We start from the raw sequence: 461373 nt of genomic DNA, 5'->3' as shown, positions 1-461373 counted from the left end.
AGGCTCCTCATGACTGCCACACTCACCTACCGGGACAAGATCGCCGTTCTCGATCTCGGCGATGACGAGAACCGCTTCTCTCCCGAGTGGCTCGACACGGTAAACGGACTCCTCGACGACGTGCAGGAGCAAGGCTCGCAGGCCCTCGTCACCACGTCGACCGGGAAGTTCTACTCCAACGGCCTCGATCTCGAGTGGCTGATGGCCAACGGCGAGCGCACGGATTGGTATGTCGGGAGAGTACATGCGCTCTTCAGCCGAATTCTGACGTTTCCGTTGCCCACGGTGGCTGCCATAGGCGGGCATGCGTTCGGTGCCGGCGCCATGTTCGGAATTGCCCACGACTACCGCGTGATGCGATCCGACCGTGGTTTCTACTGCTTCCCCGAGGTCGACATCCACATTCCGTTCACGCCGGGGATGGCTGCACTGATCCAGTCGAAGCTGAACCCGCAGACCGCGGTCAAGGCCATGACTACGGGTCATCGTTTCGGCGGAACCGAAGCGCACACCGGCGGACTGGTGGATGCGACCGCCCCGGAAGGCGCGGTCCTCGACAGCGCAATCGACCTCGTCGCCCCGATCGGTCAAAAGGACCCCGGCACTTTGGGCGCGATCAAGTCCACCATGTACGCGTCGGCCGTTGCCGCGCTTGCCTGAAGACCAAGCGTGACTCGTTGACGTCTCGGCGTGGGTAGTCCCCACGCCGAGACGTCGATACCAGCGGGCAAACCGTCTGAACCTTCGGGCCGAGGGCTCGAAGTTACGATCAGAGCGTGAACGTTCAGCCGGTGCCTCCCGCGCGGCGCGAACCGCATCCACCAGACTTCACCTTGTCCTCGGATGAGCTGAGGGCGGTGACGTCCTTCGCCGTCGCCTCGGCTGTGCAGGTGCTCCCCCTGTTCGAAGCGCACCGTCTCCACGACAGCAGGCCGCGTAGGGCGCTCGAGGCCGCTGCGGCTTTCGTCAACGGAGACCGCCGATCCCGTGCTCAGCGAGTGACGGCATCGGCTGCCCACCGTGCCGCAAAAGAATCCGCATCGCCCGTACCGTTCCACGCCGCGATGGCCGCAGGTGATGCCGCCGCCTCGGCGTACCTGCATCCGCTGGCGGACGCGGCCCAGGTCAACCACATCCTGAGGGCATCTGCACATACCGTCCGTGTCTTCGAGATATGCCCCAGCGAGGACGAGCCCGGGGCCAAATTGGTCGAGCGCATTGTCAACCTCGCGTCCCCGCTGCTCATCGACATTCTCCACCGTTACCCGCGGATTGGTGGTGGCAAGAATAGGGTCAGCCAGCTCGTGCACGAACTCGACGGGCGTCTACGAGACCAGTCACCACCCCGCCCACGCCGGGCAATCGAGTGACTGAGAAGCGATGATCCTGCCCAAGATCCGAGACTCCCGCATGATGACCATTCGTCGGGGTGGCTCGTTGACCGATGCCGATCATCGATTGCTCGCGTTGTGGGCGGCAGAGTGCGCGGATCATGTTCTGGGCCACTTCGAGTGCGAGCAACCTGATGATCTACGTCCTCGAGATGCAGTCGCGGCTGCCCGAGCATGGGCCCGCGGTCAAATGTCGATGATGCAGGCACGCTCAGCAGGAGGACATGCGATGGGTGCCGCCAGGCCCCTCATCGGCCCGGCTCGGTTCGCTGCCTACGCAGCCGGGCAGGCCGCATGCGTTGGGCACGTCGCTGAACACGACCTCGGCGCCGCGGCGTACGCGATCAAGGCAGTTCGAAGCGCGCAACCCGACAATTCCCGGGCAGGCCGGATCGAGCGTGACTGGCAGCGAAGCAAACTCCCCGAACCGATCCGTGGGCTTGTGCTCGAAGACCAGCTCCGGCGCAACAGCATCTGCTGGTCAGCTTTCTCTGACTGAGTTGAGACCCGGACCTCTAACACCTGCTCCGTGGCAGTGACCAGGCCAGCAGCCTTCCTCGCCCGTTGAATCAGGTGGATCAGACCACACGATCGAGGAGATGGTCGATCAACTCGACGCCTGCTTGATCGGTGTAGTGGCCCTGCACCATTCCCTGGGCAATGCCACCGGCTGCCGCGAGAATCAGTTCGGCGTCGAGGTGCGGTGTTGTCGCGCCGGCACGCGTCAGTTGAGATTCGACAATCGACACGAGTGCCCTAGGCGCAGCCAGGGTTTCCTCCGCGCTGATGCCCTGGCCGGTGATCGCTGCAGCGGCGAATGCCCCGAGAACGACGGCCTCTTCCCGGCGGACTGCGTCGAGTGGAAGTAGCTGCATCAGGATCGCGCATACTGCTGAGCGTGGCGAAACGTCGTCACCCAGTGTCGACAACTGCTTCGTGAATCTGTTTCCGGCATCTTCCATCACCGAGCGGTGGGTGGCGAGGAGGAATTCTCGTTTCGTCCCGAAGTAGTACTGCACGAGCCTGACAGAGATGCCCGCTTCAGCCGCAACTGATTGAAACGTCACAGCCTCCAGGCCACGGCGTATGACGACTCGTTTGACGGCACTGGTGATTTCACGACGACGTACTTCATGGTCGACCAATCGAGGCACTACTTGCCTCCTTCTCCCTGAGGAACGTGCACACAAATTTAGATGATACGCACATACCATTTATGTTATATGCTCGTACCATCAAAACCTGATGAAGGGATGCGCATGGCCAAGATTGGACAGTTCAAGAATGACCGCGCTCGGGAGCGGTATCTGCGTGCATACGACGAACTCGAGAAATTGTGGCCAGCCGCACTGCCAGTCACGGAGCTCGACGTCGAGACCTCGTTCGGGACGACTCATGTGCGCAAGTGCGGAGGCGGGCAGGGTATCCCTTTGGTGCTGATCCATCCCATCTCCGGAAACAGCCTCGGCTGGCATCGGTTCATCGAGGAGTTTGCCGGCGACCGAGTCGTCTACGCGCTCGACACCATCGGAACGGCGGGCAAGAGCGTCCAGACTGCGCCGATGACGACCGGTGCCGACTACGCAGCATGGGTCGACGATGTCCTTACCGGCCTCGGCCTCGAGCGGGTTCACCTGCTTGGATACTCGGAGGGGGCATGGCACGGGGCACTTGTCGGGGCAGGCATCTCTCACCGCCTCGCAAGCTTGACTCTAGGCGAGCCCGGCGCAGCAGTTTCCAAGGTTCGAAAGAGCATCTTGTTCAAGATACTCTGGCTTGCAATCCGGCCGACAGACAAGAACTTTGCGAAGTTCAATGCATGGATGTCGCCCGGCCTGGTCCTGACAGACTCGGAGACGACATGTTCGAAAGCCTCGCTGGGCTATCTTCGTCGAACGCCCTGGCAGTCGCCACTGACCGACGCCGAGTTGCAGTCCATCAAGGCTCCGACCTACGCGTTCTTCGGGTCCGAGACAGTGCTGGCAGATCCGGAAGCGGGGGCAAAGCGGATATCGGACAACGTTCCCCACGCCGAAACCGAGATATTCCCACGAGGCGGGCACAGTCTGCTTTGGCAAATGCCGGAGACCGTGGTGCCCAGGATCATGCGGTTCATCCGGTCTCACGACGAGCCGGTTGCGGCCCGAAGCAGGGGCGCTGAAGGCCAATCCGATTGAAATAGCACGACTCGACGGCTCACCTGCGGCCGGTTCCGACCACTGGCGGGCCCGAAGACCGCCGGGGAATGAGGGTGGGCATGGCTCGTCGGATCGGGTCGTTGATCGGAGTCGGCGAGAGCATCAGATCCACAGCGGTGGCTGCGATCTGATCGAATGGCGTGCGCACCGATGTCAAGGGGACCGGGAGCAGATGCGCCAAAGGGACGTCGTTGTATCCGACCAGCGCGACGTCGCCACCGACGGATAGGGATCGTTGGTGCGCCGCCGTGATGATGCCGAGGGCGAGGTTGTCGTTGGCAGTGAAGACGGCGGTGGGGCGGTGGGCCGAACCGAACAGTCGGCGGCCCGCTTCCTCGCCGGCTTTGTCCCAGCTCCCATCACCGTTCAGGGAATATGGAAATCTGTTCCCTGAGCCGGAACCTCACGGCCCCGGCCTTGACTCACACGAGGGGTGAGTCTTCCCGTGGCGATCCCCGCCGCCCGCACGGTGCGGGCCTTCCGTGGGGTTCCATCGGGCTCGTTTACCGTCGCCCCGCAACTCGGGGAGGACGCCTGAACCAGGGCCGCGAGGTTGCGGGCGGCGTTCAGGTCGCGGTCCATACGCAGACCGCAGTCACACTTGAATACTCGTTTCTTCAGGGACAGCTTGGCTTTCACTTCCCCGCAAGCAGAACACGTCTTCGAGCTCGGATACCACCGGTCCGCGATATGCACGGTCGTACCTTGCCAGCCGGCCTTGTACACGCTCTGGCGGCGCACCTCACCCATCCCGACCCCGGCGATATGGCGGGCCAGTGACCGGGTTCGCAGCATCCCGGCCACATTCAAATCCTCGAGCACGACCACATCGTGGGTGCGGACCAGGCGGGTGGAGAGTTTGTGCAACCCGTCCCGGCGGGCATCGGCCACATAGGCGAGCAGCTTGGCGACACGATCCTGGGTGTGAAGCCACCGGCTCGACGGTTGTTGGCCGGTGCGCTTGTCCCACCCGACCCGACGTGCGGCCTGCCGGTTGAGGCGGCGCAACTTCTTTTGGGCGTGCTCGAGATGCTTCGGGTTCTCGATCATTTCTCCGGTCGAGAGCACCGCCAACGTCTTCACCCCGAGATCGACCCCCACCACCGAGGGGGCGGCGGTGGCGCGTGGCACGGGTGCCGGTGAGGTGCGCTGCACCTGAACGGAGAACGAGACGAACCACCGGCCCCGGCGGAATGACACGGTCGCCGACCGGATTCGGGCCGTGCCGGCGTCGACACGACGGGCCAGTTTCCGTGTGGACTCGTGCGTCCGGACGATCCCGATCCGCGGCAGCCTCACATGCCGACGGTCGGAGTCGGCCAGCCCGAACGCCCCGGTGCTGAACCGGCACGACAGCGCCGACCTCTTGCCCTTGAACCGGGGGAAGCCGACTCGGCGGCCCTTCCGTGTTCTGGACCGGGACGTCGACCAGTTCGACAACGCCGCCGCCAGATTCGCCATACCGGACGAATAGGCTTCTTTCGAGTTCTCCGCCCACCACGGGGCCGTCTCGTTCTTGATCTGGTTCCAGTGCTTGCGGAGGGAGTACGCGGACCAGTCCACGGCCGCAGTCAGATCGGCGTCGGCGATCCCATAGGAGCGTTCGGCGGCCCGCTGATCCAGGTTGGCTTTCACGACGGCCAACCCCCAGTTGTAGGTGAACCGCTGCGCCCCGCAATGCGACCGCAACGCCTCCTCCTGGGTCGGGGTGGGATCGAGGGCGAACCGGTACGCTTGCAGCACCGTGTTCACCAGGCAACCACCACGGCCCGCCACCGCCGAATCTTGGCCCCACCCCACACACTTGATTCGAACATATTTTCGACTATAGGGCAGTATCCGAAAACCCGCGGGCGGAACGAGCCAACCAACAAGCACCTCGCCGGGCCTGTTGGATCGACGATCTTCGCCATCGGCCTGTCCGGTGCGGCCTTCTCGTCGATGGTCGCCAACGCGACCGGTGGTGGCATCATGCTCTCCGACGCGCTCGGGAAGGGCCCGACATCGAGCAGCACCGTCGCCAAGAGGACCAGTGCGGTGATCCTTGCCGTGGGCTTGTCTGTCACCCTCATCGTGCAGTCGAACCCGATCCAGCTCATCATCGGCGCTCAGGCGCTGACCGTGCTGGTCGCCCCGTTCCTTGGGATCCTGTTGCTCACGATGAGCAACCGACCGACGCTGATGGGAACCCTCCGCAACAAATGGTGGCAGAACATTCTGGGGGTACTCGGTTTCTGCTCGATCCTTTCCGTGTCGGGTTTGTTCGTCTACCAGCTGTTCTTCTGAGCTCGTCGTGCGAGCACTTTCGAGCGCAGCGGTCGAAGTGAACGGCGCTCGGGCGAGCGCAGATTCGCGGGATGTCTGCTATTGCGCACACTGGTAGCGTCGGTTCGGGTGATTGGGCACGCTGGGCGCGTCCGTAGTGGTCATTCCATTGTGCGGACGGCAGGGAGAAGGTGTGGGCGTGGTTCAGCAGGCACGTGCTGCCGCCACCAAGCGGCAAATTGTCCGTGGAGCAGCAACGATGTTCGAGAAGTCGGGTTTCGAAGGAGCCAGGCTCGGCAATATCGTCGAGGTCGCGGGAATTACGAAGGGGGCACTGTACTTCCACTTCCGCTCGAAAGAGGACTTGGCGCGTTTCATCATTGGTGAACAGCACAGCATCTCCATTGCCGCTGTGGAGGCGATCGGCAGGGAACGCGCGCCGGCGATCGAGCAGATCGTGATGCTCTGTCATGAGATGGTTCGGCAGATTGTTCATGATCCCGTTGTGCGTGCCGGCATTCGGATAACCCTCGAGCTCAGCGCCGGGGACGAGGGGCCCGCCGATCCGTATCTCGAATGGATCGATGCCTGCGAGTTGCTCGCTCGCAGGGCCATCGAGGAAGATGACCTCCGCCGCGACATCGACCCGGCGAGGTTGGCCCGCTTCGTCATCGGCGCCTTCACCGGTCTCAACACCGTCTCGCAGGTATTGACGAAACACACTGACCTTGCGGAACGGGTCGACGACATGTGGGAGTTCGTGCTCCCGGGAATTATGCCCACGGGCAGGCACCACAAGATCGCGAGTATCCGGCGAGCGCGATGGACTCCTGTGGAAGGCAACCGCGCAGACGCGTAGAAGGTGCCTATCCTGGTCGCGACAAGTCAGGCCAGGGCGGTCGGCGGAGAACTGTAAGAGTGGCGATCACAACCGCCGCCAATCCGATGAACTCGCCGAAGAGCGCCACTCGGTTGGCGTCGAAAGCGGGTTCCCATCTGGCTGCTCCGTCGTGAACGACGAATATCCCCAGTGGTGTGGCGGTGATGCCGAGGATGCCGCGAATCCTGGTGACGGTGATGATCGTGGCACCGTTGACGGTCTCGTAAGGGTTGCCGTAAATAAGGGTGTCAGCGCCGTCGGCCCGCAGTTGGTGCGCGACTTCCCGAATTCTCATGACGACCTTTCGCTGGGTGTTCGCGTCTCTTCGGTAGATGCCGACTCGAGGATTCAGTCGGCGAGCTCCTTGTGCGCGATCACTTTCTCGATCTGTAGACGCACGAGAAACTCGCCGGCTACCCCGTTGCGTCGACCGAACTCCTCCGCACGCTCTTCACCCATATATCTGCCTCCGATACGGGTGGCCCACTCCAACAGCTCGGCCGGGTCCTCCGAGAGCTGGACGCGGCCCTGGAGAATTGCATACGCGAACGGTGGTTGCTCGTCGTCGACACACAGGACTGCCCGAGCGTCACGGGTCAGGTTGCGGCCCTTCACCGACGTTTTGCCGGTAGTGAAGAAGAGATTGTCGCCGTCCAGAACGAACCAGACCGGTGCCACGTGCGGGCTGCCATCGGCGTTCACGGTCGACAACTTCCCCGTCCGAGTGCCATGGGAAGCGAACGCCCGCCACTCCTCGTCGCGCATGCTCTTCGCCATAGGAACATCATCACACGCTCTGTTGTTTGTGCCTTGGCGAAAGCGCAGCGGGTGCCACGCTTCCGCTGCCGGATCCAACCCTGGTGACTTGGTGCACCGAACGGGTAGATTGCGTGTAACCGAAGAAAATACTAACTAGTAGGGGTACAAAATGCCTGCTCCGACAGCCGCGACGTTCGCGCGGCTCGCCGATCTCATTGCCATCCCAGATGCGGCCGATCGCCAGACGCGCTCCGTCGTCGAAGCGTTCACCGGTAAGGAGCTGGCCACGGTCCCGATCGGCACCGCTCAGGATGCCAAGGACGCGATCGCACGCGCGCGGGTGGCACAGAAGGAATGGGCCAAGCGGCCGGCCTCCGAACGCGCCGCCATCTTCCATCGCTACCGCGACCTGATGTTGGAGAACCGGGAAGCGCTGATGGACATGGCGCAGGCCGAGACCGGCAAGTCTCGGGCCGCGGCGCTTGAAGAGGTCCTCGACATCTCGCTGACCGCCCGCCACTATGCGCGCATCGCAGCCAAGCTGCTGCGTCCGCGGCGCGCTTCGGGCATGCTCCCGGGCCTCACCAAGACTGTGGTGAGGCACCACCCGAAGGGCGTCGTGGGTGTCATCTCTCCGTGGAACTACCCGATGAACCTTGCAGTGTCAGATGCCATTGCTGCCTTGCTCGCGGGCAACGCCGTGGTTCTCAAGCCGGACAGCCAAACCCCGTATTGCGCTTTGGCCTGCGTCGACTTGCTGTACCGGGCCGGACTGCCCCGCGACCTGTTCGCTGTGGTCCCCGGTCAAGGCACCGTGGTTGGCACTGCTCTCGTCGAGAACACCGACTACCTGATGTTCACCGGGTCGTCGGCGACGGGCCAGCTCCTCGCCGAGCAGTGCGGGCGGCGCCTGATCGGCTTCTCGGCGGAACTCGGCGGCAAGAACCCGATGATCGTCACCGCGGGGGCGAACCTGCGGGAGGTCACCGACGCCGCTGTTCGCGCTTGCTACGCGAACTCGGGGCAGCTTTGTATCTCGATCGAGCGGATCTACGTCGAGGAGTCTATCGCCGCCGAGTTCACTCGGATGTTCGGCGAACGCGTCCGCAACATGAAGCTGGGTCCGGGCTACGACTTCGGGATCGAAATGGGGAGCTTGATTTCGGAGGCGCAGGTCAAGGTAGTGTCCGGCCACGTCGACGACGCCGTCGTGAAGGGCGCCACCGTGGTCGCCGGCGGCAAGGCTCGGCCCGACCTCGGTCCGCTGTTCTACGAGCCGACCGTGTTGACCGATGTTCCGGAGAGCGCCGAGTGCTATACGGACGAGACGTTCGGACCGCTGGTGTCGATCTACCCGGTAGCGACCGTGGACGAGGCAATCGAGCGGGCGAACGACACCGAGTACGGCCTCAATGCAAGCGTGTGGGCGGGAACCAAGGCTGAGGGCGAAGCCATCGCCGCGCGAATCCACGCCGGAACCGTGAATGTCGACGAGGGATACGGCCCGGCCTGGGGCAGCACCGATGCTCCGATGGGCGGTATGGGAGTGTCCGGAGTCGGGCGTCGGCACGGGGACGATGGCCTCCTCAAGTACACCGAACCGCAAACCATCGCGACCACCCGCATCGTCAACCTCGGTGGGCCCCGTGGGCTCCCGGCGAAGGTGTGGGCGAAGATGCTGCCGATGGCAGTGAAGGCGCTGCAATGGATTCCCGGGCGTTGAGCCAACGATCCTGATCCGCACCCCATCCGTATGCGTCGCACCCTGCACGAGGGGTGCGACGCATACGGAAGGGTCGCGGATCGCAAGGTCACATCGAGCCGGAGGTTGTCACGATGCCAGAGCAGAACGAGACCACTGAGCCGGCCGCGCTGTGGGAGCGGCGTGGGGGAGTCGGCATCATCACCCTAAACCGCCCCACCGCGATGAATGCGGTGAACGCTGCATTGTCGACGGCCGTCGGCACCCTTCTCGAGAAGGCCGACTCCGATCCCGACGTGCGAGTTGTGGTGATCACCGGTTCGGGCCGCGCGTTCTGCGCGGGAGCGGATTTGAAGGCACTGGCGGCGGGTGAGAACACGGCGGCGGACGGGCACCCCGAGTGGGGCTTTGCGGGGTACGCGCAGCACTGGATCAGCAAGCCGACGATCGCTGCGGTCAACGGCTTCGCGCTCGGCGGCGGCACCGAACTCGTCCTTGCCAGCGACCTTGCCGTGGTCGACGAGGAAGCGAAGCTCGGGCTTCCCGAGGTCAAGCGCGGACTGTTCGCCGCAGCCGGTGGCGTCATCCGCCTGCAGCAGCAGATTCCGAAGAAGATCGCGTTGGAGATTGCGCTGACCGGTGAACCGATTACGGCGGCGCAGGCTCGAGAATGGGGCCTGGTCAACCGTGTGGCCCCGGCTGGTACCTCTTTCGAGGCGGCACTCGATCTCGCGGAGCAGATCGCGGGCAATGCGCCGCTGTCGGTGCGCGAATCGAAGGCGATGATTCATCGCACCGCGAGCAAGTCCGACTGGGGCGCCGAAGTCTGGGAGGCGAATACCGCCGCCATCGCGACTGTCTTCGCCAGCGCGGACGCCATCGAGGGACCAACGGCGTTCGCAGAGAAACGGCCGCCGATCTGGCAAGGCCGCTGAACTCCGTATCTCTGGAGCGGAGGTCAATCCAGAAGCGAACTGCCATTCGCGGTTGACACTGATGAAATGCGGACCGAAAATGTGTGATGGCCGACACGTCGGGCGTTGGCTGGCCTCGAGGAGGCATGTGCGGTGCATGAATTCGGAAACGACGCAGATCGGTGCGCGTTGCTGGACGCTGCGGGTCGGTGTTTTGCCAAACTTGGGTACGAACGCACCACCATGGCGGTTATTGCAAGCAGTGTCGGCATCTCTGTAAGTGAGCTCTCCACCTACTTTCCCTCGAGGGAAGAGGTCTTCCATGCTGTCTCAGCCAGCGTGTTCGACATGTTCTTGGAGGCGCAGCGCATCCCCGTCCAGCCCGGCACGGATCCTCGCGTCGTTTTGGGCGCTGCGACTGCCGCATTCATCGAGTCGGTCTTCCGCTTCGGGCGGTTGTTCACGCTGATCGAGGACCGCGCGGCCGTCGACCCGGTGGTCAAAGAGCAGTTGGAGACCGCGCACGGCCGGGTTCTTCGCCGGTACATCCGCTTCATCGAGGGTCTCGGCCAGACCGGTGCGGCGACTCCGTGCGCCGAGCCGGCGCAACTGGCCAGAAAACTGTCCGACGCCCAGTGGTCGGGTGCGGAGCGCCTGATAGATGCGCCGAAAGACGAGCAGCAACGATTCATCGCAGACATCACTGCCGCATCCGAGCGCTTCATCGGGATCGGTGGCGTCACCGAACTGACATCCCGCACGGCCAGCTGAACCGGCGGATCCGAGGCGATTGTCTTTCCAATCAAGCTGCGGAGTAACTCTGTTAGGTGTAGCGTGCTTGGTGACAGGCGTCACACATCTACGCACCCTAGAGCCGGGAGAGCTCAATGCCGCAGAACATGATCCACGTCCTCGGTGGCTATCAATCCGACTTCGCCGTCAACTGGCACCGCGCGGAACTGGGCTTCGACGCCCTGTTCTCCGAGGCCATCGACGGAGTCCTCGGATCCTCGGGTCTCGGCCTCGGTGACATCGAGGTGATTCACGTGGGCAATGCCTTCGGCGAACTGTTCACCGGTCAAAGTCAGCTCGGCGCGATGCCCGCAACCGTGGCGCCGACACTGGTGGGGGTCCCGTCTTCCCGGCACGAAGCCGCGTGCGCGTCCGGCAGTATGGCCGTGCTGGGAGCGATGACGGATCTCGAGTCGGGCCGCTACGATTGCGCCCTGGTCATCGGCGCCGAACTGGAGAAGACGGTCTCCGGCGACATCGGCGCCCGGACGCTCGGAGCGGCGGCTTGGGTGGGCCACGAGGCGGGTGACGTCGACTATGTGTGGCCGCACATGTTCGCCTCGTTGGCAGACGAATACGACCGTCGGTACGGTCTCGACGACACTTACCTCCGAGCGATCGGCGAACTCAACTTCGGCAATGCCCGCACCAATCCACTGGCGCAAACACGCGGATGGTCGCTGACCCCAGAGAGCTTCGCTGACGACGACCAGCACAATCCGCCGGTGTCCGGGCGCCTGCGACGTCAGGACTGCAGCCAGATGACCGACGGGGCGAGCGCGGTGGTGCTGGTCTCCGAGCGATTACTCGAGCGCCGACCAGACCTGCGCGCACGACCAATGGCCACGATCACCGGGTGGGGGCACCGCACCGCGGGCCTGCCGCTCGCACAGAAGCTGCGGGCGTCCGCCGACGACGTGTACGTGTTGCCGCACGTCCGCCAGACTGTCGCCGACGCTCTGGGTCGTGCGGGGCTGGCCGGGATCGAACAGATCGACGGGGCCGAGGTGCACGATTGCTTCTCGATGACCGAGTACATGATCATCGACCATCTCGGGATCACCCCGCCCGGCGAGAGTTGGAAGGCAATCGAGGGCGGCGACATCGAGCGCGGTCGGCGTATCCCGGTCAATCCGAGCGGTGGGCTGATGGGCGTCGGGCATCCTGTCGGGGCGAGCGGGGTCCGCATGTTGTTCGACGGCTACAAGCAGGTCACCGAACAAGCCGACGGCTACCAGGTCCCTGGCGCACGCCGCTTCATCACCCTCAACATCGGCGGCAGTGCCACGACGGTGGCCAGTTTCGTCGTCGAATCAAGCCCAGCCACAAACTGATTGGAATCTGCGATGGACATGGACGTAGTTGGCCGCGTCATCAGCACCCTGCCGGCAGATGATGACCACCCGTACCGCACCGGCGCATGGCGTCCGCAGACTACGGAGTGGGACGCACCCGAACTCGAGTTGGTCGCCGGGGAGATCCCCGCGGACCTCGATGGGGTGTATCTGCGCAATACCGAGAACCCGGTTCGACCCTCGATCGGCCGGTATCACCCCTTCGACGGCGACGGCATGGTCCATCTGGTCGGCTTCCGCGACGGCAAAGCCTTCTACCGCAACCGCTTCGTGCGTACCGACGGTTTGCGCGCCGAGGAGGAGGCCGGGCATGCGCTGTGGGCAGGGATTTCCGAGCGCCCGTCGAAGTCGTTGCGGGAGGACGGCTGGGGTGCCAGGGGGCGGATGAAGGACGCCTCGAGCACCGATGTGGTGGTACATGCCGGTGCCGCGATCACCAGTTTCTACCAGTGCGGTGAGTTGTACCGGATGGACCCGCTCACACTCGAGGATCAGGGAAAGACCACATGGAACGGGAAGTTCCCGAGCGAGGGGGTATCCGCGCATCCGAAGGTCGACGAGAACACCGGCGAGATGCTGTTCTTCAACTACGGCACCGACGCGCCATTCATGCACTACGGGGTGGTCGACCCCGATAACCGGTTGGTGCACTACGTCGACATCGAACTGCCCGGGCCGAGGTTGCCGCACGACATGTCGTTCACCGAGAACTACGCGATCCTCAACGATTTCCCGCTGTTCTGGGACGAGGACATTCTCCGCAAGGGTGGGTATGCCGCTAGATTCCACCAGGAGCTACCCACCAGGATCGGTGTGATACCTCGGCGGGGAGGGTCCCACGAGATCCGCTGGTTCGAGGCCGCCCCTACCTACGTGTTGCACTGGGCGAACGCCTACGAAGACGGTGACGAGATAGTCCTCGACGGGTACTTCCAGGACAATCCGGAACCGCAGGTCCCGGCTGATGCCAGCTACTACGAAAGGCTCTCGCGCTTCCTGTCCCTCGACAACATGCAGACGTATCTGCATCGGTGGCGCCTGAACATGCGCACCGGGCAGGTGACCGAGCAACGCCTCAGCGACCGGATCAGCGAGTTCCCGATGATCAACGGCACGCTCTCGGGCCGTCGACACCGCTACACCTATGCGGCCACCGGGACGCCCGGGTTCTTCCTGTTCGACGGGTTGATCAAGCACGACACCGAGACCGGAAAAGAGGAGCACTACCGATTCGACGACGGAGTGTTCGGCAGCGAAACCGCGATGGCGCCTCGTGTGGGCTCCACAGCGGAGGACGACGGGTACCTCATCACGTTGACCACCGATGTCGCCAATGACCGGTCCGAATGCCTGATCTTCGACGCCGCGAACGTCACCGTCGGCCCGATCGCACGACTACGGCTTCCGGAACGCATCGCCAGCGGAACCCACAGCACGTGGGCCGCGGGCGCGAACATCCCGAACTGGCGAACGGCCGACACCATGACCGCGGCGCTGGGATTGTGAGCGACTGGCCGACGGTGGAAGACGCCGACCTGCCAACGGAATTGACGGTTGGAGGCCCGAACGCCATTGCCATCACTCAGGGCCTCACGGGGGACGAGTGGAACCTTCGGATCGTGCGCTGTGCGATTGCGGGGGCCACCCGTTTTCAAGACTGGCTCGAGCGGTTGCCCATCTCCAACGCCGTGCTCACCAGCCGCCTCGGGATGCTCGTCGATCTCGGCGTGCTTCGCAGATCGGAGTACCAGCAGCGGCCGGTGCGCTACGAATACCTCCTCACCCGGCGGGGCAGGGATCTGTGGCCGTCGCTGGTCGCAATCTGGGGGTGGGAACTGGCGTGGGTTCCCGAACACACGCCGCCCATCCCGCCCCTGCACCATCTGAGCTGCGATCACGACTTCCTCCCCGAACTGACCTGCGCCTTCTGCTCCGAGTCTGTCCAACCTCGGGATGTGGCCGGTACGTTCGGGCCCGCGGGCGGCTGGGATCGCAGCGTCCCGAGTGCCTCGACCCGGCGGCGGTCCCGCGGCGGCACGGTGGGTGAGGACCTGGCGTTCCCGCAGACCTACGCGCTGCTCGGAAACCGTTGGTCTGCGGCGATGGTCGGCGCAGCGTTCGCGGGTGCCCACCTATTCAAGGACTTCGAGCGAATCCTCTCCGCGCCACCGACCGTCCTGTCGGATCGGCTCAGACGCTTTTGCGAACTCGACATCTTCGAGGTCGTATCGGCGGGCGGGCGGAGGGACCGCCCCGTGTACCACCTCACCGACAAGGGCCGCGCGTTCTTTCCGGTGATCATGCTGATCGTCGCCTGGGGGCAGCGGTGGTTCCACTCGCCCGAGGGCCAGGCGATGACGTTCCGGCATCAACTACCCGACTCTGAAGCCGACCATCCCTTCGACCCTCGTCTCGCCTGTGGGCATTGCAGGCGTGAACTCCGCGGCACCGACATCACCAACAGTGACATCGCCAACAGTGACATCGCAAACAGTGACATCACTGATAGCAAGACCTCCGAACAGACTCCGGCATCTTCCCACTCGACCCAGTGAAAGTTGGTGGTATTGAATGACTCCTCGCCCCTGTCATACGGCAGAGACCATCGATCGTTACCGTGCTGACGGATGGTGGACGGACGACACGGTCGACGATCTATTCCGTGGAACCGTCGATCGGCATCCTGATCGGATCGCGGTGATCGATCCGCCGAACAAGCCAGACCTCACCGGTATCGAGTCGCGCGAACTGACCTGGGCCGAACTCGACACCGAGGTATGGCGTTTCGCCGCGGTTCTGCTGCGCCAGGGACTGCGTCAGGGTGATGTGGTGATGGTCCAGATGCCCAACACAGTCGAATACGTGACCGCCTATCTCGCGGCCTGGCGCCTCGGTCTGATCGTCTCACCCGTTCCTGTGCAGTATCGCGAACACGAATTCGCCGCAATGGCCACCGCTGCCCGGGCTCGTGCGATCATCACCATTTGCCGCGCAGGTGATCGAAGGCTGGCGGACGACCTCGTCGCCCTGAGGGGTGCGCTGGCAGACGTGCACACCGTTCTTGCTTTCGGCAGTGAGATTCCGGCCGGGGCGGTCGACGCGATAGGTGCGGTGCGCGAAGTAGCTTCGCTCGACGAGGTCCGCGATTACGTTGCGACGCACCCGGCCGATCCCAATGACTGTCTCACTATCTGCTGGACATCCGGCACCACGAGCACACCCAAGGGCGTGCCGCGATGCCACTACGACTGGCTGGCCGTCTCCCGAGCCACCACCGAGGCCGCGACGGTCAGCGGGGCCGATGTGATGCTCAATCCGTTCCCCATGGTCAACATGGCCAGCATCAGCGGCATGCTGTTGCCCTGGCTGCTCACCGGTTGCGTACTGGTCCAGCATCATCCATTCGATCTGCCTACCTTCCTCACCCAGATCGCCCGGCACGGTGTCACCTACACCGTCGCCCCACCGGCCCTTCTGGCAATGCTGCTACAGAACGAGGCACTGATCTCGCAAGCCGATCTGTCGTCGCTGCGCCTCATCGGATCGGGCTCGGCGCCGCTGCAACCCTGGATGGTGCGCGGCTGGCAGGACACCTATGGCATCGGGATCATCAACTTCTTCGGATCCAACGAGGGGTTGGGCCTCAATTCCACTCCCGGCCAGATCCCGGACCCCACCGAACGGGCCTGCTTCTTCCCTCGCTACGGATCCGAGCGCTACCGGGATTGCATGGTTGGTCGCTGGACGGACATGAAGTTGGTCGATCCGGTCAGCGGGGAGGAGATCACGCAGCCGGGCGTCGTCGGTGAGCTGAGGTTCAAGAGTCCGACCGTCTTCGGTGGCTACCTAGATGCCGAGTCGGTCGACAGTCCGTTCGACGAGGATGGGTACCTGCGCAGTGGGGACCTGTTCTCCATAGCGGGCGAGAACGATGAGTTCCTCCTCTATGCGGACAGATCGAAGGACCTCATCATTCGCGGTGGCATGAATATCGCCCCGGCCGAACTCGAGGGCCTGATCGCCGAACACCCATCGGTCCGCGAGACGTCCGTTGTCGGATATCCCGACGACGTGCTCGGTGAACGTGTGCGTGCTGTTGTGGTCCTCGAGGACGGAGCATCACTGTCGATAGAGGATTTGACGGAGTTTCTGCGCGAACGCAAGATCGCCTCATACAAGCTGCCCGAAAGGCTCGACGTCCGAGACGAACTCCCGCGAAACGCGCTCGGAAAGATCCTCAAGCGCGATCTTCGGACAGACGCGGCAGGAGTTGCCGGCTGACTGGCGTGTCTGCGGTGTCTGCTGACCGCGCTTTAGCAACTCGAGGTGATGGTGCATCTTGGGCAGCGACTTTTCGTTTCACGACGAGCGCCCTGGATCAGGAACGCGGCGCGGCAATCATGGACCTGATCCTGGACGTCGTTCGCGAGCACGATGTCGCGACCTTGCTGGTGACTCATGTTCCAGGCCACCTCCATCGGATGGATTCGGTCTACAACGTCGTCGACGGTTCCCTGACTCGCGAGCATGTGCCCACCGCTTGACGGTGACAAAATGCTCGGAAGGGACGAGGGTTGTTGTTATGGCGACTTCGACCGCGAACCGAACAATGAAGGCAATTTCGTACTCGAGATACGGCGGCCCGGAGGTCCTCGAGACCGTCGATGCTCCGATACCCGAGCCGACGGGCAACCAGGTGCGCCTCGCCATCCGTGCCGCTGGGGTGAATCCGTTCGACTGGAAGGTGCGGTCGGGGTCGATGGCAGAAGTGATGGAGGTGAAGTTCCCGAAGATCCCCGGCAGCGAGGTGGCCGGTGTGGTCGATGCGGTCGGATCGGGCGTGGCGGGGGCGACGGTCGGGACCGAGATGTTCGGCTGGTCCGACACCGGCGGGTACGCGGAATATGCGCTCGCCACCGTCGTGGCGCCGAAGCCGACCGAATTGAGTTGGACGGAGGCTGTGACGATTCCCGTCGCCGGTGAGGCAGCCGAGCGGGCTTTGCGACTGCTGAAACTTGAACCCGGCGAAACCGTGCTGGTGAACGGTGCGTCGGGTGCGGTGGGGACCATGGCTGCGCAGTTGGCGCGGGAACGCGGGGCCACTGTGATCGGTACTGCGAGCGTCAGGCACCACGACGCCCTTCGAGAACTGGGCGTGACGCCCACGACCTACGGTGAGGGCATGGCTGATCGGGTGCGCGCACTCGCGCCGGGCGGAGTCGACGCCGTGCTCGATGCCGGCCGCGGTGGGCTGGGGGCGGCAATGGATCTGCGTGGGGGTGTCGAGCGAATCGTCACACTGTCGGACGCTGCGGCGTTCGACTTGGGAATCACCTTCTCGTCAGGCACTTCCGACGATCGGAGCACGGAGACGCTGCGCAGGTTGGGGGATCTGGCCGCGGCCGGAGAGCTTTCTCTACCGCCGGTCCACACGTTCGCGCTGACCGATGCGGCAGGGGCGCAGCGCACCGGCGAGGAGGGCGGAAGTCGCGGAAAGATTGTTCTTCGCTGACCCGCCGGGACCTAGTCAGGCGGTGGTGGCCAGGACGGCGGCGAGCCCGAATACGACAGCCATCGCAACCACTTCGAAGGTGGCTCGGCGCAGCGACGCTTCCGCACTGATCCGGTGAGCGGCTGCCTGGCCGACCCAGGTTCGCCTCCACCACCAGCCGAGCCCGAGGAGCGCCGCGAGCAACAGCGATTTGGCGAGCATTATCTGGCCGTACCCGGTGTTGAACAGGGGAGATACCCCGCCCAGCTTGACAGCGGCGTTGATGACGCCCGCCACGGCTAATAGCGACACGCACCAGACGGCGAGGTTCGAGAATCGCGGCAGCCACCTAGCCCAGTCCCCGCGCGAGCGGAGCATCAGCCCGAGTGCGGCGAGCACCCCGAGCCATAGAGCGGCGGCAAGCACGTGAACGACGTTGAGTAGCGAGCCGAGCATCTGTTGAGACATGTGCCCGGTGATCGGCCGGGCCACCAGGGCGAGCGCTGCGAGCACCAACACCGGCATCGGTGACCGGGCATCTTTGTAACTGAACGCAACCGCCGACCACACGGTGGCGGCCAGCGTGCATGCGAAAACTGCAAGGCCGACACGTCCGGCGCTGATCTCGGTCACGTATTGCCCGAACCGCCCGACCGACAGCTCGAGCAGAGATTCGGCATCAGTTTCGGACGCAGTCATAGTGAGCAGGAGTCCCTCGGAGAGCATCCAGGCCGCGGCGATTGCAGTCGACAGCTGCCACAGCCGTGCATCCTGTGCGAATGGGCGAGTTTCCGTGCGGCTCCACCAGCCGAGTACCGCGAGCCCGAGGACGACCGAACCCAGTACCAGAGATATGGCCCGGACGGCGCTGGCAGGGTCGTGGCCTTCCGGCCAAGCCAGCGCCCAACCGAACGCGACCCCGACGAGGGCGGTGGGTACGGCCAGCAGCAACCACTGCCGGGCCGTACCCGCCCGTCTCAGCTCTCGGCGCGAGGCTTGCGAAGTGCGAGCCATAGTCCACCTGCAAACACGATCACACCCGCAACGATGAACGGCCACAATGGAACTCCACCGTTCCCGGATTCAACCGGACTGCTGGCCGAGGTGCTCGTATCGCTGGCCAGGTTGGCCGGGGCTCCCGGCGCGCCCGACTCCGCTTGGGTGAGCGTAAACGTGCTTGTGCCGCTCACGGGATGTCCGTCGGCGGAGACGACGCGGTACGCGATGGTGTACTCGCCGGCCGGTCCCAGCTGACCGAGTTCGGCGCTGACCGTGTCCCCTGCGACCGACGGGTCACTCTTGGTCCACAGGTTGCCGTCCGGCCCTACGACGGTCAGTGATGCGAACGACTCCTGCATCGGTTCGTTGAACGTGACGCTCACGTGATCCGGGGCGGTCGCGATCTGAGCACCGTTTTCCGGGTTGGAGCCCATGGCGGCGGCGTGCGCGGATGCGGTGGCGACACCGAGCATGCTCGAGGCCATCACCAGCAGTCCGACGATGAGGACTCGCACCGAAGTGATTGAGGTACGTGTGTTCATGAGCGACAGCTCCGGGCCATCGTGCTGAGGCCGCCCGCGCCGAAGCTGTGGGCCTGCGTGGCAGGGAACAACACTTCGTCCTCCTCGGGTAGTGGTTCCCCCCGACAATTCGAACTGCTGGAACTGGCCGGGTCCGACCCCGACACCGGGGTCCGACGTACACGTTACGGAACCAGAACGCTGAGTCGTTGGATCTTGCTCGCGCGAATTTTGGGCACGGCGAAATAGAGGTGTCATCGATAGGTCCTTACTGGTTTGAGCTTTGAAGTGAAAAAGGTCAGACTCGGACCGGTGGACCACGGCGGGAAATGCTTGCCCGCAGCAGGGCGTCGACGGGGTTCGCGTGGTGCGAAGAGACGTGCGAGTGCGTGGGCGTCGAGATCGATTGTGGTTCGCCGCGCACCACCAAGTGCCACACGTGGACGAGTGACTCGAAAATCCGTTCGGCGCTGGCGATCAGCAGCGCGCATATCGCTGTGGCTAGAGCGTGTGCGGCGAACATCGGCAGGGCTGGACCCGCCGAATGAGGATGGTCGGTGAGTGTGAGCGCATAGTGCGCGGCCAACTGCCCGAGGCCGAGCGAGGCGACAAGGCCGAGGCGGCCGTGGAAGCGGGTGGGCAGGTATGTCGTCATCGCGCCGACACCGCCGCAGGTGACGAGCAGCAGGGTCAGAGTGGCGGAATCGGGGACCTCACCCCCGCCGACACCGTGCGCCGCGATCGCCAGAGCACCCACCAGGGCCCCGACCGCCGAACCCCGAAGAGGGGCGGTCGAGGCACGGCGGGCGGGGTACACAGCGGTCGTTCTTCAGCGCACGCCGAGTCGGGCAAGTAGATCGGCTTCGACGCCGTCGAGTTCGGACGCGATCGCTTGGTGGGCGGCCTTGCGCCGGGCGTGGGGCATCTGCTCTGCCGCGCGGACGGCGGTGCTCAGGTCTGTGAGGCGGTCACGGATGGCGGCGGAGAACTTCTGCGTTTCCGCGTCGTCCGGCTTCTGCCCGAGAATCTTGGTGGTGGAGCTCTCCGCACCGGCGATGCGGGCGCTGAGCTTGGCCCCGTGGCCGGTGAATTCGGCCAGCTGGTCGACAGAGACCCCCATGCGTTCGGCACGCTGGGCATCGATCTGAGCGCGGACGATGGTGGCAGCGCGGTAGGCGAGCGGAAGCAGCACCGGAGTCAATACACGAGCGATACCGAGGTACTTGCGCACGTTGGCGACTGTGAAACCTTTCCGGGCGGCGGCCTTCTCCTGCGCCTTCAGAGTTGCGATCTGAGCCTTGTCCACCTTCTTCTGCGACTTCAATTCGGCGGCCTCGAGCTTGCGGCTGGCCCTGGCGGCTGCCTTGTCGCGCTTGCGCTCGTTTCGTGCGCTCAGCTTCGCTTCCACTCCAGCCTTGTGCTTGAGTGCCCTGGCTTCCGCTTTGCGGGTGGCTCTGGACTTACGTTTCTTGAACAACCCCATCGAAAGACCCCTTTTCCAGGTGTTTCAGCGCAGCCCACGCTTCTAATTGCATCCGGTGTGTCCAGGCAATCCTAGGGGAGCACATAATCTTGGTCATTGTGCCTTCCCGAATCGGTCAGCAGTCCGAACCCCGCACCGCTCCTGCACAGGTGCCGGGGGCGGTGATCGATCCCGCTGCACTGACGCGGTGTCGTCATCGGGTCCACCTCGACGCAGCGTTCCCCGAACGACTTGCGACCGCGCCCGAAGATGCTGGGGTTCGCCAGCGTCAGGATGCGGCGGCCGCCAAGCGCGAGGAGATCCGCCGGATTCTCACAGAGCATGCCCCCGATCGCTGGGTGCAGATCGATCCCGAGCAGAGCGCGCGTAGGCGCGCCGAGGACACCATGGCCGCGTGCGCCGCTGGTGCGGACCGCATCTGGGGTGCGGTGCTACCGCTCGATCGGGAGGTGGGCAGGAAGGCGCACTGCGAGATCCTCATGCGCGACGCCGATCTCGGCGGGTACATCCCGGTGATCGTCGTCAACCACAAGGTCACCGATCCTGGTCGCGGCGCGATCACGTCGGGAATGTTCGAGTGGGAACCGCGGGAAGATCTGACCAGAAAGCCCCGCGGCCAGACTCGCGACCAGATGCGCGTCGCGCAGGTGTACCGGATGCTCGAGAGTCACGGGCTCGCGAGTCCGGCGCTCGTGGCAGGTGCGATCGGATTCGGCTCCGACGTGATTTTCGTGCACGATCTCACGACCATCCTCGAAGACTACGACGAGCGGTTTGCCGATCGTCTCGCCATCGCGCGCGGAGAATCGGCGACCGTGCCGTCGAAGATCGGCGAATGCCGTTCGTGCCCGTGGTGGCCCGGTTGCGAGGAACAGTTGACGCAGACGCACGATGTGAGCCTGGTGGCCTCGGGGCCGCGCGCCGATCTGTTGCGTGAAGCGGGGTGCCACACCATCGACGACCTCGCGGCATGGGACCGGGAACCGCTCGAGGACTGGCAGCACGGCGCGTTCGAGGACGCAGTCGTCACGGCCAAGGCCTGGCTGACCGGAGCGCCGTTGGTGCGAAGATTTCCGGAGGTCCGAGTCACACGCGCCGACGTCGAGGTGGACGTCGATATGGAGAGCTACCAGGAGCGTGGCGCGTACCTGTGGGGAACGCTGCTCAACGCGGACGGAATTTCGGCGTACCGTCCGTTCGTCACGTGGGATCCGTTGCCGACGCAGGACGAGGCGCGCTCGTTCGCCGAGTTCTGGACGTGGCTGATGGCCGAACGAGAAGCGGCGGCACTGGGCGGCAAGACCTTCGCTGCATACTGCTATTCCCGTACAGCCGAGGACAAGTGGTTGCTGGACTCGGCCCGTCGGTTCGCCGGGATGCCCGGGGTCCCCACCGAGGCCGAGGTCCGCGAATTCATCGACAGCGAGCAGTGGGTCGACATCTATCAGGCCGTCAGCGACCAGTTCATCTGCCCCGCCGGCAAGGGACTCAAGAAGATTGCTCCCGTGGCGGGGTTCCGGTGGCGTGATGCGGACGCGAGCGGCGAGGCGTCGATGAGTTGGTACCGCGAGGCCGTCGGCTATGACGGCGAACCAGATCTCACCCAGCGCGAGCGTCTGCTGCAGTACAACGAAGACGATGTGATCGCCACGAAGGTTCTGCGGGAGTGGATGTCGGACCGGGCGGTGTCGGAAATCCCCCTGTCGTCGGATCTGTAGAGGAGCTTGCGGTGGCGACGGAAACCTCCACCTCATTGCGGTTTGCCGTGCTGCTCACCGTCACCAGCGGATTCCTCGACGCGTATACGTTCATCAGCCGAGGTGGTGTCTTCGCCAACTCCCAGACCGGAAACGTCATCCTCATGGGGATCGATTTTTCTGCGGGGAACGTCGGCGCGGCGCTCGCACATGTGTGGCCGATATCAGCGTTTGTCGTTGGTGTCGCGATCGCGAATTCGTTGAAGAGTCCCCGCGTGAAGCGTGTGGTGGAGCATCCGATCCGGGCCGCCATGGTTGCGCAGGTCATCGTCCTCGTCGCAGTCGGGTTCGTGCCGACGACCGTCCCCGACCCAGTGGTGACGATTCCGATCGCATTCGTCGCCGCCCTCCAGATCGGGCTCTTTCGGTCGGTGCGTTCGCTGTCATACATTGCGATCGCCACCACCGGAAACCTCATGCGCTTGACCGAAGCTGCCTACGCGGGCTTCCTCAGGAAAGACCTCGAGGCACGCAAGAACACCGGTGTGTACGGCGCGGTTGTGGGTGGCTTCGCTGCCGGTGCCGTAATCGGCGCGGTGTGCACGAGAATTCTTGGACACGAGGCAGCGTGGCTTGCGGCGTCGCTCCTCTTCTGCACTCTCGTGCTGTTCTACGTTGATGAGCAGGAAGCCGGTCGAAGCCCTGCGCGTCACCGACGAGCCGCGTGATGGCTCAACCGTTCGCAGGCGGTGAGGCCGCGTATCCGAGCGAGAGGGCGCCTATGAACTTGGGCGTCGAATGCTCGTAGAAGCGATCGAGTTCGCGGATTTCGAAACCTGCTTGTGTCAATAGTTCGGGGATTCGCCGCGTGAGGTGGCAGCCACCTGCGACGGTCTTCTGAATCGGCTCGAGCCGGTGCTGCCAGCGCTGGACCTTTGTATCTGGAGCCAGGCCGTGCTCGACGAAGTGTAGTGTGCCGCCGGGTTTCAGGACTCGTCGGACCTCGTGAAGAGCCGCATCGACATCCGGGATGGTGCACATCGTCCAGGTGGACAGCGCGGTGTCGAAGCTGTTGTCGGGGAAGGGAAGTGACTCACCGTCGAGTCCGGACCGTTCGACGGGGACCGCCGATTCCGCCAGCCGCTTGCCGGCCAGTTTCCAGCCGAGGTCGGCCGGTTCGACGGCGCTGACGGACTCCACGGCTGACGGGTAGTACGGAACGTTGAGCCCGGAACCGAATCCGATCTCGACGACGCGTCCGTGCAGTCCAGTGCAGGCCCGCTGGCGTTCGGGCACCGTCACCTGCAGTCCGCACGCCTTGTCGATCAACCGCGGAAGAACCCGATCTGCATAGAACCCCATGTAAAACCTCCCCTTGGTGGGCGCCGCGCGCCCGATGCGTGGTCGACGGGGCCTGCGCACCGATCACCACGCACCGGAGGCCTGGCGGCCTACCGTGGGGCCATGCGCAGAGCACCGTCCATACGAATCGTCTCACCGTTGAGGTAATCGTGCTCGACGATCATCTGAGTGAGTTGTGCGTATTCGGTCGGCTGGCCGAGGCGTGACGGGAACGGGACGCCGGCCTCGAGGCCCTTGCGGTACTCGTCGGTGACGCCGGCGAGCATCGGCGTGTCGATGATGCCGGGCGCGATGGTGTTGACTCGGATGCCGAACTGCGCCAGGTCGCGGGCCGCGGGGACGGTCATGCCCTGCACGCCGCCCTTGGAAGCGGAGTATGCGATCTGTCCGATCTGGCCCTCGAACGCGGCAACGGATGCGGTGTTGATGATGACGCCCCGCTGCCCGGATTCGTCGACGGTATCCGTCTTGGCGATCGCATCGGCGGCCAGGCGCATGACGTTGAACGTGCCCAGCAAGTTGACTGTGATGACGGTGCGGAACAACTCGAGGTCGTGCGGACCCTTCTTCGACAGGATGCGGCCGGCCCAGCCGACTCCGGCGCAATTCACGACGATGCGCAGCGGGACACCTGACCCGACGATCTGCTCGACGGCTGCCTGCACTTCTTGATCGCTGGTGACGTCGGTAGCGATGAGGGTGACGCCACCCGGGACGTTGTCGCCGGCCCGCTCGATCGATTGCTGCAGGTCGAGTCCGAACACGGTGGCACCGGCGTCGGCGAGACGCTTGGCGGTGGCGGCTCCGAGGCCTGAGGCTGCCCCGGTGACCAGTGCGGCGGTTCCCTGAATTTCCACGGCTGTAATCCCTACCCTTCCGTCGACCACCATTGGCCGACCCTGGTGACCTGCACCATAACGCGAACGAATCGTGGGCTGTCATCCGGTTACGGGCAGGGGAGCGGACCCCGGCGGCGGCATTGATCGGCGTCGGCGAACGGCGTCCCCGGACGGCTTTGTGGGCCGCCGTCTTTGCAGACGCTGGAACTCTGCGGCCTTCTGCCGCGCCTTTTGCACGGAAATCGGCCAAGGTCGATCAATTTTGCGTCCTGCTCGCAGTCTGTCGATCAGTGGCGGTGGCGTCAGCAGCTTGGGAGCGTCTTGCTTGGCGAGGAGATCGCGGGCTTCCGGATTTGTCCTCATGTACTCCAACAGTGAACGCAATGCGTTTGGCTCAGCTACCAATCTGTGCGCATGGATCGTGGTTTCTTTGGGATCAGAATTGGTGGAGGCGTCGGCACCACTCGTGGTGGTGATCTTCAGAAGCGGGTTGAAAAATTCCACCGAGCCGTGGGTGTACATCCACGTATCAGGCGTGATACAGGCGATGTCATCCCATTCGAAGAATCTGTCATCGGTCGTGGCTCGAAAGAATTGGTGTCCACGAATGATGTATTGAATCCCCGAGGGATAGATGAGGAGGGTGGATGCGGCCCTGAACGCAAGGATGGCGAGAATGCACAAGAGTGCCCCCGCACCGTAGGCGCCCATGAAGTAGGCGCCTTCGCGGGTCTCCAGCCCATTCGGTAGTAGCGTTTCACCAATCCCGGTGAACGCCATGGCGGCAGCGATCGACGCGGAAATCCCGATGAGCCCAAGCAGGAAGACAATCGTATGGACCGAACGCGAGTCGGGGATTGATACTGCAGTGCCGTGTTCAGTCGTCCGGGAGCCAACCCGGCGCGACACACCGATCCACGATATTCCCGCGGTGCTGGGCACCATCACCGTCATGCAGATGAACAGGGTGAGGAATACCGTGAAAATACCGACTTCGCCTGATGCACCCTCGCGAACGGCCTCCGAAAGGGCGAAACCACAAAGAATGCTCATGGCGAGCGTGAGTGCCGAGAAGAGCAACCACCAGTAGCTCAATTTTTGCGGCCAATACAGAATCTGTGGAATCGGATTGATGGGCGGAGAAGCGAACCTGAGTTCTGATTGCATCATTCAACCCATCGCGATGTTGAGCGCAGAATTGAAGACCACCACGTCAACATCCAATTCCTCCGCCTGACTCTGGAATATCGTGACGGTGAGCTGGGTCAGGAACTGCGAAGATCCGACCGAACTGACGACGTATCGGTTGGTCGCGGCGAACGTGCGGTCATTCACCGTGTAGCTGCCCTGTATGAAGGCCGAAGGGTGGCCCTGATGTGGGGCCCTCGACACCACATGCTCGTGCCATTCGGGCAAGGCACGGGAGTCGGCTCCGCCACAAGCCAACAAGGCTTCGGCATCGACAGGAGCAGTAAGCCTTCCATGGAGCAGGACCACGTTTGGCGCCCACTCCTGCTCTCTGTGAGATGGATTCACCAGTACGTGGTAGGCGTTGGGGAACAGGTCGGCGGGAACTGGTTCCCAACCCGGGAGCTGAGGCACAGATACTCGCGGATGGTCCGCGACCTCGGGGTTGCACGGTTCGCAGGAGGCGCCGACCGTCTGGAGGTGCCCCGCTAGCGTCCCATCGAGAGGTTCGTCCGTAGTGCTGGTGCTAGGCATTCGGGGGTGCCCCTGCCCCAGAACCGGGGGCGTTCTTCGATTCTCGCGCAGACCGGAACCGCTCGCGCAGGGGCGGTGGAGTCAGCAGCTTCCGCGCTTCCGGCTCTGCGAGTAGTTCACGGCCCTCAGGATGGTCCTTCATGTAATCCATCAGAGAATAAAGTGTATTCGGCTCGGAAATCAATCGGTGAACGAGGATGACGGTTTCATTGTTGGAGTCTGTGTCCGAATCCGTCGATGGGGAAGCATAAACTCTTATCAGCGGATTAAGAATTTGAGTGGTGCCGGTTGTGACGATCTGTGTGTCTGGGGTGATCCTCTTGATGCGATCCCATTCGATGAAGGTCTCGATATTCTTCGTTCGAAAGAAGCGGCGACGTCGGACAAGATATCGGATTCCGGAAGGTGTGAGACTCAGTACCGCATTTTCCTGGATAGCCAGGGATAGTAGCACCAGAAATAGAGATGAAAAGCCAGCCATCGCCATATAGGTTGCACCGCCGCTAGCGTCACGACTCGTCGGGAGTAGGGTCTCTCCTAGCCTGAAATACCAAGTAGATGCTGTAGTCAATCCGACAATTGCGCCGCATGCAAAAAGTATGGCCAGGAAAGCATCATCACATCGAGTGGGTATTCGAATTCCGACTCGGTGATCCGCGTCGAGTGATGAAACGCGCCGTGGGAGGTAAATCGAACGGAATCCTGCGGACCTTGCTGCGAAAACCGATGCGACGGTTACCAACATAAGGAATGCCGTGAAGCCGATCACCATTCCTGCCTCGCCTTGTCGAATACCTTTGGCGATGCTGATGACCCCTGCCCAGGCCACGAATATTGGCAGCGCCAATGATGCAAGCCAGGTGTACTTGAGCTTTTGCGGCCACACTTCGAGTTCTGGTATTCTCCTGCCATTCAAGATGGATATATTCTCTGCTCGAGATTGCATGATCTGATCTTCCTCGGTCCAGTTCAATAGCTTGATATCTACGCTGTGCGGACTCGCGCATTCACCGGTCGGGATGCAAGCCGCCCCTAGTCCCATGCCGCCTGAACGAGCTTTGCGCTGGTATAGGCTGTAACCCCACCGGCGAACGCCCCTACGACGAGACCGACTATCGTCCCACCCCCAGGTACGACCGAACCCGCTGCCGCGCCGATCGCGGAGTTCGTGGCTGCGCCCCCGGCAATTGTGCCGATCCAGAATCCGAGCCCCGCTCCAGCACCCTCGGAAACGACAGCCTTGGTCGGGTCCATCCCGTTGTCGATGTCGGTGATGATCGCGGGTACGGCGCCGAGGGCAGCCCCGAAGGGGCCGAATCCCCGCCCAATCAGTTTTCCGACGTCGTCACTGGCTGCGGCTGCCGCGTTCTTCAGGCCGGTGCCAGCGGCGTCGGTCATGATTCCGATGGTCGAGGCTGCGGCGGTTGCCTTGGTCGCAGCACTGTCCGGTTTCCAGCTGGACCCGCCTTCGACTGTCATGACGTCGGTGGGGACGGCGGCTGCTCCTGCATCTGTAAGTTGTTCGATGGCGCGCCGTATGAGTCCATTCGCCTCCGTCGCTGCCTGGTTCGCTTGCCGCAGCGCATCGACGACGCTGATCGTGAGTTGGGCGGCTTCCTGCTCGATCCGGATCCGTGCGAGGTCACGAGCGGATTCGGGAGCGAGGGCGAGCCAACCGATCAGCCCCGCGGCATCCACCACTCCGTCGTCGTGAACGTGGAAGCCCTGACCTAGGGTATTGCTGACCAAAGACACCAAGTGTTGCCTTGCGCTGTCGAGGATTCCCGACGCTGCACGAAACTGAACGCCCATTTCGGTGAAGGCATCGCCGACCGACCGACCAAGTGAGCGCTCCCGAACGACACGGGCGGCAGCCGCGCTAGCCGCGCCGCCGTGCCACGTTTCGGCGAGCACATCCTGCGCAGCCACGACTCCGTGGTACTGCTCGTTGAGCGTGTCGGCGAGGGCATCGAGTCCGTCTGCCGTGGCGATCAGTGAGGCTGGGTTCCAGGACGTAACTTGGGGGATCGTTGCGGTCACTGGGGAACGTCCAACTCATTCAGCATCTCGACAAAGTCGGTTTCGGTGACGTCGTAGTTGCCCGCGGTCCCGTGCGCGATCTCAGCCACTTCACTCAGGCGCAGACAGAGGTTCTGCAGTGCAGTGATGCCGGCGTCGCACGCTGCGACGCAGATGTCCGAAAGTTCGGTGCCGGATGCTGCTGTCTGCGATTCGGCGAATGGCGTGGAGAGATCAACCTCGGTGATTTCCCTCGCGGCACCCGCTACCGCCCTCGCGAATTGCTCGAGCATTCCCGGATCGACCTTCAACGCCACAGTCGCCACCCCCGAAACCTGTTTGAACAAGACGTGAAGGTATCAGGAGAACGACTCCGACCGTGTCGGGTGATCGAAGAACTCGTCGCAATTGCCCGATCGGGTCTTGCCGAGGTGACTTGACGCGCGGACAGTTGGATTGTCGTCGTTGCCGACGCTCTGGTAGTGCGAGTCCGACTCGTCCGACGCATCGGCTGAGGGCCAGGTCGGGAGCCGGACGACGCAGGATTACGGCTTTCGTCGTCAGGAGCTAGCAACGAAATGATGTCCTCGATAGGTCGGGCCGGCAATGAGACGTTTCCCGGTAGCGGTGACGACTCCGGTACCGGCCGCACCCGACGAGAACATCCCAGTAAGCCGACGGCACTGCAGAGGCGGGTGCTCGTCGGTGGCAGTGTCGGGCACTTCGTTGATTTCTACGATTTCACGCTGTACGGCCTGACAGCGGTCATCATCTCCCAGAGATTCTTCCCCAGCGAGAGCGCCGCGCTTTCGCTGCTTTCGACATTCGCGGCCTTTGGCGTTGCATTCGTGATCAGACCGCTCGGTGGCCTGTACTTCGGCGCGTTGGGCGACAGAGTCGGGCGGCGTCGAGTCCTGTTCATCACGTTGACCGCGATGGGCGGTGCGACAGCCGTCATGGGACTACTTCCCGGGTACGAGGAGATCGGGCCTCTTGCGCCGGTTTTGCTGATCCTTTGCCGGCTTGTGCAAGGTTTTTCCACCGGAGGCGAATCCGTCGGTGCCCCGTCCTTCGTCTTCGAGCATGCACCGATCGACAAGCGCGGGTATTGGATCAACGTCACTATCGCGGCGACCGCCCTGCCTTCTGTGGCTGCCGGCACGTTGATTCTGCTTCTCAGTCGATCGATGTCCGATCAGAGTTTCACATCGTGGGGTTGGCGAATCCCGTTCCTCTTGGCACTTCCGCTGGCACTAGTTGGTTTGTTCATCCGAAGCAAGACCGAGGAGAGTGATGTCTTCCGGGTGGCCGAGGCCGAGCGGCCCAAGGAGTTCCACCCGATTCGGGAAGCCTTCTACGAGAACAAGCTTCGCATGGTTCAGGTCGTATTTGTCGTCGGCCTTTCGGCAATGGGTTTCTCCTTCCTGGCGGGGTACTTCGTGTCATACCTTCAGACTTCCGGGAATCTGAGTCGCGAGATGTCTCTCGAAGTCAGCATCGGTGCACTCGCGCTGTATGCCGTGTTGATACCGCTATCGGGCCGAGTAGCTGATCGCCTCGGGCGTAAACCAATGCTCATTGCAGGGTCGGCGATGCTCGCGGCCATCTCGATCCCGGCGTTCGTACTGGTCACGAGCGGTAACGTTCTACTCGCGTTGTCGGGGCAGTTCCTCTTCGTGGTGGCACTCTGCGTCTATGGTGGTGGGTGCTACACCTTCTTCGTCGAAATCTTTGCCACAAGAACACGTTTCACCAGTGCGGCCATCGGCTACAACGTCGCCTACGCCGTTTTCGCTGGTACTGCGCCCTTCATCGCGACAGCCCTGATCGGTATCACAAATGTACCGGCGGCGCCGGGCTTCTACATGGCGGCAGCAGCCGCGATCGTCCTGTTGCTCGTCATCTCGACGAATATCCCGGAAACCCGGGGACGCGTGGGCTGACGGTGCCGGCGCGACCGACTGGCCACGTTGGTGACCCTGCTTGTAGCAGTTTCGGTCAGTTTCTTGTGGTTCGGCAGAAACTCGTGATCGCCACGCCGTCGTCGAGTGAGGTGCAGTCGGATGGTGTGAAAGCGGTTGGCTGGAAGGCGCCGCTGAACACGGGTCGTCCAGAACCGGCGATCACCGGGTAGCTCTTGATGATCAACTCGTCGATTTCTGGGAGGAGCGAGGCCGCAAGTTTCCCACCACCGGCAAGCCAGATGTCTAGGCCCTCTGTGGACTTGAGCTTGCGGACAGCGGTGAGGGGATCGTCCACGATCGACTCGATCGCCGGGTCCGGGCTGGCTTCCAGTGTCGTCGACACCACGAGTTGGCGAAGGTGGGCGTACGGGCTCGTGATACCGGCCGTGAGGGCCGGTTCGTAAGTCCCGCGGCCCATCACGACCGTGTCGAACGATCGGTTGGGGGTCTCGCCCAGTCCAAGGGCCGGTCGCATGTGCGTCGGGATGGTCTCGGGGTAGTGGTCAGCGATCCAGGCCGCCATCGTGTCGGAGAGTGAGAAGAAGTCGATCTCATCGTCGGGCCCGGCGATGTAGCCGTCCAGGGTGACACCGACGTAGTACACGAGCTTTCGCATATGACCACTCCGTCTGTAGTACTATGGATGAAGTGGTTTGAAACTAGTGTTGCGGATGGAGTGGTGTCAAGGTGCGACGGAATGCCGAGCGGCGTGCGGCGCTCGTCGACGGCGCAATCGAGGTGCTCGCCCATGAGGGGGCGCGGGGCCTGACCTTCCGGGCTGTCGATGCCGAGGCGGGGGTACCTGCCGGAACCGCGTCGAACTACTTCGCGAATCGCGACGATCTGTTGACCCAGGCCGGAATGCGGGTCTATGAGCGGCTGCGGCCGGACGATGCAAGCTTGGACCTCAGCCTGACCGGGGCGCATGACCGCGAGCATCTCACCGCGCTCATGCGCGAGGTCGTTGGCCGGGTCGCCGCGTTCCGCACGGGATTCCTCGCACTGCTCGAACTCCGACTCGAAGCGACCAGGCGACCTGAACTGCGTACCGTCCTCACAGAACGAGTGCGGCAAGACCTGGATTTCAACATCTCAGTCCATGCCGGGGCACAGATGCCAGGAGACTCGACGGCTGTGACCCTGCTCTACATGACGCTGAATTGGCTGATCGTCGATCGTCTCACGCTGCCGGAATTGTTCTCGGACGAAGAGATCGACGAACTCGTCGCGGTGGCGGTCGATCGGGTCTTGCCGAGGTGACGCGAGGCGCGGACAGTTGGGTTTCCGCCGCACGTTTGCTCGGATCGGTCTTACGTGTTGGCGTGATGGTCTGCGATGTCGAGTGCCGCGTCGAGGATTTCGAGTCCCTGGCGGGCTTCGGCATCGGTAATGGTGCACGGCGGCACTGCGTGGATGCGGTTGAAGTTCGCGAACGGTAGCAGACCACCTGCCTTGCACGCGGCGATGACCTCGTTCATTGCCGGACTCGACGACCCGTAGGGGGCGAGGGGTTCCTTCGTGGCCCGGTCGGCGACGAGTTCGATCGCCCAGAACACGCCTAGGCCGCGGACCTCACCGATGGACGGGTGTCGCTCGGCGAGTGCGCGGAGTCCGGGACCGAGGATCTCGGTTCCGATCCTGGCGGCGTTCTCCACAATTCCTTCCTCTTCCATCGCGGTGATCGTTGCGACTGCGGCTGCCGTGGCGAGGGGGTGACCCGAGTAGGTCAGCCCACCGGGGTAGGGGGAGTCGGCGAATGTTGCGGCAATCTTGCCGCTGATCGCGACGCCGCCGAGTGGGACGTACCCGGAGTTGACGCCCTTGGCGAAGGTGATCAGGTCGGGGACGACGTCGAAGTGGTCGATGGCGAACCACTTGCCGGTCCGCCCAAATCCGGCCATCACCTCGTCGGCGATGAACACGATGCCGTAGCGGTCGCACAGTTCCCGGACACCGGCCATGTATCCGGGCGGAGGGACCATGATTCCCGCCGTGCCGGGAACCGACTCGAGCACGATCGCCGCGATCGTATTCGGCCCCTCCATAGCGATCACCTGGTCCAGATGCGCCAGTGCGCGCTCGGTTTCCTGCTGCTCGTCGGCCGAATGGAACTGCGAGCGGTAGAGGAACGGGCCGCCAAAGTGCACGACGCCGCTGTTGCCGTAGTCGTTGGGCCAGCGGCGGGGATCTCCGGTGAGGTTGACCGCGGTGTCGGTGCCGCCGTGGTACGACCGGTACCGGGAGAGCACCTTGTACCGGCCGGTGTGCAGTCGCGCCATCCGAACCGCGTGCTCGTTGGCGTCGGCACCACCGTTGGTGAAGAACACCTTGTTCAAATCGCCGGGGGTGCGTTCGGCGATCAACCGCGCGGCCTCGGAACGGGCGTCGTTGACGAATTGCGGTGCAACGGTGCACAGCTTCGCAGCCTGCTTCGTGATGGCGGCAACCACTTTCGGATGCTGATGCCCGATATTGGTGTAGACGAGTTGGGAGGAGAAGTCCAGCAGCCGGGTGCCTTCGCCGTCCCACACATACGAGCCCTCAGAGGCGAGGATCGTCATCGGGGTGATCTGCTCCTGTGCCGACCACGAGTGGAACACGTGCGCACGGTCGAGTTCGTAGGCACGTTCGCCTTCGGCGCGGGCCTCGCCCAGATGCTGTCCTGTAGGCAGGGTGACGTGCTCGGGAACTGTGGTCGTCATTGTCAGGTGTCCTTCCCGATCAGTTGTTCTGGGGAAATCCGAGATTGATGCCGCCGTGGCTGGGGTCGAGCCACCGACTCGTGACGACCTTGCCGCGGGTGAAGAAGTGCACACCCTCGGTCCCGTGGGCGTGGGTGTCGCCGAACAGTGAGCTCTTCCATCCACCGAACGAGTAGTACGCGGTAGGAACCGGAATCGGGACGTTGATGCCGACCATCCCGACCTCGACCTCGTTTTGGAACCGCCGCGCCGCGCCGCCGTCGTTGGTGAAGATGGCAGTGCCATTGCCGAACGGGCCGGAGTTGATGAGATCCAGTGCCTCCTCGTACGAGTCGACGCGTACAACGGAGAGGACCGGCCCGAAGATCTCGTCCGTGTACACGGACATATCGGTGCTGACGTTGTCGATCAGCGTCGGGCCGAGCCAGAACCCGTTCGCCTCGCCATCCGCATCGACGTCGCGGCCGTCGACGACGATCGTCGCGCCCGCGGCCTCACCGGCGTCGACGTAGGAGGCAACTTTGTCGCGGTGCACCTTTGTCACCAGCGGCCCCATGTCCGAGTCGCGGGTGCCGTCTCCGATCTTCAATGTATTGGTGCGGTCGGCGATCTTCGACACCAATTCGTCGGCGATGTCCCCGACCGCGACGAGGGCGCTGATAGCCATGCACCGCTCACCGGCAGATCCGAAACCGGCGTTGACCATAGCGTCCGCTGCGAGGTCGAGGTCGGCGTCGGGCAGGACGACGGCGTGGTTCTTCGCGCCGCCGAGCGCCTGGACGCGCTTGCCGTGAGCAGTGCCTGTCGCGTACACATACTCGGCGATTGGGGTCGATCCGACGAAAGAGATCGCCTTGACCGCTCGGTGCGTCAGTAGTTCGTCGACGGCGGTCTTGTCGCCCTGCAGGACGTTGAAGACACCGGCGGGCAGGCCCGCCTCGGCCCAGAGCTCAGCTATCCAGATCGCGGCGCTGGGGTCCTTCTCGGACGGTTTGAGGACCACCGTGTTGCCGGTCGCGATGGCGATGGGGAAGAACCACATCGGGACCATGGCGGGGAAGTTGAACGGAGAGATGATGCCGACCACGCCGACGGGTTGGCGGATCGAATGCACGTCAACGCTGGTGGAGGCGTTCTCGGTCATGCCGCCCTTGAGAAGATGCGCTATACCGCAGGCAAATTCGACGACTTCCTGGCCACGGGATACCTCGCCGAGGGCATCGGAGACGACCTTGCCGTGCTCGGAGGTGATGATCTCGGCGAGTTCGCTCTTGCGCTCGTTGAGCAGCTCGCGGAACTTGAAGATGATCGCAGTCCGCTGGGCGAGGGAGGTGTCGCGCCAAGCCGGGAAAGCGGCTACGGCGGCGTCGATGACGGTGTGGGCGTCCTCGACGCTCGCCAACGAGACCTGACCGGTGACCGTGCCGGTTGCCGGGTTCGTCACCGGCACGGTGTTCGCGCCGGTGCCGGTGAAGGTCTTGTTGTCAGACCAGTGCGCGATCTTCCGGACCTGGCCTGTGCCGTTCCTACGTGTCATGAAGTTGGCGTCCTTGCCTTGGAGCCTGCGGGGTTGCTGCCTATAGCCTCACCCGGAGCAACGTCCACGGGCGGCTACGTACTGTAAGCATCTCCAGGTCTCTATTTACACTGTGTAAATGCAGCCGACCATTGCGCAGATTCTCACCCTGCCCGTTCTGCGGGCAGGCCTGCCGGAAGTGCTGGGCGGGGGGAATCTCGAGCGTCCGGTGCGGTGGGTGCACATCTCCGATGTCGCCGACCTCACCGACCTCCTCCAAGGCGGGGAACTCGTGCTCACCACAGGTCAGCCGCTCGCAGACGAGGACACAAGGGCGCGGTATCTCGTTGGGTTGGCCAAGGCAGGGGCTGCGGGTCTGGTCGTCGAGTTGGGTACCCATCTCGTTTCCGCACCGCCCGATCTGGCGGCCAAGGCCGACGAACTCGAACTCCCGGTTGTCGCATTGCACCGTCAGATCAGGTTCGTCGAGGTAACGGAGGAAGTGCACCGCTCGATCGTCGCCGAGCAGTACGAGGAGGTTGCGTTCGCGCGACACGTGCACGAGGTCTTCACCGACCTGAGTATGAAGCGGGCCGCGCTGAGCGAAATCGTCGATTCTGTCGCGGAGATCGTCGGCGCGCCGATCGTGCTCGAGGATCTCAACCATCAGGTCCTGGCGTTCGCGGCGCACGGACATCCGACGTCGGAACTCTTGGCCACCTGGGAACGCCGCTCTCGCCTGACGCCCGTTTCCTCCTACACCGACATCGTGGGCCCCGAATCATGGTTGACCACTCCGGTCGGTCCCCACCGGCAGGAGTGGGGACGCCTCGTCGTCCCATATCCGCCGGAGTCTGCCATTCGTGCCGGTACGGCCCTCGAGCGCGCCGCTCAGGCCCTCGCCCTGCACCGGATGGTCGAGCAGGATCGGACGGCGCTGGAACAGCGAGCCCAAAGCGGTCTGGTCGACGAACTTCGCCGTGGTCGCATCCCGGATGAAGCCGAGGCCACCGCACGGGCCCACGCGCTCGGCCTTCGGCCAGCCCTCAAGTATGTGCCGATGACGGTTCGGGTCAGTGAAACCATCAGCGCCGACCAGGTTTTGGCTCAGCGACACCAGGTCGGCATGCTCGATGCGGTGCGGCATGCGGTGCGCTCGACGCTACACACCGCTCTGACCGCCAACAGTCGACCCGGCCAGATCGACCTCCTACTGTCCGGGCCGCACATCGGTTCCCTGGAGGATTCGGTCACCGAAGTGTGCCTCGGGCTCCGGGCCGCATTGATGCGACTCGACGGTGTCTCGCACTGCGCGATCGGAGTAGGGCCGGAGTCGACCCGGTTGCTCGACGCCGCGAGTGGGCTGGATGACTCCGAACACATCGCCGAGGTCGCCCTGTCGCTCCCTCAGGGAGACAAACCCTTTCACCGCGCAACCGACATCCGACTGCGTGGCCTGATAGCCCTGATTCGAGACGATCCGCGGGTTCAGGCGTTTGCCGAAACCGAGCTACGCGGATTGCTGGAACACCGCACCCGCTACGGTGACGACGCCTTCGACCTCGTGCGCACCTTCCTCGAAGTGGGCGGGAACAAGACCGAACTGGCCAAACGGCTCCACCTGTCCCGGCCCACGCTGTACGCGAAATTGGCAGCGATCGAGCGCATCCTCGGCGTCGATCTCGACGACGCCGAGTCCCGCACCTCACTGCATGCGGCCATGCTGATTCTGGACGCGACCAAACGTCGTGCTTGAACCGATGCTCGCGTGAGAAGCGCTCGAGCCGTTCTTGGTAGGTTGTCTGCCCACACGCAACAGGGCCACGGGGACGGATGGGGACCGATGACCGAGGATCGGCTGGAAGTAGACCGGGAGACGTTGGTGCGCTGCATCGCCGCCTGCGACAGGTTGGCCGCCGAGATGCGGGATCTTGGACAGCGGGCGCGGCAGGAACTCGCGCCCGACACCTTCGGGCTCGGCGAATCTCGCCTGGGTTCAGCCGCGGAATTGGCCGCGAGGTTCCGTGCGACGGCGATCGGTGGTCCGGGGGTTGCGGACGAGAACACCGCGGTGGGAATCTTCGCCGCACACGAGCGTTACGCCCTGGATCAGCGGGCGGCGTTCGAGGCCGTCCTAGCCCGCTACGACGAGCAGGACGCGGCGACCGCGGGTCGCCTCGACGGCACCGGCGCGGATTTGTAGTCCGCCGCCCAGTGCGCAGTTCTGCAGGAGAATGCCGAGTGCCTTGCTGCAGATCTGCGCACTCACGCGCGAAGCATCTGTTCGTCGTTCGTCGGAACTTCGCGGTGGCGGCGCGACCGTACGGCGCGCACCGTCAGGGCGCTGAGTGCGAGCACGACGAAGGCGCCGGTGCCAATCGGACCCGCTGCGTTGTCAGGGAACAGGCCTTCGAGTAGCAACCAGATACCGAAGGAGAAGAACAGGATCGCCGCACCGATACGGATGACGCCCTCCGGGAGGTGCTTGCCCAGTAGGGCGCCGAGGACGATGGCGAGTCCATCGGCCGCCACCATGCCTACGGTCGACCCGATCCACACGCCGACGGTGTCGTGATCGGTGGCGAGCGTGACGGTGGCGAGCATGGTCTTGTCGCCCAGTTCGGCGAGCAGAAAGGCGGAGGTGACCGCCAGGAAGGCCGATCGTGCGGTTCGTCCAGCCTTTCCCTGCTCGCCTTCGCTCAGGCTGTCGCCGCGCAGTGTCCACGCGCCGAAGATCAGGTAGGCCACGCCACCGACGATGCTGATCAGGGCTGTCGGGATGGCCACGCCGAGGTAGTGCCCGATGGCGACGGAGACCAGGTGGACCAGGGCGGTTGCGAAAGTGATGGCCGAGATTACGACCCACCAGCGGTAGCGCAGGGCGAATGTCATCGCCATGAGCTGAGACTTGTCGCCCAGTTCGGCGACGAAAATTACGACGCAACTCAGCAGAACGGCAGCTAGCACACGCATCCTCCTCCGGTGGTCGGTCGGAGGATGCCAGGTAGATTCCTCCGGCCTGGCAGACGCGGGCGCGCCTGCTCGGCCGAAGGTCTCGCCCACCGGCGCCGACTGATGCGGCATCGGTTCGCCAGGCCGGGCCCAGTGCTGCATGGCACCGAGCCAGTGTGTCGACACAGGCGATTGGGGGCTACTCCCCTTCGATGCCGGCAACGTTAGTCCGGATTTAATGAAATCGCAAAGGCAACAACAAGTTTGGGAAGCCGGGTGGCGAAATTTCGGTTAACCTTACGAGGCCAGCAGCATGGCCAAAACAGCGGTGTCCGGGTCGCTGATCGGGTCTATGCCGACCCTACTGACCATGGAAGTGACGGTTCCGTCCGCTTCCGCTTCGACCCAGGCGGCTCGGTGTTCGAGCCCAAGATGCGGGAGACCGGGCAGCAGGATGCAGCCAGAGGCCGCGCCTGTGCATTCCGGCAACGACGGCGTCGTCTCCGACGGTGGGTGCAGCATTATCAGTGCCGGCGGTTGGTGTTCGGCGAACCGGCCCGGTTCCAAGGCACTCTCTCCCAGAACAGGCCCCTCCGCGACCACGAGACCGACCGTCTCGGGCGCGGGTTCCTCGGGCAGATCCTCGTGCGCCCCGAAGACCGTTGTGGTGTGGAGTAGTCCCGGAACCGAGGCCACTCGAACAGCGAGAGCGAGAAGCTGCGCCCATTCCTTGGTGGTGTCGGGCCAACGCCCGGAAATGACGAATCCCCGCAGAGTACCTTCGGCCTGGAAGGGCGAGATGCCGATATAGCCGTCCCTGTTCATCTCTACCTCCTCGGTGCGATGAAGCGCTCCTAGGCATGCCTCACTGCGCACCCGGTCGGGTACTTGAAGAATGCACCCGATGAGGCCTGGCACACAAGAGGATGCGAGTGCCAACCGCCGTTAACGAAGAGGGCGACGGGCTCCTCAGAGAAACCACAGAGTTGCCACAAGATCCGGTCATCCGATCCTCATATAGTCGCCGCAATGACCTCTGAGCATGTACGCAACACCGAGAATCGCGCCCGAACCGGGTCTATACGAAAGGCCTTTGCATCACCGCGCGTCTCCGCGGTGACGCTGTCCGGTCTGGTCGTGGCATCTGTGGCAGGTCTCGGGTACGTGTTCTTGGGAGGAGACAAGCTGGGCGAAGGGAAGGACCACAGCCGGACCGTAGCGATCGTGAATGCCGACGTGGGTGCGACGGTGGACGGACAATCGGTGCGAGCGAGTGACAAGCTGATCGAGCAGCTCGAAGCCGAGGATTCCTTCGACTGGACGGTAGTCGACACGGGCGCAGCCTCGAGCGACAAGTATTTCGCCACCGTGACTGTGCCGGAGGACTTCAGCGAGGCAGTGTCCTCCGTCTGGGGTACGAATCCGCGCCAGGCCACCCTCGCCGTTGACATCGAGGGCTCCGATCCCGCTGCATCCGAAGAACTCTCGGGACTCGTGTCATCCCGGATCAGTGCCGACGGAATCACCGCCCTACTGGCAGACATGTCCTCGTCTCGGGCGACATTCCAGCAAGCGGGCTTCGCCGCCGGGTTCCTCGCCGCCGGAACTTCCGCGGCCGACTCTGCGGTGCAGCAACTCATGGAGGGCGCCGACACTCTGCTGCCGTACCTCGATTCGGCACGCTCGGGCGCAGTGGAACTGCAGCAGGTCGCCGATCAGATCGAGGGGGTGGTCGGTGAGACCTCGGGGAACGTGGACGATCTGGCAGGCAGACTGACCGGGCTGGGACTCACGCTGGGGCAGGCGAACGCCAGCGCCACCGCGATGCAGGCGAGTGTCGACGACGCTATTCACCTGCTGAACGCGACTCCTCTTGCGCCGACGGTCGTCCCGTCCCTACAGCAGGTCAGCGACGACCTCGGACTGCTCTCGTCGCAGTTGGGTTCGGTGCCCGGACTGCTGGGTGGACAGGTCGGTCCGGAAACGGACCTCGGCGAACTGGTGCGTGTCGCAATGGCTGAGCTGGCCGATGTCAGCGGCCAGCTCAGCAGCGCGGCACAGCAATTGAATGACGGCATCGTTCCGATCGCAGATGAGGCGCCGGAACTGCTGGACGGCGCCACCGCACAGATCGTGGACGGCTTCGAGTCTCTCAAAACACTGTCAGGGCAGGTCTCCACCGACCTGAACGATGGTGTTGCCGCGATACCGGCCCGCTCGTCTGCTCAGCAGGCCCAGTTGGCGACGGTGTTGGCCGAACCGGTCGCGGTGACGCGCACATACTCCGCGCCCACCTCGATCCTCACGGCCGAACACCTCGCCATCGGATTCGGGATCACGACGATCCTGCTGGCGGGGGCTGTGGCCTGGATGAGCAGGCGCACCCCCGATCGTCAGCGAGCGTCCTGAATCCGCTTCCACGGCGTCGCCTGCTCGAGTTCGAATGCCAACTCGAGCAGGGTCCGCTCGTCCCCGTGATCCGCGGAGAAGTGAGATGCCAGCGGAAGCCCCTGGGACGTCTCGTGCATCGGCAGGGAGATGGCCGGCCCGCCCGCTGCGTTGTTCAGCGGGGTGAAACCCGTGAACGCGATGATCTTCTCGAACAGCTCCTCGAAACTCTGGTTCGGCGAAAGATATCCGAGCTTCGGCAATGTCTGGGCGAGGGTCGGCGACAGGACAACGTCGTACTTCTGGAAGATCTTCGCGTACTCGCGGTACGTGCGGTGCAGGCGGTAGAGCATCCGGGGAGTCTTCGCGATGTTCTTGCGGTACAGCGCGGCCAGCCCGCGTGTCAGATTGTCGGTTGCCTCGCGGTCGAAGTCCGGTCCGAGCGTCCGTTTTCCACCGTTGGAGAGTGCGAACGACAGGAAGCCCCAGTAGATGGCGAAGTCTTCCTCGAACGAAGGACGAATCGGCATCGGGCACTCCTCGACGTGGTGCCCGAGCTGAGCCAGCAGATCGGCGGTGGCGTGCACCGATTTCCGGGTCTCGTCGTCGGTTGGGGTGGCCGTCACCGAATCGACGACCACTCCGATCTTCAGTCGGGTGCTGCTGGGCCCCTCGACCAAGCGGGTCGGCGGCAGAGCAGGGTTGCGGTAGTAGCGTTCGGCAGCGGCCATCCATCGGGCGGTGTCGCGCACCGATCGGGTGACCGCACCCTGCCCCACGAGTCGGATCGGCATCGATGTGTCGATGGCTTCGGAGACTGTTCGGCCGCGGGTCGGTTTCAGGCCGACGAGCCCGCACGCCGCGGCGGGAATGCGGATTGATCCGCCGCCGTCGTTGGCATGAGCGATCGGCACCACACCTGCTGCGACGAGCGCGGCCGAGCCGCCCGAAGACGCTCCGGGCGAGTACGCGAGATTCCACGGATTGTGAACGGGTTCGGCATCCATGAATTCGGTGGACGGGCTGAACCCGAACTCCGGCAGGCGGCTCTTGCCGAGTGGGATCACGCCGGTGGATAGGTATTGCTTGACGAAGTCTCCGTCTGCTCTAGCGGGCTTCGCCGTGAAGGCAACGCTCCCGTGCTGGGTGGGCATCCCGGCAACGTCGACGTTGTCTTTGACGACGGTCGGCACACCGGCGAAGATGCCCTGGTGCGGCCGGTCGGCCTTGGTCAGCGCGCGATCGAAGTCAGCGCAGGCCAGCCCGTTCAGAGCGGATTCGACGGATTCGGCACGAGCGATCGCGGCCTCGGTCACTTCGCGGATCGACACGTCGCCGTCGGCAATCCGCTGCGCAACACCGGTGGCATCGAGGTCTCCGAGAGCGTCGTCTCGGAAGGCGTGGACGAGCGTCTCGTCCCGGGAATCTATGGAGTCGGTCACGTCCAAAGCTTATTGGACGCTCGGTCAAATCGAAACAGCATGGATCGCCAAAACAAGCACGAGCGCACGAAAAACCGAATCCGGCGTTCTCGTGCGCTCGTGCAGAAAGAAGCGATGCTTACCCGAGGAGGCCGGCCCCCTGGGTACGCGCACGCTCGAAGCGCTCCGCTGCGTCCGCCCAGTTCACGACGTTCCACCAAGCCTTGACGTAGTCCGGCTTCACGTTCTGGTAGTCGAGGTAGAAGGCGTGCTCCCACATATCGAGCATGACGACGGGGATGATCGCGGCGGTGATGTTGCCGTGCTGATCCGTCATCTGCTCGATGACCAGTCGCTGGCCGATCGTGTCGTAGCCCAGCAATGCCCAACCCGACCCCTGGATGGTGGTGGCGACACCGGTGAAGTGGGCCTTGAACTTGTCGAACGATCCGAACTGATCGTCGATGGCGGCGGCCAGGTCGCCTGTCGGCTTGTCGCCACCGTTCGGGGACAGGTTCTTCCAGAAGATGGAGTGGTTGGTATGGCCGCCGAGGTTGAAGGCGAGATTGCGCGACAAGAGCAGCGCCTTGTCCGCGATCGTGCCGTCCTCGCGGGCCTCGGCCATCTTCTCGAGGGCGGTGTTCGCGCCCTTCACGTAGGCCGCGTGGTGCTTGTCGTGGTGCAACTCCATGATCTTGCCGGAAATGTGCGGCTCGAGAGCGGCGTAATCGTAGGGGAGTTCTGGCAGCGTGTATTCAGACACGAGCATCCCTTCTTTGCGGGCCTGCGAGCCCTGGGTTTTCGGGTGTAGACACGTGGCGACACCCGTCTTTCTTTGTCGTCTTCAGGCTTCGACCCGTCGTGCAGGTTTCCACCCCTCTCATTGGTACACCCTGCACAAACATCGAAGCGGAGGGGGGCGAAACCCGGAAAGGAAAGTTCGGCTGTCCGAAAAATACTCACGGTCACCGTCGCCGATACATTGGCGACTGGTCCGGTAAATCTCGGTTCCGTCCACACTCGGTTCATCGGTTCATCGGTTCATCGGATCAGCGGTACGGGTGTCGCAGCACCGCGAGAACCGATACCCTGTTCGCAGCGATTCGGGCACATCTCAGAACGAAAACAACGTACCCTTGTTCAGCTGCAGGTAGTTCCCCCGTTCGGGTGATTTGGTACTCCACCGATCGGGCGACCGCGGGCCTCGGAGATCGCATTCTTCCTGGCAGAGCGACCGCATTCGATTTGCGGTATAAGGTGCCGAGTCGCTCACCGTAAACGCGCCAGGCTAGGCTGTGGGCCGTGCCTTCGCTGTTGCCTGTTGCGGATACGCATGCGGCGGCGCCGCGTGTGGATCTCACGGGCGCGAATTTGCTCCGTTTCGTGGCAGTCCTGGCCGTACTCTACTCACACATTTCGTTCTACCTGATCGACGACCTTGGGACCGGATGGTGGTTCATCGACGTCGTTCATCGGACATTCATCGAAGTAGGCGGACTCAACCAGCACCTGTCCTTCTTTGGCGTAGCCATTTTCATGATGCTGACCGGTATGTTGATCACCCGATCAGCCATCCGCCAAGAGCCGGGACAATTTCTGCTTCACCGACTCGGGCGTATTCTTCCCGCATTCTGGGTGGCCATATTCGCCGCGATCGTTCTGGTGCGACTCGGTATCAACGGCATGTTCAGTGGGCAGGACGGAGTATCCAACGTCGAGGCGGCCCTGAGTTTCGTGCTCGGCGGTTTCTTCCTCAAGCCCGAGGTAGCGGTACTCGGTGTCACCTGGACTCTTGCCGTGCAGGTTGTCTTCTACTTCTCCTGTGTGGCGGCGCGTCCCGTTCTGCGGTCAGTGCCTATCGTGATGCCGATGGCGGGCGCGGCTGTCTGCGCGCTGGTTCTGCTCTACAACATCTACGTGCCCCAGCCGTACTCGGTCCCGATGCTGTCGAAGATCGCCGCGACTATGCCGGCAGTCTTCCTCGGACAGATCCTGTACCTCGCGTGGGCGGGACTGGCACAAAAACGGTGGATCGTGGTCGCCTTGATCGCGCAGGTCCAGCTCATTCAGTTGGCCACCGATTTCCGTGTCTACTGGGCCGGGAACCGCTATCTGTGGACCTTCTTCGTGATCACCCTGTGTGTGGTGCTGATCGGCCGTTACAACGGGCCGGTAACGCGCTGGGCGGTTATTCGGTGGACGGCCCAGCGCAGCTACGCGATTTACCTGGTGCACACGCTGATCCTGTACCGGGTGTACAACGTCACGGTCGATTCCCTCGGCGCGACCGGGGCGGTCATTGCATTCCTCGTTGCGACCGCCCTGGTGTCGGAGGCGCTGTACCGATGGGTGGAGGTTCCGGCGACGCGGTGGGTTGCGGCGCGAGCCGAACAATTGCGCGAGCGGTCGAAGCTTGCGAAGGAACGCGCCTCGGCGCTCGCGCAGAAGGGAACCCCGGCGCCAGCGCCGGAGGGTGCCCCGGTGCCGCAGGTAGCATCGAGTCATGTCATGGTACGACGACCTTCTGGGTCGAGCCTCAGCTGAATCCGTGATGGTCACCGCCGAGGATGCACTCCCAGGAAGTGATCGGCCGATACCGGTTCTGGCGACGCACTTCGTGAACGGGCATCCCCTCGAGGAACCATTCCCCGAGGGGATGGAGCGCGCGGTGCTGGGCATGGGTTGTTTCTGGGGTGCCGAAAAGGAGTTCTGGCAACTCGAGGGCGTGTACACCACAGCGGTCGGATACGCCGGAGGCTATACGTCCAACCCCACCTATGAGGAGACGTGCTCCGGTCGCACCGGACACACCGAGGTGGTGCTGGTGGTGTTCGATCCGAAAATCATCTCGTACGCCGAGATACTCGGCCATTTCTGGGAGAACCACGACCCGACACAGGGCATGCGGCAGGGCAACGACCGGGGAACGCAATATCGTTCCGCCATCTACACGTTGGACGAGCAGCAGATAGAGACCGCGGAAGCTACCGCCGAAGCCTTCGAGAAGCGCCTCGCCGCCGCCGGCTACGGAGCAATTACCACCGAGATCGCCCCGCTCACGAAGTTCTACTATGCCGAGGACTATCACCAGCAGTACCTGGCAAAGAATCCCGGCGGTTATTGCCCGGTGCATGCCACTGGCGTGAGCTGCCCGGTCGGATTGCTCGAGCCCTAGGAGATTCGGCCGAAGTCGCCCTGGATTCATCTTCGAATACCGAAGTGGATGACAGTTCAAATACCGAAGTGGATGATAGCGAATCGATTTCGTCCGTCGCGTCTCCATTCGATGTTGTGTCGCGATGTGATCTCGGATCGGAAGATGTTGCGCAACAGCATCACCGCGACGCTGAACTGCGGAACTTTCGCCCGATCCTTACGCGGCGGTACGCTTGGTAGCGCAACAGGTTCGTGCGGGGGCGTGCACGAAGGCGCCTAGTGCCTATTGGTACACCCTGTCGCCTCGATCCCGTTCGTCTTGCGTTCGACGCTGAACCGCAGGGCGTTGTGAGCGAGAGGACGGTTCGGAATGCTGAACGATTCTTACCCGCGGCGTCCGCATAGGCGCCCTTCTCGTCGGGGTAATCCACTTCTGAGGCGCTCGGACCGGATAGAGCGACGGGCCAGCATTCTTCTGGTGCTGCTTGCGCTGGTCATGCTGCCACTATCGGTCGTGATGGGCGCCCGCACCATCGATAGTCAGTTGGCCCTGTCGAAGCAACAGAGCGCCGAGTACAGCACCGTCACTGCCACCACGGTCGCCGACGCGTTCAACGAGGCCACAACTTCGCGCTTCGCCGCGTCCGAAGCCTATGAAGCGCCCGCAGAGTGGACGTGGGGCAACGCCGTCCGCAAAGGTGACATCGCGGTCTACCCGGCTACACAGGCGGGCTCGCATGAGCAGATCTGGGTCGACCAAAACGGGAACCTCGCTCAGAAACCCGTGTCGCCGGCCGCGGCACGAGTCGGTGGTGTGATTGCGGGGCTGTTCACCTGGTTCGCCGTGATGGCGATCGGGTTGTCCGGACTCGCGATCACCCGGATCCTTCTCAACCGCGCACGTTACGCCCAATGGGACCGAGAGATCCGTCAGTATCTGGACTCGAGCACGCGGCACTGAGGTCGGTCGGGTTTCACAACTGGGGCATTACCTCGCTCGCGACGAGCTCGACGTGGTCGATGTCGCTCAGGTCCAAGGTCTGCAAGTAGATCCGTTGCGTTCCTGCCTCGGCGTAGCGGCCGATCTTGTCGACCAGTTCGGCAGGCGACCCGGCGAGCCCGTTCTCTCGGAGTTCGTCTACGTCGCGCCCGATGGCTGCGGCGCGACGCGAGACCTCCCCCTCGCTTCGGCCGCAGCAGAGGACGAGCGTGGTGGAGTACACCAACTCGGTCGAGTCACGGTTGATTGCCTTGCACGCGGTCCGAACTCGACCGAATGCCTCTCGCGCTGCATCAGTGTGATGGAAGGGCGCATTGAATTCGTCCGCATACCTCGCCGCGAGCGCCGGGGTCTTCTTCATACCGCCGCCGCCGATGATGATGGGCGGGCCGTGTGGCTGCCGAGGCTTGGGAAGGGCGGGCGAATCCTTGACGGTCAGATGCGCCCCGTCGTATGAGAAGGTCTCGCCGACGGGGGCGCGCCACAACCCTGTGATCACGGCGAGGGATTCGTCGAGCAGTTCGAATCGTTCCTTCAGTGAAGGGAACGGAATCCCGTACGCCTTGTGCTCCTCCTCGAACCATCCGGCGCCGATACCGAAATCCACGCGGCCGTCGCTCATCTGGTCCACCTGTGCCACCGAGATGGCCAGCGGTCCGGCGCGGCGGAACGTCGCTGACGTGACCAGGGTGCCGAGCCGGATCGTGGACGTCTCGCGGGCCAGTCCGGCCAGGGTGATCCACGCGTCCGTCGGGCCCGGCAAGCCCTCCACATTCATAGGGAGAAAGTGATCCGACCGGAAGAACGCGCCGTATCCACATCGCTCGGCGGCCAAAGCCACGGCCAGCAGCTCGTCGTAGGTTGCGCCTTGCTGAGGTTCGGTAAAGACTCGCAACTCCATGGCTACCACTGTGCCTGATTCGTCCTCGGTAGGCTTGCTCCATGGCGAAAAACCCGTTAACTCTGCCGAAACCGCTGGCTGACAAGCTTCCAGATCGGTTCGGGGGCGCCGGTTCCGGCGTGGTACCGGTGGTACGGCTGCACGGAATGATCGCTTCGGGTGGCGCGGGGTTCTCTCGAGTGCTCAGCGCGGAATCGGTGGAGGAACCCCTTCGGCGGGCGTTCACCACGCACGACGCCAAGGCCGTCGCGCTCTTGATCAACAGTCCCGGTGGTTCGCCGACCCAGAGTGAATACATCGCCTCACGCATCCGGCAACTGGCCAACGAACACGACGTGCCCGTGATTGCGTTCTGCGAGGACGTCGTGGCTTCCGGTGGTTATTGGCTGGCGTGCGCGGCCGACGAGATCTACGCGACCGCAACATCCGTCGTCGGTTCCATCGGTGTTATCTCCGCCGGCTTCGGATTCTCCGAATTGATCGAGCGCCTCGGTATCGAACGGCGACTCCATTCTGCTGGGGAAGCGAAAGCCCGCCTGGACCCGTTCTTCGTCGAAAAGTCGGAGGATGTCGAGTGGCTGAACACGATCCAGGAAGGCATCCACGACGAGTTCCGTGACTGGGTGATCGAGCGTCGCGGGGAGAAGTTGAAGGCAACCGAGGCAAATCTGTTCGACGGCGACGTGTGGCTGGGGCGCCGCGCCGCCGAGCTCGGCATCGTGGACGGCATCGGCACGCTGCGCGAGGTGGTGGAGAAACGGTTCCCGGGTGCGAGGCTCGAGATGACCGAGGCTCGGCGCACGCTGTTCGCGAGGTTGGGGCTGCCCACCGCGGTTCTGGACGATGCCGCCGCCGCCATCGTGAGTGCGGCCAGTGCTCGCGTCGCCTGGTCTCGCTACGGCAGGTAGCCATTTCGGCGCCAGCTATTTCGGGACCGGCTATTTCGGGACCGGCTACTTCGGGACCGGCTACTTCGGGACCACGGAGCCGACCGGTCCCGTGCCGATGCAGACGGACAGATTGGGGGTGAGGGTACTCACCCGCAGGTAATTGCCACCCCCGATGAGCCGCACGAACACCGAACCCAGGCCCTGTTTCACGGGCACCCGCACCGAATCGCCCTGCTCGAGAGCGACCGAGATTTCTCCGTCGGCGTCAGCCATGTAGTTGAGTTCCGCTGTCCACTCCCAGCCGATCAGGGGGCCGTCGAGGGGGAGCGGCACGAAGCTTCGCTTGTCGACAAGGTGACCGCAGTCCGGGGTCGTGCCGGGCTCGATCGATCGCACCCACGTGACCTGTGCGTCGATCACTGAGCCGTCGTCGTCGATCATCCGTAGGTCAGGTGTGTTGTTGGAGAACTCAGGGCGGTCACGTAGCGGGGCGAGGAGCCTGCTCACCATGTTGTAGGGGTAGGCAACCGGCAGCAGTACCCAAATAGACGTGGGCTGATCGAGGATCGGCGCGTCACTGTGTTCCGCGAGCGATTCACGTGCGGTCGCGAGGTAGTTGGTTGTCGGGTTCTCGTCCCAGCTCCGGCTGAACGTGTACGTCGACCACAGGCTGCTGGCGATGAATGCGGCGACGGCTACGACCGCAACCACCGGCTGCACCCGGATGGGGGCAGCGTTTCGTGCGGTGGCGCGGGCGATCAAGGCGAGGGCGATCGCCAGGATCACTGCGGTGTCTGTGAAGTACCGAAGGGTCTGCGCGAGTTCGTAGGCGGTGTTGTCGCTCGATCGGGTGACGACCATTGCCGTCACCGACAGAAGGAAGTATGCGGCCGTCAGGATCCACACGGCGACGATGCGGCGCTTGCGTCGCACGGTGGCGATCACCGCCACGGTTAGAGCAACCCAGCCGGCCACCACCAGCACTGTCGGAGGTGTGGCCCAAGATGGGCTCGGGATCCAGCGCGCCCACGCCCAAGGTCCGCCGAGGAGGGTGGGGAGGAGACCGCGTGACGTGGCGTGACTGAACAACTCGAACGCGGCCACAGCGTTCGGTCGCACCAACCGGGACTCAACCGAGGAGAGGTAGACGATCGCCCACGCGGCGAGCACCACTGCTGACCCAATCCACAGCGGTGCGCCCCGGCGCAGTGTCGACAGGACGGGCCGCTCGCGACCCTCGATGTGCGCGAGCAGGGCCACCGTTGCGAACGCGACGAACGGAACCAGTACGGATTTCTCGAAGAACAGCAGCGAAGCGATCAGCACGAGTGTGCCCGAGACTGCGTATCGTCGACGCCCCGTCCGGCACAGGTCGAGTGCGTCTCCCGCCACCCAGGCGAGCGCGATCTGCAGTGGCAGCGCATTGAGCGCGGCCGCCCACCAAGCGAATGCAGGCAGGGTCAGCGGAGAGAAGAGGTACAGCGCCAGCGGAATCAGCAGGACGGGCCGCAGACCGAGGATTTTGCGCAGCAACCGGAAGACCGCATACGAGGCGAGCGCTTGCAGCACGACCATCGTCAGCATCGGCAGGATCCATTGGTACGGCGCGATCCGCGTCGCGATTCCCGCAACCAGGAAGGCACCCGGCATGAGGTGACCGTCGTGGTCGTAGAGAAGAAGGTCGCTCGAGAACAGGGGGACGCTTGCGCCGCGTCCGACAAGGATCAAATCGTCCCAGTAGTAGCCGCTGTGGCCCGCCACCAAGGTCCGAACGAGCAGTTGGGCTGCGATGAGACCTGCCGCCACCTGAAGGACTCGGGTGGGCCCGAGGTTCCATCGCGACCCGATTTCTTCCTTCATCGGTCCCCGAGATTACAGGGTCGGCGAGATCTCAGATTTGGGTGGAACCGGATGGTGACGGGCTGCGTCAATACGAGTGTCGGGGAATCTTCACCCCGGCGAGGTGGGGGAAGACGACGGCCGGTCCGGAGTTGTCGGGTTGCTTCGCGGCAACTCGACGTAGGAGGGGTAATTCCGGGCCGAGCGTCGTCCACCGCAGTTCGTTGGTTCTGCCGCTTTGGTTCTGCCGCAGTTCGACAGTTCGTGGGGATGCCGTGTCAAATTGTCCACGGCTGTGGACCAGCTGCTCGAACCTGTCAACAACCAAGCATCACCAACGCGCTCTGACCTGTGTATAAGCGCCACAAACAGTGGTCACAGCTGTGAATGAAGCTGTGGAAACTGTGGATAACTTCGGAATTCCTGTGGTTCAGATCACAGATTTCGTGCGCGAGGAGAGATTCGACAGCCAGCTCCTTGCACACCCAGGTCATGAAACAATCGGCAATGTGAAGTGGGTGCGCCGGGTATGAGCCTCGTTCAAGTGTGTGCGCGATGTGCGGGCCGGTGGCCGGTGGTCGGCGCTCCGACGCAGTGGTGCCCCCGCTGTCACGGAGTGCTGCTGGCTCCGGTCCGGACGGACCAGCACCTGCCACCCGATCGGCGAGGCTTCCGCTGGATTGCGCGACCGCCATCGCAGCGCTCCGGCCTTGCGCCTGATCACCCGGTGGCGAGTCCGACGCCGCGCTACACGGAAATCCCGCGCTGGGGATTGCGCGATCGGATCGAGATCCCTGTCGTACGCCGCGACTGGCAGAAGCTGCTCGCCGACAAGACGGCCTTCTTTCTCACTTTCGCCGCGAGCCTCTATGGATTGGCAGTGCTGGCCGAAGTGGCCCGGTACGCCATCCTGGTCCGCAACCGGACCCGGCTGATCGACCCAGCGGTTCTGGCGGTGTCTGATGCCACGGTGTTCGTCAGCCAGGTCGGCGGCGCGGTCTTCGCGCTGCTGTCGGGAATCAGCGCCGTGTGCTGGCTGTTGCGGATTCGTCGTCGTACGTTCGATCGATCCAAGATGTCGGACCCGCGGTCGATGGGAGAGGTGATCGCCGGGTGCGCCGTTCCTGGGCTGAACCTGGTGATGCCGGGGGTATTCCTACTCGAGGTGATCGGTCGGGATCCGCGGGCGGTCGCACTGGTTCGCGTGTGGTGGAGCCTTTGGGTCTTCGGTGCCGCGCTTGTCGTTTTCAACTGGTTCTGGCGCTCGCGCCCCGGGTTGCAGGTCATGGCAGACGGTGTGCTCCTGTCCGCGTTCACGGCGCTGGTCGCGTCCGCGACCGCCGTCGCGACGTTGATGGTCGTTCGCAGGCTCGAGGGGCGGACTCTCACGGGATCGAAGGGCGCGATCACCCGCTGGGTCATCGCGGACCGGGAAGCGCTCGCATCGTGAGCCCCGACCGGCGAGGACCTTTGGTGGTGGCGCATCGCGGCGCGTCCGCGGCTCGGCCCGAGCACACCCTTGCCGCGTACGAACTGGCACTGGAAGAGGGTGCGGACGGCCTCGAGTGCGACGTGCGACTCACCCGAGACGGCCACCTCGTATGCGTCCACGATCGCACTGTCGACCGAACCTCGTCGGGTACCGGCGTCGTCAGTGAGATGACGCGCGACGAGCTGGCCGATTTCAACTACGGCACCTCCGATGAACCAGCCGGCCTCCTCGAACTGAGGACCCTGATCGAGTTGACGCTGGATTGGTCGGAACGGCCGGTGAAACTGTTCATCGAAACCAAGCATCCCGTCCGCTTCGGCAGTCTCGTCGAGAGCAAAGTGCTCGCCGAGTTGCAGCGCTTCGGCATCGGGGCACCACCTTCCGCCGACCATGCGCGCGCGGTCGTGATGTCGTTCTCCGCGAGTGCTGTGTGGCGGATCCGCCGGTCGGCGCCGCTGCTCCCGACGGTCCTGCTGGGCGAATCCGCCCGTGTCCTCGGCGGTGGTGCGGCGACAACCGTCGGGGCCACCGCAGTCGGGCCATCCGTGAAGACCCTGCATGAGCACCCCGACATCGTCGACAGGGCCGCGGCGGCGGGACGCGCCACCTACTGCTGGACCGTCGACAGCCGCAGCGACGTCGAGCTGTGCCGCGAACTCGGCGTCGGTTGGGTGGCCACCAACTACCCCGGCCGCACCAAGAATTGGCTCGAATCCTGACCCACGTCCCTACGGGCAACGAAATAGGGGGCGACGGATGCGATTCGTCGTGCCAATCGTCGGTGCGGGGATAACGCGCCACAGGGTCCAAGCGAACGAGCCGTGTTGGCGCAGCCCGTAGCGCTTCCGCTTCTCCCTCGGCCGCTTTGGTGCCTTTGCCGAACGGTGTAGGTTTTGGCTTCGTGGGAAAGAAAAGCAAGAGAAACAGCGGTCCGAAGCCAGGCAATGCCCGCGCCGAGAAGATGGCGCAGCGACGGGCGGAGCGAGAGAGCGCTGCGGCGGCAGTGACCCGGCCCTTCCAAGGTCTCGCCGCCGAATGTGATCTGGTGGCGCTGCGCGAATTCGTGCCGTCGGCGACGGCCCCGCTTCCCTTGAAGGATTCGCAGCGCCAGGTGACGCTGGCGACGGTGCTTCCGGGCGCAGTCGCGGCACTGGTCCGGGAGGAAGGGGACGATGCCACCGGGTTCGTCGGGGTGCAGGTCCAGGTGCATTCGGCCGATCTCGGTGCCGACCTGGCCGCATCGATCGTCTGGGCTCAGGAGTCCGCCCCTGGTGAGTCGCTTACGTTCGCCGACCCCGGTTCGGAGACGCCCGCACTCGCCGATGTGATCGACGCCGATGCGCTTCTCGACATCACCGTGCACCAGGACTTCGATTGGTGGATTCCCGAAGGGGTGGAACCGACCTCAGAGGTCGCGGCCACTGTGCAGCACGCGAATGCGGCGATCATGCCCTCGGCCCGAATCGAAGCCGACGGCATCGTCGGGGCATGGTGGGTCGACGCGGGCGAGAGGGCTCACTTGCGCTGGGTGCGCCCCGAGGACGAAGACGATCTGATGCTCGCTCTCGCGCGCGTGCATGCCGCCGGCGGTCTACACCTCGGTGAGGGTTCCCGGTATGCCGGATCGTTCCGGACGCACGGACTGCTGGTCCCGGTGTTCGACCTCGATCGGGAGAAGCACCCCACCGAATGGGCAGCGGGGACCATCGAACTCGGTGAACGGCTGACCCAGGCTCTCGCCGTCGACGCGCCTCTCACCAACGAAGAACGACGCGCCCGCGACGGCCTCCGCGGCCGCCAGGTCACGCTGAGATAGGCGCGCTCCAAACGTGCGTGGTGGGGTGACGTGTGCAGACCCACCACGCACGGGCGGTCAGATGGAACCGCCAGCCGCCTTGGGTGCCCCGGCTGTGGCTGCGACGTCGCTCATCTCGCGCGCGACGAAATTCTCGAGGTCGAACAGGTTGCCGCCCGCACGATCGGCGATGGTCAGCAGAGTCGTCATGCTCGCGACCTCCTCGACCTGTTCCGCGAGGAACCACTGCATGAACTGCTCGCCTAGATAGTCGCCCTCCTCGCGGGCAGTGCTCGCGAGATGCACGATCTGTTCGGTGACCGTCTTTTCATTGCTCAGCGCGAGGGCGATCGGTTCACGCGCGGATTCGAATTGCCCCTTGGCGGGGTCCACACCCGGCAGTTCCACGTTGATGTCGCGATCCAAGAAGAACTGAATGATCATCATCGCGTGGTTGCGTTCTTCGACGGCCTGCTTGTAGAAGTGCTTGGCCAACTGCGGCAGGTCTGCATTGTCGAAATAGACTGCCGATGCAAGGTATTGGTGTGACGCGTTGAATTCGTTCCTGATCTGATCGTGAAGCAGACCGAGGAACTTTGTGTTGTGCGCGTCAATAGATGTCATGGCGCAACAATAGCGCTGGTCAGAAGCCATGTCATGCAAGTTTCGCCTTAGTATGGCAAGGGTTTCCATAGTTGGGCTCGGTCAGCTGAGTGAAGCCTGGTCGATGGGAAAGTCGAAGTAGGTGTCGGGGAAAGGCTCCGGTTGATAGGTGAAGTGCCACCATTCGACTGGCAAGTTGACGAAGCCTTGCTTCTCGAGGCCATCTTTCAGTAATAGCCGGTTGTTCAGTTGCTCGCCCTGGATGCGCGGATCGAGGGTGTGGGCAAGAGTGTCGAAACAGTCGAACCCGGTTCCCATGTCGATGGAGTTGTCGGGAAAGCGTTCCTCACGCGGTGCCGCGCAATCAGTCAGAGGCTCCCCGGGAACGTAGGGTCGAGTCGATTCGGCGGGGAGTTTCACGAGTGTCATGTCGGCGGTGCTCCCGCGGCTGTGTCCGGAGCGCTCGTCGATGTACCCGTCGCGGAACAGGTTTGCCTTGTCGACGCGGGGATAGAATTCGGCCTTCATCCGCTGATCTGAGAGATCCTCGGCCCAGGCTACGAAGTTGTCGACAGCCCGCTGTGGTCGGTAGCAGTCGTATACCTTCAACGAGTACCCCTGCGTGAGGAACTCCTGCTGCGCTCTTTCGAGCGCCTCGGCTGCCTCACGTGTAAGGATGCACATCGGCTGCCTGTAGCCGTCGACAGGGCTACCGGTGAAGTTGTGCGGCGTGTAGTAGCGGATCTCTTGCAGGATCGTTGGATCGAAGTCGTGCAGTGACACGAAGTCCGTGGGTGCAGTGGGTGCCGTGGGTTCCGACGGTGCGGTGGCGGTGGGCGCCTGGCAAGCGGAGACGACGAGCGCTGTGGCGACAGTCAGAAGACGCAATAGGGTGCGGCCTCCACGCGAAATCCTTGGCATGATCGCAACTTTCTCTCCTGACCGAGCGGCCGTGTGGTCGGTGGTGCCATCGACGAGTATTCCGCATAGACGCGAGTAACCCGATTTCCTGGAGTTCGGTGCTGTTGCGTAGCGGTTCCGGCGGTTCTGCCGACATTCGCATGGTCCGATCGGGGGATGCGCAGACAGACCGAGAAGAGTCCGTTCGGGGGACAGACGCGGCACGTGTATGCGGGTGAGATTCTCTTTGCCGCCGATTATTCCGAGTCTGCAGCGTGTTCACGCACCTAGCGCACGCTAGGAGAAACTTGTATGAAACTTGTACCAGTTCGTCCACCGTTCATCGTCGGGGTTGCTGCAGTCGTCGGGGTTGCACTTATAGGCAACGGGTTCAACTCGTTGGCGCAGAGCCCCACCATCTCCACGGCACCGCAGATACGGCTCGTGGGGATAGCCGACGATTTGTTCCCAGGGATCAGCCAGGCCGCCATCGACGCCGCCGACGAAGGAAACAGGACCGGTGACGCCAGATTGGCTGCCTCCAATCAAGTCCTCAACTTGGTCGGCGGGTTGGTCGGCGTTCCGCCCTCGGAGGTCACCGAGGAGGACGCCATCTCACCAGTTCAGGGCGGAGCTTCTCCCGTCAAGAGAGCCCACGACGTGGTGCAGGCGAGGCTAGCCATCGCCGACGACCCGAACGGCAACCAAGACGACATCACTCCCATGGAGCTCGCCATCGCGGCGACTTTCATCGAGGAGCTCTTCGCCGACATCGACTTCAACAACCCTGACCCCGACGAAATAGCCCGCGATCAGGCTATTCTCGACGAATTCGGATCCGGCCTCGACCTACGGGCTGCGATTGACGACGTACGGCGTGCCGATCTGATGCTCGCGACCATGATCGATTTTCCGGTGTACGGGCTTGACGGCCGGGTGGTGGACATCGTCGACGGCGTAACTACCGACGGCACTCCTGTGCAGATGTGGGACCACACCGGGGCCGGGAATCAGCAGTGGAGGATGGCCGGTGGTCGGACGGCGATCGTCAACCCGCTCAGCAACAAATGCTTGCAGGCCACTCCGGCTCCGACCACGACACCCGATGGTCTCTACCCCAACGGCAGCGAAGTAAGGATCGCCGAATGCTGGTTCAACACGGGTCAGATAGAGCAGACGCGGCAGGTGTGGCTTGTCGATGATGCGGTCACCAACGGCAGCCCGGAAGGTGGTCGAATAGTCAACTTGGCGGCCGGGAAGTGCTTGGATGTGACCGACAATGTATCTGCCAACGGCATCCGACTTCAGTTGTGGGACTGCACCGACGACGGCCCAAACCAGAAATGGAACTTCCCTCCCTTGAGGTGAGTGGAACTCGCTGACGCCACCCCGGCCCGGGCGTACTCCCTGTATGTCACGGGCCGGTGGTGACCAGTTCGGGGGGAAGCTGTTGGTCGTTCGCGAGGGCGCCGAAGAACTGGGAGGCCCGATCGCGGTCCCACACCACCACGTTTCCGGATCCGGCGACATCCTGGAAACTGGCGATGGGAACTGTGGTGGTGACCATGTCGCCGCGCAACGCCCAGGCCAGAGCCGCAAGGTTCCAGATGTGGTCGCGCTCATCGACACTCAACGAAGCTGCGATGCCGGTGATCAGCGGCCACACCCGGAACGGGTTGAGCCAGGTTTCCGGGCTGGCGACCTTCGTCATCAGCGCCGACATGAACATTCGCTGGTTGTCCATACGGTCGATGTCGGCGAGCGCCGTGGCGCGACTGCGGACGAACCCTAGAGCCTGCGTTCCCGACAACTCTTGGCAGCCAGGCCCGAGGTTGATTCCGGCGAGGGGGTCGTCGATGGGGTTGTCGAGGCACATCTGGACGCCACCGATCGCATCGACCATGCCGGCGAACCCGTCGAACCCGATCTCCGCGTAGTGGTCCATGTGCAGGCCGGTGGCCTCCTCGACGGTCTGCACCAGAAGCTGTGGACCGCCGAAGGCGAACGCCGCGTTGATCTTGTCCTGGCCGTACCCCGGAATCGGCACATAGGAATCGCGGGGAATGCTCACCATCGTGGCCGGACCGCTGCCGCTGGGGACGTGCACGATCATGATGGTGTCGGTGCGGCCGCCCCCGGTGTCTCCGCCGGTCGAGAGCTCCTGTTCCTGCTCCGGGGTCAGCCCTTCGCGACTGTCGGAACCGACCAGCAGCCAGTTGGTGCCCGGGGTATCGGCGATTCGGCCGGGATAGGCGGCCAGCGCGTCGATTCGGTTCAGGGTGGTGTCGAGGTAGTACGTCGCGCCCGCGAGCACCAGGATCAGCAGCAGGAACAGGATGCCGATGCCTCGGCCCCAGCGCCGCTTCCGTTTTGGACGACGCTGTCGAGGCGGCTCTGGGGGGCGCGGTCGCGTGGTCGATGGGGGTGGCGGTCGATGGCCGGGCGCGCCCGGCGGCGATGCGGGCTCATCCCGATACGGTTGCGGTACCTGGGTGGGTGCATGGCCTCGAGGCGGCGCCGAACGTACCCGCTGGGGTTGAGGGGCGTGCGAAGGAGGCGCCTGTGACCACGCCCGCTGCGGGGCGGGCGGCGCACCCCGTCCGGTCCGACGGATCACCTGGGTTCCCTCGGCAGGCGGTGCAGGGGAGCCGTGCGGGGGAGCCTCTCCGCGGGGATGGGGCGGTGGAGGACCTGGGCGTGGAGGGCCTGGCGGGGGCACCCGTCCTGGCTGCGGAGGCAAACCCTGGCCACTGGGAGGAATTCGACGGTTGGGTGGCGGCGGCACCGGCTGTCCGCCCCGCGCTCGCCGTCGCGGACGAGGTGGTAGCGGAGGTTGGGGATTGTCGCCGGTCATCGGCATAACTTTACTGCTCCGGCACGGCTACGGGATCCAACCGACGTGCCCGCGCAGGGCGGCATAGCCGACGAACGCGACCGAGTCGATGGTGGCGTGGGCGATCACGAGAGGCCACAATCGCCGAGTCTTCTGCCAGTACCGACCGAAGACCAACCCCATCACCACATTGCCCAACCCGCCGCCGAAGCCCTGGTAGAGGTGGTAGGTGCCGCGGAGTATCGCCGATGCGAAGAGCGACGAGTTCTCGCCCCACCCCAGTTGCCGGAGTCTGGTGATCAAATAGGCGACAACGAGCACTTCCTCGGCGCCGGAGTTCGCGATCGCCCAGAGGATCAGCGCGGGCAGGCGCCACCAGTGATCCTCGATCGTGCTCGGGACGACGGTGAGGTTGGCGCCGATCGCGCGAGCGACGAGGTAGAAGCCGAGTCCGGGGAGCCCGATGAGCGCCGCGAGTCCGACACCCTGTGTCGCGTCGGGGCGCCAGCGGAAACGGCCCAGCCCGACGCTGCGCGGCCCGTAGCCGCTGCGCCACAGGAGATACAGACCCAACGCGGACCAGGCGAGCAGTTGGACGACGCCGAGCAGCTGCCGGGCCGCATCGATGAACGAGTTCTCCGCACGGGAGACATTGAGGGCAACAGCCTGATCTGCCAGGGTGCCCGGCGTGAGTAAGGATTCGGACAGGGACAGTACCCCGGACAGCGCGTTGGCGCCGAAGGTGACGAGCAGGACGATCGTGATCTCTATCCACAGGCCGCGCCGTTCGCGGTCGGTGGGTGGTGGCGTGGCCGGTTCGGGTGACGAGGGCCTGAGCCAGGAGTCGATCGCTGCGCGCGAGATCACGCAGCCCACGCTAGCTGCTGCCCAAAGCGAATATCGTTCAACTGCGCGCGCGGAGCCCGTTGAGGAAAGGGCAGCCCGCGAGCACCCGGAGGGCCCTGCTCAGCGCGGTGACGTCGTCTACCGGCGCCGCGAACGGCAATCGGATATCGCGGTCGCCGAGGGCGCACTCGACGCGCAGTCGCAATCCGTAGCGGTCGATACCGAGTGGACGGATGCGTTCGCGTCGGATGTCGCGCGGCAACTTGCGCGACAGTACGTCGAGAAGCTCGCGGTGGTCTTCATCGAGATGCAAGAGCCATGCGGATTCCGTCTCCCGGAATGGGTCGGGCCGGGCGGCGAGCAGGTCCTCGATGTCGACGGACTCGGCGCCACTGGAGTCGGCAATCACGGCGGTTTCGAGATGTAGTTGCAGCAGCGTCGCGTCGTGCCCGACATCGAGGAGGCCGGGGTGCGGGAATTCGGATGCCACCTCGTCGGCGAGCGAACGGGCGTGGGGTTCACAGAGTGCATGTAGATTGCCGCGCAACCAGACCAGCGAGCGTACGGGTTCGCGCAGCGCGAGCGGGGAGTTGTCGGTGTACTCGAGTAGGGCGGGGATTGCGCCGGTGAGCCGGGACAGCGTCGCTGCCACAGAGTCGTTCGGCACAGCCACGACTATGTCGCCCTCGGAACGCATGTGGGCCACCGTGGTGCTGGTGGGGGCGCTGCCTTCGACCGCGAGTACCGCGTTCTCGATCCGTGCGCATGAACTGCGCAAGCGCTCGGCGGCGGACGGTCCGGTTCTCGCAGCGGGCATGAGGCCTCCTTCGATCAACGCTGTATTGAGGTAATCCTAACCTAAGATAGGTCACGTGCGAATGGCAAGACTCCGGCGGCCACTACGGTGACAAGGTGGCAATACCTCTTTCCCTCAGCGTTCCGCGCCGCCGCGGACCACAGTCGTTGCTCGCGGAACTGCTCAGTTCGTCCACCGACCCCGGTGATCGCTTCGACCCGCCGACCGGCGGCGCATTCGGCCCGCCGGTCGTATCGGCTTCCACCTTGCTCGGCTCAGCAGGAACCGACGCGGGCAGAGTCATCGTCGGCCTCGACGTCGACCCGGCCGAATTGCAGACCCGCGCGCAGGCGTCCTACGAGGCAGTCCGGTTCCACCTGGACTGTCCGGCCGGCCGACTCAGGGATGCTGTGGCGCTCGGATTGCCGTCGCCGCTAGCGGTATTCGTCACCCCGACCGGCGACGACGTCCGGCTCGCGGAGGCGGTGCAGCAACTCGTGGACGCCGGGTGCATTCCGGGGATCGTGAGTGGACGTGCCGTAGGCGAACTGGCCGATGTACTTGCGGTCCTCGCGCACTCCGATGTCGGATTCGTCGCGCGGGCGCAAGATTCGGCCGAGGTGCTCGCGCTTCTGTCTGGAACGGTTGCCTCGCTTTGTGGCGACGACATCCGTCTGGCACTGGAGAATCCCGAGCCCGCGAGATTGCGCGCCCTGATTCCCGAGGCCGCGGAGGCCGTCCACCACGTTCTGCTCGGGGTCGAGGTGCCAGACCCGTCGCTCGTCGGTCGTGAACTTGCCGCCCTAGGACTGCGATGAACAATCACTGGCAATGCGGCGGAAGGCCGCCGTTCGGTGCGTAATCTCGTAGGCGTGCCAAAAATCGCGTATTTCGGACCTTCGGGAACCTTCACGGAGATGGCGCTCGCCCAACTCGAGGCGGCGGGAACCATCGACGGACCTGCGGAGAGGCTTCCGGCTACCAGCCCGGCAGCCACCCTTGCGATGGTGCGGGACGGGCTTGCCGACGCAGCCGTCGTCCCCATCGAGAGCACCGTCGAGGGCGGGGTCGTGCCCACGCTCGATGCCCTCGCGCTCGGTGAGCGATTGCAAATCGTGGCGGAAACGGAGTTGGACGTGCAGTTCACGATCCTGGGAGGACCCGGGATCGAGAGCCTGGATCAGATCCGCAGCATACGGGCGTATCCCGTTGCGGCGGGGCAGGTGCGGTTATGGCTCGAGGAGCACTGTCCCGGCGCCGAGCTCCAGTCGGCGTCGTCCAACGCGGGCGCGGCCGAGGATGTGGCCAACGGTCTCGCCGACGCCGCGGTGTCTACCGCGCTGGCAGGAAAACGGCTGGGTCTGCGCACCCTCGCCGACTCGGTCGCGGACGTGCAGGGCGCGCGCACGAGGTTCGTGCTCGTCACGGTGCCAACACGGATTCCGGAGCGTACCGGGGGCGACCGCAGCTCTGCTGTGCTCGAGCCGAACAACGTACCGGGATCGCTCGTTGGTGTTCTCTCCGAGTTCGCCACCCGGGGAATCGATCTCATCCGGATCGAGTCACGTCCCATCCGCACCGATCCGGGAACCTACCGATTCTTCGTGGACTGCATCGGGCACATAGACGATCCGCTCGTCGCCGAGGCGTTCCGTGCGCTGTATCGCAAGTCGAAGCTGCGGTTCCTGGGGTCGTGGCCTGCAGCCAACCCGAGCGGTCCACCCCCGCCCTCGGAGGGTGACGCGGCGGACTGGATCGAACGACTTCGGCAGGGGGACAGGGCATTGTGACCGGAAACTTGATCCTGGTCAGGCACGGGCAGACCGAGGCCAACATCGAGCGCAGACTCGACACCCGACTGCCCGGCGCCAGGCTGACGCCTGAAGGCATCTCGCAGGCCGAAATGCTGGGCACTGATCTCGCGGCGTCGGTGCGGACCGCCGCGCTCGTCTCTTCGCAGGCATTGCGGGCGAGGCAGACTGCCCGCTATGTGGAGATCGCGCTTGGGATCACCATCGACGTACGGGAGGGACTGCACGAGGCTCAGGCGGGTGAACTCGAGAACCGCAGCGACGAGGAGTCGCACAAGCTCTGGATGAAGACGTTTCATCTGTGGCACAACGGTGACCGAAATGCGCGCGTGCCCGGCGGTGAATCGGCCAACGACGTTCTCGAACGGTACGTCCCGGTGGTGGAGTCCCTGCGGCAGCAATATCTGTCTGACCCGGCGGAATCTGGAGACGTCGTACTTGTCAGTCATGGCGCCGCGATCCGAATCGTCGCTGCTCACTTGGCACAGGTTCCCGGAGCCTTCGCTGCCGGCAACCACCTTCCCAACACGCAATCGGTCGAGTTGGCTCCGCTGGCGGATGGGGGCTGGGAATGCGTGCGCTGGGGAACCGTCGTTCCGCCGTTCGACAAACGAGTGTTTCCGGAAGCCGACATCCCGATGGGGTGATCGCCGGGTGTGCCCCGGGGTAGCGTGAGGACGGAGGAAACCGTCTTCAAGGGGTGACGGCGGTGGAATGGTTCGTAGCGGGAGACTATTCACTCGGCCGGATACTCGTCGCCGAGGGGCTCGCGGCTATATATCTCGTCGCCTTCTTGGTGGCACGCAACCAGTTCAGGCCGCTAGTAGGCAGCCACGGAATGCTGCCGATCCCGAATTTTCTTCGCGCGGTCGGCTTCAACCGGGCTCCGAGTATTTTCCATCTGTACTACTCGGATCGGTTCTTTGCAGTGGTCTGCTGGACCGGATTCGGGCTGTCTCTGGTCGCAGTGCTGGGTCTGACGCATCTCATGCCACTGGCCCTGTGCATGCTCGTGTGGTTCGCGATGTGGGTGCTGTACCTGTCCATCGTCAACGTCTCCGGGCTCTGGTACAGCTTCGGCTGGGAATCTCTGCTGCTCGAGGCAGGATTCCTCGCGATCTTTCTGGGTAACACGTCGGTCGGGCCGCCACTTCTCGTACTGATCTTGCTGAGATGGTTGCTGTTCCGGCTCGAATTCGGGGCCGGGTTGATCAAGATGCGCGGCGACCGATGCTGGCGCAACCTCACATGCCTGTTCTATCACCACGAAACCCAACCAATGCCCGGACCGCTGAGCTGGTACTTTCACAACCTGCCCAAACCCCTACACAGGGTCGAGGTGCTCGGCAATCACTTCACGCAACTCGTCGTGCCGTTCGGGTTGTTCGCGCCGCAGCCGGTGGCTGCCATCGCTGCGGCGATCATGATCGTCACCCAATTGTGGCTGGTAGCGAGCGGGAACTTCTCCTGGTTGAACTGGTTGGCGATCGTTCTCGCCCTGTCTGTCATCCCGGACAGTGTGTATGAATCGGTGCTACGAATCGACCTCGCTCCCGGCAGCACGTCGGCGCCGATTCCCTTCGTCGTGCTGGCGGCCTGCGTGACCGCACTTGTTGTCGTGCTGAGCTACTGGCCGATCCGCAACATGATCTCCCACGGGCAGGCCATGAATGCCTCGTTCAACAAGTGGCACTTCGTCAACACCTACGGTGCCTTCGGCAGTGTCACGCGGGAGCGGATCGAGGTGATCGTCGAGGGCACGTCCGACGCACACATCAGCGACGATTCCGAGTGGAAGGAGTACGGCTTCAAGGGCAAGCCCGGTGACGTCCGCCGACGACCACGACAATTCGCGCCGTATCATCTGCGGCTCGACTGGCTGTTCTGGTTCGCGGCGATCTCGCCAGCCTATGCCGAACCCTGGTTCAAGGCGTTTGCCGAAAGGCTGCTGCGGAACGACCGGGACACTCTGAAGCTGTTGCAGCACAATCCGTTCCCCGAAAATCCCCCGAAGCATGTGCGTGCACGGCTCTACCGATATCAATTCACCACTTGGAGGGAGCGCCGTGAGACCGGGGCGTGGTGGAAGCGGGAACCGCTCTAGGTCAACGCAACCGGTCCGCCAGCGACTCCAAACCTTGCCGCAGCCGCTGTGGCGTACCGGGGCTGAGTGAAGACCACGCGACACCGTGCGCGGAGACGCTCGATGTGCCCACGATTCGGCCGGCTCGGGTGTCGAAGACGGTGACCGGTCCACCCACCGGATCGTACTGGCCGTTTCCGTAGACGATTCCGACGATCTCGGCGTAGGTCGTGCAGGTCGCTATCGCACTGCCGAGGGCAGCGGCGTCGGCCGCGCCCGCGCCGAGTCCGGTGAGGGCGGCGGCGAGTGCCTTGCCGTCCTCGCTCTGATCGAAAGCCTCGCTCAGTTGCGCGGTCGGCGCGTTGAGGACACCGAAGTTCATGGGTGTCGCAGTCCCGAGGGCGCCGATCACGGGTGCGATGATGTCGGCGCCGGCGTCCTGAATGACGAAGGTGTCGTCGGCTCGCATCGCGAGTACCGAGACGGATTCGCCCTGAGACACACACAGCCTCGAGATGTTGCCGTCCACGTGCCAGCGCAGCGCGATCTCCCAGTAGGGTCGCGCCAGAACCCGCAGCCTGTCGGCGAGTTCTGGATGAACCTGGCCGCCGGGAAGTAGATCCCGAGCGGCGAGCGTGTCGGCCGCGGCACGCAGGGCCGCGTCCCGCGCATCGAGCAGGTCGTACCGCGGCGCCACGTCGAGCACCACTGGCAGTACGTCGAGCGACAGCGCGTCGACGAGGTAGTCCATTTCGTCGAGGCTCAGGTGTACCGCGGCCAGGGTCGGCACATTCGGTTGAGTACCGAGGTCGATCACCGTCCGGTCTCCTGCTGGTCGGGATTCGCACCGATCACCGAGGGGATGACGGTGCGGCCGTCGGAGAAGTGCTCGAAATTCCTGAGATAGTCGGGGGTGTCCCGCTCGTCGTCGTCCGGAGAGTTGGTTGCAGCCCCACGTCCGGCCATCATGGGTCCGTTGCTCGTGGCTCCGCGCCCCGTCGAGGTCGAGTTCGCGTCGGCTCGAACCTCGCCGATTGCGCCGCCGGTCGGGGTGCCTGGTCGGGGACCCTGTCCGGGTCCATCGGTCTTGCCCCAGCCTTCCGGCAGTGTCGCCCCACCGGCAGTCGCACCGATCGCGGTGCGTGCCGACGCGGCGCTGGTGCTCGCCGCCGCGCCGCCCGGCATCGGTGCGCCACCGATCGCGGGGGCTGCACCTCCGCCGGTGATAGCCGTCATCGCCGCACCGGCGATATTGGACGCAGCGGAGGTAGCGGTCGTTCCCGCGATGCTGCTGACTTGGGCAGCGGCCGTGGTGACAGCGGGGTTCTGCCCGGCGGACATCACCGCGGCAATCGCGGCGCGGGTCGGATCGAATTCGCCGTCCTCGGAGATTTCCTCGAAGCTCGCGGTCTCTTGGGAGTCGGCCTTGGTGACGATGCGGGGAGGCTCTCTGAAGGTGCGCTTGACCGCGAGTATGTTGGTCGCCGCCTCGTAGCCTTCCATCACGATCGCAGCGCGGATGTCCAATGCACGATCCGCGGCTTCGGCAGCGGCAGCGGTGCCGTTGAGGGCGCCTCCCGTCGAGTACGCCGTGGCCTTCGCGGCCTTGACGGCCGTGATCTCGGGGATGCTGGGCATGGCGAGCGCCGCGGTCGAGTAGGCGCCGGCCTCGATGCCGGCCTTGGCAGCGGTGTCAGCGGCGAGTTCGGCGCATTCGGTAGTCCACGCGGTGAACGGTGCGATCTTGGCTAGAGCGGCCGCTGCGGACGTACCCTGCCAGCCCGCGGAAAGCTCGGCCATGACCCGGACGAGCGTGAGGTTGGCGTCCGCGAAGCTCGCCGACAGCGCAGTCCAGGCTGAGGACGCCACACTGAGTGGCACAGGTCCCGCGCCGGCGGAGAGAGCGGTCGAGTTGGCGGTTGCTCCGCGTGGCAGCCAGATGACACCGGTCAGTCCCATGGTCATGTCTGATCTCCTTGTGGTCTCGAGGCGCTGGTGGTCACATGGTCGACTCGAGAGCTGCCCCGAGCGCGAGGTCTTCCGAGGAGTACACCGCGGCCTGTGCGCGGAGTGTGTTCGCGGTCTCGTGCATCTCGCGAATAGCCTGTGCCACAGCGGGACTGAACGATCCGGAGACGGTGTTGAAGTATTGGGCCGCGTATCGGGATACTTCGTCGCTCCCGGAGGGGAGCACACGGATGGCCGCGGAGTTGAGAGCAACCGATGCTTCGAGGCGTATGGCCAGCGCGTCGAGTTCCGCGGCGGCGGCGATCAGAGCTTCTGGTGCGACCTGCAGGGCTGGCATTGCTTCGAACTCCTCCTTGACCTAGACAGCCGGAAGGTTCTCGCCCCCCGACAAAAAACTAGCTTGATACCTCTGCAACTTGGACGCTGCGACTCGCTCTTCGGTTCCCCCGATCCCCCTCATCCCCAGCCGAGCTCGTGCAAGCGATCTTCTTCTATCCCGAAGTAGTGTGCAACCTCGTGAATCACGGTCACCGCCACCTCGTGCACGACCTCCTCCTCCGAGCTGCAGATATCGAGAAGGGCGCCGCGGTAGACGGTGATCGTATCGGGTAGCGATCCGCCGTAGTGACTGTCCCTCTCGGTCAGTGCTATCCCGTGATAGAGACCGAGTAGGTGGGGGTCTTCTTCATTGCGGTCGTCGACGAGAACGACGACATTGTCGATCGCGGCTGCGAGTGCGGGCGGAATCAGGTCGAGCGCGTCGGAAACCAATTCCTCGAATCGGGCTGGCGTCATGGTGACCGGCACGTCATGCCCCCGGCAGGGGTGCAGCGCCGGGAAGCGGGGTCGGAGTGGATCTACCCTCTCCGATCGGCGGCGGTTTTACAGGTGCCGTGCCGTCGATGAGAATGTCGCCCTTCGCCGAACCCGTGACGGTCGCGAAGCCCGTCTCGGTCTCCTTGCCGATCGAACAATTGATCCGCCTCGAGCCCGCGAGCCAACTGTCGAGGTCGAGGTTGTCCCAGAACAGCGTGAGCGTCTTGTCTCGCAGGGCGTCCGCAGATCCGAGATATTCGTTGGATGCCTGCGTGCACACGTCCTCGAGGTATTCGTCCTGGTCTTCGACGGACGGCATCGGACCGGGGAACCGTGTTGCGAGGTCGACGACGGAGATGACCTCGAAGGCGTGAGGCTGTGCGCAGTCGACGGGATCGCTGGGTACGCCCTGGTTGATTCCGATGCACGAACCGGGATCCCAGATATTGGATTGATCCTGATCTTCCACCCTCCCCGTGAACGGAAGCAGCGTGCCTGCGGTGCTCGAGAACTGAAGACCGCAGCGCAACGTGCGCTCACCGGCCGCCCAACCGCTCTCGCTCGGGAACATGAGGCCTACGCTGAACTTGCCTTCCGGATCGAACTTGGCGCCGAGGTAGTTGCCGACGGAAGGCACGCAGTGTTCGTCCCTGAGCGAGGCGAAGCGCAGCGCGCCGGGGTACCGCGACCCCGGCCCGAATTCGGCACCCGGGTACACGCTGAGATCCAATGCCGAAGTCACCTCGAAGCGGTGTTCCTCCGAGCAGTCGACTTTCGTGACATCAGTTCGGTCCCCTCGAGACCCCGCCGATGTCCAGTCGAGGCAGTCGCCTGCGGTGGCCGAAGCGAAGGCGACATCCTCCACCTTGGTTGCTTGCAACCCGGAACCGCTGGAAATTACGGGTAGATTCTCGCTGCGGTTGAAGCCATCCGCGATCGCTATGGTGGCAACCGCGGCGATCACGGCACCACCCGCGACGGCTGCGAGAGCGCGACGGGTCATGGTCGCGGACATGCGCGGAGGAGTCTTCCGCGGTCGCTTGGGCTTCGGCTGCGCTTCGGCGCCGTTCGACTGATCTGGGGACATCGGTATCCATAATGCCCGTTCGGGCACACAGAACAACAGCCGCGATCGGCATCAACCCTGCGTAACGTCGATCACCATGGGTGACGACCTCCCGAGCTTGCTCCGGACCGAAACCGGAATGAGGTTCGCGGGGGCGCCCGGTAGTGTCTGACACCGTGATTGACCTGAAGTTCCTCCGCGAGAATCCCGACGCCGTCCGCGAGTCGCAGCGCACCCGAGGCGAAGACCCCGCCCTGGTCGATTCGTTGCTCGAGGCGGACGCCGCCCGTCGTGCCGCGGTTCTGGCCGGTGACAACCTGCGTGCCGAGCAGAAGGCGTTCGGCAGGAAGGTGGGCCAGGCATCCCCCGAGGAACGCCCCGCGCTGCTCGAGGGGTCCAAGGAACTCGCGGCAAAGGTAAAGCAGGCTGAGGTTCAGCAGCACGAGGCGCAGGCCGCGCTCGATGCCGCGCACAGGGCGATCTCGAATATCGTCCAGGACGGCGCCCCGGCCGGCGGCGAGGACGACTTCATAACGCTCGAGACCGTCGGCGAGATCCCGACTTTCGACTTCGAGCCCAAGGACCACCTCGAGCTGGGCGAGTCGCTGGGCCTGATCGACATGGAGCGCGGCGCGAAGGTCTCCGGCGCCCGGTTCTACTTCCTCACCGGCTTCGGCGCGATGTTGCAGCTGGGAATGCTGCAGCTCGCTGCGCAGAAGGCGATGGCCAACGGGTTCCAGATGATGATCCCGCCCGTGCTTGTGCGTCCCGAGATCATGGCCGGTACCGGGTTCCTCGGCGCCCATTCCGACGAGATCTATCACCTCGCCGACGACGACCTGTATCTCGTCGGCACCTCCGAGGTCCCGCTGGCCGGCTATCACTCGGGCGAGATCTTGGACCTCACCGACGGGCCGAAGCGCTACGCCGGTTGGTCGACCTGCTTTCGCCGGGAGGCCGGCAGCTACGGCAAGGACACCCGCGGCATCATTCGCGTCCATCAGTTCGACAAGGTGGAGATGTTCACCTACTGCAAGCCCGAAGACGCGGACGCAGAGCACCAGCGGTTGCTGTCATGGGAGCGGGACATGCTCGCTGCCATCGACGTCCCCTACCGTGTGATCGACGTCGCAGGTGGCGACCTCGGATCGTCGGCGGCCCGCAAGTTCGACTGCGAGGCCTGGGTGCCCACTCAGCAGGCGTACCGCGAGCTCACTTCGACATCGAATTGCACAACGTTCCAGGCGCGTCGCCTCGGTGTGCGCTATCGCGACGAGAACGGAAAGCCGCAGATCGCGGCCACCCTGAACGGGACCCTGGCGACGACGCGGTGGATCGTTGCGATCCTCGAGAACCATCAGCAGTCCGATGGCACTGTCAGGGTTCCACAGGCTCTGGTGCCCTTTGTCGGTACAGATCTACTGAAGCCGTAACCTGTCCGGATTTTTGGCAAGGCTACCCTTGCGTGAACGCCGGAATAATGTAACCCTTACCTAACCAGTTTGGTTCGTGAGGAGCTCGGCATGTTCGTCTGCATCTGTAAGGCCGTTACCGAAGAAGAGGTTCAGGAACACCTGGACGACGGTGCGGACACTGCTGATGCGATCGGTGAGCGGTGCGGAGCTGGTTGGGGGTGTGGTACCTGCGTCAACCGCCTCGATGAGCTGCTGTGCGCACACGCTGTGGGTAAGCGCGAGGCAGCCTGACAACTACAAGCCTCGATCTTCTATGGATCGTGGGTGAACGCTGCTACGGTCGTATCAGTCCGACGACCGGAGGTTGTTATGCGTGGCGACGACGAGGTTATCGCTCTACTCAACGAACAGCTGACCAGTGAGCTGACCGCGATCAATCAGTACTTTCTGCACTCGAAGATGCAGGCCGACTGGGGATTCACCAAATTGGCGGCCAAGACTCGCGCCGAATCGATCGAAGAGATGGTTCATGCCGAGATCCTCACCGACCGCATCCTTCTTCTCGAGGCCCTACCGAATTACCAGAAGCTGCTTCCTCTGCGTATCGGTCAAGATTTGCGCGAGCAGTTTCACTCCGACCTGTCGATCGAGATCGAAGTAGTCGAACGCCTTCGCCCTGGAATACAGATGTGCCGGGCCAAGGGCGACGCCACGTCCGCGAAGTTGCTCGAGCAGATCCTCGCAGAGGAAGAGGAGCACATCGACTATCTAGAGACCCAGATCGAACTGCTCGACAAGATGGGTGACCAGCTCTACATGGCCCAGCTTGTCGAAGAGCCACCTACCGTCGGATAGCACCGACCTTCCGAACGGCACGCAGACGCGCCTGATGTCACATCGGTGCAGTCAGATTGAACCGATGCGACATCGGGCGGTTCTTACTGGACGTCCTACCGTTCGCTTTCCCCGGCGGTGAGTGAGGATCGCGGAGACCGGACTACGCTACCGATTGTGGAACCCGTTTACCGTACGATCATCGGCATCGCCCGCACCGTATTCGCCTTCGAGGGGCTGAAGTTCACGGTCAAGGGTGATCGGCACATTCCTGCGACCGGTGGGGCAGTGATCGCGATCAATCACACCGGCTACATGGACTTCACCTACGCGGGACTTCCGGCGCGCAGAGTCAAGCGGTATATCCGCTTCATGGCGAAGAAGGAAGTGTTCGACAACAAGGTGTCCGGCCCGATCATGCGAGCCCTCAAACACATTCCGGTAGATCGGGCGGCGGGTTCCGATTCGTATCGTGCGGCCGTCGACCGCTTGCGCCGCGGCGAACTGGTGGGGGTCTACCCGGAGGCCACGATCAGCCGGAGTTTCGAGATCAAGGCTTTCAAATCGGGTGCGGCTCGAATGGCGATCGAAGCCGACGTCCCCATCATCCCGATCGTCATCTGGGGCGCGCAGCGGGTATGGACGAAGGGATTCCCGAAGCGGCTCGGCCGCACGAACACGCCCATTTCGATCGCCGTCGGTGAGCCGATAGCGCCGTTCGAGCCCGCATCCGAGTTGACGGACAAGGTGCACACCACCATGGAAGTGATGCTTGCCGACCTTCAACGGGACTACGACCATCCGGCCGGGGCGTACTGGGTGCCCGCACGACTCGGTGGCAGTGCACCCACGCTCGAGGAAGCGAACCGGATGGACTTGGAGGAATCCGAAGCGAAGGCCCGCGCTCGGCGGTCTCGGGAGACTGGACACTGACGTGGCTGCCGAGCCCGTCTACACAGCCGTCGAGTTGACGGCCAAGGCGTTGTCGCGGTTCCAAGGTGTGAAAACGACCCGGGCGGGTCTCGAGAATATTCCGGCTGATGGTGGGGCGGTTCTCGCCGTCAACCACACCGGCTACCTGGATTTCATCCAGGTAGGGCTGGCGGTTGGCGCCGTGGGGCGCAAAATGCGGATCATGGCGAAGGCCGAACTCGCGAACAACAAGGTTCTGGGGTTCCTGATGCGTGGGTGTGGCGTCATTCCGGTCGATCGGACGGCGGGCGTCGGCGCCTACTTCGAAGCGGTGAAACGACTTCAGGGTGGCGAATTGGTCACCGTGTATCCCGAAGCCACGATCAGCCGCAGTTTCGAGATCAAGGAATTCAAGTCGGGTGCGGCTCGCATGGCGATCGACGCCGGAGTGCCGATCGTGCCCGTCATCGTGTGGGGCGCTCAGCGAATTTCGACCAAGGGACAACCCAGACACCTTGGGCGGCATCATTTTCCGGTGGCTGTGGAGGTCGGTAAGCCAATACAACCAGCGGAGCCGGCAGCCGCTCTCACGGAGGTCTTGCGCACCGAGATGATCGCGATCCTGAATCGGGTGCAGGACGATTTCGACCATCCAGTCGGGGCGCCCTGGGTGCCGCGGCGCCTCGGTGGTACCGCCCCCACGCTCTCGGAGGCCGCGGAAATGGATCGTCGAGAAGCCGAGAAGCGACGGACTTCATAGTCAGTTGTCCAGCGCATAGGCAACTCTTGCATGCAGAATTACTAAGTGATCGAAGATCGACCCAGCCTTGTAGCCTCCGATATCGACGGCACCCTGATCGGGCACGACGAACGAGTCAGTGCGCGTACGCGTGACGCCGTCGCATCGGTGGTCGCGTCTGGGACGCCTTTCGTTCTTGCGACTGGTAGGCCGCCCCGCTGGATTCATCCCGTCGTCGACGGGCTCGGCCACGCGCCGCTCGCGGTCTGCGCCAACGGCGCGATCATCTACGACAGTGACGCTGACCAGGTACTCAGTGCCGCGACTCTCGATGTCGACACGCTCGCATTGCTGTCGGAGATCACGCTGGAGGTGCTCCCGGGCGCCGGGTTCGCTGCGGAACGAGTCGGCGTCGATGCCAGTGACGCCGCAGTGCCACAGTTCGTCAGATCCCCGGCCTACGTGCATGCCTGGCTCAACCCGGACGATGAGGTGGTATCCGAGTACGAGGTCTTGGCCGCGCCGGCGGTAAAGTTGCTGATCAGGGTTCCGACGATGTCGAGTAAGGCGATGGTCGAGGCGCTCGAGCCGCACATCGGCGGGAGGGCCGACCTCACCTACTCCACCGACAACGGGCTGATCGAGTTGTCGGCGTCGGGGATCACGAAAGCGTCCGGACTCGCGATCGTTGCTGAACGGCTGGGCGTGGCTGCGACGGAGATCGTGGCGTTCGGCGACATGCCCAACGACATTCCGATGCTGAACCTCGCCGGTTGGTCAGTCGCCGTCGAGAACGCGCATCTCGAAGCCAAGGCTGCGGCCGGTGAGGTCACAACCGCCAACTGGAATGACGGAGTCGCGAAAGTGCTCGAGCGCTGGTGGTCGTGATCAGACCACCAGCGCCCTGAGGAAGTTGACCCGATCGGTCAGCCAGGGGCTACCGGTGTCGGTGAACCCGATGGAGCGACCACCGATGGGGGGACGGGTGCCGAGGCATCCGACCGGGCGCCCCCCTCGTATACCTGCTCGTAGGTGTCGTTGTATGTCTCGAGAACTTCGGTCACGGCGCCGGTGAGCTCGTTGAAGATCAGCGAACCGTTCTCGAAATCGCTGCGCATACCTCCGGGGATCGGGTATTCGTCGCTGGTAGGCAGTCCGAGCGCGCTCATATCGCTACCCAGTTCCTTCCAGGTGTTGTAGATCTCCCCGAGGACGGTCCACGCACCACCGTTCGGCGAGGTGTAGATCGCACCGTTGGTGAACAGCGCGCCCGTGTTGCCTGCTTTTGCCCGCAGAAGTCCGGTGATCGCCTGACCGAGCCTGCCCGCTTCACCACCCTCGGCGAGCCACTTCTGAACAACGGGAGAGTCGCTCAACCGGATCAGTTCGGTGACGAGTCCAGGGATGTCGTCCGGCAGACTCGAGCCGACATCGGGCACCACGGAGCCCACGGGTGGGCCCGCGGCGAGGATGGAGCTGCCGTTGCCGAGGTTGGCAGCCGCAATCTGCCGGATCTCGTTCATGTGCTGGTAGCCCACGGCGCCTGGGCAGACGGTGTAACCGACATCGCTGTGCGCGAAGATCACCGGCAAATCTATAGGCTGACCTATCGGAATTGGAGTGAACTGGGTGCCCTCGGAGTACATCCTCGTATACCCGAAGGGGTCGAGTCCGGCATTGCCGAGCTTCCAGCCCAGGAACCTGCCGACCGCGTCGATCGTGGCCTGCGGCGGAGCCACGTTGGAGAAATCGCCCAGCATGGCGACGCCGGTGGTGTTCTCGTTGAATCCGCCTGCGTGCGCGCCCCGGACCGGGAGGCCCAGGCCGCCTGCGCGCCCCTCGAAGATCTGTCCGTACCTGTCGACGAGCGCGTTGTATCCGATGTCGCACCAGCCGAGCGTCTGTGCGTGGTACGCGTAGATCCCGCGGACGATTTGCGCCGACTCGGCCGGCGAGTAGTTGTTGGTGCCTGCGGTGTGGTGCACGACTGCGCCACCGAGCGAGTTGTCGTAGGTCGGGGTCGAGCAGCGCATCGACTCGTCGGCACCCCACTGGCCTCGGCTGATGACACCGGGAGTGAGGCTGCCGAGCGAGTTGGTGATACCGGTGAGCAAGCTGTCACCAGCGCTGCTGCCGGGCGAGATGAGCACTGCGGTGACCCAATCCGCGGCCGTATCTGCCGACTGTTGCCGGAGCGGCTTGCTGACGGAAGCGGGGGTGTAGCCGAGAGGGGCAGCAGCCTCAGGCGTGGTGCCCGAGGGTGCGGTGTCCTCAGATGCTCCGGGCGCGGGTGCGGGGTCCTCTGGTGCCGCGGGTGCGGAATGCGAGTGCGCGTTCGCTAGCGCGGCTTCGGCATCGGCGGACGTGGGCGTGGGCGTCAGGACCTGGATGGCGTTGGTCTGCCCGACGTAGACGGGCTCGGTTGCGACCTTTCCGCCTGTTGCTTCCAGGCGGGCACTGTCGGTATCGGCGATCTCGGGGGTGAACCATTCGCCCCATGTTCCGTCGGGTTTCATCGCCCGGACCTTCGACTCCGCTGCTCCGACCGTTTCGGATGTCAGCGCCACCATGCTGAAGGGAGTGTCGCGGAAGACCTCCTTGACGATTGTGCCTGGTTCCTGATCGGCGGGTGGGGGCGTTGCCGGGTCGGAGACGTCGCCCAGGCCGGGGATCTCCAGTGGGATTTGCACTCCACCGGGAAGTTCCAGACTGCTCGGAATCCGGATGGACGGCGGAATCTCCAGGTTCCTCAGGTCGCCGATGTTGATGTCCGGCAAGTTCAGCCCGGTCAACTCCTTCAGCGGAATCACGACATCGGGGATCTGCTCCAGGACCACCTGTGCGATCTCGGTGGGAATCACAGTGTCAGAGGTTTCGCTCGTAGAGCTGATGACGGAGGGCCCGTTGCCGCTGTAGACCGCCATCGGACTCGCGACAGCCAGAGCGGTGACAGCCCCGAGGACGATCGAAGGCTTCGGTCGACGGTGCGGCAAGGGACTCTCCTCAGTCGATGTCTTGTGCGAGCAACCTCGCAAATACGCACTCTCTGTTGCTGATGTTGTTAGAGTGTCTCTTGTTGCACACTCCAGTCACTCTTGACACAGTAGTCCCACGAAAATCCAAATCTCAACCTTGAGTTGAGACTTTATCGGATTGTTTCGAAGCTGCCGGGTAGCGAGGCCGCATGCCTTGCCGAGGCGCTGATCCCGAGTGGTGAGGAGTGCAGTGATGGCAAGGCACGAATTCGGGGTCCGGGCGGGTAGACAGGCCCAGGCTCGGGGCAGGCGGTACATCGCGAGACCCACCCGAACACGCGGTTGGAAGAGTTCGCTGTTGCGGCTCTCGGCACTCGGAATCGCACCGGCTTTCGTCGCCGTCGCCGTGACCGGAGTGGTGGCCCAACTCCCATCTACGACACCGAAGGTTCGGGTCGTCGTTGCCTCCGATGCGCCGTTCACCATCTCAGGGCACGGCAACGGGCACGGTCGTGGAATGGGTCAGTGGGGCGCGTACGGATACGCGAAAGACCACGGATGGGGCGCCGAGCGGATCCTCGCTCACTACTACGGTGGGACCACACTCGGCACACTCGCCGACGCGCAGATCAGCGTGCGACTTCAGGCACGCGACGATCAGCCGCTCGGCGTGTATTCCGATGTCGGTGCCGTCGTCGCCGGCAGGCCCGTCGGACCTGGAGATGCCGTCCACTTGACGCCGACGACTGGGGGCGGAGCCAATGTCGTGGTCACCCGGGGTTGCGCCGGCGATGTCCTGTGGCAGGACGCAACCGACCATCCGTGGGTGGACCCTATCGACCTGGGTCCCGACCGGCCCGTGGCTGAGCACCTGAAGCTGTGTGCGGGCGACACCCCGTACCGCGGCGCGCTCGGCGCCGCACTCGACGACGGAGCCACGCGCACCGTCAACGTCCTCGCGATGGACGACTATCTCTTGGGAGTCTTGCCCCTCGAGGTGAAGGCGAACTGGGCCGACACCGGTGGGGCAGAGGCACTTCGGGCGCAGGCTGTCGCGGCCCGCTCCTATGCCGCTGCCGAGAACCGTGAGGAATACGCGAGAACCTGCGACACCAAGGACTGCCAGATATACGGAGGGTCCGCCAACGAGGACCCGCGGACGACGGACGCCGTTCGCTCCACCGAAGGCATGATCCTGACAAGGGACAACAAGGTTGTCGCCGCCGAATTCTCCTCGTCGACAGGCGGACACACTGCCGGTGGAGAATTCCCTGCCGTCGTGGATCTCGGCGATACAGCGTCGCCGTACCACGACTGGACGGTGACACTCACCGCGGGCGATATCGCCTCCGCGTTCGAAGTGGGAGAACTCGAGTCGTTCGAGGTACTCTCCCGCAACAACTTTGGAGACGAGGGTGGACGCGCCACTGCCGTGAAGGTGGTCGGGTCGGAGGGTGTAGCCGAGGTGACCGGCCTCGAAGCGCGCTCGAAACTGAACCTCCGGTCAGACTGGTTCACGGTGGGTCCCGGTGGCGGAGTGCCGGATTCGCTGGCATTGGTAGGCGGCCCGGAACCTGCTATTGCCGGGAGCGAGTACACCGGCACTGTCGGTACGACGCGAGTTTCGCCGATCGCCGAGAAGTACGAGGAGGTCGGTGGGGCAAACGGCACGCTCGGAGCTCCGGTCGGCCCCGAAATGATGTTGCCGGCCGATGCAGGAACGTTCCGCACGTACGAGGGCGGGACGATCATCTATACCGAGACATTGGGCGCGCGCGTGGTCGACGCCAACGTGCTGCGCGAATGGGTACCGGAGGAAGGGAGCTAGTACACGGCCCGCAAGCGATGGAGACACGACGGAACACGGTCATCGCTCTCCACTTCTGGGTCGGGCGACAGGACATCGTCCAAGCTTGCCAGCGATTGGCAGCGAACCCGAATCGGGAAAGGCCTGGTTAGCCTATTCGTGTCCAGGCTCCGCAGTTCATTGAGTGCAGTTCGAAATCACTATCCAGAATGGTGATCGTAATCGGACCTGCACTCGAACCACTTTGCCGAGTTTTTCCGCCGACGGTGCCGCCAAGAGTTCCGATCGGAAATCCACCATCAGAGATTATCCAAGAGCATTTTGGGTTTCCGTCGTCATCTCTGGGAACGGACAGTAGCGGACTCGTTGGTTCTGCACCGCCGTCGGTCGTCCAAGTCCCCGGCGCTACAAATGCCTGGATGCCGTTGCTGTTGGCGAGGGATGTATTGTCAGGTGAGCCATTCTTTATCACCGCATACTGGGTGGGGTTGAGGAGTCCGTTAGCGGTGGACGGAATGGTGTCAGTGTAAACGGGAAGACCTTGAGACGTCTGCGTGTCTGCGTTGGCCACACCTGTCGGTACCAACGAAAAGCTAAGGAAGGCTAGGGAAGACAGCATCAGGGATCTGCGGACAAGTTTGTTCACGAGTAATCTCCAAATTTCCGGCTAGAGGGGTACACCGAGCCGACAAGTCACCTCAATCGACTATCGATGGGCACATATTGGCCTGACAAGTTCGATGTAATTGATGTCGGTAGTCTTGCTTTCAGATCTGTCGCTCGTTCGGGCAATAGCTTGTTCACCTATGTTGCGTGCCCTCCTGCTCTCTGGCGCCGTTGAAGCATTCCAAAGATCCTGGGATTTGGGGATACCCGCGGCAGGACACAATTTCTACCTCCGGCCGGAGGCAATGTCAACGGGATCTTTTGCCGCTCCTGGTCTACAGGTGGATACACTGCGGGCGGAGAATTCCGCGGTCGAGGATCTCGGCGACACCGCGTCTCCGTCAACACGATTGGATGGTGACGCTCACCGTCGGCGACATCGCCTCCGCATTCGGGTTGGAGAGCTCGAGTCGTTCGAGGTGCTCTCCCGCAACAACTTCGGCGACGGTCGGTCCGCAGCGTCTACGGGCTCCCGGCCCAGGGAGGGCGGGATCTGCAAGACTTTGCGCGCCTTGCGGGAGATGTCGCAGTCGCCGGAGGCGACGGAGTGGAGGATGCCGTTGTAGACCAGGTCCCACATCAGCGGGTTGCTCTGGACATCTCGTAGCCCGAAGGAGTGGATCTCTCTGCCTTCGGCGGCCTGGAGGCGGAGTACTCGGTTGAGTCCGTCGACGCTGAATCGGATCCGAACCAGCTCGTAAGTGTTGACCCACTTCGGGCCTTCCTGCACCCACATGGCCCCGGCTGCCATCCACTCGTACCCGGTTCGCCAATACATTACGGCGCCGATAACGGTCAGAAGAATCCAGAATCCCCAGTCGCTGACCCAGTCGAATCCACCCACCTTGAGGGTGGCGAAGGCTGCAACGATTGCTGGCATACCGATTGTCGCTTGAATTCTGTGTTTGGGCTCGAACTGGAACCATTCCAGGGCGGGGCCGAGGTCCTCTGGGGCTAGTGGGGGCTTGGTAGGGGTCCGGTCGGTAGGGGTCGTCTCGTTGGCGGAGCTTTCCCGGCGAGGTGCGGTGGGTGGACGTGGTTCGCCGGTGAGCGGGTCGGGGACCGGGGGGAGGCGGAACTGCCCGCGCGGGAAGTAGTGGGTCATCGTCAGTCCGCTGTGTCTGCGGGCTCCCGGCCGAGGGAGGGCGGGATCTGCAGGACTTTGCGTGCCTTGTTGGAGATGTCGCAGTTGCCGGAGGCGACGGAGTGGAGGATGCCGTTGTAGACCAGGTCCCACATCAGCGGGTTGCTCTGGGCGTTGCGTAGCCCGAAGGAGTGGATTTTCCTGCCTTCGGAGTCTTCGATTCGGAGTACCCGTCGGAGTCCGTCGACGCTGAACCTGATCCGGACCAATTCATAGGTGTTGATCCAGTCCGGGCCGTCCTGGACCCACACTGAACCGGCCGCCATCCACTCGCAGCCTGTTCGCCAGTACATGAATGCGCTGATCAGCGCCATCCAGATCCAAGGAACCCAGTCACCCACCCAGTCGAATCCGCCCATCCTGAAAGTGACAAACGCCGCAAAGAGAACTGGCATGAGGACTGCCGCTTGCGCTCTGTGCCTTTTTGCGAACTGTGACCACTCGAGTGCGGGGCCGAGGTCCTCGGGGGTGGATGGGGGATTTCTCGGGGTTCGGTCGGCGGGAGTTGTCTCGTACGCGGAGCTTTCCCGGCGCGGTGCCGTGGGTGGTCGGGGTTCGCCGGTCTGTCGGTCGGGGACCGGGGGGAGGCGGAACTGTGGGCGGGGGAAGTAGTGAGTCATCGTCAGTCCACCAAGTATTCGATGAGTTCGCCGACGCCGTAGCTGACCAGTACGCCTGCCCCGACCGCGGCGATGGTCGCGGGGCCGCCTGCGGCGCTGGCCAGGAGCAGGCTGGTTGCGGCGGTTCCCGCCAGGAAGCCGCCAGCGTCCTTCGCGACGATCTTGGCCACGTCGCCGCCGCCCTCAGCGCTCTGAAGGTCGACGTAGATTTGTCCACTGGTCAAAACCACCCCGGCCGCAGGGATCTTGGATATGAGCGGGGACACGTTCTTGGGGACAATCCCGGCATCAAAGATCTGGGCGACCCGACTCCCGGCCTGCCCCGCGATCAGCCTGGAGTTCTGAGCGGCGAATCTCGCGGCGTCGTCGGCGGCGGTCCCGAATGTGGTGGCTGCGTTCGTAGCAGCGACTCGCATCGAGTCGGTGGTGGCCTCGGCCGCAATCGTTCGGAACGTCTGTACCTGGGCGGCGCGGGTCCTAGCGGCCTCACCCCACTTGTCGGCCTCCTGGACCGCCGCACCCACGTAGCCGATCCCCGCGCCCGCCGCCATCCACGGGGCCGAACCCTTCAAACGATCGAGCCAGTCATCTTCGCCGCTTTCGTTCGTTCCCCTGAAGGCCATGCGGAGGTCTTCGTGGGCGAGTCGCTCCTTCTCCCTTACCTCGGCCACCATGACGAGGGCATCCTCGTACGCGGCGACCTGATTCGCCTGCTTGGCGAGCTGGTCGGCAGTCCACACACCCGGAGGTAGCTGGTCGGGGTCGCCGATCCAGTCGGGAAAGCACACGTCCGGGCCTACCTGCAAGCCGCTTTCGAGGGCGAAGGCCGCAGCCTGCGTCATTCGTTGTTTGACCGTGCTCATCTCGTCGGCGAAAGCCCGCAGAGCCTTGGCCAGGTCTTCTGCCCGGTCGGCGACGTCGGTCGTCGCCGTCCTGAGCTTCTCGACTGCGGTGCGGAAATTGTCACCTGCCTTGCCTTGCCAGTCCTCCTCGGACCGATCCCGGGCACGGCGGAATTCTCGTGCGGCATCGTCGGCGCCCTCGGCGAGTTGGCCGAGGGCGATCGCGCACTCGATGCAAGACTCGGGATCGGCGTCGACATAGACGTAGATGGGCATCAGCGCGTTCCCCCGCCCGACGTCTCGGGGATATGTTCGCCGACGCCGGACAGCTGCCGGCTGTTCGCCTGGTCGGTGGCGGCGTAGTTGGCGTCGGAGGCCTGCACAGCATCGGCAGCATTCGCCGACGCCTGCGCCACGAACGACATCGCCTGCGCCAGTTCCACGAGCGCGTCACCGACCAGTGCGGTCGACGGCCCCGCGTTCGGCACATTCGGAGCCTTCACGCCCAGTTCCTCCACCTCCTCGGCGTTGCGCGCCAGAATCTGCGCGGTGTCATTGAGGTGCTCGACCTTCACGCTGTCCCCGCTCACCGGACTCTTCCCCCTCGTCTGTTCATCGGTGTCTCGTCATCCGAACGGCTTACTCGAATGGTTTTTGCAGGAACGACATCGGAATATGACTGCCGGGTTCTTCATCGCCCGGGTCACGCGGCACGGACTCTCGTCGCGCGCCTGGCGGCATTTCGCCGTCGAGCAGAACCACGTCATAGCCCGTCGAGCGTTTGATCTCGCCCATGCCGTCGGCATTGACGGCTCCCCACGGCTGGCCCGCTCCGCAACACCTGGCCAATTCGGCGGGGGAGGTGTAGGCGGGCAGCGCCAACCTGCCGTCCGGAAGGGTTCTCAGCTCCAGCTGCACCTGGCCGGACCCACTGCGAGGCAGGGTCGGTACATATAGCAAGCCACCGGTACGTCGCGACTGGTCAACCATCGATCCCCCCAAGCTGGTCACTACGTGGCGAGTACCTTAACTTCGTTCTCGGCTTACGACTGGCACCGGGTGGGAACGGATCGCGGCGACAGCCGAGATCGATCTCACGCACTACCAGAGGCCCGCTCGGTGGGTGCAGTCGCTTACCCTTGTTCACCGTGACCGCTGCAAACCGAGAAACCACAGCACCTGGCCGGTACGACCTCATCGTCGTCGGCTCCGGATTCTTCGGACTGACGATCGCCGAGCGTGCAGCAACTCAGCTGGGCAAGCGCGTGCTCGTGCTCGATCGTCGTCACCACCTCGGCGGCAACGCGTACTCGGAGGCCGAGCCGGAGACCGGCATCGAGATCCACAAGTACGGTGCGCACCTGTTCCACACTTCCAACAAGAGGGTGTGGGACTACGTCACTCAGTTCACCGAGTTCACGAACTATCAGCACCGCGTTTTCGCGCTGCACAAGGGTCAGGCGTACCAGTTCCCGATGGGGTTGGGTCTGGTCTCGCAGTTCTTCGGGCGCTACTTCACCCCGGACGAGGCGCGCAAGCTCATCGCGGAGCATGCCAGCGAGATCGACTCCAAGGACGCGTCGAACCTCGAGGAGAAGGCCATCTCGCTGATCGGGCGCCCGCTCTACGAGGCGTTCGTGCGCGACTACACGGCCAAGCAGTGGCAGACGGACCCGAAGGAACTGCCGGCGGGCAACATCACCCGGCTACCCGTGCGGTACACGTTCGACAACCGCTACTTCAACGACACCTACGAGGGCCTGCCCGTCGAGGGCTACACGGCGTGGCTCGAGAACATGGCGAAGGACCCGAAGATCGAGGTTCGCCTCGACACGGACTACTTCGACGTCCGTGACGAACTGCGCGCGGCCAACCCCGATGCGCCGGTCGTTTACACGGGCCCCCTCGACCGCTACTTCGACTACGCGGACGGCGAGTTGGGCTGGCGGACCCTCGACTTCGAGACAGAGGTGCTGGTTACCGGCGACTTCCAGGGCACACCGGTGATGAACTACAACGATGCCGACGTGCCCTTCACACGCATCCACGAGTTCCGCCACTTCCACCCGGAGCGCGATTACCCGAAGGACAAGACGGTGATCATGCGGGAGTACTCGAGGTTCGCTGAGAGCAAGGACGAGCCGTACTACCCGATCAACACCCCGGAGGACCGGCAGAAGCTGGCCGCATACCGGGAGCGTGCCAAGGCGGAGACCGCCGAGAACAAGGTGCTCTTCGGTGGGCGTCTGGGCACCTACCAGTACCTGGATATGCACATGGCGATCGCCAGCGCGCTGTCGATGTTCGACAACTCCCTGCGTCCGCACCTCGAAACCGGTGCGGCGCTCGTCGGGGAGAGCGAATGAGCCCCCACCATTCGCGTGAAGCGGAGAAGGCCGCCGTCGACGACTCGCTGCTCGGCAAGGCGCTCCTGCAGCGGGTGATCCTGCCCCGCCCCGGTGAACCACTGGATGTCCGCACCCTCTACCTCGAGGAAGCGAAGACCAACAGCAAGCGGGCGCACGCGCTCTCGCGGACGTCGCTGTCGCTGGGCGCCGAATCCGAGGCGTCGTTCTGCAGCTACTTCAATGCGTTCCCGGCCAGCTACTGGCGCCGGTGGAGCACGCTGAAGTCCGTGGTCCTGCGGCTCGAACTATCGGGGCACTGCCGCATCGACGTCTACCGGTCCAAGGCCGATTCGTCGCGCATCCACGTCGAGGGTCGCGAGGTGCGAGACGGAGACCGGGCGAGCGAAGCGACGGGAAGAAACTACGCAGCTGTGGAGTTCGAGGTCGATCTGGCCCCGTTCGAGGACGGCGGCTGGATCTGGTTCGACGTCACCACCGACACCGACGTTGTGCTGGGGAGCGCCGGTTGGTACGCGCCCGTCGAGGCGCCCGGCGAGGCCACCGTGGCGGTGGGGATCCCTACGTTCAACCGACCGACCGACTGCGTGAAGGCCCTCACGGCTTTGGCGTCGGACGAACTCGTCATGGATGTGGTGCAGGCGGTAATCGTTCCGGATCAGGGCACCCGCAAGGTCAAGGACGAGAACGGGTTTGCGGAGGTCGCCGCCGCGTTCGGTGACCGGCTGGCAATCCACGACCAGGCCAACCTCGGTGGGTCCGGTGGTTACAGCCGCATCATGTACGAGGCGCTGAAGACCACCGATTGTCAGCACATCTTGTTCATGGACGACGACATCGAGATCGAACCGGACTCGATCCTGCGTGCGCTCGCCATGTCCCGGTTCGCGAAGACTCCCATGCTGGTGGGCGGCCAGATGCTCAACCTGCAGGAGCGCAGCCACCTACACACGATGGGTGAGGTGGTAGACCGGTCCATCTTCATGTGGACCGCTGCTCCCAACGTCGAGTACGACCACGACTTCTCCCGCTACCCGCTCAGCGACCGGGAGAATTCACGCCTGCTGCACCGGCGCATCGACGTCGACTTCAACGGCTGGTGGATGTGCATGATCCCGCGCGAGGCTGCGGAGAAGCTCGGACAGCCGCTCCCGCTGTTCATCAAGTGGGACGACGCCGAATACGGTCTGCGGGCCCGCGAGGCCGGCTACCCGACGATCACCATGCCCGGCGCCGCGATCTGGCACATGGCGTGGAGCGACAAGGACGACGCGATCGACTGGCAGGCGTATTTCCACCTGAGGAACCGGCTCGTCGTCGCGGCCCTGCACATGCCCGGCAACGGCCGTGGCCTCGTCGTGAACACCGTCAAGGCCACGATCAAGCACCTGCTCTGCCTCGAGTACTCGACGGTTGCCATCCAGAACCAGGCCATCGCCGACTTCCTCGAGGGCCCGGAGCACATCTTCGATTTGCTGCCCACGGCACTCGGCAACGTTCACGCGATGCGCAAGGAGTTCCCCGACGCAGTGGTTCTGCCGTCGTCGACGAGCCTGCCGCTGCCGTCCGGCGCAGGAGTCGGCGCCGTCGGTGAGCCCCACAACCCGATCGCGAAGATCGTCCGCCTCGGTAAGGGGCTGATCCACAATGTGAAACCCGCCCATGCGGAGCACCACGAGCGCCCACAGCTGAATGTGCCCACGCTGGACGCCCGCTGGTTCCTGCTGTCGCAGGTGGACGGGGTCACCGTCACCACGGCCGACGGCCGGGGAGTCGTCTACCGCAAGCGCAACCCCAAGCAGGCTCTCGACTTGTTGAAACAGGCTCTGCGGTTGCGCCGTGAGCTGGCCCAGCGGTTCCCTGATCTCAAGCGCGAGTACCAGGACGCTGTTCCTGCCCTGACAAGTAAGGAGAGGTGGGAACGTGTCTTCGGCATCGCGTGAGGTCAAGATCCTGCAGACCGTCCAGTCGAGAATCGCGAGCAAGCCGGGTGTGGTATCCACCGCTCGCGGGATGTCGCACTTCGGTGAACACGCGCTCGGCTGGGTGGCAGTCGCAGGTGTCGGCGCCGCTCTCGACAAGCCGCGACGACGCGAGTGGGTCGCGGCCGGGGTCGGTGCTGTGGGCGCGCACGCGGCCTCGATCGTGATCAAGCGCGTCGTGCGCAGGCCCCGGCCTGATGACCCGTCGATCCAGGTCAACGTGTCGACGCCGAGCAAACTGAGCTTCCCCTCCTCGCACGCCACGTCGACAACGGCGGCTGCTGTGCTGCTCGGGCGCCTCACCGGGCTACCCTTGCCTGCGATGTTGGTACCGCCGATGCTGCTCTCTCGTCTCGTGCTGGGAGTGCACTACCCAACCGATGTGCTCGCCGGATCCGCTCTGGGGGCCGCCTCTGCGGTCGCGGTGCGCAAGGCCGAGCAGAAGTTTGGAGAGAAATGAGCGAGGAACCGGCCGTCGCCACCGGGCCCCCGTCATCCCTGGCGGCAGGTATCGTCAAGGCCGTTCGCCCACGTCAATGGGTCAAGAACGTCCTGGTCCTCGCAGCTCCCGTCGCGGCCGGAACTGCGACGGAATCCGGTGTTCTGATCCCGGTAGCGCTCGCATTCGTGGTCTTCTGCATGGCGGCATCGGGCATCTACCTCGTCAACGATGCTTTGGACGTCGAGGCGGACCGTGCGCACCCCACCAAGCGCTTCCGCCCCATCGCGGCCGGCGTGCTGCCCATCAATCTCGCGTACGGGTTGGCGGTCGTGCTGCTCGCCGGCTCGATTGCTCTGTCGTTCGCCGCCAACTGGCAGCTCGCGGTCGTGATGGCGGTCTACATCGGCATCCAGCTGGCGTACTGCTTCGGTCTCAAACATCAGGCCGTGCTCGACATCTGCATCGTCTCGTCCGGGTTCCTTCTGCGCGCAATCGCCGGCGGTGTGGCCGCCGAAATCGATCTGTCGCAGTGGTTCCTGTTGGTCATGGCGTTCGGCTCGTTGTTCATGGCGGCAGGCAAGCGGTACGCAGAGTTGCAGCTCGCCGAGCACACGGGCGCGAAGATCCGTAAGTCGCTGGAGAACTACACCACGACCTACCTGCGTTTCGTATGGACTCTCAGCGCCACCGCCGTTGTGCTCTGCTACGGGCTCTGGGCGTTCGAGCAGGACGACGTGAAGGGCACCAACTGGTACGCCATCTCCATGGTGCCTTTCACCATCGCGATCCTGCGCTACGCCGTCGACGTCGATGGCGGCGAGGCGGGAGAACCCGAAGAGATCGCGCTCGGTGACCGGGTGCTCCAGCTTCTCGCGGTCGCCTGGATCGGAGTGGTGGGTGTCGCTGTCTACCTCGTCTGATGTGGTGGGCGGTGCCGAGGAGCCGGACACCGCCGCGAAGAGGGCCATCGAAGCCCAGCAGTGGACCATCTTGTCGAGGGTGGTCTTCTTCTCAGGTGTGGCCATTTCGGCTTTCCTGATGTTCTGGGGCGCGTGGGAACGACGATGGATTGCCGACGACGGTCTCATCGTGCTGCGCACTGTGCGCAACCTGCTCGCGGGCAACGGTCCCGTCTTCAATGTGGGCGAGCGTGTCGAGACGAACACAAGCACTGCGTGGACGTACATCGTCTACGCCTTCAGCTGGCTCTCGCAGGTGAGACTCGAGTACGTCGTTCTGACGATCGCGCTGGTCTTGTCCACTTCGACGATCGTGCTCGCCATGTTGGGAACCGCGCGACTGTACCGGCGTGGATCATTCGCGTCGGGCGGCACGTTGTTGCTGATGCCTGCGGGTGTGCTCGTCTATATCGCAGTGCCCCCGGCCCGCGATTTCGCCACCTCGGGACTTGAAACCTGCCTGGTCATCTTCTGGATCGCGCTGCTCTGGTTACTGATGATCCGCTGGAGCCAGCAGGCGAGCCCTTCCACCGCATCGGTGCTGATCCTCGCGTTCACAGCGGGTATGGGACCGCTGGTACGCCCCGAGTTGGCGATTCTCGCGGCGCTTTCGCTGGCCATGATCTTCTTCGCGCAGGGTCTGACCGTCGCGGTGCGTGTGGCGATGGTGGTCGTTGCGGGCATCGTCCCGGTGGCCTACCAAATCTGGCGCATGGGTTACTACGCGCTCCCGTACCCGAACACAGCGGTATCGAAGGACGCCGGTGGCGCCAAGTGGGCACAGGGCTTCGCGTATCTGTGGAACCTCGTCGGCCCGTACCTGCTGTGGCTACCGCTGCTGTTCCTCTTGATCGGCGCGATAATCGCCTACCGGGGTCGAGACAAGCTCCTCGAGAGTGGTGTTCGTCACACCGACGGGGGTCGAGTGGCCCTCCTACGGTCTTCGCTCCGGACGCAGAAGGCCGTAGTTGCCTTCATTCTCGTGAGCGGTCTGATCCTCGCTCTCTACTCGCTGCGAGTGGGCGGCGACTTCATGCACGGCCGCGTTCTGCTTCCGGTCCTCTTCTGCTTCATCGTTCCGGTCGCAGTCGTCCCGCTGAGAATTCCGGATCGGTCCTCGTGGGGGCGGAATAAGGAAACATCGGTATTTCTGACGACAGCATTCCTGTGGTTCGGCACCGCCCTGTGGGCGTTTTTTCGCCGCGAATACCACAGGGATGCCGGAAGGCGCCGTCGTCGGGCGTTCCGGCATCGTCGACGAACGCGCGTTCTACGTTCTCAATACGGGCCACGCGCACCCGATTCGTGCAGAGGACTACCTCGACTACCCGCGTATGCGCGCCATGGTTCAGGCCATCGCGAACACCCCCGACGGTGGCCTGCTCCTCCCGGCCGGCGACTTCAACTACTGGTTCGTCGATCCACCGCCCCTACCGATTCCGGACGGCGGTGCCGGACACACCGTTTACTTCCTGAACCTCGGCATGACGAGTATGAACGTCAATCTCGACGTACGGGTCCTCGACCAGATGGGACTCGCCTATCCACTTGCCGCGCACACCGAACGCTTGGACGACGGCAGAATCGGCCATGACAAGAACCTTTACCCCGACTGGGTTGTGGTCGACACGGGAATGAACGAAAAGCACCCGTGGCTGCCCGCATTCATGGACGAGGAATGGGTCGCGGAAGCGAAGGTCGCAATCACCTGCCCGGAGACGCAAGATTTACTGACGTCGTACCGGTCGGAATTGACGTGGGCGCGCTTCAAGCAAAATTTCAAGGGCGCACTGCATTTCGCGAACTATCGATTCGACCGAGTTCCCGCATACGAAATTCAAAGGTGCAATCTCGAGCCGCCTTTTCCTGAATCTGGACCATAGATCTCGCCCGGTCCGACGGCGTTTGGGTGCGGTACCAGACGGATCTCGAGCACGGAGCAGCGCATCTCGTTTGTGTAACAATGGGTCCGGCGGCGATGATCCGCACCGATGATGAGTGAACGGTGGCGGCGTTCGGGATCTTCTCTGAAAGGGCTGTGCGAACGATTGTCAGGGACCTTCCCTATGGCATCCGGTTCACCGAACGCAGTGTGACTTCAAAGACGTCCGCTGCCGGAGCCGGAGAGATTCGGACCAGGACAGTCGCCTGTTCCCCGACGGAATCCGCCGGAGCCGCCCGTGGCGGAACCGCAGACGAAGAGAGCGAGCAGTTTCCATGCGTTTTGCCCGACCGAGGTTGTTTCATCGCCTCAAGCAGCGTGCGATGGCGGTAGGTGCCCTCGCATTGGTACTGCCACTGGGCGCAGGAATCGTCGGCGGGACTGGCGCGCTAGCAGCACCGATCCACGCGGGGCCCGCCCGGACCGCGCCCGCGGGCGGCTACGACGAGCTGTGGGTTCCGTCATCGATGGGCAACATCAAGGTCCAAGTCCAGTGGGCGGCCCGCGGCGGTAACGCGGCCCTCTATCTACTCGACGGGCTGCGCGCCCAGAATGATCGAAATGCGTGGAGTTTCGAGACGAACGCCCTGGATCAGTTCCGTGACGACAACCTAACCCTGGTGATGCCTGTCGGTGGTGAGTCCAGCTTCTATACCGACTGGTATGCACCGTCGAACTTCAACGGGCAGAAGTTCACCTACAAGTGGGAGACCTTCCTGACGAAGGATCTGCCGGAATTTCTCGCCGATTACGGCGTGTCACCGACCAACAACGCCGTCCTCGGCCTGTCGATGGGCGGAAGCGCGGCTCTGACGCTCGCCGCCTACCACCGCGAACAATTCAAATTCGCCGGTTCGCTGTCCGGCTATTTGAACATCTCCGCGCCGGGGATGCGTGAGGCGATCCGGTTGGCAATGCTCGATGCCGGTGGGTTCAATGTCGACGCGATGTGGGGACCTCCCTGGAACTCGGCGTGGCTGCGGAACGATCCCTTCGTGTTCGCTCCGCGCCTGAGGGGTCTGTCAATGTATATTTCGGCTGCCAGCGGCCTACCCGGCCCGCTAGACAACCCGACTTCCGTAGTCGGCGTATTCAATACTGCCAACGCCATGGGCCTCGAGGCTCTCGCTCTGGCCAATACACGTGCATTCCAGGCGCGTCTGGTTTCGCTCGGTATCCCGGCAACCTACGACTTCCCGGCGGCCGGCACGCATACGTGGCCGTACTGGGGTGAGGAGCTCTTCAAGGCCCGTGGTCAGATCCTCGACACTATGAACGCCTGGTGATCTTCAGGCTGTGCACTGCACGGATGCCGCTACGTCGTTTTCGGTGTGGCGGCATTCTCGCGAAACGCAGCGGGCTGATGAGACCGATGTTGCACGATTGAACTCCATGCAATTCAACCCAGATGTGTGCTTTGGCCTGTTTTGTCAGTAGGGTAATCGCGTCCAGACGCCACCCACGCAGCCGCCGCTGTGCGGGTGGCGTCTACGTGAGAACTAACGGGAGTTATCTGCTTCGCGCCGCAGACGCGGCCCGAAGGGGGTCTCGAGCGGAGGGAAGAGGAGTCTATGCGAGAACGGGGTTCAAGAAGGATGAGCGGATGGGTGAGGCGTACAGCCGCCGCGCTTGTTCTGGCGGTCGCGGTGCCACTGGGTGTGACGATGGTCGGCGGCGCAACAGCCTCGGCGGCCATCGACCCCGCAGCCGAAGACTTCTGGGTGGACTCGAGCATGGGCCCGATCAAGAGCCGCATCTGGCGTGCCGCTGACGGCAACACCCAGCGCGTGGTCTACCTGCTCGACGGACTGCGTGCGCAGGACGACTTCAGCGGCTGGGAGCTCAACACCGACGCGGGCGCGTTCCTGTCGTCTTGGAACATCAACGTCGTGCAGCCCGTTGGTGGTCAATCGAGTTTCTATGCCGACTGGGAGCGGGCTTCGAACCTGAACGGCCAAGAGAACAAGTACATGTGGGAGACATTCCTCACCCAGGACCTCCCCAATGCGTTGCGCGACCGCCTCGGGTTCCAGGCCACCCGCAACGGCGTCATCGGCCTGTCGATGGGTGGTAGTGCCGCCCTGACCCTCGCTGCGTACCACCCCGAGCAGTTCAACTACGCGGGCTCGCTGTCCGGTTACCTGAACATCTCGGCCCCCGGCATGCGCGAGGCGATCCGCCTGGCGATGCTCGACGCCGGTCGGTACAACGTGGACGCGATGTGGGGCCCGCCTTGGAGCAATGGGTGGCTCCGTAACGATCCGTTCGTCTTCGCCGACAAGCTTCGTGACAACGGCACTCGCGTGTGGGTGTCGGCCGCGAATGGCATTCCTGCGAAGGGCGGACCGGCGCCGACTGGCTTCATGGACGTGTTCAACGCGAGCACCGGTGCTGGCCTCGAGGTCCTGTCGCGCGCGAACACACGTGCGTTCCAGGTCAAGATGTCTGCCATCGGGGCAAAGAACGTCACCTACAGTTTTCCGTCCCGCGGAATCCATGCGTGGCGCTACTGGGAGCAGCAGATCTATGATCTTGCCCCGGACCTGAGTAACACGATCGGGTAGCCGAACGAAGTGTCATCTGGACATAACAATTGCAACTGTGGAAACAGCGGTAACAGCGCGCCATCCCCACCGGTTCGCTGATTGCGTGTAAGAAAGAACGGGAACGCGAGGCCTTGCTCCGTGCAACGCGAGGCCTTGCTCCGTGTCTTGGTCTCCACGCGCAGGAGAGAGAGTGAAGTCATGCGAGTAGGCCTGTTCAGTGCGGAACGTCAGCGGGCGGCGGTCAAACGTCGTCGAACAGGAGTGCTCACTTCGCTCGCAGCCGCGCTCGTCGTACCGGTGGCGGTTGGGTTGACCCAGACCGCCACCGTTTCGGCGGCGCCGGTTGCCGCCCATGCATCGCCGGCCGCCGCGCAGGCTCCGATGCCGAGCGCCGGTGCCACGGTCGATCACGTCGACTGGCTGTCCGAACGCCGCGTTGCGCTCTGGGTCAACTCGCCGGCGATGGGGGTGCCGATCCAGGTCCAGCTCCTGCTGGCACGCGACTGGTACCTGAACCCGGACGAGAAATTCCCGGCTGTGTACATGCTCGACGGTCTGCGTGCACAGGACAATGAGAACGGCTGGACGCTCGAGACCGACGCCGAGCAGTTCTTCGCGGACAAGAACGTCAACGTCGTCCTCCCGGTGGGTGGCGAATCGAGTTTCTACTCAGACTGGCTGGCCCAGGACAACGGTCAGAACTACCAGTGGGAGACGTTCCTCACGAAGGAACTCCCACCCATCCTCGAGAGCGACTGGCGCACGACGCAGACACGTGGCGTCGTCGGACTGTCCATGGGCGGAACATCGGCGATGTTCCTCGCGGCCCGCAACCCGGGATTTTTCAACTTCGCGGGCTCGCTGTCGGGCATACTCACCACCACCGCACTCGGCATGCCGCAGGCGGTGGCCTACGCGATGAGTGACGCGGGTGGTTTCGATGCCGACAAGATGTGGGGTCGGCCGTCGAACCCGGCATGGGAAGAACACGATCCCTACCTGCTCGCCGACAAGCTCAAGGGCGTCAGCCTCTACATCTCCAGCGGTAGCGGAACCACAGGCCCCTACGACCAGGCTTCGGGTATCCCCGGTGTCAGCACCAACTACGCGGGCATGGGGCTCGAGATTCTGTCGCGCCTGACTTCGCAGACGTTCGCGACCAAGCTCAACAAGCTGGGCATCCCGGCACAGGTCAACTACCGTCCGTCCGGCACACACTCGTGGCCATACTGGCAGTTCGAGCTTCATCAGTTGTGGCCTCAGCTCGCCAATGCCGTCAACGTCGAGGCCAACAAGCCGGCGTGCGGAACCTCGGGCGCCATCGCCGACGCGGCGGGCGCCAACTCGTGGGTCGGTGCCTGCTTGACTCCGGAATACGGCGTTCCGGGCGGTACGGTTCAGGACTTCACGAACGGCCGGATCTTCGCCAAGTCCGACATCGGTGCGAATCCGGTGGCTGGTGCCATCGGCGGTGCATACCAAGTGAGCGGTGGTCCTGGAGGGCCGCTCGGATTCCCGACGACTCCCGATCTGGGAGCTCCGGACGGCCGCGGTCGCTTCAACCACTTCGAGAAAGGCTCCATCTACTGGACCCCTCAGACCGGTGCGCATCCGGTCCGCGGCGCAATCCGTGACGAGTGGGCCAACCAGGGTTGGGAAGGCGGACCGCTCGGATACCCCGTGGCCGACGAAATCGCCACACCCGGCAAGGAAGGTGCGGTGCAGGGGTTCGAGATCGGTGGCATGTACTGGAGTCCGGCCAATGGCGCGCATTCGGTGCAGGGGCTGATCATGGACAAGTACGCCGAACTCGGCTACGAGGGCGGCTGGCTCGGATTCCCGAAGACGAATGAAGTCGCTGTCGGCGCCGGGGGTCGGTTCAACGAGTTCGAGGGCGGCAACATCTACTGGAGTCCGTTGTCGGGCGCCTGGGCCGTCGAGAACGGGCCGATCTTCGACGCATGGGCGAGCGTTGGCTACGAGGCCGGACGTCTCGGATTCCCGATCAGCGACAAGTTCGCGATCCCAGGTGGTGTCCAGCAGAACTTCCAGTTCGGCAACATCACCCTGATCGACGGCAACGCCGAGGTTCACTGACGTTTCGCGTTAGATATCCCACACGCAGGGGGCGGGACCAGGGCAGATGGCTCTGGTCTCGCCCCCTGCGACTGTAGCCTTGCTAGAGGCAACGACTTGAAGAGCTGACTTGAAGAGCTAAGGACGGATATAGATGGCGCAGCACTCACGTATCGGCACTATCGCCGGGCGGAAGGTCGCGATCGGCGCGATGGCACTTGCAGCGGCTGGACTGCTCGCAGCGTGCGGGAGTGACGACGTCACCGCTACCTCCACCCCGTCGGCGAGCACGACTACGTCTGCTGCCGAGTCCGCCGACGAAGGTGCGGCCGCAGATGCCCCCGATGCCCCCGATGCCGGCGAGTCCACTCCTGCACCGGTGACGAGCCCAGGTGAAGCAGCCACGGCTCCGCCCAGCGAGCCCGAGGCGCTTCCGGAGGATTTCCCCGGGCCCGACCAGGTCCCGGTCAGCGGAGACGGGCAGCGGTTCCTCGATGCTCTCAGGGACGCGGGCATCGAGCCGTCGGGTGACGGCAGCACGGCGATCAGCACGGCCGACTTCATCTGCCAGGCCGAGGCGGAAGGTCAGAGCGGTTCGGTCACGATGGTGTTCGTCACTGCGATGGTCGGTACCGAGGCGTCGGCCGCGGGTAGGCAACTGACCGACGAGCAGGCTGCGGCGGACGCCCAGACCTATGTGGATGTCGCGAACGCGACCTACTGCAAGTAGACGTCAATGATTTCGACCAGGCGAGGAACCCGGAAGAAGAGCAGCCGCCTGCGCAAATTGGTGGTGCTCATCGTGATCCTTGCGGTGATTCTCGCTGCGATGATCGCACTTTGGTATCTCCTCGCCGGTCGGGTACCCAAGCCGATCCCGGTCCCGCCTGGTCCGGAACGCCCGAACGCTCAGTCGGCTAGCTGTCCCGACGTTCAGGTCGTGGTCATTCCTGGAACGTGGGAGTCCAGCGAGACGGACGATCCGTACAACCCTTCGTCCAACCCGGCGTCGTTGATGCTGAACATATCTCGTCCGCTGCAGGAGCAGTTCGAATCTTCCCGCGCCGACGTTTACACGGTTCCGTACGTCGCGCAGTTCTCCAATCCGGTGGCCATCCCGCCGGATGGGCAGGCGTCGTACAACAAGAGTCGCGCGGCTGGCACTGCCGCTACCAATGACATCCTGCTCCGGCGCCACCAGGAGTGCCCTCTGACAAGTTTCGTGCTTACCGGCTTCTCACAGGGTGCCGTGATCGCAGGTGACGTGGCGTCGAGCATCGGCAATGGTGACGGCCCCGTCCCCGCTGACCTCGTACTGGGCGTCGGGCTGATCGCCGATGGCCGCCGCGACCCGGGCACAGCCATCTACATCGGAACACCGGTCACCGGAGTCGGTGCCGAACTCTCGTTGGACGGTCTGAAGATCCCCGGAATCACGATGACCGGTCCGCGTCCCGGAGGATTCGGTGATCTCGCCGACCGCACCGTGGACATCTGCGCTCCGTCGGACGGCATCTGTGACGCCCCACCCAAGGCGTTGAAGCCGAGTAATTGGCTCAGCAGTGGTCTGCGACTGCTCGAGTACAACAACAACCCGGTCCACGCGATGTACAACTCATACGTAGTGGACGACTCGGGTACGACAGCCACGCAATGGATTGAGGATTGGGCTGCCCAGAAGATCGAGGCTGCTCCCTTCCCCGCTCACTATTGATTCCCTGAGGGGACGGGGTCGGTCCGGTTGCCGACGGTGAATCATTTGCTCCTATTGGCGAATCCTTTACTGACCGGTAGTGTGCGGTGCTCGGCGGATGTAGAGTGCTGCACTATCGCTGTACCACGAGTCCGCCTTACCACCGAAACGGGCCCGGCGATGTTCGCGTCCCGCATTGCGGATGTACCACACAGGAGAGGCTATCCATGAGTTCCGACTCCAGGTCGTTGCGCAAGTTTCGATTTGCGGCCGGCGGAGAAGGCAACGCCGAAGAGGGTGGCGCCCGTAGGTTCGTCAAGCTCGCGCAAAAGGCCGAGGAACTCGGATTCGACAGCTTCATGATCCCCGACCACCTGGGCAATCAGGTAGGTCCGATCGCGGCGTTGGGCGCGCTCGCGGTCGCCACAGACAAGATTCGTCTGGGGACAGCCGTGCTCGCTAACGGCTTCCGGCATCCGGCAATCCTTGCGAAGGACGCGGCCACAATCGACGTCCTCTCCGGTGGCCGCCTAGAACTCGGCATCGGGGCCGGGTGGATGAAGGAAGAGTTCGACAAAGGCGGTATCGACTACGAGCGGCCTGCCGTGCGAATAGCGAAGCTCGAAGAGACTCTCCAGATCCTCGACACGCTGCTGCGCGGTCAAGAATGCAACTTTGATGGCGAGTACTACCAAATCAAAGGGCTCAAAGGCAGCCCGAGGCCACGACAAGGCCCGCGGCCTCCCATCGCGGTTGGCGGCGGTGGGCCCAAGATGCTGGCACTAGCGGCGAACTACGCAGACATCATTTCTGTGGCGACCCCCACAAGTAAGGAAGGCAAGCTCCTGCTGTCTGGGGTCACGCTCGAGAAGACCATCGAACGCGTCGATCGCATCCGTGAAGCCGCCGGTGACCGTTTCGACGACATCGAACTCAATTGGACGATCACGACCATTGTCATCACCGACGACCGCGAGCAGACCGCCGAGATGGCGCTGGCGGCGCTCGATCAGGGTTTTCCGCCGAACATCGAGGTCGATACAAAACTGTCCGTCGAGGACATCCTGAGTTCGCCGTATCTCGCGATCGGAAGTTTCGATGAGATCGCGGACCAGATCCGCATGGTGCGGCAAGCAACCACAATGTCCTATGTCGGTGTATTTCCCACCCAGATGGATGCGTTTGCACCTATCATCTCGCAGCTGAAAGGCGAGTAGATGCGGTGAAAACAAGGGCAGTGAGGCCGATCTGTAACATATCGATGGTTTGCGATCGATTAGTACGTGTCTAGGGCATTCGCGATTCACGCGAACCCACAAGTTGGACAAGATCCGATTAGGCGAACGAAGTCTGGGGCGCGGTCATGGTGGCATGTCTGTGTGATCGCTTCGGAGGAGATGGAATGAAAGCGCTGTTCGACGACTTTATCGACGAGATGGGCCGAATCAGGCTCGACGCCGAGAATACGCTGGTCGATTACGTCCAGAGGCATACCCGCGAGAACGCGGACGACCTGGCTTACCGCTACATCGACTACTCGCGTGAGCGCGACGGCGAAGTCCATGAGCTGACCTGGGACCAGTTCGGACACCGCATACGTGCCGTCGCGACTCGTCTCGAGCAGGTGACGAAGCGCGGAGACCGCGTGGCGGTCTTGGCGCCGCAGGGTCTCGACTACGTCGTCTCCTTCTTTGCGGCCATCCATGCCGGCACCATCGCCGTGCCGCTATTCGATCCCAATGAGCCCGGACACACCGATCGGCTTCACGCCGTCCTCGGGGACTGCAAGCCTTCTGCAATTCTGACGGCCACCTCCTCCGCCGCCGGAGTTCGTGAGTTCTTCCGGTCCCTTCCCGCTGCCGAGCGGCCCCGTGTCATTGCCGTCGACGCGATCCCGGACAGCGTCGGAGAGAACTGGGTGCGCCCGGAGATCGCTCTCGACGACATTGCGTACCTGCAGTACACGTCGGGCTCGACCCGCGTACCCGCCGGTGTGGAGATCACACACCGCGCGGTGGGTATCAACGTATTGCAGATGGTCGATTCCCTCGAACTCACCGAACAGTCGCGAGGCGTCACGTGGTTGCCGCTGTTCCACGACATGGGATTGTTGACGGTCATCATTCCCGCTCTGGGCGGCCAGTACATCACCATCATGAGTCCGCGAGCGTTCGTGCAGCGTCCGTACCGGTGGATCAAGGAACTTGCTGCCGTGTCCGACGGTGCGGGTACCTTCGCCGCGGCGCCGAACTTTGCGTTCGAGCACGCTGCGGCACGGGGTTTGCCCAAGAACGGCGAAGTTCTCGACCTGAGCAACGTGATCGGCCTCATCAATGGCAGTGAACCTGTCACCACGTCGTCGATGCGAAAGTTCAACGAGGCGTTCGCGCCTTACGGCCTGGCGAAAACGGCCATCAAGCCCTCCTACGGCATGGCGGAGGCAACGCTGTTCGTGTCGTCCACGCGGCATTCGGACGAGGCACGCGTCATATATGTCGATCGCAACGCACTCAACTCCGGCCGTGTCGTCAAGGTCGACCAGGACGCCGAGAACGCCATCCCGCAGGTTTCCTGTGGCTACGTTGCGCGCAGTCAGTGGGCCGCCATCGTCGACCCGGAGACGGGCACTGAGCAACCCGACGGCCACGTAGGAGAGATCTGGCTGCACGGCGAGAACATCGGAGCCGGCTACTGGGGTCGCACGAACGAGACCGCCGAGACGTTTTATAACAAGCTCGCGACCCCTCTCACCGATGGTAGCCACACCGAGGGAGCGCCCTCGGACGCCAATTGGATGCGTACCGGTGACTTCGGTGTCTACGTGGACGGCGAGTTGTTCATCACCGGACGCGTCAAGGACCTCGTAATCGTCGACGGCCGCAACCACTACCCGCAGGACCTCGAGGTATCGGCGCAGGAGGCCAGTTCTGCTCTGCGTCCCGGCTTCGTCGCAGCATTCTCGGTTCCCGCCAACGAGTTGCCTTCCGTTGTGTTCGCGAATTCTCATTCCGGCCTGAACTTCGACCCGGAGGATTCGTCAGAGCAACTCGTGGTCGTGGCCGAGCGCGCTCCTGGAGCGGGCAAGGCCGACCCGCAGCCCATCGCAGATACGGTGCGCGCGGCGCTGTCGACCAGACACGGTGTGACCGCGCGGGACGTCCTGTTGGTGCCCGCGGGTTCGATCCCTCGAACATCGAGCGGAAAGATCGCGCGCCGGGCATGCAAGGCGAGCTACATCGAGGGCACCTTGCGCGGAGGGCACAAGCAAAATGCCTTCCCCGATAGCGTTTGACGAATAAGTCCACTTCCTGACGGGTAGCTTGGTGAGCTGATGGCTGAAATAGATGATGATCGTGACCGGGCGAGCGAAGTGACGGCGAGCGAAGCGACGGGAGATGGGTCCGGCGGTGCCGGTGACCTGACGGTTGCGCAGTTGCGTGAGTGGCTGCGCAACTGGATCGCCGACGTCACCGGGCAACCGATCGAGCAGATCACCGACGACCGTCCGATGGAAGAGTTCGGTCTGTCGTCTCGGGATGCCGTCGCTCTCAGTGGTGAGATCGAGGAACTCGTGGGTGTCACGCTCACCGCGACCGTTGCCTATCAGCACCCCACCATCGCGTCGCTCGCTACCCGCATCATCGAGGGTGAACCCGAGCAGACCGACGACGGAGTCGACGCCGCGTACTACGCGTCGGCTCCGTCGTCGGACGCGCACGACATCGCGATCGTCGGGTTGGCCACGCGGTTCCCGGGCGCGGGAACGACTCCCGCGCAGATGTGGGAGATGCTCGCGGAGGGCCGCGACGGCATCTCGGAGCTACCCGAAGGTCGTTGGGAGGAGTTCGCCTCCGACCCGCAGATCAAGGCTGCGATCGAGAAGGCCAACACGCTCGGCGGCTACCTCGACGACCTGAAGGGCTTCGACGCCGAGTTCTTCGCGATGTCCCCGCTCGAGGTCGTCAACGTCGACCCTCAGCAGCGTCTGGCGATGGAACTGACCTGGGAGGCGCTCGAGCACGCCCGTATTCCTGCGAGCAGCCTGAAGGGTGGGGAGGTCGGTGTCTTCATCGGTAGCTCCGCCAACGATTATCAACTTCTTGCGGTCAGCGACCCGACCAACGCGCACCCCTACGCGCTGACCGGTACGGCGACGTCCATCGTCGCCAACCGAGTCTCCTACTTCTACGATTTCCGCGGCCCGTCCGTCGCCATCGATACCGCGTGTTCCTCTTCGCTGGTTGCTGTGCACCAGGCGGTGCGTTCGCTGCGGTCCGGTGAATCGGAAGTCGCGCTCGCCGGTGGCGTCAACATGCTTATCGCCCCACCCGCCACACTGGGATTCGACCAGTTGGATGTGATGGCGAAGAACGGCCGGATCAAGGCATTCTCCTCTGACGCCGACGGCATGATTCGCGCCGAGGGCGGTGGTCTCCTCGTGCTCAAGCGCCTCGACGACGCTGAGCGCGACGGGGACGAGGTTCTGGCAGTCATCGCGGGCAGCGCGGTCAACCAGGACGGGCGTTCCAACGGTCTTGCCGCCCCGAACCCCGACGCGCAGGCCGATGTGCTGCGGCACGCGTACCGCGACGCCGGTATCAATCCGGCGGGGGTCGACTATATCGAGGCTCACGGCACCGGAACGATCCTCGGCGACCCCATCGAGGCTGATGCGCTCGGGCGCGTCGTCGGCCGTGGACGCGCCGACGACCAGCCCGCGCTGCTCGGTTCCGCCAAGACCAACTTCGGGCACCTCGAGGCCGCCGCAGGAGCCGCCGGGTTGATCAAGGTCGTCCTGTCTATGCGGGAAGACGCGTTGCCGCCCACGCTGAATTTCGCGGGTCCCAATCCATACATCGCCTTCGACAAAGCGCACCTGCAGGTGATCCCCGAGGGCGCGGCCTGGCCGCGATACACCGGTTCCGCCATCGCAGGCGTGTCCGGGTTCGGCTTCGGCGGCACCAACGCTCACGTGGTGGTGCGTGAGTACACCGGACCTTCGGTGAACGAGGCAGAAGAGGCGCCCGAGGCCCCGGCGACAGACGGATCTGAAGCGACGGAGTCGCAGGGGGCATCCGAAGCGCCGGAGTCGCAGAGTGCCGAGCAGACAGTGGTGCTCGCGGTATCCGGTGCGTTGCCGTCGCGTCGTCGCCGTGCAGCATCGGATCTCGCTGACTGGCTAGAGACCGAGGAGGGCAGCACTACTCCGCTCGCCGACGTCGCCCGAACTCTTGCACGCCGCAACCACGGCCGATCGCGTGCGGTGGTGCTCGCCAAGACCCGCGCCGAGGCAATCACCGGGTTACGTGCGGTTGCCGCCGGTAAGCCGGGCCAGGGAGTGTTCTCAGCGGATTCGCCGTCACCGCAGGGCCCCGTCTGGGTCCTCTCGGGCTTCGGTTCGCAGCATCGCAAGATGGCCAAGCAGTTGTATCTGGAGAACTCGGTCTTCGCGGCCGCGGTCGACGAGGTCGACGCGCTGATCGAGGATGAGGCCGGCTACTCCATGAAGGAGAAGTTCCTCGACGACTCGATCGACTATGACGTCGAGACGTCGCAGGTCGGCATCTTTGTGATTCAGATCGGTTTGGCAGCGCTCCTGCGTCACCATGGCGCCGACGCCGAGGCTGTCGTCGGACACTCCATGGGTGAGGCTGCCGCTGCCTACATCTCGGGTGGTCTGCCGCTCGAGGACGCGGTGCGCGTGATCTGTGCCCGCTCCCGGCTGATGGGTGAGGCCGAGGCGCTGCTCGAGGGCGACGACATTCGTCTCATGGCGCTCGTCGAGTACAGCGCGGAGGAGATCGGGAGCGTTCTTCCCGACTTCCCCCACCTCGAGGTCTGCGTGTACGCGGCTCCGACGCACACCGTGATCGGTGGCCCCGAGTCCGAGGTCAACGCCATCGTTGCGCGCGCCGAAGGCGAAGAGAAGATGGCACGCGTTCTCAAGACGAAGGGCGCGAGCCACACCTCCCAGGTCGATCCGCTGCTGGGCGAACTGGCCGCCGAGCTCGCCGGAATCGCGCCGAACAAGCTGAAACTCGGTGTGTACTCCTCGGTCGACAAGGAGACCTTCTACCGCGCCGGCCACGAGCCGATCCACCGCGAGGAGTACTGGACCAAGGGGTTGCGCCACAGCGTGTACTTCACCAACGCCGTCCGGCTTGCGGTCGGCTCTGGTCACACCACATTTGTGGAGTTGGCACCCAACCCCGTGGCACTTATGTCCGTGGCCGCCACCGCCTTCGACGCGGGCTTGCACGATATGCAGCTGATCCAGACGCTCAAGCGCAAGGAGGACGAGCCACTCGGTGTCCTCTCCGCGCTCGCTCAGTTGTACGTGCACGGGCATGCCGTCGATCTGTCGTCGCTGCTGCCCGAGGGAGGCTTCGCCGAGCTCCCGCGCACCGCGTGGATCCGCAAGCCGTACTGGTTGGAGACCCGGGTCAATTCGAGTGGCAACACCCGCGTTCCGGGAGCGCACGTGTCGTTGCCGGACGGCCGGCACGCGTGGGAGGTTCAGGCCGGTGCTGTCACCGACTTGCCCGCGTTGGCAACCGCTGCCGCGTCCCAGGTGTTGTCCGACGTGACGCTCACAGCGTCCGTATTGCACGCACACGTTCCCGCCGAGGGAACGCTGACCACGACGCTCAACTCTCATCCGGGTGGAGCATCGCTGCAGGTGCACGCCCGAACCGGAGCGAGTTTCACGCTGTTGTTCGAGGCTGCGGTCACCTCCGGTGACGCCCTGCCCGAACCCGTCCTGGCTGCACCGGTGAAGTCCAGCTCTCCCATGGAGGAGTTGCCGGAGGTCGTCGATGACATCGGTGAGAAGTGGGATCCGAACGGTTCGCAGACGCTCGAGGAGCGTCTGACGCTGATCGTCGCGGAGTCGATGGGCTACGCCACGGAGGACCTGCCTGCAGAGATCCCGCTTGTCGAGTTGGGCCTCGACTCGCTGATGGCTGTGCGGATCAAGAACCGTGTCGAGTACGAATTCGATATTCCGCAATTGCAGTTGCAGGCCGTCCGTGATGCGAACCTTCTGGAGGTTGCCAAATACCTGCGCTACGCGGTGGAGAACCGAGAAGAAGTGCAGGCGCTGGCCGACAGTCAGAAAGCGCAGCGGGAAGCGGAGGAGGCCGGAGAGGCCGACCGTGAGACCGAGGCCGGAGAGGCCGACCGTGAGACCGAGGCCGGCGAGGCTGTTGAGGCCGACCGTGACGCCCAGACCGGCAGTGACGCCGGGGCCGCTACCCCGGGCAGCGAGGAAGAACCGGCTGACGCGACCGACACGAACGTACCGCCTCGTGATGCGGCCGAGCGCCTGACATTCGCCACGTGGGCCGTCGTCACCGGCGAGTCGGCGAAGGGCATCTTCAACACGCTTCCGATCCTCAGCGACGAGACGGCGGAAAAGCTCGCTGCGAGGTTGTCGGAGCGGGCGAACGGAGACATCACGTTCGACGACGTGCTCGACTCCACCACCATTGAGGAACTGGCCAATGTGGTGCGCGGGTTCCTCGAGGACGCAGACAAGATCGACGGACTGGTCAGGGCGCTGCGGCCTCGCCCCGCAGGCTCCACGGCAGTGCCGGTCTTCGTGTTCCACCCCGCCGGTGGTTCCACCGTGGCGTACGAGCCACTGCTCAGGCGTCTGCCGGCGGACACCCCGATGTACGGACTCGAACGTACCGAGGGGCCGATCGAGGTGCGCGCGGCTGAGTACCTGCCTCTCATTCGGGAGATCCAGGGTGACGGACCGTACGTGCTCTGCGGCTGGTCGCTCGGTGGGGTGCTGGCCTATGCGGTGGCGAGATTGCTGCGCGAGTCCGGCGCCGATGTTCGGATCGTCGGCCTCATCGACACCGTGATGGCCGGTGAGAAGGTCGAGGAAACCCCGGAAGAGATCCGCAAGCGCTGGCAGCGGTACGCCGCCTTCGCGAAGAAGACCTACAACGTGGACTACCCGCTGCCGTACGACAAACTCGCGGCCGCAGAGAGCGACGACGAGCAGATCAAGATCTTGATGGATCTGCTCAAGTTGAGCGGAGCTAAAATCCCAGGCGGGATCATCGAGCATCAGCGCACATCTTGGCTCGACAACCGGGCGATTCAAACGGCTGAACTGCAGCGGTACGACGGCGACGTCGTCCTCTACATGGCCGATCGCTACCACGACGACGCGATAGTTCTCGAGCCCGCCTTCAAGACCCGCAAGCCCGACGGCGGCTGGGGCGAAGCAGTGAAGAACCTCGAGGTCATCCATGTGGGTGGCGACCACATTCAAGTCGTTGACGAGCCGTACATTGCGAAGGTCGGGGCGGACCTGACCAAGAAGCTGGCGGAGATCGAGGCCGCCGGAAGTGGAGCGCATCAGTGACCACCACCGCAGACAAGCTTGCCGAACTGCGCGAAAAGCTCGAGTCGGCGAAGACGCCGGGTTCGCCCAAGGCCATTGCGAAGCGTGAGGCGAAGGGCCTGCCGACTCCGCGTGACCGCATCGACATGCTGCTCGATCCCGGCAGCTTCGTCGAGATGGGTGCACTCGCGAAGTTGCCGGGTGACCCGAACAATCCGTACGGCGACGGCGTCGTCACCGGGCACGGCACCGTGGACGGGCGTCCTGTGGCGGTCTTCTCCCACGATCAGACGGTGTTCGGCGGAGCAGTCGGGGAGATGTTCGGCCGTAAGGTGGCCGCCATCATGGAGTTTGCCGCCAAGATCGGCTGCCCCTGTGTCGGTATCAACGAGTCGGCGGGGGCCCGTGTCCAAGATGCGGTGACCTCGCTGGCCTGGTACGCAGAACTCGGCCGTCGCCAGGAACCGCTGTCGGGCATGTGCCCGCAGATCTCGGTGATTCTGGGCAAGTGTGCGGGCGGCGCGGTGTATGCACCGATCAACACGGACGTTCTGGTGGCGACCGAAGAGTCGTACATGTTCGTCACTGGCCCCGACGTGGTTCGCAAGATCACCGGAGAGGACATCAGCCTCGAGGAACTGGGCGGGGCACGGAATCAGGCCCAGTACGGCAACCTCCATCACGTCGCACCGGACGAGAAGGCTGCATTCGAGTGGGTTCGCAATTACCTGAGCTACATGCCGTCGAGTTGCAAAGAGCTGCCGCCGATCGTCAATCCCGGCCTCGAACCGGAGATCACGGCGTCCGATCGCGAACTGGATACGTTTATCCCAGATTCGGATAACGCCGGCTACGACATGCATGACATTCTCATGCGAATCTTCGACGACGGGGATTTCCACGAGATCTCCGGGCAGGTCGCGATGAACGTCATCACCGGGTTCGCGCGAGTGGACGGGCGCACTGTCGGAGTGATCGCGAACCAGCCACTCGTGTCGGCCGGTGCGCTGGACGCCGCGGCATCCGACAAGGCCGCCCATTTCATCCGTATCTGCGACGCGTTCGAGATTCCACTCGTATTCGCGGTCGATACTCCCGGTTTCCTTCCCGGCCTCGAGCAGGAGAAGATCGGGGTCATCAAGCGCGGCGGACGGTTCATCTTCGCGTTCGTGCTGGCGACGGTGCCGAAGGTGACGGTGGTGATCCGCAAGGCGTACGGCGGCGCCTACGCCGTCATGGGTTCGAAGCAGCTGGGTGCAGACATCAACTTTGCGTGGCCCACAGCTCGTATCGCGGTGATGGGCGCCGAGGGGGCCGTCGATCTGATCGGCCGCAGGCAGATCGAGGCGGCAGGCGAGAACGCGCCCGCCGTGCGTCGCCAGCTGATCAACTTCTACAACGAGAACATCGCGACGCCGTACATCGCAGCCGAGCGTGGGTACATCGACGCCGTGATCGAGCCGTCGAAGACCCGGCTCGAGATTCGGAAGGCGTTGACGCTGCTGCGCGACAAGAAGGTGGAGCCCAATCCGCGCAAGCACGACCTGATGCCTCTGTAGTTCTTTCGGTCTCGTCTCCCAATGTCCCATCGGGTCAGTCTGATTAGACGAATGTGACATTGGGCGACGAGACGCGTCATGCCGACCGTCGGTTCTCTTCTGTGTAGATGGAGACTGGTGGCCGGGGGCGTGAGGCAGCAAGCGAGAAGGCGGCGCGCAAGTCCGCGAGCACAGTCGCAGGGTCGGTCTGGATCTGCTTTGGTAGGTGTGTCACGACGATGATTCCCTCGCGCTGCATCCGCGCCCGACGTACGACCGTGGCCTCGTGCAGTTCTGGTGAGAAGTGGTATTTCAGAGAGTCGATCTCCCAGGCGAGGGCGACGTCGTCGAGCCAACCGTCGGGGCGTGCAATCCACAGCCCGGCGGCGGAGCACACATCGATGTTGTGCAGCATCGGGGGAAGTCCGCTTCTGGAATACAGCTTCTGAGCATGCACCTCCGCCACGGAGTGCGCGTCGTGGCTCAATTCGTGCAGCACTGCGCGGGGCAACCGGCTTCCCCTGTCTGAACCGGCAGCGAGCTCACGCGCGAGTTCGTCCACCGTCACATCACCACGTTGGATTCCGCCTGCGAGCAACGCCCGACAACTGTCGGCTTGCACTGTGCGTCGACCCGCATCGAGTAGACAACGGGCGTGCGGAGCGACGCGTAGAAGCCCGCGCCCGATCGGCTCGGGCATTCTCCACGTCCGTTCAACTCTCACATACGATGTGTCCCGGCGATGCCGGGTGTTCGGAATGAGAAGCAGCACTTCATTTCTCGATGCTGACTGCGCATAGCCCAATGCGGCCAGAGCTGCGTGTCCCGACAGGATCGAATCGGGGCCGCCGTATTCGAGTGCTGCCAGATTGCGCTGCAGCGTTGTCGGTGGCCCGTTGTGCAGCAGGACCACTCCGGGCAGGATGCGCTGCCACGGACCGCCGTCGTTGCAGCGCGCGGAGATCGTCCCCTTCGCGACACCCAACCGTTCGAGTGTGGCCGCCCGAATCACGCCGTCGCGGCTGATCGCGGTTGTCGCAGAGAGATCGTCGGCCCAGGTTCCTCGTCGCATGCTCAGAGCATGTACGAGATGCCTCGGGACGTGCCACGAAACGCCAGGTCGGACATCAGCCTGTGGATGAACGAGAAGCTGTGGGCAACGCCGCAATTCATTGTCCGCCTGTCACCCGATGTGACATTCGTTCAGTCAGACGGAACGAATGTCACATCGGGCGGTGGCGCGGCGCGGCAGGCTACGGGTTTTCGTATACGCGCAGGGTGCCCGGTGACCAAAGTCCTGACCTGGTCGCGGTTCCGGTATCGAGTGTGGCGGGAACGGCGTCGGGGTAGTACCGGTCGAGCCGCTCGAGGGAACCCCAGTCGCGATCCCAGTCATCCTTCAGGTAGGTGGGGACGGTGTTCGCGCCGGCAAGCATGTACGAGAATCCCAGCGGACCACCGCCCTCCTCGGACTGCCACTGGTTGGTCATCAGGTTGGCGAGCACGTAGTCGGGAAGGATGCGGTAGTTCGGCATTTGCGCGACACCGTCCCGGTGATCGAATGGATGCTGGCACGGGAACTGAAGTGCTACAGCCCAATCCAGCAGTACGGGCTGCGAGCTACCGACCATCGAGTTGAGGGTCTCTAGCTTGGGGACGCGGGGTGCGGTGAATGCGAGCCATTGATCGCCGGCGAGGTTGGGGTCGTTGGCGAGGATGCGCACCGCGTCGGCGTCCGGGGACAGTTCGTTGATCGGGATGCGGAGGTTGCGCCACGACGGTGCCGGCCCGATGTCTTTGGGGAGGTATGTTCCCTGAGGCTCGACGGTGCCGTCGGGTTGGCGTTTGCCGTATTCGAGCAGCAGTGACTGCCCGTAGGTGATGGCGCCGGTCGCGTCTTCCGACCATATGCGTCCGGCCGCAGAGATAACGATCAGCGGGCTGTCGTCGCTGCGTTCGGGGAGTGCGTACCAGCTCGACGTCAGGCTGGCCGGTTCCTGGACGCCTCCTTGGAAACTGCCCATGACGGGTGTCGTGCTGGGGTCGAGTCCGAACGGCAGTGCGACGCTGCTGCCGTTGACGCCGACTTGGCCTGTTCCGGCCCCGGAAGCGGTATCGAGGCCCGGGTCGACGCTCTGGCCGTTGGTGCTGCGCTCGCCAGGAACGGCCGCGACGGCGTCGGCGGTCAGATCGGAGGCAACCCCGTTGGGCGAGAAGCCGACGGGGTTCGCGCCGCCCAGTGGATTGGCGGGGTCAGCCAGCGGTTGTGACGGATCGGCTATGGGATTGAGATTTCCGCTGTTGGTGTCGGGCTCCACGAGGACGTCGTCGGCGAGTCCACAGGTATGTCCGGCCAAGGCCTCGAAGTTGGATCGGGCCAGCGAGTACGCCGGGTACTGCGCAACGGCGCCCTTGGCAAGCGAGAGTACTTCGAACAACACCATCAACCCGGCAGCGAGGGTGAGCGGCGCCGCGAAGAATTTATTGGCGAGTCTGCGTTTGCGTGTGTTCTTGCCGGCGGATGATTTGGCGAAACCTTGACGCAGGTGCTGCCACGCCGCTACGGCCAGGGCGACCCCGAACAGCATGTAGAGGAAGGTGTAGGACTGGTACCCCTGGAAGGAAACGGGCTTGTCGAACCACGGCACGCCATAGGTCGAGACGTACCAGTATCCGTTGATACCGGCGAAGCTCACCGCCAGCATGAACAGAACTCCGGCGAGAAAGACCGTGCGGTTGCGCTGAGACCGGAGAACCGCAGCCGACACCGCGACCGCGGTGAGTGCGGCGAGCGAGCCAGCGATGCCCGCGTACGCACCGAAGTGGTGAGTCGACTTCGTGGGGTTGAACATCATCAAGAAGATCGTGCCGATCACGACACCTATCAGCCGCCACGACGGAGCAGTCGCGACACCGGGAATCCGTCCGCGACGCACCAGGATGAACAGGGTTGCGAACAGGCAGAGAATCATCGCGAAGAACGCGAATCGGCGGGGGAGGGAACCGTCGGCGGTCGGGAGCAACAGAAAGTAGTACCGCAGGAAGTCCTCGAACCACTTGAGGTTCGGCCCGATCAGGGTGCGCACACGGGTGGCCTCCATCACGGTGGCGAGGGTCTGGGTGTAGAACACCACGACCAGAAGGACGGTTCCGGCAGCGGCGATCGGTGCCAGCAACGCCAGCGTCCCTACCTCACGGTGACGCTTCACGACGATGCGAACGATCGGTCGCGCACCCGCGAGCAGGGCAGCCACGCACATCAGACCCGTCGGGGCGGCAGCGAGAGTGAACGCAGCGATCAGGACTGCGATGGCTGCCGGGAACAGGCGTCCGGTCGCAATGGCACGCTCCATCGAGCACCAGGTGAGCAGCGCGCCGAGCGCCACGATCGGCTCGGGCCGCAGACCGTTGTTATAGGGCAGCCAGAACGCGAGGAAGATGAATCCCGCGGTCCACAGGGCGACGTTGTTTCGGCGCACGGCGCGACCCAGACGAGGTGCCACCTCGCGGCTGATCAGCAGCCAGCAGAGGATCCCGGCGATCAGTGCGGGTAGCCGCATGAACGGACTCGCGGTCGAAATGTTGGTCATCGCCGCCAGTACGTCGTAATACCAACCGAACGGTGCTTCGGGGACGCCGAACCAGCGGTAGTAGTTGGCCATGTAGCCGGCGTGTTCGGAGACCCGCGCCATGCTGAGTATGTAGCCGTCGTCGGATGTATTGGCACCGATGAAATGCCAGAGCACCAGTGTGCCGACGACAACCCCGTCGAGTGGTGTGAACTTCCACCAGTTCGCCGGGAAGAAGCTGCGATGCCCCCGGCCGTCCATGCCGTCGAGGCGGCTGAGGGCGACGAGCGCGATGACCGTGGCAAGGATGGCCACGATGATCGAGATGGACTTGATGAGCGTCGGACTCAACGAGAACCGGGAGTCGACGTTTGCAGTGAACGACAGGCCGGATGGCGCCGGTCCATCGGGAAGGTCGCTGAAGACACCCACGATCTGCGGCCGGAGGTCGCCGGTGAGCTCACCGGAGACCGGGTCGCCGCTCGGGGTCGTCAGACCTGTGAACTCGGCAGACGTTGCGTCGATGTTCGAAGTGATGACGATCTCCGAGCAACCCACCGTCTCGACCTGTTCGCGCGGCGCCGTCGCGACCACGACATTGCGGTCGATCACGTCGACGGAGGTCTCGGTGGCCCGAACGAACATTGCGTTCATCGCGGCGTTGTCACCCTGTGCGGGAGCGGTCGCCAGAAGAAGTCCGCCCTCCGCGGGTAGTTGGGCAACTACGGAACACGGAATCGTCGCCGACAGGTCGATCGGCACCTGCGACATCAGCGGTGCTTCGAGATCGCCGACGACCCCGTTCTCAGGCCAATTCACCGCGGCCGTCGTCTGCTGTACCGGGAGGAATGGCGTCGCCACCGACAACACGAACCCAATGAGACCGGCGACGATGGCGACCAGACGAGTCGTCCGATGCTCGTTCCGTTTGTTCTCGAGGGCCGGGGGCGAAGACCCTTCGGGTTCGGAGACGGAGATGGTCGCGATATCTGGCACGATTTCCGATCGTATGTCAGGAACCTGAGGATGAAAATCTTTCAATACGCGAACCAGGACTCTTTCTACTGGTCACGCACCGGTCCGGGTGACCAGGTACCAGACCTGATCACCTGTTCGGAGTCGACCCGTGCCGCCGTCGCCGACTCGTCGAGTGGCGTGTACTGCTCGAGTGAGCCCCAATCGCGGTCCCAGTCGTTGGACAGATAGGTCGCCAGAGTGGTGGCCGATAAGAGTTGGTCGATCCAGCCCAGCGGACCGCCTCCGAACGCGTCTTGCCAGCCATTCGTCGCTTCCGCGTTGACACGGTCGGGCAGAATGCGCCACCGCGGGACCTCGGCGACGCCATAGCGATGATCGAAGGGGCGCTGGCAGGGGAACGCAAGCCCGACAGCCCAGTCCACGAGCACCGGGTCTTCCGAGCCCACGACGGTCTGCAGTGTCTGCATCTTCGGCACCCTCGGCGGGGTGAAGGCCAGCCACTGGTCGGGGTCGGTATCCGGGTCTTCCGCGATGAGTCGGACGGTGTTCGCCTCGCTTGGGATCTGATCGAGCGGAACCCGAAGGTTGCGCCACAATGGCGTCGGGCCGATATCGATTGGGTCGACGGCGCCGAGCGGGGTGACGGATCCGTCGGGATCGGCCACGCCGTACTCGACGCTCAGGATCTGTCCGGGGCTGACGACGCCGTGTGCGTCGACCGAGCGGATACTCCCGGCTGCCGAGATGCTGAGGATGGGGGTGTCGTCGCTGCGCTCGGGCAGTCCATACCAGCCCGTGATGAGGAAGGCAGGATACTGTTCCCGGCCGGATTGGTAGCTGCCGATCACAGGGGTTCGGGAGGGGTCGAGACCGAACGGCAAAGCCACGGCGGCGCCATTGATACCCGTCGCGGCGGCGCCGCCGTCCGATTCCTCCTCGGTGTAGGAGGTGAGGTCGGCCGGGACTCCGCCGGGGGTGAAGCCCACCGAGTTCGTGGCGCCGAACGCGCCGGCGCCGCTAAGATCGCTTGCCGGGGTGAGCAGCGAGAGTAGCGTCGCCGTGGGATCGGTTTCCACCAGGACCTCTTCGGCGAGACCACAGATATTCCCGCCTACCGACTCGATGTCGGACTTGGCGATGGAGTAGGCGGGGTACTGCGCTATTGCGCCCTTCACCAGGGACAGCACCTCGAATAGAACGACGGCACCGGCAGCGATCGTCAGCGGCGATGCCGCGAAGATCCGGGCACGCTTGTCGCGGGGCCGATTCTTCTCGTTCCCCTTCTTCTCGTTCCCCTCGAACGGTTCGTTCACATGGAACCACGCTGCGAGGAGCACGGCCAGCATCGCCAGGCCCATGAAGAGTGTGGAGATACCCTTGCCGCCGATCATCGGTGGCTCGTCCCACCACGGGACGCCGTAACTCGACACATACCACCAGCCGTTGGACCCCGTGAACGTCAACGCGAGGACGAACAGGATGCCCGCGGCGAACAGAGTCCGGTTGCGTTTGGACCGGATGGTCGCTGCACCCACGCCGACCGCGGTCAGCGCGGCGACCGAGCCCGCCAGTCCGGCGTATACACCGAAGTGGTGCGTCCACTTGGTGGGCGTGAACATCATCAACAGAAGCGATGCGACGACGATGCCGAGAATGCGGCGGGACGGCCCGATGGCGGTGCCCGGCACTTTTCCTTTCCGCAAGATCAGCATCGCGCAGACGACCACGCACAGAAGCATGATCAGAACGCCGAATCGACGGGTCAGGGAACCGTCCGGCGAGATACTCAGGAGCGCGTCCCAGCGAAGTCGTTCGTCGAACCATGCCATGTTGGGCCCGACAGCGCTACGGACGCGCGTCGATTCGAGGACCGCCTCGAGTGTCTGATCCCCGAAGACAACCACCAGCACGACTGTTCCCGCGGCGAGGATGGGCATGATCTGGGAGGCGAATCCCACCTGACGTCCGCGGGTTATCACAATCTGCGCGATCGGGCGGCCACCGGCAAGTAGGGCGGCGATACAGATGAGACCCGATGGACCGGCGGCGAGGGAGAACGCGGCCACGAGCACAGCGACGGCGGCGGGAAGGAGTCTGCGCGTGGCGATGGCGCGCTCGATGGAACACCAGGTGACAAGGGCGCCGAGCGCAATGACGGGTTCGGGCCGCAGGCCGTTGTTGTAAGGCAGCCAGAAGGCCAGGAACACGAGACCGCCGGTCCAGAGCGCAGTCCTGTTGTGGCGCACGGCGACGCCGAGCCGCGGAATGATCTCTCGACTGATCAACATCCAGCAGAGGACACCGGCGAGGAGCGTCGGCAACCGCACCCACATGCTTGCGGTACTCACATCGGCCAGCACCGCGAGGAGTTTGTACGTCCAGCCGAACGGTGCCTCGGGTACACCGAACCAACGGAAGTAGTTGGCCAGGTAGCCGGAGTGCTCCGAGGCGCGCGCCATACCGAGTAGATAGCCGTCATCGGAGGTGTTGGCTCCGATCACGTGCCACAGCAGAAGCGTCCCGATCACGGCGACGTCGGCCGCGGTGAACTTCCACCACCGGGCGGGCAGGAAGCGACGGGCCCGCCGGCCATCGATGCCGTCGATGCGATGCAGCGCGTACAGCGACGTCAGCGTAGCCAGAACGCATACGACTATCGCGATCAGTTTGAGTGGGGTCGGGGTGGTCGAAAAGCGCGAGTCGAGGTCGACATGGACGCTCAGGTCGCCGAGTCCGTCGCCGGTCGGTCCTTGCAGGTCGGTGAAGAGCCCGACCATTTGGGGCCGCCAGTCGCCATCGATACTTTCAGTGACCGGTTCCGCGGTGCCGGTGATCTCTGCGGACGTGCGCTGGTAGTCGGATGTGACGGTCAGTGTCGAGCATCCCTGGATGTTCTCTAGATCGGTGGAGATCAAGGAGGTGCCGCGGATCGATACGTCGACCGTGCCGTCGCCGCCGGTCTTGATGACGAGCCCGTCCTCCTCGAAGCCGGGCGCCCGGTTCGGAAGCGTGGAGAGTACGGTGCCGCCGTCTGGTTCGAGTCGAGCGAACGCCGAGCACGGAACGTTGATCTGGATGTCGAGCGGCGTATAGGAGACGAGTGGGGATTCGACGCTGCCCAGGACGCCGTTCTGCGGCCAGTCGATCCAGGCCGCATCCTGCTTCACCGGCAGGAACGGGGTTGCGAGTGCGAGGACGAACCCGAGCAGGCCCGTGACGATTGCGATGATTCGGTATGTGCGGACGCTCCCGGCGTCGGGCAGCGGCGGCTGTGAGGGGGACGTCTCGAGCGTCTCTGCTGCGTCGGGCGGCACAGGACGATGTTATGTGGAACACAGCCCCGCTCCCACCTGAGCAGTTGTTGTGCGTTCGCCGGCGCCTCGTGCCCTACGTCAGCCCCCGCACGTCCCAGATCCACACGCCGTCGACGCCCCGTGCGGGTGAACCGACGAGTCGGTCGACCGTTTCGCGTAGAGCTTGTTCGTTGTGGGTGTGTGCGAGTACTAGAACGTCCGCCTTCCAGAACCTCAGATCCGCGAACGCCTGGGCTCTCGCTGCGTCGTCGATGGCCGGCACCTGTCCCGATCTTTGGGCCGATGCCAGTAGGAGCGCGGTCGGGCGGTCGTCCGGTCCGTACTTGCCGCGCCCCTCACTTCCGGCCGGGCCGATGAAGTAACCGCCGGCTATGGGAAATGCGAAATCCTGCTCGGTCTGCCAGCGAAGCATTCGCGCATTCTCGGGTGAGGGCAGCGGCACCGTGACCACCGAACCATCGGTGACGTACTCCTTCCACGCGCCGTCGGCGAAGAAGGCCGGCGTGCTCGTCCGCTGCACGACGTCCAGTGGTGTGGGAGCGAGCGGAAGCAGCGCCACCACGAGCCATCCCGCCCACACCACCGTGGTGGTGCGCCAGCCCTCGCCTGTGGAGGCCAGCGCTCGCTCGGTGCCCAGCGCGAGCAGCAGGGCGGCGGCGGGGAGAAGGCCCATCGCGAAACGTGATTCGAGCACGGATTCGAGCAGCGGGAGATGCGACATCATTCTCCACGGCAGAGGAATTCCGGTGTCCGAGCCGCCGATGGTCAGTGACGTGCCGAGCGACAGCACACCCATGACGACGATTGTCACCGCGGCGGCACGCGCGAGCGGAATCCGCCACAACCACACGGCTGACAAACCGAGGAGTATCAGCAACGGCCAGCCGAAGTATGCGTTCTCCTCGGTTGCGTTCATGCTGAACTCGGCGGATCCAGGATCGCCTGCCAGCGAGGATGTGGGAAAGCTGGTGAACGCCTCGGCGTCGTTTCCGACCGGGCCGTGTTCGATCGCGCTGTAGCTGTCGGGCCCGAAGAACTGCCACCACAAGGGGAGCGCGGTGACGATCAGCGCAACGCCGCCCGCGATCGCGAATCCCTTGATGCTGCGCTTCACCGCCGCCACAGCCGCGTGCGGACGGGACGCGGCGTAGGCAATCCCGAAGGCCGCGTATGCAAGTGCGTAGATCAGCAGGGGTTCTTCGCCGAGGAAGATCTGATAGGCGATCAACAGACCCGCGATGGCGCCATCCCGAACCGGCCTGATCCCGGTGCCCAACCTGACTACGGTCAGCGCGATGAACGGCAGAAGGAACAGCGCGACGAAATTGGGGTGACCGTTTGCGTGGGAGATCATTGCAGGGGCGAAACCGCACAGGCTGCCGCCGACCGCAGCTGCGAATCGCGATGAAACGACGTGCCGCGAAAAGACCCAGTACCAGGCGGCGGCTGTGCCCGACAAGCCAAGTGTGAGTGCAAGAGTGAACGTTACGGTGGGACCGAACAGCAGCGTCACTGGCGCGAGCGGAATGCTCAGACCGAACATGGCAGTGTTGCCCATCAGGTTGACGCCGAGCGGGTAGTTCTGAAGATCGCTGGACAGTGGATTCTCGAGATGAACTACGGATCGCGCGGCGACGGCAAAGAACCACTCCCACATCGTCTGGTCCTGTCCGCTGTGGACCAGATATCCCGTCCCCAGGTGCTTCCATTGGCGGCTCAGCACGAACACCGCCAAGCCCACATAGAAGATGACCGCGACGACATCGCCCGGGTGCGGATTCAATCGCGAGCGGAGCCGACGAATGGCGGTGCCGGTTGCGCGCGCCTTCGACGGTTTCGTATCGATCTGGGTGAGAATCTCAGTCACGCAGTTGCGCCTTTCGAATCTCGGGTCGATGCCGATAGACGTGTCAGGGATCGATACCGATCGCCCGAGAATACCGGAGTTAGCTAGGAGATTGCTGGGCTAATTCCGGAGTGCACGACGGCGTGTGGAACGTCGGTCCGGGCGTATCGGCGGGGCGCGATTTCAAGTGTGGTGCCATTTGTCCGATATCGACTCCGCCCTCGTTTTGATCGGGTTATTCTCTGTGCTAAATGGTTGGCCGATTTGTCAATATCTGATCAACCCGGGTGTTAATTTCGGCTGCCAATGTGTACGCTCAGCATGGATTTTGTAACGCAACGCACATCCTGAATGAGGTCCGCATGACAAACATGAACAAAACTCGCCTACGGTTCACACGCGCAATCGCCATTGCAGGCGTCGCTGCGCTCAGTGTGGTCATGGGCAATGGCACGGCGTCAGCGGCCATCGACAACGAGAACTCCGTTCTCGACGGGAATGACAACCTCATCAGGGTCTTGCAGGGCGATACCAGCTTCCAGTCCGTTCCGCCCCTTGACGGCGCGCCGACCACTGTCGAGTTCTTCCATGACGGATACGCGGGCGTCGAGATCACTGGCCCCAACGCGGCGGACTTCGAGGGCAGTGAGCTGAGCTTCGGCTATCAGATCGGCTATCCGGTCGCCCTGGTCGGTGCATTGGTTGTGCTCAGCACTCCAAACCTCGATTGGGAGGTCGGGGCGAACAACGCCGTCATTGCGGAGGTCTTCCCGGTTCCGGCACTGGCCCTCGAAGCGGGAACCCAGGGCGCAATCGGAGGCTCGATCATTCCATCGCAGGAACTCGCCATCGACCTAGAGCCAGGTGGAATCACCACGGTTCCCGTCCTCGACCGGCAGCCCTTCGACGGACCGGTGGCATTCGTGCGGATGAACGGAATGCACGGTTCGGTCTCCGGCGCGATCGGTGCGGTCACGATCCGTCCGTACGCGATGGTGACCACCGCTGGCGGTAACACGGTGATGACCTACGGCCAGCCGCAGAAGCTCAACTAGCCAGCCGACTGCAGAACACCTCGCGAGTGGCGCGACCACTCACGGGGTGTTCTCCGCTGTCGGCCACCTTTCGGTGCGCGGTCAACCGAGCCGAGACGCCGACCGGCGAGAGCGGTAGGTCCTACGCCGCTCGCTGCGCGGGCTGCCTGGACGGGGCTGCTGCCGGACCGATGCTGCGCGACCGGTGCCGGCTGATGCGGACGATGCCATCGCTCACGATCCACAGGACGAGCCCGAGTACGGCAACAGCCATGACCGCCCAGTGCCCGATGTGCAGACCGACGATCGCCCCGAGTGTCAGAGCGAGCCCTGCGAACACGAATACCCCACCTCCGGCGGTACCGAGCAGATAGTCTTCGGCACCCCTGGAACCACGTTCAGGCTCCCCTGCATCTTGCATGACCGCTCCTCGCGACGACTCGGCATGATCTCCGAAGAACGAGAGTGGCCCGCCCAGCGGAGTGAGTGCGGAGTTCCCCCGACGAGTTTGGGCTAAACGTGAACTACTCAGATTCTCGAGACGATCACGAACGGTCCGACCTCTGACACGGCGAATTGTGGGTCGTCGAACAGGTCCTTGGAAAAGGTGACGGTGTAGCGGCGGACGTTCGGATCGTTGGGATAGACGTCCTCGGCTAGGCGTAGCGTGTAGCCGTCCGGGCCCTGGCGGAAGATGAACGCGTCGGGCGCACGCCAGGGAGATTCGTCCAGCGCAGCCACGAGTTGGTCCGGAGTCTGCAATTCACTCCAGTCTTCGATGGTCTGCGCGCGCTCGGCGAAATCTGCCAGGGGGTTGGCGTAGTGCGACGTCAGCGCCTGGAACCCGAGGTAGGGGTAGAAGCTCAGGAAGCTGGTGTCGGCAGTCAGGATTACCGTGTCGTCACGATCGCGGGGAATTTGTGTCGAGATGATCTCGTCCAATTCGCCGTAGTACGCCGCTGCGCCCGGCGGACGCATATCTGCGCGATTTCCGTCGCCGTCGGTATCGGTGTAGGCGACGGTGATGTCCGAGCCGAGCAATTGCGGGATGTTCTGGGTGAATGCCAGCCCGGCGAGCACGCCGACCACGATCGCAGCACCCTTGACTCGTGGACTGTCGCTGGTGGCGAGTACGAGCCATCCAGCAAACTCGACGAATCCGAACACGCCGGCGGTACCGAGCAGGACTATGAGAACCGGCTCGAGTCGGAACGAGAGAAGTGTGCTGCCGAGGACCGTGAACGCCATCGACGTCAGCGACCACACGTAGATGGCCACCACACCGACCCCAAGTGCCTGTGCCCGTCGCGACGAGGATGCTCGGGCAACTAGCCAGAGGGTGCCTAGCAGGCACAACGCCCCGGTGAGCGAGAACTCGATCATGGGCAGAGGGAGTTGCGCACCCGACTCGGGCAAATAGTGCAGTGCTGTTCCCGAGGTTGCCGGCGAGCCTTGCGCCACCTTCAGCAAATAGGGAAGCCAGACGGTGAGCGCCAGCGCCCCCGACACTGCGGCAATCACAACCAACCGCACCAGCGGATCGATCGCCGCCCTCCACGACTTCTGCGCTCGTATTCGCAACGTGGCTGCAAGCAGCGCGAGCAGAGTTACCGCAAAGGCGGCGACGCCGAGATACAGGGAGTAGAACGTGGCAGCGAGACCGAGGAACAGTCCGGTGCCGATTACCGCGCCCCAGCCACCGCGGACCCCCTCGCCTCGGTCGCTGACTCGGTGCAAGCCGCCCCAAGCGAGGACCAGGCTCGGACCGACCAGCAGCGCGATCACGGCGCTGTACGGCTCGGGGGAACCGTAGGCCAAGATCAACGCCGTGCTCGCGAGCGACACCAGGATGGCCAAGTCGTGGCGGATCAGGTTGGTCCATAGCACCAGTGCCACTACTGCGGCCACAGCGAGGGACCCGATGGCGTACGGCTTGAACGCTTCCCACCCGTCGATTCCGAGTAGGTTCGCGACGCGCCCACCCACCCAGAACCAGCCGCCGGGGTAGTAGGGCGGCAGGTCCGCGTACGTCATGTCCCGTAGCGCGGCAGAGTCGGTCAGCCGTGTGAGGTACTCGGTGCGGAACTCCTGGTCGACGGAGATTCCGTGCAAGTACAGCTTGGTCGCGGCGAGCGGAAGGCCGAGCGTGATCGTCACGAATCCGGACAGGCTCGCCCACGACAGCAGCGTTGCGAACCGGCCCGCCCGGTGCATGCGTACGAGCAGCACCGCCAGGGCGATACCCGCGATGGCCACGACCTGACCGACCGTCGTGACGGCTTGCAACACGTTGGACGAGTTGAACGCCGGCCACTGCACGCGCGAGAAGGCGAACAGCCCGACCGCGGCGACCACCGAGGCGACGATCGCCCCGAGCAGCATCTCGACAGCGGTCGAGAGGGACTTTCGGCCCGGTGCTACGTCTGCGTCCGTCGTCTGTGCTTCAACCGTCTCTGCTTCAGTTGTCACAAGGGCGAAGCTTAGATGGGCAGCTTCTTGAATATCGGACGTGGGATGTGTCGCAAGATCATCATCACGTATCGGAAGGCGCCCGGGGCCCAGACAAGATCCTTGCCCTTCTCCGCCGACGTGACCGCGAGTTTGGCCACGTCTTCCTTGTTTACGGTGAGCGGGGCTTCCTTCACGTTCGCGGACATGCGGGTGCGGACCTGGCCGGGACGGATGACGAGCACCCGCGGCCCGAATTCGCGCAGGGCCTCACCCAGGCCGAGATAGAACCCGTCGAGCCCGGCCTTGGTGGAGCCGTACACGAAGTTGGAGCGGCGCACGCGCTCGCCGGCGGCGGACGACATGGCGATGATCTGGCCGTAGCCCTGGGCCTTCATCTTCTCGCCCACCAGCACGCCGACGGAGACGGCTGCGGTGTAGTTGACCTGGGCGATCTGAACGGCTTTCTGCTGGTCCTGCCATAATTGTTCGGCGTCTCCGAGCAGGCCGAACGCGACGATGGCGACGTCGATGTCACCGACAGGAGCGGAGCCTGCGGAGCGGCCATTCGCGGCAGGAGCGGAGCCTGCGGAGCGACCATTCGCTTTGGCCCAGGCCTCGTCGATCACCTTGGGGTGGGTTTCGGTGTCGACGGCGTCGAAATCGATGACCTCGACGGCGCTCGCGCCCGCCGCCTGCAGTTGCGCCACGGCGGCATCTCGACCGGGGTCGCCGGGCAGCGCCGCGAGGATCACTCGCATCGGCGCCTTCTTCAGGTATTCCTCGCAGATAGCGAGACCGATCTCGGAGGTGCCACCGAGCAGCAGGAGGGTTTGAGGGTTACCGACAGCGTTGATCACTTACAGTTCCAACCTTCTGGACATATCGGAGGCGAAGACATTGGTGGGGTCGTACTTGCGGCGTGTGGCGATCCACTTGTCGATCTGCGGGTACATGGCGTGGAACGTCTCGGCGGTGGTTCGCGAATCCTTGGCCGTGTAGAGACGGCCGCCGAACTCGAGCACCCGCTTGTCGAGTTCGGTGACGAACTCGTTCAGGCCGGGCTTGATGCGGAAGTCGACGCAGATGTTCCAGCCCGGGATAGGAAAGCTCAGCGGGGCCTGGTTGCCCTCGCCGAACAGTTTGAACACGTTCAGGAACGAGTAGTGCCCCGACTTCTGGATGTCGCGGATTATCGCCTTGAACTCCTCGACCGCGGTGGTCGGTACGACGAACTGGTACTGCAGGAACCCGTTGGATCCGTACGCGCGGTTCCACTCGCCGAACATGTCGAGTGGGTGGTAGAACTGCGTCAAGTTTTGGACCTTGTCGCGATAGGTGCCGGACTTGCGGAACCACAACTCACCGATCATCGAGAAGTTGAACTTGTTGGCCAGCCCGTTCGGGAAGACATCCGGGAAGGTCAGCAACTGCGGCGCATCGAAGGCCAGCGGATTCTTCTGCAGCTTGGGCGGCAACTGGTCGAGCTTGGCCAGTGAACCGCGGGAGATCGCGGCCCGCCCCAGCTTCGGAGGTGCGGCAATCGCGTCGAACCAGGCGCTCGAGTACTCGTAGTTGGCCTCGCTGCCGTCGCTGTGCAGCGCGATCGTCTCGTCGAGCGTCTGGGTGACGTCTCCGTCGGCGATGAAGTACGCGGTCTCGGTTGGCGTCATCTTGATCGTCGCTTGGAGGATGATGCCTGTCAGGCCCATGCCGCCGATCGTTGCCCAGAACAAGGCACCCTTGGGGTCGCTGCGGCCGCCTTTCGGCTTCAGCGTCCGGACCTTGCCATCCGCGGTGAGGAGATCCAGGGACACGACGTGGTTGCCGAAGCTACCGGCGCTGTGATGGTTCTTGCCGTGGATGTCGGAGGCGATCGCGCCGCCGACGGTGACCTGGCGGGTGCCCGGCAGCACCGGAACCCACAGGCCGAACGGCAGCGCAGCCTTCATCAACTGGTCCAGATTGACGCCGGCGTCGACTCTCACCAGTTGGGTGTCGCGGTCGATCTGGTGTATCCGGTTCAGTGCATTCATGTCGATGACCAGGCCACCGGCATTTTGCGCCGGGTCGCCGTAGGAGCGGCCGAGGCCACGCGCGATCACGCCCCGCTGCAGGTGAGCGGGCTTCGACTCGTTCCGCTCTGCGACCTGGGCGACCGCCTTCGCGATTACTTCCACATCGGGGGTGGAGAGCACTCGTGCCGTGGTGGGGGCGGTGCGTCCCCAGCCGGTGAGGCTTCGGGGCTCTGTGGGTAGCGCCGGGCTCGGCGTCTCTTCTGCTGTCGTGGACATCGAGGTAGAGGTTACCTGCCGGTCATTACGGAGGCAGTGCCCGTGACGCTCCGGTGCGATGTGGATGAGTCTCGGGTGGCTAGTCTCGTCGGCGTGCCAGAAACCCCGCGGAGCCGCGACCAAGAGCCACATGTTCCACTCCCCGTCGAGATCCCCGTCACCGAGAACATCGCCGACGATGCGCTCGACCTGAAGACACAAGTCGTCCGGTTCGTCCTGACGGGTGGGTTGTCGGCCGTCGTCGACTTCGGTCTGTACTTCTTCCTGGTTCAGGTGGCAGGACTCCCGGTGAACGTCGCGAAGTCGATCGGTTTCATCGCGGGCACCACCACCGCGTACCTGATCAACCGCCGCTGGACATTCAAGGCCGAACCCAGCCGAGCCCGCTTCATCGCGGTGGTCATTCTGTATGCGATCACGTTCGCCGTGCAGGTCGGCCTCAACTGGGTGATGTATGAGGCGTTCCCGGATGTGTGGTGGCGCCTGCCGCTTGCCTTCGTCATTGCGCAGGGCACGGCGACGGTCATCAACTTCGTCGTGCAACGCGCGGTGATCTTCAAAATCCGGTAGAGGTGAGTCGCCCTTTTGCGGAACCGGGCATACTCTCCATTCCATAACGACCGTGCAAGAGAGGTGGAGCACGTGACCATTCCGTGCAGAATCAGACGATGCTGATCGTTCTCGATACCTCGGCGGTGACGAGGAATGCGCGCTTCGAGGCCTTCGTGCGAAGAGCGGTCGGCCAGGGGGCACGCGTGCTGGTTCCGCGCCTCGTCCTGCTCGAGTTGATCCACCGTTGTGAGCAAGAGTCGGCCGCCATGATCGAAGCCCTCACGATCCGGTCGAGGATGTACGACAGGTTGGGTCTTCGAGATGATCTCACCAGGTTCGTCGAGGCCGCTCGGTCGAAGGCGGAGGGCTACGCCGAGGCGGTGGCCGGTGAACTCGATGCGCTGGGAATAGGCATCGTGGAACCGGTCGACTCCTCACACGTGGATATCGTCGGGCGTGCGTTGCGATGCGCTCGGCCGTATCTCGACAAGAGGCGGCACGACGGCTATTCGGACACGTTGAATTGGCTCACGGTCTTGAATCTCGCCGACCGGAACCCGACCGATGAGGTGGTGTGGGTCAGTGCGAATTCCCGGGCCTTCGGCAGCGGCGAACCTTCGGCGTGGCACGACGAGATATGGGCAGAATTGCGCGACCGCGGTCTCGAAAGTCGAGTGCGATGGGCGGTCGACTTCGCCGACGTCGATCTCGCCGACCTGAATTCCACGGAAGCGGAATTCTCGCGCCATGACGAGCTCGATGTACCGCTCAGCGGAACATCTGTCGTGCCTGCGGCGCCGATCGCGGATCCGGTCGATACGTCGGAGGAACAGTCAACGCCTGTGGACAAGAAGGTTGCCAGCGTGTTGCCTCCGTCGCCTCCGGTGCAGGTAGAGCGACCGAGGGTTGCGCCCCAGCGCATCCTTCCGGCCGACAGCGCGAGTGCAGGGAAACGTCGAGGCCTTCGCAGAATAATCGGTGGTCGCAAGCGCACAGTGACGGTCGTGGAGGAACTCGACGACCTCGATCTCGGTCAATAACGATTGACCCGTAGTTGATAACGACTTGGGACACGCCGCCCGATAGCCGCCACGGGCGCCTACTCGATACCTAGCGTGGAAGGAACGTACCGATCAAAGACGATCGGTACTGGCGAGTAGGGAGCCGGGCATGAAATCTGTGCCGAACGACCGCAAGCCGTCCAAGGTGGGCCGGAAACCGGATATTCAGTACCGTTCGGGAGCCAGGCTCGCGGGGCCGAGCGTCGAATCCCAGCTTCTCTACAGTGCATTCAGATGGTTCGTCCGCCCTGTCGCCAAGATTGCCCCGATAAATGATCCGGCGATTCGCGGCGCTGCGCTGCTGGACAAGGCGGCTGTGATTCGTCCCGCCCCCGGCATTCGCAGGCAGCGTGTGCGACTGCCCGGATTCAACGCCGAGATCGTTCGCGCGCCAGGTGTTTCCCCCGATTTCAGTAGCGGTGTAGTCCTCTATATTCACGGAGGCGGATTCGTCTCTTGTGGGCTGAACACACATCGGCCTATCGTCGCTACCATTGCCAAGCTGACGGGGCTTCCGGTCATGCATGTGGGATACCGGCAACTTCCCGACACCAACATCAGTGGTTCGGTGGACGACTGTCTCACGGCGTACAACTGGCTGCTCGAAAACGGGGCCCGACCAGAAGGGACGGTGTTCGTCGGTGATTCTGCCGGCGGATTCCTGGTGTTCGCGACGGCATTGACGGCGAATGCGGCGGGCATCGATCTGCCCGCCGGTCTTGTGGGGCTCTCCCCGCTGCTCGATCTGGACTGCGCCGACAAGTTCGAGCATGCCAACGCTTCCCGCGACGTGTTCGCCCAGGTGGAAGCAATCGCCGCCATCAGCAGGCTCGGCGGTGAGGTGGATGGTGTCCTCGACCGCGCGCTTTCTCCCGTGAACGGCGACCTCGAAGGGCTGCCGCCGTCGTTGCTGTTCGCCGCGGAAGGTGAGGTGCTGCGGTGGGATTCGGAGTTGATGGCGGACCGTCTGAGCGCTGCGGGCGTTCCGACGACCCTGCAGATCTGGGACGGGCAGGTCCATGCTTTCCCCGTGTTTTGGCCAGGACTGCCCGAAAGCCGTGCGGTGCTTCGTCGTATCGCGCGGTTCGTCGAGACGCACATTCAACCGGACCGCGGGATCGTCCGGGGTAAGTCTGCCTGACGCGCTATCTCGGCGGGCCTTTCTCGAGAACGATCGTCTTCGCGTGTTGCTGTCCACCTTCGCCGAACCAGCGCACCTCCACCGTGTCCCCCGGGTGTCGCGCAATCATGAGTTCGTCGAGATCGGCGGACGATCGGATAGGTATTCCAGCGAAACTGGTTATGACATCACCAATTTCGATACCGACATCGTCGGCCGGGGTGTCGATGCTGACCCACAGCACTTCGGCGCCTTGGACGTGGTCCCGGATACGGATACCGAGTAGAGGAGTGTCACCGATGTGCACGGTGGCTGACGTCCTTCCGGCACGGATCTGATCGACGATCGTCATGGCAGTGGCGATCGGCACCGCATACGATCTCGGCTCGGAGGGAGCAGGTTTCGACGGGTCCACGTCCGCGTTACCGGCGGTGTTGATCCCAATTACGGCGGTGGTGGCGTCGACGAGAGGGCCACCGGAGTCACCCGGGCGAACGGGGACGTCCACCTCGATCATCTCGTCCAGCTGATTCAGGGAACCGTCGGTGGAACTGCGAGCGGTGATATTCTGCCCGATGTCGGTCACGAAACCACTGACGGTCAACGGCAATCCGGCTCCATGCGTGTTACCCACAGCGATTACCGGGTCACCGATCCGTGGGGTCGAATCTTCGGCGATCATTGCGGGGGTGAGGTCGCGTGCACCCTGCAGCTGGAGAACGGCGATGTCTCGAGAACTGTCATAGCCGAGAACATCCGCTACGTATCGGGCACCGTTGCCGAGGCTGACGGCGGTGATGTCGAGTGCTCCGTCGATGACGTGATGGTTGGTGAGGACGACGCCGTCGGAGGTGAGGACGATCCCCGTTCCCGCCGTTTCGATGAGTCCGGAATCCGAGACGAGGGCAACGACCGAGGGTGTCACCCTGGCTCCGACCTCCTCCGGTGTGAGGGCGACTTGGGGTTCAGCCGGCGCGGCGGCGTGTGGGGCTACAACGGTCGGAGGAGAATTGGGCTCGTGCACTCGAGGTGAGGCCAGCACTAGCGTGCCGATCACCGCGGCGGCCACGGCGACGACGGATAGGACGCGAGCCCTGGTCACGTCCGACAGCTCAGTCCGGCGGATTCGATTCAGGCTTGGACATTCTAAAAAGATACTCCTGGACCAGACTGAATCTGGGCGAAATTCGTGCGGTGGTGCCGAATTCGCTCAATTAGCGAGCACCCGTTCGTCTGCGCCTAGCGGGTGTCCCGGAATCGCGGTTCGCGCTTCTCCTTCCGCGCGGCGGTGGCCTCCTCGAAGTTGTCGGTGAGCAGTCGCACCAGCAGCTGCCCGAGTCCCTCCTGGTTCATGTGCGATTCAAGGGATGCGGCATCGAGCCCGGACCACAGCGTGCGCTTGGTCAATTCGAGTCCGGGCCGCGAGAACCGGGACATGCGCTCGGCGAGGTCGAAGCACTCACCGAGGAGGTCTTCGCCGGGCACGAGGCGAGATACGAGGCCGATCCGCTCGGCTTCGTCGGCGTACACGTCCCGCCCGGACAACATGATCTCGAACGCCCGGGATGCGCCGATTGCACGCGGTAGCAGGTAACTCAGGCCCAACTCGCTCGAGGTGAGGCCGTTGTTGATTCCTGCCGCCCGGAAGTAGGCCTCGTGCGACGCGATCCGGATGTCCGAGGCGAGCGCGAGGCACAACCCGCCTCCTATGGCCGCGCCGTTGACGGCGCTGATCACGGGTTGATGCATTCGGCGTAGTCCCAGGACGACGTTGTCCAGCATCTCCATCGCCCGAAGGGCGACGGTGGGAGGAGTCAGGCCGTCGACGTGCGGAAGTGTGCCGGCGGATCTCTGATCGGCGCCGGAGGAGAAACCTCGACCGGCGCCGGTCACGACCACCGCACGCACCGAATTGTCGTTGCTGATCTCCTCGAGCGCGTCGCGGAAGGGGATCATGACATCGAACGCCATCGCGTTCATGCGTTCCGGGCGGTTGAGTATCACCAAGGCGATGCCCGGACGCGGATGGTCGACGAGGACGAAGTTCACGGATCGATACTAGAACGTGTTCCAGTTTGGTGCCGGGATAACCGATCCAAGTGGGCGAATGTACCTTTCGCGCCTCCGAAGCGTCGAAAGGTACGTTCACCCGGCAACTTCCGGACGTGGAAGTCCGGGGGCGACGGTGCGTGCAAGGATGCCGAGTGTGGCGCGCAATGCCGTTTCCGAGATGACCGGAAAAATTCCTGCCTCACGCCAGACGGGATCGATCGCCGACCAGTCGTAGAACGACGTCACCATCGTTCCCTCATCGATCGCATCGAGACGGTAGCCGTACACGTGCCCGATCTGCGGGCGGATCCGGCCGAGGATCTTCCATGAGATCTCTCGGTCAGGCACGAACGTCTCGATGGTCACGGTCACGTCATAGAGTCCGAGGTCCAAGTCGTGTAGCGCATCGCGGTCCATATGAACGACGAAGGTGTCGCCGACGGCCGTGACCACGTCACCTTCGGCGGACATCAGCATGCCGGAACTGTCGATCGCAACGTGTCCCTGAGGGTCGCAGAGCACTCCGAAGATCTTTGCCGGGTCCGCCGCGATCGCCCGCCGGACCTCGATTCGTTCGCTGGTCATCGTTGTCATTCGAGCATCCTGTCATCCGCCGGATCGGGGCGGTAGAGAGTGGGAAATGCCGCCAAGAACTTCGCCGCACGACTACCGGTGAACAGGTTTAAGAAATTTCTCAGACGCGTTTATCGGTGGTTGAAGAAGCTCCCCTTAGGTTTCGATGTCAGCGGCAAACGTCGCACGTCAACCGAAATGGGAGTGCAAACATGAGAAGCTCGAACAGGAACTTTCGACGGATCGCAGTCACCGTGATGGGCGTGGCCGCGGCGGGGATGCTGTCGGCACCGTTGGCACAGGCGTCTCCCTCGGACCGGGCAGACAGGCCGGCGTGCACGGCTGAGCAGATCGATGCGGCGCGCGCCGAGACCCAGGCCAAGATGGACGCTCTCTTCGAGACCTACCCGGAGCTCAGGGATCGGGCTGCAGAAATGAAGGAGCTGCCCAAGGAGGAGCGAAAGGCGCAGGCCGAGGCGAACCTCGCCGAGAACCCGGAGTTGGCCGCTGCGGTGAAAGATGCCCGATCGGCCAAATTCGAACTCCGCAAAGAGTGCAGTGTGCGTGGCGCCGGTAAGTGATTTGGCAGGCGATACGGGGCAAGATCGTCGGGTATGAGCACTGACCCGAAGGTTCTGATGGTCGACGACGACCCCGACGTCCGGCACTCGGTAGCCCGGGGCCTACGGATGTCGGGGTTCGCCGTCACCACAGCCAACGACGGGCGTGACGCTCTTCGCCAGATGAGCATCACGGCCCCCGACGCTCTGGTACTCGACATTCAGATGCCCGGCCTCGACGGTGTCGCGGTGGTGACGGCGTTGCGCGCAATGGGCAACGAAGTGCCGATCTGTGTGCTCAGCGCACTCGACACGGTGAACGACCGGGTGGCGGGGTTGGAGGCTGGAGCGGACGACTACCTGATCAAACCGTTCGATATCACCGAACTGGTGGCTCGGCTGCGCGCCCTGCTTCGCAGGACCGCCGCCTCCGAACCGACGAGCGGTGGTGCGCGTGTGATCGGACCACTACAGATCGACCTGGCACGAAGGCTCGTGTTCATGGAAGGCAATAGAGTCGACCTGACCAAGCGCGAGTTCGAACTACTCGCGACGTTGAGCGCGGACCCGGGTGTGGTTTTCTCCCGCGAACGGCTGATGGAGTTGGTCTGGGGGTATGACTTCGCAGCGGATACCAACGTAGTCGACGTGTTCATCAGCTATCTGCGCAGGAAACTCGAGGCCGGCGGCGCGGATCGTCTGGTGCAAACGGTCCGTGGTGTCGGATTCGTCCTCCGTGAGCAGTCGCCGCGATGACTGCCCCCGCACGCTCGCTTTCCGTCCGAGCCCGGGTTGCCTGGGCGGCCGGACTTGCGGCCGCACTGGTGGTCCTTCTGGTGGCGGCACTGACCGCGATCACCCTGGTGAGCAACGAATCTCGGCAACGGGATCGCCGTGTGGACGCGGTCGCGGAAGCAGTGGGTGGGGGCGCCAATCCCTTCGCGCGCGGGCGGGGTTACGTGGCGACGATGAGGTTGGACGGCGCTGTCCTCCAATCCACGCCGGTCACGCTTCCCCCCGCATCCGTGGGCCTTTCCACCGAGGTCGTGGACGGAGTGAGCTATCGGGTTCGCACTCGCGAACTGAACCGGCCTGAAGGCGCACTGCTGTCCGTGGGAATCCCAGAGCCTCCCACTCGAGCGGTGGTGGGTCGTTTGGCCCCTCGCATCGCCGTGGGGGGTGTGCTGGCGGTGGTGCTGGCAACGTTGCTCGGATGGTTGTTCGCCGGCCGCGCCGTGCGCCCGTTGCGTGAGCTGATCACCCAGACGCGCACGCTCACCTCGGACGGCCAGCACACGCCTCCTCGGGTGAAGGGTGCAGCCGAGGCGGAGGAGCTCGCCGAGGCGATCACCGATATGTGGAGTCGGATGAACTCCGCGCAGGAGCGGACCCGGACTGCGTTGGATTCGGCGCGCGGATTCGCCGCGTCCGCCGCTCACGAGCTTCGCACTCCGCTCACCGCTATGCGCGCGGACCTCGACATCGTGCGCACCCTTCCGCTCTCGAAACCCGAACTCGACGAGATCGTGGGAGATCTCATCCGTACCCAACGTCGCGTCGAGTCGACCGTCACCGCGCTCGGTCAACTTGCCGCGGGCGAGTTGATGCGGCCCGAGGACCGCGCCCGGTTCGATGTCATCGAGTTGTTCGACCGGGTGGCGCAGGACTTGCGGCGCACACACCCCGAAGTCCGCATCACGGTCAGGGCTGACCGCTCGGTGCCGATGACGGGATGGCCTGACGGGATCCGTCTCGCGGCAGATAACTTGCTGCGCAACGCAATCACGCACGGAGGTGCCACCGAGATCGAGTTGTCCGCGGTGCCGATCGGAACCCCCGACAACCGGCGCATGCTCGCACTGAGAGTGGACGACAACGGCGTCGGGTTGCCCGTCGACGAGCGCGAACGGGTGTTGCAGCGTTTCGAGCGGGGGAGAGCCGCTCGCCAACCGGGATCGGGCCTCGGGTTGGCACTCGTTTCTCAGCAAGCAGCACTGCACGGCGGAAACGTCGTGCTATCGGACAGCCACCTCGGCGGACTGTGCGTCACGCTGACTGTCGACGGTTCCTAGCTCGGTATTGGAAGGGGCGAATGTACCGTTCGACGCAACCGAAGCGTCGAACGGTACATTCGCCCGGCAACTTGCTTAGTCCCAGTACCTTCCGTGCCCGCCATCGTTGGCGATCAGCACTATGAGGCCGATTGCATACAGCACCACGAACAGCAGCAGCAATCCGCCGAAGATCCACAGGGAGATCTGCCCTAATCGGCGGGCGCGGTTGGACGCATCCTGCGCCCCGGCGACGTCTCCGCTGGCCCACAACGGGAACACGTTGAACGCATGGTTGAAGGCCGAGAATGCCAGAGGCCAGAAGAAAATGAGAGACGCGACTGCCCAGCCTGCGTTGCTCGGGGGTCGTAGTGGGCCAGCGTTCGGGCCGGCGGGACCGGCGGCAGGTTGGGGCGGTGTCGGACCGTTGGTGGGGGAGGACATTGCAGTACTCCTGACGTTGGATTTCCGCAGTTCACGTTACGTTTCGCTATGCAGTTCCTCTGAACTCGAGACTACGTGAGTTCCGATGAGCACGAGCATCGATCGTGTAAACTGGCCCGCCGTCGCCGATCCGGATGGACGACGACTTGGGGCCGATCAGCCGTAGATCGGCAACAAGCCGGCATCCAGGGCTTGCTTGAGAGACGGTGCGGCCGAATCTTTTTCGGAAAGCTGGAAGGTAAGCGGGGTGCCGTCTCGGCCTGTCATGGGCCACTCGATCGCCAGGTCGGGGTCGAGTGGATGGATGTCGTGATCGAGCGAGGGCGTGTACTCGATCGAGCACAGGTACATCACGGTGGACGCGTCCTCGAGAGACATGATTGCGTGACCGAGACCTTCGGAGAGGTAGACCGCGCGCCGGTCGATATCGTCGATGAGCACCGAATCCCACTGCCCGAACGTGGGTGATCCGACCCGCAGGTCGACGATGACATCGAGGAACGCACCCTTTACGCAGGTGACGTATTTCGCCTGGCCAGGGGGATTCTTGGTGAAGTGGATGCCGCGCATGACACCTGCGGCCGAGATCGAGCAGTTGGCCTGCGCGAGATCGAAACCGTGACCTACGGCGGCCTCGAACTTCGAATCCTTGAACCACTCCAGGAATACGCCGCGATGGTCACCGAACTGCTGCGGGGTGATCTCCCAGGCGCCGGGGATCTTCAGTTCCCGATAATCCACGTCATCAGTCCTTACCGCGTTCGAGTAGTTCGAGGAGATAGTCTCCGTATCCCGACTTTCCGAGAGCTTCTGCGCGGGAGCGCAATTCGTCGTCTGTGATGTATCCGCGCCGCCATGCGACCTCTTCGGGGGCGCCAATTTTCAGTCCCTGTCGATGTTCGATGGTGCGCACGAAGTTCGCTGCCTCGAGCAGTGAATCGACGGTGCCCGTGTCGAGCCATGCGGTTCCGCGGGGCAGCACCTCGACTTTCAGCCGACCAGCCTCGAGGTAGGCCCGGTTGACGTCGGTGATCTCGTATTCGCCACGATCGGACGGCGTCAACGCGCGCGCAATCGACACGACGTCGTTGTCGTAGAAGTAGAGGCCGGGAATGGAAAAGTGCGACTTCGGGGTGGCGGGCTTCTCCTCGATGGAGATCGCCTTGCCGGCGTCGTCGAATTCGACCACACCGTAGGAACTGGGATCGGATACCGGGTAGGCGAACACGGCACCACCGTCGATGTTCTCGAATCGGCCCAGCCGGGAGCCGAGGCCGGGGCCGTAGAAGATGTTGTCGCCGAGTATCAGGGACACCGACTCGTTGCCGATGTGGTCGGCACCGAGCGTAAATGCCTGCGCCAGACCGTTCGGCTCCTGTTGAACCACGTAGGTGAGGTTCACCCCGAACTGAGAACCGTCCCCGAGCAGCATGCGGAACTGCTCCAAGTCGTGCGGGGTGGTGATGACGAGGATGTCCTGGATGCCGGCGAGCATGAGGGTGGAGAGCGGGTAGTAGATCATCGGCTTGTCATAGACCGGGACCAGTTGCTTGCTCACCGCAAGAGTGATCGGGTGAAGCCTGGATCCGGTGCCGCCCGCCAGGATGATTCCGCGCATATGCGCAGTGTTCCAGTGTTCGTTGCGGATAGAAACTCGCAACGCGCCATTAGGCTAGGTGCACATGAGGCTTCTCGTGACAGGTGGCGCCGGGTTCATCGGTGCGAACTTCGTGCACCAGACCGTCGCTGAACGCCCCGAGGTCCAGGTGACGGTACTCGACGCGCTGACATACGCGGGAAACCGGAACTCGCTCGACTCGGTGGCGGACCGCATCGAGTTCGTGCACGGCGATGTGGCAGACGTCGCGTTGGTAGATGGCCTGGTAGCACGCTCGGATGCGGTGGTCCACTTCGCCGCGGAGTCGCACAACGACAACTCGCTGGCCGATCCGATGCCCTTCATGCACACGAACGTTATGGGTACGTTCTCGCTGCTCCAGGCCGTACGTGCGCACGACGTCCGCTACCACCACATCTCCACCGACGAGGTGTACGGCGACCTCGAGCTCGACGACCCCGAGCGGTTCACCGAATCGACGGCGTACAACCCGTCGAGCCCCTACTCGGCGACCAAGGCGTCGAGCGACATGCTCGTGCGAGCCTGGGCGCGGTCGTTCGGCGTCCGTGCCACCTTGTCGAACTGTTCCAACAACTACGGCCCGTACCAGCACGTAGAAAAGTTCATCCCGCGTCAGATCACCAACCTGATCGACGGGGTGCGCCCGCGCCTTTACGGCTCCGGAAGGAACGTGCGCGACTGGATCCATGTCGACGATCACAACCACGCGGTGTGGACGATCCTCGAGGAGGGAAGTCTCGGGCAGACGTATCTGATCGGTGCGGACGGTGAGGTCGACAACCGGACCGTCGTCGGAACGCTTCTGGAACTATTCGGCCGCCCCGCCGACGACCTCGACTTCGTCACCGACAGGCCGGGCCATGACCTCCGCTACGCGATCGACTCGACGAGACTGCGCACGGAATTGGGCTGGACGCCGCGGTACGGGGACTTTCGCAGTGGGCTCGAGGCAACCGTGCAGTGGTACCGCGACAACGAATCCTGGTGGCGCGCGCAGAAGGAGCCCGTGGAAAAGGAGTATGCGGGCAGGGAGTCCGTAATCGGTTGACGGACCGTCTGCCGTCCTATGACGGTGCAGGCACCCGCGAGTCTTCGTGGACCAGTGCATTGCGCAGGACCCGCGATCCCGAGACTGCGGCGACGAATCCGGCGAACACCTCGCACAGGGTGAAGATCAGGCGTGATGCGAGGGCGAGCCCGAGTGCGACGCCGCTGTCCATGAACGGGGAGAGCGCCGCGACGATGACGGCCTCGCGAACCCCGATTCCGGACGGCGCGATGACCACCAGCACACCGGCGACCATGCCGAGTGCGAGGGCACCGATGCACCGCATGATGGAGTCTGGCTCGAATCCCGATGAACTCGACGCCAGCAACCACAGGTGGATGCCGTACAGCACCCAGCTGACAGCGCACCAACCCAGGGCCAGTGCGATCTTGTGCGCGGCCAATTGCCTCTGCAGCGGCGCACGACGCAGGATCCGCAACGCCAGGTTCACCAGGCGGGTGAGCACAGGCGGGTAGCAGCAGATGAGCGCAACCGGAACGAGCGCAGTCACGGCTACCGCTGCGAAAGTGCTGATCTGGAACAGAGCGGGCAGCGCGAGCAGTCCAACGACCAGTGCCGACGTCACACTCAGGCCGACAGTGACGAGTACGGCGACGAAACCATTGGCCCGTGAAACTCCGGCCCGGCGCACGAGCTCGGTCTGCAGGACGAAGGCCCAGACACTGCCGGGAAGATACTTGCCGAGCTGACCGACCAGGTAGCAGCGGGCGGCGTCGAACGCGGGTATCGGATGTTCGAGGGCGCCGAGCGCATGCTGCCATGACCGCACCGCAGCGCCCATTCCGAGGAAGACGAAGACAGCGGAGACAGCAACCGCCCACCAGTCCAGATTGGTGATGGTGTCGCGGACCTCACTCCACTGCGACCTCACCGCGATACCGATGGCCACCACGATTGCAAGAGTGACGGCAACCCGCGCTGCCCTCATGAGGAGGGCGCGGCCACCGTGAGCTGGGGCGGCTCGGCCGCCGTGAGCTGGGACGGCTCGGCCGCCGTGAGTCGAGGTCGCTGGAGTCGGGGTACTCCCGCCACCGTCGGCGGATGTGGATCGTGGCTCGACGCTCACAACCGACCACCCCTCACGTCAGTGCCCTGCGGCGCGCAATGCACCCCCTCGACGATAGCAATCAAGGGGGTGCCGATCCGGTGAGTGGAACTCTTCTCCGGCGGGAGGGTAGAGTCGCTCGGTCGAGAGTGAACACCAAGTCCCGCCGTATGTGCGGGCAGGCGAAAGTGGCGCACCGCCGCGAGCCTTCTCGGGCCGCACTGCCGACCCCGATAATTCCTCGTCCGCGGCGCAACGTGGCGCCGTTCGAACAGCTAGCGGCATCGGCGTTCCCGCGCCGTGCGAACGGAGTTTTGATGTCAGTACAACACCCCGACACACTTCTCGACGAAGGGTCGGTGCGTGCGGCACTGAGATCCCCGCGCAGGCTGAAGACCGAGGTGCTTGCCGGCCTGGTGGTGGCCCTCGCGCTCATTCCGGAGGCGATCTCGTTCTCCATCATCGCCGGCGTCGATCCGCGAGTGGGGTTGTTCGCCTCATTCACCATGGCAGTGACCATCGCGTTTGTGGGTGGTCGTCGCGCAATGATCTCGGCCGCGACCGGGGCGATCGCTCTAGTGGTGGCACCCCTGGCCCGTGATTACGGCCTGGACTATCTCATCGCCGCCGTTCTGCTTGCAGGCGTACTGCAGATCGTTCTGAGCCTGCTCGGAGTGGCAAGGCTGATGCGGTTCATTCCGCGCAGCGTCATGACCGGGTTCGTCAATGCCTTGGCGATCCTGATCTTCACCGCTCAGTTGCCTCATCTGATCGACGTGCCCACGCTGGTCTACCCGATGGTCGCGGTCGGACTGCTGATCATGGTGTTCCTGCCCCGGTTCACGAAGGCGGTTCCCGCACCGCTGGTGGCGATCGTGCTGTTGACCGCCGTCACCGTGCTGTTCGCGCTGAACGTCCCGAACGTCGGCGACGAGGGCGAACTCCCCTCGAGCCTGCCCTCATGGCTCATCCCGGACGTGCCGATGAACATGGACACGCTGTCGATCATCGCCCCCTACGCCCTGGCGATGGCGCTGGTCGGACTGCTCGAATCGTTGATGACGGCGAAGCTCGTCGACGACATCACCGACACGCATTCGGACAAGACTCGCGAGGGTTGGGGTCAGGGTGTCGCGAACCTGGTCACCGGTCTGTTCGGCGGCATGGGCGGCTGCGCGATGATCGGCCAGACCATGATCAACGTCAAGGTTTCCGGTGCCCGTACCCGGATCTCCACGTTCCTCGCGGGTGTGTTCCTCTTGGTGCTCGTGGTGGGTCTGGGCGACGTTGTCGCGCTGATTCCGATGGCAGCTCTGGTCGCGGTCATGATCATGGTCTCGGTCGGCACGATGGACTGGCACAGCATCGCCCCGAACACGCTGCGACGCATGCCCCGCAGCGAGACGACGGTGATGCTCGCGACCGTCGCAGTGACTGTCCTCACCCACAACTTGGCCTACGGCGTCATCGTGGGTGTCGTCACCGCGATGGTGCTTTTCGCCCGCCGGGTTGCTCACCTGACCGAGGTCGTCGACATCGCGCACCCCGACGACGACACCCGCGTTTATGCGGTGCGCGGGGAGCTCTTCTTCGCCTCGAGCAACGATCTGATCTACCAGTTCGACTACGTCGGGGATCCCAAGAACGTCGTGATCGACATGTCCGACTCGCACATCTGGGATGCCTCGACGGTGGCCACGCTCGACGCGATCACCACGAAGTACGCGGCCAAGGGGAAGAACGTCGACATCGTCGGTCTCAACAAAGCCTCCGAAGATCGCCACGTGCGTCTGAGCGGCCGGATGGGCGCCGAACACTAGCCGCATCGACTGCGTTGTTCGCTGACCACCAGCACCCGCACACCACGGACCTGAGTAGTTGCGCTTTGTGCAATGGTTCGGGAGCGGCGGCGGGGTAGCAGAGACCGACTCGCCGGGATCACCAGTTCGAGGCAGGCACCGAGAGAGTCACGTTCTCCCTGCGTGTACCCGAGAGCCCCGCAGCGAGTTCGTCACCCGTGGCGTTGGTGGAGGGTTCCGGCGATGTCGTGAGTCGACGGCGGGAGAACATTTCGGTATGCGCTGGTGGGTGAAGTGGTCCGTGCAGAACGGTGGCGCTCCAACGATGGATAGGTCGGCCATCGTTGGAGCACCACAAGTGTCAGCTACCAGACAGGCTTTCCAACGACTCGGTTCCGAGCGATCCGGTTCCGAGGGATCCGGTGTCGAGCGATCCGGTGTCGGGGTCCCCATCCGATGCGATGACGACGGTGACCAGCCGGTCAACGTCACCAGCGCTGTTGCTGGCGGTGACGGTAATCGGGAATGATCCGGCCGCGGTGGGTGTTCCGGACAGGATGCCCTGTTCCGAGAGGGTCAGCCCTGCCGGCAGGGGATCTGTGGTGGTGACCGTCGGTGTCGGGGAGCCGGCGACGTCGAATGCGTAGTTGTAGTCGACGCCGACCACGCCCTCTGCGGGGTCACCGCCGATCGACGGGACAGCGACTACGACGACGATGACCTGCCGGTCGACGTTTCCGGCGCTGTTGCCGGCGGTGACGGTGATCGGGAATGACCCGGCTTCGGTGGGTGTCCCGGACAGGACGCCGTCTTCGGACAGGGTCAGCCCGGCGGGCAGCGGGTCGGTGGTGGTGACCGTCGGTGTCGGGGAGCCGGCGAGCTCGAACGCGTGGGTGTAGTCGACGCCGACCACACCCTCTGCGGGATCACCCTCGATGGACGGGACGGAGGCGATGACGATGGTGACCTGCCGGTCGACATCGCCGGCGCTGTTGCTGGCGGTGACGGTAATCGGGAATGATCCGGCCGCGGTGGGTGTTCCGGACAGGATGCCCTGTTCCGAGAGGGTCAGCCCTGCCGGCAGGGGATCTGTGGTGGTGACCGTCGGTGTCGGGGAGCCGGCGACGTCGAATGCGTAGTTGTAGTCGACGCCGACCACGCCCTCTGCGGGGTCACCGCCGATCGACGGGACAGCGACTACGACGACGGTGACCTGCCGGTCGACATCGCCGGCGCTGTTGCTGGCGGTGACGGTGATTGGGAATGATCCGGCCTCGGTGGGTGTTCCGGACAGGACGCCGTCTTCGGAGAGGGTCAGTCCGGCGGGCAGCGGGTCTGTGGTGGTGACCGTGGGGGCCGGGGATCCGGCGACCTCGAACGCGTGGGTGTAGTCAACCCCAACCACACCCTCTACGGGATCACCCTCGATGGACGGGGCGGACGCGATGACGATGGTGACCTGTCGATCGACGTTTCCGGCGCTGTTGCTGGCGGTGACGGTGATCGGGAATGTTCCGGCTTCGGTGGGTGTTCCGGACAGGACGCCTTGTTTGGACAGGGTCAGCCCTGCCGGCAGCTCGCTTGTTGTGGTGACCGTCGGAGCCGGGGAGCCGGAGACCTCGAATGCGTAGGTGTAATCGCCCCCGACCACACCTTCGGAGGGGTCACCCACGATCGAAGGAGCAAGAACAGGGAAGGGGAGCACGGTGACAGTGAACTTGCCCGCTCCCTGACTCGCGCTGGTGTTGACGGTGCAACGAACGGTTGTCGTCCCCACCGGGAAGCTGAAGCCCGAGGCTCGATCGCAGCTTCCAAAGGTGGTACCGGTCAGGTTTGGCGGCGTGGGCCATGTGACCGTCGCGTTGCCGAACTCATCGGCCGTCACAGTCGTGTCGGCAGGAATCAGCATTGTGCCGGTCAGATCCGCGTTGGTCAGATGGGTCCCGGTCAGGTTCGCCCCATTGAGCTCGACACCGGCTAGAATCGTCCTCAGGTTTGCGTCGGTCAAGTTGGCGTCAGTGAAGTTCAGACCGCGTGTATCCCGGGTTGAATACGTCGCCAGTGTTACCCCGGTCAAGTTTGCGCCGGTGAAGTTCGCATCGGCGATATCCACAGATCGCATATCCGCGCCAGCTAGGTTGGCGCCGGTCAGATCCGCGTTGGCTAAGTCGCTAGAACCTAAATCCGCGCCGGCCAGGTTGGCGCCGGTCAGATCCGCGTTGGCTAGGTTCGCCCAACCGATCCACGCGTCGGCGAGTTTCGCGCCGATGAGCTTGGTGCCGCTGAGGTTCGTGCGGAACAGCGTCGCGTCAGTTAGGTCAGCGTAGGAGAAGTTCAGGCCGTGCAGATCCGAGTCCCTGAGGTCTACCCCGGGGCAGACGGTGAAATTTTCGGGAGTGGGATTGTCGACGACCGTGCAACCGCCGATGACGATCTCAGCGTTGGCGATCGGAGTCACTGTCACTAGGGCGGCTGCTGCCAGCCCCGCGCCGAGTACCGCCGCTCCACCCTTGCGTGCTAATGCGCCCCGCGAACGACAGGCCACCCAGGCCTTGGTTCTGGCAATAGTTGGTATCGGCAGCATCATTCGGTTCAATCCCCTCCTATGGAAACGCGACGGTTCGCGTCTCTATCCGTGTGGCAGCAGACAAGAACTGTGTCTGCAGCCTCTTTGACCTCGGCAATGGTGCCTGACACACAAGACAAACCCTTTACTGGGGTGCATGATTTGAGTCGACGCGCCGGAGTACGCCCGCTTTCAGCCTCGTGCGGTGCTCTTTGCAATGCCAGCCACGCCGGGAGTCCCATCCGCATCGGTAGTGATGCGGTAAGGGGACAGTGACAGTGGTCTTCAACGGCTCATCGGCGACCCCGCTCCACATACGCGGCAAAGTCTTTCGATTCCGAGACAGGCTCTACCGCGACCAATCGTCAGCGAAGTTCATACATCAGGACGAATGTCCGGTATGTTTCATTCGCGCGGTTGCTTCCCGTGACCGCTCCGCACCCCCGCGCGGATTCTGCAGGAAAGGCACACCAACCGTGACAACACCTGATCCTCTGCGCCGCACCCGACGTGGCCGTATCGCCGCCACTCTCCTTGCTGCGACCGCCGCCATTGCACTCGCCGGAGGAGTTGGTACCGCGTCCGCCGACACCACAGTCTCCTACCACGCCCGGTTCTGCTCAGACGCGAAGGATGGAAACACCATCGCTTTCCAGGTGAATGAGGGCAAACCGAGACAAAACCCACCCGAAGACACCTGGCACGGCCAGTGGATTTCGGACGTCACGTTCGACACCTGGGTCGATGACTCCAATGCCAATAACCCCCACAACACGGGCAGGTGGTGTCACACCGTCGTGCGCACAGACCTCAGTGAGGGCGATTGGGTCCGTCTCGCAGGATGGAACCCCTCCTCGGGCATAGCGACCCGTCTCACCGAGGTGGTGGAGGTCAATGGTGTGGTATTCGAGCGCCTTGTTAGCGGTGAGGCCTGGTGGATGGCTCTTCAGCGCTGCTGCGGCGCGCACTATGCGACCGTCCCGGCGCCTACCATCCCCGATCTGGTCGATCCAGCGTTCGTCGACACCACATCCGTCGCATTGACCGGCACCGTCGGAACTAGCCTCACCCGCACCTTCACCGCCACCGGGACACCGGACCCTGTCGTCACCGTCGTCGACCCGGCGAAGCTGCCGCCCGGAATGACGTTCGCGAACGATCCCGCCACAGGTCTTCCGACCCTGTCCGGAACACCTACCGCCGCAGGCAGTTACCCGTTCACTCTCACCGCCGACAACGGTGTCGGTGCCCCTGTCCGCCTCACAGCAACGGTCACCGTCGAAGCACCCGCGACCGGCTCCCTCGGCTCCCTCGGATCGATCTTCGGCAGCTGACTATTCTGCCGATATCGAACCACTGACACCGGATCTGATCCGGACAGATCACCCGTGCCAATGTGAGGGAGTAGCAACACCGTCGGGTAGGAGCGTTCCGACGCTGCCTCGGGCGGCATTGATCTGAGGCTGGGTGACGTGTAGGGCGGCCGAGAGGTCTGCGCCCTCCAACCTGGCGTCCCGTAGATCCGCCCCGAGCAGGTCGGTCCCTGCAAGATCGAGGTACCGCAGATCCGCTGCTATCAGGCAGGCGCCCCGCAGGTCCGCGCCACGCAGCCGGTGCTCCCGGAGATTCCTTCCGGCAAGGTCCGATCCGGGCGCGAGGCTCGAGTCCAAGCGCTCACCGTCGGCGAAGTAGCAAGCCCGGACTTCCTCGCTGATGTCCATGAGGATTGCTCTGACGTCGGAATGCAAGGCATCCAGGTCAGCGCAGAACAATTCGGTTGCGCTGCCACCGGCCAATGTCGCAATGGTTGACGCGAAGTCGCGGGCTTGTTGCGCGGAATCTGGATCATACGTGCGGGCCTGCGCTTCGTAGAGGTACCAGAGCATTTCGTGCAGCTGGCGCATGATCGAGAAAGCCGAGAACATTTCCTGCTTCGACTCTGGGCGCTCGCGCCAGCTGACGCCGTCGAACAATCGTTGCGAGACGGCTTGTCCCGCACCGAAACAGTCGAAGACCGTGCAGCCGCGGAAGCCACAGGCGCGCAGTTTCTCATGGATCGTGCATGAGGAATCTGGTGCGAGATTCCGGCAGGGAGATCCGGCCGGCTTGTCCGCGGCGAAGTCCACCGATCGGGAGAATCCAAAGGCGGTGCAGCAGAGTGCGAAACAACTTCCGCACTCGCCGCGTAGATCTGTGCGCTCTACAAGCGTGGGTGCGGGATGTATCGATGAGGTGCTCAAGTGTGCTCCAAGAGGCAGTTCCAGTAGTTGAGAGCTGGAGCTGGGAACCCGACATCGGGTTCCCCTTGGGAGCGCACGGAATCACCGCCCCGCGCAGGCGTGGCGCACGATAGTCGCGGAGGGTCTGGGTCACAGAGAAGATTTGCGAATCACTGTGCCGAAATGTAGCAGCCTTCGGTCACGTCACGGAACTCGGCGTCCGAAGGGCGAGCACAGATACTAAGAGAAACTCGAAACGAGCGGTTTGATTGCCAGCCCCCTCCACCGGGCGAACGCGTCGGCGAGTGATTCCGGTAGGTCCGTATGTGCACCCGGGTTTGCCGAGTCGTACAGCGCCTCCATCACGGCGATGTCTGCCTCGGCGATCCCGATTCTTGCCATGCCCACGCGGTTTGTACCGCGCAGAACGGCGGGGTTGCCGAACACCGTGGCGAACGGTGGGATGTCCTTGGCAACCACAGTGCCCATCCCGACCATTGCGCGGTCGCCGATCACGCGACGCTGGTGAATCACCGCGTTCATCCCCAGGTTGACGCCGTCGCCCATGGTCACGTGCCCGCCGAAGGTCGTGGACGGCGCGATGACGCAGTCGTCGCCGATCTGGACGTCGTGCGCCACCGAAATACGGTTCATGATGAAGCCGCCGCGACCGATGCGCGTCGTTCGCTCGGCACCCTGGTGGACCGCGGTCATCTCGCGGATCACGGTGCCCGCGCCGATGACGACTCCCTTGTGAGGGCTCGCCTCGGCCCACGTACGCGGGTGTACCTTTCCGATCCACTCCGGCGGCGCCCCGAGAGTGGCATGTGCGCCGATCCAACAGTCGTCGCCGATGTCGAGTGGCCCGGTGAGCACGGCGTACGGCCCAATGCTTACCCGGTTCCCGATGGTCACTTCGTCGCCGATCACGACGGTGGGGTGGATCTCGCAGTTGTCACCGATAGGCATTGGAGACTCGCGGTTCCTTCCGGTAGCCGTGTTGGCGACGGGAGCCTTCACGTTGTTGCAGTTTCTACTTTGTTGCACACTGAGGAGATGGTGTGAACTGAAACCAACCAATCGTAGGCACTATGATCACGATCTCGAGTATTTCCTTTGGAGAGGACGTCGAGCGTGAGGTTCTCGACACCCTCCGGTCTGGTGTGGTTGCACAGGGACCGAAGGTTGCGAAGTTCGAGGAACGATTCGCCGAACTCGTCGGTACCCGACACGCCGTCGCGGTGAACAGTGGGACCACTGCGCTGATCGCGGCCCTGCAGGTGCAGGATCTCGAGCCGGACGACGAAGTGCTCACCACCCCGTTCACCTTCGTGGCCACGCTCAACGCGATTCTCGAGTCTGGGGCGACGGCACGGTTCGCAGACATCACAGAGTCCGATTTCGCTCTCGACCCCGCGGTCACGGCCGAGCGCGTGAACGAGCGCACCAAGGTGCTCCTTCCGGTGCATTTGTACGGGCAGGTTGCGGATATGGCGGCACTGATGCCGCTCGCCGAGTCGCGGGGGCTCGCCGTGGTCGAGGACGCGGCCCAGGCGCACGGTGCCACCTTCGAGGGCCGTGGCGCGGGTAGCTTCGGGCTCGGTTGCTTCTCGTTCTACGCCACGAAGAACCTCACCACAGCCGAAGGCGGAATGATCACCACCGACAATGACACGGTGGCTGATCGGCTACGGGTCCTGCGAAACCAAGGCATGCGGCGGCGCTACGAGTACGAGATGGTGGGCCAAAACTTCCGGATGACGGATCTGCAGGCCAGCCTCGTGTTGCCGCAACTCGGGTCCTACCGCGAACAGGTGGAGTCGCGCCGACGCAACGCCGAGGCGCTGCGCACCGGGCTGAAGGACGTCGACGGTCTTCGGTTGCCCTCGGAACTCGACGGCCGTGGGCACGTGTGGCATCAGTTCACGGTCACACTCGGCGAAGACGCACCGATCGATCGCGACATCCTCGCGCAGCGTCTGTACGAGCGCGGCGTCGGCAGCGGGGTGTACTACCCCAAGGCAGCGTATGACTACGACTGCTACCGCAAGCATCCCCGGGTAATCATCGAGGACACCCCGGTTGCGGCATCCGTGGCGCGCCGATGCCTCAGCCTGCCCGTGCATGCGGCACTGTCCGACGGCGAAATAGATCAGATAATTTCCGCCGTGCGCGACGCATTGGAGGCATCATGACGACGAATCGACCACGGATCGCGCTCGTGGGATCCGGCAAGATGGGATCTCTGCACGCTCGCGTCCTCACACAATCTCCTCTGTGTGATCTGGCCTTGCTGGTTGAACCGCACGAGGAACGGGGCCGGGAGGCGGCGGAACGATTCGACACGACCTGGGCTGCGGACTTCGACGACCTCGCCGGAATCGACGCCGTCGTCGTCGCGGCGGCGACTCCTGCGCACTGCGACGTGGCGGCCAGGATTCTGGATCTCGGCAAGCCGCTTCTCGTCGAGAAGCCGCTCGCCGCAACGTACGAGGAGTGCACCGACCTGGTGAAGCGGTCCGCCGTCGCCGACGTGCCGCTGATGTGTGGTCTGCTCGAACGGTTCAACCCGGCGGTGCGGACCGCGCACGAATTCGTGAGCGATGTATGGCAGATCAACGGTATTCGACACTCGCCGTTCGTTTCTCGCATTCCGACCGGTGTCGCGACCGATCTCCTGATTCACGATGTCGATCTCGCGATCGAATTCGCCCAGTCACAGCTCGTCGAGGCGAAGGGCGAATTCGGCTACTTCCACGATAGTTCGGTGCGCAACCATGCTGAGGACAGTGCCGAGGCCGTGCTGCGTTTTGAATCCGGTGCGGTGGCAACGATTTCGGCTAGTCGGGTGAGTCAGCGGAAGATCCGGCAGTTGTCGCTGCTCGAGTCGAGCCGTCTGATCGAGATCGATCTTCTGCGCCGTGACATCACGATCTACAAGCACATCGACGACGACGTCCCCCCGGATCGGGACGGATACCAGCAGCAGACGGTGATCGAGATCCCGACCATTCGCTACAGCGAGGAACCCCTCGCCGCCCAGCTCGCACACTTCATCGGGCTGATAGACGGCGAGGGAGACCCCGGTGTGGAACGCGATTCGATCCTCCCCTCGCATCGCGTGGTCGACGAGGTGACCGCGTCGGCTAACGGCTGAGCACGCCCTCGACCGCCAGGCGCGTGTCCTCCCCGATGAGATCGGTGTTGATCGCCGCCGCGGCGTTCAGACCTGCAGCGGCGGCAATGATCACCTGGGCCTTCGGGTCGGTCACGTTGCCGGCCGCCCACACTCCCGGAACGGCGGTGGCGCCGGTAGCGTCCGTAGCGACCGCCGTGCCGATGACGTGTCCGCCCATCTTCTGATCCGTGGTCTCGAGGCCGAGGCTCTCGAGAACTTGGGAGCGGGCCACGAGCGTGGTCGCAACGACGACTGCCTCGAGCGGAAACACCTTGCTGGTCTGCATACGAACACCGGTCAACCGGTCGTCGGCAACTTCGAGTCCAGCCACCGCGCCGTCCACCACCGAGATGCCGCGTGCGGCAAGTTGATTGAACTCGTCGTCGGTGGGTTCGATCGCGTCGGCCAGGAGCAGCGTCACGCGGTCGGTCCACTGTCGCCACGTCAGCGCCTGGTGCACGGCCAACGGGCCGGTCGCCAGGACGCCGATCGGTTTGTCGCGGGTCTCCCAACCGTGGCAGTACGGGCAGTGCAGAACGTCGCGTCCCCAGCGCTGTGCCAGCCCGGGAACATCCGGGAGCTCATCGATGAGGCCGGTGGTCACCAGGAGTCTGCGTGCGAGCACGGTCCTGCCATCGGTCAGGACCACCCGGAACGTCCCGTCCGCTGTACGTTCCGCGGATGCGGCCGTCCCGGGCATGATCTCGCCGCCGTAGGCCGCTACCTCTTCGCGCCCGCCCATCAACAATTCGGCGGGAGGTAGGCCCTCGCGGCCCAGATAGTTGTGCATGTGCTCGGCGGGTGCGTTGCGGGGGCTGCCCGCGTCGATCACCAGCACCGAGCGGCGCGCCCGAGAAAGGGCGAGCGCCCCGCTGAGGCCGGCCGCACCACCGCCGATGACCACTACGTCGTACATGTCGTCCACTGTTTCTCCTTGGTTCGTGGGCATTGCGGCGATTGTTTGCCGCCACCGGCACTACTGGCAAGGACCTTTGCCGTTATGGCAAAGTTGTGGACATGGCCGAGGACTTACCCAATCTCGACGGTGTTCTAGGCGCGGTGGGACCACGCCTGAAAGCGCTGCGTCAGCAGCGGGATACAACCTTGACCCAACTCTCCGACGCGACCGGGATCTCGGTGAGCACACTGTCGCGCCTCGAGTCCGGTCAGCGCAAACCCACCCTCGAGTTGATGCTCCTGCTGGCCCGCGCCTACCAACTCCCACTGGACGAACTCGTCGACGCACCCGCCACCGGGGACCCGCGCGTCCACCTGCGACCCGTCGAACGATTCGGCTCGACCATCGTCCCGCTCACCCGCAGACCCGGTGGGATACAGGCGTTCAAGCACGTGATCCCGCCCTCCAATCAGGCCGCAGAGCCGCAACTGAAGGTCCACGAGGGCTACGAATGGCTGTACGTGCTGTCCGGCCGACTGCGTCTGCTCCTCGGTGAACACGACCTGATCCTGACTCCGGGCGAGGTCGCGGAGTTCGATACCCACGTTCCTCACTGGTTCGGCAACCCGGGGCCGCAACCGGTGGAAATCCTCAGCCTCTTCGGACCACAGGGCGAACGCGCGCACGTCCGCGCCAGGCCGGCGGGCGACAAATCTAAGTCGTGACGGTCCTGGCCGCCCTCAGCTTGCGTCTGCGCAGCATCGGATCGAGGACGGCCAGGATCAGCGCCATGATGGTTGCAGCCCCGAATGCCGCGACGGACAGTCTTTGTGCCGGAGGCTGGAACTTAATGACAAGTTCGTGGTCGCCCGGTGGCACCGGCACCTCGAGTAGCCCGTGCCATCCGGCGACGGCGTCCACCCGCTCGCCGTCGACGGTGGCCGAGTAGCCGGGCCAGGCCAGTCTTGCGAACGACACAGTGCCGCCACTTCCGCTCAGCTGCACGGTTTCGCTGGTGGCGTCGGCGTTCGAGGCCGTCACCTCGACGCCGTCGGATACGTACGAGACGGTCCCGGGCAGCGGCAGTGGCGTGTCGCGCTGCAGCACCGTCCGGGAGTCGCTGCGTTCGGTGACCTGCCAGCCGGGCGGCGCCGGCGCGGCTTGGACGTCCGGAAGGAGGGAGTTCTGCACCACGAGCGTCGAGACGCGCAGGTAGTCGATCAACGGAATGGAGATGTCCGCATTCACCGGCTGCCAGAGTGAGGCGTAGACCTCCGGGCACGTTGCCCCCCGGTAGTCCATGCAGAGCGCGTTCTGAAACTCCGTGAACCCGATGCCGGTGTAGGCGTTGATGCTGGCCTGGACGGATGACGCCATGATCTCGTTGCCGAAGAGAATTCGTCCGGTGGTGATGTCTTCGGGGGAGGTGTCGTCGAGCTGGGCGAGTTGCAGGACCGTGCCCTCGTATTGGTCCGTCTGTTCGGACAGCGCCGTCGTGCTGGACGGGTCGAACCGATCCTCGACCACGATCTGCGAGGTGAACGAATAGGCCTGCACGGCGGTCACCACCACGGTCCCGAGGACGAGGGCCGCGACGAGACCGGTCGTGCGCCTCGTTCGCCAGGCGGCGTAGGCGAGAACGCACAGAATTGCGATGAGCAGTGCGAACACAGCGTGCCAGCCGGTTTGAGCAGGCGACGACGAGAACGCCAGGTAGAAGCCCAGCGCAATCAGTGCCGCCGACGCAGCGGCCCGCCTACGGAGCGCGTTGCCGGCGATCCCCAGCGACAGGGCGAGCGACAGACCGATCACGACGCACAGGTACAGGTACTCGACCAGCCGGATCGGCCACCGGAACATCCCCACGTTCGACGGCCCGAAGGTGAAGAGGAAGTAGACGAAGGCGATGATGGCGAGGCTGATCAAGGGTCGTCCGTGCGCACGGCGGAACTCGGCGGACGCGAAGAGGGCGCGGATGCGTCCCCATTGCAGCCACGGCAGTAGTGGCAGCACGAACCACGCGAGGTAGAGGGAGGGGATGACCTCGACCGGGCCTCCGAACGTCGTGATCACCGGCAGGTAGGACGGGCTGCTCATCCCGGCGGCACCGCCGATCTGCGGCTGCATGAACGTGTCGTTGAAGATGCCCGTGCTACCGGCGCGGCTCGTGACGTCGACGCTGAGGAACAGCGGCAGGTACGTGGCCAGTGCCGCTGTGCCCGCGCACGCGCCGGTGATGGCCAACACCAGCAGCCGGAAGAGCTTGCGCTCCACCAGCAGCCCGATCCCGATGCCGGTGAGGACGATCACGGCTCCGAGCGCCGCGTAGGGGTTGCCCATGCTGATGGTCAGCGCACCGATCACGAATGTGAACAGTGGGTTCGTGCGTCCGCGGGACAGTCGCAGCGCAGACCACCAGAACAGGGTCACCCACGCCACGGCCATCATCCCGGATGGCCAGCCGCCCGCCTCGTAGTACAGGGTGAATCCGCTGAAGGGAATGGTGAGACCGGCCAGGATCGCCGGTGCGCGACGGGCGCCGTACTCGCGGCACAGTAGATACGTGGCGAGGGCGAACAGCGCGAGGAACTCCGCCATGATCACGAATGCCGCGACCGAGAGGTCCTCGAACTGCGCTGTGAGCAGGTAGTTGGCGAGGTTCACGGGGTTGTAGAGACCGTAGGCTGCCTCGCCTGCGTAGTTCCCGCCGATCCAGGCGTCTGGGTTGACTGTGAGCCAGTTGCCGGCGAGGAGTTCTGTGCCGATCCGATGCCATGACGGGACGAACGACTCGAGCATGTCGCCGCTGTAGTAGAAGCGGTCGTAGACGAGGCGGGGAACGATGGCGATCAGGATCGCTGCTACCGCGACACCGGCCGCGACAAGCCATTCGGGAACGCGTCGCATCGTCCTAGTAAACGACATCGCCGGCATCGTCTCAGTGAACGACATCGCCGGCATCGTCTCAGTAAACGACATGGGCGCGGATGATGGCACCCCAGGACCCTGAGGGGCTACTATCCGCCAGTGAGTCTCTTCGGTCCCTGCCGCTATCGGAAAGGCGCATCGGTGGATCCCGACCTGTCGGTCGTAATTCCAGCACACAACTCAGCTGCAGTCATCGAGCAGACCGTCCGCCGGTTGGCTGATCACCTTTCCGGGCACGACGTCGAGATCATCGTCGTGGAGAACGGGTCGAGCGACGATACCTTCGCCATCTGCACACGCCTTGCCGAGAACTGGACGGCTGGACCGGTCTCGTTCAGGGTGCTGCAGAGTTCGAGAGGCATGGGCAACGCTCTGCGAGCCGGGGCGAGGGCGAGTCGTGGCGCGCACGTACTGCTCACTGCGGACGATCTGCCATTCGGGTTCGACGACCTCGACGGTGTCGAGAAGTTCTCGGCCGAGGACGAGGGTCGCGTGCCTTTGGTCGCTATCGGCTCCAAGGCTCACCCGGACTCACATGTGAGGCGCGGCATCCTGCGCGGAATCTTGACACGGGGTTTTGCGGTATTGCGCCGGGCAATTCTCGGGATGAGAACTGGCGACCCCCAGGGAACCGTCTTCATGGACGGCGAACTGATTCGCGGACTTGTTCCCGACTTGGCCGAACCCGGATTCTTGTTCACTACCGAGCTCGTTCACCTCGTGGAGCAGCTGGGCATTGTTCCGGCCGAGGTTCCGGTTCGTCTGAGTGAGGACCATAGCGGCCACGGAACACGAATCAACAGGACTGATGTGCTCGCGATGGGGATGGGACTGTTTCGGTTGCGGGCCCGGCACGGAGACCGAGGCCGGGCCGTGTGGTCGGGGAGCACACCGCGAAGTTGATACTCTGCGAACTGGAAAAGAGGACCGCGCCGTAATCCCGGCGTGGTCGACCCACTTTCGCGGGGACAGTTCGCGGGGATAGTAGGAGCAGTATGAAAGAGTCCACGTCGGTAGCGCCTGTCGATGGGAGCACAGCCGCAGTGCAGAGTGCTCTTACCGAGCATCGTGCGCCCGATCGACTCGTTGTGGCGCGAGGTCTCTTCACCGGGCCCACTACCCGCGTGAAGGACGACCTGTACGCCACTATCGTCCGCGGTCGCGCACACCGCGAGCGAAACATGGTGCACCTCGAGAAGGGTGCGACGGTCGACACCGACACCTATTTCGGGCGGTTCCCGGCCAGCTACTTCCAGCGGTGGACCGCGGTCACCGAGGCGACGGTCGGGTTTCGGCACGAAGCGGCCGGGCGGGCCGTGGTGGCGTTGCGTGGCTCGGACTCGGGCGGCCACTCCCGCGTGCTCGCGACCGCCGAGATCGACGGGTCCGGAACGGCACAGCTCTCCGCGAAACTCGAGAGCTACCTCGACGGCGGCTCCATGTGGGTCGAGTTCACAGCTATCGACGGCGCCCTCACGGTGAGCGAACTGGAATGGACGGTCGCCGCGCCGCCGGTGATCCGGCCGGCCGCGATCGCGATCTGCACGTTCAACCGTGCGGACGACTGCGCCGAAACCGTCGCTGCCATCGCGAGCGACCCCACGATGCTTTCGAGCATCGACGCCGTGTACGTGGTGGACCAGGGCACCGACCACGTGTCGGAGCGGGCGAGGTTCACCGAGGTCGCCGAGACCCTGGGCGACAAACTCGTGTACCTGCGGCAGCCGAACCTCGGCGGGGCCGGCGGATTCACCCGCGGCATGTTCGAGGTGTCGGCCATCAACGAGCACGCCAACCTGATCCTGATGGACGACGACATCCTGTGTGAGCCGGAGTCGATTCTGCGGATGAACGCGTTTGAAAACGTCACCGTGGAACCGATGCTGGTGGGCGCGCAGATGCTCTACCTGATGAACCCGGACCACCTGCACGTCAGCGCCGAGGAAGCGGATCTGTCCAAGCTCAAGGCCGGCCGGTGGGCGGCCGGGTCGCGGCATGACGTCAACCTACTCAAGAAGCGGCAGAACAAGCGCGTCGATGCAGGTTACAACGCTTGGTGGTCGTGTCTGATCCCTGCCGAGGTCGTGGCAGAGATCGGCCTCCCGCTGCCGATGTTCTTCCAGTGGGATGACATCGAGTACGGTATCCGCGCCCGCGAGGCCGGATTCGTCACCGTCACGCTGCCGGGTGCCGGCGTGTGGCACGCCGACTTCCACTGGAAGGACCGCGACGACTGGGCCAAGTACTTCAGCATCCGCAACTCGCTCATCGCGGCCGCACTGCACAGCGAGTTCGACGCCAAGTCCTTGAGTAAGAGGATGACGCGAGAGATAACCCAGTACCTCGTCTCCATGCAGTACGGGTTGGCATACACCATGATTCGCGGTATCGAGGATTTCCTCGATGGGCCGAAGGTGCTCGAAGACGGCGGTCAGGCCGCGCTGGCCTCGATTCGTGAGGAGCGCAAGCGGTTCCCGGAAACGGTCAAGCATCCGGCGACGAACATTCCCGGCATTCGCAACGCCGACCTCGTCACCCGGTTTGCCGGATACGAGCCGGACAAGAGCAGGCTCGACATGGTGCTGGCCAAGCGAGCCGCTTACCAGTGGCTAGGCCGTACTCAGCGGGGAGTGGCCAGTATCCCTGTCGCAGAGGCGCACTGGTGGCACGTATCGCTCTTCGATAGCGCCGTCATCACCGACGCTTCCCAGTCCGGCGTGCGGGTACGTCGCCGCGACAAGGAAACGGCCCGTGAACTCACGGCGCGAACCGCCAAGCTCATGAAGCGGTTCCGTGAGGATGCCTCGGCGACGCAACGCGAGTACCGGGATGCGTTGCCGCGGCTCACCAGCCGAGAGAACTGGGCCCGCCTGTACAGGCAGTAGCGGGACATCCTCGGCTGTGTGGCCGAGGGCTTCCGGCGCGCCGGCGTCAGATCAGCGAAATCGGCGCGGAAATCCGTACGACCACCTGTTCGTTGTTCGCTGTGTAGCTCAGATACTCGAAGCGGACACCAGTGCGTTCGACGAACTCCTGCCACGCCCGGTAGTCGTGCTCCTGCCAGCCGGGGAAGTTGAAGAACTCGTCGAACACGATCACCGTGCCCGCGACGAGCCTATGGCCCAGGCGGTCCAGCACTGTCTTGGTGGACGAGTACAGGTCGGCGTCGAGGTGCACGAACGATACGGGCCCGGGGTGCTCTTCGAGGAAGCCGGAAAGCGTGTCCTCGAAGAGGCCCTGCACCAATTGCGCGCCGCGCACGTGCGGCAACTTCTCCTGTGCGAACTCGCCGGCCGGAAACCCGGTGCGCCAGGTCTGTGGGAGCCCGGAGAACACGTCGAACCCGAACACCTCGTGCCCGGCGTCCTTCAACTGCTCGACGATGATCCGCAGAGTGGTGCCCGACGCGACGCCGAACTCGAGGGCGAGTCCCTCGATCTCGACCTGCGACAGGCCGTAGCGCAGCGTGTCGTGCGGACTCCAGAAGACGGGAGCCTTCGGCATGTGCTCGAGCACGAAAGCCGCGGACTGGTTCGTCGCCCGCACATCCAGCGCGTGGGTAATGTCTCGGCGAGCCTGCCGCTCCAGTTCGCTGAGGCGTTGCTGTACGTCGGAAATCTCCACGCGGGCATCCGATAGTTCGGACAGTACGCGCGTGAGTTCCTGGTTGGTCGCGCTGAGTTCGGCAAGGGTCTGGTCGTGATGGTTCTCGGTCAACTGGCGGGAGCGGCGGTCTGACTCAGCCAGCACCTCGGACACGGTTCGTTGAAGTTCGAGACGGTTCCTTCTCCGCTTGCGATCGAACATATATCCATGTTGCCAGCCCGCATCCCGGTCCACGGGGTGAACCGGGATGCGAGTTATACGTTTGTGTCAGCGGCGCTTACTGCGGATCATCTGCTTCTGCATTCGAGTGATGGCCTTCATCTCACGGCCGCGTTCGGCTCGCAGTCGTGCGTCGGTGCGCGCCTCGATCCGCCTGTTCTCGCGAATCAATTTGCGGTAGCTGGCAAGTCGCCGTTCGGGGAGTTCGCCGCGTTCGATCGCCCCCCGCACCGCGCAGCCGGGTTCGCTCTCGTGTGCGCAGTCGTCGAACCGGCATTGCGCCGCCAACTCGTCGATCTCCGGAAATGTCTTGTCGATTCCGTCCGACGCATCCCACATGCCGACGCCGCGCAAGCCGGGCGTGTCGATCAACGTTCCGCCGTGCGGGAGCGGCACCAGTTCCCTATGGGCGGTCGTATGCCGTCCCTTGTTGTCGCCGTCGCGCACCCGTCCGGTGGCCAGAAGATCTTCGCCGAGCAACGCGTTGGCGAGTGTGGACTTGCCTGCCCCGGAGGGCCCGATCAGCGCAATGGTCCCGGTGAGCACGGCCGTGAGCACGTCGACGCCGTCACCGGTGTCTCCGCTCACCGCTATCACCGTGGCTCCCGGGGCAGCCGCGGAGACTTCCGATATCGCGGTAGGAACATCCGAGGCGATATCGGATTTGGTGAGGGCAACCACGGGCTGCGCACCGCTCTCCCACGCGAGTGCCAGGAGGCGTTCGATGCGCCCGAGATCGAGAGCGGTGTCGAGTGCTGCGGCGATAACCACGGTGTCGACGTTGGTCGCAAGAAGCTGCCCTTCGGACCGACCCGACGCCGACGATCGGACGATCGTGCTGCTGCGCGGGAGGAGGTCCGCGACGGCGATCTCGTCGCCGTGAGCTCCAAGGGTTACCCAGTCGCCGGTGCACAGGACATGGTCGGCGGTGAGCGCTGAGGAGATGCCGCGCGGTGTGGCTACATCGCACTGCCCGCGATGTACGCGGATCACCCGTCCGGGTTCGCGGTGATCGGTCAGGTAGTTGTCGAAGGTGTCGGAAAGAGTGTCGTTCCAGCCGTAGGAAAGGAGTTGTCCAGGATTGAACATGATGGTGGGATCCTCGGGTCGATGAGCGCCGACCGGACCACGGCACGTGTTCGGTCAGGCGATGGGGGAAGGGGAGTGGACGCAGACGGCGTCGACCGACGAGACAGTCATCGGACACTCACTCCTTCGCGACACTTCGAGGATCGTTGATCGGGTCGAAAGTGATGTTCTCACACTCGGCACCGGTGGCCAACCGAATTACGGCCGCTCGAACCTCTCGAGGCGCCCGAGCTTGCGCAGTCGCATCCACTCCCGCAAGCCTCGCGGATCGCGCTTCGTGACGAGGAAATACCAGCCGAACCGCACCCATTCCTGCGGCAGCAGTTTCCGCATGCCCGGCTGCGACAGCAGATAGCCGCGGTTGCGGTAGGTGAAGAAGCGCTTGGTCTCGTTGTCCGGGTACTGGGTGTGCATCCGGCCGCCGAGGATCGGCTTGAACTCTTCCGCACCGTTCGGGTGCACGTACGCCGTCTGCAGACAGGTTCCGAACGGCAACCCGGACCGCACGAGCCTGCGATGGACGTCGACTTCGTCCCCGCGGACGAACAGACGCAGGTCGGGTACACCGACCGTGTCGATGGCGGACGCACGAAACAGCGCGCCGTTGAACAGAGAGGCGATACCCGGCAGCAGATCGGCCGAGTCGTCGCCTTCGGTGAACAGCTCGGAGCGAAGCCGCCGCCACTGCACGCCGCGGCGCAACGGGAACGCGAGACGATCGGGGTCGTCGATGTCGCAGACGACGGGCGACACCTCCGCCAAGCCGTGCCGCTGCGCGCAATCGAGGAGCGTCTCGAGAACCTCGGGCCCTTCGGGACGCCCGTCGTCGTCCGCGAGCCATACCCAGTCGGCGCCGAGCGAGAGCGCGTAGAGAATTCCGAGTGCGAAGCCGCCGGCCCCACCGAGGTTGTGCTGGGAGCCGAGATAGCTGGCGGGGATTCCGCACGTCTCGACGAGCTCGCGTACTTCATCCTCCGCGGCGTTGTCCACGACGACCAGGTGGTCCAGCGGCCGGGTCTGTGAACTCAGTACCTTCAACGATTCCGACAGCAACTCGCGGCGCTGGTGGGTGACGACGACGCCCACGATCCGCCCGGCACCAGTGCTCACGCGGACCCCGTCTCGTCTTCCGTGGCGGTGTGCTCGATCGTGGAGCTCGAAGCGGGGGACGAGGCGCTCAGACCAGCTTTCTCCCGTTCCATCTCCTGGATGGTCGTCCGGACGTGGTCGGCGGCATCGTCGCCCTCATAGGCCCGGACGACGTCTTCGATGCCGCCTCGTTGCCGGACCTGACCGTGGTCGATCCAGATGGCGGAGTCGCAGAGTTGGGCCAGGAACTCGTTGGAGTGGCTCGCGAACACCAGGATTCCCGAGCGCTCGACGAGCGCCTGCAATCGCAGTCGTGCCTTCTTCATGAACTCCGCGTCGACGGCGCCGATGCCCTCGTCGAGCAGCAATATCTCTGGGTCGATGCTGGTCACGACACCCATGGCGACGCGCACGCGCATACCGGTGGAATAGGTGCGCAGCGGCATCGAAAGGTACTCACCCAATTCGGTGAACTCGGCGATTTCGTCCATCTTCGAGAGCATCTGCTTGCGTGTCTGCCCGAGAAAGAGGCCGCGGATGATGATGTTCTCGTAGCCGGAGATCTCCGGATCCATGCCGACGCCGAGATCGAAAACCGGCGCCACTCGTCCGCGGATGCGGGCACTACCGCGGGTGGGTTCGTAGATGCCCGACAGCAGTCGGAGCAGAGTGGACTTTCCGGCGCCGTTGTGACCGACCAGGCCGACCCGGTCGCCTTCCTTCAGCGACAGTGTGACGTCGCGCAGGGCCTCGACGACCACGACGTCGGAGGTGTTGCGCCCGATGGATCCGCCGGCCTTTCCGAGGAACGCCTTCTTCAGCGACCGGGACTTGGCATCGAAGATCGGGAAGTCGACGCAGGCGTCTCGCGTCTCGATGCTCACGTGCTTCGTCATGGACCCTCGCCTCGGTTGAACGTTGTCTTCGAGAGTTGTCATCGGCTACTCCCCTATACCCAGTAGGGCACACGCGCCCGGTACTTGCGAAGCGCGAGTATTGCGGCGGTCCATCCGGCGGCGGTGATGGCCAGAACGATGTACCAGTGATACGCCTGCTGGGGCTGTCCGATCATCGGCGCTCGCACGATGTCGAGGTAGTGGAACAGCGGGTTGATCTCCGCGATCTTGACTCGCTTGGCGGCTTCTGGGCCTCGGTCCACGAGGCTCTGCGTGGTCCACATGATCGGTGTCAGCACGAACAGCAGCAGCGTGAGGCTGCCGAGGACCGGCGAGATGTCGCGGTAGCGGGTGGAGAAGATGCCGAACATGATCGACACCCACGCGGCATTGATGACGAGCAGCGCGATCGCGGGGATCGCCATCAGCGACGCCCAGGTCAGGTTCTCCCACACCCCGAATGCGAACAGCAAGATCACATAGATCAGCAGGTTGTGGGCGAACAACAGCACCTGCCGCCATACCAATCGGTAGACGTGGACGCTCAACGCCGAGGGCAATTGCTTGATCAGCCCCTCGTTGGCGATGAACACCTCGGACCCCTCGAGGATGCTCGCGGCGATCAGGTTCCAGACGATCAGACCCACCGTGACGTACGGAAGGAACTCTCTTAGCGGGATGTTGAGCAGGGCGGAGTAGAGAATGCCCATTGCCGAGGCCTGCACACCGGTCGCGATCGTGATCCAGAACGGGCCGATCACTGACCGCCGGTAGCGCTGCTTGATGTCCTGCCAGCCGAGGCTCAGCCACAGCTCACGCTGACCGAAGCCGTCTCTGAGGTCCTTGAACGCGCGACGGAAGGTCTGCGAATCGGAGGGCGGTTGCGGGTCGCCGGTGGCCCCGGTTTCGATAGCGGATGCTGACACGGCCACCGAGCCTACCGGGCGTCGGTCTCCTTCCGTCCTACAAGTACTGGCCAGTACCACCCGACTGCGAACCCTGGTCGGGATTCTGTGCGGGATGGGGGTTGCCGATGCTCATGCCGGGCGGCAGCGCACCTTGGCGTATCTGTTCGAGCTGCGAACGCGCCGCCATCTGCTGGGCGAACAGGGCCGTCTGGATCCCGTGGAACAGTCCCTCGAGCCAGCCGACCAACTGTGCCTGTGCAATGCGCAGCTCGGCGTCCGTAGGAACGGTGTCGTCAGTGAAGGGCAGCGTCAGCCGTTCGAGTTCGTCGCGCAGTTCGGGAGCGAGGCCCTGCTCGAGTTCCTCGATCGACGAATGGTGGATCGCCTTCAGCCGACTGCGGCTGGCCTCGTCGAGAGGCGCTGCGCGGACCTCCTCGAGGAGTTGCTTGATCATCGTTCCGATACGCATGACCTTCGCCGGTTGCTCCACCATGTCGGCCACTGTTTCCCTGCGGTCTTCCTTTCCGCTCTCGCTCGACTCGGTTTCCGAAGGTTCTTTCCCGGCTTCGCCGGGAGCCGCCGTGGGCTGACCGTCAGGGCCGACCACGACGAATTGTTCATTCTCCGAGTTCGTCATACATCTATCTTGTCTGCTCGTGGTCGGGGATGTGCGGGCGCGTCCATTTTCCAGCCGTTCCGATGCTCGCACTGGCGCGACAACAACCGATGTCTGACGTCGGCTGTATTGACTGGGGTCTTAGAGTGTCGTGCATGGCCTACGACGTTGCCCGTGTACGGGGACTGATCCCCTCACTAGGCGACGGTTGGATTCATCTCGATCCGCAGACCGGCATGCAGATCCCGGATGCGGTCTCACGCACGGTCTCGACAGCCTTCCGGGCTTCTGCCTCGTCCTCGACCGGGCAACATGTTTCCAGCCGGCGCAGTGCGGCGGTACTCGACGCTGCGCGCGCAGCCGTCGCCGACCTGGTCGGGGGTGATCCTGCGGGAGTCGTGCTCGGCCCCGACCGCGCCGTTCTGCTGGCTTGGCTCGCAGAATCGTTGAGTACTCGGCTGGGCCTGGGAACCGGGTTGGTTCTCTCGCGGCTCGACGAGGAAGCCAACGTCGCGCCCTGGCTGCGCGTGGCCAGCCGGTACGGCGCCCAGGTGCGTTGGGCGGAAGTCGAGATCGAGACCTGTGAACTTCCCAGCTGGCAGTTCCAGGATCTCATCACCAGCATGACCCGCCTCGTCGCGTTGACCGCGGCATCACCGATCGTCGGTTCGGCGCCTGATGTCCGTGTCGTAGCGGACAGGATTCACGAGGTGGGCGGACTGATGGTCGTCGACGCGATCGGTGCAGCACCGTACGCGCACGTCGACATCAACGAACTCGGCGCCGACGTCGTCGCCGTCGGCGCCACGGCCTGGGGTGGACCGCAGGTCGGCGCCCTCGTCTTCCGCGATCCCGCAATGCTCGATCGCATTCCGGCCGTGTCCCTCAACCCGTATGCACGGGGACCCGAACGGCTCGAAGTCGGGGCACATCAATTCGCCCTGCTCGCCGGACTCACCACCTCGATCGATTTCCTTGCCAACCTCGACGAGTCGGCCACGGGTTCGCGGAGTCAAAGGCTCGAGACGTCCATAAGCTCGTTGCAGAACTACCATGACAACCTGTTCGACCACCTGATGTCGCTGCTCAATCGGTTACCGGACGTCATGGTCCTCGGGCGTTCGCCCAGCCGCGTTCCGACGCTCAGCTTCACCGTCGCCGGGTTGTCGGCAGACAAAGTGGCGTCGCACCTCGCCGACAAGCGCATCGCTACCGTCAGCGGTGCTCATGGCGGTTCTCGACTGCTCGACTCGCTTGGTGTCAACGACGAGGGCGGGGCCGTCACGATCGGACTCGCGCCCTACACCACCCGCTACGAGATCGACCAGTTCGTGAGCGAACTCGCCGCGCTCAGCTGATCCGGCTGGGCCCGTCCTGCGCGCCCAATGTGACATGCGTTCCGTTGATGTAGACGAGTGTGACATTGGGCGATGTCGCGTGCGTTCAGTCGCGTGGGATCGTAAGGATCACCTTGCCGACAGTTTCCGGTGAGTCCAGCAATTCGTGAGCATGGGGCGCATCAGTGATCGGTAGTTCGGCCGACACGACCGGCTGAATGGCTCCCTCGGCGATCAGTGGCCACAGACGGGCGGTGACGTCGGCAACGATGTCCGACTTTCCGTGGCGTCCCGTCTCTGGACGTCCGCGCAGCCCGGCCGACGTCAGGTGGGCGCGTTTGGCCATCAACTTGCCTAGATCGAGCTCGCCCGTGCGGCCGCCCTGCATGCCGATCACGACGAGTCGCCCGTCAGAGGCGAGCACATCGATGTTGCGGCTCAGGTAGGAGCCGCCCATGTTGTCGAGGATCACATCGGCTCCGTGCCCGTTCGTTGCTGTTCGGACTTGTTCGACGAAGTCGCTTTCGCGGTAATTCACAAGAATGTCTGCGCCGAGTTCGCGGCAGCGTGCCAACTTCTCCTCGGAGCCCGCCGTGACGGCAACGCGGGCACCGAGTGCGACCGCCACCTGGATCGCGTGTGTGCCGATTCCGCTGCCTCCGCCGTGAACCAGTAGAACCTCGCCGCGAGACAGGCCGGCACCCATGACGATGTTCGACCACACCGTGCATGCAACCTCGGGCAGCGAGGCCGCGACCAGTAGATCCACGCCGTCGGGTAGTGGCATCAGCTGTGAACCGGGAACGGACACTCGCTCCGCGTAGCCTCCACCGGCGAGGAGTGCGCACACTTGTTCACCCACAGACCAAGCAGTGACGCCCTCGCCGAGCTCGGCGATGGTCCCAGAGCACTCGAGCCCGAGAATGTCGCTGGCGCCCGGCGGCGGTGGGTAGAACCCCTGGCGCTGCAACAGGTCGGCGCGGTTGACCGCCGTCGCTGCCACGTCGAGCAGAACATGGCCGGGCGCAACGACGGGGTCGGGTTGCTGCGCCCATTTCATGACTTCCGGGCCGCCCGGATGATCGATCGTGATGGCGTACATGAATACGACGCTAGCGAATTGTGTAGGCGCCCGGAGGCTGTGGGCGATCACGGTTGTCACATATGGTGATTGGGATCGGCGGGCCTACTGGGAAGGTCTGGTGGAAGACTAGGATGTGACTTCGTGACGGCAGAATCTTCCGACGCAGAACAGGCAGCACCGCGCTGGTTGTCCGCCGCCGAGATGCGTGCATGGCGTGGCTACATGGACGCCAACCAGCGCCTGTTGGATGTTCTCAATCGGGATCTGCAGGACAACCACGACCTTTCGCTGGCGGATTACCGGATATTGGCGCTGCTGTCGGAGGCGCCCGACGGTTCGCTGCGGATGAGCGATCTTGCGGACGGAGTGCTGTCCTCGCGTAGCCGTCTCACCCACCAGATCCGCCGGATGGAATCGCAGGGCATGGTGACCCGCTCTACCTGCGTCGAGGACGGACGCGGTGTTCTTGCGGTGATCACGGACGAAGGTCGCGCCCGACTGGTGGACGCGGCGCCCACTCACGTGGCCGGTGTGCGCAGAAACCTCGTCGATCTCTTCACCGGGGAGCAACTGGAATTTCTCGCCGACGCGTTCCAACGGATAGGCACAGCCATCGGCAACCGCTGACCGGTTTCCTGTCTGCGATCCCTTACCGATAAGATCGCCCACGGAAGCGTGGCAGAGCGGCCGAATGCACTCGCCTTGAAAGCGAGCGTCGTGAGAGCGACCGGGGGTTCAAATCCCTCCGCTTCCGCCAAGGAGAACGCCCCTGATCTAAGCCGTCAGTTCAGGGGCTTTCTCATTGCCTGACGCCGCCGTCGTCCATCGGCTGTTGCCCACGTTTCTTCTCTAACGCTCGTCGGTGCCCCCGGGCCCCGCGGTCTCGAGGCGTGTGCCCGATGTCTGCTGATTGAGCCACGCTGCGATTCGATCGAGGCGTGGACGCTGATCACGCCACCGCCGGTTCCACCCGCGCGTTTCCTTCCCTCGGTACCGCTGCTACTTCCTCTGCACGTCTGATATCGACAACAGCGAACAGACCAGACAGTCGTACCACTCGGGTCTGACTAACGACCTTGACGGCAGGCCCGCGCAGATCAGCGATGGTGAACTCGGCTCTGAGCCAGGCGATTTGGTAGTGCGGTTGTGTCGGAGACGTTGCCGGCCGGGTGTCCGACCGGCACTCCCTGCTAGTGCAGTGGGGAAGTCAATCGCCCGGGATCAGTTGTCCTTGCGCGCCTCCCGCCTAACGGAATCCGTATTGAAGGACCTTTATGCCGTCCGTATAAAAGATGGAGAGTGCGCTGCGTATTGGCGCACCAACCCGATGGGCGCACTCGAACCAGGAAGGGATCACCCATGCCGCATTTGAGTCTCGTCGCAACCCTCGAGTCGAACCCCGGATCTGAAGAGAAGGCGCGCACGACGCTCGCGACTCTCGAGGCAGCCACTCGGCAGGAACAGGGTTGTAAGCGATACGACGTGTTCGAATCGATCTCGGCACCAGGAATATTTGTGGTGGTGGAGGAGTGGGCAGACCCGGGTGCATTATCGGCTCACATGTCGTCTCCGCATTTCAAGACGGCTATGGTTGCCCTAGACGGACATCTGGTTCCGGCGTCCTAGTGTTGTGGCTCGCCCTGCCGCGAACCGGCCGAACACATAAATCGCTCGGCCGGGGCAATCTTGGCCGAGCGACTCAAGCGATGTAGCGATCATCTACGACCGATCATCTACGACATGGTCGGTATTGTGGTTGATTCTCAGTTGCCGGAGCTGCCCAGCGAATCGAAGAGGCTGTCGAGGCCGAGGCTGCCGAGGAAGCCGGTTGCTTCTTCGACGGTCACCTCGATCGGATCGATCGCAACCGGTACACCGTCGGCGACCGCGCAGTCTGCCGTGACGATGTAGTCGCCCGGCTCGAGGCCGTAGACCGTGTATGTCCTGGTTTCTCCTTCGCGTGTCCACTCCCACGTACTCATATCGAAACCCTCCGACCACACGGAATTGTTGAAATCCGTGATGTCGGTATCGGCCTTGAAGAGAATGGCACCGCAGTAAGTTTCGTGGATATTGGGATTCTCGACCTCCATGCTCACCGAGTTACCCACGACTTCTGCCTCCACCAGGGGCGGCAAGACCCCGCCGTCGCTGCCGCTGGACCCGCTGCTGCCGCCAGACCCGCTCCCGCTCGACCCATTGCCGCTGCCGCTTCCGCTGTCCAGGCTTCCGAGGGCTAAGCTCCCCGCGGCCAGACTCCCGACAGCCAGACTGCCGATACCCAGGCCGCCGGCACTGCCCGAGCTGCCCGATTCTGCCGAGGCGATGCCAGGTGCGGCGAATGCAGTGGCTGCGGCAAGGGCGATGCCCCCGCCGGCGATGCGCTTGACGATGGTGCTGGTCTTGCTCACTAACTCCCCCTAGGTCCCGATGTCGTGGAGCTTGCCAGTCGGGCATGTTACCCGGTGTCAATCGTTCTGGACGGCTTTCCAGTCGCCCTTTGGATATGCGGTCGGCTCCGGTGGGACAAAGTGCAAGACGCCCGGCCGAGATATCCCGGCCGGGCGTTTCACATTGTCTAGCAACCATCTACAACACAGTCGGTGTTGCTGCCGTTCGGTCAGCTGTCAGAGCTGCCCGACGAGCCGGTGCTGTCACCGACCTTCATCTTGATCGGTTTGATCCAGGTGCCCTTGCCGCCGGGGGTTCCGCACAAGCCTGCGACTAGATAGTCGCCGTCCGGGAGACCACTGAACATGTAGTACGTGGATCGGCTCTCGCCAGTCCAGATGTTGGTGTGTCGATCAACCCCATCTGGCCATATCGCCCTGTCGAAGTTCTTGGTGTCGAGTTCGCCGGCCCTGAAGAGCATCGTCCCGCAGTTGGTGACTTTGTCGTCTCTATCGTTGTTGGTGTTCTCGAGAAAGACGCTAATCGTCTCACCAGTGGCGTGCATAGCCTTGGCCTCGTCGCTCTTGTCCTCGACTTCCGGCCTCACGCGTGGCGCGGAGACACCGCGTTCGCCGTCACTCGACCCGCTGCCGGACCCGAGGCTGCCGGAACTACCGGCTTCTGCTGTGGCGATGCCAGGCGCGGCAAGCGCGGCGATTGCGGCGAGGGCGATGCTTCCGCCCGCGATGCGCTTGACGATGGTGTTGGTCGTGCCCATTAACTCCCCTTAGAGTTCCTCAGTTGTCGAGCTTGCCAAACTGGCAAGCTACCGGTCTCTCTGGGGATGATCTGGTTGGGGTCGCCATTTCGAGTCCAGAAACACACGCTATTGACACCCACTCAGGTTGTGCGGTATGTGGGTGTCAATACCGGGCTTTTGTTGGCGACCAAGACCTTTGAGGCGTGGTCGGTATCGGCGGTAGTACGCCGACGCTACCTCCTTTTCTGGAGTCGGCGCGTGCTACTAGCTCTGCGACTCGGGAGTCATGATGCTGAATACTGCGCCCTGCGGGTCCGCAATGCCGGCCATCCGTCCGACTGTGGGGATGGTCACTGCTTCTTCGACGATCGTTCCGCCGAGTTCGACGGCCTTCGCCGCGCTCGAGTCGACGTCGTCGACCGCGAAGTACACCCGCCAATGGTTCGGGGTGCCGTCCGACTGCGAATCAGTGCATCCGCCGACCTGCTCATCGCCCGCGTGGAACACGGTGTACGTGTCCTCCGGACCCATTGGCATCTGAGTGGTCGAGAGTCCGACGACGCTGCCGTAGAAGGCGACAGCCTTGTCGACATCGTTGGTGTTGAGTTCGCTCCAGATGCATGCGCCAGGATCTCCGACGAGAGTGGCGCCGATGTGCTTGTTCGCTTGCCACAGGCCGACGGACGCGCCGGTCGGGTCCGAGACGAATGCCATGCGGCCGGCCTCGGTGACGTCGAACGGGGGCATCAGAACCTGACCGCCGGCGTCGGCAACCTTGGCTACGGTTTCGTCGACATCGTCGACAGCGATGTAGGTGTTCCACATCGCCGGTGCGCCTGCCTGTGCCGCGTCCGGTGACTGGGGCGCGACGGCGGCGACGTTCTCGCCGCCCACTAAGGCCATCGAATAGACAGGACCATTGGGCATCGGTTGGTCGTCGTACTCCCACCCGAGTAGTTCCGAGTAGAACGTCTTTGCCGCGGCCTGGTCACTGGCCTGCACGTCGAACCAGTTCGGTGTTCCCTGGGCATATTCCGACTTGATGGGCATGACAATTCCTTTCGGTGTGAAGGTTCAAGCCGTCCTGAGTGGACGACCGGTGTACGCGATCAGTCGCTCGAGGCTGTCGGCGGTGTGTTCCACGGGAATCGCTTCCGCGAAACCAGTTCCCGTGCGGTCTCCCTTGGGGATTATGGCGTGAGCCAATCCGAGAACGTATTCGGCGAGAGCGGGATCGATAGCTGCTTCGCGGTCGACTGCTGCGGCTAAATCCCAAGCATGAACCAGGAATTCGAGCGAGAGAATGCCCACGATCATGGTTGCGGGCATGGGGCTCGAGCCGAGCGAAACGTTCCCGTCGAGGCCGCGTTCACGCCATGCTTCCAGCGCGGGCTGAGCGGCGTCGGCGATCCGGATCTCCAGAGGCTTCGTGGGGTCGTCTACGATTTTCGCGCCCGCGGCGCTACCGAGATTCGTGATGGAACGAATGAGGTGTTCTGCCAATTGCGAGACGGTGTATTCGGTGCAGGGAGTTTGTTTCGTCATGTCCCCGTCCGAAATATTGCGCGATACGCGCTGCGTGACGGCCAACGCTGCTTCGGCACTTGATAGTTCGTCGAGGTGATCGGGTGCGGCTGCCCACTCGTCCGGACCGGCGTCGCCCGTCGTCGCGGCTGCGACGAGACGGTCGAGATAGTGGTCCCAGCCCTCTGCGTGGCGGGCTGCCTGGACGTCGTCGAGGCCATCGTGGACCAGTCGCACTTCGGTCCCGCCGGTAGTCGGTGTCAGCGTCACCGAGACTATGGACGATCCCGGCGGAAGCTCGTCGTCGCCTTCCCATCCCCACGAGAAGACCACGCGTCGGCCGGGTTCGACTTCGCGAAATGTTCCCGCGGCGGAGTGGCCGGGGACGATGGTCCACCGGTACTCACCGCCCGCGTGTAAGTCGACTCGGGCCGCGACGGCCTGCCATCGACGTAGTCGTTCGGGTTTGGTGACGAGGTCGAACGTGGCGTCCGGGTCCAGCGGGACGACGACTGTCTTGTCGAAAGGCATCAGCTGTCTCCTCTTGGATGCTGCTTGCTCTGTGGCGTCCTCTTACTCTGTGGCGTCCTCGACGAGGCGGCGGAGTTCGTCGATCCAGAACGAGTCGAACAACGCGCGTAGTTGCGCGACCCCTTCGGGATCGAGTCGGTAGTACCTGAAGCGTCCGTCTTTGCGTGAAGTCACCAGCCCCGCCTCGGTGAGCACTCGGAGATGTTGCGATATCGCAGACCGGCTCGCCGGGAAGTGGTCGGCAAGGTTGTTGACGGTCTGTTCCCCTGATGTCAGCAGTTGTAGGAGACGTCTTCGAGTGGGCTCAGCTGCAACCGCCAACTGATCGAGCACACCCAATACGTTAGTGACTACTAACGCATATCGCAACGGGTCGAGATCGGCCGTGTCGAAGTTGGCACACATGCATGCCACAAACCCTTTAGAGTCGTCTTCGTGGTTAACGCGAACTCCGCGAATTGGGGTTCACGCAGCCATGGGAAGAGGGGTTTCTCAATGCGTCGCCCAACACTTGCTGTTCTCGGACTGGCAGTGTCCCTGGCCGTGCTCGGTCCGGGGTCAACCGCAGTCGCCGTCCCCACGTCAGCCCCGTTCGCGACCCATGCGACCGGTGGTAGCGCGGCAAGCGTTGACGAGATCGTGAAGCTGACCGACACGCGCAGTGCCGTATACGTCAATTCGCCGGCCATGGGCCGCGTGATTCAGGTGCAGGTCCTGCATCCGGCCGCGGGTGGGTCGCGCCCCTCGCTCTACCTGCTCGACGGCGTCAGTGCCGGTGAGGAGTCCGACTTCCGGGAGAGCACCTGGACGCAGAAGACCGACGCCGTCGCGTTCTTCGCCGACAAGAACATCAACGTCGTGCTGCCGGTGGGCGGCCCGGCCAGCTATTACACCGACTGGCTGCGGCCGGACCCCGCGCTTGGTGTCAACCAGTGGGAGACGTTCCTGGCCAGCGAACTTCCACCGATCATCGATGCCAACTTCAACGGAAACGGAATCAACGCGGCCGCAGGTGTGTCGATGGGCGCGATGGGTGCGGCCAATCTCGTCACCCGACACCCGGACCTCTACACCGGCTTGGCCTCCTACAGCGGATGTCTCGACAACGCGCACCCCAGCGCACGTTTGTCGGTTCGCGGCACCGTGGTGTCGAGGGGTGGCGACCCGGCCAACATGTGGGGACCCGACACCGATCCGTCGTGGGCGGCGCATGATCCCTTGGCGAACGCCGAAGCCCTGCGTGGAAAACAGATCTACGTCTCCACGGGCAACGGGCTCCCCGGGCCGTATGACAACGGGACCGACCTGGCCTCGACGATCGCCATCGGCGGTCCTCTCGAGTTGGCGGCGTACCTCTGCACCCCAGCATTTCAGGATCGCCTGTCTCAACTCGGCATCCCGGCGACGTTCAACTACCGCCCCAACGGCACGCACTCGTGGCCGTACTGGCAGGACGAACTGCGCAGTTCCTGGCCAGTCTTGCAGCAGGCGCTCGGCGCCTGATCTATCGCTGGGCCCCGACCTTCGCGATCGAGCGGGTGTCCTCGCTCAACGCGAAGGCGAGGAACGCGTCATTCTCGTGCGGGTCACCGATGGTGATCCGCACCCCGTCGTCCTCGTAGGGCCGCAGTAGCACGCCGGCCTCGGCGCTCGCCGCAGCGAACGGTCGGGACTGCGCTCCCAGCGGGAGGTAGACGAAGTTGGCCGATGATTCGGCAACCTCGTAGCCAGCCGACCGAAGTGCGTCGCGCACCCGGCCCCGTTCAGCGATGACCCCGTCGGTGCGGGCCAGGAGTTCGTCGGATGCTTCAAGTGAGGCGATCGCCGCCGCCTGCGCGACGGCGTTCACCGAGAATGTGATGTGCACCTTGCCGAGGGTGGCGATCAGGGCGGAGTCTGCGATGGCGTAACCCACGCGGATCCCGGCCAGGCCGTATGCCTTGGAGAAGGTCCGGAGAACCACCAGATTGGGGCGATCGTGCAGCAGTGTGATGCCGTCGAGGTCGGACCGGTTGTACTCGAAGTAGGCCTCGTCGAGCGCCACGAGAATGTGCGGGGGAACTGCGTCGAGGAAGCGTTCGAGTTCGGCCTTGGTCAGCGCGGTGCCGGTCGGGTTGTTGGGGTTGCAGACGAAGATCAGCCGGGTGCGGTCGGTGATGGCGGCCAGCATGGCGTCGAGGTCGTGACCGTGGTCCGCCGTCAGCGGAACCCGCACCGGTACCGCGCCGGCCACCTGTGTGACGACGGGGTATGCCTCGAAAGACCGCCACGCGAAGACGACTTCGTCTCCGTCCTTGCATGTCGCGTGAACCAATTCCTGGCACAGGCTCACTGAGCCGCATCCTGCCGCGATGTTCGCGGCGGGAACCCCGAGATAGTCTGCCAGTGCTGCGATTAGGGCGATATGCCCGTTATCCGGATACCGGTTGGCTTGGTCGACAGCCTCTTCGATGGCCTTCCGCACACTCGGTAAGGGGCCGTGCGTGGTCTCATTGCTGGCCAGCTTTATCGCGCCCGGATAACTCTTGCCGGGCACGTAGGCCGGTATGGTTTCGAGATCTGCCCTGGTTCGCGGAGTCACCAAGCGATTATGCGCCTTTCGATCAGCTGCGCCACTGTCACCTTCGTGCCAAGGTGGTGGCATGCCGGGATTTTTCAAGGACACCGCGGCTTTGCGGGCAGTCGAGGGCGAGCCCGCCGGTCCGCAGGTGGATGTTCCACTCACCGCGATCGAGCCGGACGGTCCTGCTCGCGGCGGGATCGTGATCCTGCACGAGTCGCGCGTTTTCAGTAAGCCTCTCCTCGATCTGATGCGATCGCTCGCGCTCGAGGGGTGGGTGGTGGTCGCACCGCATCTCTTCTTCCGGGAACCGGCGCACGGCGAGGCCGAGGTCTTCGGCGAATCACTGTTCGCGGACTTCGACGCCACCTTCGACTGGTTGATCTCACGAGGCGTGTATCCCGATTGCGTGGGTGTGCTCGGCTTCGACGATGCGGGCACCGCGGCAATGCTCGTTGCCACGACACGCCGGGTAGGCGCCGCCGTGAGCGTGGCCGCCCGCGGGATCGTCGAACCACTGTCCGGGGAGGCTCTTCCGTTGGTTCAAGCGGCGCCTGATCTGAAGGCTCCGTGGCTGGGGTTGTACGGAGACGACGATCCGTCCACGCCCCCGGAGCACGTCGAGTTGTTGCGCGCCGCTGCCGCCAAGTCCGACGTCGCGGCGCTCCTCGTCAGTTACGCAGGGCTGGCGCATCGCGCGGACGAGCCGCCCCAGGTGCCTGCGGGGCAGGAAGACGACCCGATTGCAGAGGCCATCATCGACGCCCAGCGGCGAATTTTCGACTGGTTCGACAGTCACCTGAGGTAGCAGCCCGGGTTAGTCCTGACCAGCTGTTTTGTCATGTGGTGGAAAGATGTGTAATCTTTCGCTCCGGCGGTCCGAAGGGATCGGAACCACCCCAGGGAGGCGTGCCAGAGCGGCCGAATGGGACTCACTGCTAATGAGTTGTCCCTTTTGCGAGGGACCGGAGGTTCAAATCCTCTCGCCTCCGCCAGACCGGTGATAGTTGGCCGGCAACAAAATTGAATATGTTCGCGCCCGTAGCTCAACGGATAGAGCACTTGACTACGGATCAAGAGGTTAGGGGTTCGAATCCCTTCGGGCGCACACGCGAGAGCCCTGGTAGAGATTGTTCTGCCAGGGCTTTTCTGTCTCGCCACGCGCGAGACCCGTTCGGAAATGTATTCGAGGACCATGAGTCGTAGGAACAAAGTGGACGGGAAGGTCTGGACAAGCTCGGACCCGGCACGGCCGACGGCGACAATCGACCTGACCGACCCGGCGGTTGTCGCGAACCCTTACCCGTACTTTTCGCAGGAGCGTGCCCGTCATCCGGTGGCGTGGCACGAGGCGTCCGGCATGTGGTTGACCTTCGACCATGCGAGCGCTTCGGTGGTGCAGCGCGACCGCCGCCTCGGCCGACTGTGGTCCGACAGGGAGCCGGTGTCCTATCTCGAGCCGTTCAATTTGCTCCATCGCAATCAGATGATGGAGAACGAGCCCCCGGCACACACCCGGTTGCGGCGTCCGGTGGCGGCGGCGTTCAGCCGCGGCCATGTGGAGCGGCTGCGACCGCGGGTGCAGGTCCTGGCGGCGTCCCTGCTGGACAGTGTGGACCCGCAGGGATTCGACGTCGTCGGTGAGTTCGCCGAGCCGTTGCCGGTGCTCGTCATCGCCGAACTGCTCGGTGTTCCGGCGTCGATGGTGCCCTCGCTGCGGTCGTGGTCGCAGGCCATCGTGCGCATGTACGAACCGGCACCGGATGAGGACGTGGTCGATGCTGCGGTGCGCGCGGCACAGGACTTCGCCGACTACGTGCGGGCCCTGGCCGCGGACCGGCGTCGTGCCCCCAGGCAGGATCTGGTCTCCGACCTCACCAAGACCGAACTCACCGATGACGAGCTTGTCGCCTCGGTGGTGTTGCTGCTGAACGCCGGACATGAGGCATCGGTGAACGTATTCGGCAACGGACTGGTCGCGATGCTGGGTACCGGCCAGATCCCTGCGACTGACGTGTCACGGACGGTGGAAGAGATGCTGCGCTTCGACCCGGCACTTCAGCTGTTCGAGCGCACCGCGATCGAGCCGATCGAGCTCGGCGGCGTCCGGATCGAGGCAGGGGAGAAGATCGCCGCTCTGCTGGGGGCTGCCAACCGAGACCCTGCAATGTTCGAGCAAGCCGACCGATTCGTGACTGACCGTAATCCCAACCCGCACCTAGCCTTCGGCGCCGGGGTGCATTTCTGCCTGGGAGCGCCGCTGGCGAGGATGGAGCTGGCGGAGTCGGTGACGGCTCTGTTCTATCGGTTCCCTCGAATCGCCTTGGCGGGCGACCCGATTTCTCGGGGCACGTTCGTGCTTCGCGGCTACCGCTCGGTGTCCGTCGCCGGATGAGTCCCGGGAATTGGGTTTCGATACATCCGAGAACACGACTGACTTGACCCCGACGTAGCGTGAGCCCATACCGTCGCGCACATGAACAATTCACAGATCAACATTGATCGCTCGATCTACCCCATGCCCACGTTCGCCACGTTCCCCGTCTCCGACTTCGCACGATCCGTTCGGTGGTACGAAGCGCTGGGATTCGTTGTGCTGGCCGAAATTCCGGCACCGGATGGCGCTACGATGCTTGTTCATCTGAGGCGGATGCGGTACCAGGACATCCTTCTGGTGCTCGGGGAACCTGCCCCTGGCTACCGCTCGACTTTCGATGCGGGCGGCGACGATCTCGAACGTCGGGCGGCTTCGCTGCTCGCCGAGGCGACTTCCCTCGGCGGGCTCGGCTCGGCGCGAGTCGAAGGTCCAGATCGAACACAGTGGTACACAAATGAACTCGTTGCGATCGACGCAGATGGCTACAGCGTCGTTCTGAGCGAACCGCTACGAGAGGAGGCAACAGCTGATGCTGGGTGGACAGAGCTGATCGAAACGTCCGTACAGAAGGGCTGAGTACGGCGAAGGAAGTCACCGCACTCAGTCAAGGCCTTGCGTGCTACAGCCAGCTTCGGCTCTCATTCTCGTCAGTGATTGGGCGGCATGAACTCCGGCTGGTCGAGAAGGCGGAGCCAGGTGCCGTCGGACTGCCGGCGAACCACCTGTGCGCGGGCACCCGCGCCGTCCTTCGGCGGGGTGGAGGTGAGGGCGATGTCGTCGCTGATCAGCGTCGGCAGGGGTTGTTCCCGTTCGAAGCTCGGTGCGGCGCCCAGCACCTTCGCCCAGAGTTGTCGGATGGCATCGCGACCGACCGTCTGGCTGCCGAACGGGTACGCCATCACGGCGTTCTCCTCGTAGAGCGCGGCAACCCCGGCGGCGTCACCCGCATTGCTTCGCTCTACGAACAGGCGGGTGAGGTCTTCGGGGCTGAGGGCCTTCTCGTATTCCTGCATGGGGGTCCTTTCCTCGGAAGCGGTTCGACATCCAGATTCGTCTCACCGGATTCAGAAGTCCAACAGATAGTTATTCTTGAAACTAGAATCTGTAGTTATGGAACTTCGCCAGCTCGAGTATTTTGTGGCGGTAGCGGAAGAGGCCAATTTCACCCGGGCCGCCCGGCGCGTGCACATCAGCCAGTCGGGGATCAGCGCGCAGATCCGCCAACTCGAGCACGACCTCGGTGCCACGCTCATCGACCGTTCGAGCCGCACCGCAACCCTGACGCCTGCAGGCGAGGCGGTCCTCGAACATGCCAGGGCGATGCTCGCGTCCGCGAACGCGGTGCGGCAGGCGGTGGACGATGTGCAGGAACTCGTCCGCGGTCGACTGGTCGTCGGGATGGTCACGGCCTGCACGATTGGAGGCCTGTTCGATGCACTGTCCGAATTTCACCTCGCCCACCCGGGTGTCGAGATCGCACTGATAGAAGACAACTCGGACCGACTCGTCGAACAGGTTCGCGCGGGAGTCCTCGATCTCGCTCTCGTGGGGACGGCGACCGCGCCGCCGGAGGGTCTGAACGCGCTGACGATCATCAGCGAGCGCGTTGTCGGCGCGGTGCCGCCCTCCCATCCACTCGCCGGTCGGAGGTCGGTGACTCTCGCGGATCTCGCCGACCATCCGATCGTGTCGATGCCGCAGGGGACCGGTATCCGGACGGTATTCGACCGAGCCTGCGCCGACGCCGGAATCGTGCCGAACATCGCCTTGCAGGCCAGCGCCCCCGCCGCAGTCGCTGATCTGGCGACACGCGGACTGGGGATCGCGATCCTGAGTGAAACGATGTTCACCGACTTCGAAGATCGCCTCAGCTCACTCGCGATAGACGACGTCGACATTCCTGCTGTACTCGCTCTCGTGTGGAGGAGTCCGGAAGGACCGGCGTTGCGTGAACTCTTGCGACACGGGCGGAGCGCATTCGGCGAATCTGCGACGCTACCCGCGTAGTCACACCACCGACGTCATCCCGCCGTCGACGAAGATCACCTGACCGTTGACGTAGTCGGACGCGTCGGACGCGAGCCACACCGCGGGACCCACCAGATCCTCAGGCGAACCCCACCGACCGGCAGGAGTCCTCCGGACGAGCCATGAGTTGAACTCGTCGTTGTCGACCAACGGCTGTGTCATCTCGGTGTGGATGTAACCCGGCGCGAGCCCATTGATCTGCAGACCCGCCGATGCCCATTCTGCGGTCATGGCGCGGGTGAGGTTTCGCAGCCCGCCCTTCGCCGTGGTGTACGGCGCGATGGTCGGCCGGGCCAGATCCGTTTGTACGGAACAGATATTCACGATCTTCCCGCGACCGCGGCTGATCTGGAATCGCGCGACCGCGCGGCCGACCAGAAACGCACTCGTCAGATCGATGCTGATCACGCGGTTCCAGTCATCGAGGCTCACGTCGAGCAGCGATTGGCGGTGTTGTAGCCCGGCGTTGTTCACCAGAATGTCGACGGGTCCGATCTCTGCCTCGATCCCCGCGATCGCGGCGTCGACCCGGTCGGGGTCCGTGACGTCGAATGCGACGGACCATATGTGTGCCGCACCGAACTCGTCGGAGAGACGCAGGTGTGCGCCGTTCAGTCGGCGTTGGTCGACGCCGTTGAGCACGATCGTTGCGCCCGCCAGGGCCAACCCTCGCGCAAGCGTGTAGCCGATGCCGCGGCTCGATCCGGTCACCAGCGCGATGCGACCGGTGAGATCGAACAGCGGCAAGGTCATTGCGCGCGAACCTAATTACTCGCCGTCAGCGCTGGTGTTCTCGGTGCGCCACCTTCGGTCGGCGTCACTGGGCTCCCACCTTCAGCTCGGGGGAGGATGGAGCGTCGAGGACGTCGTCGATTGCGTCCGACAGCAGGCCCAGGTCGCGGCCACGTGTCTCCGGGGTGACGAACGTAGTTGCGAAGGTGATGGCACTGAGGACGAGCACGTAGAGGGCGAGCGGGACCCACGAGTTGTTCAGCAACGTCAGCAGCAATGCACCGACGAACGGGGCGATCCCGCCTGCCAATATGGCGCTCGTCTCGCGGGCCACGGCCACGCCGAGGTACCGGTGCCGGTTGCCGAAGAGTTCGGGTAGGGCCGCGCACTGTGCACCGAGCATGACGTTCACGCCGATGCCGTAGCTGACGGCCAGCGTGAGGACCACGAGATACGGGTTGCCGAGCGAGAGTAGCCACCATGACGGGATGGCAAGGACGAGTTGCAATGCCGCGCCGATGCGGTAGACCCGCATCCGGCCGAAGCGGTCGGACAACGCCCCGGCGAACGGGATGACGAGAGCGCCGATGGCCGCGCCGCAGGCGATGGCGAAGGGGCCGACGGACGAGTTGATCCCCACGACGGTCGTCACGTAGCTGATGCCGAGCGTCTGGAAGATGTAGGAGCCGCCGTTCTCGGCCATGCGCAGGCCGATTCCGCGCAGAACGCTCGGTAGTGAGGACCTCATCAGTTCCCGGACCGGGCTCTCGCTGATCTGTTCCTGTTTCTCGAGCTTGATGAACGTGGGGCTCTCCTGCATGCGGAGTCGGATGAACACGGCGACCGCGATCAGGAGAACGGAGGCCAGGAAAGGTACGCGCCACACCCAGGCGAGAAGGAGTTCACGATCGATCTGACCGAGAACTGCGAACACTCCGGACGCCATCAGTGTGCCGACCATGATCCCGACGAACGGCAGCGCGGAGAAGAAGCCGCGGCGGGCGACCGGTGAGTACTCGGCCATCAAGGTGGTGGCTCCCGCCTGTTCTGCGCCGGCCCCGAAACCCTGCAACAGTCGGAGGACGACCAGCAGAATGGGGGCCCAGATGCCGATTTGGGCACCCGTGGGGAGGACACCGATCAGGGTGCTCGCACCCCCCATGAGCGCGATCGTGATCATGAGGACGGCCTTGCGCCCCATTCGGTCGCCGAGAGCGCCGAAGAAGAGACCACCGAGGGGGCGGGCGAGGAAGCCGACGGCGTAGGTGGCGAAACTGGCCATCAGCGCTGCCGACGTCCCCATGGCAGGGAAGAACAACTGCCCGAAGATCAGCGCCGACGCGAGTCCGTACAGGGCGAAGTCGTAGTACTCCAGAGCGCTGCCGATCGAGCTGGCGAGGGTCGCACGCTTGAGGTTCTGCGCGTACTCGGGGTCGTCGGAGGCGCGCGTCGGCGCGGTCGGTTCCTGCGAGCCTTCCGGCTGCATTGCACGGCTGGACAATTCTCACTCCACGTTCGGGAAGGGCCACTCGGAGGATGTTTCGCATCACATGACCCCGGCGCAGCAAGACGGGCCGCTGGTCTGCGGCCGAATGTACCGACGAGTTGGGAATTTGTCATACGTAATTGCACGTGTATGCCAATTCGAATGATAAGTAAAGGGAAGTTAATCCGACCGTGTGGCAGTCCATGAGCTCATGCCCTGGCCTAGATGATCGACGATCAACGCGGAGTCCGACCACGACGATGGGTGATTCTGGGAGTGTCGTTCATCCGTCACGGATGATGCCCGCAGGCCGTGGCTCTGTGAGGCTCGAGCCAATGCTCTTCCGGTCATTCGAGATGGGGTGATGCATGCCTTCGGTCGGCGCCTCGCTGTTCTGGATCGTGGTCTGCGCCGTCGTTGCGCCACTGCTTGCGGGGTTGGTTCCCCGCAAGTTGGTGCCCGAAGTCGTCTTGCTCCTCCTCGCCGGAATCATCATCGGACCTCACGTCCTCGACATCGCCGTCGAAGGCAGCGAGATCACGCTACTGAGCGATCTAGGACTCGGGTTGCTGTTCCTTCTGGCGGGATACGAGATCGACACCGCCGAGATCACCGGACGCGGCGGACGGCGGGCGCTGGCGACATGGCTGGCGTCGCTCGCTCTGGCGTTCGGGTTCGTGTGGCTGCTGACTGTCGCGGGCATAGCCAATGCAGGTACCGCGGTCGCCATCGCACTGACCTCTACTGCGCTGGGGACGCTACTGCCGATCCTTCGGGATGCGGGCGCACTCGATTCCAGGCTCGGCAGGACGATTCTCAACCACGGTGCGTTCGGAGAACTCGGACCGGTGGTCGCCATAGCGGTCCTGCTCAGTTCGCGCGGTTCGCTGGCGTCGATTGCGGTGCTGGGGTTGTTCGTGGTCGCAGCGGTTCTGGTCGCGTTCATCCCCGAGCGTCTGCGGCGGGAGGGGTCGCGAATCGCGGCGATCATCCGAGCCGGATCGGAGACCTCGTCGCAAACCACGGTTCGGCTGACCGTGTTGCTCCTCGTTGCGCTCTCGGCACTCGCAGCGTCGTTCGGGCTCGACGCCATTCTCGGTGCCTTCGCCGCGGGGTTCATCCTGCGGCGGGCGACTCCCGAAGGCCATGAGATGCTCGAGACCAAGATCAACGGCCTGGCCTTCGGATTCCTGATCCCGATCTTCTTCGTGACCTCGGGGATGGCCATCGACATCGAAGCCGTCGCGTCGGACCCGGGCGTGCTGGTCTCGTTCGTCCTGCTGATATTGCTGGTGCGTTCCGGCCCGGTTTTCATCTCGGCGCGATTCGATCGCGGATCGAATGGCACCGATCCTCCCTTCACTGTTCGAGAACGCACCCAGTTGGCCTTGTATGCGGGAACGGGGTTGCCGGTGATCGTGGCCGTCGCGGGAGTAGCGGTCGATTCGGGAACGATGTCGACCGCGCACGCCTCCGCTCTTGTGGCGGCAGGGGCGATCACGGTTCTGCTCTTCCCACTCGGAGCGTCGCTGATCGGTTCGTCGGGGGTTCGTCGTCTCGATCTGGAATCCGATGCGGAGGAACGGCATTCCGCCAACGACGAGAATCCGAGGAGCTGAGACGTGACCCGAACAGAACCGACTCGAGCGCCGACCAGAGCTGTGGTCGTCCTTGCGACTCTCATTCTCGTCGCAGCCGTCGCCAACCTGAACCTCTCGGTCGCAAACGTCGCACTGCCCGACATCGGCCGAGCATTCGACGCGAGTCAGACGCAACTCAACCTCGTCGCCGTGGGGTACTCGTTGGGGCTCGCGGCGTCCGTCCTCTATCTGGGTGCCCTGGGCGATCGATACGGGCGCAAGCAGATGCTGGTATTCGGCATGGCGCTGTCACTACCGGCGTCGGCGATCGCGGGATTCGCGGGCAGCGTCGAAATCCTGTTCCTCGGCCGCGTTCTCGGTGGGGTCGCAGCAGGGCTGGCCTTTCCGACGACGCTGGCGCTCATCACCGCGCTGTGGTCGGGCCCGCCTCGCACGAAGGCAATCGCCCTGTGGTCGGCACTGGGTGGAGCGATATCCGCGCTCGGACCGATCGTCTCGGGTGCGCTGCTCGAGAAATTCCCTTGGGGTTCGGTCTTCCTTGTGACCCTTCCCCTGGCTGCCCTTGCACTCGTGTGCGCCCTCGTCTGGGTTCCCGCCCACGTCAACGAGACGTCAGATCCCGTCGACAATCTGGGCGGCATCATCTCGGTGATCTTCATCGCCGCCCTCGTTCTGGCGATCAACTTCGCACCGGTGGACGGCGCGGGGGCTACCGCGATCGGGCTGGGTGTGATCGCTCTGGCTGCGGGGGCGGCATTCTTCTTGCAGCAACGCCGGGCGGAGCACCCGCTGTTCGACCTTCACGTCGCCGCCCGCCCGACGTTCTGGGTGGCCGCGGTCGCCGGGTTGGTGGTGTTCGGCTCGCTCATGGGCGCGATGTTCATCGGGCAGCAGTTCCTCCAGAACGTACTCGGCTACTCGACACTCGCGGCTGGCTCCGCGATCATCCCGGCCGCCGTAGCGATGGTCTTCGTCGCGCCCCGGTCCGCGACACTCGTCGAATCACACGGTGCCCGGTTCACCCTGCTGCTCGGGTACCTGTTCGTAGTCCTCGGGTTGCTGGTCGCGTTGGTGTGGTGGAACGAGAACGCGAACTACCTCGAGGTCGCTGCCGCCTACACCCTGGTGGGTATTGGGGTGGGTTTCGCCGGGACGCCGGCATCCCGCTCGCTCACCGGTTCGGTGCCCGTGTCGCGGGTGGGCATGGCGTCGGGCACGTCCGACTTACAGCGTGACCTCGGCGGGGCGATCATGCAATCGATCCTCGGCGCGGTGCTCACCGCGGGCTACGCCAAGTCGTTGTCGGCGGCGATTGCCGCTTCGCCGCAGGCGAGCCAGACTACACCGGAAACTCAAGCCGCGCTGACGAAGTCGTTCTCGAGCGCGGAAGTGCTCGCGGAACGCTATCCGCAGTACGCTGACCAGATCATCGCCGCTGCACGGACTGCGTTTCTCGCCGGTGACACCAGGGCCTACCTGGCCGCGATCTTGGTGGTGTGCGCCGGAGCTGCGCTGGTGTTCTTCTTCTTTCCGCACCGTGACGAGGAGAAGCGACTGCTCGCCGAGTATGCGAAGTGATGGGGCGGAATGTACCCTCAGGCGCGGTTGAAGCGTCGAAAGGTACTTCGCCCGGTAGTCGGGGAGTAGCTTCTGAAGAAGGGGGACCGAGTAGTGACAGCTCGAGTCGTGACCAAAGCGAATCGAAGACGAGGTCTGACGGCGGCTGCGGCTGTCTTGCTGCTGGTACTCGGGGCAGGGTGCTCGAACGGCCCCTCTTCCACGGACACCGCGGCGGTCACCACCGAGGCGCGGCCCGGTGCCGAACCGAATGCGCAGATCGATCCGGCTACGGCTGACGCCGTCGACGATGCGATCGAGAATGTGATGGCGACGGCGTCGATTCCCGGTGCGATCGTGGGCGTCTGGGGTCCGGACGGCGACTACGTGAGGGCGTTCGGAGTAGCCGACAAGACGTTGAATACTCCAATGAAGACCGATTTTCACAGCAGAATCGGAAGTGTCACAAAAACATTCACTGTTACCGGCGTATTGCAGCTCGTCGACGAAGGCCTCGTTTCCTTAGATGATCCGATCTCGATGTACGTCGAGGGTGTGCCATCGGGTGATGAGATCACCCTGCGTCAACTTGCCCGGATGCAAAGCGGGCTCGCCAACTACACGGAGATCGACGAGTTCCAACAGGCGGTGCTCGCGAATCTCGAAGCCAACTTCACTCCGCAGCAACTCCTGGACTATGCCTTTGCACGGCCCGCGACTTTTCCGCCTGGACAGGGATTGGAGTATTCCAATACGAACACGATTCTTCTCGGGCTTGTCGTCGAGAAGGTCAGTGGAATGTCGTTGCCGGAGTACCTGAGTCAGAAGATCACCCAGCCGATGAACATGGAACACACGAGTCTGCCCGTCACCAATGCGTTTCCGGGACCACATCCGACTGGCTACACCACCCAGACCGCTGACGGTGAGGAAGCGGTATCTACGGACTGGAATCCGTCATGGGGAGGGGCGGCGGGAGCGATGATTTCGACCCTCGACGACCTTCGCATTTGGGCTCCTGCCCTGGCTACCGGAGCGTTGCTGCAGCCGGAGACTCAGGCGCAGCGGCTCGAGACGGTGGCTGTGCAGGGTGCGCCGTCTGAGATCAGCTACGGGCTGGGGATCTTCGACGTTGGGGGCTGGCTCGGGCACAACGGCAGCATCCCCGGCTACCAGACCGTATCCGTGTATCTCCCGGAGAGGGAGACGACTCTCGTGATCATGATCAACACCGACATCCCATACGAAGGTAGTTCGCCGAGTGCGTTACTCGCGGAGGCGATCACGGAGATCATCTCGCCGGACAACGTCTTTCGTCTCGATGCCGGTATGTAGGAGGCGGACTCGTCCGTGTCGCGGACTCCCTCACCAGGCCCCATGAGCTGACCGATCGTCAGCCTCGACGAACGCCGTGCAGCACGGAGTCACGGATGGTGACCGGCTTCCCTTCGGGATCGAGCGCCTCGCGGGTCGGTTCCGCGCACACGAAGATGTCCCAGTCGTCGGGATCCAGCTCGGCGGCAATCTGATCTGCCGTGAACAGCAGATCCGGAAAATCGAGCCTGCGCACGGAGGTGTGCAAGTCGGACGGATGGTGGCCCACGACGAGGAGTCGCCCGCCCGGCCGCACGGCCGCCGCCAGGCGACGGTGCAGCACTCGGCGATCCGAAGAGGGCACGTGGATGAAGTGTGCCGACACGAGATCGAAGCGGTGGACGGGTGGCTCCCAGCTTCGGAGGTCGGTCTGTTGCCACGACGTGCGGTCCGCAATGCCGGCGCCCGCCTCGTCGGCCCGGGCGGCCGCGCGGGTCAGGGCGACCGGCGACACGTCCAAGCCGATGACGTTCCATCCGCGCGAGGCCAGCCAGATCGCATCGGCACCTTCTCCGCAGCCGACGTCAAGGGCGTTGCCGGGTGCGACATCCTTCAGCTGTTCGACAAGGTGCGGATTGGGATCTCCACTCCACACGGCGGTCGGCGAATCGTAGCGCGCGTCCCAGAACTCCTGGCTGCAGAGATCGGTCGCGTCCAGTTCAGGTTCATTGGTCATGGCACCACTGTGAGTGAGCAGACCAAAATTCCGATAATTCTATTGCCGAAACGGCAAAGAACTCAGGGGCTGGGGAACGTGTAGATGCGGCAGCCACTCATGTTCGCGGCCGATACGACCCCGTCGGCTGCCATGCGATCGCCCTTGTCGGCAAGGTTGTTTGCCAGTTCGGCCTGATCGTCGCAGTGGCTGCGGTCTGAGGGGTCATCTGGGGGGTTGCTGATGTATGTGTCACTCGCTGCCGCCACCGCGGAGGGAGCGATGCTGATGAGCGGAGCGACGACTGCTGCGATTGCAATCGCAGCCGACGTCAGAGTACGGCGAATCATCATCAACCTCCTCCTTCAAGGGTGACGTGGATTATGTGTGATGACTTAATCCTGCACTGATCTGTGGACGACCACCATATCTGGAAGGTGTAAGATCCGCGACACGTCGCACTGCGCGGTCACCGATCGGTCGTATCGGTGTCGTCCAAGACCCCCTGAACCCGGTCCGCGGCCGCGGCCGGATTCTCATGTTCCCAGACCCGGACCACCGTCCAACCGGCGTCCTCGAGTCGGGCGTCGGTGTCGCGGTCCCGGGTGACATTTCCGGCTAGTTTCTCCGCCCACCACTTGGCATTGTTCTTGGGAAAGGTTGCGTGCTCTGGGCAGCTGTGCCAGAAGCAGCCGTCCACGTAAACCGCCACCTTGCGGCGTGGAAATACCAGGTCAGCGCGACGTCGGATGCCCTTCACCGGGGCTCGGTCCACGAAGTAGCGGACTCCGCGCCGGTGCAGTTCTCGTCGGAGCGAGAGTTCGGGGGCGGTATCGCGCCGCCGCTGTGCTCGCATCCGGGCGCTGGTCGCAGGATCGGTGCTGGGCATCGCGGGACCGCCGGTGGCCTACGCCGCGGCTACGGGGAAGCCGCCCATGCGGTCGAGGTGGTTCTCGACATCGTCGATGAACCCGGGAACGAATCGCAGGTTGCCCATTCGCGCACGCTTGAGAAATCCCGCGGTCGCTCGCGCAGACAGAAGTCGTGAGTCCTCGAGGAACCCGCTGAGATCCTCGTACGGTTCTTGAACCGGCCAAGTGGAGGTGTGTACGCGGAATGCCCGACGGTTGCTGCCCCAGGCGGCGACCGGCCAGGTATCCCCGGGCTCGAGCGGAGTCTCGATACCCCGCTCGTATGCGTCGGATTCGAGCAATCGCCGCCCGACCCAAGACGCCATTCGCACGCTCACGGCGTTGCCTACCAGCCTCCACCTGTGGCTGTTGCGGAATCCGGGAACGAGCGCGGCGGGAGCGGACCAGTCCGGGTCGAAGCCCTGCAAGCGCTCGGCGTCCACGAGGCCGGGTGTCACGATCTCGCCCGAGGGCAATCGCACAGCGGGTGGGCTGGCGATACCGACAGACGAACCGCCCTTCAGGGTGGGAACCGCATTGACCGCCCAGCCAAGGCCTCGGGTGCCCTCGGTCCAGTAGAAGCCGCACGGAAACTCGGCGGGATCATCGATCAGTCGTTCTCCGGCATCCTCGCCGAACAGGACTGCGCGGGGGTCTTCGGTGCGCGAGGCAAGCATCAGGACACGCTGTCGACGCTGAGGAAGCCCGAAAGCGCGCGCGTCGACCACCCTGTATGCCCACATGTAGCCGAGGTCCTCGAGGGCGTCGGTGATGTGCCTCATAGCCGCCCCCCGGCCCAACTGCAGCATGAACGGAACATTCTCGATCAATAGCCAGCGCGGGCCCTTCTTGCGCTTCACCAGACGGAACACTTCGTCCACGAGGCCGGAGCGCGCGCCGGTGATACCGGCGGTCCTGCCGGCCTGCGAGAGATCCTGGCAGGGGAAACCGGCTGCAACGAGTTCGACGTTGCGAGGCAGGGAACGCAGTTTGGTGACGTCGGAATGTACTGGGACCTCTGCGAATCGGGTACGCAGAACCGCCTGGGCACCTGGGTCGATCTCGCACAGCATCTCGGTGTTCCAGCCGTGCTCCTTGAGGCCTAGCTCGAGCCCGCCGATACCGGCGAACAGGCCCACCATGCTCCCCGTTGACGTCACTGCACCCTTCCTCACAAACAAGTCAACAGAGAACGTTACTCGAGATATGCACCTGCTTTGACCAACGACCCGCGAATCTTCCCTGAGTGATGTACACGGATACCTTCTCGCCTAGGGGGTGCGGCAACTACGTCGCCCGCCAACTCAGGCCCACTGCCTCTGCAATTGCGTTCGTCGCTTACCGTAGACAGGTGAGCATCCAAGAGTCCGGTGCCGCGATGTGGCCCGCAGTGTTGACGTGGCAGGCGGAGAACGCACCACGAATGGAATCGGTGCGCGTCCAGCTCAACGGCGACCGCATCAAAGCCGCAGGCCGGATCATTGGGGGCGCGTGCGACGAGCACCCCGCGTTCAGTGCGTCCTACGACCTCGTCACCGACGAAAGTGGCGTCACCCGCAGATTGTCGCTGCGGACGGCCGTTGCGTCAGGTGAGCGGCAGATGTCGATCAGCCGGGACGTCGAAGGCACCTGGATGGTGGAGCACGGTGTCAATCACGTACGTTCCACGTTCGAGGGCGCCCTCGACGTCGATATGGTCCTCAGCCCGTTCTTCAATTCCCTCCCGATCCGGCGGTACGGGCTGCATCTGAGATCCGAGGACGTCGAGGTCCCGGTGGTGTATGTCAACCTGCTCGACCTGCGCGTCGAGGGTGCCATGCTCACCTACAGCAGCCGGCCCGACAGCATCCACGTGCTGTCACCGGTGGTGAGTTCGTCGGTGACCATCGACCGCGACGGGTTCATCATCAACTACTCCGGCCTGGCCGGGCGGATTTAGCGAGCCGACCGAGTCGTACCCGACGAGCCATACCGCTCGCCCGCGACTTAGAGGCGGCGAAGTCGCCCGCCCCGGCGACCCGCGTCGCGCATGCTGTCGATCCAGCCTGCCTGCCCCGGGACAATGCCGCTGATTTCCCAGGTCTCCTGGTTTTCGTAGGTTGTGCGCGCTGCGTGCCCGGCGTCGACAAGTGTTGCGGTCGACGACTGTTGCGACAGTTGCGTGCGCGCGTCCTGAAGTAGCATGAGCGCTTCGTCGAGTGCCGCCAGCAGAGCGTCGCGGTTGCCCTCGCACATGGCCCGGACGAGGCTCGGTGCGCTGGCGGCCACCCGGGTGCCGTCGCGGAACGAGCCCGCGGCGAGCCCGAGCGCCAGCGGCCCGCCACTGGCTCCCGCGACTGCGAGAGTTTCGGCCAGCAGGTGCGGGAGGTGGGAGATGCGGGCGACGGCTCGGTCGTGTTCGGCGGACTCCGCGGGGACGACGACGGAACCGCAGTCGAGCGCCAGTTGCGCAACCTGTGTCCAGATGTCGGGGTCGGCATCGTCGTCGGTGCCTACCACCCACACAGCGTCATGGAACAAGTCGGCGCTCCCAACGCTCCAGCCGGAGGCCGACGTTCCCGCCATCGGGTGCCCGCCCACGTACCGGTCGCCGAGCCCCTGACGGGCGACCGCCGCGGCAACTTCTGCTTTGACGCTCACGACATCGGTGATCGAGCAGTTCGGCGCGTGACGGGCGATCGCGGTGAGAGTTTCGGCAACAGCGGGCAGCGGAACGGCGATGACGATCAGCGCGGACTCAGCCGACGCGCGTTGGAGCACGGCAACCAGGTCGGTGTCGACGTCGAATCCGTCGGCCCGGGCCGCGTTGACGGACTGAGCAGATCGATTGTGCCCCCACGCTCGCCGGCCCGCGCGGACCGCCGCACGCAGCAGTGAACCGCCGATCAATCCCAGGCCGAGGACACACACCGGGGGTGTGAAAGCGTTGTCAGACACCCGACCAGGTTGGCACATTCGCGTGCGGACTTCATCTACCGACGCTAAGCGGGCTACCGTTGCGCTCATGGGTGTACAGCGCGCGGAAAACAACAGCGCCTCGTCGGAACGGGTAGGGGACCTGGAGGGCTTCGGTGTCGCAGTAGTGCGCGAGGACGGCCGATGGAAGGTCAAGGCCCTTGCTGCGGCAGCTCTGACCAGTCTCCGCGTCGCGGAGGAGGAGCTGAGGGCTCTACGTAGTGCGGGGGCATTCTTCGGTCTGCTGGACGTGGACGACGAGTTCTTTGTCGTGCTGCGGCCGGCGCCGTCGGGGACACGTCTATTGCTGTCCGACGCCACCGCAGCCGTCGACTACGACATCGCCGCCGACGTTCTCGAAGCGCTCAACATCGAGGTCCCGGACATCGATCCGGACGACCTCGACGACGTGGAGCCGTGGGGTGAGGGTGACATGTCGCTGCTCTCCGACCTCGGCGTGCCCGAACCGGTTCTCGCGGTGATCGTCGCCGAGACCGACCTCTACCCTGACGAGCAGCTCGGGATGATCGCGCAGCGACTCGGATTCGCAACCGAACTGTCCGGTGTGCTGGACAAGCTCCCGCGGTAGTACCCGTCATGACTCTCGAAGACGACGAGCGGATGATCCGCGCGGCGATCGAGGCGGCCCGTAGCGCCCCCGATGCCGATGTTCCCGTGGGCGCGGTGGTGTTCGATGAACACGGCGCTGCTGTGGCGCGGGCGGTGAATTCGCGCGAGGCGATGTCGGATCCGACGGCCCACGCCGAGATCATCGCACTGCGGGCGGCGGCGAGGGTCTACGGCGACGGGTGGCGTCTCGAAGGGGCAACCCTGGCCGTGACGTTGGAGCCGTGCACGATGTGCGCCGGTGCCCTCGTTTTGGCAAGGGTCGCGCGGGTTGTGTTCGGCGCGTGGGAACCCAAGACCGGCGCTGTCGGATCTCTGTGGGACGTAGTTCGAGACCGTCGTTTGACGCACCGCCCGCAGGTAAGGGGCGGCGTCCTCGAGGACGAATGCGCCGGCCTTCTCGAGGACTTCTTCCAGAACCGAAGGTAGCCCGGTTCCAACGTGTTTCACGTTGCCTTCTTGCAGGCTGCGCACATACAGCTCAGCCCCTCACCGGAAGCGGAGAATCCGGCAAGGGGCTGAAGCGTTGTCGGATCAGCTACCGAAGGCAGGGATCTCCGAGCTGCCCAGGCTTCCGTTCCCCACATAGAGGTACTTGGGGTTGCTGAGGGTCGGAGCCTCGCCGGGGTTCAACGCCGTCAGGCACGCACCGATGACGCCATAGTTCCCGGTCTCGAGGTCATCCACCGTGTAGGACTTCGTTTGCCCGGGGTAGACGCCCAAGAAGGTGCTTATGTCGTCGAAGGTCGGGAAGACGACAACGCCATCGTCGAAGATCGTCCACGGGTCACTGATGATGTCGGGAACGCTGGAGGCGTCGACGACCGCGGCATTGCAGTAGGCGAGGCTGACGCCCTTGTTCGGGTTCTCGATCGTGATGTTGAGGGTCGTACCGGTCGAGGACGCCGTCACCTCTGGGGCCTTCACGTCGACCAATCCAGCGGCCGAGGCAGTGGCCGGTGTAGCGAGCGTGACGGTTGCGGCAGCAGCCGCGGTGGTCATCGCAGCGGCCGCGAACTGCTTCATGCGAGCAGCAGGCATGGGTTCTCCTCTTGAGTCTTGTGACAGCTGAGTCTTCCGACTGTCATCTCCTGATTGCCTGATTCACCCTTTTCGTTAGGGCTGAACACTAGTGGGGCTAGTGAGGCATCAGTCACGGAAGATAGCAGACCGTTTGGGAAACGTTGGAAATACGTGTCCTGATAGAACTTCACGGTCCCGGGGTTGGCTCACACGGAGTGTGGGTCATCCCATGGCGGACCCGCCGCTGGTTCCGGTTACACCGCAGAGGCGCCACGCAGGCGTTTGTCGACGGCAACGATGGCCGTGGCTACAGCGGCGATTGCCGCCACCCGAATCCAGGTGTCCCACCCGACTGGCGCCGTGTCGAATATGAGATTGGCACTGGGTAGATAGGTGATCGCGGCCTGCGCGATCACCTGGACGGTGACCCCGATCAACACCCACCGATTTGTGAAGAATCCCAGCCGCCAAGGCGACTGGGTCAACGACCGGCAGCTGAACAGGTACAGGATCTCGACGGCCACAACGAGGTTGACGGCCGCGGTGCGTGCCTCCGCGAGTTCGGCCCCGGTCGACAGCTCCCACTGGAACAGCCACCAGGTCCCCACTACCAGCACTGTCGAGACCAGCAGGATCCGCAGTGTCAACGCAGAGGTCAGCAAGGGACGGTCCGGGTCGCGTGGGGGCCGGGCCATGATGTCGCGTTCCTTCGGCTCGAACGCCAGCATGAGGCCCAGCACGAGTGCGGTCGTCATGTTGATCCACAGGATCTGCACCGGCAGGATCGGCAACGTCAGGCCCCCGAGAATCGCGACCAAGATCACGGCGCCCTGACCGACGTTCGTCGGAAGAGTCCACGCGATGAACTTCGTGAGGTTGTCGAAGACGCCCCGCCCCTCCTCCACGGCCGCCTCGATCGTGGCGAAGTCGTCGTCGGTGAGGACCATGTCGGAGGAGTCCTTGGCTACCTCCGTTCCGCTGCGCCCCATCGCTATGCCGATGTCGGCGCGCCGCAACGCGGGCGCGTCGTTGACCCCGTCGCCGGTCATCGCCGCCACGTGCCCGCGGCGCTGTAGTGCCTCTACGAGTCGCAGCTTCTGCTGCGGCGACACTCGCGCGAACACCGATGCGCGGTCGGCGGCCTCTTCTAACTCCTCGTCCGTCATGTCGGCGAGATCGCGTCCCGTGAGTGTCGCGTTGTCGGCAGGGGATTGGTCGGTCAAACCGATGCGCGAGGCGATCGCGGTCGCGGTGGCGGCATGGTCGCCGGTGATCATCTTGACCGCGATGCCGGCGCGCCGACACGCGCGCACCGAGTCGGCGGCCGAGGCTCGGGGTGGATCGACCATCGCTTGCAAACCGGTGAACAACAAGGTTCCGGGCAGTTGGTCGGGATCCGGGTCGGCGGGATCGGTTGGGTCGTCGTCGCGGACAGCGGTCGCGAGCACACGCAATCCCCGGTCCGCGAGCTCCGAGGTGGCCTGCAGGATCTCTTCCGCGGCGAGGGAATCCATCTCGCCTGCCGCCGACATTTGCCCGCGGCACAGGGCGAGGACCTGCTCGACCGCGCCCTTGACGACGACGACCGGCGGGCCGTCAGGGCGGGTGTGCCGCGTCGCCATGTAGCAGCGGTCCGAGCTGAACGGAATCGACCCCGTGCGTGGCATGTCCGAGAGGGTCCGATCCTGGTCGTAGCCCGCCTTCGCGGCGACCACGACCATCGCGCCTTCCGTGGGGTCGCCGACCACCGACCATTGCCCATCCTCTGTGCCGCTTAGAGAGGCGTCGTTGCACAGCAATCCGGCCAGCAACGTCCACCGCAGGGCCGCGTGCGGATTCGGGTCCACGGGAGCCCCGGTGGAGTCGACGATGTCACCTACGGGAGCGAACCCGGAGCCGTGCACGTCGACGACGAGATCCGGTGTCCACACGGTTTGCACGGTCATCTGGTTCTCGGTGAGTGTGCCGGTCTTGTCCGAACAGACCACCGTCGTGCTACCGAGAGTCTCCACTGCGGGTAGGCGCCGGACGACGGCACGCCGCCGTGCCATCCGACCGACACCGATCGCGAGGGTCACGGTGACCGCCGCCGGCAGACCCTCGGGAATGGCACTCACCGCCAGTGCGACTGCGGCCGTGAATGTGTTGGTCTCCTCGGCGGCGCGCAGCAGCCCGGCCACGAAGGTGACCGCGGCCAGAGCGACTATGACGACCGTGAGAACTCGACTGAACCACGCCAACTTTCGAGTCAGTGGTGTGGCCAGGGTGTCGGCCGCACCGACGAGACGGTGGATTTCGCCGAGCTCGGTGTTCGCACCTGTCGCGACCGCGATGCCGGAACCCGTCCCCGAGGTGACCAGGGTGCCCGAGTAGAGCATGTTGCGTCGGTCTGCGACGACCGTGTCCGGAGGGAGGGCCACTTCGTTCTTCGAAACCGGTGCCGATTCGCCGGTCAGCGACGACTCGTCGGCACTGAGTTCGGTCAGAGTGATCATCCGCATGTCCGCGGGAACCCTGTCGCCGGCCTCGACGACAACCAGGTCGCCCGGCACCACGCGTTCGGAGGGCACAGACCGCACCTCGCCGTCACGAACCACCCGGGCTTCAGTGCGGATGAGGGCGCGCAGTCCCTCGAGTGCCGCCTCGGCCCGCGACTCCTGGACGAACCCGACTATCGCATTGACGATCACGACGGCGAAGATGACGCTCGAGTCGACGACCTCTCCGAGTGCCATGGTCACGACCCCGCATACCAGCAGCACGTAGATCAACGGGTTGTGGAACTGTCTCAGCCATCGCATGAGCAGGCCGGCCCGAGCAGGTCTCGGCAAGGTGTTCGGTCCGAACTGGGCGAATCGTTCGCGGGCCGTCTGTTGGTCGAGCCCACTTTGGGCGTCGGTCGACAAGAGTTCGACGACCTCGTGGGGCGTCAGCTCATGGTGAGTGGCCGGGGGAGTGAGTGCACCGTACATGTCCTCATCGCACCTGTCGGTATGGCTGCATGGCCGCAGCTACCTCACGTTATCGCGCCGATGGGTAGGCAAGAACCCCCATGCCCACCCCGGGACCTCGAGGCGGAGGTGTGCGGCCAGCAAGGTTTATACGACTTCCTGTAGTAGATTGCCGCCGTGGGCGCGAATTGTCGAGGCCGCCCGTCGGTACGCCCGCAAGGAAGTGGCGTCCGACGCACTGCGTCGATGCGCCGCTGCCCGGCAAGAGTCTGCTCAACGGCCGATTTCGATCTCGGTCGCAAGTCCGGTAAAGTCTCCGGCGGTGGCGTGTCCGAGCGGCCTAAGGAGCACGCCTCGAAAGCGTGTGACGGGTAACCCCCGTCCGAGGGTTCAAATCCCTCCGCCACCGCCAAAGCCCCTCGCCTGTGGATACGGGTGAGGGGCTATTTTTACGCCGAGTCAGACTCCAGTCGACCGTCCCGCCCGGGAGTCGTCCAGATCACCACCACGGCGTAGCCAGCTGTTATTACCCGTGGCCGAACATGCTTCTGGCCCGACTATGTGATGGTGCCGGGCCAGGATGGGGCGGTTAGGAACTGCCGAGGCTGCCGGTCTCGGAACTGCCGAGGCTCCCGAAGATGCCGGTGTCGACAGGAATCGGGGCGGTAACCGGCGTCGGATCTGCTGTGTCGGCCTGCATCTCGATGTCACCCGTACCCCACCACTCGTCCGCGTTGGGGAAGTCGGCGCACCACCAACTGATCTTGTAGTCGCCGTCGGGCAGGGGTGCTGAAGTCCAAGACTCGCCGGGTAGGGCAAAGTACCGGACCGACGCCTGGAACTGCTCGATGTCGTCGTCCCAGGCCCGCCACTCGCAGCCGACGATCCCTGCGCTGTCGTTGCTGATGGTGACCCAGACGTCATTGCCCTGGACGTCGGCGGTGAGGTTGACGTCTCCGGCGGCGGCGTTGGCGGGCATCGCGAAGGCGATGGCGAGGAGCGGTGCGGCCAAGACTGCGGTAACGGCGGCACGTACTGGCTTGATCAAGGACTTCCCTTTCCCTCGTTCTCCGTATGCGGGCATGCGCCGGCGGAATCGCGAAAGAGTGCGAGCAAACCCCCCGGGGTATGAGGGAGGCTAACACCGAAGACGACCATCCTGAGGGAAGCCACGCCACGCCCGTGAAGCCGAGCCCACGACGCCCTCGCCGGCCCTGCGGGACTGGTGAACGCCAAGGGTTAAGGGGGTCGAAATCACTGCAAGTCTTAGCCGGCACCACTCCGCCCGGTCACTGGTTCTCTCTCTCCCAGGGGTGAGGGGGGTCGCGCGCGGATATAGGAGTGTTCGGTCGAATCACACCCCGAAACCGCGCCAATGCGGGTGTGCCGCTGAGTCGTAATTCTGCGTACACTGAATTCTGCACATACTGAATTCGGTGGTCGTGGAAGGTTTGAGCCATGAAACGTCCTGCCAAGCGGACGGGGCGCCGCCCGGGACCCAACACCACCCGGTCCCTGATCGAGGAAACCGCCCGAAAACAATTTGCCCAGCTGGGCTACGACCGCACCTCGATGCGACAGATCGCACTCGAGGCCGAAGTGGACCCGACGTTGGTGAGCCACTACTTCGGTACCAAGCTCGATCTGTTCATCGCCGTGGTCGAGTTGCCGATCGATCCGGGTGCGCTGATCGATCACGTCACCAGCGGTGAGCGCGACAGCGCCGGGGTGCGATTGGCCACCGTCGTGCTAGATGTCCTCGACGACGAGGTTCGCCGCCGACCCATCGTCGGCATGATCCGCGCTGCGACCTCGGAACCGGAAGCCGCGCGGCTGGTGCGTGAGTTCCTCACGCGCAATATCGTCATTCCCATAGCCGAGCACTTGGATACCGATCACGCCGATTACCGTGCCGGGCTGGTGATGTCGCAGATCGTCGGTCTGACGTTGGCGCGCTACATCATCGGTGTCGAGCCGCTGGCTTCCCATCCCCGTGAGCTCGTCGCCGCCGATCTGGGGGCCACCCTGCAGCGCTATCTGCTCGGCGACCTGAGCCACACACCGCCGATCGACCAAAAGGGGGCCGACCATGAGTTGGCGCCACACCGTGTTCGACACGTTCTACCGGCTCGGCCGGCCATTGTGGGACACCCCGCCTCCTGAGCAACTGTGCGACGCCGTCGAAGGCGAGGACGCGTTGCCGCCTGGGCACGCACTCGATGTCGGCTGCGGCACCGGCACCAACGTGATCTACCTGGCCAAGCACGGCTGGCAGGCCACCGGCGTCGACTTCTCGGCCACCGCCATCGAGCGTGCGCGGCGTGCCGCCGAGGGCGTTGGCGGGGCGGCCTTCCTGGAAGGCGACGCGACCAAACTATCGCAGCTCGACATAGGCAAACCGATCGACCTTGTGTTGGACATGGGCTGCTATCACTCCCTGCCTGCCGCAGCCAAACCCACCTATGCGGCGGAGTTGGCCGCGGTCGTGGAGGCGGGGACACCGTTGATGATGTGGGAGGGCATCCGCATCAAGCACGGCGAGATCGCCGACGTGTTCAGTCGCGACTTCGTCGTCGAACGCACCGAGCCCAAAGACTTCGTCATCAAGCGGCTTGTGTTCAGCCATGCCATCGGCGGCACCTGGTACTGGCTACGGCGCCGTCCGCAATGAATGGACACTGCTCGAGAAAACACTGAGGAGTAGGAGACATGTCTCCACGAATAAATTTCGACGCCCTGTACCGCAGCGATGAGGCGAGACACAACGCGTCTACGTTGATACCTTGGGACATCGGCGGTCCGCAGCCGGTGGTGAAGGAGTTGGTGGCCTACGGCGCTTTGCGCGGCGAGGTGCTCGACTCGGGGACCGGGCTAGGCCATCATGCGATCTACTTCGCGTCCAAGGGCTACTCGGTCACGGGGATAGACTCTTCGCCCGCGGCGATCGAACAGGCCAAACGCAACGCGCAGACTGCCGGTGTGACAGTGGACTTTCAATTGGCCGACGCCACCACGCTCGATGGGTTCGAGGGTCGGTTCGACACCGTCGTCGACAGCGCGCTCTACCACACCTTCCAGGAAGACGAAGACACCCAGAACCGGTACATGCAGGCCCTGCACCGGGCCACAAGACCCGGAGCGCGGCTATTCATGTTCGAGTTCGGTCGCCACAACGTCAACGGTGTGGAGCTTCGAGGGTTATCGGCAGAAGACTTCCGGCAGGTGCTCCCGGCTTCGGGCTGGCGCATCGACTATCTGGGGACCACCACTTACCAAGACCACTTCACCCCGGAGATCTTTGCCAGCCTGTCCGCACAGATCAGCGACCCGGAGTGGGTAGAGATGATGAAGCCTGTCCAGGAGCAATTCCAAGCCATAGCACCGCTGCTGAAAGAGGACGTGGTGCACATGCCGTTCTGGTCCGTCCACGCTACGCGTATCGACTAATCCTTGCTTTGGTCAGCGCATTTGAAAGCTCTCTCGGGTCTCGAGGGTTGGGGTGGTCAATCGGGTTGTCCAGACCGCATTCGACGGCGCACCAGCAATGAACCGACACTGAGGAGTAGGAATCATGTCTAGTTCTCCGATAACAGATTTCGACGCACTGTACCGAAGCGGCCAGGCAGCCGACGGCGCGTCGACGTTGACGCCATGGGACATCGGTGGTCCGCAGCCGGTGGTGCAGGAGTTGGTGGCCTACGGCGCTCTGCGCGGCGAGGTGCTCGACCCTGGGACCGGGCCGGGCCACCATGCGATCTACTTCGCGTCGAAAGGCTACTCGGTCACGGGGATCGACGCTTCGCCCACGGCTATCGAGCAGGCCAAACACAACGCGCAGACTGCCGGGGTCACAGTGGACTTTCAGGTGGCCGACGCGATCGCGCTCGACGGGCTCGAGGGTCGGTTCGACACTGTTGTCGACAGCGCGTTCTTCCACACGTTCGAGGAAGACGAAGACACCCAGAAGCGGTACTTGCTTGCCTTGCACCGGGCCACCAAACCCGGAGCACGATTGTTCATGTTCGAGTTCGGTAGCCACAACGTCAACGGCATAGAGCTGCCTGGGTTTTCGGCCGAAGACTTCGAGCGGGTGCTTCCGGCGTCTGGCTGGCGAATCGACTATCTGGGGACCACCACCTACCAAGCCCGCTTCACCCCCGAAGTCTTCGCCAAGATGTCCACGCTGATCAGCGACCCGCGATGGTTGGAGCGGATGAAGCCTTTGTTGGAGGCATTCCAAGTCGTAGCGCCGCTGCTGGAAGACCATCTGGTGCACATGCCATTTTGGGCGCTGCACGCCACCCGCATCGACTAGCAAGCAAGGAGCAGTGATGACCACGTCTGATTCGGCGCCGACGAGCGCACAGGAATCCTCGAGCCAACCGCGTTCCCCGACCCAGCGTGCAGTGCTGGCCTACAACTACGCCCGATTCGACCCGGGCGAATATCCGCTGGGCAAGGAATTGGGCGGCCCGAAGATCGGCGAGCTGGCGCCGGATTTCCACGTCACCGACATCGAGGGAGTCGAGGTGGCGTTGTCTGATTACCGAGGCCGGTACGTAGTACTGGAAACCGGTTGCGCCACTTGCCCGATGTTCGGTAGTGGCATCACCACGATGAACGCGCTGGCCTACCGCTTTCCTGACGTCGCGTTCCTCGTGCTCTATGTCCGCGAGGCCCACCCGGGTCAAAACTGCAGACCACATCGCAGCCTCGCCGACAAGACAGCCGCAGCCACCTTGTTGCGCAGGGAAGAGCGGGAGGGTCGTCGCATCCTCATCGACAACCTCGACGGCCAGGTCCACCGAGCCTATGGGGGCATGCCCAACATGGTCTACGTGATCAATCCACAAGGGGACGTGGTATTTCGCAGTGTGTGGAACGACCCCGAGGCCGTCGACGAGGCTCTGAGGCGGGCTATGGCCGGAGGTGATCCGAACAGCCTGGAGTCCCGACCTCGTTTGGCGCGACCATCGGTGATGTGGCGCGTTATGCGACGGGCCGGCAGACAAGCAGTGTTGGACATGGTTGTCGCCCTCCCCAAGATTGTTCCGATTTTCCGCAGGCTCATCTGGGGAGATCTCAAATCGGTCCGCAGTCCGCAGATCCCGTTCTGGCGTAGATCTCGGCGCCGAACGTCACGTGTCTGAGGCACCTAGTCGGCCGGTCGAGGTTCCTGGTCTGATCGGGCGCCGCGGGCGGTGAGGAGTTCGGCCCGCAATGCAGACACCTCTTCGGTCAAGGCCCTGACCTCGGCGCGGGTGACGGCTTGGCTGGCCTCGTCCTGTTCGGCAACACGCTGCAACAACCACGACGCCAGCGTCGCGGTGACCACACCGAGAAGGGCAATGCCCGCCATCATCAGTCCGAGCGCGATCAGCCGGCCGATATTTGTCACCGGCGCGTAGTCCCCGTAACCCACGGTTGTGACCGTGGCGACAGCCCACCACAGGGCGTCGGGAAACGATGTGATGGAGGCGCCAGGTTTGCCGCGCTCGGCGTCGAGCATGGCCAGGGACGAGACGAGAATCATCAGGACCGTCGATCCGGTCGCGAAAGCGACGACTTTGCCGCGAAGCGCCCCGCCGACCGTGCGCTGAAATACACCGACGAGCATCACGAGGCGCAGGAACTGCAGGGGCCGCAGCATCGGCAGCACAACCAGTATCAGCTCGTGCAGATGCCTAAAAAACCAGTGCATCCGACGCTCGGCCAACGAGAAGCGCACCACGTAGTCGATTGCGAACATGGCCCAGGTCACGCCCATGATCATGTCGGTCAACACTCGTATATCGCCGGTTGGCTGCTGCAGCACTGACCAGGCGTACGCGGAGAGGAAGGCGATGGCCGCCCCTGCCATGGGCCATCCGGTCAATTGGTGCCAACGTGCCAGAGTCATGACGATCGAATATAGGTCAGCGGCGGGTGGTGGTCAGCATGCGCCGAGTCCGGGTTCGGTGACATCCTTTGCAACTGCAACTAACCTGGCCGCATGAAAAAGCGGTGGTGGATTCTTGGCGCGGTTGTCGTTGTGATCCTGGCGTTTCTCGTGGGTCCCTGGGTCTACGGCACGTTCATCGTCGAGGATGACGATCCTGCCGCCTCGCTATCTACCGAAGGAGCGCAGGCCGCCACCGGAACGCTGGATGGCAACTGGACCGTCACCGCCGGGAGTGGCGCAAACACGACCGCGGCGGGCTACACCGTCGACGAGAATCTCAACGGCGCCCACAACAGGGTGGTCGGCAGCACCCCCGACGTCACCGGCACGGCGACTGTCGACGGAGAAGAGCTCACTGCCGCCGACGTAACCGTGCAAGTCTCGACAATCACCACCGACGTGTCCATTCGCGATCAGATGTTCCGTGACAACATTCTGGACACCGGCACCTTCCCGACCGCCACCTTTGCGCTCTCCTCCCCGGTGGACTTGTCTGATCTGCCGACGGATGGATCGGTGGGTGAGGTCACCGCCGAGGGCACGCTGACCCTTGATGGCCAATCGCGCCCGGTGTCCGTCGACATGGACGTGCTCCATTCAGGCGACAACCTGATCGCGTCGGGCAGCGTTCCCGTCACCTGGACCGATTTCGGTGTGCAGCCACCGTCCTTGGGGTTCGTGACCGTGGAGGACCACGGCACGGTCGACTTCCTCGTCTGCCTCTCCCATTCCTGAGCGGAGTAGATCCGGTCGAGCCCGTCGGCTTGTTCAGCCCGGCCCGGAATCAGTCCTTGCGGGCGAGGTAGGCGAACATCGTCACCGACATGTGGAAGTCGCCTCGCTCGACGCCGGCTTCGAGGTCGCGCACCAGCACCGCCAGTTCATCAGCGGTGATGACGCCATCGATGCCGGCGGCCTCCATCATCAGCTGTGGAAACGGTTCGGAGAGCATCGGCTCGGTGCTGGTAGCCGGTGTCTGGATGAGTGCCTGTGACCCGATGTCCCGGACTGACAGTCCGGCGGCAGCGAGCTGCCCGGCGAGCAGCCGTCCCGAATGTGGGTTGGGGGTCGCGCCGAGCATTGCCTCGGTGACCTTCGCCAGTACCGCCGGATCGCCGGGATGGGCGATCGCGGTGCCCCAGTCGGTGTCGATGATCATTGCGCGGCCACTGGGACGTAGGACACGAGTGATCTCCGCCATGGCGGCTGCTGGATCGGTGAGGTGCTCGAAGACTCGTTCGCACCGGACGGCGTCGACACTGCAGTCGGGGAACGGGAGTGAGTACACGTCGCCGACGACGAACCGCGCGGTCGATTCCTCTTCTGCGGCGCGGGACCAGGCGAGGGCAGCCATGGCTGGATTGGGGTCGATGCCGATCGCGCTCCCTTTCGCCGTCACCGCCGTTGCGAGTTGACGGGTTTCCGCGCCGGTGCCCGAGCCGATGTCGAGTGTGTGCTCGCCCGGCTGCACGCGCAGCGCGTCGCGGGCCCACTGACGGAGTCGGCGGATTCCGGGAATGTCGTCGAGAATGTCGAGGATGGCGGCGAGACGTTCGAAGGCGATATCGCCGATCTCATCAAGGCGGAACGAGAGCGGCGCTCCAGGGTCCGGCATGCCTCAACGGTAGCTGTTCAGGGCTTCTGAACCAGGAAGGCGAAGCTCGTCACCGACATGTGGAAGTCGCCGCCGCGGGCGAGGGAGTGCAACTGCTCGAGTACCTCTGAGCGTTCGACGGCTGTGATCGCTCGAGTCGTGACCCCCCAGGCGAGAAGCGTTTCGACGAATGGGTCGCGGTTACTCCTCGGGTCCTGGGTCATGGTCTCGGTCTCGATATTCTGGACGATCAGGCCTGCGGCGCCGAGTTGGCCGGGAAGTAGTCGTCCGGAGTACGGGTTGGAGCTGTGGCTGAGGATTTCTTCGGTGATCCGCTGCAGCATGTCGGAATCGCCGAGATGCATGATCGCCGTGCCCCAATCCGAGTCGATGATCATGGCCCGGCCACCAGGCTTCAGCACGCGGGCTACTTCTGTGACTGCCCGACTCGGATCGGCCAGATGTTGGAATACCGTTTCACTCCGCACGATATCGAAGCTCTCGTCCGAGAAAGGTAGCGAGTGGGCGTCGCCGACGACGAAACGCGCCGTCGAATTCGTCGCCTCAGCCCGTTGTCGGGATACGGCGGCCATGCCGGGGTTCGGATCGAGTCCGATCGCTCGACCCGACGCGGTAACCGCCTCGGCGAGAACTCGCGTCTCGGATCCGGTACCCGAGCCGATGTCCAGGGCACGCTCGCCGGCCCGGACCTGCAAGGCGTGGAACGCCCACTTTCGAAATTGCTGACGTTTGGGAATCTCGTCCACTGCGTCGAGATGATCCACGAGTTGACCGAGTGCGATGTCGTCGATCTGCTCCGCTTGGAACGTTGGTCGTGACGCGATGTCCGCCATGCCCCAACACTAGCCATCTGTGACCCGTGACACTGCTCGCCATCGAAGTGGGCAACGACATGAAAGTTGCACACTCAGGAAAATTTGCAGAACTCCGCAATTTCTGTAACTTCGGTGTGGTGACTTCGGAGATCGGGTTGAGGGACCGCAAGAAGGCGGCCACCCGCGCCGCCCTCAGCGATGCGGCCGCTCGCCTAGCGCGTGTATCGGGCATCGAATCCGTCACCGCCGACGCCATAGCGTCGGAAGCGGGGGTCTCGGCTCGGACGTTCCACAACTACTTCTCGAGCAAGGAAGAAGCAGTACTCGCCCATTTCGAGGAGTCGGTCTCCGATTGGGTTCGTTTGCTCAGTGAGCGCCCCGTTGACGAGCCGATCTGGGACACGCTCGAGTATGTGATGGTCCAGATCGTCACCGATCCCGCGAAACCGCTCGAAGAAACCGCAGCGACCATGGAACTCATCGAGTCCAGCCCAGCGCTGCTCGCGAAGAAACTCGAAGTGCACCTCCGGGTCACCCGCCTCATCGGCGAGGTGATTGCCGAACGGACCGGAACAGACATCGACACCGATCTCTATCCCAACCTTCTGCACTTGGTGGTCGGAGCTGCGTGCAAGGCGGCGTTCGACCTGTGGATGAGCGGCAGGTCCGATGCGAGTGAACCCGAGGAACTCGTCCGTGAGGCGATGCGCCTACTCCGTCAGGGACTCCCGCAGCCCTAGCCAGGCTGCTTCGACCATCAATTCGCAACACCGACTCAGAAGGAGCCTTTCGTGGCCACCTACCTCTACCGGATCGGCAGGTTTGCCTACCGGCGAAAGGGCGCGGTTCTCGGCGCCTGGTTGGCGATCCTGGTACTGATGGGGGTCGGGGCGGCGACGCTGTCCGGGCCCACCAAGGATTCGTTCTCCATTCCGGGCACACCCGCGCAGCAGGCGCAGGATCTGATGGCCGAGCGGTTCCCCCAGGCGGCCGGCGACGATCCGATGAACAGGCTCAGCGCGCGGTTCGTCTTCGCCGCTCCGGAGGGGCAGACCCTCGAGAGCCCGCAGAACCAGCAGGCGATGGACGCGGTGCTCGCCCAGGTGCGAGGCATCGACCAGGTCCAAGACGCGGCCAAGGTCGATCCGGCGACTGCGCAGGGGCCCGCTGCGGCCATGGCGCTGGTGAACCCGGTGGTGGCAGACGAGCAGTTCGTCAACAGGGCGAGGGCAACTGCGCAGGACCAGGGGATAAGCGAAGAGCAGGCCGTCGCGAACGCGCGTGCGCTGTCGCCGCTGAGCCCGGACAAGACCGTCGGCTACGTCGAAGTTCCGTTCAAGGGCGGCATGGCCGACGTGGACCAGGCCCTGCGGGATCAGATCGCATCCGCCGCAGAGGTCGGCCGTGACGCCGGCCTTAACGTTCAGGTCAGCGGTTCCGCGGCCAACGAGGCAGAGCCGCCGGGCGGCACTTCCGAACTCGTCGGCATCGGCGTGGCTGCCATCGTTCTCATCTTGACTTTCGGTTCGCTCGTCGCCGCTGGACTCCCGCTGCTCACCGCGATCATCGGCATCGGGATCGGCAGCCTCGGTATCACCGTCGCCACCGGGTTCACCGACCTCAGTTCGATGACGCCCACCCTGGCCATCATGATCGGTCTGGCCGTCGCCATCGACTACTCACTGTTCATCGTTTCCCGATTCCGGCACGAACTCACGCTGACCGAGGACCGTTCGGAGGCCGCGGGACGTGCCGTCGGCACAGCGGGCTCCGCCGTGGTGTTCGCCGGCCTGACCGTCATCATCGCGCTGATCGCACTCCGCGTTGTCGGGATCTCATTCCTGTCCGACATGGGTGCGGCCGCCGCGTTCACGGTGTTCATCGCGGTCTGCATCGCACTGACGCTGCTGCCTGCCATCCTCGGGCTGTTCGGGCGGAAGGCGTTTGCAGGGAAGATTCCGTTCCTGAGCAGTCGCGACATCGAGGCCGACGCCGACAAGCCGAGCGTCGCGCAGCGCTTCATCGGTGCGGTGGTCCGCCGTCCCGCCGTCCCACTGATCGCGGGCGTCGTGCTTCTGGGTGTGGTGGCCGTGCCGGCCGCGGGACTCAATCTCGCCCTGCCGAGCGAAGGCACCGCCGACCCGTCGACGAGTGCGCGTCAGGCCTACGACCTGGTGAGCGAAGGCTTCGGGCCGGGTAAGAACGGACCGCTGCTGGTGGTCGTGGACGCCCAGGATGCCACGGTTCCCGCAGGCCAGGCGTTCGGCGAGGTCCTCAATACCATCAACGCCCAGGACGACGTGTCCAACGCGCAGATCGTCGCCACCAATGAGGCCGGTGACACCGCGCAGATCCTGGTGACTCCGAACAGCGCTCCCAGTGATCCGGTCACCATGGACCTCGTCAACAGCATTCGTGGGGCAGAGGCCGGTCTGCACGATTCGATCGGTGTCAACTACGGCGTCACCGGTCAGACAGCGCTCGAGGGCGACGTATCGGAGCGGCTGCTCGAAGCGCTCGTCCCGTACCTCGCGGTGGTTGTGGGCCTGGCGTTCATTCTGTTGCTACTGGTGTTCCGCTCCGTTGTGGTGCCGCTGACGGCCACCCTCGGATTCCTCCTCAGCGTGGCGGCCACGTTCGGTGCCACCGTTGCCGTGTTCCAGGAGGGCTGGGGCGGCATCACCTCGAACCCGCAGCCGATCGTCAGTTTCATGCCGATCTTCCTGATCGGTGTGGTGTTCGGTCTCGCGATGGACTACCAGGTGTTCCTGGTGACGCGGATGCGGGAGGAGTACGTCCACGGTGCAACCGCGAAACAGGCCGTCACGGTCGGCTTCAACCACGGTGCCCGCGTGGTCAGCGCCGCGGCGATCATCATGATCTCGGTGTTCGCGGCGTTCATCGCGGAGCCGAACTCGTTCATCAAGTCGATCGGATTCGCCCTGGCGGCCGCTGTGTTCTTCGATGCCTTCGTCGTGCGCATGGTGATCATCCCGTCGGTGATGGCCCTGCTCGGAGACAAGGCCTGGTGGCTTCCGGCGTGGCTGGACAAGATCCTGCCCAATGTTGATATCGAGGGTGAGAAGCTGAGGCAGAACCTCTCGGACATCCCGGAACCATTGCAGCCGGTCAAGTAGGACGCCGGTCGCTTCGTGCGCCTTTCCGGGAGCCATACGGCAACCGGAAAGGCGCACTGCTTTGGGTGCTCGACCAAATTCATGCGCTGTGGTTCATTTCTCTTGATAACCTTCGGTCACCATGATGAACCGTGATCGCTTCAGCGCATGTTGAGGTCCCTGCTGACCAACTACCTTCGCCCCTATAAGCGGGAGCTGACGGCGGTGGTCCTGTTCCAGTTGGTCTCGACGTCGGCCGCTCTGACCCTGCCGAGCCTCAACGCCGATCTGATCGACTACGGCGTCACGCAGGGCGATATCCCATACATTCTGTCGACCGGCCTGACAATGCTCCTTGTCACGGTGGTGCAGATCCTGTGTTCCATCGGATCGGTGTTCTTCGCCGCGCGCGCCGCGATGGGCTTCGGGCGCGATGTGCGCGCCGCGGTGATGCATCGGGTCGGCAGCTTCTCTTCCCGTGAATTCAGTCGGTTCGGCGCGCCGTCGCTGATCACCCGCAACACCAACGACGTGCAGCAGGTGCAGATGCTCGTCGTGATGAGCTGCACGATCCTCGTGACGGCGCCGATCATGTCTATCGGTGGCGTCGTGATGGCGATCCGGATGCAGGCGAGCATCGCGTGGATCCTGGCGGTCACGGTTCCGGTCCTTGCGTTGTCTATGGCGCTGGTGATCTCCCGAATGGTCCCCGCGTTCCGGGAGATGCAGGTTCGAATCGACGGGGTAAATCGCGTATTGCGCGAGCAGATCACCGGTATCCGGGTGGTTCGAGCATTCGTCCGCGAGCGCTCGGAGATGGAACGGTTCGGCACTGCGAACGAGAAGCTGACTCAAACGGCCCTTCGGGTGGGCCGTCTCACCGCGCTCATGTTCCCGCTGGTAATGGTGATCGCGAACGTCACCAGCGTCGCCGTCATCTGGTTCGGTGGTCACCAGATCGATAACGGCACCATGCAGATCGGTTCGCTCACCGCGATCCTCACCTACATCATGCAAATTCTCATGTCGGTGATGATGGCATCGGTCATCGCCATGCTGGCCCCGCGCGCCGCGGTGAGCGCCGAACGTATCGGAGAGGTACTCGAGACCGAGTCATCGGTGGCTCCGCCGTCCGAACCTGTGACCGTCCTGGCGAAGTCGGGTGCGGTCGAACTGCGTGGTGCCGAGTTCAAGTTCCCCGGCGCCGAAGAGCCTGTGCTCCGCGACATCAGCTTCACGGCAGAGCCCGGCAAGACCACCGCGATTATCGGTGGCACCGGTTCCGGCAAGACGACGCTGCTGTCGCTGATTCCACGTCTGATCGATGTCACCTCGGGTTCGATCTCCGTCGCGGGTACGGATGTTCGAAGCTACGATCTCGACCTCCTGCGATCGGAGATCGGACTCGTCCCGCAGCAGCCGTACCTGTTCTCGGGCACCGTCGCCACCAACCTGCGGTACGGCAAGCCTGACGCTACCAACGAGGAACTGTGGCATGCGCTCGAGATCGCGCAGGCTGCCGACTTCGTGCGCGACATGCCCGAAGGGCTCGATACTGCAGTCGCTCAGGGCGGGACAACCGTCTCGGGCGGGCAAAGGCAGCGACTCGCAATTGCGCGGGCGTTGGTTCGCAAGCCGTCGATTTACCTGTTCGACGACGCCTTCTCCGCCCTCGATCTCGGTACGGATGCTCGGTTGCGTACGGCACTCAAACCGGAGACGGCGAACGCGTGCGTCATCGTCGTCGCCCAGCGGGTATCGACGATCATCGATGCCGAGCAGATCGTTGTCCTCGAGGACGGCGCCGTCGTCGGTATCGGAACCCACGATGAACTGCTCGACACCTGCCCGTGCTACGTCGAGATCGTCGAATCCCAACGATCGGTCCAGGAAGCCCTATGAGCGATCGCGCCAGCACAGACAACGTCCAGCGTCCGATGATGCCGCGTATGGGGGCTGCTGCGGCGGCCGCGCCGGCGTCCAAGCCCGACAATCTGTGGCCGTCGATGAAGAGACTGGTCGGACGACTGCGTCCGCACCGACTCGCCGTCAGCGTCGTCATCGGGGTTGCCGCCATCTCGGTGGTACTCACCTCGCTCGCACCGCGGATGCTCGGGCAGGGTACCAATGTGATCTTCGACGGCATCGTCGGCAAGCAGTTGCCTGCCGGGCTGTCGAAGGAAGAGGCCATCGCAGCTTTGCGGGCGGACGGCCAGAACACGTTCGCCGACATGGTGTCCGGTATGAACGTCGTGCCCGGGGTGGGTGTCGACTTCGGTGCTCTCGCACGGGTACTCGCGATCGTGCTGGCCCTGTACGTGGGGTCCGCGCTATTGATGTGGTTGTCGGCGTTCCTCCTCAACATCGTCGTCCAGGGCGTTGTGAGGAACCTCCGGGCCGAGGTCGAACGCAAGATCCACCGGCTTCCGCTGCGCTACTTCGACTCCCACTCCCGCGGCGACCTGCTCAGCCGAGTCACCAACGACATCGACAATGTCTCACAGTCGGTGCAGCAGACGTTGAGCCAGTTGATCGTGTCGGTAATGACCGTGATCTCGATTTTCGTGATGATGATGGTCATCTCGCCGCTGCTCGCGTTGATCGCGGTGCTGACGGTGCCGCTCTCGGTCGTGGTGACCGCCCTGATCGCAAAGCGGTCCAAGCCGCACTTCATGGCGCAATGGAAGTCGACCGGTGAGCTCAACGGCCAGGTGGAGGAGGCGTACACGGGGCACGAACTGGTTGCCGTGTTCGGCCGCAGCCGCGAGGTGGAGGCCCGGTTCCAGGAGAAGAACGAGGAGCTCTACCAGTCCAGTTTTCGGGCCCAGTTCTTTTCCGGCCTGATCATGCCCGCCATCATGTTCCTCGGAAACCTCAACTTCGTGGTCATCGCCGTGATCGGTGGAATGCGGGTGGCGTCCGGCACGATGAGTCTCGGTGACGTACAGGCGTTCATTCAATACTCCCGCCAGTTCACTCAGCCCCTCACCCAGATCGGGTCCATGGCGAACCTCGTGCAGTCGGGTGTGGCGTCCGCGGAGCGGGTGTTCGCGGTTCTCGACGAGGAAGAGGAAGACGAAGATCTTGTCGAGGCCCCGGGCCGGGCCCTCTTGCGCGAATCGGGTCTCGCCAAGGCCGGTGGGCGCGTTGAATTCTCGGACGTGTCTTTCAGCTACAGCGAGGAGACGCCGCTGATCGAGAACCTGTCGCTGGTCGCCGAGCCCGGGCAGATGGTGGCGATAGTCGGCCCAACCGGCGCCGGCAAGACCACACTCGTGAACCTGGTGCTCCGGTTCTACGATCTCGACGGCGGCAAGATTCTCGTCGACGGCGTCGACATCGCGGAAATGTCCCGCGACGACCTGCGGTCTCGCGTCGGCATGGTGTTGCAGGACGCATGGCTGTTCGGTGGCACCATCCGCGAGAACATCGCCTACGGACACCCCGACGCCACCGAGGAAGAAATTCTCGCGGCCGCGCGGATGAGCTACGTGGACCGGTTCGTCCACTCGCTGCCGAACGGTTACGACACGGTCATCGATGAAGAGGGCAGCAACATCAGCGCTGGTGAGAAACAGTTGATCACCATCGCCCGAGCCTTCATCGCTCAGCCGTCCCTGTTGATCCTGGACGAGGCGACGAGTTCCGTCGATACCCGGACGGAGTTGTTGGTGCAGCACGCGTCTGCTGTACTCCGCAGCGACCGAACGAGTTTCGTGATCGCCCACCGGCTGTCGACCATCCGCGATGCGGACGTGATCGTCGTCATGGAGGACGGGCGCATCGTGGAACAGGGCAGCCACGAGGACCTGCTGCTCGCAGGCGGTGCATACTATCGCCTGTACAACAGCCAGTTCGCCGGCGCGGACGTCTGAAACCGGTCCCGGACGGCGGTGTACGAGTGTTTCGGTGTGGTGCTCGCAATTCCGGCGACGCGGCGATGCGTCGTCGGAAATGCCGCTCGTGATTGGATACACCCGTGAATGCCGAAGTCCCGACCCCGCCCGATCCGTTCTTCACCGTTCGCACCAGGCTCGACGGGCAATTGGGCCGGACCGGCACCATTCACACTCCGCATGGTGATATCGCGACACCGTCGTTCGTTGCTGTGGGTACCAAGGCCACGGTGAAGGCTGTACTGCCTGAGAGCATGAAGGAGCTCGGCGCCCAATCCCTGCTCGCCAATGCGTACCACCTGTACTTGCAGCCCGGTCCGGAGATAGTGGACGAGGCCGGGGGCCTGGGCCAGTTCATGAACTGGGACGGTCCGACCTTTACGGACAGCGGCGGGTTCCAGGTGATGTCGCTGGGAGTCGGCTTCAAGAAGGTCCTCGCGATGGAAGCAGTCGGAGTGCAGTCGGACGATGTCATCGCGAAGGGCAAGGAGCGACTCGCAACCGTCGACGAGGACGGCGTCACGTTCAAGTCTCACCTGAACGGCTCACGGCACCGGTTCACCCCCGAGATATCGATGCAGATCCAGCATCAACTCGGCGCCGACATCATGTTCGCGTTCGACGAACTCACTACGCTCCTCAACACCCGCGGATACCAGGAGCAATCGGTCGAGCGGACCCACGCGTGGGCGGTGCGCTGCATAGCCGAGCACGAGAAGCTCACAGCTGAGCGCACCCACCGGCCCTATCAGGCGCTGTTCGGGGTCGTCCAGGGCGCTCAGTACGAGGATCTGCGCAGGCAGGCGTGCCGGGGGCTGGAGTCGATCACCGGGGAGAGCGGCCGCGGCTTCGACGGGTACGGCATCGGCGGCGCGCTCGAGAAGCAGAACCTGGGCACCATCATCCGTTGGTGCAACGAGGAGTTGCCCGAGCACAAGCCGCGACACCTGCTCGGTATCAGCGAGCCGGACGACTTCTTCGTTGCCATCGAGAACGGTGCCGACACGTTCGACTGCGTCAACCCGTCACGTGTCGCACGAAATGCGGCGATCTATCATCCCGACGGCCGATTCAACATCAACACCAGCCGCTTCCGGCGTGATTTCACACCGATCGACGAGAACTGCGACTGCTACACCTGTGCGAATTACACCCGCGCCTACATCCATCACCTGTTCAAGGCCAAGGAGATGCTCGCGGCCACGCTGTGCACCATCCACAACGAGCGCTTCACCGTGCGGTTGGTCGATCAGATTCGCGACAGCATCGACGGCGGGTACTACGCCGAGTTCAAAGCCGAGACCCTGGGCCGCTTCTACCGGCCGTGAGGTGGCAGAACAAGTTCTGCCGCCTCACCGGAGGGGTCAGAGCTTGTACGTGGGTTCGCGCTTCTTGATGAAGGAAATGACGCGGTAGGTGATCGGCATGACCAGCACCTCCACCAGGGTCTTCCACAGGAAACCGACGATCACGTAGTTGATGAAATCGCTCCACGTGTTGATGCCGATGGCGCCTGCGGCGATCGCGCAGAAGATCAGTGTGTCGACGAATTGAGAGACGACGGTGGAGCCCAAGAGCCGCGCCCACAGGTGCTTTTCCTTGGTGCGCTCCTTGATCATGACCAGCGTCAGAGAGTTGAGCATCTGCCCCACGAAGTAGGCGGTCAGCCCGGCCAGCAGCAGCCGTGGGTACACGCCTACGACCGATGCCAGGGCTTCCTGGTTCTCGTAGAAGTCTGCGGCCGGCAGTTCGATGAGGATCCAGAAGCAGACGGCGGCCAGAATCAGTGCGCCGAAGCCCAGGTAGATCGCCCGCCGGGTTGCCTTGAAGCCGTATACCTCGCTGAGGATGTCTCCGAGGATGTAGGCGAGCGGGAAGAGGAAGAATCCGCCGTCGGTGATGATCGGCAGAATCTGCAGCGGTCCGATGGTCAGCGAGGAATCGCTGAGGAATGCGACGCCCTTCGTCGCGCTGATATTGGAGATCAGCAGTGTCGCGGTGAAGAGCGCGACGATCGTGGGGTAGTAACTCCGGCTGACATGCGCGAATGTCGCGTGTTGCGTTTGCTGGGTCTGCTGATCTATGGCTGTCACGCCGTCATCCAAGCACTTGTGGGTGCACGGGCGCGAATCAGGTCGCGGGTGAACGTACCTTTTGTCCGATTGCTGTCGGATCGCGGGGTACGTTCACCCGCGGGTGACGAGGCGGTGAAGTGGACCCGTCAGCCCTTGACGACGCGCGTGCCGCCGGCAATCTCGTCGTGCTTACCCTGCTTGGTGGGGCTGGTGCCGATGGTCACGAGGATCACGATCAGCACGACGAGTTCGGCCAACCCGAACAGCAAGCCGATGATCGGCAGCGAGCCCAGTGCGCTGAGGATGTAGAAGCTGTTGCGCACCAGAGACTGCTGCTGGGTCGGTAACCCGCCGTCCGGTCCCTCGACTCGTAGCCCCAGGAGCTGCTTGCCGAGGGTTCGCCCGCGAGTGGTCTCGAGGAACACGAAGTAGCCGAGGAACGCCGCTGCTGTGACGATCCCGCCGACGATCCCGCTCAGAAACGAATCGAGGGACAACGTGAGCATTACGGTGACGATCCCTGCCGGAATACCGACGATCAGTGTGTCGATGATGCGCGCGCCGATGCGGGGAAGCAGCTCACCCGGGGTGGACGAGTTGTATCCGAAGTCCGGTGCCGAGAACTGCCGGGTGTAGAACTGCTGAGCAGAATCGAACTGCGGAGGCTGCCCGCCGAACGGTGGTTGCGCCTGGCCGTACTGCTGCTTCCCGTACTGCGGCGGTTGCTGTTGGTTCGGATCGAATCCGCCAGTGGTCATGTAATCCCCCTCGAATCGCGAGTCTTGATTATCTCGTGTGACGCCGAGCACCTTACGCAAGGGGGGTGAGTGGCTCGAGGGGTGGGCGCAATAAACGGGTGGGTGCACCCTCGCCGACGGCGGAGGTGCACCCACCCGTGGGTGTCAGGCCGAGACGAAACGTCCGGTGAGCACCCTGTACGCGTACGTCGACGCGATGATCGAGATCGGGAGTGAGACGAGAAGCCCGACAATGAGCAGGAGTGCCCCGACGATGTTGATTCCGACCAGGGCAAGTGCCAGCAGCAGTACGGAGCCGAAGTTCTTCCCGATCACCGTGACACTCGATTTGATGGCGGTGAACGCATCCTCGTTCTGGTCGATGATGAACTGCAGCGTCCACCAGGTGAAGAAGACCACGATCAGGCCCGGGATGATCAGCAGGATCAAGCCGATGGTCGTGGCTATGCCGATGAGCAGGCTGGCGATGATGATCGCGCCGACGTTGTTGAACTGGAAGAACGAACCGAAGGCTGGTTTGTTCCCGTCGACTTCGTTCAGCGAGCCTCGCACGAGTGCCGCGTTGATCAGGTAGCCGACGATGGTGGTGACCACCGTGCCGAAAATGCCCCACGGCGAGAACACCTCGCCTACGTCGGACGCCGGTTCGACGCCGGTGAAGATGATATTCAGTGCAATCTGGATGACGGCCGCGATCAACAGGATGCCGATCCAGACGAGCGCGTTGTCCTTGAACTTGTTCCAGCCGTAGCTGATCGCGGCGCCTACCGAGAACTGACCGGGCATCTGCCCGGACATTCCGTAATTCGGCAGCGGCGGCGGCGGTGGATATCCGCTCGGAGGTGGCGGTGGATAGTTACCCGGCGGCGGGTAGTTGCCGGGCGGCGGGTAGTTTCCTCCGGGCGGTGGATAGCTACCCGGTGGCGGTCCCTGCGGTGGCGGGTAACCACCCGGCGGCGGGGGAGGATATCCACCGGGAGGCGGCCCCTGCGGTGGCGGCGGGTAGCTCCCGGGGGGTGGAGGATTGTCCTGTGGAGGGCGATCCTGCTGGCCGCCGTCCCCCGGTTCCTCGTTCGGGTCCTGTCCACCTGTCGTCATGTAATCCCCTCAGCAAGATTTTGGTGCTCCCGAGTGACACATAGACACTACTCGGCCCGTCCTTCGCTTGCCGTCTGTTGGCATGGCAAGTTGTCTGGTTGCCATCGGTGATGTCTCCGGGTTTGCCAAGGGCGATCGTCACGGTGTTGGAGGTTTGAAGATCCACGGCTGGCGTGGCAACCCGTCGGGCTCGAAGCGATCGAGGAGGATCGCAAGGTCCACTCCCTCGCCGCGAACCGCAAGACCCAGTGATGTCGCCAGCATGCCGAGAACCTGGTTGGCGTTGTGTCCCAATGCCTTCAGTTCTGCCAGGGTGACGGCGCCGTCGCGTTTCGCCAACCGCTTGCCCTCGTCGTTGAGGGCGAGCGGCACGTGGGCGTAGGTGGGTGCGGCCAAACCGAGGAGTCCTGCGAGATAGGCCTGTCGGGGCGCAGAGGACAGCAGATCATCCCCGCGCACAACCTGATCGATCCCCTGGTCGGCGTCGTCGACGACGACTGCGAGGTTGTAGGCAGGTGTTCCGTCGCCGCGACGCAGCACGAGATCGTCCACCACTCCCGAGAAGCCGCCATGCACGACGTCGTCGATGCTGAAAGATGTGACGGCAGCACGCAGTCGCAGCGCGGGTGGTCGCCCGCTCGAGCGTCGGGCTTCTCGTTCTTCGAGCGTGAGGTTGCGGCATGTCCCGGGATAGGCGCCCTGCGGCGCGTGGGGAGCGGAGGCTGCCTTCAAGATCTCCTTTCGCGTGCAGAAGCACTCATAGGTGAGGCCCGCGGCGCGAAGTCGTGCAATGGCGTTGTCGTAGAGGCGGAGTCGATGTGATTGCGACACCACGGCACCGTCCCAGTCGAGGCCCAGTTCGGCGAGGTCTGACAGTTGCCGCTCCCGCGCGCCCTCGCGGACCCGGTCGAGATCTTCGATGCGCATCAAGAAGCGTCGCCCGGTCGACCGGGCGAACAGCCACGCCAGCAGCGCGGTTCGCAGGTTGCCGAGATGTAGATCTCCGGATGGGCTGGGCGCGAAGCGTCCCGCACCGGCAGCCCGATGTGACAGTGGTTCGTTCTGACGAGACGAATGTGACATCGGCCGAGCGGTCAACTGGCCAGTTCGACCGACGACAGGAGGTCGGCGCCCTGCAGAATCATTGCTATTTGAATGTCGAGCGCGTGCTCGAGGTACTCGGACGGGTACAGCGCGGGGCTGCCGATTGCGTCGAGGGCGAGGCCGTCGACGGTAGCGAGCAGAAGTGCTGCACGGGTTTCCGCTTCCGGAATACCGATCCTGATCAGCACGGCAGACAGGCCGGTTCGAATGGTGAACAGTGTCTTACGGCGCACCTCGGCGAGCGACGGCGATGTGGCAGCCCGCACCGCGAACGCCGCCATGACATGTGCTTCCCGCGACCTCGCCTCATCGAGTGGAAGCAATTGGGACATGGCCGAGAACAGGGCCTGCGCGGGGTCTCCGCTGTGGTCGACGGCCTTCAGTCGCATCAGCAGCTTGTCGACGAGGTTGCGCAGGGCGAACACGAACATCTCATCCTTGGTCGAGAAGTGATGCTGCACCGCACCGATAGAGACACCGGCTCTCTTGGCGATTTCGCGGACGCTCGCGCCCTCTAGACCGGACTCGGCCGCGACGTCGAACAGTGCCGAGGCCAGGCGTTCTGGGCTGGTGGACGAGTATCGGCGTTCACGCATGCTTGGCACACTACTTACGTCATGGTTGGACGCGCATACACATCACTCGAAGTGCTGGCGCCGACGACGAACTTCGGGTGAACTGTATGCGCGGGTTCGTGCAGGTTCCCTCAGCTCTTCTTGACACGCAGGGGCTCGCTACATCGCAGTTGCACAGAATCAATTGCACAGAATGAGGACTTGCCATGAGACGAACATGGGTACTGGCGGCGATCGCCGCCGCCAGCCTGACCTTCTCGAGTTGCGCCTTCGACGCCACCGATTCCGGGACTACCGGCGGAGACGCCCCGGTATCGCCCACACCCACGTCACCGCCGGCCGAGGCCGGTGAACCCGTTCTGATGATGGGTGCGACGACGCTCGGGGAGGTCATGGTCGAAGACGGCGGCATGACTGTCTACGTATATGACAGGGACGAAGTGGGTTCGGGCGCCAGTTCGTGCGAGGGCGCCTGCCTCGAGGCGTGGATACCGGTCACCAGCGTCACCGAGAACCCCACGGTCGAAGGGCTCGGGGACGTCGTCATCGACACCATCCCGGCGGCGGACGGCACGCACCAGCTCACGGTCAACGGGCGTCCCGTCTACCGATACATGGACGATACGGAGCCCGGCGACGCATTCGGGCAGGCCGTTGGGGATGTGTGGTGGACCCTGGACTCAGCGGGTAATCCGGTCACGACGGTCCAAGGCGAGTAGCGGGGCGATTTCCCCAAGAGAACGACAGTGGCCCCCGATCCGGCGATCGGGGGCCACTGTGCGGAGAAAGGCAGGGGAACTGCCCCGGGCTGGCGGTATCCATCAGTCCCGTCGTCTCGACAGTGTCGTCAGGACGACCCCAAGGACCCGAGGCTGCCGAAGGGCGATGGCGTCGGCTCGATCTCGATTACCGATACCGAGTCGGAGTTGCGGTTGGTGACGTACGCCCGGGTGCCTTCGTCGTTGATTGCGATCCCGGTTGGGCCCGAGCCGACGTTGATGGGGGTTCCCGTGACGAGGTTGGTGGCGGTGTCGATCACCCATACCGTGTCGAAGGCGTTGTTGGTGACGTAGGCGCGGCTGCCGTCGGGGGTGAACGCCACTCCGACCGGATACCCGCCGACGTTGATCGGGAATGCGGTGACGAGGTTGGTGGCGGTGTCGATCACCGAAACCGTGTCGTACTCGATATTGGTGATGTAGGCGCGGCCGCCGTCGGGCGTGATCGCTACCGCGGCCGGCCCGTCGCCGATGTTGATCGTGTCGGTGACGGCATTGGCCTTGGTGTCGATCACCGCCACCCTTTCATCGCTGGCCACATACGCGAGCTTGCCGTCGGGCGTGATCGCAATCCCGTAAGGACCGTCGCCGACCTCTATGGGGTCTCCGGTGGTGAGGTTGGTTTCGGTGTCGATCACCGACACCGTGCCGCCCTCGTCGTTGGTGACGTAGACGTGGTCGCCGTCGGGGGTGATCGCTACGCCCCACGGGCCGCCGTCGACGTGGATCGGGGGTCCCAAGACGTTCTTGGTGGCGGTGTCGATCACCGACACTGTGCTGTCTCCCTTGTTGGCGACGTAGGCGAATTTGCCGTCGGGGGTTATCGCCACACCGTACGGACCTTCACCGACGTCGATGTTGCGGACGACGATGTTGTCTGCGGTATCGATTACCGACACCGTGTCATCGTGCATGTTGGCGACGTACGCGAAGTCGCCATCGGGGGTGATCGCCACCCCGCGCGGCCCGTCGCCGACGCGGATGGGATCGGCGACAGTGTCGGCGTGCGCGGCCGGTCCGGCCGTCAGCATCAGGCCCGCCGTCAAGGCTGTGGCGAGCGCGGCGGTGCGCCGTCGGATGCGCGACCCCGTATCGGGGGCGCTGCTACAGACAGAAGGGGCAACATCGGTGTGCGGCATCGTGCTCCGACTCCTTCGTTCAGAGAGAAGTCGACGGAGGCGCCGACATCTCAACGGGTACGCGCAGGGCAGCGATCGTTCAAAACTGAACGGACCGTTTGCTCGGGTGAGGACTGTACGGCACAAACCGGAACAATGTGGACGTTTGTCCAGGCTGGTTGGAGTGGGGGCGAGCATCGCTCGATCTCACGATTGCCGGCGGCGCTGGACAGTCTCGGCTGTCTTCTCGGCAGTCGGTGTTGCATGAACAGAAAAGAACCCCCTGCGATCTGAACAAGTCCAGTTCACAGGGGGTTCCCTCGTGGCGGAGGATAGGGGATTTGAACCCCTGAGGGCGTTAACCCAACCCGCGTTCCAGGCGAGCGCCATAGGCCACTAGGCGAATCCTCCGTCCAGGAGCATACCCAACGACGCGGCAGACTGTTAAACGGCCCGGCAACTGGCTGTTTATGTCCAGTTCAACTGGTTCAGAACATGCTCTGCGAGGGGAACGGAACGTTCGCACGACCGGTCCGGGTTCGTGATTGCATCGAGGCCGAACTTCGTCTCGATCGACAATGTGCCCGCCTCCGTCGTCGTCTCGAGTACGCAGTGGTACTTGCTCTCGGCGAGCACTCGGCTCTCGAGTCCGCCGACATCGAAGGTGCGCAACGAGTCGCCGGAATCCGGTGCGTCGGTCGTGCTGATCGTCACAGTGTTCAGCGCCTCGGCCACCCCCCAGACGCAGGCGCGGCGGTCCTCGTGTTCGGCTGTGGTGCCTTCGCCGGCTCCGGCGGTGAGCAGCGGGGCGAGCGTCTCCGCGTCGGCCAACGTGCACGGCTCGGCTGCGTCCCACTGCACTGCAGCGGAGTCGTCCGCTTCATCGCTGCCTCCGCCACATGCCGAGAGTGTCGTCACGACCGCGGCGAGGGTCACCGTAAATGCTGCCTTGTTCGAATACATCCTGATTCCGCCCTGATCCTCTTATGCCGAAGGTGGTCAAATGCGGGCGACGGTAGCACTGGCCGTGGTCAGCAGCGCACCGTCGGGCCGGAACCGGGGTGGATCTCACTGACAGAGCAATGGCGTCTACAATTTGAAGTGGATCCCGCGCGGCGCGCATCCTGTGAACTCCCCCAGGGCCGGAAGGCAGCAAGGGTCAACGGGCTCTGCCGGGTGCGCGGGGTCCTCTTATCTTTCGCATTCTCCTCCGGCGATGTCGGTGAAAGGCCGCTCCTGATGCCCAAACAAGCTCAGATCGGGTTGATGAGCCATGAGGAACTTGTTGCCGAGCACGCCCGTCAGACTGCCAACTACGAGCAACTGAAGACCGAGAAGCTCGCACTCGACCTCACCCGCGGCAAGCCGTCGCCCGAACAGTTGGATCTGTCGGCCGAATTGCTGAGCCTTCCGGGCGGCGACGACTTCCGCGACGGTTACGGAACCGACTGCCGCAACTACGGGGGCCTGGCCGGTCTGCCCGAACTGCGCGCGATCTTCGGTGAGCTACTCGGGATTCCCGTCGAGAATCTCCTCGCAGGAGGCAATGCGAGCCTCGAGATCATGCACGACGTGGTGGTGTTCTCACTGCTGCACGGCAACCCGGACTCCCCACGACCCTGGTCCCGAGAGGCCAAGGTCAAGTTCCTTTGCCCCACGCCCGGATACGACCGCCACTTCGCGATCACACAGTCCTACGGCATCGAGATGATTCCAGTGCCGATGCGCCAGGACGGGCCTGACGTGGCCGTCATCGCGAAGCTCGTCGCTGATGATCCGGAAATCAAGGGCCTGTGGGCGGTTCCGAACTACTCGAACCCCACCGGGGTCGTGTACTCGGAGGAAGTGGCGCGGGCTTTGGCGTCCATGCCGGCGGCAGCCCCCGATTTCCGACTGTTCTGGGACAACGCTTACGCCGTCCATCCCGTGGTCGGGGAGGCAGCACCATCACTGGACATCCTCGGGATGTCCGCGGAGGCTGGGCATCCGAACCGCCCGCTGGTCTACGCGTCCACGTCCAAGATCACGCTCGCGGGCGCGGGTGTCAGCTTCTTCGGCGGCTCTACCGAGAACCTTGCGTGGTACCAGAAACATCTGGGCAAGAAGACCATCGGACCGGACAAGCTGAACCAGCTACGGCATCTACGTTTCTTCCGGGACGCCGAGGGTGTGCGAGCGCACATGGCCAAGCACCGCGAGATCCTGGCTCCGAAGTTCGCTCTGGTCCGGAAAATTCTCGAGGATCGGCTCGGGGCGTCGAAGGTGGCGTCGTGGACCGAGCCGAAGGGCGGCTATTTCGTGAGCCTGGACGTCGTCGAGGGCACCGCCAAGCGTGTGATCGCCCTCGCCAAGGATGCGGGAATCGCGCTGACAGCCGCGGGGTCGGCGTTCCCATACGGTGTCGATCCAGAGGACAAGAACATTCGTCTTGCCCCGAGTTTCCCGTCCATCGACGAACTCGACAAGTCCATGAACGGCGTCGCGACGTGTGTGCTGCTCGCCGCCACCGAGTCTCGTCTCGCCGAGGTCGCTCGCTAGAAAGTCCGAGCGTCAGATCAGGACCAGGACGGCGATCGTGGCAAGCAGGATCACCACACCCGCGGTCCCGATCGCACCGATTGCGGCCGGCGCGAAGACCCCGGCTTGGATTTGGCGGCCCACGTTCCGGTACCGGAACGTCCCATAGGCCGACACCAACAGTCCCGCAACGATGAGGATCAGGCCTGACGCCACCGCGTTTCCGCCACGATCGGGTGCGAACTTCGCGACCGCGACACCGATTGCGGCAACGCTCATGCCGGTCCGCAGCCACGCGAGGTATGTCCTCTCGTTGGCGAGATGGTCACGCGCGACACTGCCGACGTTGGGCTGGGTCTCGCCACCGATATTGCGCTTCACGCCGCCTCCTCCTGTTGAAGACTAGTCCAACACGCTCTGAGGCTCTGTTGTTTGCTCGTGCGTATTGGTGAAGCGCCCGGATCGTTCGACTTTGGCCGACTCGTGACCGCCAAATATCGCGAAACTCGTTCCACAGTTGCCAGTCGTGGGTCATATTGGAGACATCGGACTGCCGAACCGGAGAAGTTTGTGCCGGTCACCCGTGATCGGGAGGGGACTGTCGTGACCGAGGATTCGAGCGTCAAACAGGGATTCGCCCAGGGGGCGTCGCTTGCCGCGGGGGTTCTTCTCGCAACGGTAGGTGTTCTTCAGGCGATGCAGGGTATTGCGGCAATCGCGCGGGACGACATCGTGGTTGTCGGTTCCGACTACATCTACACCTGGAGCGTCACAGGGTGGGGCTGGGTGCATCTCGTGATCGGTGTCCTGATCGCGGCGACAGGTTTGGCTTTGATCGCCGGTGCAGCCTGGGCGAGGGTTGCCGCGATCGTCATCGCAGGGTTGTCGATCATCGTCAATTTCCTGTGGTTGCCCTACTACCCGTGGTGGTCGATGGTGATCATCGCACTTGATGTGGTTGTCATTTGGGCAGTGTCCACATGGGATTCCGAACGAGCTCGGAGCCGCGCCTAGGGGCGGCAAGGGTCGCTACCTGATCGGGGCGATTCGATGACGGCTGCCGGAGCTGACGAACCACTTGATGAGTCGGAGCGCGCTGAACTCGAACGCCTTCGACGGGAAGTCGCTGAGCTTCGTAGCGAGTCCGGTAAGGAACCGGCGCCATCCGGTGGCGAGCGGTTGCCCGGTCACCCGGCGCTCCGCTGGACTGCAACGGCGCTACTTCTGGTTCTGGTTGCGGCGCTGGGATTTGCGGCCGTTCTCGCACAGTTCACGCGCGGCGAGGTGCTCGATACCGATCGCTACGTGCAGACGGTCGCGCCTCTGAGCTCGAATCAGGTGCTGCAGGACGAGCTCGCCGACCAGGTCACCGACGAGCTCATGACTCGCTTGGACGTCGAAAACGTCACCGCGGAGGCATTGGTATCGATCACCGAGAACGCGGAGAGGGTTCCGGATGTGGTGGTCGGGTTGGCGCCGGTAATCGCCGATCAGGCTAGGTCTTTCGTGCGAAACACAGTGGGATCGTTTGTGGCTTCCGACGAGTTCGAAGCTCTCTGGATCCAGGCCAACCGCGCAGCACATGAAAGTCTGGTTGCGGTACTGACGGGCGACACACGGGCCGCGTTGGAGATCAGCGACGAGGGTACCGTCAGCATTTCGCTCGCTCCGATCATCGATCGGGCCCGTACGATTTTGACCGAACGAGGCTTCACCTTCGCGGACAATATCCCCGCGATCGACAAGTCGTTCGTGCTGTTCGAGTCTCCCGAACTGGTGAGGGCACAGAGGGTGACCTCCGCGTTGGACACGGCCGCGGGTGTGCTGCCATGGTTGACCCTGCTCGCGGCTGTTGGTGCCGTGTGGGTTTCGCCCAAGGGCCGACGCCGAAAGGCCGTTGTACTGGTCGGAGTCAGCCTTGCCATTGCCATGGCGCTACTGGCTGCCGCGATCGCGATCGGCCGGTCGGTGTACCTCGGCGCCGTGCCCGCGGATGTTCTCTCCCCACAGGCGGCGGCGGAGTTGATCGACATCCTCCTTGTACCGTTGAGAACCACGGTACGAGCGGTGTTCGCGCTGGCTGTGGTGATTGCGATAGTCGGGTATGTAACGGGTTCATCGGATTCTGCGGTCGCGGTGCGCGGAGCGTACAGCAAGGCCGTGGATGCGGTGAGGACGCCGAAAGACGGTCGTGACCCTTACCCCGTCGAGTCCGTGGTTGCCCAGTTCCGCATTCCTCTGCGAGTGGCAATCATTGCGATTGCGGCGATGACACTCGTGTTCTGGAGATACCCGTCCGGCATGGTCGTGGTGGTGACGGTCCTCATTGCCGTGGCCGCTCTGCTCGCAGTGGAACTCGTGGCCCGCCCCGCATTGGGCGAACGGGATGTCGACGAAGTGAAGGTATGAGATCAACTTGGGCGCATCACGCGCATGCCCGTGCTGTTGGGGACAACTGCCTTACACGCTCGAAGGGAACACCATGCACGTGGTCGTTGCGTGTGCCACCAGCTTTCCGTCTGCATTGGTAATTTTCCCTTCGGCCGTGGCGGACCGCCGGCCGAGATGTACCACGTTCCCGATCCCGGTCAGTCTGCCGCCCGCAATCGGAACCGGCCGAATGTAGTTGACCTTCAGTTCCAACGTCGTGTACGACGTCGCCGGGGGTAAAGAGGAATGGACGGCGCACCCCATCACCGAGTCCAGCAATGTTGCCGAGATTCCTCCATGCATCGTGCCCAGCTGATTCGCAAACAGCGCTCGAGGCTCGAGCGACATCACCACTCGGCCTTCGTCGAGCGAGTCGATCGACAAACCCAGCAGCTTCCCGATGTTCGGTTGCCCGTTTTGCGTCGACTCGAGATGCCGGAGAACCTCCAGTCCTGTGGCTGCGGCGAAGTCGAATCCGGTGTTCTCGGTCAAAGAACCCCCTCGTTGTGGACGGCACGGATGCCTTGTGACACTTGGAATAGTTGGTCTGGAACGCCCCTGCCAGGCGAGAGTAGCGTTGAAACGGAAGCGGCGTCGGCACAACAACGATTGGCCTCGCATGACAATCACCCCAGCCCATAAGGGATCGTCCTCACCGACGGAGCGGACCTCGATAAAGTCTGCAGCCGGTCGTGTATCACTGCTCGCCCTCGTCAGCGCGGCTGCTGCCTCTGCGCTGTGGCAGCACCGGCGATACCTGCGCGTCCGGCGCACTGTGGTCCACGAAGCCCAGCCGATCTCTCGTTCGCGCCACGCTTTTCATGTGTTGACGTTCCTCGCTGCATCGCCCGGCACCGACATCGTGTCGGAGGTGCGCGCGCTTCGGCGCGCAACGGAGGGCTCGCAGGCGGGGTGGATCTACGCCGGCAAGGTCGTGGTCGCGGCGCTCCACTCTGCGCAAATTGGAGAGAAGAACTGGAGCGCTGTCGTATTGCTGCAATACCCTTCGCGCGAGGCCTACGAGCGTCACGCGGAGTCGGCTGCTATGCGCGCTGCGCTCGCCCGCTTCGAGGAAGTCTACGTTCAGGGCTTCCGGCGTTCGCCATTCGTGAATGCCATGATTCCCCAGCTACTGCTCGCGATGCGAGTTGCTCAGATCGTTGGCCGTCGGCCTTCGCACTTTCCCTTCAGGCGGACGCAGAGCCAGGATGTGCCCCCGCAGGTTGAACAGCTCTCGCGGCGACTCAGTGAGGAGGTGGAGTTCGGGGCTCACGCGATCGTCATCGTGAATCTCATCAAGAGGGGCACCCGGGAGCAGCGGAGCGCCGATCGTCGGTACACGACGGCGATGTTCAGCGCCATGGCCGAGGGTGGTTACGGCCCCCTGCACGTCGGTCGACCTGTCCGAGTTGAGCGCAACTACGAGTTCGATGCGGTCGCGCTCGTCTACTACCCGGGCGTCGAGTTTTTCATCGACCTCACGCGAAGCGAATACTTCCAAGCAATATATGGCGACAAGCAGCTCGGCGACACCCAGGCCGTCATCACGGTGCCGATACTCGATCGTTTGTAGTGGATGCAGTGGCGTCGATACCGCGGGCATCCGAGACGGTTGACACCCACTCCGATAGTTATACGATCTAAATATCTTCGTCGAAACGCCGCTTGTGCGCAGCTCGAGCCAGCGGGATCGGCTCGACGGCGCGCGATTCAGAAATGAGGCATCACGAAATGACGCGCGCACCTCGCTTCGAGGGAAAGATAGGGCGGACCCTCGCGGAGTCCCAGCCGTGGTATGACGAGTCGCCACACCCCGGCCCTGAGGCCCCCAATGTGGTGGTGGTGTTGCTCGATGACACCGGCTTCGCTCAGTTCGGGTGTTACGGCTCGGACATCGACACACCCAATGTCGATGCATTGGCTGAAAATGGGTTGCAGTTTACCAACTTTCACGTGGCGCCTGTGTGTTCGCCGACGCGCGCGGCGTTGCTGACCGGTCGTTCCCAGCACGCCGTGGGCATGCGCAGCGTGGCGAACTTTCGGACCGGGTTCCCACACCAGCTGGGCCACATCACCAGCTCGGCCACCACGATCGCCGAAGTTCTGCGAGAGGAGGGTTACGCGACGTTCTGCGTGGGCAAGTGGCACCTCACCCCGTCGGAGCAGTGTTCGGCAGCGGGCCCGTTCGACCATTGGCCTCTCGCCCGCGGGTTCGACCGCTTCTATGGGTTCCTGGACGGCGAAACCGACCAGTTCCACCCGCAGCTGGTGTGTGACAACCATCCGATCGACCCGCCGGGACGGCCCGAGGATGGCTACCACCTTTCCGAAGACCTCGTCGATCAGGCCCTCAGGATGGTGACGGATTCCAAAGGCGTCCGTCCCGACCGCCCGTTCTTTCTGTATCTGCCCTTCGGCGCCACTCACTCCCCGCACCAGGCGCCCGCGAGCTACTTGTCCAAGTACCGGGGCAAGTACGACGTCGGTTGGGATGTGTGGCGGGAGAAGTGGTTTGAACGTCAGCTCGAAACCGGCGTGGTTCCACCAGGAACGCAGTTGGCCCCGAGAAATCCCGGTGTCGATCCGTGGGATGACCTCGGCCCGGATCAACGCAAGCTTGCCAGCCGGCTTCAAGAGGCGTTCGCTGCGTTCCTCGATCACACCGACGACCAGATCGGCCGCCTCGTACAGGGCCTGCGCGACCTGGACCAGTTGGACAACACGTTGCTGCTCGTCCTCTCCGACAACGGCGCTTCGCAGGAAGGGGGCCCTTTCGGGGTCCTGCACGAGATGCGGTTCTTCAACAGCATCATCGACGGCGTCTTCGACATGCCCAGCGAACTCGTCGGCCGCCTCGACGACATCGGGGGCCCACACAGCCACACCAACTATCCGTGGGGCTGGGCGCAGTGCGGCAACACCCCGTTCAAGTGGTACAAGCAGAACACTCATGAGGGGGGTGTGCACGTTCCGTTGATCATGCACTACCCCCGCCGGATCGCGGCCGACCAACGCGGATCGATACGCGACCAGTTCGCCTACGCATCCGATATTGCGCCGACGATCTACGAACTCGTCGGTGTCACCCCACCGCAGACTTATCAGGGAATCGAGCAGCTCCCGGTGACGGGGCATTCGTTTGCAAGTGTCATCGATGATCCTGCCGCCCCGACACCGAACTCGGTGCAGTTCTTCGAGCAGATGGGCAGCCGCGCCATCGTCGCCGGTGAGTGGAAAGCGGTCTGTCGACACATACGCGGCGCCGACTTCGACACGGAGAGATGGGAACTGTACCACCTGGCGACGGACTGGTCCGAGTGCAACGATTTGGCAAGCGATCAACCCGAACGGCTCGACGAGCTCATCAAGCTCTGGTGGAGCGAGGCCGAACGAAACGGTGCGCTTCCATTGGATGACCGCACCATCGAGCTGTTCGGCCCCCGCTTCCGCCCCAATTCGCCGCACCCGGTCGACCGACGCTACGTATACCGGCCACCGATGACGCCACTCCAAATGGGGTCGGGCGCGGCCGTCAGCGGCCGCAGCTTTCACCTCACCGCCCATGTCACCCGCACCGCGGAACAAGAGGGCGTGCTGTTCGCCACCGGTGACGAGAACTCAGGTATCTCGGTGTTCGTCCAATCCGGCAGGCTTGTGGTGGACTACAACGCCTTCGGCGATCATTCGATCATCGAGTCCGAGAACACCATCCCGCCAGGGGATGCCACACTGGTCGCGCGGGTGACGCGCGGTTCTGGCCGCTCCGGTTCGATCAGCGTCGAGGTGAACGGGCAGGCCGCGGGTTCGGTCGACACGGCCGCCTTCATGCGGATGATCTCGTCCAGCGGTTCGAGTATCGGCTACGACCACGGGTCAGCAGTCTCTGCCCGCTACCAAGCGCCGTTCGCTTTCACCGGAAAGCTCCACAAACTCGAGATACAACTCGTCGGCGACGAAGACCCGGCAACCCGTACAGCCGAGGCGGCAGAAGAGATGCGACGGCAGTGACAAGACCGCCCCTATCAGCACTCGAGCTTGTCTTAGACTGACCGGATGCCGAATCTGAATCTGACGGGTGATCCTGAGGCCGACGCACTGCTGGCCAGTGACCCGTTGGCCCTGCTGATCGGAATGTTGCTCGATCAGCAGGTTCCGATGGAGACCGCCTTCGCGGGGCCGAAGAAGCTGGCTGATCGTCTCGGTGGTCTCGACGTGAACCGCATCGCCGAGTTGAACCCGGAAGAGTTCGCTGGTGTCTGTTCGCAGACCCCTGCCGTCCATCGCTTCCCCGGATCAATGGCCGCACGCATCCAGTCGCTGTGCGCGTTCCTGGTGGAGAACTACGACGGCGATGCCGAAGCATTGTGGACGAGCGGAGACCCTGACGGCAAGGAAGTCCTGAAGCGGTTGAAGGCACTACCGGGGTACGGGGACCAGAAGGCTCGGATCTTCCTCGCCCTGCTCGGCAAGCAGATCGGTGTCGAGCCGAAGGGCTGGCGCGAGGCGGCGGGGGACTACGGCACAGATGGTTGCCGCCGTTCGATCGCGGACGTCGTGGACGACAAGAGCCTGCATGAGGTCCGCGAATTCAAGAAGTCAGTAAAGGCGGCGGCGAAGGCGGCCAAGGGGAAGTAGGTCAGTTCTCGAGCGGAATCGAGCGGTCATTCCTCTATCAACTCCCGTTCGACGAATTCACCTCGAAGCGATGCCTCATATGCTCGCCTCAGCCGTTCGGCGTTGGCTGGCGACCGGAGCAGGTAGGCGGTCTCTTCGAGGGAATCGAAGTAGTCCTTGGGCATCAGCACTGCGCTGCCTTCGTCGGTGACGATCTCGATGGGCAGGCAATCGTCGTTGACCTGCTGGATCAGTTCCGCCAGCTTCTGCTTTGCCACATTTGCGGTCACTGCCATGTCGGCCCTCCTGTCGATGGGTAGCCGGACAGGCTAACACCCGTGCTGGCCAGCCGTCTCCTGCAGCAATCGCAACGTGGGCGGACTAGGCCGGCGTCGGGCGCCGGCTTCGCTAACCTCATGCGCCGTCGCTGTCACCGAGAATCCGCACCGCCGAGTGAACTCCGTGCCGTCTACGGTTACCCCTGCGGGACCGGAACGTCGGCGCCCCCACTTTGCTCATCGCTGTGTGTTTTTCTGTGCCGCTCTGCCTGCGGTTCCAGAGCAGGAGCGATGCATTGAGAGCGACGAGGAACGGGGCCACGATGCCAGGCCATGTGAGCTCCCAGCCGCGTGTGAGCACGACGCTGACGAGCATCAGGCACACCGTCAGCCCGAGCAGCGCCCATGCGAGTCGTTCAGATCGGGGCATATGTCGTTCCGTGTCCTTACCAGGGCCGATAGGTCAGGCAGAAGGTTGGGGTAGTAACCCTCACCCAGGCTTTCCCGGCCTATCTGGCGAGCGTGGATTCGCTTGCCCCTACGGTACCTGCCCAGATTCTGGCCGCGTAGACACAAATCGGGGATGACCAAGCGATATGTCGGCGCAAGCGCCGTTCTTCAGGGTCGGAATAGTCGATCCCTCAATCGGGTCTACGGTATTGCTCGACGAAGCCTGATGATCGACAAGAAGGGCGCCCCATCGATCGGCGTGTGTGCCTCCGATGGAGCACCACAGGGAAATGTGAGGTCGCTGTGGCAACCGATTACAGCGAAGGCCGGTACGCCGAGCACTACCAGGAAGCCAAGAAATCCCAATCCTGGCGCTCGCAGGTCGAGACATATTCGTTTCTGAAGCTGATCGGCGATGTCCGCGGCAAGAACGTGTTGGATGTCGCTTGCGGTGAAGGTCATTTCACCCGAATCCTCCGACGCGCCGGCGCTTCGAAGATGGTCGGTATCGACATTTCCGATCGCATGGTCGAGTTGGCGCGAGAACAGGAAGCACGGGAGCCCCTGGGCATCGAGTATCGGGTGGAGGATGCCCGGTTAGGAGTGGCGAATCAGAATTTTGACTTGGCCGTGTCCGCGTGGCTGCTTTGCTACGCGCGTGATCGGGTCGACCTCGCGCGCATGTGCTCCGGCGTGGCGAGTCGCCTCGATCCCGGCGGTCGCTTCGTTACTGTCACGATGAATCCCGCCCTGTACTCGTTCCGGCCGTTGCCGAGCTATCGGAAATACGGCGTGGAGTTCACGTTGGCGGACCGTATGGTTGACGGAGCCAAGATCCAGGCCACAGTGCATCTTGATGCCACGTCGTTTCTGGCCGACAACTATTCGTTCTCGTCTGGTACCTACGATTCAGAACTCGCCGCGGCCGGATTTCGTGATGTGACAGTGCACACGCCAGAGCTGGAACCTTGCGCCGGCGCGGGCAATATCGACTATTGGCAGGAACTCCTGGAGTATCCGTTCTTCATCTTCATCGATTGCGTCAAGGGGTAGCCGCAAAGGAGTCTGCCAAGTCCGAGGCGAAAAGGTCTGCAGCGGCGCAGAAGATGTAGTAGCCCTACCCCAGATCTGGCGACGCCTGCTTCGGTTCCGCGTCGAGAGTGCGCTGGCGCTGCTCCTCGTGCATCCACGGGAAGACGGTGTTGCTGTGCGTGCCGCCCGAAGGTCCGTGTCCGAGTACTCCGTGCTCGTAAGCGGATTCGGCGTGTAGAGCAAGGTCGACGCCCGAGGTCTCGTCTTCGCGGCTCACCCGGAATCCCATGATCCGATCGATCAGCTTGCCGAGTATGAACGTGACGCCGAAAGCGTAGAGCCCAACGACGATTACGGCCAGCACCTGTTTTCCGAGTTGTGCGAATCCGCCGCCGTAGAACAGGCCGGTCGGGCCACCCGTCATGATCTCGGTGGCCAGGAGCCCGATGAGGATCGTGCCGACGATGCCGCCCACCAGGTGGACGCCGACGACGTCGAGTGAGTCGTCGTAGCCGAAGCGGAACTTCCAGCCCACGGCGAACGAGCAGACGATTCCGGCGATGGTACCGATGGCGATGGCGCCGAGCGTATTGACGGTTCCACAGGACGGAGTGATTGCCACCAGGCCCGCGACGACACCGGACGCTGCACCGAAGGTGGTGGGGTGGCCGTCCCGAAGCTGTTCGACGATGAGCCAGCCGAGCATACCGGTGCAGCCGGCGACCAGGGTGTTCAGGAAGATCGCCGCCGCTGTGCCGTCGGCAGCGAGGGCCGAGCCCGCATTGAACCCGAACCAGCCGAACCACAGCAGACCCACACCGAGGAGTACGAGCGGAAGATTGTGCGGTCGCATCGCGTCGGACTTGAAACCGAGGCGAGGACCCACGACCAGAGCCAACGCCAAGCCGGATGCGCCGGAAACGATTTCGACAACGAGTCCGCCTGCGTAGTCGAGGGCACCGAGCTGCGCGATCCAGCCGTCCGGGTTCCATACCCAGTGTGCGACAGGCGCGTACACGGCGAGAGCCCAGATGGGAACGAAAACGATCCAGGCCGAGAACTTGGTGCGGTCGGCGATAGCGCCGCTGATCAGTGCGGCGGTGAGGATCGCGAACGTGAGTTGGAAGGTGGCGAACAGTATCTCGGGGACCTGCCCATAGGCGGTTGTGGGATCTATCCCGGCCATTCCCAGGTGTTCGATCCCGCCGATCAGGCCGCCGCCGATGTCATCTCCGAAGATCAGGGAGTATCCGACCACCAGCCACGCAATTGTGACCAGCGCGATCGAGACGAAACTCATCATGATCATGTTCAGCACGCCGGTCGAACGGACCATGCCGCCGTAGAACAGAGCGAGGCCCGGGGTCATCAACAGGACCAGGGCGGTACTGATCAGCAACCAGCCGGTTGCGGCGGCATCGATCTCAGGCACGACATTCTCCTCACACCCACGGATGAGGCCCCGTGCGCGGTGAAACACGATGAACATGGGCCATTTCGGAAATGATGCCGATATGTTGCGAACGTGTTACGTGACCTAGTCGTGTACGGAGGGTCTCCTACTGATTGGGCCGGGTGTGCTCGGTGAACGTTTCGCCCACTGGGCAAATCTGTCGGGATCCGCCGGTAGGATTCGCGCGTGGCCCTGTATCGGAAGTACCGACCCGCAACCTTCGCCGAAGTAGTGGGACAGGAGCACGTCACCGAACCGCTGAGCACAGCACTCGACGCCGGTCGGATCAACCACGCGTACCTGTTCTCGGGCCCGCGCGGATGCGGCAAGACGTCATCGGCCCGCATATTGGCGCGATCACTGAACTGCGAACAGGGTCCTACCTCGACGCCGTGTGGGCAGTGCCCGTCGTGTATCTCACTAGGTCCCGGTGGTGCCGGCAATCTCGACGTCACCGAGCTCGACGCGGCGAGCCACGGCGGCGTCGAGGACACCCGTGAGCTGCGTGACCGCGCCTTCTACGCGCCCGCCGAATCGCGGTATCGCGTGTTCATCGTGGATGAGGCGCACATGGTCAGTACGGCGGGTTTCAACGCACTCCTCAAGATCGTCGAGGAGCCGCCGGAGCACCTCATCTTCATCTTCGCCACCACAGAACCGGACAAGGTGCTGCCGACCATCCGTTCGCGCACCCATCACTACCCGTTCCGGCTACTCGCACCGTCGACGATGCGGATTCTGCTCGAGAAGATCTGCCAGCAGGAGGGTGTTCCCGTCGCCGATCCGGTGTATCCGCTGGTCATCCGTGCGGGGGGCGGCTCACCCCGCGATTCGCTGAGTATCCTCGACCAACTTCTCGCAGGCGCTGGGGACGAGGGCATTACCTATCCGGGAGCACTCGCACTGCTCGGCGTAACAGATGTCGCGCTGATCGACGATGCCGTCGACGCCTTGGCGGAGGGGGACGGGGCAGCACTGTTCGGAACGGTCGACCGAGTCGTCGATGCCGGACACGATCCGCGCCGGTTCGCGGTCGACCTTCTCGAGCGCCTGCGCGACCTGATCCTGATGCAGGCGGTACCCGACGCCGCCGAGCGTGGCCTGGTCGACGGACCGGGCGATGTGCTCGAAGGTATGAACGCCCAAGCCCAGCGGATCGGCCCGGCCACCCTCACGAGGTACGCCGAGGTGATTCATGTCGGACTGGGCGAAATGCGTGGGGCCACCGCCCCGCGGTTGTTGCTCGAAGTGATGTGCGCTCGGATGCTGCTGCCCTCAGCCTCCGACGCCGAATCCGCAGTGTTGCAACGGCTCGAACGCGTCGAGCGCGGGCTTCCGCCTGCAGGGGCAGCGCCCGCGGTGGATGTGGCGGAGCGGTCGGTGGCTGCGCCCGCTGAAACGCCACAGGCCGCGGAACGAGAGCCGGAGACGAGGTTTCAGAGGCCCTCGAAGCGACAGGCGGCGGAGACCGTTCCCCCACCACCCGAGCCCGAACCCGAGCCCATGCCGCGGCCCGCTCCAGATCCGAAGCCTGCCCCTGTTCCCGAGCCGGAACCGTCGCCTGAGCCCATGCCGACGCCCGAGCCCGTACCGGACCCGCGCCCTGTTCCCGAGCCCGAGCCCACGCCGCACCCGGGCGCGGAACCCGAAGCGACTCCCGATCGGGAGTCGCCGTCCGCCCCTGAACCGTCACAGGAGACGGCAACACCGGCAGGCATCGACATGACCACGTTGCGTGAGGCATGGAATACGCTGCGTGAGAAGGTAAGTCAGCGAAACAAGATCCTGCCGGCGATGTTGGCGGCGGCAACGGTGCACGATGTTCAGGGCAACCGTCTGATCCTGGCGCACCCGGTCCCCAATCTGGGTGCGCGCATTGCCTCGCCGCACAACGCGGGAGTGATCGCGGACGTGCTCGTAGAGATGTTCGGCGGCAGTTGGGAAGTCGAGTATCAGGAAGGTGCTGCCTCGGCACCGCCTCCGTCGGTCGCGAAAGTCGCCCCTAAGCCGGCGAAGTTAACCGGAGCTCCACGGTTTTCTCGGCCGAGCAGGGAGAAGTCCACGGAAAGACCGCAGCAGCCTGAATCGAGGCCTGCTGATTCGGCTGAGCGTGCGGCCCAGTCGGGTCCGGCGGCCGAACCGGACGACATTCCGCCGCCGGAAGCGCCCGACTACCCGGATGATCCCGGGCCGGTTCCGCCTCCGACCGACTACGAGACATCGGTGACGCCACCGGTCTCCACCCCGGAAGACGAAGAAGAGATGTTCGCCGAGGCCGCGGAGCCTGGCGATCCCGCGACCCGCCGCGATCCCGAAGACGTGGCTTACGAGTTGCTCGAGGACGTACTCGGAGCCAAGAAGATCGACGGTTGATAGCCGCGTGCAATCGTCCGGAGACAAGTTCGGTCGTTCATTTGCGCCACGGCTGGCCGAAGATCGGCAGCTAGTGGGCTGTATCACAGACCGGGCAGATTGTTGCTGCACAGGTCGTGTCTGACGGTGTGCGTTTGTTAATTCCGCTTCGCGTATTCGTTTACCTGCGGTATAACCTCTGAGCCTTGGGTGGCAGTGACCAGCTGCCTGCCGCACTGCAGACGGAGGAGATTCATGTTCGACAGCCGGGTGACCCGAGGCGCGAAGACGCGGTCGGGTTCAGACTTCTCACGCCGCCGATTCCTTGCGGGAGCGGGACTTGCAGCGGGAGCTGCAGCGGGGGCGGTCATGCTCCCGTCGATGTCGGCTGTGGCATCGGCGTCTCCGCGCCGCGCCCTCTCGGACGGCGACCGAGTGCCCGCCCTGATCATCGGCAGTGGTTACGGCGGGGCCGTGACCGCGCTGCGGTTGACGCAGGCCGGTATTCCCACGCAGATCGTGGAGATGGGCCGTAGCTGGGACACCCCCGGTCCCGATGGCAAGATCTTCAGCGGGATGCTTATCCCCGACTACCGCTCGACGTGGTTGTCCAACCAGACGGATCAGCCGCTCGCCGCCTTCTTGGGAATCCCCATCAAGATGCCCACCCAGAGGTACACCGGGATCCTCGACGGCGAGCGTTTTTCCGGTATCAAGGTCTACCAGGGTCGTGGTGTCGGTGGCGGTTCGCTGGTCAACGGCGGCATGGCCGTGACCCCGAAGCGGCATTTCTTCGAGGAGATTCTGCCGTCGGTCGACTCGGACGAGATGTATGACAAGTACTTCCCGCGGGCGAACACCGGTCTGGGTGTCAACCACATCGACAGGGAGTGGTTCGAGACCACGCCGTGGTACCAGTTCGCCCGGTCCGGTCGGGCGAGTGCCGAACGGTCCGGCTTCTCGACGTCGTTCGTGCCCAACGTGTACGACTTCGAGTACATGAAGCGCGAGGCGGCGGGTGAGGTGCCCAAGTCCGCGCTCGGCGGTGAGGTCATCTACGGCAACAACGCCGGCAAGAAGTCGCTCGACAAGACCTACCTCGCGCAGGCCGCGGCGACCGGCAAGCTGTCGATCACCACCTTGCACCGGGTGACCAAGGTCGAGCCCGCGCCCGGTGCCGGCTACAACGTGACGATGGAGCAGCTCGACGATTGGGGCAACGTCATCGCCACCAAGGTCGTGGCCGCGGATCGGGTGTTCTTCGCCGCCGGCAGTGTCGGCACCAGCAAGCTGCTGGTGTCGATGAAGGGGCAGGGTCATCTGCCGAACTTGTCGTCGCAGGTCGGTGAGGGCTGGGGCAACAACGGCAACATCATGCTCGCCCGCGCGAACCACGTTACGGACCCCACTGGCTTCAACCACTCCACGATCCCGACGATGGGTATCGACAACTGGGACGACCCGGCGGCGCCGGTGTTCGCCGAGATCGCCCCGCTGCCCTCGGGGGTCGAGATGTTCGTCGCCATGTACCTGGCGATCGCGAATAACCCCGAGCGTGGCCGCTTCCTGTTCAATCCGAGCACCGGCCAGGTCGATCTGTCCTGGACTCAGGCTCAGAACCAGCCGGGTATCGAGATGGCCCGGGCGGTCTTCGACAAGATCAACCAGAAAGAGGGCACCGGTTACCGGACGGACCTGTTCGGTGGCGGCAAGCAGTTCGCTGACGATTTCACGTACCACCCGCTGGGTGGTTGCCTGCTGAACTCGGCCACCGACAACTACGGTCGTCTTCCCGAGTACCCGGGCCTGTACGTGGTCGACGGTTCCCTCGTGCCGGGCAATGTCGGTGTGAATCCGTTCGTGACGATCACCGCGCTGGCCGAGCGGAACGTGGAGAAGATCATCGCCACCGATCTCGCCTGAGACCGGTAGCGGCCCTGGCTCCGTCGACGATCACCTGCATCGTCGACGGAACCAGGGCACCAATTTTCTTGATATCGCATCCTTGTCACTTCTGTCGACGGTATAACCCTGGGAGCTTTCGCAGCAGCAACGAGCTGCTGGCCCCACCACCGACAGAGGAGATTCATGATCGACCGCTTTGCGAACCGAACTGCTCCGACTCGTGGAATTTCACACGTCTCACGCCGCCGCTTTCTTACGGGGGCAGGACTTGCAGCGGGGGCGCTCATGCTCCCGTCGATGTCGACTGTGGCGTCGGCGTCCCCCCGTCGCGCTCTGTCGGACGGCGACCAGGTGCCCGCCCTTGTCATCGGCAGTGGTTACGGCGGCGCCGTTGCCGCACTGCGGTTGACGCAGGCCGGTATTCCTACGCAGATCGTGGAGATGGGGCGCAGCTGGGACACGCCCGGCTCGGACGGCAACATCTTCTGCGGGATGCTCAATCCCGATGAGCGCTCCTTCTGGTTGGCCGACAGGACCGACGCGCCGGTCAGTAACTTCATTGGCTTCAACATCAATAGAAACATCGACAGGTACGTTGGCGTCCTCGACTCCGAACGCTTCTCTGGCATCAAGGTCTACCAGGGTCGCGGTGTCGGCGGTGGCTCGCTGGTCAACGGTGGCATGGCCGTTACCCCGAAGCGTCACTTCTTCGAGGAGATCTTGCCGTCGGTCGACTCGGACGAGATGTATGACAAGTACTTCCCGCGCGCGAACACCGGCCTGGGTGTCAACCACATCGACCAGGACTGGTTCGAGACCACCCCGTGGTACAAGTTCGCACGGACCGGTCGAAAGACCGCGCAGCGATCCGGGTTCTCAACGGCTTTCGTGCCCAACGTGTACGACTTCGAGTACATGAAGAAAGAGGCCGCGGGCGACGTTACTGAGTCCGCACTCGACGGCGAGGTCATCTACGGCAACAACGCCGGCAAGAAGTCGCTCGACAAGACCTACCTCGCACAGGCCGCGGCGACGGGCAAGTTGTCGATCACCACCTTGCACCGGGTCACCAAGGTCGAGCCCGCCCCCGGCGCCGGCTACAACGTGACGATGGAGCAGATCGACGAGCAGGGCAATGTCATCGCCACCAAGGTCGTCGCTGCGGATCGGGTGTTCTTCGCCGCCGGCAGTGTCGGCACCAGCAAGCTGCTGGTGTCGATGAAGGCGCAGGGGCATCTGCCGAACCTGTCGTCGCAGGTCGGTGAGGGCTGGGGTAACAACGGCAACATCATGCTCGGCCGCGCGAACCACATGTGGCACTCCACCGGGTCCAAGCAGTCCACGATCCCGACGCTCGGTATCGACAACTGGGACGACCCGGCCGCGCCGATCTTCGCCGAGATTGCCCCACTGCCGGCGGGACTCGAAACCTATGTGAGTCTGTACCTGGCGATCACGAAGAACCCCGAACGCGCTCGTTTCCAGTTCAATTCGAACACGGGCAAGGTCGATCTGTCCTGGACCCAGGCTCAGAATCAGCCGGGTATCGAGATGGCCCGAGCGGTATTCGACAAGATCAACAAGAAGGAAGGCACGATCTACCGGACGGACCTGTTCGGTGTGTACAAGAAGTTCGGCGATGATTTCACGTACCACCCGTTGGGCGGTTGCCTGCTGAACTCGGCGACCGACAACTACGGTCGCCTTCCCGAGTACCCGGGCCTGTACGTGGTCGACGGTTCTCTGGTGCCGGGCAATGTCGGTGTGAATCCGTTCGTGACGATCACCGCGCTCGCCGAGCGGAACGTGGAGAAGATCATCGCTACCGATCTCGCCTGAGATCGGTAGCGGCCCTGGCTCCGTCGACGATCGGCTGCATCGTCGACGGAGCCAGGGCCATAGCGGGGGTGTTCCGCGATTGTCAGGACAGGGAGATCAGTCAGGACGCGGAGACCGGGGAGATGATGGCAACGATGTGGTCGATAGCTCCGTCCTCGAGATCGAAGGTCTCGGCGATCTCGACGGTCATGAGCCGCTGCGGACCAATGCCCGCGTCGAGCAGGTAGCGGGCCTCGACGGTGTCGCCGGATTCGGTCATCGTCAGGTCTCGCACGCCCTGGATCACGGTGTACTGGATGCCATGGTTGAGATCGTCGGTCAACTGCTGCCCGTTGAATCCCGTCTGAATGCCGGCCTCGACGCGCGTGGCATCGGGTGTGAATTCAACAGCGCTCGCGTCGTGACTGACGAGCGCGTCGATGTAAGCACGCGCCATTGCCTGGTTAGGGGTGTCAGCGGGATCCGGTGCGGCCGAAGCGACCGCTGGGACGGCGACCGCCGCAGTTGCCGCGGCGAGCAGAGACATTGTCGACATCTTGATGATTCGCATGCCGCATCGTAGCTAGAACGTGTTCGAGATCGGGTGAATGCCTCAGCGAACCGCGTGGCGTTGATCGGCTCGGTCACAATCGAGGATCGGTTCGGTCCTTCCGCATGTTCTGCAACGCGTTCTAAGGTTGAGAGTCGGGATATGCCGCGTGCAGAGCGTCGTATGCACGGTCGGCATCGACGCAGATTAGGAAGGAACATTCCACAGTGACCACAGAGGCATTCATTTATGAAGCCATCCGCACCCCGCGTGGCCGCGGAAAGAAGACCGGGTCGCTGCACTCGGTCAAGCCGATCTCGCTGGTCACCGGCCTGATCGACGAACTCCGCGTGCGCTTCCCCGATCTTGACGAAGATCGCATCTCCGACCTGATCCTCGGCGTCGTGACTCCCGTCGGCGACCAGGGAATGGATATCGCGCGTATTGCTGTCAACGATGCCGGCCTGCCTGACACCGTCGGTGGCGTCCAGCTCAACCGCTTCTGCGCATCCGGCCTCGAGGCCGTGAACACCGCCGCGCAGAAGGTGCGGTCCGGCTGGGACGAATTGGTGATCGCGGGCGGCGTCGAGTCGATGTCGCGCGTGCCGATGGGCTCCGACGGTGGCGCGTGGGCACTGGACCCGGCCACCAACTACGACAACTACTTCGTACCGCAGGGTGTAGGCGCAGACCTGATCGCGACGATCGAGGGCTTCTCCCGCGAAGACGTCGACGCGTATGCCGTTCGCTCGCAGGATCTTGCCGCGAAGGCGTGGACGGGTGGCTACTTCGCCAAGTCCGTCGTCCCAGTCAAGGACATCAATGGCCTGACGGTTCTGGACCATGACGAGCACATGCGCCCGGGTACCACTCTCGAGAACCTCGCGGGCCTGACCCCCTCCTTCGCCGGTGTCGGCGAAATGGGCGGCTTCGACGCGGTATCGCTGCAGAAGTACCACTGGATCGAGAAGATCAACCACGTTCACCACGGCGGCAACAGTTCCGGCATCGTCGACGGCGCAGCACTCGTGCTCGTCGGCTCGGAGCAGGCCGGCAAGGACATGAGCCTGACCCCGCGTGCCCGCGTCGTTGCGACCGCCACCTCCGGCGCCGACTCCACGATCATGCTCACCGGACCGACGCCTGCGTCGAAGAAGGTGCTCGCGTCCGCCGGTCTGACAATCGACGACATGGACCTCGTGGAGATCAACGAGGCGTTCGCGTCCGTGGTGCTCAAGTTCCAGAAGGACATGAACATCCCCGACGAGAAGCTCAACGTCAACGGTGGAGCCATCGCGATGGGCCACCCGCTCGGAGCAACCGGTGCCATGATCACCGGCACGGTGCTCGACGAACTCGAGCGCAGGGGTGGACGGTACGCCCTCATCACCTTGTGCATCGGCGGCGGCATGGGTGTCGCCACGATCATCGAGCGCGTCTGACACGGCGTCTTTCAACAGCAGCGTCTTTCAACTACAGGTCCTTCAGATACCAGGACTACCAGGAGACTTGAAGCAGTGAGCGAGCAGAACATCATCAACTGGGAGCAGGACGCCGACGGTATCGTCGTGCTCACCATCGACGATCCCAACCAGGGCGCCAACACAATGAACGACGCCTACCTCTCCTCGATGAAGGCGACCGTCGACCGCCTCGTCGAGGAGAAAGACTCCATCACCGGCGTCGTCCTCACCTCCGGCAAGAAGACGTTCTTCGCGGGTGGCGACCTCAAGAACATGATTCAGGTCGGCCCGGAGAACGCCGCCGATGTCCAGAGTTTCGGCGTCTCGGCCAAGCAGGACCTGCGTCGCCTCGAGACTCTCGGTAAGCCGGTCGTCGCCGCTATCAACGGCGCCGCACTCGGCGGTGGCCTCGAGATCGCGCTTGCTACGCATCACCGCATCGCCGCGGATGTCAAGGGCGTCAAGATCGGGCTTCCCGAGGTCACCCTCGGTCTGCTTCCTGGCGGAGGCGGTGTGGTGCGCACCGTCCGGCTGCTCGGTCTGCAGAACGCGCTCATGCAGGTGCTGCTGCAGGGGCAGCAGCGCGGACCCGTGCAGGCCAAGGAAGTCGGACTCGTCGACGAGGTCGTGGCCTCGATCGAGGAACTGGTACCTGCGGCGAAGGCGTGGATCAAGGCCAACCCCGAGGGGGGCGTACAGCCTTGGGACAAGAAGGGCTACAAGATCCCCGGCGGCACCCCGTCCACCCCGGGCCTCGCAGCCAACCTCCCCGCGTTCCCGGCGAACCTGCGTAAGCAGCTCAAGGGTGCACCCATGCCGGCTCCGCGTGCCATCATGGCGGCCGCAGTCGAGAGCACGCAGGTCGACATCGACAACGCATTCCTGATCGAGGCGCGTTACTTCACGTCTCTGGTCACCGGTCAGGTCGCGAAGAACATGATCCAGGCGTTCTTCTTCGATCTCCAGGCCATCAACTCCGGCGCCTCACGGCCGAAGGGCATCGACAAGACCCCGATCACCAAGGTCGGCGTGCTCGGGGCCGGCATGATGGGCGCCGGAATCGCGTACGTATCGGCGAAGGCAGGGTTCGACGTTGTTCTGAAGGACGTCACCATCGAGGCAGCGAACAAGGGCAAGGCCTACTCCGAGGGCATCGAGGCCAAGGCACTCTCGCGCGGCAAGACCACCGAGGAGAAGTCGAAGGCCCTGCTCGACCGGATCAAGCCGACCGCCGACCCGGCCGACTTCGCCGGTGTCGATTTCGTCATCGAGGCAGTGTTCGAGAGCCAGGAACTCAAGCACAAGGTGTTCCAGGAGATCGAAGACATCGTCGATCCCAAGGCTCTGCTGGGCTCGAACACGTCGACTCTGCCGATCACCGGCCTTGCTACGGGGGTGAAGCGTCAGGAGGATTTCATCGGAATCCACTTCTTCTCACCCGTCGACAAGATGCCGCTCGTAGAGATCATCCGCGGAGAGAAGACGTCCGACGAGGCACTGGCCCGGGTATTCGACTACGTACAGGCCATTCGGAAGACCCCGATCGTGGTCAACGACTCCCGTGGCTTCTTCACCTCGCGCGTCATCGGCACGTTCATCAACGAGGCGATCCGCATGCTGGCGGAGGGTGTCGAGCCTGCCACCATCGAGCAGGCAGGACTGCAGGCCGGTTACCCGGCGGCACCGTTGCAGCTGTCGGATGAGCTGAACCTCACGCTGATGCAGAAGATCCGCAAGGAGACCGCACAGGCAGCCGAGGCGGAGGGCAAAGAACTGCCGGCCGACCCAGCTGGCGATGTCATCAACACTCTCGTCGAGAAGTTCGACCGCAAGGGCAAGCTCGGCGGTGCCGGGTTCTACGACTACGCCGACGGCAAGCGCACCGGCCTGTGGTCCGGGCTGCGGGAGACCTTCGGGGCCAAGGAACTCGAGGTTCCGTTCCAGGATCTCGTCGAGCGCATGTTGTTCATCGAGGCCATCGAGACCCAGAAGTGCTTCGACGAGGGCGTGCTTCTCACCACGGCCGACGCCAATATCGGCTCGATCATGGGTATCGGGTTCCCCGCATGGACCGGCGGTGTGGCGCAGTACATTCAGGGCTACGAGGGCGGCCAGGCCGGCTTCGTCAAGCGCGCCGAAGAGCTCGCCGCCAAGTACGGTGAGCGCTTCACGCCGCCGGCTTCACTGAAGAAGTAGCACGCGGCTTTTCCGCCGTACGTGGTTGGCGAACAAAGTGCACTCGCCAACCACGTACGGCGTGGAGTCGTGCCCCAATTCGGGGCCATTCGATTCGGGGGCCATTCGCGACGCGAGTCTGTCCTGGAGCCATGCCGTGACCGGTCGGGGGTCCCGGCATGGCTTCAGGGTCTGTCTACGACCACCAGGGGCGGAGGGGAAGGTGCGACCGACCGTTGGAGTCGAGCTTGACGGCGAGAACCTGGTGAAGCTGAATCGCGTTGCGTTCGAAGCCGAGCCGTGATCCGGCCATGTACAGACCCCAGACGCGGGCGGTGCCCTCACCGACCTCGGCAACGCAGGCGTCCCAGTTGTCGACCAGGTTCTGACACCAGCCGGCGAGGGTCCGCTCGTAGTGCTCGCGCAGGTTCTCCTCGTGCCGGACTTCGAGGCCTACGTTCTGCATCTCGGAGATGATCCGCCCGGAACCGGTGAGTTCCCCGTCCGGGAAGACGTATCGGTCGATGAACCCGCCCGCACGTGCCTGGCTCTTGTTGTCGGGCCGGGTGATGCAGTGGTTCAGCAGCAGACCGCCGTCGCGGAGCTTGCTCTTGAGCAGGCTGAAGTAGGCCGGGTAGTTGCCGACACCGATGTGCTCGGTCAGGCCGATGGACGAGATCGCGTCGAATCCCGTCTCGGGCACGTCGCGGTAGTCGGTGAACCGCACCTCGGCCAGTTCGGACAGTCCTTCGTCGGCGATGGCCTTCTGCGCCCAGTCGGCCTGGGAGCGGGACAGGGTGGCGCCGATGACCTTGACGCCGCGCCGCGCGGCGTAGCGGACCATCGAGCCCCAACCGCAACCGATGTCGAGGAGTCGATCGCCGGGCTGGAGGCCGAGCTTCTCGAAGACGAGGCGGTACTTGTTCTCCTGCGCCTCTTCGAGCGTCTGGTCGGCGTTCTCGTAGCACGCGCACGTGTATGTCATGGACGGCCCAAGGACATGTTCGTAGAAGGTGTTCGAGACGTCGTAGTGGTGGTGGATCGCATCGGCGTCACGAGACTTGGAGTGCCGCAATCCTTCCGCGATTCGACGCCACCGCGGCAGGTGTTCCTGAGGAGGCGGTGCGATGGGGCGCAGCAGATCCCAGCCGAGCGACCGGGTGATCGTCGCGAGCGTCTTCGCGGACGGGCGACGGAATTGCAGTTCGTCACCCATCACCCGAAGGATTTCGTACGGGTCGCCGGGGTGAACGCCGCTCGCCTCGAGATCGCCGGACACATACGCGCGGGCCATGCCGAGGTCGCCCGGAGCCGTAGCCAAGTAGGTAGTGCCACGGGTGGACTTGAGATGCAGTCCGTAGGGGGCGTCTTCCGGGCCGACTGCACTGCCGTCGTATGCGGAGAAGCGTAGGGGGAGCTCGCCGTCGGACAGAGTTTCTACAATCTCTGCGATGGCCAGCTTGTGGTCAGGGGAGCCGGAGGCTTTCAGAGTTGTCATCGACGTAGCACCGCCTTGGAGAATAGGTCCAGTAACCGTGAGTCCGGGTCGTAGTGTTTCTTCAGACCCGCGTATCGATCGCCTCCGTAATAGAGCCGTTCGAAGTCTTCGCGTGAGTAGAAGGCGTCGGAGTAGAGCGACTTGTGGCCATCGAATTCGGTGACCTTGTCTTCGATCAGTCGATTCGCTGCCCCTTCCGGTTCGCCCGGAACGATCGGCACCGATGACCAGAAGCCGATGTTGACGTAGGTGCGCTTGGGCTCGAGTGGGTACAGGGGCCAGGGGCGCTGTGAGGATGCTCCGGCGGGGGTGGGTTCGCGCAACCGCAGGGGGCATAGCCACAACGGTTCGATGGGGATCTCCGCAAGGAACCAGCGAAGGAAGTCCGTGGTCCGTTCGATGGGGACTTCGACATCTTGAACCACGCGTTCGCGCAGCGGATTTCCCGCGAGCTTTTCACGCCGATCACCGATGCCGTACCTGCGGTCGAGGGCGACGAGTTTCCAGTAGAAGCTGCTCCGGAGAAGCCTCTTCGGCCAAAGTCGGCGAATGGTCGGATTTTGTGCGCCGAATGCACGCGAGCACCAGAACCAGTCGGTGTCCCAGCGCCACAGATAGTCTCGAATGGTGAGTTTGTCCGTCTTTGGATGTTCGACGGATGAGTGCTGGATCGACCGGTAGTAGATGTTCTCACCGGTGTAGTCGCTGAGAGGACCGGCTTCGTCGGTTTGATGGCCCAGGACCAGGTAGCTCTCGGCTTCGGTGAAGACCACGCCGTCCAGATAGTCGACGCTTGTTCCGTCGTAGACGTGATCGTTTACCACCCGGTCCATGACCGCCTGCAGTTCGTCGAGGGAATCGAAGCGCAGATAGCGCAGTGCCACATACGGTTTGACCGGCTCGAGCTGGATTCGCAGCCGGGTCGCGTAGCCGAGGGTTCCGTAGGAATTCGGAAATCCCCAGAACAGATCCGAGTTCTCGCCCTCCGGGGTCGCGGTGACGATGTCGCCGCTCCCGGTCAGGATGTCCATTTCGAGGACCGACTCGTGCGGCAGGCCGTTGCGGAACGAGGTCGATTCGATCCCGAGTCCGGTGACGGCGCCACCGAGCGTGATGGTCTTGAGTTGCGGAACCACCAGGGGTGCCAAGCCGTACGGCAGGGTGGCGTCGACCAGGTCTTCATATGTGCACATTCCGGCGACATCGGCAGTTCGGGCCTGCGGGTCGATGGAGATGACCCCGGACAGGCCGGACACGTCGAGACCCGGAGCGCGCGTACGTGCGCGGGCGCGGAAGAGATTGGACGTCTTCTTCGCCAGTCGCACGTCGGTGTTCGTGGGGATCGCGCGGTAGGACGCGAGGAGGCGTTCGACGCCGGCACGGTGTGCATCGAACCCGGTAAGGGTCGGAGCGCGATGCGCACCTCGTCGAAGTCGGCGCGCGTTTTTCAATAGTTCGACCGAAGAGGCAGCCACATCTATTGACGCTATATGTCTGCACGGATTTACGTCATGTATATAGGCCCGGACTGTTCAAGATTGACGTAATTGTCGCTTTGGGTCACGGCGGCGAGCCTCGTGATCGGTGAGCCGAATCACAGCCGATCGAGGCGCGGTAGTCCGCTGCAGCACTCCACGGGCAGGATTGAAGGGAAGCACTCAAACAACCCATCAAGCAAGAGGAGCGTTCCAGTGGGCCAGGTCAGCGCAAGCAGTTCGATCACCGTCGCAGCTACCCCCGAGGAGACTCTCGCGGCACTGGCCGACTACGAATCGGTGCGTCCGCGCATTCTCGGTGAGCAGTACCTGGATTACCGCGTCCTCGAGGGCGGACAAGGCGACGGAACAGTGGCGCAGTGGACGTTGAAGGCCACCGAGAATCGGTCGCGTGACGTCAAGGCCACGGTCTCGGTGGCGGGCAACACGATTACCGAGACGGATGCGAACTCCTCGCTCGTTACCACCTGGGAAGTGGCCCCCAGTGGTAGCGGCTCGACGGTGACCACGACGACCCGATGGAAGGGCGCAGGCGGTATCGGTGGGTTCTTCGAGAGAACTTTCGCACCACGCGGGCTCGAGAAGATCCAGGCGCAGGTGCTCGCAAATCTCGAGCGTGAACTCGCCTGAGTCGCGCACCGTCTACGCTGGCAGGAAACCGCAGAAAGGACCACGTCAGTGCAACCAGGTGGACAACCCGACATGTCGCAGCTTCTCGCGCAGGCACAGCAGATGCAGCAGCAACTGATGGCCGCCCAGCAGGAGATAGCCGGTGCCGAGGTCACCGGGCAGGCCGGCGGCGGACTCGTGACTGCGACAGTCAAGGGAACAGGCGAAGTGATCGGTCTGAAGATCGATCCCAAGGTCGTCGATCCGGACGACATCGAGACTCTGCAGGACCTCGTGATCGGCGCGATCGAGGATGCGTCGAGCAAGGCGCAGGAGATCGCGGCGCAGAAGCTCGGTCCGCTCGCGGGTGGATTTGGTGGTGGCGGCCTGCCCGGTCTTCCCGGGTTCTAGGGGCAGCCGTGTACGAAGGTCCGGTTCAGGATCTGATCGACGAACTCGGCAAGCTGCCCGGTGTCGGGCCTAAAAGCGCGCAGCGCATCGCATTCCACATACTCGGTGTCGAACCGCCGGAGATCGACCGGCTCGTCAGCGCCCTGAAGCGGGTGCGCGACGGCGTGCAGTTCTGTGATGTGTGCGGCACCGTCTCCGATGGGGAGAAGTGCCGCATCTGTGCGGACCCGCGACGCGACCGCACGGTGATCTGCGTGGTTGAGGAGCCGAAAGATGTGCAGGCAGTGGAACGCACGCGTGAGTTCAAGGGCCGCTATCACGTGCTCGGCGGTGCCCTGGACCCACTGTCGGGTGTCGGGCCGGATCAACTTCGCATCCGGGAGTTGCTCGCGCGCATCGGCAATCAAGATGACGGTGTCGATGTCACCGAGGTGATCATTGCGACCGATCCGAACACCGAGGGGGAGGCCACCGCGACGTACCTCGTGCGGATGCTCCGGGATTTCCCCGGACTGACGGTCAGCCGGCTCGCCTCCGGGTTGCCGATGGGCGGCGACCTCGAGTTTGCCGATGAGCTCACGCTGGGACGGGCGTTGTCGGGAAGACGCACACTGTGACGTCGGACGCGGGGATGCCGGATCAGGGAACGGCTCCGTCGAAGCGTACGGCCGAGCAGTCGCGGTCGATGATCGTCGAGGCAGCGGGACGGGCGTTCGCCACACGTCCGTACAGCGAGATCACGCTCAAGGAAATCGCCGAGGATGCGGGGGTCAGCGCGCCGCTGATCATCAAGTATTTCGGGTCGAAGGAACAGTTGTTCGATGCACTCGTCGACTTCCGTGCCGCAGCGGAGTTGGTGTTCAGCGGGCCGCTGGACGGGCTCGGTGCGCGGATGGTGTCGCTGTTCGCGCGCCCGCTGGAACCGTACAAGCCGCTGTCGGTGAGCATCCTGTTCATGAGTGGCCCCAGTGAGGAGAGCAGCCGCAAGCTGCGCGCCAACTATTCGTCACAGATGGTCGACGCACTCGCAGAGCGACTGACCGGCCCGGACGCTCGGCTGCGGGCCGAACTGGCGCTGTCGATGCTGACCGGCCTCGCGATAATGCGTCGCAGAATGATGCAGGAGCACGCCACGGGAACCCCGGACGAGGTGGTGGCGCACTATGCGCCACTGGTTCAGGAGCTGCTCGACGGCTGACGGGGAAATCGCTCGGGTTGCAAGGTAAATGGTTGTTCACCTACCCTGGTGAACGACCATTTACCAGCTGTGGGTGGGGGAGGGCGTTTGACGACGGGCTCTACTACCGCGCTCCGGGAGCGGTTCACCGATCGGGGCTCGTCCGGGCCGGCTCTCCTCTTTCCGATCCTCGCCTTCGCGGGCGTGTTTCAGGCCGTCCTGCAGACGGTGATGGTGCCCCTGCTGCCCAGCATGCCGGCATTCACTGGGGCGAGTCCGACGTCCGTGTCCTGGCTCATCACCACCACTCTTCTCGTCGGCGCGGTGGTCACCCCGATTTTCGGCCGTCTCGCCGACATGTTCGGCAAGAAGCGGATGCTGCTTGTCGCCCTGGTGATCATGACGCTCGGTGCGGTGATCTGTGCGTCGACGTCGAACATCGCGTTGCTGATCTTCGCGCGCGGACTCCAGGGAGCCGGCGCCGCCGTCATCCCGGTCGGGATCTCGATTCTCCGCGACGAATTGCCGCCCGAGAAGATCAACAGAGCTATCGCGATGATGAGTTCGACTCTCGGGATCGGAACAGCTCTCGGGATCCCCGTCGCAGCCGCGATTGCCAGGTATTCCAACTGGCACGTGCTGTTCTGGATCATCGCAGCGATCGGCCTGGCGGTTACCACGGCGGCTGCGTTGTTCATTCGCGAATCGGAACTTCGCTCCGGGGGACGTTTCGACGGCGTCGGCGCGGTGGGGCTGACCGCGGCCCTCGTCTGCCTGCTCGTCCCGATCACACAGGGCAGCTCGTGGGGTTGGGGCAGCCCCGCCGTGCTGGGCATGTTCGCTTCCTCTGTGTTCCTGTTCGTACTCTGGGGATTTCAGCAGATGCAGAATCGGAATCCGCTCGTCGACCTGCGTGTGTCGGCCCGCAGATCCGTGCTGCTGCCGAACGTGACCGCCCTCCTCGTAGGGTTCGCGTTCTACGGAAACGCCTTGATCACCACGCAACTACTGCAGGCGCCGCCCGGAGAGGCCGGCTACGGCCTGACGATCCTCGAGGCGGCGCTGGCCCAGTTACCGACCAGTCTGGCGATGATCGTTTTTGCCCAGGTGGGCGCCCGAATGTCCGAACGCTACGGCCCCAAGGTGACGGTCCTGGCGGGCGCGGTCTTTCTCCTGGTCGGCTATGCGCTCCACGCGGTTCCGAACAAGCCGCTGTGGACGGTGATCGCCGCACTTGCAATCGCGGCGGTGGGCACCGCGTTCGTGTACAGCACGCTGCCGATGCTGATCATCCGTGCCGTGCCGCTCACGCAGATGGCCGCTGCCAACGGTGTCAACGTACTGCTGAGGACGGTCGGAACCACCATGTGCAGTGCGGTGGTCGCGACAGTCCTCGCGGCGAGCATGGTGGGCGTGGTTGTCTCACCGGTCGGCTTCTCGCTCGCCTACGGAATCTGCGCCGTTCTGGCGGCCCTGGTCTTTGCGGCCGCCTTGGCGCTACCGGGACACGGCCGGGCGCAGAAGAGTCCGGCGGAGCCCGTTGTGGCGTAGACCGCTTGTTTAATCCCCTGGCAACCACATTCGAGAAGGGTTCCTTGTGATGCGCTCCGAAGGCATCGTCTCCGTCGACCACCACCAGTTCGTCGTGGGCGAACGTGACGCCGAGTACCTCGAAACCGTGTCACACGGAACCCTTCTCGAATCCGGATCCGGCTTTGTCTCGTTGTATACCGGCATCGCCTACGGTCCCGCCCGCATCACCGTCTCGCTGCTCGACCACGCTCCGGCAGAATCTGATCCGGTGGCCTGGGAGGTGGCCGAGGAGACCACCCTGGCCGCGGCATCGGAGATCGTCGTATCCGCCACTGATGGCAACGTCGCCGACCTGTCCCCGGTTCCGGGAGGGCGCTACCGGGTGCGCGCGCATGCCCGCGGCCGCGACCGCCACTACGGGCAGGAGGTCGACCATCCGGTCGAGCACTACCTGCTCGAACTGTGGCCGGACAGCACCGGCGCCGACCTCACCGTCGCTACGCTCCACAAGTCCGACACCGCCTGGTCCCCACGGACCCAGGTCAACGAATCGAGTCTGAACAAGGACCGCGTATACATTCGCGACGGCTCCGGCGCCGTGGTGACAGTGCCGCCGCAGAGCTCTGAAGCTATCGCCGTCCGCGAGAAGCTCGGAGAGTTCGGCGGCAAGCCACTGACTCCGGCCTTGGAAGCGGTTTTTTGCAGCCGGTACGTCGCGGGCCTCGATCGCGATCTCATCGACCGCATAGAGGCTGCCGCGCCTGAGCGGCAACTCGCTTTCGCCCGGTGGTGCGTCCACCGGGCGTGGGAGCGGGCCGGGATCGCCCACATCGACTGGCTGGCAGCGGTTCTCGATGACATGGACGCGGGCAGACCGGCCGACAATGACTTCATCTACAGTTTCGACGCCCGTATTCGCCTGGATGAGGACCCACGGATCACCCGCACCATCGTCTCGGGGCTTCCCGCGAGCATAGAACTTGTCCAGCAGTACCAGGCGTTGCATACCTATGGACGCAGTATGGCCCCCGATGTTAGTCCACTCCAGGCCGCAATTGAGGCCTTCTGGTATGCCGCGCAGACGTACGGCATGGACTACGAGGAGCTGACCGCCGCCGCGCATCGAGACTTCTTCGGCAACGAGTGACACCGTCGATCAGATCGGCCTTGTGGTTTCCGGGTTCGTCGGCGGGCGGTGGCAGCGTTCTCGAACCGTCAGGGGCGGGCGGCCAAAGCCTCGACTTCGAAGCGGATGTCGGGCATGGCCAGACCGGCGACCCCGATCACGGTTTGGGTGGGAGGGATGTCGCCGCAGCGCTGCACGGCCTGACCGATGACCGAGAGCTTCTCGAAGTCGGGATCCACCACGTACGTCCGGAGTTGGACGACGTGGCTGAGGTCGAGCCCGTGGGCGGCGAGGGCGACCCCCAGGTTCTCGAATGCCCGCTCCACCTGCGCGGCGAAGTCGGTAGAGATGACCGCGCCGTCGGTGCCAGATCCGTACTGACCCGACACGAATACCAATTCCGTGCCGGCAGGGATCGCGGCGGTGTGGCTGTAGCCGAACGGGATCGGGTCGTGCAACGCGGAGGGGTTGACGATGGTGTGGGGCATGAGGGCCGCCTCTCGTGAGTAGTGGTGTGCTCAGTGCGCGAACACATCATGCGGAACTAAACCTGACAGTTCGTGTCAGAGTTTTCGCCTAAAGTTTCCGGGGTGCGCGCGAGCCGACTTCTCGATCTTCTGGTGCGGCTCCAGCTGCGGGGTGGCACATCCGCCACCGAGTTGGCAGCCGCGCTCGAGGTATCGGTGCGCACCGTCTACCGCGACGTGGAGGCGCTGAGCGCCGCCGGCGTGCCGATCTACACCGAGGTCGGGCGGGGCGGTGGGATCCGGATCGATCCGGCCTACCGCATCGCCGGGCTCCCACGGCTCGACGCCGACGAAGCGCGGGGGGTTCTGTTCGCGATCGTCCCGACGATTGCCGACCAGCTCGGATTCGACGCTGCCGCCGCCGACCGCACGCTCTTGCCCGCGATGGAGCGAACGACGGAGACGGCCGCCCGCGTCGTGCGCGATCGGCTGCTCGTGGAGCCGACCCACTGGTTCGTGCCGCCGGACGAGGCACCGGCACTCGCCGATATCGCGAAGGCGGTGTGGGAATCGCGCGAGGTCCGGCTGACGTACCGCGGCACCGAAGTCGTCGTCCGGCCGCTCGGCCTGATCCTCAAGGGCTCTACCTGGTACCTCCTCGGGCAGGTGTGGCGCGGAGCCGAGAAGCCGTACCGTCTGTTTCGACTTTCGCGCGTCGAGGAGGTCGAGCTGCGCGAGATCCCCTTCGAGCGGCCATCCGGCTTCGACCTGGCTGCGGCGTGGGCGGAGCATCGACGGACCTTCCTCGCCTCGCTCCCCGAGTACTTCGTGACCGTGCGCGTCGCCCCAGCCGCCGAGCCGCTCCTCGCGCTCCTGGACGAAGGGTCGCCCGAGCTGCCCCTCCCTGCCGACGTCGAGCGCGACGAGCACGGTTGGGCCCGGCTCCGCCTGCGCTTCGAGCGCAGTCCCGACGACACCGCCCGGCACCTGTTGCGCCTCGGCGCCGACATCGAGGTCCTCGATCCACCTGAGCTGCGCAATCGAATGGCGCGCGCCGCTGCCGGGCTCGCGGCCCTGTACCGCGACGGGCGCTGAACCCACGTCAGAAAAACTGGTCGGACCCTTGTGACGTGGATCGCGCGGGCGTATGCTGGGCAATGCGGATCGAGGAATGTACCTGTGAGCAGAGAAAACTCGAGAAGCAGAGATCCGGCCGAGAATGCGGAAGCATTCCCGGCCGAACCCCTGTTTGGGGCTGTTTAGACCCGTAGCCGCTCCCGGCGTAGTTGCGCGACCTCGGGAAGGTCGAGGGGAGCGAGTTCGTCGACACCGAGGGCCTGCTTCAGGATCAAGTCGGCGAGTTCGGGGTTCCGGGCGAGCGCGGGTCCGTGCATGTAGGTTCCGATCACCGAACCCTGGACGACACCTTCGAGTCCGTCGCCGACGCCGTTCCCCACACCGTGTGTGACCCGGGCGAGACCCCGAGCGTCGCCGCCGAGGGTGGTTCCACCGCGATGGTTCTCGAATCCCGTCAGCGGTTCCGTCAACCCGTCGATCTGCGGCGTAGAGATGACCTCGCCGATGGACCGGGTGGCCTGGGGTGCCGTCGTGACGTCGAGCATCGAAACCCCGTCGACGCGTTCTCCGGTCGAGGTCTCGTACCAGTTGCCGAGTACCTGGATGGCGGCGCAGATCGCGAGTACGGGTGTGCCCCGTTGCGCGGCTCTTTGCAGTCCGGGGTAGCGGCCCAGGTGTCGGGTCGCGAGTCGCTGCGCGGAGTCCTCAGCACCGCCGAGGGTGTAGGCGTCGAGAGTCTCCGGGACCGGATCGCTGAGCGTGATCTCGACGATCTCCGCGTCGTATCCACGCATGCGGAGACGCTGCCTGAGGATGAGGGCGTTGCCGCCGTCGCCGTAGGTGCCCATCACGTCGGGAAGTACCAGTCCGATCCGCACGGTCGAGTCAGACATTGCGCGTCTCCTTCGCGATGGCGGTGTTCAGGTCGCGGAAGGCGGTGTAGTTGGCAAGCACCTCGACGCGCCCCGGCGGGCATGATGCGATGGCCCGCAGCGGGTTCGGGTCGAGAGTGTGCTCGACGCCGGCGTAGGTCAGCCGCACAGCGAGGTCGGTGCCCCGTTCACCGGTGACAACTACCTTCACGCCTTCGAAGTGCTCGAACTTGACGTCCCACAGCCACGACAGGTCTTCGCCGTCCGGAACCTGGCCGTTGACCGCGATCACCAACCCGTCGACGGTGTGGTCGATCATCGACAGTGCTTCCTGCCAGCCGGCCGGATTCTTGGCAAGCAGCATGTGCACGGAGTGCGGTCCGACCTCCACCGTGCTGTAGCGACCCGCAACTTCTTGGACGGTTGCCGCGGCCGCGACGGCGTCCTCGGCCTTCGCTCCCATCGCGACGGCGGCCGCGACAGCCTGAGCGGCGTTGCCTCGGTTCGCGCGCCCTGGAAGCGACAGTGACATGGGGATCTTCAGCCCGTTCGGGCCGTACAGGTTCTCCTCGTCGATCCACCAGTCGGGGGTCGGGCGGGCGAAGTCGGATCCCGTACTGCGCCAGTGCGAGCCCTCCCACACGATCGGTTCACCGGTGCGAGGGCAGCTGGCAGCATCGGCGGCCCAGCCGCCACCCGCTGCGACCCATACGACGTTGGCGGCATCGTAGGCCACCGAAGTCACGAGCACGTCGTCACAGTTGGCGATCACAACTGCGTCGGGATGGGCGGCAACACACGCGCGGAGCTTCCGCTCGATCATGTTGATCTCGCCGACCCGGTCGAGTTGGTCCCGGCTGAGGTTGAGCAACACCAACGCCTCGGGATTCACGGCGTCGCAGACGTGTGGGACGTGGAGCTCGTCGACCTCGATTGCGGCGAGGGGTGCGTGCACACGAGTGCTCAGCGCCGCGACGATGCCCGCGTCCATGTTGGCGCCGTCGGCCTGCGTCGCGACCTCACCGAGTGTCGAGAGGGCCGCCGCGGTCATCCGGGTGGTGGTGGATTTGCCGTTGGTGCCGGTGATCACCGCGTTTCGGCGGCCTCGACCGAGCTGCTCCAACAGGGTCGGGTCGATCTTCAAGGCGATCAGTCCGCCGATCATCGACCCCTTGCCGCGTCCGGCCTTCTGTGACGCCCAGGAGGCGGCTGCCGCTGCGCGCAGGGCGAGCTTGCCGCGCGGCGTGATCGAAGTTCGAGTGCTCACACCGCGAGTTTTGCACAGGGCCCGGTCAGGCTCCGACTCGCGTAGGGGAGGGCGAGTTCGTCGGTTTGGTGGGCCGCACTGCGCGGACCCTCTGTGTGGCGGCGGCCCCAGCGATGACGATCACCCCTCCGATCAGCGACAGCACGCTGGGCTCTTCGTGCAGCACAAGCCAGGACGCGCTGATTCCGACGACGGGGACCAGCAGCGAGAAGGGTGCCACCATGCCCGCCGGGTACCGGCTGAGCAGCGCAGTCCAGAGCCCGGAGCCCGCAAGGGTGCCGAAGATCACGAGATAGGAGAGCCCGAGAAGAGCCGACGGGCCGTTGCCGTCCAGCGACGACGCCAGCGCGTCCCAGCCGGCTGAGGGACCCTCGACCGCGAACGACACCGCCAGCATCGGCAACGGTGGGACGACGCACATCCACAGCATCAAGCGCATCGGTTGATCGGAGGCGGCCTTGCGGTTCCCGAGGTTGCCCAGCGCCCACGACAAGCCGGCGAGCAACGTCAACACCACTGGGAGCAGCGCTGCGTTGTGGGCGCGGTCCCAGCCGATGAGGACCATGCCCGACATCGCCACAAGCAGCCCGCACACCTGTGTCGCCCGCAGTCGTTCGCGCAGCAGGATCGCGCCGAGGACAACGGTGAACGGCGCCGACGACTGCAGCACCAGCGACGCCAGCCCGGTCGGCATTCCCGCGTCCATCGCCCAGAAGAGGAAGGCGAACTGGCCGAACCCGAACCCGAACCCGTAGAGAAGCAGCCATTTCACCGGAACCTGCGGGCGGGGAACGAACAACAGCACCGGGATCGCGATGACCGAGAACCGCAGCGCCGCGAAGAAGAACGGGGGGAAATGGTCGAGACCCGCCCGAATAGCCAGAAAGTTGAGTCCCCACAGGACAACCACGGTGAGCGCGAGCAGGCGGTCGCGGGAGGTCATGGCGACAATCCTGGAGGACACCAAACCATCAGGTCAAGCGAAAGAAAGTGCACTGTCCATGTAGTTTTACTACATGGATGCCAATCGCTTGCGTGTGTTGCGCGAGTTGGCGGACCGCGGGACCGTGGCCGCCACCGCACAGGCCTTGTCGATGACGCCGTCGGCGGTGTCGCAGCAGCTCAAGATCCTGGCGCGGGAAGCCGGCGTGGCACTGCTCGAACCCGAGGGGCGCCGCCTACGCCTCACCGACGCTGGGCAGGCTCTCGTGGTCCGCGCCGACGACGTCATGGCGGCTCTCGACCGTGCGTCGGCGGAAATGGATGCCTATCGTGGGTCTCCGCGGGGGAGGGTGAGGGTCGCTCTGTTCCCGTCCGGCGCCGCACTTCTGCTTCCGGCGCTCTTGGACCTGCTCGCGGGCAGTGGCGTCGACGTTCAGGCACGCGACGAGGATTTGCCGGCATCCGCGGTGCCCGAACTGCTTGCAGACTACGACGTGGTCCTGACCCACCGTGACGAGCGTGCCCCGAGCACGTCCTCTCCGCGGGTGAGCGCTGAGCCGCTGATGCGTGAACCGATCGATCTGATCCTCCCGCCGGACCACCCCTTGGCCGGGCAGATCTCTGTGCGCGCGCAACAGCTGGCCGATGAGAGTTGGATCAGCGTGTGGGGCGGTTTTCCCGTCGACGACGTCCTGCTCTCGGTCGCCGCAGCGACTGGTGTGCAGCCGAGAGTGACCATGCGGATCAACGATTTTCACGTTATCGAGCAACTGGTTGCGGGCAGGCACGGCATCGCTCTGCTTCCGCGTTACGCAATCACCAGTTCGGACGTGATCAGAGTGCCGCTCGCAGGAGTGCGTGCCGCCCGCATCTATGAACTAACCCACAGACCTGACGCCGACCAGGTGCCTGCGGTGGCGACGGTGCTGCGGGCGTTCAGGGATGTTGCGAGCCGGATCGAGAATTGACCGTCGGCCGAGAGTTGACTGTCAGCCGAGAGTTGACCGTCAGCCCAGTGCCTTCGCCTTCAGAGCCTGGTACTCCTCCTCCGTGATGGTGCCGGCGTCCAGCAAACTCTTCGCGTTGGCGATCTCTTCTGCGGGGGATTTGCCCGCGACGGAACGGATGTAGCTGTCCTGTGCCTGTTTGGCGTCCTTGGCCGCTTCCATCGACCGTTGCGCCATCCCGTCGCTCTTGACGATCAGGTACACCAGTGCGGTCAGGAGCGGGATGAAGAACAGGAAGAAGATCCAGACGGCCTTGGCCCACCCCGACGTCTTATGGTCCCGAAACAGGTCGGTGATGATGGAGAACAGCAGGATCAGGTAGGCCACGAAGGCGAAAGCGACGATCATCAACCAGAGAAAATCCCAGAACGAGTCCATTACAGCGCTCCATTTCACAGTCGAAGTGAGTCTGCGCCCGACTATCGCACCCCGCGGGGAGATTCGCGTCATCCGAAACAGGTGAAATGCGTCTAGTGCTTCGTCAGTGAGGGGGAAGCGCTTGTCCCACTACATGCTCACACCTCATGTGGTGCCCGCGCATGCTTCGGCTGATTCAGGGCCGGGATCCGGATTCTGTTGTTAGCGTCCGATGGGCTGCCGGTGTTCGTTCTGACTGCCGGCTCAGCCACGGCACGGTTGATCCGTTTTATCCCTCGCTCGGTAGGAGAAAATGTGAATCGCCACAGCGCTTTCCGTAGATACCGCACCGTCGAAGGTCGCGTCCGACATTTGTTGCTGGGAGTGACGGCCACCGCTCTGATGGTGCTCGGCGTAGCTGGAGCTGGGACGGCGACCGCAGCAGCGGACACCGTCATCGGCACCATCGGCGTCGGGGACGTCCCGTTCGGAGTGGCAATTACCCCGGACGGAACCCGTGCTTATGTCGCGAACTTCAACGACGGCACGGTGTCGGTGATCGACACTGATACCGACATGGTTGTGGGTGGACCCATCGCGGTCGGGAACGGCGCGTTCGCGGTGGCGATCACCCCGAACGGAGCCCGCGCCTACGTCACCAACCAGCTTGACGGCACGGTGTCGGTGATCGACACGGGCACCGACATGGTTGTGGGTGGACCCATCGCGGTCGGGACCAACCCGTCCGGGGTGGCGATTACCCCGAACGGAGCCCGCGCCTACGTCACCAATACGGGCGACGACACGGTGTCGGTGATCGACACCGGTACCGACATGGTTGTGGGTGGACCCGTCCCGGTCGGGGACGCCCCGTCTGCAGTGGCGATCACCCCGAACGGGAACCGCGCCTATGTCACCAACCAGGGCGACGACACGGTGTCGGTGATCAACGTCGGTACCAACACGGTGGTCGAAACGATCTCCGTCGGGAACATCCCGTCCGGGGTGGCGATCACACCGGACGGAACCCGTGCCTACGTCACCAACCGCGGTGACGATACGGTTTCGGTGATCGCGATCGACACGTGCATCGGATCCCTGTGTATCGACTTCGGATCACTGACCGGAAGTGGCTCGGGTGCGGGCAGCGTATTCAGCTGACAATGGACCGGATAGGACGAATGATGCCGCCGCCTCCACGGTGAGGCAGTGGCATCATTCGTCTTCCCCACGTGTATGGCAATCCAGGCACCGCTCACTGCACGTGTAGTGCTGTGCTCGAGATGGTTTCGGCCACGACACCCGAAGATGTCGTGGCCGCCCACCAGGGGGACGCGTACCGGCTATTGGGCCGACTCGACCGCTCGGCGCATTCCGCGCTCGACCGCTCCGATGATGTACGGACGCAACTCGACGGCGGGAATCACGGCATCGACGGAGCCGACCCGCTGTGCCCGCTGGATGTTGTGTACGGCCTCGAACTCGGCCGCTACCTCGCCGAGTTTCTCGTTCCGCACGGCTGCCTGCTGCGCTGCCAACTCGACCCGCAGGTGAGCCTGCTGGGCGTCAGTCTGCGCGTTCGACAGGTCGGCCTCGAGTTGCCGGATCGTCGGAGAGGCGGCCACCCGTTTATTGACCTCACGGGTGAACACCACCGCCGCGGCGGGTGCGCCGCCGAGGACCGACGCGAACGACCCTTCGACCGCGAGCACCTCCATGTTGTCGTGGAGTGCTTTCGAGAACACCACGAAGGCTCCGCCGTGGTAGCGGGAGATGACGCAGAACACGACGGGTCCATCGAAATTGACTATGGCACGTCCGATTTCGGCCCCGTACTCGAGTTGGAGGTGCCGTAGCGAATCAGGTGAGCCGTCGAAACCGGAGAGATTCGCCAAGACCACCAACGGACGGTTTCCGCTGGCCGCGTTGATCGCCCGAGCGGTCTTCTTGGACGATTGCGGGAACAACGTTCCGGCGGTCCACTGGTCGGGGCCATTGGCCGGTGACCAACCCTTGCGGGGGATCGCTCGCGACTCGATCCCGATGACACTGACCGGATAACCGCCCAGGTGAGCGTCGAACACGACCGAGGTGTCGGCGTCCGCCATATCGGCCCACCGTTCCAACACGGTGTGGTCCTGGTCGACGAGGGAGCGCATCACCGTGCGAATGTCGAACGGCTTCTTGCGTTCCGGGTTCGATTCTGCTGAGAAGATGTCACCAACGGTGGTGAAATCGCTCGACGGGTGGGTGTGCGGGAACGTCCGCACGTCTCGCCCAATCGGGTCGCTGGTCGGTGCCCGACGCGGGAAGCGTTCCCCGGCAGCGACATACGAGTGGTCGTAGTGGGCGAACAGGATCTCGCACGCTGCGAGCAGGTTCGGCGCCCAGTACTGCGCCTGACCGTTCGGGCCCATCACGCGGTCGTATCCGCCGATGCCGAAGTTGTCCTCTGCCGAAACTCCCCCCGAGTAGTCGAGTGAGTTCTTGCCGGTGAGCACCATTGCACTGTCGGGCGTCATCACGAGAATGCCCTTGGTGTGCATCAACATTGTGGCTTCGGCGTTCCAGTAGGGCTGAGCACCGACGTTGATGCCCGCCACGATCACGTTGACCTCGCCGCCGTTCTGCGTGAACGTGATGAGGCGGCGCAGGCCACGCGACACCCAGTCCATATTCTCGGTGCCGCTGTCCATGGAGATCGTCGCTCCAGATGACAGCGCGAACCATTCGACGGGCACACCCATCTTCTCGGCCAGGTCGACTGCGGCGACCAGGCGGGCGCACTCGGCCTCGGCGACGGTGCCGAGGGCCTTTGTCGGATCGCCGAAGAGCGCGACGCGCGTCATTCCCTCCGGGTGCCCTTCTGTGCGGGCAGTGACTACACCGACCACGAGGCCTGCACGATTGCGGCCGTAGGGCCGATCGACCGGAACCAGCTTCCCGGACTCGTCCAGATCGTGTTCGACGAAGCTGCCGTCCTGACCGGTGAGCTGCGGGATCAGTTCATAAGGGTAGATGGTGCCGCGGGCACGCGAACTGCGGACCTTCTGCGTGTATTCGTCGAGCGGTTGCAACGGTTCTGTCGGTGGGTCGGTGATGGCCATGGCCACGCCGCTGCCGGCGCGATAGGAGAAGCGCAGAGCCTTCTCCTTCGATTCCGTTCCGGGTTCGCCCTGCATTCGGGCGATCACGGTGACTTCTTCGAGTCCGGCTCCTGCTGTCAGCGGCGCGGCCACACGGGCGAACGCTTGAAGATCTTCGAGCGGAACGTTGATGTTCGGCCACACATACAAGACGACGCGGTTGACATCCAACCGGCGCTTGCCGCCCCGGGTGGACTGTGCCCGGCGGATACCGTCGAGACAAGCCTGCAGGACGCGCTCTGCCTCGGGGACGCCGATGACCCTGCCGTCCTCGTCGCGGAGGATCGCGATGTCACTGATCTCGGCGAACGCGATGAGACGTTCGTCGGTCGGATTGTCGCGGGACTGGAGGTTGAAGACGAAGGTGTTGGCGGCGCCGGGCAGGCGGGTCCCGACGAAGTTCTTGAGGCGCCACAGGTCGAACCGCTGACCGGTCAGCGGGTGCATGTCCCGAATGATCTTTTCTTCAACCAGCACATCGGAGTCGGGACGGAACGTGAACGTGCGGACGTCCGCTTCTGTCCCGCCGAAGACGGACACCGTCACACGACGGCAGTCAGTGGACAGAGGCAGAACCGACAGTGCCGAAATGAGATCGTCGGACATGGTGTCCGAATCGGCCGGAGGCTCGGACCATGAGAGGTAGAGATCGAGAACGAGGTCCTCGGCGTTCTCCTCGGCGACTGCGGCGATCTCCTCCAGCGCTTTGGGCAGCTCGGCGTAGTCCGCGATGGACGAGACGAGACGCCTTTCCTGCCCGCGCATTTCGAACTTGCCGGTGACGAATCGCCGCCCGTCGCGGTCGAAGGACCTGATGTCCTCGAGCGTGTGGATGTCGTAATGGCGACGGGTTACGACCTCGAGTAGCGGTCCGACGGTCGGGCTCTTGCGGGCGATCCGCTGCCCGAGAAGCTCGGTCAGTGGTTGAGGGGTGGCGATGAGCGTGTCGAGACGCTCCTGGTAGTCGTCGGAGTCGGGGCGTTCGGCCAGGTACTCGATGCTGCCCCGGACTCGGTCGTAAACTTGGTCGCGCGCCTTGCGGATCTGGGGTTCGTCGAAGAACCGGAAACGGACGTTACGAGCCACGTTGCCGATCAACGGATAGCGGACCTGAGTGGCGATGACCAGCCGGTCCAGGACCTCCGCGAGGCCGTTCGGTGCCCGGCCCGGAGCGCCGTCGTCGAGCCACCGATCGAGCAGTGCAGCAATTACGGGAACCTGGTTGTCCATTCGCTGTTGCGCGAGGAAGAGACGATAGACCGCCTCCTCGAGTTCGGGTGTGCGCTCGAGGTCGGTCACGAAGTAGTGGCGCAGCGCCCGCGAGAGCCGGGTCTGAAATGACTCCGGTAGGCCCTCGAGTTCGACATCGAGGGTATGGAGGTAGGTGTGGAAGTGCTCGCGCGGACTGTGTACGCGCTCATCCGCGTCTTCCTCGCCGACCGTCGGGCGGTTGCGCCCGATTTCGCAGACGTCCGCAAACATGTTCAGCAGCGTGAGTTCCGCCGCCACCAACTCCGGATCGCCGACGATGTCGGCACACAGCCTGTCGTATTCCGCGAGTAGCTCTCCAGCCCGCTTGGCGCTGACGTCGTAACCGGTCAGGAGCGCGCCGAGGGCGTCGAGTTGCTCGAGCGCGTCTGCTCGGGTGTCACCGTGCGAGGCGGGGGCGCCCACGTCGAATTGGACCCGCGGAGAACGGTGTGTGCCCGCGTCCACGGAGCTTTCCTCGACGCGCAGTAGCGCTGTTCCGGCGTCCACCTGCGAATTGACCATAGCGAGAACTTCTCGCACCCGGCCCGCGGCGGGCGCGCGGACAGCCGTCTCCATCTTCATGCTCTCCAGAACGACCAGGGTGGCGCCGGCCTCGACTTCGTCACCGACGGACACCGGCACAGCCACTACGACAGCGGGAGCCGGAGCGCGCACGACACCGGCCTCGTCCTGGCTGATCTGGTGGCTGATGCCGTCGACCTCGACCAGGTACTGGGCGCGACCAGCGACGGTGACGACGTGGTAGCGACGCCCGCCGATCACGAGGCGGCTCTCGAACTCGCTCAGACGGTCGACCTCGACCTCGACCTCGGGGGCATCCCGGTCAACGCGGTAGCGGTGGGCGCCGACCTGGGCGACGGCGAGGCTGTAGCTTTGACCTTGGTAGCTGAGCTCGACCTTGCGACCAATCGCGTGGCCGGCGCGCGGTCGGCCGCCGCGTGCCGAGGACAGGAAGGCCTGACGTTCGATCCTCTCCTCCGCGTCGTAGACCTCGATGGCGGCGGCGATCAGCGCGGCGCCCGCAGTGCGAGTCGGCATGTTCGACGCGCCCGCGTCGATACGGTCGAGCCAGCCGGTGTCCGCCGAAGCGGAGATGACCTCCTCGCGATCGAGCAGGTCCAGCAGGAACGATTTGGTGGTGGTGCCGCCGCGCAGCACCACTGTGGTCTCGCGCAGAGCGGTCCGCAGGCGGGCCAGCGCTTCGGAGCGGTCCCGGCCCCAGGCGATGACCTTGGCGACCATCGAGTCGTAGTCGGGCGGGATGACGTCACCCTGAGCGATGCCGGTGTCGACGCGCAGGCCGCTGCCGAGAGGGAACTTCAGTAGCTGCACGGCCCCGGGGGCGGGAGCGAAGCCATTGGCTGCGTCCTCCGCATTGAGTCTGGCCTCGATGGCATGGCCGAATTCGGTCGGGCAGTCGCCGGGGAGCGGTTCACCGCTGGCGACGAGGATCTGCAGCTTCACCAGGTCGATGCCCGTGGTGGCCTCGGTGATGGGGTGTTCCACCTGCAGCCGCGTGTTCACCTCGAGAAAGGTGAACATCTTCTGTTCGGGCTGGTACAGGTACTCCACCGTAGCCGCGCCGTGGTAGCCGGCCGCGCGCACGAGTTCGCTGGAGACGGCCCGTAAGTGATTCGATTGTTCGGCGGTGAGCAGCGGCGAACTCGATTCCTCGATGACCTTCTGGTTCTTGCGCTGGATGGAGCAATCGCGCACACCGGGAGCCCAGACGTTGCCGAAGTTGTCGGCGATGACCTGCACCTCGACGTGGCGTGCGTCGGTGACCAGTCGCTCGATGAATACGACGGGATCGCCGAAGGACCGCTGAGCCTCTCCCTGGGTGCGGTCGAGTGCGAGTTCGAGTTCGTCTTCGGACCACACCTTGCGGATCCCTCGACCACCGCCGCCGCTTCGGGCCTTGATGATGAGCGGGTAGCCGATGGCCTGGGCGTGGCGCCTGGCATCTGCGCGAGTAGCGACGGGTCCTCCGCTCCATGGAGCGACAGGAACCTCGACCTTCTCGGCGAGAAGCTTGGCCTCCACCTTGTCGCCCAGCAGGCGCATAGCCTCGGCAGACGGGCCGATGAACGTGATGCCCAGTTGTTCGCAGACCTGGACGAACGCAGGATCCTCGGCGACGAAGCCCCAGCCAACCCAGACCGCATCGGCCCTGCTCTCACGCAATGCACGGGCCAGCTCGGCATGGTCGAGATACGCAGATCCTGTCTTTACTGTGTCCAAGCACACACCTTCGTCGGCCTGCCGCACGAACATCGCGCGGCGTTCAGCCTCGGTGTGGAGAGCGATGGTCCGGATGCCGTAGTTGTGCTCGGCGTTGAGTTCGCGCACGGCACGAATCAGGCGGACCGCGGCCTCGCCGCGGTTGACTATCGCTATTCGCTTGAACATCAATCGTCGCTCCGTTTCCGTAAAGCCCTTGAACTGCAAGTGGTTTGGATGACCAAGGCTCGGTTTGCCCGGGGTCGGGTGCTGGCTCGGCCAGCACGTTCACTTCTAAACAGCACGCTCGACTGCAGGTGAGGCGTCCCGAACGTGATCGTCGGTTCCTACGTTCTTGCAGGGCCGATGCTCGGGAAATGTGAGCATAACCTCGAAAATCTGTACCCGCGCGTAACTTCTGCGGTGGACTGACTCCTTCGCGGAGGTTCCGGTACCGGCATGTCGGCTGTGCGGGGCACACGGATGTCGGCTGTGCGGCGCACACGTGTGTCGGCTGTGCGGGGGAATTCCAGCCGAATTTCCATCGGCCGCGGTGTTCTGCGGAAACTACATGTAACCCGTTGTTACGGTGCCTGTTTCATCCGAATTGAAAAAACACCGGAGAGTCGGCGATCCTGCGCTCGATACGACGCTGCCGCAGGTGCGCTTGGTGCGTACCTACGGCAGCGAGGGTGTAGTCGAGGGTCAGTATGCCCGATTGACCGCCGAAACGACGGCGCGTAGCGAGGCAGTGGTAATCGAGGTCGCGATGCCTACGCCCCACACCACGTTGGTGCGGCCGTCGGGGAGCGTCACCGCGGTCTCGACGTAGGCGGCCGCCCGGGCGTCGTCGCCGGCAGACATGGCGTGCTCGGAGTAGTCGAGCACGCGCACATCGAAGTCGATCGTGGAGAGCGCGTCGACGAACGCGGCGAGTGGGCCGTTGCCGCTGCCCGAAATCTCGGCCTCCTTGCCGTCGACCTTCACGATCGCGGTGATGGAGTCGATGCCGTCGTCGGTCTCCGACGCCGTGACCTTTTGCTTCATCCGCTCGAGAGGACTGATCGGGGCCAGGTACTCCTCGTAGAAGACGTCCCACATCTCCTTCGGCGACACCTCGCCGCCCTCGCCCTCGGTGATGTGCTGAACGGCCTGGGAGAACTCGATCTGCAGGCGCCGAGGCAGGGCAAGGCCGTGATCGGCCTTCATGATGTAGGCGACGCCGCCCTTGCCCGACTGTGAGTTGACGCGGATGACGGCCTCGTAAGTCCGGCCCACGTCCTTGGGATCGATCGGCAGGTACGGGACCGCCCACAGGATGTTGTCGACGTCGGAGTCCTGGGAATCGGCGTCGAACTTCATCGCGTCGAGTCCCTTGTTGATCGCATCCTGGTGGCTGCCGGAGAACGCGGTGTAGACGAGGTCGCCGCCGTAGGGGTGGCGCTCGTGGACCGGCAGTTGGTTGCAGTACTCAACGGTGCGGCGGATCTCGTCGATGTTCGAGAAATCGATCTGCGGGTCGACACCGCGGGTGAACATGTTGAGTCCGAGGGTCACCAGGCAAACGTTTCCGGTGCGCTCACCGTTGCCGAAGAGGCAGCCCTCGATGCGGTCTGCGCCCGCCTGGTAGCCCAGCTCTGCCGCGGCCACACCCGTACCGCGGTCGTTGTGCGGGTGCAGCGACAGGATGACCGAGTCGCGGCGGGCCAGGTTGCGGTGCATCCACTCGATGGAGTCGGCGTACACGTTCGGCGTCGCCATCTCGACGGTGGCCGGCAGGTTCAAGATCACCGGGTTCTCAGGGGTGGCCTGCAGCACCTCGGTGACGGCGTCGCACACCTGTTTGGCGTACTCGAGTTCCGTGCCGGTGTACGACTCGGGGGAGTACTCCCAGCGCCACTGTGTGTCCGGGTACTTCTTCGCCTCTTCGAGGACCAGGGATGCCGCGTCGGTTGCGATCTTCGTGATCACGTCGCGCTCGGCCTTGAACACCACCCTCCGCTGCAGGATGGATGTGGAGTTGTAGAAGTGGACGATCACCTTGTTCGCGCCCTCGCAGGCTTCGAATGTGCGCTTGATCAGTTCCGGGCGGGACTGCGTGAGCACCTGGATGGTGACGTCGTCCGGGATCGCTCCGTCTTCGATGATCTCGCGGACGAAGTCGAAGTCCGTCTGGCTGGCGGACGGGAAGCCGACCTCGATCTCCTTGTAGCCCATCCGCACAAGCAGTTCGAACATGCGCCGCTTGCGGGCGGGGCTCATCGGATCGATCAGAGCCTGGTTGCCGTCACGGAGGTCGACGGCGCACCACTGCGGGGCGCGGTCGATGACCTTGTCGGGCCACGTGCGGTCCGGCAGCGAGACCGGTTCCACTTCCTCGGAGAAGGGACGGTAGCGGAACGTCGGCATCGACGAATTCTTCTGGGTGTTCCACACCGGTTGGTCGGCGGGAGCTGGTTTGGAAGGCGGCGTGATGGTGCGCGATCCGGAAGTAAAGGCGTCAGCGGGGGACATGGGATTGATCTCCAGGTTTGGGGTGGACCTTGTGAGTCCAGCGACTATGTCGACCGGCGCACGCAAAACCCCGCGACGGGAGGCCAGTCTGGATCAGACCCCGTCGCGGCAACCGAGGAGGAGTGCGCGCTGCATACTCAGCACTTTACCCCGGGCGTAGCGGAAAGCGTGGCAGGGTGTGGAGTGCGTGCGGGAGGGATTGCGGATGGGACGCAGGAAGGTGGCGGCATCACCGCTGTTGGCCAGTGCTTTTGCAGTGCTCCTCGCGTCCTGTGGGGTCGCGGTTGACGGTGCGCCGCAGGTCGCGGGTGAACTGGTCTACGGCCAACCGGTGAGCGCTTTCGTTCGTGGGGAACTGGCCGTTGCACAGGCGGCGCGCGACATCGAACCGTGTGGACTTCTCGATGCGGAATTGGTCGCCTCGTTCGGTGAGCTCACCGCGTATGGACCGGTCGGCGATCTCTCCACCTGTCACGCCGAACTGGTTCCTTTCCATGGCAGGGCCGCCGACCCGGCGTGGGTAGAGGTGACCGTGGGAGAGCGTGAACCATCGGAGCAAACCGGCGCCCGCGAGACGATGTCGGGACTCGAGGTTCGCCCCGCTGTCGGGTCCGTGCCGGGAACGTGCACGCTCTACTTCCGTTTGCCCGCGGTAGCTACTCAGGCGGCGGTCGCGGGGCGCTGGGGACACGTGTCGTACCTCGACGGCGCCGGGAGATTGGGGGATTCTCCTGCGGGCGACGACTGTGCGGAGGCCCGCACCGTGGCCGGATCGGTAGCGGGCAAGCTCCACTCTCCGGAGTCGATGGGTCCGGGAATTCCCCTGGCACAGCAGGATCCATGTGCAGTAGTCGAGAAGCTGTCCGACCGGGGGGTCGAGGTGTTCCTGCCGGGCGCGCGCCCCTACGAATGCCATATCACTCTCCGTGGCGGTGACCGGGCGTCTGTCCGGCTCGCCTTGTCCCCCGAGCGTCCTCGCGCCGGTGGACCCGAACTGGTCGAGCTCGACGGGAAGGAATTTGCTCACTTCCGGGACTCGTTCGACTGCCACTACTACTTCTATCCAGGTGGGGTGCTCGACACCGAGGCGCCGTCGAGCCCCCCGAGCGAACACGGCAGACCCGGCAATCGATTGACGGCGTCCGTGGCTGCGTCGGCGCCTAGCTGCGATGATGCGCAAACCCTGGTGCTCGAGTCTTTCGAGATGTTCGACTACTGAGATGGACGATCAGGTCGATGTCGCACGGGCCTACCTCGATGCGCTGCTGAGTCGCAACGGTAACTCGGTGCCGATCGAGCCACGCGCAGTCCGCTACGAGGCCGGGATCAAGACGGCGTTCTCCGGGGATCACTTGCGCCGAAGTCTTTCCGGTGGGCCCCAGTACCGATTGATCCGGGTTATTCGGGACTGCACATGGTCGGTGGAGGGCGATGACGTCACCGCCGACTACCTCCTCGACGCCGGACTGTTCGGCCGCACCCTCGCCACAGTGCGGGTAGTCGAGACGTTCCGAATCCCGCGCAGCGACCTGCGGATCCATCGCATCGACGCGAGGATCCGCCGCCGCTGAGTTCTTCCGGAACCGGTTGCGGGCTGTGCCGGCCTTGCGTCAGTCGAGCGACTCGTGTGCGGCGGGAACTGATCCCAACCGCCCGGCTTGGAAGTCGTCGAACGCCTGCAGCACCTCGGCCCGGGTGTTCATGACGAACGGTCCGGCCATTGCGATGGGTTCACGGATCGGTTTGCCTCCGAGGAAGTACACCTCGAGGGACTTGGTTCTCGAGTCCTGGGTATCGGTCGCGGAGATCGTGATGGTGTCACCACGGCCGTAGACGACCGTCTGACCCATGCGAATCGGCCTGCGCTCGGAACCGGCGAGGCCATCGCCGGCGAGGACATACGCCAGCGCATTGAATTCAGGGTTCCACGGCAGCGTCAGGCTCGCGCCCGGGGCAATCGTCGCGTGGACGAGGCTGATGGGCGTATAGGTCGAGCCCGGGCCGTGGTGCCCGGCTACCTCGCCCGCGATGACACGAACGAGCGCGCCCCCGTCCGGTGAAGACAGTAGAGCCACCTTCCGGCCGGTGATGTCTTGATAGCGGGGCGCGGCCATCTTGTTCTCGCGCGGCAGGTTGACCCACAACTGGACTCCATGGAACAGGCCGCCGCTCAATACGAGGTGCTCGGGCGGAGCCTCGATGTGAAGGATGCCACCACCTGCGGTCATCCACTGGGTGTCTCCGCCACCTATAGTGCCGCCACCGCCGCTGGAGTCGTGGTGCTCCATGATTCCCTCGATCATGTACGTGACGGTCTCGAAGCCGCGATGCGGATGCCAGGCCGTTCCCTTGGGCTCACCGGGTGCGTAGTCGACTTCGCCCATCTGGTCCATGTGGACGAAGGGGTCCAGCGCCGCCAGATCGATGCCGGCGAAGGCGCGGCGAACGGGGAAGCCTTCGCCCTCATATCCGGTCGGGGCCGTGGTCAGGGAACGAACCGGGCGGTCGACGGCGCGCGGTGCGGGCGCGTCGATGCGCGGCAAGGCAAGGATATTTTCCACCGTTATGGCAGGCATATGACGTCTCCTCATATGATTGATCATTCAACTACCTGTGGGTATCAACGCTCCCTGCGGAGATCTATTCCCGATGGACTCAGCGGCACCCGCTGCCGGTTCGGGTACGTACTCGCCGAAGCCCTGCTCATCTCGTCGTTCCGCGATTGTGTCCCACTTTCCTTCAGTCGGTCCACGGTCCATGGTTCACGACACTGTTGTACTTGCCTAACCTGCAACGGTTTTCAGTTTTCGGCCGGAATCAGACATTTTCTATGCGTACGAATATCCGACCTACCCAACTGATAAGCGAATTCCTCGTCCCGATAATTCAACTGGGCCTTGTTGTCAGACTTTCGATTCGCACCAAATTGTGGAAATGCTGGATTGGATTGTTTGGAAAACAATAGAAAGTAATTAACTTCAATTCGACTATCGCGAAGCGGCTACCGTCTCGAGGGGTGGAATGGGAAGTTGGACCGTTCCGCTAAGCGGAACCATCTTTGTGGGGCTGGAGCGGGCGTCGGCGCGCTGAGGCGTGAGGGGCGGAGCGGGGTCCAGGGTGAGTCACGTCTCAGATGTCCGAAGCGTCCGTGATGTCGCCGGTACGACCACCGCATCGAGCGAAATCCGGACCCCCGAGTTGCACAAAAGTGAGGCTTCCCTATAGTGGAGCGTCGGTTGCGTACCAGCAGTCGGAACGATGATCGGATCCCGGGAGCTAGATCCTCTACTTTGGTAATGGCCGTCCGTCACCGTCTGAACGACCTTCCGGGTCGAGTGATTGAGATGGGTCCGGAACGGGCATTCCATGTCCCCGAAAGATGGCCTCGAAAGATCGTGTAGCCGTCCCGGGAACAAAATGCAGGATCGGCTCGTTGTCTAGCAACCGCGCCCAACAACAAAAGAAATTTCACCCAACTAAGAACCCTGAGCCTACGGGAGGAAGTCATGCCAACCGACTACGACGCACCACGGGTTACCGTCGACGACGAACTCGCCGCGGACTCGCTCGAAGAACTGAAGACGCGGAGGAGCGACTCACAGTCTTCCGTCGTCGATGTCGAGGAGACTGACACGGCGGAGTCGTTCGAACTGCCCGGCGCAGACCTGTCCGGTGAAGAACTCACCGTTCGTGTCATGCCCAAGCAGGATGACGAATTCACCTGTAGTAGTTGCTTTCTAGTGCATCACCGTTCGCGCCTCGCCTCGGAGGCGGGCGGCCAGCTGATCTGCCGCGATTGCGCCTAGGCGATTTGCGTGGCTGATGTCAGCCGAACGTTCGGTGATGCGGCCACACTCGAGGCAGTCTTCCGCGTGCCTACGTGACTTCTCGAACCGACGGCTCGAGATCCCTCGACCGAACGGTGATTAGCCGCCTGAGTAGGGGAATGCTGATCGCGTGGTGTCCGCTTCTCCTGGCTGCGGAAAGCGTCACTTCTGCTCGAACTGTTGCCGCTTGTGATCGCCGAACGGTTCGTCTCGTTCCCTGACCGCCTCGCGGAATCCGACGGTGGACGATCGCATTTGGAATGCGTGGCCCTCCCGGGTGTGCCGGGCCATACCGTCGAAGACGGTGCTGACCATTGCCGAGGTGGTGACACCTTGTGCGAGCAGCGCACTGTTCAGCGCGAGCTTGACCATCATCAGTTGGTTGATCGGCATCTGCGCTATCCGCTGGACGAGGTTCTCGGTGCGTTCGTCGAGTTCATCGAGTGGCGCAGACTCCACCGCCAGCCCCCACTCGGCCGCCTGCCGTCCGCTGATGCAGTCTCCCGTGAGGAGCAGGCGTTTGGCTCGCTGGTCGCCGAGGCGGTGCGCCCACATACCCGCCGCGGGCACTCCCCACACCCGGGTCGGGGGATAGCCGATTTTCGTGTCGGCTGCAGTGATTATCTGGTCGCAGAACAGCGCGATATCGGTGCCGCCGGCTACACAGAAGCCGTGGATCTTTGCGACCGTCGGTTTGTTCGCGTGAAGCAGACTCGCGAAGCCGCGGTTGAATCGGCTCATCATGGCGTAGTCGACCATCGGATCCCAGTTGCCGCCTGGGTCGTGATTGCGCGCCTGGACGTTAGGGTCTAGCACCGTCCCGTCCGTCGCCCGTCCGTCGCCCGAATACCCGCGGTGCTCGGCGAAGACATTCAGGTCGTATCCGCCGCAGAATCCCTTTCCGCGGCCCGACAGCAGGATTACGTGGACCCGAGGATCGAGGTCGGCCTGCTCGACGGTGTCGGCGATCTCGAAAGGGGTATCGGCGGTGATCGCGTTGCCGTGTTCCGGTCGATTGAACGTGATCCGGGCGATGCGTCCGGTCACCTGGTATGTGAGGGTCCGATACTCGGTGGCCTTTTCGTCGCGGTCGGGTGTCGGGCTTGCGAACAGGGAGTCTCCGCCCTCGCCCCAGCCTTCGCGCCATGCGGCGGGCCGGGTGCCGGACTGGTTGTCGTAGTCGGTCATAATCCCACCTTCGGGGTTGTGCGGTCGATGATTGCGGCGGTGTCTACACCGGTCGGCAGCGTACCGAAGACGCTGCCCCAGTCCCCGGACAGACGGCTGGCGCAGAAAGCGTCCGCGACCGCCGGGTGTCCGTGGCGGATGAGTAGAGACCCCTGCAACGCGAGCGCCATGTCGCCGACCACGCGTCGGGCCCGGTGTTCGAGGGTTTCGGGGTCGCCGAAAGCCGTCTTCAGATTCTCGACCGCAGCGTCCAACCGGGAGTCGACGCCCGCGGCCGTGCCGAGTTCGTCGAAGAATACTTGCAGCGATTCCGGCTGTTTTGCCACCGCACGCAGGGTGTCGAGTGCTGCGACGTTGCCGGAGCCCTCCCATATCGACAGCAGCGGGGCTTCCCTGTACAGCCGCGGCATGCGCGAGTCTTCCACGTACCCGTTTCCACCCAGACATTCCAGTGCCTCGGCGGCGTGGATCGGTCCGCGTTTGCAGACGAAGTACTTGCTGACCGCCAGTGAAATGCGGCGCAGGGCGGTGGCGTGCGCGTCGCCTGCGGTCGCACGGTCGGTGAGCGCGGCCAGCCACATCGCGACGGTTGTCGATGCCTCCGACTCGATCGCGAGGTCGGCGAGCACGTTCCGCATCAATGGCTGATCGACCAGGTGGGCGCCGAAAGCGCTGCGGTGGACGGCATGGTGGGCTGCTTGCGCGGTGCCGGCGACCATTGCGGTGGCCGTGCCGATGGTGCAGTCGAGGCGGGTCATGTTGACCATCTCGATGATGGTGGGGACACCCCGCCCCTCCTCACCGACGAGCCAGGCCACCGCTTCGTCGTATTCGACCTCGCTGCTCGCGTTCGAGTGGTTGCCGAGCTTGTCCTTGAGGCGCTGCAGGTGCATTCGGTTCCGGGTGCCGTCCGGCAGGATGCGAGGCAGGAAGAAGCATGACAGTCCACCGGGTGCCTGGGCGAGGACGAGGAAGATGTCCGACATCGGAGCCGAGGTGAACCACTTGTGCCCGGTCAGCAGGTAGCTGCCGTCGGACTGCGGAACGGCGCGGGTGGTGCCCGCGCGCACATCGGACCCGCCCTGCTTCTCCGTCATGGACATCCCGGCGATCAGCCCGGCCTTCTCGTGCGCCGGTCGCAGTGTCGGATCGTAGATTCTGGTGGTCAACAGCGGCTCGTACTGCTGCGCCAATTCGGGGTTGTGCCGCAGTGCCGGGACCACGGCGTAGGTCATGGAGATCGGACAGGTGTGCCCGGCGTCGACACGGCCCCACACCGACATCTTCGCGGCCCGCACCAGGTGGGCGTGCGAGTTCGGGTCCGCCCAGGGGGCGCCGTGCAACCCCATCTCGACGGCCGTCGTCATCAGCGTGTGATAGGCGGGGTCGTACTCCACCTCGTCGATGCGGTGCCCGTAGCGGTCGTGTGTGCGCAGGATCGGAGGGTGCGCTTCGGCTAGGTCGCCGAGTCGCTGCGCTTCCTCGCTGCCTGCGAGTCGCCCGACGTCGTGTACCTCGTCGAGCGATTCATGAGCGCCCTCCCGCTGCAACGCGTCGAGAAGAGGCGGGTAGTCGGCGGCGTCGAAGTTGGTCAGCGGAGGAACTTGGTTGAAGACCTCATGTGTGGCAGTCATTCGGGGCTCCCGAGAGATCGAAGCGTAAAAGTGAGAAGAGCGGGGATGATCGCGCCGTCGGGCGACCCCCTGGGGTCACCGACTCCGTTTCCTTTGGAGTCTCCGACTCCGATTCCTTTGGAGTCTCCGACTCCGCGCGCCAGGGGCAGGACAAGCGCCTCGCCGATGGCGCCGACGATGCAGGCCGCGGTCAAGGAGGCGTCCTGTTCCGGAATCTCTCCGGACTCGATGGCAGCCTCGATCGTGGCAGCGAACGCATCCCGGAACGACTCCCGGAACAGCAGGCGTTGGGTGTCGACCTGCGGGTCCACTGGTTCTACGAGCAGGGCGTATGCAAGCGTCGGTGCGCGCAGCGCCCGCTCGGCAAAGGTGCGGACCGATGCGGAGACTGCTGCCACGTAGCTGCCCTCGATGTTGCGGGCGGTATTTCCGGCCTCGACGGCGGCGCTCACCTCCCGGCTGCAGACGATGCGGAAGACCTCCGTGAAGAGTTCGCCCTTGTTCGTGAAGTGCCGATACACCGTGCCGGTGCCCACGCCGGCTTCTGCCGCGACAGCCGAGATCGAGCACCCACCGTATCCGTGGCGGGAGATCAGCCCGATCGCAGAATCGACCAGCGTGGTGCGAAGTGCGTCCAATCGTTCCTGGACCGCGGGTGTGCGCCGGTAGGCCATATGAAGAAGTGAACACCCGTTCCGTTCTTGCGTCAAGGGTGGCCGAGTGGTGCTAGCGTCGCCGTACCAGCGAGGAAAGGCGAATTCCATGACTCCGGATCTCGTACTCGTCCGCAAGGACGGCCCGGTGACGACGATCAGCCTCAACCGACCCGAGGTGCGCAACGCGGTGGACCGGCCCACCGCCGAGGCGCTCGCCGATGCCTTCCGCGCTTTCGACGCCGACGCGGATGCATCTGTGGCGGTCCTGCACGGTGAGGGTGGAACGTTCTGCGCCGGTGCAGATTTGAAGGCGATTGGCTCGGAAACAGGGAACCGGGTCGCGCCCGACGGGGATGCGCCGATGGGTATCTCTCGGATGCGATTGAGCAAACCCGTCATCGCCGCGATCGAGGGACACGCCGTGGCCGGTGGGTTGGAGTTGGCGCTGTGGGCTGACCTGCGAGTTGCCGATCAGGACGCCATCCTGGGGGTGTTCTGTAGACGCTGGGGCGTTCCTCTCATAGATGGTGGGACTGTTCGCCTGCCCCGCCTGATCGGTGAGGGCCGCGCGATGGATCTCGTCCTGACCGGGCGCCCGGTAGATGCCGACGAAGCCCTGAGTATGGGGCTGATCAACCGGAAAGTCGAGGCGGGCAGTGCAATCGCGGCAGCCCAGGAGTTGGCCCGGGAGATCGCTGCCTTTCCGCAGGTATGCATGAGGCAGGATCGATTGTCGCTGCTCGAGCAGGCCGGACTTACCGAGGATCATGCCCTCATGAACGAATTTCGACGCGGCACAATCTCTCTGGCCAACGGGACACTCGAGGGGGCTGCACGGTTCGCCGCGGGAGCGGGTAGGCACGGCGAGTTCGGGTAACCGGCAGCAGCCCGTGCGAGCTCAACAGCCACTCACGGCACGAAACCGACTGGACGCCGAGCACAGAGCCGCGACCGGTGCGACATCGGCCGCGTAGTCGATGTCGCGGAGCATCGGCAGGTCCACGACCTCCATCCCGCTCGCGACAAGGGCATCTCGGGTGAGTCGGCCCGTGTCCGGACGGGACATCGGAACGGAAAGTATCGCCTCCGCTGCCGCCGCGTCCGGCACGCCGAGGACCCACCAGCCACCGTCTTCGGCCGGTCCCAGGACGCACTGCTCGTTCCGGGTCAGGGTCGCCGCCGATTCCTCGAGAAGTGCCGCGCTCACCTGTGGGGTGTCCATCCCGATTTGAAGGATTGGCACGCCGAACATTGCGTATGCGTCGGCGTGTGCGTTCACCAGGCGCTCCGCGAGGCCGTCACCACGTTGCGATATCACGGTGAAACCGCCCAGCGCCGCCGAGATGTCTCCGTTTCCGACTGCCTTGTCGAGATCGCCGGTCATTGCGACGACTCGATGCATGACATCTGCTGCCTCGACGGCGGCGAGGGTGTCGAGCAGCGAAGCCGCCGCGAGCTCGGCGGCTCGGACGTCGCCCATCTCCGATGCCAGCCTGGTCTTCGCAAAACCTGGGACAGGCGCCTTTGCGACGACGAGGACCACTACGTCGAGGGTCACGCGATCACCTTCCAGAAGTCGTGCAGGGCAACGATCGTCCCCTTCAGCGAACCTGACACCTTCGAGCTTCCCGCGGTGCGAGGGCGGTAGGTGATGTCGTGCTCGACGACCCGCCAATGCGCACGTCCGGCGAGGACGAGAAGTTGCAGCGGATACCCGGACCTTCGGTCGTCGACATGCAGGTCGAGTAGGTCCTGACGGCGCACGGCTCTCATCGCACCGAGATCGTGGACCGGCAGTCCGTATCGACGCCGAAGCCGAGCGGCGAGGACGGCATTGCCGAGTCTGCTGTAGAGCGGCCACGCTCCGCGGCGATCTGCCCTGCGGCGTCCCACCGCAAGGTCGGCGCCCGAGTCCAATGAGGCAACGAGTCGCGGAAGTTCACCCGCGTTCATCGATCCGTCGCCGTCCAGTACGCAGACCACGGAAGTTCGTGCGGCAAGTACCCCCGCGTGAACGGCGGAACCGTATCCCGGGATCTGCTCACGTATCACCGACGCGCCGTGGGCGCGGGCGACGTCTGCGGTGTCGTCGGTGGAGTTGTTGTCCACGACCACTGTCCGGTATCCGTCGGGAATCGCTGCCAGTACTCCGGGTAGGGAACCGGCCTCGTTCATACAGGGGATGACGACGGTGACGTCGGGTGCGGCGGTCGGTGTTCGCTCAGACACGAGGCGGCCCTGCCGGTGTCGCCGACCTCAGGGGTGCGTGCGCGAACGCCGCGAGACCCGTTTCCGGCGGTATCTGTGCACGGAATCCGAGCACTTCGCCGGCCAGCTCAGGGCTTGCGACGATATGCCTCACATCGCCGGGGCGGTACTCGCCGGTGACGACGGGTTCGGGGCCTTCGCAGGCCTGCGCAAGAGTTGCTGCCACCTCTCCGATCGAGATCGGTCGTCCCGAGCAGACGTTGAACACCGAGAATCCGGTAAGTGCGGCCTCGATGGCCGCCACGTTTGCCGAGGCGACATCGTGGACGTGCACGAAGTCGCGCATTTGCCGGCCGTCCTCGAATACGCGCGGTGGTTCACCGGCTTCGAGGGACGAGCGGAACATCGCCGCCACACCGGAGTAGGGCGTTCCTCGCGGCATGTGCTCGCCGTACACGTTGTGATAGCGCAGGGCGGTCACGCTTCCACCGGTAGCCAACGACCAGGCGAGGGCGTAGTTTTCCTGTGCGACCTTACTCGCGGCGTACAGGCTCCGCGGCCGCAGCGGTGAATCCTCCTCGACGAGTTCCCAATCGAGTGCCTCACCGCTGGCCGGGTCGGTGGTGTCGAAGTTGCCCGCCGCGAGGTCCTCGGGCCGGCGCGGCGCAGGGAGCACGGTCTCTCCGCGGGCATTGCGGTACCGTCCGTCGCCGTAGACGACCATCGACGATGCCAGTACCAAACGGTGACAGCCCGTTTCGTGCATCGCCGCGAGCACTGTCGCGTTTCCGAGATCGTTGTGGCTGGCATATGCGGGGGCGTCGCTCGGGTTCACTCCCGCCCCGACGACGGCGGCCTGATGACACACCACGTCGACACCGCTGAGTAACTCCTTCAAGGTGGTCAGGTCGCGGACATCCACCCGCCGAACGCTTTCCGGTTCCTCGGACTCTGTTCCGTGGGCGGACGGGAGCAGTGCATCCACGGCCACGACGTCGTGACCTCGACTGGACAGGAGCGTGTGAACATGGCTGCCGATGAATCCGGCAGCACCCGTCAGTAGTATCCGGGTCGGAGTCATGGAAGTTCGAATGGGAGGGTCACTCCCTCGTGGACTCGACAAGTATCGCAGGCGGCCGCGGGTGCGGCGGCGATCGCTGAACGTACCAGTGCCTTCAATGATTCGAGATTGCGGTCGACCTCGGCAAGAACATCCGCGGCTCGCACGCCTTCACCCACCTCGATCCCCGCGTCCAGATCGGTGACCAGTGCGATGGCTGCGTAACACATCTCGAGCTCGCGTGCGAGGACAGCCTCGGGGTGGCCTGTCATATTCACCAGGCTCCAGCCCTGCCGAGCGAACCACAAGCTCTCCGCCCGGGTCGAAAACCGAGGTCCCTCAATCACCACGAGTACGCCGCCGTCGACCGTCCCCGGCTGCAATGCCGCCTTGCGGAGAACGGGACAGAACGGGTCGGCGAACTGGACGTGCACGGTGCCGGTATCGAAGTAGGTCTGTTTGCGGCCGCTCGTGCGGTCGACAAGTTGGTCGGGTATCACCATCGAGCCGTGCAGAAGCTCAGTGGTGAGGCTGCCAGTTGTGGAGGGGGCGAACACCTGACGCACCCCGAGCACGCGCAGTGCCCACATGTTTGCGCGATAGGGGATTGTGTGCGGGGCGAATTCGTGGTGAACGCCGTGTCGCGGCAAGAAAGCCACCCTCTTGCCCTCGACTTCGTCAACCGTGATCGGTGCAGTGGGACTCCCATACGGGGTGTCGATCGTGATCTCGGCGGCGTTCTCGTCGAAGAACGAGTAGAAGCCGCTTCCACCGATGACGGCGATATCCGCGGTTGGCAGGTGAGACACGGAGTGTTCGACCATGAGGTCATCTTTCCTCGTTATGCTGGGCGCGAGTGCGGAATTCGCCAAGGGAGATGACGTCATCCGATCTACCCAGCATGCTCGTAGGCGGAACTTTCGGTGCAGCGATGTTGTGGGTGCGGTGCTGGCTCTCGTACTCGTCGCGGTCGCGTTCGTGGTCCCGTATATGGGCAACGAGACCATCACTCCGATCATCAACCGGTCGGCGCAAACGGTCAAGGACTTCGCCGACGCAGCCCCACTCTTCGGCTTCCGCGATGTGCACGTCGGCTGGGGCACTCCGTTCGCTGTCCTCATCGCGATCGCGATGGTCTTGTGGGGCCCATCGCTGGCGCAGAGTCTGTCCTGGCGCCGGCTGGCGGTGGGCACGTATCTGATCGGCGCAGCGTGGGCGATGTCGTTGGCCATGGTGGACGGGTGGCAGCGTGGCTTCGTCGACCGGCTCACATCCAGGGACGAGTATCTGCACGAAGTGCCGGCAATCACCGATATTCCGTCGATGCTTCACGGTTTTACGCAGAGAATCCTGGACTACCAACCCGATTCGTGGACTACGCATGTCGCCGGGCACCCACCCGGTGCGGTCCTGACGTTCGTGTGGCTCGATCGGATCGGACTGAGCGGTGGGGCCTGGGCGTCCGCACTGTGTGTTGCGGTCGGGTCGAGCGCTGCGGTTGCGGTGATCGTAACGGTCCGTGCACTGGGTGACGAGGCGATGGCGCGCCGGGCCGCGCCATTCTTGGCGTTGGCGCCGGCGGTCATCTGGATCGCCGCCTCGGCTGACGCGGTCTTCACCGGCGTCGTCGCCTGGGGGATTGCGCTACTGGCTCTCTCGGCTTCCCGGAGTGTGCGGTATCCGTGGGTGGCTGCGCTCGGCGCGGGCGTGCTGCTCGGATTCGGCGTCTACCTCAGTTACGGCCTGGTGTTGATGGGCGTACTGGCCCTTGCAGTGCTGCTCGTAGCCCGGAATGCGCGACCGCTCCTCGGCGCTGTGATCGGGGCGCTGGCTGTTGCTGCGATCTTCACGGCGTACGGGTTTTGGTGGTTCGACGGATACACGCTGGTCCAGGAGCGTTACTACCAGGGCATCGCCGCGGACCGGCCGTTCGCGTACTGGGGGTGGGCGAACTTCGCGGCGCTCGTCTGTGCGGTGGGAGTCGCAGTGCCCGCCGCTGTGCCTCGTGCATTTTCCTGGTCGCGATTGCGGTCGTTGTCGCCAATCCCGGTTCTTGTGGTCGCGGCCCTCGTGATCGTGGTGATTGCGGACCTGAGCAGGTTGAGCAAGGCCGAGACCGAACGGATCTGGTTGCCCTTCGCAGTCTGGCTGCTCACCGCTCCGGCTCTCCTACCGAAGGGTAGTCACAGATTCTGGCTGGCAGCGCAGGCTGTCGGCGCGCTGGCGATCAACCACCTGCTGTTCACCAATTGGTGAAATAACCGGTGAACATCGGACTTTGTTCACCAAAAGACGTAAGTGAGGTTTGATTGGAACTCAAAGCTTCTCTACTCTCGTCAGTGGCACTCTCACTCGCCTGACTTGAAGAGGACACGAATCATGGCCCTGATGATCGGCATCGACTTCGGTGTCGCCGACCTGGTCCGGAAACGCACGCAGGAAACCCTTCTGGACGGTCTGCAGATATCCGAAGGAGTGAGATGTCCAACCGGCTGAGCCTTCCCACCCCGGTAGCGGAGGAGTGGGACTGGCAGAAAGAGGCTGCGTGCCGTGGTCGCGAGTCTTCTGTCTTCTTCCATCCCGACCGTGAACGAGGCCGAGCCCGCGAGACGCGAGATTTGCAGGCCAAGCTCGTATGCCGCGGATGCCCGGTGCTCGTACCTTGTCGAAAGCATGCGCTCAGTGTTGGTGAACCGTACGGAATCTGGGGTGGGATGTCCGCGAGTGAGCGGGTAGAGCTGCTCGATGCCCACAATGGTTCGGTCGACGACGCCGTGGCGGACTCGTTCGGGTTCGATCGGGCGCGCCACGCCTAGTTGCGCTGGTCGCGTCGTATCAGTCCGGCAGCCGGCGCATCTCGATGATGGTCAAGCCAAGCGCGTCGAAGCGGGCCAGCATGCCGCGAAGATCAGTTGGGCTGTCGACTCGGCCGTAGAGCGTGGTGTCGCCGGTCGTCACGTCCGAGACGTCCAACTCGGGGAAGGCAGCCAGTACCCGATCCGAGAGAGCTCCGGAGATCAGGAAGGTGTACCTGACGTTGCCGGGCCAGCTCGATTCGGGACGTACCACGTCGGGCTCCTTCATTCGCAGCGTACTTTCAGAACTCGGTCAGCCGTTGTTCTCAGGGTGATCGACCTGATCGATTCGTGCATCACCCGCAAGTGGTGAACCGGCTCAGAGCAATCCGCTCCGCTGCGCCGCCGCGATGGCCTCGCGGCGGGATCTGACGCCGAGTTTGCGGTATATCCCGCGTAGATGTGTCTTCACGGTGTTCACCGAGACGCACAGGTCGGCCGCGATCTGTTCTGCCGTGCGCCACGATGGAAGTTCCATCAGGAGTTCTTGTTCGCGTCGGGTCAACACATGCGGCGCCGTGTTCTGCACCGGCGGAAAGGATGCACGCAGTCGGTCCGCGAAGTGCTCGAGGACGCCGAATCGGCCGGTGCTCCGTACGAGAAGTTCTCGGATGGTTGGTCCGCTGTCGTGAAACGGGCGAAGTATGGATTCGGGCTCCGCAAGGCGCAGGGCCTCGATCACTCCGCGGTGGGCGCGTGAATCATGCTTGCGAGCATGCGCGATCGAGGCGTCCATGAGCCACGCCGCAATCAGGTTTGTTTCAGCGGTGCATTCGAGATCACCGCTCAGGACGGGTTGCAGCGTCTTGGTCGCGGCGTCGAGACGGTGAGCGTGAAGATGGACGTTGGCCTCGACTACGGCGATGTCGCCGGTCGATCCGAGGAGTGCCTGCGTTTGCGTCACCAATTCGTGCGCCCACCCAATCTCTCCCGCGGTGAGGTAAGCGTGGGCAATGCCGGGCAGCAGCACAGCCCGGATGCCGGGCGGCACGGGCAGGGAAGGGGACAGTGGACTGTGCGCGTGTAGCCATGACACCGACTTGTGTCGGTGTGTAGACGTGTCGAGACCGAACAGCGCTGCGACGCCCTCGGCGAATCGAGCGGCATCGGCCCCTGCGTGGCGCAACGCGTCGGTGTTCGTGCGACGCAACGCGTCGGCGGATTCGATGGCGATCGTCGAGGCATTGCCGTCGATCCGAACATAACGGAGCCAGGAGTCTACGAGCCGTACCAACTGGAGCATCGGATCCTTGGTCGCGGAGTGCCGGTAACCGAGCGAGAGAGCCTCGTTCGCGAAGATCGAAGTCGACGCCACGTCACCCCGCGCCATCGCCATCGCCGCGAGAGTTCCCAGGCAGTGCATGACGCTGAGCGGGGCATTGCCGAGTCTGGCGTGTGCCAGCGCCTTCGTGAGTACTTCTTCCGATTCGTCGGTCCGGCCGATGAAGAGGAGCGCACGCCCTTCCTGTAGCAGCACGAATGCATCGAGCCTGGAATCGCCGGTTGGTTCCACGCCCACGTCGCGAAGTCGGTTCAGCGCATCGTCGATGTCACCATCGGAAATGGAGGCTTGGACGCGGAGTGATTCACGGAGCAGTAGGTGTAGTTGGGGTTCGGTGACCCCATCAACCAACATTCCCGACGGGTCGCGGTCGAGGAGATCGAGAATCGACTTGGCAACCGGAATATTACCTGCGGCCAGTGCCGCTGCCGCGCCGATCAACCGTGCCGCCGGATGATTCTGCGACGAGCGGGGTGCACGGGCGAGAAGCCGATCCGCAGCCTTCCCGTGGCCCTCCACGATCAGGGAGGGAGAACAGCGGTTGAGGAGCGTGACGATCTCGCTGTGGTCGCCTGAGTTCACCGCATGCTCGAGAGCGAGCAGGGAGTCGCCGAACTCCGCATGCCAGCGGGCTACCGCCAATTCGAGGCGTTCGACCTCTAGGTGGCCGATTCGGCTGATCTCCGCTCGAAGATAGCTCCGCAGCAGAGGATGGTAGCGGTACCGGGTCGGGGAGTCGGCGATTCGACTGATCAGGAAATTGTGATGTTCGAGCCAGTCCGCTTTGGCGTGCGCATCCGTGTAGCCGGTGAGCTTCTCCGCGAGTTCGACGGTGAAGGAGGCGGGCACCGAAGTGCGCAGTAGAAACTCGCGCATGTCGTCGGTCTGGCCGGAGAGGACTTCCTCGATGAGATAGTCGGCCACTGCTCGACGGTCCCCGGTGAACTCGGCAATGAGACGGCTCGGATCTCGATGTCCTTCCAAAGACATTCCTGCCAAACGTATTCCGGCCGCCCAGCCTTCGGTGCGATCCATGAGAGACTCGAGATCGTCCACGCTGAGTTCTACGTCGTGTTCGGCGAGCATCTCGGAGGCCTCGTCGGGTATGAAGGCGAGATCTCGAGCTGTGATCGTGAAAAGCTTGCCGTCCAAGCGAAGTCGCTGCAATGCCAGCGGTGGTTCGAAACGCCCGCAGACGATCGTTCGAAGCATGGGAGGTTGCCAACGCATGAATGCCTCTAGATCAGCGAGAACATCGGTATCGAGCAGTAGGTGGGCGTCGTCGATCACTATCCAAATGCTCTCGGCCAATTCGTTCATCGCTGTCGACAACTGTGGGCCGAAATCGGTTGAGGTGGGATCGAGTTCCGCGCACGACTGCTGAAGCCGAGGATTTCCGGTCTCGGCGAGAGAATGCAGAATCGCCCGGTAGAAGGCGACGCGATCGTTCAACCTCTCCTCGATCGTGAGCCAGGCGATCGTGGGAGCAGGCTCGGCGGCGAGTGCTTCTTGCGCCCAATCGGCCACAGCGCGCGTCTTGCCCGACCCGGCCGGCGCACAGACCAACGCAACCGAATAATCGTGGGCGTCGTCGGTAAGGGCTTTGGTGAGCGAAGTGTGCAGGCGGGTGCGGGTCACTGTCCGCCCCCCGGCGCCGGAAGGTATTCGAGTGCTTCGATGAAACTCGCCGATATGTACTTCCGTCACGCAGACCCCCAATTCTCGCTGGACCGAGAAACGATCTTCCACATGCACCGATTGCCGACCTGGACGGTCGGTACGGCTGATGTTAGCGAGCGTGGCGGGGTTACGCGGGTGAACGTGTCAGTGCGAAGCCAGCGGCACCGGCCATCCTAGTCGCCGAATAGCTGCCCTTCTGCGTGTTTGCCAACCTACTCGGCCGATTCGGCGTCGAAGCGTGTGCGTGCGTCCTCGATTTCGGGAAAGTGTTCCTCGGCCCAGGCAAGGAGGACGTCGACCGGGTGGCGAAGGGTCTTACCCAGAGGAGTGATCGTGTACTCGACGGCAACCGGCCGGGAGCTTAGAAGTTCGCGTCTGATGATGCCGTTGCGTTCGAGTCGACGCAGCGTGGCCGTGAGTGATTTCTGTGTCACAGCGGGGATCGCGCGGCGCAGATCGTTGAAGCGGTTGGGGCGCTCGCACAGTTCGTTGAGCACTGCCAACGACCACTTATCGAGGATCTGGTCAAGCAGTTCTCGATGAGGCGGGGTGATCGAGAGTTCGTGGGGACTGGCTTCGGGAGTATCGCTCACGCTACCTGGTTTCGTTGAAGTTACCGTTTGAGACCAAGTATAAAAGCGATACCTAGGAAATGCCCGGGTTCAGTATTCGAGGAGACCTTCCATGACCATTCACTACCTCACGCCTGAGGGCATGACGACGCCCAGTCCGTATCACCACGTCGCCGTCGGCACCGGTACCCGGCACGTCCACGTCGCCGGTCAGGTTGCACGACTTGCCGATGGAACCCCAGTGGCCCAAGGCGATCTCGCCGGTCAGGTCGCCCAGGCGTTGCGCAACACCGCGACAGGGCTGGCAGGGGCCGGTGCGACCTTCGGCGACGTCCTCCGGTTGACGTTCTACGTCACGGACTGGAAGCCGGAGAAGATCGGCGAGGTCATTTCGGGGATCGAGCAGGTCGCGGCTGAGATAGGGCTCTCCATGCCGACGCCGCCGGCATCTCTAATCGGCGTGGACTACCTATTCGAGCCGGACGTGCTCGTCGAAGTCGAGGCGACCGCCCTCGTCGACTGACGGCGCCCAGCGATATCGCGTTCGAGCTGTAGGTCCCCCCTGGCGATGGTAGAGGGGGACCTACAGCTCGAGGTGAGGCGCTCGTCACTCACGTTCTGACCCTCGAGAGCTATGGCGTGACGATGGGGAACGCGGGGTCGGGGGCGTCGAGCAGACTCGTGAGGACGAGAAGTTTCGACGGATCACCTTTGATGTCGATCCCCACGACTCCCTTGCCGGTGATCAGTTCGAGTAGCTGCATTTTCGTCAATGTCAGGGTGACGTCCGGTTGCACCCTGGTCTTCGGCGAAACCGTCTGAATCAGTGCGCCGTTGGACAACGTCGTACGGATGTGCGCTTCGGGGTCGGTGAAATGCCATTCGGCGACCAGGGACTTGTCCCATGCCCGGGGCCCGTTGACGCGCAGGGCCAGCGAGTCGAAGATCTGTTCGAGGGTGAGTGCTCCCAGCACGTCGAGGCTGATTGTGTGGATGGGGGGAGGAACGATGCCTCCCCGCAATTCGAGGGCGCCGGTGAGGTAGAAGTTGCGCCATATTGCGTTTTCCGAACCGAACCCGAGTCGCTCGTAGGTGCGTGCGAGTAACTCTTTGGCCTCGTTGTCCGACGGGTCGGCGAACACGGCATGCTTGAGAAGTTCCGCGGCGAACCGGAGATCGCCCTCCTCGAAGTACCGCGCCGCCTTCCTCCGGACCTCGGCCTGTCCACCCATACATTCCACGTACCGGGTAGCGGCGTCCTCGGGTGGATGCTGCCACAGCGAGGACGGGTTGCCGTCGAACCAGCCCATATAGCGCTGGTAGATGGCCTTCACATTGTGGCTCACCGATCCGTAGTATCCCCTTGCATGCCATGCTGATTCGAGTGCAGGAGGCATCGGGAAGTTCTCGGCGATCTCGATGCCGGTCATGCCCGTGTTCAGCATGCGCAATGTTTGGTCGTGCAGGTACTGGTAGAGATCGCGCTGCTGCGACAGGTACGTGACCACCCGGTCGCGCCCCCATGTCGGCCAGTGGTGGGAGGCGAACGAGACGTCGTAGTCACCGTCGAACATCTCGATGGCCTCGTCCAGGTAGCGTGCCCATGTTCGAGCATCGCGGACCAGGGCGCCTCGCGGAGTCAGGATGTTGTGCATGTTGTGGGTGGCGTTTTCCGCCATACACAGTGCCCGGTGGTCGGGAAATAGGAAGTTCATCTCCGCCGGCGCCTCCGCGCCGGGTGTCATGTGGAAGATGATCCGGACCCCGTCCACCGTCTCCACCTGACCGGTGTGGGTTATCTCAACGGTGGGTGGGATCAGTCCGGGGTTCCCGGACGACGTGGTGATTCCCAAACCAGCGCTCAGGTGTCCGTCCGGACCCTTCGGGAGCATGGCGCCGAACATGTAGGAGGCTCGTCTGTTCATTGCCGGTCCGGCATAGACATTCTCGGAGACAGCGTGTTCGAGAAATCCCTCCGGGGCCAGGATCGGAACGTTCTCATGCCCGTCGGGCAGCACCCCTCGGACGCCCCCGAAATGGTCGGCGTGCGAATGGGTGTAGATCACGCCGGTGACGGGGCGCTCGCCCCGATTGCGGCGATACAGCGCCAGCCCGGCGGCCGCTGTCTCCTTGGAGATCAATGGGTCGATAACGACTATGCCGGTATCGCCCTCGACGATCGTCATGTTGGATATATCGAATCCCCGCACCTGGTAGATGCCCTCGGTTACCTCGTACAGGCCGTTGATCGCGCACAGCTGGGACTGGCGCCAAAGGCTTGGGTCAGCCGTGTTTGGACAGTCGCCGGCCAGGAACGAATATTCCTGCATGTCCCAGACGATGCGACCGTCGTCGTCCGTGATTGTGCAAGGGTCGAGTCGATCGACGAATCCGCGGTGTGAGTCCTCGAAGTCGGTGGTATCCGAGAAGTCAGGTGCCATGTTTCTTCCTCCGCTACGTCGGGTATTCGCGATCGGGATGCTCGTTACACGACTTTGGCACCCGACCTGCCTGAGCGCATCATCCTTCGAAGATGAGGATCACCCGGCAAGGATGATGCGATGTGTTCGGCGGCGTCGGACCATGTGACTGTTCGTTATCACACTTTCGAGAAGGGCATGGACATGACGACCAACCCGGAATCCGGTACGAACAGCCCTGTAAAACAGGGTATTGCGGCAGGTACGTCCATTGCGGCAGCCATCTTGCTGCTGACGCTCGGCGTGATCTCCTTCTTTCAGGGAATCGCCGCGGTGGCAAACGATGATCTGCTGATCGTTGGCGTCGAGTACATCTATCAGTTCGATACCACCGCATGGGGCTGGGGCCACATCGTTCTCGGTGTCCTTCTCGCCATCGCAGCTATTGGACTGATGACCGGTGCCACGTGGGCGCGAATCGCGGCCATCGGGATCGCCTGCCTGTCGATTCTCGCGAACTTCCTGTGGCTGCCCTACTACCCGCTGTGGTCGGTTCTGGTCATCGCGCTCGACGTGGTCGTGATCTGGGCGGTCAGCACCTGGGACACCAAGTCGGTAAGCGCGGCATAATTTCTCGAGCCGCACCAACGAATGCGGTCTGATTTCGTTACGGGCCCCGGATGTCGTCGTATTGCGACATCCGGGGCTTCGCTGATAGGACGAACGATGTCAGACTTCTTCTGACGCAACGAGATTTTCCGTGTGTTGTCGACAGATGTTTCACGCCGAGATCGGTGCATTCTGTTAGCGTCAGCAGGCATGACGAGCTTCGGTCGTGCCCGCCCGCGCGGAAACCTTGTTCTTCTCTGGAGCGCGCTGGTCGCGGTGATCGTTGCGGTCTCGGCCTCACCTGTCTCCGCCGAACCGGCCTCAGAACCTGCAACGACTTGGCTGTGTAGGCCTGGTCAGGCTGACGATCCGTGCGGCGGCCGGTCCGGTGCACCGATCGACTGCTTCTACGTCTATCCCACGGTGTCGCTGCAGCCGACGGCGAATGCCAACTTCGACGCCTCGCCCGAGTTGCGCGCTGTGGCCAGCCTGCAGGCCGAACCCTTCGGTCAGAACTGCAACGTGTGGGCACCGGTGTATCGGCAGAGCACACTGCGAGCCCTGTTCAACGGGACGCCGGAGGAGCGCAGTGCGGCGGCGAGCCTCGCCTACGACGACATCGAAAACGCCTGGGACGACTATCTCGCCCACCACAACGACGGGCGTGGCGTGGTCCTCATCGGACACTCCCAGGGCACCTACATGCTGCGGTCGCTGATTCGCAATCGGATCGATGGTCAGCCCGTCCAATCGCAACTGGTCTCGGCGCTCCTGATCGGCGGAAACGTACTGGTCCGCAAGGGTGAAGGGATTGGCGGCGACTTCACTTCCGTACCGGCTTGCACCAGCCCGGCGCAGACCGGGTGTGTAGTCGCGTACTCGGCGTACTCGGCTACGCCGCCGCCCGACGCCAAGTTCGGCGCGGTACCCAAGACGGCCGGATCCGGTGGAGGCAAAGTGAGCCTTCCGTTCGGACCCGAGTACGAGGTTCTGTGCACCAATCCGGCGTCGCTACGTGACAACGCTGACGCCCCCATCCACGGGATCTTCGTGGGTCAAGAGGTAAACGGACTGCACGCCCGGTGCGCCGACAACGGCGCGTCGAATGTGCTCATGGTCGGCGGACCCGCCGCCGCGCTGCTGCCGGCGATCCCAGCCGCCAACTGGGGACTGCATCAGATCGACATCAACCTTGCGCAGCGGGACCTGGTCGACCTCGTCGGCGCTCAGAGTGCGGCCTACCTGGGCTGACGCCTGTGCGGGCGACGGAACCGCCTTCTGTCAATGAGGTTCGTCATCGTCCGGCTTGTGTCAATGATGGAGCCTCCGCAGTCGGGGACGTTGGATCGACCGAAAACAGATCGCCGACCGAGCACTGCAGTACTTGGCAGATCGCGGTCAATGTGGAGAACCGGATGGCTCTGGCTCGGTCGTTCTTGAGCACCGACAGGTTCGCCACGCTCACCCCGACTCGCTCCGACAGGGTTGCCAGGGTCATCGAACGGTCGGATAACAGCTCGTCGAGATGGCAGCGGACCGCATGCTCGAGTTCAGGCGGCATCAAATGAGCCCTTCCTGATCGCGGGCCATGCGCGTGCCCAACCGAAGCACGATCGCCATGGCGGACAGCACGATCGAAGCCGCGGCAATGAACCAGAACTCGGTGTCGAGCGTTGCGTTGGCGGCCGCCGCGCTGTCGCCGAGGCCGCTGTCGCGGATGGCCAGATTGGTTCCTATGGTCTTCGGGATCGTCGGGGCGACGACGACGACAAGTACAACCCATCTGCTGAGGTGGTAGGTCAGCCGTGAGGCCGCTCGGCTGAATATCTCTCCGCGGACGACCCGGTACACGAGTAGTGCTATCAAGGTCAATACGACCAGGTAGCTCGCCGTCTGGATCGCGTCACCAGCCCGCAGCAACGCGGTGGTCACCGGCGACAGCCCGTCGGTGCGGAGGGTCACCGTTACCGGGCCGTCGATGACCGCGACGCTGCCGTTGGAGATCGGCACCGAGGGGGAAGCCGCGCCGAGATCCATGCGCGCCGTCACGGTGTGGGCGCCGAGTTGGCTGAGAAGTGTGTAGAGATAGCGGGCGATCACGAGCAGCGCGAGCAACCCGAACGCGGACAGCCACGTCCAGAGGTCGCGCCGGTCCTTGGTGCTCGGCTGAACTCTTGCAGATTCTCGTTCCGGGGCGGAGATCGTCTCATGCATATCGATAATCAATACAGTATCGATTATCGATATGCAACCGAGATTGCCCGCTGGATCTTCGAGTACCTGCGATTCATGCTCGCGCAGCCGCGGTGACGACGAGCTGTCCCTGGCTCCTCGAGGCAGTTCCGAAACTGTGGATTCTGCCCACGACACAGCGCTGCGAGACGAATAATGGGCAGGAGGCCCGGTTCGTCCTGCTGCATTCGAACCCGAACCGGCCCTGACTACTCCGCCCGGAGGGAGCCGTGGGGAAGAAGTCGAAACACGAAAAGTCCGGGCTCGACCCGTCCCGAACGGACGTTGCCGAGCCCGACACGCCGATGAAGAACAAGGAGTACCGCCGCCTCCTACGTCCGCTCCACGCCGAGCTCGTCGCGTTGCAGGAGTGGGTGAAATCGTCCGGGGCAAGGATCTGCATCGTGTTCGAGGGTCGCGACACCGCAGGGAAGGGTGGCGTCATCAAGGCGATCACCGAGCGGGTCAGTCCGCGCGTGTTCCGTGTAGTCGCCCTGCCCGCCCCGACGGATCGGGAGAAGTCGCAGATGTACTGGCAGCGGTACATATCGCATCTCCCGGCGGGTGGGGAGGTCGTCATCTTCGACCGCAGTTGGTACAACCGGGCCGGGGTCGAACGGGTTATGGGCTTCTGCACCGAGGCAGAAACGCAGCAATTCCTCCAGCGCGCCCCGGGGGTAGAACGTGCGATCGTCGACTCGGGCATCATCTTGCTGAAGTACTGGCTGGAGGTGAGCGAGGAGCAACAGACGCTGCGCCTACAGAGCCGGATCGACGACCCGCGGAAGATCTGGAAGCTGTCGGACCTGGACTTGAAGTCCTACAGCCGTTGGTACGACTACTCGCGAGCACGGGACGAGATGTTCCGACTCACCGACACGGGCTGGGCGCCGTGGTACATCGCGGTCACCAACGACAAGAAGCGCGGTCGGCTCAACATCATCAGTCACCTGCTGAGCCAGGTTCCCTACGCCCCGCTCGAATCCCCCGACATCACGCTGCCCGAGCGGCAGCGCCCGCACGGCTACAGCGCGCCGGCACTGCCGTTACACCGGATCCCCACGCCCTACTGACGATTCGTCTCCGGCAAGGAGTAGCGATCATGGCCCCTTCCGAACCCCCACCGAACTCGGTGCACCAGTCCGGCATCAGTGCCGCACAGATCGACCAGTACCCCTGGCACACTCAGCCGGCGGATGCGGTTGTCACGACGATGGCCTCCGACCGGGTGTCGGGGCTGACGACCGGCGAAGCCGATTCACGGCGCCAACGCCACGGTTCCAACGAGATCGTCTCCGAGCCCGGACCGTCGACCTGGGCGATTGCGCTCGAACAGCTGAAGGACCCGATGAACCTGATGCTGGTCGCGGTGGCGGTCTTCAGCGTCGTCATAGGCGAGGTGCCGACGGCGATCGTGGTGGGAGTGCTCGTCGTGCTGAACGTCGTATTGGGCGCGCGACAGGAGTTGAAGGCACGTGCGAGCGTCGACGCGCTCGCAAGAATGCAGACACCGCAGGTGCGGGTGACCCGCGACGGGACGCTCGTTCAACTTGCCGCCACGGAACTCGTGCCGGGCGACATCGTTGCGCTCGAGGCGGGCGACCTCGTACCCGCGGACGGCCGTTTGCTCACGACAGCGACCCTCGAGACTCAGGAGGCCGCGCTGACGGGTGAAAGCGCACCTGTCCCCAAGGACCCCGAGACCCTCGGCGCTGCCGACGTCGCCCTCGGGGACCGCGGCAACATGGTCTACCAGAACACCTCGGTCACCCGCGGTACCGCCACCATGGTCGTCACCGAGACCGGCATGGAGACCGAGATGGGTCAGATCGCGTCGATGCTCTCGGCCGTCGCGCCGGTCAAGTCTCCGCTCCAGCGTGAACTGAACTCTCTCACCAAGGTGCTCAGCATCATCGCGTGGTCGGCGGTTGTCCTCATCGTGGTCATCGGAGTTATTCGCGGACAGGATCTGACGACGGTTCTGCTGTTGGGCATCTCCATGGCGGTGGCCGCGATCCCGACGGGCCTACCGACCTTCGTGCAGGCAATGCTCGCGTTCGGCGCTCGCCAGTTGGCCGAGGCGAAGGCCGTCGTGAAGAACCTCACCGACGTCGAGACCCTCGGCGCCACCAGCGCGATTAATTCGGACAAGACCGGCACGCTGACGATGAACCAGATGACCGTCCGATCGCTGTACTTCCACGGCCAGTGGTACACCGTCGAAGGCGAGGGGTACAGCAAGTCGGGGAGGATCGCTCACGCCGCGGGCGAGGAAGCTCCCGACTTCACCATGCTCGCATATGGGCTGTGCCTCGACAGTGACGCCACTGTCTCCGACACCGGAGAGGTTGTCGGCGATCCGACCGAGGCCGCGCTGGTCGTGCTTGCGGCCAAGGTCGGCGTAGACGCGCCGCTCACTCGGCAAACGTATCCCCGAGTTGCGGAAGTGCCGTTCGACTCCGCGTACAAGTTCATGGCGACGTTCCATCATCTCCAGATCGGCGGCAGCACCCAGTTCGTGGAACTCGTCAAGGGCGGCCCTGACGTGGTCCTCGCCCGATGTGCCGCCGCGTACCGCCCGGGCCGGCGGGAGGTACCAATCGACGAGGTTCGGGAGGAACTGGTAGAGGCGAATCGAGCTCTGTCCGAGAAAGGCCTCCGTGTGCTGGCGTTCGCTGCCCGCCGGCTCGACGCGCGGGAAGAGGCCGTGCAGGCGGACCCCATGTCGTTCGTCGAGGACCTCACTTTCATCGGGATGATCGGCATCATCGACCCGCTACGTCCGGAAGCGATCGAAGCCGTGCGCACCGCCCAGGCCGCAGGCATCGAGGTCCGCATGATCACCGGAGACCACGTGATCACGGCATCCGCGATCGGCGCCGAACTAGGCCTAGGACCGGGCGCCATGGGAGGCGCCGAATTACGAGCGGCAACCGACGAGGACCTCACGGCGGCGCTGCCGAACCTGCACGTGTTCGGTCGCGTGACGCCGCAGGACAAGCTCCGCCTGGCCGACATCATGCAGAGGAGCGGCGCGGTCGTGGCGATGACCGGGGACGCGGTCAATGACGCTGCCGCTCTGAAGAAGGCCGACATCGGCGTCGCGATGGGATCCGGCAGCGAAGTCACCAAACAAGCCGCCCGAATGGTTCTCACCGACGACAACTTCGGAACCCTGATCACCGCGATCCGACTGGGCCGCAGCATCTACGACAAGATCGTGTCGTACATCCGGTTCCAGATGTCGAAGCTGTTCTCGCTGGTCCTGCTGTTCCTGGTTGCGAGCATCTTCAACATCAACGACGGGGTCGCGCTCACCCCGCTGATGGTGCTGTTTCAGAACTTCTTCATCATTCTCTTCCCGGTCGCCGTCATCATGCTCGATCCACCGCCGCCCGACCTGATGAACAAGCCGCCACGCGATACGCGGATGCCGATCACCAACCGGAAAGCGTTCGTGCAGTGGTTCGCGTATGGAGTCCTGCAGTTTGCCGTCACGCTTGCTGCGATGCTCCTGGCACCGGGCGATATGAGTACGACCGAGGCAAGCGTCCCCATGACGATGGCGTTCGTCGTGCTGTCGCTCAGTTCCATTCTTGCCGGACTCGTCATGCGGCGCGATCCCGAATCCGGTCTCTCCTCACCGATTCTCGGTGCGCTGAAAATACTGTCGATTCCGGTCGTCGTCACGGTGTTCGCGGTCGAGGTCGGGTTCCTCCAAGATCTCCTCATGACCACGTCGTTGACGGGTGACCAGTGGCTCGCCTGCCTCGGCTGGTCGCTGATCGTCCCGATCGCGGTGGAGGCGGAGAAGGCGCTCCGTCGCCGGCGGCAAGCGCGACCGAGCACGCCGATCCCCGCAGAAGCCGCGGTCGACCCGCAACGGGCGCTGAGCCCCGATCCGTCGCGAGAGCGACAACCCGCTCGGTGAGAAGGTGGGTTTCACGGTTGCAGATCCGCCGTTGCTACCGACACCCTCCGAGTGTGTCCTGGTTCACCCGGACCGAACCGTGCATCGCTTGGTGTCGGTCGTAGACGTCGCGGACCCGTTGTCCGGGTAGTCCTGCGTGCGGACTCACCTGGGGTGGGATTGGACCGCGCCGGTAAGCTCGACAGCTGGACCAGTACAGATTTTTCGACCTGGAGGTAGAAACGCGTGGCTCTCGTCGTCCAGAAGTACGGCGGATCCTCGGTGGCAACCGCCGAGAGAATCCGACGAGTCGCTGAACGGATCGTCGAGACCAAGAAGGCCGGCAACGATGTCGTCGTCGTGGTTTCTGCGATGGGTGACACTACCGATGAGCTGCTCGATCTCGCTCAGCAAGTGTGCCCAGCCCCACCAGCTCGCGAGATGGACATGCTGCTGACCTCTGGTGAGCGCATCTCCAATTCTCTGGTTGCGATGGCGATTCATTCGCTCGGCGCGGAGGCCCGTTCGTTCACGGGCTCACAGGCCGGTGTCATCACGACCGGAGCTCACGGCAACGCCAAGATCATCGATGTCACACCGGGCCGCGTCCAGGATGCGCTCGACGAGGGCTCGATCGTTCTCGTCGCGGGGTTCCAGGGGGTCAGCCAAGACAGCAAGGATGTGACGACGCTCGGACGTGGAGGTTCCGATACCACCGCGGTGGCTCTCGCTGCTGCCCTCGAGGCAGACGTCTGCGAGATCTACACCGACGTCGACGGAATCTTCACCGCAGACCCCCGCATCGTTCCCGATGCGCAGCGGCTCGAGACGGTCTCCTTCGAGGAGATGCTCGAGCTGGCAGCCTGTGGTGCGAAGGTGCTCATGCTCCGCTGCGTCGAATACGCCCGCCGCTACAACGTGCCTGTGCACGTCCGCTCGTCATACACGACCAAGCCGGGCACCATTGTGTCCGGATCGATGGAGGACATCCCCGTGGAAGAGGCAATCATCACCGGAGTCGCGCACGATCGCGGCGAGTCCAAGATCACTGTTGCCGGGCTGCCCGACACCCCGGGTTACGCGGCACGGGTCTTCCGTGCCGTCGCCGAGGCGGAGATCAACATCGACATGGTGTTGCAGAACGTCTCCAAGGTCGAGACCGGCAAGACCGACATCACGTTCACCCTGCCCACCGCAGATGGCCCCCGTGCCGTCGAGAAGCTGTCCAAGTTGCAGGATGAGATCGGCTTCACGCAGGTGCTCTTCGATGACCACATCGGCAAGGTGTCGCTGGTTGGTGCGGGTATGAAGAGTCACCCCGGCGTCACCGCCACGTTCTGCGAGGCTCTTGCAGATGCGGGCATCAACATCGACCTCATCTCCACTTCGGAGATCCGAATCTCGGTGCTCGTGAAGGACACGGAACTGGACAAGGCAGTCAGGGCCATCCATGACGCATTCGAACTCGGCGGCGACGAAGACGCTGTCGTGCACGCAGGAACGGGACGGTAGATCATCTCATGACCACAATTGCTGTCGTCGGCGCTACCGGCCAGGTCGGGATCGTCATGCGCACGCTGCTCGAGGAGCGGAACTTCCCGGCAGACAAGGTGCGGTTCTTCGCCTCTGCCAGGTCGGCCGGCAAGAAGCTGCCGTTCCGCGGTGAGCAGATCGTCGTCGAAGACGCGGCGGAAGTGTCCGACGAGGATCTCGCGGGCATCGATATCGCCTTGTTCTCGGCCGGCGCGACGCTGTCTCGTGAGCAGGCCCCGCGGTTCGCGGCTGCCGGCGCAATCGTCGTGGACAACTCGTCTGCGTTCCGCAAGGACCCCGACGTCCCGCTGGTGGTGAGCGAGGTGAACCCGGAGCAGGCGAAGAACCCTCCGAAGGGCATCATCGCCAACCCCAACTGCACCACGATGGCCGCGATGCCGGTGCTGAAGGTCCTGCACGACGAGGCCGGTCTCGAGCGGCTGATCGTGTCGAGCTACCAGGCGGTGTCTGGTAGCGGTATCGCCGGTGTCGAGGAGTTGCTGAGCCAGGCCCGTGCGGGTATCGACGACGCCGAGAAGCTGGTGCACGACGGAAGTGCTATCGATTTCCCGGCCCCGAACAAGTACGTCGCCCCCATTGCCTTCAACGTGCTGCCGCTTGCCGGCTCGATCGTCGACGACGGCAGCGGTGAGACGGACGAGGATCAGAAGCTCCGCAACGAGAGCCGCAAGATCCTCGGCCTGCCGGACCTACTGGTGTCGGGCACGTGCGTCCGCGTCCCCGTGGTCACCGGTCATTCGCTGTCGATCAACGCCGAGTTCGAGCGCCCGCTGTCGGTGGAGCGTGCGAGGGAACTGCTGGGCAACGCGCCAGGGGTGAAGCTCGTCGACGTGCCCACCCCGCTCGACGCCGCGGGTAGCGACCCGTCACTGGTCGGCCGCATCCGCCAGGATCCGGGTGTTCCCCAGGGTCGTGGGCTCGCGCTGTTCGTGTCGGGTGACAACCTGCGCAAGGGTGCCGCCCTCAACACCATTCAGATCGCCGAAATCTTGGTCTAGTCGCCTTTCCCGGCAGAGACTTTCACCCGCGATGTGCGAGGCGCGCATCGCGGGTGAACTCTACGGTTCGTAGGGTGGGCTCAGTCATCGGAGGGTTGCTACCGCTCGCGGTGGGTGTCGCGATCTCGCCCATTCCGATCATCGCCGTCATTCTCATGTTGCTGTCCGCACGTGCGGGCGGTGCCAGCGCGGGTTTCGGGCTCGGCTGGATTGCCGGCATTCTCGTCGCGACCGGCATTTTCGTACTTCTCGCCGGGGTCATCGACACATCCGACTCGGACGACACGTCGGCGACGGTGTCGTGGGTGAAGATTGCGCTGGGCGCTCTGCTGATACTGCTCGCGGCGCGGCAGTGGCGAAGTCGCGATGCCGACGCAGAACCACCCAGGTGGATGCGGGCCGTCGACGAACTCGAGTTCGTGAAGTCGGCAGGGCTCGGATTCGCGCTGGCGGCAATCAACCCCAAGAACCTGCTGCTCTGCGCATCTGCGGGGATTGTGATCGGTTCCGCCGCGGTGAGCGGCGGCGAACAGGTGCTCGCGCTGATCGTGTACACCGCGCTGGCCGGGACCACGGTGCTGATCCCGGTGATCGGCTACGCAATCGCGGCGGACAGGATGCGCGCGCCCCTGGACAATCTCAAGGTCTGGCTCCAGGCCAACAACGCGGCGGTGATGAGCGTGCTACTGCTGGTAATTGGTGCGGTCGTCCTCGGGAGAGGTATTGGCGGGTTCTGACGGCCCGAATCTCAGAAGGTCAACTCGGACGCAGGGACGACCGTGCAAGAACGCCCAGCGTAGGTGATCGTGCCAAAGATGTTGTTGTGGTGTCGGACAACCTGATCAGCAGTGAGGGCTGAGCTGCCGTCGGTGCTGACAGACGTCATGTGGCCGTCGGCGACTATGACTACATCGAAGCCGAGGCTGAGGGCTGAGCGGGCAGTTGAGTCGACACAGTACTCGGTACTGTAGCCGGTAACGACTATGGACTTGACGCCGAGAGCGTGCAGGCGTTCTTCAAGGTCGGTATCGAGGAAACTATCGGCTGACCGTTTTCTCACAACCGTTTCGTCCACGGAAACTGGAAACGCGATTTCCCAGCCGAGGTCCCCAGGGCCGAATCCGCTTTCTTCGTGCTGGATGAATACGACGGGAACACCAGTTGCTTTGGCCTTGGCGCGTAGAGCCTGGATAGTTTGGACCACGTCACCGGTGCCTGCGGCCTCCGCCATGTAACCAACCTGCAAATCGATGATGATCAGTGCCGCGCGCGTCCCCATGGCTGAGATGCTATCGACTTTGGTGAGCACCAACTCGATGCGCTGGAAGTCAGCGGTTCGGGCATTCATATTCCCGCTTCGGTCAGGAAATGTGGTGGAGATGCGAATACGGGGACGATCAGCTCCACGTATTCAGCAGCATTGGGGGTCACGGACGGATGATGCACCGGAAACCGATGTGGCAGGTGGATGTCTCCTCGGTGTCGCCCTGCCTCGCGGAGGGGCGATAGCGCAGGCAGTAGTTGGGTGCACAGAGGTGCGAGCCGCCCTTGATGACGCGGCGTGCGTAGGGTTCGTCAGGGTTTTGCTCCACGGCGGTGTCGAACCTTGGGTTCGTGGGGATGCAGCAGGAACTGGTCGGCGTGGTGTTCTTCCCGCTCGCCGAGTGGTCGGCGGTGAAGTGGTCGGTGGTCCACTCCCACACGTTGCCGGCCATATCGCTGAGCCCGTAGCCGTTGGGGCGGAACCGGCCGACCGGTGAAGTTCCCGCAAAGCCGTCCTCGAGCAGGTTCTCCCAGGGAAATTGGCCCTGCCAGACATTCCCACCAGGTCTGCCGCCCGGTTCGTGCTCGTCTCCCCACACGAACGGCTTGCGGTCCAGGCCGCCACGCGCCGCGAACTCCCATTCCGCCTCGGTGGGAAGGTCCTTGCCCGCCCACTCGGCGTACGCGCGGGCATCGAACCACGACACGTGCGTGACGGGATGGCGTTCGCGCCCGCCGACGTTGCTTCCCGGGCCTTCCGGGTGGCGCCAATCGGCCCCCGGAACAAACGACCACCAGCGGGTGTAGTCGTCCAGCGGGACCGGACCTGACGTCGGGGTGAACACCAGGGATCCGGGTACCAGCAGTGAGGGGTCTGCCCCCGGGTATTGCGCGGGGTCGGGTGCGATCTCGGCGGTCGTGACGTGACCGGTGTCCTTCACGAATCGCCGAAACTCGGCGACGGTCACCTGATGCGAATCCATCCAGAACCCGTCCACGCTCACCTGATGAACAGGACGCTCCTCCGGGTAGAAGTCCTCCGAGCCCATCCAGAAGGTACCGCCCGGAATCCACGCCATGTTCTTCGGAGCCGCACGAGTCATTTGACCAGGTTTGCACGTCGAGCGGTTCGCGTGGGAGTAAAGAGGCCGACAAAGGGATCATCACATCAGTCCCGGGTGTATTGAGGGGAATATGAAGTTCAATCTCGCCGTCACCGCAATCGCCGTAGTCGCAGCCCTAGCAACGGTCGGTCAGCCGCTGGCGGACGCAGCGAATCAAGGAACCAAGGTCACACTGCTGGTGTATATCGCGTTCGCGTTGGCGGTCATGGTGTGGCGCTTGCTCAACCTGAGTCAGGAACCGGCCGTTTTCCTGGCCATGACCTATCTCTCGTTCGTCGCGGTAACGGCAATCGCATATGCGGTCTCAGGGGACTACACCCGGGCTGTGATCGGTGTGGTTGTGTCGCCGATCCTTGCGGTCTGCATTGTCGAAGATCAACGAACCCGTCGGTGGATCAATCGGGTCGCTCGATACCCCGCGAAGAACCTGCATGACGACCGGTCAGGCAGCCGCAACGTCCAGGACGTTTGAGAGCGGTGCCGGGGCTGCTATCCGCTTCACAACGGCAGTGACCGGCACAGCGCAGACGGCGTAAATACCTGTGGGGCGCAACCCACCTGAAGGTCGGATGGGGATTGCCAATCCAGCGTGTTCGAGGTGTGGACTGCGGTACCGTCGGCAACTGACGTCGCAACTTCGTTCTCACCGGGCAGGGGGCGCACCCGAATGACGGGACGGATTCCGCGTAGATCTTTCGTTCGGGGACTGGGGTTGACCGCCGGGCTCGGCGCCTTGGCGGCGGGTTCGGCGAAGGCCTATCCATTCGACATCGATCCGTTGCGCCCGTTCGTCTTCTCGTCTCCGCCCCTCGAGCCGTTCCGCGAGCAGTTGCCGCCGCTCCCGGTCCTGGGGGGTACCGGCATCGAGTTACATGCCAGCAGCACGACGCATGTCTTTCATCCCGACCTTCCGCCGTCTCCCGCACTCGGATACGGCGGCTCGAGCTACCTCGGACCGGTTATCGAGGCGCACGTCGACGAGCAGACATCGCTGACATTCCGCAACGACATTCGGGACAACCCTTTCGCCGCCGACGTCGACACGCGGTTGCACGGAGTCACCGAGCAGGACCGCACCCAGGTTCCGACGTCGTTGCACCTGCATGGCGGCCGGACGCCACCCGAGTTCGATGGCCATCCCGAGCACACGATCCGACCGGGGCAGGAGATGGCGCACCGGTTCCCCAATCGTCAGGAAGCCAGCACACTCTGGTACCACGACCATGCCATGGGAATTACCCGTCTCAACATTTCCGCCGGTCTGGCTGGGATGTACCTACTGCGGAACGAGTACGACGCGGGCACCGGAGACAATCCGCTGGGACTTCCCTCGGGCGAGTTCGAAGTGCCGTTGATCTTGCAGGACAAGAACTTCACCAACGACGGACGGCAGAGTATGCGCTCGAATACGTTGAATCCACCGGGCAGCTGGGAACCGGCTACGCCCGGCGACGTCGGCGTGGTGAACGGCAAGGTGTGGCCGGAACTCGAGGTGGCGCGGGGCCTGTATCGGCTGCGCATGGTGAACGCGGCGTCGTTCAGTGTGTACAACCTCTTTTTCGAGAACCGGATGCGGTTCTGGGTGATCGGTGCGGGAGGGGGGCTTCTCGATGCCCCCGCGTCGGTTGACCATGTACGGCTCGGGCCGGGAGAGCTCATCGATCTGCTCGTGGACTTCGGGACGCTCGAGCCCGGGACGACGGTCGAGCTGCTCAATGACGAACCCGTCCCAGAGCAGGTCGCCCAGCGTGGGGTGCAGACCATGCCACGGTTCTGCCGGTTTCGGGTCGGATCGGCAGCGGGTTTCGCGGGGCCGGTGCCGCAAAGTCTGCGCGGCGGAAGTCGGCAGCCCGCGTTGCTTCCAGCCATAGCTCAGCCCACAGTGGTTCGCAATGTATCGGTACTGCAGCTCGCCAACGGACCGGGCCGGCCGACTCCGCTGATGTCGCTGAACAACCTGCTCTACACCAGTGGTGACATCGAGATGCCGCGGCAGGGAACAGTCGAGCAGTGGAACATCGTCAACGTCACTCCCGAGCCGCACCCGATCCACCTGCACCTCGTGACCTTCCGGGTGGCGGGCAGGCAGGCGATCGACACGAACGCGCTGATGTCGAGTCATCCACTCCCGCCCGTCGGCACCAGATGGACACCGTCCCCGGATCAGTTCACCGTGGGTCCAGTCCTGCCGCCGCAGCCGTGGGAGGCGGGGTTCAAAGACACCGTGATCGCCGACGCCAACTCCGTCACCCGGATGATCGTCCGCTTTCCGACTGCCGATGAACTCGGCTTCGACCCCGACGCGACGTTCGGAATGTCGCGGACCTCGGTGGACCATTCCGGCGGCGGGCATGCTGCGGGGCCGCCGCAGCCGCTGCAGGGCTACGTGTGGCACTGCCACATGCTCGACCACGAGGACCACGACATGATGCTGCGATACCGACTTGTTCCTTGATAGGACGCTTTTCGCTGTAACATCCCCGACCATCCGGCGATCACTCTTGTGTGCAATAGTGTCCCCGCTATCTGCATAGCGTCGCGGTGCAGATTCCTACGCCGCCGCGCACAGTCATCGAGTGAGAGGCCCGCATTTTGAGCATCGCCCGTAAGATCACCACCGTCGCAGCTACTTTCGCCATCGCGACCGCCGGGTTCGGGGTGACGTCCGCCACTGCCGCTCCCGCCACCGCGGCTCCCGCGTCCGCCGCTTCCGGGTCGTCGAATGACGGGTCGTCGAATGGCGGGTCATCCGACAGCGATCAGGCCGACGTCTGGAAGTCCGTGCTGGGGTATGCCGCGCTGGGGTCCGTCGCGATCGGGATTGCCGACGTCGGGTCGTCCATCATCGGATACCTCACCCCTCCGGCCCCTCCGGCCTGAGCCGTCGCTTCAGCGGCATCCGGCCCCGGGTACACCGGCAACGACTGCGGTCGTTGTCGGTCCCGGGGCCGTTGATCTTTCTGGACTGGTTTCCGGGTTCCGGCCTACAGTGCTTGTGTGGCCCCTGACGCGGCAGCAGAAACTATTCCGACGCACGTACACACCTTGATCGTGGGCGCGGGTTTCGCGGGCTTGGGTGTCGCGGCCCGGATCCTCCGTGAGCAGCCTCGAGCCGATGTGCGGATCATCGAACGCGGTAACGACGTAGGGGGGACCTGGCGCGACAATACCTATCCCGGTTGCGCCTGCGACGTGCCGACGTCGCTGTACTCGTTCTCCTTCGCACCAAGTGCCGAATGGACCCACACGTTCGCACGTCAGCCAGAGATCTACCGGTATCTCAGGAAGGTCGCAGCCGACACCGGAGTCCTCGACAGGGTGGTGACCGAATGCGAACTGCAAGGTGCGCGATGGGATGACAGCAGGGCCTTGTGGTCCGTCCGGACAAGTAGTGGCACCCTCACCGCCGATGTACTGGTGGTAGCGACCGGCGCGTTGTCGACGCCCAGCTTTCCGGATGTTCCCGGTATCGAGAACTTCGGCGGTACCGTGTTCCATTCCGCCGCATGGAATCACGACCATGACTTTCGCGGTGAGGAGGTCGCCGTTATCGGGACCGGAGCGTCCGCAGTGCAATTCGTCCCCGAGATAGCTCCTGTAGCAAAGCATCTCACCGTTCTTCAACGCACTCCGGCCTGGGTCATTCCGCGCCTGGACCGCGAACTCTTCGGGATCGAGAAGTCCCTGTATCGCCGGATGCCGTGGGTGCAGAAGGCAGTACGCGGTTTCGTGTACAGCTTGCGGGAGGCACTCGGCGGCGTACTCCAGCATGCGACCGGGCTGTTGCCGGTGTTCGAGGTTGTGGCCAAGGCGCATCTGTTCCGGCAGGTCCGTGACCGGGAACTGCGCCGAAAACTGACCCCCGACTTCAAGATCGGGTGCAAGCGAATTCTGCTGTCGAACGATTGGCTCCGCTCACTCGACCGTCCCGATGTCACGTTGGTCGATGCCGGACTCGCCGCAGTCACGCCGGACGGCGTAGTCGACGCGGCAGGCAACGAGCACAAGGTCGACACGATCATTTTCGCGACCGGGTTCACGCCGACCGAACCGCCCGTTGCGCATATGCTGCGCGGGACGAACGGTCACACGCTCGCCGAACACTGGAACGGCAGCCCGAGTGCATACAAGGGTACGACGGTCGCCGGTTTCCCCAACCTGTTCCTGATGTACGGGCCGAACACCAACCTGGGGCACAGTTCCATCATCTACATGCTCGAATCGCAGTCCGCCTATGTCTCCGACGCTTTGAAGATGATGCGCAACAGTGACATAGCGGCCGTCGAGGTCGCCGACGACGCGCAGCGCCGGTACAACACCCGGATCCAGTCGGCGCTGGAGACGACGGTGTGGAACAAGGGAGGATGTTCGAGCTGGTATCTGGACTCGACTGGGCGCAACTCGGTCCAGTGGCCGACCTTCACTTGGAAGTTCCGCACTCAGATGCAGCAATTCGATGAGGAGAACTACATCTCCCGCCGTAGAACTCCGTCCTTTTCTTGACTAGTTCCAAAATAGGTGTCATGCTTTAGGGCATGCGGCACGACATCGATCCCCGAGAGCAGTTGCGAGGAGTCGGCTTACGTGTCACTGCGCCACGAGTTGCGGTGTTGAATGCGGTTGCCGCACGGCCACATTCCGATGTCGACGAAATCGCGGCTGCGGTACGTAGCGAGTTGGGTTCGGTCTCCACCCAGGCGGTGTATGACGTTCTGAGAGCGTGCACCACCGCTGGATTGCTGCGGCGAATCGAGCCCGCAGGTTCGCCCGCTCGCTTCGAGACCCGTACCGGAGACAACCATCATCACCTCGTCTGTCGCGGTTGCGGGACTGTCGTAGATGTTGACTGCGCCGTTGGAGAGGCCCCTTGTCTCGACCCGTCGGAGTCACACGGATTCGAAATCGACGAGGCCGAGGTCGTCTTCTGGGGATTCTGCTTGCAGTGCCAGGCCGCTACTCGGAACGGAACAGAGGCGAGGGCTCGGTCCTGACCAGTCCCGCCCCACCTCATCTGCTGCACTCGAGGCAAGACCGAGGGAGGTCCCTGGGATGACTCAGACGATGACTCAGACAAGGATCAGAGCAGACCCCACCAGTAGAACAGCAAGGCGAGAACGAACACGATCGCGGTTTCCATGACACCCTCCTTCGCCCGACTCCACACTGCGCACTTTCGCACTGCGCACTTCACGACTACTCGTGGTCATGGTGTCAACTCCATCATCCTCCTCAGGGCAGGGTGAACGCCCGGCTGGTCTGCCGTATTTGCCAAGTTGTTGTATCCAGAAGAGTCCTCTTCAAGTGTCTGTACGGTCACGACGGGAAGGGTGGTGTTGGTAAGGGCGTTGGTGAATATGAACCCTCGTCGCGCGTCATATGTGCGGCGCCGCAAAGCCGAACCGAAGGGAGGGAGCTCGCAATGAGCTACCCCATCACGAGCACACTCGACAGCAACCAGCAGAAGATCGTGGGCGCCGCGCTGCAAGCGACGGTCGTCGACCTCATCGACCTGAGTCTGATCGCGAAGCAAGCCCACTGGAACGTGATCGGACAGAATTTCCGGTCAGTGCACCTGGCCCTCGACGAACTGGTGACCGCGGCCCGCGATTTCACCGACGAGGCGGCCGAACGGGCCACGGCTATCGGTGTCAGCCCCGACGGTCGAGCGGCCACTGTCGCAAGAGATACGGGCAGCAAGGGCATCGGGGAAGGCTGGACCCAGGATTCCGAGATCGTTGCGTCGATCGTCGGAAACCTCGCGGCCGTCATCGATCGCCTCCGCGATCGCATCACGGCCACGGAGAAGGCCGACCCCGTCACCCAGGACCTGTTGATTTCGATCACCGCGCGACTCGAGCAGTTGCACTGGATGTGGCAGGCGCAGGTCGCCTGAGACCGATCCACAGTGCGACGTGGCGGTGTCGGGTGTCATTGCTAGGTTTGGCGGTGTCAGGACTCGGATGACCGTGTCCCGGGTTGGTGCGAAAGGTACTGTCTTCCATGGTGATGGGTCCCACCCATGCAATGTCCGGTGCTGCCGTCGGCTTGGCGGCCTCAGATTTGCTTCCGCACGACTGGGGTGGGGCCACCTCCGCAGCCGAGGCGTTCACGTTCGCCGCTGTGTGTGCGGGGGCGGCGCTGCTCCCTGACTTGGACACCGGTCAGTCCACCGTTTCGCGCTCCTTCGGTCCGGTCAGCAATATCCTCGCCAAGGGCGTCGATGCGCTCTCGTTGGGGTTCTACAACCTGACCAGGGGAAAACGCGACGGAAAGCGGCGCGGTGGACACCGGACGCTCACCCACACCGCGTTGTTCGCGTTCGCTATCGGGGTGGGGGTGACTGCGCTGGTCGCGCGGTTCGGCAAGCCTGCCATCATCGCCACACTGTTCATCTTCCTGGGGCTCGCACTTCGTGGTCTCGCCGGTGAGCTTGCCAAAGAAAAGGGTTGGCTGGCGGTTTCGGCGGTGGCCGCCGTCTTGTCCGCCCTGACGTGGCAGATGTATCCCACGGAAGCCGGCTCTACGGGGCTCGGCGTAGCGGTGGCGCTCGGTTGCGTCACGCACTGTCTCGGGGACGCGATCACGAAGGACGGTGTGCCCTTCCTCGCCCCCTTCCTGGTGGTGGGCAAGGAGCGGTGGTTCGAATTGCGGTTGCCATCCTTCCTGTCCATCAGGGCGGGTGGCCCTTTCGAGAAGGTCGTGCTCGGCCCCGCACTCACCGTGGCCGTGGGTCTGATGGCGATCTGGGCCATCGATGGTGCGCCACAGGCGATCTACGACGCATTCATGCCTGTTCACGGGTGACACGGGCGTAGCGCCAGTGTGGCCGTCGTTGTAGTCCGTGCCGAAGCGAGGCAGACTGATTGTCGACCCTTCCGTCAATCACAGGCACCGGAGGAGGCGATCGTGGAACTGCACAGCGTAGCGGTCGACAAGCCTGACGACATGAACGTGGTCGTCGGGCAGTCCCACTTCATCAAGACCGTCGAGGACCTGCACGAAGCACTGGCCGGGGTGAGTCCTCACCTCCGGTTCGGTGTGGCATTCTGCGAAGCCTCCGGGCCTCGTCTGGTGCGCTGCTCGGGCAACGACGATCTTCTCGTCGAGTTGGCCAAGCGCAACGCGCTTGCCGTCGGAGCGGGACACTCGTTCTTCGTGTTCGTCGAGGACGGCTACCCGGTGAACTTCCTGAACTCGTTGAAACGAGTACCAGAGGTGTGCGGCATCTTCTGTGCGACGGCCAACCCCGTCGAGATCATCGTCGCGGAGACCGAGCTCGGCCGGGGCATCGTCGGCGTGATCGACGGGGGCCCACCAGCCGGCGTGGAGACGAGCGCCGATGTAGCCGACCGCAAGGCCCTGCTCCGCACGATCGGCTACAAGCTCTGAGCACCTGATCCGACGTAGGGCCGTGCCGTCAGAGCACGTGATTCGCGATGAGGTAGTTCACGGATCGGATGTCGGTGCCGCGGCCGAATTCGAAGCGCACCAATCCCAAGCTGCTGAACCACAGTTGGAGTTCGGTGTCGGAATCGAAGGTCCCGGACGTCTCGACGGAGAACGCTTGGATGCGGTTGTAGGGCAGTGAGGTGTAGTCCTTCTTCTTCCCGGTGATGCCTTGCGCATTGAGCACGACGATGCGCTTGTTGGTGAAGGTCACCGAGTCTCGCACGCCTTTGAATGCCATGAGAATCTCCTCGCCAGGGATGAGGAGTCCTTGAAGGGCGTCCCAGGCGGCATTCGGATCCGACTGGGTGAGTTTGATGAATGACGCATTTTCGAAGTCGATCACGGGCCGATCCTAATCGGCTCAGGGGATTCTGCGGCACGGCCCGTCCGGTGGTGGGGTGTGCTGGTAGCCGTCGTAGCAGGGCAGCACCTGTGGTGCGGGTGCGGCCGGTACCTGTGCCGGTTCGGGGGATGAGCCGATCGGGAGGCACGGCCCGTCCGGTGGTGGGGTGTGCTGGTAGCCGTCGTAGCAGGGCAGCACCTGTGGCGCGGGTGCGGCCGGTACCTGTGCCGGTTCGGGGGATGAGCCGATCGAGAGGCACGGCCCGTCCGGTGGTGGGGTGTGCTGGTAGCCGTCGTAGCACGGCAGTACCTGGGGCGCAGGTGCTGGTGCTGGTGCTGGTGCGGGTTGGGGCGCTTGCTGAGGTGGAGCTGTTTCCGCAATCTGGGTCTGCGCCTGCTGTGGTGCCTGTTCCGGTGCTGCCTGCTCAGCCTGGGTCGGATGGGTCGTGGCAGGCGGCGGAGTGGTCACGGTCGGCGAGGATGCCTGTTCAGACGTTGGCGATGCTGCGGGGACGGTCGCGTCGGGCGACGGCCTCGACCCTATAGCGATGCCGCCGACGATCGCGACAGCAATGATTGCTACGACCGAAAGGCCGGCGACCATGGCACGCCGCCTCCAGTTGACCGGAGGGATTGAGGGACTGGGCTCGGGGACGGATGGTGCGGGTGCCACCACCCCGCGAGCGGCGGCGGCCAATTCGCTTTCGGACGGGTATCGTCGTGCGGGGTCGACCGCGGTGCCCCGCGCGATCACGGCGTCCATGCCGGCGGGCACCGTAGGCATGACCGACGATGGATGTGTAGGCAACTCGTTTCCGCCCGAGGGCTGAAACGGCATGCCGGTGAGGCATTCGTACAGCACCGAGGCGAGACCGTAGACCCCCGACGGCCTGCCCGGACTAGCGGGGAGCCCGACGTCGGTGAGGCAGATCAGCCCGTTTTCCTGCATGTGAACGTTCGACGACGTGACCACCTGCTCTGCGAGTCCCGCCGCGTGTACAGCTTCGAGGGCCGACGCCAGTTGTTCGATGATGTCGACCGCGCGTGGTACCTCCATCGCGCCGGTGGACTGGAGCATCGTGTGCAGGCTGGTGCCCTGGATGTGCGGGGTTGCGAGGAAGAGGCGGTCGCCGATCTGCCCGAAGTCGTGGACCGGAAGCACATAGGGGTGGTGGATGTTCGCCGCAATGCCGGCAACTCGTTCGAACCGATCGCGGTACTCGTCGTTCTCGGTAGTTTCCGCTGGTAGCGCGCGCACGGTCACGTGTTGATTCGTGACCGTGTCGAATGCTGCCCAGACCTCGCCGTTCGCATCCGCTGACATTGGAAGGTCGAGGCGGTACCTGCCGAATCGGGCTCCAAATTGCATCGTCGTTCTCCGCCGCTTGATATGGGCGCGCCTGCGGGATTGTGCACCGGGGAGGGCGATAGCCTCCTCACCGAAATTCTACGGCGTGGTATCCGGTAGTGCCGCGCTCGAATTGCGAACTACCTTCGTATGCCGCACCTTTCGTTCCGAGGAGGCAAACGGCGGAAAGTGTTCTGACCTGCTTTCACGGCGTTGTGGCGAGCTTCTCGACGGGCCCTGAATCGGGCACGAAACTGTGGCCAATCGTGATCTAGGCGCCCCCGTCACCGCTGCGGATCAATGCGTCCGGGCCGTGGTCACGGATACAATCGAAGTTTCTACGCTGGCAAGGCGGATCTTGGATGGGAGCTGGTCTCGAATGGCCGATCAGGCGAAGCTCCTCGACTACCTGAAACGGGTGACAGCGGACCTCTACCAAGCTCGGGAGAAGCTCCGCGAGGCCGAGGGGGTGAGCCGCGAACCGATCGCCGTGATCGGGATGGGCTGCAGATTCCCAGGTGGGGTGCGATCACCGCAGGAACTGTGGAGTCTGGTGGAATCGGGTTCGGAAACCGTAACGAAGTTCCCCGAGGACCGCGGCTGGGGTCTGGCCGAACTTTACGACCCGAAGGCAGAGCAGTCGGGCAAAACCTACACGGTGCAGGGCAGCTTTCTCGACGAACCGGCGGCGTTCGATCCCGAGGTCTTCGGGATCTCCCCGCGTGAGGCGCTGGCCATGGACCCCCAACAGCGCCTTCTTCTCGAAACGAGCTGGGAGACCTTCGAGCATGCCGGGATAGATCCGCGGTCGTTGCACGGCCACCAGGTCGGGGTCTTCACCGGGCTGTCCGGTATCGACTACGCGGCGCGTGTCGGCGGACGCCCGCCGGAAGACCTAGAGGGTTACTTCATCACCGGCAACGCGATGAGTGTCGCCTCCGGGCGAGTGGCCTATAGCTTCGGCCTGTCCGGTCCGGCGATCACCGTGGACACCGCGTGCTCGTCGTCGTTGGTCTCCATCCATCTCGCCATGCAAGCGCTGCGCGCCGGTGAGTGCGAACTAGCGCTGGCCGGTGGGGCGACCGTTATGGCGACCCCCGCGGTGTTCGTGGAGTTCAGTCGCCAGCGCGGACTTGCCCCAGACGGGAGGTGCAAGGCATTCGCCGCGTCTGCCGACGGCACCGCTTGGGGTGAAGGTGCTGGGATGATCGCGTTGGAGCGACTCTCTGACGCAGAGCGAAAGGGGCACCGGGTACTGGCCGTAATCCGCGGCAGTGCGGTGAACCAGGATGGTGCAAGCAACGGCCTGACCGCTCCGAACAGGCAGGCACAGGAGCGTGTGATACGGCAGGCGCTGGCCAATGCCGGGCTGGATCCGGCCGACGTCGATGCCGTCGAGGCGCACGGTACAGGGACCAAGCTGGGCGATCCGATCGAGGCGACCGCGTTGTTGGCCGGATACGGCCGCGACCGCCCCACGGACCGGCCGCTGTGGCTGGGCTCGGTGAAGTCGAACCTCGGGCATACCCAGGCGGCCGCCGGTGTTGCCGGGGTGATCAAAATGATCATGGCGATGCGCCGTGGCGTCCTACCGAAGACGCTGCACGTCGACCAGCCGACCCCGCACGTCGACTGGTCTGCTGGATCGGTGTCTCTCCTCACCGAGAACCGGGATTGGCCGGAGGTCGATCGACCCCGCCGGGCGGCAGTCTCGTCGTTCGGCATCAGCGGCACCAACGCCCATGTCGTACTGGAACAGTTCCTGCCGGCCCCGAAGGAGCATGATCCGTCATCTCAGGAGGCGAGCCCCCACGCGGCCGAAGTCTTGGCCTGGTGCGTTTCGGGCCAGACCGAACACGCTCTGCGCACCCAGGCACAGCGGCTACGTGAGTATGCCGCCGACCACCCCGAGGTGCCGCCCGCCGCGGTGGCGAGCGCATTGCTGACCTCACGTACCAGGTTCGACCATCGCGCGGCGGTGATCGGCACAGAGCCGCAGAGCCTCTTGGCCGGTCTCGACGCCCTGAGTCGAGGTGCGCCCAGCGCCGACTTGGTCACCGGTGCGGCGTTGGAGGCCGGGGACAGGCCGGTCTTCGTTTTCCCGGGTCAGGGTTCGCAGTGGGTAGGTATGGCCACGGAATTGCTGGACTCGTCGCCAGCTTTCGCCGATGCCGTGCAGGAGTGCGCCGACGCGCTGGCACCGTACACGTCGTTCTCATTACTCGATGTCCTGCGTGATCCGGATCCGGCCGCGCTGGACCGGGCCGATGTGGTGCAACCCGCGCTGTTCGCAGTGATGGTCGGTCTCGCCGAGCTGTGGCGCTCCCACGGCGTCGAACCGGCTGCTGTGGTCGGGCACTCGCAAGGCGAGATTGCCGCCGCCTACATCAGCGGCGCTCTGAGCCTTTCCGACGCAGCTCTTGTCGTCGCGGCACGAAGCAGGGTGATTGTGACGTCGGCCCGGCGAGGCGGAGGTATGGCCTCAGTGCCGCTGCCCCCGGACGCTGTACGGCAGAGGATTCAACCCTGGTCCGGTGCCATCGAGGTAGCGGCGATCAACGGGCCGTCCGCGACGGTGGTGTCCGGTGCAGACGATGCCCTCGATGCCTTGGTGGGGCAGTTGGAGGCCGAGGGCGTGCAGGCCAGGCGGATCGCTGTGGAATACGCCTCGCACTGCGCGGATGTCTCGGTCCTGCGCCAACCGATTCTCGACGCTCTCGCCTCGATCACCCCGAGCCGGTCGCGGATTCCGTTCTACTCGGCTGTCACGGGTGGTGAGCTCGAGGGAACCGCCCTGGACGCGGGCTACTGGTACAGGAATCTGCGCCACCCAGTTCGGTTCGAAGAAGCGACGAGGTCGCTTGTCGCGGACGGGTATAGGTTGTTCATCGAATCGTGCAGCCACCCTGTGCTGACCGTGCCGATGCAAGAAACCCTTGACGCTACGGGTGTCGCCGGCCGAATAATCGGCACTATCCGCCGCGACCGTGCAGGGCTGCGTCAGTTCACCGCGGCACTCGCCGAGGCGTGGGTACACGGATTGGACATCGAGTGGGACCGCGTGGGCTGGGCTCGGCGCGACGGTCGGCACCCGTGGGTTGAACTGCCTACATACGGCTTCACGCACCGCCGTTTCTGGTTGGACAGTCCTGCGCCGCAGGGTGATTTCGCGTCGGCCGGCATGGAAGCGGGCGGACACCCGATGCTCGCCGCATCCGTAGAACTCGGTGACGGCCGTGGTGCGGTGTTCACGGGCCTGCTTTCACCGGAACGTTTTCCGTGGCTCAGCGATCACGCCGTGAACGGAACCGTGATACTGCCCGGCACCGCTTTCGTCGAGCTCGCCTTGCACGCGGGGAACCGCATCGGGTGCGCTCGGATCGAGGAACTCGCCATCGAAGTGCCCTTGACGATTCCGGTCGAGGGTGAAGTTGCCCTACAGGTCAGCGTGCTCGCCGACGGTGAAGCCGGCCGAGCCACGGTGGCGGTGCACTCGAGGTCTGCAGATGCCCCGCCGGAAGCTCCGTGGACGCGGCACGCCAGCGGCACGCTTTCGGCGTCGGTGGACGTCGATGACACTACCGAGCAGCAGTGGCCGCCGGCCGATGCCACTCCGATCGACGTCAGCGGTCTCTACGGGCTGCTCGACGAGGTCGGCTACGGATACGGCCCGACCTTCCGAGGGCTGCGGGCAGCGTGGCGTCGCGGCGACGAGCTGTATGGCGAGGTCCGGCTAGGCGGAGACGACCCCGAAGTCGCGGGATACGGGATCCATCCGGCAGTGCTGGACGCGGCGTTGCACGTGATTGCGTTCGGGGCCGCGGAAACTGGTGCACGCGACGTTCGGCTGCCGTTTGTGTGGGACAACGTACAACTGCACGCTGAGGGTGCAAGATCGCTGCGTGTGCACATCACCATGACCGGGGCGGAGCGATACCGGGTATCCGCATACGACGCGGTCGGGAAACGGGTGTTGACAGCGGACTCGCTGGCGCTGCGGCCTCTCGGGGATACGAGTGTCTCCACGGCTGGGGTAGGCAGCAGCCTCTACCGTGTGGAGTGGATACCCACCACAGCGGCCACCACTGCCGCTGCGGACTTGATGCCACTCCAGGACGCACTCGCCGGAGGCGATCACACCGATCGCGTGCTGTGGTTGGATCTTCATCCAGGCGACGAGTCGCCCATGCCGAGTCGAGCACACGCTGCCGCGCAGGAGGCTTTGCGCGCGATTCAGTACTGGCTCCGCGAAGACGGCCTGGACGAGACCCACCTGTTGGTCACCACCAGGCTCGCTGTCCCGGTCCGCGACGACGAACCGATCGACGACGTGGCCGCCGCACCTGCGTGGGGCCTGATCAGCGCGGTGCAGAACGAGAATCCTGATCGCATCACGCTGGTGGACCTCGATGTGCCGGCCGGAGAAACGCCAGATCCGGCGTTGCTGTCAATGGCATTGGCTTGCAAGGAACCTCAGGTGGCGATCCGGGACGGTTCGCTGCTTGCGCCCGTACTCGCTACGGCTGCGTTCAAGGCTGAATCCGAAGAAAGCCCGCCCCCCTTCGGTCCGACCGGAACGATCTTGATCACCGGAGGTACGGGAACCATCGGGAGGCTGATCGCGCGTCACCTCGTGGACCGGTACGGGGTGCGCCGAGTGGTGTTGACCGGCCGGCGGGCGCTCGACGCCGAGAGTGTGGCCGAACTTCAGGCCGAGTTCGCCGGCACTGGGGCGGAGGTCAGCGCCGCCGCCTGCGACGTGGCCGACCGCGCGGCGATCGCTGCCCTGCTTGCAGACATTCCCGACCTGTCCGGAGTGGTCCATGCCGCCGGGGTGCTCGAAGATGGTACTGCCGCCACGTTGAGTGAGGAGCAGTTGCACGCGGTTCTTCGCCCTAAGGTGGACGGCTCCTGGCATCTGCACGAACTAACCCGTGATCGCGAGTTGTCGGCCTTCGTGCTGTTCTCCTCTGCGGCTGGTGTGCTCGGCGGCGCCGGTCAGGCAAACTATGCCGCCGCGAATGTCTTTCTCGACGCACTTGCTCAGCACCGCCGCGTCCGCGGATTGCCCGCGATCTCGATGGCGTGGGGCTTGTGGGACCGTCCGAGTGGGATGACGTCCCATCTGAGCGCGACCGATCTCGACCGCTTGCAGCGCAACGGTATCGATACCATCAGCCCGGAGTCGGGGCCCGACCTGTTCGATGCCGCGTTGGTCTTGAACCGACCGTTGGTCGTCCCGATACGACTGTCGATGCGCGCCTCGAGAACCGAGGGTGAATCGGTGCCGCCGATCCTGCGGCGGGTTCTCGGTATCCGTCGACGGCGCGCCGCAGCCACCGAGTCGCCTACCGGTCTTGCCGACGAGTTGCGTGCACTCGATCCCGGGGAGCGCCACAGCCGAGTACTCGACATCGTCACCACGCACGTGGCCGCGGTGCTCGGCTACGACGGCAAAGAGGTGATCGACCCGGAACGCGCCTTCAAGCAACTCGGCTTCGACTCCCTGACCGCCGTTCAACTGCGCAACAACCTCGCCAACGCCACCGGCGTGAGCCTGGCGGCAACGGTGGTCTTCGACCATCCCACCGCGGACGCTCTCACGCGCGAACTCCTCGCCCGCCTACTCGGCAGCAGTTCAACTGCGCAACCGACACGCGCAGCACGTACCAGCGAGGACGACGACCCGATCGTGATCGTCGGCATGGCCTGCAGGTACCCGGGCAAGGTGTACTCCGCAGACGACCTGTGGCGACTCGTACGCGATGGCCACAACGCCGCGGGTGCGTATCCCGACAACCGAGGCTGGGATCTCGACGAGGTCTACGACCCCGACCCCGACCGCAGTGGCACCACGTATATGAAAGAGGGGGGATTCCTCTACGACGCCGATGAATTCGATGCCGCGTTCTTCGGGGTCGGCCCTCGTGAAGCGATCGCGATGGACCCGCAGCACCGACTTCTTCTCGAGAGTGCCTGGGAAGCCTTGGAGCAGGCGGGTATCCAGCCCGACTCGCCCGATCTGACCGGCACCGGGGTGTACATCGGGCTGATGGGTGGCGACTACGGCTTCCATTTGATGGCGCAGCGAAATGTCGATGCCGAGGGCTATCTGATGACCGGGACCAGCGACAGCGTGGCATCCGGCCGGATCTCCTACTCTCTCGGCTTCACCGGCCCCGCAGTTACCGTCGACACGGCCTGCTCGTCGTCACTGGTGGCTATGCACCTTGCGGCACAGGCCCTGCGCGACGGTGAATGTCCCCTCGCGCTGGCCGGGGGAGCGACGGTGATGTCCACGCCCGGTGTGCTGGTCGAGTTCAGCCGCCAGCGCGGGCTCGCCCCGGATGGACGGTGCAAGCCGTTCTCCGACCGGGCGGACGGCACCGGATTGAGTGAAGGCTCCGGAATGGTGGTGCTCGAACGGCTCAGCGACGCACGACGCAACGGCCATCGGGTGCTGGCGACCATTCGCGGTTCGGCGGTCAACCAGGACGGGGCCTCCAACGGATTGACTGCCCCGAACGGGCCGTCCCAGGAACGGGTGATCCGCCAGGCGCTGGCCAACGCCTCGCTCGGCCCAACCGATATCGACGCAGTGGAAGCGCATGGCACAGGCACGACACTGGGGGATCCGATCGAGGCGCAGGCACTATTGGCCACCTACGGACAAGATCGGGCCGGTCGGCCGCTATGGCTCGGTTCGGTCAAGTCGAACATCGGGCATTCCCAGGCGGCGGCGGGAGTGGCCGGCGTGATCAAGATGGTGATGGCGATGCGGCACGGGGTGCTGCCGCCGAGCCTGCACGGCGATGCTCCGACACGACACGTTGATTGGACAGCGGGCGAGGTCTCTCTGCTTGCCGAACCGATCGCGTGGCCCGAGACCGGACGGCCTCGACGAGCGGCGGTGTCGTCGTTCGGTATCAGCGGCACCAACGCACACATGATCCTCGAGGCGCCGCCCGCCGAGCCGGAACCGCAAGCTCCGCAGCCACCGGAGTCGCCGCTGGTCTGGGTGATCTCCGGGAAGTCGGCTGATGCGCTGCGTGCGCAAGCCTCTCGTTTGGAGGAATTCCTCGACAAGGATGAGGAAGACCTACCGGATCTGGCCGATCTCGCATACTCACTGGCCACCACCCGATCCAGCTTCCCGCATCGCGCGGCGGTGATCGGACAAACCTTGGCCGAACTCCGTGAGGGTTTGGCCCGTATCGCGGAAGGCCGACCGGGTGGCAACGTCATCACCGGGACTAGTGCCCGTGGGAAGACGGCATTCATGTTCACCGGCCAAGGAGCACAGCGGGTCGGGATGGGCCGCGGCCTCTACGATTCTTACCCGGTGTTCGCCGACGCGATGGACGACGTGTGTGCTGCCCTCGACGAACATGTGAAAACCCCGGTGCAAAAAGTGATCTGGGACGAGGCTGACGGCGGAGACGCGAAGCTCGACAGCACCGACTACACCCAACCGGCACTGTTCGCCGTCGAGGTCGCGCTCTATCGGCTGCTGCGGGATTGGGGCATTACCCCCGACTACCTGATCGGTCATTCGATCGGGGAGATCACCGCTGCACATGTCGCGGGGGTGTTCAGCCTGCCCGATGCCGCCGCGCTGGTGGGCAACCGTGGACGATTGATGCAATCGACCGAACCTGGCCTGATGATCGCCGTACGGGCGCGAGCAGAAGACATCATGGCGCAGATCGACGGCCGGGTCGATCTGGCAGCGGTCAACGGCACCGAATCGGTGGTCCTCTCCGGCGGAGAGGACGAGGTGCAAGCTGTCGCAACCGAGTTGAAGGCAGCGGACATCAAGAACACGACCCTGCGGGTCGAGCGGGCCTTTCATTCCGCCCTGATGGAACCCATCCTCGACGAGTTCACCGCCGTTGTGTCGGGGTTGTCGGCGCAGCAGCCGAAGATTCCTGTCGTTTCCAATGAGACCGGACGTTTGGCCACCGCCGACGAACTCACGTCTCCGGAATACTGGACGAGGCACATCCGGCAGCCCGTGCGCTTCCATGACGGCGTGCACGCCCTCGAAGAGCTCGGCGTCACCCGCTTCATCGAAGTCGGTCCCGGCGCAACCCTCGCCGCATACGCTGCCGAACTCGTCCCGGATACGATCGCGACACTGCCGAAACGTCGAACCGAGGCACACGCGATCATGGAGGCGGTTGCTGCCGCCTATGTGCGCGGAGTAGCGGTCGACTGGGATCGGGTGTTGCCTGGCCGCCGCCGGGTGAACTTGCCCACCTACGCATTCCAGCGTCGTTCCTTCTGGCCGTCGGAGCCCATGCGAAATGCCGGTGATCCGACGGAGCTGGGGTTGAGCGCAGCGAATCATCCGCTGCTCGGGGCGACCATGACGCTCGACGACGACTCGACGTTGTTCACCGGTCAGTTGTCGCTTCGGCGAGATTCGTGGCTCGTGGCAGCGCCGGTCGATGACACCGCGGCTGGGCCGCGTGATGACACCGCGGCTGGGCCGCGTGATGACACCGCGGCCGGGCCGCGTGATGATGCCGACTCGTCCTCGGCCGATGGCCCGCAGATCGTGTCGCCGTCCGTACTGGTCGAACTCACATTGCACGCGGCCCACCACGTCGGTTTCGACCATATCCGGGAACTCACTCTTCATCATCCAGTGACCCTGTCGTCGTCGGGGTCGGCATCGATTCGCGTGTTGGTGTCCCCGGACGGTGGTAGCGGCGATCGCACCGTCACGATTTCGTCGAATCCGGGCGAGGACGACAGCGAGGACGCTTGGGTCCGAAACGCTTCGGCGACGATCGACGACGTCGTCAGCGTTGCCAAGGAGGTACCGAAAGTTGATGAGGGTGCCGAAGTAGGCCTCGAAGAAGGTACCGAGATCGAGGTGGGCCTCGAAGAAGGCATCGACACAAGCGGGTTCGGCATCCATCCGGCGCTACTGCAGGACGTACTCGAGCCGATCCTCGGTTGGGATGGCTGGCCGATGGACTGGGCGGGAGTCCGTCTGCACACCGTTGGCGCAGAGGCGGTATCGGTGCAGTTCGAAGCGGGCGAGGACGGACGCTATCGGCTGGCCGCCATCGACCCGGAGGGTAGGCCGGTGCTGACGGTCGACGCGCTGCGGGTCGTGCAGAGGGTGACTGACGGGGAAGGCGCCGGCGGTTCCGCCGCTCGTCGATTGCACCGGCTGTCGTGGGTTCGCGTCGAGGTCGATTCATCTGAGCAGACCATCGGTCCGATGGTTGTGCTCGGTGCCGATGGGTTCGCCGACAACGTATTTGGTGACAAGGGATTTGGTGACAAGGGATTTGGTGACAAGGGATTTGGTACGGACCTCCCGAGGTATCCGGACGTGGAAGCTCTGCGAACCGCGATGGAATCCATGGCGGACGAGGATGACCGGCGGCCTAGGGCTGTGTTGGTCGGGTGCGGCACCGAGGGCGAGCAAGGTCCCGAGGCGACCCACCAACTGTGCGCCCGGGTGCTGAACCTGCTGCAGAAGTGGCTGGAAGACGATGTCGCAAACAGCCCCCTGGTGATCGTGACCCGGAATGCGATTGCCACCGATGACGATTCGCGGCGCGATGATCGAACCGACCTCGCCGCTGCTGCAGTGTGGGGTCTCGTCGGCTCAGCGCAAAACGAGAACCCGGATCGATTCGTGCTGATCGACCTCGACGAAGGGGCGGACGCGGAAGTTGCGACCGCGTCGGCCGCAATCACGTCGGCTCTGGCAAGTGGGGAACCGCAATCGGCAATGCGGAATGGCACCTTGCTTGCGCCGCGGTTGCGGCGATTGCGTCCCGTGCACGATTCCGCCGTTTCGCCATTCGATCCCCGCGGGACCGTTCTGGTCACCGGTGGCACCGGCGCTTTGGGTTCGTTGGTGGCTCGTCATTTGGTCACCGAGCACGGGGCACGGCATTTGTTGCTGACCAGCCGGCGCGGACCCGATGCCGAGGGCTGCGACGAGTTGCGCCGCGAACTGGTCGCCACGGGCGCCGAGGTGAGCATCGTTGCCTGCGATACGTCCGACGAGACGGCAGTTTCCGGATTGCTGGCCGAGATACCTTCCGAGCACCCACTGACGGCGGTGATCCACACGGCAGGGGTGATAGATGACGCCACCCTGCCTTCGCTCACCACCGACCGTCTCGACGCAGTGCTCCGACCGAAGGTCGATGCCGCCTGGCACCTGCACCGGTTGACGGAGAAGTGTGACTTGCAGGCGTTCGTCATGTTCTCGTCGCTGGCTGGGGTCCTCGGAGCGCCCGGCCAGGCGAACTACGCGGCCGCGAACATGTTCCTTGACGCCCTCGCCCGTCACCGCCACGCCCTTGGCCTGCCGGCGCTCTCGATTGCGTGGGGGATGTGGGCGCCGCCGAGCGCTATGACCGACAACCTCGGTGCGATCGATCTCGCTCGCGCGCGCCGCAGTGGAATGGTCCCACTGTCAGCAGTCGACGGTCTGACACTCCTCGATACCGCGTTGACAGCAGGTGTCGCAGCCGTGGCGGCCGCCCGGTTCGACCACTCCGGTACGGCGGCACCCTACGTCCCTGCTCCGCTGCGTGGCCTGATCCGGGAATCGCGCCCGCGGTCGTCGGGATCGGGCGCAGCAGAACCCGGATCGGTGGGGTCCGGACCGTCGGATTGGGAGCAGCGCCTTGCCAATCGGTCGATTCCAGAGCAGCGGCACCTGATGCTCGATCTGGTGCGGACCGGCGCCGCCGAAGTCCTCGGTTATGCCGCCGCAGACAAGGTCGACCCGGATCAGGCGTTCAAGGAACTCGGCTTCGACTCGCTCGCCGCCGTTGCTCTGCGCAACTATCTCGGTGCCGCTACCGGGCTACGGTTGCCGCCGACCGTGGTGTTCGATCATCCGAATTCGCGTGCCATCGCGGAGTTCCTACGTGCGGAGCTCGCCCCGGACCCGGCTTCGGTGGCTCTTGCCGACCTCGATCGGCTGCGCGCGGCCATCGCGCAACTCGGCGAAGACGGCGAGGCGCGGTCGGCGATCGCGCAGCGGCTGAGACTCTTGCTGGCGGAAGTCGGCGCGGGCGATGCACATGCCGACGCGGTAGACAAGATTCACTCGGCAACCAGCGAGGAAATCCTCGACCTGATCGATCGGGGTCTGTGAACCGAGGAAGCGTCCTGCTGAGCGTCCGCCTTCGCCGCACTCCTAGAGGGAGTGGGAGCAGTTGTGCAAGCAAAGTTAGACTGCCCAGTCTGTTCGTTTCGACCACATCCCAGCGTTCAAACCAAGCGAGGCCAACGAGTGACCGAGAATCCGTACCCTAGCCAGGACCCGAACTACGGACAGCAGGGCGTCCCCCCGCATCCGAACTACGGTTACCCGGCTCCGCCCCCGCAGGGGTACATGACCCCGCCGGACAACAACCTGGTCTGGGCGATCCTGGCGACGGTCCTCTGCTGTCTGCCACTCGGCATCGTCTCGATCGTCAAGGCAACGCGGGTGAACTCGCTGTGGTCGCAAGGCCAGTTCGATGCCGCCCGCAAGGCCGCCGAGGACGCCAAGAAGTTCGCTCTGTGGTGTATACCCGCCGGTCTCGTGTTTGCGGTGCTCTACGTCATCCTTATGATGAGCGCGTTCTCCGCGACCGCCGGCATGTGATGCAAGACTCCCAGGTGGACCCGGCAACGGCCCGGCAGGGAGTGCGTCGTCTCGGCGCGCCCGTGGCCGTTGCCGCCACCATTTTCACGGTGTGCGGGTTCGTCGCTTGGGCCGACCCGACGACGCCTGGTGGTGTCATTCCCGTGTGCCCGACCAAAGCGCTTCTGGGGATCAACTGCCCAGGCTGCGGCAGCACCCGCATGCTCTACTCGCTCCTTCACCTCGACATCGCGAATGCGCTGCGTTACAACGCTGTCGGCGTGGCAGCGCTCGTTCTTCTCGGCGCCGCGTATCTCACGTGGACTCGGGGACGGCTGCGCGGGCGCAAGATTCGCGGCTGGCAGCACCTACCTTGGGCACCGGCCGTCGCCCTGACAGTGACCGTGGCCTGGTTCGTGGTGAGGAACATCCCCTTCGAGCCCTTCACTGGACTACGGGTCTGAGCGGGGCTGGTCACCGTACGAAGCTGCTGTCAGTTGTCAGACGGGCAACCCGAACCGATCGGTCCCACGCGGCAACGGAGGTTCATCAGAGAGTCACCCGCCGCAGCAGCCTCAGGACGGATGCGGTATCAATTCCTGTCGCGACCCGATGGTGCCCCGAACCGTTGCACCGCAAGGTCGGCCCCGACTCGGTGTCGAGCACAACCATTCTTCCCGGCACGGTCGCCAGGCCGGCCGCCGACTCGTCTGCCAAGCAGACCGCCGCCACGCCGTCATGCGCTGGAACGTGCCAGCCCACTTCGGCGTACCCGTAATCCCTGGCCCGATTTCGGCCGTACTCCTGATGAATGCGGCGAAGAACTCGGCCGGCCTTCCCGTTGCCGAAGTCATCTCCCGACAGCAACACGGATCGCGTGATATCGATGCCCACCCACACCGCAGGGAGCAAGGAGTCCGCAACATGCTGCGCGGCAACAGGATCGTGCCGGGTGTTGGTATCCCCGGCCTGCCGCAGCCATTCACTGTCGCTCACACCGTGGCCGGCCATGATGACCACGCTCCGGAACAACTCTGGTAGCCATGGCGCGCGTTCAAGGGCCGCGGATAGATTCGTCAGCGGGCCGATGCACAGCAATTCTGCTTCCCCCGCGTGATCGAGAGCGAACTGCACAATCGCCTCCGCGGCTCCCACGGGACCGGTCCACGTTGGTCTCGGCGGCTCGCCTTCCCCGAGCCCATCCGGGCCATGAGCGGTGCCCCGGCGCCATGAAGGATTCGGTCTGGATGACCCAGCAACTACCGGTACGTGGTCCGCGCCTACCGTACGCAGAACATACTGTGCGTTCGCTGCCGCCTCATCGGCCGTACAGTTCCCCCAGGTCGAGGTGACTCTCGTCAACTCGACGCCAGATGTCCTCGCGAGAAAAGCCAGTGCGAGTGCGTCATCCGCGCCGCAATCGGTGTCCACGAGCACGTGTCGCAACTTTCTGATCCCCCAGGAATCCGAGCCACCGTATCGGTTGGGCAGGGGCGCCTCTTGACCGAACTCAACCCCGACCGAGGCTCGGCAGCCATTCGGCAATCGCCTTACCGATCTCGTGTGGGCTGTCCTCTTGGATGAAATGGGTTCCGGCGACTGTCGTCTCGGTTTGGTTCGGCCAGGAACGGGCGAACTCGCGTTGGGGTCCGGTCAGGATCGTTCCCGGGTCGGCATTGATGAACAGCTTCGGCACGTCGGAGGTCGACAACCAGTCGGCGTATGACTGCACGATCTCGACGACGTCGGCGGGTTCACCATCGAGCGGGATCTGGCGGGGCCACGTCAGCGTCGGCCGACGGTCCTCACCCGGGGAGGCGAACGGGCGCCGGTACTCGTTCATCTCCTCGTCGCTGAGCTTGCGGATGATCGACGCAGGCAGGATCGCCTCGACGAACAGGTTCTTCGTCAGCACCATCTCCTCGCCCGCCTCCGAACGCAGCGCCTCAAAGATCCCGCGCGCCGATTCCGGCCATTCCTCCCACGTCACAGGGCGAACGATCGCCTCCATGTACGCGATGCCGGCGACCCGGTCGCGGTGGCGGTTTGCCCAGTCGAAACCGAGCGCCGAGCCCCAGTCGTGGACGACGAAGGTGACGCTGTCGCCGAGTTCGAGTTGATCGAGAAGACCGTCGAGGTACTCACGATGCTCGACGAATGTGTAGGAGCCGACACCCGGGTCGTCGAGTTTGTCCGAGTCTCCGTGCCCGATCAGATCGGGCACGACGCACCGGGCCTGTCCGGACACGTGAGGCAGGATATCGCGCCAGAGATACGACGATGTGGGATTGCCGTGCAAGAAGATGACGGGATCACCCGTTCCGACGTCGTGGTAGGCCATTCGTTTGCCGTTGACGGTCTTGTACTGCTTGCTCAGTGCTGCGGTGGTCATGTACGTGAGTCAATGGCGCACAGCGAAACCTGTCAAGGCTCTCCGCAACGGTCGACACCTAACCCAGAGTCGATCGGCACCGTCTCCGTGACTCAGGTATCGGGTCATCGCTTGGTCAGGAGAGTTGGCGGCGCCTCAGCGACAGCACAACGTTGGCGACACCGGTAGTGGCGAAGGTGTCCAGAACTTCTTTATGGCCGTTCATCATTCCTGGCAGGTGTCCATGCGTCGCTCATGTTGCTGGCTAGGCTGTTGTGGCGATTCTCGGACCGTGCGTCCGAGTCCCGGACGCACTGCGGACGGAAACGAAATAGAGGCCCTACCCGAAATTCTCGGACAGGGCCTCTACCTGCTCTAACACTGGTCGGGGTGGCGGGATTTGAACCCACGACCTCTTCGTCCCGAACGAAGCGCGCTACCAAGCTGCGCCACACCCCGTGTTGAACCTCGGCTAGCCTACAGGATCGGGATCGTAGGACTAAATCAGCAGGTCAATTGCGCAAAACTTCACTCTGCGACGGACTGGTGCGGCCCCGCCCGGCACCTGCGTCGGAGCCGCCTCGCTGTGCGGGAACCAAAGTCAGGAGTGTCGCCTCGGGGCGGCAGCAGAAACGTACAGGTGCCCAGGGTGATGTCCCGATTCCGGCGGACACGTGTACCTGGGTGTGGGAGCCCCACTGGGACGGGCCCTTGACTCGCGAACGGTCGATGCCGCAGTTGGTGACCAGCGCACCGTAGATCGGCAGGCAGAGTTGACCGCCGTGTGTGTGGCCGGCGAGTACCAGGTCGTACCCGTCGTCGGCGAAACGGTCGAGCACCCGGGGCTCGGGGGAGTGGGTGAGGCCGAGCCGGAGGTCGGCATGCGGGTTACCAGGCCCGGCGATGGTGTCGTACCGGTCGCGCCCGAGGTGTGGGTCGTCGATACCTGCTGACGCGACCTTGACTCCTGCCACCTCGAAGTCGCGTCGCGTGTGGGTGATGTCGAACCAGCCGCGTTCGGTGAAGGCTGCACGCAAGTCGCCCCATGGCAGCGGCTCACCCAGCACTCGTCCGTGGTCCCTGCGGAAGTACTTGAGCGGGTTCTTCGGCTTCGGCGCGAAGTAGTCGTTGCTGCCGAAGACGAACAGCCCGGGCCGGGCCAGTAGATTGCCCAACGCCTGAACCACCGCGGGAACCGCCCGCGGATGCGACAGGTTGTCGCCGGTGTTGACGACGAGATCGGGGTCGAGACTGTCGAGTTCACGTAGCCAGTTCTGCTTGAGCCGTTGCCCGGGCATCATGTGCAGGTCGCTGATGTGGAGGACTCGCAGCGTCGACGACTCCGGCTCGAGGACCGGCATCGTGACCTCGCGCAGTGCGAAAGCGTTGCGTTCGATGAGCGATGCATATCCGATCCCGAGGGCGGCGGCACCTGCGGTACCAAGAGCGGCGCGAGTCAGATTGGTACGGAAGTCGTCAGACACTCCCTCAGGATACCGATCCGTGCAATTGAGATGCAGTGCCAGATCGGCTGCGGAGAATTCCGGTGGCTCATTCGGATTACGACCGCGTAGCGTTCTGCTCATGTCAGATTCACTGAAAGCACGACTGCGCTCCGACATGACGGCCGCCATGAAGGCAAAGGACTCGTTGCGTACTTCCACGATCCGCATGCTGCTGGCCTCAGTTCAGACCGAGGAGGTCGCCGGCAAGCAAGCCCGCGAACTCACCGACGACGAGATTCTGGCGGTCCTCGCGAAGGAGTCGAAGAAGCGCGGAGAGGCTGCGGAGATCTACACCGAGAACGGGAGAGGCGAACTGGCGGCGAAGGAGCACGCCGAAGCCCGGATCATCGACGAGTATCTACCGACGCCATTGACCGACGCCGAACTCGTGGACGTCGTGGACACGGCACTCGCTCAGGTAGCAGAGGACATCGGGGAGCGCCCCGGTATGCGTCAGATGGGTCAGGTCATGAAGGCTGCTTCGGCAATTGCCGGTAACAAGGCCGACGGCAAGCGGCTTGCCGAGGCGGTCAAGTCCCGCCTCTGACATGTGGGTGGGACTTGCACAGGCGCATGTCCCACCCACATTCGATCACCCGGGCGGTAGTGGCAGCTGGATCGGCGGGAGGCCGGGTATCTGGAATGGCAACTGGAGAGGTGGAACGGGGGTTCCCTCGTCCGGCTGCTCCTCCGGCTCGGGCGGCGCTGTCCCGCTGCTGACGTAGATCGTGATGGTCGAGCCCGGGACCGCTGAACCGGACGGGGACGACCCGGTGACCGTTCCCGCCGCCGCCGAAGAGTCGGTGGTGACCGAGTTCACCGAGAAACCTGCACCCTGCAGGACCGAGATCGCGGCCGACTGACTCAGGCCGGCGACGCTCGGCACCTGGCCGTTCTGCGAGCCCCGCACGTACTTCTGGTCGAGCGGCGGCAGCGTCGTCGGCCCGAACTTGTCGGCGACCGGGTTCAGCGCTGCGAACCATGTCTGGGCGGGCTCGTTCCCGCCGTAGAGATTTCCGCCGCTGCAGGGCCGCAGCGGAAACGAGCAGATCCGGCCCGGTGTGGGTGAGTCGCCGAACACGTAGGCGGCTGCGGCGAAGTTGTTGGTAAACCCGAGGAAGCCCGATGACATGTTGGACTCGGTAGTGCCGGTCTTGCCCGACATCGGGAGCGTCCAGCCGGCGGACCTCGCGGCTGAGGCGGATGTGCCACCGGGCGCGTCGTCCTTGCTCATGGCATTGGCCAGTGTGTCGGCCAGGCCGGGTTCGACGACCTGCTCGCACGCCTGCTCCTTGAGACTGACGGGATTACCGTTGCGGTCGAACACCGAGTCGATCGGTGTGGGTGGGCACCACATGCCGTGTGACGCGAGCGTCGCAGCGACGTTCGACAACTCGAGCGGATTGATCCAGGTAGGCCCGAGCGTGAACGAGCCAAGATTCTGTTCCTTCTGGAAGTCGGCCATGCTTCTGTCGTCGAAGCCCGAGGTGTTGGGTTCGGCGTAGGAGCGCAGGCCCAGACGTACGGCCATATCCACCGTCGGTGTGACACCGGTGGCCTGGATCAGCTCGACGAATGCGGTATTGGGCGACTGCGCGAGCGCGTCCGTCACCGAGAGCGCCGAGGGGTAATTGCCCGCGTTCTCGACGCAGTACGTGTTCGGAGGGCAGCCCCTCGCGCCACCGCTACCCATGCCCCTTGCCTCGAATCGAGCGGGTACGTCCAAGACGGCGCTGGTGCCGAGGCCCTTTTCCATGGCGGCCGCCGTTGTGAAGATTTTGAAGATCGATCCGGCGCCGTGGCCGGCCAACGAGTACGGCTGCGGCTGGACGGTCTCGTGCTCGTCCGCGTCGAGGCCGTACGTGCGGCTGCTGCCCATTGCGAGGATCCGGTGCGAGTCCTGTCCGGGCTGGATCACGTTCATGACATTGGCGATCCCGTCGAGCGTGGGGCTCGCCTTGGAGTCGAGGGCCGCCTTGGTCGATGACTGGACCTCGGGGTCGAGCGTCGTCTTGATCAGATAGCCGCCCTTGTCGACCTGCTCGCGGCTGATGCCGGCGGAGGCCAGGTAGTCCAGGGCGTAGTCGCAGAAGAAGCCGGCATCTCCGGCCGCGATACACCCGCGGGGCAGTCGGTTGGGTTCGGGCAGCACCCCGAGCGGGGTTTCCTTGAGCCCTTGGAATTCTGCGGCACGGTCGGGAATGCTCGAGCTCATCGTGTCGAGCACGACGTTGCGCCGCGCGAGGACACCGTCGGGGTTCGTATAGGGGTTCAGTGCCGAGCTCGACTGAACCATGCCCGCGAGCATCGCGGACTGCTGAGTGTTGAGTTGGGACGCGTCGATGCCGAAGTAGGTCTGCGCGGCGTCCTGGATGCCGAACGAGCCGTTGCCGAACGGCACCAGGTTCAGGTACCGGGTAAGGATCTCGTCCTTGGTGAGTTCCTTGTCCAGGGTCAGCGCCATCCGGATCTCGCGGATCTTGCGGGCCGGGGTCGTTTCGATCGCGGCGCGACGTTCGGCATCGGTCTTGGCCACGACGAGCAGTTGGTAGTTCTTTACATACTGTTGGTCGATCGTCGATGCGCCCTGCTGGACCTCGCCGCTCGTGGTGTTGGTCAGAAACGCCCGTATCGTTCCCTGCCAGTCCACGCCCTTGTGCTCGGGGAACCGGCGGTCTTCGACCGAGACGATAGCGAGCTTCATCTCGTTGGAGATCTGGTCGCTGGGGACTTCGAACCGTCGCTGATCGTAGAGCCAGGCAATGGGGTTGCCCTCGGCGTCAACCATCGTCGAGACGGCGGGAACCGTTCCGTCGACCAGTTCGGCGGAGACGTTATCCACCGTGTCCGCCGCCCTGTTGGAGGCATATCCGAATCCTCCGGCGAGCGGAAACATCACGCCGGCGAGGAGCACGCCCGCGAGGGCAGATGATCCCGCGAGCTTCCCCACTGTTTTTGCAATCGACACGCCCTACAGGGTACGTGGGGTCTTCGGGTGCCCCGGTCGGGTGCAGATTGTCGGCTACGAAACTGCCCTGAGCAGTGGGGATGGACGTACGTACCAAAAAGTCGTGGATTCCATCTTGCGCATTGCAGATTCTTTACCTAAATTATGGGAACGGTGTGATGGAGATAACAGCCCATCACTTATCTGGTGCAGTCTCAGCGTGATAGGCGGGGGGGCTGTGCAGACACAAGAGGGGAACCGAATGCACATGACCACCCCAACTAGCCGTTTGGATGTCGAGCAAGCAGAAGCTCGAATCGCCTGGGTCACGCAGGCTCGTTGTCGGGAAGTCGATCCCGATCAGCTCTTCGTCCGTGGCGCAGCGCAGCGGAAGGCTGCGACGATCTGCCGGCATTGCCCGGTTTTGATGCAGTGTGGGGCCGATGCTCTCGACAATCGTGTCGAATTCGGCGTATGGGGCGGCATGACGGAACGTCAGCGCCGAGCACTACTCAAGCAGCACCCTGAGGTCGAGTCGTGGTCTGACTTCTTCGAAGCGCAGCGGCAGCATCAGTCCGCTGTCTGACTCCTGGGGGGCTGACTTCCAACCGGGGGATATAGCGCCGGGGGAATAGCGCGGACCGGATGACCGGCGAGCTCAGGACGTCTTGCGAGTGAGCTGGTCACCCACGGCCCTCAATGCTTCGAGGTCGGACACCTCGAACGGCAGCGAGGGAACGCCGACGATCGGCACGTGTGGGTGCGCGGCTGTGAATCGGCTCAACAGCTGGACCTCACGCTTCGCGGTCATGGCCCGGTGGGCGTGAATCTGCAGCACGGCCGCGGTGAGGGGATCCTGGTCTTCTAGTTGGTCAGCGGCGGTAACCGCGTGATCGGCCGACAGAGAGGCCAGGGTGGGATGCGTCCGATTCAGCACGAGCCCAGCAAGTGGCATGTCGTCGCCCAACAGTCGGTCCACGAAGAACGCGGCTTCCCGCAGTGCGTCCGGCTCGGCGGCGGCGATCACCAAGAAGTTCGTCCCGGGCTGTCGAAGCAATTCATAGGTGGCCCGTGCTCGTTCGCGAAATCCGCCGAACATCGAATCCAGTGATTGGACGAAACTGGACGCGTCCGAGAGCATCTGACTGCCCACGATGGTCGACACCCCGCGCAGCGCGAGGCCCATTGCCCCAGTCACCAACCGAGTAAGGCCACGACCAGGCGCCGTGAACAATCGGATCATGCGACCATCGAGAAACGCGCCGAGGCGCTGAGGTGCGTCGAGGAAGTCCAGCGCGTTGCGTGACGGCGGTGTGTCGACCACAACCAGGTCCCAGTCGGAGTTGGAAGCGAGTTGCCCCAGCTTCTCCATTGCCATGTACTCCTGCGTGCCGGAGAACGAGGTGGCGACCGTCTGATAGAAGGGGTTCGCGATAATCTGCTCGGCCTTCTCCGGTGTGGTGTGCTCGATCACCATCTCGTCGAATGTGCGCCGCATGTTGAGCATCATGGCGTGAAGTTCACCGGTGGTGCTCGCCCCGAGTTCCACCGGTTGAGGGGTGTTGTCGAGTTCCGCGACGCCGAGAGCCTGCGCGAGTCGGCGGGCTGGGTCGATGGTCAGCACGACCACCTTGCGGCCCTGTTCGGCTGCTCGCAGGGCCAGTGATGCCGCCGTAGTCGTCTTTCCCACGCCGCCGGCGCCGCAGCACACGATGATCCGGGTCGCCCGGTCTTCGAGCAGACCCGCCACATCGAGGGCCGGGGCAACATGGCGATGCTCGTGTTCAACTACCTGGGTCATCGGACACCCTGTTCCATCAGATATTCGGCGAGCTCGTAGAGTCCGCCCAGATCAACTCCGTCGGACAGCGACGGCAGGTGCAGTCGTGCACCGTCCACTTCCTCGAGTTGAACGGCGCTCTCTTTCTCGGCTTCGAGAACGGACGCGTGCTCGATCGTCTCGGTGAGGAGACCTGCGAAATCTTCTTCGGTCAGGTCGATTCCAGCATCCCGCAGCCCGGTGTGAATCTTCTCGGCATCGATTCGGCCCTTGGCGGCGTCGGCGAGCACCTCGGACGAGAGGAACTGCGGGCTGGTGCGATTGACGACGACGGTTCCCAATCGCAGATCGGATCGGATCAGATCCCCCGCGGCGTCAGCTGTTTCCTGCACCGGAAGAGCCTCGAGCAGCGTCACCAGGTGGACGACCGTCTCGTCCGAGTGCAGCAGCCGCACCACCCCTTCGCTCTGCGCATGCACCGGTCCGCCCTTCGCGAGATCGGCCATCGCCTTGGTCACGTCGAGGAAGTTGCCGATGCGACCGGTAGGCGGGGAGTCGACGACGACGGCGTCGTACACGCGATTGCCGGATTTGTCGGTTCGCACGACGCATTCCTTGATCTTGCCGGTGAGTAGTACGTCGCGAAGGCCTGGCGCGATGGTGGTGGCGAATTCGATGGCGCCGAACCGGCGCATCGCCCGACCGGCGAATCCGAGGTTGTAGAACATGTCGAGGTACTCGAGGAAAGCAGTCTCGATGTCTATGGCCAGCGCCATCACCTCGCCGCCTCCTTCGGCGGCCGCGACCTTCGTTTCCTTCGGGGGCAGCGGCGGCACGTCGAAGAGTTGAGCGATGCCTTGTCTACCCTCGACTTCTACCAGCAGTACACGACGGCCACCCTCGGCCAAAGCGAGGGCCAGCGCTGCGGCCACGGTGGTCTTTCCGGTGCCGCCCTTTCCGGAAACGAAGTGCAGCCGAGCCGCCGCGGCCTTGTGCGGCCAGGCGGCGGTGAGCTGGTCTGGAGATGCAACCACGAGGTCGAGCCTATAAGTCTGGGAGCGGAGACGTGCGGGGGATAGGCTCACCGGCATGAGTGAATTGACTTCCTGGGAGTACGCCACCGTTCCGCTGCTCACGCATGCGACCAAACAAATCCTGGACCAGTGGGGCTCCGACGGCTGGGAACTGGTGTCGGTTCTCCCCGGGCCCACGGGTGAGCAGCACGTCGCCTACCTGAAGCGCCCGAAGGGCTGATGGCCATGGCACAGACACAGAACTGGTCGAGCCGCCTGGCCGAACTGGGCGTCACTCTCCCGCCCGTCGTTCCGCCGGTGGCCGCGTACGTGCCGGCTGTGCGCACGGGGAATTACGTCTACACGTCGGGGCAGCTGCCAATAACCCAGGGCAACTTGACGGCTGTGGGCAAGGTCGGTGCCGACGTGTCGGACGAGGACGCCAAGGCCGCGGCTCGGACGTGTGCACTGAATGCGCTGGCGGCGGTCGACTCCCTCGTCGGTATCGACTCTGTGGTGCGGATCGTGAAAGTCGTCGGTTTCGTCGCCTCCGCCGAGGGATTCACCGGTCAGCCCGGTGTCGTGAACGGCGCGTCCGAGTTCCTCGGCGAGGTGTTCGGTGCGGCCGGCACACACGCCCGCTCGGCCGTCGGGGTAGCGGAACTGCCGCTCGGTGCGCCCGTCGAGGTGGAATTGATCGCAGAAGTCCGACCGGAGTCCTAGGTCATGGCCCTTGTCCATCCCGCCCACGCCCAGCTGCGAGAGGTCACCCCGATCGTCTCGGTGATGCTCCAGAACAATCCCGGCATGATGACGCTCGAGGGCACCAACACCTGGATTCTGCGTGCACCGGGTCGCGCCGAGTGCGTGGTGGTCGACCCCGGTGAGAACGAGGAGGAGCACCTCGCTCGGGTCGCCGCTGTCGGCCCGGTGGCCTTGACGCTCATTACGCATCGTCATTTCGATCACACCGGGGGAGTGCAGCGATTCTTCGAACTCACCGGCGCACCCGCACGTTCGGTGGATCCGGAGTTTCTTCGTGGTGGGGGAAAGCCACTCGTCGACGGTGAGACCATCGACGTAGCGGGACTCACCCTCGAGGTGGTCGCAACTCCAGGGCACACGCGGGATTCGGTGTCCTTCGTCGTCGAAGGCGGCGATTTCGAAGGCGGTGGCGGTTTCGAAGGCACCGTCTTGACCGGCGATACGATCCTCGGCCGCGGCACTGCCGTCCTCGACGACACCGACGGCGACCTCGGCGACTATCTGTCGTCACTGCGCCGGTTGCGCGACCTGGGAACCGGTTACAGAGTCATGCCCGGCCACGGGCCAGAACTTCCTGAACTGACTGCGGTGGCGCAGCAGTACCTCGCCCATCGGGAGGAAAGGCTCGACCAGGTGCGGGCCGCGCTCATGGCGCTGGGCGGAACCCCAACGGCCCGTGAGATCGTCGAGTATGTCTACTCCGACGTGCCCCGAGAGTTGTGGCCCGCGGCGGAGAAGTCCGTCAACGTGCAACTGGCGCATCTGCGCAGCACCGATGGTCCCTGATGCCCGTTTCTTCCACCCACGCCAGGCGCCCGAGCGTGTCGGCGGAAGGAAATGAAGCCCTGCACTACCGTGCCCGGTGCGTTAGATTGTATGCGTCAGTATTTATACGAGCATCTATACGAGCGAGAGGCAAGGCGCGCATGAGCACTTCCGAGCACCGTCCACACGATCCTTCCGATCATCCGCACGTTCACGGCAAGGACTGCGGACACGAGACGGTCCAACACGGCGACCACGTCGACTACATCCACGACGGTCACCGGCATGCGGAGCATGAGGGGCACTACGACGAGCACGGCGAGGTCGCCTGAGCCGTCCGCGTCGATCCAGCATGACTTCGGCCACCCCTGCAGGCAGGGGTGGCCGAAGTTGTGTGCGGACTATCGTGCGCGGCGTGCCAGGCGTTCGGAATCGGAGATCAGCACGCTCTTGCCCTCGAGGCGAAGCCATCCGCGATGCGCGAAATCGGCAAGTGCCTTGTTGACGGTCTCGCGGGACGCACCGACGAGCTGGGCAATCTCTTCTTGCGTGAGGTCGTGCGTGACACGCAGCGAGCCGGCCTCCTGGGTGCCGAATCGCTGAGCGAGTTGCAACAGCGCTTTGGCGACACGGCCGGGAACGTCCGTGAAGATGAGGTCGGCCAGATTGTTGTTGGTGCGGCGGAGACGACGTGCGAGCACCCGTAGGAGCTGTTCGGCAATCTCGGGGCGATGATCGATCCACGCCTTGAGTGCCGCGCGGTCCATGCTGACGGCGCGGACCTCGGTGACCGTCGTGGCGGTGGATGTTCGCGGGCCGGGGTCGAAGATCGACAGCTCACCGAACATGTCGGACGGGCCCATGATCGTGAGTAGGTTCTCACGGCCGTCTGGTGAGCGGCGGCCGATTTTGACCTTGCCCGACACGATGATGAACAGGCGATCACCGGGCTCACCTTCGTTGAAGATGACATGACCGCGGGGGAAGTCGACGGGCTGCAGCTGCTTGGTCAGTGCCGCTACCGCCGAGGGCTCGACCCCTTGGAAGATGCCGGCTCTTGCCAGGACGTCGTCCACTTAGGCTCCTCGAGAAGATTCGTTCGTCTGGATGCAATCTTGCGTGATTTGCTGCGTGTCGGCGATGCCCCGGTTCGCGGTGGCGCGCCTGCACGTAACAGGTTCGCATCCGAAGTCTACGTTGACGTGACCCGGTCGGAGTGACCGATACCACGGAAGCGGGACAGGACGCCCGGAATGCCGGATTTCGGTGAGCCCACTTGGGGCTTCCGATCAGCCTGCGCGCTGAGTCTCCGCATCGTCGTCGGTTTCGAAACCAGACCGGTGCTTGCGTCGGCGATTGAAGCGAGCGAGCGCACGGGGGAAGCCCTCTTTGGCCAGGGTGGCGACTTCGTCGTTGCTTGCCCCGTCCAGAAATTCCTCCACCTCTTGCTGGCGAACGGTGAGCTGGCTGAGTCGAAATTCGACCCGTTCCATGGCCAGCGCAAACAACATCAGCAGCACTGGGAAGAGGACCACGGCGAGACCTTGCATACCGGGAAGTAAACACTGCCAATGTCTCAGAAGCGACACAGCAGTGAGTCGGATTGGCCGGGTATACGTAGAGTTGACCTCGTGCACAAGACCCTCAGCGACGGCTCCGAAGCGAGCGGTCCGGCTCGTTCGCGGGCCGTCAAGCAGGGCGAGACCAGGCTCGGACTCGTCCGGCGCGCCCGCAGAATGAACCGTCGACTCGGTGAGGCCTTCCCGGAAGTTCACTGCGAACTCGACTTCGTCACACCCCTGGATCTCGCTGTTGCGACGATTCTCTCGGCGCAATGCACCGATGTCCGGGTGAACATGGTGACCCCGGCGTTGTTCGCCCGGTACCCCGACGCCAAGGCGTATGCGGAGGCCGAACGCGCCGAGCTCGAGGAGTACATCCGATCGACGGGCTTCTACCGAAACAAGACGAACGCGTTGATCGGGCTTGGTCAGGCGCTTCTCGAACGCTTCGACGGTGAGGTCCCGAACAACCTCGAAGATCTCGTGTCCCTCCCCGGAATCGGCCGGAAGACGGCAAACGTGATCCTCGGCAACGCGTTCGATGTTCCCGGGATCACGGTCGACACCCATTTCGGCAGGCTCGTGCGGCGCTGGAGGTGGACCGAGGAGGAGGATCCGGTGAAGGTCGAGCACGCGGTCGGCGCGCTGATCGAGCGCAAGGATTGGACGCTGCTCTCACACCGGGTGATCTTCCACGGCAGGCGTGTGTGTCATGCCCGCAAACCTGCCTGCGGGGTGTGCGTGCTCGCCAAAGACTGTCCGTCGTACGGCTTGGGACCTGTTGATCCCGACGTCGCGGCGGAACTTGTGCGCGGACCGGAGACGGAGCATCTGCTGCGTCTGGCCGGCCGGTAAGGGTTGGTAGGTGTGTCTGCATCAGCGCGGTGGAGTCTGGCCGCACTCGTCGTCGTAGTGGCCCTTGTCGTGGCGATCTGGCCGAGGGGTGGTGATGCCGAGGTGGCAACGTACGACGGTCGTTTCGGATCGGGTCGGATCACGTCGAACTCGGAGGGCACCGACCCCGATGCGCTGGCCGCACTGCGCTCGCAGGCGAGCCTGGCGCCCTGTCCCGCGCCGACGGGTGCGCCCGATCCTTCCTCCGATTCGCCGCTGTCCGGCATCACGCTCGACTGCATGGGGGATGGTAGTCAGGTAGACCTCGCCGCTGCGCTCGCAGGCAAACCTGCATTGCTCAACCTGTGGGCGTATTGGTGCGGTCCCTGTGCCGAGGAATTGCCGTATCTGCAGCGGTATTCCGAACGTGCCGGGGACGCAATTACCGTTCTTACGGTGCACTCCGATCCCAACGAGTCCAGTGCGTTGTCCCGCCTGACCGACTACGCCGTGACACTGCCCGGTGTGCAGGACGGCGACGGACGCGTCCGCGCCGCGGTCGGCGCCCCTGCGGTGCTTCCGGTGTCGGTGCTGATTCGATCCGACGGTACGGTGGCGAAGATCCTGCCGCAGCCATTCGACAGCGTCGATGACATTGCTGCTGCTGTCGAACAGAGTTTGGGGGTGGCAGCATGACGAACTCCACGGGGGGCGGGGTGCCGTCCTGGCTGAACAGCGTTGCGCATCACACCGTGGCGGACCCTCGCCGGTTCGATTCCGTTCTCGATCGGCGCGCACCGAAAGGCGCGATCGCCCGCCAAGCCGCGGTCCTGGTGCTCTTCGGCGGCCCGATCGAGTCGGATCCGCTGATGGCGGGTGGGTTGCCGGCCTCGGCGGACGTCCTCCTTACTCAGCGCGCGTCCACCATGCGTCAGCACAGCGGCCAGGTGGCCTTCCCCGGTGGCGCGAGTGACCCGGGTGACGAAGGGCCCATTGCGACCGCGCTGCGCGAGGCGCAGGAGGAGACCGGACTCGACCCGTCCGGGGTTCGTCCCGTTGCGGTGCTCGAGGAGATCTTCATTCCCCCGTCCGGCTTCGACGTCACTCCCGTCGTTGCGTACTGGGAGAGGCCAAGCGCGGTCGGCGTCGTCAATCCCGCCGAGGCAGAAAGAGTCGCCCGGGTTCCCCTGCACATGCTGATCGACCCGAGGAACCGGTTCCAGGTGCGGCACCCGGCAGGCTTCCAAGGGCCGGCGTTTGCCGTCGACGGGATGCTCGTGTGGGGCTTCACCGCAGGGATACTGGCCGCGCTGATCGCGACCTCTGGATGGGAACAGGACTGGGACACTCGCGATATCCGCGACCTCCAAACGGTTCTCGCCGAACTCGACGTCGACAACCTGACCGGTGTACCCGGTGATCAGGCGGCCGATCGATGACGGGCTCACGCTGGATCGACATCGCGATCGTGTTGATCGCCTTCGTTGCCGCCACGTCCGGTTGGCGCCATGGTGCCATTGCGTCTGTACTCGCCTTCGTCGGCGTCGTGCTCGGTGCGGTCGCGGGCATCTTGATCGCGCCCCACGTGCTGGTACACGTGGGCGAGGGCGTAGGTCGCCTGCTGGTCGGGGTCGCATTGATCGTGGTGCTCGTGATCATCGGAGAAGTCGCGGGCATGGTGCTCGGCAGGGCAGCACGCGGGAGCATGCACAGCCCCGCCGCTCGCTCGCTCGACAGTGCCGTCGGGGCCGGTGTGCAGGCTGTTGCGGTGTTCATTGCCGCATGGCTGCTTGCGATTCCGCTCACCTCGTCCTCCCAGCCCCAGGTATCGGCGGCCGTGCGGGGATCGAGCGTTCTCGAAACGGTCGACGACATCGCGCCCGCGTGGATGCGGAAACTGCCCAGCGAGTTCACCGCCCTCCTCGACACGTCGGGGCTCCCCGATGTCATCGGGCCCTTCGGTCGGACTCCCATCACCAACGTCGACCCGCCCGATGCAAGTATTCTGGCGAGCCCCGTCGCGGCATCGCTTCAGTCGAGCGTGTTGCGGATCCGTGGTGTGGCCCCTAGTTGCCAGAGAGCGCTGGAGGGATCCGGCTTCGTCGTTGCACCCGAGCGGGTGATGACCAACGCTCACGTCGTCGCGGGAACGGCGGGGATCCTCGTGGACACGCGGAACGGGCCGATGGACGCAGAGGTGGTGCTGTTCGATCCGTCGGCCGACATCGCCGTCCTCGCGGTCCCCGGACTCGACGCCCCCGTACTGAGCTTCGCGCCCGAACCGGCGAGCACCGGAGAGGACGCGCTCGTGCTCGGGTATCCCGGTGGTGGTCCGTACACGGCCAGTGCCGTGCGTATCCGGGAGGTTCTGGACCTCGACGGTCCGGATATCTACCGGGGCGCCACTGTCGAGCGTGAGGTGTTCACCGTTCGGGGTTCGATCCGACAGGGAAACTCCGGCGGACCACTCGTCGATTCCGGCGGACAAGTACTCGGCATGGTTTTCGGTGCTGCTGTCGACAACACCGACACGGGGTTCGTCCTCACCGCCAACGAGGTGTCGCAGCAGGTACAGGAGGCGCCGATGTCGACGGTGGCCGTGGGTACCGGAGACTGCATCCTCTAGAGGTGGGCTCTGTGCCCGAATGAGCGCTGCCAGGTCTATGGCTTCAAATGGTCGAGCAGGGCAGCGTTCACTCGTTCCGGGGACTCCCAATGCGCGTAGTGACCGACACCGGTGACCGTGAACAGATTCTGGGAGGGTGCGAACTGGTGGCTTCGCCGCACAGTGTCCGCGAGCACGTAAGGGTCGAGGTCGCCGTGAATGTGCAGCACCGGCATCCGCAGTTTCTGGTCCATCGCGGCCATGAAACGACTGCCGTCCGGCCTGAATTGGCTTCGGAACGCCCATCGCTGATACTCCAGGGTGCAATGTGCGGTTCCGGGAATCTGGATCGCTGATCTCATTCGTGAATGCACGACCTCGAACTCTGGGTTGTCCACCCACCCGGGACCCGATCGTTCGCGGATCAACCGCTCGATCTCTGCGCCTTCGTCACGGGTGAGGCGACGTTCCGGTCGCCACGGAAGCTGGTATGAGACGAAGGGAGGCAGCAATGCCCTGCGCTGGTGCCGGTCCCGGAGCACAGCCTGCTTGAGCGAAATCGGATGGGGCGAGCTGACCAGTGCGATAGACCGCACGAGACGGGTGTGCAGGATGGCGGTTGCCCAGCAGACCAGGCCACCATCCGCGTGGCCGACGAGTGTCGCCTCGCCGTAGCCCATCGCACGAATCAGTCCCGCGATGTCACCGGCCAGTGTCCACCCGTCGTATCCGCGGGGCGGCTTGTCGGAATCGCCGTATCCGCGGAGGTCGACCGCGACCGCGCGGTAACCCTCCGACGACAGTGCTGTCAGTTGATGACGCCACGACCACCAGAAGTCCGCGAACCCGTGCAGCAGGATGACGAGCGGGGCTTCCGGCGCGGCCGCACCGACCTCAGCGGTGTGAAAGCGAATTCCGTTGGCGTGAATGTCACGGTGAATCCAGGGGCCATCGAAGCGAACCGTAGATGGGTCAGGTGGTGCCACAGGCGTGAGTTACCGAGCGTGACGCCCGCTGGAAGATGCGAGATGGTCCTCCGCATCCGAGAGCGAGGTCGGCAGGACGGTCTTGGCCTGTTTCAGCGAATCGATGGTCTTCTCGGGCGCACGCAGTTTCCGCACCCGTCTGTAGCCGATCAGGCCGAGGATTGCCGTCGCCACGACCATGATGAGGAAGACGATCAGGAACGCCAGCCAACGGGGGATCCACACGTCGAGGAGTTCGGCGAGGAAAAAGAAGAAGAAGAACGAACTGAACAGGAGAACGGTGAGCGCGAGAATGAAGAACACGCCGCCCTGCACGCCCCTCTTGACCTGGCTTGTCACCTCGGCCTTGGCGAGTTCCACCTCTGCGCGGACCAGCGTGGAAACCTGAGCAGTCGCGTGTTTTACCAGCGTGCCGAGGCTCGCCTCGGCAGGCGTCTGAGCGTCCACATCGCTGAGCGGAATCGACGACACCGTGTTCGGTACCCCGTCGCCCGTGTACCGCTGGTGCTCTCCCTTGCCGTGAGTGTTGCTCACTTGTCGACCCCTCCAAGTTGCTCTAGCACGTCCGAGTCTTCCTTCCTGCTCGCATGCGCCCGACCGCGCCGCCACAGTAACGCTGATCCAATCAGTGACGCGGCCAACGATGTCACGAGTACCGCGACTTTAGCGATTTCGGCCTCGCTGCCGTCGCCGACTCCCGCAAGCGCGAGATCCGCTACTAGAAGGCTAACGGTGAACCCGATCGCGCCGAGCACTGACAGGGCAAACACGTCGCGGAACTCCAGTGCACGTGGTTTCTTCGCGATACCCAGACGAATCGCGAGCCACGAGACGCCGAAGATTCCGACGGTCTTGCCAACGAGGAGACCTGCGATCACGGACAGCGAGATGGGATTGGTGAACAGCTGTCCGAGCAAGTCGCTGCTCAGAGGTACGCCGGATGCGAATAGCGCGAACAGTGGGACGCACACGCCGGCCGACCACGGTTGGATGCGGTGCTCTAGCCGCGTTGCCGGGGCTTCGTCCTCACCGGGATCGCGTCGCACTCTGGTCAGGAGTCCGAGGGCGACGCCGGCCAGCGTGGCATGGATGCCTGCCTCGTGAACGCAATACCAGGTCAACAGCGCGAGTGGAACGTAGAGCCACGGTGTGGTGATCCGCTTGCGCTGTGCGTACGCGTAGACGGCGACGCAAGCCACCGCGCCCATCAGCCACAGCATTGCGATCGAGCTGGTGAACAACACCGCGATCAAAATGATGGCGAGAAGATCGTCGACGACGGCCAGACTCAGCAGGAAGACTCGGGCACTCGCCGGGATCCGGGAACCGGTCAGAGCGAGGACGCCGAGCGCAAAGGCAATATCGGTGGCGACGGGGATGGCCCAGCCACGATCCATGCCGGGGGCTCCGAAGCCGATACTCGCGGCGATGATCGCGGGTATCACCACACCGCCGATCGCCGCGATGACCGGAAGCAGAGCTCGCTGCCGGTCGGCGAGCTCGCCGACCACCAGTTCGCGTTTGAGCTCCATGCCGGCGACGAAGAAGAAGACCGCAAGAAGTCCGTCCTTCGCCCAAGTCCCGATTGTCAGATCCAGGTGAAGTGACTGCGGTCCGATCTGCCAATCACGAAGCGCGAAGTAGCTATCGGCGATTGGCGAGTTTGCCCACACGAGGGCTACGGCAGCGGCGACCAGGAGGATCGATCCGCCGATGGTCTCGGTGCGGAGGTACCGAGCGAATTCGGAACGCAGAGGTAAGGACACAGGCAGAGTCAATGGGTTCTCTCGCTAACGACGTGGTCCGGGCATGGCAATAGATTTGCCGACCAGACTTCCCGGCACACCAGGCGGAGAGCATATCCAACGCGTCAAACCGAAGGCATGCGGTGTCACCTTCCTGGTAGATGGGCTCTAGTCTCTTCCCCCTGAAATTAGCCAAGGAGGGGAAATTCGAGTGAATGGTGCAGTCGATACGTCACGGCTGGAAGCCGATGACGAAACAACCGTCGGCGACGTCCCACGTCGCCGGATCATTGTCGCGAGCATGGTGGGTACCTCCATCGAGTTCTACGACTTCTACATCTACGCGACCGCGGCCGTGTCGGTATTCCCGTATCTGTTCTTCCCCGAGGGGAACAGTTCGACGGCGCTGCTGGCGTCGCTCGCCACGTTCGGTCTTGCCTTCGTAGCCCGGCCACTCGGGTCGATTCTGTTCGGGCACTTCGGTGATCGCGTCGGTCGCAAGGCCACACTTGTCGGCTCGCTCCTCACGATGGGTATCGCCACGTTCGTGATCGGATTGCTGCCGACATACGTTCACATCGGTATCGCCGCGCCCGCGCTGCTGGCCCTGATGCGGTTCGGTCAGGGGCTGGGACTGGGCGGTGAGTGGAGTGGCGCAGCACTTCTCGCGACCGAGACCGCGAAGAAGGGCAAGCGCGCCTGGGCGGCGATGTGGCCGCAACTGGGGGCGCCGATCGGGTTCTTGCTCGCCAACGGTCTGTTTCTGATCATTGCCGAACTCATGAACCACGACAAGAACAGTGCCGACCTCGATAGCGCCTTCCTCACGTGGGGTTGGCGTATTCCCTTCCTGCTCAGCGCAGTTATGGTCATGGTCGGCCTGTACGTGCGGCTGAGGCTCGAGGAGACCCCGGTGTTCGCCCGCGCCGTGGCGAGGGGCGAGAAGGTGAAGACCCCTCTGGCCGAGGTATTCAAGAGCAGCTGGCGACAACTGATCATCGGTACGTTTGTGATGCTCGCCACGTACACGCTGTTCTACATCATGACGACCTGGGCGTTGAGCTACGGGACCGGCAAGACCAGCACCCCGGGTGACGGCGGGCCCAGCTTCCAGTACACCGACTTCCTGGTCCTCCAGCTGATCGCGGTCCTGTTCTTTGCTGCCTCCATCCCCGTGTCGGGATGGCTGGCCGACCGCTACGGTCGGCGCATCACACTGCTGGTCGTCAGCGGCACCATCATGGTGTTCGGGTTGTCGTTCGGCGTCATGCTCGATCAGGAGACGATCGGTACCACTCGCATGCTTGTGTTCCTCGCGATGGGAATGGTGTTGACGGGCATGACTTTCGGGCCGATGAGTGCCGTCCTGCCCGAGTTGTTCCCGACCAACGTGCGCTACACGGGTTCGGGTATCTCATACAACACCGCCAGTATCCTGGGCGCGGCCGTCGCTCCGTTCATTGCCGCATGGCTGGCCACCACCTACGGAGTCGGTTGGGTGGGTGTATATCTCTTGGTCGCAGCGGCAATCAGTTTCGTTGCCCTGCTGGTGATGAAGGAAACGAAGAACGAGTCGCTCGACGAAGTGGGGGCCTGACTCTCGGAGTGGTTGACGAGCACCAAGACTCGTCAACCACTCCGACTTGTTCGGACGGGGTGCGTCTATTTGCCGCGAATGGCGTCGAACACCTTGGGGTCGACCAGAGTTGACGTATCACCGAGGTCGCGACCTTCGGCGATGTCACGGAGTAGCCGGCGCATGATCTTGCCGGATCTCGTCTTGGGCAGTTCCGGGACGATGGTGATCTGCCGGGGCTTGGCGATGGGGCTGATCTCCCGGGACACTTCGGCTTTCAGTTCGGCAATGAGATCTTCGCCGGTGTTCTCGACCTCCTGACGGAGGATGACGAACGCGACGATGCCCTGTCCAGTGGTTTCGTCCGAGGCTCCGACGACGGCGGCTTCGGCGACACCTTTGTGACCGACGAGGGCGGATTCGACCTCGGACGTGGAGATGCGGTGTCCGGAGACGTTCATCACGTCGTCGACACGGCCGAGGACCCAGAGTGCGCCGTCCTCGTCGTACTTGGCGCCGTCGCCCGCGAAGTACCAGCCCTGCTCGGGGTAGCGAGACCAATAGGTGTCGCGATAGCGGTCCATGTCGCCCCAGATGCCGCGGAGCATCGAGGGCCAGGGCTGGTCGAGCACGAGGTACCCGCTCTCGCCGTTGCCGAGCTCGTTGGCATCGTCGTCGACGATCTTGGCGGAGATTCCGGGCAGCGGTGCCATTGCGGATCCGGGTTTGGCGGCGGTGATGCCGGGCAGCGGAGAGATCATGATCGCCCCGGTCTCGGTCTGCCACCAGGTATCGACGATGGGCGCCTGGTTTCCACCGATCACCTCACGGAACCATCTCCAGGCCTCGGGGTTGATCGGCTCGCCGACAGAGCCGAGGAGCCGGATCGACGAGAGGTCGTGGGAGTCCGGAATCTCGCGTCCCCACTTCATGAATGTCCGTACCAGGGTCGGTGCGGTGTAGTAGATCGTGACGCCGTACTTCTCGATGATCTGGAAGTGCCGGTGCTCGTCCGGAGAGTTCGGGGTGCCCTCGTAGACCACCTGGGTGACACCGTTCGACAGAGGTCCGTAGACGATGTAGCTGTGTCCGGTCACCCAGCCGATGTCGGCGGTGCACCAGTACACGTCCTGTCCGGCTTTGTGATCGAAGACGTTGTGGTGGGTGTAGGAGGCCTGGGTGAGGTAGCCGCCGGAGGTGTGGATGATGCCCTTGGGCTTTCCGGTGGTACCCGAGGTGTACAGGATGAACAGCGGATGCTCGGAGTCAAACGGCCTGGCCTCGTGCTGGTCGGAGGCCTTGTCGACAGTTTCGTGCCACCACAGGTCTCGACCCTCGGTGACCTCTACGTCGATGCCGGTGCGCTTCACCACGACCACGTTCTGCACGGACTTCGCGCCGTCCACGGCCTCGTCGACAGCGGGCTTGAGCGCTGCTGCCTGACCGCGCCGCCACTGCCCGTCAACCGTGACGACGAGTTTGGCTTCGGCGTCGTCGATGCGTGAACGCAGCGCGTTGGCGGAGAACCCGGCAAATACAACCGAGTGGGTCAGCCCGAGGCGTGCGCAGGCGAGCATCGTGACGATGGCCTCGGGGACCATCGGCATGTAGATCGCAACCCGGTCGCCGGCCACCAGGCCGAGGTCGGTGAAGGCATTGGCAGCCCGGCTGACCTCGGCGAGTAGATCGTTGTAGGTCAGGTCGCGAGTGTCGCCCGGTTCGCCTTCGAAGTGGATGGCGACACGGTCGCCGTTGCCCTCGAGGACGTGGCGATCGACGCAGTTGAATGCGACGTTGAGTTGGCCGCCGACGAACCACTTGGCTACCGGAGCCCCGGACCAGTCGAGTACCTCGCCGAACGGCACGTGCCAATGCAGGCGCTCGGCTTGCTTCGCCCAGAAAGCCAGACGGTCTTCGTCGGCGGCGGCCTGGAGTCCGGGCCCCGCGTTGGCGGCCGCCGTGAACTCGGGGCTAGGCGGGTACACCTGCGGGGAGGCTTCGTGTTCGGCAGCGTTGGTCATAGGTGGCCCGGCCTTCTTTCCGTCTCGTATCGATAGTTCCGACACATGTGAAGGTAGCCACATGTGACTTTCGAGTGCAGCTAATCACACAGTTGGACGCCAGGGTTCTGCGACGACCGGTCCGGTTTGCGCGACCGACGGAAGGTGACGACGACGAGCGGGGTGTTGCGTGACGAACGCCGCTTGCCGAATGTTGATGTGTCGAGTTTCATGTTTCGGGGTTACGCAGACTCGGGCTGTGACTTATTGTCAACACATTATCCGTCCGGGTTCGGGCAGTTGATCATCCGTTCGGACGGTCGATCCTCCGCCCCGGTCGCAGTTCGATTGATGCGGTCGGTTCGGGTTGCGCCCGGACCACAGCCTCAACTGACTAGAGATCTGGGAGGATCGTCTTGCGCATCACACGCGTGGCTACCGCTGCCCTGGCGGTTGGCATGGCAACAGCGCTGTTGGCTGCCTGTTCGACCGGCACTTCTACGGGCGGAGGCGGCGCCGGAGTCGTCAACGCCTGGGCCGGTGAGCCGCAGAATCCGCTCATTCCCACCGATACGAACGAGAACATGGGTGGGCGCGTCCTCGATTCGCTGTTCGCGGGTCTGGTCTCGTACGACGCCGACGGCCGGATCAGCAACGAGGTCGCAGACTCCATCGACACCGCCGACGGCCAGCTCTTCACCGTGGAATTGCAGGACGGATGGACGTTCACGGACGGTACGCCCGTGACAGCCTCCTCGTTCGTCGACGCGTGGAACTACGGTGCACTGTCCACGAATGGGCAAATCCAGGCCTCGTTCTTCGAACCGATCCAGGGCTATGACGAGGTGGCAGCGGAGAATCCAACCGCGACGACGATGTCGGGACTGAACGTGGTGGACGACTCCACATTCACCATCGAGTTGAAGCAGCCGGAGGCCGATTTCCCTGACCGGCTCGGGTTCACCGCGTACTACCCGCTGCCCGCCGTCGCGTTCGAGGACATGGCCGCGTTCGGCGAAAACCCGATCGGCAACGGTCCGTATATGTTGGCCGGACCCGGAGCGTGGCAGCACAACGTGCGCATCGACACGGTGGTGAACCCCGACTACGACGGCAACCGCAAGGCGGAGAACTCCGGCATCGACTTCATCATGTACAACAACCTCGACACGGCGTACACGGACCTGTTGGCCAACAACGTCGACGTGCTCGACCAGGTCCCCCCGAGCGCCGTCACCACGTTCGAGAGCGATCTTCCGGGTCGTACGGTCAACCAGCCGTCTGCGACCATCGAGACGTTCACGATTCCGAGCCGCCTGCCGCACTTCAGCGGTGAGGAAGGCACGCTGCGACGTCAGGCCATCTCGATGGCTATCAACCGCGACCAGATCACCCAACAGATCTTCAATGACACCCGCACCCCTGCACTCGATTTCACCAGCCCCGCCCTCGCGGGATGGTCGGGCTCTCTGGACGGCAACGACAATCTGAAGTACAACCCGGACGAAGCCAGGAGGCTGTGGGCCGAGGCCGACGCCATCGCCCCGTGGTCGGGAAGCTTCGAGATCGCCTACAACGCCGACGGTGGGCACAAGGACTGGGTGGACGCGGTCAGCAACAGCATTCGCAACACCCTTGGTATCGAGGCGATGGGCAGGGAGTACCCGACGTTCGCGCAGTTCCGCACCGAGGTCACGAATCGCACCGTCCCGAGCGCATTCCGTTCGGGGTGGCAGGGCGACTACCCGCAGCAGTACGGTTTCCTCTCTCAGAACTACCAAACGGGTGGCGGTTCGAACGACGGCGACTACTCCAACCCGGAGTTCGACCGGCTGCTCGTGGAGTCCGCGGGCGAGACCGATCCACAGCAGTCCCAGGACCTGCTCAATCAGGCGCAGGAAGTCTTGCTACACGATCTTCCCGCCGTGCCGATGTGGTACCGCAACGCTGCTGCCGGCTGGTCGGAGGTCGTATCGAACGTGACGATCGACTGGAAGGGCGTCCCGATGTATTCCGACATCGTGAAGAACTGACGCTCCACTCTTCGACGACATCGGTGGGGCCGCGAGCAGACCGTTCGCGGCCCCACTTCAGGGAATGCAAAGCCTTCAACGTCGCCACCCCTGACGTCACAGCCCTATGAATAGGAGGTGATCCGATGCTCTGGTATATCGGTCGCCGCTTGCTCCAAATGATCCCCGTGTTCATCGGGGCGACCTTCCTCATCTACGCCATGGTGTTCCTCTTGCCGGGAGATCCGATTGCGGCTCTCGCGGGCGACAGGGCACTCAGTCCGGGTGTCGCTGCGGAGCTCCGCGCCCGCTACAACCTTGATCAGCCCTTTCTGATGCAGTATCTGCTGTATCTGAAAGGAATCTTCACCCTCGACTTCGGGATGTCCTTCTCCGGCCGTCCGGTCAGCGAGGTTCTGGCACAGGCCTTCCCGATCACCCTCAAGCTTTCGCTGATGGCGCTGGCCATCGAAGGGATCTTCGGGATCGGGTTCGGGTTGTTTGCCGGATTGCGAAAGGGCGGCATCTTCGACAGCTCGGTCCTGGTCGTGAGCCTGGTGATCATTGCGATCCCGATCTTCGTGATCGGATTCCTGGCCCAGTTCTTCATCGGCGTCAAATGGGGGTTGGTGCCGCCGACCGTTGGCGGGAACACGAGCTTCAAGAATCTGCTGTTGCCCGCTTTCGTGCTCGGTGCGGTGTCCTTCGCGTACGTGTTGCGACTGACCAGGACCTCGGTGGCGGAGAACCTGACAACCGACTACGTGAGAACGGCTACAGCGAAGGGGCTTTCTCGCCGGCGGGTGGTGCAGGTGCATGTCCTGCGCAACTCCCTGATCCCGGTCGTCACATTCCTCGGGGCGGATCTCGCCGCTCTGATGGGTGGCGCGATCGTCACCGAGGGCATATTCAACATCAACGGTGTCGGCGGCACGATCTATCAGGCAGTGACCCGCGGCGAGGCGCCCACGGTGGTGTCCTTCGTGACGGTACTCATCATCGTATTTCTGCTGGCCAACCTGATAGTTGACCTCCTGTACGCCGCGCTCGATCCGAGGATTCGCTATGCCTGAGAATCAGCAGACCGACAGTGCCGTTACCGCGGGTGGCCGGAAGGACCGTCAAGCGCATTTCGTTGCGCCCGAACAAGTGGCCGCGCCCGCAGAGGTCGACGCCGTGCATATCGACCAGCCACCGACGAGCATGTGGGCCGATGCCTGGCGGGATCTGCGCCGGCGTCCGCTGTTCGTGGTGGCGTCGCTGATCATCCTCGTCGTCGTGGCGGTCGCCGCCTTTCCCGGCCTGTTCACCAGCACTGACCCGCGGTTCTGCGACCTGACGTTCAGCATGCAGGGTCCGTCGTCCGGTCACTGGTTCGGCTTCGACAGGCAGGGTTGCGACATATATTCGCGCACCATCTACGGGGCGCGGGCGTCGGTGCTGGTGGGCGTCGGGGTCACCTCGCTGGTGTTGGTCGTGGGAGTGGCCCTGGGCGCCGTCGCTGGGTTCTACGGCGGAGTGGTGGACTCGGTGCTGTCCAGAGTGACCGACATCTTCTTCGGCATCCCGTTCATCCTGGCCGCGATCGTCTTGATGCAGTTGTTCACCGACCGCACCATCTGGACGGTGATCCTCGTCCTCGCGCTGTTCGGCTGGCCACAGATGGCACGAATCGCTCGCGGCGCGGTGATCTCGGCGAAGAACAACGACTACGTGATGGCGTCGCGGGCGCTGGGTGTGTCGAATTGGCGCACGCTCATCCGACATGTTCTACCGAATTCGCTGGCCCCGATCATCGTGATCGCGACGATCTCGCTCGGTATCTACATCGTTGCCGAGGCAACGCTGTCCTTCCTAGGGATCGGGTTGCCGACTACCGAGGTTTCGTGGGGTGGAGACATCAGCACGGCCCAGGTCACCTTGCGTCAGGGCTCTCCGATCTTGTTCTATCCGGCCACGGCACTGGCGATCACGGTGCTCGGGTTCATCATGATGGGCGACGCTCTGCGGGACGCGCTTGACCCCAAGGCGAGGAAGAGGTGAGCGCGATGTCCACGAACGAACTAGCCGGACAGCAGGATTCGGGAGAAGAGGTGCCGCTGATCGAGATCCGGGACCTGGAGGTGTCCTTCGAGTCTCATTCCGGCAGCGTGCCGGCAGTGCGTGGGGTGAGCCTGACGGTCTACCCGGGGCAGACAGTGGCGATCGTCGGCGAGTCCGGATCGGGTAAGTCCACCACCGCTCACGCGATCATCAACCTGCTTCCCGGAACCGGAAAGGTGACCGGGGGCCAGATTCTCTTCGAGGGAAGGGATCTGACCGGGATCTCCGAGCGGGAGTTCGTCGGGTTGCGTGGACGAAATATAGGACTGGTACCTCAGGACCCGATGTCCAACCTCAACCCGGTGTGGAAGGTCGGGTTCCAGATCGAGGAGGCGTTGAAGGCCAACGGCGTTGCGAAAGGAAAGGCGGCGAAGGTTCGCGCGGCCGAGTTGCTCGAGGAGGCAGGTCTCGCCGATGCCGAGAACCGCCTGAGGCAGTACCCGCACGAATTCTCCGGCGGCATGCGACAGCGTGCGCTCATCGCCATCGGTTTGGCGGCGCGCCCGCAGCTGCTGATCGCGGACGAGCCGACTTCGGCTCTAGACGTCACGGTCCAGCGGCAGATCCTCGACCACCTCGATGGTCTCACCAACGAACTCGGCACGGCGGTTCTGCTCATCACCCACGATCTGGGTCTTGCCGCAGAGCGGGCCGAACACCTGATCGTGATGAGCAAGGGGCAGGTCGTCGAGTCGGGTCCCGCTCTGGAAATCCTGCAGCGGCCGCGCCATCCGTACACGCAGAAGCTGGTGTCCGCAGCGCCGTCACTGGCGTCGCAGCGGCGAAGCTCGTCGCTGGCCCGAGCCGACATCCGGGAGCATTCCCTCGAAGCGGTCGGCGAGGCCGAGCAGCACGGCGAGATCGGAGTGGAGTTCGGTCGTGCCACCGATGATGTTCTCGTGGTCACCGGTCTGAACAAGGCTTTCAAGATCCGTCACGGGCTGCGCAAGACTTCCGAGTTCAAGGCCGTCGACGATGTCTCGTTCTCTGTCCGGCGCGGAACGACCACCGCCATCGTGGGCGAGTCCGGGTCCGGAAAGTCGACCGTTGCACAGATGGTCCTTGGGCTTCTAGCCCCCACGTCGGGGAACGTTGTGTTCGACGGCAAGGATGTCTCGATGCTCGACCGTCGGGAGGTGCTCGCTTTTCGTCGCCGGGTGCAGCCCATCTTCCAGAACCCTTACGGCACGCTCGACCCCATGTACTCGATCTTCCGAACCATCGAGGAGCCCCTTCGTACCCACAAGGTGGGGACCAAGGCGGAAAGGGAAGCGCGGGTTCGTGACTTGCTGGACAAGGTAGCGCTGCCGACCTCGGTGATGCGAAGGTTCCCGAATGAGTTGTCCGGGGGGCAGCGGCAGCGCGTGGCGATCGCCCGGGCGCTGGCTCTGCAACCAGAAATGGTGGTGTGTGACGAGGCGGTGTCGGCGTTGGACGTGCTGGTTCAGGATCAGATTCTGACTCTGCTCAACGACCTGCAGGCAGAGTTGGGGTTGACGTATCTGTTCATCACCCATGACCTGGCGGTCGTTCGGCAGATCGCCGACGACGTGCTGGTCATGTCGGCCGGTGCCATCGTGGAGCAAGCCACCACGGACGAAGTGTTCAGCTCCCCGAGCGAGGACTACACGCGGAAGTTGCTCGAGGCGATTCCCGGCGGATCGATCCCGCTCGGCGTCTGACACGGGGCGCTACCCGACGCAGTGAGGCGCCGGGTAGCGTTCTGAGCTGTGAGCGATCCATTGCAGCCCCTCGTCGACCTTCCCGGAGTCCGCGAGGCCGCGGATCGTGCGCGTGAGGCACTCGGCGCAGTTCACCGGCACCGGGCCAACCGGCGCGGGTGGCCGACCACGGCGGCCGAGGCCGCGGTCAGGGGTGCCCGCGCCTCGGCTTCGCTCGACGGGGGCAGCACTGAACTTCCCACTCCAGGGCAACCAGGCGATCCGATTCTGTCGGGTTCCCTTCGCGTCGGGCAGGCGCTCGACGGTGACGCGCTCGCGCTCCTTCAGTCCACGTGGAGGAGAGCACCCCTCCAAGCGCTCGCGAGACTGCATCTGCTGGCTGCGGCCGACCTCGTGGAGAATCAAGAACTGTTGGGTAGGCCCCGTGCCGACCGTGGTGTGGCTGAGCGCCTGGATGGACTCGCGCAGCTCGTTACCGGGGGGACGGATGCGCCAGCTCCCATTCTGGCAGCCGTGGTACACGGGGAATTGTTGACGCTGAGGCCGTTCGGAGTCGGCGACGGTATCGTCGCTCGTGCCGCGTCTCGCCTCGTGGCCGTGTCGAGCGGACTCGATCCCCACAATCTCGGGGTGCCGGAGGTCAGCTGGTTGCGTCGACCGCAGGCGTATCGCAACGCAGCTGCGGCATTCGCTTCCGGCGAGACGGAGGGCGTTGGAAGCTGGGTCATCTTGTGCTGCGGTGCATTCGAGGCGGGTGCGCGAGAGGCGACTTCGATCGCAGATGCAGCCTCGGGCTGAGGGCTTTCGCTGAAATCTCCTGTGCTGCAGGCGAAGATCGGCCTAGACGCAACGAGGGCGGCGCTACCGACTACGTCAGCTTCGCCGCCCATCAGCACGGACAACTGGTTACCAAGCGTGCTCGGTGGGTTGTGTGACTGGCCTCGGCGAGAGTTCGTAGCCGTCGGGTCGTCCTGCAACCGGTGCAGGTTCCTTGCCGATCGAACTCGAGTCTCGCAGGCCCACAACGCTTTCGCCCTTATAGTGGCTTGTGCTCCGCGTGGGTACCGAGTGCCCGTGCTAGGAATCCTGGTCGGGAAATCGATCCTTCTCTTCCGGGTCGATTTTGGCCTTCCGTTCTTCCGTAACTCCTTTGTACCCCGTGGCAACCCTAGCTGCAAGGGCCAAATTCGGTTTGTGACCGTGTCGCACACCGGCGTGTTCGGGGCTTGTGGCGCACTGCTCGTCGGAAGATCGGGACTCTCGGCGCTGGTCCGCGAGCTCGCGGCGGCAGGGATTCGATGGTGTTGGCCGCCATGTCGGATCGAGAATGTTCGGAGGTGGGTTGGAATCGAGAAAGTTGATATGGGCCAACAGTTTCCAGTTGCGGTCTCCACATGGTTGATTGCATTTCTTTCGCTGAGGCAACGAAAACCGCCTCATGTGGATGCTGTCCTTCGCCGTCGGTGCGCGAAGTCAGCGTGCGGTCACTGCGGCGTGCGGTGAGTGCGGCGTGCGGTGAGTGCGGTGTGCGGTGAGTGCGGTGTGCGGGCAGCGCGGCGTGTGGATCTCGGGCGCCGGCGGGGACGGATTTGCCGACATGCCCATCGGGGTACGATTGCGGCTTCCCGATCGAGGCTGCGGTAGTAGGCGTGGATACTCGCTCTGCCGGTTCGTAGTGACTCCCCCGGTACGGCAGATGGTTGCTCAGGGCCCGCAGAGCCCCCGACTGAAGTGAAGTTCGATCCCGACAATATCCGGAATCTTGTCCGGAATAGCGTCCGGAATCGGTGTTCGGATACCGAACGCTCGCGATGTTTCCGCGCTGTAAACAGGCTCAACAATCGCACTTGCGGATACCGATCGGGGAAGGTGTACTATGGCAAATGTTCCGGACTTGATCCGGACGGTGTTCAGCCCGACCCCCCGGGGCTGAACGCAGACGACCCTCGCCTCCTCCCCCCCTGGCGAGGGTCGTCCTCTATCTAGGGCACCCCATTTTCTCAATGCGCGCAGCGGCGATTTCCTGTCCGTAAATTGGTGCGTCAGTACCAGATTTTGTCCACAGGGCAGAAGTTGTCCACAGTTCGAGCAGACTCCCTTTCGGTGGTCCGATCTACCGGGCACGCTCACTGCATGGACGCAGAAAGCGGCGATGAAGTGCTGGTATTGGTCGAGGACCCAGCGCTGCTGCACAGCATCAGACGGGTCGCCGCAGCGGCCGACCGGGGGTTGAACGAGGCCGATATCGCGGATGCGCGGCGCGTGTGGGGAACCGCGCCCATCGTGATCGTCGACCGCCATGCTGCGATCGAGTGCCGCAACCGGCTCCCCCGTCGACCCCGCGTGGTGTTGCTGTGCGATGGCCCACCGGCTGTCGAGGAGTGGCGGATTGCAACCGCGGTCGGAGCAGAGCACGTGCTGGGAGTGCCAGACGATGAAGCGGCACTCGTCGCCGTGCTCGGTGAGCAACTTGAACGGGTGGAAGGGGACGGGGCCGTCCTCGCCGTCGTGGGTGGGTGTGGTGGTGCCGGCGCCTCCACCTTGGCCGCGGCGATCGCACTCACCGCCGCGGCGCGGACGCAGTCGACACTTCTGCTCGACGCCGACGCTTGGGGATCCGGTATCGACGTGTTGCTTGGCATCGAGGAGGTGCCGGGGTTGCGATGGTCCGGATTGTCTATCGAGGGAGGTCGCATCTCCGCCGCCGCCCTGCGCGATGCACTCCCACCGCTTGGCGAGCGGCTTCGGGTGCTTGCCTGCGGCCGGAGGAGTCACGGCAATACGGGGCCGACGGCGGCTGCGGTCCGTGCCGTGATCGACGCCGGCCGCGATTCGGGCGATCTGGTCGTCTGCGATGCGTCCCGATTCCCCAACCAGGTCACGGAGACCATTCTCGAAGTGGCGGATCTCGTGCTTCTCGTCGTCCCGGCAACCGTGCGTGCATGCATCGCGGCCGGAAAGGTATCGGCGTGGATCGCCGATCTGAACCCTAATCAAGGCTTGGTGGTTCGCGGACCGGCACCTGGAGGGTTGCGCGGGCCCGATGTGGCGGAGGTCCTCGAACTGCCGTTGATCGCATCGATGCGTGCCGAGCGCCGGCTCACCGGGATGCTCGAACACGGGGGACTGAGTCCTGGCAAACGATCCCCGCTGACCGTCGCAGCCGGGACCGTCCTCGATACGGTTGGCAGTAGACCGCGGTCGCGGAAGTGGGCAGCGTGAGTTCCCTCGTTACCCCGGACCTTCTCGACCGCGTGCGCGAGCGTCTCGCGCACGCGTCCGGCGAACCAACGCCGGCGATGGTCGCAGCAGCTGTTCGTGCGGAGTCCGGTGGAGTGCTCGGCGACACGGACCTGCTCGCCGCTCTCCGCGTACTGATGACCGAACTCACTGGGGTCGGTCCGCTCGAATCGTTGCTAACCGAGCCCGGTATCGCCGACGTGCTCGTCACCGCACCGGATCAGGTGTGGGTAGATTGCGGTCGCGGGCTCGAACGCACGGCTGTCCGATTTCCCGACGAGGCTGCGGTGCGCCGTCTGGCCCAGCGCCTTGCTTTGACTGCCGGCCGCCGACTCGATGACGCGCAACCTTGGGTAGACGGACGGCTTCGAGAGGTCGGGAACGGTTCGTTCGGAGTTCGGCTCCACGCCGTGCTCGCCCCCGTTGCTCAGGGCGGTACCTGCCTGTCGCTGCGGGTTCTTCGTCCGGCTACACAGGGTCTCGACGCGCTGGTTGCGCGCGGCGCCGTGGCGGAAGACGCACACCAATTGTTGTTGAAGATCATCCATGCGCGGCTCGCTTTCCTGGTCACCGGCGGCACGGGAGCGGGGAAGACAACTCTCTTGGCTGCTCTGCTCGGGGCGGTCGATCAGGCCGAGCGGATCGTTTGTGTGGAAGACGCCGCAGAATTGTCGCCTACGCACCCACATGTGGTTCGGTTGGTAGCCAGGGCTCCCAATGTCGAAGGCGTCGGCGAGGTAACCGTCCGGGATCTCGTCCGACAGTCCCTCCGGATGCGCCCGGACCGAATCGTCGTCGGTGAGGTGCGGGGCGCTGAGGTCGTCGATTTGCTGACTGCACTCAATACAGGGCACGACGGTGGCGCGGGAACCGTGCATGCGAACTCGCCAGAGGAGGTGCCTGCACGGCTCGAAGCGTTGGCAGCCCTGGGGGGAATGGACCGATCTGCCTTGCACAGCCAACTAGCTGCCGCCGTTCAGGTGATCCTGCACGTCCACCGGTCCTCGGATGGAGCTCGCCGGTTGACCCAGATCGGTGTCGTCACACGCGACGAGGACGGGAAGGTCACGATCATGCCCGCCTGGAGTGAGTTCATCGGTGAGGGGCCGGGAGCGCAGCGACTTGCGCACCTGTGCTCTCGGCGAGGATCCTTCGATCCGGCACCCGTGGAGGTGCCGTGATCACAGGTCTGCTCACGCTCGCTCTTGCGGTGCTGGTGGTGCCGCCTTCAAGATCACAGCCCCGGTTGAACGCGATGATCGGCGGAATATCAACCCGCCGACGGGCGCCGGTTCCCTGGACGGTTCCGCTCGCACTGATCGGCGCTGTGGCTGTATACGAAATGGGCGGGTACTTCGCGGTATTGGCGACGATAATCATCTGTGCGACAGTATGGTTCAGGCTCGCTCGCCGCCGTTCGACCCGGGCGAAGAACGCTGAACTGCGGCTCATCCTGTCGAGCCTCGAGGTGGTTGCGGCGGAACTACGCGTGGGCACACATCCGGCTGCGGCCTGTGAGATCGCGGCCGACGAGTGCAAGGGCGCCGTATCGGCAGCCTTCCGGGCGGCCGCGGCGCGCTCACGTCTCGGTGGGTCTGCTGCTGACGGATTCCGGATCACCAGCTCTCGCGTCGGAATCGAGCTAGGGAGGATCGCCGACATCTGGGCCGTTGCGGAAGCACACGGCTTGGCGTTGGTGGAGCTTCTCGAGGCTGCGCGTGCGGATCTCTTGGGGCGTAGTCGCTTCAGTCAGCGCACCGAGGCCGGGCTGGCGGGGGCGAGGGCAACGGCAAGTGTGCTCGCCGGGCTACCGCTGCTGGGTATAGGCCTTGGAGAGATGATGGGCGCGGCCCCCGTGACGGTGCTGTCCGGCGGTGGGCTCGGCGGAATCCTCTTGATCCTGGGAGCGGGGCTGGTATGTGTGGGCCTGCTGTGGACTGACCGAATCACGGGACGTGTGACCGGATGATCTGGTGTGCAGTGCTCCTCGCTGCTGGCGCGTTGCTGGTCTTCCCCGGACGCAAGCCGCCGATGCAGCGTCTGCAACGACACGACGACGTCTCGACTGGCGCCGCTGTCTCAGCGAAGGGTGTGACAACACGTGACGATCCTCTCGCGGTCGCGGCGAGTTTCGACCTGCTGGCAGCGTGCTTGCGTGCGGGACTCCCGGTCGCGTCGGCCGCCGAGGCAGTGTCTCGCTCGGCCCCGCCGCCATTGTCTCGATCGCTGCGCCGTGCCGCCGATCTGCTTGCCTTGGGAGCCGACCCCACCAGCGCATGGGAGACGGCAGCATCGGACCCGGCCACCGAATCACTCGCCCGCATGGCGCGACGGTCGGCGCGATCGGGTTCCTCGCTGGCGAGTTCGATGACCGAACTCGCCACCGACAGCCGTATGGAAGCCGAGCATTCGGCAGCGGCATCTGCCGAACGTGCCGGGGTGCTCATCAGCGGGCCGCTAGGGCTGTGCTTTCTGCCGGCGTTCATCTGCCTCGGGATCATCCCGGTCGTGGTCGGACTGGCCTCACGCGTACTCGACGGCGGATTGCTGTGACAAATAGATACTTCCGGCGCAGAACCGCTGTGTCGGATACTCCAAGAGGGGGACATCATGGAACGCCGAATCAGCGAACTGACAGCCAGACTGGCGCTGCTGGTAATGGACGACGAAGGAATGTCGACCGCGGAATACGCGATCGGCACGATCGCAGCCGCGGCCTTTGGCGCGATTCTCTACTCGGTCGTGACCGGCGACAGCATCGTCACCGCCTTGACGAACATTATCGACAAAGCGCTCAACACATCAGTGTGATGATTCAGATTGGGAGACTTGGTCGTTCGGAAGTCGGAGGCGTGACGGTGGAGGTGGCGATTGCGATAGCGTCGACCATGATGGTTATCGTGCTCTGTGTCGGCACGGTCACAGCGGCGACGCTACACGTCCGATGCGTCGATTCAGCACGTGAGGCTGCCAGGCTCGCCGCCCGTGGTGATCACGAGTCAGCGCTTTCCGCTGCGGCCAGAGTCGCCCCAGACGGTGCCGAGGTGCGAGTCCGGACGGAAGGGGAGTTCATCGTCGCTACTGTGCGGGTGAGTAGTCCGTTTCTTCCACTGGTGAACATCTCGGCAGAAGCCGTTGCGGCACTCGAACCCACGGTTTCGGGGTGGAGCGGAGGTGCGCGGTGATGGCCGGTGACCGGGGTTCGGCGACAGTGCTGGCGTGCTTCGGACTTGCGGCACTTGTCGTGGTCACGGTCATGTTGATGCACGTCGGGTCGGCGGTGTCGGTACGGCACAGGGCGCAGTCGGCCGCGGATCTGGCCGCACTTTCCGCCGCGGTCGGGTTGGATCGTGGCACCAGAGCGGCCTGCGCCGCAGCAGACGAGGTCATCGAACGGATGCGCACCGCAATGGTGTCCTGTGAAGTAGACGGATGGGATGTTGAGGTGGCCGTTGCGGCGCCGGTACTGCTGTCCTCGTTCGGGTTCCGCGAGGCGAAGGCTGTCGCGAGGGCGGGTCCGGCGGAGTGAGGCCTGGTAAGTCGTTCATTCAAATATGAAGTGCACGTTGGAGTTCACGCTCCTGACGCAGACGGTCGGCTCTGGCCTATCCGTTCGTGGACCGATGGACCGATGGGCCGACTGTCCGCGTCAACCCGGTGCCGCTCAACCCAGTGCCGTCACCACCGAAGTGAGGACCCGTATGGCCCCATCCTTGTCCAGTGGGTCGTTCCCGTTTCCGCACTTGGGCGAGTACACGCAGGACGGGCAACCGATCGTGCACTCGCAGGACACGATCGCTTCTCTGGTTGCAGAGAGCCAGTGGGTGATTTCGGTGTGTCCTCGATCGGCGAATCCGGCACCACCGGGATGGCCGTCATATACGAAGACCGTCGGTAGCCCGGTGTCGGCGTGCAAGGCGGTCGAGACACCGCCGATATCGCCTCGATCGCATGCCGCGACCAGTGGCAGTAGGCCGATGGCGGCATGTTCTGCCGCGTGTAGTGCGCCGGGTACGCGTTCGGCCGGCACACCCGCCTTCAACAGAAGTTCGGGGGTAATCGTGTACATGACTGCGCGGGTGGGCAGCGTCTGCACCGGCATCTCCAATTCGACGGCGTCGAGGATCGAACCCGAAGGGTGTCGGCGCAGATACCCCGTCACTTGATGTGTGACTTCGACCTCGGCCAGTGCCACTTCGAGTTCGCCGAACAGTTTCTGCTCGAGCACCGCGGTGACTGCGATCTCGGTGGTCTCGAGGGCGGACGTAGTCCAGTCGGGATCCTCCGAATGGACCAGGGCGAGTCCCTGCTCGAGGTCGAGTTCGTCGACGACGTACGACTCTCCCTGATGGAAGTGGACGGCGCCGGGATGCACAGTCGCAGGTGCGCGCCCCGCATCGACAGTTCCGAGCATGCGTCCCGATTCGGCGACAACAATTGCGACTTGCGCTCCGATTCCGCCGCGAATGTCCAGGGCGGCATGAGGATTTGTTCCGGCGGTCACGAACCAGCCATTCGTTCGGCGTCGGATCAAGCCCTGCTCTGCGAGTTCTCCAAGGAGGTCGACTGCGCCAAATTCTTCGGCCTCCGTATTGGAGAGGGGTAATTCCATTGCCGCGCAGAGCAACTGTGGACCTAGAACGTACCTGTTGCTCGGATCCGTGACCGTAGCCTCGACCGGCTTGTCCAGTAGCGCGGACGGATGGTGCACCAAGTAGGTATCCAGGGGATCGTCGCGGGCGACCAGAACCACCAGTGCGCCCTGGCCGCGACGTCCGGATCGGCCACCTTGTTGCCAGAAGGATGCCACTGTGCCGGGGAATCCAGCCACCAATACGGCGTCGAGACCCGCGATGTCGACACCGAGTTCCAATGCGTTTGTCGTGGCCGCGCCGAGGAGCGTGCCGTTGGCGAGTGCGGACTCGAGTTCTCGGCGGTCCTCGGCGAGATAGCCGGCGCGATACGACGCGACCCGCGCTGCGAGTTCGGAATCCACCCCGCCGAGTAGACGTTTGGTCGTCAGTGCGGTCAATTCGGCACTACGGCGTGAGCGCACGAACGTGAGAGTGCGAGCGCCCTCAACCACCAGGTCAGCCATGATTCGTGCGGCTTCCGAATCTGCCGATCTACGGTTCGGACTGCCGTTTTCGCCGGTTGAGTCCCGCATGAGGGGTGGCTCCCAGAGCGCGATCGTTCTAGGCCCTCGGGGAGAACCGTCTTCCACCACCTCGGCGCAGGGTGCGCCAATCAGGCGCGAGGCCGCTACACCAGGGTCTGCGGTGGTGGCGGAGGCGAGCACAAAGACGGGGTCGGCGCCGTAGCGTGCGGCGATACGGCGGAGGCGACGCAGCACAAGTGCCACATTGGAGCCGAAGACGCCACGGTAGGAGTGGCATTCGTCGATCACCACGAAGGCGAGATTACGGAAGAAGTGCGCCCAGCGTTGATGGGTGCGAAGCAAGGAAATATGCAGCATATCGGGATTGGTGAACAGCCACCGTGAATTCTCCCGGGCCCAGTGCCGCGTTTCCATTGCCGTGTCGCCGTCGTACTCGCACGGATATGCGCTGCGGAGTTCGTCTTCGGGGTCGATGAGCGAGATTACGGCCCGCAGTTGGTCGGCACCGAGCGCCTTGGTAGGGGAGAGGTAGAGGGCAGTCGCTCGCGGTTTTGTCGCCAGAGTTGTGAGTACCGGAAGCTGATAGGCCAGTGACTTGCCCGATGCGGTGCCGGTCGATACGACGACGTTCGTCCCATTGTGCGCAAGGTCGGCGGCCGCGGCCTGGTGGCTCCATGGGCGGGCGATCCCGTTCTCCTGCAAAGTCCGAACAAGGCTGGGATGCGCCCAGGCGGGCCACTCGGACATTGAGGATGGCCGCGCCGGAATATCCGCAGCGAAGGTCAGCGGGGTATCGCCGCTGGGGACGCCTTCGAGAACTCGGTCGAGCAACATACGGCCGTATGTTCGGTCCGCATTTTCACTGTTGTCACTCGGTGAAAACGGTGCGTTCACTTATGTCTCCGGCTGTCGTCGGGGACGGGCGAGTAGCTTCCATGCCGCCACGACCTGCGCGCCGATAATGGTATCGAATGGTTTCTAGAAGTTGTTGTCCGGGGTGTTGCAGACGCTTGGGGGAATGCCGCGTTCGACTGCTTTTCGGTACGGGATGAACTTTTTTGTACGAATTGTGTTGATTTCGACTGTCGTGCACGCGGAGTTCGTGGTTGACTACAACTGGTCGCAGCTTCTGTGTTCGTGGACTTGAAAGAGTGAGCGTTCGCAGGATCGATGTTGCGAACGCGGTGCTCTGCTTTTCCTGAGGGGGAAATCAAGTAGTACAGCGCTCGGAACCGGCCCGGCGGATTGATAAGCGCTATCCGTCGCATCCGGTGGTTAGAAAGAGAAGGAAAAGCATGGCACAGGGCACTGTGAAGTGGTTCAACGCAGAAAAGGGCTTCGGCTTCATCGCACCCGAGGACGGCTCGGCTGACGTCTTCGTCCATTACTCCGAGATTCAGGGCAGCGGATTCCGCACCCTCGAGGAGAACCAGCGCGTGGAGTTCGAGGTCGGCCAGGGAACCAAGGGTCCCCAGGCCACCGGCGTTCGCGCAGTCTGATCCTGCCGTTCACCGTCGTGAACATGTAGTTCAGACAGACGGGCCTTCCGCGGCCGCGTCTCACTCGTCCCCCATCGTCCGAGGCGGTGGGGGACGAGTCGTTCTACGACAATGGTGCCGTGGCAAAAGGAATGTTCCAGTGAGTCAACTCTCCTTCTTCTCCGCCGAGGCAATGCCACCGGCGATCGCCGACCTCAGTGGGCTCCTTGCTGCGCCGGGGCAGGTGGTTTCGTCGGGTGAACGAGCGCGGGTCTCCATCGTGGTCGATGCACGGTGGCGAGCGGAGGGGCTCGAGGAGTTGATAGCTGAGGCCGGCCTCGAGGTCGAGATCACCCGCAGCGACGAGGGCAGCCTCCTGGTTCGTACCGGATCCGTCGTGGAACTGGGTCCACTCGCTGAGCAATGGACCAGAGGTGCGGTCAAGGCGGTGCCCGCGGGCTGGGTTCCGTCAGCGCGCCAGCTGAGGGCGTGGGCGTTGGCCTCGGGCCGGAGTGAAGCCGGGGGTCAGCGGTTTGTCCTCGGGCTCGATCCACATGCCCCGGATACTCATGCACCGTTGGCTCAGGCCTTGATCCGAGCCGGTATCGCGCCGACCCTGATCGGTACCCGCGGCTCCGGTCCGGGCCTCCGAATTTCTGGTCGGCGTAGGCTCGGCAGACTCATCGAGAGCATTGGTGACGCACCGGCAAGTGTCGGGGACTCGTGTGGCGGGACACACGCACAGGGCCGTATAGGTGGTATTGATCTGCGCGGATGGGATTCGGGTATGTCACCCTAGTGATAGGTGAACCGGGTATAAAAGGGTTTGTCTGCGCAATTGTCGAAATGGCAGCGATCAACTTCAGGAAGGCTCGGGCGACTGGTGGCTAAAGGGGACAACGGCAGTGCACAGGGTGCGTCGGGACCGTCCGGACTGCCTCGCCGCCTGGTAATCGTCGAGTCGCCGACCAAGGCACGCAAGATCGCCCCATACCTCGGAAAGAACTATGTGGTCGAGGCTTCGGTCGGCCACATCCGCGATCTTCCCCGCGGAGCCGCGGACGTCCCGGCCAAGTACAAGGGTGAGTCATGGGCGCGGCTCGGCGTCAACGTCGACCAGGACTTCGAACCCCTCTACGTCGTAAGCCCGGAGAAGAAGTCCAAAGTCACGGAGCTGAAGGGCCTCCTGAAGGACGCTGACGAGCTCTTCCTCGCTACCGACCCCGACCGAGAGGGCGAGGCGATCGCCTGGCATCTCCTCGAGACCCTCAAGCCGAAGATTCCGGTTCGCCGGATGGTCTTCCACGAGATCACCGAACCGGCTATTCGCGCCGCCGCCGAAGATACTCGCGACCTCGACAATGACCTGGTCGACGCACAGGAAACTCGCCGGATCCTCGATCGCCTGTACGGCTACGAGGTCAGCCCTGTGCTGTGGAAGAAAGTCATGCCGAAGCTGTCCGCGGGCAGGGTGCAGTCCGTTGCGACCCGTGTAATAGTCCAACGGGAGCGTGAGCGGATGGCATTCCGCTCGGCTTCCTACTGGGACATTTCCGCGACGCTCGACGCGGGTTCCGAAGCGAGCCCCCGCAGTTTCGGAGCGCGTCTGGTGAGTGTCGACGGTTCCCGGGTGGCATCAGGCCGTGACTTCGGGCCGGATGGCCAGTTGAAGACGAGCACGGTCACGGTTCTCGACGAGGCTCGCGCTCGGCGCTTGGCCGAATCCCTCGCAGGGGTCGATCTCACAGTCTCTTCCGCTGAGAGCAAGCCGTATACCCGCAAGCCCTACGCCCCGTTCATGACGTCGACGTTGCAACAGGAAGCGGGCCGTAAGCTCCGTTTCACGTCCGAGCGGACCATGCGGATCGCGCAGCGACTGTACGAAAACGGCTACATCACGTACATGCGTACCGACTCGACGACGCTGTCGCCGTCAGCGATCGCCGCCGCTCGCGCGCAAGCCACGGAACTGTACGGGGCCGAGTACGTGCACGACTCGCCGAGGCAGTACACGCGCAAGGTCAAGAATGCGCAGGAGGCGCACGAGGCAATTCGGCCCTCCGGCGATGTTTTTCAGACGCCCGGTCAACTTCACTCGCGCCTCGATACCGACGAGTTCCGACTGTATGAACTGATTTGGCAGCGCACGGTCGCTTCGCAGATGGCAGATGCCCGCGGCACAACGCTGACGCTCCGCATCTCCGGCACTGCGGGCACGGGCGAGGAATGCACGTTCTCCGCCTCTGGCCGCACGATAACCTTCGCAGGCTTTCTCAAGGCGTACGTCGAGAGTGTCGACGAGGAGGCAGGCGGCCAATCCGACGACGCCGAGTCGCGGCTTCCGGTCCTGGGCGAGGGCCAGGCGGTCACCGCCACCAAGCTTGATCCTGACGGTCACACCACAAACCCGCCCGCCCGCTACACCGAGGCGAGCCTGATCAAGAGCCTCGAGGATCTAGGCATCGGTCGCCCGTCCACGTATTCGTCGATCATCAAGACCATTCTCGATCGCGGCTACGTCTACAAGCGAGGTAGCGCGCTGGTCCCTTCCTGGGTTGCCTTCGCCGTCATCGGCCTTCTCGAGATGCACTTCGGACGGTTGGTCGATTTCGGCTTCACCGCCGCGATGGAAGACGATCTCGATGCGATCGCCGGCGGTCGGGAACAGCGCGGCAACTGGTTGAACAGCTTCTACTTCGGAGGCAGTCACGGAGCCGAGGGCTCGGTTGCTCGTGAAGGCGGACTGAAGAAGATGGTCGGCGTCAACCTCGAGGAAATCGATGCTCGAGAGGTCAACTCGATCAGGTTGTTCGACGACGCCGAGGGGCGGGAAGTGCACGTCCGTGTGGGACGTTTCGGTCCGTACCTCGAGCGGATGATTCAGAATCCGGATGATCCGGACGGCGATCTGATCTCCCAGCGGGCCAATCTGCCCGACGACCTTCCGCCGGATGAGTTGACGCCCGAGCATGCGGAGAAACTGTTTTCGACGCCTCAGGAGGGCCGCAAGCTCGGTGTCGACCCGCTCTCCGGGCACGAGATCGTGGCGAAGGAAGGCCGCTTCGGTCCCTATGTCACCGAGATCTTGCCGACTCCGGAACCCGAGCCCGAACCGGTCGTGGTGCCTGTTCCTGACGAACCGGCAAGCGGGGGCACCAAGACTAAGACCGCGACGAAGAAGGCAGCCGCGAAGAAGGCTGCCGGTCCGAAACCGCGGACAGGGTCGTTGCTCAAGTCGATGGACTTGGCCACTGTGACTCTCGACGACGCGCTCAAACTCCTGTCGCTGCCGCGAGTGGTGGGTGTCGACCCCGAATCGAAAGAAGAGATCACCGCACAAAACGGAAGGTACGGCCCGTATCTGAAGAAGGGCACGGACTCGCGGTCACTGGCTACCGAGGACCAGATCTTCACGATCACCTTGGACGAGGCTCTGAAGATCTACGCTGAGCCGAAACGCCGTGGACGCCAGGGCGCTGCAACTCCGCCGTTGCGTGAACTGGGCGTCGACCCGGTCAGCGAGAAGCCGATGGTGATCAAGGACGGCAGGTTCGGACCGTATGTGACGGACGGTGAAACCAACGCCAGCCTTCGAAAGGGCGACGAGGTGGAGTCCATGACCGACGCTCGCGCATCGGAACTGCTGGCAGACCGCCGCGCCCGTGGTCCGGTCAAGAAGAAGGCCGCGAAGAAGTCGCCCGCCAAGAAGGCGGCAAAGAAGACCGCAGCCAAGAAGGCGCCCGCAAAGAAGGCGGCTTCGAAGAAGGCCGCTGAAAAGAAGACGTGAGTCGCTGCCTCGGGCCGATCGAAGTGTCGCAGGTGGAGGATAGGCTCTTCGCGTGACCGTATTCGACCGGTTGGTGGGCCAAGAACACGTCGAAGCTGAACTGACGGCTGCGGCTACGGCGGCTCGAGCCGGAGTCGGTTCGACGGGCTCCGCAATGACGCATTCATGGCTGTTCACTGGCCCGCCTGGATCTGGCCGGTCGGTGGCTGCGCAGTGTTTCGCCGCGGCGCTCCAATGCACCAGCGAACTCGTCCCTGGGTGTGGCGAATGTCATGCGTGCACCACTGTGATGGCCGGCACGCATGGCGATGTTCGGCAGGTTGTCCCAGAAGGTTTGAGTATCAGCGTCAAAGAGATGCGCGCCATTGTGCAGGTGGCAACTCGGAGGCCGAGCACCGGACGCTGGCAGATCGTTGTCATAGAGGACGCCGACCGACTCACCGAGGGTGCAGCCAACGCTCTCCTGAAAGTAGTCGAGGAACCACCCGACCGCACCGTATTCCTACTGTGTGCTCCGTCCGTTGATCCCCAGGATATTTCGGTGACATTGCGCTCGCGCTGCCGTCACATTCACCTGGTCACGCCCTCGGTGGAGTCGATTGCAAGGGTACTGCGCGAGCAGGATCGGGTGGATCCAGACGAGGCGCAATTGGCGGCGTCGATCAGCGGCGGTCATGTGGGCCGCGCGCGGCGCCTCGCAACGGATTTGAACGCTAGAGCGCGGCGCAAGGATGCTCTTGACGTCGCTATAGCGGCATTGCGGCCGGCGACCGCATTCGCCGCCGCCGAAGAACTGGTGCGGTCGGCCGAGGCTGAAGCGAAGCAGTTGAGCGCCGCACGGGACGAGCAGGAGACAGAGGAGTTGCGCACTGCCCTGGGTGCAGGCGGCACCGGCAAAGGTACGGCCGGAGCTCTCCGCGGCTCAGCGGGGATCTTGAAGGAACTCGAGAAGCGTCAAAAATCCAGGAACACTCGCACGGGGCGCGACGCACTAGATCGTGCGCTCGTCGATCTGGCCGGACTCTATCGCGACGCACTGGCTGTTGCGTGGGGGTCGGGCGCCGCTGCGAATCACCCCGACATGACTGACCTGGCCAACGAACTCGCTTCGCGCACAACCCCTGAGCGCCTTCTGAAGTGCATCGAAGCGGTCCTTGAGTGCCGCGAGGCGATCGCGCTCAACGTCAAGCCGCAATGGGCTGTAGACGCCATGGTTGCTAGTCTCGGGGACGCATTCAGGGAGCCGTTTTCGCATACCCGGGGTTGAGGCGCTAGACTCGCCACCGCCGAAAGGCACCGCTGCCTTAGCTCAGTCGGTAGAGCATTTCACTCGTAATGAAAAGGTCGAGAGTTCGATTCTCTCAGGCAGCTCAGCGGAAAGCCGCAGGTGAACGTTTCACCTGCGGCTTTCTTGTTCCCGGGGGCTGATTCTGCGGCGATACGATCGAATCGTGAACACTGGACATGCGGACGGCGAGATCGATGGCCGACGTTGTCGATGGTCGGTGCGCCGGCCAGTGCTGCGGCAGGTGCCGTGTTTTCTGCAGCGATCCCCGTACCCGGGAAACCCATCAGACGGGTTCGGCCAGGCGAAACAGAAAGTTGGTGCAGAGATGGCAATGCAAGTTTTTTCTTTGATCGCAATGCTGGGCGCGTTGATCGTTCTCATTCCGACCGCGCTTCGAGTCTTCAGGAAGAGCGGCAAGGTGAACGATGGCAGCGCGAGGAACGAAGACAGGCCTGAGGACTGAGCTCAACTCGTGCTCGACAACCCACACCTGCACCGCCATGATTTCGGTATGGGCGATTCACTGAAGGACCGGGTGCGGGAGAAGCTGCTGCGACAACTGATGGAGGACGGGGGTCACCCAGTCCAGCAGGCAGAGGGAGACGATCCTCGATTGGTATCGATCGACTCCGATCTGGCGACGTTGGAGCAGGCTTCCGACGGGGACATGGTGATCGAGGAGTTGGCTGCCAAGTACTGGGTGCCCTGACGCGGTGTTTTTGGTGTGTTGGCCTGGGGATTTGGTGTTTGTGGTGGGGGTGGCGTAACTTATTTCGGGTCAGAGCGACACGGACGCCGACGTTCACCTGTGTGGGTGGATGCTACGAGGTTGTACGGGGGCGCCTGACGGTGATTCGAAGCCCATTGTGTGTATGGTGGTGCTTCAACTTCTTGTGATGCTTTCGGTGGGACCTGGTTTGTGCCGGTGTCGTGCTGGGGGTAGACTGGAACGGTTGCCCCGGATCCGCTGATGTGTGTTGGTGGTGATGGTGTGTGCGTGTTCTTTGAGAACTCAACAGTGTGTCGATGAATGTCAGTGCCAAATTGTTTTTTGGTTTCTCGCATCATTGGTCTGGCCGGCCCCGTGTGGGTTGGTTGGGGTGGTGGTGTGGGGTGTGGGTGCATTCCATTCTTCCGTCTGGGGTGTGCCGACAAATGTTTTTGCTAGTTTGAGTTTTTTTGCTAGTGATTTGACTCGATGTCTTTGACTGATAAGGGTTTTCGGACCTTGTATCGTGAGTCTTCAACGGAGAGTTTGATCCTGGCTCAGGACGAACGCTGGCGGCGTGCTTAACACATGCAAGTCGAGCGGTAAGGCCCTTCGGGGTACACGAGCGGCGAACGGGTGAGTAACACGTGGGTGATCTGCCCTGCACTTCGGGATAAGCCTGGGAAACTGGGTCTAATACCGGATAGGACCTCCGGCCGCATGGTTGGGGGTGGAAAGGTTTACTGGTGCAGGATGGGCCCGCGGCCTATCAGCTTGTTGGTGGGGTAATGGCCTACCAAGGCGACGACGGGTAGCCGACCTGAGAGGGTGACCGGCCACACTGGGACTGAGACACGGCCCAGACTCCTACGGGAGGCAGCAGTGGGGAATATTGCACAATGGGCGAAAGCCTGATGCAGCGACGCCGCGTGAGGGATGACGGCCTTCGGGTTGTAAACCTCTTTCAGCGCCGACGAAGCGTAAGTGACGGTAGGCGCAGAAGAAGCACCGGCCAACTACGTGCCAGCAGCCGCGGTAATACGTAGGGTGCAAGCGTTGTCCGGAATTACTGGGCGTAAAGAGCTCGTAGGCGGTTTGTCGCGTCGTCTGTGAAAACTCGTAGCTCAACTACGGGCGTGCAGGCGATACGGGCAGACTCGAGTACTGCAGGGGAGACTGGAATTCCTGGTGTAGCGGTGAAATGCGCAGATATCAGGAGGAACACCGGTGGCGAAGGCGGGTCTCTGGGCAGTAACTGACGCTGAGGAGCGAAAGCGTGGGTAGCGAACAGGATTAGATACCCTGGTAGTCCACGCCGTAAACGGTGGGCGCTAGGTGTGGGTTTCCTTCCACGGGATCCGTGCCGTAGCTAACGCATTAAGCGCCCCGCCTGGGGAGTACGGCCGCAAGGCTAAAACTCAAAGGAATTGACGGGGGCCCGCACAAGCGGCGGAGCATGTGGATTAATTCGATGCAACGCGAAGAACCTTACCTGGGTTTGACATATACCGGAAAGCTGCAGAGATGTGGCCCCCCTTGTGGTCGGTATACAGGTGGTGCATGGCTGTCGTCAGCTCGTGTCGTGAGATGTTGGGTTAAGTCCCGCAACGAGCGCAACCCTTGTCTTATGTTGCCAGCACGTAATGGTGGGGACTCGTAAGAGACTGCCGGGGTCAACTCGGAGGAAGGTGGGGACGACGTCAAGTCATCATGCCCCTTATGTCCAGGGCTTCACACATGCTACAATGGCCGGTACAGAGGGCTGCGATGCCGTGAGGTGGAGCGAATCCCTTAAAGCCGGTCTCAGTTCGGATCGGGGTCTGCAACTCGACCCCGTGAAGTCGGAGTCGCTAGTAATCGCAGATCAGCAACGCTGCGGTGAATACGTTCCCGGGCCTTGTACACACCGCCCGTCACGTCATGAAAGTCGGTAACACCCGAAGCCGGTGGCCTAACCCCTTGTGGGAGGGAGCCGTCGAAGGTGGGATCGGCGATTGGGACGAAGTCGTAACAAGGTAGCCGTACCGGAAGGTGCGGCTGGATCACCTCCTTTCTAAGGAGCATTCTCCAGACGTGTACCGCCGAGGAGTCGGTGGATGATGTTCTGGCAGAGCCCATTACGGACACGATCGTTGTTCGGTGGGAGCTCATGGGTGGAACACTGACAGCTATTCTTCATCTGCCGCCGGCCCGTGTGCTGGTGGGAGGAAGGGTTATATCGGCGCACTGTTGGGTCCTGAGAGAACACGTGATGTGTTTCCTCTCGAGGAAAGAAACGACAGACGATCGTGGTGGTCATACCGGCCGGGTTTTCCGGTGTTTCGGTGGTCACGTACATGGTTGGTTTGTGTGTTGTTTGAGAACTGCACAGTGGACGCGAGCATCTTTGTTGTAAGTGTTTAAGAGCGTACGGTGGATGCCTTGGCACCAGGAGCCGATGAAGGACGTGGGAGGCTGCGATAAGCCTCGGGGAGCTGTCAACCGAGCTGAGATCCGAGGGTGTCCGAATGGGGAAACCCAGCACGAGTGATGTCGTGTTACCTGCACCTGAATGTATAGGGTGTGTGGAGGGAACGTGGGGAAGTGAAACATCTCAGTACCCACAGGAAGAGAAAACAAGAGTGATTCCGTTAGTAGTGGCGAGCGAACGCGGATGAGGCTAAACCATGGATGTGTGATAGCCGGCAGGTGTTGCATTCGTGGGGTTGTGGGGTTCGCCTGTGTCGATACTGCCGTGTCGGCCGACAGTAAGAAATTGCCGTGTTAGTGGAAGTGGTCTGGAACGGCCTGCCGTAGTGGGTGAGAGTCCCGTACACGAAAACATGGTGACTGTTGTGGCGGATACCCGAGTAGCACCGGGCCCGTGAAATCTGGTGTGAATCTGTCGGGACCACCCGATAAGCCTGAATACTCCCTGGTGACCGATAGCGGACTAGTACCGTGAGGGAAAGGTGAAAAGTACCCCGGGAGGGGAGTGAAATAGTACCTGAAACCGTGCGCTTACAATCCGTCAGAGCCTGCGAGTCCTTGTGGCTGTGGGTGATGGCGTGCCTTTTGAAGAATGAGCCTGCGAGTTAGTGGCATGTCGCGAGGTTAACCCGTGTGGGGTAGCCGTAGCGAAAGCGAGTCCGAATAGGGCGAGTCAGTGGCATGTTCTAGACCCGAAGCGGAGTGATCTACCCATGGCCAGGTTGAAGCGACGGTAAGACGTCGTGGAGGACCGAACCCACTTAGGTTGAAAACTGAGGGGATGAGTTGTGGGTAGGGGTGAAAGGCCAATCAAACTCCGTGATAGCTGGTTCTCCCCGAAATGCATTTAGGTGCAGCGTCGCGTGTTTCTCACCGGAGGTAGAGCTACTGGATGGTCTAGGGGGCCTACAAGCTTACCGAAATCAGCCAAACTCCGAATGCCGGTGAGTGAGAGCGCGGCAGTGAGACTGCGGGGGATAAGCTTCGTAGTCGAGAGGGAAACAGCCCAGATCGCCGGCTAAGGTCCCTAAGCGTGTACTAAGTGGAAAAGGATGTGGGGTCGCGAAGACAACCAGGAGGTTGGCTTAGAAGCAGCCACCCTTGAAAGAGTGCGTAATAGCTCACTGGTCAAGTGATCCTGCGCCGACAATGTAGCGGGGCTCAAGTACACCACCGAAGCCGCGGCACTCACACATGAACTTCATGCACAGCCACGGTTGTGTGTGCAGGTGTGTGGGTGGGTAGGGGAGCGTCGTGTGGCCAGGGAAGCAGCAGTGTGAACTAGTTGTGGAGGCCACGCGAGTGAGAATGCAGGCATGAGTAGCGAAAGACGAGTGAGAAACTCGTCCGCCGAATGACCAAGGGTTCCTGGGCCAGGTTAATCCGCCCAGGGTGAGTCGGGACCTAAGACGAGGCCGACAGGCGTAGCCGATGGACAACGGGTTGATATTCCCGTACCCGTGTGAACGCGCCCCTGGTGAATCAGTGATGCTAAGCGCCCTGAAACCTGTCATGTGCCTTCGGGTGTGTGGTGGGTGGATGCGCGTGAACCGAGCTGGTAGTAGCCAAGCGATGGGGTGACGCAGGAAGGTAGCTGAGCCAGTCAGTGGTAATACTGGTGTAAGCCGGTAGGGCGAACGGTAGGCAAATCCGCCGTTCATATGCCTGAGAGGTGACGCATAGCCGAATGAGGCGAATTCAGTGATCCTATGCTGCCGAGAAAAGCCTCTAGCGAGCTTTCACACGGCCCGTACCCCAAACCGACACAGGTGGTCAGGTAGAGAATACTAAGGCGATCGAGAGAACTATGGTTAAGGAACTCGGCAAAATGCCCCCGTAACTTCGGGAGAAGGGGGGCCCTGTCCGGTGACGGAATTCACTTCCCGAGCTGGGTGGGGCCGCAGAGACCAGTGAGAAGCGACTGTTTACTAAAAACACAGGTCCGTGCGAAGTCGTAAGACGATGTATACGGACTGACGCCTGCCCGGTGCTGGAAGGTTAAGAGGACCGGTTAGCGGATTCGTCCGCGAAGCTGAGAATTTAAGCCCCAGTAAACGGCGGTGGTAACTATAACCATCCTAAGGTAGCGAAATTCCTTGTCGGGTAAGTTCCGACCTGCACGAATGGCGTAACGACTTCTCAGCTGTCTCAACCATAGACTCGGCGAAATTGCATTACGAGTAAAGATGCTCGTTACGCGCGGCAGGACGAAAAGACCCCGGGACCTTCACTACAGCTTGGTATTGGTGTTCGGTTCGGTTTGTGTAGGATAGGTGGGAGACTGTGAAGCGGCCACGCCAGTGGTGGTGGAGTCGTTGTTGAAATACCACTCTGATCGAATTGGACCTCTAACCTCGGACCATGATCTGGTTCAGGGACAGTGCCTGGTGGGTAGTTTAACTGGGGCGGTTGCCTCCCAAAATGTAACGGAGGCGCCCAAAGGTTCCCTCAGCCTGGTTGGCAATCAGGTGTCGAGTGCAAGTGCACAAGGGAGCTTGACTGTGAGACTGACGGGTCGAGCAGGGACGAAAGTCGGGACTAGTGATCCGGCACCGGCAAGTGGAAGCGGTGTCGCTCAACGGATAAAAGGTACCCCGGGGATAACAGGCTGATCTTCCCCAAGAGTCCATATCGACGGGATGGTTTGGCACCTCGATGTCGGCTCGTCGCATCCTGGGGCTGGAGTAGGTCCCAAGGGTTGGGCTGTTCGCCCATTAAAGCGGCACGCGAGCTGGGTTTAGAACGTCGTGAGACAGTTCGGTCTCTATCCGCCGCGCGCGTTAGAAACTTGAGGAAGGCTGTCCCTAGTACGAGAGGACCGGGACGGACGAACCTCTGGTGTGCCAGTTGTTCCGCCAGGAGCACTGCTGGTTAGCTACGTTCGGAAGGGATAACCGCTGAAAGCATCTAAGCGGGAAGCCTGTTCCAAGATGAGGTTTCTCACCCCCACGAGGGGGTAAGGCCCCCGGCAGACCACCGGGTTGATAGGCCAGAACTGGAAGTCCGGTAACGGATGGAGGTGACTGGTACTAATAGGCCGAGGACTTACCACGAAGAAGCTACGCGTCCACTGTGCGGTATCTGAAACAACACACAAATACCCCCGAACCACCCGGCCTCACCGGCTGGTTCCCGGTTCCGGGGGAGTGTGACAGTTTCATAGAGTTACGGCGGTCATAGCGGAGGGGAAACGCCCGGTCCCATTCCGAACCCGGAAGCTAAGCCCTCCAGCGCCGATGGTACTGCACCCGGCAGGGTGTGGGAGAGTAGGACACCGCCGAACACCCGTTAACCGTAAGCCCCCCAACACCGTTGGGGGGCTTACGGCATTCTGGGGCACCGATCAAGGTGGCGTCAGCTCTCGCGATCGCCGGCGGCCAGGGAATTGATGGCGGCTTGAAGTCTGACGGTGGCCTCATCCGCGACATCTTGCAGTGCAGGTTCCTCGGCGACCTTGACCATCAGGTCTGGATTCATCGCGTCGATGATCACCGCATCTTCCGCAGACGGGTCGCGCCGAACGACGACGTTGCAGGGCAGCAGCAGCCCGATTTGCCGGTTCACTCCCACCGCACGGTGTGCGAGCGGGGGGTTGCAAGCCCCCAGGATCAGGTAGTCCTCCATGTCTTCGTCGATCTTGGCCTTCAGCGTCGCCTTCACGTCGATCTCGGTGAGCACGCCGAAACCCTGCTTGGACAGGGCTTGACGTGTTCGCTCAACGGCATCGTCGAAGGAGGTGTGCAGTGTGGTTGATAGTGCGAGGTTCATTATTTTCCCTGCTGTCGGTTTGGCTCGTAAGGTGTTGCGCCTGCGATCAAGCGAGCGCGAGGAATAGCTTTTCGAGTTCGGCTTCGGTCATCGGTTCCGCGCTCTCCTGGGCATCACCGGTCAGGCATTCCCGCAATCCGGTTGCCACGATCTTGAAGCCGGCCCTGTCGAGGGCTCGCGAGACCGCCGCGAGCTGGGTTACCACGTCCTTGCAGTCGCGACCCTCCTCGATCATGGAGATCACGCCCGCGAGCTGCCCCTGTGCCCGGCGCAGTCGATTGAGTACCAATGCAATGCTTTGTTCGTCGCCGACCATGATGTTCCTTTCTGAGCTGGCCTATCGTCATGGTACCCCTGGGGGTATGTAGCCGCAGTGGCCTCTCGGTGTGATCTCCCACCTCTCCCTCTCGTCAGTGAGAGAATCTGATGTTCGGCAGGATCTTCCGCAGCCAGGCCGGTGACCACCATGCGCCATGCCCGGCCAACCGCAGCAGCACTGGCAACAGCACTAGGCGGACAAGTACCGCATCGAGGAGCACGGCGACGCCGAGGATGATGCCCATCTCCTTCGGCGGCAAGGGTTCAGCGAGTGCGAAAGTGAAGAACACCGCGACCATGACCGCCGCTGCCGCGAAGATCACCCTCCCAGAATGGGCTAGGCCATCGATGTGTGCGACCTTAGGATCACCCGACCGTTCGTAGTGCTCCTTTGCGGTTGCGAGCAGAAACACTGTGTAGTCCATGGCGATCGCGAAGATCATCGCGAAGAAGAACACTGGCCCCCAGCCATCCAAGAATCCCTGTGGTGTGAAACCGAGAAGGCCTGCGCCATGTCCGTCCTGGAAGATCAGCTTCGCGACGCCAAACGCAGCCGCGGTTGAAAGCAGGCTGACCACCGTGCCGAGCAATGCGATGAGTGGGGCCTGCAACGCCACCACTAGCAGCAGGAACCCGAGAACGAGGATGATGCCCACGATTAGGGGGAGGTAGTTGTTCAGGGCCTGCTGAAGGTCGAGGTTCTCCACCGCCGCGCCTCCGACCAGCACGCCGGCAGGCATTGCGCTGCGCAGACTCTCGACGATGGTGCCTAACTGCGCATCCGAGGGGTCGACGATGGGCACTGCCTGGAGCATGACTAGGTCGCTGCCGTCTTCTGCCGGCTGCGACGGAGTGACCATCACGATGCCCTCGGTTGCCGCGGCCACTGCGGCAGCGTCGGCACCGAGCGAAGAGGGAGCGATGATCTGCAGCATCCCCGGTGCACCTTCGCCCATCTGTGCCTGGACGAGTTCATATCCCTGCCGTACAGGGGCATCGGTAGGCACAACCTCGATCGAGGGCATCGCCACCTTCAACCCCGACACTGGGATCGACAGCGTGATCAACACCAGTAGCGAGCCAATGGCGAACGGCCACGGATGCTTGTGCAGAAGGGTGCCCCAGGCCGCGAAGAGTGGCGAGCGGTGCTCTTGTCGTGTCGAGTAGGGCAACGATATGGCATTTACCTTGTCGCCTAGCTTTCCCAACGTTGCTGGTAGCAGCGTCAGAGTGGCGAGGATGACGAAGAACACCGCAAGCATGATTCCGACCGCCATCGTCCGTACGGCCGGTGCGGGGACGAGGAGTACAGCCGAGAGGCTGACCAGCACCGTCAGCCCGGAGAGCAGCACGGCTTTGCCGGCGGTGTCCATGGTCTCGGCGACGGCCGCACGTGTGGAGGCGCTATGGCGGATCGCATCGCGGAAGCGGGCGACCAGGAACAGCGCGTAGTCGATACCCAGTGCGAGCGCGAACATCATCGCGAAGTTCATCGCCCACACAGAGATCGGGGTGATTTGATTGAGGAGGACCAGACCGCCGGCGGAGGCTACGAGTCCCGCGAGAGTCAACAGCAGGGGTAGTCCGGCAGCGACGAGTGATCCGAATGCGAGGATCATTATCGCTAATGTGACTGGCCAGGAAAATAATTCGGCCTTGATCATCGCGTCGTGATTGGCTTTGTTGAAGTCGCTCCACAGTGCAGAGGCTCCGGTCGGATACACCTCGATACCGTTTGTCGACAGGGCTGTCAGTTTGCCTGCGACTTCGTCTACGGCCTTGACCATGTCGTCGGTACTTGCGTTGGCGCCGGCGATGAGAATGCCGGTATGCCCGTCTGGGCTTATCGACATCCCTGGTTGTGGGGCAATCACCTCCCCGAACCGTGCATCACTCTCGAAGATATTGGTGGCTAGGTTCAGAATCTGCTGCACTTGGGGGCTGTCGATCGTGTGGTTGTCGGAATGAACTACTAGCTGTACGGCGGCAGACGAGTTGCCGCCGAAGTGCTGCTCGGCGAGTTCGCGGACCTGCACCGAGTCGGATCCGTTGGCCTGCCACCCGGCGCCCGCAAGGGAACTGAACACCGAAGGGGCCGCGGCGCCGAACGTGGCCAGCAAGATCAACCACACCCCGAATACCCATTTGGTGTGCCCCGCCATCGTTGCGCCCATCCGACCTAGCGCTCCGGTGTCCGCGATCAGCTGTTTGGGCGGGGTATCGCGGCCCACCGTCGTACTGCGAGTCATGCATGTTCTCCTCTTGGTGACGTCACAAAGAAGGCGCTGTTTGCACGTTCACGCACATCCACCTTCATACCCAGGGGGGTATTGAGCGATCGTAGCGCAGTACCCCAGGGGGTATATTCCGGAGCGTTCATGCGGTGTTGACCGTGCATCCCGTTCGTCTGTCACCTGCGTCCCGACCGAGTCGGTACCGGTCTCGAACGAGTGCGACGCAACTACGGCTCGCGCGCCACCGCGCACCATTTCTGGCTCGCCGGAGCGTGTGGGCATCACTGCAGCGGATATGTATCAGGTAGCTCACCAAGCCTGGTTCGTGTCGGTGTCCGGGGCCGACTGGTCCAGGCCGACACGGGCGGTTCGCTGTCGGGAGGGCCTGACGCGGTGTTTTTGGTGTGTTGGCCTGGGGATTTGGTGTTTGTGGTGGGGGTGGCGTAACTTATTTCGGGTCAGAGCGACACGGACGCCGACGTTCACCTGTGTGGGTGGATGCTACGAGGTTGTACGGGGGCGCCTGACGGTGATTCGAAGCCCATTGTGTGTATGGTGGTGCTTCAACTTCTTGTGATGCTTTCGGTGGGACCTGGTTTGTGCCGGTGTCGTGCTGGGGGTAGACTGGAACGGTTGCCCCGGATCCGCTGATGTGTGTTGGTGGTGATGGTGTGTGCGTGTTCTTTGAGAACTCAACAGTGTGTCGATGAATGTCAGTGCCAAATTGTTTTTTGGTTTCTCGCATCATTGGTCTGGCCGGCCCCGTGTGGGTTGGTTGGGGTGGTGGTGTGGGGTGTGGGTGCATTCCATTCTTCCGTCTGGGGTGTGCCGACAAATGTTTTTGCTAGTTTGAGTTTTTTTGCTAGTGATTTGACTCGATGTCTTTGACTGATAAGGGTTTTCGGACCTTGTATCGTGAGTCTTCAACGGAGAGTTTGATCCTGGCTCAGGACGAACGCTGGCGGCGTGCTTAACACATGCAAGTCGAGCGGTAAGGCCCTTCGGGGTACACGAGCGGCGAACGGGTGAGTAACACGTGGGTGATCTGCCCTGCACTTCGGGATAAGCCTGGGAAACTGGGTCTAATACCGGATAGGACCTCCGGCCGCATGGTTGGGGGTGGAAAGGTTTACTGGTGCAGGATGGGCCCGCGGCCTATCAGCTTGTTGGTGGGGTAATGGCCTACCAAGGCGACGACGGGTAGCCGACCTGAGAGGGTGACCGGCCACACTGGGACTGAGACACGGCCCAGACTCCTACGGGAGGCAGCAGTGGGGAATATTGCACAATGGGCGAAAGCCTGATGCAGCGACGCCGCGTGAGGGATGACGGCCTTCGGGTTGTAAACCTCTTTCAGCGCCGACGAAGCGTAAGTGACGGTAGGCGCAGAAGAAGCACCGGCCAACTACGTGCCAGCAGCCGCGGTAATACGTAGGGTGCAAGCGTTGTCCGGAATTACTGGGCGTAAAGAGCTCGTAGGCGGTTTGTCGCGTCGTCTGTGAAAACTCGTAGCTCAACTACGGGCGTGCAGGCGATACGGGCAGACTCGAGTACTGCAGGGGAGACTGGAATTCCTGGTGTAGCGGTGAAATGCGCAGATATCAGGAGGAACACCGGTGGCGAAGGCGGGTCTCTGGGCAGTAACTGACGCTGAGGAGCGAAAGCGTGGGTAGCGAACAGGATTAGATACCCTGGTAGTCCACGCCGTAAACGGTGGGCGCTAGGTGTGGGTTTCCTTCCACGGGATCCGTGCCGTAGCTAACGCATTAAGCGCCCCGCCTGGGGAGTACGGCCGCAAGGCTAAAACTCAAAGGAATTGACGGGGGCCCGCACAAGCGGCGGAGCATGTGGATTAATTCGATGCAACGCGAAGAACCTTACCTGGGTTTGACATATACCGGAAAGCTGCAGAGATGTGGCCCCCCTTGTGGTCGGTATACAGGTGGTGCATGGCTGTCGTCAGCTCGTGTCGTGAGATGTTGGGTTAAGTCCCGCAACGAGCGCAACCCTTGTCTTATGTTGCCAGCACGTAATGGTGGGGACTCGTAAGAGACTGCCGGGGTCAACTCGGAGGAAGGTGGGGACGACGTCAAGTCATCATGCCCCTTATGTCCAGGGCTTCACACATGCTACAATGGCCGGTACAGAGGGCTGCGATGCCGTGAGGTGGAGCGAATCCCTTAAAGCCGGTCTCAGTTCGGATCGGGGTCTGCAACTCGACCCCGTGAAGTCGGAGTCGCTAGTAATCGCAGATCAGCAACGCTGCGGTGAATACGTTCCCGGGCCTTGTACACACCGCCCGTCACGTCATGAAAGTCGGTAACACCCGAAGCCGGTGGCCTAACCCCTTGTGGGAGGGAGCCGTCGAAGGTGGGATCGGCGATTGGGACGAAGTCGTAACAAGGTAGCCGTACCGGAAGGTGCGGCTGGATCACCTCCTTTCTAAGGAGCATTCTCCAGACGTGTACCGCCGAGGAGTCGGTGGATGATGTTCTGGCAGAGACCATTACGGACACGATCGTGGTTCGGTGGGAGCTCATGGGTGGAACACTGACAGCTATTCTTCATCTGCCGCCGGCCCGTGTGCTGGTGGGAGGAAGGGTTATATCGGCGCACTGTTGGGTCCTGAGAGAACACGTGATGTGTTTCCTCTCGAGGAAAGAAACGACAGGCGGGAAACTGCAGTCATACCGCAGCGAGGGCGTGAGTTCTTGTTGGTTTGGTGTCTGTGTGGGGTTTTCCGGTTGTGTGTTGTTTGAGAACTGCACAGTGGACGCGAGCATCTTTGTTGTAAGTGTTTAAGAGCGTACGGTGGATGCCTTGGCACCAGGAGCCGATGAAGGACGTGGGAGGCTGCGATAAGCCTCGGGGAGCTGTCAACCGAGCTGAGATCCGAGGGTGTCCGAATGGGGAAACCCAGCACGAGTGATGTCGTGTTACCTGCACCTGAATGTATAGGGTGTGTGGAGGGAACGTGGGGAAGTGAAACATCTCAGTACCCACAGGAAGAGAAAACAAGAGTGATTCCGTTAGTAGTGGCGAGCGAACGCGGATGAGGCTAAACCATGGATGTGTGATAGCCGGCAGGTGTTGCATTCGTGGGGTTGTGGGGTTCGCCTGTGTCGATACTGCCGTGTCGGCCGACAGTGAGAAATTGCCGTGTTAGTGGAAGTGGTCTGGAACGGCCTGCCGTAGTGGGTGAGAGTCCCGTACACGAAAACATGGTGACTGTTGTGGCGGATACCCGAGTAGCACCGGGCCCGTGAAATCTGGTGTGAATCTGTCGGGACCACCCGATAAGCCTGAATACTCCCTGGTGACCGATAGCGGACTAGTACCGTGAGGGAAAGGTGAAAAGTACCCCGGGAGGGGAGTGAAATAGTACCTGAAACCGTGCGCTTACAATCCGTCAGAGCCGGTGCACATTTCGGTGTGGCTGGTGATGGCGTGCCTTTTGAAGAATGAGCCTGCGAGTTAGTGGCATGTCGCGAGGTTAACCCGTGTGGGGTAGCCGTAGCGAAAGCGAGTCCGAATAGGGCGCCCATAGTGGCATGTTCTAGACCCGAAGCGGAGTGATCTACCCATGGCCAGGTTGAAGCGACGGTAAGACGTCGTGGAGGACCGAACCCACTTAGGTTGAAAACTGAGGGGATGAGTTGTGGGTAGGGGTGAAAGGCCAATCAAACTCCGTGATAGCTGGTTCTCCCCGAAATGCATTTAGGTGCAGCGTCGCGTGTTTCTCACCGGAGGTAGAGCTACTGGATGGTCTAGGGGGCCTACAAGCTTACCGAAATCAGCCAAACTCCGAATGCCGGTGAGTGAGAGCGCGGCAGTGAGACTGCGGGGGATAAGCTTCGTAGTCGAGAGGGAAACAGCCCAGATCGCCGGCTAAGGTCCCTAAGCGTGTACTAAGTGGAAAAGGATGTGGGGTCGCGAAGACAACCAGGAGGTTGGCTTAGAAGCAGCCACCCTTGAAAGAGTGCGTAATAGCTCACTGGTCAAGTGATCCTGCGCCGACAATGTAGCGGGGCTCAAGTACACCACCGAAGCCGCGGCACTCACACATTGCATTCCCTTCACTCTGCGGAGTGTTGGGCAGTGGTGTGGGTGGGTAGGGGAGCGTCGTGTGGCCAGGGAAGCAGCAGTGTGAACTAGTTGTGGAGGCCACGCGAGTGAGAATGCAGGCATGAGTAGCGAAAGACGAGTGAGAAACTCGTCCGCCGAATGACCAAGGGTTCCTGGGCCAGGTTAATCCGCCCAGGGTGAGTCGGGACCTAAGACGAGGCCGACAGGCGTAGCCGATGGACAACGGGTTGATATTCCCGTACCCGTGTGAACGCGCCCCTGGTGAATCAGTGATGCTAAGCGCCCTGAAACCTGTCATGTGCCTTCGGGTGTGTGGTGGGTGGATGCGCGTGAACCGAGCTGGTAGTAGCCAAGCGATGGGGTGACGCAGGAAGGTAGCTGAGCCAGTCAGTGGTAATACTGGTGTAAGCCGGTAGGGCGAACGGTAGGCAAATCCGCCGTTCATATGCCTGAGAGGTGACGCATAGCCGAATGAGGCGAATTCAGTGATCCTATGCTGCCGAGAAAAGCCTCTAGCGAGCTTTCACACGGCCCGTACCCCAAACCGACACAGGTGGTCAGGTAGAGAATACTAAGGCGATCGAGAGAACTATGGTTAAGGAACTCGGCAAAATGCCCCCGTAACTTCGGGAGAAGGGGGGCCCTGTCCGGTGACGGAATTCACTTCCCGAGCTGGGTGGGGCCGCAGAGACCAGTGAGAAGCGACTGTTTACTAAAAACACAGGTCCGTGCGAAGTCGTAAGACGATGTATACGGACTGACGCCTGCCCGGTGCTGGAAGGTTAAGAGGACCGGTTAGCGGATTCGTCCGCGAAGCTGAGAATTTAAGCCCCAGTAAACGGCGGTGGTAACTATAACCATCCTAAGGTAGCGAAATTCCTTGTCGGGTAAGTTCCGACCTGCACGAATGGCGTAACGACTTCTCAGCTGTCTCAACCATAGACTCGGCGAAATTGCATTACGAGTAAAGATGCTCGTTACGCGCGGCAGGACGAAAAGACCCCGGGACCTTCACTACAGCTTGGTATTGGTGTTCGGTTCGGTTTGTGTAGGATAGGTGGGAGACTGTGAAGCGGCCACGCCAGTGGTGGTGGAGTCGTTGTTGAAATACCACTCTGATCGAATTGGACCTCTAACCTCGGACCATGATCTGGTTCAGGGACAGTGCCTGGTGGGTAGTTTAACTGGGGCGGTTGCCTCCCAAAATGTAACGGAGGCGCCCAAAGGTTCCCTCAGCCTGGTTGGCAATCAGGTGTCGAGTGCAAGTGCACAAGGGAGCTTGACTGTGAGACTGACGGGTCGAGCAGGGACGAAAGTCGGGACTAGTGATCCGGCACCGGCAAGTGGAAGCGGTGTCGCTCAACGGATAAAAGGTACCCCGGGGATAACAGGCTGATCTTCCCCAAGAGTCCATATCGACGGGATGGTTTGGCACCTCGATGTCGGCTCGTCGCATCCTGGGGCTGGAGTAGGTCCCAAGGGTTGGGCTGTTCGCCCATTAAAGCGGCACGCGAGCTGGGTTTAGAACGTCGTGAGACAGTTCGGTCTCTATCCGCCGCGCGCGTTAGAAACTTGAGGAAGGCTGTCCCTAGTACGAGAGGACCGGGACGGACGAACCTCTGGTGTGCCAGTTGTTCCGCCAGGAGCACTGCTGGTTAGCTACGTTCGGAAGGGATAACCGCTGAAAGCATCTAAGCGGGAAGCCTGTTCCAAGATGAGGTTTCTCACCCCCACGAGGGGGTAAGGCCCCCGGCAGACCACCGGGTTGATAGGCCAGAACTGGAAGTCCGGTAACGGATGGAGGTGACTGGTACTAATAGGCCGAGGACTTACCACGAAGAAGCTACGCGTCCACTGTGCGGTATCTGAAACAACACACAAATACCCCCGAACCACCCGGCCTCACCGGCTGGTTCCCGGTTCCGGGGGAGTGTGACAGTTTCATAGAGTTACGGCGGTCATAGCGGAGGGGAAACGCCCGGTCCCATTCCGAACCCGGAAGCTAAGCCCTCCAGCGCCGATGGTACTGCACCCGGCAGGGTGTGGGAGAGTAGGACACCGCCGAACACCCGTTAACCGTAAGCCCCCCAACACCGTTGGGGGGCTTACGGCATTCTGGGGAAGAAAACACCACCACAGAAGATGCAAAGTTCTGCAGACCTTCGGCCGACTCGGTAACGTTGCCCGGCGAATCCGGTTGGCGGGATTGCGCGAGACGAGGCAATGCGAATCCTTCTGACCCTTCGCAAGTCGATGAAGGGGAACTCGAGTGCCGAAGATCACGATCAAGAATGGCTCTCCCGTGAGAGCCGCAGCGATTCTCATGGGCGCCGTCGCGACCGCTGCGTCGGTGGCAGGTTGCAGCACGACGGACACAGCTAGCGAGGGCTCGCTCCTCGAGCAACTCCAAGCAGAGGGTGCGGTAACAGTCGGGTTCGCCGGCGAAGCACCATACAGCTTCGAGCAGAACGGGCAGTTGACCGGTGCAACCGTCGCGCTGCACCGCGAGATCTTCAAGAACCTCGGAATCGAGACGGTTGAAGGTGTGAACACCGATTTCGGTGCGCTGATTCCGGGGCTTCAGGCCCAGCGCTTCGACGTCGTCAGCGCGGGGATGTCGATCCTCCCGCAGCGATGCGAGCAGGCCGCGTTCAGCGAGCCCGAGTTCAACTACACGACTGCGCTGATGGTTCCGGACGGCAATCCCGCGAATCTCACCGATATGCAGTCGGTGAAGGATAGTGGGGTAAGGCTGGCTACGATGACCGGCGCGATCGAATCGGACTACGCGCAAGCACTAGGTATCGATGCTATGCAGGTGGCGTCGCCGCAGGACGGAATGGACGCTGTCGCCAACGGGAGAGCCGACGTGTTCGCCTTGACGGGAATCTCGTTGAACTGGATGGCAAACAACAGCCCGCAGGTTCCCGTGGAGGTTACCGAGTCCTTTGTCGCAGTGATCGACGGAGTCCCCCAGGTCGGCGCCGGCGGCACCGTGTTCCGCACCGAGGATGCTGAACTCAGGGACGCCTACAACGAGGAGTTGGCGAAGATCACCTCCGACAAGGACAAGTATCTTGCCATCGTCGGGGAATTCGGATTCACCGCGGCGGAGTTGCCCGACCCGGCGTTGACGACCGCCAAGTTGTGTGACGGAGTCAGCTGAGGCTGCTCGGAGGCGACGTAGGTGAAGGACAACATCGAAGCTCTCCTGGATGCTTTGCCAGGCATCTGGGAGGGCCTCGTCGTGACGCTCGAGCTGACGCTGGGTGGCGCGCTTCTGGCATTCGTGTTGGCCGTACTACTCGGATTGGCGGCTCGCGCGCATAACGTGGTAATCCGAGGGTCGGCTCGGGGCTTCATCGAGTTCTTTCGTGGGACTTCACTTTTGGTGCAGCTCTTCTGGTTCTTCTACGTGGTGCCGCTGTTCGGATTCCTGATTGAGCCCATGGTTGTGGGAATCTTGGCCTTGGGCTTGAACTACGGTGCGTACGGCGCGGAAGTAGTACGAGGTGCTGTGAATTCTGTTCCGCAGCCACAATGGGAGGCCGCCACTGCGCTCGACTTCAGCCATTGGCAGAGACTTCGCCGAGTCATCTTGCCGCAGGCATGGGCGGAGATGATCCCACCGCTGACGAATCTACTGATTCAGCTTCTCAAGGGAACAGCTTTGGCAAGTTATATCCTCCTGCAGGATTTGACATTCGAAATCGATCAACTCCGGAGGACCACGGGTAATACACTTTTCGCGTTCAGTGTCGGACTCGTCATCTACTTCATCGTCGGATATCTGCTGACGCTGTTGATGAATGCTCTCGAGGTGCGGGCAAAGAACCGCCTCGGAACAGGGCCGTCTTTGCGTGAAATCTTCAGTCTCGCACCGAGTGATCCTCGTGGAATGGAGGTCGCAGAGCGATGACGGCACAGTGGAGTTGGGATCGTGCGTTCGAGGCTCTGCCGATGCTCCTCGACGGTTTCAAGATCACATTGCTGGCAACTGTTCTGGGCTTCGTTATCGCGGCAGTCCTCGGACTGGTAATCGCGTTGATACGACAGTCGGCCCCACGGTGGGTCAGTGCACCGGTTCGTGCGGCCAGTGAGTTCATCAGGTTGACACCACTGGTGGTACAACTCCTGTTCGCCTATTACTTGTTCACGGGCTTGTCGGCGTTGCAGATCGGTGTCGCCGTACTTGGAATTCACTACTCGACATACATGGCCGAGGTGTACCGGGCTGGAATCGAGGCCGTACCGGTCGGTCAGTGGGAGGCAGCCCGCGCATTGTCTCTCGCTCCGACCCGGACATGGCGTGCGATCGTGCTGCCCCAAGCTATTCGCCGGGTGGTCCCAGCGCTCGGCAACTACGCGGTCTCCATGTTCAAGGACACACCCTACTTGTTCGCAATCACCGTGGTGGAAATGGTCACGGCAGCACAGCAATTCGGAGCGAGGAACTTCCAGTATCTCGAGGCGTTGACCTTGGCAGGTTTGATCTTCCTGGTCGCCAGCTACCCGACTTCACTATTGATACGGCGATTGGAGAAACGCCTTGCCTGATGATGTGAGTACATCTACTCCGATGATCCAATTCGACAATGTCGTAAAACGATTCGGGAATCACGTTGTTCTCGATCATCTGAAGTTCGAGGTTGCGCGCGGAGATCGCGTCACCTTGATCGGGCCTAGCGGTTCAGGAAAGACCACTATCCTTCGGCTACTGATGACCTTGGAGAAGGTGGATGAGGGCGTTATCTGGATCGAGGGCGATCGGCTGACACACGAGCAGAAGGGGAGTCGGCTCGTTCCGGCGTCGGAGAAGTATCTTCGGAAAGTTCGCCGCCGCATCGGGATGGTATTCCAGCAGTTCAACCTATTTCCGAACATGAACGTGATCGAGAACATCACCGAAGCGCCGATCCACGTTCTTGGTCTGGATAAGGATGCGGCGACGAAGCGCGCCCGCGAACTGCTCGACATGGTCGGGCTCTCGGACAAGGAGACCGCTCATCCAACGCAGCTGTCCGGCGGACAGCAACAACGGGTCGCCATTGCGAGGGCGCTGGCGATGGACCCAGACATCCTCTTGCTCGACGAGGTCACCTCCGCGTTGGATCCGGAGTTGGTTGCAGACGTCCTCGACGTGCTGAGGAATGTCGCCGAAACTACCGACATCACCATGTTGATCGTGACCCACGAGATGCAGTTCGCCAGGGACGTCTCGAACCGGGTGATGATGTTCGATGCCGGCAGGATCGTCGAGGAAGGAGATCCCGAGACGATCTTCACCGCACCGCAGAACGAGCGCACCAGGACCTTCCTGAAGGCGGTATTGGCCAGCTGATCGTATGGTCGGTACCGGCCTGGCCTGGCGGAACCGTGATCCGCTACCGAGAGGGCGACATCGCGAGATCGGCGCCCGCATCAGGGCGGCGTGCCAATCGGCCCGCCATCCACGCGCACACCAGCAACTGCAGCTGGTGAAACAGCATGAGCGGCAGCACTATCAAACCGATCGGCTGGCTGGCGAACAGTACTGTTGCCATCGGAAGTCCGGTGGCAAGGCTCTTCTTCGATCCGCAGAAGGTGATTGTGATCTGGTCCTGCTTACTGAACCCGAGCCGCTTCGATCCGAACCATGTGACGGACAGGACGATTGCGAGAAGTATCGAGCACACGGCGAGCAGTCCGAGCAGTCGGCCGATGGATAGCGTGCTCCAGATCCCTTCGTTCATTCCTTCGCTGAACGCGACATAGACCACCAGCAGGATCGATCCACGATCGACGAACCTGAGCGGTGCGCTGTGTTCTTTGACCCAGGTGCCGATCCAGCGTTGCGCCACCTGGCCGGCGATGAATGGGAGCAGCAACATGAAGAGGATCCCCACCACTGAGGACAGGTTGAAGCCAGACCCTTCAGTCGTCATCAACAACGCCACCAACAGGGGCGTGACGAAGATGCCGAGGAGATTCGAGAATGAGGCGCTGACGATGGCGCCGGGCACGTTGCCACGGGCGATGGACACGAAGGCGATCGATGACTGAACCGTAGAGGGCAACAGACAGACGTAGAGGACGCCCAGGTACAACGGCTGGGTCAGGACCGATGGGACCAGGAGACTTGCTGCGATTCCGAGGATCGGGAAGAGCGCGAACGTTGCTGCGAGGATGGTGACGTGCAAACGCCAGTGCCTCAGGCCGTGAAGCGCCTCCCGTGAAGACAGCCTCGCGCCGTACAGGAAGAACAGCAATCCGATGGCCACCTTGACAGCCCACCCGAATGCGGTGAGCGCAGAACCGTCTGCGGGCAACAGGCTGGCAATCCCGACGGTGATCAGGATCCCGAGAATGAACGGGTCGAGTCTTCCGAGCAGCGGGATTTTTGTCAGCATGGTTCGAGGGTATGGAACTCCCGGATATTTTGAAAGCCGATCGAGACGTTTACTGTAATCGTGAAACGTGATAGCAATGGGTATGTTTGATCCCGTTCACCTTCGGAGTTTTCTCGAGGTTGCGCGCAGCCGAAATTTCACGGCGGCGGCCCGGCGACTGAACTTGCGACAATCGACTGTCAGCCAGCACGTGGGAAAGCTGGAACTCGCTGCAGGACGCCGTCTGTTCTTGCGGGATACGCACTCGGTGGAGTTGACCTCGGACGGCTCCGTCATGGTCGGGTTCGCCACGTCGATACTCGAGCGGCATTCGGATGCCGAACGCTACTTCACCCAGTCCGGTGTCAGGGGACGGGTGCGGTTCGGCGCGTCGGAAGATCTCGTTCTACACGAACTTCCTCGAATTCTCTCCGAATTTCGACGTAGCCATCCGCTCGTCGATTTCGAACTCACCGTCGGCCTGAGCGAGGTGCTGTTCCGGCAACTGCACGAGGGGCAACTGGATCTGGTCTTCGGTAAGCGTCGTCAAGGCGAGCGTCACGGAGAGCCGGTGTGGACCGACCGGCTGGCCTTCTTCGCGGCACCCGACTTCGTCCTCGATGATGGCGGCCCGGTTCCGTTGGTGACGTACCCTCCGCCGTCGATCACGAGGGAAGCGGCACTCGACACGCTCGAGAGATCCGGCCGCGGTGCACGCGTGACCTGCGTGACCAGCAGTTTGAACGGATTGCGAGCAGCGTGCCTTGCCGGCCTGGGCGTTGTCTACCACGCTCAGACCCTTCCGCCGGCGGGGTTGGTACCTCTTCGGAGTCGGCTGCGCGAGGCATTGACGCCTGCCGTTGAGGTCGAGTTCGTGTTGGAATCTCGGCGCAGCGTACTCAGCAAACCGGAGCAGGCTCTGCGCGCCGTCATCATCGAGAACGCGGATCGGTTGCGCGGGTGATGTCGGCGGCACAGCCGCTGCCCAGGCTCCCAGCCGTCAGAAGATGAAGCTCCCAGCCGTCAGAAGATGATGACAGACAGTGCGGTCGCCAGCACCAGTCCCGATACCACCGGGACGAAGCACTTGCGGGCCAGGTCGAGTACTGGCACTCGGGCGAAGCCGGCAATCGCGATCAGCGATGACCAGGCAACCAGGGTTCCGCCGCCGGACCAAATATTTCCCATCTGACCGATTGCCGCGAGGGTGGCGGGGTCCATGCCCACAGCCGGTCCGAGCGCGCCGGCGAGAGATCCAGTCAGAGGAAGCCCGGTGAATCCGGAGCCTTCGAGGCCGGCGATCATACCGATGATGAGAATGACGAATGAGGTGACGATCGAATTCTGCGGCAGGTGAGATTGACCGGCGTTCACCAGGTCGAAGAGGATAGTCGGACCGGTCGAGGATTCTGGATAACCGAGGATTGCGCCGGAGAAGTCACCGTTGCCGATGAAGAAGAATCCGGCAATCGGAATCACGATGCCCATCGCTTTGAACGCGAAGACTAAACCGTCGATAAGGTGCTCGGATGTCGTCTCGAGGAAGCCCTGTTTGTCGTTCGTCGCGGCAACGGCAAACAGGATCAATGCCGCGATTCCACCCACCATCGCCGCGGCGTCACCGCCCTCGAGGCTGGGCACGAGATCGGTGAACTTGCCGATTACGAGATAGATGATGAATATCAGGTACGCGACAGGCACCATGACCGCAAAGGTCTTCGCGGCGCGGATGCTTCTGAGCGTGTCGTCGACGACCTGGCGAGCTGAGACAGTGACCGGTTGTGTGAGAACTGTTCCGGAAGCATCTTCCCTTGGGTTGACACCGCCGGGGGTACCGGCGAGTTCGGGCGAACTCTTAGAGATCCCTTCGTCTGAAGACGTCGAGTCGCCCTGGGGCGCGGCGCCGCGGCCTTGTTTTCCGAAGTCGCTTTCCGAGCGCGATTCCCATTCGGTGAGCAGTTCGGGCGAGGGCCGGCGCATGTGCTTGCGCTGAGAGAAGTATGCGATGACAAGTGCTGTGATGCCGACGATCAGAGACATCACCAGTGCGCGATCAGCGACCGTATCTGGATCGACGCCTGCGGATTTCGCCGACAAACCGGGCGCAACCTTGATGATGTAGTCCGATGACAGAGCCATGCCCTGCCCGCAGATGGCGATCGCCATTCCGACTGCCAGCGGCGGAAGGCCAGAACGGATGGCGACCGGTATCAGGACCGCGCCGATCAACGGAACTGCCGGTGTGGGCCAGAAGAAGAGCGAGATCGCGTAGGTGACGGCGCCCAGCACGATGAAGCTGCTGGTTCCGCCACGCATGATGCGCCGGAACGGCGCGACCATCAAGCGGTCGGCGCCCATCTGCCGCATTGCGCCGAGCATCGCCGTCACCAACGAGATGATCAGGAAGATATTGAACAGCTCCTGAGCAGCGACCAAGCTGGCGTTGAAGATCGATGCGAGTCCGGTTACGAGGCTGCCCGAAAACACGAACGCAGTCAGAAACGTGCCGAAGACGGCGGGAACGACGATGTTCTTCCGCAAGAGCATTGTCCCGAGGATGACAACGATTCCCCCGAGGTAGATCCAGTGCGCGGCTGTGAGAGTTACATCCACGATGTGCCCTTCGACATAGGCGTACAGACTAGTGGCTCTAGTCACAGGGCTGTGATGTTGCACCTGGGCGTCCGTAAGGGCAACAGCAGACAGCACATCGACAGTCGAGGCAGCTGTGCATAGTGCCCAGAATTTTTGGTTTGAATTCCTTGTTGTCACACGCCAATAGAGGAATCCTCTGCAGAGACGTTATCGCGCTGATCGCGTACTCATCCTTGGGTTACGAGGCCTCATCGGAAGCCGGAATCACCGCACCCGCATCTTCGAAAGAAATTGGACCCGTACATGAAAACGGCGGTTGACAAGCCCCACCTTCCCGCAGGTGACGAACTTGGTCCCGGCACCTCTCCGGCTCTCGCGGCGTTGTTGGCCGGAACCTTCGTTGGGACCATGAGCAATAACATTCTGAACGTCCCGTTGAATGCAATCCTCACGGACTTCGATGCCGACCTCGGGAGTGGCATTTTCGTCGTTGTCGGGTTTCTCCTCACCTTCGCGGCGAGCATGCCGCTAGCCGGGTGGGTTGGAGATCGTTTCGGCCGCCGTCGCGTCTATTGCGCGGCCATGCTGGGAACTGCTGTCTGTTCTGTCGGTGCAGCACTGGCGCCTTCGCTTCTGGTGCTGGTGATCTGGCGGTCTCTCGGTGGAATTGCAGCGGCCGCCATCGTGCCGGCCGTCATGGGTTTGATCACGTGGCTGTTCGGCCCCGCGAGGCGGGCTCGGGCGGTCGGTGCCTGGGCTGCAGTGAACGGGATCGGTCAGGCAATCGGTCCGTCGCTGGGAGGTGTGGTCAGTGACTGGTGGGGCTGGCGTTGGGCGTTTGCACCTCTCGTGCCGATTGCTCTGATCGGTTTTGTCGCAACCCTTCGGCACGTCCCCCGCTATCCGGGCAAGAAGATGCATCTCGACGTATTGGGCGCCGTCGCGGTCACCGTCGGCGCAGCCCTGTTCGTTCTGGGAATCACCTTGATTCCGCAGGATCGGGTACCTGCCGTTGCCAGTGTCGCTCTGGTCCTAGCTGGGATAGTCACACTCGTACTCTTCGGCGTTCACAGTCGCCGCACAGCCGACCCGTTCATTCCGATTCGCCTTGTACTAGAACCGAGGTTCCTTCGCAGTGCGCTGGCCGTATTCGTCTTGATGTTCGTTCTTTCCGCCCTCCTGCTTGCCCTCCCGCTATATCTGACGGACTCGGGACTCTCGACGACTCAGGCAGGATTGATGCTCTTCGTACTTCCAGCAGTCATGACCTGTGTGGCGCCCGTCGTGGGCCGCGTTGTCGACAGAATCGGTGGCCGAGTGGTCATGCGTTCGGGCTTGTCGATAATGATCGGTAGTCAAGTGGCACTGGCTATCACGCTGTCGTCCGGTGTTCGGAACTCTATTGCTATAGCAGCGATACTTGTGGTGGCAGCCGTCGGAATCGGAATGGTGCAGACACCGGCAGCGGCCGGTTCGACTCGTTCGCGCGCTGGGGCCGTCGGAACTGGTCTCGGACTGTTCAATCTGATTCGCTTCGGGGGTTCCGCAGTCGGAGCTGCCTGGGTTGGCATTGCAGCGCACCTGGCAACGGAGCCATATGCATTGCTCTTCTCGGTCGCCGCCGTCGTCGCATTGGTCGGGCTCGCGGGATCTTTCGTCGGGGAAAACCCGCTAGATGTCTGAGTGCTGAGCCACGATCTCGTTGTCCACTGATTCTCGAACGGCCGACAGCAGATCGAGGCGGAGCGCGAGCCACAAAGTGAACTGGTTCTCTGGTTCGCGAATATCCATTCCAATGAGTCTTGACATGCGATCGAGCTTGGCGATCATGGTGTTTCGGTGAATCCCGAGTCGCCTCGACGTGGCATTGATATTTCCGCCCTCCTCGAGGTACGCGAATAGCAACTCCTCGCTGTCGCCGTGCGAACTCGACGCCCGGAACGGGCCGAGAACGTCGCGGATGAGTCTTCGGCTCTCATCAGTATCGGCTGCCCGCGTGAGGACGTTGAATCCTCGTAGCTGGTTATAGGCGACCGAACCGGACAGTCCTAGTCGCTGCGCGACGCCCAGAGTGGTGCGTGCCTCACGGTAACTCTCGCCAATAGCGCGGGCACCGACCGCCGGACGGCCGTGAGCCACCGGAATGTGCTGTCCTAGACGGTGCTCGAGATCAAGAGACATTGCCCTTGCATACTCGTCGATTTCCGCCTCGAGTTGTGGTCCGCTCGTAGCGATCAGCGAACGAACGACCACGAGCACGTTCCCGATCACAGTGACATGTGAGCGCGCCTTGGAAGGGGGTAGAACCCCGGCGGCGTATCGGGCCAGTCGCACCATGCTTGCCCCCGGACGGTCTCCGGATCGGTCGACGAGGCCGGGTGCGACGAAGACGATGTAGTGCAGATCGAGATCGATCTCGTGTAGAGCGGCACGAGTGGTCAGATCGTGGTCGTTGGCGAAGTTTCCGTGCACCAATGCCTGGACGAAGTCGCCCCGCGCCCGTTCTTCCGCCTCGTCGACGCTACGTTGGCGAAGCATCTCGGTGCCGACTATCGTTCCTGCCTGTTCGACTACCACCTGGTACTGAGCGATGTCGTGTCGCCGCGGGTTCGCCTGCGGCACGATCACTACAATCCACCCCTCGTAGCGACCGGCCAATTGCATGGCGCCGGCCACCACTGTCGTGGGCGCGAATAGTCCGTCCGGGTGTTCGAGTTGATGTGTGTGGACCTTGTGTGGATGAGTCGTTGACGCCTCGTCCAATCGAGGAAGTGCTGCAACGAGCGATTCCCGAAGCGCGACCGATTCCTCGGACTCGACGTCCTGCAGCCCCGAGTGTGCGAGTAGCTGGCCTCGAACATCTAGGGCCACAGCGATATCCGACGTCAGTGCGGCTACCTCGCGGATCAGCATGGGGAGTCCGGCACCTCGATGCAAGAGGCCGGCGAGAGATTGGTGCACGGACACCGCATAGCGCATCACGTGCGCTTCCTGCGTGAGTGCGCGTTCGGCGAGGAGTCTATTGAGTGCTGTGAATCCGACCGATCGTTCGAGTTCTACAACGGTGAGTGCGGCAGGCCAGCTGATCTCCGTCGGCGCCGGTCCGTCGACGACGAGCACGCTCGCCCCACGTGTCACCACTGTCTCGAGTTCTGTGAGGTGTGCGGACAGGGTTTCCGGTCGGGCGTAGACGGCGACGTCAGACAGGGAGTCCCGTCGGCCCATGACCTCGCCCCAGGGTAGGCACCAGGTAACGGCTGCTCCGAGGCCTTCTCTCCCCGAGAGCACCCGGGCGGACGCCATCAACGGCTCCTCGAGCAGGCCGCGTACCGACAGGCGCTCGTTGTCTTCGCTTGATGTCGCTGTGTTATTCACGGCGGCCCTCCTCGGGGAGCGATGAATGTGCAGTATGTCGGAGCGCACTGCCAGGACCATTATGCATTGTGCCCTGATTTTCGGTGATTCTCGGGCCATCATGCACATGGTTGTTCGGCGGTGCCGGTGATAGAAATCTCAGCATCAACTTCCTCCCGACGACTCAACGGAGAAGACATGCATCAGGTTCATCGGATCACCCTCGACGACGCACTTCCGCTACTGGCGGCCGGGCGAGCCAAGGCAGAGGAGATCGGTGTCAAGCAAACGCTGTGCGTTTGCGACGACGGTGGCAATGTCCTGGCGCTGCACCGACTTCCGGGAGCCCGACTCACCGGTGTCGACATCGCTATTGCCAAGGCCTTCACGGCGGCCGGCCACGAGCGCGCCACTCACCTCTTCAACGAGGCACCGGACGGCCCAGCGCTGCCAGGTAATGAAGCGTTCGGTATCAGTCACATGCTGCCAGGAAAGTTCGCCATTTTCGTCGGTGGTTTTCCCCTTGTCTTCGAGGGGCAGATCGTCGGTGGAATCGGGATCAGCGGAGGAAATGGCAAGCAGGACAAAGCCGTCGGCGCCGCCATGCTCGAAGAGTTCGAGGCGCTTGCCCTCATGCGCAGCTGAACGCAGATTTCCAGACGAATCAACACTCCATTTCGAGAAAGATGAGGAACATCATGACCGAACTACTTGGCAGGGACGAGTTCCGCACGGCGCTCGAGAACGCCATCAAGGGCCGCGAAGCGAAGGATGCATCGTTCAGCAAGGCTTGGGCTGAGGGAAAGCTCGAGAGGCACCACTTCGCTCGGTGGGCCGAGAATCACTACCACTACGTCGGCCCCTTCGCCGACTACTTGGCGAACATCTACTCGAACACCCCTGATCACTTCACCAATGCAAAGGATTTCACTCTCCAGAACATGTACGAGGAGGAGCTGGCCGATATTCGGCATACCGACCTGCTCATCAAGTTCGCGGAGTGCTGCGGCACCACGAAGGAGCGGGTCGAGGATCCCTCGAACATGAACGCCGTCACTCGCGGATTGCAGGCCTGGTGCTACGCGGTCTCGCAGCGCGAGCATTTCGTAGTAGCGACAGCTGCTCTGGTGGTGGGCCTGGAGTCGCAGGTTCCGAGCATCTACCGGAAGCAGATCGTTCCGCTGCGTGAGGTGTACGGATTCACCGAAGACGAGATCGAGTTCTTCGACCTGCACATCACGTCGGACGTCGTGCATGGTGAGCGCGGCTACCAGATCGTGCTCGATCACGCGGATACCCCCGAGCTGCAGCAGCGTTGCCTCCAGTTGGTGCAGTGGGGAGCCGAGATGCGCTTCTCCTACACCAAGGGTCTCTACGACTCGTACGTGGCGCCCGAGCTCGAGGCCGCGGCAGCCTGATCGTGCAGATGGGGGAGCCGGCGGCAAAGTCGGCTCCCCCATCTGCACGCTTGTCGTCCGAACAGGAGAGAACGATGGATACGAACTGGACGCGGGTAGCCACCCTGCGCGAGGTCGGCCGCCGGCGAAAGCTCCGAGTCGACGTCGGTGACACCCCAGTCGCGCTATTTCAGGCCAATGACCGGATCTATGCGTTCCACGATCTGTGTGTTCACCAGGACCGGTCGCTTGTCAGAGGCACTCTGCTCAACGGCCGTGTCATCTGCCCCGGCCACCAGTGGGCGTTCGACCTCGACACGGGGTACGAGGAAGATCAAGACCAGTGCCAGCCCACCTACGCGGTGAAGGTTGAGGACGACTACGTCTATGTGGATCTCGCCCGCCGACCCGATTACGCTGAGACAGCGGTTTCGCCTGCCGAAGCCGCCTCGAGAGAGCAAGTGACACCATGACGCTCAATACCATCGCCACCATTGGCGCCGGTCAGACCGCTGCGGTAGCAGCCCGAACCCTGCGGCGCCGAGGGTTCGACGGCAAGATCGTACTCATCGGCGACGAGCCTCACGCGCCGTACCAGCGGCCCCCGCTGTCGAAGGAATTCCTGGCAGGGCAAGAGGACCGCGAGTCCTTGATGCTCCTGCCCGAGGCATGGCGGGAGAAGCAGGACGTCGAACTGCTGACCGGCACCGCCGTGACCCGGATCGATACGGCTTCCGCGGCGATCGAGCTGTCCGACGGACGTAGCGTTTCTGCTGACGCTGTACTGATCGCAACCGGTGGGCGCCCGCGCACAATGCCCGTGACCGGCCCTTCTCCGGAGCGCGTGCACTACCTCCGCACCATCGACGATGCGGAGCGACTCGCCGCCCAACTCCGGCCGGGTGTCCGTCTCACGCTGATCGGTGGAGGATTCGTCGGCCTCGAGATCGCCGCGACCGCGAAGGGGCTCGGCGCCGAGGTGACTGTCCTCGAAGCGGACCAGGTACCTCTCGCGCGCATCCTCGGATCCGAGGTGGGCGAGGTATGTACCCGCATGCACTTGGACAACGGCGTGGCCATTCGGGGTGGCGTCCGTGTCGCCACCGTGGCGACACGACCTGACGACGTGCTCATCACACTCGATAACGGCGAGGTGATCGGCACAGACGTAGTGGTGGTCGGAATAGGCATCGTCCCCAACGACGAGGTGGCTCAGGCTTCCGGGCTCGCCGTCGAGGGTGGAATCCTCGTGAATGCGCATGGACAGACTGCCGTCCCACACATCTATGCAGCCGGTGACGTGGCGGCACGATTCTCCGAGTCCGCCGGCCGTCACGTACGTGTCGAACATTTCGACAATGCGAGTAAGCAGGCAGCAGCCGCAGCGAATTCGATGCTCGGCCGCGCCGGAGCGGTGGACGCGGCGCACTGGTTCTGGTCGGATCAGTTCGGCAAGAATCTTCAGCTTGTCGGTAGCGCCCGATATACGGAGCTGGTGCTGCGAGGCAGCGCCGAGGACGGCGAATTCACGGCCTTCTACCTGGACGACGGGATCGTCCGCGGCGCGTTCGCTCTCGATCGAGGTGAGGACATCGGTGTGGCACGTGAGTTGATTGGCCGCGCGATCGGGCCCGCGCGATTGGCAGACGAGGAAGTCGATCTGTACGACTTGCTGGACGAGGATGAAGAAATGGTGACAGTGTGACAATCGAGGGAATGAACTACATTGACGGACAGTGGGTTCCGTCTTCATCGGGTGCAACATTCACCCGCCGCAATCCAGCCGACCACGGCGATGTGGTCGGAGTGTTCCCCGATTCGAACTCCGCCGACATAAGTGCTGCAATCAGCGCCCTTGCGAAGGCAGCGCCGCAGTGGGCAGCCACCCCGCCCGAGCGCCGTGGTGCGATTCTCGAATCCGCGGCCGAATATCTGGAAGAGCGCGCAGACGAGTTGATCGCCGAATTGGTCAGGGAAGAAGGCAAGACTCGCGCAGAGGCTGCGATGGAAGTCAGCCGCACCCCGATGAATTTGCGTTTCTATGCTGGTGAGGCGCTTCGCACTCTGGGTAGTACCTATCCTTCGCCCGGCGAGGGACTGGTCTTCACGCTGCGTCAACCGATAGGCATCGTGGGCGCGATCACGCCCTGGAACTTTCCCTTGAATATTCCGTCGCGCAAGCTCGGTCCGGCGCTGGCAGCGGGAAACGTCGTGGTGTTCAAGCCTTCCGAGGTGACGCCGCTGATGGGTCAGCGTATGGTCGAGGCTCTGCTGGCCGGGGGACTCCCAGCCGGAGCCATTGCCTTGGTGCAAGGTTCGGGTCGAGCGGGTGCCGCGATTGCTGCTGACGAGCGCGTCGATGCTGTCACGTTCACTGGGTCCACCGAGGTGGGCCGGGCCATCCATGCGTCAGTGGGACCCACTCGCCGTAGCCAACTCGAAATGGGTGGCAAGAATCCTGTCGTGGTACTCGAAGATGCCGACGTGGACAAGGCCGCTGCGCTGATCGTCAAGGGCGCCTTCGGATTGACCGGACAGGCGTGTACGGGAACAAGTCGGGTGATCGCCGTCGACACCGTTCACGACTGGTTGCTCGATCGCGTGGTCGAACTGGCCGGCGAAATCACCGTCGGTTCAGGAGGCGACGCCGGCGTCGGGATGGGCCCGCTCGCTACATCACAGCAGCGAGACAAGTTCCTCGACTACGTCCGGATCGGTCGTGAGGAAGGTGCTGAACTGATCTGTGGCGGTGAGCCTCTCGGTGCTGGAGACGGCTTCTTCGTACAGCCGACCGTGTTCGCCGGTGGCAGCCCGGACATGCGAATCGTTACCGAAGAGGTGTTCGGACCGTTGGTTGTATTTCAGCGGGCAGCCAGTTTCGACGAGGCGGTGGCCTTGGCCAATGATTCGGAGTTCGGGCTCAGCGCGGCAATTGTCACCAACGACGTCGCCAAGGCGCTCGCGTTCGCGAGCCGTTCCGAAACAGGGTTGGTCAAGGTCAATCAGTCCACCACGGGTCAGAGCATGAATGCACCGTTCGGTGGTCACAAGTCATCGAGCACGCAGACCCACAAGGAACAAGCGGGCGAAACGATGATGCAGTTCTACCAATCCGAAAAGACCGTCTATCTCAGTCCGTCGGGCTGAGACCTAACCTTTCGCTTGAACCCCCTGATTGGAAGAGAAGACCATGGAATTCACTCGTGTTGCACGCTCCGGACAGGTTCCCGAAGGGATTGTGCGCCGCTTCTTCGCCGGCGAACACGAGTTCGCAGTTGCGCGTCTCAACGGAAAAGCCTATGCCACCACCAACTACTGCACGCACCTGGACTGCCTGCTCTCCTCCGGGAAATTGGTGGACGACGGCATCGGATGCTCCTGCCATGGCAGCGTGTTCGATCTCGAGACCGGTGAGCCGGTGTGCCCACCTGCCACGGTGGCCATCAAGACCTATCCGGTCGAGGAACGCGACGGCGAGATCTTCGTCGGGATCGATCCGAATGACACCGGTTCGGTGCCGCGTCGGCGCGCTGTGCGGGAGTCCACGAAATGAACCCGCGGCCCGCGACACTTTCTGCCGACGGAATGGTCTCGTCGAGCCATCCTGCAGCGAGTACGGTGGGGGCGCGCGTGCTGGCGGAGGGGGGCAATGCAATCGATGCCACGCTGGCTATGGCGGCGATGACCTGGTTGACCTTGCCAGGGCAGTGCGGAATCGGTGGCGATATGTTTGCCGTGGTTCGAGAGCCAGACGGTTCGGTATGGACTGTGGGCGGAAGCGGCTTCGGGCCCGACGGCGGTGATCTGGGGTTCTATGCGGATCGCGGCTTGCGATCGATCCCGATGGACGGCGCATTGGCGGTCACAGTGCCAGGTGCGCCCGCCGCTCTGGCCGCACTCCACACCGCTGGGGCCACACGTTCGCTCACCGACCTCTGGGCGCACGCGAGTCGGGCCGCAGAGCGTGGTCTGCCATGCTCCGCGAAGACCCGGAGGGATATTCGAGAGGCCGAGAAGGCCATCGCCGCCGATGCCGGTCTCGCTTCGGTATACCTCCCGGGCGGGCGGTTGCCGCAGGTAGGGGAGGTGTTACCGCAGTACGAGCTAGCCGACTCGATTCGCGCATTGGCCCGCGACCCACGCAGCTTCTACACGGGTGTTCTCGCCGAGAAAGCTGTAGACGCCCTACGTGCCGGGGGTGCACCGTTCAGCGGTGACGAATGGGTGGCCGGCGCCGAGGTGAGGCCAGAAGCCGCGATCAGCGGTCACTACGCGGGTGCAGTGATTCATCAGACACCCTTGCCTACACCCGGGTGGATGGTGCTGCAGCAAGCAGCGCTGTGTGACCAGGTGGTGGGCTTTTCGCCATGGCTCACCGCGCCGGCCATCGACCGGATGGCGAGTGCGGCACGGCTGGCCTTCGAGGATCGTTTGTCTAGCTGTGGCACCGACAACGATGCCTGGAAGGCGCTATTGGAACCAGAAGCTATCGATGTGGAGAGGGGTCACCTCGATCGAAAGATAGCGTCTGCAGGTGCATTCGACGTACGCGAAGGTGATACCACCTCGACAGTTGCAGTTGATTCGGAAGGCCGGGCGGTGAGTTTCATTCACTCGCTGGCGTTTACGTTCGGATCCAAGATGACCGTCCCGGGCACCGGCATCGTGCTGAACAACAGATGGGCGCGTGGTGCATACCTGATTCCCGGGCACCCCAACGCCGCTCGGCCACGAAGGAAGCCCCTTCACACGCTCAACGCCTGGGTGGTCACCGATACCTCGGGAAACCTGCTGCATGTTGGAAACACCCCGGGGGGTGACGGTCAGGTGCAGTGGAACATGCAGCTCATCTCGCACCTTCTCGATCACGGTCTGGACCCGGCGGAAGCCGTTTCCGCACCGAGATTCACGGTGTTCCCCGGCAGTGACGCCGACGTCATCGGCCGTCCCACAGAACTGCGCTGCGAGTCCCGTGTCCCGGAAGGGGTTCGGGGAGAGCTGGCGGAACTCGGACACGACATTGTTCTTCAGGAACCGTGGGGGGCGGAAGGAAGCGCTCAGATCATCTCTTTCGACCCCACTCGCGGCCTGCTGTCAGGAGCCGCCGACCCTCGCCAGGAAGGAATTGCACTCAGTGCCTGAGCAACTTATTCCGATTGCCCCCAAGCCTCAGGGCCGCTATGTGCCAGCGGTGGTGCATGGCGGGATCGCCTACTGCGCGGGCATGACTCCGCGTATCGACGGGGTGTTGACCGTAACCGGTGTCGTCGGACAGGACGTGAGCCTGTCGTGCGCCCAGGAGGCGGCGGCGCTGTCCGCGCGGAATGCGGTTGCGGCGGTCGCTGCGGCCGCAGGCGGGACGGACATCATCACCAGGTGTCTGCGCATGAGCGTGTTCGTTGCCTGTACACCGGATTTCCGGCAGCTGTCCAGCGTGGCGGACGGGGCCTCGAATGCACTCGCCGAAATCTTGGGAATCGATGCGTTGCCCGCGCGCAGTGCGATTGGCGTCTGCGCGCTTCCGTCCGGCGCCCCGGTCGAGGTCGAATTGACCGCGGCCGTCGACGCCCGGCTTGCGATCCGGATCTGATCGGCGGCAAGCGAGCGAACCCGCTTCGGTACCCGATGGGTCGAGATCACAACGGCGGAAGGGCCTTCTCGACCAGCCATGTGTCCCAGAAATGCCGTAGGGGTTCATCGGTGTAGTGGGCGGCGAGATCAGTGAATTGCTCGACGGTCACGGTGGAGTGCCGATGAGTCCGCGTCCATTGCTGTAGCAGAGCGAAGAAGTTCTCGTCACCCAGTCGGCGTCGCAGAGCGTGCAAGGTCAGCGCACCGCGCTTGTAGATACGGTCGTCGAACATCAGCTGTGGCCCTGGATCGGAGACGACGAGGTCCTGCGGTTTTCGCGCCAACCCCTGATGGGCCCCACAGGCGAGTTCGTGCGCAGACGGCCCTCCCGAGTTCTCGGACCAAATCCATTCGGCGTAGCAGGCGAAGCCCTCGTGCAGCCAGATGTCCCGCCATTGGCCGAGCGTCAGGCTGTTGCCGAACCACTGATGGGCGAGTTCGTGCGCAACCAGGCGTTCAGATGCGTGCTCACCCGTGCAGTGGTTGGCACCGAAGATCGAAAGTCCCTGTGCCTCGAGCGGGATCTCCAACTCATCATCGGTCACTACCACTGTGTACTCGGCGAACGGATATGCACCGAACAGTCGGGTGAACACATCCATCATTTGAGTTTGCCGGCCGAAGTCCTCGTCGAAGGCCGATCGCAGTCGAGGAGGGTGGACCGCGTACATCGGAACGTTGCCCGAACCGATGCTGCGGTGCTCGTAAGGTCCGATCGAGATGGTAGCCAGGTAGCTCGACATCGGCTCGGTCTGCTCGTACACCCATGTCGTCTGACTCGCCCGCGTGTGCTTGCTGACCAACGCGCCGTTGGCCACCGTGTAGTACGGCGAATCGGTGGTGATCGAGATACGGTAGCTGGCTTTGGAACTCGGGTGGTCGTCGCACGGAAACCAGGAGGCGGCACCGTTCGGCTGACTGGCGACGAGTGCGCCCTCGGCCAGTTCTTCCCAACCCACCTCACCGCACACACCGCTGATCGGTTTCGGAGATCCCCAGTACGTGATGGTGAGAACCAGTGCTCCACCCGCAGGGATCTTCTCGGCAGGTGTGACGATCAGTTTCCCGTTTCGGTGCAGCCACTTGGTGTTGCGGGAACCGTTGGTGGCAACCTTCGTCACCTGCAGGCTCGACGCCAAGTCCAGGGAGAACCGGGATCGCGGCTCGGTGGCGACGGCCGTGATTGTGGCCTTGCCGGTCAGCCGGTTGCTGTGCACCTTGTAGGTGAGGTCGAGATCGTACCGAGACACCCGGTACCCCCGATTGCCGTTTTGAGGCAGGTATGGGTCGATCGGGTCGTCAATACCTTTGCGGGACTTCATGTCGCCGCCCACGGTGCGATGGGGTTGCCCTGCCAGCGTGTGGACGGCGGCACGGTGTCGCCGCGCATGACGAGCGAGGCCGGCCCGACTGTGCCTCCCGCGCCGATTCGTGCCGCGGGCAGCGCGACGCAGTGTGGGCCGAGTGTGGCCCCGGCCTCCAGGGTGACGGTGTCCATGGACATGATCCGATCATGGAACAGGTGAGTTTGCACTACACATCCCCGTTCGACGGTCGCGCCGTCTCCGAGCGTCACCAGGTCGGCCTCCGGGAGCCAGTAAGTTTCGCACCACACACCCTTGCCGATGGTGGCGCCCAGCCCACGCAGCCAGACGTTCAGCACGGCGGTCCCGGTGGCGGCCCGGGCGAACCAGGGCGCAGCGACTGTCTCCACGAAGGCATCCGACACCTCGTTGCGCCACACGAACGAACTCCACAACGGATGCTCAGTCTTCTTTATGCGACCGACCACAACCCACTTCGCGATGACAGAGACCAGGCCTGCGACAGCCCCCGCGACGAGGAGGACGATTCCTCCGGTCGCCGCCGCGAGCCAGAAGCCGACGTGGCCGGCCATCGCTTCGAGGGCGAACAGCACGCCGAGCCCTATCGCGAACGTCACCATGACGGGGATCAGGCGGCACGTCTCCACCACCGCGCGCGCTACTTTCAGCCGAGACGGCGGACGGAACGTGCGGGAGGCGTCCGCATCGCTGGGCGCCCGGCGCAGCCGAACCGGCGGATTGCCCAGCCAGGACGAGCCGGACTTGGCCTTCGATGGCGCGGCCGAGAGCACAGCGACCAGCCCGTTCTTCGGGACCCGACGACCGGGAGCGGTCATCCCGGAGTTTCCGAGGAACGCACGTTTGCCCACCTTGGCACGTGCGATGTGCATCCAGCCACCGCCGAGTTCGTAGCTCGCGACCATCGTGTCGTCCGCGAGGAACGCGCCGTCCGCCACGGTGGTGTACTTCGGCAGCAACAGGACGGTTGATGCCTCCACGTTCTTGCCGACCTTGGCGCCGAGTAGCCGTAACCATCCCGGTGTCAGCAGGCTCGCGTAGAGCGGGAACAAAAATGTGCGCGCGGAGTCCATGAGCCGTTCCGTCGCCCAGACCTGCCAGCCGACCCGACTGCGTACGGGGTGATAGCCCTCGCTCAACCCCAACGACAGCAGGCGGACGGCGGCGACGGTCGCGATGGCCATTGCAGCGAGGCTGACCACCGTGGCGATCGGCAGGATCGCCAGCGAAAGCAAGATAGCCGACCCGATCGTGTCCGTGTCGCGGACCCACCAGCCGATCACGGAGATGCCGATGACGAGCGCGAAGATCGGCAGACCGGCCAGCAACATGGAGGTGACACCGAATGCGGGCACCCAGTACGAGGCGCGGCGGGGAGGTTTGCTCGGCCATGGGTGAGTTGCCTTGCCGACCTTCACAGCTGGGGATCCCGCCCACCGACTCCCCGACTTGACGCGACCGAACACCGCGGAGCCGGCCGCGACCTCGGCGCCCCGTCCGATGCGGGCGCCGGGCGCCAGGGTGGACCGTGCGCCGACGGTGGCACCGGGGCCGATCTTGATCTTGCCGATGTGCACGACATCGCCATCGACCCAGTGGCCGGACAGGTCGACTTCGGGCTCGACGGAACAGCCGTCACCGAGTTCGAGCATGCCGGTGACCGGCGGCAGGGCGTGCAGGTCGACGTCCTTGCCGACGGTCGCGCCGAGCGCGCGGGCGTAGTAGAGAACCCACGGCGCCCCGGACAGATTGGCCGCGCCGCTGGCCTCGGCGAGCCTCAGCGCCACCCACAGTCGTAGGTGTTCGCTCCCCCCGCGGGCATACGTGCCGGGCTCGAGTCCGCGCAGGAGGATGCGCGCACCGGCCACCGAGATCGCCATCCGGCCCGGCGGACTGATGAACAGGACGAACGCGGGCAGGATCCACCACCACGACACGGTCGGCGCCCAAGGGACATGCGTGAACCAAGAGAAGACGTTGTTCGCGATTGCCAGCCACGTGACCCACTGGAGCCCCGTCAGTGTCGTGAGCGGAACGGTGGCCGCGATCTGCCACAGCTGGCTGCTTCGTGGTGTGGGTGTGACGATGCGGGCCTCGATCGTGCCGGTGGGGGCCAACTCGTCGAGGTGATCGGCGAGGGCGCCGAGTCGGGGATGGTCGTAGAGTTGCGCGACCGTCACTTCGGGGAACCGCTCACGCAGCGCCGTCACCAACTGGGCAGCCGAGAGAGAACCGCCGCCGAGTTCGAAGAAGTCATCATCCGAACCGGTGACGCGAGCGCCGAGGATCGACGCCCACAACCCCGCCAGCCATGCGGACGTACCCTCGAGACGGATCTCCGAATCAGTGGCCGAGGCGATCGCATCGTCGACTCCCGGCGGAGGCCAGGGTAGAGCGTTCCGGTCGACCTTGCCGGACGTGCGAGTGGGAAGTTCTTCGACGAGCACGAGACGTGGAACCAATGCCGCCGGAAGCAGTTCGGTGAGCTTCGCGTGCGCAGCCTTCAGGTCGAAACCCGGTTTGGTGCCCGCCAGGTAGCCGACGAGGATCTCGTGTCCGGCAGCGGTCCTGCGCACGGCCGCGGCCGCGGCACCGACACCGGGAAGGTGCCCGAGCGCATTGTCGACCTCACCTAGTTCGACCCGCCGGCCGCCGAGTTTCACTTGGTCGTCGGAGCGGCCTTGAAAGATCAGGCCACGCCGGTCCAGCTGGACGAGGTCGCCGCTACGGTAGGCGCGATCCCAGCCGAGTGTCGGCATCGGCGCGTACTTCTCGGCGTCCTTCATGGGATCGAGATAGCGGGCCAGCCCGACCCCGCCGATCACCAGTTCGCCGACCTCGCCCTCGGCGACAGGTACGCCGTATCCGTCGACCACCGCGAGATCCCAACCGTCCAGCGGCTGACCGATACTGACCGGCCCCTTCCCGTCCATCAGCGCTCCGCAGGCGACGACCGTGGTCTCGGTCGGCCCGTACGTGTTCCACACTTCGCGTCCATCGACAGCCAGGCGTTCCACCAGTTCGGGCGGACAAGCTTCGCCGCCGAAGATCAGCAGGCGTACGGACTCGAGCGCCTCTGCCGGCCAGAGCGAGGCGAGGGTCGGCACCGTCGACACGATGCTGATGTCGCGGGCGACGAGCCATGGACCGAGGTCGGTTCCGCTGCGGACCAGGGACCGGGGCGCGGGAACGAGGCAGGCGCCGTGACGCCAGGCGAGCCACATCTCCTCGCAGGACGCGTCGAACGCCACCGACAGCCCGGCCAGCACCCGGTCACCGGGCCTTATGGGTTCTGCCTGAAGGAACATTCGGGCTTCGGCGTCCACTAGGGCTGCAGCGTTGCGATGCGTAACCGCGACACCTTTCGGAGTGCCGGTGGATCCGGAAGTGAAGATGATCCAGGCGTCGTCGTCGACTTTCGGGGGACGCGCGGTGGGTGGCTCGGCTCCGGCAGCGGCTGTGCCCGCAGCGATTCCTGCTCCGGTCACTACGCATCGGACCCGAGCTTCTCCGAACACGAGTTCGGCCCGCTCCTCGGGATCGTCCACGTCGACCGGTACGTAGGCGGCGCCGACCGAGAGCGTCGCCAGAATGGCCACATATAGCGAGCAGGATCCGGAGGGCATGCGAACGCCGACTCGATCACCGGCCCCCACCCCAGCTTCTGCGAGAACCTCGCCGGTCTGCCGAATCTCGGCGAGCAGTTCCCAATAAGTCAGCGAGGTCGTTCCGTCATCGATCGCGTGCGCGTGCGGGTGCTGTTCCGCGGTCGCGAGCAGAATGTCTATGAGTGTGCGGGGCGCTGGAGCGAAATCGTGGCGAAGGAGTTCCGGGGGGACGCGGGGCGAGGCTTCCGTATCTATCGGTGACGGGAGAGGCAATCCAAGATGTCCTTCACTGGGCGGGTGGTGGTCCGTGCTGCTGGTCATAGCATGATCGAGTGGCGCGATGGTGTGGTTCGTCGGCTCGCTTCGATCATTCTTCTCCCCTCGTGTCGAAATTGTCGGTCGTGCCCACGTTCTCGGGGGTTGCATGCGATCTGAGTCTCCTGGCCAGTTCGAGTGCACCGATCGCCGCACCCTGCAGTGGTGCGGTGCGGCCCAGCGGGCTGATCGTCATCTCGAGTCCGGACAGAGCGGTTCCCTCGATTCGCCGGCGGAGTCCTTCGGCAACCTGGCTCACTTCCGACAGTGGACCGCCGACGGCGATTCGTCCCGGGTCGACGGTGGTGGCGACGTTGACGATGGCGTGGGCCAGGTCGTCGAGGAACTCGTCCATCGCGGGGCCGGGTGGGTCGTTGTCGAGGAGTGAGCGGACGCGCCCGAGGTCGATCGAACGTCCGTCGGGAGTGCCGACTGGCGAACGTCCGAGCCGACGCATCACTGTTTCTCCGGAAGCTGTTCGCAGGAAGCCGATTTCACCTGCAGTACCGTTCGATCCCCGGTGCAAGCCGCCGGACAGAAACAGTCCAGCACCGATACCGGCACCAAGGTAGACGTAGAGGAAGTTGTCTGCGTCCTGCATGGATCCGATGCGGCTTTCGGCGATGGTCGCCCAGTTGACGTCATTGTCCACCAATAGCGGGGATATGGGCTCGATCTGCAATGCTCGGGCGAAGTCGGGGACGGATCCGGTGAACGGCGCGTCGGGTAGTTGTCGAACGGTCTGGGTACGCGGATCGATCGGCGCTGCGACCGAGATCGCGGCGGCGAGCAAGGGAGTTTCTACCTCGTCGCTGCATCGTGCGATCAGGTCGCGCGCGTGGGTGATGCCGGCCGGCAAGTTCTCATCGTCGGCCTCGATCTGGTTCTCGCACAGTACAGCGCCCCTGTAGTCGAGGACCCTGACGGCGACATATCCGCGCTCGAGGACCACTCCGAGGGAGTGACCATAGCTCGGGTTCACGTCGCAGAGAATCGCGGATCGCCCGCGCATGCCGGTAGCGGTCTGCCCGACCTCGAGAATGCGCCCGGAACCGAGCAGACGCTGCGCGGACTCGGAAATGGTCGGCTTGGAGATGCCCGTCGACTTCGCGATCTGCGCCCGCGACGAGGGGCCGTCGCGGAACAGCACATCTAGGAACGCGGCGTCGGTCAACTGTGCGAGCGTTCCCGGCAACGGGGTGGCGGCCGGGACGGAACCCCGGCGAAACGCCTCCGATGGGGTCACCGACTGTCTCCTTTCAGCCACTTGTGATCGGTATTCGATTATCTCGGATCCGACGCGTTCTGAGGGTCGCGGACTGCCTCCATCCTCTTTACAGGTGAGCCGTATCTCTCTACTCTGCATTTGGTAAGGATTGTTTACTAAAAGGCACGAGGTCATGAACATGCACGTTGACGAGCGAATCGAACGACTGGCCGAGGACGTTCCCGGCGCGATCCGGCAAGCCAAAGCGGCGCTGAAGACGCAGGTCGGCGATGTCGAGGGGGCATTCCGCCAGGTGGAGGAATTCATCGCGAAGGAGATCGAAGACATCTGCGCCACCAAGGCGCGCGGCGAGGAAGTCTGGCCGGTCGTCGATTATGACCAGATCACCACGAATCGAGTGACTGACTCACAGTTGCGCCAGATCCACCGTCGCGGATGTCTGGTCGTGCGTGGTCACTTCCCAGAGCAGACGGCCCGGGGCTGGGACCGCCAACTCTTCGAGTACATCGAGAACAACGACTTCGGCAGCAAGTACAACGGCCCTGGTGACGACTTCTTTGGCACCCTTGCCGCGTCTCGCCCGGAGATCTACCCGATCTATTGGTCCCGCCCTCAGATGGAGGCGCGCCAGCATGAGCGGATGGCGACCGTGCAGTCGTTCCTGAATCATCGGTGGAAGTTCGAGTCGCAGGGTGTCACCTGGTTCGACCCCGACCAGGACAGCATGTACCCCGACAGGATCCGTCGCCGTCCCCCCGGAACAACTTCGAAGGGGCTCGGTGCGCATACTGATTCCGGCGCCCTCGAACGTTGGCTGCTCCCCGCCTACCAGAGAGTCTTCCGGCACGTTTTCAACGGAGATTTCGCCAAGTATGACGCCTGGGATGCCGCCTACCGGACCGAGGTGAACGAGTACGCCGGTAGTACCACGATGTGCTCGGTCTTCCGGAGTTTCCAGGGGTGGACGGCGCTATCGGACATGCGCAACGACCAGGGCGTGCTGTGCACGGTCCCGATTCCCGAGGCTATGGCGTACATCTTGCTGCGCGCGCTACGAGACGATGTCCCCGACGACGAACTGTGCGATGTCGTCCCACGCCGTGTGCTGCCCGTCAGTGACAGGTGGCATCCGCTGCTCATGAAGGGCCTGACCGTGATCCCGGACCTACAGCCCGGTGATTCGGTCTGGTGGCATTGTGACCTCATCCACTCGGTGCGGCCGGTGGCGAATCAGCAGGGCTGGGGCAACGTCATGTACATCCCTGCCGCCCCGATGTGTGAGAAGAACGCTGACTACGCGCACAAGGTCGCGCAGCGCTTTCTTACCGGTGCATCCCCGGGCGACTTCCCTGACGAAGACTACGAAGTGGGCTGGACCGGCAGGTTCGCGGAGAGGGATCTCAACCCTATCGGCCTCCGGGGCCTGGGCTTCGACCGCTGACGCGGCTACGGCCACCGTGGAGTTTCGCGTGAACATTCCCGTGAGTAAGTCAGTTTCGACTGTGCCAGACGAAGACGGTCAGGTTTCGCGACGATTGGTCGCCATAGCAGCCGGTGCCGCCCTCGGCGGATTCCTGTTCGGCTTCGATAGCGCGATCATCAACGGCACCGTCGACGCCGTGCGTCAAGAGTTCGCGCTGGCACCCACCCTGCTCGGCTTCGTCGTCTCGTGCGCCCTACTCGGCGCCGGACTTGGCAGCTGGTCCGCGGGCATCTGCGCCGATCGGATCGGCCGAGTCCGCACAATGGTGGTCGCCTCGGTTCTGCTGACCGTCAGCGCGATCGGCTCCGGCCTCGTCGTCGGAGTCTGGGATCTGATCGCCTGGCGGTTCCTGGGCGGTGTCGGCATCGGATTCGCCTCGGTGATCGCGCCCGCCTACATAGCGGAGATATCGCCCGCCCGCATCCGCGGCCGGCTCGGCTCGATGCAGTTGTTGGCCCTGGTAACCGGTATTTTCCTTGCGATTCTCACCAGCGCACTGCTAGCCGATCTCGCCGGCGGTGCGGCGCAGACCCTGTGGCTCGGACTCGACGCGTGGCGGTGGATGTTCATCGCCGAAACAGTCCCGGCGATAATCTACGGCATCCTTGCTGTCCGGCTGCCTGAGTCTCCCCGCTATCTGGTGAACAAGGACCGCATCGACGAGGCCGGCGAGGTGTTGCGAAATGTGCTCGCCCTGGTCGACGGCGCCGTCGACCGGAAGATCCGCGAGATCCGGCAGACAGTGAACACGGAACGTAAACAACGGTTCTCGGATCTGCTGGGCGGAAAGTACTTCTTTCTGCCACTGGTATGGGTGGGTATCTTGTTGTCGGTCTTCCAGCAGTTCGTCGGCATCAACGTGATCTTCTACTACTCGACCACCCTGTGGCAGTCCGTCGGCTTCCAGGAGTCGGACTCGTTCACGATCTCGGTCATCACCGCCGTCACCAACATCGTCGCCACTCTCATTGCGATCTCGCTCATCGACAAGGTCGGGCGGCGGCCCCTGCTTCTGTTCGGCGCCGCTACGATGACAGTCTCCCTGTTCCTGATGGCGGTGGCGTTCGCCCAGTCCACCGAGGTCGACAACGTGATGACCCTCCCCTCCGGTTGGGGCGCCGTTGCCTTGATCGCCGCGAATGTATTTGTCGTCGGCTTCGGCGCGAGCTGGGGGCCGGTCGTGTGGGTGTTACTCGGCGAAATGTTCCCCAATCGCATCCGAGCCCTCGCCCTGGGCCTGAGCGCCGCAGCCCAATGGGTCGCCAACTTCGCCGTCAGCACCACCTTCCCACCGCTTGCGGCGCTCGGCCTCGAGTACGCTTACGGGCTCTATGGGGTCTTCTCCTTGCTCGCGCTGGTCTTTGTGTGGAAGATGCTGCCCGAAACCAAGGGGCGGCAGCTCGAATCCATGGACGAACTTGCGACCGAGGACGGGCGTCCCAACCCGAAGTTCCACGATTCGGCTACCGCACCGGCGAACTGAGATCCTCTCCGGTTCTCGGGCAACACTATTCGATGACAAAGAGCCTGCTGGCAGGGGCTCGGCTTGACAACCGCATATTGATCCTGCACTCTTCGAAACAGGTCACGAGTGCCAGCGTCAAGCCCCGGCTTGCTGGTCGGCAACCCTCCACTGCGGCGGGGTGCTCCGGGTGACGACCGGGCTGAGGTTCGATACCGGACCCGGCAAGCGCGGACTCCGAGGGCACCGACCCTGTGATGAGTCCCTGGATTCGAGGGATAACGAATGACTGCTGCATCGACCGCCGACCTGTGCGCCCGTCCCCTGGCGCGGGTTTCGGGTTCCGACTTGCAAGTTCCGCTGGTTCAGGGTGGCAATCGCACCTACGTCAACTTCGACTGTGCGGCCAGCGCGCCCGCGTTGCGGCAGGTGACCGAGCGCATCGAGACCTTGCTGCCGCTGTACTCCAGCGTGCACCGGGGCGCGGGCTACGCATCGAGGGTGTCGACCGATTGCTACGAGAAGGCCCGCACGTCGGTTGCCGGGTTCGTCGGAGCAAGTGAAGATCAGGTGGTGGTGTTTACCCGGAACACCACGGACTCGCTCAACCTGCTCGCCGGTTGTGTTCCTTGCAGCACAGTGATCCTCGACATCGAACACCACGCGAATTTGCTGCCTTGGAACAACTCTCGCGTAGTCCGGGCCGCTGACACGCTGTCCGAGACGATACGGCGTCTCGTCGCCGAATTGTGCTCGAAACCAACCGCCCTGCTCGCGGTGACGGGTGCATCAAATGTCACCGGTGAGGTGTTGCCAATCGCCGCACTCGCCGAGGTTGCACACCGTTGTGGCGCAAGGATTCTCGTCGATGCTGCGCAGCTCGCACCCCATCGTCGGATCAACCTCGCGGCGTCTGGTGTCGACTATTTGGCGTTCTCCGGGCACAAACTGTATGCACCGTTCGGTGCCGGTGTGCTGGTGGGTCGCCGAGACTGGCTCGACGCCGCCGATCCCTACCTGGCAGGCGGTGGCGCGGCCGGCAACGTGACTGTTGATTCCGTCCAATGGGCGCCCGCACCCGCACGCCACGAGGGAGGAACACCCAACGTACTCGGCGCCGCGGCACTGGCTGCCGCATGCGATGCGCTGTCCGAATTGGATTTCGGCCGTGTTGCCGAACACGAGGCCGCTCTGACCGCACGGATTCTCGAAGGACTCGGCTCGGTGGACGGCCTGCAGTTCCTCCGGCTGTGGCCAGATGTGCCCGACACTGTCGGAATCGTGACGTTCACGATCGACGGGTTCGAACCGGGGGAGGTCGCCGTCTATCTCTCTGCAGAACATGGAATCGGAGTTCGCGACGGCCGTTTCTGTGCACATCCGTTGCTCGAACGACTCGGCCGACCCGACGGCGCGGTACGCGTGAGCCTGGGACTGGGAAGCTGCTCGGAAGATGTGGATCGACTTGTCGATGCGGTGCGGACTCTCGTGAACGGCAATCGGACCTGGATCTACGCCAAGGAGGGCGCCCAGTGGAATCCGGTGCCGGAGACTCGGTTTTCGTCGGATGCGCTGGTATGACGGCCCGACGTGCCGGGTTCACAACGGTTGTCCCTCAGGGAGATCCTTCATAGGGGGGTGGGCCGGAAATAGCGACCCTGATGGTAGAGCAATGGAGACGAAGCGGTCTCGTCGTCGGCCTCCGCGTGCACCCGGGTCACCAGGCCGATCACGAGTGTGTGATCCCCGACGGGAATCAACTGGTCCACGGTGACCCGGAGCCAACTGGGGGTTCCATGAAGCACTGGTTCTCCGGTGTCGAGCCTGGCCCAGAGCGACTTGTCCGCGAACCGTTGGTCGGCGCTGCGTGCGAACCGCTGAGCCAGGTGCTGCTGGTGTTCGCCGAGCAGATGTATCACCAGCGAATCCGCGGAATGTAGGGCCTTGATGCTGGAGGAGGTGTGCGCGATATTGAACGACACCAACGGTGGGTCCAGCGAAAGCGAGGCGAAAGAGGTGGCCGTGAAGCCGACCGGGCCAGACTTCGAATAGAGAGTCACGATCGTGACTCCTGCGGGGTGACGGCGCAGGGCAGCCCGATAGTCGACCGCACTGATGCCGGACGAGAGTTCGGGATCGCGGGTCACGCCCGAACGATGGCCCGAACGGTGGGCTGTATCGGCATTCTCGACTGAGTCGGACAAAATACTCTCCGGATCGGCCCGTGTACTTGGTTCACGAGATCTGCCGTCAACTATAGAAGGCGGGCCCGGAACTCAGGCCACGTCGATGGCAGAGCCCGCGGTGATACGCACCAACTCCGAGAACGATGTGCGGAAGACGGTGTTCGGTTGTCCGGCCGCCGCCCATAGTTCGGGGTACTCGGCCAAGGCGTTGTCGACGTAGGTCGGCAGATTCGTCGGATGTCCGAGCGGAGCGATGCCTCCGATCGGCTGACCAGTCGCGAGTTGCACCATGTCTGCGGGTGCTCGAGTCAGTTCTCCCTGTAGCCGCTTGCCCGTGGCAACCAGATCCACAGAGTGGGCTCCCGACACAAGGAGCAGGATCGGATCGTCGTCCAGCATGAACACGAGAGACTTGGTGATCGCCCCGATATGTACCTTCAGAGACTTCGCGGCCTCGGCAGCGGAGTGAGTGGGCTCGCGCTGGGTCACGATCACCCCGTGATGTCCTCTCGCGATCAGGGTCTCGGCGACGCGCGCGGCGTTGGGATGCAGGGACATCGGCATGGTCCAAGGGTAGGACCATTCGATCGAAAAGGGCTGCAAGAACCGTCCTTCGATACGAAACCGGAACTGGGTGCAATCGATTCAGGTTTCCGATCAGTCCGGGCCCGGCCTGATCGAACTCACGCAGTCCGGGCCACAGCCTCTTCGAGGAATCGGTCGATGTGTGCCCAGGTGGAACCCTTCGCTCTAACGCCCGCCAATAGGCCCAGATGACTGCCCGGCGCGGTTTCGAACTGCACTGACGGCGCACTCGTCAGCACGTCGGTGACCGCTCGAACCGATTGGATCGGCGCAATGACGTCCTCGGTCCCGCCGATCGAGAGAACCGGAACCGTCAGGTCGGCCAGGCTGACAGATCCGCTCCGGGTCTGGAAACTGCCCTCGACAAGGGAGTTTTCGAGGATCAGCTGTGTGCAGACCTGATGGAAGAAGCGCGCGGGATATCCCGCAATGTCGGCCATGAACCGGTCGATGGTTTCCATCCGGGCCAGGGTCTCGGTGTCGTGCAGGTTCTTGGCGATGAACCAGGGCTTGGTCAGTTCGCGTTGTAGCGCTGTCAAGCGGTAACCGACTTGCACCAGCGGTGCGGGCAGGCCGCCCATCGGCCCAGTTGCGAAGGCGAGGGGGCTATCGCCTGTGAAACGACCGACGGCTCGTAGTGGTGCGAACAACGACACAGCCTCGTAGTCGATCGGCGTGCCGATTGCCGTCACCGAACCGATGGGGAGATCGCCCAGGGCGGCTGCCGTCAGGAGCGACATCGTCCCGCCGAGACTCCAACCGATGAGGTCGACGGGCGCACCGTGATGGCGCCGGGATACACGATCGATGGATGCGGGGATGATGCGCTCGATCCAGTCCTCGAATCCGAGATCGCGGTCCTCGAAGCTCATCGTGCCGTAGTCGACGAGGTAAGTCGCCTTACCTGTGCCGACAAGATGCGAGGCCAGGCTCTGCCGAGGTCGGAGATCGAAACACTGGGCGGGCCCCGCCAATGGAGGTACGAGGAGGACGGGTCGACCGGTGTGAGACTTGTCGCCGTCGAACCGGTACAGATCTTGGTGGGGCGCTTCGTGGATGAGACTCGACGGGGTTCGCTCAACCGGCGCGATTCCGCCCCCGAAGGATAATCGCCACGCGTTGCGGGTCACTGTGTTGAGTGTGGGACTCCAAGCAATGTCGAGCACGATGTCCTCTCGTGGCGGCGCCGACCCTTCAGGTACCTGTTACGCAAATATATAGGTAATCCTGCTGGTCGCCGTCAGCGGGTGCGGGTCAGATCCGCGAGCAATACCCGCAGCACCGTTGTCGGCCGGAACAACTTCCTCGGACGGTCGAGGAGATGCGTCACCCGCAGGAAAGCCGAGCCGACGGCCGGGTCGACGGCAGCGGCTCGGTCCAGCCGAGACGCGTATGCGCCCGCGAGCCGGACCCGCAGAGAACGTTGGCCCGGGACTGATGGAATTCGGAGGTCGTTGTCGACGGTGAGGTTCCAGGCGGCGTCGATGCACCGATTGGCCTTGCGCACGAACTGTCGGGTGAGGTCCGCTGTTGACGATTGCAGGCAGTCGCGAAGAATCGTCGCCTCCACCGCTGCGACGCTCATTCCCTGGCCGTAGATGGGATTGAAGGAGCAGATGCCGTCTGCGAACGGCACGTAGTTCGGTGGCAGGTCGTCCGCCGAATAGTGACGGCGAATGGTAGTCGGAATCCGGTAGCGAACCCCTTCGTCCAAGGCCTGCGCTGCAGCCAGCGCATCGTGCATGTCCGGGGTGGGAAACGACTTCGTGAATTCGAGGAACCCGTCTGCATCGAGGGGTGGTACGTCGTTTCCGTATCCGGCGAGAGTGACGATCCAGGTGCCGTCCTCCTGTCTGCCCATGAATCCGCTTCGGGGGTTCGACGGCCCCGGTGCCATCCCGATTCCCGAGTCGCCGCCCAGTGCAGATGCGTCGAGGAGGAAGTGCCTTGTCGCATACGAGACGTCGACTGCCAGCTGCGATTCGGGCGGAGGCCTGAACCCGAGCCGGCCCAGCCAGGTGACGCTCCGTGAACTGCGACCCGTTGAATCCACGACGAAATCTGCGGGCACGAGCTCGGTCGACCCGATGGGTTGGCGTTGCATATTCACGCCGCTCACCGCCTTGCGGTCGCCTCTGAGTCCGATGACGTCACTGCGGTCGAGTATTCGAACATTCGGCAGTCTCTCAATACGTTGCCGCATTTGCCATTCGATGAGGGATCGGCTCGCGAGGATGCCGGGTATTCCGCTGGCGCCGCGGGCCAACCGCTGCCCGTCGACCACCCACCGAATATCAGCGAGCGCATCGCCTGCGATGGCGCCCAGATCGAGCAGTTCGTCGACGAAGCCGGGGAGAAGATCTTCCATGGCTGCTTGCCCACTCGCAAGCAGCGCGTGCACGTGGTTGGCCTGCGGCACGCACCTGCGGGTGGTGGCGGTCTGGGGCAGAGTGTCGCGCTCGAGGACGACAACATTCCGGAACATCTTGCTGAGAGCGGAGGCGGCCAGAAGCCCTCCGATGCCTGCGCCGATAACGGCGGCGGTGCCGCTCGAAGTTGCGGCGGCGGTGCCGCCCGGGGTCACGGCCGGGGGTCTCCGATGTGCCATCGACGCTGTCCGTTCGCAGACGGTACAGATAGCTTGATCGTACTTCGCGGGGCCCGAAGGGCACCGGTTACTCTCTCGACATGACAGAACAGAAGACTTGGAATGCGTTCACTGTCGAGTACAAGGATCACGTTGCGCAGGTGACGCTCGTCGGGCCTGGCAAGGGCAATGCGATGGGTCCTGACTTCTGGGGTGAGCTCCCGGAGATCTTCGGCCAACTCGACGCCGACCCCGAGGTGCGAGCAGTCGTGCTCGCAGGGGAGGGCAAGCACTTCTCGATCGGGCTGGACCTGGCCGCCATGAGCGGTGACCTCGGCCCCGTCCTGGCCGGCAACGCGCTCGCCGGACCCCGCACAAAGTTCCACGGCACCATCAAGCGGATGCAAGCCGCGATCACGGCGGTCGCCGATTGCCGCAAGCCCGTTATCGCGGCCGTGCAGGGTTGGTGCATCGGCGGTGGCGTCGACCTGATCGCTGCTGCCGACGTCCGGTACGCCAGTGCCGACGCGAAGTTCAGCATTCGGGAGGTCAAGGTCGCGATTGTCGCGGACGTGGGCAGTTTCGCGCGCCTGCCCGCAATCATCGGTGACGGACACCTGCGGGAACTCGCCCTCACGGGTAAGGACGTCGACGCCGCTCGTGCCGAGAAGATCGGACTCGTCAACGAGGTCTTCGACGATGCGGACACCGCACTCGCCGCAGCACACGCCACCGCCGCCGACATTGCCGCGAACCCACCCCTGGTGGTGCACGGGATCAAGGACGTCCTCGACCACTCACGCTCGGCGGCCGTCGACGACAGTCTGCGCTACGTCGCAGCATGGAACGCGGCATTCCTGCCTTCGCAGGACCTGACCGAGGCGATCACCGCCGTCTTCGAGAAACGTGCACCTGAATTCAAGGGCGAGTAAATATAACCCTTTCCAAAGGTAAACCACTGTTCGGTAGTTGCCGGATCCCTGATGCGCTCGCATACTTAGTGAGTACAAATAAACTCTGAGCGCATCGGGGAAACAGTGTCGCATTCGGTTGAGCCGCATTCGGTTGAAGCGCCGGTGTCTTTCACCCACCGGCAAGTTCTCGTCATTCTCAGCGGTCTGATGCTCGGTATGTTCCTCGCCGCGCTGGACCAGACCATCGTGGCGACGGCGATCCGCACCATCGCCGACGATCTCAACGGCTATTCGCTGCAAGCGTGGGCCACCACGGCCTACCTCATCACTGCGACGCTGGCGACGCCGCTGTACGGCAAATTGTCCGACCTCTATGGGCGCAAGCCTTTCTTCATGTTCGCGATCTCGGTGTTCGTGATCGGCTCGGCCCTGTGCACGTTCTCGACGTCGATGTACATGCTCGCGGCCTTCCGGGCGCTGCAGGGACTCGGTGCGGGCGGCTTGTTCTCGTTGGCCCTGACCATCATCGGAGACATCGTTTCCCCTCGTGAACGCGCAAGGTATCAGGGATACTTCCTGGCGGTGTTCGGAACTTCGAGTGTCATCGGACCCGTTCTCGGCGGTGTGCTCGCCGGGCAGGACACGATCCTCGGAATCGCCGGTTGGCGCTGGGTGTTCCTGGTGAACGTACCGATCGGGCTCATCGCGCTGACGGTGGTCTTCAAAGTTCTGAACCTCCCGAAACGTCGAGTGGACGACCAACGGATCGACTGGTGGGGCGCAACGGCCCTCGCGATCGGTGTGGTGCCATTGCTCATCGTCGCCGAGCAGGGACGCGAGTGGGGATGGGGTAGTGCGGGGTCATTGGTGTGCTACGCCATCGGCGTGATCGGAGTAGTGGCATTCGTTTTGGTGGAGGTGGCGATGAAGGACGCCGCTCTCATTCCGATGCGCTTCTTCCGCAACGGAACCTTCACGCTCGGCGTCATCATCAGCTTCGTGGTCGGTGCGGCCATGTTCGGCGGGCTGACCCTGCTTCCGCAGTATCTGCAGGTGGTGAAGGGCTCGAGCCCCACTATTGCCGGATTCCAGATCCTGCCGATGGTTGTCGCTCTCATGTTGGGATCGGTGATCAGTGGTCAGATAATTTCGCGGACGGGCCACTACAGGTACTTCCCCATTGCGGGAACGGCTCTGATCGTGGTCAGCAGTCTCCTGTTGCACACGGTGGCCGCCGATACACCGATGCCGACCCTCATGGCGTTCATGTCGATCGTCGGGCTCGGGCTCGGGTTCTTGATGCAGCCGTTGACCCTCGCCATTCAGAACGCGTTGCCGTCGCGGGATATGGGGGTGTCCACTGGTGCGGCGACATTCTTCCGGCAGATCGGTGGAACCGCGGGTGTTGCGATCTTCCTGTCCGTCCTCTTCTCGAGACTGACCCCGGATATCGCCGACCGCGTGACTGCCGCGGCAGATTCTCCCGAATTTCAGCAAGCGGTGGTGGCGGCCACGCAGAGCAACGACCCGGCCGTGGCGGGTCTTGCCCAGGGCATTGTCAGCCCGGACCACTCCGCTATGGGCGGCGTACTTTCCGACAGTTCGGTGATCGGTCGGCTGAGCGACGCCTTGGCGTTGCCGTTCAAGCAGGGGTTCGCCGACGCCATCGGATTTGTCTTCCTGGTCGTGTCGATTCTCGCGGTTGTCGCCTTCCTTCTGACCCTGGTGTGGAAGGAACAGCCACTGAGGACCGAGTCCGGTATCGAGTCCTCATCCCGCGAGCAGTCGGAAAGGGAGCAGTCGGAAAGGGAGCAGCCGGAAGAAGATCGGGGGGAACTGCATACTTCCCACAAAGCTGCCTCATCGCCCCGACATGCCACTTCGTCAGCCCGGCACAGAGCCTAGTGCCATATACGGCACTGTTCGGCCAGTCCACGATCCGACCAGACTTCCGGTATTGACGTCGCCGAACTGCCAAAGGAGCGTTTGCATCTCGCTCGGCATCTCGATGAAGGAGCTACCAAGAAAGCCGATCGGTGCCGGGTGTCGGTGGCAGGTCGAATTCCATGAGTCGCAGGCGATCTTCGAGGCCGATCTGGCTCGGCAGCGAGCCGCAGGGCGTCCACTGAGCGATGATCTAGTTCTTTGTCAGGTGACGTTCGCATTCGTGTAGACGATCGGCCAGTTGCTCGTTTGCAACAGGTTCAGGACCTTTTCCCCTGTTACACGGGGTGCAGGTGCGTGAAGGATTGGATACCGAAATCGTCCGACATTCAGTCGGGTGGCGCCTGGAGGAATCATGATCCACAAGAGTGCTCGCGATCTCCATGTCGAGCCCAACCTGGCCGACTACGACGCCGTCCGCGCGTCGTTCTCGTGGCAGGAGATGGCGCAGCGCCTGGACGGTCTGCCCGGTGGTGGAAGGAACATTGCGTACGAGGCGCTGGACCGTCATGCGGAGGGTGCCGACCGAAACCGGGTCGCGTTGCGATTTCTCTCCGCAGACGCCACGAGGGACGTCACCTTCGCGGACTTGTACCGGAGCGCATGTCGATTCACCAATGTGCTGAGAAGCCTCGGCATCGGCAAGGGTGACCGACTGTTCGTGCTCGCCGGCCGTATCCCCGAACTGTACGTCGCAATGCTCGGGGCCCTCCGCAACGGAACGGTGGTCACGCCGATGTTCTCCGCGTTCGGCCCGGAGCCGGTCGCTGCGAGGATGCGCCTGGGGGGCGCACGGGTGCTAGTGACGACCGACCGGCTGTACCAGCGCAAGGTAGCTCCGATTCGCGAGCAGATTCCGACACTCGAGTACGTTCTTGCAGTCCCAACCGGGACCGTGGATGGACCACTTCCAGACACAATCGACTTCGATGCCGTGATGCGTTCGGTCGACGATCAGGCGGATATAGAACCTACAGGACCGGAGGATCCGGCACTGCTCCACTTCACGAGCGGGACGACCGGAAGGCCGAAGGGCGCCGTCCACGTCCACGATGCGGTTGTCACCCACTACGCGACCGGGCTGTACGCACTGGATCTACATGCGGACGACATCTTCTGGTGCACCGCCGATCCCGGATGGGTCACCGGTACTTCGTATGGTGTCATCGCCCCGCTCGTCCACGGGGTCACGTCGATTGTCGACGACGAGGACTTCGACGCAGAGCGGTGGTATCGCAACCTCGAGAAGTTTCGGGTGAGTGTCTGGTATACGGCACCCACGGCGATCCGCATGCTGATGAAGTCCGGAAACCAGGCCGTGCGCGGGCACGATTTCCCGGCGCTGCGCTTCGTTTCCAGCGTGGGTGAACCCTTGGGGCCCGACGCGGTGGTATGGGGCGACGAGGTGCTCGGGCGCCCGGTGCACGACAACTGGTGGCAGACCGAGACCGGCGGCATCATGATTGCCAACACCGCGGCCCAGGACATCAAACCGGGGTCGATGGGGCGACCGCTGCCGGGGGTGGATGCGGCCGTCGTGCAGCGTTGCCCCGGAGGCCGTGTGGAGGAGGTGACGACCGCGGACACCGACGGCGAGCTAGCGCTGAAGGCAGGGTGGCCCTCCATGTTCCGCGGCTACCTCGATGACGAGGAACGGTATAGGAAGTGCTTCGCGGATGGCTGGTATCTCACCGGGGACCTCGTCCGACGCGACACCGACGGCTACTTCTGGTTCGTCGGCCGCTCAGATGACGTCATCAAGTCGGCAGGCCATCTGATCGGACCGTTCGAGGTGGAGAACGTGCTGACCGAGCATTCCGCGGTGATCGAGGCCGCGGTGATCGGCAAGCCGGACCCTCTGGTCGGCGAGGTGGTGAAGGCGTTCGTGATGCTCACCCCCGGCAACACCAAGCCGTCCGACGTGATCCGGCGGGAGTTGATTGCGCACGCCCGGATCCGGCTCGGTGCCTCGATCGCGCCCAAGGAGATCGAGTTCGTCGAGGAACTCCCGCACACGCGAAGCGGGAAGACCATGCGGAGGCTGTTGAAAGCCCGTGAACTGGGGCTGCCGGAAGGTGACATCTCCACCCTCGAGACCCCGGCCGGCGCCCAGCAGGGGAGCACGTGATGACCACTCCATTGCCAGAGGACCCGGAGTTCGTCCGCAGGTTGCTCTTCGACATGGTGCGAATCAGGCGCATGGAGGAGAAGGCCGCGGAACTATACGGCACGACGAAGATTCGCGGCTTCTTGCACCTGTACGTCGGGGAGGAGGCGGTGGCGGTCGGCGCACTGCATGCTCTGCGGCCCCAGGACAACGTCGTCGCCACGTACCGCGAGCACGGTCACGCTCTCGTGCGTGGGGTTTCGATGAACGCGATCATGGCCGAGATGTTCGGCAAGAGCGAGGGATGTTCACGTGGCCGCGGTGGATCCATGCACCTCTTCGACGCCGACACGCGCTTCTTCGGTGGCAATGCGATCGTGGCTGGTGGCCTCCCCATCGCGGTGGGGCTCGCACTTGCAGACAAAATGCAGGATCGCCAGAACGTCACAGTGTGCTTCTTCGGTGACGGCGCAGTTGCCGAGGGAGCTTTCCATGAATCCATGAACCTGGCGGCCCTGTGGCATCTCCCAGTGCTGTTCTGCTGCGAGAACAACCTCTATGCGATGGGGACAGCCATCGACCGAGCACAGTCGCAGACGGACCTCTGCGCCAAGGCCGCATCCTTCAAGGTTCCGACACTCAAGGTAGACGGGATGGACGTCTTCGCCAGTCACGCGGCCACGGCCACCGCGGCAGGGCATGTGCGTGAGGGCAGCGGTCCGTTCTTCGTCGAGTACTTGACCTATCGATTCCGTGCGCACTCGATGTTCGACCCCGAGTTGTACCGGGACAAGGCGGAAGTCGAGGAATGGAAGAAGCGGGATCCGATCGATACATGCCGTACCCGGCTCGAGCAGGCCGATATCGTATCGGCGCGCGGGTTCGCGGAGATGCAACGTCAAGCCGACGACGAGGTCGATGCTGCAGTCGGGTTCGCCGAGGCAGGAACATGGGAGGATGTCGGGACACTCGAGCGCGACGTCATGACATCAACCGCCGAGTCGACAGTGGGGTATGGGGATGAAGACCACCTACCGTGAGGCGATGCGTGAGGCGATCCGCGAGGCGCTGCGGTCGGACCCGCGAGTCTTCCTGATGGGTGAGGACGTGGGGCGGTATGGCGGCACCTACGCCTTCTCGAAGGGGCTGCTCGAAGAGTTCGGGCCCGACCGGGTTCGGGACACACCGCTGTCGGAACTGGGCTTCGTCGGCGTGGGAATCGGTGCGGCACTTGGAGGAATGCGACCCATCGTGGAGGTGATGACGGTCAACTTCAGCCTCCTGGCGCTCGACCAGATCGTCAACACCGCGGCGGCCCTGCGGCACATGTCCGGCGGACAGTTCTCCGTCCCGCTCGTCGTGCGCATGGCGACTGGAGCGGGACGGCAACTCGCCGCACAACATTCGCACAGCCTCGAGTGCTGGTACGCCCACGTACCCGGTATCACGGTGCTCGCGCCGGCAACGGTCGAGGATGCAGGGGGCATGCTCGCGTCAGCGCTCGCCGATCCGGACCCGGTCGTCATCTTCGAACATACCCAGCTGTTCAACTCCTCCGACGATGTCGAACCCGGACCAGTGGACATCGCGTCGGCTCGCGTGCGTCGGACGGGAAGTGCGATCACGCTGATCACCTACGGCGGGTCACTCCCGAAGACGATGGAGGCAGCGGGCTTGCTGGCCGAGGAGGGCATCGACGCGGAAGTGATCGATCTTCGGGTGCTGCGACCCCTCGACACCGCGACGCTCATCCGCTCCGTCCGTCGCACACACCGAGTGCTCGTGGTCGACGAAGGTTGGCGTTCGGGCAGTCTCGCCGGCGAGATCATGGCCCGCGTCGTAGAGGGAGCCTTCTTCGATCTCGACGCGCCGCCGGCCCGGGTATGCAGCCGCGAGGTGCCGATCCCGTACGCACGTCACCTCGAGCAGGCGACGCTGCCGCAGCCGGACCGGATCGTCGAAGCGGCGACACATCTGGTGCGCTCCGGAGCGGGGAGTTCGCCATGATCGAGTTCACGTTGCCATCGCTCGGGGCCGACATGGACGAGGGGCGGTTGAACGAGTGGCTGGTCAGTCCGGGCGACTCGGTCGAGCGAGGCCAAGTGATCGCCGTCGTGGAGACGACCAAGGCGGCGGTCGAGGTCGAGTGCTGGCATGAGGGAACCGTCCACGAATTGCTCGTGCCGGTGGGGCAGACCGTGCCGGTGGGCATGACGATCGCAACGTTGCTGGAGCCGGGGGAGGAGGCGCCGACGAGCCCAGTGGCCGCCAGGGAACCGGCCGAAGCTGAACGGCCCGTACGCACCCGCGCGACGCCGGCGGCCCGCCGTGAGGCGGCAGCGCGTGGTATCGATCTGGCATCACTCACAGGTACTGGACCGGAGGGGGCGGTCACCCTCGACGACGTCGAGGCGGCGGCGGCTCCCGCGGCACCAATAGACCGGACCGCCGAGACCCGACGGGCGATCGCCGCGGCTATGAGTCGATCCAAGCGCGAGATCCCGCACTACTACCTCACCGAACGGATCTCCTTGGCCCATACCCTCGACTGGCTGTCCCGTGTCAATGCCGACCGCTCGGTCACCGAACGCCTGCTACCGGTGGTGTTGCAGATCAAGGCCGTTGCTCTGGCAGCGAAGAAATACCCCGACATGAACGGCTTTTGGCGCGGTGATGGCTTCGAGTCGGCGGATGCGGTCCATGTGGGCGTGGCGATCGCGTTGCGGCAGGGTGGTCTGGTGGCCCCCGCCATCCACGACGTCGCGGACAAGTCTCTCGAGCAGATCGCCGGTGAACTGGCGGATTTGGTTCGACGAGTCCGCTCCGGCAGCATGCGCAGTTCGGAAATGTCGGATCCGACACTTACGGTCACCAGCCTCGGCGACGAGGGCGTCGAATCGGTGATCGGTGTCATCTACCCGCCGCAGGTCGCACTCGTCGGTTTCGGCAGGACCGTCGAGCGGCCGTGGGCCGACGGCACCGAGATCCGGGTCGTTCCCACGGTGGTCGCCAGCCTGGCCGCAGATCACCGTGTCAGCGACGGTCGCCGAGGTGCCTTGTTTCTCAGCGAGGTGGCCGATCTGCTCGAGCACCCTGAGCGCCTGTGAGGAAGGATCGCATCTGATGGACACCGACGAGATCCGCTTGTCGCTGGTCGAGGCGCTGCGTGCCGTCGCCCCGGAGGTCGAGCAGGAGGACCTGCGTCCGGAACTGCCGCTCCGGGACCAGGTGGACCTGGATTCGATGGACTGGCTCAACTTTCTGACCGGTTTGAAAAAGTCCCTGGGAGTGGATGTTCCAGAGGCCGACTACTCTCGGTTGAACACTCTCGACGACATGGTTCGCTACGTGCAGGACAAGCACGCCACGTGATCGTCCCGAGGACGGCTGCTCAGGTCGTCGACACTCTCGGTGCGGAACACCGTAATGCCCTTGGCGCCGGCTCGCCAGGCGGCGAGAAACACCTCCCGGACAACAGCGACGGATGCCGACGCCGGCAGCAGCACCGTCTTCGATACTGCGGCGTCCACGTGCCGTTGAACCGCTGCCTGCATCCGCACGTGCCATTCGGGTGCAACCTCTACCGCGGTCGGGAAGGCCGCCCTGAGGTCTGCCGGAACGCGTGGATTCGTGCGTACGGTGCCGGTCTCGAGCACCGCACCGACGACGTCGTCGTAGCACCCGCGGTCGCGCGCGACGGCGGTGAATGCCGGTTCGATCTCGACCACCTCGCGTCCGAGGATCCGGCGTCGTCCACCGATTGTGGCGAAGGGTTCGATGCCGGCACTCGTGCCGGCGAGTAGCGAGATACTGCCTGTAGGTGCAACCGAAGTGACTTGGAGGTTCCGGCGTTTACGGGCTGCCGCGACGCGTACCTGCGGGGCCGCCGGGTAGGCGCCGCGCGTCGCGGCCAGTTCGGCGGAGGCCTCATGCGCGGTCCGTGCGATGTGCCGGGCAAGGTCCTCGGCGATCTCCACCGCGCGATCGCTGTCGTAGGGGACACCCAGGGTTGCAAGCAGTTCGGCCAGACCCATGAAGCCGAGTCCGATCTTTCGGGTGCGTCGCGCGGCGCGGTCCAACACGTCGAAGGGATAGCGGCTCACGTCGATGACGTCGTCGAGGAACCGGACCCCGACGCGAACCGTGTCGGTGAGGCGTTCCCAGTCGATCTCCCGGTCTCGGACACACGCAGCGAGATTCACGGACCCGAGGTTGCACGACTCGTACGGGAGCAGGGGCACTTCACCGCACGGATTCGTGGTCTCGATCCACTCGGGCAAAGGGTGCGCGCGATTGACGGTGTCGAGGAACAGTATCCCCGGATCGCCGCAGCGGTGTGCTGCCGTACAGATTGCGTCGAAGACGTCCGTTGCTGCGACCCTGCCCACGGTGACGCCCGTTCGCGGGTTGATCAGGGGCTGGGTTGCGCCGGACTCGACGGCTCGGAGGAACGAGTCGGGCACTGCGACCGACAGTGCGAAATGGGACAGGGCTCCGGGTGTCGACGCCTTGGCGTCCACGAACTCGAGGATGTCGGGGTGGGACACATCGAGCGCACCCAGGCAGGCACCCCGGCGGCGGCCGCTTCGCTCGACGACATCGACCGCAGTATCGAACAGGCCCAGGAACGATACCGGGCCACCGGCGGTGCCCCCAGTGCTGTCCACCTTGTCGCCGGCCGGTCGCAGGTGCCCGAAGGAATATCCCGTGCCGGCACCGGCCTGGTGCAGCAACGCCGTGTGTTGCAGTGTCGAGAAGATCGACGTCAGTGAATCCTCCAGGGGTAGAACGAAACAACCCGAGAGAATGCCGAGACGGGTGCCGGCGTTCATCAATGTCGGCGAGTTCGGCAAGAATGCGAGTTGTTGCATCAGAGCCGAGAAACTCCGTGCCCAACGATCCGCCGAGCCGGGTTCGTACTGGTCCTCGGCGCGCGCGACGAATGCCCCGACTTCGTCGAACAGGTCCGCGGCTGTGCCGGTGATGTGCCCGTCGGCGCCGCGACGCAGGTAGCGGCCCTCGAGCATCGCTTGGGCTGCGGCACTGAGATCGGGGACGGCGTCCATGCCCACTCACCTGATGTCCGTCAGTGGTCGTCTGCAGCCAGGGTGGACGGCGCTCGTCGCGCCGCCACATCGATCGCGGAAGACCCGGCCGAACTTGTTCGCCGGGACCTTCGTCGTTCCACTCATGGTCACGGGACCGGCTCTTCGTCGCTCCTCCAAAGGTCTGGGCACTTCCCATTCTCGCGAACGGATGCTTGTGTTCGGCAGGGCCGAAGGCCACTGACTGAGCGATCGGGCTATGTCGACCAGACGTCGTTCCATTCGCACGGAGATGTCGCTCATCCTCGCCGCGAGCGCCACCGCGGCACCGATCAGTTGCCACGCCTATGGAGATCGAGGTCGAAGTACACGACCGCGCCCTCGGGGTGCAGGGCATCCGCCAGTCCCTGTTCAGCTATGACCGCGAGCATGAGGTTGTTCTCTGCCAGAATCTGGGCGGTCAGATGATCGAGACCATGCGTATAGGCGTCCATGCACAGGCGCCGTAGCAGGATGGTTCCGATCCCGTGTCGTTGCTCGTGCCCGTCGACCACGAGAGCGAACTCTGCGGTCCGGTGTCCACGGCGCCTATCCACCACTACGTAGTGGGCGACACCGACGAGCGTGTCGTCTTCGAACGCTCCCAACGCGTAGTATCCGGCGTCCCGCTGGCAGATCAGCGTCGCCAAGGTCTCGACCCGTTTCGGCCCGGGCCCACAGAACCTCCGATACCTATCTGAATCCGACAACCGCTCATGGAGTCGACGCACCGCCTCCGCATCGTCGGGTTTCAGAACGCGAATTGTTATCTCCGGCGTAGGCGCACCGGAAGATACGGTCGGTGTAGCAGAGGGGCTCGAATTCCCATGCCTCTCGCTCGTGGGGTCGACCTCCTTCACCGCTGTCTCATATGCCTCGCGCAGTCACCTACTGGGCATGCCCGGCGGGTGCGCAGACCGACTCCACGAACTGTCCGACGGTACGGTCGGGGAGGTGACGAGCAAGGTCGGCCTCGCTGATCATCCCCACCAGTCGGTGCTCCTCGATCACAGGCAGACGACGGACCTGGTGTTCCTGCATCACGGTCAGCACGTCGTCGACCTTCGCACCGGCATCGACGTGGTATATCCTGCCCTGCGCAAGATCACCCACGGTCATCTCTGCGGGATCTGCTTTCGCAGCAATACATTTGAGAACGATGTCGCGATCAGTCACGATGCCCTGAAGGCGGTCGTCGTCGCCGCAGATCGGAAGCGCACCGACGTCGAGATCCCGCATGCGCTGCGCGGCAGCGGTGAGAGTTTCGTGCTCGCCCACACAGGTTGCGCCAGTGTGCATGATGTCCCGAGCAGTAGCCATGGTCTTTCCCTCCTTATGTTTGAGCGGTCTACGTGTCAGCGGGTTGTGCGGTCCTACTGTCGGCTCATTTTCTTGACCTCGACATGTCGTTCCTGTGAGCTCGACGCGGTGAGCGGGATCGATACCGTCAAGATCCCGTCGGAATAGGTGGCGTCGATGGCGTCCTCGTCTGCCCCCTTCGGCAGCAACATCGAACGGTAGAAACTTCCGTACCGAAATTCCGAGCGCGTGCGCTCTTCCTTCTTCTCAGAGCGCTCGGCCTTGATCGTCAACTGGCCTTCCCGGACACTGATGTCCACGTCCTTGGCCGGATCCACCCCTGGTAGTTCCGCCCGGACGGTGTAGCGGTCGGCATCGAGATTTTCCTCGACGCGAATCGTGTGCCCTCCCATCGACGTCCAGGGTGGCATCGATTCGAACCGAGCAACCAGGTCTGACCAGTCGGGCACCATCGGCCAATTCGGCATGAGGGCCTGAGCTGGCCGACGCGGTGAGTGAACACTCATGGCTGTCGATCTCCTTTCGCGGGAGAATGAGACCCTGATATTCGCCTCTTTCGGTCTACCGCGAGCTGCACTTCGGTTCGGTGATCCCGTGCAGTGGGGCGGCGGGTTCAGCGCGAGAGGCGACACCTTCGAACTCTGCGATATCGCAGAACTCGAACGTCATGCGGACCCACTGTCTAACGTCCCCGCTGTGAACGAGGCCGCGAGTTGACTCCGATCTCGCCAAATCAGGTATCGGAGTAGGTGGAGTTCGCAGTTTCCAATGCTACTCACCGTATGTGGGGTGTCAACGACACAACACCATGATGCCAACGTGGGGTGGTCGGGTTCGGGTCAGATCGCCATCGATGTCGTGGTCAACGAGTCATGCTGAGGGCTAGGCTATTTCGTTGGTCACGACGGGGGACAGTGCTGGGTCGATGATGTGCCCGAGCGTCCGCGCATGCCCCGGCTGCATACCTGTGGCATCACGCTTGCGCCACAGCGGAGAAACCGAATCCGAGAGGGTTTGCCCGGTAGCCGCGAACCCCATTGGGTAACAGCGAGTCCCTTCCGGGGAGGAAGTGAAGCGATGACGGAGATCCGGGACCGCAGCCTCACGTCGAAGTGTTTGCCGGCGGATGACGGGACTCGTGATTGAGATCGATTGGTGGCGATGGCGGAGTTCGAGACCACCGAACCTACCCGAAGGATGTGTGCCGGCGACGTCACGACTGGGTCCGGAGGCCCCACCGCGTCGGCCACTTGGGCCCCACATGTCCCAACCGAGGTGCGGTTGAGGATCCGGCGGGGGCAGTGTCGTGTCGCTCCGCCGAAGTTCCTCTCCGGATGTCCGAGATTCGATTCATCCACGTCGGCGCTCCGGACCACCGGCGCCGCAACCGTCAATGCGGTCGAACCGGTTCTCTCCGAATTGGTGCTCTGCTCAGTGGCTGTTGCTGCCTTCGAGACGCTTGATCGAAGCCTCGATTTCTGCCTTCGCCTCGGCGACACCGACCCAGTCGGCACCCTTGACGTACTTGTTCGGCTCTAGATCCTTGTAGTGGACGAAGAAGTGCTTGATGGCGTCCAGCTCGAACTGGGGGACGTCCGTGATGTCTTGGATGTGATCCCAGCGTGGGTCGCCCGCGGGTACACACAGCACCTTGTCGTCGCCGCCAGCCTCGTCGACCATCTTGAACATGCCGACCGGCCTTGCCTCGACAATGACGCCGGGGAAAACGGGTTCGGGGAGCAGCACCATCGCGTCCAGCGGGTCGCCGTCCTCTCCGAGGGTGTTCTCGATGAAGCCGTAGTCGGCCGGATAACCGAACGAGGTGTAGAGATAGCGGTCCAGTTTCACGCGGCCGCTCACGTGGTCGACCTCGTATTTGTTCCGCTGACCCTTGGGGATCTCGATGGTGACGTCGAACTCCACGCTGATTTCCTCGCTGTCGTGTCGATGATGATTCCTCTTCGAGAGGATATCGGTTCGAGGATAAGGTTGTTGTCTGACCACCTACCAGCAGCACAGTGAAGACGGAGGCGCGTTGCCGGGCCAGACAAAGAAGAAGATCGGCTCGTTGGCCGAACGCGATCGCCGGAACCGGCGGATATTGTTCGCCTCGGTCGTGGTGGTGCTCGTGATGGCGGCAGTTCTGGTGATCGTGGTGACGACGCAGGCCGAATCGGTGGCTCGCGACAACTTGGCGAGAGCCTCGGAACCTGCCCGGATCACGGCCGCGCCGCTGGTCACGCCGGTCCCCGACAACGCGCCGATCCCGACCCCGCAGGGGATCGCTGCCGCGATGGGTCCGGCAGCGACCGACCCGCGTTTGGGTGTCTTCGGTGGAACGGTCGCCGACGCGATTACCGGGCAGGTGTTGTGGAGTGTCAATCCGCAGACGCCGGTGACACCGGCTTCCACCACCAAGATCCTCACGGCGGCGTCCGCCCTCCTGTCGCTGCCGTCGGATCATCGTGTGACGACCAAGGTGGTGGCGGGCGCGACCGACGGGGAGATTGTGCTCGTCGCGGGCGGTGATCCGACTATCACCGCGAGCCCGGTCGGTGAGAGTGGGTATTACCCCGGTGCGGCACACCTTTCGGAGCTAGTCGATCAGATCCGCGAAGCCGGGATCCAGGCGACGCGAATTGTGGTCGACACCAGCATCTACACCGGCGCCAACATGGCGCAGGGGTGGTATCCGGCCGACATCGGTGGGGGATTCATCACGCCGACCGAGCCGATCATGATCGACGGTGGGCGAGTGGATCCTTTGGTGGACGATTCGCCGCGCAGTCTCACTCCTGCGCTCGACGCCGGACGGGTGCTGGCCGATGCACTCGGCGTGGACCCTTCGGCGGTCAGCCCCGGAGTGGCTGCACCGAACGCGGCCATCATCGCGAACGTCTCGTCCGCGCCGTTGCGCGACCGACTGCGGCAGATGATGGAACACTCGGACAATGTGCTTGCCGAAGCAATCGGGCGGGAGGTGGCCATGAATGCCGGTGCGGAGGCATCGTTCGTGGGAGCCGTCGAGACCATTTCCCAGACTCTGACAGCGGCCGGATTCGACTTGTCGGGACTGACTCTGCACGACGCGAGCGGGTTGTCTGTCGATGATCGCATCGCTCCGCATCTGCTGGACCAGGTGCTGACTGCTGCGGCCGGGGACGGTACGCCCGCCTTGCGCCCGATGCTCGACTATCTGCCGGTGGCCGGTGCCACCGGCAGCCTGTCGGATCGGTACGACTCCGGCAACCGTGCGGGCGCGGGGTGGGTGCGTGCGAAGACCGGAACCTTGGACGTAGCCAGCGCGCTAGCCGGCTACGTGGTGGACCGGGACGGGCGCGTCCTGACCTTTTCACTGATGTCCAATAACAGCCCGCCGGAGGCCAGTCGTCCTGCACTCGACGCGCTGGCGGCAACGCTGCGTATGTGCGGGTGTCAGTGATGGCCACCGACGGAAGCGCTTTCGGAGGTGCAGTCGACTGGGACCTGGCTGCAAGGACGGGCGTGAAACTGGCTCCCAGCGGCCCGCCCACATCGCGGTACACGGCGGAGGCTGTGGTTGCCGAACTGTCCGAGGCGTCGATACGGGCCGAGATGCCGGTGCGGGAAGTGACCGGGCTCGCCGACGGACTCCCGGTGCCGACAGCGCAGATTCTCGACCGGGGTGAGTGGATTCGCGCTGCTGCGCACTCGATGGAACAGCTCACTGGTGGTGGCGACGCCGAACCGGGACTTCTGACGGGCAAGACCGCAGGCCTTCAGGCGGGTGCGATGCTCGCCTACCTGTCGTCGGCGATCCTCGGCCAGTACGACCCATTTACGGGCGAGAACGGAAGTCTGCTGCTCGTGGCGCCCAACGTGGTGGCCGTGGAGCGTGCACTGAAGGTGCAGCCCAGTGACTTTCGGCTGTGGGTGTGCTTGCACGAGGTCACACATCGGGTGCAGTTTTCGTCGTCACCGTGGCTCACGGGATACATGCAGGAATCCGTGGAGACCCTCGGATCTCTTGTCGACGAGTCGGTCACGGACCTCGGCAGACGGCTTTCGTCGGCGCTACGTGACCGCAGACGGGGCGAGCTGGACGAGTCAGGCGCGCCTGGTGGGCTCGTTGGATTGATGCGTGCGGCACAGGCCGAACCTCAGCGCGAGGCACTCGACCGTTTGCTCGTGCTCGGCACGTTGCTCGAGGGGCACGCGGATCACGTAATGGATGCGGTCGGGCCGGCGGTGGTGCCTTCGGTGACCAGGATTCGCGCGGCATTCGACATTCGTCGCCGCCGCAAGAGCAACCCGGTGCATCGACTGATCCGGGCGCTTCTGGGAATGGACGCCAAGATGGCGCAGTACGTGCGGGGCAAGGCATTCGTCGACGCTGTCGTCGACAGGGTGGGGATGGACCGGTTCAATGCGGTGTGGACCGGCCCCGACACGTTGCCGAGGCTCGCCGAGATCGACAGGCCCGACGCCTGGGTGGCGCGGGTGCTCGGCTGAGGGTCGGGGCGGAGTCTGCGATGTTGCTTCCCGAGGAACCGGCGATCCTCGAGATTCGGCATGCCGTGCGGAACTGGATTGCGGAGCACTGCGTGGACGGCGTCCTTGCGGTTGCCTTGTCGGGTGGCGCGGACTCGCTCGCGCTGGCGGCTGCGGCTGCGGCCGAAGCACGTTCGGTCCGAGCGCTGATCGTCGATCACCGGCTACAGCCCGGGTCAGCGGGAGTGGCCGCGACGGCGGCGCAGCGGGCCCGGGAACTCGGCTGCGCGAGTGCCGAAGTGCTCACAGTCGAGGTGAGCGGATCGGGCGGGCTCGAGGCCGCAGCCCGCCAGGCTCGCTATGCCGCACTCGACCGCGCCCGCGGCACACGCCCGGTGCTGTTGGGGCATACGCTCGACGACCAGGCTGAGACGGTGCTGCTCGGGCTCTCGCGCGGGTCGGGTGGCCGATCGATCTGGGGAATGAGTGAGTATGAAAGTCCCTGGGGGCGGCCGCTTCTCGGGGTCCGTCGGTCGACAACGCATCAGGCCTGCGCCGAGCTGGGGCTGAGCCCATACGAGGATCCCCACAACTCCTCGCCCGACTTCGTGCGGGTGCGGTTGCGCACAGAGGTACTGCCGCTGCTCGAGGAGGTGCTCGGCGGCGGCGTCGCCGGAGCCCTCGCTCGCACCGGGGAACAGTTGCGTGAGGAAGGGGCGGTGCTCGACGCGGTGGCCGCCGACGCCGCCTCGGAAGCGGTGGTGAACGGGGAGATCGATGCGACAGTTCTGGCGCTGTCGGCTCCTCCCGTCCGGCGCAGAGTGCTGCGTGGTTGGCTTCTCGCCGCGGGTGCGCGGGGTCTCGGCAACCGACAGTTGAGGGCAGTGGACGACCTCGTCGCGCGGTGGCGTGGCCAAGGTCCGGTCGCGATCGGTGGGGGAACACCGGACGCGAGGTTGGTGGTCTGCCGTAGACGTGGCAGGCTGAACGTCGGATTGGAAGAGCAACGAAGGGTTTGATCGCGTGTACGAGGGCGACATCGCATCGGTACTGATCTCCGAGGACCAGATTCGTCGACGTACCGAGGAACTGGCCGCAGAAATCGCCAAGCGTTATCCGGCCGGTGCCCCGGAAGGAGACTTGCTCCTGATCGGTGTCCTCAAGGGGGCGATCTTCTTCATGACCGACTTCGCACGGGCCCTGCCCATCCCGACTCAGCTCGAGTTCATGGCCGTCAGCTCCTACGGCTCGTCCACATCGTCGTCGGGCGTCGTGCGCATCCTCAAGGACCTCGACAAGGACATCGCCGGACGCCACGTGCTGATCGTCGAGGACATCATCGACTCTGGTCTGACGTTGTCCTGGCTGATGCGGAACCTTGCGACCCGCAACCCGGCGTCGCTCGACGTGGTCACCCTGTTGCGAAAGCCTGACGCGGTCAAGGTCGATATCGATGTCGCGAATGTGGGGTTCGACATTCCCAACGAGTTCGTGGTCGGATACGGCCTCGACTACGCGGAGCGCTACAGGGATCTGCCGTATATCGGAACCCTCGAGCCATCGGTCTACGGCGGCTGACTCCTCCGGACTCACACGATCAGGGTCTTGGTCAGCGGACAGGGTTGTGCGATACCGCGGCCTCGAGTGCCCGTAGGTCCTGCTCGAACTGGCGGAACAGCCAGAAGACGCCGGCGAACGCAAAGATCGAGCCGACGCACAGTATCCGAACCGCGGGAATGACCAGGCTGATTTCGTCCGGCGGCAGGAATGTAACGCCTGCCACTCCAGCCAGCGGAACGGACGCGGCCAACGCGAGATAGAGCGTGCTGCGGCGATCGAGGCCCCGAAGCTTGTTCGCGTCGGAGCTGCTCGCGAGGTCCTGTGGGAGCAGGGTTGGGTAGATATAGCGCACCGCGACGAAGGCGACCACGAAGAACGGATACGCGACCGACATCGCGCCACAGACGATGAGTGATGCGATGAAGTGTACGTACGCGTCTGTGGGCACGTTGCCGGCCGCGAGCTGCAGTGAGATCGGATAGGCGATTCCCGCGATGAGCCACAACCCGAACACCACAAGCACCACGCGGTCGCCGAGCAGCAATGTGTCGGAGCGGGCGCGCGCGAGAGTGTGACGGTCGTACGTTCGTCCCCTGCGCAGACCCCACGGTACGAGGAACGGATAGCGGCACCAGTAGAGCAGCACGATCGCACCCAGCGGAAACGCGATCGAGTTGATCACCATTTGGATGTTGCCGAACGAGTGCTGGACTTCCGGGCTCAGGTCGCTGATGATCAGCAACTTGTTGTGGTGGTAGTTGTAGGCTCCCGCGAGAGCGTTCGGTACCGCGATTCCCGCAACCAGGAGGGGGAGCGTCCAGCGGCGGAGCCGCATTCGCGGGCTGTTCGGCGGTGGATCGACCAGATCGCGGGCCCGGGTGTTGAGGCACAGGTCGAATTGCTGGGCCAACTCGGCTCCGGATGACCAGCGGTCCTCTGGCCTCGGTGCCAGACACGTCAGCAGCACCCGTCGGAGCGACGCGGGGCAATCGCCGGGCAGTTGGTCTAGGAACTCGGGGGCGACGCCTCGGCTGCGGCAATCGATCATCGCTTCGAGCGAGGCGGGGGTATTTGCTGGAACCTCGTCGTTGTACGGGCGCTGGCCACACATCAGCTCCCAGAGCATCACTCCGAGCGCGAAGATGTCGCTTCGGGTGTCGAGATCCGCAGCAGTCCCCGACATTCCGTGGTGACATGCTTCGAGTTGTTCGGGGGACATGTAGGCGAGGGATCCGCCGAAGTACGCCAGCGGCGACGCCCCCGCGACGGTGGAACTGAAACTGATGTTGAAATCGGCCAGCTTGGGCACGCCCTCCGCCGTCAGGAGGATGTTGGCCGGTTTGATGTCGCGGTGCAGGACGCCGCGCTTGCCGGCGTACTCGAGAGCTTCGGCGAGGCGCCGCCCCAGCCACGCGATCGTCTCCGGCCACGTCAGCGACGCGATCTCGTTGCGCACACTCGAATCGGTGGGTCTGATTTCGCCCTTCTCCTGCATCTCCTCGTCAACGACATCGAGCAGGAGGCTCCCGCTCCGTTCGTGTTCCGGCGTGACGCGGACACGACGCTGGACTCGCAGCAGCGTGCCACCCGGCAGGTATTGCATGTACAGCAGCCGAAGCTTGCGATCCTCGAGCAACCGCTGGTCGAAGACTCTCACGATGTAGTTGTGGTCGAGCCGCGCCAGGGTCTGCGGTTCGTTTCCACGATCATGCGAGATTTTCACGGCGACGAGTCGTTGCATCGACCGCTGGCGTGCCAGAAACACCCGGCCGAATGCTCCGCTGCCGAGGCCCATCAGCAGATCGAAGTCATCGACCTGTTGTCCGACCTCGACGTCGTCGAGGTCGGCGCTCGGAGGTTTCGTGATGAGAGTGTCGTGCTGCTGGGCCGTCGCGGTCGAGCCCGCCGCTACGGTCTGCCCGGCCCTCATGGTCGTGGTCTGCTCGTCATCCACGGTTTTGGCCGCGACCCCGCGATCAGCGCTGGATTCCGTGCGGTCGGTCCTAGGGTTCGACGCGCTGACTGCGATCGCGGGATCGTTGCTCCGGCGGTCGGAGTTCGGCGCTCCGCCGGTTCGTTCGGCAGAGGCCGATTTGTTCTTGCCCGACCCGTTTCCGCTGGTCATTGCACATCCAGGGTTCTACTAGGCATTCTCTGAGCGCATTGAGGTTTGTCTGGAGCTGCCTGAAAAGTCCCATTTCTCGGATATGCGAATCGTATCTCGCCAGACCTACCGCATCCAGCGCGAATACCCGAAACGGTTCCGACTGCGCGCTGCGCCGAAGGAGCTCGGACTCCCGGCCACATCGGTCGAATTACTCCCGCCGGCTCGAGATGGGGTACTCCGAGGGCAGGTCGGTTCCGCCGGTACGGTGATTTCCCGTACATTTGACGCCTGGTTGAAGCCTGGGGGGAACCGATAGGCCCTCGTAGGCGTTGACAGAGATAGAGACCGCCTCCACGGGCGGTTGGCTGCTGGCTGGAGTCGCCGGAGTGCCCTCGCGGTAATCTGGTATGTCCGGTTTGTAGCCGGATGGCGCACTCGGAAGACCCGCACTCTCGAAAGGACCGGCCATCTCGGTCGACCTGTATGAACCGAAAGACTGTGTTTCGAAACCTGGCGATCGTTGCCGGCATTTTGCTGGTGTTCTACGCCTTCAGCTACTTCGGCAACGACACGCGTGGATTCAAGAGTGTCGACACCTCGGTGGCGATTGCGCAGCTCGATGCCAACAACGTTGACAAGGCGCAGATCGACGACCGCGAGCAGCAGGTGCGTCTGTGGTTGAAGACCGGCAACGACGCCACCGACGGCCAGACCGAAATCCTCGCGAAGTATCCGGAGTCGGCGTCCGAGCAGATCTTCAACGACGTCTCGTCCAAGGGCCTCGAGAGCTACAACACCACGGTTACCCAGGAGAGCTGGCTCACCTCGATCCTGCTCTTCGTGCTGCCCATGGTGATACTGCTGGGCATCTTCTTCTTCGTGATGAGCCGCATGCAGGGTGGCGGACGCGGCGGCGTGATGGGCTTCGGAAAGTCGAAGGCCAAGCAGCTGACGAAGGATATGCCGAAGACGACCTTCGCCGACGTTGCGGGCGCTGAGGAGGCGGTCGAGGAGCTCTACGAGATCAAGGACTTCCTCCAGAATCCGGCGCGCTACCAGGCTCTGGGCGCGAAGATTCCCAAGGGCGTCCTCCTTTACGGTCCCCCGGGAACCGGCAAGACCCTGCTCGCCCGGGCTGTGGCCGGTGAAGCGGGAGTCCCGTTCTTCACGATCTCGGGTTCAGACTTCGTCGAGATGTTCGTCGGTGTGGGCGCATCCCGCGTTCGCGACATGTTCGAGCAGGCCAAACAGAACAGTCCTTGCATCATCTTCGTGGACGAGATCGACGCGGTGGGCCGCCAGCGCGGCGCCGGCCTCGGTGGCGGACATGACGAGCGCGAACAGACGCTCAACCAGTTGCTCGTCGAGATGGACGGCTTCGGTGACCGTACCGGCATCATCCTGATTGCAGCCACGAACCGCCCCGACATTCTCGATCCCGCCCTGCTTCGTCCCGGCCGTTTCGACCGGCAGATCCCGGTTGGCGCGCCCGACCTCGCCGGTCGTCGTGCCATCCTGAAAGTCCATGCTCAGGGGAAGCCGATCGATTCCACCGCAGACCTGGAGGGACTGGCAAAGCGTACCGTCGGAATGTCGGGTGCCGACCTCGCCAACGTGATCAACGAGGCCGCACTGCTCACTGCACGCGAGGGCGGCAACGTCATCACCGAGGTCGCGCTCGAGGAATCGGTCGACCGAGTGGTCGGTGGGCCGCGTCGCAAGAGCCGCATAATCAGCGAGCACGAGAAGAAGATCACCGCTTACCACGAGGGTGGTCACACACTCGCCGCGTGGGCGATGCCAGACATCGAGCCCGTCTACAAGGTCACCATCCTCGCCCGTGGTCGCACCGGCGGCCACGCGATGACGGTTCCCGAGGACGACAAGGGCTTGATGACGCGTTCGGAAATGATCGCTCGTCTCGTGATGGCAATGGGTGGCCGAGCGGCCGAAGAACTCGTTTTCCACGAGCCGACCACCGGCGCCTCCTCGGATATCGACATGGCGACGAAGATCGCCCGGTCCATGGTCACCGAGTACGGCATGAGCGCCAAGTTGGGCGCGGTGCGCTACGGACAGGAAGGGGCAGATCCCTTCCTGGGCCGGACGATGGGCCAGCAGTCCGACTACTCACATGAGGTTGCTCGTGAGATAGACGAAGAGGTCCGGAACCTCATCGAGGCCGCTCACACCGAGGCGTGGGCCATCCTCGACGAGTACCGGGACGTGCTCGACATCCTGGCCACCGAACTCCTCGAGCGCGAGACTCTCACACGCAAGGACCTCGAGAAGATCTTCCACAGCGTCGAGAAGCGTCCACGCATAACCGCATTCAACGACTTTGGCCACCGGACCCCGTCAGACAAGCCGCCGGTCAAGACTCCGAGGGAGCTCGCGGTCGAGCGCGGCGAGACGTTGCCCGTGCAGCCCGAACCAGTGTTCGCCAAGCAGCAGTCGCAGCCGGCGCCTGCCAATGGTTTTCCGCAGCAGGCAGCGCCCCAGCCTCAACGTGGGCCTGCACAGCCACAGCCGGATACGAGACCGGACTACGGAGCACCCGCAGGGTGGTCGGCTCCGGGTTGGCCACCGCGCGATCCGGGCAACCAGAATCCCGAGGGTCACTATTCCGGCAGTCAGGGTTCGGGTAGCCAAGGTCCGGGTAACCAGGGTCCAGGTAACCAGGGTCCAGGTAACCAATGGAACCAGCCGCCCTACGAGCAGCGCGGTACCGGAGACGATGACGAGCAGGCTAGGGCCTGGAAAGGGCCGGACGGATCGAACTGATTCACCGGGCACTAGGTTGTTGCTTCGAGGCGATTGGTCTCGGTACTGGAGGAGTTTCGGTTGTCGGTGAATCATCTCGATAGTGAGTCGGTGGCACTGGAGACAGGTCGGGTATTCGACCAGGCGCGTGCCGAGGCGGCGGTGCGTGAACTCTTGATCGCGGTTGGTGAGGACCCGGACCGCCCGGGGCTCATCGACACGCCCGCTCGAGTGGCACGCGCGTATCGGGAGGTCTTCTCTGGCCTGTACACCGACCCGGATGCCGTACTGAACACGACATTCGACGAGGGCCACCAAGAGCTTGTGCTGGTGCGCGACATTCCTCTGTACTCGACCTGCGAGCATCACCTCGTGTCGTTTCACGGGGTCGCCCACGTCGGGTACATCCCGGGTGCGACCGGCAGGGTGACGGGACTGTCGAAGCTGGCTCGACTGGTTGATCTCTACGCCAAGCGTCCACAGGTTCAGGAGCGTTTGACCAGCCAGATCGCCGACTCCATCATGCGCAGACTTGATCCGCGGGGGGCGATCGTGGTGGTCGAGGCCGAGCACCTGTGCATGGCAATGCGGGGGATCCGAAAGCCTGGTGCGAGCACCACCACCTCGGCGGTGCGCGGTCTGTTCCAGTCCAGTGCCGTCTCGCGTGCAGAGGCGTTGGACCTCATTCTGCGGAAGTGACCGTGACCCCGCTTCCTTCGCCCGGCCGAACCGTGGTGATGGGCGTATTGAACGTCACCGACGATTCCTTTTCCGACGGCGGGTTGTTCCTCGATCGCGACACAGCCGTGCGGCGCGGTCTCGAACTGAAGCGCCTGGGCGTCGACATTGTCGATGTCGGCGGCGAGTCCACTCGGCCGGGTGCGACGCGAGTAGACCCTGAGATCGAAGCGGGGCGAGTGGTGCCCGTTATCGAGGACCTGGTGTCCGAGGGAATTTGCGTCAGCGTCGACACCATGCGGGCATCCGTCGCGGAGGCCGCGATTGCGGCGGGCGCATCGATCGTCAACGATGTCGCCGGCGGCCGCGCCGATGCGGCAATGGCTTCCGTTGTAGCGGAGGCTGGTGTCGCGTGGATTCTGATGCACTGGCGTTCGGCTGGTGACTTCGTCCATCGTGGCACCGCTGATCACTACGACGACGTGGTGCGCGAGGTCCGGGACGAGTTGATGACGCAGGTCGACCTTGCCGTGAAGGCGGGCGTCGATCCGGGTTCGCTCGCAATTGATCCCGGTCTGGGTTTCGCAAAAAACGCCGACCACAACTGGGCTCTGCTGAAGGCGCTGCCGGAATTCACCGAACTGGGTTTTCCCGTTCTCATCGGCGCTTCCCGCAAACGTTTCCTGGGTTCGCTGTTGGCAGATGCCGAGGGCGTGAGCAGACCACCGGCGGGACGCGAGGTGGCCACCGCCGTCCTCTCAGCGCTCGCGGCTGTGCACGGCGCGTGGGGAGTCCGGGTCCACGACGCGCAGGGGTCACTGGACGCCATCGCGGTGGCCGAGGCTTGGACGAAGGGTGTGCCAAAGCATGGGTGATCGAATCGAGTTGCGTGGCTTGAAAGTTCGTGGAAATCACGGAGTCTTCGAACATGAGAAGCGTGATGGCCAGGACTTCTTGGTCGACATCACCGTCTGGATGGACCTTGCTCCGGCGGCAGGCTCCGACGAACTCGAGGACACGTTGGACTACGGCGGGCTAGCTCAACGCGCCGCGGCGATCATCGCCGGACCGCCACGGAACCTCATCGAGACCGTCGCCGCTGAGATTGCGGACGGTGTGATGACCGACCCCCGCGTCGAGCGCACCGAGGTGGTGTTGCACAAGCCTTCCGCCCCCATCCCGCTGACTTTCGCGGACGTGGCGGTGGTTGCGTACAGGTCGAGGCCATGAGTCGCGCTGTGCTGTCGATCGGGTCCAACATCGGCGACAGCCTCTCCCACCTGCAGTCCGTGGTAGACGGGCTGGGTGATCGCGTACTGGCTATCTCCCCGGTGTATTCGACCGCCCCGTGGGGCGGCGTCGCTCAGCAGGACTTCCTCAACGCGGTGCTCGTCGTGGACGATCCGGCTCTCGATGGCTACGGCTGGTTGCGCCGCGGACAGCAGTTCGAGGCCGAGGCCGATCGTGTCAGAGGAGAACGTTGGGGGCCCCGCACACTCGATGTCGATATCGTGACGTGCGATGAGGTCCGCAGTGACGACCCTGAACTGACCTTGCCGCACCCGAGAGCACACGAACGTGCCTTCGTGCTGGTTCCATGGTTGGACGTCGAGCCCGACGCCGTGTTGCCGGTCGAAGGAGAGATCACTCGGGTGGAGTCCCTGCTGGCGTTGCTGGACGAGGGCGAACGTGCCGGTGTTCGCCGCACCCGGCTCGTCCTGAAGCGGCGGTCGCAGTGAAGCGCGAACCGGTCGGCACCATGAGGCCCACGCGCATCTGGGATCTGCTGCTCCTGGCTGCCTTCGCTGCTGCGGCCACGTGGATCCTCGTCCGCGTGTTCTACGGATCGATTCCGCCCATTCCGATATATGCGGGGGCCTCGCTGTATCCGGCTGCTCTGGCCGAACTCGTTCTTGCGTTCATGGTGCGTTCCCGGATCGGTAGCCATCAGGTGGGCGACGGACCACGTCAGCTGCACCCGATCACCGTGGCACGCTCTGCGGCACTGGCCAAGGCGTCCGCGCTGGTTGGCGCGGCGACCGCTGGTGTGTGGGCGGGCTTGCTGCTGTATCTGCTTCCACAACGGTCTGTGCTGCGCGCTGCGGTCTCGGACACTCCGGGCGCGTGGGTAGGTCTGGTGGCGGCACTGGCGCTCGTCGGTGCTGCGTTGTGGCTGGAACATTGCTGCAGAGCGCCGGACGACCCATCCGACGAGCCTGCTCTCTAGCAGATCCGGCCTACTCGGAATGATCCGTGCACCGGTTCCGTCAAAGTACGCTGGCACTATGACGAATCCTGGTCGCCCCAGATCTGCGCGACGCAGCCAGCGCAGCGCGAGCCAGATGATCGTTGCCGGACTGGTGGCGCTCGCGGTAGTTGCGTCTTTGTTTCTGATCTTCAGTGACAGCGTCCAGCTCTTGCGAGTGGGATTGATAGCTGCACTGTGGGCGGCCACCATAGGTGCCCTCGCCATGACGAAGTACCGGCGTGAGTCCACGCTCGACAAGGCGAAGGTCGGCGATCTGCAGATGGTCTACGAGCTGCAGCTCGAGCGAGAGATCTCGGCTCGGCGCGAATACGAACTCACGGTCGAGCAGCGCGTGCGGAGCGAGGTGCGTGCAGACGCAGACGAACTCGCGGCGTTACGCACCGAACTCGCATATCTCCGCAAGAATCTAGAGGCCTTGTTCGAGGGCAACCTGCAAACCGAGCGGATTGCCCTGCGTGCCGACTCGACTCGCGTGCAGGAGCTCGGTGGGGGCACGAACGGTAGCTATCACCAAGACCCTCTCGGTGGGTACATGCCGGGCGCGGGATACGTCGCCGGGGCGGAACCCGCCCCAAGGCGCCACAGCGATGCCGACCAGTATTCCGCCGGTTTTGTCGGCGTGGGCGAAGATCCGGTTACCGCGGAAACCTCCGTTGTAGAGCCTGTGCACTCCGGATACCCTCCGTACTCCGCGACCGAGGTTCACCCTGCGCCCGAGGCTTACTCTGCACCCGAGGTTCAACCGGAGCCCGCACCCGAGGCTTACCCTGCACCCGAGGCTTACCCTGCGCCCGAGGCTTACCCTGCGCCCGAGGCTTACTCTGCACCCGAGGTTCAACCGGAGCCGGCACCCGAACAGCGTCCTGTCCAAGGTTTCGAGCCGACAAACGCGTCGCGACACGGTCGTCGACGCGCCCCTGATGACGAATCATCGGGGGCTCACTCGAGTGGGCTCTCCGTCGCGGAGATCATCGCCAACATGGCGTCGGAGTCCCCGCCTGTCAGGCGAACCGGTCGCCGTCACCGCGCCGAATAGCCAGCTGCGCTGGGCAGAGGAACCGCCCGGCACGACACGCGACTACGGCAATGGGTGAGGTATACATCACCTGGCGTCCAGATAGCGGTGCGTCTTCGCGCCAGGCTATTCTCACTCGAGAACGTCTGGTACCCGCCGTGCGGGACTGGAACGAACGAGAGGACGAAGGTGACCTCTTCCGGGATCACTCATGACCCCGCACCGGCGCGTCTGGCGGTAGGAATCGTCTCCGCAGGTCGAGTCGGTACGGCCGTCGGCACAGCTTTGGAGCGCGTGGGACACCTCGTCGTCGGCTGTTCCGCTGTATCCGAAGCATCCCGCCACCGGGCACGCACTCGCCTTCCTGAGACCGAGATTCTACCTGTGGCAGACGTTGCCGCTCGCTCTGAACTGCTTGTTCTCGCTGTACCCGACGCGGAGCTCGCCTCCCTGATTGCCGGACTGGCGTCCACGCGCGCGGTTTCGAGCCGGACAATCGTCGCCCACACTTCGGGCGCGAACGGCATAGGTGTTCTAGATCCCCTCACCGAGCAGGGCATCGTTCCGCTCGCGATTCACCCGGCGATGACGTTCACCGGGCATGACGAAGACATCGAGCGGCTTGCCTCTGCGTGTTTCGCCGTCACCGCCGGCGACGACATCGGCTATGCGATCGCGCAGTCTCTGGTCCTGGAGATCGGAGGCGAGCCGTTTCGAGTGAGCGAGGATATGCGTCCGCTCTATCACGCGGCCCTCGCGCACGGCAGCAACCACCTCGTCACCCTCGTCGTCGACGCGGTGGCTTCGCTGCGGGCCGCTCTCGAAGGCCAGGAGTTGCTCGGTCAGGAGTTGATCGGCGACGATCCGAACGGACTCGCCGAACGAGTTCTCCAGCCGCTGTTGTCTGCGGCACTCGACAACGCCCTGCGGCGTGGACCGGCGGCACTCACTGGCCCCGTCGCCCGGGGCGACGTGGATGCGGTGGCCACGCACCTGCGGGTGCTCGACGAGGTAGATCCGCACATTGCGGCTGGCTACCGCGCACTCTCGCTGAGGTCGGCCCAGCGGGCCGGTGCGAAACCCGAACTGTTGGACATGTTGAAGGATGAGAGGTGAGTTCCGTGAGTGAGCTACAAGGCGGATACACACGCGGGGAACTGACCGTGCACCACGATCCCAAGGTCATGACCCGGGTCTCGAAGGCGTTGCGCGGCGTCGGCCGTCAGGTGGCGCTGGTACCGACGATGGGGGCTCTCCATGCGGGGCACATGGAGTTGGTGCGTCAGGCCAAGCTCGGCGGCGCGGTGGTGATTGTCTCGATCTTCGTCAACCCCCTTCAGTTCGGTAAGGGTGAAGACCTCGACGCATATCCGCGCACGCTTGACGCGGACCTCGAGTTGCTGCGCGAAGCCGGTGTCGAGTTGGCGTTCGTTCCGACGGCGTCGGCCATGTACCCGGCGGGGCGTAGGACGATGATCCATCCGGGACCGCTAGGCGCCGAACTGGATGGCTTGTCGCGACCGACGCACTTCGCGGGCATGCTGACTGTGGTGGCGAAATTGCTGCAGATCGCGGCCCCTCACGCTGCGTACTTCGGTGAGAAGGACTACCAGCAGCTCACTTTGATCCGCCAGATGGTGGCCGACCTGAACTTCGACGTACGGGTCGTCGGGGTCCCGACTGTGCGCGAACACGACGCACTCGCGCTGTCGTCCCGAAACCGATACCTCGACGATCCGCAGCGGGATGCGGCCACCACACTGTCCGCGGCCCTCATCGCCGGCGCTCACGCCGCAGCCGGGGGCGCCGAAGCGATTGTCGCGGCAGCCCGCGAGGTAATTGCAGCGACGCCGGAGGTCGAGGTCGAGTATCTCGAGGTGCGGGGCGTGGATCTCGGTCCCGCACCCGAGCGGGGCGATGGAAGACTTCTCGTGGCAGCGCGGGTCGGAACTACCCGCTTGATCGACAATGTCGGTGTCGCAATCGGCACCGGTTTCCTTGAACGTGACGACCAGCCCGCCTCGTCGTCCGACGAACTCGCCTCCAGCTGAGAGTAAGGACTACGAACATGTTTCGCACCATGATGAAGTCGAAGATCCATCGCGCCACCGTCACGCACGCCGATCTGCACTACGTAGGCTCTGTGACGGTCGACCAGGATCTGATGGACGCCGCTGACCTACTCGAGGGCGAGCAGGTGTGCATCGTCGATATCGACAACGGCGCGAGGCTCGAGACCTATGTCATCGCCGGCGAGCGTGGCAGCGGTGTCATCGGAATCAACGGTGCGGCTGCACATCTGGTCAATCCTGGCGATCTCGTCATCCTTATCGCCTACGGCATCATGAATGAGCAGGAGGTGCGCGAGTACGAGCCGCGCGTCGTGTTCGTCGATGCTTCCAACAAGCAGGTCGAGCTCGGCTCCGATCCCGCGCACGCTCCGGAGGGTTCCGGTCTGGTGACGCCGCGGATGGTTGCGACGTCCGTCGCCGACCGCGAATCCAGTCTGGTCTGACGGTGCTGCTCGCCGTCGATGTCCGGAACACCAACATCGTTCTCGGACTGTTCACCGGGTCGGGTGAGCACGCGAAGCTGGTGCAGGACTGGCGGATGCGAACGGATGCCCGGATGACCGCCGACGAGCTGGCGCTGGTATTTCGAGGCTTACTCGGAGGGCAGGCCGACCAGATAACGGGTGTGTCAGCGCTGTCCACCGTTCCGTCCGTACTGCACGAGATCCGAGTGATGCTAGACCGGTACTGGGCTCATGTGCCCCACGTTGTCGTTGAGCCCGGAGTGCGAACCGGTGTCCCGCTGCTGGTCGACAACCCCAAAGAGGTGGGTGCTGACCGGATCGTGAACAGCCTTGCTGCGCATCACCTTTACGAGGCACCCTGCATCGTCGTCGACTTCGGAACGTCGACCTGTGTGGACGTCGTGTCCGCCCGAGGCGAGTTCCTCGGGGGCGCCATCGCTCCCGGTCTCGAGATCTCCACGGAGGCGCTCGCATCGCAGTCGGCGGCGTTGCGCATGGTCGAGTTGGTGCGTCCGCGTTCGGTGGTAGGAAAGAACACTGTCGAATGCATGCAGTCGGGAGCGGTGTTCGGGTTCGCGGGACTTGTAGACGGGTTGGTCCGTCGAGTTCGACAGGAACTGTCTGCGTTCTCCGGGTCCGACGTGGTGGTCATCGCGACCGGCGACCGCGCGCCTCTGATCGTGCCGGAAACCGAGACCGTCGACGAACACGAGCCAGACCTCACGCTCGAAGGGCTTCGACTGGTCTACGAGCGCAACCAGGTCCGCAGAGGTGACCGGCGCATCTCACACGGGTGACAGGTTTTCCTCTGCCCGACAGTTGTGCAACAATGGTCGCCGTGAATCTCTGCACGAGCGCTCAGGAGTGTTGTCGAGGCTGAATGCTGCCTCGATCGAATTCACACTCCTGGAGTCTCTCTCGTGTTCGAAACACATTCTTCTCTATCCGTAGCCGATGATTTCCGCCCGGCCGACCACATGCATGCCGTCGATCTGCCCGGGGCGCTCGCGCGCGGCGCGATCGTCGTGGACATTCGTGCGCAGGCGCAGCGCGTTACGGAGGGAACGCTGCCCGGTGCGCTGGCTATCGAACGCGATGTTCTCGAAAGGCGTTGCAATCCACTGAGTTCAGACCATCTGGCGCTGGCAGTAGGTCATGACGTCGAGTGGATCATCGTCTGCTCGGACGGCTACGCGTCGAGTATCGCGGCGGCAGCACTGCAGCAGTTGGGACTGCGCAAAGCCACCAGCCTGGTCGGCGGGTACAGGGCGATCAAGACGGCAGGGTTGCTGGGATCGCTCATCGCCGCGAAGCACTGCGTGCGGGAGATGGCGACTGTCACAGCCCACTGACGTTCTCGGCTCACTGACGGTCTAGGACAACTGATGGGGTTCGCAATGCCTGATATGGGGGACTGGTGGTCCGTCGATTACGCTGGTGACCCGTGAGTGACGCAGCAGCCCAGCCAGTCGACGACACCCCCGAGCAGCTTCGGATCCGCAGGGAAAAGCGTGAGCGCATCCTTGCAGAGGGCCGAGAGGCATACCCGGTGTCGGTTGCGCGTACCCACTCGCTGGCGGAGATCCGGGCCAAGTACCCGGATCTCGAGGCAGATACGGCGACTGGCGACAAGGTCGGTGTGGTCGGCCGTGTCATCTTCGTGCGCAACACGGGAAAGCTGTGCTTCGCGCAGCTGCAGGAGGGCGATGGCACTCAGTTGCAGGCGATGATCAGTCTTGCTGCGGTCGGCGAGGACGCGCTCGCGTCGTGGAAGTCTGACGTTGATCTCGGGGATTTCGTGTTCGTCCACGGGGAGGTGATCAGTTCGCGCCGCGGCGAACTGAGCGTGATGGCCGATTCCTGGCAGATTGCCTCGAAGGCCCTTCGGCCACTGCCGGTGGCGCACAAGGAGATGAACGAGGAGTCCCGGGTGCGGCAGCGTTACGTCGACCTGATCGTGCGGGACGAGGCGCGGCAAAACGCGCGTAATCGGGTGGCAGTCGTTCGCGAGCTCCGCAATGCGCTCGAGCGGCGCGGATTTCTCGAAGTCGAGACGCCGATGTTGCAAACCCTGCACGGCGGTGCCGCCGCTCGGCCGTTTGTGACCCATTCCAACGCACTCGACATGGACTTGTATCTGCGTATAGCACCCGAGTTGTTCCTCAAGCGGTGCGTCGTCGGCGGTATCGAGAAGGTTTTCGAGATCAACCGGAATTTTCGCAACGAGGGCGTCGATTCCACACACTCGCCGGAATTCGCGATGCTCGAGACCTATGAGGCCTACGGTACGTATGACGATTCGGCCCGAATGACCCGTGAACTCGTTCAGGAAGTGGCGCAGGCGGCTTTCGGCTCGCAGATCGTAACTCTCGCAGACGGCACGGAATACGACTTGAGTGGCGAATGGAAGACCCTCGAGATGTACCCTTCGCTGTCCAAGGCGATCGGCGTCGAGATAACCCCCGATACAACGGTCGGCGAATTGCTCGCCCTGGCCGAGAAGGTGGGGTTGGAGGTTCCCAAGGACAAGGGGTACGGGCACGGAAAGCTGGTCGAAGAACTGTGGGAGCACCAATGTGGTGACCAGTTGTTCGAGCCGACCTTCGTCCGCGACTTCCCGGTCGAGACGTCACCTCTAACTCGTGACCATCGCACCAAGCCCGGCGTTACCGAGAAGTGGGATCTGTACATCCGAGGATTCGAGTTGGCCACGGGTTATTCGGAGTTGGTCGACCCGGTCATTCAGCGTGCGCGTTTCGTAGATCAGGCGCGCCTCGCATCGGCCGGAGACGACGAGGCGATGGCTCTCGACGAGGAGTTCCTCGCGGCGATGGAGCAGGGAATGCCCCCAACGACCGGTACGGGAATGGGAATCGACCGTTTGCTCATGGCTTTGACCGGATTGGGAATCCGGGAAACAATCCTCTTCCCGATTGTTCGTCCTTCGATCCGCTGAGTTCACCCCTGCGAAAATGCGTCGATAGTTTCGATTCATTCTCCATATTCCAATTCCAAAGAAAAGGGGTATGGTTACCTCCGGATAGTAGATCACGTTGACGATGTGAGTTCGATTCATTCGAGAGGAAATTCATCCCATGGCTAAGAAGGTCACTGTCACCTTGATCGACGATGTCGATCAGGAGATGTCCGCCGATGAGACGGTCGAGTTCGGGCTCGACGGCGTTCAGTACGAGATCGACCTTTCTTCGGACAATGCCGCGAAATTGCGCGGGCAATTGGACGTGTGGGTTTCCCATGCTCGCAAGGTGAGTTCACGTAAGCGTGGCAGAGCTTCGGCGGTTCCGGCCAGCGCGAAGTCTCGGATTTCGCTTGATCGAGAGCAGAGCGCAGCAATCCGTGAATGGGCACGCAAGAACGGAAAAAAGGTCTCTGCCCGAGGGCGGATCTCTGCCGAAATTATCGACGCCTACAACAAAAGCTAGCTGAAAGATAGCCGAGAGCAGAATCCGCTGATTCGCTGCGAGGCGCACTCCATGCTGTTACCGTCCGGGACGGGGTCGATATTCGACAAATCGGGGGGTCGTTGTGCAGCGGGGGGGAAACGTACATCGCCGGGGGGTCGTAGCGGGGATTCTGTCCCTGGTACTCGTGTTGTGGGCTGGAGCGGGCGCGGCATTCGCCCAGCCGATTCTTCCTGTACCGGATTCTTTTCTTGCTGGTGTACCGCTGGAGTTGGATAACCCGGGTGGTTCGGCACCCGGTTCCAACGACTGGTCCTGCCTCCCGAGTGACGCGCATCCTGAGCCGGTTGTCCTTCTGCACGGAACAGGCGGCGCGCAGCAATCCAACTGGGCGGTGTACGCGCCCCTCCTCGCCAACGAGGGCTACTGCGTTTATGCCCTCACCTACGGAAACTTCCCAGACCAGCCGTGGCCGATGAATGCGATCGGCGGCATGAAGCCCATCGATGTCGGCACAGCCCAGGTCTCGGCATTCGTCGACCGAGTGCTCGCGAGTACGGGGGCCTCGAAGGTCGACATAGTGGGACATTCCCAGGGAACGATGCACGCGAACAACTACGTGAAGTTCTTCGGCGGTGCGGACAAGGTCGGGAAGATCGTGTCGCTGGCCCCACTGTGGCAGGGCACGTACGGGACCGAACAGGTCAGCATCGGAAAGTCGATGCGATCACTCGGAATCGACGACGAAGTACAGGCCGGCATTCCAGCATGCGAGGCTTGCATGCAGTTGCTTCACGGCTCCGCATTCATCGATCGCATGCGCTCGGACGGGATCTACGTCCCGGGAATCGACTACACGAATATCACCACCCGCTACGACGAAATCGTCGTCCCCTACACCAGCGGGATCGAACCCGGGCCGAACGCCACCAACATTGTTGTCCAGGATGGATGCGAGCAGGACTTTTCCGACCATGTTTCGGTCGCAGGCTCGGCCCGGGCGGCCGGCTTCGTCCTGAACGCTCTCGATCCCGACCATCCCCGCGAGGTGCCGTGCCGCTTCGTCGCGCCGGTCGCGGGCTAGCGTCACATGTTTGCGCACATATCGCGCACATCTGACCGCTAGCCATCATCATCTGGCAGTCCCACCAAGCCCGAAGATTCGCCATCGGATCGATTGCCATCTCCTTGGGTCGGTTGCTCGAAGAGCCACTATCTCCGGTCACCGTCGCAATTTTCTCGGGTCTCCGCTACCAGCTACGGTCTCCGTACGTAGATAGTATCTAAGGGTGATCGGCTTGTCGCTCGGCGGCGCAATACCCGCTCCGACCACCACGGACGCGTGCGACGAACGCGATTGCGGGTGCGTGTGTTGGCTACCCTTGACTAGTCGACAGAGGAAGGTGTGCGGTGCGAGTACGTGGATTCGGGGAACTCGAGGCGGTCGTGATGGGGCGGATCTGGGACCGCGCGGCAGCGACCACGGTTCGGGAGGTGTTCGACGAACTCAGCGAGGACCGGGAGTTGGCATACACCACGGTGATGTCGACGATGGACAATCTTCACCGGAAGGGATGGCTTGCCCGGGAAAAGAAGGGTAAGGCGTTCAGTTACTGGGCCACGCTTACCCGTGAGGAGCACAGTGCCCGGTTGATGCGCGACGCCTTCGACGGTGGTGGGCGAGCCGATCTGGTGATGACCCATTTCGTCGAGCAGATGAGTGACGAGGAATCCGCCAGCCTCCGCGCTGCTCTGCGACGCCTGGATGCCGACGAGGATACGGGATGATCGTCGCGGCTTCCCTGCTCCTCTACAGCTTTGTTGTAGCGGTTCTCGCTCCGCCCCTTCTGGTCCGTTTGACGCATCGCGGCGTCGCACCGGGCCTCGGTGTAACGGCGTGGGTGGCTACGATCGGAGCCGTCGTGTTGTCGTGGGCGGCTGCAGCGGCAGTGTTCGTCGTGGGATTGGTGTATGTACGTGGGCACCCGGGCCGGTCGCTGTTCGGGAACTGTCCTGCGCGTCTTCACGCTGCCGTGAGCGGACGGGTAGATCTTGCCCTGCAGGTCACACTGACATTGCTGGCGGTGCTGGCCGTTCTCGTGTTCTCGGCGGTCATGTGGAGACTAGGCCACCGCCTTGGCCGAATGCGCAGCCATACTCACGGGCACGCGCGGAAAATACGTATGGTCGGTCACCAGGTCTCGGGAGTCGATGCGGTGGTCCTCGAGGCATCTCAGCCGGACGCCTATTGCGTCGCGGGCAGGCCCAGCGCGATCGTGGTCACCACCGCTGCTATCGGTGTACTCGATCACCGCCAACTCGACGCGGTCCTCGCCCACGAACGCGCTCACCTGACCGGTCGGCACCCACAGGCGATTGCCGTGATTCGGGGACTGGCTTCGAGTCTGCCGTGGATTTCCTTGTTCACCGTTGCCCGTGCGGAAGTCGCCCGACTGCTGGAGATGTGCGCCGACGACCACGCCGCCCGGGCCCACGGCTCCCGCGCCGTAGTGAGTGGGCTGATAGCGATGTCCGTAACGGGTCCTTTAACCAGTCGGGCGCTGGGCGGATTAAACACCGCGGTTCTCGACCGCGCGGTACGACTGGCCTCCCCGGCTTCTCCAGCCGACCGCATGCGGGCTCGAAGATCACTCGCTGCGGTGAGCGCAATCATCTCGATCGGACCTCTGGCCACCGGCCTATTGGCAGTCTCCGGTGTGATGCTGTGTGCGTCGATGGCTGTGTAGCGCTCACGCAGGTGTGGCGGTCGGGAAAAGTTCTTCGGACCACGATCGTGGTATGTGCACGGGTAGCGAACTCGCACCTCATCGACTTACCCTGTTCGGACAAAAGGGTCTTGCCGAGACAGGCAGTGGACCCGCAGAGAGTGGGCCTGCAGAGTTCGCAGGCGAACGGCTGTCGCAGTTGTGTGGGAGCGGCGGCTCGCGAAACATAGGTAAAGACACGTACCGGCAGGGACTACGACGCGGTGGCGACATCGCAAGTCGCCAAGGGTGTTCGCTTCTGGCGTACAGCGAACGGGAAACGTTTACCCGAACTGGGGCGTTGAGTACAGGTAAGCAGGCTTGGTCCTCACCTAAAGGGGTGGAGGGGCAGCAGGGCAATCGGCAGCCAACTAGAGTAAGAGATGGGGTCGTGGAACTTTCGTCGCTTCGGGGTAGATGTCTTCGAGGTAGGCGTTGGCGATCTGCTTTAGTGCCGAGCGAAAACGCGGCGAACAGGGACGAGACACCCGGTCTCGTGACTGTGCGTCGGAAAGTGTGAGGGAGAGCGATGTTCGAGAGGTTCACCGATCGCGCACGGCGCGTTGTCGTCCTGGCTCAGGAAGAAGCCAGGATGCTCAACCACAACTACATCGGTACCGAGCACATCCTGCTCGGCCTCATCCATGAGGGCGAAGGTGTCGCTGCCAAGTCGCTGGAGTCGTTGGGCATCTCCCTCGAAGGAGTGCGCAGCCAGGTCGAGGAGATAATCGGCCAGGGCCAGCAGGCCCCGTCAGGCCACATCCCCTTCACACCGCGTGCCAAGAAGGTCCTCGAGCTCAGCCTGCGCGAGGCGCTGCAGCTCGGACACAACTACATCGGTACCGAGCACATCCTGCTCGGACTCATCCGTGAGGGTGAAGGTGTGGCGGCACAGGTATTGGTCAAGCTCGGTGCAGACCTCAACCGCGTGCGTCAGCAGGTAATTCAGCTGCTTTCCGGTTACCAGGGCAAGGAGCCTGCCGAGGCGGGCGGCACGCGTGGTGAGGCGGGCACTCCGTCCACCTCACTTGTGCTCGACCAGTTCGGTCGCAATCTCACCCAGGCGGCGCTCGAGGGCAAGCTCGACCCTGTCATCGGCCGCACGAAGGAGATCGAGCGCGTCATGCAGGTGTTGTCGCGCCGCACCAAGAACAACCCTGTGCTGATCGGTGAGCCCGGTGTAGGTAAGACAGCGGTTGTGGAGGGTCTCGCTCAGGCCATCGTCAATGGCGAGGTTCCGGAGACCCTCAAGGACAAGCAGCTCTACACACTCGACCTCGGATCCCTCGTGGCCGGCAGTCGGTACCGCGGTGACTTCGAAGAGCGCCTGAAGAAGGTTCTCAAGGAAATCAACACCCGCGGTGACATCATTTTGTTCATCGACGAGTTGCACACCCTCGTAGGTGCCGGCGCGGCCGAGGGCGCTATCGACGCGGCCTCGATCCTCAAGCCGAAACTCGCTCGCGGTGAGCTGCAGACGATCGGTGCCACCACTCTCGACGAGTACCGCAAGTACATCGAGAAGGATGCCGCTCTCGAGCGCCGGTTCCAGCCGGTTCAGGTCGGCGAGCCCACGGTGGAGCACACCATCGAGATCCTCAAGGGTCTGCGCGATCGGTACGAGGCCCATCACCGGGTATCCATCACGGACGGCGCCCTCGTCGCAGCGGCGACCCTGGCCGATCGATACATCAACGACCGCTTCTTGCCGGACAAGGCCATCGACCTCATCGACGAGGCCGGAGCCCGGATGCGAATCCGCCGGATGACCGCACCGCCGGACCTGCGCGAGTACGACGACAAGATCGCCGACGCCCGTCGCGAGAAGGAGTCCGCGATCGACGCTCAGGACTTCGAGAAGGCGGCGAATCTACGCGACAAGGAGAAGACCCTCGTCGCGCAGCGTGCGGAGCGGGAGAAGCAGTGGCGGTCCGGCGACCTGGACGTCATCGCCGAGGTCGACGACGAGCAGATCGCCGAGGTCCTCGGCAACTGGACCGGTATCCCGGTATTCAAGCTGACCGAGGAGGAGACCACGCGTCTACTCCGAATGGAAGAGGAACTGCACAAGCGGATTATCGGGCAGGAGGACGCGGTCAAGGCGGTCGCCAAGGCTATCCGTCGTACCCGTGCAGGCCTGAAGGACCCGAAGCGTCCGTCCGGGTCGTTCATCTTCGCAGGCCCGTCCGGCGTCGGTAAGACCGAGCTGGCCAAGTCCCTGGCGAACTTCCTGTTCGGCGAGGACGACGCGCTCATTCAGATCGACATGGGTGAGTTCCACGACCGCTTCACCGCGTCGCGGCTCTTCGGTGCTCCTCCCGGCTACGTCGGGTACGAAGAAGGTGGCCAGCTCACCGAGAAGGTGCGGCGCAAGCCGTTCAGCGTGGTGCTGTTCGACGAGATCGAGAAGGCGCATCAGGAGATCTACAACACTCTCCTGCAGGTGCTCGAGGACGGCCGTCTCACCGATGGTCAGGGACGGACGGTGGACTTCAAGAACACCGTGCTGATCTTCACCTCGAATCTCGGTACCTCGGACATCTCGAAGGCCGTGGGCTTGGGCTTCTCGTCCGGCAAGGGCGACGAGTCGAACTACGAGCGGATGAAGCTCAAGGTCAACGACGAGCTGAAGAAGCACTTCCGTCCCGAGTTCCTCAACCGTATCGATGACATCGTCGTGTTCCACCAGCTCACCACCGAGCAGATCGTTCAGATGGTGGACCTGATGGTCGAGCGTGTCGAGGCGGCGCTGAAGAACAAGGACATGGCCATCGAGATCACGGAAAAGGCCAAGGCACTTCTCGCGAAGCGCGGATTCGATCCGGTTCTGGGTGCGCGGCCGCTGCGTCGCACCATTCAGCGCGAGATCGAGGATCAGTTGTCGGAAAAGATCCTCTTCGGAGAGGTCGGTCCGGGACAGATCGTGTACGTCGACGTCGAGAACTGGGACGGCGAAGGCGCGGGCGAGGATGCCCGGTTCACCTTCCGCGGGGAGGAAAAGCCGGCCGCAGTGCCCGACGAGGTGCCGGTCGACCTGGCCAAGTCCGCAGCCGTCGAATCCGAGTAGAAACGATTCGACACAGCTGAGCGAGTGACTGCACGAGTGGGCCGCCGGTGGGAATCCACCGGCGGCCCACTCGTGGTTTCTGGCCTAGCTCTTGCGACCCGACCAGTTGGCTAGCCGCTCGGTCGGACCGGCGGTCGGCAGTGACTCGACCACCGCGGCGAAAGGCATCTGCCCGCCGCGCGGTTCCGCGGGGAGCGCGTGCCGTGCGACAGCGAGCACAGCCTCGGCCAGTTCGGGGCGGGTCTCAGAGGGCTGGCCCGTCGCAGTCGCAAGATCCCAGCCGTGCACCAGGGCCTCGTTGATGTACACCCAGATTGCGACCCGACCAGAGACGGTGCCCCACGGTGCGATCACGTCGGCGTCCAGTCGGTCGTCGGTCCACGCGGGCAACATGCGGTGGGCGGCGGACCGATACGCGGCCGCATAACCGTCGTCGGAGATGCCAGTGACAACGGTTGGGCCGGCGAACGGGTCGCCGCCTTCCCCGATGATCCGGGCACGTTCCACGGCAGCCACGAGGTGACCGAGGAGGGTGCGGACATCGAAGTCGGTGCAGGGAGTTGCTGCGGACAATTGGTCCTCGCGGACTCCTGCGATGAGCCCGGTGGTCCAGTCGAGTGCTTCGCGGTAGAGCGGGCGCGGATCTGTCGTGGTGTTTGTCATGAGACCACTATCGCCAGTAATACATGACATCCACTGTCATGTATTACTGGCAGACTTTTCTTGTGCGCGCCGACCGTCTGCTCTCGCTCGTTCTGTTACTGCGAAACCGTGGCCGAATGTCGGCTTCGGCTCTGGCCCGTGAGCTCGAGGTTTCGCCGCGAACGGTATTGCGCGACATCGATGCGCTGTCGACCGCGGGCTTCCCGGTCTATGCCGAACGAGGCCGCGATGGAGGCTTCGAGTTGTTGCCCGGATTCACCACTGACCTCACCGGCCTGACCGTAGACGAGGCCAAGGCCCTCTTGGCGGCCGGTTCGGCCGCGACGTCGGAATCGCTCGGAATGGCCACGGCATTCGCGTCCGCGATGCGAAAGGTGATGGCGGCTATGCCGGACGGGCACCGCGAGGCTGCGACGACGGTGGCCGAGCGAGTCTTGGTCACCCACGGCAGTTGGCATACCGGCCCGAAACGAATCGACCCGCATCTAGGGCGAGTCCAGCAGGCGGTGTTCCTGTGCCGGCGGCTCGGCATCCTGTACGCGTCCCAGGGCAACGACGCCGTGTGGCGAACCATCGACCCTCTCGGCCTCATTCACGCGTCCGGGCGGTGGTACCTCGTGGCCACGGATGCGGGCAAGGAGCGAATCTATAGGGTGGAGCGGATCGAGGAAATAAGCGAACTCGACGAACCGGCAGTGCGGCCGGCCGAGATCGACCTGGGCGCAATCTGGGAGCGGGCTCGTGCTTCGTTCCGGACGCGGAACGGGCTGGTGGTGGCAGTCGTTCTCGTGCCGGCGGAACGTCGAGACGATCTTGTCGGGCGCGCGTTCGACGTCCTCTCAGAGTCACCGGCCGAGTGTGGATGGCTGCGCCTCGAGATCGTATTCGGCGACGACGCGCACGCCTGCGCCGTGTTGTGGGCGATGGGTGACGACGCCGAAGTGTTGGCACCGGAAGGTCTGCGGGACCTACTGCGATCTCGGGCGCTGCGGATGGTCGATCGGTACGAGTAGGTTCGAGACGTAACCTCAACAACCCCGAGAGGACCTGGCATGCCGACACGGACCGCACGCACCGCGTGGAACGGATCACTCGAACAGGGAAGTGGGCAAGTCGAACTCACGAGTTCGGGTGCCGCGACATTCGACGTCTCGTTCCCCAAGAGAGCGGCCGAAGATGCCGCCGGTACCACCAGTCCCGAGGAGTTGATCGCGGCAGCACATTCCTCCTGCTTCGCCATGCAACTGTCTGCGCTCATTGCGGAGGCCGGCGGAACCCCTCAGAGCCTCGAGGTGAAAGCCGACGTGTCATTGGGCCCTGACAACCCGGGCTTCAAGCTCACGGGCATCAAGTTGACGGTTCGGGGCGAGGTGGAAGGGCTCGATGCCGACGGCTTCGCCAAGGCGGCTCAGGCAGCCAAGGAGAGCTGCCCGGTCAGCAAGGCCCTCACCGGCGTGGACATCAGTCTGGATGCGGCGCTCGAATCCTGAATCTCGACGGGCCGAGCAGGCCGCGGGCCGCATCCGCTGCTCGCGGAACAGAACGACATACTGATCTGTTTAACTACTGCTGTGACGATTGAGCAAAATGCCCACCCCGAGAACACCGTCGAAATAGAGATCTGGTCCGATGTGGCCTGCCCGTGGTGCTACATCGGCAAACATCGCTTCCTGTCCGCCTTGGCGGAGTTCGACGGCCGTGACCGGGTCAATGTCGTGTGGCGCTCGTACCAGCTGGACCCGGATTCACCGGTGGGGGCTCGGCGCAGTGAACTTCAGTTTCTGATGGAAAGCAAGGGGATTTCTGCCCCGCAGGTACGTCAGATGTTCGGTCATGTAGCGGGCCTGGGCGCCGACGAAGGTCTGAAATTCGACTTCGACACCGCGATCGCGGCCAACACCTTCGACGCCCACCGGCTGATCCACCTTGCGGGCGAGAGCCGCGACGCACTCATGGACGCCCTGTTCCGTGCGCATTTCAGCGATGGAGTGGCGATCGACGATCGGGCGGAACTGGTGAAGATCGCGTCCCGAGTCGGACTCGACGCCGACACCGTGCGGGAGTGGCTCGAATCCGACGCGGGCGCGGACGCGGTTCGTGCGGATCTCAACGCCGCCCGGCAACTTGGGGTGTCGGGGGTGCCGTTCTTCGTCGCGGGCCGTCGCGTTGCAGTGTCCGGTGCGCAGCAGAAGGACGTCTTCCTGCAGTTCCTGAATCAAGCGATCGAAGCACCCGTGGGCTGATCGGCAGGCATCCTCGAGGGGGTAGGGTTTCACGACCTACCCCCTTGCCAAACTCCCCGACTACAGCGCACATTGGGATGACACCGTCTTCGTCAGGAGGCATTTGTGCGCGAGCAGAGAAGGCCCCGAGAACCATGGCCCGTGTTGAAGGTGGACGATTGGACGCCGACGCGGGAAACATTGCACATGTGGGCACAGATTGTCGGGAAGATCCGCATGGCCCACGCGCCCATGATCAATCACTGGTGGCAGGTGCCGCTGTACGTGAGCCCGCGTGGTCTCGCGACGTCGACCATCCCGTACGGCACGGATTGTTTCGACATCGAATTCGACTTCCACGACCATCAGCTGGTCATCCGTGCCAGTAGCGGCTCAATCGGAAAGGTTGCCCTCGAACCGAAGTCGGTGGCGCAATTTTATGTCGAGGTCACCGACACCCTGTCCGAACTGGGCTTGATCACCGATATCCGGGCAGAGCCCACCGAAGTGGAGACTGCGATCCCGTTCGCGCAGGACACCGAGCACAGCGCGTACGACGGTGAGTCGGCGCATCTGTTCTGGCGCCAGCTCGTGCAAGCGGACCGAGTGATCCACGAGTTCCGCGCGCACTTCATCGGCAAGGTGAGCCCCGTGCACTTCTTCTGGGGCGGGATGGATTTGGCGTGCACGCGATTTTCCGGCCGCACCGCGCCGGCTCACCCCGGTGGAGCTCCAAACGTCGGGGCCTGGGTGATGGTCGAGGGCTACTCACATGAGCTCAGTAGCTGCGGGTTCTGGCCCGGCGGAGACGGCGAAGGCATGTTCTATGCGTACGCTTACCCCGAACCGGAGGGTTTCGCCGACTACCCGGTCGGACCCGAAGCGGCGTTCTACAGCAAGGATTTCGGACAGTTCCTGCTGCCGTATGAGGCCGTCCGCACCGCGGACGATCCCGATGCGGCGCTTCTGAGATTCCTGCACAGCACATACGAGGCGGCGGCGGAAAGAGGGAAGTGGGACAGGGCTGCCCTCGAAGCTGATCCGACTCGATGGGACCATCTTCGTAGCTGAGGGTTCGGTCAGACCTCGCGGAGTGGTTTGTCGAAGGTCTCTCGAATGACGAACGCGCCGACGAGCGTGAACAGCATCGCCGCGCCGCAGTAGTAGACCACGACGAGCGGGTTTCCCGTGAGGCCGACGAGCCAGAGCACCACGAAGGGTGCGGTGCCGCCGAAGAGTGCGTTGGCGAGCGTGTAGGCGATGGACAGTCCGCTCATACGAACGGTTGTCGGGAAGAACTCCGCCAGTAGGGTGGGTACCAGGCCCATGATGGCCGCGGCGCAGATCCCGAAGAGGGACTGGCCGAGTGCGATGGCGGGCAGTGTCCCGATTTGGTCGATCAGGACGATCGGGTAGATCAGAACCAGCAGGGCAACGCTGCCGCCGATGATGAACGGCTTGCGCCCGTACGTGTCCGACAGGCGTCCCCACAGCAGGGTGGCCGCTGAGTAGACGACGAGGCCGATCAGGTTTCCACCGAGTGCCACGTCCAGGTCGATACTCAGGTCGGTATTGAGGAATGCCGGGATGTAATTGTGGAAGACGTAGGTGCTGACCGTGCCGCCGGTGACGATTGCCGCGCCCAGTAGAACCATGCGCCCGTGGTGTCGGATGGCTTCGAGGACGGGGACGGCGGGCTTGACTTCGAACTCCTGCTGGAGATCCTTGACCCGCTGGTAGTCGGGGGTGTCCTCGAGCTTCATTCGCATGATTAGGCCGACCACACCCAGGGGGAAAGCGACCATGAAAGGGATCCGCCAACCCCACGAGTCGAGTTGTTCCTGCGGGAGGACCGCGGTGAACACCAGCACCACTGCGGTGGCGGTCGCCGATCCGAGCCCGACCGTGGCGGTCTGCCAGGATCCGTATTGACCCCGCTTTCCCGGTGGAGCGTACTCGACGATGAATGCGGCGGATCCGCCGAATTCGCCGCCGGCGGTGAAACCCTGCACGATGCGGATGACTAGCAGCAGAAGCGGGGCGATGAGGCCGATCTGGGCGTAGGTGGGTAGCGCGGCGATCAGGGCTGTTCCGACTGACATCGTCAGAACGACGCCGGCGAGTACATTACGACGTCCGATTCGGTCACCGAGGTTGCCGAGGATGACGGCACCGAAGGGTCGGGCGACGAAGGCGATGCCGAAGGTGGCGAACGTGGCCAGCAGGGCGGCGTGTGGGTCGTCGTTGGAGAAGAAGACACGGGCGAGGATTGGGGCGGACGCGCCGTAGAGCACGAAGTCGTACCACTCGACGAAATTCCCGATTGCGCCGGCGACGAGAGCGCGTTTCGACGCCTTGACGTCAGTTGCTACAGCATCCGGGTTTCCGAGCTTTGTCTCGGGGCTGGTGGGCATAACGGATGTCCTGCAGTCAGTAAGAGTGTGTGTGACGCAAGTCTGTGATGCGGCCACTCGCGGCGACGCGAGCGAAGGCATAGGCGCTGGGCTTGGGGGTGCGAGCGAAGCCGTTTTCCCGGTCTACGGCGATGATTCCGAATTTCGGGCCGTAACCCTCGGACCATTCGAAATTGTCGAAGGCGGACCAGTGGATATAGCCGCGGACGTCGATGCCCTCACGGCGGGCCTGGGCGACGGCGTAGAGGTGGGATTCGATGTAGTCGATCCGCTCTGCGTCGTCGTCGGTGGCGATGCCATTCTCGGTGACGTACAGGGGAAGTCCGGTTTCGGCGGCGCGGTGCAGCATGAGCCGCAGCCCCTCGGGGAACACCGCCCAGCCCATCTGGCTGACCTGGGTTCCGGCAGGAGGTGGCGCGAACAGGGTCGGGGAGGCCGTGTCGACCCACTGCTTGCGGTAGTACTGCACGCCGAGCCAATCACCTCTGTCCGCACCGCTGAGGCCGTCGAGGTAGAGGTCGACGATTTCGGCGCGCATGGCCGCGCAGAATGCGCGCGTCGTGTCGTCGGACCGCGCGGGAACTAGTAGCGGGAGTTGGACGGCGAGGCCGGCCTTGGCGCCGGGTGCGCACTCGTGGACCGCGCGAACGGCGGCCTCGTGGGCTTCGAGGAGCACACGTCCGACCCGCCGCCACAAGATCGGATTCGTCACCCCGGGAGGATGGTAGCCCTCGAGATAGCCGTGCAGGGCGATCATTTGGGGTTCGTTGATCGTGCACACATACGGCATCAAGTCGCCCAACTCCGTTGTCACGAGTCGGCAGTAGCGCTCGAATGTGTCGATGGCGTCGGGCGCCAGCCAACTCCCGCGCTCGGCGAACCAGGCGGGGAGGGTGAAGTGGTGCAGAGTCACGAATCCGACAAGTCCGGCGTCGGCCAGTTCGGTGAGCACTCGCCGGTAGTGCGCAATTGCGGATTGGCTGAATTCGCCTGGAGCCGGTTCGATCCGGGACCACTCGAGTGACAGACGATGGGTGTTGTGGCGCAGGGCCTTCAGGAGGGCGAAATCTTCGGCGTAGCGATGGAACTGATCGATTCCGTCGCCCGAGGATTCGCGGGCCGCGGTGGACGGGTTGTGCTCGAACGCCCACCAGTCGTTATTGATGTTTCCCCCCTCGACCTGGTGTGCGGCGGTCGCGCAGCCCCACAGGAAGTCGGACGGGAAGTCAGGGGCGTTGGAAGCGGGCTTCGGTGTGGAGTCTTCCGGGCGGTCGAGGCCGGTGATCGCAGCCACGGGGATCTCCTCACTGAAAGCGGCCACAGAATCGGGCCGCCGTAGCTGTCCGCTCCTGTTGTGTGCACTGACGAACCTGTCGGGCGAGTCGTGTATCACCGAACTTACATACTTTCAGGACGTAAGCAATACCGTAGGGTATTAATTTGATCCAATTGGAAACGATATGTCCCAAATGAGAATATTTTCTACCTCTGATCTCGTAAGATCGTTGCGGCCGGGAACTGCCTATTGGGTGAGACCGGATGGTTTTGGGCGACCTGTCGTCTGCGGAAAAAGGGAGCGCCATGACGCGACACTCCGGTCTAGTGCCCGCGGGCACCGCGTTTCCGGTTCTGAGTCTGCTGCGATCTACCGGCCGGATGACACGTACCGAACTGGTTGAGCGCACCGGCTTGACGAGGAAGGTGGTCACCCAACGACTCGAGGAACTGATCCGCGCGGGCTTCGCGGAGGAAGGCGAAGTCGGACGCTCCACCGGCGGCAGGGCGCCTCGCGAAGTGAGGTTCCGCGCAGATGGCGCTCACATCCTCGTCGCTGAAATCGCTGAGACGAGTATTTCCGTCGGCTTGACCGATCTGGCAGGAACCGTTGTGAGCGAGATACGAGCTGAGTTGGACCCGCGCTCAGGTCCGGATGTGACCCTTGGCCGTATCGAGTCGATCTTCGACTCCCTGATTGCGGACAGATCTGCCGACAGCCCGTCCATCTACGGTATCGGTATCGCAATCCCGGGCCCGGTCGAGATTTCGAGCGGCCGTCCGATTGGTGCGCTGTCCGTCCCGGAGTGGACCGACTACCCAGTTCGTGATCGGTTCGTCGCCCGTTACGACCTCCCGGTGTGGGTCGACAACGATGCGAATCTGATGGCCTTGGGCGAACTGCGCGAGGGACAGGCCCGCGGGCTCGATGACGTCCTCTTCGTCAAGGTCGGTGGAGGCATCGGTGGCGCCGTGATTTCGTCGGGAACGTTGCAGCGCGGTTCGCAAGGTTCCGCCGGCGAGTTCGGGCACGTGTTGGTCTCGGAGGACGTCGCCGAGCGATGCTGGTGCGGGCACACCGGGTGTCTCACCCAAGTTTCCGGCGCCCGCGCGGTAGGCGAGTTCGGACAACTCGCCGCGACCACGGGAGAAAGCGCCATCCTCGCTGCCATTTCGTCCCAAGGCCGTGCCATCGGCGCTCCCGAGGTATTCACTGCTGCCGCAGCCGGCGACCCGGTGAGCACCGATATCCTCACCCGCGCCGGACGCACCCTCGGCTCGGTGGTGTCAGTCCTGGTCAGTGGACTCAATCCCTCACTGATCCTGTTCGATGCCGGGCTGGTCAGCATCGACGACCCGTACATGACCGCCTTCCGAACCACCGTCCGGGGGCGCTCACTTCCGAGCGCGGTCAGCGAGATTCAATTCGCGATCTCAACCCTGGGGAACTCGGCGGGCCTGACGGGTGCCGCGTACATGGTCGTCGACGAACTGCTTTCTCCAAGTCGTCTCGGCCTGTGGAGTGAACACGGATCACCCGTCGGCCTGGCGGATCTCATCCACCGGGCAGCCGAACGCGCCACCTGATCTTTGGAGCAGTGGGGCCGTCAGGTTGCCGCTGCGGTTGCCGGTTCCTTCGACTTGGCAGCACGTTCGGTCAGAAATGCGAAGACAAGTCCGAGCCCCAACCACAACGTTGCCTGTGTGGCAAGCGAAGAGAGACGGAATTCCCACAGCAGCGCTGCCGGGAAGTCGTCGCCCACTTCGTTGACGGTCGGAAGGATTAGGTATCCGATCGTCACCACGGCGAGGAAGGTGATCAGGGGCGCGGCGAGCCGCACAGTCCGAAACGCGTGAGCCGCGACAGCCCTAGTCACGAGGGCGGCCGCAACTACCGCGAGTAGGCCGAGCACGACCGAGGCCAGCCACAGCCACGTCCGCTGCGTCACGGTGTCGGGGTCCCCGACGGCCGGCGGGTTGGCAGGGTACTTGAAGAACGGCACCGCCTCGATTGCCAGCCAACCGAACGCTGCCAGCGTCATCGCGAAAAGCGGACCTGGCAAGGGGATTACCCTGCGCGTGTAGTGCGCGACGACCGCGAAGATCGCGCCGAGGGCCATGCCGGCTAGGGAGGTGGCCAAGAACAGGCCGAAGCGTTGTCCGTCACGGCTGACGAGTGCCTCTCCGTCAGAGTGGGAGTGCCCCGTCGCCGCACCGGCCTGATCGCCGCCGTGCGAGTGGCCCGCCACATCGGTTGCACCCTGTGACTCTTCGATTGCAATGGCTGCCTCGATGTGAGGTTCGCCGAGAACAAATGCGACGCCGCCCGCCAGCAGGCCTGCGATCAGGCCTGCCAGCAGACCACGGATGACGAGTTTCGCGAGGGAATCTGTCAGTGGCATGGGAGACCCAGGAGGTGGCGACCGTCATGCATCAATTCGTGCATGAACATGCCGCTGCGCGAGATTGCGCCCTGGTCGAAGCCCACGAGGTAGAGGGCGAGCATCGCGAAAAGAACAATCGCGAATGAGATGACGGCAAGACGAGTCGTATCGACCGACGTGCCTGGTGTGTAGGCGAGTGCCATGGTTCCTCCTGGGATTTCGCGTCCCCTCGGTCCATGCGATGGCTGCAATATCTGGCTGTCGAAAAGCCCCGCTGAGGAACTACTTCGATTCACAGTGGCGCGACCGCTCCGGAATTGCACCGGATTCCTGCCGAACCATCGCTTTGTCCTGCGAACTTTTGCATTCGGCAGGCCGCTGTGTCAATCTCCGCAGCTCTGCCCCGGCTGTCAGCCCTTGTTCGCTGCCTCGACGTCCATAACGACCTCGAACTCGAGAAGCGACGCGCCGGACGAGACCGGCTTCTTGCGCTCACCTGCGTGCTCTTGCCTGGCCGGTCCGGAGCGCCACGCCTCGAAGGCCTCGTCGCTCTCCCACTGCGTGACCACGAAGTATCGGTTCTCGCCTTTGACCGGCCGGAGGAGTTGGAAGCCCAGGAAGCCTGGAGAGTCCTTCACCGACCGCGGGCTCGCGGCGAACCGCTTCTCGAGTTCGGGGCCTGCGCCCTCGGGAATTTCGATCGCGTTGATCTTCACCACTGCCATGTGGGCGAGTGTACTCAGCTAGCGTCTGAGGGGTGGTGGGTGAAAGTGCATTACACGACGAGGGTGGGGCGGGGCAGCCGATTCTGCTGCTGCACGGCTTGATGGGAAGCGCTCGAACCTGGCGCCGGCAAATTCCGTGGCTGCGCGAGCGAGGTCATGTCTTCACCTTCGACGCCGCCGGTCACGGTCGGCCGGCACCAGCGATGCTGACCACCGAAGCATTTGTCGGCGACCTCGCTTCTGCGCTCGATCCGTTCACCGAGCCGTGGGTGGTGATCGGCCACTCGATGGGCGCCCTGCACGCCTGGTGCCTGGCCGCCGAGTTCCCGGAGAAGGTCGCGGCCCTGGTGCTCGAAGACATGGCACCCGACTTTCGTGGCCGCACCGCCGACGACTGGGCGGCCATGATCGCAAGTTGGCCGCAGCCCTTCAAGGAACCGGAAGACCTCTTCGAATTCTTCGGACCGATTGCGGGACAGTACTTTTTGGACTCGTTCGAGCGTCGTGCTGATGGCTGGTACCTCCACGGGGATCTCGACACGTTTCGTGACATCTCGCAGGAGTGGGGCGGCAGGCACTTCTGGGATCAGTGGGCGTCGGTGACTGTTCCATCCCTGCTGATCGAGGGTGAGTTCACGATCACCCCGGACGGTCAGATGCGGGTGATGGCGCAGCGGCATCCTGGCGCCCACTACGTCCGGATCGAGCAGGCAGGACACCTCGTCCATGACGACCAACCCGAGCAGTACCGGAAGGCGGTCGAAGAGTTCCTCGATGGTCTCGGTTGAGTCGTCGACAATGCGGCCGTCGACAATGCGGCCGGTGACAATCGGCAACTATGCAGGCAACCTGATGGTCACCCAATAATCTTGGCCGTCAGCGGAATCGGTGCGGTATGTCCGCAAACCGCCCGCAACAGGGATGCGCATAGGACCATCGAGTTCTCGAACCGGTTGGTTTTCGGGCGCGCCGGAGATTTACCAAAAACACCCCTTGACGGGAATGTCACGGAAGCATAACTTCTTTGCGTATCGAAAAGGCCGCTTTGACCTTTTCAGTCGCTGACACGCTGGGGCGCGCGCCCGGCGGGCCATTCTTCCAGTCCCCGTATCGCATGCCGCTATCCAATTCGGCATGCAACCCCTAGGCGCCGTGCCCCGCGCGGCACAGGAGCTATTCATGAAAACCCTCCGAACGCCGTCCCGCGGCGTGTCGCTCACCCTGGCCGCGTTACTGGCCTGGAGTCTGTCCGCCGTCACGCTGACCGCCCCTCAGGCCCTGGCGGCGCCGCCGGACACCCCCGACTTCGGCCCGAACGTCACCGTGTTCGATCCGTCCATGTCGTCCGACTCCATCCAGAACCGACTCGATGAGATCTTCCAGCAGCAGCAGACCAACCAGTTCGGATCGGAGCGCCAAGCCGTGCTCTTCAAGCCCGGCACCTATGACGCCGATGCCAACGTCGGCTTCTACACGCAGGTTGCGGGTCTCGGCCTGTCCCCGGACGACGTGACCATCAACGGTGCGGTTCACACCGACGCCGACTGGTTCGACTTCAATGCCACGCAGAACTTCTGGCGTGGCGCGGAGAACCTCTCGGTCAATCCGGCGAGCGGCACCGACCTCTGGGCGTCCGCGCAGGCAGCCCCGTACCGCCGCATGCACCTGCGAGGCAACCTCCTGCTACACGAGGGCGGCGGCTGGGCCAGTGGCGGTCTGTTCGCCGACACCAAGATCGACGGTCGGGTGGAGTCCGGCTCGCAGCAGCAGTGGATGACCCGCAACAGCGAGGTGGGCAGCTGGGATGGTGCGGTCTGGAACATGACCTTCCTCGGCTCGGTCAATGCACCGGCCAACACCTTCCCCGACCCGCCGTACACCACCGTCGCGCAGACTCCAGTGATCCGTGAGAAGCCGTTCCTGTATGTCGATTCGGACAATGCCTGGAAGGTATTCGTCCCGGCCCTGCAGACCAACACTGCAGGCGTGAGCTGGGAGGGCGGCAACCCGGCAGGCGACTCGTTGCCGATCGACCAGTTCTTCATCGTCAAGCCCGGCGCCACGGCCTCCGACATCAACGGCGCACTCGCCCAAGGCAAGAACCTGTTGTTCACCCCGGGCGTCTACCACCTCGACCAGACGATCAACATCGACCGCCCCGACACCGTCGTGCTGGGTCTGGGTCTTGCCACTCTCGTACCGGACAACGGCGTCACCGCTGTCAGCACGGCCGACGTGGACGGGATCAAGATCGCCGGACTGCTGATCGACGCGGGCACCACGAACTCGCAGACCCTGATGCAGATCGGCCCGTCCGACTCGACCGCGCGACACACCGCCAACCCCACTTCCCTGCACGACGTCTACTTCCGCATCGGGGGTGCCGGTGTCGGCAAGGCCACCCAGAGCCTGGTGATCAACAGCTCGGACGTCATCGGCGACCACATGTGGCTCTGGCGCGCCGATCATGGCAACGGCATCGGCTGGAACGACAACACCGCCGCCAACGGCCTGGTCGTCAACGGCGACGACGTGACGATGTATGGGCTGTTCGTGGAGCATTACCAGGAGCATCAGGTGATCTGGAACGGCAACGGCGGGCGCACCTACTTCTTCCAGAACGAGATGCCCTACGACCCGCCCAACCAGGAGGCCTGGATGAACGGCGAGACCCTCGGCTACGACGCTTATTACGTCAACCCGGAGGTGACTGACCACGAGGCCTGGGGCCTGGGCAGCTACTGCTTCTTCGATGACAACCCGTCCGTGGTTGCCGAACACGCCATCGAGGCTCCCGCGGCCCCCGGGGTCCGCTTCCACGACATGGTGACCGTCTCCCTCGGCGGGACCGGCACGATCAACCACATCATCAACGACAGCGGGGGCCCGTCCACTCCCGAGAACAACATGGCCACTTTGGTTTCCGGGCCCTGACCCGGCCGCACTCCAGTCGCCCGGCGCATCTCCCGTGCGCCGGGCGGCCGAACGCTGAGAGGGGTCAACCGAGAGCGCCGTGACTGATTACGCCGCAACCGATCTCGTGATCCTGGTTGGTACCCGACACCCGACTCAGTCAGCCGGCGAGAAAGCTGAAACGAACACGCCGAACCGGATTGTCGATGTTTGTGTCTACGAGGCATACAGATTGCCAGGTTCCGGTAACCGGGGATCCGTGGACAACGGGGACCGACGCATACGGCGGCAGGAACGCAGGCAGCACGTGGTCGCGGCCGTGCCCGTGGCTGCCGTGCCGGTGCTGCCAGCGGTCGTCACGCGGAAGGAGTTCGCCGATGGCTGCGATCAGGTCGCTGTCGCTCCCGGCGCCTGTCTCGATAACGGCCAGCCCGGCAGTCGCATGAGGTACCCAGATGTGCAGCAGGCCGTTGTCCCCCTCAGCCGCTACGAGGAACTTCTTGATCTCTCGCGTCAAATCGTGGACGACGGGCTCAGCGCCGGTGCGGATCTCGATCTCGGTAGTGAACATGGTCTCGACGTTAGTGCTCACCGGCCTCGTTCGCGTTCAAAGCCGCAATGCGCTTCGATGCATGCCCCTTGAGGTGATGTGCGGTTCGTACTCCGAACCGCTCGCACGAGAAGGGATCCGGCATCAACCACCCTCGCCCGCGAGTGCGAAGAGCCCGTTGTCGGTTTGCTCGACGAGCCCGTCGATCAGCAGCGAGTGGAGGGCGCGGTCGCGTTGGCCCGGGTCGTCCATCCATACCTCGTCGAGCCGGATGCGTTCGACGGGGGTGGAACTCTCCCTCAGCACAGCCATCAGCTTGCCCCGCACCTGACGGTCGGTGCCCGCGAACTTCTGCATCTTCCGGCGCTCGCCGTTGTGTGCTGGGCGTCCGGAGTCCACCCATGAGCAGCTCGGCAGGGGGCAGTTCGAGCACTCGGGTGACCGGGCGGTGCACACGGTGGCCCCGAGTTCCATGAGGGCCGCCGAGAACGTGGCCGCTCGCGCGCGTGTGCGCGGAAGCAGTGCCGACACGTCGGCCAGATCTCGGGTGGTCGACGGATTCGCAGGCTCGGCGCTTCCGTGCACAGCCCTGGCGACCACTCGCCGGACGTTGGTGTCGACAACGGGGACGCGCTGTCCATAGGCAAAGCAGGCCACCGCACGTGCTGTATAGGCACCGATGCCGGGTAGTTGGAGGAGCGTGTCGACATCGTCGGGCACGACGTCCCCGTGTTCGGTTGCCAACACAGCCGCGCACTGGTGCAGTCTCAGGGCGCGGCGCGGGTAGCCCAGCTTGCCCCAGGCGCGTAGCACGTCGGCCTGGCTCGACGCAGCCATGAGTGAGGGGACAGGCCAGCGTCGCACCCACTCCTCCCAGATGGGCGCAACCCGGATCACCGGAGTTTGCTGCAGCATGATCTCGCTCATCAGGATGTGCCAGGCGGTCACTCCGTCTCGACGCCACGGCAGGTCCCGGGCCTTCGTCTCGTACCACCTGATCAAAGCGGAGGAGTCCACACTCACCTCGTCTTCACAAGTCCCTTCGTCTTCGCGTGAATCGGACAACTTTCGGCGTTCGAGCTGCCCGCAAAGTAACCGCAACGACGCGGGTGCACAATATCTGCATGCCTAACACCAGCCCGGCCTCCGCGTGGAAGTCCCTGCAACAGGGTAACGATCGTTTCGTCAACGGAGAGGTGATCCATCCCAGCCAGGGAATCGCCGACCGCGCAAAGCTCGTCGAGGGGCAACATCCAACTGCTGTGCTGTTCGGATGCGGCGATTCGCGTGTCGCCGCCGAGATCATCTTCGATCAAGGTCTCGGTGACATGTTCGTGGTCCGCACAGCCGGTCATGTCATCGATGACTCCGTCCTCGGGTCCATCGAGTTCGCGGTAGAGGTCCTCAACGTTCCGCTGATCGTCGTCCTGGGCCACGATAGTTGCGGCGCAGTGAAGGCAACCGTGGACGCACTCGACGGGGGCAAGGTCCCGAACGGATTCATCCGTAGCATCGTCGAGCGTGTGGCTCCCTCGATCCTGATGGGCCGTGGTGATGGCTTGACTACGGTCGACGAGTTCGTGAGGCGCCACGTCGTCGAGACCGGGTCGCTCTTGATGCAGAGATCACGCATCATCGCGGACCGGGTCGAGCAAGGTAAGTGTGCTATCGCGGGTGCTACCTACAAGCTCTCTGACGGTCGTATGCAGCTGCAGGCAACGGTCGGGGACATCGGTGAGCTCGGTGACTGACCGCGACACGCCGAACCAGCTGAGCGCTCACCGCGCGACACCGAACTACCGTTGACGCTGTGCTGGAACCGACTGGGCCATTGCCCCCCGAGATTTACTGGCGTCGCAGGGCGCTGGCGGTCGGTGGCGTCATCGTTGTGCTGCTACTCGTCGGCTTTCTGATCAACTCCGTTCGCGGTGGCGGCGATTCCGACGCCAATCCCGCGGCCGCGAGTTCTTCGTCGACAACGTCCGCTTCACCCACCACGACTACTACGGCGTCAGCGCCGGCGGGCGGTGGATCGAGTGGGGGCGGTGTTGCGGGAGCGCAGTCGCCCGGAAATCCCGGGGCGCTGGGCGGTGGAGTGCCAAGTGGCGGGGAACCCGGTGGTGAGGAACCTGGCAGTGACCCACCACCCGCCGTTCCACCCCTTCTCGAGGGGCAGTGCCCTGATCAGTCGCTGGCTATCAAGGTGGCGACCGACAAGCCGACATACCAGGCGGGTGAGGAGCCGGTTTTCACCACGGTCATCACAAACATTGGCACCGAGCAGTGCGATCGCGACCTGGGAAGCGGCCTCCAGCAGGTGCTGGTCTACACGATCGACGGGGCCGTGCGTCTGTGGTCCAATATCGACTGCTACCCGCAGTCCGATCCCGACCTGCGCTCTCTCGCCCCGGGTGAGCAGGCTCAGTTCACCGTGACCTGGTCCGGGACGACCTCCGCCCCGGACTGCCTGACGCAGCCAGATCCGCAGCGTGAGCCCGTGGCCCCGGGTGCGTACACGGTCGTGGGGCAGTTGGGTCAGCTCCGGAGCGTGCCGGAGCCGTTCAACCTCGGCTGATCTCCGGGGTGGGGTCGAGACGTGAGCGTCGGTCGAATTCCTTCTCGAGGTCATCTCGGTCGGGTCCGGCGAGCAGCACAGCGAGCAGCACGCGTGCCTGACCTGCTCTGAGATGCGTGGAGAATAGGGCGCCGGCCTCGGCGAGGTCGTGGCCGCCGCCGCCACCACCATAAGCGGGGGCGATCGGGCCCCGAGGCACCCGGGTCGCAACGGCGACAGGAATACTTGCGGCCACGCAGTCCCGGACGGAGGCGACGATCGAGGGGTTCGCGTTCCCTGACCCGAGTGCGTCGAGTACCAGGCCACGTGCCCCGGCTGCCACGCACGCGTCGATCTGAACCCGATCCGCGCCGGGGTAGATAGCGACGATGTCGACGCGAGTTCCGGATATGGGGCGCCACGGCAACGGATCGAGCCGATGCTGTGGAGTGTCGGTGGCATGCACGGAATGAAAGGCTTCGAGTGACGTCGTGTCGGCTTTGCGGGTGCCCGATGCTCGATGCTGGGCACCCCCGAAAACGATCAGTACCCCTCTACAACGCAGTGCAGGGTCCGATCCGGCGGTGATTGCGGCCGTAAGGTTTGCCATTGCATCGGATTCGGGGTGGTCGAAGGTCCGTTGCGCGCCGGTGAAGATCACCGGGCGCGGATCGTCATGGTGGAGATCGACGAGGAACGCGGTCTCCTCCATGGTGTCGGTTCCGTGCAGCACGACCACCGCATCGACATCGGGATCGCGAAGCTCTTCCACGACCGCACCGCGTACACGATCCATATCGGCGAACGACATACTCGAACTGTCCTTCGACATGAGATCCCTGATTCGAAGCTCCGTTCCCGTCCCGACACCACCTAGCAGATCCGAGCCCGTCATCACGGGCGTGCTCACGCCGCGCCCGTCCTGACTGCTGGCGATGGTGCCCCCGGTGGTGACGACGGCGATCTTGGGCACGACGGGACCCCTTTTCGCTAGACGTGGTGGCGTTCGTCTGCCAGTTCGTGGATGCGCTTCCTCGCGCCGTACCATCCGATCACCAGCAAGGGGACGATGATTGCGATGGAAGCGACGGTCCAGGTTCCGACGGGACGATCGAATGCCATCAAGACGATGACGCCTGCGAGGAAGACCAGTGTCAGCAACCCGGTATAGGGAGCGCCGAACAATCGGTAGTCGGGCCGGGTGAGTACCCCGTCCTTCGCGAGTTTCCACAACTTCAATTGGCACAAGATGATGACGGCCCAGGCGCTGACGATTCCGAGTGCGGCGAGGTTGAGGACGATCTCGAAAGCCTCGTCGGGAACGATGGCGTTCAGTCCGACGCCAAGCGCTGCCACCAGTCCGGTGAGGGCGATTCCACCGTAGGGGACACCGTTCTTGTTCATTCGCGCTGCGAACGAGGGCGCGGAGCCAGACATCGCCATCGAGTGCAGAATCCGACCTGTGGAATAGAGTCCGGCGTTGAGTGAGGACAATGCGGCTGTCAGCACGACGAGATTCATGACGCCGTCGGCGCCTTCGACATTGATGGAGCTGAAGAACGTGACGAACGGACTCTCGCCGGCGCTGTAGGCGGTGTGGGGGAGCAGCAGCGCGAGCAGCAGAACGGATCCGACGTAGAAGACGACGAGCCGGATGATCACCGTGTTGATCGCCCGGGGGATGACCTTCTCCGCATTCTCCGTTTCCCCGGCGGCAGTTCCCACGAGTTCAATTGACGCATAAGCGAAGACGACGCCCTGGACCAGGACGATGGCGGGCAGGATCCCGTTGGGGAAGATCCCCCCGTTGTCGGCAATCAGGCTGAAGCCCGTTGATTGACCGTCGATTGGAGTTCCGAACAGCAGGAAGTAGATTCCGAAACCAAGGAATGCCACCAGGGCGACAACCTTGATGAGCGCGAACCAGAACTCGAGTTCGCCGAACACTTTGACGGACAACAAATTCAGACCAAGTACGAGCACTACTGCGGCCAAGGCGAACACCCACTGGTCCACATTCCCGATCGGGGCCCAGTACTTCTTGAAGAAGTTCATGTACAGCGCGGCCGCGGTGACATCGACGATGCCGGTCATGGCCCAGTTCAGCCAGTACAGCCATCCAGTGGCGAAAGCCATCTTCTCGCCATAGAATTCCCGCGAATACGACACGAAGGCACCGGAAGTGGGGCGATGCACGACCAGTTCGCCCAGTGCTCGCAGGATCAAGAACGCGAAGGTTCCGCAGACGGCGAAGACGAGGACCAGGGCCGGACCGGAGTCGTAGAGCCTGCCACCCGTGCCCAGGAACAGCCCGGTGCCGATCGCGCCGCCGATCGCGATCATCTGGATCTGGCGGGGATGGAGATCCTTGTGGAATCCCTTTTCCTCGTCGGCGATGATTTCGAGTTCTTCCGCGGCCTGGCTGTTCTCGATGGTCATGGGATTGTTGCTCCTGTGGTGGCGGCGGGTGCCTGCTGACCTGGATCCGACGCCCTCAGGTTGGCGAGATGCTCGGGACTGAGAAGTCGATCGAGTTCTTCGCGGTCCAAGAGACCGGCCTCGATCACGAGGTCGGCGACCTTGCGGCCGGAAAGCAAAGCTTCCTGGGCGATTCGGGTCGCTGCGGCGTAGCCGATGTGTGGGTTGAGCGCCGTCGCGAGCCCGATGGAATCCTCCACTCGTGCGCGCAACAGGTCGGTATTTGCCGTGATGCCGACTACACAGCGAGAGGCCAGGATTCGGCAGGCGGCACCGAAGTGGCGCATCCCCTTCGAGAGGGAATGTGCGATGATCGGCTCGAAGGCGTTGAGCTGAAGCTGACCGGATTCCGCGGCCATCGTGATGGTGACGTCGTTCCCGATGACTTCGAAAGCCACCTGGCTGAGGACCTCGGGGATGACTGGATTGACCTTGCCCGGCATGATCGACGAACCGGCCTGTACCGGGGGAAGATTGATCTCGTTCAGGCCGGCGCGCGGTCCGGAGGACAGCAGCCGGAGGTCGTTGCAGACCTTGGACAGCTTGACCGCGATCCGCTTCAGTACACCCGAGAGGTGAACGAACTGACCTACGTCCTGAGTTGCTTCGACGAGGTCGACGGCCAGGACCAGGGGCAGACCGGTGAGGTCGCGGAGCGTCTCGCACGCCGCCTCCGCATAGCCGACCGGAGCGTTCAAGCCCGTACCGATCGCGGTTGCGCCGAGGTTGATCTCGTGGATCAGCAGTGCAGCTTCGCCGAGTCGTGCGCGGTCCTCGTCGATCATGACCGAGTAGGTGGTGAATTCTTGCCCCAACGTCATCGGAACCGCGTCCTGGAGTTGGGTACGACCCATCTTCACGGTGTCGGCAAACTCTACGGCCTTGGTCGCGAACGCGTCCTGAAGCACCCGAAGCGCGTCGAGGAGGTCGTCGATCGCGAAGATCGTCGCGATGTTGATAGCGGTGGGATAGACGTCGTTGGTCGACTGACTGAGATTGACATGCTCGTTCGGGTGGAGGATGTCGTACTCCCCACGCCCGTGCCCGAGGATTTCGAGTGCCCGATTGGCGATGACCTCGTTGGCGTTCATGTTGGTCGACGTTCCGGCACCGCCCTGGATGACGTCGACGACGAACTCGTCGTGCCAGCGGCCATCGACGATCTCGCTGCACGCCTGACTGATTGCCTCGGCGCGACGGCTGTCGAGGATGCCGAGTTTCTCGTTGGCGATCGCCGCTGCCCACTTGACGTACGCAAGTCCGCGGATCAGTTCCGGGTTCGTGGAGATCGGCCGACCGGTGATGGGGAAGTTCTCTACAGCACGCAGCGTGTGGATGCCCCAGTACGAGTCCGCCGGCACTTCGCGTTCGCCGAGCAAATCATGTTCTGTTCGCGTTTCGGGCACTGATTCTTCCTCACATGGGTTTGCACGAGCGTTGCTGTGGCAGGCGACGGCGGTGAGCCTGTTTCGGTCAGGTGGGGTCTTCTCGATCGAACAGCCCGGGCATCCAGTTGCCAGGCTGTCAGACAGGCGCCATTGTTACCCCGCTCACTGAGATGCGTCAACCCTGGTAGGGCCTAAAGTTGACGTCGGCGCGGGCCCGTGAGAACAATGTCAGCATGAACCTGTCTGACAGCTGGGTAGACAGGCAGCCGTCGTCTGCGCGAGTTAGCGCTGCGGAGGCTGTCATCGCGGATCTTCGTGACGTGATCACATCCGGTGAGTTAGCGGTCGGTGACCGACTCCCGGCTGAAGCGTCGCTGGCCGCGAGACACGGTGTCAGCCGATCGGTGATCCGCGAGGCCCTCCGCTCCTTGCATGCACTCGGGCTCACCGAGACGAGGACGGGCCTGGGCACGTTCGTGGTCAGCAATACGATCGCCCGCGATCTGGACTTCGGTAACTATGAAGCGCAGGAGCTCGTCGAGGCGCGGCCTCACGTGGAGGTTCCGGCTGCGGGGTGGGCGGCGCAGCGGCACTCGGACGAGGACATTGCAGTGCTGCAGGACCTGGTCGATCAGATGCGAAACGAGAGTGATCCGGTGGCATGGGTGTCGCTGGACGCGCAGCTGCATGGGCTCATCGCGAAGATGAGCGGGAATCGGGTCTTCGAGTCGCTGATCGTCGATATACGCGAAACGCTGATCAGTCAGTCCGAGACTCTGAATCGACTCGCCGGCCGAAGAGAGAAGGCGAATGACGAGCACGCGCGGATTGTGGACGGAATCGCATCCGGAAGCTACGACAGGGCCGCCCAGGCCATGGCCGAACACCTGGATGCAGTCCGAGAAACGTTGAAATATATTGTTGGAGAGTCTGATACGGCCGATCCTGGTCGAGGGAGTCAGTCGTAGGCGCCCGTGATCGACGTCTCGGCGAACCTGGACAAGCCCTCCCGAATATGCCGGGCCCATGTCCCGCCGATCCCATCCACCGACTCGAGGTCGGCCGCAGTCGCGGCGAGGAGCGACTGCAGTGTTCCGAACGACCCTACGAGTCCGTGGATCTGGTCGAACTGCAGACGCGGCACCCGGGTCAGAACCCGGTAGCCACGGGGGCTCGTGGGGGCCTCCAGTGCTTCGACTGCGCACGGATACCCGAAGGCCGAAGCCAAAGTTGTCAGGTCGAGAAGCTCTACATCGGTGATCAGGTCGAGGGCGGAGAGCACTTTCTCGACATCAGCCTTCTGCACCGGTCCGGAGCTGGCAAGGTAGTCGCGGGTGAGGATTTCCCTTTCCGCGTCGTTGTCCCCGACGAGTTCCTCGAGTTGCAGCGCAAGTTGGCGCCCGTCCGTACCCAGCTCCAGTACAGCCTGTTCGATTTCCACCGACACACGGCGCACCATTTCCAGGCGCTGCACTACGGTCAGTGCGTCGCGCAGAGTGACGAAATCTTCGATCTCGACCACTGTCAGTTGGCGGGTGACCTCGTCGAGGCGCGCCTTGTAGCGCTCGAGGGTAGCGACCGCCTGGTTGGCCCGCGACAAGATCGTGGCGGGTCCGTCGATGACGTGTCGGATGCCGCCGACGTAGACGCTGACGATGCTCATCGATTGGCTCACCGACACCACGGGATAGCCGGTTTGTAGCGCCGTCCGCTCGGCGGCGCGGTGCCGAGTGCCGGATTCCACCGTCGGAATCGAATGATCCGGCACCAGTTGGACGTTGGCGCGCACGATGCGTGAGCCGTCTGTGGACAGAACCACTGCGCCGTCCATTTTGGAGAGCTCACGCAGGCGGGTCGGCGCGAACTCCACATCGAGTTCGAAGCCACCATCACACAACTCTTCGACCTGCTCGTCGTAGCCGAGGATGATCAGGGCGCCGGTTCGGCCGCGAAGAATGCGTTCCAAGCCGTCGCGAAGTGAAGTTCCGGGAGCCAGTCGGGCGATGGTCTCGCGCAGCCCGGGCGGCGACTCGACATCATTCATCGCCCAACTACCCCGCCGATGTAGAGGCCACTTGCGGGGGCCGTGGTCGAAATCGGTTCGGACTCGCACACAGATTCCTATCTACCACTGAAATGCGGATTTTGTCCGGTGATCGCCGCGTCTCAGCCCCTCAGAGCGGCGATCGCCGCATCCAGGTGCCCGACCTCGGTCACCTTCATACCGACCGGAGGCGCCCCCGAATCGAGGGGTACCAGGGCCCGGGTGAATCCCAGACGGGCTGCCTCGGTGAGGCGCCGCCCCACACCGGGCACTCGGCGAACCTCCCCGGCAAGGCCCACTTCGCCGAGGATCACAAGCCCGTCGGGGACGGGCCTGTCCCGCACGGCAGACGCAACGGCGAGGGCTAGGGCGAGGTCAGCCGAAGGTTCGGTCATCCGCATGCCCCCGACGGTTGCTGCGTAGACGTCGTTCTTCGCGATCGGCACCCCACACCGCCGATCGAGTACGGCCAGCACCATCGCAACGCGGGCGCTGTCGAGACCGCTCACAGCCCGCCGAGGCGCGGGCATGGACGTTGCGGCGACGAGGGCCTGGACTTCGCCCAGGAGTGGCCGTTTGCCATCCATCATGACGGTGACGGCAGTCCCGGGTACGGCTTCGGTGCGGTGATGCAGGAACAGTCCCGAAGGATCGCTGATGCCGGCGATGCCATCTTCGTGAAGCTCGAAGCAGCCGACCTCGTCTGCTGCGCCGAAGCGATTCTTGACGCCTCGCACCATGCGGAGGGTCGAATGCTTGTCGCCCTCGAAATGCAGGACGACATCCACGAGGTGTTCGAGTGATCGAGGGCCGGCGACGGCGCCGTCCTTCGTGACGTGACCGATCAACAGCACAGGAACGCCACTGGCCTTGGCGAGGGATGTGAGTGCGCTGGTGACTGCTTTCACCTGCGTGACACCGCCCACGACTCCGTCGACGTCCGCAGCGCACATGGTCTGGACGGAGTCGACGATGAGCAAGGTGGGGTTCACCTGTTCCACATGGCCGAGGATGGTCGCGAGGTCGGATTCGGCAGTGAGGTAGACCCTCTCGTGCACCGCGCCGGTCCGATCGGCCCGTAGGCGTACCTGCCCGGCGGATTCTTCACCCGTGACATAGAGGGACCGGTTGTCGGGTCCCCGTCGGGCCCATTGATGAACTACCTCGAGTAGCAACGTGGACTTGCCGACACCGGGCTCTCCGGCGAGGAGGACGACCGAGCCGGGGACCACCCCGCCGCCGAGGACGCGGTCGAGTTCGCCGATACCAGTCGGCTTGGCGCGGGTGGACTTGCTGTCGATCCGAGTGATCGGCGTGGCCGGGCTGGACGGAAGGATCGCACCTGCACCAGCTTTCGCGAGGGAGGCACCGGCCCGGCTGGAGACCGACGCGATGATCGGTACCTCGTCCATCGAACCCCAGCTGTCGCACTCCGGGCATCGGCCAACCCATTTGGGAACCGTGCACTGGCACGTCGAGCAACGAAAGTTGGATTTCGATTTGGCCACGCGGTCAGACTAGGGGGCAGGTCCGACAGTGAACCCGATACTGCTGGTGCGGCTCTTGCTAGTGTCCGCCGCCGGCTTCGCTGCCGGGGGACCGGTCGGAGACCTCACGCTCGGTCAAGGGGCCGGCGTCTACGGGCACGGAGACGGTGATATCTCCGGCCTTCTCGAACGTGAAGGTGGCTGGGAACGTGAGGCCGGGTCGCACACCTTCATTCAGGTCGTCGAGGGTGACCAGCAACAGATCCGTAGGTGCGTCTGCACTCTCGTCCGACTGGGTCCGGGCTTCGGCGCTCTCGGCGAAGTCCTGGGCAGGAAGGCCGGCGGCCAACGAGGTTTGCGGCGCGATCTCCTGATCGCCGGTGGCGGTACCGATCGTCACGGACTCGGCGAAATCCGTGGTGATCGCGGTCAGCGTGTCGGCCACGGACTCATTGAGGTTGACCGCGGTGAAGGCCAGGACAGCGGTGCCGCCGGGCTCGATGCTGTATTCCTCGGAGTTGGGGAACACCACATGCACGTTGCGCAGCGCGATCGATCCGCCGTCGGCGCTGTTGCCGTTGATCGCAGCGACCTGGCTCGACGTCTGGGTTATCTGGCCCGCACTGCAAGCTGACAACGTGAGGGCCGCGCCGGCAGCGAGAGCAACGGCGGTAGCGACTCGGCGAGTCGGCTTGTCGAGAGCAGTCACGAGTTGTCCTCCAGTTTCAGGCTTGCACTCCGACTAGGAAGCGTAGTAGTTCCCTTCCGCGGCCTGCGCTCTGGGTGCTCACAACGCTTGCCTGCGCAGCGGTTCGAGGCCGCGGAAAGCATCTCCGAGGGTGTCCGGCATGCACGTATCGGTGGTCCTGTCAACCCCCATAATTGAGCCACGAAGCCCCTGACCTGCGCCGTTGATGCGACCAGGATTCGGACGCGTGTTAAACTCTTAAGATCGAAAGGGGCACGGGACAGATGATTTTTAAGGTCGGAGACACCGTCGTATATCCCCATCACGGTGCGGCATTGATCGAAGCAATTGAAACCCGCACCATCAAGGGTGAGAAGAAGGAATACCTCGTTCTCAAGGTTGCTCAAGGCGACCTCACCGTCCGGGTTCCAGCAGAAAACGCAGAGTACGTCGGCGTTCGCGACGTAGTCGGGCAGGAAGGCCTCGATAGGGTCTTCCAGGTTCTGCGGGCACCACATACGGAAGAACCCACCAACTGGTCGCGCCGGTACAAGGCGAATCTCGAAAAGCTCGCGTCGGGTGACGTGAACAAGGTCGCCGAGGTCGTGCGTGACCTCTGGCGTCGCGAGCAGGATCGCGGCTTGTCCGCGGGAGAGAAGCGCATGCTCGCCAAGGCGCGCCAGATTCTGGTCGGCGAACTCGCGTTGGCCGAAGGCACCGATAGCGACAAGGCTGAGACGATCCTCGACGAGGTTCTCGCGGCCGCGTCCTAGACAGCCGCGACATCCACGGTGACCGAATCTTTTGATTCTGTTGTTGCGCTGGTTCCCGCCGCTGGTCAGGGTATGCGTTTGGGCGAGGGAATGCCCAAGGCATTCGTTGATCTCGGCGGGAGGGTCATGCTCAGCCGCGCGGTCGACGGACTCCTGCGGTCTGGGGTCGTCGACCGCGTTGTCGTGATCGTGCCGGAAGAGTTGGTCGACTCGACTCGGACGATGCTGCCCGCCGATGTCACGGTTGTGGCCGGCGGCAGTGAACGTACGGAATCGGTTCGCGCGGGCCTCGCGATGGTCGACGGCGCACAGTACGTGCTGGTGCATGATGCTGCACGCGCTCTCACGCCGCCGTCCCTCATCGCGCGCGTGGCCGCGGAGTTGCGTTCGGGTCGTACCGCGGTAGTTCCTGTTCTTCCCGTCGCGGACACGATCAAGACCGTCGACATTCTCGGTGCGGTCACCGGCACACCAGAACGGTCCGAGTTGCGAGCCGTGCAAACACCGCAGGGCTTCACCGTGGACCTGCTCCGCAGGGCTTACGACGAAGCCGACGATCACGCAACGGATGACGCCGGATTGGTGGAGCGACTCGGCGAACGGGTTCGCACCATCGTCGGGGAACCCACAGCATTCAAGATCACCACGCCGCTGGACCTTATGCTTGCCCGAGCGCTGGTCGAAGAAGGGACGCCCTAGTGCGAGTGGGAATAGGGACCGACGTCCATCCGATCGAACAGGGGCGACCGTGCTGGATCGCCGGCCTGTTGTTCGAGAACGAGGACGGCTGCGCGGGCCATTCTGATGGCGACGTAGCCGTTCACGCGCTGTGCGATGCACTGCTCTCCGCTGCAGGTCTCGGCGATCTAGGTTCCGTGTTCGGCACCGGCAGGCCGGAGTGGTCGGGTGTGAGCGGCGCCGAGATGCTTGCGGAAGTTCGTCGACTCCTCGAAGTGGATGGCTTCGGTGTCGGCAACGCAGCCGTCCAGGTGATCGGAAACCGTCCGAAGATCGGACCTCGGCGACGTGAGGCACAACAGGTGCTGAGCGGAGTCCTGGGCGCACCGGTGTCGGTGTCCGCAACTACCACGGACGGCCTCGGTCTCACCGGGCGCGGTGAGGGGATTGCGGCGATGGCCACCGCGCTGGTCATTCGCCATTCCGGCGCCAGGTAGTATCGCTGGTCGTGACCCTGCGCCTATTCGACACCGAGAGTCGGGCTCTGCGTGACTTCGTTCCGCTGGCCCCCGGACGTGCATCGGTGTACCTGTGTGGGGCAACGGTGCAGGGAGAACCCCATATCGGTCACGTACGCAGCAGCGTCGCGTTCGACGTTCTCCGCCGCTGGCTGCTTGCCAACGACTATGAGGTCGCGTTCGTGCGCAACGTCACGGACATCGAGGACAAGATTCTGGCGAAGGCCGCCGAGGCGGGCCGCCCGTGGTGGGAGTGGGCTGCGACCTTCGAACGGTCCTTCAGCTGGGCGTACGAGCAACTCGGTGTGCTGCCCCCGTCCATCGAACCGCGTGCCACCGGACACATCACGCAGATGATCGAGATGATGCAGCGTCTCATCGACAAGGGCCACGCGTATGCGGCCGATGGTGACGTCTACTTCGATGTCCGCAGCTACCCGGAGTACGGCAGCCTGTCGGGGCACAAACTCGAAGACGTGCACCAGGGTGAGGATGCCGGACGAGGCAAGCGCGACCCACGCGACTTCACGCTCTGGAAGGCGGAGAAGCCGGGAGAGCCTTCCTGGCCGACACCGTGGGGTCGCGGCCGTCCAGGCTGGCATCTCGAGTGCTCAGCAATGGCCGAGTTCTATCTCGGGGCCGCATTCGACATTCACTGCGGCGGTGTCGAGTTGATGTTCCCCCACCATGAGAACGAGATCGCCCAGGCCAAGTGCGCGGGAGACGGTTTCGCGCAGTACTGGCTGCACAACGGCTGGGTCACCATGGGTGGCGAGAAGATGTCGAAGTCGCTGGGCAATGTTCTGTCGGTTCCGAACGTGCTGAAAAAGGTTCGCCCGCAAGAACTTCGGTACTATCTCGGAAGCGCGCACTACCGGTCGATGCTGGAATATTCCGAGACGGCCCTCGAAGAGGGCGCTGCGGCGTTCCGCCGGGTGGAGTCCTTCGTCGCTCGAACTCAGGAGCGTGCGGGTGAGGTGCGAGTAGGCCGGTGGACCGAGGCTTTCGGGCGTGCTCTGGACGACGACCTTGCCGTTCCCGCCGCTCTGGCCGAGGTGCACGGCACGGTCCGCGAGGGAAACATCGCTCTCGATCGCGGGGATCTCGAGGGTGCGCGGGAGATCGCCTCACAAGTCCGGGCCATGGTCGGCATTCTCGGTGTCGATCCGCTGGATGAGCACTGGACTCAGGGGACTGCGTCCGCGTCCGCGGCAACCGACGCCCTGGACGTGTTGGTCCGGGCCGAGCTCGAGCGCAGGCAGGTTGCTCGTGCCGAGAAGAACTGGGCTGTGGCAGACGAGGTGCGTGACCGTCTCGTTCGGGCGGGTATCGAGGTCACCGACACTCCCAACGGGCCCGAGTGGTCTCTCGAGGCAGGACAGTAGCAATGGCTGGAAATTCGAGCAGGCGCGGAGCGGTCCGCAAGGCCGGCACCAAGAAGGGCCAGGTAGCGGGCTCCGGTGGTCGGCGCCGCAAGGGCCTCGAGGGTCGCGGCGCTACACCGCCGGCAGAGGCCCGTACCAAACATCCCGCCGCCAAGCGGGCAGCCCGCGCTGCGAGAGAAGCCGAGAAACAGGCGGGTCGTGGTGGTCGTCAGAGCCAGGGCCGGAAGGCTCTCGACGGCCCTGAGAACGTGTTGGGCCGCAACCCCGTTGTGGAGTGTCTGCGGGCGGGAGTTCCCGCCACCGCCCTGTACGTCGCGGTAGGAACCGAGAGTGACGATCGTCTGAAGGAATCCGTTCAGCGCGCCGCCGACGCAGGCATCTCCATTCTCGAAGTACCGCGGACCGATCTCGATCGGCTCAGCTCCAACGGGTTGCATCAGGGCGTCGCGTTGCAGGTGCCGCCATACCGCTATGCGCATCCCGACGACCTGCTTGCCGAAGCCCGCAAGCAACAGGAGCCGCCGCTTCTCGTGGCCCTCGACAACATCACCGATCCCCGCAACCTCGGCGCCGTCGTGCGTTCGGTGGCCGCGTTCGGTGGGCACGGAGTGGTGATCCCGGAGCGTCGTAGCGCCGCGGTCACTGCAGTGGCATGGCGTACCAGCGCCGGAGCCGCGGCTCGTCTGCCCATCGCTCGCGCAACCAATCTCACGCGCACGTTGAAGAACTGGGCGTCCAAGGGTGTTCAGGTAGTCGGCCTGGACGCGGGTGGTGACACCACGCTCGACGAGTTCGACGGCAGCGGTCCGGTCGTGGTCGTTGTCGGTTCCGAGGGCAAGGGTCTCTCGCGCCTCGTTCGCGAGAACTGCGACGCCGTCCTCAGCATTCCGATGGCAGGGCCGGTGGAGTCACTCAACGCGTCGGTCGCTGCAGGAGTCGTGCTCGCCGACATCGCTCGTCGACGTAGAGGCTGACTTCAGGCACTGGGCCTGACGGCTCGCCGCGAGGACCCGGCAAGCGGCACAATAGCAGGGTGGCAACTTTCCCAGAGGACATGCCGCCGGCCCTCGATGGGGGCTCGATCGCGGAGGCCGTCGCCGCCGTGTCCCTCGTCGACCATCACTGCCACGGAGTGATGCGCGAACCGCTGGACAGAGCGGTATTCGAGTCGTTGCTGTGCGAGGCTGACGCGCCCGGGCAGTGGCACGGCAGTCTGTTCGACACGCAAGTTGGATTTTCGGTGCGCCGGTTGTGTGCTCCCGTCCTCGACATGGCGCCCCACTCCGAACCCGACGAGTACTTGCATCGGCGCGCAGAACTCGGAGTCGACGAAGTTACCCGGCGCCTGATGCGCGCGACCGGAATATCCGAATTTCTGGTCGACACAGGATTTCTACAAGACCGGGTCACCACGCCGGAAGACTTGGCCGTCCTAGCCGGTGCGAGGGCGTACGAGGTGGTCCGGCTCGAGTCGGTCGCCGCGGAGGTGATCGCCGAGTGCAGCGGCAACACCTTCGCGCAGACCTGCCGTGCGAGGCTCGAGGCCGCGGCCCACACTGCGATCGCCTTCAAATCCATTGCCGCCTATCGGGTGGGGCTCGATCTGGCTCCCGAACGCCCCTCGGATGCTGACGTCTTGATCGCGGCGGCTCGATGGGAGTCGGAGATCGCTACCGGGGAACCGATTCGACTCAACGACCGGACTCTGATTCGTTTTCTGATCTGGACTGCCGTCGATCTCGGCCTGCCGATCCAGTTTCACGTCGGCTACGGCGACGCCGACACCGACCTGGCCCGTGGGGATCCGTTGCTGCTCATGCCGTTGCTGCGTGCCACTGCCGATTGCGGCGTGCCGATCATGCTGCTGCACAACTACCCGTTTCACAGGCATGCGGGTTACCTGGCACAGGTATTCGACCACGTGTTCGTCGACGTCGGACTCGCGGTACAGAACGTCGGGCGCAGGGGAGCTGCCAGCATCCTGGCCGAATTGCTCGAGCTCGCACCATTTGGGTCGGTGCTGTTCTCCACGGACGCCTTCGGGCTGCCCGAACTGTATTACGTCGCAGCGATGCAGTTCCGGGAGGCGCTCGCGACAGTTGTGGAAGAGCGAGTGGTCCAACGAGATTGGTCCGAGAGTGATTCCAGGCGGATCGTACGCATGATCGGGTCACAGAACGCACGCCGTGCTTACCGTCTCGACAGCTGAGAGTGCCGATCGGTTGGCCGATGCCCGCACAGGGCACTAGGTGGCTAGGGGTCGACTACGACATCGAGCACGAATGTCTGCCCGGACCGGACGGTATCCAAGGCCCGCGCAAGTGCAGCTCCCAGTGCGTCTGATTTGGCCACTCGCTCACCCGCGCCGCCGAACGCTTCGGCGACTTTCACGTAATCGGGCGTGGGCTCGATGACATTGCCGACGAAGTTGCCCTCCCGGACCGCTGCGCTGTCGGGGTAGTACTTCAGCAGT

The 461373-nt window shown here is 63.7% G+C and carries 406 protein-coding genes, 7 tRNA genes, 6 rRNA genes, 1 other RNA gene, 4 pseudogenes and 2 riboswitches (2 of these 426 cut by a window edge); of the genes and pseudogenes, 246 read left to right on the top strand and 178 right to left on the bottom strand.

The annotated features are described in order from the left end of the window. From BFN03_RS17560 to BFN03_RS17545, 4 genes are all read left to right on the top strand, one after another. A protein-coding gene (locus tag BFN03_RS17560; RefSeq protein ID WP_070380085.1) for a TetR/AcrR family transcriptional regulator crosses the window boundary here: on the top strand, nucleotides 1-13 show its 3' end. Its footprint begins 647 nt before the window's first position; the window shows 13 of its 660 coding nt (coding positions 648-660); the start codon falls outside the window, past its left edge; the stop codon is at nucleotides 11-13. Further along, nucleotides 10-660 (top strand): enoyl-CoA hydratase-related protein, encoded by a 651-nt coding sequence (locus BFN03_RS17555; protein ID WP_070380084.1) that lies wholly within the window; start codon nucleotides 10-12, stop codon nucleotides 658-660. The genes BFN03_RS17560 and BFN03_RS17555 overlap by 4 nt, the downstream gene beginning before the upstream one ends. A gap of 116 nt (nucleotides 661-776) precedes the next feature. Further along, nucleotides 777-1370: a putative immunity protein gene (locus BFN03_RS17550; protein WP_232320321.1), complete on the top strand. Its 594-nt coding sequence runs from the start codon at nucleotides 777-779 to the stop codon at nucleotides 1368-1370. Between the two features lie 10 nt (nucleotides 1371-1380). Then, the gene (locus BFN03_RS17545) at nucleotides 1381-1890 is read left to right on the top strand and encodes a putative immunity protein (protein WP_070380083.1); all 510 of its coding nucleotides are present in this window, start codon (nucleotides 1381-1383) and stop codon (nucleotides 1888-1890) included. Between the two features lie 79 nt (nucleotides 1891-1969). On the opposite strand, the gene BFN03_RS17540 is transcribed toward BFN03_RS17545, so the two are convergent. Next, nucleotides 1970-2545 (bottom strand): TetR/AcrR family transcriptional regulator, encoded by a 576-nt coding sequence (locus BFN03_RS17540; RefSeq protein ID WP_070380082.1) that lies wholly within the window; start codon nucleotides 2543-2545, stop codon nucleotides 1970-1972. A 105-nt stretch (nucleotides 2546-2650) separates the two neighbouring features. Between BFN03_RS17540 and BFN03_RS17535 the strand changes: the two genes are divergently transcribed. Next, a complete protein-coding gene (locus tag BFN03_RS17535; RefSeq protein WP_070381037.1) occupies nucleotides 2651-3568 on the top strand; it encodes an alpha/beta fold hydrolase in 918 nt (305 codons plus the stop codon). 19 nt (nucleotides 3569-3587) lie between these two features. Here the strand turns inward: BFN03_RS17535 and BFN03_RS20285 are convergent. Both BFN03_RS20285 and tnpB read right to left on the bottom strand, forming a co-directional pair. Continuing rightward, nucleotides 3588-3929, bottom strand: a pseudogene (locus tag BFN03_RS20285) (substrate-binding domain-containing protein); the annotation flags it as partial. 26 nt (nucleotides 3930-3955) lie between these two features. Beyond that, nucleotides 3956-5389, bottom strand: a complete 1434-nt coding sequence (tnpB, locus tag BFN03_RS17525) for an IS607 family element RNA-guided endonuclease TnpB (protein ID WP_232320318.1) — start codon at nucleotides 5387-5389, stop codon at nucleotides 3956-3958. Nucleotides 5390-5467: 78 nt separating this feature from the next. Between tnpB and BFN03_RS20280 the strand changes: the two are divergent. After that, a pseudogene (locus BFN03_RS20280) lies at nucleotides 5468-5875 on the top strand (divalent metal cation transporter); the annotation flags it as partial. Between the two features lie 178 nt (nucleotides 5876-6053). Beyond that, nucleotides 6054-6713, top strand: a complete 660-nt coding sequence (locus BFN03_RS17515) for a ScbR family autoregulator-binding transcription factor (protein WP_070381035.1) — start codon at nucleotides 6054-6056, stop codon at nucleotides 6711-6713. 7 nt (nucleotides 6714-6720) lie between these two features. Here BFN03_RS17515 and BFN03_RS17510 read toward each other — a convergent pair whose 3' ends face one another. Both BFN03_RS17510 and BFN03_RS17505 read right to left on the bottom strand, forming a co-directional pair. Then, nucleotides 6721-7029 (bottom strand): hypothetical protein, encoded by a 309-nt coding sequence (locus BFN03_RS17510; RefSeq protein ID WP_070380079.1) that lies wholly within the window; start codon nucleotides 7027-7029, stop codon nucleotides 6721-6723. Between the two features lie 53 nt (nucleotides 7030-7082). Then, nucleotides 7083-7511, bottom strand: coding sequence for a PPOX class F420-dependent oxidoreductase (locus BFN03_RS17505; protein ID WP_070380078.1), 429 nt, complete (start codon nucleotides 7509-7511; stop codon nucleotides 7083-7085). A gap of 151 nt (nucleotides 7512-7662) precedes the next feature. On the opposite strand from BFN03_RS17505, the gene BFN03_RS17500 reads away from it, so the two are divergent. The 9 genes and pseudogenes from BFN03_RS17500 (at nucleotide 7663) to BFN03_RS17465 (ending at nucleotide 17768) form a co-directional block, all read left to right on the top strand. Beyond that, nucleotides 7663-9216 carry a succinic semialdehyde dehydrogenase gene (locus tag BFN03_RS17500; RefSeq protein WP_070380077.1) on the top strand — a complete coding sequence of 518 codons (1554 nt, stop codon included), beginning with the start codon at nucleotides 7663-7665 and terminating at the stop codon, nucleotides 9214-9216. A 113-nt stretch (nucleotides 9217-9329) separates the two neighbouring features. After that, a complete protein-coding gene (locus tag BFN03_RS17495) occupies nucleotides 9330-10130 on the top strand; it encodes a crotonase/enoyl-CoA hydratase family protein (protein ID WP_070380076.1) in 801 nt (266 codons plus the stop codon). A gap of 132 nt (nucleotides 10131-10262) precedes the next feature. Beyond that, entirely contained in the window at nucleotides 10263-10880 is a 618-nt protein-coding gene (locus BFN03_RS17490; RefSeq protein WP_070380075.1) for a TetR/AcrR family transcriptional regulator, read from the top strand. Between the two features lie 116 nt (nucleotides 10881-10996). Then, nucleotides 10997-12235 carry an acetyl-CoA acetyltransferase gene (locus BFN03_RS17485; RefSeq protein WP_070380074.1) on the top strand — a complete coding sequence of 413 codons (1239 nt, stop codon included), beginning with the start codon at nucleotides 10997-10999 and terminating at the stop codon, nucleotides 12233-12235. Nucleotides 12236-12247: 12 nt separating this feature from the next. Further along, nucleotides 12248-13762: a carotenoid oxygenase family protein gene (locus BFN03_RS17480; RefSeq protein WP_070380073.1), complete on the top strand. Its 1515-nt coding sequence runs from the start codon at nucleotides 12248-12250 to the stop codon at nucleotides 13760-13762. Beyond that, nucleotides 13759-14811 (top strand): winged helix-turn-helix transcriptional regulator, encoded by a 1053-nt coding sequence (locus BFN03_RS17475; protein ID WP_070380072.1) that lies wholly within the window; start codon nucleotides 13759-13761, stop codon nucleotides 14809-14811. Before BFN03_RS17480 ends, BFN03_RS17475 begins: the two co-directional genes overlap by 4 nt. A 16-nt stretch (nucleotides 14812-14827) precedes the next feature. Continuing rightward, on the top strand, nucleotides 14828-16537 hold the full coding sequence (locus tag BFN03_RS17470; protein WP_070380071.1) for a class I adenylate-forming enzyme family protein: 1710 nt from the start codon (nucleotides 14828-14830) through the stop codon (nucleotides 16535-16537). 80 nt (nucleotides 16538-16617) lie between these two features. After that, nucleotides 16618-16800, top strand: a pseudogene (locus BFN03_RS20275) (ABC transporter ATP-binding protein); the annotation flags it as partial. A 65-nt stretch (nucleotides 16801-16865) separates the two neighbouring features. Then, nucleotides 16866-17768: an NADP-dependent oxidoreductase gene (locus tag BFN03_RS17465; protein WP_070380070.1), complete on the top strand. Its 903-nt coding sequence runs from the start codon at nucleotides 16866-16868 to the stop codon at nucleotides 17766-17768. Nucleotides 17769-17783: 15 nt separating this feature from the next. Here BFN03_RS17465 and BFN03_RS17460 read toward each other — a convergent pair whose 3' ends face one another. The 4 genes from BFN03_RS17460 to BFN03_RS17445 form a co-directional block, all read right to left on the bottom strand. Then, nucleotides 17784-18761 (bottom strand): copper resistance D family protein, encoded by a 978-nt coding sequence (locus BFN03_RS17460; protein WP_070380069.1) that lies wholly within the window; start codon nucleotides 18759-18761, stop codon nucleotides 17784-17786. Further along, the gene (locus tag BFN03_RS17455) at nucleotides 18725-19288 is read right to left on the bottom strand and encodes a copper resistance CopC family protein (RefSeq protein WP_070380068.1); all 564 of its coding nucleotides are present in this window, start codon (nucleotides 19286-19288) and stop codon (nucleotides 18725-18727) included. The genes BFN03_RS17460 and BFN03_RS17455 overlap by 37 nt, the downstream gene beginning before the upstream one ends. Before the next feature lie 277 nt (nucleotides 19289-19565). Then, complete coding sequence (locus BFN03_RS17450; RefSeq protein WP_070380067.1) at nucleotides 19566-20084, bottom strand: hypothetical protein; 519 nt, start codon at nucleotides 20082-20084, stop codon at nucleotides 19566-19568. Nucleotides 20085-20096: 12 nt separating this feature from the next. After that, nucleotides 20097-20750: a DUF6474 family protein gene (locus BFN03_RS17445; protein WP_070380066.1), complete on the bottom strand. Its 654-nt coding sequence runs from the start codon at nucleotides 20748-20750 to the stop codon at nucleotides 20097-20099. Between the two features lie 161 nt (nucleotides 20751-20911). On the opposite strand from BFN03_RS17445, the gene BFN03_RS17440 reads away from it, so the two are divergent. Both BFN03_RS17440 and BFN03_RS17435 read left to right on the top strand, forming a co-directional pair. After that, the gene (locus BFN03_RS17440) at nucleotides 20912-22468 is read left to right on the top strand and encodes a TM0106 family RecB-like putative nuclease (protein WP_070381034.1); all 1557 of its coding nucleotides are present in this window, start codon (nucleotides 20912-20914) and stop codon (nucleotides 22466-22468) included. A gap of 11 nt (nucleotides 22469-22479) precedes the next feature. Beyond that, entirely contained in the window at nucleotides 22480-23175 is a 696-nt protein-coding gene (locus tag BFN03_RS17435) for a YoaK family protein (protein WP_070381033.1), read from the top strand. Nucleotides 23176-23179: 4 nt separating this feature from the next. Here BFN03_RS17435 and BFN03_RS17430 read toward each other — a convergent pair whose 3' ends face one another. The 7 genes from BFN03_RS17430 to BFN03_RS17400 all read right to left on the bottom strand — a co-directional run bounded on the left by BFN03_RS17430 (nucleotide 23180) and on the right by BFN03_RS17400 (nucleotide 28736). After that, nucleotides 23180-23809 carry a class I SAM-dependent methyltransferase gene (locus tag BFN03_RS17430; protein WP_070380065.1) on the bottom strand — a complete coding sequence of 210 codons (630 nt, stop codon included), beginning with the start codon at nucleotides 23807-23809 and terminating at the stop codon, nucleotides 23180-23182. 89 nt (nucleotides 23810-23898) lie between these two features. After that, on the bottom strand, nucleotides 23899-24666 hold the full coding sequence (locus BFN03_RS17425) for an SDR family NAD(P)-dependent oxidoreductase (protein ID WP_070380064.1): 768 nt from the start codon (nucleotides 24664-24666) through the stop codon (nucleotides 23899-23901). Between the two features lie 81 nt (nucleotides 24667-24747). Beyond that, nucleotides 24748-25818 (bottom strand): hypothetical protein, encoded by a 1071-nt coding sequence (locus BFN03_RS17420; RefSeq protein WP_070380063.1) that lies wholly within the window; start codon nucleotides 25816-25818, stop codon nucleotides 24748-24750. Further along, a complete protein-coding gene (locus BFN03_RS20270; protein ID WP_084385670.1) occupies nucleotides 25819-26370 on the bottom strand; it encodes an LpqN/LpqT family lipoprotein in 552 nt (183 codons plus the stop codon). After that, entirely contained in the window at nucleotides 26363-27316 is a 954-nt protein-coding gene (locus tag BFN03_RS20495) for a hypothetical protein (protein WP_157109644.1), read from the bottom strand. Before BFN03_RS20495 ends, BFN03_RS20270 begins: the two co-directional genes overlap by 8 nt. 86 nt (nucleotides 27317-27402) lie before the next feature. After that, the gene (locus tag BFN03_RS17405; protein ID WP_070380060.1) at nucleotides 27403-28410 is read right to left on the bottom strand and encodes a hypothetical protein; all 1008 of its coding nucleotides are present in this window, start codon (nucleotides 28408-28410) and stop codon (nucleotides 27403-27405) included. Continuing rightward, nucleotides 28407-28736: a hypothetical protein gene (locus BFN03_RS17400; RefSeq protein ID WP_157109643.1), complete on the bottom strand. Its 330-nt coding sequence runs from the start codon at nucleotides 28734-28736 to the stop codon at nucleotides 28407-28409. Before BFN03_RS17400 ends, BFN03_RS17405 begins: the two co-directional genes overlap by 4 nt. Before the next feature lie 231 nt (nucleotides 28737-28967). Here BFN03_RS17400 and BFN03_RS17395 point away from each other — a divergent pair, with 231 nt between their 5' ends. Next, on the top strand, nucleotides 28968-30332 hold the full coding sequence (locus BFN03_RS17395; RefSeq protein ID WP_070380059.1) for an MFS transporter: 1365 nt from the start codon (nucleotides 28968-28970) through the stop codon (nucleotides 30330-30332). A gap of 55 nt (nucleotides 30333-30387) precedes the next feature. On the opposite strand, the gene BFN03_RS17390 is transcribed toward BFN03_RS17395, so the two are convergent. Further along, a complete protein-coding gene (locus BFN03_RS17390; protein WP_070380058.1) occupies nucleotides 30388-30969 on the bottom strand; it encodes a dihydrofolate reductase family protein in 582 nt (193 codons plus the stop codon). Between the two features lie 71 nt (nucleotides 30970-31040). Here BFN03_RS17390 and BFN03_RS17385 point away from each other — a divergent pair, with 71 nt between their 5' ends. Then, nucleotides 31041-31613: a TetR/AcrR family transcriptional regulator gene (locus BFN03_RS17385; RefSeq protein WP_070380057.1), complete on the top strand. Its 573-nt coding sequence runs from the start codon at nucleotides 31041-31043 to the stop codon at nucleotides 31611-31613. Nucleotides 31614-31663: 50 nt separating this feature from the next. Here the strand turns inward: BFN03_RS17385 and BFN03_RS17380 are convergent, their stop codons facing one another. Beyond that, on the bottom strand, nucleotides 31664-33055 hold the full coding sequence (locus tag BFN03_RS17380) for an aspartate aminotransferase family protein (RefSeq protein WP_070380056.1): 1392 nt from the start codon (nucleotides 33053-33055) through the stop codon (nucleotides 31664-31666). 19 nt (nucleotides 33056-33074) lie between these two features. Then, complete coding sequence (locus BFN03_RS17375; protein ID WP_070380055.1) at nucleotides 33075-34592, bottom strand: CoA-acylating methylmalonate-semialdehyde dehydrogenase; 1518 nt, start codon at nucleotides 34590-34592, stop codon at nucleotides 33075-33077. A 118-nt stretch (nucleotides 34593-34710) separates the two neighbouring features. Between BFN03_RS17375 and BFN03_RS17370 the strand changes: the two genes are divergently transcribed. Both BFN03_RS17370 and BFN03_RS17365 read left to right on the top strand, forming a co-directional pair. After that, nucleotides 34711-36327: a PucR family transcriptional regulator gene (locus BFN03_RS17370; protein ID WP_070380054.1), complete on the top strand. Its 1617-nt coding sequence runs from the start codon at nucleotides 34711-34713 to the stop codon at nucleotides 36325-36327. Nucleotides 36328-36414: 87 nt separating this feature from the next. Then, complete coding sequence (locus tag BFN03_RS17365) at nucleotides 36415-36774, top strand: hypothetical protein (protein ID WP_070380053.1); 360 nt, start codon at nucleotides 36415-36417, stop codon at nucleotides 36772-36774. 62 nt (nucleotides 36775-36836) lie between these two features. On the opposite strand, the gene BFN03_RS17360 is transcribed toward BFN03_RS17365, so the two are convergent. Continuing rightward, nucleotides 36837-37544, bottom strand: a complete 708-nt coding sequence (locus tag BFN03_RS17360) for a TMEM165/GDT1 family protein (RefSeq protein WP_442971853.1) — start codon at nucleotides 37542-37544, stop codon at nucleotides 36837-36839. A 276-nt stretch (nucleotides 37545-37820) separates the two neighbouring features. Beyond that, complete coding sequence (locus BFN03_RS17355) at nucleotides 37821-38348, bottom strand: peptidase (protein WP_070380052.1); 528 nt, start codon at nucleotides 38346-38348, stop codon at nucleotides 37821-37823. A gap of 204 nt (nucleotides 38349-38552) precedes the next feature. Between BFN03_RS17355 and BFN03_RS17350 the strand changes: the two genes are divergently transcribed. Continuing rightward, the gene (locus tag BFN03_RS17350) at nucleotides 38553-39932 is read left to right on the top strand and encodes a YhgE/Pip domain-containing protein (protein WP_070380051.1); all 1380 of its coding nucleotides are present in this window, start codon (nucleotides 38553-38555) and stop codon (nucleotides 39930-39932) included. Here the strand turns inward: BFN03_RS17350 and BFN03_RS17345 are convergent. Both BFN03_RS17345 and BFN03_RS17340 read right to left on the bottom strand, forming a co-directional pair. Continuing rightward, nucleotides 39917-41353 carry an amidase gene (locus BFN03_RS17345; protein WP_070380050.1) on the bottom strand — a complete coding sequence of 479 codons (1437 nt, stop codon included), beginning with the start codon at nucleotides 41351-41353 and terminating at the stop codon, nucleotides 39917-39919. The genes BFN03_RS17350 and BFN03_RS17345 overlap by 16 nt on opposite strands. A gap of 118 nt (nucleotides 41354-41471) precedes the next feature. Next, nucleotides 41472-42095 (bottom strand): superoxide dismutase, encoded by a 624-nt coding sequence (locus BFN03_RS17340; RefSeq protein WP_070381030.1) that lies wholly within the window; start codon nucleotides 42093-42095, stop codon nucleotides 41472-41474. A gap of 539 nt (nucleotides 42096-42634) precedes the next feature. Between BFN03_RS17340 and BFN03_RS17335 the strand changes: the two genes are divergently transcribed. The 3 genes from BFN03_RS17335 (at nucleotide 42635) to BFN03_RS17325 (ending at nucleotide 45449) form a co-directional block, all read left to right on the top strand. Continuing rightward, on the top strand, nucleotides 42635-43876 hold the full coding sequence (locus tag BFN03_RS17335) for an acyltransferase family protein (RefSeq protein WP_198163286.1): 1242 nt from the start codon (nucleotides 42635-42637) through the stop codon (nucleotides 43874-43876). Then, the gene (gene msrA, locus BFN03_RS17330; protein WP_070380049.1) at nucleotides 43836-44507 is read left to right on the top strand and encodes a peptide-methionine (S)-S-oxide reductase MsrA; all 672 of its coding nucleotides are present in this window, start codon (nucleotides 43836-43838) and stop codon (nucleotides 44505-44507) included. Before BFN03_RS17335 ends, msrA begins: the two co-directional genes overlap by 41 nt. A gap of 351 nt (nucleotides 44508-44858) precedes the next feature. After that, entirely contained in the window at nucleotides 44859-45449 is a 591-nt protein-coding gene (locus BFN03_RS17325) for an Rv1733c family protein (RefSeq protein WP_070380048.1), read from the top strand. Between the two features lie 13 nt (nucleotides 45450-45462). On the opposite strand, the gene BFN03_RS17320 is transcribed toward BFN03_RS17325, so the two are convergent. Further along, on the bottom strand, nucleotides 45463-46389 hold the full coding sequence (locus tag BFN03_RS17320) for an LLM class F420-dependent oxidoreductase (protein WP_070380047.1): 927 nt from the start codon (nucleotides 46387-46389) through the stop codon (nucleotides 45463-45465). Between the two features lie 41 nt (nucleotides 46390-46430). Here BFN03_RS17320 and BFN03_RS17315 point away from each other — a divergent pair, with 41 nt between their 5' ends. Then, entirely contained in the window at nucleotides 46431-47297 is an 867-nt protein-coding gene (locus BFN03_RS17315) for a S49 family peptidase (RefSeq protein WP_070380046.1), read from the top strand. A 60-nt stretch (nucleotides 47298-47357) separates the two neighbouring features. Here BFN03_RS17315 and BFN03_RS17310 read toward each other — a convergent pair whose 3' ends face one another. Continuing rightward, on the bottom strand, nucleotides 47358-49139 hold the full coding sequence (locus BFN03_RS17310) for a hypothetical protein (RefSeq protein ID WP_070380045.1): 1782 nt from the start codon (nucleotides 49137-49139) through the stop codon (nucleotides 47358-47360). A 508-nt stretch (nucleotides 49140-49647) separates the two neighbouring features. Between BFN03_RS17310 and BFN03_RS17305 the strand changes: the two genes are divergently transcribed. The 3 genes from BFN03_RS17305 to BFN03_RS17295 all read left to right on the top strand — a co-directional run bounded on the left by BFN03_RS17305 (nucleotide 49648) and on the right by BFN03_RS17295 (nucleotide 52426). Beyond that, nucleotides 49648-50568: a DUF4328 domain-containing protein gene (locus BFN03_RS17305; protein ID WP_070380044.1), complete on the top strand. Its 921-nt coding sequence runs from the start codon at nucleotides 49648-49650 to the stop codon at nucleotides 50566-50568. After that, nucleotides 50565-51329, top strand: coding sequence for a glycerophosphodiester phosphodiesterase (locus BFN03_RS17300; protein WP_070380043.1), 765 nt, complete (start codon nucleotides 50565-50567; stop codon nucleotides 51327-51329). The genes BFN03_RS17305 and BFN03_RS17300 overlap by 4 nt, the downstream gene beginning before the upstream one ends. A 182-nt stretch (nucleotides 51330-51511) precedes the next feature. Next, nucleotides 51512-52426: a DUF5926 family protein gene (locus BFN03_RS17295; protein WP_070380042.1), complete on the top strand. Its 915-nt coding sequence runs from the start codon at nucleotides 51512-51514 to the stop codon at nucleotides 52424-52426. A 57-nt stretch (nucleotides 52427-52483) separates the two neighbouring features. On the opposite strand, the gene BFN03_RS17290 is transcribed toward BFN03_RS17295, so the two are convergent. Together BFN03_RS17290 and BFN03_RS17285 are read right to left on the bottom strand one after the other, a co-directional pair. Further along, nucleotides 52484-53029, bottom strand: a complete 546-nt coding sequence (locus BFN03_RS17290) for a ferritin (RefSeq protein ID WP_070380041.1) — start codon at nucleotides 53027-53029, stop codon at nucleotides 52484-52486. An 81-nt stretch (nucleotides 53030-53110) separates the two neighbouring features. After that, a complete protein-coding gene (locus tag BFN03_RS17285) occupies nucleotides 53111-53929 on the bottom strand; it encodes a M15 family metallopeptidase (RefSeq protein WP_070380040.1) in 819 nt (272 codons plus the stop codon). Between the two features lie 291 nt (nucleotides 53930-54220). Here BFN03_RS17285 and BFN03_RS17280 point away from each other — a divergent pair, with 291 nt between their 5' ends. Next, nucleotides 54221-55276: an RICIN domain-containing protein gene (locus tag BFN03_RS17280; RefSeq protein WP_070380039.1), complete on the top strand. Its 1056-nt coding sequence runs from the start codon at nucleotides 54221-54223 to the stop codon at nucleotides 55274-55276. Between the two features lie 46 nt (nucleotides 55277-55322). Here the strand turns inward: BFN03_RS17280 and BFN03_RS17275 are convergent, their stop codons facing one another. Further along, nucleotides 55323-56525 carry an LCP family protein gene (locus BFN03_RS17275; protein WP_232320312.1) on the bottom strand — a complete coding sequence of 401 codons (1203 nt, stop codon included), beginning with the start codon at nucleotides 56523-56525 and terminating at the stop codon, nucleotides 55323-55325. Between BFN03_RS17275 and BFN03_RS20680 the strand changes: the two genes are divergently transcribed. Then, nucleotides 56471-56770 (top strand): hypothetical protein, encoded by a 300-nt coding sequence (locus BFN03_RS20680; protein ID WP_198163509.1) that lies wholly within the window; start codon nucleotides 56471-56473, stop codon nucleotides 56768-56770. The two genes, BFN03_RS17275 and BFN03_RS20680, sit on opposite strands and share 55 nt — an antisense overlap. Nucleotides 56771-56789: 19 nt before the next feature. Here the strand turns inward: BFN03_RS20680 and BFN03_RS17265 are convergent, their stop codons facing one another. Beyond that, a complete protein-coding gene (locus tag BFN03_RS17265) occupies nucleotides 56790-57608 on the bottom strand; it encodes a CPBP family intramembrane glutamic endopeptidase (RefSeq protein WP_070380037.1) in 819 nt (272 codons plus the stop codon). A gap of 37 nt (nucleotides 57609-57645) precedes the next feature. Then, on the bottom strand, nucleotides 57646-58404 hold the full coding sequence (locus tag BFN03_RS17260; RefSeq protein ID WP_070380036.1) for a DUF2470 domain-containing protein: 759 nt from the start codon (nucleotides 58402-58404) through the stop codon (nucleotides 57646-57648). Nucleotides 58405-58499: 95 nt separating this feature from the next. On the opposite strand from BFN03_RS17260, the gene BFN03_RS17255 reads away from it, so the two are divergent. The 4 genes from BFN03_RS17255 (at nucleotide 58500) to BFN03_RS17240 (ending at nucleotide 62298) form a co-directional block, all read left to right on the top strand. Then, nucleotides 58500-59201, top strand: coding sequence for a hypothetical protein (locus BFN03_RS17255; RefSeq protein ID WP_070380035.1), 702 nt, complete (start codon nucleotides 58500-58502; stop codon nucleotides 59199-59201). Nucleotides 59202-59255: 54 nt separating this feature from the next. Beyond that, complete coding sequence (gene pheA / locus BFN03_RS17250; protein WP_070380034.1) at nucleotides 59256-60173, top strand: prephenate dehydratase; 918 nt, start codon at nucleotides 59256-59258, stop codon at nucleotides 60171-60173. Further along, on the top strand, nucleotides 60170-60841 hold the full coding sequence (locus BFN03_RS17245; protein WP_070380033.1) for a histidine phosphatase family protein: 672 nt from the start codon (nucleotides 60170-60172) through the stop codon (nucleotides 60839-60841). The genes pheA and BFN03_RS17245 overlap by 4 nt, the downstream gene beginning before the upstream one ends. A gap of 62 nt (nucleotides 60842-60903) precedes the next feature. After that, a complete protein-coding gene (locus tag BFN03_RS17240) occupies nucleotides 60904-62298 on the top strand; it encodes a lipase maturation factor family protein (RefSeq protein ID WP_198163285.1) in 1395 nt (464 codons plus the stop codon). A 1-nt stretch (nucleotide 62299) separates the two neighbouring features. Here the strand turns inward: BFN03_RS17240 and BFN03_RS17235 are convergent, their stop codons facing one another. From BFN03_RS17235 to BFN03_RS17215, 5 genes are all read right to left on the bottom strand, one after another. After that, a complete protein-coding gene (locus BFN03_RS17235) occupies nucleotides 62300-63094 on the bottom strand; it encodes an ESX secretion-associated protein EspG (protein WP_070380031.1) in 795 nt (264 codons plus the stop codon). Then, nucleotides 63091-64242 carry a PPE domain-containing protein gene (locus BFN03_RS17230; protein WP_070380030.1) on the bottom strand — a complete coding sequence of 384 codons (1152 nt, stop codon included), beginning with the start codon at nucleotides 64240-64242 and terminating at the stop codon, nucleotides 63091-63093. Before BFN03_RS17230 ends, BFN03_RS17235 begins: the two co-directional genes overlap by 4 nt. Nucleotides 64243-64276: 34 nt before the next feature. Continuing rightward, a complete protein-coding gene (locus BFN03_RS17225) occupies nucleotides 64277-64582 on the bottom strand; it encodes a PE domain-containing protein (protein WP_070380029.1) in 306 nt (101 codons plus the stop codon). Between the two features lie 119 nt (nucleotides 64583-64701). Then, nucleotides 64702-65052 carry a metallopeptidase family protein gene (locus BFN03_RS17220; RefSeq protein ID WP_070380028.1) on the bottom strand — a complete coding sequence of 117 codons (351 nt, stop codon included), beginning with the start codon at nucleotides 65050-65052 and terminating at the stop codon, nucleotides 64702-64704. A 1-nt stretch (nucleotide 65053) separates the two neighbouring features. Then, complete coding sequence (locus BFN03_RS17215) at nucleotides 65054-66148, bottom strand: septum formation family protein (protein WP_070380027.1); 1095 nt, start codon at nucleotides 66146-66148, stop codon at nucleotides 65054-65056. A 155-nt stretch (nucleotides 66149-66303) separates the two neighbouring features. Here BFN03_RS17215 and serS point away from each other — a divergent pair, with 155 nt between their 5' ends. The 6 genes from serS to BFN03_RS17185 all read left to right on the top strand — a co-directional run bounded on the left by serS (nucleotide 66304) and on the right by BFN03_RS17185 (nucleotide 70915). After that, on the top strand, nucleotides 66304-67560 hold the full coding sequence (gene serS / locus BFN03_RS17210; protein ID WP_070381027.1) for a serine--tRNA ligase: 1257 nt from the start codon (nucleotides 66304-66306) through the stop codon (nucleotides 67558-67560). Between the two features lie 90 nt (nucleotides 67561-67650). After that, nucleotides 67651-67833: a (2Fe-2S)-binding protein gene (locus tag BFN03_RS20265; protein ID WP_084385668.1), complete on the top strand. Its 183-nt coding sequence runs from the start codon at nucleotides 67651-67653 to the stop codon at nucleotides 67831-67833. Nucleotides 67834-67911: 78 nt separating this feature from the next. Continuing rightward, on the top strand, nucleotides 67912-68397 hold the full coding sequence (gene bfr, locus BFN03_RS17200; protein WP_070380025.1) for a bacterioferritin: 486 nt from the start codon (nucleotides 67912-67914) through the stop codon (nucleotides 68395-68397). Between the two features lie 156 nt (nucleotides 68398-68553). Next, complete coding sequence (locus BFN03_RS17195) at nucleotides 68554-69309, top strand: lysophospholipid acyltransferase family protein (RefSeq protein ID WP_070380024.1); 756 nt, start codon at nucleotides 68554-68556, stop codon at nucleotides 69307-69309. A 1-nt stretch (nucleotide 69310) separates the two neighbouring features. Continuing rightward, nucleotides 69311-70048, top strand: coding sequence for a lysophospholipid acyltransferase family protein (locus BFN03_RS17190; protein ID WP_070380023.1), 738 nt, complete (start codon nucleotides 69311-69313; stop codon nucleotides 70046-70048). A gap of 45 nt (nucleotides 70049-70093) precedes the next feature. After that, nucleotides 70094-70915 (top strand): Cof-type HAD-IIB family hydrolase, encoded by an 822-nt coding sequence (locus BFN03_RS17185; RefSeq protein ID WP_084385667.1) that lies wholly within the window; start codon nucleotides 70094-70096, stop codon nucleotides 70913-70915. 38 nt (nucleotides 70916-70953) lie between these two features. On the opposite strand, the gene BFN03_RS17180 is transcribed toward BFN03_RS17185, so the two are convergent. Next, nucleotides 70954-73020: an N-acetylmuramoyl-L-alanine amidase gene (locus BFN03_RS17180; protein ID WP_070380022.1), complete on the bottom strand. Its 2067-nt coding sequence runs from the start codon at nucleotides 73018-73020 to the stop codon at nucleotides 70954-70956. A gap of 235 nt (nucleotides 73021-73255) precedes the next feature. On the opposite strand from BFN03_RS17180, the gene BFN03_RS17175 reads away from it, so the two are divergent. Further along, entirely contained in the window at nucleotides 73256-74830 is a 1575-nt protein-coding gene (locus tag BFN03_RS17175; RefSeq protein ID WP_070380021.1) for a SpoIID/LytB domain-containing protein, read from the top strand. A gap of 1009 nt (nucleotides 74831-75839) precedes the next feature. Here BFN03_RS17175 and BFN03_RS20260 read toward each other — a convergent pair. The 5 genes from BFN03_RS20260 to BFN03_RS17150 form a co-directional block, all read right to left on the bottom strand. After that, nucleotides 75840-76580, bottom strand: a complete 741-nt coding sequence (locus BFN03_RS20260; RefSeq protein ID WP_198163284.1) for a hypothetical protein — start codon at nucleotides 76578-76580, stop codon at nucleotides 75840-75842. A gap of 2 nt (nucleotides 76581-76582) precedes the next feature. Further along, complete coding sequence (locus tag BFN03_RS17165; RefSeq protein ID WP_232320310.1) at nucleotides 76583-77014, bottom strand: hypothetical protein; 432 nt, start codon at nucleotides 77012-77014, stop codon at nucleotides 76583-76585. Nucleotides 77015-77241: 227 nt separating this feature from the next. Continuing rightward, a complete protein-coding gene (locus BFN03_RS17160; RefSeq protein ID WP_070380018.1) occupies nucleotides 77242-78357 on the bottom strand; it encodes a WXG100 family type VII secretion target in 1116 nt (371 codons plus the stop codon). Next, complete coding sequence (locus BFN03_RS17155; RefSeq protein WP_070380017.1) at nucleotides 78357-78671, bottom strand: hypothetical protein; 315 nt, start codon at nucleotides 78669-78671, stop codon at nucleotides 78357-78359. The genes BFN03_RS17160 and BFN03_RS17155 overlap by 1 nt, the downstream gene beginning before the upstream one ends. A 49-nt stretch (nucleotides 78672-78720) precedes the next feature. Next, the gene (locus tag BFN03_RS17150; protein WP_157109641.1) at nucleotides 78721-79071 is read right to left on the bottom strand and encodes an SAV_915 family protein; all 351 of its coding nucleotides are present in this window, start codon (nucleotides 79069-79071) and stop codon (nucleotides 78721-78723) included. Between the two features lie 158 nt (nucleotides 79072-79229). Between BFN03_RS17150 and glf the strand changes: the two genes are divergently transcribed. The 14 genes and pseudogenes from glf (at nucleotide 79230) to BFN03_RS17080 (ending at nucleotide 102005) form a co-directional block, all read left to right on the top strand. Beyond that, the gene (gene glf, locus BFN03_RS17145) at nucleotides 79230-80447 is read left to right on the top strand and encodes a UDP-galactopyranose mutase (RefSeq protein WP_070381025.1); all 1218 of its coding nucleotides are present in this window, start codon (nucleotides 79230-79232) and stop codon (nucleotides 80445-80447) included. Further along, nucleotides 80444-82390 (top strand): glycosyltransferase, encoded by a 1947-nt coding sequence (locus tag BFN03_RS17140; protein WP_070380015.1) that lies wholly within the window; start codon nucleotides 80444-80446, stop codon nucleotides 82388-82390. Before glf ends, BFN03_RS17140 begins: the two co-directional genes overlap by 4 nt. Further along, nucleotides 82371-82889 carry a phosphatase PAP2 family protein gene (locus tag BFN03_RS17135; protein ID WP_070380014.1) on the top strand — a complete coding sequence of 173 codons (519 nt, stop codon included), beginning with the start codon at nucleotides 82371-82373 and terminating at the stop codon, nucleotides 82887-82889. Before BFN03_RS17140 ends, BFN03_RS17135 begins: the two co-directional genes overlap by 20 nt. After that, on the top strand, nucleotides 82886-83791 hold the full coding sequence (locus BFN03_RS17130; RefSeq protein WP_070380013.1) for a decaprenyl-phosphate phosphoribosyltransferase: 906 nt from the start codon (nucleotides 82886-82888) through the stop codon (nucleotides 83789-83791). The genes BFN03_RS17135 and BFN03_RS17130 overlap by 4 nt, the downstream gene beginning before the upstream one ends. 1 nt (nucleotide 83792) lies before the next feature. Then, nucleotides 83793-85713 (top strand): annotated as a pseudogene (gene zomB / locus BFN03_RS17125) (flagellar motor control protein ZomB). 334 nt (nucleotides 85714-86047) lie between these two features. Beyond that, complete coding sequence (locus BFN03_RS17120; RefSeq protein WP_070380012.1) at nucleotides 86048-87058, top strand: alpha/beta hydrolase; 1011 nt, start codon at nucleotides 86048-86050, stop codon at nucleotides 87056-87058. Nucleotides 87059-87343: 285 nt separating this feature from the next. Then, nucleotides 87344-88336: an alpha/beta hydrolase gene (locus tag BFN03_RS17115; protein ID WP_084385666.1), complete on the top strand. Its 993-nt coding sequence runs from the start codon at nucleotides 87344-87346 to the stop codon at nucleotides 88334-88336. Nucleotides 88337-88516: 180 nt separating this feature from the next. Then, the gene (locus tag BFN03_RS17110; RefSeq protein WP_070380011.1) at nucleotides 88517-90415 is read left to right on the top strand and encodes an alpha/beta hydrolase-fold protein; all 1899 of its coding nucleotides are present in this window, start codon (nucleotides 88517-88519) and stop codon (nucleotides 90413-90415) included. Nucleotides 90416-90548: 133 nt separating this feature from the next. Beyond that, complete coding sequence (locus BFN03_RS17105; protein ID WP_070380010.1) at nucleotides 90549-91124, top strand: DUF732 domain-containing protein; 576 nt, start codon at nucleotides 90549-90551, stop codon at nucleotides 91122-91124. A gap of 6 nt (nucleotides 91125-91130) precedes the next feature. Further along, complete coding sequence (locus BFN03_RS17100) at nucleotides 91131-92108, top strand: cutinase family protein (protein ID WP_070380009.1); 978 nt, start codon at nucleotides 91131-91133, stop codon at nucleotides 92106-92108. A 206-nt stretch (nucleotides 92109-92314) separates the two neighbouring features. Further along, the gene (locus BFN03_RS17095) at nucleotides 92315-93304 is read left to right on the top strand and encodes an LLM class F420-dependent oxidoreductase (RefSeq protein WP_070380008.1); all 990 of its coding nucleotides are present in this window, start codon (nucleotides 92315-92317) and stop codon (nucleotides 93302-93304) included. Nucleotides 93305-93489: 185 nt separating this feature from the next. Continuing rightward, a complete protein-coding gene (fadD32, locus tag BFN03_RS17090) occupies nucleotides 93490-95379 on the top strand; it encodes a long-chain-fatty-acid--AMP ligase FadD32 (protein ID WP_070380007.1) in 1890 nt (629 codons plus the stop codon). Nucleotides 95380-95505: 126 nt separating this feature from the next. Beyond that, a complete protein-coding gene (pks13, locus tag BFN03_RS17085; protein WP_070381023.1) occupies nucleotides 95506-100467 on the top strand; it encodes a polyketide synthase Pks13 in 4962 nt (1653 codons plus the stop codon). Continuing rightward, nucleotides 100464-102005, top strand: coding sequence for an acyl-CoA carboxylase subunit beta (locus BFN03_RS17080; protein ID WP_070380006.1), 1542 nt, complete (start codon nucleotides 100464-100466; stop codon nucleotides 102003-102005). Before pks13 ends, BFN03_RS17080 begins: the two co-directional genes overlap by 4 nt. Nucleotides 102006-102081: 76 nt before the next feature. On the opposite strand, the gene BFN03_RS17075 is transcribed toward BFN03_RS17080, so the two are convergent. The 4 genes from BFN03_RS17075 to BFN03_RS17060 form a co-directional block, all read right to left on the bottom strand. Next, complete coding sequence (locus tag BFN03_RS17075) at nucleotides 102082-103056, bottom strand: hypothetical protein (RefSeq protein ID WP_070380005.1); 975 nt, start codon at nucleotides 103054-103056, stop codon at nucleotides 102082-102084. A gap of 181 nt (nucleotides 103057-103237) precedes the next feature. Next, nucleotides 103238-106549 carry an arabinosyltransferase domain-containing protein gene (locus BFN03_RS17070; RefSeq protein WP_070380004.1) on the bottom strand — a complete coding sequence of 1104 codons (3312 nt, stop codon included), beginning with the start codon at nucleotides 106547-106549 and terminating at the stop codon, nucleotides 103238-103240. Between the two features lie 65 nt (nucleotides 106550-106614). Beyond that, complete coding sequence (locus BFN03_RS17065) at nucleotides 106615-109845, bottom strand: arabinosyltransferase domain-containing protein (protein ID WP_084385664.1); 3231 nt, start codon at nucleotides 109843-109845, stop codon at nucleotides 106615-106617. A 73-nt stretch (nucleotides 109846-109918) separates the two neighbouring features. Beyond that, nucleotides 109919-111712, bottom strand: coding sequence for a glycosyl transferase (locus BFN03_RS17060; RefSeq protein WP_070380003.1), 1794 nt, complete (start codon nucleotides 111710-111712; stop codon nucleotides 109919-109921). Nucleotides 111713-112053: 341 nt separating this feature from the next. On the opposite strand from BFN03_RS17060, the gene BFN03_RS17055 reads away from it, so the two are divergent. Then, a complete protein-coding gene (locus BFN03_RS17055; RefSeq protein WP_070380002.1) occupies nucleotides 112054-112746 on the top strand; it encodes an MspA family porin in 693 nt (230 codons plus the stop codon). Nucleotides 112747-112867: 121 nt separating this feature from the next. Here BFN03_RS17055 and BFN03_RS17050 read toward each other — a convergent pair whose 3' ends face one another. The 4 genes from BFN03_RS17050 to BFN03_RS17035 all read right to left on the bottom strand — a co-directional run bounded on the left by BFN03_RS17050 (nucleotide 112868) and on the right by BFN03_RS17035 (nucleotide 117467). Continuing rightward, nucleotides 112868-113146, bottom strand: a complete 279-nt coding sequence (locus BFN03_RS17050; RefSeq protein ID WP_070380001.1) for a hypothetical protein — start codon at nucleotides 113144-113146, stop codon at nucleotides 112868-112870. A 107-nt stretch (nucleotides 113147-113253) separates the two neighbouring features. Next, the gene (locus BFN03_RS17045; protein ID WP_070381021.1) at nucleotides 113254-115107 is read right to left on the bottom strand and encodes a galactan 5-O-arabinofuranosyltransferase; all 1854 of its coding nucleotides are present in this window, start codon (nucleotides 115105-115107) and stop codon (nucleotides 113254-113256) included. 98 nt (nucleotides 115108-115205) lie between these two features. Beyond that, nucleotides 115206-116033, bottom strand: a complete 828-nt coding sequence (locus BFN03_RS17040) for a decaprenylphospho-beta-D-erythro-pentofuranosid-2-ulose 2-reductase (protein WP_070380000.1) — start codon at nucleotides 116031-116033, stop codon at nucleotides 115206-115208. Next, nucleotides 116034-117467, bottom strand: a complete 1434-nt coding sequence (locus BFN03_RS17035; RefSeq protein WP_070379999.1) for an FAD-binding oxidoreductase — start codon at nucleotides 117465-117467, stop codon at nucleotides 116034-116036. Nucleotides 117468-117560: 93 nt separating this feature from the next. Here BFN03_RS17035 and BFN03_RS17030 point away from each other — a divergent pair, with 93 nt between their 5' ends. The 3 genes from BFN03_RS17030 (at nucleotide 117561) to BFN03_RS17020 (ending at nucleotide 120221) form a co-directional block, all read left to right on the top strand. Beyond that, nucleotides 117561-118037, top strand: coding sequence for a GtrA family protein (locus tag BFN03_RS17030; protein ID WP_084385810.1), 477 nt, complete (start codon nucleotides 117561-117563; stop codon nucleotides 118035-118037). Nucleotides 118038-118135: 98 nt separating this feature from the next. Beyond that, the gene (locus BFN03_RS17025; RefSeq protein WP_070381019.1) at nucleotides 118136-119059 is read left to right on the top strand and encodes a PIN domain-containing protein; all 924 of its coding nucleotides are present in this window, start codon (nucleotides 118136-118138) and stop codon (nucleotides 119057-119059) included. A gap of 130 nt (nucleotides 119060-119189) precedes the next feature. Then, nucleotides 119190-120221 carry an alpha/beta hydrolase gene (locus BFN03_RS17020; RefSeq protein ID WP_070379998.1) on the top strand — a complete coding sequence of 344 codons (1032 nt, stop codon included), beginning with the start codon at nucleotides 119190-119192 and terminating at the stop codon, nucleotides 120219-120221. Between the two features lie 4 nt (nucleotides 120222-120225). Here the strand turns inward: BFN03_RS17020 and BFN03_RS17015 are convergent, their stop codons facing one another. The 3 genes from BFN03_RS17015 to BFN03_RS17005 form a co-directional block, all read right to left on the bottom strand. Next, nucleotides 120226-121302: a S1C family serine protease gene (locus tag BFN03_RS17015; protein ID WP_070379997.1), complete on the bottom strand. Its 1077-nt coding sequence runs from the start codon at nucleotides 121300-121302 to the stop codon at nucleotides 120226-120228. Nucleotides 121303-121439: 137 nt separating this feature from the next. Beyond that, the gene (locus tag BFN03_RS17010) at nucleotides 121440-122249 is read right to left on the bottom strand and encodes an enoyl-CoA hydratase (protein ID WP_070379996.1); all 810 of its coding nucleotides are present in this window, start codon (nucleotides 122247-122249) and stop codon (nucleotides 121440-121442) included. Between the two features lie 96 nt (nucleotides 122250-122345). Continuing rightward, nucleotides 122346-122846: a polyketide cyclase gene (locus BFN03_RS17005; protein ID WP_070379995.1), complete on the bottom strand. Its 501-nt coding sequence runs from the start codon at nucleotides 122844-122846 to the stop codon at nucleotides 122346-122348. Between the two features lie 191 nt (nucleotides 122847-123037). Here BFN03_RS17005 and BFN03_RS17000 point away from each other — a divergent pair, with 191 nt between their 5' ends. The 3 genes from BFN03_RS17000 to BFN03_RS16990 are packed head-to-tail and all read left to right on the top strand — an operon-like array spanning nucleotide 123038 to nucleotide 125457. Beyond that, on the top strand, nucleotides 123038-123406 hold the full coding sequence (locus BFN03_RS17000) for a hemophore-related protein (RefSeq protein WP_084385663.1): 369 nt from the start codon (nucleotides 123038-123040) through the stop codon (nucleotides 123404-123406). A gap of 33 nt (nucleotides 123407-123439) precedes the next feature. Beyond that, nucleotides 123440-124141, top strand: a complete 702-nt coding sequence (locus tag BFN03_RS16995; protein WP_070379993.1) for a response regulator transcription factor — start codon at nucleotides 123440-123442, stop codon at nucleotides 124139-124141. Continuing rightward, entirely contained in the window at nucleotides 124138-125457 is a 1320-nt protein-coding gene (locus BFN03_RS16990; protein WP_070379992.1) for a sensor histidine kinase, read from the top strand. The genes BFN03_RS16995 and BFN03_RS16990 overlap by 4 nt, the downstream gene beginning before the upstream one ends. A gap of 75 nt (nucleotides 125458-125532) precedes the next feature. Here BFN03_RS16990 and BFN03_RS16985 read toward each other — a convergent pair whose 3' ends face one another. The 3 genes from BFN03_RS16985 to rfbA all read right to left on the bottom strand — a co-directional run bounded on the left by BFN03_RS16985 (nucleotide 125533) and on the right by rfbA (nucleotide 127498). Further along, a complete protein-coding gene (locus tag BFN03_RS16985; protein WP_070379991.1) occupies nucleotides 125533-125880 on the bottom strand; it encodes a CD225/dispanin family protein in 348 nt (115 codons plus the stop codon). Nucleotides 125881-126036: 156 nt separating this feature from the next. Further along, the gene (locus tag BFN03_RS16980) at nucleotides 126037-126621 is read right to left on the bottom strand and encodes a dTDP-4-dehydrorhamnose 3,5-epimerase family protein (RefSeq protein WP_070379990.1); all 585 of its coding nucleotides are present in this window, start codon (nucleotides 126619-126621) and stop codon (nucleotides 126037-126039) included. Nucleotides 126622-126625: 4 nt separating this feature from the next. Continuing rightward, nucleotides 126626-127498, bottom strand: a complete 873-nt coding sequence (rfbA, locus tag BFN03_RS16975) for a glucose-1-phosphate thymidylyltransferase RfbA (protein ID WP_070379989.1) — start codon at nucleotides 127496-127498, stop codon at nucleotides 126626-126628. Nucleotides 127499-127562: 64 nt separating this feature from the next. Here rfbA and rfbB point away from each other — a divergent pair, with 64 nt between their 5' ends. Next, a complete protein-coding gene (gene rfbB, locus BFN03_RS16970; protein ID WP_070381018.1) occupies nucleotides 127563-128567 on the top strand; it encodes a dTDP-glucose 4,6-dehydratase in 1005 nt (334 codons plus the stop codon). A gap of 16 nt (nucleotides 128568-128583) precedes the next feature. Here rfbB and BFN03_RS16965 read toward each other — a convergent pair whose 3' ends face one another. Further along, nucleotides 128584-129516 (bottom strand): lysylphosphatidylglycerol synthase transmembrane domain-containing protein, encoded by a 933-nt coding sequence (locus tag BFN03_RS16965; RefSeq protein ID WP_070379988.1) that lies wholly within the window; start codon nucleotides 129514-129516, stop codon nucleotides 128584-128586. A 434-nt stretch (nucleotides 129517-129950) separates the two neighbouring features. On the opposite strand from BFN03_RS16965, the gene BFN03_RS16960 reads away from it, so the two are divergent. Next, nucleotides 129951-131453, top strand: coding sequence for a SulP family inorganic anion transporter (locus BFN03_RS16960; protein ID WP_070381017.1), 1503 nt, complete (start codon nucleotides 129951-129953; stop codon nucleotides 131451-131453). A 340-nt stretch (nucleotides 131454-131793) separates the two neighbouring features. Here BFN03_RS16960 and BFN03_RS16955 read toward each other — a convergent pair whose 3' ends face one another. Then, nucleotides 131794-133896 (bottom strand): pentapeptide repeat-containing protein, encoded by a 2103-nt coding sequence (locus tag BFN03_RS16955; RefSeq protein ID WP_070379987.1) that lies wholly within the window; start codon nucleotides 133894-133896, stop codon nucleotides 131794-131796. Between the two features lie 578 nt (nucleotides 133897-134474). On the opposite strand from BFN03_RS16955, the gene BFN03_RS16950 reads away from it, so the two are divergent. After that, entirely contained in the window at nucleotides 134475-135332 is an 858-nt protein-coding gene (locus BFN03_RS16950) for an Ig domain-containing protein (RefSeq protein ID WP_157109640.1), read from the top strand. 48 nt (nucleotides 135333-135380) lie between these two features. Here the strand turns inward: BFN03_RS16950 and BFN03_RS16945 are convergent, their stop codons facing one another. Further along, complete coding sequence (locus BFN03_RS16945; protein ID WP_070379985.1) at nucleotides 135381-136238, bottom strand: pentapeptide repeat-containing protein; 858 nt, start codon at nucleotides 136236-136238, stop codon at nucleotides 135381-135383. A gap of 219 nt (nucleotides 136239-136457) precedes the next feature. Further along, complete coding sequence (locus BFN03_RS16940) at nucleotides 136458-137186, bottom strand: DapH/DapD/GlmU-related protein (protein ID WP_070379984.1); 729 nt, start codon at nucleotides 137184-137186, stop codon at nucleotides 136458-136460. 122 nt (nucleotides 137187-137308) lie between these two features. On the opposite strand from BFN03_RS16940, the gene BFN03_RS16935 reads away from it, so the two are divergent. Continuing rightward, complete coding sequence (locus BFN03_RS16935; protein WP_070379983.1) at nucleotides 137309-138412, top strand: DegT/DnrJ/EryC1/StrS family aminotransferase; 1104 nt, start codon at nucleotides 137309-137311, stop codon at nucleotides 138410-138412. Beyond that, the gene (locus tag BFN03_RS16930) at nucleotides 138409-139374 is read left to right on the top strand and encodes a Gfo/Idh/MocA family oxidoreductase (RefSeq protein WP_070379982.1); all 966 of its coding nucleotides are present in this window, start codon (nucleotides 138409-138411) and stop codon (nucleotides 139372-139374) included. Before BFN03_RS16935 ends, BFN03_RS16930 begins: the two co-directional genes overlap by 4 nt. On the opposite strand, the gene BFN03_RS16925 is transcribed toward BFN03_RS16930, so the two are convergent. Further along, a complete protein-coding gene (locus BFN03_RS16925; RefSeq protein WP_070379981.1) occupies nucleotides 139364-140320 on the bottom strand; it encodes an NAD(P)/FAD-dependent oxidoreductase in 957 nt (318 codons plus the stop codon). The two genes, BFN03_RS16930 and BFN03_RS16925, sit on opposite strands and share 11 nt — an antisense overlap. Before the next feature lie 92 nt (nucleotides 140321-140412). Between BFN03_RS16925 and BFN03_RS16920 the strand changes: the two genes are divergently transcribed. Continuing rightward, on the top strand, nucleotides 140413-141018 hold the full coding sequence (locus BFN03_RS16920) for a helix-turn-helix domain-containing protein (protein WP_070381015.1): 606 nt from the start codon (nucleotides 140413-140415) through the stop codon (nucleotides 141016-141018). Here BFN03_RS16920 and BFN03_RS16915 read toward each other — a convergent pair. Continuing rightward, nucleotides 141008-143218, bottom strand: coding sequence for a hypothetical protein (locus tag BFN03_RS16915; protein WP_442971892.1), 2211 nt, complete (start codon nucleotides 143216-143218; stop codon nucleotides 141008-141010). The genes BFN03_RS16920 and BFN03_RS16915 overlap by 11 nt on opposite strands. A gap of 102 nt (nucleotides 143219-143320) precedes the next feature. Between BFN03_RS16915 and BFN03_RS16910 the strand changes: the two genes are divergently transcribed. Both BFN03_RS16910 and BFN03_RS16905 read left to right on the top strand, forming a co-directional pair. Continuing rightward, a complete protein-coding gene (locus BFN03_RS16910; protein WP_070379980.1) occupies nucleotides 143321-144124 on the top strand; it encodes a glycosyltransferase in 804 nt (267 codons plus the stop codon). Nucleotides 144125-144216: 92 nt separating this feature from the next. Further along, nucleotides 144217-146106 carry a glycosyltransferase gene (locus tag BFN03_RS16905; protein WP_070379979.1) on the top strand — a complete coding sequence of 630 codons (1890 nt, stop codon included), beginning with the start codon at nucleotides 144217-144219 and terminating at the stop codon, nucleotides 146104-146106. A 46-nt stretch (nucleotides 146107-146152) separates the two neighbouring features. Here the strand turns inward: BFN03_RS16905 and BFN03_RS16900 are convergent, their stop codons facing one another. The 6 genes from BFN03_RS16900 to BFN03_RS16875 all read right to left on the bottom strand — a co-directional run bounded on the left by BFN03_RS16900 (nucleotide 146153) and on the right by BFN03_RS16875 (nucleotide 151665). Further along, complete coding sequence (locus BFN03_RS16900; RefSeq protein ID WP_070379978.1) at nucleotides 146153-147028, bottom strand: class I SAM-dependent methyltransferase; 876 nt, start codon at nucleotides 147026-147028, stop codon at nucleotides 146153-146155. 66 nt (nucleotides 147029-147094) lie between these two features. Beyond that, nucleotides 147095-148135 carry a ribosome small subunit-dependent GTPase A gene (rsgA, locus tag BFN03_RS16895; RefSeq protein WP_070379977.1) on the bottom strand — a complete coding sequence of 347 codons (1041 nt, stop codon included), beginning with the start codon at nucleotides 148133-148135 and terminating at the stop codon, nucleotides 147095-147097. A gap of 198 nt (nucleotides 148136-148333) precedes the next feature. Then, complete coding sequence (gene glfT1 / locus BFN03_RS16890; protein WP_070379976.1) at nucleotides 148334-149245, bottom strand: galactofuranosyltransferase GlfT1; 912 nt, start codon at nucleotides 149243-149245, stop codon at nucleotides 148334-148336. Then, the gene (wzt, locus tag BFN03_RS16885) at nucleotides 149242-150120 is read right to left on the bottom strand and encodes a galactan export ABC transporter ATP-binding subunit Wzt/RfbE (protein WP_070379975.1); all 879 of its coding nucleotides are present in this window, start codon (nucleotides 150118-150120) and stop codon (nucleotides 149242-149244) included. The genes glfT1 and wzt overlap by 4 nt, the downstream gene beginning before the upstream one ends. Before the next feature lie 53 nt (nucleotides 150121-150173). Beyond that, nucleotides 150174-151046: a galactan export ABC transporter permease subunit Wzm/RfbD gene (gene wzm / locus BFN03_RS16880; protein WP_070381014.1), complete on the bottom strand. Its 873-nt coding sequence runs from the start codon at nucleotides 151044-151046 to the stop codon at nucleotides 150174-150176. 37 nt (nucleotides 151047-151083) lie between these two features. Beyond that, nucleotides 151084-151665, bottom strand: coding sequence for a bacterial proteasome activator family protein (locus tag BFN03_RS16875; RefSeq protein WP_070379974.1), 582 nt, complete (start codon nucleotides 151663-151665; stop codon nucleotides 151084-151086). A gap of 134 nt (nucleotides 151666-151799) precedes the next feature. On the opposite strand from BFN03_RS16875, the gene BFN03_RS16870 reads away from it, so the two are divergent. Next, nucleotides 151800-153002: a cysteine desulfurase-like protein gene (locus tag BFN03_RS16870; protein WP_070379973.1), complete on the top strand. Its 1203-nt coding sequence runs from the start codon at nucleotides 151800-151802 to the stop codon at nucleotides 153000-153002. Between the two features lie 85 nt (nucleotides 153003-153087). Here the strand turns inward: BFN03_RS16870 and BFN03_RS16865 are convergent, their stop codons facing one another. After that, complete coding sequence (locus tag BFN03_RS16865; RefSeq protein ID WP_070379972.1) at nucleotides 153088-154083, bottom strand: NAD(P)H-quinone oxidoreductase; 996 nt, start codon at nucleotides 154081-154083, stop codon at nucleotides 153088-153090. Between the two features lie 123 nt (nucleotides 154084-154206). Between BFN03_RS16865 and BFN03_RS16860 the strand changes: the two genes are divergently transcribed. From BFN03_RS16860 to BFN03_RS16850, 3 genes are all read left to right on the top strand, one after another. Next, the gene (locus BFN03_RS16860; RefSeq protein ID WP_070379971.1) at nucleotides 154207-154692 is read left to right on the top strand and encodes a MarR family winged helix-turn-helix transcriptional regulator; all 486 of its coding nucleotides are present in this window, start codon (nucleotides 154207-154209) and stop codon (nucleotides 154690-154692) included. Nucleotides 154693-154734: 42 nt separating this feature from the next. After that, nucleotides 154735-154822: transfer RNA gene (locus BFN03_RS16855), tRNA-Ser, on the top strand. Nucleotides 154823-155424: 602 nt separating this feature from the next. Beyond that, nucleotides 155425-155691, top strand: coding sequence for a putative quinol monooxygenase (locus BFN03_RS16850; RefSeq protein ID WP_070379970.1), 267 nt, complete (start codon nucleotides 155425-155427; stop codon nucleotides 155689-155691). 137 nt (nucleotides 155692-155828) lie between these two features. On the opposite strand, the gene BFN03_RS20675 is transcribed toward BFN03_RS16850, so the two are convergent. The 5 genes from BFN03_RS20675 to BFN03_RS16825 all read right to left on the bottom strand — a co-directional run bounded on the left by BFN03_RS20675 (nucleotide 155829) and on the right by BFN03_RS16825 (nucleotide 159676). Continuing rightward, on the bottom strand, nucleotides 155829-156476 hold the full coding sequence (locus BFN03_RS20675; protein ID WP_070379969.1) for a hypothetical protein: 648 nt from the start codon (nucleotides 156474-156476) through the stop codon (nucleotides 155829-155831). 209 nt (nucleotides 156477-156685) lie between these two features. Beyond that, on the bottom strand, nucleotides 156686-157234 hold the full coding sequence (locus BFN03_RS16840) for a hypothetical protein (RefSeq protein ID WP_070379968.1): 549 nt from the start codon (nucleotides 157232-157234) through the stop codon (nucleotides 156686-156688). Between the two features lie 246 nt (nucleotides 157235-157480). Beyond that, nucleotides 157481-158266, bottom strand: coding sequence for a VOC family protein (locus BFN03_RS16835; protein ID WP_070379967.1), 786 nt, complete (start codon nucleotides 158264-158266; stop codon nucleotides 157481-157483). A 24-nt stretch (nucleotides 158267-158290) separates the two neighbouring features. Beyond that, nucleotides 158291-159271 (bottom strand): TIGR03086 family metal-binding protein, encoded by a 981-nt coding sequence (locus BFN03_RS16830; protein ID WP_070379966.1) that lies wholly within the window; start codon nucleotides 159269-159271, stop codon nucleotides 158291-158293. A gap of 42 nt (nucleotides 159272-159313) precedes the next feature. After that, nucleotides 159314-159676 (bottom strand): ArsR/SmtB family transcription factor, encoded by a 363-nt coding sequence (locus tag BFN03_RS16825; protein WP_232320305.1) that lies wholly within the window; start codon nucleotides 159674-159676, stop codon nucleotides 159314-159316. Nucleotides 159677-159766: 90 nt separating this feature from the next. On the opposite strand from BFN03_RS16825, the gene BFN03_RS16820 reads away from it, so the two are divergent. Further along, nucleotides 159767-160774, top strand: a complete 1008-nt coding sequence (locus BFN03_RS16820; protein ID WP_070379965.1) for an alpha/beta hydrolase — start codon at nucleotides 159767-159769, stop codon at nucleotides 160772-160774. A 1-nt stretch (nucleotide 160775) separates the two neighbouring features. Here the strand turns inward: BFN03_RS16820 and hisC are convergent, their stop codons facing one another. Beyond that, the gene (gene hisC, locus BFN03_RS16815; protein ID WP_070379964.1) at nucleotides 160776-161852 is read right to left on the bottom strand and encodes a histidinol-phosphate transaminase; all 1077 of its coding nucleotides are present in this window, start codon (nucleotides 161850-161852) and stop codon (nucleotides 160776-160778) included. A gap of 61 nt (nucleotides 161853-161913) precedes the next feature. Here hisC and BFN03_RS16810 point away from each other — a divergent pair, with 61 nt between their 5' ends. The 5 genes from BFN03_RS16810 (at nucleotide 161914) to BFN03_RS16790 (ending at nucleotide 164784) form a co-directional block, all read left to right on the top strand. After that, nucleotides 161914-162639, top strand: coding sequence for a dienelactone hydrolase family protein (locus BFN03_RS16810; RefSeq protein ID WP_070379963.1), 726 nt, complete (start codon nucleotides 161914-161916; stop codon nucleotides 162637-162639). Nucleotides 162640-162734: 95 nt separating this feature from the next. Then, nucleotides 162735-162826 (top strand) — tRNA-Ser (locus BFN03_RS16805). 40 nt (nucleotides 162827-162866) lie between these two features. Further along, nucleotides 162867-162939 (top strand) — tRNA-Arg (locus BFN03_RS16800). An 87-nt stretch (nucleotides 162940-163026) separates the two neighbouring features. Beyond that, complete coding sequence (locus tag BFN03_RS16795; RefSeq protein ID WP_084385661.1) at nucleotides 163027-164226, top strand: cytochrome P450; 1200 nt, start codon at nucleotides 163027-163029, stop codon at nucleotides 164224-164226. 81 nt (nucleotides 164227-164307) lie between these two features. Further along, nucleotides 164308-164784, top strand: a complete 477-nt coding sequence (locus BFN03_RS16790; protein WP_070379962.1) for a VOC family protein — start codon at nucleotides 164308-164310, stop codon at nucleotides 164782-164784. A 71-nt stretch (nucleotides 164785-164855) separates the two neighbouring features. Here the strand turns inward: BFN03_RS16790 and BFN03_RS16785 are convergent, their stop codons facing one another. Beyond that, a complete protein-coding gene (locus BFN03_RS16785) occupies nucleotides 164856-165221 on the bottom strand; it encodes a YybH family protein (RefSeq protein ID WP_070379961.1) in 366 nt (121 codons plus the stop codon). Between the two features lie 97 nt (nucleotides 165222-165318). Between BFN03_RS16785 and BFN03_RS16780 the strand changes: the two genes are divergently transcribed. Next, nucleotides 165319-166215 (top strand): LysR family transcriptional regulator, encoded by an 897-nt coding sequence (locus tag BFN03_RS16780; RefSeq protein WP_070379960.1) that lies wholly within the window; start codon nucleotides 165319-165321, stop codon nucleotides 166213-166215. Here the strand turns inward: BFN03_RS16780 and BFN03_RS16775 are convergent, their stop codons facing one another. Then, on the bottom strand, nucleotides 166216-166989 hold the full coding sequence (locus BFN03_RS16775) for an SDR family oxidoreductase (protein WP_070379959.1): 774 nt from the start codon (nucleotides 166987-166989) through the stop codon (nucleotides 166216-166218). Between the two features lie 64 nt (nucleotides 166990-167053). Next, nucleotides 167054-168454: an MFS transporter gene (locus BFN03_RS16770; RefSeq protein ID WP_070379958.1), complete on the bottom strand. Its 1401-nt coding sequence runs from the start codon at nucleotides 168452-168454 to the stop codon at nucleotides 167054-167056. 368 nt (nucleotides 168455-168822) lie between these two features. Here BFN03_RS16770 and BFN03_RS16765 point away from each other — a divergent pair, with 368 nt between their 5' ends. The 3 genes from BFN03_RS16765 (at nucleotide 168823) to BFN03_RS16755 (ending at nucleotide 172947) form a co-directional block, all read left to right on the top strand. Next, the gene (locus tag BFN03_RS16765; RefSeq protein ID WP_084385660.1) at nucleotides 168823-170073 is read left to right on the top strand and encodes a cation:proton antiporter; all 1251 of its coding nucleotides are present in this window, start codon (nucleotides 168823-168825) and stop codon (nucleotides 170071-170073) included. Between the two features lie 3 nt (nucleotides 170074-170076). Then, nucleotides 170077-171633 (top strand): MFS transporter, encoded by a 1557-nt coding sequence (locus BFN03_RS16760; RefSeq protein WP_070379957.1) that lies wholly within the window; start codon nucleotides 170077-170079, stop codon nucleotides 171631-171633. Nucleotides 171634-171726: 93 nt separating this feature from the next. Then, the gene (locus BFN03_RS16755) at nucleotides 171727-172947 is read left to right on the top strand and encodes a serine hydrolase domain-containing protein (protein WP_070379956.1); all 1221 of its coding nucleotides are present in this window, start codon (nucleotides 171727-171729) and stop codon (nucleotides 172945-172947) included. 58 nt (nucleotides 172948-173005) lie between these two features. Here the strand turns inward: BFN03_RS16755 and BFN03_RS16750 are convergent, their stop codons facing one another. From BFN03_RS16750 to BFN03_RS16735, 4 genes are all read right to left on the bottom strand, one after another. Next, nucleotides 173006-173662 carry a class I SAM-dependent methyltransferase gene (locus BFN03_RS16750; protein WP_070379955.1) on the bottom strand — a complete coding sequence of 219 codons (657 nt, stop codon included), beginning with the start codon at nucleotides 173660-173662 and terminating at the stop codon, nucleotides 173006-173008. Nucleotides 173663-173724: 62 nt separating this feature from the next. Next, the gene (locus BFN03_RS16745; RefSeq protein ID WP_070379954.1) at nucleotides 173725-173994 is read right to left on the bottom strand and encodes a hypothetical protein; all 270 of its coding nucleotides are present in this window, start codon (nucleotides 173992-173994) and stop codon (nucleotides 173725-173727) included. Nucleotides 173995-174110: 116 nt separating this feature from the next. Beyond that, entirely contained in the window at nucleotides 174111-174530 is a 420-nt protein-coding gene (locus BFN03_RS16740) for a very short patch repair endonuclease (RefSeq protein WP_070379953.1), read from the bottom strand. Nucleotides 174531-174548: 18 nt separating this feature from the next. After that, nucleotides 174549-175694, bottom strand: a complete 1146-nt coding sequence (locus BFN03_RS16735) for a DNA cytosine methyltransferase (RefSeq protein ID WP_070379952.1) — start codon at nucleotides 175692-175694, stop codon at nucleotides 174549-174551. 209 nt (nucleotides 175695-175903) lie between these two features. On the opposite strand from BFN03_RS16735, the gene BFN03_RS16730 reads away from it, so the two are divergent. Then, on the top strand, nucleotides 175904-176491 hold the full coding sequence (locus BFN03_RS16730) for a putative glycolipid-binding domain-containing protein (RefSeq protein ID WP_198163283.1): 588 nt from the start codon (nucleotides 175904-175906) through the stop codon (nucleotides 176489-176491). A gap of 47 nt (nucleotides 176492-176538) precedes the next feature. Here BFN03_RS16730 and BFN03_RS16725 read toward each other — a convergent pair whose 3' ends face one another. Then, nucleotides 176539-177507, bottom strand: coding sequence for a prephenate dehydrogenase (locus BFN03_RS16725; protein ID WP_070379951.1), 969 nt, complete (start codon nucleotides 177505-177507; stop codon nucleotides 176539-176541). Between the two features lie 49 nt (nucleotides 177508-177556). On the opposite strand from BFN03_RS16725, the gene BFN03_RS16720 reads away from it, so the two are divergent. Then, nucleotides 177557-178096 (top strand): tRNA adenosine deaminase-associated protein, encoded by a 540-nt coding sequence (locus tag BFN03_RS16720; RefSeq protein WP_070379950.1) that lies wholly within the window; start codon nucleotides 177557-177559, stop codon nucleotides 178094-178096. Between the two features lie 8 nt (nucleotides 178097-178104). Beyond that, the gene (locus tag BFN03_RS16715; protein ID WP_070379949.1) at nucleotides 178105-178563 is read left to right on the top strand and encodes a nucleoside deaminase; all 459 of its coding nucleotides are present in this window, start codon (nucleotides 178105-178107) and stop codon (nucleotides 178561-178563) included. A gap of 105 nt (nucleotides 178564-178668) precedes the next feature. On the opposite strand, the gene BFN03_RS16710 is transcribed toward BFN03_RS16715, so the two are convergent. Then, nucleotides 178669-179175, bottom strand: coding sequence for a hypothetical protein (locus BFN03_RS16710; protein ID WP_157109639.1), 507 nt, complete (start codon nucleotides 179173-179175; stop codon nucleotides 178669-178671). 236 nt (nucleotides 179176-179411) lie between these two features. Continuing rightward, complete coding sequence (locus BFN03_RS16705) at nucleotides 179412-182129, bottom strand: HAD-IC family P-type ATPase (RefSeq protein ID WP_070379947.1); 2718 nt, start codon at nucleotides 182127-182129, stop codon at nucleotides 179412-179414. Nucleotides 182130-182429: 300 nt separating this feature from the next. Between BFN03_RS16705 and BFN03_RS16700 the strand changes: the two genes are divergently transcribed. After that, a tRNA-Ser gene (locus BFN03_RS16700) sits at nucleotides 182430-182520 on the top strand. A 177-nt stretch (nucleotides 182521-182697) separates the two neighbouring features. Here the strand turns inward: BFN03_RS16700 and BFN03_RS16695 are convergent. Then, nucleotides 182698-183156: a hypothetical protein gene (locus tag BFN03_RS16695; protein WP_157109638.1), complete on the bottom strand. Its 459-nt coding sequence runs from the start codon at nucleotides 183154-183156 to the stop codon at nucleotides 182698-182700. A gap of 410 nt (nucleotides 183157-183566) precedes the next feature. Between BFN03_RS16695 and BFN03_RS16690 the strand changes: the two genes are divergently transcribed. From BFN03_RS16690 to BFN03_RS16670, 5 genes are all read left to right on the top strand, one after another. Further along, on the top strand, nucleotides 183567-184271 hold the full coding sequence (locus tag BFN03_RS16690; RefSeq protein WP_070379945.1) for a TetR/AcrR family transcriptional regulator: 705 nt from the start codon (nucleotides 183567-183569) through the stop codon (nucleotides 184269-184271). Further along, nucleotides 184198-184779: a class I SAM-dependent methyltransferase gene (locus BFN03_RS16685; RefSeq protein WP_084385659.1), complete on the top strand. Its 582-nt coding sequence runs from the start codon at nucleotides 184198-184200 to the stop codon at nucleotides 184777-184779. Before BFN03_RS16690 ends, BFN03_RS16685 begins: the two co-directional genes overlap by 74 nt. A gap of 38 nt (nucleotides 184780-184817) precedes the next feature. After that, nucleotides 184818-185555: a class I SAM-dependent methyltransferase gene (locus BFN03_RS16680; RefSeq protein WP_070379943.1), complete on the top strand. Its 738-nt coding sequence runs from the start codon at nucleotides 184818-184820 to the stop codon at nucleotides 185553-185555. A 124-nt stretch (nucleotides 185556-185679) separates the two neighbouring features. Further along, a complete protein-coding gene (locus tag BFN03_RS16675; protein WP_157109637.1) occupies nucleotides 185680-186423 on the top strand; it encodes a class I SAM-dependent methyltransferase in 744 nt (247 codons plus the stop codon). Nucleotides 186424-186439: 16 nt separating this feature from the next. Then, complete coding sequence (locus BFN03_RS16670; protein WP_070379942.1) at nucleotides 186440-187258, top strand: TlpA family protein disulfide reductase; 819 nt, start codon at nucleotides 186440-186442, stop codon at nucleotides 187256-187258. Between the two features lie 5 nt (nucleotides 187259-187263). Here the strand turns inward: BFN03_RS16670 and BFN03_RS16665 are convergent, their stop codons facing one another. Continuing rightward, nucleotides 187264-188007: a potassium channel family protein gene (locus BFN03_RS16665; RefSeq protein WP_070379941.1), complete on the bottom strand. Its 744-nt coding sequence runs from the start codon at nucleotides 188005-188007 to the stop codon at nucleotides 187264-187266. 93 nt (nucleotides 188008-188100) lie between these two features. Between BFN03_RS16665 and BFN03_RS16660 the strand changes: the two genes are divergently transcribed. Beyond that, a complete protein-coding gene (locus tag BFN03_RS16660) occupies nucleotides 188101-188784 on the top strand; it encodes a YceI family protein (protein ID WP_070379940.1) in 684 nt (227 codons plus the stop codon). Nucleotides 188785-188833: 49 nt separating this feature from the next. Here the strand turns inward: BFN03_RS16660 and BFN03_RS16655 are convergent, their stop codons facing one another. Both BFN03_RS16655 and BFN03_RS16650 read right to left on the bottom strand, forming a co-directional pair. Beyond that, nucleotides 188834-189664: a methyltransferase domain-containing protein gene (locus BFN03_RS16655; RefSeq protein WP_070379939.1), complete on the bottom strand. Its 831-nt coding sequence runs from the start codon at nucleotides 189662-189664 to the stop codon at nucleotides 188834-188836. Nucleotides 189665-189681: 17 nt separating this feature from the next. After that, nucleotides 189682-190497 (bottom strand): methyltransferase domain-containing protein, encoded by an 816-nt coding sequence (locus BFN03_RS16650; RefSeq protein ID WP_070379938.1) that lies wholly within the window; start codon nucleotides 190495-190497, stop codon nucleotides 189682-189684. A gap of 119 nt (nucleotides 190498-190616) precedes the next feature. On the opposite strand from BFN03_RS16650, the gene BFN03_RS16645 reads away from it, so the two are divergent. The 5 genes from BFN03_RS16645 (at nucleotide 190617) to tgt (ending at nucleotide 198819) form a co-directional block, all read left to right on the top strand. After that, nucleotides 190617-191219, top strand: coding sequence for a TetR/AcrR family transcriptional regulator (locus BFN03_RS16645; RefSeq protein ID WP_070381009.1), 603 nt, complete (start codon nucleotides 190617-190619; stop codon nucleotides 191217-191219). A gap of 51 nt (nucleotides 191220-191270) precedes the next feature. Then, nucleotides 191271-193616 (top strand): MMPL family transporter, encoded by a 2346-nt coding sequence (locus tag BFN03_RS16640; protein WP_070379937.1) that lies wholly within the window; start codon nucleotides 191271-191273, stop codon nucleotides 193614-193616. Nucleotides 193617-193763: 147 nt separating this feature from the next. Next, nucleotides 193764-195497 carry an ABC transporter ATP-binding protein gene (locus tag BFN03_RS16635; protein WP_070379936.1) on the top strand — a complete coding sequence of 578 codons (1734 nt, stop codon included), beginning with the start codon at nucleotides 193764-193766 and terminating at the stop codon, nucleotides 195495-195497. Then, nucleotides 195494-197470 carry an ABC transporter ATP-binding protein gene (locus BFN03_RS16630; RefSeq protein ID WP_070379935.1) on the top strand — a complete coding sequence of 659 codons (1977 nt, stop codon included), beginning with the start codon at nucleotides 195494-195496 and terminating at the stop codon, nucleotides 197468-197470. Before BFN03_RS16635 ends, BFN03_RS16630 begins: the two co-directional genes overlap by 4 nt. 104 nt (nucleotides 197471-197574) lie before the next feature. Beyond that, on the top strand, nucleotides 197575-198819 hold the full coding sequence (gene tgt, locus BFN03_RS16625) for a tRNA guanosine(34) transglycosylase Tgt (protein WP_070379934.1): 1245 nt from the start codon (nucleotides 197575-197577) through the stop codon (nucleotides 198817-198819). Between the two features lie 36 nt (nucleotides 198820-198855). Here tgt and BFN03_RS16620 read toward each other — a convergent pair whose 3' ends face one another. The 5 genes from BFN03_RS16620 to BFN03_RS16600 form a co-directional block, all read right to left on the bottom strand. Continuing rightward, a complete protein-coding gene (locus BFN03_RS16620) occupies nucleotides 198856-199584 on the bottom strand; it encodes a queuosine precursor transporter (RefSeq protein ID WP_070379933.1) in 729 nt (242 codons plus the stop codon). A gap of 128 nt (nucleotides 199585-199712) precedes the next feature. Further along, entirely contained in the window at nucleotides 199713-200324 is a 612-nt protein-coding gene (locus BFN03_RS16615; RefSeq protein ID WP_070379932.1) for an RDD family protein, read from the bottom strand. A gap of 144 nt (nucleotides 200325-200468) precedes the next feature. Next, complete coding sequence (locus tag BFN03_RS20670) at nucleotides 200469-201422, bottom strand: hypothetical protein (protein WP_084385658.1); 954 nt, start codon at nucleotides 201420-201422, stop codon at nucleotides 200469-200471. 138 nt (nucleotides 201423-201560) lie between these two features. Next, nucleotides 201561-202505: a tRNA glutamyl-Q(34) synthetase GluQRS gene (gene gluQRS, locus BFN03_RS16605; RefSeq protein ID WP_070379931.1), complete on the bottom strand. Its 945-nt coding sequence runs from the start codon at nucleotides 202503-202505 to the stop codon at nucleotides 201561-201563. Nucleotides 202506-202516: 11 nt separating this feature from the next. Then, on the bottom strand, nucleotides 202517-203122 hold the full coding sequence (locus BFN03_RS16600) for a TetR/AcrR family transcriptional regulator (RefSeq protein ID WP_070379930.1): 606 nt from the start codon (nucleotides 203120-203122) through the stop codon (nucleotides 202517-202519). Between the two features lie 185 nt (nucleotides 203123-203307). Between BFN03_RS16600 and BFN03_RS16595 the strand changes: the two genes are divergently transcribed. Continuing rightward, nucleotides 203308-203820 (top strand): COG4315 family predicted lipoprotein, encoded by a 513-nt coding sequence (locus tag BFN03_RS16595; RefSeq protein ID WP_070379929.1) that lies wholly within the window; start codon nucleotides 203308-203310, stop codon nucleotides 203818-203820. Between the two features lie 128 nt (nucleotides 203821-203948). Here the strand turns inward: BFN03_RS16595 and BFN03_RS16590 are convergent, their stop codons facing one another. The 3 genes from BFN03_RS16590 to BFN03_RS16580 form a co-directional block, all read right to left on the bottom strand. After that, nucleotides 203949-205019 carry a beta-propeller fold lactonase family protein gene (locus BFN03_RS16590; RefSeq protein WP_084385657.1) on the bottom strand — a complete coding sequence of 357 codons (1071 nt, stop codon included), beginning with the start codon at nucleotides 205017-205019 and terminating at the stop codon, nucleotides 203949-203951. 302 nt (nucleotides 205020-205321) lie between these two features. Continuing rightward, nucleotides 205322-205409, bottom strand: a tRNA-Ser gene (locus BFN03_RS16585). A 57-nt stretch (nucleotides 205410-205466) separates the two neighbouring features. Next, nucleotides 205467-205961, bottom strand: coding sequence for a hypothetical protein (locus BFN03_RS16580; RefSeq protein ID WP_070379928.1), 495 nt, complete (start codon nucleotides 205959-205961; stop codon nucleotides 205467-205469). Between the two features lie 137 nt (nucleotides 205962-206098). Here BFN03_RS16580 and ffs point away from each other — a divergent pair. Both ffs and BFN03_RS16570 read left to right on the top strand, forming a co-directional pair. Beyond that, nucleotides 206099-206193: signal recognition particle sRNA small type (gene ffs, locus BFN03_RS16575), an RNA gene on the top strand. Nucleotides 206194-206237: 44 nt separating this feature from the next. After that, nucleotides 206238-207536 (top strand): aminotransferase class I/II-fold pyridoxal phosphate-dependent enzyme, encoded by a 1299-nt coding sequence (locus BFN03_RS16570; RefSeq protein ID WP_070381006.1) that lies wholly within the window; start codon nucleotides 206238-206240, stop codon nucleotides 207534-207536. Between the two features lie 12 nt (nucleotides 207537-207548). Here the strand turns inward: BFN03_RS16570 and BFN03_RS16565 are convergent, their stop codons facing one another. After that, nucleotides 207549-207896: a YidH family protein gene (locus BFN03_RS16565; RefSeq protein WP_070379927.1), complete on the bottom strand. Its 348-nt coding sequence runs from the start codon at nucleotides 207894-207896 to the stop codon at nucleotides 207549-207551. Between the two features lie 222 nt (nucleotides 207897-208118). On the opposite strand from BFN03_RS16565, the gene BFN03_RS16560 reads away from it, so the two are divergent. Then, on the top strand, nucleotides 208119-208529 hold the full coding sequence (locus BFN03_RS16560) for a DUF7144 family membrane protein (RefSeq protein ID WP_070381005.1): 411 nt from the start codon (nucleotides 208119-208121) through the stop codon (nucleotides 208527-208529). Between the two features lie 36 nt (nucleotides 208530-208565). Further along, nucleotides 208566-209924, top strand: a complete 1359-nt coding sequence (locus BFN03_RS16555; RefSeq protein WP_070379926.1) for a hypothetical protein — start codon at nucleotides 208566-208568, stop codon at nucleotides 209922-209924. Between the two features lie 51 nt (nucleotides 209925-209975). On the opposite strand, the gene BFN03_RS16550 is transcribed toward BFN03_RS16555, so the two are convergent. Beyond that, the gene (locus BFN03_RS16550; protein ID WP_070379925.1) at nucleotides 209976-210437 is read right to left on the bottom strand and encodes a PaaI family thioesterase; all 462 of its coding nucleotides are present in this window, start codon (nucleotides 210435-210437) and stop codon (nucleotides 209976-209978) included. A 127-nt stretch (nucleotides 210438-210564) separates the two neighbouring features. Between BFN03_RS16550 and BFN03_RS16545 the strand changes: the two genes are divergently transcribed. The 3 genes from BFN03_RS16545 (at nucleotide 210565) to BFN03_RS16535 (ending at nucleotide 214580) form a co-directional block, all read left to right on the top strand. Further along, nucleotides 210565-211518, top strand: coding sequence for a hypothetical protein (locus tag BFN03_RS16545; protein WP_157109636.1), 954 nt, complete (start codon nucleotides 210565-210567; stop codon nucleotides 211516-211518). A gap of 158 nt (nucleotides 211519-211676) precedes the next feature. Next, entirely contained in the window at nucleotides 211677-213953 is a 2277-nt protein-coding gene (locus BFN03_RS16540; protein WP_070379923.1) for an arylsulfatase, read from the top strand. Between the two features lie 45 nt (nucleotides 213954-213998). Beyond that, nucleotides 213999-214580: an HhH-GPD-type base excision DNA repair protein gene (locus BFN03_RS16535; RefSeq protein ID WP_070379922.1), complete on the top strand. Its 582-nt coding sequence runs from the start codon at nucleotides 213999-214001 to the stop codon at nucleotides 214578-214580. 26 nt (nucleotides 214581-214606) lie between these two features. On the opposite strand, the gene BFN03_RS16530 is transcribed toward BFN03_RS16535, so the two are convergent. Both BFN03_RS16530 and BFN03_RS16525 read right to left on the bottom strand, forming a co-directional pair. Beyond that, a complete protein-coding gene (locus tag BFN03_RS16530; protein WP_070379921.1) occupies nucleotides 214607-214855 on the bottom strand; it encodes a type II toxin-antitoxin system Phd/YefM family antitoxin in 249 nt (82 codons plus the stop codon). Between the two features lie 118 nt (nucleotides 214856-214973). Then, the gene (locus BFN03_RS16525) at nucleotides 214974-215267 is read right to left on the bottom strand and encodes a hypothetical protein (protein WP_070379920.1); all 294 of its coding nucleotides are present in this window, start codon (nucleotides 215265-215267) and stop codon (nucleotides 214974-214976) included. Nucleotides 215268-215590: 323 nt separating this feature from the next. Between BFN03_RS16525 and BFN03_RS16520 the strand changes: the two genes are divergently transcribed. Next, nucleotides 215591-216340, top strand: coding sequence for a class I SAM-dependent methyltransferase (locus BFN03_RS16520; RefSeq protein WP_070379919.1), 750 nt, complete (start codon nucleotides 215591-215593; stop codon nucleotides 216338-216340). 64 nt (nucleotides 216341-216404) lie between these two features. On the opposite strand, the gene BFN03_RS16515 is transcribed toward BFN03_RS16520, so the two are convergent. Then, entirely contained in the window at nucleotides 216405-217751 is a 1347-nt protein-coding gene (locus BFN03_RS16515) for an ammonium transporter (RefSeq protein WP_070381004.1), read from the bottom strand. Nucleotides 217752-217958: 207 nt separating this feature from the next. Between BFN03_RS16515 and BFN03_RS16510 the strand changes: the two genes are divergently transcribed. From BFN03_RS16510 to BFN03_RS16500, 3 genes are all read left to right on the top strand, one after another. Continuing rightward, nucleotides 217959-220145, top strand: coding sequence for a DNA polymerase III subunit gamma and tau (locus tag BFN03_RS16510; RefSeq protein ID WP_070379918.1), 2187 nt, complete (start codon nucleotides 217959-217961; stop codon nucleotides 220143-220145). Between the two features lie 234 nt (nucleotides 220146-220379). Then, on the top strand, nucleotides 220380-222047 hold the full coding sequence (locus BFN03_RS16505; RefSeq protein ID WP_070379917.1) for a GMC oxidoreductase: 1668 nt from the start codon (nucleotides 220380-220382) through the stop codon (nucleotides 222045-222047). Nucleotides 222048-222212: 165 nt separating this feature from the next. After that, nucleotides 222213-223868 carry a GMC family oxidoreductase N-terminal domain-containing protein gene (locus BFN03_RS16500; RefSeq protein ID WP_070379916.1) on the top strand — a complete coding sequence of 552 codons (1656 nt, stop codon included), beginning with the start codon at nucleotides 222213-222215 and terminating at the stop codon, nucleotides 223866-223868. A 100-nt stretch (nucleotides 223869-223968) separates the two neighbouring features. On the opposite strand, the gene BFN03_RS16495 is transcribed toward BFN03_RS16500, so the two are convergent. Beyond that, nucleotides 223969-224418 carry a hypothetical protein gene (locus tag BFN03_RS16495; RefSeq protein ID WP_070379915.1) on the bottom strand — a complete coding sequence of 150 codons (450 nt, stop codon included), beginning with the start codon at nucleotides 224416-224418 and terminating at the stop codon, nucleotides 223969-223971. 206 nt (nucleotides 224419-224624) lie between these two features. Here BFN03_RS16495 and BFN03_RS16490 point away from each other — a divergent pair, with 206 nt between their 5' ends. Beyond that, nucleotides 224625-225839, top strand: a complete 1215-nt coding sequence (locus tag BFN03_RS16490) for an acetyl-CoA C-acetyltransferase (RefSeq protein WP_070379914.1) — start codon at nucleotides 224625-224627, stop codon at nucleotides 225837-225839. A 75-nt stretch (nucleotides 225840-225914) separates the two neighbouring features. After that, on the top strand, nucleotides 225915-228056 hold the full coding sequence (locus BFN03_RS16485; RefSeq protein ID WP_070379913.1) for a 3-hydroxyacyl-CoA dehydrogenase NAD-binding domain-containing protein: 2142 nt from the start codon (nucleotides 225915-225917) through the stop codon (nucleotides 228054-228056). Between the two features lie 175 nt (nucleotides 228057-228231). Here the strand turns inward: BFN03_RS16485 and BFN03_RS16480 are convergent, their stop codons facing one another. Further along, nucleotides 228232-229533 (bottom strand): class I SAM-dependent methyltransferase, encoded by a 1302-nt coding sequence (locus BFN03_RS16480; protein ID WP_070379912.1) that lies wholly within the window; start codon nucleotides 229531-229533, stop codon nucleotides 228232-228234. After that, on the bottom strand, nucleotides 229530-230984 hold the full coding sequence (locus BFN03_RS16475) for an FAD-binding oxidoreductase (RefSeq protein ID WP_070381003.1): 1455 nt from the start codon (nucleotides 230982-230984) through the stop codon (nucleotides 229530-229532). Before BFN03_RS16475 ends, BFN03_RS16480 begins: the two co-directional genes overlap by 4 nt. 240 nt (nucleotides 230985-231224) lie before the next feature. Between BFN03_RS16475 and BFN03_RS16470 the strand changes: the two genes are divergently transcribed. The 6 genes from BFN03_RS16470 to BFN03_RS16445 all read left to right on the top strand — a co-directional run bounded on the left by BFN03_RS16470 (nucleotide 231225) and on the right by BFN03_RS16445 (nucleotide 235906). Continuing rightward, nucleotides 231225-231659: an SRPBCC family protein gene (locus BFN03_RS16470; RefSeq protein ID WP_070379911.1), complete on the top strand. Its 435-nt coding sequence runs from the start codon at nucleotides 231225-231227 to the stop codon at nucleotides 231657-231659. A gap of 48 nt (nucleotides 231660-231707) precedes the next feature. Then, a complete protein-coding gene (locus BFN03_RS16465) occupies nucleotides 231708-232049 on the top strand; it encodes a YbaB/EbfC family nucleoid-associated protein (RefSeq protein WP_070379910.1) in 342 nt (113 codons plus the stop codon). A gap of 8 nt (nucleotides 232050-232057) precedes the next feature. After that, a complete protein-coding gene (recR, locus tag BFN03_RS16460) occupies nucleotides 232058-232666 on the top strand; it encodes a recombination mediator RecR (RefSeq protein WP_070379909.1) in 609 nt (202 codons plus the stop codon). A 14-nt stretch (nucleotides 232667-232680) separates the two neighbouring features. Continuing rightward, nucleotides 232681-233247 (top strand): TetR/AcrR family transcriptional regulator, encoded by a 567-nt coding sequence (locus tag BFN03_RS16455; RefSeq protein ID WP_070381002.1) that lies wholly within the window; start codon nucleotides 232681-232683, stop codon nucleotides 233245-233247. Nucleotides 233248-233412: 165 nt separating this feature from the next. After that, nucleotides 233413-234777, top strand: coding sequence for an MFS transporter (locus BFN03_RS16450; RefSeq protein WP_070381001.1), 1365 nt, complete (start codon nucleotides 233413-233415; stop codon nucleotides 234775-234777). A gap of 46 nt (nucleotides 234778-234823) precedes the next feature. Beyond that, nucleotides 234824-235906 (top strand): hypothetical protein, encoded by a 1083-nt coding sequence (locus BFN03_RS16445; RefSeq protein ID WP_157109635.1) that lies wholly within the window; start codon nucleotides 234824-234826, stop codon nucleotides 235904-235906. A gap of 68 nt (nucleotides 235907-235974) precedes the next feature. Here the strand turns inward: BFN03_RS16445 and BFN03_RS16440 are convergent, their stop codons facing one another. Next, on the bottom strand, nucleotides 235975-236373 hold the full coding sequence (locus BFN03_RS16440; protein ID WP_070379907.1) for a RidA family protein: 399 nt from the start codon (nucleotides 236371-236373) through the stop codon (nucleotides 235975-235977). Between the two features lie 72 nt (nucleotides 236374-236445). On the opposite strand from BFN03_RS16440, the gene BFN03_RS16435 reads away from it, so the two are divergent. Then, entirely contained in the window at nucleotides 236446-237447 is a 1002-nt protein-coding gene (locus BFN03_RS16435) for a helix-turn-helix transcriptional regulator (RefSeq protein ID WP_084385653.1), read from the top strand. A 164-nt stretch (nucleotides 237448-237611) separates the two neighbouring features. Here the strand turns inward: BFN03_RS16435 and BFN03_RS16430 are convergent, their stop codons facing one another. Genes BFN03_RS16430 through BFN03_RS16420 form a run of 3 tightly spaced genes read right to left on the bottom strand, consistent with a single transcriptional unit; the run spans nucleotide 237612 to nucleotide 240511 of the window. Continuing rightward, nucleotides 237612-238322, bottom strand: coding sequence for a type 1 glutamine amidotransferase (locus tag BFN03_RS16430; RefSeq protein WP_070379905.1), 711 nt, complete (start codon nucleotides 238320-238322; stop codon nucleotides 237612-237614). Then, nucleotides 238315-239568, bottom strand: a complete 1254-nt coding sequence (locus BFN03_RS16425) for a Mur ligase family protein (RefSeq protein WP_070379904.1) — start codon at nucleotides 239566-239568, stop codon at nucleotides 238315-238317. Before BFN03_RS16425 ends, BFN03_RS16430 begins: the two co-directional genes overlap by 8 nt. Nucleotides 239569-239593: 25 nt before the next feature. Next, nucleotides 239594-240511: an EamA family transporter gene (locus BFN03_RS16420; protein WP_070379903.1), complete on the bottom strand. Its 918-nt coding sequence runs from the start codon at nucleotides 240509-240511 to the stop codon at nucleotides 239594-239596. 73 nt (nucleotides 240512-240584) lie between these two features. Between BFN03_RS16420 and BFN03_RS16415 the strand changes: the two genes are divergently transcribed. After that, the gene (locus BFN03_RS16415) at nucleotides 240585-241478 is read left to right on the top strand and encodes a LysR family transcriptional regulator (protein ID WP_070379902.1); all 894 of its coding nucleotides are present in this window, start codon (nucleotides 240585-240587) and stop codon (nucleotides 241476-241478) included. A gap of 39 nt (nucleotides 241479-241517) precedes the next feature. Here BFN03_RS16415 and BFN03_RS16410 read toward each other — a convergent pair whose 3' ends face one another. Next, nucleotides 241518-241895 (bottom strand): SHOCT domain-containing protein, encoded by a 378-nt coding sequence (locus BFN03_RS16410; protein ID WP_070379901.1) that lies wholly within the window; start codon nucleotides 241893-241895, stop codon nucleotides 241518-241520. A gap of 294 nt (nucleotides 241896-242189) precedes the next feature. On the opposite strand from BFN03_RS16410, the gene BFN03_RS16405 reads away from it, so the two are divergent. Next, nucleotides 242190-243035, top strand: a complete 846-nt coding sequence (locus BFN03_RS16405; protein ID WP_232320301.1) for a YncE family protein — start codon at nucleotides 242190-242192, stop codon at nucleotides 243033-243035. A 182-nt stretch (nucleotides 243036-243217) separates the two neighbouring features. Here BFN03_RS16405 and BFN03_RS16400 read toward each other — a convergent pair whose 3' ends face one another. Next, on the bottom strand, nucleotides 243218-248701 hold the full coding sequence (locus BFN03_RS16400) for an ATP-binding protein (RefSeq protein WP_070379899.1): 5484 nt from the start codon (nucleotides 248699-248701) through the stop codon (nucleotides 243218-243220). Nucleotides 248702-249217: 516 nt separating this feature from the next. Beyond that, nucleotides 249218-251026, bottom strand: a complete 1809-nt coding sequence (gene leuA, locus BFN03_RS16395; RefSeq protein ID WP_070379898.1) for a 2-isopropylmalate synthase — start codon at nucleotides 251024-251026, stop codon at nucleotides 249218-249220. 205 nt (nucleotides 251027-251231) lie between these two features. Here leuA and BFN03_RS16390 point away from each other — a divergent pair, with 205 nt between their 5' ends. After that, nucleotides 251232-252245 carry a hypothetical protein gene (locus BFN03_RS16390; RefSeq protein ID WP_070379897.1) on the top strand — a complete coding sequence of 338 codons (1014 nt, stop codon included), beginning with the start codon at nucleotides 251232-251234 and terminating at the stop codon, nucleotides 252243-252245. Between the two features lies 1 nt (nucleotide 252246). Further along, the gene (locus BFN03_RS16385) at nucleotides 252247-252597 is read left to right on the top strand and encodes a hypothetical protein (RefSeq protein ID WP_070379896.1); all 351 of its coding nucleotides are present in this window, start codon (nucleotides 252247-252249) and stop codon (nucleotides 252595-252597) included. A 39-nt stretch (nucleotides 252598-252636) separates the two neighbouring features. Here BFN03_RS16385 and BFN03_RS16380 read toward each other — a convergent pair whose 3' ends face one another. Further along, nucleotides 252637-253602: a pirin family protein gene (locus BFN03_RS16380; protein WP_070379895.1), complete on the bottom strand. Its 966-nt coding sequence runs from the start codon at nucleotides 253600-253602 to the stop codon at nucleotides 252637-252639. Between the two features lie 930 nt (nucleotides 253603-254532). On the opposite strand from BFN03_RS16380, the gene BFN03_RS16375 reads away from it, so the two are divergent. Continuing rightward, entirely contained in the window at nucleotides 254533-254832 is a 300-nt protein-coding gene (locus tag BFN03_RS16375; protein WP_070379894.1) for a DUF4193 domain-containing protein, read from the top strand. A gap of 183 nt (nucleotides 254833-255015) precedes the next feature. Here the strand turns inward: BFN03_RS16375 and BFN03_RS16370 are convergent, their stop codons facing one another. Genes BFN03_RS16370 through BFN03_RS16360 form a run of 3 tightly spaced genes read right to left on the bottom strand, consistent with a single transcriptional unit; the run spans nucleotide 255016 to nucleotide 258349 of the window. Then, nucleotides 255016-256041: a crotonase/enoyl-CoA hydratase family protein gene (locus BFN03_RS16370; protein WP_070379893.1), complete on the bottom strand. Its 1026-nt coding sequence runs from the start codon at nucleotides 256039-256041 to the stop codon at nucleotides 255016-255018. Then, nucleotides 256038-257675, bottom strand: coding sequence for an acyl-CoA dehydrogenase family protein (locus tag BFN03_RS16365; RefSeq protein WP_070379892.1), 1638 nt, complete (start codon nucleotides 257673-257675; stop codon nucleotides 256038-256040). The genes BFN03_RS16370 and BFN03_RS16365 overlap by 4 nt, the downstream gene beginning before the upstream one ends. Beyond that, nucleotides 257672-258349 carry a TetR/AcrR family transcriptional regulator gene (locus tag BFN03_RS16360; RefSeq protein WP_070379891.1) on the bottom strand — a complete coding sequence of 226 codons (678 nt, stop codon included), beginning with the start codon at nucleotides 258347-258349 and terminating at the stop codon, nucleotides 257672-257674. Before BFN03_RS16360 ends, BFN03_RS16365 begins: the two co-directional genes overlap by 4 nt. Before the next feature lie 88 nt (nucleotides 258350-258437). On the opposite strand from BFN03_RS16360, the gene BFN03_RS16355 reads away from it, so the two are divergent. Further along, the gene (locus BFN03_RS16355) at nucleotides 258438-259208 is read left to right on the top strand and encodes a crotonase/enoyl-CoA hydratase family protein (RefSeq protein WP_070379890.1); all 771 of its coding nucleotides are present in this window, start codon (nucleotides 258438-258440) and stop codon (nucleotides 259206-259208) included. A gap of 21 nt (nucleotides 259209-259229) precedes the next feature. On the opposite strand, the gene BFN03_RS16350 is transcribed toward BFN03_RS16355, so the two are convergent. The 4 genes from BFN03_RS16350 to BFN03_RS16335 are packed head-to-tail and all read right to left on the bottom strand — an operon-like array spanning nucleotide 259230 to nucleotide 262423. After that, a complete protein-coding gene (locus tag BFN03_RS16350) occupies nucleotides 259230-259889 on the bottom strand; it encodes a TIGR04282 family arsenosugar biosynthesis glycosyltransferase (RefSeq protein WP_070379889.1) in 660 nt (219 codons plus the stop codon). Further along, nucleotides 259886-260560 (bottom strand): glycosyltransferase family 2 protein, encoded by a 675-nt coding sequence (locus tag BFN03_RS16345; RefSeq protein ID WP_084385652.1) that lies wholly within the window; start codon nucleotides 260558-260560, stop codon nucleotides 259886-259888. The genes BFN03_RS16350 and BFN03_RS16345 overlap by 4 nt, the downstream gene beginning before the upstream one ends. Continuing rightward, nucleotides 260553-261620, bottom strand: a complete 1068-nt coding sequence (locus tag BFN03_RS16340; protein WP_070379888.1) for an NAD-dependent epimerase/dehydratase family protein — start codon at nucleotides 261618-261620, stop codon at nucleotides 260553-260555. The genes BFN03_RS16345 and BFN03_RS16340 overlap by 8 nt, the downstream gene beginning before the upstream one ends. Further along, a complete protein-coding gene (locus BFN03_RS16335) occupies nucleotides 261617-262423 on the bottom strand; it encodes an S-methyl-5'-thioadenosine phosphorylase (RefSeq protein WP_070379887.1) in 807 nt (268 codons plus the stop codon). Before BFN03_RS16335 ends, BFN03_RS16340 begins: the two co-directional genes overlap by 4 nt. A 19-nt stretch (nucleotides 262424-262442) precedes the next feature. On the opposite strand from BFN03_RS16335, the gene BFN03_RS16330 reads away from it, so the two are divergent. Then, entirely contained in the window at nucleotides 262443-263855 is a 1413-nt protein-coding gene (locus tag BFN03_RS16330; RefSeq protein WP_070379886.1) for a hypothetical protein, read from the top strand. 224 nt (nucleotides 263856-264079) lie between these two features. Beyond that, entirely contained in the window at nucleotides 264080-264415 is a 336-nt protein-coding gene (locus BFN03_RS16325) for a WhiB family transcriptional regulator (RefSeq protein ID WP_070379885.1), read from the top strand. Between the two features lie 19 nt (nucleotides 264416-264434). Here BFN03_RS16325 and BFN03_RS16320 read toward each other — a convergent pair whose 3' ends face one another. The 3 genes from BFN03_RS16320 to BFN03_RS16310 form a co-directional block, all read right to left on the bottom strand. Next, on the bottom strand, nucleotides 264435-264683 hold the full coding sequence (locus BFN03_RS16320; RefSeq protein ID WP_070379884.1) for a hypothetical protein: 249 nt from the start codon (nucleotides 264681-264683) through the stop codon (nucleotides 264435-264437). Between the two features lie 90 nt (nucleotides 264684-264773). Further along, nucleotides 264774-267374 carry a LuxR C-terminal-related transcriptional regulator gene (locus tag BFN03_RS16315; protein WP_232320299.1) on the bottom strand — a complete coding sequence of 867 codons (2601 nt, stop codon included), beginning with the start codon at nucleotides 267372-267374 and terminating at the stop codon, nucleotides 264774-264776. 254 nt (nucleotides 267375-267628) lie between these two features. Beyond that, a complete protein-coding gene (locus BFN03_RS16310) occupies nucleotides 267629-268009 on the bottom strand; it encodes a winged helix-turn-helix transcriptional regulator (protein WP_070379883.1) in 381 nt (126 codons plus the stop codon). Between the two features lie 91 nt (nucleotides 268010-268100). On the opposite strand from BFN03_RS16310, the gene BFN03_RS16305 reads away from it, so the two are divergent. Next, nucleotides 268101-268511 (top strand): RidA family protein, encoded by a 411-nt coding sequence (locus BFN03_RS16305; protein WP_070379882.1) that lies wholly within the window; start codon nucleotides 268101-268103, stop codon nucleotides 268509-268511. A 109-nt stretch (nucleotides 268512-268620) separates the two neighbouring features. Here the strand turns inward: BFN03_RS16305 and BFN03_RS16300 are convergent, their stop codons facing one another. Continuing rightward, nucleotides 268621-270429: an alkyl/aryl-sulfatase gene (locus tag BFN03_RS16300; RefSeq protein ID WP_070379881.1), complete on the bottom strand. Its 1809-nt coding sequence runs from the start codon at nucleotides 270427-270429 to the stop codon at nucleotides 268621-268623. Between the two features lie 177 nt (nucleotides 270430-270606). Between BFN03_RS16300 and BFN03_RS16295 the strand changes: the two genes are divergently transcribed. Together BFN03_RS16295 and BFN03_RS16290 are read left to right on the top strand one after the other, a co-directional pair. Further along, entirely contained in the window at nucleotides 270607-271038 is a 432-nt protein-coding gene (locus tag BFN03_RS16295; protein WP_070380998.1) for a DUF7144 family membrane protein, read from the top strand. A 189-nt stretch (nucleotides 271039-271227) separates the two neighbouring features. Further along, nucleotides 271228-272268 carry a DUF3089 domain-containing protein gene (locus BFN03_RS16290; protein WP_070379880.1) on the top strand — a complete coding sequence of 347 codons (1041 nt, stop codon included), beginning with the start codon at nucleotides 271228-271230 and terminating at the stop codon, nucleotides 272266-272268. A 43-nt stretch (nucleotides 272269-272311) separates the two neighbouring features. Here the strand turns inward: BFN03_RS16290 and BFN03_RS16285 are convergent, their stop codons facing one another. Both BFN03_RS16285 and BFN03_RS16280 read right to left on the bottom strand, forming a co-directional pair. Further along, the gene (locus BFN03_RS16285) at nucleotides 272312-272578 is read right to left on the bottom strand and encodes a helix-turn-helix domain-containing protein (RefSeq protein WP_070379879.1); all 267 of its coding nucleotides are present in this window, start codon (nucleotides 272576-272578) and stop codon (nucleotides 272312-272314) included. Then, a complete protein-coding gene (locus BFN03_RS16280) occupies nucleotides 272578-273231 on the bottom strand; it encodes a hypothetical protein (RefSeq protein WP_070379878.1) in 654 nt (217 codons plus the stop codon). Before BFN03_RS16280 ends, BFN03_RS16285 begins: the two co-directional genes overlap by 1 nt. A gap of 248 nt (nucleotides 273232-273479) precedes the next feature. Here BFN03_RS16280 and ppk2 point away from each other — a divergent pair, with 248 nt between their 5' ends. From ppk2 to BFN03_RS16255, 5 genes are all read left to right on the top strand, one after another. After that, on the top strand, nucleotides 273480-274322 hold the full coding sequence (gene ppk2, locus BFN03_RS16275) for a polyphosphate kinase 2 (RefSeq protein ID WP_070379877.1): 843 nt from the start codon (nucleotides 273480-273482) through the stop codon (nucleotides 274320-274322). Nucleotides 274323-274351: 29 nt separating this feature from the next. Beyond that, nucleotides 274352-277180, top strand: a complete 2829-nt coding sequence (locus BFN03_RS16270) for a cation-translocating P-type ATPase (RefSeq protein ID WP_070379876.1) — start codon at nucleotides 274352-274354, stop codon at nucleotides 277178-277180. A 225-nt stretch (nucleotides 277181-277405) separates the two neighbouring features. Continuing rightward, nucleotides 277406-278671, top strand: a complete 1266-nt coding sequence (locus tag BFN03_RS16265) for an aspartate kinase (protein ID WP_070379875.1) — start codon at nucleotides 277406-277408, stop codon at nucleotides 278669-278671. A gap of 8 nt (nucleotides 278672-278679) precedes the next feature. Continuing rightward, nucleotides 278680-279711 (top strand): aspartate-semialdehyde dehydrogenase, encoded by a 1032-nt coding sequence (locus BFN03_RS16260; protein ID WP_070379874.1) that lies wholly within the window; start codon nucleotides 278680-278682, stop codon nucleotides 279709-279711. A gap of 74 nt (nucleotides 279712-279785) precedes the next feature. Beyond that, nucleotides 279786-280448, top strand: a complete 663-nt coding sequence (locus BFN03_RS16255) for a GAP family protein (protein WP_070379873.1) — start codon at nucleotides 279786-279788, stop codon at nucleotides 280446-280448. Nucleotides 280449-280459: 11 nt separating this feature from the next. Here BFN03_RS16255 and BFN03_RS16250 read toward each other — a convergent pair whose 3' ends face one another. Next, nucleotides 280460-281059 (bottom strand): isochorismatase family protein, encoded by a 600-nt coding sequence (locus BFN03_RS16250; RefSeq protein ID WP_084385651.1) that lies wholly within the window; start codon nucleotides 281057-281059, stop codon nucleotides 280460-280462. A gap of 79 nt (nucleotides 281060-281138) precedes the next feature. Further along, complete coding sequence (locus BFN03_RS16245) at nucleotides 281139-282077, bottom strand: formylglycine-generating enzyme family protein (protein WP_070379872.1); 939 nt, start codon at nucleotides 282075-282077, stop codon at nucleotides 281139-281141. Nucleotides 282078-282168: 91 nt separating this feature from the next. Here BFN03_RS16245 and BFN03_RS16240 point away from each other — a divergent pair, with 91 nt between their 5' ends. From BFN03_RS16240 to BFN03_RS16205, 8 genes are all read left to right on the top strand, one after another. After that, nucleotides 282169-282570 carry a hypothetical protein gene (locus BFN03_RS16240; protein ID WP_070379871.1) on the top strand — a complete coding sequence of 134 codons (402 nt, stop codon included), beginning with the start codon at nucleotides 282169-282171 and terminating at the stop codon, nucleotides 282568-282570. 195 nt (nucleotides 282571-282765) lie between these two features. Beyond that, nucleotides 282766-284553, top strand: coding sequence for a multicopper oxidase family protein (locus BFN03_RS16235; protein WP_070380996.1), 1788 nt, complete (start codon nucleotides 282766-282768; stop codon nucleotides 284551-284553). 137 nt (nucleotides 284554-284690) lie between these two features. Next, complete coding sequence (locus BFN03_RS16230; RefSeq protein ID WP_070379870.1) at nucleotides 284691-284978, top strand: hypothetical protein; 288 nt, start codon at nucleotides 284691-284693, stop codon at nucleotides 284976-284978. 117 nt (nucleotides 284979-285095) lie between these two features. Continuing rightward, nucleotides 285096-286601 carry a flavin-containing monooxygenase gene (locus tag BFN03_RS16225; protein WP_232320297.1) on the top strand — a complete coding sequence of 502 codons (1506 nt, stop codon included), beginning with the start codon at nucleotides 285096-285098 and terminating at the stop codon, nucleotides 286599-286601. A gap of 32 nt (nucleotides 286602-286633) precedes the next feature. Beyond that, nucleotides 286634-287089 (top strand): Fur family transcriptional regulator, encoded by a 456-nt coding sequence (locus BFN03_RS16220; protein ID WP_070379869.1) that lies wholly within the window; start codon nucleotides 286634-286636, stop codon nucleotides 287087-287089. A gap of 428 nt (nucleotides 287090-287517) precedes the next feature. Continuing rightward, nucleotides 287518-287991, top strand: a complete 474-nt coding sequence (locus BFN03_RS16215; protein ID WP_070379868.1) for a Dps family protein — start codon at nucleotides 287518-287520, stop codon at nucleotides 287989-287991. A gap of 107 nt (nucleotides 287992-288098) precedes the next feature. Continuing rightward, complete coding sequence (locus tag BFN03_RS16210; RefSeq protein ID WP_070380994.1) at nucleotides 288099-288902, top strand: metal-dependent hydrolase; 804 nt, start codon at nucleotides 288099-288101, stop codon at nucleotides 288900-288902. 102 nt (nucleotides 288903-289004) lie between these two features. Next, nucleotides 289005-289487 carry an adenosine-specific kinase gene (locus BFN03_RS16205; protein WP_070379867.1) on the top strand — a complete coding sequence of 161 codons (483 nt, stop codon included), beginning with the start codon at nucleotides 289005-289007 and terminating at the stop codon, nucleotides 289485-289487. A gap of 28 nt (nucleotides 289488-289515) precedes the next feature. On the opposite strand, the gene BFN03_RS16200 is transcribed toward BFN03_RS16205, so the two are convergent. Together BFN03_RS16200 and BFN03_RS16195 are read right to left on the bottom strand one after the other, a co-directional pair. Continuing rightward, nucleotides 289516-289890 carry a PH domain-containing protein gene (locus BFN03_RS16200; protein WP_070379866.1) on the bottom strand — a complete coding sequence of 125 codons (375 nt, stop codon included), beginning with the start codon at nucleotides 289888-289890 and terminating at the stop codon, nucleotides 289516-289518. A gap of 18 nt (nucleotides 289891-289908) precedes the next feature. After that, nucleotides 289909-291258 (bottom strand): serine/threonine-protein kinase, encoded by a 1350-nt coding sequence (locus BFN03_RS16195; RefSeq protein WP_070379865.1) that lies wholly within the window; start codon nucleotides 291256-291258, stop codon nucleotides 289909-289911. Nucleotides 291259-291616: 358 nt separating this feature from the next. Here BFN03_RS16195 and BFN03_RS16190 point away from each other — a divergent pair, with 358 nt between their 5' ends. The 3 genes from BFN03_RS16190 (at nucleotide 291617) to BFN03_RS16180 (ending at nucleotide 303315) form a co-directional block, all read left to right on the top strand. After that, nucleotides 291617-302377 carry a type I polyketide synthase gene (locus BFN03_RS16190; RefSeq protein ID WP_070379864.1) on the top strand — a complete coding sequence of 3587 codons (10761 nt, stop codon included), beginning with the start codon at nucleotides 291617-291619 and terminating at the stop codon, nucleotides 302375-302377. 138 nt (nucleotides 302378-302515) lie between these two features. Continuing rightward, nucleotides 302516-302872, top strand: a complete 357-nt coding sequence (locus BFN03_RS16185) for a CD225/dispanin family protein (protein WP_070379863.1) — start codon at nucleotides 302516-302518, stop codon at nucleotides 302870-302872. Then, complete coding sequence (locus tag BFN03_RS16180; RefSeq protein WP_070379862.1) at nucleotides 302872-303315, top strand: DUF2752 domain-containing protein; 444 nt, start codon at nucleotides 302872-302874, stop codon at nucleotides 303313-303315. Before BFN03_RS16185 ends, BFN03_RS16180 begins: the two co-directional genes overlap by 1 nt. A gap of 85 nt (nucleotides 303316-303400) precedes the next feature. On the opposite strand, the gene BFN03_RS20255 is transcribed toward BFN03_RS16180, so the two are convergent. The 4 genes from BFN03_RS20255 to BFN03_RS16160 form a co-directional block, all read right to left on the bottom strand. After that, nucleotides 303401-304282: a nucleoside hydrolase gene (locus tag BFN03_RS20255; RefSeq protein ID WP_232320554.1), complete on the bottom strand. Its 882-nt coding sequence runs from the start codon at nucleotides 304280-304282 to the stop codon at nucleotides 303401-303403. A gap of 79 nt (nucleotides 304283-304361) precedes the next feature. Further along, on the bottom strand, nucleotides 304362-305243 hold the full coding sequence (locus BFN03_RS16170) for a haloalkane dehalogenase (protein ID WP_070379860.1): 882 nt from the start codon (nucleotides 305241-305243) through the stop codon (nucleotides 304362-304364). A gap of 361 nt (nucleotides 305244-305604) precedes the next feature. Beyond that, a tRNA-Pro gene (locus BFN03_RS16165) sits at nucleotides 305605-305681 on the bottom strand. A 53-nt stretch (nucleotides 305682-305734) separates the two neighbouring features. Then, on the bottom strand, nucleotides 305735-306706 hold the full coding sequence (locus BFN03_RS16160; RefSeq protein WP_070380993.1) for a metallophosphoesterase: 972 nt from the start codon (nucleotides 306704-306706) through the stop codon (nucleotides 305735-305737). Between the two features lie 100 nt (nucleotides 306707-306806). Between BFN03_RS16160 and BFN03_RS16155 the strand changes: the two genes are divergently transcribed. Beyond that, the gene (locus BFN03_RS16155; protein WP_070379859.1) at nucleotides 306807-307274 is read left to right on the top strand and encodes a GatB/YqeY domain-containing protein; all 468 of its coding nucleotides are present in this window, start codon (nucleotides 306807-306809) and stop codon (nucleotides 307272-307274) included. A 45-nt stretch (nucleotides 307275-307319) separates the two neighbouring features. Here BFN03_RS16155 and BFN03_RS16150 read toward each other — a convergent pair whose 3' ends face one another. Then, on the bottom strand, nucleotides 307320-309677 hold the full coding sequence (locus BFN03_RS16150; RefSeq protein WP_070379858.1) for a penicillin-binding protein: 2358 nt from the start codon (nucleotides 309675-309677) through the stop codon (nucleotides 307320-307322). 259 nt (nucleotides 309678-309936) lie between these two features. Between BFN03_RS16150 and BFN03_RS16145 the strand changes: the two genes are divergently transcribed. Continuing rightward, on the top strand, nucleotides 309937-310260 hold the full coding sequence (locus BFN03_RS16145; protein ID WP_005248496.1) for a WhiB family transcriptional regulator: 324 nt from the start codon (nucleotides 309937-309939) through the stop codon (nucleotides 310258-310260). 72 nt (nucleotides 310261-310332) lie between these two features. Here BFN03_RS16145 and BFN03_RS16140 read toward each other — a convergent pair whose 3' ends face one another. Together BFN03_RS16140 and BFN03_RS16135 are read right to left on the bottom strand one after the other, a co-directional pair. After that, nucleotides 310333-311475, bottom strand: a complete 1143-nt coding sequence (locus BFN03_RS16140; RefSeq protein WP_070379857.1) for an ArsA family ATPase — start codon at nucleotides 311473-311475, stop codon at nucleotides 310333-310335. Then, nucleotides 311472-312545: an ArsA-related P-loop ATPase gene (locus BFN03_RS16135; RefSeq protein WP_084385648.1), complete on the bottom strand. Its 1074-nt coding sequence runs from the start codon at nucleotides 312543-312545 to the stop codon at nucleotides 311472-311474. Before BFN03_RS16135 ends, BFN03_RS16140 begins: the two co-directional genes overlap by 4 nt. Between BFN03_RS16135 and BFN03_RS20475 the strand changes: the two genes are divergently transcribed. From BFN03_RS20475 to BFN03_RS16120, 4 genes are all read left to right on the top strand, one after another. After that, on the top strand, nucleotides 312544-312708 hold the full coding sequence (locus tag BFN03_RS20475) for a DUF4177 domain-containing protein (protein WP_157109634.1): 165 nt from the start codon (nucleotides 312544-312546) through the stop codon (nucleotides 312706-312708). The genes BFN03_RS16135 and BFN03_RS20475 overlap by 2 nt on opposite strands. Before the next feature lie 5 nt (nucleotides 312709-312713). Then, nucleotides 312714-313190 (top strand): RidA family protein, encoded by a 477-nt coding sequence (locus BFN03_RS16130; RefSeq protein ID WP_070380992.1) that lies wholly within the window; start codon nucleotides 312714-312716, stop codon nucleotides 313188-313190. 3 nt (nucleotides 313191-313193) lie between these two features. Beyond that, nucleotides 313194-314018 carry an MBL fold metallo-hydrolase gene (locus tag BFN03_RS16125; protein ID WP_070379855.1) on the top strand — a complete coding sequence of 275 codons (825 nt, stop codon included), beginning with the start codon at nucleotides 313194-313196 and terminating at the stop codon, nucleotides 314016-314018. A 140-nt stretch (nucleotides 314019-314158) separates the two neighbouring features. After that, a complete protein-coding gene (locus tag BFN03_RS16120; RefSeq protein WP_070379854.1) occupies nucleotides 314159-314329 on the top strand; it encodes a zinc transporter permease in 171 nt (56 codons plus the stop codon). 69 nt (nucleotides 314330-314398) lie between these two features. Here BFN03_RS16120 and BFN03_RS16115 read toward each other — a convergent pair whose 3' ends face one another. Next, entirely contained in the window at nucleotides 314399-315073 is a 675-nt protein-coding gene (locus BFN03_RS16115) for a Crp/Fnr family transcriptional regulator (RefSeq protein WP_070379853.1), read from the bottom strand. Nucleotides 315074-315286: 213 nt separating this feature from the next. Continuing rightward, the gene (locus BFN03_RS16110; RefSeq protein WP_070379852.1) at nucleotides 315287-315547 is read right to left on the bottom strand and encodes a hypothetical protein; all 261 of its coding nucleotides are present in this window, start codon (nucleotides 315545-315547) and stop codon (nucleotides 315287-315289) included. 21 nt (nucleotides 315548-315568) lie between these two features. Here BFN03_RS16110 and nth point away from each other — a divergent pair, with 21 nt between their 5' ends. The 4 genes from nth to BFN03_RS16090 are packed head-to-tail and all read left to right on the top strand — an operon-like array spanning nucleotide 315569 to nucleotide 319019. After that, nucleotides 315569-316414, top strand: a complete 846-nt coding sequence (nth, locus tag BFN03_RS16105) for an endonuclease III (protein ID WP_070379851.1) — start codon at nucleotides 315569-315571, stop codon at nucleotides 316412-316414. Nucleotides 316415-316426: 12 nt separating this feature from the next. Further along, the gene (locus BFN03_RS16100) at nucleotides 316427-317089 is read left to right on the top strand and encodes a TlpA family protein disulfide reductase (protein WP_070379850.1); all 663 of its coding nucleotides are present in this window, start codon (nucleotides 316427-316429) and stop codon (nucleotides 317087-317089) included. Further along, nucleotides 317086-317832, top strand: a complete 747-nt coding sequence (locus BFN03_RS16095; protein WP_070379849.1) for an NUDIX hydrolase — start codon at nucleotides 317086-317088, stop codon at nucleotides 317830-317832. Before BFN03_RS16100 ends, BFN03_RS16095 begins: the two co-directional genes overlap by 4 nt. After that, nucleotides 317829-319019, top strand: a complete 1191-nt coding sequence (locus BFN03_RS16090) for a MarP family serine protease (RefSeq protein ID WP_070379848.1) — start codon at nucleotides 317829-317831, stop codon at nucleotides 319017-319019. Before BFN03_RS16095 ends, BFN03_RS16090 begins: the two co-directional genes overlap by 4 nt. 35 nt (nucleotides 319020-319054) lie before the next feature. On the opposite strand, the gene BFN03_RS16085 is transcribed toward BFN03_RS16090, so the two are convergent. From BFN03_RS16085 to nhaA, 3 genes are read right to left on the bottom strand one after another with little or no spacing between them, the layout of a single operon-like run. After that, nucleotides 319055-319984 (bottom strand): alpha/beta fold hydrolase, encoded by a 930-nt coding sequence (locus BFN03_RS16085; protein WP_070379847.1) that lies wholly within the window; start codon nucleotides 319982-319984, stop codon nucleotides 319055-319057. 9 nt (nucleotides 319985-319993) lie between these two features. Continuing rightward, nucleotides 319994-320518, bottom strand: coding sequence for a phage holin family protein (locus BFN03_RS16080; protein ID WP_070379846.1), 525 nt, complete (start codon nucleotides 320516-320518; stop codon nucleotides 319994-319996). Next, on the bottom strand, nucleotides 320515-321750 hold the full coding sequence (nhaA, locus tag BFN03_RS16075) for a Na+/H+ antiporter NhaA (protein WP_070379845.1): 1236 nt from the start codon (nucleotides 321748-321750) through the stop codon (nucleotides 320515-320517). Before nhaA ends, BFN03_RS16080 begins: the two co-directional genes overlap by 4 nt. Nucleotides 321751-321940: 190 nt before the next feature. Between nhaA and BFN03_RS16070 the strand changes: the two genes are divergently transcribed. Beyond that, complete coding sequence (locus BFN03_RS16070; protein WP_070379844.1) at nucleotides 321941-323326, top strand: MFS transporter; 1386 nt, start codon at nucleotides 321941-321943, stop codon at nucleotides 323324-323326. A gap of 65 nt (nucleotides 323327-323391) precedes the next feature. Here the strand turns inward: BFN03_RS16070 and acs are convergent, their stop codons facing one another. After that, nucleotides 323392-325326 (bottom strand): acetate--CoA ligase, encoded by a 1935-nt coding sequence (acs, locus tag BFN03_RS16065; protein ID WP_070379843.1) that lies wholly within the window; start codon nucleotides 325324-325326, stop codon nucleotides 323392-323394. Nucleotides 325327-325406: 80 nt separating this feature from the next. After that, the gene (locus BFN03_RS20925; RefSeq protein ID WP_269748451.1) at nucleotides 325407-325538 is read right to left on the bottom strand and encodes a hypothetical protein; all 132 of its coding nucleotides are present in this window, start codon (nucleotides 325536-325538) and stop codon (nucleotides 325407-325409) included. Nucleotides 325539-325721: 183 nt separating this feature from the next. Between BFN03_RS20925 and BFN03_RS16060 the strand changes: the two genes are divergently transcribed. The 12 genes from BFN03_RS16060 to BFN03_RS16005 all read left to right on the top strand — a co-directional run bounded on the left by BFN03_RS16060 (nucleotide 325722) and on the right by BFN03_RS16005 (nucleotide 337871). Then, the gene (locus BFN03_RS16060) at nucleotides 325722-327338 is read left to right on the top strand and encodes a peptide ABC transporter substrate-binding protein (RefSeq protein WP_070379842.1); all 1617 of its coding nucleotides are present in this window, start codon (nucleotides 325722-325724) and stop codon (nucleotides 327336-327338) included. 125 nt (nucleotides 327339-327463) lie between these two features. After that, a complete protein-coding gene (locus BFN03_RS16055) occupies nucleotides 327464-328390 on the top strand; it encodes an ABC transporter permease (RefSeq protein WP_070379841.1) in 927 nt (308 codons plus the stop codon). Then, on the top strand, nucleotides 328383-329360 hold the full coding sequence (locus tag BFN03_RS16050) for an ABC transporter permease (protein ID WP_070379840.1): 978 nt from the start codon (nucleotides 328383-328385) through the stop codon (nucleotides 329358-329360). Before BFN03_RS16055 ends, BFN03_RS16050 begins: the two co-directional genes overlap by 8 nt. Next, complete coding sequence (locus BFN03_RS16045; protein WP_084385647.1) at nucleotides 329357-331102, top strand: dipeptide ABC transporter ATP-binding protein; 1746 nt, start codon at nucleotides 329357-329359, stop codon at nucleotides 331100-331102. The genes BFN03_RS16050 and BFN03_RS16045 overlap by 4 nt, the downstream gene beginning before the upstream one ends. 48 nt (nucleotides 331103-331150) lie before the next feature. Then, on the top strand, nucleotides 331151-331900 hold the full coding sequence (locus BFN03_RS16040) for an oxidoreductase (RefSeq protein ID WP_070379839.1): 750 nt from the start codon (nucleotides 331151-331153) through the stop codon (nucleotides 331898-331900). 1335 nt (nucleotides 331901-333235) lie between these two features. Further along, complete coding sequence (gene ssd, locus BFN03_RS16035) at nucleotides 333236-334324, top strand: septum site-determining protein Ssd (protein ID WP_070379838.1); 1089 nt, start codon at nucleotides 333236-333238, stop codon at nucleotides 334322-334324. Continuing rightward, on the top strand, nucleotides 334321-335523 hold the full coding sequence (locus BFN03_RS16030; protein ID WP_070380990.1) for a TadA family conjugal transfer-associated ATPase: 1203 nt from the start codon (nucleotides 334321-334323) through the stop codon (nucleotides 335521-335523). Before ssd ends, BFN03_RS16030 begins: the two co-directional genes overlap by 4 nt. Next, on the top strand, nucleotides 335520-336311 hold the full coding sequence (locus tag BFN03_RS16025) for a type II secretion system F family protein (RefSeq protein ID WP_070379837.1): 792 nt from the start codon (nucleotides 335520-335522) through the stop codon (nucleotides 336309-336311). The genes BFN03_RS16030 and BFN03_RS16025 overlap by 4 nt, the downstream gene beginning before the upstream one ends. Continuing rightward, entirely contained in the window at nucleotides 336308-336895 is a 588-nt protein-coding gene (locus BFN03_RS16020; RefSeq protein ID WP_070379836.1) for a type II secretion system F family protein, read from the top strand. Before BFN03_RS16025 ends, BFN03_RS16020 begins: the two co-directional genes overlap by 4 nt. A gap of 57 nt (nucleotides 336896-336952) precedes the next feature. Next, complete coding sequence (locus BFN03_RS16015; protein ID WP_070379835.1) at nucleotides 336953-337153, top strand: DUF4244 domain-containing protein; 201 nt, start codon at nucleotides 336953-336955, stop codon at nucleotides 337151-337153. Further along, nucleotides 337153-337527, top strand: a complete 375-nt coding sequence (locus BFN03_RS16010) for a TadE family type IV pilus minor pilin (RefSeq protein WP_070379834.1) — start codon at nucleotides 337153-337155, stop codon at nucleotides 337525-337527. The genes BFN03_RS16015 and BFN03_RS16010 overlap by 1 nt, the downstream gene beginning before the upstream one ends. Further along, nucleotides 337527-337871 (top strand): Rv3654c family TadE-like protein, encoded by a 345-nt coding sequence (locus BFN03_RS16005; protein ID WP_070380989.1) that lies wholly within the window; start codon nucleotides 337527-337529, stop codon nucleotides 337869-337871. Before BFN03_RS16010 ends, BFN03_RS16005 begins: the two co-directional genes overlap by 1 nt. Nucleotides 337872-338006: 135 nt before the next feature. On the opposite strand, the gene BFN03_RS16000 is transcribed toward BFN03_RS16005, so the two are convergent. Continuing rightward, nucleotides 338007-340295 (bottom strand): DEAD/DEAH box helicase, encoded by a 2289-nt coding sequence (locus BFN03_RS16000; protein WP_070379833.1) that lies wholly within the window; start codon nucleotides 340293-340295, stop codon nucleotides 338007-338009. A 461-nt stretch (nucleotides 340296-340756) separates the two neighbouring features. Here BFN03_RS16000 and BFN03_RS15995 point away from each other — a divergent pair, with 461 nt between their 5' ends. From BFN03_RS15995 to rrf (BFN03_RS15950), 9 genes are all read left to right on the top strand, one after another. Continuing rightward, complete coding sequence (locus BFN03_RS15995; protein ID WP_005248460.1) at nucleotides 340757-340960, top strand: cold-shock protein; 204 nt, start codon at nucleotides 340757-340759, stop codon at nucleotides 340958-340960. A 139-nt stretch (nucleotides 340961-341099) separates the two neighbouring features. Further along, entirely contained in the window at nucleotides 341100-341738 is a 639-nt protein-coding gene (locus BFN03_RS15990; RefSeq protein ID WP_084385646.1) for a hypothetical protein, read from the top strand. A gap of 84 nt (nucleotides 341739-341822) precedes the next feature. Continuing rightward, the gene (topA, locus tag BFN03_RS15985; protein ID WP_070379832.1) at nucleotides 341823-344726 is read left to right on the top strand and encodes a type I DNA topoisomerase; all 2904 of its coding nucleotides are present in this window, start codon (nucleotides 341823-341825) and stop codon (nucleotides 344724-344726) included. 52 nt (nucleotides 344727-344778) lie between these two features. Next, nucleotides 344779-345993: a DNA polymerase III subunit delta' gene (locus BFN03_RS15980; protein WP_070379831.1), complete on the top strand. Its 1215-nt coding sequence runs from the start codon at nucleotides 344779-344781 to the stop codon at nucleotides 345991-345993. Between the two features lie 31 nt (nucleotides 345994-346024). Beyond that, a tRNA-Thr gene (locus tag BFN03_RS15975) sits at nucleotides 346025-346097 on the top strand. 428 nt (nucleotides 346098-346525) lie between these two features. Beyond that, nucleotides 346526-346723, top strand: a complete 198-nt coding sequence (locus tag BFN03_RS15965) for a hypothetical protein (RefSeq protein ID WP_070380988.1) — start codon at nucleotides 346526-346528, stop codon at nucleotides 346721-346723. A gap of 534 nt (nucleotides 346724-347257) precedes the next feature. Next, nucleotides 347258-348776, top strand: a 16S ribosomal RNA gene (locus BFN03_RS15960). Nucleotides 348777-349112: 336 nt separating this feature from the next. Continuing rightward, a 23S ribosomal RNA gene (locus BFN03_RS15955) occupies nucleotides 349113-352245 on the top strand. 113 nt (nucleotides 352246-352358) lie between these two features. Beyond that, nucleotides 352359-352475, top strand: a 5S ribosomal RNA gene (gene rrf / locus BFN03_RS15950). The 16S, 23S and 5S rRNA genes sit together here, the layout of an rRNA operon. A 71-nt stretch (nucleotides 352476-352546) precedes the next feature. Here rrf (BFN03_RS15950) and BFN03_RS15945 read toward each other — a convergent pair. The 3 genes from BFN03_RS15945 to BFN03_RS15935 all read right to left on the bottom strand — a co-directional run bounded on the left by BFN03_RS15945 (nucleotide 352547) and on the right by BFN03_RS15935 (nucleotide 355527). After that, entirely contained in the window at nucleotides 352547-352960 is a 414-nt protein-coding gene (locus BFN03_RS15945) for a DUF302 domain-containing protein (RefSeq protein WP_070379829.1), read from the bottom strand. Between the two features lie 46 nt (nucleotides 352961-353006). Further along, nucleotides 353007-353276 (bottom strand): metal-sensitive transcriptional regulator, encoded by a 270-nt coding sequence (locus BFN03_RS15940; protein ID WP_070379828.1) that lies wholly within the window; start codon nucleotides 353274-353276, stop codon nucleotides 353007-353009. Between the two features lie 94 nt (nucleotides 353277-353370). Then, nucleotides 353371-355527 (bottom strand): MMPL family transporter, encoded by a 2157-nt coding sequence (locus BFN03_RS15935; protein ID WP_084385645.1) that lies wholly within the window; start codon nucleotides 355525-355527, stop codon nucleotides 353371-353373. A 908-nt stretch (nucleotides 355528-356435) separates the two neighbouring features. Between BFN03_RS15935 and BFN03_RS15930 the strand changes: the two genes are divergently transcribed. The 7 genes from BFN03_RS15930 (at nucleotide 356436) to ehuA (ending at nucleotide 364939) form a co-directional block, all read left to right on the top strand. Further along, nucleotides 356436-357954, top strand: a 16S ribosomal RNA gene (locus tag BFN03_RS15930). A gap of 346 nt (nucleotides 357955-358300) precedes the next feature. Next, nucleotides 358301-361435, top strand: a 23S ribosomal RNA gene (locus tag BFN03_RS15925). 113 nt (nucleotides 361436-361548) lie between these two features. After that, a 5S ribosomal RNA gene (rrf, locus tag BFN03_RS15920) occupies nucleotides 361549-361665 on the top strand. A gap of 256 nt (nucleotides 361666-361921) precedes the next feature. Next, a complete protein-coding gene (ehuB, locus tag BFN03_RS15915) occupies nucleotides 361922-362764 on the top strand; it encodes an ectoine/hydroxyectoine ABC transporter substrate-binding protein EhuB (RefSeq protein WP_070380987.1) in 843 nt (280 codons plus the stop codon). 21 nt (nucleotides 362765-362785) lie between these two features. Further along, nucleotides 362786-363517, top strand: a complete 732-nt coding sequence (gene ehuC, locus BFN03_RS15910) for an ectoine/hydroxyectoine ABC transporter permease subunit EhuC (protein WP_070379826.1) — start codon at nucleotides 362786-362788, stop codon at nucleotides 363515-363517. Continuing rightward, nucleotides 363514-364155: an ectoine/hydroxyectoine ABC transporter permease subunit EhuD gene (ehuD, locus tag BFN03_RS15905; protein ID WP_070379825.1), complete on the top strand. Its 642-nt coding sequence runs from the start codon at nucleotides 363514-363516 to the stop codon at nucleotides 364153-364155. Before ehuC ends, ehuD begins: the two co-directional genes overlap by 4 nt. A gap of 22 nt (nucleotides 364156-364177) precedes the next feature. Then, a complete protein-coding gene (gene ehuA, locus BFN03_RS15900) occupies nucleotides 364178-364939 on the top strand; it encodes an ectoine/hydroxyectoine ABC transporter ATP-binding protein EhuA (RefSeq protein ID WP_070379824.1) in 762 nt (253 codons plus the stop codon). A gap of 43 nt (nucleotides 364940-364982) precedes the next feature. Here the strand turns inward: ehuA and BFN03_RS15895 are convergent, their stop codons facing one another. Then, on the bottom strand, nucleotides 364983-365987 hold the full coding sequence (locus tag BFN03_RS15895) for a bile acid:sodium symporter family protein (protein ID WP_070379823.1): 1005 nt from the start codon (nucleotides 365985-365987) through the stop codon (nucleotides 364983-364985). Nucleotides 365988-366069: 82 nt separating this feature from the next. Here BFN03_RS15895 and BFN03_RS15890 point away from each other — a divergent pair, with 82 nt between their 5' ends. Further along, a complete protein-coding gene (locus BFN03_RS15890; protein WP_070380986.1) occupies nucleotides 366070-366930 on the top strand; it encodes a LysR family transcriptional regulator in 861 nt (286 codons plus the stop codon). A 59-nt stretch (nucleotides 366931-366989) separates the two neighbouring features. Here BFN03_RS15890 and BFN03_RS15885 read toward each other — a convergent pair whose 3' ends face one another. Then, nucleotides 366990-368579: a hypothetical protein gene (locus BFN03_RS15885; protein WP_070379822.1), complete on the bottom strand. Its 1590-nt coding sequence runs from the start codon at nucleotides 368577-368579 to the stop codon at nucleotides 366990-366992. Nucleotides 368580-368864: 285 nt separating this feature from the next. Between BFN03_RS15885 and BFN03_RS15880 the strand changes: the two genes are divergently transcribed. Further along, nucleotides 368865-370244: an MFS transporter gene (locus tag BFN03_RS15880; protein ID WP_070379821.1), complete on the top strand. Its 1380-nt coding sequence runs from the start codon at nucleotides 368865-368867 to the stop codon at nucleotides 370242-370244. Here the strand turns inward: BFN03_RS15880 and BFN03_RS15875 are convergent. Then, a complete protein-coding gene (locus BFN03_RS15875; protein WP_442971891.1) occupies nucleotides 370233-371864 on the bottom strand; it encodes a PucR family transcriptional regulator in 1632 nt (543 codons plus the stop codon). The genes BFN03_RS15880 and BFN03_RS15875 overlap by 12 nt on opposite strands. A gap of 249 nt (nucleotides 371865-372113) precedes the next feature. Between BFN03_RS15875 and BFN03_RS15870 the strand changes: the two genes are divergently transcribed. The 8 genes from BFN03_RS15870 to BFN03_RS20860 all read left to right on the top strand — a co-directional run bounded on the left by BFN03_RS15870 (nucleotide 372114) and on the right by BFN03_RS20860 (nucleotide 378902). Continuing rightward, a complete protein-coding gene (locus BFN03_RS15870; RefSeq protein ID WP_070379820.1) occupies nucleotides 372114-372560 on the top strand; it encodes a GlcG/HbpS family heme-binding protein in 447 nt (148 codons plus the stop codon). Nucleotides 372561-372613: 53 nt separating this feature from the next. Continuing rightward, nucleotides 372614-373333: a TenA family transcriptional regulator gene (locus BFN03_RS15865; protein WP_070380984.1), complete on the top strand. Its 720-nt coding sequence runs from the start codon at nucleotides 372614-372616 to the stop codon at nucleotides 373331-373333. A 74-nt stretch (nucleotides 373334-373407) separates the two neighbouring features. After that, nucleotides 373408-373785 carry a Rieske (2Fe-2S) protein gene (locus BFN03_RS15860; RefSeq protein ID WP_070379819.1) on the top strand — a complete coding sequence of 126 codons (378 nt, stop codon included), beginning with the start codon at nucleotides 373408-373410 and terminating at the stop codon, nucleotides 373783-373785. After that, nucleotides 373782-375017: an NAD(P)/FAD-dependent oxidoreductase gene (locus BFN03_RS15855; protein WP_070379818.1), complete on the top strand. Its 1236-nt coding sequence runs from the start codon at nucleotides 373782-373784 to the stop codon at nucleotides 375015-375017. The genes BFN03_RS15860 and BFN03_RS15855 overlap by 4 nt, the downstream gene beginning before the upstream one ends. Before the next feature lie 11 nt (nucleotides 375018-375028). Further along, nucleotides 375029-376459, top strand: a complete 1431-nt coding sequence (locus tag BFN03_RS15850; RefSeq protein WP_084385802.1) for an aldehyde dehydrogenase family protein — start codon at nucleotides 375029-375031, stop codon at nucleotides 376457-376459. Between the two features lie 43 nt (nucleotides 376460-376502). Continuing rightward, nucleotides 376503-376865 carry a Rieske (2Fe-2S) protein gene (locus BFN03_RS15845; RefSeq protein ID WP_070379816.1) on the top strand — a complete coding sequence of 121 codons (363 nt, stop codon included), beginning with the start codon at nucleotides 376503-376505 and terminating at the stop codon, nucleotides 376863-376865. Then, nucleotides 376862-378454 carry a gamma-glutamyltransferase family protein gene (locus BFN03_RS20865; RefSeq protein WP_070379815.1) on the top strand — a complete coding sequence of 531 codons (1593 nt, stop codon included), beginning with the start codon at nucleotides 376862-376864 and terminating at the stop codon, nucleotides 378452-378454. The genes BFN03_RS15845 and BFN03_RS20865 overlap by 4 nt, the downstream gene beginning before the upstream one ends. Further along, nucleotides 378438-378902: a RidA family protein gene (locus tag BFN03_RS20860; RefSeq protein WP_232320295.1), complete on the top strand. Its 465-nt coding sequence runs from the start codon at nucleotides 378438-378440 to the stop codon at nucleotides 378900-378902. The genes BFN03_RS20865 and BFN03_RS20860 overlap by 17 nt, the downstream gene beginning before the upstream one ends. A gap of 46 nt (nucleotides 378903-378948) precedes the next feature. Here BFN03_RS20860 and BFN03_RS15830 read toward each other — a convergent pair whose 3' ends face one another. The 3 genes from BFN03_RS15830 to BFN03_RS15820 all read right to left on the bottom strand — a co-directional run bounded on the left by BFN03_RS15830 (nucleotide 378949) and on the right by BFN03_RS15820 (nucleotide 385455). Continuing rightward, nucleotides 378949-380265: a M1 family metallopeptidase gene (locus tag BFN03_RS15830; RefSeq protein WP_070380983.1), complete on the bottom strand. Its 1317-nt coding sequence runs from the start codon at nucleotides 380263-380265 to the stop codon at nucleotides 378949-378951. Next, a complete protein-coding gene (locus tag BFN03_RS15825; protein ID WP_070380982.1) occupies nucleotides 380262-384167 on the bottom strand; it encodes a Pls/PosA family non-ribosomal peptide synthetase in 3906 nt (1301 codons plus the stop codon). The genes BFN03_RS15830 and BFN03_RS15825 overlap by 4 nt, the downstream gene beginning before the upstream one ends. A 94-nt stretch (nucleotides 384168-384261) precedes the next feature. Further along, nucleotides 384262-385455 carry an ROK family protein gene (locus BFN03_RS15820; protein WP_070379813.1) on the bottom strand — a complete coding sequence of 398 codons (1194 nt, stop codon included), beginning with the start codon at nucleotides 385453-385455 and terminating at the stop codon, nucleotides 384262-384264. Between the two features lie 154 nt (nucleotides 385456-385609). Between BFN03_RS15820 and BFN03_RS15815 the strand changes: the two genes are divergently transcribed. The 3 genes from BFN03_RS15815 (at nucleotide 385610) to BFN03_RS15805 (ending at nucleotide 389963) form a co-directional block, all read left to right on the top strand. Continuing rightward, entirely contained in the window at nucleotides 385610-386878 is a 1269-nt protein-coding gene (locus BFN03_RS15815) for a DUF1479 domain-containing protein (RefSeq protein ID WP_084385643.1), read from the top strand. A 40-nt stretch (nucleotides 386879-386918) separates the two neighbouring features. After that, on the top strand, nucleotides 386919-388403 hold the full coding sequence (locus BFN03_RS15810; protein ID WP_232320293.1) for a sugar porter family MFS transporter: 1485 nt from the start codon (nucleotides 386919-386921) through the stop codon (nucleotides 388401-388403). Between the two features lie 100 nt (nucleotides 388404-388503). Next, nucleotides 388504-388619, top strand: a riboswitch (SAM riboswitch). A gap of 48 nt (nucleotides 388620-388667) precedes the next feature. Continuing rightward, the gene (locus BFN03_RS15805) at nucleotides 388668-389963 is read left to right on the top strand and encodes an aminotransferase class V-fold PLP-dependent enzyme (RefSeq protein ID WP_070379812.1); all 1296 of its coding nucleotides are present in this window, start codon (nucleotides 388668-388670) and stop codon (nucleotides 389961-389963) included. A 47-nt stretch (nucleotides 389964-390010) separates the two neighbouring features. On the opposite strand, the gene dszD is transcribed toward BFN03_RS15805, so the two are convergent. The 4 genes from dszD to BFN03_RS15785 all read right to left on the bottom strand — a co-directional run bounded on the left by dszD (nucleotide 390011) and on the right by BFN03_RS15785 (nucleotide 393761). Next, nucleotides 390011-390586 (bottom strand): NADH:FMN oxidoreductase DszD, encoded by a 576-nt coding sequence (gene dszD, locus BFN03_RS15800; protein ID WP_070379811.1) that lies wholly within the window; start codon nucleotides 390584-390586, stop codon nucleotides 390011-390013. A 72-nt stretch (nucleotides 390587-390658) separates the two neighbouring features. Then, on the bottom strand, nucleotides 390659-391132 hold the full coding sequence (locus BFN03_RS15795) for a YbaK/EbsC family protein (protein WP_070379810.1): 474 nt from the start codon (nucleotides 391130-391132) through the stop codon (nucleotides 390659-390661). A gap of 119 nt (nucleotides 391133-391251) precedes the next feature. After that, entirely contained in the window at nucleotides 391252-392319 is a 1068-nt protein-coding gene (locus tag BFN03_RS15790; RefSeq protein WP_070379809.1) for an alpha/beta fold hydrolase, read from the bottom strand. A 74-nt stretch (nucleotides 392320-392393) separates the two neighbouring features. After that, the gene (locus tag BFN03_RS15785) at nucleotides 392394-393761 is read right to left on the bottom strand and encodes an FAD-dependent oxidoreductase (protein ID WP_070379808.1); all 1368 of its coding nucleotides are present in this window, start codon (nucleotides 393759-393761) and stop codon (nucleotides 392394-392396) included. Between the two features lie 80 nt (nucleotides 393762-393841). On the opposite strand from BFN03_RS15785, the gene BFN03_RS15780 reads away from it, so the two are divergent. The 7 genes from BFN03_RS15780 (at nucleotide 393842) to BFN03_RS15750 (ending at nucleotide 402077) form a co-directional block, all read left to right on the top strand. After that, a complete protein-coding gene (locus BFN03_RS15780) occupies nucleotides 393842-394672 on the top strand; it encodes a crotonase/enoyl-CoA hydratase family protein (protein ID WP_070379807.1) in 831 nt (276 codons plus the stop codon). A 144-nt stretch (nucleotides 394673-394816) separates the two neighbouring features. Then, nucleotides 394817-396559, top strand: coding sequence for an MDR family MFS transporter (locus BFN03_RS15775; protein WP_269748449.1), 1743 nt, complete (start codon nucleotides 394817-394819; stop codon nucleotides 396557-396559). 394 nt (nucleotides 396560-396953) lie between these two features. After that, entirely contained in the window at nucleotides 396954-398726 is a 1773-nt protein-coding gene (acsA, locus tag BFN03_RS15770; RefSeq protein WP_070379806.1) for an acetate--CoA ligase, read from the top strand. Then, entirely contained in the window at nucleotides 398726-399745 is a 1020-nt protein-coding gene (gene pdhA / locus BFN03_RS15765; protein WP_070379805.1) for a pyruvate dehydrogenase (acetyl-transferring) E1 component subunit alpha, read from the top strand. The genes acsA and pdhA overlap by 1 nt, the downstream gene beginning before the upstream one ends. Further along, a complete protein-coding gene (locus BFN03_RS15760) occupies nucleotides 399726-400712 on the top strand; it encodes an alpha-ketoacid dehydrogenase subunit beta (protein ID WP_070379804.1) in 987 nt (328 codons plus the stop codon). Before pdhA ends, BFN03_RS15760 begins: the two co-directional genes overlap by 20 nt. Beyond that, nucleotides 400709-401812 carry a dihydrolipoamide acetyltransferase family protein gene (locus BFN03_RS15755; protein WP_070379803.1) on the top strand — a complete coding sequence of 368 codons (1104 nt, stop codon included), beginning with the start codon at nucleotides 400709-400711 and terminating at the stop codon, nucleotides 401810-401812. Before BFN03_RS15760 ends, BFN03_RS15755 begins: the two co-directional genes overlap by 4 nt. Before the next feature lie 16 nt (nucleotides 401813-401828). Next, complete coding sequence (locus BFN03_RS15750; protein WP_070379802.1) at nucleotides 401829-402077, top strand: acyl carrier protein; 249 nt, start codon at nucleotides 401829-401831, stop codon at nucleotides 402075-402077. Here the strand turns inward: BFN03_RS15750 and BFN03_RS15745 are convergent. The 5 genes from BFN03_RS15745 to BFN03_RS15715 all read right to left on the bottom strand — a co-directional run bounded on the left by BFN03_RS15745 (nucleotide 402050) and on the right by BFN03_RS15715 (nucleotide 407032). Then, the gene (locus BFN03_RS15745) at nucleotides 402050-403771 is read right to left on the bottom strand and encodes an adenosylcobalamin-dependent ribonucleoside-diphosphate reductase (protein WP_070379801.1); all 1722 of its coding nucleotides are present in this window, start codon (nucleotides 403769-403771) and stop codon (nucleotides 402050-402052) included. The two genes, BFN03_RS15750 and BFN03_RS15745, sit on opposite strands and share 28 nt — an antisense overlap. 311 nt (nucleotides 403772-404082) lie before the next feature. After that, nucleotides 404083-404649, bottom strand: a complete 567-nt coding sequence (locus tag BFN03_RS15735; protein ID WP_269748448.1) for a GNAT family N-acetyltransferase — start codon at nucleotides 404647-404649, stop codon at nucleotides 404083-404085. Nucleotides 404650-404677: 28 nt separating this feature from the next. Continuing rightward, nucleotides 404678-405109, bottom strand: a complete 432-nt coding sequence (locus BFN03_RS15730; RefSeq protein ID WP_070379799.1) for a CBS domain-containing protein — start codon at nucleotides 405107-405109, stop codon at nucleotides 404678-404680. A gap of 53 nt (nucleotides 405110-405162) precedes the next feature. Continuing rightward, nucleotides 405163-405615, bottom strand: coding sequence for an Hsp20/alpha crystallin family protein (locus tag BFN03_RS15725; RefSeq protein ID WP_084385641.1), 453 nt, complete (start codon nucleotides 405613-405615; stop codon nucleotides 405163-405165). 925 nt (nucleotides 405616-406540) lie between these two features. Then, nucleotides 406541-407032 carry an inorganic diphosphatase gene (locus BFN03_RS15715; RefSeq protein WP_070379796.1) on the bottom strand — a complete coding sequence of 164 codons (492 nt, stop codon included), beginning with the start codon at nucleotides 407030-407032 and terminating at the stop codon, nucleotides 406541-406543. A 136-nt stretch (nucleotides 407033-407168) separates the two neighbouring features. On the opposite strand from BFN03_RS15715, the gene dacB reads away from it, so the two are divergent. Genes dacB through hpt form a run of 4 tightly spaced genes read left to right on the top strand, consistent with a single transcriptional unit; the run spans nucleotide 407169 to nucleotide 411157 of the window. Further along, entirely contained in the window at nucleotides 407169-408551 is a 1383-nt protein-coding gene (gene dacB, locus BFN03_RS15710; RefSeq protein WP_084385799.1) for a D-alanyl-D-alanine carboxypeptidase/D-alanyl-D-alanine endopeptidase, read from the top strand. Then, nucleotides 408551-409600, top strand: a complete 1050-nt coding sequence (locus BFN03_RS15705; protein WP_070380978.1) for a zinc-dependent metalloprotease — start codon at nucleotides 408551-408553, stop codon at nucleotides 409598-409600. The genes dacB and BFN03_RS15705 overlap by 1 nt, the downstream gene beginning before the upstream one ends. 20 nt (nucleotides 409601-409620) lie before the next feature. Further along, nucleotides 409621-410598: a tRNA lysidine(34) synthetase TilS gene (gene tilS, locus BFN03_RS15700; protein WP_070379794.1), complete on the top strand. Its 978-nt coding sequence runs from the start codon at nucleotides 409621-409623 to the stop codon at nucleotides 410596-410598. Nucleotides 410599-410602: 4 nt separating this feature from the next. Continuing rightward, nucleotides 410603-411157: a hypoxanthine phosphoribosyltransferase gene (gene hpt, locus BFN03_RS15695; RefSeq protein ID WP_070379793.1), complete on the top strand. Its 555-nt coding sequence runs from the start codon at nucleotides 410603-410605 to the stop codon at nucleotides 411155-411157. A 31-nt stretch (nucleotides 411158-411188) separates the two neighbouring features. Here the strand turns inward: hpt and BFN03_RS15690 are convergent, their stop codons facing one another. After that, entirely contained in the window at nucleotides 411189-413069 is a 1881-nt protein-coding gene (locus BFN03_RS15690) for a serine/threonine-protein kinase (protein ID WP_442971890.1), read from the bottom strand. A gap of 660 nt (nucleotides 413070-413729) precedes the next feature. On the opposite strand from BFN03_RS15690, the gene ftsH reads away from it, so the two are divergent. The 18 genes from ftsH (at nucleotide 413730) to BFN03_RS15600 (ending at nucleotide 431761) form a co-directional block, all read left to right on the top strand. Continuing rightward, complete coding sequence (gene ftsH / locus BFN03_RS15685) at nucleotides 413730-416030, top strand: ATP-dependent zinc metalloprotease FtsH (protein WP_070379791.1); 2301 nt, start codon at nucleotides 413730-413732, stop codon at nucleotides 416028-416030. Between the two features lie 60 nt (nucleotides 416031-416090). After that, nucleotides 416091-416708 (top strand): GTP cyclohydrolase I FolE, encoded by a 618-nt coding sequence (folE, locus tag BFN03_RS15680; RefSeq protein ID WP_070380976.1) that lies wholly within the window; start codon nucleotides 416091-416093, stop codon nucleotides 416706-416708. Further along, nucleotides 416705-417562 carry a dihydropteroate synthase gene (gene folP / locus BFN03_RS15675; protein WP_084385640.1) on the top strand — a complete coding sequence of 286 codons (858 nt, stop codon included), beginning with the start codon at nucleotides 416705-416707 and terminating at the stop codon, nucleotides 417560-417562. Before folE ends, folP begins: the two co-directional genes overlap by 4 nt. Then, complete coding sequence (gene folB / locus BFN03_RS15670) at nucleotides 417555-417917, top strand: dihydroneopterin aldolase (RefSeq protein ID WP_070379790.1); 363 nt, start codon at nucleotides 417555-417557, stop codon at nucleotides 417915-417917. Before folP ends, folB begins: the two co-directional genes overlap by 8 nt. After that, a complete protein-coding gene (folK, locus tag BFN03_RS15665; protein ID WP_070379789.1) occupies nucleotides 417914-418426 on the top strand; it encodes a 2-amino-4-hydroxy-6-hydroxymethyldihydropteridine diphosphokinase in 513 nt (170 codons plus the stop codon). Before folB ends, folK begins: the two co-directional genes overlap by 4 nt. Nucleotides 418427-418446: 20 nt before the next feature. Beyond that, on the top strand, nucleotides 418447-418914 hold the full coding sequence (locus BFN03_RS15660) for a DUF3180 domain-containing protein (protein ID WP_070380977.1): 468 nt from the start codon (nucleotides 418447-418449) through the stop codon (nucleotides 418912-418914). A 58-nt stretch (nucleotides 418915-418972) separates the two neighbouring features. Beyond that, entirely contained in the window at nucleotides 418973-419992 is a 1020-nt protein-coding gene (locus BFN03_RS15655; protein WP_198163280.1) for a DUF6779 domain-containing protein, read from the top strand. A 168-nt stretch (nucleotides 419993-420160) separates the two neighbouring features. Then, complete coding sequence (locus BFN03_RS15650; RefSeq protein WP_070379787.1) at nucleotides 420161-421087, top strand: Rossmann-like and DUF2520 domain-containing protein; 927 nt, start codon at nucleotides 420161-420163, stop codon at nucleotides 421085-421087. Nucleotides 421088-421092: 5 nt separating this feature from the next. Further along, nucleotides 421093-422022, top strand: coding sequence for a pantoate--beta-alanine ligase (panC, locus tag BFN03_RS15645; protein WP_198163279.1), 930 nt, complete (start codon nucleotides 421093-421095; stop codon nucleotides 422020-422022). A gap of 17 nt (nucleotides 422023-422039) precedes the next feature. Then, nucleotides 422040-422486: an aspartate 1-decarboxylase gene (gene panD, locus BFN03_RS15640; RefSeq protein ID WP_070379785.1), complete on the top strand. Its 447-nt coding sequence runs from the start codon at nucleotides 422040-422042 to the stop codon at nucleotides 422484-422486. 2 nt (nucleotides 422487-422488) lie between these two features. Beyond that, nucleotides 422489-423304 carry a type III pantothenate kinase gene (locus tag BFN03_RS15635; protein ID WP_070379784.1) on the top strand — a complete coding sequence of 272 codons (816 nt, stop codon included), beginning with the start codon at nucleotides 422489-422491 and terminating at the stop codon, nucleotides 423302-423304. Nucleotides 423305-423484: 180 nt separating this feature from the next. Continuing rightward, nucleotides 423485-423859 (top strand): rhodanese-like domain-containing protein, encoded by a 375-nt coding sequence (locus tag BFN03_RS15630; protein WP_070380974.1) that lies wholly within the window; start codon nucleotides 423485-423487, stop codon nucleotides 423857-423859. A gap of 92 nt (nucleotides 423860-423951) precedes the next feature. Continuing rightward, nucleotides 423952-425463 (top strand): lysine--tRNA ligase, encoded by a 1512-nt coding sequence (gene lysS / locus BFN03_RS15625; RefSeq protein ID WP_070379783.1) that lies wholly within the window; start codon nucleotides 423952-423954, stop codon nucleotides 425461-425463. 139 nt (nucleotides 425464-425602) lie between these two features. Then, the gene (locus tag BFN03_RS15620) at nucleotides 425603-425950 is read left to right on the top strand and encodes a histone-like nucleoid-structuring protein Lsr2 (protein ID WP_070379782.1); all 348 of its coding nucleotides are present in this window, start codon (nucleotides 425603-425605) and stop codon (nucleotides 425948-425950) included. 103 nt (nucleotides 425951-426053) lie between these two features. Then, nucleotides 426054-427013: an esterase/lipase family protein gene (locus BFN03_RS15615; RefSeq protein WP_070379781.1), complete on the top strand. Its 960-nt coding sequence runs from the start codon at nucleotides 426054-426056 to the stop codon at nucleotides 427011-427013. Between the two features lie 326 nt (nucleotides 427014-427339). Beyond that, the gene (locus BFN03_RS15610) at nucleotides 427340-427717 is read left to right on the top strand and encodes a BlaI/MecI/CopY family transcriptional regulator (protein WP_070379780.1); all 378 of its coding nucleotides are present in this window, start codon (nucleotides 427340-427342) and stop codon (nucleotides 427715-427717) included. Then, nucleotides 427714-428676, top strand: coding sequence for a M56 family metallopeptidase (locus BFN03_RS15605; RefSeq protein WP_070379779.1), 963 nt, complete (start codon nucleotides 427714-427716; stop codon nucleotides 428674-428676). Before BFN03_RS15610 ends, BFN03_RS15605 begins: the two co-directional genes overlap by 4 nt. Nucleotides 428677-429223: 547 nt before the next feature. Continuing rightward, entirely contained in the window at nucleotides 429224-431761 is a 2538-nt protein-coding gene (locus tag BFN03_RS15600; RefSeq protein WP_070379778.1) for an ATP-dependent Clp protease ATP-binding subunit, read from the top strand. Between the two features lie 84 nt (nucleotides 431762-431845). Here BFN03_RS15600 and BFN03_RS15595 read toward each other — a convergent pair whose 3' ends face one another. Further along, entirely contained in the window at nucleotides 431846-432424 is a 579-nt protein-coding gene (locus BFN03_RS15595) for a TIGR03086 family metal-binding protein (protein WP_070379777.1), read from the bottom strand. 62 nt (nucleotides 432425-432486) lie between these two features. Here BFN03_RS15595 and BFN03_RS15590 point away from each other — a divergent pair, with 62 nt between their 5' ends. From BFN03_RS15590 to BFN03_RS15575, 4 genes are all read left to right on the top strand, one after another. Then, nucleotides 432487-433437, top strand: coding sequence for a helix-turn-helix transcriptional regulator (locus BFN03_RS15590; RefSeq protein WP_070380973.1), 951 nt, complete (start codon nucleotides 432487-432489; stop codon nucleotides 433435-433437). 39 nt (nucleotides 433438-433476) lie between these two features. Continuing rightward, a complete protein-coding gene (locus tag BFN03_RS15585) occupies nucleotides 433477-433914 on the top strand; it encodes an OsmC family protein (protein ID WP_070379776.1) in 438 nt (145 codons plus the stop codon). An 87-nt stretch (nucleotides 433915-434001) separates the two neighbouring features. Then, nucleotides 434002-434667 carry a DsbA family oxidoreductase gene (locus BFN03_RS15580; protein ID WP_442971889.1) on the top strand — a complete coding sequence of 222 codons (666 nt, stop codon included), beginning with the start codon at nucleotides 434002-434004 and terminating at the stop codon, nucleotides 434665-434667. A gap of 105 nt (nucleotides 434668-434772) precedes the next feature. Further along, nucleotides 434773-435717 carry a DUF5996 family protein gene (locus tag BFN03_RS15575; protein WP_070379774.1) on the top strand — a complete coding sequence of 315 codons (945 nt, stop codon included), beginning with the start codon at nucleotides 434773-434775 and terminating at the stop codon, nucleotides 435715-435717. A gap of 8 nt (nucleotides 435718-435725) precedes the next feature. Here the strand turns inward: BFN03_RS15575 and BFN03_RS15570 are convergent, their stop codons facing one another. Together BFN03_RS15570 and BFN03_RS15565 are read right to left on the bottom strand one after the other, a co-directional pair. Beyond that, a complete protein-coding gene (locus BFN03_RS15570) occupies nucleotides 435726-437060 on the bottom strand; it encodes an MFS transporter (protein WP_070379773.1) in 1335 nt (444 codons plus the stop codon). Between the two features lie 16 nt (nucleotides 437061-437076). Beyond that, on the bottom strand, nucleotides 437077-438354 hold the full coding sequence (locus tag BFN03_RS15565) for a glycoside hydrolase family 1 protein (protein WP_198163278.1): 1278 nt from the start codon (nucleotides 438352-438354) through the stop codon (nucleotides 437077-437079). Between the two features lie 287 nt (nucleotides 438355-438641). On the opposite strand from BFN03_RS15565, the gene BFN03_RS15560 reads away from it, so the two are divergent. Then, nucleotides 438642-439922 (top strand): ROK family transcriptional regulator, encoded by a 1281-nt coding sequence (locus BFN03_RS15560; protein WP_070380971.1) that lies wholly within the window; start codon nucleotides 438642-438644, stop codon nucleotides 439920-439922. 20 nt (nucleotides 439923-439942) lie between these two features. Here the strand turns inward: BFN03_RS15560 and BFN03_RS15555 are convergent, their stop codons facing one another. The 3 genes from BFN03_RS15555 to BFN03_RS15545 form a co-directional block, all read right to left on the bottom strand. Next, a complete protein-coding gene (locus tag BFN03_RS15555) occupies nucleotides 439943-440737 on the bottom strand; it encodes a CbtA family protein (protein WP_070379772.1) in 795 nt (264 codons plus the stop codon). After that, nucleotides 440728-440922 carry a CbtB domain-containing protein gene (locus BFN03_RS15550; protein WP_070379771.1) on the bottom strand — a complete coding sequence of 65 codons (195 nt, stop codon included), beginning with the start codon at nucleotides 440920-440922 and terminating at the stop codon, nucleotides 440728-440730. Before BFN03_RS15550 ends, BFN03_RS15555 begins: the two co-directional genes overlap by 10 nt. A gap of 23 nt (nucleotides 440923-440945) precedes the next feature. Beyond that, a riboswitch (cobalamin riboswitch) is annotated at nucleotides 440946-441077 on the bottom strand. Between the two features lie 52 nt (nucleotides 441078-441129). Continuing rightward, nucleotides 441130-441444, bottom strand: coding sequence for an antibiotic biosynthesis monooxygenase family protein (locus BFN03_RS15545; protein ID WP_070379770.1), 315 nt, complete (start codon nucleotides 441442-441444; stop codon nucleotides 441130-441132). Nucleotides 441445-441476: 32 nt separating this feature from the next. Here BFN03_RS15545 and BFN03_RS15540 point away from each other — a divergent pair, with 32 nt between their 5' ends. Further along, nucleotides 441477-442232: an alpha/beta fold hydrolase gene (locus BFN03_RS15540; protein ID WP_070379769.1), complete on the top strand. Its 756-nt coding sequence runs from the start codon at nucleotides 441477-441479 to the stop codon at nucleotides 442230-442232. A gap of 391 nt (nucleotides 442233-442623) precedes the next feature. After that, a complete protein-coding gene (locus tag BFN03_RS15535; RefSeq protein WP_070380970.1) occupies nucleotides 442624-444378 on the top strand; it encodes a coagulation factor 5/8 type domain-containing protein in 1755 nt (584 codons plus the stop codon). A gap of 139 nt (nucleotides 444379-444517) precedes the next feature. Here BFN03_RS15535 and BFN03_RS15530 read toward each other — a convergent pair whose 3' ends face one another. Continuing rightward, on the bottom strand, nucleotides 444518-444928 hold the full coding sequence (locus BFN03_RS15530; protein WP_070380969.1) for a YjbQ family protein: 411 nt from the start codon (nucleotides 444926-444928) through the stop codon (nucleotides 444518-444520). A 123-nt stretch (nucleotides 444929-445051) separates the two neighbouring features. Beyond that, on the bottom strand, nucleotides 445052-445930 hold the full coding sequence (locus tag BFN03_RS15525; RefSeq protein ID WP_070379768.1) for an A/G-specific adenine glycosylase: 879 nt from the start codon (nucleotides 445928-445930) through the stop codon (nucleotides 445052-445054). A 101-nt stretch (nucleotides 445931-446031) separates the two neighbouring features. Between BFN03_RS15525 and BFN03_RS15520 the strand changes: the two genes are divergently transcribed. Both BFN03_RS15520 and BFN03_RS15515 read left to right on the top strand, forming a co-directional pair. Further along, on the top strand, nucleotides 446032-446658 hold the full coding sequence (locus BFN03_RS15520) for a carbonic anhydrase (protein WP_070380968.1): 627 nt from the start codon (nucleotides 446032-446034) through the stop codon (nucleotides 446656-446658). A gap of 59 nt (nucleotides 446659-446717) precedes the next feature. Further along, nucleotides 446718-447482 carry a hypothetical protein gene (locus BFN03_RS15515; protein ID WP_070379767.1) on the top strand — a complete coding sequence of 255 codons (765 nt, stop codon included), beginning with the start codon at nucleotides 446718-446720 and terminating at the stop codon, nucleotides 447480-447482. On the opposite strand, the gene BFN03_RS15510 is transcribed toward BFN03_RS15515, so the two are convergent. From BFN03_RS15510 to BFN03_RS15500, 3 genes are read right to left on the bottom strand one after another with little or no spacing between them, the layout of a single operon-like run. Next, complete coding sequence (locus tag BFN03_RS15510) at nucleotides 447469-448434, bottom strand: asparaginase (protein ID WP_070379766.1); 966 nt, start codon at nucleotides 448432-448434, stop codon at nucleotides 447469-447471. The two genes, BFN03_RS15515 and BFN03_RS15510, sit on opposite strands and share 14 nt — an antisense overlap. Nucleotides 448435-448451: 17 nt before the next feature. After that, a complete protein-coding gene (locus tag BFN03_RS15505) occupies nucleotides 448452-449900 on the bottom strand; it encodes an amino acid permease (RefSeq protein ID WP_070379765.1) in 1449 nt (482 codons plus the stop codon). Beyond that, nucleotides 449897-451345, bottom strand: coding sequence for an aspartate ammonia-lyase (locus tag BFN03_RS15500; RefSeq protein WP_070379764.1), 1449 nt, complete (start codon nucleotides 451343-451345; stop codon nucleotides 449897-449899). The genes BFN03_RS15505 and BFN03_RS15500 overlap by 4 nt, the downstream gene beginning before the upstream one ends. Before the next feature lie 215 nt (nucleotides 451346-451560). On the opposite strand from BFN03_RS15500, the gene BFN03_RS15495 reads away from it, so the two are divergent. Continuing rightward, nucleotides 451561-452295, top strand: a complete 735-nt coding sequence (locus BFN03_RS15495; RefSeq protein WP_070379763.1) for a FadR/GntR family transcriptional regulator — start codon at nucleotides 451561-451563, stop codon at nucleotides 452293-452295. On the opposite strand, the gene disA is transcribed toward BFN03_RS15495, so the two are convergent. From disA to BFN03_RS15480, 3 genes are all read right to left on the bottom strand, one after another. Beyond that, nucleotides 452286-453371, bottom strand: coding sequence for a DNA integrity scanning diadenylate cyclase DisA (disA, locus tag BFN03_RS15490; protein WP_070379762.1), 1086 nt, complete (start codon nucleotides 453369-453371; stop codon nucleotides 452286-452288). The genes BFN03_RS15495 and disA overlap by 10 nt on opposite strands. A gap of 122 nt (nucleotides 453372-453493) precedes the next feature. Next, entirely contained in the window at nucleotides 453494-454879 is a 1386-nt protein-coding gene (radA, locus tag BFN03_RS15485; protein WP_070379761.1) for a DNA repair protein RadA, read from the bottom strand. A gap of 58 nt (nucleotides 454880-454937) precedes the next feature. Continuing rightward, complete coding sequence (locus tag BFN03_RS15480) at nucleotides 454938-455567, bottom strand: hypothetical protein (protein WP_070379760.1); 630 nt, start codon at nucleotides 455565-455567, stop codon at nucleotides 454938-454940. Nucleotides 455568-455830: 263 nt separating this feature from the next. Between BFN03_RS15480 and carD the strand changes: the two genes are divergently transcribed. Genes carD through BFN03_RS15450 form a run of 6 tightly spaced genes read left to right on the top strand, consistent with a single transcriptional unit; the run spans nucleotide 455831 to nucleotide 461109 of the window. Beyond that, nucleotides 455831-456319 carry an RNA polymerase-binding transcription factor CarD gene (gene carD / locus BFN03_RS15475; protein ID WP_070379759.1) on the top strand — a complete coding sequence of 163 codons (489 nt, stop codon included), beginning with the start codon at nucleotides 455831-455833 and terminating at the stop codon, nucleotides 456317-456319. An 18-nt stretch (nucleotides 456320-456337) separates the two neighbouring features. Beyond that, nucleotides 456338-457018 (top strand): 2-C-methyl-D-erythritol 4-phosphate cytidylyltransferase, encoded by a 681-nt coding sequence (gene ispD, locus BFN03_RS15470; protein ID WP_084385635.1) that lies wholly within the window; start codon nucleotides 456338-456340, stop codon nucleotides 457016-457018. Continuing rightward, nucleotides 457018-457494 (top strand): 2-C-methyl-D-erythritol 2,4-cyclodiphosphate synthase, encoded by a 477-nt coding sequence (gene ispF / locus BFN03_RS15465; protein ID WP_070379757.1) that lies wholly within the window; start codon nucleotides 457018-457020, stop codon nucleotides 457492-457494. The genes ispD and ispF overlap by 1 nt, the downstream gene beginning before the upstream one ends. Nucleotides 457495-457505: 11 nt before the next feature. Next, nucleotides 457506-458900: a cysteine--tRNA ligase gene (gene cysS, locus BFN03_RS15460; protein WP_070379756.1), complete on the top strand. Its 1395-nt coding sequence runs from the start codon at nucleotides 457506-457508 to the stop codon at nucleotides 458898-458900. Nucleotides 458901-458902: 2 nt separating this feature from the next. Beyond that, nucleotides 458903-459874 (top strand): 23S rRNA (guanosine(2251)-2'-O)-methyltransferase RlmB, encoded by a 972-nt coding sequence (gene rlmB, locus BFN03_RS15455; protein WP_070379755.1) that lies wholly within the window; start codon nucleotides 458903-458905, stop codon nucleotides 459872-459874. 59 nt (nucleotides 459875-459933) lie between these two features. Continuing rightward, a complete protein-coding gene (locus tag BFN03_RS15450; protein ID WP_232320289.1) occupies nucleotides 459934-461109 on the top strand; it encodes an amidohydrolase family protein in 1176 nt (391 codons plus the stop codon). A gap of 44 nt (nucleotides 461110-461153) precedes the next feature. Here BFN03_RS15450 and BFN03_RS15445 read toward each other — a convergent pair whose 3' ends face one another. Next, a protein-coding gene (locus BFN03_RS15445; RefSeq protein WP_070379753.1) for a thiamine pyrophosphate-dependent enzyme crosses the window boundary here: on the bottom strand, nucleotides 461154-461373 show its end. The gene runs 1481 nt beyond the window's last position; the window shows 220 of its 1701 coding nt (coding positions 1482-1701); its start codon lies off the right edge, out of view; it ends in the stop codon at nucleotides 461154-461156.

Source organism: Rhodococcus sp. WMMA185 (assembly GCF_001767395.1).
Lineage (GTDB): Bacteria > Actinomycetota > Actinomycetes > Mycobacteriales > Mycobacteriaceae > Rhodococcus_F.
The sequence above is the reverse complement of the archived record's forward strand: the minus strand, read 5'-3'. Positions and strand labels throughout refer to the sequence as shown.

What these genes read in the sequence shown, in the direction of transcription:
- BFN03_RS17555 (WP_070380084.1), top strand. Translation starts at nt 10, where the DNA reads ATGACTGCCACACTCACCTACCGGGACAAGATCGCCGTTCTCGATCTC.
- BFN03_RS17545 (WP_070380083.1), top strand. Translation starts at nt 1,381, where the DNA reads ATGATCCTGCCCAAGATCCGAGACTCCCGCATGATGACCATTCGTCGG.
- BFN03_RS17535 (WP_070381037.1), top strand. Translation starts at nt 2,651, where the DNA reads ATGGCCAAGATTGGACAGTTCAAGAATGACCGCGCTCGGGAGCGGTAT.
- BFN03_RS17510 (WP_070380079.1), bottom strand. Translation starts at nt 7,029, where the DNA reads ATGAGAATTCGGGAAGTCGCGCACCAACTGCGGGCCGACGGCGCTGAC.
- BFN03_RS17505 (WP_070380078.1), bottom strand. Translation starts at nt 7,511, where the DNA reads ATGGCGAAGAGCATGCGCGACGAGGAGTGGCGGGCGTTCGCTTCCCAT.
- BFN03_RS17500 (WP_070380077.1), top strand. Translation starts at nt 7,663, where the DNA reads ATGCCTGCTCCGACAGCCGCGACGTTCGCGCGGCTCGCCGATCTCATT.
- BFN03_RS17495 (WP_070380076.1), top strand. Translation starts at nt 9,330, where the DNA reads ATGCCAGAGCAGAACGAGACCACTGAGCCGGCCGCGCTGTGGGAGCGG.
- BFN03_RS17485 (WP_070380074.1), top strand. Translation starts at nt 10,997, where the DNA reads ATGCCGCAGAACATGATCCACGTCCTCGGTGGCTATCAATCCGACTTC.
- BFN03_RS17480 (WP_070380073.1), top strand. Translation starts at nt 12,248, where the DNA reads ATGGACATGGACGTAGTTGGCCGCGTCATCAGCACCCTGCCGGCAGAT.
- BFN03_RS17470 (WP_070380071.1), top strand. Translation starts at nt 14,828, where the DNA reads ATGACTCCTCGCCCCTGTCATACGGCAGAGACCATCGATCGTTACCGT.
- BFN03_RS17465 (WP_070380070.1), top strand. Translation starts at nt 16,866, where the DNA reads ATGAAGGCAATTTCGTACTCGAGATACGGCGGCCCGGAGGTCCTCGAG.
- BFN03_RS17460 (WP_070380069.1), bottom strand. Translation starts at nt 18,761, where the DNA reads ATGGCTCGCACTTCGCAAGCCTCGCGCCGAGAGCTGAGACGGGCGGGT.
- BFN03_RS17455 (WP_070380068.1), bottom strand. Translation starts at nt 19,288, where the DNA reads ATGAACACACGTACCTCAATCACTTCGGTGCGAGTCCTCATCGTCGGA.
- BFN03_RS17445 (WP_070380066.1), bottom strand. Translation starts at nt 20,750, where the DNA reads ATGGGGTTGTTCAAGAAACGTAAGTCCAGAGCCACCCGCAAAGCGGAA.
- BFN03_RS17430 (WP_070380065.1), bottom strand. Translation starts at nt 23,809, where the DNA reads ATGGGGTTCTATGCAGATCGGGTTCTTCCGCGGTTGATCGACAAGGCG.
- BFN03_RS17420 (WP_070380063.1), bottom strand. Translation starts at nt 25,818, where the DNA reads ATGATGCAATCAGAACTCAGGTTCGCTTCTCCGCCCATCAATCCGATT.
- BFN03_RS20270 (WP_084385670.1), bottom strand. Translation starts at nt 26,370, where the DNA reads ATGCCTAGCACCAGCACTACGGACGAACCTCTCGATGGGACGCTAGCG.
- BFN03_RS20495 (WP_157109644.1), bottom strand. Translation starts at nt 27,316, where the DNA reads ATGCAATCTCGAGCAGAGAATATATCCATCTTGAATGGCAGGAGAATA.
- BFN03_RS17395 (WP_070380059.1), top strand. Translation starts at nt 28,968, where the DNA reads ATGATGTCCTCGATAGGTCGGGCCGGCAATGAGACGTTTCCCGGTAGC.
- BFN03_RS17390 (WP_070380058.1), bottom strand. Translation starts at nt 30,969, where the DNA reads ATGCGAAAGCTCGTGTACTACGTCGGTGTCACCCTGGACGGCTACATC.
- BFN03_RS17380 (WP_070380056.1), bottom strand. Translation starts at nt 33,055, where the DNA reads ATGACGACCACAGTTCCCGAGCACGTCACCCTGCCTACAGGACAGCAT.
- BFN03_RS17375 (WP_070380055.1), bottom strand. Translation starts at nt 34,592, where the DNA reads ATGACACGTAGGAACGGCACAGGCCAGGTCCGGAAGATCGCGCACTGG.
- BFN03_RS17370 (WP_070380054.1), top strand. Translation starts at nt 34,711, where the DNA reads ATGCAGCCGACCATTGCGCAGATTCTCACCCTGCCCGTTCTGCGGGCA.
- BFN03_RS17365 (WP_070380053.1), top strand. Translation starts at nt 36,415, where the DNA reads ATGACCGAGGATCGGCTGGAAGTAGACCGGGAGACGTTGGTGCGCTGC.
- BFN03_RS17360 (WP_442971853.1), bottom strand. Translation starts at nt 37,544, where the DNA reads ATGCGTGTGCTAGCTGCCGTTCTGCTGAGTTGCGTCGTAATTTTCGTC.
- BFN03_RS17355 (WP_070380052.1), bottom strand. Translation starts at nt 38,348, where the DNA reads ATGAACAGGGACGGCTATATCGGCATCTCGCCCTTCCAGGCCGAAGGT.
- BFN03_RS17350 (WP_070380051.1), top strand. Translation starts at nt 38,553, where the DNA reads ATGACCTCTGAGCATGTACGCAACACCGAGAATCGCGCCCGAACCGGG.
- msrA (WP_070380049.1), top strand. Translation starts at nt 43,836, where the DNA reads ATGTCATGGTACGACGACCTTCTGGGTCGAGCCTCAGCTGAATCCGTG.
- BFN03_RS17325 (WP_070380048.1), top strand. Translation starts at nt 44,859, where the DNA reads ATGCTGAACGATTCTTACCCGCGGCGTCCGCATAGGCGCCCTTCTCGT.
- BFN03_RS17320 (WP_070380047.1), bottom strand. Translation starts at nt 46,389, where the DNA reads ATGGAGTTGCGAGTCTTTACCGAACCTCAGCAAGGCGCAACCTACGAC.
- BFN03_RS17315 (WP_070380046.1), top strand. Translation starts at nt 46,431, where the DNA reads ATGGCGAAAAACCCGTTAACTCTGCCGAAACCGCTGGCTGACAAGCTT.
- BFN03_RS17310 (WP_070380045.1), bottom strand. Translation starts at nt 49,139, where the DNA reads ATGAAGGAAGAAATCGGGTCGCGATGGAACCTCGGGCCCACCCGAGTC.
- BFN03_RS17305 (WP_070380044.1), top strand. Translation starts at nt 49,648, where the DNA reads ATGAGCCTCGTTCAAGTGTGTGCGCGATGTGCGGGCCGGTGGCCGGTG.
- BFN03_RS17290 (WP_070380041.1), bottom strand. Translation starts at nt 53,029, where the DNA reads ATGACATCTATTGACGCGCACAACACAAAGTTCCTCGGTCTGCTTCAC.
- BFN03_RS17285 (WP_070380040.1), bottom strand. Translation starts at nt 53,929, where the DNA reads ATGCCAAGGATTTCGCGTGGAGGCCGCACCCTATTGCGTCTTCTGACT.
- BFN03_RS17280 (WP_070380039.1), top strand. Translation starts at nt 54,221, where the DNA reads ATGAAACTTGTACCAGTTCGTCCACCGTTCATCGTCGGGGTTGCTGCA.
- BFN03_RS17260 (WP_070380036.1), bottom strand. Translation starts at nt 58,404, where the DNA reads ATGCCCGCTGCGAGAACCGGACCGTCCGCCGCCGAGCGCTTGCGCAGT.
- BFN03_RS17230 (WP_070380030.1), bottom strand. Translation starts at nt 64,242, where the DNA reads ATGACCATGGGACTGACCGGTGTCATCTGGCTGCCACGCGGAGCAACC.
- BFN03_RS17225 (WP_070380029.1), bottom strand. Translation starts at nt 64,582, where the DNA reads ATGCCAGCCCTGCAGGTCGCACCAGAAGCTCTGATCGCCGCCGCCGCG.
- BFN03_RS17215 (WP_070380027.1), bottom strand. Translation starts at nt 66,148, where the DNA reads ATGTCCCCAGATCAGTCGAACGGCGCCGAAGCGCAGCCGAAGCCCAAG.
- BFN03_RS20265 (WP_084385668.1), top strand. Translation starts at nt 67,651, where the DNA reads ATGTTCGTCTGCATCTGTAAGGCCGTTACCGAAGAAGAGGTTCAGGAA.
- bfr (WP_070380025.1), top strand. Translation starts at nt 67,912, where the DNA reads ATGCGTGGCGACGACGAGGTTATCGCTCTACTCAACGAACAGCTGACC.
- BFN03_RS17175 (WP_070380021.1), top strand. Translation starts at nt 73,256, where the DNA reads ATGGCAAGGCACGAATTCGGGGTCCGGGCGGGTAGACAGGCCCAGGCT.
- BFN03_RS20260 (WP_198163284.1), bottom strand. Translation starts at nt 76,580, where the DNA reads ATGACCCACTACTTCCCGCGCGGGCAGTTCCGCCTCCCCCCGGTCCCC.
- BFN03_RS17165 (WP_232320310.1), bottom strand. Translation starts at nt 77,014, where the DNA reads ATGCCAGTTCTCTTTGCGGCGTTTGTCACTTTCAGGATGGGCGGATTC.
- BFN03_RS17160 (WP_070380018.1), bottom strand. Translation starts at nt 78,357, where the DNA reads ATGCCCATCTACGTCTATGTCGACGCCGATCCCGAGTCTTGCATCGAG.
- BFN03_RS17150 (WP_157109641.1), bottom strand. Translation starts at nt 79,071, where the DNA reads ATGGTTGACCAGTCGCGACGTACCGGTGGCTTGCTATATGTACCGACC.
- BFN03_RS17140 (WP_070380015.1), top strand. Translation starts at nt 80,444, where the DNA reads ATGAGCCCCCACCATTCGCGTGAAGCGGAGAAGGCCGCCGTCGACGAC.
- BFN03_RS17130 (WP_070380013.1), top strand. Translation starts at nt 82,886, where the DNA reads ATGAGCGAGGAACCGGCCGTCGCCACCGGGCCCCCGTCATCCCTGGCG.
- BFN03_RS17120 (WP_070380012.1), top strand. Translation starts at nt 86,048, where the DNA reads ATGCGTTTTGCCCGACCGAGGTTGTTTCATCGCCTCAAGCAGCGTGCG.
- BFN03_RS17115 (WP_084385666.1), top strand. Translation starts at nt 87,344, where the DNA reads ATGCGAGAACGGGGTTCAAGAAGGATGAGCGGATGGGTGAGGCGTACA.
- BFN03_RS17110 (WP_070380011.1), top strand. Translation starts at nt 88,517, where the DNA reads ATGCGAGTAGGCCTGTTCAGTGCGGAACGTCAGCGGGCGGCGGTCAAA.
- BFN03_RS17105 (WP_070380010.1), top strand. Translation starts at nt 90,549, where the DNA reads ATGGCGCAGCACTCACGTATCGGCACTATCGCCGGGCGGAAGGTCGCG.
- BFN03_RS17100 (WP_070380009.1), top strand. Translation starts at nt 91,131, where the DNA reads ATGATTTCGACCAGGCGAGGAACCCGGAAGAAGAGCAGCCGCCTGCGC.
- BFN03_RS17095 (WP_070380008.1), top strand. Translation starts at nt 92,315, where the DNA reads ATGAGTTCCGACTCCAGGTCGTTGCGCAAGTTTCGATTTGCGGCCGGC.
- fadD32 (WP_070380007.1), top strand. Translation starts at nt 93,490, where the DNA reads ATGAAAGCGCTGTTCGACGACTTTATCGACGAGATGGGCCGAATCAGG.
- BFN03_RS17075 (WP_070380005.1), bottom strand. Translation starts at nt 103,056, where the DNA reads ATGCGACGAGGAACCTGGGCCGACGATCTCTCTGCGACAACCGCGATC.
- BFN03_RS17055 (WP_070380002.1), top strand. Translation starts at nt 112,054, where the DNA reads ATGACAAACATGAACAAAACTCGCCTACGGTTCACACGCGCAATCGCC.
- BFN03_RS17050 (WP_070380001.1), bottom strand. Translation starts at nt 113,146, where the DNA reads ATGCAAGATGCAGGGGAGCCTGAACGTGGTTCCAGGGGTGCCGAAGAC.
- BFN03_RS17045 (WP_070381021.1), bottom strand. Translation starts at nt 115,107, where the DNA reads ATGCTGCTCGGGGCGATCGTCGCCTCGGTGGTCGCCGCGGTCGGGCTG.
- BFN03_RS17035 (WP_070379999.1), bottom strand. Translation starts at nt 117,467, where the DNA reads ATGTCCACGACAGCAGAAGAGACGCCGAGCCCGGCGCTACCCACAGAG.
- BFN03_RS17025 (WP_070381019.1), top strand. Translation starts at nt 118,136, where the DNA reads ATGCTGATCGTTCTCGATACCTCGGCGGTGACGAGGAATGCGCGCTTC.
- BFN03_RS17020 (WP_070379998.1), top strand. Translation starts at nt 119,190, where the DNA reads ATGAAATCTGTGCCGAACGACCGCAAGCCGTCCAAGGTGGGCCGGAAA.
- BFN03_RS17005 (WP_070379995.1), bottom strand. Translation starts at nt 122,846, where the DNA reads ATGACAACGATGACCAGCGAACGAATCGAGGTCCGGCGGGCGATCGCG.
- BFN03_RS17000 (WP_084385663.1), top strand. Translation starts at nt 123,038, where the DNA reads ATGAGAAGCTCGAACAGGAACTTTCGACGGATCGCAGTCACCGTGATG.
- BFN03_RS16995 (WP_070379993.1), top strand. Translation starts at nt 123,440, where the DNA reads ATGAGCACTGACCCGAAGGTTCTGATGGTCGACGACGACCCCGACGTC.
- BFN03_RS16990 (WP_070379992.1), top strand. Translation starts at nt 124,138, where the DNA reads ATGACTGCCCCCGCACGCTCGCTTTCCGTCCGAGCCCGGGTTGCCTGG.
- BFN03_RS16985 (WP_070379991.1), bottom strand. Translation starts at nt 125,880, where the DNA reads ATGTCCTCCCCCACCAACGGTCCGACACCGCCCCAACCTGCCGCCGGT.
- rfbA (WP_070379989.1), bottom strand. Translation starts at nt 127,498, where the DNA reads ATGCGCGGAATCATCCTGGCGGGCGGCACCGGATCCAGGCTTCACCCG.
- rfbB (WP_070381018.1), top strand. Translation starts at nt 127,563, where the DNA reads ATGAGGCTTCTCGTGACAGGTGGCGCCGGGTTCATCGGTGCGAACTTC.
- BFN03_RS16965 (WP_070379988.1), bottom strand. Translation starts at nt 129,516, where the DNA reads ATGAGGGCAGCGCGGGTTGCCGTCACTCTTGCAATCGTGGTGGCCATC.
- BFN03_RS16960 (WP_070381017.1), top strand. Translation starts at nt 129,951, where the DNA reads ATGTCAGTACAACACCCCGACACACTTCTCGACGAAGGGTCGGTGCGT.
- BFN03_RS16940 (WP_070379984.1), bottom strand. Translation starts at nt 137,186, where the DNA reads ATGCCTATCGGTGACAACTGCGAGATCCACCCCACCGTCGTGATCGGC.
- BFN03_RS16935 (WP_070379983.1), top strand. Translation starts at nt 137,309, where the DNA reads ATGATCACGATCTCGAGTATTTCCTTTGGAGAGGACGTCGAGCGTGAG.
- BFN03_RS16930 (WP_070379982.1), top strand. Translation starts at nt 138,409, where the DNA reads ATGACGACGAATCGACCACGGATCGCGCTCGTGGGATCCGGCAAGATG.
- BFN03_RS16920 (WP_070381015.1), top strand. Translation starts at nt 140,413, where the DNA reads ATGGCCGAGGACTTACCCAATCTCGACGGTGTTCTAGGCGCGGTGGGA.
- BFN03_RS16915 (WP_442971892.1), bottom strand. Translation starts at nt 143,218, where the DNA reads ATGTCGTTTACTAGGACGATGCGACGCGTTCCCGAATGGCTTGTCGCG.
- BFN03_RS16905 (WP_070379979.1), top strand. Translation starts at nt 144,217, where the DNA reads ATGAAAGAGTCCACGTCGGTAGCGCCTGTCGATGGGAGCACAGCCGCA.
- BFN03_RS16900 (WP_070379978.1), bottom strand. Translation starts at nt 147,028, where the DNA reads ATGTTCGATCGCAAGCGGAGAAGGAACCGTCTCGAACTTCAACGAACC.
- rsgA (WP_070379977.1), bottom strand. Translation starts at nt 148,135, where the DNA reads ATGTTCAATCCTGGACAACTCCTTTCCTACGGCTGGAACGACACTCTT.
- wzt (WP_070379975.1), bottom strand. Translation starts at nt 150,120, where the DNA reads ATGACGAAGCACGTGAGCATCGAGACGCGAGACGCCTGCGTCGACTTC.
- BFN03_RS16875 (WP_070379974.1), bottom strand. Translation starts at nt 151,665, where the DNA reads ATGACGAACTCGGAGAATGAACAATTCGTCGTGGTCGGCCCTGACGGT.
- BFN03_RS16870 (WP_070379973.1), top strand. Translation starts at nt 151,800, where the DNA reads ATGGCCTACGACGTTGCCCGTGTACGGGGACTGATCCCCTCACTAGGC.
- BFN03_RS16865 (WP_070379972.1), bottom strand. Translation starts at nt 154,083, where the DNA reads ATGTACGCCATCACGATCGATCATCCGGGCGGCCCGGAAGTCATGAAA.
- BFN03_RS16850 (WP_070379970.1), top strand. Translation starts at nt 155,425, where the DNA reads ATGCCGCATTTGAGTCTCGTCGCAACCCTCGAGTCGAACCCCGGATCT.
- BFN03_RS16840 (WP_070379968.1), bottom strand. Translation starts at nt 157,234, where the DNA reads ATGGGCACGACCAACACCATCGTCAAGCGCATCGCGGGCGGAAGCATC.
- BFN03_RS16835 (WP_070379967.1), bottom strand. Translation starts at nt 158,266, where the DNA reads ATGCCCATCAAGTCGGAATATGCCCAGGGAACACCGAACTGGTTCGAC.
- BFN03_RS16830 (WP_070379966.1), bottom strand. Translation starts at nt 159,271, where the DNA reads ATGCCTTTCGACAAGACAGTCGTCGTCCCGCTGGACCCGGACGCCACG.
- BFN03_RS16825 (WP_232320305.1), bottom strand. Translation starts at nt 159,676, where the DNA reads ATGTGTGCCAACTTCGACACGGCCGATCTCGACCCGTTGCGATATGCG.
- BFN03_RS16820 (WP_070379965.1), top strand. Translation starts at nt 159,767, where the DNA reads ATGCGTCGCCCAACACTTGCTGTTCTCGGACTGGCAGTGTCCCTGGCC.
- BFN03_RS16810 (WP_070379963.1), top strand. Translation starts at nt 161,914, where the DNA reads ATGCCGGGATTTTTCAAGGACACCGCGGCTTTGCGGGCAGTCGAGGGC.
- BFN03_RS16795 (WP_084385661.1), top strand. Translation starts at nt 163,027, where the DNA reads ATGAGTCGTAGGAACAAAGTGGACGGGAAGGTCTGGACAAGCTCGGAC.
- BFN03_RS16790 (WP_070379962.1), top strand. Translation starts at nt 164,308, where the DNA reads ATGAACAATTCACAGATCAACATTGATCGCTCGATCTACCCCATGCCC.
- BFN03_RS16785 (WP_070379961.1), bottom strand. Translation starts at nt 165,221, where the DNA reads ATGCAGGAATACGAGAAGGCCCTCAGCCCCGAAGACCTCACCCGCCTG.
- BFN03_RS16780 (WP_070379960.1), top strand. Translation starts at nt 165,319, where the DNA reads ATGGAACTTCGCCAGCTCGAGTATTTTGTGGCGGTAGCGGAAGAGGCC.
- BFN03_RS16775 (WP_070379959.1), bottom strand. Translation starts at nt 166,989, where the DNA reads ATGACCTTGCCGCTGTTCGATCTCACCGGTCGCATCGCGCTGGTGACC.
- BFN03_RS16770 (WP_070379958.1), bottom strand. Translation starts at nt 168,454, where the DNA reads ATGCAGCCGGAAGGCTCGCAGGAACCGACCGCGCCGACGCGCGCCTCC.
- BFN03_RS16765 (WP_084385660.1), top strand. Translation starts at nt 168,823, where the DNA reads ATGCCTTCGGTCGGCGCCTCGCTGTTCTGGATCGTGGTCTGCGCCGTC.
- BFN03_RS16750 (WP_070379955.1), bottom strand. Translation starts at nt 173,662, where the DNA reads ATGACCAATGAACCTGAACTGGACGCGACCGATCTCTGCAGCCAGGAG.
- BFN03_RS16745 (WP_070379954.1), bottom strand. Translation starts at nt 173,994, where the DNA reads ATGATGATTCGCCGTACTCTGACGTCGGCTGCGATTGCAATCGCAGCA.
- BFN03_RS16740 (WP_070379953.1), bottom strand. Translation starts at nt 174,530, where the DNA reads ATGCCCAGCACCGATCCTGCGACCAGCGCCCGGATGCGAGCACAGCGG.
- BFN03_RS16735 (WP_070379952.1), bottom strand. Translation starts at nt 175,694, where the DNA reads ATGGTGGGCCTGTTCGCCGGTATCGGCGGGCTCGAGCTAGGCCTCAAG.
- BFN03_RS16725 (WP_070379951.1), bottom strand. Translation starts at nt 177,507, where the DNA reads ATGTGCCAACCTGGTCGGGTGTCTGACAACGCTTTCACACCCCCGGTG.
- BFN03_RS16720 (WP_070379950.1), top strand. Translation starts at nt 177,557, where the DNA reads ATGGGTGTACAGCGCGCGGAAAACAACAGCGCCTCGTCGGAACGGGTA.
- BFN03_RS16715 (WP_070379949.1), top strand. Translation starts at nt 178,105, where the DNA reads ATGACTCTCGAAGACGACGAGCGGATGATCCGCGCGGCGATCGAGGCG.
- BFN03_RS16710 (WP_157109639.1), bottom strand. Translation starts at nt 179,175, where the DNA reads ATGCCTGCTGCTCGCATGAAGCAGTTCGCGGCCGCTGCGATGACCACC.
- BFN03_RS16705 (WP_070379947.1), bottom strand. Translation starts at nt 182,129, where the DNA reads ATGTACGGTGCACTCACTCCCCCGGCCACTCACCATGAGCTGACGCCC.
- BFN03_RS16690 (WP_070379945.1), top strand. Translation starts at nt 183,567, where the DNA reads ATGAAACGTCCTGCCAAGCGGACGGGGCGCCGCCCGGGACCCAACACC.
- BFN03_RS16685 (WP_084385659.1), top strand. Translation starts at nt 184,198, where the DNA reads ATGAGTTGGCGCCACACCGTGTTCGACACGTTCTACCGGCTCGGCCGG.
- BFN03_RS16680 (WP_070379943.1), top strand. Translation starts at nt 184,818, where the DNA reads ATGTCTCCACGAATAAATTTCGACGCCCTGTACCGCAGCGATGAGGCG.
- BFN03_RS16675 (WP_157109637.1), top strand. Translation starts at nt 185,680, where the DNA reads ATGTCTAGTTCTCCGATAACAGATTTCGACGCACTGTACCGAAGCGGC.
- BFN03_RS16670 (WP_070379942.1), top strand. Translation starts at nt 186,440, where the DNA reads ATGACCACGTCTGATTCGGCGCCGACGAGCGCACAGGAATCCTCGAGC.
- BFN03_RS16665 (WP_070379941.1), bottom strand. Translation starts at nt 188,007, where the DNA reads ATGACTCTGGCACGTTGGCACCAATTGACCGGATGGCCCATGGCAGGG.
- BFN03_RS16660 (WP_070379940.1), top strand. Translation starts at nt 188,101, where the DNA reads ATGAAAAAGCGGTGGTGGATTCTTGGCGCGGTTGTCGTTGTGATCCTG.
- BFN03_RS16655 (WP_070379939.1), bottom strand. Translation starts at nt 189,664, where the DNA reads ATGCCGGACCCTGGAGCGCCGCTCTCGTTCCGCCTTGATGAGATCGGC.
- BFN03_RS16650 (WP_070379938.1), bottom strand. Translation starts at nt 190,497, where the DNA reads ATGGCGGACATCGCGTCACGACCAACGTTCCAAGCGGAGCAGATCGAC.
- BFN03_RS16635 (WP_070379936.1), top strand. Translation starts at nt 193,764, where the DNA reads ATGTTGAGGTCCCTGCTGACCAACTACCTTCGCCCCTATAAGCGGGAG.
- BFN03_RS16630 (WP_070379935.1), top strand. Translation starts at nt 195,494, where the DNA reads ATGAGCGATCGCGCCAGCACAGACAACGTCCAGCGTCCGATGATGCCG.
- BFN03_RS16615 (WP_070379932.1), bottom strand. Translation starts at nt 200,324, where the DNA reads ATGACCACTGGCGGATTCGATCCGAACCAACAGCAACCGCCGCAGTAC.
- BFN03_RS20670 (WP_084385658.1), bottom strand. Translation starts at nt 201,422, where the DNA reads ATGACGACAGGTGGACAGGACCCGAACGAGGAACCGGGGGACGGCGGC.
- gluQRS (WP_070379931.1), bottom strand. Translation starts at nt 202,505, where the DNA reads ATGTCACATTCGTCTCGTCAGAACGAACCACTGTCACATCGGGCTGCC.
- BFN03_RS16600 (WP_070379930.1), bottom strand. Translation starts at nt 203,122, where the DNA reads ATGCGTGAACGCCGATACTCGTCCACCAGCCCAGAACGCCTGGCCTCG.
- BFN03_RS16595 (WP_070379929.1), top strand. Translation starts at nt 203,308, where the DNA reads ATGAGACGAACATGGGTACTGGCGGCGATCGCCGCCGCCAGCCTGACC.
- BFN03_RS16590 (WP_084385657.1), bottom strand. Translation starts at nt 205,019, where the DNA reads ATGCCGCACACCGATGTTGCCCCTTCTGTCTGTAGCAGCGCCCCCGAT.
- BFN03_RS16580 (WP_070379928.1), bottom strand. Translation starts at nt 205,961, where the DNA reads ATGTATTCGAACAAGGCAGCATTTACGGTGACCCTCGCCGCGGTCGTG.
- BFN03_RS16570 (WP_070381006.1), top strand. Translation starts at nt 206,238, where the DNA reads ATGCCCAAACAAGCTCAGATCGGGTTGATGAGCCATGAGGAACTTGTT.
- BFN03_RS16555 (WP_070379926.1), top strand. Translation starts at nt 208,566, where the DNA reads ATGACGGCTGCCGGAGCTGACGAACCACTTGATGAGTCGGAGCGCGCT.
- BFN03_RS16545 (WP_157109636.1), top strand. Translation starts at nt 210,565, where the DNA reads ATGACAATCACCCCAGCCCATAAGGGATCGTCCTCACCGACGGAGCGG.
- BFN03_RS16540 (WP_070379923.1), top strand. Translation starts at nt 211,677, where the DNA reads ATGACGCGCGCACCTCGCTTCGAGGGAAAGATAGGGCGGACCCTCGCG.
- BFN03_RS16535 (WP_070379922.1), top strand. Translation starts at nt 213,999, where the DNA reads ATGCCGAATCTGAATCTGACGGGTGATCCTGAGGCCGACGCACTGCTG.
- BFN03_RS16530 (WP_070379921.1), bottom strand. Translation starts at nt 214,855, where the DNA reads ATGGCAGTGACCGCAAATGTGGCAAAGCAGAAGCTGGCGGAACTGATC.
- BFN03_RS16525 (WP_070379920.1), bottom strand. Translation starts at nt 215,267, where the DNA reads ATGCCCCGATCTGAACGACTCGCATGGGCGCTGCTCGGGCTGACGGTG.
- BFN03_RS16505 (WP_070379917.1), top strand. Translation starts at nt 220,380, where the DNA reads ATGTTCGACAGCCGGGTGACCCGAGGCGCGAAGACGCGGTCGGGTTCA.
- BFN03_RS16500 (WP_070379916.1), top strand. Translation starts at nt 222,213, where the DNA reads ATGATCGACCGCTTTGCGAACCGAACTGCTCCGACTCGTGGAATTTCA.
- BFN03_RS16495 (WP_070379915.1), bottom strand. Translation starts at nt 224,418, where the DNA reads ATGCGAATCATCAAGATGTCGACAATGTCTCTGCTCGCCGCGGCAACT.
- BFN03_RS16480 (WP_070379912.1), bottom strand. Translation starts at nt 229,533, where the DNA reads ATGACAACTCTGAAAGCCTCCGGCTCCCCTGACCACAAGCTGGCCATC.
- BFN03_RS16455 (WP_070381002.1), top strand. Translation starts at nt 232,681, where the DNA reads ATGCCGGATCAGGGAACGGCTCCGTCGAAGCGTACGGCCGAGCAGTCG.
- BFN03_RS16440 (WP_070379907.1), bottom strand. Translation starts at nt 236,373, where the DNA reads ATGCCCCACACCATCGTCAACCCCTCCGCGTTGCACGACCCGATCCCG.
- BFN03_RS16430 (WP_070379905.1), bottom strand. Translation starts at nt 238,322, where the DNA reads ATGTCTGACTCGACCGTGCGGATCGGACTGGTACTTCCCGACGTGATG.
- BFN03_RS16420 (WP_070379903.1), bottom strand. Translation starts at nt 240,511, where the DNA reads ATGACCTCCCGCGACCGCCTGCTCGCGCTCACCGTGGTTGTCCTGTGG.
- BFN03_RS16415 (WP_070379902.1), top strand. Translation starts at nt 240,585, where the DNA reads ATGGATGCCAATCGCTTGCGTGTGTTGCGCGAGTTGGCGGACCGCGGG.
- BFN03_RS16410 (WP_070379901.1), bottom strand. Translation starts at nt 241,895, where the DNA reads ATGGACTCGTTCTGGGATTTTCTCTGGTTGATGATCGTCGCTTTCGCC.
- BFN03_RS16400 (WP_070379899.1), bottom strand. Translation starts at nt 248,701, where the DNA reads ATGTTCAAGCGAATAGCGATAGTCAACCGCGGCGAGGCCGCGGTCCGC.
- leuA (WP_070379898.1), bottom strand. Translation starts at nt 251,026, where the DNA reads ATGTCCCCCGCTGACGCCTTTACTTCCGGATCGCGCACCATCACGCCG.
- BFN03_RS16390 (WP_070379897.1), top strand. Translation starts at nt 251,232, where the DNA reads ATGGGACGCAGGAAGGTGGCGGCATCACCGCTGTTGGCCAGTGCTTTT.
- BFN03_RS16385 (WP_070379896.1), top strand. Translation starts at nt 252,247, where the DNA reads ATGGACGATCAGGTCGATGTCGCACGGGCCTACCTCGATGCGCTGCTG.
- BFN03_RS16380 (WP_070379895.1), bottom strand. Translation starts at nt 253,602, where the DNA reads ATGCCTGCCATAACGGTGGAAAATATCCTTGCCTTGCCGCGCATCGAC.
- BFN03_RS16375 (WP_070379894.1), top strand. Translation starts at nt 254,533, where the DNA reads ATGCCAACCGACTACGACGCACCACGGGTTACCGTCGACGACGAACTC.
- BFN03_RS16370 (WP_070379893.1), bottom strand. Translation starts at nt 256,041, where the DNA reads ATGACCGACTACGACAACCAGTCCGGCACCCGGCCCGCCGCATGGCGC.
- BFN03_RS16365 (WP_070379892.1), bottom strand. Translation starts at nt 257,675, where the DNA reads ATGACTGCCACACATGAGGTCTTCAACCAAGTTCCTCCGCTGACCAAC.
- BFN03_RS16360 (WP_070379891.1), bottom strand. Translation starts at nt 258,349, where the DNA reads ATGGCCTACCGGCGCACACCCGCGGTCCAGGAACGATTGGACGCACTT.
- BFN03_RS16355 (WP_070379890.1), top strand. Translation starts at nt 258,438, where the DNA reads ATGACTCCGGATCTCGTACTCGTCCGCAAGGACGGCCCGGTGACGACG.
- BFN03_RS16340 (WP_070379888.1), bottom strand. Translation starts at nt 261,620, where the DNA reads ATGACTCCGACCCGGATACTACTGACGGGTGCTGCCGGATTCATCGGC.
- BFN03_RS16335 (WP_070379887.1), bottom strand. Translation starts at nt 262,423, where the DNA reads ATGGTCGAACACTCCGTGTCTCACCTGCCAACCGCGGATATCGCCGTC.
- BFN03_RS16330 (WP_070379886.1), top strand. Translation starts at nt 262,443, where the DNA reads ATGCTGGGCGCGAGTGCGGAATTCGCCAAGGGAGATGACGTCATCCGA.
- BFN03_RS16325 (WP_070379885.1), top strand. Translation starts at nt 264,080, where the DNA reads ATGTCCAACCGGCTGAGCCTTCCCACCCCGGTAGCGGAGGAGTGGGAC.
- BFN03_RS16320 (WP_070379884.1), bottom strand. Translation starts at nt 264,683, where the DNA reads ATGAAGGAGCCCGACGTGGTACGTCCCGAATCGAGCTGGCCCGGCAAC.
- BFN03_RS16305 (WP_070379882.1), top strand. Translation starts at nt 268,101, where the DNA reads ATGACCATTCACTACCTCACGCCTGAGGGCATGACGACGCCCAGTCCG.
- BFN03_RS16300 (WP_070379881.1), bottom strand. Translation starts at nt 270,429, where the DNA reads ATGGCACCTGACTTCTCGGATACCACCGACTTCGAGGACTCACACCGC.
- BFN03_RS16295 (WP_070380998.1), top strand. Translation starts at nt 270,607, where the DNA reads ATGGACATGACGACCAACCCGGAATCCGGTACGAACAGCCCTGTAAAA.
- BFN03_RS16290 (WP_070379880.1), top strand. Translation starts at nt 271,228, where the DNA reads ATGACGAGCTTCGGTCGTGCCCGCCCGCGCGGAAACCTTGTTCTTCTC.
- BFN03_RS16285 (WP_070379879.1), bottom strand. Translation starts at nt 272,578, where the DNA reads ATGCCGCCTGAACTCGAGCATGCGGTCCGCTGCCATCTCGACGAGCTG.
- BFN03_RS16280 (WP_070379878.1), bottom strand. Translation starts at nt 273,231, where the DNA reads ATGCATGAGACGATCTCCGCCCCGGAACGAGAATCTGCAAGAGTTCAG.
- BFN03_RS16270 (WP_070379876.1), top strand. Translation starts at nt 274,352, where the DNA reads ATGGCCCCTTCCGAACCCCCACCGAACTCGGTGCACCAGTCCGGCATC.
- BFN03_RS16260 (WP_070379874.1), top strand. Translation starts at nt 278,680, where the DNA reads ATGACCACAATTGCTGTCGTCGGCGCTACCGGCCAGGTCGGGATCGTC.
- BFN03_RS16250 (WP_084385651.1), bottom strand. Translation starts at nt 281,059, where the DNA reads ATGAATGCCCGAACCGCTGACTTCCAGCGCATCGAGTTGGTGCTCACC.
- BFN03_RS16245 (WP_070379872.1), bottom strand. Translation starts at nt 282,077, where the DNA reads ATGACTCGTGCGGCTCCGAAGAACATGGCGTGGATTCCGGGCGGTACC.
- BFN03_RS16240 (WP_070379871.1), top strand. Translation starts at nt 282,169, where the DNA reads ATGAAGTTCAATCTCGCCGTCACCGCAATCGCCGTAGTCGCAGCCCTA.
- BFN03_RS16235 (WP_070380996.1), top strand. Translation starts at nt 282,766, where the DNA reads ATGACGGGACGGATTCCGCGTAGATCTTTCGTTCGGGGACTGGGGTTG.
- BFN03_RS16220 (WP_070379869.1), top strand. Translation starts at nt 286,634, where the DNA reads ATGCGGCACGACATCGATCCCCGAGAGCAGTTGCGAGGAGTCGGCTTA.
- BFN03_RS16215 (WP_070379868.1), top strand. Translation starts at nt 287,518, where the DNA reads ATGAGCTACCCCATCACGAGCACACTCGACAGCAACCAGCAGAAGATC.
- BFN03_RS16210 (WP_070380994.1), top strand. Translation starts at nt 288,099, where the DNA reads ATGGTGATGGGTCCCACCCATGCAATGTCCGGTGCTGCCGTCGGCTTG.
- BFN03_RS16195 (WP_070379865.1), bottom strand. Translation starts at nt 291,258, where the DNA reads ATGCAATTTGGAGCCCGATTCGGCAGGTACCGCCTCGACCTTCCAATG.
- BFN03_RS16190 (WP_070379864.1), top strand. Translation starts at nt 291,617, where the DNA reads ATGGCCGATCAGGCGAAGCTCCTCGACTACCTGAAACGGGTGACAGCG.
- BFN03_RS16180 (WP_070379862.1), top strand. Translation starts at nt 302,872, where the DNA reads ATGCAAGACTCCCAGGTGGACCCGGCAACGGCCCGGCAGGGAGTGCGT.
- BFN03_RS16170 (WP_070379860.1), bottom strand. Translation starts at nt 305,243, where the DNA reads ATGACCACCGCAGCACTGAGCAAGCAGTACAAGACCGTCAACGGCAAA.
- BFN03_RS16155 (WP_070379859.1), top strand. Translation starts at nt 306,807, where the DNA reads ATGTCAGATTCACTGAAAGCACGACTGCGCTCCGACATGACGGCCGCC.
- BFN03_RS16145 (WP_005248496.1), top strand. Translation starts at nt 309,937, where the DNA reads ATGCACATGACCACCCCAACTAGCCGTTTGGATGTCGAGCAAGCAGAA.
- BFN03_RS16140 (WP_070379857.1), bottom strand. Translation starts at nt 311,475, where the DNA reads ATGACCCAGGTAGTTGAACACGAGCATCGCCATGTTGCCCCGGCCCTC.
- BFN03_RS20475 (WP_157109634.1), top strand. Translation starts at nt 312,544, where the DNA reads ATGAGTGAATTGACTTCCTGGGAGTACGCCACCGTTCCGCTGCTCACG.
- BFN03_RS16135 (WP_084385648.1), bottom strand. Translation starts at nt 312,545, where the DNA reads ATGCCGGTGAGCCTATCCCCCGCACGTCTCCGCTCCCAGACTTATAGG.
- BFN03_RS16130 (WP_070380992.1), top strand. Translation starts at nt 312,714, where the DNA reads ATGGCACAGACACAGAACTGGTCGAGCCGCCTGGCCGAACTGGGCGTC.
- BFN03_RS16125 (WP_070379855.1), top strand. Translation starts at nt 313,194, where the DNA reads ATGGCCCTTGTCCATCCCGCCCACGCCCAGCTGCGAGAGGTCACCCCG.
- BFN03_RS16120 (WP_070379854.1), top strand. Translation starts at nt 314,159, where the DNA reads ATGAGCACTTCCGAGCACCGTCCACACGATCCTTCCGATCATCCGCAC.
- BFN03_RS16110 (WP_070379852.1), bottom strand. Translation starts at nt 315,547, where the DNA reads ATGCAAGGTCTCGCCGTGGTCCTCTTCCCAGTGCTGCTGATGTTGTTT.
- nth (WP_070379851.1), top strand. Translation starts at nt 315,569, where the DNA reads ATGTCTCAGAAGCGACACAGCAGTGAGTCGGATTGGCCGGGTATACGT.
- BFN03_RS16095 (WP_070379849.1), top strand. Translation starts at nt 317,086, where the DNA reads ATGACGAACTCCACGGGGGGCGGGGTGCCGTCCTGGCTGAACAGCGTT.
- BFN03_RS16090 (WP_070379848.1), top strand. Translation starts at nt 317,829, where the DNA reads ATGACGGGCTCACGCTGGATCGACATCGCGATCGTGTTGATCGCCTTC.
- acs (WP_070379843.1), bottom strand. Translation starts at nt 325,326, where the DNA reads ATGACCAACGCTGCCGAACACGAAGCCTCCCCGCAGGTGTACCCGCCT.
- BFN03_RS20925 (WP_269748451.1), bottom strand. Translation starts at nt 325,538, where the DNA reads ATGAAACTCGACACATCAACATTCGGCAAGCGGCGTTCGTCACGCAAC.
- BFN03_RS16055 (WP_070379841.1), top strand. Translation starts at nt 327,464, where the DNA reads ATGCTCTGGTATATCGGTCGCCGCTTGCTCCAAATGATCCCCGTGTTC.
- BFN03_RS16050 (WP_070379840.1), top strand. Translation starts at nt 328,383, where the DNA reads ATGCCTGAGAATCAGCAGACCGACAGTGCCGTTACCGCGGGTGGCCGG.
- ssd (WP_070379838.1), top strand. Translation starts at nt 333,236, where the DNA reads ATGGACGCAGAAAGCGGCGATGAAGTGCTGGTATTGGTCGAGGACCCA.
- BFN03_RS16020 (WP_070379836.1), top strand. Translation starts at nt 336,308, where the DNA reads ATGATCTGGTGTGCAGTGCTCCTCGCTGCTGGCGCGTTGCTGGTCTTC.
- BFN03_RS16015 (WP_070379835.1), top strand. Translation starts at nt 336,953, where the DNA reads ATGGAACGCCGAATCAGCGAACTGACAGCCAGACTGGCGCTGCTGGTA.
- BFN03_RS16010 (WP_070379834.1), top strand. Translation starts at nt 337,153, where the DNA reads ATGATTCAGATTGGGAGACTTGGTCGTTCGGAAGTCGGAGGCGTGACG.
- BFN03_RS16005 (WP_070380989.1), top strand. Translation starts at nt 337,527, where the DNA reads ATGGCCGGTGACCGGGGTTCGGCGACAGTGCTGGCGTGCTTCGGACTT.
- BFN03_RS16000 (WP_070379833.1), bottom strand. Translation starts at nt 340,295, where the DNA reads ATGTTGCTCGACCGAGTTCTCGAAGGCGTCCCCAGCGGCGATACCCCG.
- BFN03_RS15995 (WP_005248460.1), top strand. Translation starts at nt 340,757, where the DNA reads ATGGCACAGGGCACTGTGAAGTGGTTCAACGCAGAAAAGGGCTTCGGC.
- BFN03_RS15965 (WP_070380988.1), top strand. Translation starts at nt 346,526, where the DNA reads ATGGGCGATTCACTGAAGGACCGGGTGCGGGAGAAGCTGCTGCGACAA.
- BFN03_RS15945 (WP_070379829.1), bottom strand. Translation starts at nt 352,960, where the DNA reads ATGAACCTCGCACTATCAACCACACTGCACACCTCCTTCGACGATGCC.
- BFN03_RS15940 (WP_070379828.1), bottom strand. Translation starts at nt 353,276, where the DNA reads ATGGTCGGCGACGAACAAAGCATTGCATTGGTACTCAATCGACTGCGC.
- BFN03_RS15935 (WP_084385645.1), bottom strand. Translation starts at nt 355,527, where the DNA reads ATGACTCGCAGTACGACGGTGGGCCGCGATACCCCGCCCAAACAGCTG.
- ehuB (WP_070380987.1), top strand. Translation starts at nt 361,922, where the DNA reads ATGGGCGCCGTCGCGACCGCTGCGTCGGTGGCAGGTTGCAGCACGACG.
- ehuD (WP_070379825.1), top strand. Translation starts at nt 363,514, where the DNA reads ATGACGGCACAGTGGAGTTGGGATCGTGCGTTCGAGGCTCTGCCGATG.
- ehuA (WP_070379824.1), top strand. Translation starts at nt 364,178, where the DNA reads ATGATCCAATTCGACAATGTCGTAAAACGATTCGGGAATCACGTTGTT.
- BFN03_RS15895 (WP_070379823.1), bottom strand. Translation starts at nt 365,987, where the DNA reads ATGCTGACAAAAATCCCGCTGCTCGGAAGACTCGACCCGTTCATTCTC.
- BFN03_RS15890 (WP_070380986.1), top strand. Translation starts at nt 366,070, where the DNA reads ATGTTTGATCCCGTTCACCTTCGGAGTTTTCTCGAGGTTGCGCGCAGC.
- BFN03_RS15880 (WP_070379821.1), top strand. Translation starts at nt 368,865, where the DNA reads ATGAAAACGGCGGTTGACAAGCCCCACCTTCCCGCAGGTGACGAACTT.
- BFN03_RS15875 (WP_442971891.1), bottom strand. Translation starts at nt 371,864, where the DNA reads ATGGCGTCCGCCCGGGTGCTCTCGGGGAGAGAAGGCCTCGGAGCAGCC.
- BFN03_RS15870 (WP_070379820.1), top strand. Translation starts at nt 372,114, where the DNA reads ATGCATCAGGTTCATCGGATCACCCTCGACGACGCACTTCCGCTACTG.
- BFN03_RS15865 (WP_070380984.1), top strand. Translation starts at nt 372,614, where the DNA reads ATGACCGAACTACTTGGCAGGGACGAGTTCCGCACGGCGCTCGAGAAC.
- BFN03_RS15860 (WP_070379819.1), top strand. Translation starts at nt 373,408, where the DNA reads ATGGATACGAACTGGACGCGGGTAGCCACCCTGCGCGAGGTCGGCCGC.
- BFN03_RS15855 (WP_070379818.1), top strand. Translation starts at nt 373,782, where the DNA reads ATGACGCTCAATACCATCGCCACCATTGGCGCCGGTCAGACCGCTGCG.
- BFN03_RS15850 (WP_084385802.1), top strand. Translation starts at nt 375,029, where the DNA reads ATGAACTACATTGACGGACAGTGGGTTCCGTCTTCATCGGGTGCAACA.
- BFN03_RS15845 (WP_070379816.1), top strand. Translation starts at nt 376,503, where the DNA reads ATGGAATTCACTCGTGTTGCACGCTCCGGACAGGTTCCCGAAGGGATT.
- BFN03_RS20865 (WP_070379815.1), top strand. Translation starts at nt 376,862, where the DNA reads ATGAACCCGCGGCCCGCGACACTTTCTGCCGACGGAATGGTCTCGTCG.
- BFN03_RS15830 (WP_070380983.1), bottom strand. Translation starts at nt 380,265, where the DNA reads ATGAAGTCCCGCAAAGGTATTGACGACCCGATCGACCCATACCTGCCT.
- BFN03_RS15815 (WP_084385643.1), top strand. Translation starts at nt 385,610, where the DNA reads ATGAACATGCACGTTGACGAGCGAATCGAACGACTGGCCGAGGACGTT.
- BFN03_RS15805 (WP_070379812.1), top strand. Translation starts at nt 388,668, where the DNA reads ATGACTGCTGCATCGACCGCCGACCTGTGCGCCCGTCCCCTGGCGCGG.
- BFN03_RS15795 (WP_070379810.1), bottom strand. Translation starts at nt 391,132, where the DNA reads ATGCCGATGTCCCTGCATCCCAACGCCGCGCGCGTCGCCGAGACCCTG.
- BFN03_RS15785 (WP_070379808.1), bottom strand. Translation starts at nt 393,761, where the DNA reads ATGGCACATCGGAGACCCCCGGCCGTGACCCCGGGCGGCACCGCCGCC.
- BFN03_RS15780 (WP_070379807.1), top strand. Translation starts at nt 393,842, where the DNA reads ATGACAGAACAGAAGACTTGGAATGCGTTCACTGTCGAGTACAAGGAT.
- acsA (WP_070379806.1), top strand. Translation starts at nt 396,954, where the DNA reads ATGATCCACAAGAGTGCTCGCGATCTCCATGTCGAGCCCAACCTGGCC.
- pdhA (WP_070379805.1), top strand. Translation starts at nt 398,726, where the DNA reads ATGACCACTCCATTGCCAGAGGACCCGGAGTTCGTCCGCAGGTTGCTC.
- BFN03_RS15760 (WP_070379804.1), top strand. Translation starts at nt 399,726, where the DNA reads ATGAAGACCACCTACCGTGAGGCGATGCGTGAGGCGATCCGCGAGGCG.
- BFN03_RS15755 (WP_070379803.1), top strand. Translation starts at nt 400,709, where the DNA reads ATGATCGAGTTCACGTTGCCATCGCTCGGGGCCGACATGGACGAGGGG.
- BFN03_RS15750 (WP_070379802.1), top strand. Translation starts at nt 401,829, where the DNA reads ATGGACACCGACGAGATCCGCTTGTCGCTGGTCGAGGCGCTGCGTGCC.
- BFN03_RS15745 (WP_070379801.1), bottom strand. Translation starts at nt 403,771, where the DNA reads ATGGACGCCGTCCCCGATCTCAGTGCCGCAGCCCAAGCGATGCTCGAG.
- BFN03_RS15730 (WP_070379799.1), bottom strand. Translation starts at nt 405,109, where the DNA reads ATGGCTACTGCTCGGGACATCATGCACACTGGCGCAACCTGTGTGGGC.
- BFN03_RS15725 (WP_084385641.1), bottom strand. Translation starts at nt 405,615, where the DNA reads ATGAGTGTTCACTCACCGCGTCGGCCAGCTCAGGCCCTCATGCCGAAT.
- BFN03_RS15705 (WP_070380978.1), top strand. Translation starts at nt 408,551, where the DNA reads ATGGCCACCGACGGAAGCGCTTTCGGAGGTGCAGTCGACTGGGACCTG.
- tilS (WP_070379794.1), top strand. Translation starts at nt 409,621, where the DNA reads ATGTTGCTTCCCGAGGAACCGGCGATCCTCGAGATTCGGCATGCCGTG.
- BFN03_RS15690 (WP_442971890.1), bottom strand. Translation starts at nt 413,069, where the DNA reads ATGAGGGCCGGGCAGACCGTAGCGGCGGGCTCGACCGCGACGGCCCAG.
- ftsH (WP_070379791.1), top strand. Translation starts at nt 413,730, where the DNA reads ATGAACCGAAAGACTGTGTTTCGAAACCTGGCGATCGTTGCCGGCATT.
- folB (WP_070379790.1), top strand. Translation starts at nt 417,555, where the DNA reads ATGGGTGATCGAATCGAGTTGCGTGGCTTGAAAGTTCGTGGAAATCAC.
- folK (WP_070379789.1), top strand. Translation starts at nt 417,914, where the DNA reads ATGAGTCGCGCTGTGCTGTCGATCGGGTCCAACATCGGCGACAGCCTC.
- BFN03_RS15660 (WP_070380977.1), top strand. Translation starts at nt 418,447, where the DNA reads ATGAGGCCCACGCGCATCTGGGATCTGCTGCTCCTGGCTGCCTTCGCT.
- BFN03_RS15655 (WP_198163280.1), top strand. Translation starts at nt 418,973, where the DNA reads ATGACGAATCCTGGTCGCCCCAGATCTGCGCGACGCAGCCAGCGCAGC.
- panD (WP_070379785.1), top strand. Translation starts at nt 422,040, where the DNA reads ATGTTTCGCACCATGATGAAGTCGAAGATCCATCGCGCCACCGTCACG.
- BFN03_RS15630 (WP_070380974.1), top strand. Translation starts at nt 423,485, where the DNA reads ATGCATGCCGTCGATCTGCCCGGGGCGCTCGCGCGCGGCGCGATCGTC.
- BFN03_RS15620 (WP_070379782.1), top strand. Translation starts at nt 425,603, where the DNA reads ATGGCTAAGAAGGTCACTGTCACCTTGATCGACGATGTCGATCAGGAG.
- BFN03_RS15605 (WP_070379779.1), top strand. Translation starts at nt 427,714, where the DNA reads ATGATCGTCGCGGCTTCCCTGCTCCTCTACAGCTTTGTTGTAGCGGTT.
- BFN03_RS15600 (WP_070379778.1), top strand. Translation starts at nt 429,224, where the DNA reads ATGTTCGAGAGGTTCACCGATCGCGCACGGCGCGTTGTCGTCCTGGCT.
- BFN03_RS15595 (WP_070379777.1), bottom strand. Translation starts at nt 432,424, where the DNA reads ATGACAAACACCACGACAGATCCGCGCCCGCTCTACCGCGAAGCACTC.
- BFN03_RS15585 (WP_070379776.1), top strand. Translation starts at nt 433,477, where the DNA reads ATGCCGACACGGACCGCACGCACCGCGTGGAACGGATCACTCGAACAG.
- BFN03_RS15570 (WP_070379773.1), bottom strand. Translation starts at nt 437,060, where the DNA reads ATGCCCACCAGCCCCGAGACAAAGCTCGGAAACCCGGATGCTGTAGCA.
- BFN03_RS15560 (WP_070380971.1), top strand. Translation starts at nt 438,642, where the DNA reads ATGACGCGACACTCCGGTCTAGTGCCCGCGGGCACCGCGTTTCCGGTT.
- BFN03_RS15555 (WP_070379772.1), bottom strand. Translation starts at nt 440,737, where the DNA reads ATGCCACTGACAGATTCCCTCGCGAAACTCGTCATCCGTGGTCTGCTG.
- BFN03_RS15550 (WP_070379771.1), bottom strand. Translation starts at nt 440,922, where the DNA reads ATGGCACTCGCCTACACACCAGGCACGTCGGTCGATACGACTCGTCTT.
- BFN03_RS15545 (WP_070379770.1), bottom strand. Translation starts at nt 441,444, where the DNA reads ATGGCAGTGGTGAAGATCAACGCGATCGAAATTCCCGAGGGCGCAGGC.
- BFN03_RS15535 (WP_070380970.1), top strand. Translation starts at nt 442,624, where the DNA reads ATGAAAACCCTCCGAACGCCGTCCCGCGGCGTGTCGCTCACCCTGGCC.
- BFN03_RS15530 (WP_070380969.1), bottom strand. Translation starts at nt 444,928, where the DNA reads ATGTTCACTACCGAGATCGAGATCCGCACCGGCGCTGAGCCCGTCGTC.
- BFN03_RS15520 (WP_070380968.1), top strand. Translation starts at nt 446,032, where the DNA reads ATGCCTAACACCAGCCCGGCCTCCGCGTGGAAGTCCCTGCAACAGGGT.
- BFN03_RS15505 (WP_070379765.1), bottom strand. Translation starts at nt 449,900, where the DNA reads ATGACCATCGAGAACAGCCAGGCCGCGGAAGAACTCGAAATCATCGCC.
- BFN03_RS15495 (WP_070379763.1), top strand. Translation starts at nt 451,561, where the DNA reads ATGAACCTGTCTGACAGCTGGGTAGACAGGCAGCCGTCGTCTGCGCGA.
- disA (WP_070379762.1), bottom strand. Translation starts at nt 453,371, where the DNA reads ATGAATGATGTCGAGTCGCCGCCCGGGCTGCGCGAGACCATCGCCCGA.
- carD (WP_070379759.1), top strand. Translation starts at nt 455,831, where the DNA reads ATGATTTTTAAGGTCGGAGACACCGTCGTATATCCCCATCACGGTGCG.
- rlmB (WP_070379755.1), top strand. Translation starts at nt 458,903, where the DNA reads ATGGCTGGAAATTCGAGCAGGCGCGGAGCGGTCCGCAAGGCCGGCACC.